General features: G+C 67.7%; 405 protein-coding genes, 1 tRNA gene and 4 pseudogenes (2 of these 410 running past the window's edge). 251 read left to right on the top strand and 159 right to left on the bottom strand.

Features of this window, described 5'->3' with window-relative positions:
• A protein-coding gene (locus ACFPFG_RS16405) for a nucleotidyltransferase family protein (RefSeq protein WP_183020642.1) crosses the window boundary here: on the bottom strand, nucleotides 1-200 show its beginning. It extends 586 nt beyond the left edge of the window; the window shows 200 of its 786 coding nt (coding positions 1-200); the start codon lies at nucleotides 198-200; its stop codon lies beyond the left edge, outside the window.
• 117 nt (nucleotides 201-317) lie between these two features.
• On the opposite strand from ACFPFG_RS16405, the gene tkt reads away from it, so the two are divergent.
• From tkt to ACFPFG_RS16370, 7 genes are all read left to right on the top strand, one after another.
• Complete coding sequence (gene tkt / locus ACFPFG_RS16400; protein WP_380107425.1) at nucleotides 318-2,354, top strand: transketolase; 2,037 nt, start codon at nucleotides 318-320, stop codon at nucleotides 2,352-2,354.
• Nucleotides 2,355-2,409: 55 nt separating this feature from the next.
• Nucleotides 2,410-2,871, top strand: a complete 462-nt coding sequence (locus tag ACFPFG_RS16395; RefSeq protein ID WP_183020644.1) for a hypothetical protein — start codon at nucleotides 2,410-2,412, stop codon at nucleotides 2,869-2,871.
• A 92-nt stretch (nucleotides 2,872-2,963) separates the two neighbouring features.
• Complete coding sequence (locus ACFPFG_RS16390; protein ID WP_183020645.1) at nucleotides 2,964-3,416, top strand: hypothetical protein; 453 nt, start codon at nucleotides 2,964-2,966, stop codon at nucleotides 3,414-3,416.
• Nucleotides 3,417-3,429: 13 nt separating this feature from the next.
• Nucleotides 3,430-4,224, top strand: coding sequence for a hypothetical protein (locus ACFPFG_RS16385; protein ID WP_183020646.1), 795 nt, complete (start codon nucleotides 3,430-3,432; stop codon nucleotides 4,222-4,224).
• 40 nt (nucleotides 4,225-4,264) lie between these two features.
• Entirely contained in the window at nucleotides 4,265-5,266 is a 1,002-nt protein-coding gene (gene gap / locus ACFPFG_RS16380; RefSeq protein WP_047326356.1) for a type I glyceraldehyde-3-phosphate dehydrogenase, read from the top strand.
• A 126-nt stretch (nucleotides 5,267-5,392) separates the two neighbouring features.
• Nucleotides 5,393-5,629 (top strand): hypothetical protein, encoded by a 237-nt coding sequence (locus tag ACFPFG_RS16375; RefSeq protein WP_380107422.1) that lies wholly within the window; start codon nucleotides 5,393-5,395, stop codon nucleotides 5,627-5,629.
• 71 nt (nucleotides 5,630-5,700) lie between these two features.
• A complete protein-coding gene (locus tag ACFPFG_RS16370; protein WP_183020648.1) occupies nucleotides 5,701-6,060 on the top strand; it encodes a tRNA-binding protein in 360 nt (119 codons plus the stop codon).
• Between the two features lie 12 nt (nucleotides 6,061-6,072).
• Here the strand turns inward: ACFPFG_RS16370 and ACFPFG_RS16365 are convergent, their stop codons facing one another.
• From ACFPFG_RS16365 to ACFPFG_RS16355, 3 genes are all read right to left on the bottom strand, one after another.
• Nucleotides 6,073-7,047: a tripartite tricarboxylate transporter substrate binding protein gene (locus ACFPFG_RS16365; RefSeq protein WP_183020649.1), complete on the bottom strand. Its 975-nt coding sequence runs from the start codon at nucleotides 7,045-7,047 to the stop codon at nucleotides 6,073-6,075.
• Nucleotides 7,044-8,240 (bottom strand): amidohydrolase, encoded by a 1,197-nt coding sequence (locus ACFPFG_RS16360; RefSeq protein ID WP_380110289.1) that lies wholly within the window; start codon nucleotides 8,238-8,240, stop codon nucleotides 7,044-7,046. The genes ACFPFG_RS16365 and ACFPFG_RS16360 overlap by 4 nt, the downstream gene beginning before the upstream one ends.
• Nucleotides 8,241-8,429: 189 nt before the next feature.
• Complete coding sequence (locus ACFPFG_RS16355; RefSeq protein ID WP_197953885.1) at nucleotides 8,430-9,323, bottom strand: LysR family transcriptional regulator; 894 nt, start codon at nucleotides 9,321-9,323, stop codon at nucleotides 8,430-8,432.
• Between the two features lie 141 nt (nucleotides 9,324-9,464).
• On the opposite strand from ACFPFG_RS16355, the gene dkgB reads away from it, so the two are divergent.
• Both dkgB and ACFPFG_RS16345 read left to right on the top strand, forming a co-directional pair.
• Nucleotides 9,465-10,286: a 2,5-didehydrogluconate reductase DkgB gene (gene dkgB, locus ACFPFG_RS16350; RefSeq protein ID WP_183020652.1), complete on the top strand. Its 822-nt coding sequence runs from the start codon at nucleotides 9,465-9,467 to the stop codon at nucleotides 10,284-10,286.
• Between the two features lie 156 nt (nucleotides 10,287-10,442).
• Nucleotides 10,443-12,122, top strand: coding sequence for a long-chain-fatty-acid--CoA ligase (locus tag ACFPFG_RS16345; protein ID WP_183020653.1), 1,680 nt, complete (start codon nucleotides 10,443-10,445; stop codon nucleotides 12,120-12,122).
• A 68-nt stretch (nucleotides 12,123-12,190) separates the two neighbouring features.
• Here ACFPFG_RS16345 and ACFPFG_RS16340 read toward each other — a convergent pair whose 3' ends face one another.
• Nucleotides 12,191-13,636 carry a transporter gene (locus tag ACFPFG_RS16340; RefSeq protein WP_380107419.1) on the bottom strand — a complete coding sequence of 482 codons (1,446 nt, stop codon included), beginning with the start codon at nucleotides 13,634-13,636 and terminating at the stop codon, nucleotides 12,191-12,193.
• A gap of 142 nt (nucleotides 13,637-13,778) precedes the next feature.
• On the opposite strand from ACFPFG_RS16340, the gene ACFPFG_RS16335 reads away from it, so the two are divergent.
• The 9 genes from ACFPFG_RS16335 (at nucleotide 13,779) to ACFPFG_RS16295 (ending at nucleotide 21,437) form a co-directional block, all read left to right on the top strand.
• Nucleotides 13,779-14,270 (top strand): Lrp/AsnC family transcriptional regulator, encoded by a 492-nt coding sequence (locus ACFPFG_RS16335; RefSeq protein WP_016449824.1) that lies wholly within the window; start codon nucleotides 13,779-13,781, stop codon nucleotides 14,268-14,270.
• An 81-nt stretch (nucleotides 14,271-14,351) separates the two neighbouring features.
• A complete protein-coding gene (locus ACFPFG_RS16330) occupies nucleotides 14,352-14,942 on the top strand; it encodes a TetR/AcrR family transcriptional regulator (RefSeq protein WP_013804518.1) in 591 nt (196 codons plus the stop codon).
• Between the two features lie 140 nt (nucleotides 14,943-15,082).
• Complete coding sequence (locus tag ACFPFG_RS16325) at nucleotides 15,083-15,967, top strand: NAD(P)-dependent oxidoreductase (protein WP_380107416.1); 885 nt, start codon at nucleotides 15,083-15,085, stop codon at nucleotides 15,965-15,967.
• A gap of 22 nt (nucleotides 15,968-15,989) precedes the next feature.
• On the top strand, nucleotides 15,990-17,186 hold the full coding sequence (locus tag ACFPFG_RS16320; protein WP_197945202.1) for an MFS transporter: 1,197 nt from the start codon (nucleotides 15,990-15,992) through the stop codon (nucleotides 17,184-17,186).
• A gap of 183 nt (nucleotides 17,187-17,369) precedes the next feature.
• A complete protein-coding gene (locus tag ACFPFG_RS16315) occupies nucleotides 17,370-17,900 on the top strand; it encodes a cupin domain-containing protein (protein ID WP_012202881.1) in 531 nt (176 codons plus the stop codon).
• A 173-nt stretch (nucleotides 17,901-18,073) separates the two neighbouring features.
• Nucleotides 18,074-18,904 (top strand): alpha/beta fold hydrolase, encoded by an 831-nt coding sequence (locus tag ACFPFG_RS16310; RefSeq protein ID WP_232245670.1) that lies wholly within the window; start codon nucleotides 18,074-18,076, stop codon nucleotides 18,902-18,904.
• A gap of 22 nt (nucleotides 18,905-18,926) precedes the next feature.
• Nucleotides 18,927-19,733 carry an IclR family transcriptional regulator gene (locus tag ACFPFG_RS16305; protein ID WP_183020658.1) on the top strand — a complete coding sequence of 269 codons (807 nt, stop codon included), beginning with the start codon at nucleotides 18,927-18,929 and terminating at the stop codon, nucleotides 19,731-19,733.
• A gap of 54 nt (nucleotides 19,734-19,787) precedes the next feature.
• Complete coding sequence (locus ACFPFG_RS16300) at nucleotides 19,788-20,585, top strand: aspartate dehydrogenase (RefSeq protein ID WP_183020659.1); 798 nt, start codon at nucleotides 19,788-19,790, stop codon at nucleotides 20,583-20,585.
• A 102-nt stretch (nucleotides 20,586-20,687) separates the two neighbouring features.
• Nucleotides 20,688-21,437, top strand: a complete 750-nt coding sequence (locus tag ACFPFG_RS16295; RefSeq protein WP_197953879.1) for a 5'-methylthioadenosine/adenosylhomocysteine nucleosidase — start codon at nucleotides 20,688-20,690, stop codon at nucleotides 21,435-21,437.
• Nucleotides 21,438-21,461: 24 nt separating this feature from the next.
• On the opposite strand, the gene ACFPFG_RS16290 is transcribed toward ACFPFG_RS16295, so the two are convergent.
• Together ACFPFG_RS16290 and ACFPFG_RS16285 are read right to left on the bottom strand one after the other, a co-directional pair.
• A complete protein-coding gene (locus ACFPFG_RS16290) occupies nucleotides 21,462-21,770 on the bottom strand; it encodes an XRE family transcriptional regulator (protein ID WP_013804512.1) in 309 nt (102 codons plus the stop codon).
• Nucleotides 21,767-22,057: a type II toxin-antitoxin system RelE/ParE family toxin gene (locus tag ACFPFG_RS16285; RefSeq protein WP_232245669.1), complete on the bottom strand. Its 291-nt coding sequence runs from the start codon at nucleotides 22,055-22,057 to the stop codon at nucleotides 21,767-21,769. Before ACFPFG_RS16285 ends, ACFPFG_RS16290 begins: the two co-directional genes overlap by 4 nt.
• 936 nt (nucleotides 22,058-22,993) lie before the next feature.
• On the opposite strand from ACFPFG_RS16285, the gene ACFPFG_RS16280 reads away from it, so the two are divergent.
• The 12 genes from ACFPFG_RS16280 to ACFPFG_RS16225 all read left to right on the top strand — a co-directional run bounded on the left by ACFPFG_RS16280 (nucleotide 22,994) and on the right by ACFPFG_RS16225 (nucleotide 35,442).
• Nucleotides 22,994-23,764 (top strand): SDR family oxidoreductase, encoded by a 771-nt coding sequence (locus ACFPFG_RS16280; protein ID WP_012202888.1) that lies wholly within the window; start codon nucleotides 22,994-22,996, stop codon nucleotides 23,762-23,764.
• Between the two features lie 12 nt (nucleotides 23,765-23,776).
• Nucleotides 23,777-24,649, top strand: a complete 873-nt coding sequence (locus ACFPFG_RS16275; protein WP_183020662.1) for an IclR family transcriptional regulator — start codon at nucleotides 23,777-23,779, stop codon at nucleotides 24,647-24,649.
• A complete protein-coding gene (locus ACFPFG_RS16270) occupies nucleotides 24,642-25,439 on the top strand; it encodes an SDR family oxidoreductase (protein ID WP_183020663.1) in 798 nt (265 codons plus the stop codon). The genes ACFPFG_RS16275 and ACFPFG_RS16270 overlap by 8 nt, the downstream gene beginning before the upstream one ends.
• A gap of 34 nt (nucleotides 25,440-25,473) precedes the next feature.
• On the top strand, nucleotides 25,474-27,180 hold the full coding sequence (locus ACFPFG_RS16265) for a thiamine pyrophosphate-binding protein (RefSeq protein WP_183020664.1): 1,707 nt from the start codon (nucleotides 25,474-25,476) through the stop codon (nucleotides 27,178-27,180).
• Between the two features lie 35 nt (nucleotides 27,181-27,215).
• Entirely contained in the window at nucleotides 27,216-28,691 is a 1,476-nt protein-coding gene (locus tag ACFPFG_RS16260) for an aldehyde dehydrogenase (protein WP_012202892.1), read from the top strand.
• A 12-nt stretch (nucleotides 28,692-28,703) separates the two neighbouring features.
• Nucleotides 28,704-29,666, top strand: coding sequence for a VOC family protein (locus ACFPFG_RS16255; protein ID WP_183020665.1), 963 nt, complete (start codon nucleotides 28,704-28,706; stop codon nucleotides 29,664-29,666).
• A 52-nt stretch (nucleotides 29,667-29,718) separates the two neighbouring features.
• Nucleotides 29,719-30,696, top strand: coding sequence for a Bug family tripartite tricarboxylate transporter substrate binding protein (locus ACFPFG_RS16250; protein WP_013804505.1), 978 nt, complete (start codon nucleotides 29,719-29,721; stop codon nucleotides 30,694-30,696).
• Nucleotides 30,697-30,739: 43 nt separating this feature from the next.
• The gene (locus ACFPFG_RS16245; RefSeq protein WP_012202895.1) at nucleotides 30,740-30,961 is read left to right on the top strand and encodes a recombinase-like helix-turn-helix domain-containing protein; all 222 of its coding nucleotides are present in this window, start codon (nucleotides 30,740-30,742) and stop codon (nucleotides 30,959-30,961) included.
• Between the two features lie 24 nt (nucleotides 30,962-30,985).
• Nucleotides 30,986-32,011 (top strand): aromatic ring-hydroxylating oxygenase subunit alpha, encoded by a 1,026-nt coding sequence (locus ACFPFG_RS16240; RefSeq protein ID WP_012202896.1) that lies wholly within the window; start codon nucleotides 30,986-30,988, stop codon nucleotides 32,009-32,011.
• Entirely contained in the window at nucleotides 32,008-32,967 is a 960-nt protein-coding gene (locus ACFPFG_RS16235) for a PDR/VanB family oxidoreductase (RefSeq protein ID WP_012202897.1), read from the top strand. Before ACFPFG_RS16240 ends, ACFPFG_RS16235 begins: the two co-directional genes overlap by 4 nt.
• A gap of 82 nt (nucleotides 32,968-33,049) precedes the next feature.
• On the top strand, nucleotides 33,050-34,117 hold the full coding sequence (locus ACFPFG_RS16230; RefSeq protein WP_183020666.1) for a porin: 1,068 nt from the start codon (nucleotides 33,050-33,052) through the stop codon (nucleotides 34,115-34,117).
• Between the two features lie 29 nt (nucleotides 34,118-34,146).
• Entirely contained in the window at nucleotides 34,147-35,442 is a 1,296-nt protein-coding gene (locus ACFPFG_RS16225) for an MFS transporter (protein ID WP_374619201.1), read from the top strand.
• 6 nt (nucleotides 35,443-35,448) lie between these two features.
• Here the strand turns inward: ACFPFG_RS16225 and ACFPFG_RS16220 are convergent, their stop codons facing one another.
• Complete coding sequence (locus tag ACFPFG_RS16220; protein WP_183020668.1) at nucleotides 35,449-36,357, bottom strand: LysR family transcriptional regulator; 909 nt, start codon at nucleotides 36,355-36,357, stop codon at nucleotides 35,449-35,451.
• A 72-nt stretch (nucleotides 36,358-36,429) separates the two neighbouring features.
• Here ACFPFG_RS16220 and ACFPFG_RS16215 point away from each other — a divergent pair, with 72 nt between their 5' ends.
• The 4 genes from ACFPFG_RS16215 to ACFPFG_RS16200 all read left to right on the top strand — a co-directional run bounded on the left by ACFPFG_RS16215 (nucleotide 36,430) and on the right by ACFPFG_RS16200 (nucleotide 39,722).
• Nucleotides 36,430-37,095: an HAD family hydrolase gene (locus ACFPFG_RS16215; protein ID WP_183020669.1), complete on the top strand. Its 666-nt coding sequence runs from the start codon at nucleotides 36,430-36,432 to the stop codon at nucleotides 37,093-37,095.
• A gap of 66 nt (nucleotides 37,096-37,161) precedes the next feature.
• Nucleotides 37,162-38,175 (top strand): tripartite tricarboxylate transporter substrate binding protein BugD, encoded by a 1,014-nt coding sequence (locus tag ACFPFG_RS16210; RefSeq protein ID WP_183020670.1) that lies wholly within the window; start codon nucleotides 37,162-37,164, stop codon nucleotides 38,173-38,175.
• Nucleotides 38,176-38,194: 19 nt separating this feature from the next.
• Nucleotides 38,195-39,337 (top strand): DSD1 family PLP-dependent enzyme, encoded by a 1,143-nt coding sequence (locus ACFPFG_RS16205; protein WP_380107407.1) that lies wholly within the window; start codon nucleotides 38,195-38,197, stop codon nucleotides 39,335-39,337.
• On the top strand, nucleotides 39,327-39,722 hold the full coding sequence (locus tag ACFPFG_RS16200) for a RidA family protein (protein ID WP_183020672.1): 396 nt from the start codon (nucleotides 39,327-39,329) through the stop codon (nucleotides 39,720-39,722). Before ACFPFG_RS16205 ends, ACFPFG_RS16200 begins: the two co-directional genes overlap by 11 nt.
• Before the next feature lie 31 nt (nucleotides 39,723-39,753).
• Here the strand turns inward: ACFPFG_RS16200 and corA are convergent, their stop codons facing one another.
• The 4 genes from corA to tsaB form a co-directional block, all read right to left on the bottom strand.
• Nucleotides 39,754-40,740, bottom strand: coding sequence for a magnesium/cobalt transporter CorA (gene corA / locus ACFPFG_RS16195; RefSeq protein WP_141830746.1), 987 nt, complete (start codon nucleotides 40,738-40,740; stop codon nucleotides 39,754-39,756).
• A gap of 173 nt (nucleotides 40,741-40,913) precedes the next feature.
• Entirely contained in the window at nucleotides 40,914-41,873 is a 960-nt protein-coding gene (locus ACFPFG_RS16190; RefSeq protein WP_380107404.1) for a uracil-DNA glycosylase family protein, read from the bottom strand.
• Nucleotides 41,864-42,388, bottom strand: coding sequence for a ribosomal protein S18-alanine N-acetyltransferase (rimI, locus tag ACFPFG_RS16185; RefSeq protein ID WP_013804496.1), 525 nt, complete (start codon nucleotides 42,386-42,388; stop codon nucleotides 41,864-41,866). Before rimI ends, ACFPFG_RS16190 begins: the two co-directional genes overlap by 10 nt.
• Nucleotides 42,385-43,125, bottom strand: coding sequence for a tRNA (adenosine(37)-N6)-threonylcarbamoyltransferase complex dimerization subunit type 1 TsaB (tsaB, locus tag ACFPFG_RS16180; protein ID WP_183017296.1), 741 nt, complete (start codon nucleotides 43,123-43,125; stop codon nucleotides 42,385-42,387). The genes rimI and tsaB overlap by 4 nt, the downstream gene beginning before the upstream one ends.
• A 102-nt stretch (nucleotides 43,126-43,227) precedes the next feature.
• Between tsaB and dacB the strand changes: the two genes are divergently transcribed.
• The 3 genes from dacB (at nucleotide 43,228) to ACFPFG_RS16165 (ending at nucleotide 46,852) form a co-directional block, all read left to right on the top strand.
• The gene (gene dacB, locus ACFPFG_RS16175) at nucleotides 43,228-44,763 is read left to right on the top strand and encodes a D-alanyl-D-alanine carboxypeptidase/D-alanyl-D-alanine endopeptidase (protein WP_312370524.1); all 1,536 of its coding nucleotides are present in this window, start codon (nucleotides 43,228-43,230) and stop codon (nucleotides 44,761-44,763) included.
• A gap of 252 nt (nucleotides 44,764-45,015) precedes the next feature.
• Complete coding sequence (locus tag ACFPFG_RS16170; RefSeq protein ID WP_380107401.1) at nucleotides 45,016-46,149, top strand: SGNH/GDSL hydrolase family protein; 1,134 nt, start codon at nucleotides 45,016-45,018, stop codon at nucleotides 46,147-46,149.
• A gap of 31 nt (nucleotides 46,150-46,180) precedes the next feature.
• Nucleotides 46,181-46,852 carry an OmpW/AlkL family protein gene (locus tag ACFPFG_RS16165; protein ID WP_183017299.1) on the top strand — a complete coding sequence of 224 codons (672 nt, stop codon included), beginning with the start codon at nucleotides 46,181-46,183 and terminating at the stop codon, nucleotides 46,850-46,852.
• A gap of 64 nt (nucleotides 46,853-46,916) precedes the next feature.
• On the opposite strand, the gene ACFPFG_RS16160 is transcribed toward ACFPFG_RS16165, so the two are convergent.
• Complete coding sequence (locus tag ACFPFG_RS16160) at nucleotides 46,917-48,455, bottom strand: CoA-acylating methylmalonate-semialdehyde dehydrogenase (protein ID WP_183017300.1); 1,539 nt, start codon at nucleotides 48,453-48,455, stop codon at nucleotides 46,917-46,919.
• Nucleotides 48,456-48,537: 82 nt separating this feature from the next.
• Between ACFPFG_RS16160 and ACFPFG_RS16155 the strand changes: the two genes are divergently transcribed.
• A complete protein-coding gene (locus ACFPFG_RS16155; protein WP_197953846.1) occupies nucleotides 48,538-49,500 on the top strand; it encodes a LysR family transcriptional regulator in 963 nt (320 codons plus the stop codon).
• Nucleotides 49,501-49,516: 16 nt separating this feature from the next.
• Here the strand turns inward: ACFPFG_RS16155 and ACFPFG_RS16150 are convergent, their stop codons facing one another.
• From ACFPFG_RS16150 to ACFPFG_RS16125, 6 genes are all read right to left on the bottom strand, one after another.
• Nucleotides 49,517-50,860 carry a type II toxin-antitoxin system HipA family toxin gene (locus tag ACFPFG_RS16150; RefSeq protein ID WP_380107399.1) on the bottom strand — a complete coding sequence of 448 codons (1,344 nt, stop codon included), beginning with the start codon at nucleotides 50,858-50,860 and terminating at the stop codon, nucleotides 49,517-49,519.
• Nucleotides 50,857-51,117 (bottom strand): helix-turn-helix domain-containing protein, encoded by a 261-nt coding sequence (locus tag ACFPFG_RS16145; protein WP_183017303.1) that lies wholly within the window; start codon nucleotides 51,115-51,117, stop codon nucleotides 50,857-50,859. Before ACFPFG_RS16145 ends, ACFPFG_RS16150 begins: the two co-directional genes overlap by 4 nt.
• 136 nt (nucleotides 51,118-51,253) lie before the next feature.
• A complete protein-coding gene (locus tag ACFPFG_RS16140) occupies nucleotides 51,254-52,234 on the bottom strand; it encodes a Bug family tripartite tricarboxylate transporter substrate binding protein (RefSeq protein WP_183017304.1) in 981 nt (326 codons plus the stop codon).
• Between the two features lie 42 nt (nucleotides 52,235-52,276).
• Nucleotides 52,277-53,296: a Bug family tripartite tricarboxylate transporter substrate binding protein gene (locus ACFPFG_RS16135; RefSeq protein ID WP_183017305.1), complete on the bottom strand. Its 1,020-nt coding sequence runs from the start codon at nucleotides 53,294-53,296 to the stop codon at nucleotides 52,277-52,279.
• 44 nt (nucleotides 53,297-53,340) lie between these two features.
• Nucleotides 53,341-54,144 (bottom strand): 5-deoxy-glucuronate isomerase, encoded by an 804-nt coding sequence (gene iolB / locus ACFPFG_RS16130; RefSeq protein WP_310636422.1) that lies wholly within the window; start codon nucleotides 54,142-54,144, stop codon nucleotides 53,341-53,343.
• A gap of 62 nt (nucleotides 54,145-54,206) precedes the next feature.
• Complete coding sequence (locus ACFPFG_RS16125; RefSeq protein ID WP_312370550.1) at nucleotides 54,207-56,180, bottom strand: bifunctional 5-dehydro-2-deoxygluconokinase/5-dehydro-2-deoxyphosphogluconate aldolase; 1,974 nt, start codon at nucleotides 56,178-56,180, stop codon at nucleotides 54,207-54,209.
• Between the two features lie 100 nt (nucleotides 56,181-56,280).
• Between ACFPFG_RS16125 and ACFPFG_RS16120 the strand changes: the two genes are divergently transcribed.
• The gene (locus ACFPFG_RS16120; RefSeq protein WP_312370553.1) at nucleotides 56,281-57,177 is read left to right on the top strand and encodes a MurR/RpiR family transcriptional regulator; all 897 of its coding nucleotides are present in this window, start codon (nucleotides 56,281-56,283) and stop codon (nucleotides 57,175-57,177) included.
• Between the two features lie 15 nt (nucleotides 57,178-57,192).
• Here ACFPFG_RS16120 and ACFPFG_RS16115 read toward each other — a convergent pair whose 3' ends face one another.
• The 5 genes from ACFPFG_RS16115 to ACFPFG_RS16095 form a co-directional block, all read right to left on the bottom strand.
• Nucleotides 57,193-58,191 carry an L-threonylcarbamoyladenylate synthase gene (locus ACFPFG_RS16115; protein WP_380107395.1) on the bottom strand — a complete coding sequence of 333 codons (999 nt, stop codon included), beginning with the start codon at nucleotides 58,189-58,191 and terminating at the stop codon, nucleotides 57,193-57,195.
• A gap of 11 nt (nucleotides 58,192-58,202) precedes the next feature.
• Nucleotides 58,203-59,366: a 5-(carboxyamino)imidazole ribonucleotide synthase gene (locus tag ACFPFG_RS16110; protein ID WP_012202921.1), complete on the bottom strand. Its 1,164-nt coding sequence runs from the start codon at nucleotides 59,364-59,366 to the stop codon at nucleotides 58,203-58,205.
• Nucleotides 59,363-59,860: a 5-(carboxyamino)imidazole ribonucleotide mutase gene (gene purE, locus ACFPFG_RS16105; protein ID WP_012202922.1), complete on the bottom strand. Its 498-nt coding sequence runs from the start codon at nucleotides 59,858-59,860 to the stop codon at nucleotides 59,363-59,365. The genes ACFPFG_RS16110 and purE overlap by 4 nt, the downstream gene beginning before the upstream one ends.
• A gap of 83 nt (nucleotides 59,861-59,943) precedes the next feature.
• On the bottom strand, nucleotides 59,944-61,332 hold the full coding sequence (locus ACFPFG_RS16100) for a hypothetical protein (RefSeq protein ID WP_380107392.1): 1,389 nt from the start codon (nucleotides 61,330-61,332) through the stop codon (nucleotides 59,944-59,946).
• On the bottom strand, nucleotides 61,329-62,315 hold the full coding sequence (locus ACFPFG_RS16095; RefSeq protein ID WP_417323506.1) for an ABC transporter ATP-binding protein: 987 nt from the start codon (nucleotides 62,313-62,315) through the stop codon (nucleotides 61,329-61,331). The genes ACFPFG_RS16100 and ACFPFG_RS16095 overlap by 4 nt, the downstream gene beginning before the upstream one ends.
• A 275-nt stretch (nucleotides 62,316-62,590) precedes the next feature.
• On the opposite strand from ACFPFG_RS16095, the gene trxA reads away from it, so the two are divergent.
• The gene (gene trxA / locus ACFPFG_RS16090) at nucleotides 62,591-63,547 is read left to right on the top strand and encodes a thioredoxin (protein ID WP_183017312.1); all 957 of its coding nucleotides are present in this window, start codon (nucleotides 62,591-62,593) and stop codon (nucleotides 63,545-63,547) included.
• Nucleotides 63,548-63,611: 64 nt separating this feature from the next.
• Here the strand turns inward: trxA and ACFPFG_RS16085 are convergent, their stop codons facing one another.
• Nucleotides 63,612-64,418: an aminotransferase class IV family protein gene (locus ACFPFG_RS16085; protein WP_380107390.1), complete on the bottom strand. Its 807-nt coding sequence runs from the start codon at nucleotides 64,416-64,418 to the stop codon at nucleotides 63,612-63,614.
• 96 nt (nucleotides 64,419-64,514) lie between these two features.
• Between ACFPFG_RS16085 and ACFPFG_RS16080 the strand changes: the two genes are divergently transcribed.
• Nucleotides 64,515-65,426: a LysR substrate-binding domain-containing protein gene (locus ACFPFG_RS16080; RefSeq protein WP_380107389.1), complete on the top strand. Its 912-nt coding sequence runs from the start codon at nucleotides 64,515-64,517 to the stop codon at nucleotides 65,424-65,426.
• A gap of 3 nt (nucleotides 65,427-65,429) precedes the next feature.
• Here the strand turns inward: ACFPFG_RS16080 and ACFPFG_RS16075 are convergent, their stop codons facing one another.
• Nucleotides 65,430-66,326 carry a LysR family transcriptional regulator gene (locus ACFPFG_RS16075; RefSeq protein ID WP_380107387.1) on the bottom strand — a complete coding sequence of 299 codons (897 nt, stop codon included), beginning with the start codon at nucleotides 66,324-66,326 and terminating at the stop codon, nucleotides 65,430-65,432.
• A 94-nt stretch (nucleotides 66,327-66,420) separates the two neighbouring features.
• Between ACFPFG_RS16075 and ACFPFG_RS16070 the strand changes: the two genes are divergently transcribed.
• Nucleotides 66,421-67,281 carry a transporter gene (locus ACFPFG_RS16070; protein WP_380107385.1) on the top strand — a complete coding sequence of 287 codons (861 nt, stop codon included), beginning with the start codon at nucleotides 66,421-66,423 and terminating at the stop codon, nucleotides 67,279-67,281.
• 28 nt (nucleotides 67,282-67,309) lie between these two features.
• Here the strand turns inward: ACFPFG_RS16070 and ACFPFG_RS16065 are convergent, their stop codons facing one another.
• Nucleotides 67,310-67,894 (bottom strand): DJ-1/PfpI family protein, encoded by a 585-nt coding sequence (locus tag ACFPFG_RS16065; RefSeq protein ID WP_374619239.1) that lies wholly within the window; start codon nucleotides 67,892-67,894, stop codon nucleotides 67,310-67,312.
• A 156-nt stretch (nucleotides 67,895-68,050) separates the two neighbouring features.
• Nucleotides 68,051-68,974, bottom strand: coding sequence for a phosphoribosylaminoimidazolesuccinocarboxamide synthase (locus ACFPFG_RS16060; RefSeq protein WP_012202931.1), 924 nt, complete (start codon nucleotides 68,972-68,974; stop codon nucleotides 68,051-68,053).
• A 364-nt stretch (nucleotides 68,975-69,338) separates the two neighbouring features.
• On the opposite strand from ACFPFG_RS16060, the gene hpf reads away from it, so the two are divergent.
• The 9 genes from hpf (at nucleotide 69,339) to ACFPFG_RS16015 (ending at nucleotide 79,300) form a co-directional block, all read left to right on the top strand.
• Nucleotides 69,339-69,698: a ribosome hibernation-promoting factor, HPF/YfiA family gene (gene hpf, locus ACFPFG_RS16055; protein ID WP_012202932.1), complete on the top strand. Its 360-nt coding sequence runs from the start codon at nucleotides 69,339-69,341 to the stop codon at nucleotides 69,696-69,698.
• A gap of 155 nt (nucleotides 69,699-69,853) precedes the next feature.
• Complete coding sequence (locus tag ACFPFG_RS16050) at nucleotides 69,854-70,327, top strand: PTS sugar transporter subunit IIA (RefSeq protein WP_013804474.1); 474 nt, start codon at nucleotides 69,854-69,856, stop codon at nucleotides 70,325-70,327.
• A 32-nt stretch (nucleotides 70,328-70,359) separates the two neighbouring features.
• A complete protein-coding gene (gene hprK / locus ACFPFG_RS16045; RefSeq protein WP_012202934.1) occupies nucleotides 70,360-71,316 on the top strand; it encodes an HPr(Ser) kinase/phosphatase in 957 nt (318 codons plus the stop codon).
• 230 nt (nucleotides 71,317-71,546) lie between these two features.
• Nucleotides 71,547-73,724 carry a TonB-dependent receptor gene (locus tag ACFPFG_RS16040; RefSeq protein WP_380107384.1) on the top strand — a complete coding sequence of 726 codons (2,178 nt, stop codon included), beginning with the start codon at nucleotides 71,547-71,549 and terminating at the stop codon, nucleotides 73,722-73,724.
• 4 nt (nucleotides 73,725-73,728) lie between these two features.
• Nucleotides 73,729-75,495 carry an enterochelin esterase domain-containing protein gene (locus ACFPFG_RS16035; RefSeq protein ID WP_197953810.1) on the top strand — a complete coding sequence of 589 codons (1,767 nt, stop codon included), beginning with the start codon at nucleotides 73,729-73,731 and terminating at the stop codon, nucleotides 75,493-75,495.
• Between the two features lie 14 nt (nucleotides 75,496-75,509).
• A complete protein-coding gene (locus tag ACFPFG_RS16030; protein ID WP_374619250.1) occupies nucleotides 75,510-76,520 on the top strand; it encodes a siderophore ABC transporter substrate-binding protein in 1,011 nt (336 codons plus the stop codon).
• Nucleotides 76,521-76,566: 46 nt separating this feature from the next.
• Nucleotides 76,567-77,550, top strand: a complete 984-nt coding sequence (locus ACFPFG_RS16025; protein ID WP_197957476.1) for an ABC transporter permease — start codon at nucleotides 76,567-76,569, stop codon at nucleotides 77,548-77,550.
• A complete protein-coding gene (locus ACFPFG_RS16020) occupies nucleotides 77,547-78,545 on the top strand; it encodes an iron chelate uptake ABC transporter family permease subunit (RefSeq protein WP_380107383.1) in 999 nt (332 codons plus the stop codon). The genes ACFPFG_RS16025 and ACFPFG_RS16020 overlap by 4 nt, the downstream gene beginning before the upstream one ends.
• Nucleotides 78,542-79,300: an iron ABC transporter ATP-binding protein gene (locus ACFPFG_RS16015; protein ID WP_183017322.1), complete on the top strand. Its 759-nt coding sequence runs from the start codon at nucleotides 78,542-78,544 to the stop codon at nucleotides 79,298-79,300. Before ACFPFG_RS16020 ends, ACFPFG_RS16015 begins: the two co-directional genes overlap by 4 nt.
• Nucleotides 79,301-79,481: 181 nt before the next feature.
• Here the strand turns inward: ACFPFG_RS16015 and queA are convergent, their stop codons facing one another.
• Together queA and ACFPFG_RS16005 are read right to left on the bottom strand one after the other, a co-directional pair.
• The gene (gene queA / locus ACFPFG_RS16010) at nucleotides 79,482-80,579 is read right to left on the bottom strand and encodes a tRNA preQ1(34) S-adenosylmethionine ribosyltransferase-isomerase QueA (protein WP_380107382.1); all 1,098 of its coding nucleotides are present in this window, start codon (nucleotides 80,577-80,579) and stop codon (nucleotides 79,482-79,484) included.
• Nucleotides 80,580-80,677: 98 nt separating this feature from the next.
• Entirely contained in the window at nucleotides 80,678-81,931 is a 1,254-nt protein-coding gene (locus ACFPFG_RS16005) for an HD-GYP domain-containing protein (RefSeq protein ID WP_183017324.1), read from the bottom strand.
• Between the two features lie 185 nt (nucleotides 81,932-82,116).
• Between ACFPFG_RS16005 and recG the strand changes: the two genes are divergently transcribed.
• The 6 genes from recG to ubiA all read left to right on the top strand — a co-directional run bounded on the left by recG (nucleotide 82,117) and on the right by ubiA (nucleotide 89,232).
• Nucleotides 82,117-84,351 (top strand): ATP-dependent DNA helicase RecG, encoded by a 2,235-nt coding sequence (gene recG, locus ACFPFG_RS16000; protein WP_380107381.1) that lies wholly within the window; start codon nucleotides 82,117-82,119, stop codon nucleotides 84,349-84,351.
• A 336-nt stretch (nucleotides 84,352-84,687) separates the two neighbouring features.
• Nucleotides 84,688-85,461: an MHYT domain-containing protein gene (locus tag ACFPFG_RS15995; protein ID WP_380107379.1), complete on the top strand. Its 774-nt coding sequence runs from the start codon at nucleotides 84,688-84,690 to the stop codon at nucleotides 85,459-85,461.
• 226 nt (nucleotides 85,462-85,687) lie between these two features.
• A complete protein-coding gene (locus tag ACFPFG_RS15990) occupies nucleotides 85,688-86,653 on the top strand; it encodes a LysR substrate-binding domain-containing protein (RefSeq protein ID WP_013804463.1) in 966 nt (321 codons plus the stop codon).
• Between the two features lie 120 nt (nucleotides 86,654-86,773).
• Nucleotides 86,774-87,379: a Dps family protein gene (locus ACFPFG_RS15985; protein WP_043822499.1), complete on the top strand. Its 606-nt coding sequence runs from the start codon at nucleotides 86,774-86,776 to the stop codon at nucleotides 87,377-87,379.
• A gap of 59 nt (nucleotides 87,380-87,438) precedes the next feature.
• Complete coding sequence (locus ACFPFG_RS15980) at nucleotides 87,439-88,236, top strand: phosphatase PAP2 family protein (RefSeq protein ID WP_183017327.1); 798 nt, start codon at nucleotides 87,439-87,441, stop codon at nucleotides 88,234-88,236.
• A 126-nt stretch (nucleotides 88,237-88,362) separates the two neighbouring features.
• Nucleotides 88,363-89,232, top strand: a complete 870-nt coding sequence (ubiA, locus tag ACFPFG_RS15975; protein ID WP_197957475.1) for a 4-hydroxybenzoate octaprenyltransferase — start codon at nucleotides 88,363-88,365, stop codon at nucleotides 89,230-89,232.
• A 74-nt stretch (nucleotides 89,233-89,306) separates the two neighbouring features.
• On the opposite strand, the gene proC is transcribed toward ubiA, so the two are convergent.
• From proC to ACFPFG_RS15955, 4 genes are all read right to left on the bottom strand, one after another.
• Nucleotides 89,307-90,146 (bottom strand): pyrroline-5-carboxylate reductase, encoded by an 840-nt coding sequence (gene proC, locus ACFPFG_RS15970; protein ID WP_380107376.1) that lies wholly within the window; start codon nucleotides 90,144-90,146, stop codon nucleotides 89,307-89,309.
• A gap of 100 nt (nucleotides 90,147-90,246) precedes the next feature.
• Nucleotides 90,247-91,452, bottom strand: a complete 1,206-nt coding sequence (locus ACFPFG_RS15965) for an esterase-like activity of phytase family protein (RefSeq protein WP_183017329.1) — start codon at nucleotides 91,450-91,452, stop codon at nucleotides 90,247-90,249.
• Entirely contained in the window at nucleotides 91,421-92,917 is a 1,497-nt protein-coding gene (gene glpK / locus ACFPFG_RS15960; RefSeq protein ID WP_183017330.1) for a glycerol kinase GlpK, read from the bottom strand. The genes ACFPFG_RS15965 and glpK overlap by 32 nt, the downstream gene beginning before the upstream one ends.
• 73 nt (nucleotides 92,918-92,990) lie before the next feature.
• Nucleotides 92,991-93,755 carry a DeoR/GlpR family DNA-binding transcription regulator gene (locus tag ACFPFG_RS15955; protein WP_012202956.1) on the bottom strand — a complete coding sequence of 255 codons (765 nt, stop codon included), beginning with the start codon at nucleotides 93,753-93,755 and terminating at the stop codon, nucleotides 92,991-92,993.
• Nucleotides 93,756-94,026: 271 nt separating this feature from the next.
• Between ACFPFG_RS15955 and ACFPFG_RS15950 the strand changes: the two genes are divergently transcribed.
• The 25 genes from ACFPFG_RS15950 (at nucleotide 94,027) to ACFPFG_RS15830 (ending at nucleotide 112,107) form a co-directional block, all read left to right on the top strand.
• A complete protein-coding gene (locus ACFPFG_RS15950; protein ID WP_380107373.1) occupies nucleotides 94,027-95,106 on the top strand; it encodes an ABC transporter ATP-binding protein in 1,080 nt (359 codons plus the stop codon).
• Between the two features lies 1 nt (nucleotide 95,107).
• Nucleotides 95,108-96,187 carry an ABC transporter ATP-binding protein gene (locus ACFPFG_RS15945; RefSeq protein WP_197953789.1) on the top strand — a complete coding sequence of 360 codons (1,080 nt, stop codon included), beginning with the start codon at nucleotides 95,108-95,110 and terminating at the stop codon, nucleotides 96,185-96,187.
• A gap of 156 nt (nucleotides 96,188-96,343) precedes the next feature.
• On the top strand, nucleotides 96,344-97,237 hold the full coding sequence (locus ACFPFG_RS15940; RefSeq protein ID WP_183017333.1) for a carbohydrate ABC transporter permease: 894 nt from the start codon (nucleotides 96,344-96,346) through the stop codon (nucleotides 97,235-97,237).
• On the top strand, nucleotides 97,230-98,042 hold the full coding sequence (locus ACFPFG_RS15935) for a carbohydrate ABC transporter permease (protein ID WP_183017334.1): 813 nt from the start codon (nucleotides 97,230-97,232) through the stop codon (nucleotides 98,040-98,042). Before ACFPFG_RS15940 ends, ACFPFG_RS15935 begins: the two co-directional genes overlap by 8 nt.
• A 160-nt stretch (nucleotides 98,043-98,202) precedes the next feature.
• A complete protein-coding gene (locus tag ACFPFG_RS15930; protein ID WP_043820414.1) occupies nucleotides 98,203-98,511 on the top strand; it encodes a DUF2160 domain-containing protein in 309 nt (102 codons plus the stop codon).
• Nucleotides 98,512-98,762: 251 nt separating this feature from the next.
• Nucleotides 98,763-100,496, top strand: a complete 1,734-nt coding sequence (locus ACFPFG_RS15925; RefSeq protein ID WP_012202962.1) for an ABC transporter substrate-binding protein — start codon at nucleotides 98,763-98,765, stop codon at nucleotides 100,494-100,496.
• Between the two features lie 343 nt (nucleotides 100,497-100,839).
• Entirely contained in the window at nucleotides 100,840-102,429 is a 1,590-nt protein-coding gene (locus ACFPFG_RS15920; protein WP_183017335.1) for a glycerol-3-phosphate dehydrogenase/oxidase, read from the top strand.
• Nucleotides 102,430-103,112: 683 nt separating this feature from the next.
• The gene (gene rplN, locus ACFPFG_RS15915) at nucleotides 103,113-103,481 is read left to right on the top strand and encodes a 50S ribosomal protein L14 (RefSeq protein ID WP_012202964.1); all 369 of its coding nucleotides are present in this window, start codon (nucleotides 103,113-103,115) and stop codon (nucleotides 103,479-103,481) included.
• A 10-nt stretch (nucleotides 103,482-103,491) separates the two neighbouring features.
• Complete coding sequence (rplX, locus tag ACFPFG_RS15910; protein ID WP_012202965.1) at nucleotides 103,492-103,812, top strand: 50S ribosomal protein L24; 321 nt, start codon at nucleotides 103,492-103,494, stop codon at nucleotides 103,810-103,812.
• A 10-nt stretch (nucleotides 103,813-103,822) separates the two neighbouring features.
• On the top strand, nucleotides 103,823-104,362 hold the full coding sequence (gene rplE / locus ACFPFG_RS15905) for a 50S ribosomal protein L5 (RefSeq protein ID WP_012202966.1): 540 nt from the start codon (nucleotides 103,823-103,825) through the stop codon (nucleotides 104,360-104,362).
• A gap of 8 nt (nucleotides 104,363-104,370) precedes the next feature.
• The gene (rpsN, locus tag ACFPFG_RS15900; protein WP_012202967.1) at nucleotides 104,371-104,676 is read left to right on the top strand and encodes a 30S ribosomal protein S14; all 306 of its coding nucleotides are present in this window, start codon (nucleotides 104,371-104,373) and stop codon (nucleotides 104,674-104,676) included.
• Between the two features lie 20 nt (nucleotides 104,677-104,696).
• On the top strand, nucleotides 104,697-105,092 hold the full coding sequence (gene rpsH / locus ACFPFG_RS15895) for a 30S ribosomal protein S8 (protein WP_012202968.1): 396 nt from the start codon (nucleotides 104,697-104,699) through the stop codon (nucleotides 105,090-105,092).
• A gap of 24 nt (nucleotides 105,093-105,116) precedes the next feature.
• On the top strand, nucleotides 105,117-105,650 hold the full coding sequence (gene rplF / locus ACFPFG_RS15890; RefSeq protein ID WP_013804444.1) for a 50S ribosomal protein L6: 534 nt from the start codon (nucleotides 105,117-105,119) through the stop codon (nucleotides 105,648-105,650).
• Nucleotides 105,651-105,661: 11 nt separating this feature from the next.
• Entirely contained in the window at nucleotides 105,662-106,027 is a 366-nt protein-coding gene (gene rplR, locus ACFPFG_RS15885) for a 50S ribosomal protein L18 (protein ID WP_012202970.1), read from the top strand.
• A gap of 15 nt (nucleotides 106,028-106,042) precedes the next feature.
• Nucleotides 106,043-106,564, top strand: coding sequence for a 30S ribosomal protein S5 (gene rpsE / locus ACFPFG_RS15880; RefSeq protein ID WP_183017336.1), 522 nt, complete (start codon nucleotides 106,043-106,045; stop codon nucleotides 106,562-106,564).
• Between the two features lie 14 nt (nucleotides 106,565-106,578).
• The gene (gene rpmD, locus ACFPFG_RS15875) at nucleotides 106,579-106,761 is read left to right on the top strand and encodes a 50S ribosomal protein L30 (protein WP_012202972.1); all 183 of its coding nucleotides are present in this window, start codon (nucleotides 106,579-106,581) and stop codon (nucleotides 106,759-106,761) included.
• A gap of 11 nt (nucleotides 106,762-106,772) precedes the next feature.
• The gene (gene rplO, locus ACFPFG_RS15870; RefSeq protein WP_012202973.1) at nucleotides 106,773-107,204 is read left to right on the top strand and encodes a 50S ribosomal protein L15; all 432 of its coding nucleotides are present in this window, start codon (nucleotides 106,773-106,775) and stop codon (nucleotides 107,202-107,204) included.
• A 24-nt stretch (nucleotides 107,205-107,228) separates the two neighbouring features.
• Nucleotides 107,229-108,548 (top strand): preprotein translocase subunit SecY, encoded by a 1,320-nt coding sequence (secY, locus tag ACFPFG_RS15865; protein ID WP_012202974.1) that lies wholly within the window; start codon nucleotides 107,229-107,231, stop codon nucleotides 108,546-108,548.
• A gap of 132 nt (nucleotides 108,549-108,680) precedes the next feature.
• Nucleotides 108,681-108,794, top strand: coding sequence for a 50S ribosomal protein L36 (gene rpmJ, locus ACFPFG_RS15860; RefSeq protein ID WP_003050535.1), 114 nt, complete (start codon nucleotides 108,681-108,683; stop codon nucleotides 108,792-108,794).
• Between the two features lie 22 nt (nucleotides 108,795-108,816).
• On the top strand, nucleotides 108,817-109,182 hold the full coding sequence (gene rpsM / locus ACFPFG_RS15855; RefSeq protein ID WP_012202975.1) for a 30S ribosomal protein S13: 366 nt from the start codon (nucleotides 108,817-108,819) through the stop codon (nucleotides 109,180-109,182).
• A gap of 18 nt (nucleotides 109,183-109,200) precedes the next feature.
• Entirely contained in the window at nucleotides 109,201-109,605 is a 405-nt protein-coding gene (gene rpsK / locus ACFPFG_RS15850; RefSeq protein WP_012202976.1) for a 30S ribosomal protein S11, read from the top strand.
• A gap of 90 nt (nucleotides 109,606-109,695) precedes the next feature.
• Nucleotides 109,696-110,319, top strand: a complete 624-nt coding sequence (rpsD, locus tag ACFPFG_RS15845) for a 30S ribosomal protein S4 (RefSeq protein WP_012202977.1) — start codon at nucleotides 109,696-109,698, stop codon at nucleotides 110,317-110,319.
• Between the two features lie 112 nt (nucleotides 110,320-110,431).
• The gene (locus ACFPFG_RS15840) at nucleotides 110,432-111,430 is read left to right on the top strand and encodes a DNA-directed RNA polymerase subunit alpha (RefSeq protein ID WP_012202978.1); all 999 of its coding nucleotides are present in this window, start codon (nucleotides 110,432-110,434) and stop codon (nucleotides 111,428-111,430) included.
• Between the two features lie 186 nt (nucleotides 111,431-111,616).
• Nucleotides 111,617-112,009, top strand: a complete 393-nt coding sequence (gene rplQ, locus ACFPFG_RS15835; RefSeq protein WP_012202979.1) for a 50S ribosomal protein L17 — start codon at nucleotides 111,617-111,619, stop codon at nucleotides 112,007-112,009.
• A gap of 21 nt (nucleotides 112,010-112,030) precedes the next feature.
• Nucleotides 112,031-112,107 (top strand) — tRNA-Met (locus ACFPFG_RS15830).
• A gap of 81 nt (nucleotides 112,108-112,188) precedes the next feature.
• Here ACFPFG_RS15830 and ACFPFG_RS15825 read toward each other — a convergent pair.
• Complete coding sequence (locus tag ACFPFG_RS15825; RefSeq protein WP_183017351.1) at nucleotides 112,189-112,506, bottom strand: hypothetical protein; 318 nt, start codon at nucleotides 112,504-112,506, stop codon at nucleotides 112,189-112,191.
• 294 nt (nucleotides 112,507-112,800) lie between these two features.
• Here ACFPFG_RS15825 and ACFPFG_RS15820 point away from each other — a divergent pair, with 294 nt between their 5' ends.
• On the top strand, nucleotides 112,801-114,306 hold the full coding sequence (locus ACFPFG_RS15820; protein ID WP_380107362.1) for a DASS family sodium-coupled anion symporter: 1,506 nt from the start codon (nucleotides 112,801-112,803) through the stop codon (nucleotides 114,304-114,306).
• A gap of 12 nt (nucleotides 114,307-114,318) precedes the next feature.
• Here ACFPFG_RS15820 and ACFPFG_RS15815 read toward each other — a convergent pair whose 3' ends face one another.
• From ACFPFG_RS15815 to ACFPFG_RS15785, 7 genes are read right to left on the bottom strand one after another with little or no spacing between them, the layout of a single operon-like run.
• On the bottom strand, nucleotides 114,319-114,906 hold the full coding sequence (locus ACFPFG_RS15815; RefSeq protein WP_183017353.1) for an alkylhydroperoxidase domain protein: 588 nt from the start codon (nucleotides 114,904-114,906) through the stop codon (nucleotides 114,319-114,321).
• Nucleotides 114,903-115,598 carry a CMD domain protein gene (locus ACFPFG_RS15810; RefSeq protein ID WP_380107359.1) on the bottom strand — a complete coding sequence of 232 codons (696 nt, stop codon included), beginning with the start codon at nucleotides 115,596-115,598 and terminating at the stop codon, nucleotides 114,903-114,905. Before ACFPFG_RS15810 ends, ACFPFG_RS15815 begins: the two co-directional genes overlap by 4 nt.
• The gene (locus ACFPFG_RS15805; RefSeq protein ID WP_380107357.1) at nucleotides 115,595-116,713 is read right to left on the bottom strand and encodes a putative FMN-dependent luciferase-like monooxygenase; all 1,119 of its coding nucleotides are present in this window, start codon (nucleotides 116,711-116,713) and stop codon (nucleotides 115,595-115,597) included. The genes ACFPFG_RS15810 and ACFPFG_RS15805 overlap by 4 nt, the downstream gene beginning before the upstream one ends.
• Complete coding sequence (locus ACFPFG_RS15800) at nucleotides 116,694-118,385, bottom strand: dipeptide ABC transporter ATP-binding protein (RefSeq protein ID WP_380107355.1); 1,692 nt, start codon at nucleotides 118,383-118,385, stop codon at nucleotides 116,694-116,696. Before ACFPFG_RS15800 ends, ACFPFG_RS15805 begins: the two co-directional genes overlap by 20 nt.
• Nucleotides 118,382-119,332, bottom strand: a complete 951-nt coding sequence (locus ACFPFG_RS15795) for an ABC transporter permease (protein ID WP_380107353.1) — start codon at nucleotides 119,330-119,332, stop codon at nucleotides 118,382-118,384. The genes ACFPFG_RS15800 and ACFPFG_RS15795 overlap by 4 nt, the downstream gene beginning before the upstream one ends.
• Entirely contained in the window at nucleotides 119,329-120,276 is a 948-nt protein-coding gene (locus ACFPFG_RS15790) for an ABC transporter permease (protein ID WP_380107351.1), read from the bottom strand. Before ACFPFG_RS15790 ends, ACFPFG_RS15795 begins: the two co-directional genes overlap by 4 nt.
• A gap of 27 nt (nucleotides 120,277-120,303) precedes the next feature.
• Nucleotides 120,304-121,977, bottom strand: a complete 1,674-nt coding sequence (locus ACFPFG_RS15785; RefSeq protein ID WP_374619301.1) for a TIGR04028 family ABC transporter substrate-binding protein — start codon at nucleotides 121,975-121,977, stop codon at nucleotides 120,304-120,306.
• A 252-nt stretch (nucleotides 121,978-122,229) separates the two neighbouring features.
• Between ACFPFG_RS15785 and ACFPFG_RS15780 the strand changes: the two genes are divergently transcribed.
• The 3 genes from ACFPFG_RS15780 (at nucleotide 122,230) to ACFPFG_RS15770 (ending at nucleotide 125,014) form a co-directional block, all read left to right on the top strand.
• Entirely contained in the window at nucleotides 122,230-122,781 is a 552-nt protein-coding gene (locus tag ACFPFG_RS15780; protein ID WP_013804436.1) for an OsmC family protein, read from the top strand.
• A 35-nt stretch (nucleotides 122,782-122,816) separates the two neighbouring features.
• Nucleotides 122,817-123,641 (top strand): VOC family protein, encoded by an 825-nt coding sequence (locus ACFPFG_RS15775; RefSeq protein WP_183017361.1) that lies wholly within the window; start codon nucleotides 122,817-122,819, stop codon nucleotides 123,639-123,641.
• 116 nt (nucleotides 123,642-123,757) lie between these two features.
• Nucleotides 123,758-125,014, top strand: a complete 1,257-nt coding sequence (locus tag ACFPFG_RS15770; protein WP_380107348.1) for an Hsp70 family protein — start codon at nucleotides 123,758-123,760, stop codon at nucleotides 125,012-125,014.
• On the opposite strand, the gene rsmI is transcribed toward ACFPFG_RS15770, so the two are convergent.
• On the bottom strand, nucleotides 125,015-125,956 hold the full coding sequence (gene rsmI, locus ACFPFG_RS15765; RefSeq protein WP_183017363.1) for a 16S rRNA (cytidine(1402)-2'-O)-methyltransferase: 942 nt from the start codon (nucleotides 125,954-125,956) through the stop codon (nucleotides 125,015-125,017).
• Here rsmI and ACFPFG_RS15760 point away from each other — a divergent pair.
• The 3 genes from ACFPFG_RS15760 (at nucleotide 125,956) to ACFPFG_RS15750 (ending at nucleotide 127,800) form a co-directional block, all read left to right on the top strand.
• Nucleotides 125,956-126,390, top strand: a complete 435-nt coding sequence (locus ACFPFG_RS15760) for a YraN family protein (protein ID WP_183017364.1) — start codon at nucleotides 125,956-125,958, stop codon at nucleotides 126,388-126,390. The two genes, rsmI and ACFPFG_RS15760, sit on opposite strands and share 1 nt — an antisense overlap.
• Nucleotides 126,391-126,463: 73 nt before the next feature.
• On the top strand, nucleotides 126,464-127,072 hold the full coding sequence (locus ACFPFG_RS15755; RefSeq protein WP_012202994.1) for an SIS domain-containing protein: 609 nt from the start codon (nucleotides 126,464-126,466) through the stop codon (nucleotides 127,070-127,072).
• Nucleotides 127,069-127,800, top strand: a complete 732-nt coding sequence (locus tag ACFPFG_RS15750) for a BON domain-containing protein (protein WP_312370706.1) — start codon at nucleotides 127,069-127,071, stop codon at nucleotides 127,798-127,800. The genes ACFPFG_RS15755 and ACFPFG_RS15750 overlap by 4 nt, the downstream gene beginning before the upstream one ends.
• A 199-nt stretch (nucleotides 127,801-127,999) precedes the next feature.
• Here ACFPFG_RS15750 and ACFPFG_RS15745 read toward each other — a convergent pair whose 3' ends face one another.
• From ACFPFG_RS15745 to ACFPFG_RS15730, 4 genes are all read right to left on the bottom strand, one after another.
• Nucleotides 128,000-128,911 carry an NAD(P)-dependent oxidoreductase gene (locus ACFPFG_RS15745; protein WP_013804430.1) on the bottom strand — a complete coding sequence of 304 codons (912 nt, stop codon included), beginning with the start codon at nucleotides 128,909-128,911 and terminating at the stop codon, nucleotides 128,000-128,002.
• 125 nt (nucleotides 128,912-129,036) lie between these two features.
• Nucleotides 129,037-130,173, bottom strand: a complete 1,137-nt coding sequence (locus ACFPFG_RS15740; protein WP_012202997.1) for a PilT/PilU family type 4a pilus ATPase — start codon at nucleotides 130,171-130,173, stop codon at nucleotides 129,037-129,039.
• Nucleotides 130,174-130,290: 117 nt separating this feature from the next.
• Nucleotides 130,291-130,923, bottom strand: a complete 633-nt coding sequence (locus ACFPFG_RS15735) for a cyclic nucleotide-binding domain-containing protein (protein WP_183020257.1) — start codon at nucleotides 130,921-130,923, stop codon at nucleotides 130,291-130,293.
• 31 nt (nucleotides 130,924-130,954) lie between these two features.
• Entirely contained in the window at nucleotides 130,955-131,998 is a 1,044-nt protein-coding gene (locus ACFPFG_RS15730; RefSeq protein WP_183020258.1) for a type IV pilus twitching motility protein PilT, read from the bottom strand.
• Nucleotides 131,999-132,035: 37 nt separating this feature from the next.
• On the opposite strand from ACFPFG_RS15730, the gene ACFPFG_RS15725 reads away from it, so the two are divergent.
• Complete coding sequence (locus ACFPFG_RS15725) at nucleotides 132,036-132,761, top strand: YggS family pyridoxal phosphate-dependent enzyme (RefSeq protein WP_380107343.1); 726 nt, start codon at nucleotides 132,036-132,038, stop codon at nucleotides 132,759-132,761.
• A gap of 29 nt (nucleotides 132,762-132,790) precedes the next feature.
• On the opposite strand, the gene ACFPFG_RS15720 is transcribed toward ACFPFG_RS15725, so the two are convergent.
• Nucleotides 132,791-134,059: a branched-chain amino acid ABC transporter substrate-binding protein gene (locus tag ACFPFG_RS15720; protein ID WP_197953762.1), complete on the bottom strand. Its 1,269-nt coding sequence runs from the start codon at nucleotides 134,057-134,059 to the stop codon at nucleotides 132,791-132,793.
• A 26-nt stretch (nucleotides 134,060-134,085) separates the two neighbouring features.
• Nucleotides 134,086-134,808, bottom strand: coding sequence for a TetR/AcrR family transcriptional regulator (locus tag ACFPFG_RS15715; RefSeq protein WP_183020261.1), 723 nt, complete (start codon nucleotides 134,806-134,808; stop codon nucleotides 134,086-134,088).
• A gap of 301 nt (nucleotides 134,809-135,109) precedes the next feature.
• On the opposite strand from ACFPFG_RS15715, the gene ACFPFG_RS15710 reads away from it, so the two are divergent.
• From ACFPFG_RS15710 to ACFPFG_RS15690, 5 genes are all read left to right on the top strand, one after another.
• A complete protein-coding gene (locus ACFPFG_RS15710; protein WP_380107341.1) occupies nucleotides 135,110-136,705 on the top strand; it encodes an AMP-binding protein in 1,596 nt (531 codons plus the stop codon).
• A 16-nt stretch (nucleotides 136,706-136,721) separates the two neighbouring features.
• The gene (locus tag ACFPFG_RS15705) at nucleotides 136,722-140,015 is read left to right on the top strand and encodes a carboxyl transferase domain-containing protein (RefSeq protein ID WP_380107339.1); all 3,294 of its coding nucleotides are present in this window, start codon (nucleotides 136,722-136,724) and stop codon (nucleotides 140,013-140,015) included.
• A 100-nt stretch (nucleotides 140,016-140,115) separates the two neighbouring features.
• Nucleotides 140,116-141,258, top strand: coding sequence for a pyridoxal-phosphate-dependent aminotransferase family protein (locus ACFPFG_RS15700; protein WP_197953758.1), 1,143 nt, complete (start codon nucleotides 140,116-140,118; stop codon nucleotides 141,256-141,258).
• A 159-nt stretch (nucleotides 141,259-141,417) separates the two neighbouring features.
• Nucleotides 141,418-141,837 (top strand): FKBP-type peptidyl-prolyl cis-trans isomerase, encoded by a 420-nt coding sequence (locus tag ACFPFG_RS15695; protein WP_380107337.1) that lies wholly within the window; start codon nucleotides 141,418-141,420, stop codon nucleotides 141,835-141,837.
• A gap of 88 nt (nucleotides 141,838-141,925) precedes the next feature.
• Entirely contained in the window at nucleotides 141,926-142,846 is a 921-nt protein-coding gene (locus ACFPFG_RS15690) for a DMT family transporter (RefSeq protein ID WP_312370733.1), read from the top strand.
• On the opposite strand, the gene norR is transcribed toward ACFPFG_RS15690, so the two are convergent.
• Nucleotides 142,830-144,413, bottom strand: coding sequence for a nitric oxide reductase transcriptional regulator NorR (gene norR, locus ACFPFG_RS15685; protein ID WP_197953756.1), 1,584 nt, complete (start codon nucleotides 144,411-144,413; stop codon nucleotides 142,830-142,832). The two genes, ACFPFG_RS15690 and norR, sit on opposite strands and share 17 nt — an antisense overlap.
• Nucleotides 144,414-144,533: 120 nt before the next feature.
• Between norR and hmpA the strand changes: the two genes are divergently transcribed.
• The gene (hmpA, locus tag ACFPFG_RS15680; protein WP_380107334.1) at nucleotides 144,534-145,760 is read left to right on the top strand and encodes an NO-inducible flavohemoprotein; all 1,227 of its coding nucleotides are present in this window, start codon (nucleotides 144,534-144,536) and stop codon (nucleotides 145,758-145,760) included.
• A gap of 91 nt (nucleotides 145,761-145,851) precedes the next feature.
• On the opposite strand, the gene ACFPFG_RS15675 is transcribed toward hmpA, so the two are convergent.
• Complete coding sequence (locus ACFPFG_RS15675; RefSeq protein WP_183020269.1) at nucleotides 145,852-147,807, bottom strand: putative bifunctional diguanylate cyclase/phosphodiesterase; 1,956 nt, start codon at nucleotides 147,805-147,807, stop codon at nucleotides 145,852-145,854.
• Between the two features lie 73 nt (nucleotides 147,808-147,880).
• Here ACFPFG_RS15675 and purU point away from each other — a divergent pair, with 73 nt between their 5' ends.
• From purU to ACFPFG_RS15660, 3 genes are all read left to right on the top strand, one after another.
• Nucleotides 147,881-148,729: a formyltetrahydrofolate deformylase gene (gene purU, locus ACFPFG_RS15670; protein ID WP_183020270.1), complete on the top strand. Its 849-nt coding sequence runs from the start codon at nucleotides 147,881-147,883 to the stop codon at nucleotides 148,727-148,729.
• Nucleotides 148,730-148,748: 19 nt separating this feature from the next.
• Complete coding sequence (locus tag ACFPFG_RS15665) at nucleotides 148,749-149,672, top strand: LysR substrate-binding domain-containing protein (protein ID WP_183020271.1); 924 nt, start codon at nucleotides 148,749-148,751, stop codon at nucleotides 149,670-149,672.
• A 142-nt stretch (nucleotides 149,673-149,814) separates the two neighbouring features.
• The gene (locus tag ACFPFG_RS15660; RefSeq protein WP_380110286.1) at nucleotides 149,815-151,326 is read left to right on the top strand and encodes an FAD-linked oxidase C-terminal domain-containing protein; all 1,512 of its coding nucleotides are present in this window, start codon (nucleotides 149,815-149,817) and stop codon (nucleotides 151,324-151,326) included.
• 90 nt (nucleotides 151,327-151,416) lie between these two features.
• On the opposite strand, the gene ACFPFG_RS15655 is transcribed toward ACFPFG_RS15660, so the two are convergent.
• Nucleotides 151,417-152,439 (bottom strand): hypothetical protein, encoded by a 1,023-nt coding sequence (locus ACFPFG_RS15655; protein WP_197953754.1) that lies wholly within the window; start codon nucleotides 152,437-152,439, stop codon nucleotides 151,417-151,419.
• Nucleotides 152,440-152,557: 118 nt separating this feature from the next.
• Here ACFPFG_RS15655 and ACFPFG_RS15650 point away from each other — a divergent pair, with 118 nt between their 5' ends.
• Nucleotides 152,558-152,980, top strand: coding sequence for an XRE family transcriptional regulator (locus tag ACFPFG_RS15650; protein WP_183020273.1), 423 nt, complete (start codon nucleotides 152,558-152,560; stop codon nucleotides 152,978-152,980).
• 62 nt (nucleotides 152,981-153,042) lie between these two features.
• Here the strand turns inward: ACFPFG_RS15650 and ACFPFG_RS15645 are convergent, their stop codons facing one another.
• The 5 genes from ACFPFG_RS15645 to ACFPFG_RS15625 form a co-directional block, all read right to left on the bottom strand.
• Entirely contained in the window at nucleotides 153,043-153,405 is a 363-nt protein-coding gene (locus ACFPFG_RS15645) for a DUF4148 domain-containing protein (RefSeq protein WP_183020274.1), read from the bottom strand.
• Between the two features lie 211 nt (nucleotides 153,406-153,616).
• Complete coding sequence (locus ACFPFG_RS15640; protein ID WP_380107330.1) at nucleotides 153,617-156,796, bottom strand: CusA/CzcA family heavy metal efflux RND transporter; 3,180 nt, start codon at nucleotides 156,794-156,796, stop codon at nucleotides 153,617-153,619.
• 23 nt (nucleotides 156,797-156,819) lie between these two features.
• Nucleotides 156,820-158,187: an efflux RND transporter periplasmic adaptor subunit gene (locus ACFPFG_RS15635; protein ID WP_380107328.1), complete on the bottom strand. Its 1,368-nt coding sequence runs from the start codon at nucleotides 158,185-158,187 to the stop codon at nucleotides 156,820-156,822.
• Nucleotides 158,188-158,217: 30 nt separating this feature from the next.
• Nucleotides 158,218-159,552 carry a TolC family protein gene (locus tag ACFPFG_RS15630; protein ID WP_312370758.1) on the bottom strand — a complete coding sequence of 445 codons (1,335 nt, stop codon included), beginning with the start codon at nucleotides 159,550-159,552 and terminating at the stop codon, nucleotides 158,218-158,220.
• Between the two features lie 167 nt (nucleotides 159,553-159,719).
• Complete coding sequence (locus tag ACFPFG_RS15625) at nucleotides 159,720-160,112, bottom strand: hypothetical protein (protein WP_183020307.1); 393 nt, start codon at nucleotides 160,110-160,112, stop codon at nucleotides 159,720-159,722.
• 165 nt (nucleotides 160,113-160,277) lie between these two features.
• On the opposite strand from ACFPFG_RS15625, the gene ACFPFG_RS15620 reads away from it, so the two are divergent.
• The 3 genes from ACFPFG_RS15620 to ACFPFG_RS15610 are packed head-to-tail and all read left to right on the top strand — an operon-like array spanning nucleotide 160,278 to nucleotide 162,810.
• On the top strand, nucleotides 160,278-160,967 hold the full coding sequence (locus ACFPFG_RS15620) for a heavy metal response regulator transcription factor (protein WP_183020278.1): 690 nt from the start codon (nucleotides 160,278-160,280) through the stop codon (nucleotides 160,965-160,967).
• Nucleotides 160,964-162,346, top strand: coding sequence for a heavy metal sensor histidine kinase (locus ACFPFG_RS15615; protein WP_380107326.1), 1,383 nt, complete (start codon nucleotides 160,964-160,966; stop codon nucleotides 162,344-162,346). Before ACFPFG_RS15620 ends, ACFPFG_RS15615 begins: the two co-directional genes overlap by 4 nt.
• 35 nt (nucleotides 162,347-162,381) lie before the next feature.
• Nucleotides 162,382-162,810, top strand: a complete 429-nt coding sequence (locus tag ACFPFG_RS15610) for a hypothetical protein (protein ID WP_013804407.1) — start codon at nucleotides 162,382-162,384, stop codon at nucleotides 162,808-162,810.
• Nucleotides 162,811-162,817: 7 nt separating this feature from the next.
• On the opposite strand, the gene ACFPFG_RS15605 is transcribed toward ACFPFG_RS15610, so the two are convergent.
• From ACFPFG_RS15605 to ACFPFG_RS15580, 6 genes are read right to left on the bottom strand one after another with little or no spacing between them, the layout of a single operon-like run.
• Nucleotides 162,818-163,255 carry a PaaI family thioesterase gene (locus tag ACFPFG_RS15605; protein WP_183020280.1) on the bottom strand — a complete coding sequence of 146 codons (438 nt, stop codon included), beginning with the start codon at nucleotides 163,253-163,255 and terminating at the stop codon, nucleotides 162,818-162,820.
• Nucleotides 163,252-163,476 carry an acyl-CoA carboxylase biotin carboxyl carrier protein subunit gene (locus tag ACFPFG_RS15600; protein ID WP_234639098.1) on the bottom strand — a complete coding sequence of 75 codons (225 nt, stop codon included), beginning with the start codon at nucleotides 163,474-163,476 and terminating at the stop codon, nucleotides 163,252-163,254. The genes ACFPFG_RS15605 and ACFPFG_RS15600 overlap by 4 nt, the downstream gene beginning before the upstream one ends.
• Nucleotides 163,477-163,487: 11 nt before the next feature.
• Nucleotides 163,488-164,849, bottom strand: a complete 1,362-nt coding sequence (locus tag ACFPFG_RS15595) for an acetyl-CoA carboxylase biotin carboxylase subunit (RefSeq protein WP_380107322.1) — start codon at nucleotides 164,847-164,849, stop codon at nucleotides 163,488-163,490.
• The gene (locus tag ACFPFG_RS15590) at nucleotides 164,846-166,945 is read right to left on the bottom strand and encodes an acetate--CoA ligase family protein (RefSeq protein WP_380107320.1); all 2,100 of its coding nucleotides are present in this window, start codon (nucleotides 166,943-166,945) and stop codon (nucleotides 164,846-164,848) included. The genes ACFPFG_RS15595 and ACFPFG_RS15590 overlap by 4 nt, the downstream gene beginning before the upstream one ends.
• 10 nt (nucleotides 166,946-166,955) lie before the next feature.
• Nucleotides 166,956-167,975 carry a tripartite tricarboxylate transporter substrate binding protein gene (locus ACFPFG_RS15585; RefSeq protein ID WP_197953738.1) on the bottom strand — a complete coding sequence of 340 codons (1,020 nt, stop codon included), beginning with the start codon at nucleotides 167,973-167,975 and terminating at the stop codon, nucleotides 166,956-166,958.
• A 28-nt stretch (nucleotides 167,976-168,003) separates the two neighbouring features.
• Nucleotides 168,004-169,551: an acyl-CoA carboxylase subunit beta gene (locus ACFPFG_RS15580; RefSeq protein ID WP_380107318.1), complete on the bottom strand. Its 1,548-nt coding sequence runs from the start codon at nucleotides 169,549-169,551 to the stop codon at nucleotides 168,004-168,006.
• A 222-nt stretch (nucleotides 169,552-169,773) separates the two neighbouring features.
• On the opposite strand from ACFPFG_RS15580, the gene ACFPFG_RS15575 reads away from it, so the two are divergent.
• Entirely contained in the window at nucleotides 169,774-171,474 is a 1,701-nt protein-coding gene (locus ACFPFG_RS15575; RefSeq protein ID WP_380107316.1) for a sigma-54 interaction domain-containing protein, read from the top strand.
• A gap of 109 nt (nucleotides 171,475-171,583) precedes the next feature.
• Nucleotides 171,584-172,555 carry an arsenic resistance protein gene (locus ACFPFG_RS15570; RefSeq protein ID WP_183020286.1) on the top strand — a complete coding sequence of 324 codons (972 nt, stop codon included), beginning with the start codon at nucleotides 171,584-171,586 and terminating at the stop codon, nucleotides 172,553-172,555.
• Here ACFPFG_RS15570 and ACFPFG_RS15565 read toward each other — a convergent pair whose 3' ends face one another.
• On the bottom strand, nucleotides 172,556-173,860 hold the full coding sequence (locus ACFPFG_RS15565) for a DUF445 domain-containing protein (protein WP_380107314.1): 1,305 nt from the start codon (nucleotides 173,858-173,860) through the stop codon (nucleotides 172,556-172,558).
• 121 nt (nucleotides 173,861-173,981) lie between these two features.
• On the opposite strand from ACFPFG_RS15565, the gene ACFPFG_RS15560 reads away from it, so the two are divergent.
• On the top strand, nucleotides 173,982-174,239 hold the full coding sequence (locus tag ACFPFG_RS15560; RefSeq protein ID WP_012203034.1) for a DUF3297 family protein: 258 nt from the start codon (nucleotides 173,982-173,984) through the stop codon (nucleotides 174,237-174,239).
• 78 nt (nucleotides 174,240-174,317) lie between these two features.
• On the opposite strand, the gene ACFPFG_RS15555 is transcribed toward ACFPFG_RS15560, so the two are convergent.
• Nucleotides 174,318-175,193 carry a ChaN family lipoprotein gene (locus tag ACFPFG_RS15555; protein WP_380107312.1) on the bottom strand — a complete coding sequence of 292 codons (876 nt, stop codon included), beginning with the start codon at nucleotides 175,191-175,193 and terminating at the stop codon, nucleotides 174,318-174,320.
• Nucleotides 175,194-175,338: 145 nt separating this feature from the next.
• On the opposite strand from ACFPFG_RS15555, the gene ACFPFG_RS15550 reads away from it, so the two are divergent.
• Nucleotides 175,339-177,252 carry a type IV pili methyl-accepting chemotaxis transducer N-terminal domain-containing protein gene (locus ACFPFG_RS15550; protein ID WP_380107310.1) on the top strand — a complete coding sequence of 638 codons (1,914 nt, stop codon included), beginning with the start codon at nucleotides 175,339-175,341 and terminating at the stop codon, nucleotides 177,250-177,252.
• Between the two features lie 11 nt (nucleotides 177,253-177,263).
• Nucleotides 177,264-177,935 carry a response regulator gene (locus ACFPFG_RS15545; RefSeq protein ID WP_183020290.1) on the top strand — a complete coding sequence of 224 codons (672 nt, stop codon included), beginning with the start codon at nucleotides 177,264-177,266 and terminating at the stop codon, nucleotides 177,933-177,935.
• A gap of 4 nt (nucleotides 177,936-177,939) precedes the next feature.
• Here the strand turns inward: ACFPFG_RS15545 and ACFPFG_RS15540 are convergent, their stop codons facing one another.
• The 3 genes from ACFPFG_RS15540 to ACFPFG_RS15530 are packed head-to-tail and all read right to left on the bottom strand — an operon-like array spanning nucleotide 177,940 to nucleotide 182,273.
• Nucleotides 177,940-179,187: an MFS transporter gene (locus tag ACFPFG_RS15540; RefSeq protein ID WP_380107308.1), complete on the bottom strand. Its 1,248-nt coding sequence runs from the start codon at nucleotides 179,185-179,187 to the stop codon at nucleotides 177,940-177,942.
• Nucleotides 179,184-180,248, bottom strand: coding sequence for a class I SAM-dependent methyltransferase (locus ACFPFG_RS15535; protein ID WP_380110284.1), 1,065 nt, complete (start codon nucleotides 180,246-180,248; stop codon nucleotides 179,184-179,186). The genes ACFPFG_RS15540 and ACFPFG_RS15535 overlap by 4 nt, the downstream gene beginning before the upstream one ends.
• 30 nt (nucleotides 180,249-180,278) lie before the next feature.
• Nucleotides 180,279-182,273 carry a TonB-dependent receptor gene (locus ACFPFG_RS15530; protein ID WP_380107306.1) on the bottom strand — a complete coding sequence of 665 codons (1,995 nt, stop codon included), beginning with the start codon at nucleotides 182,271-182,273 and terminating at the stop codon, nucleotides 180,279-180,281.
• Between the two features lie 129 nt (nucleotides 182,274-182,402).
• Here ACFPFG_RS15530 and ACFPFG_RS15525 point away from each other — a divergent pair, with 129 nt between their 5' ends.
• From ACFPFG_RS15525 to ACFPFG_RS15445, 17 genes and pseudogenes are all read left to right on the top strand, one after another.
• Entirely contained in the window at nucleotides 182,403-183,365 is a 963-nt protein-coding gene (locus tag ACFPFG_RS15525) for a helix-turn-helix transcriptional regulator (RefSeq protein ID WP_183020294.1), read from the top strand.
• A 156-nt stretch (nucleotides 183,366-183,521) separates the two neighbouring features.
• Nucleotides 183,522-184,844, top strand: coding sequence for an MFS transporter (locus ACFPFG_RS15520; protein ID WP_197953708.1), 1,323 nt, complete (start codon nucleotides 183,522-183,524; stop codon nucleotides 184,842-184,844).
• A 16-nt stretch (nucleotides 184,845-184,860) separates the two neighbouring features.
• A complete protein-coding gene (locus ACFPFG_RS15515; RefSeq protein WP_063328024.1) occupies nucleotides 184,861-186,321 on the top strand; it encodes an MFS transporter in 1,461 nt (486 codons plus the stop codon).
• Between the two features lie 67 nt (nucleotides 186,322-186,388).
• A pseudogene (locus ACFPFG_RS15510) lies at nucleotides 186,389-188,672 on the top strand (nitrate reductase subunit alpha); the annotation flags it as partial.
• Complete coding sequence (locus ACFPFG_RS15505) at nucleotides 188,664-190,244, top strand: molybdopterin dinucleotide binding domain-containing protein (RefSeq protein WP_380107303.1); 1,581 nt, start codon at nucleotides 188,664-188,666, stop codon at nucleotides 190,242-190,244. The pseudogene ACFPFG_RS15510 and the gene ACFPFG_RS15505, both read left to right, overlap by 9 nt.
• Before the next feature lie 18 nt (nucleotides 190,245-190,262).
• Entirely contained in the window at nucleotides 190,263-191,795 is a 1,533-nt protein-coding gene (gene narH, locus ACFPFG_RS15500) for a nitrate reductase subunit beta (RefSeq protein WP_380107301.1), read from the top strand.
• Between the two features lie 11 nt (nucleotides 191,796-191,806).
• Nucleotides 191,807-192,520, top strand: a complete 714-nt coding sequence (narJ, locus tag ACFPFG_RS15495) for a nitrate reductase molybdenum cofactor assembly chaperone (protein WP_047326399.1) — start codon at nucleotides 191,807-191,809, stop codon at nucleotides 192,518-192,520.
• Nucleotides 192,517-193,254 carry a respiratory nitrate reductase subunit gamma gene (narI, locus tag ACFPFG_RS15490; protein WP_197953701.1) on the top strand — a complete coding sequence of 246 codons (738 nt, stop codon included), beginning with the start codon at nucleotides 192,517-192,519 and terminating at the stop codon, nucleotides 193,252-193,254. The genes narJ and narI overlap by 4 nt, the downstream gene beginning before the upstream one ends.
• 94 nt (nucleotides 193,255-193,348) lie before the next feature.
• Nucleotides 193,349-194,170 (top strand): peptidylprolyl isomerase, encoded by an 822-nt coding sequence (locus ACFPFG_RS15485; RefSeq protein WP_197953699.1) that lies wholly within the window; start codon nucleotides 193,349-193,351, stop codon nucleotides 194,168-194,170.
• Nucleotides 194,171-194,184: 14 nt separating this feature from the next.
• Nucleotides 194,185-194,862 carry a carbonic anhydrase gene (locus ACFPFG_RS15480; protein ID WP_183020301.1) on the top strand — a complete coding sequence of 226 codons (678 nt, stop codon included), beginning with the start codon at nucleotides 194,185-194,187 and terminating at the stop codon, nucleotides 194,860-194,862.
• Nucleotides 194,863-194,917: 55 nt separating this feature from the next.
• Complete coding sequence (locus ACFPFG_RS15475; protein ID WP_380107296.1) at nucleotides 194,918-197,362, top strand: adenosylcobalamin-dependent ribonucleoside-diphosphate reductase; 2,445 nt, start codon at nucleotides 194,918-194,920, stop codon at nucleotides 197,360-197,362.
• The gene (locus ACFPFG_RS15470; protein WP_183020303.1) at nucleotides 197,359-197,937 is read left to right on the top strand and encodes a hemerythrin domain-containing protein; all 579 of its coding nucleotides are present in this window, start codon (nucleotides 197,359-197,361) and stop codon (nucleotides 197,935-197,937) included. The genes ACFPFG_RS15475 and ACFPFG_RS15470 overlap by 4 nt, the downstream gene beginning before the upstream one ends.
• Before the next feature lie 98 nt (nucleotides 197,938-198,035).
• A complete protein-coding gene (locus ACFPFG_RS15465) occupies nucleotides 198,036-199,130 on the top strand; it encodes an AbrB family transcriptional regulator (protein WP_380107294.1) in 1,095 nt (364 codons plus the stop codon).
• Between the two features lie 262 nt (nucleotides 199,131-199,392).
• Entirely contained in the window at nucleotides 199,393-203,697 is a 4,305-nt protein-coding gene (locus ACFPFG_RS15460; protein WP_380107292.1) for an RHS repeat-associated core domain-containing protein, read from the top strand.
• A complete protein-coding gene (locus ACFPFG_RS15455) occupies nucleotides 203,684-203,899 on the top strand; it encodes a hypothetical protein (protein ID WP_183017547.1) in 216 nt (71 codons plus the stop codon). The genes ACFPFG_RS15460 and ACFPFG_RS15455 overlap by 14 nt, the downstream gene beginning before the upstream one ends.
• A gap of 73 nt (nucleotides 203,900-203,972) precedes the next feature.
• Nucleotides 203,973-204,341, top strand: a complete 369-nt coding sequence (locus ACFPFG_RS15450) for a hypothetical protein (RefSeq protein WP_380107290.1) — start codon at nucleotides 203,973-203,975, stop codon at nucleotides 204,339-204,341.
• 45 nt (nucleotides 204,342-204,386) lie between these two features.
• On the top strand, nucleotides 204,387-204,707 hold the full coding sequence (locus ACFPFG_RS15445; protein WP_312370850.1) for an RHS repeat domain-containing protein: 321 nt from the start codon (nucleotides 204,387-204,389) through the stop codon (nucleotides 204,705-204,707).
• 986 nt (nucleotides 204,708-205,693) lie between these two features.
• On the opposite strand, the gene ACFPFG_RS15435 is transcribed toward ACFPFG_RS15445, so the two are convergent.
• The 8 genes from ACFPFG_RS15435 to ACFPFG_RS15400 form a co-directional block, all read right to left on the bottom strand.
• On the bottom strand, nucleotides 205,694-206,260 hold the full coding sequence (locus ACFPFG_RS15435; RefSeq protein ID WP_012203049.1) for a glycerol-3-phosphate responsive antiterminator: 567 nt from the start codon (nucleotides 206,258-206,260) through the stop codon (nucleotides 205,694-205,696).
• Between the two features lies 1 nt (nucleotide 206,261).
• On the bottom strand, nucleotides 206,262-207,812 hold the full coding sequence (locus tag ACFPFG_RS15430; RefSeq protein WP_380107287.1) for an FAD-binding oxidoreductase: 1,551 nt from the start codon (nucleotides 207,810-207,812) through the stop codon (nucleotides 206,262-206,264).
• On the bottom strand, nucleotides 207,806-209,488 hold the full coding sequence (locus ACFPFG_RS15425) for a glycerol-3-phosphate dehydrogenase/oxidase (protein ID WP_374622196.1): 1,683 nt from the start codon (nucleotides 209,486-209,488) through the stop codon (nucleotides 207,806-207,808). The genes ACFPFG_RS15430 and ACFPFG_RS15425 overlap by 7 nt, the downstream gene beginning before the upstream one ends.
• On the bottom strand, nucleotides 209,485-211,026 hold the full coding sequence (locus ACFPFG_RS15420; RefSeq protein ID WP_380107284.1) for an FGGY family carbohydrate kinase: 1,542 nt from the start codon (nucleotides 211,024-211,026) through the stop codon (nucleotides 209,485-209,487). The genes ACFPFG_RS15425 and ACFPFG_RS15420 overlap by 4 nt, the downstream gene beginning before the upstream one ends.
• Nucleotides 211,027-211,039: 13 nt before the next feature.
• Nucleotides 211,040-212,488 carry an MFS transporter gene (locus tag ACFPFG_RS15415; RefSeq protein WP_183017552.1) on the bottom strand — a complete coding sequence of 483 codons (1,449 nt, stop codon included), beginning with the start codon at nucleotides 212,486-212,488 and terminating at the stop codon, nucleotides 211,040-211,042.
• Between the two features lie 241 nt (nucleotides 212,489-212,729).
• Complete coding sequence (locus ACFPFG_RS15410) at nucleotides 212,730-213,023, bottom strand: BTH_I0359 family protein (protein ID WP_183017553.1); 294 nt, start codon at nucleotides 213,021-213,023, stop codon at nucleotides 212,730-212,732.
• A 205-nt stretch (nucleotides 213,024-213,228) separates the two neighbouring features.
• Nucleotides 213,229-214,395 (bottom strand): DUF3108 domain-containing protein, encoded by a 1,167-nt coding sequence (locus ACFPFG_RS15405; protein ID WP_197953667.1) that lies wholly within the window; start codon nucleotides 214,393-214,395, stop codon nucleotides 213,229-213,231.
• Nucleotides 214,396-214,562: 167 nt separating this feature from the next.
• Nucleotides 214,563-215,342: an IclR family transcriptional regulator gene (locus ACFPFG_RS15400; protein ID WP_183017555.1), complete on the bottom strand. Its 780-nt coding sequence runs from the start codon at nucleotides 215,340-215,342 to the stop codon at nucleotides 214,563-214,565.
• 126 nt (nucleotides 215,343-215,468) lie between these two features.
• Here ACFPFG_RS15400 and ACFPFG_RS15395 point away from each other — a divergent pair, with 126 nt between their 5' ends.
• From ACFPFG_RS15395 to ACFPFG_RS15385, 3 genes are all read left to right on the top strand, one after another.
• A complete protein-coding gene (locus ACFPFG_RS15395) occupies nucleotides 215,469-216,491 on the top strand; it encodes a fumarylacetoacetate hydrolase family protein (RefSeq protein ID WP_034390060.1) in 1,023 nt (340 codons plus the stop codon).
• Nucleotides 216,488-217,501, top strand: coding sequence for a TraB/GumN family protein (locus ACFPFG_RS15390; RefSeq protein WP_380107279.1), 1,014 nt, complete (start codon nucleotides 216,488-216,490; stop codon nucleotides 217,499-217,501). The genes ACFPFG_RS15395 and ACFPFG_RS15390 overlap by 4 nt, the downstream gene beginning before the upstream one ends.
• Before the next feature lie 81 nt (nucleotides 217,502-217,582).
• Nucleotides 217,583-218,557, top strand: coding sequence for a Bug family tripartite tricarboxylate transporter substrate binding protein (locus ACFPFG_RS15385; RefSeq protein WP_183017557.1), 975 nt, complete (start codon nucleotides 217,583-217,585; stop codon nucleotides 218,555-218,557).
• A gap of 177 nt (nucleotides 218,558-218,734) precedes the next feature.
• On the opposite strand, the gene ACFPFG_RS15380 is transcribed toward ACFPFG_RS15385, so the two are convergent.
• Nucleotides 218,735-220,468, bottom strand: coding sequence for an ABC1 kinase family protein (locus ACFPFG_RS15380; protein WP_380107277.1), 1,734 nt, complete (start codon nucleotides 220,466-220,468; stop codon nucleotides 218,735-218,737).
• A 90-nt stretch (nucleotides 220,469-220,558) separates the two neighbouring features.
• Nucleotides 220,559-222,637, bottom strand: coding sequence for a molybdopterin-containing oxidoreductase family protein (locus ACFPFG_RS15375; protein ID WP_380107275.1), 2,079 nt, complete (start codon nucleotides 222,635-222,637; stop codon nucleotides 220,559-220,561).
• A gap of 213 nt (nucleotides 222,638-222,850) precedes the next feature.
• On the opposite strand from ACFPFG_RS15375, the gene ACFPFG_RS15370 reads away from it, so the two are divergent.
• From ACFPFG_RS15370 to ACFPFG_RS15355, 4 genes are all read left to right on the top strand, one after another.
• A complete protein-coding gene (locus tag ACFPFG_RS15370) occupies nucleotides 222,851-224,008 on the top strand; it encodes an ABC transporter substrate-binding protein (RefSeq protein WP_197953653.1) in 1,158 nt (385 codons plus the stop codon).
• Between the two features lie 293 nt (nucleotides 224,009-224,301).
• A complete protein-coding gene (locus ACFPFG_RS15365) occupies nucleotides 224,302-225,510 on the top strand; it encodes a M20 aminoacylase family protein (protein ID WP_380107273.1) in 1,209 nt (402 codons plus the stop codon).
• Nucleotides 225,511-225,571: 61 nt separating this feature from the next.
• Nucleotides 225,572-226,351 (top strand): ABC transporter ATP-binding protein, encoded by a 780-nt coding sequence (locus ACFPFG_RS15360; RefSeq protein ID WP_380107271.1) that lies wholly within the window; start codon nucleotides 225,572-225,574, stop codon nucleotides 226,349-226,351.
• Between the two features lie 137 nt (nucleotides 226,352-226,488).
• On the top strand, nucleotides 226,489-226,743 hold the full coding sequence (locus ACFPFG_RS15355) for an acyl-CoA-binding protein (protein ID WP_012203065.1): 255 nt from the start codon (nucleotides 226,489-226,491) through the stop codon (nucleotides 226,741-226,743).
• 82 nt (nucleotides 226,744-226,825) lie between these two features.
• On the opposite strand, the gene ACFPFG_RS15350 is transcribed toward ACFPFG_RS15355, so the two are convergent.
• Nucleotides 226,826-227,848, bottom strand: a complete 1,023-nt coding sequence (locus tag ACFPFG_RS15350) for an isopenicillin N synthase family dioxygenase (RefSeq protein ID WP_380107269.1) — start codon at nucleotides 227,846-227,848, stop codon at nucleotides 226,826-226,828.
• 597 nt (nucleotides 227,849-228,445) lie between these two features.
• Here ACFPFG_RS15350 and ACFPFG_RS15345 point away from each other — a divergent pair.
• The 6 genes from ACFPFG_RS15345 to ACFPFG_RS15320 all read left to right on the top strand — a co-directional run bounded on the left by ACFPFG_RS15345 (nucleotide 228,446) and on the right by ACFPFG_RS15320 (nucleotide 233,289).
• Nucleotides 228,446-229,474 (top strand): ABC transporter substrate-binding protein, encoded by a 1,029-nt coding sequence (locus ACFPFG_RS15345; protein ID WP_183017564.1) that lies wholly within the window; start codon nucleotides 228,446-228,448, stop codon nucleotides 229,472-229,474.
• A 10-nt stretch (nucleotides 229,475-229,484) separates the two neighbouring features.
• Nucleotides 229,485-230,000, top strand: a complete 516-nt coding sequence (locus ACFPFG_RS15340; protein ID WP_374622220.1) for a nucleoside deaminase — start codon at nucleotides 229,485-229,487, stop codon at nucleotides 229,998-230,000.
• A 56-nt stretch (nucleotides 230,001-230,056) separates the two neighbouring features.
• Nucleotides 230,057-231,094, top strand: coding sequence for an ABC transporter substrate-binding protein (locus tag ACFPFG_RS15335; RefSeq protein WP_312370899.1), 1,038 nt, complete (start codon nucleotides 230,057-230,059; stop codon nucleotides 231,092-231,094).
• 68 nt (nucleotides 231,095-231,162) lie between these two features.
• Nucleotides 231,163-232,005 carry an ABC transporter ATP-binding protein gene (locus tag ACFPFG_RS15330; RefSeq protein WP_012203070.1) on the top strand — a complete coding sequence of 281 codons (843 nt, stop codon included), beginning with the start codon at nucleotides 231,163-231,165 and terminating at the stop codon, nucleotides 232,003-232,005.
• 16 nt (nucleotides 232,006-232,021) lie between these two features.
• A complete protein-coding gene (locus tag ACFPFG_RS15325; protein WP_012203071.1) occupies nucleotides 232,022-232,789 on the top strand; it encodes an ABC transporter permease in 768 nt (255 codons plus the stop codon).
• 14 nt (nucleotides 232,790-232,803) lie between these two features.
• The gene (locus tag ACFPFG_RS15320; protein ID WP_183017567.1) at nucleotides 232,804-233,289 is read left to right on the top strand and encodes a nucleoside deaminase; all 486 of its coding nucleotides are present in this window, start codon (nucleotides 232,804-232,806) and stop codon (nucleotides 233,287-233,289) included.
• 24 nt (nucleotides 233,290-233,313) lie between these two features.
• Here the strand turns inward: ACFPFG_RS15320 and ACFPFG_RS15315 are convergent, their stop codons facing one another.
• On the bottom strand, nucleotides 233,314-235,083 hold the full coding sequence (locus tag ACFPFG_RS15315; RefSeq protein WP_197953627.1) for a phosphoethanolamine transferase: 1,770 nt from the start codon (nucleotides 235,081-235,083) through the stop codon (nucleotides 233,314-233,316).
• Between the two features lie 135 nt (nucleotides 235,084-235,218).
• On the opposite strand from ACFPFG_RS15315, the gene ACFPFG_RS15310 reads away from it, so the two are divergent.
• Together ACFPFG_RS15310 and ACFPFG_RS15305 are read left to right on the top strand one after the other, a co-directional pair.
• Nucleotides 235,219-235,893, top strand: a complete 675-nt coding sequence (locus ACFPFG_RS15310) for a winged helix-turn-helix domain-containing protein (protein WP_183017569.1) — start codon at nucleotides 235,219-235,221, stop codon at nucleotides 235,891-235,893.
• Nucleotides 235,886-237,313, top strand: a complete 1,428-nt coding sequence (locus tag ACFPFG_RS15305) for a sensor histidine kinase (protein WP_183017570.1) — start codon at nucleotides 235,886-235,888, stop codon at nucleotides 237,311-237,313. Before ACFPFG_RS15310 ends, ACFPFG_RS15305 begins: the two co-directional genes overlap by 8 nt.
• Here the strand turns inward: ACFPFG_RS15305 and ACFPFG_RS15300 are convergent.
• On the bottom strand, nucleotides 237,265-238,536 hold the full coding sequence (locus ACFPFG_RS15300) for an aminopeptidase (protein WP_380110282.1): 1,272 nt from the start codon (nucleotides 238,534-238,536) through the stop codon (nucleotides 237,265-237,267). The genes ACFPFG_RS15305 and ACFPFG_RS15300 overlap by 49 nt on opposite strands.
• Before the next feature lie 22 nt (nucleotides 238,537-238,558).
• Between ACFPFG_RS15300 and ACFPFG_RS15295 the strand changes: the two genes are divergently transcribed.
• Genes ACFPFG_RS15295 through ACFPFG_RS15285 form a run of 3 tightly spaced genes read left to right on the top strand, consistent with a single transcriptional unit; the run spans nucleotide 238,559 to nucleotide 240,862 of the window.
• Nucleotides 238,559-239,167: a hypothetical protein gene (locus ACFPFG_RS15295; protein ID WP_183017571.1), complete on the top strand. Its 609-nt coding sequence runs from the start codon at nucleotides 238,559-238,561 to the stop codon at nucleotides 239,165-239,167.
• Between the two features lie 24 nt (nucleotides 239,168-239,191).
• The gene (locus ACFPFG_RS15290; protein WP_197953612.1) at nucleotides 239,192-240,520 is read left to right on the top strand and encodes a class I SAM-dependent methyltransferase; all 1,329 of its coding nucleotides are present in this window, start codon (nucleotides 239,192-239,194) and stop codon (nucleotides 240,518-240,520) included.
• A gap of 12 nt (nucleotides 240,521-240,532) precedes the next feature.
• Nucleotides 240,533-240,862, top strand: coding sequence for a DUF1840 domain-containing protein (locus ACFPFG_RS15285; RefSeq protein WP_183017573.1), 330 nt, complete (start codon nucleotides 240,533-240,535; stop codon nucleotides 240,860-240,862).
• A gap of 20 nt (nucleotides 240,863-240,882) precedes the next feature.
• On the opposite strand, the gene ACFPFG_RS15280 is transcribed toward ACFPFG_RS15285, so the two are convergent.
• Nucleotides 240,883-241,866: an aldo/keto reductase gene (locus ACFPFG_RS15280; RefSeq protein WP_197953595.1), complete on the bottom strand. Its 984-nt coding sequence runs from the start codon at nucleotides 241,864-241,866 to the stop codon at nucleotides 240,883-240,885.
• 138 nt (nucleotides 241,867-242,004) lie between these two features.
• On the opposite strand from ACFPFG_RS15280, the gene ACFPFG_RS15275 reads away from it, so the two are divergent.
• Nucleotides 242,005-242,940 (top strand): LysR family transcriptional regulator, encoded by a 936-nt coding sequence (locus ACFPFG_RS15275; RefSeq protein WP_380107263.1) that lies wholly within the window; start codon nucleotides 242,005-242,007, stop codon nucleotides 242,938-242,940.
• A 38-nt stretch (nucleotides 242,941-242,978) separates the two neighbouring features.
• Complete coding sequence (locus tag ACFPFG_RS15270; RefSeq protein WP_374622235.1) at nucleotides 242,979-243,497, top strand: hypothetical protein; 519 nt, start codon at nucleotides 242,979-242,981, stop codon at nucleotides 243,495-243,497.
• A gap of 108 nt (nucleotides 243,498-243,605) precedes the next feature.
• On the opposite strand, the gene ACFPFG_RS15265 is transcribed toward ACFPFG_RS15270, so the two are convergent.
• The 8 genes from ACFPFG_RS15265 to ACFPFG_RS15230 all read right to left on the bottom strand — a co-directional run bounded on the left by ACFPFG_RS15265 (nucleotide 243,606) and on the right by ACFPFG_RS15230 (nucleotide 253,450).
• A complete protein-coding gene (locus tag ACFPFG_RS15265) occupies nucleotides 243,606-244,595 on the bottom strand; it encodes a tripartite tricarboxylate transporter substrate-binding protein (RefSeq protein WP_183017577.1) in 990 nt (329 codons plus the stop codon).
• Nucleotides 244,596-244,838: 243 nt separating this feature from the next.
• Nucleotides 244,839-246,086: a phenylacetate--CoA ligase family protein gene (locus ACFPFG_RS15260; protein WP_183017578.1), complete on the bottom strand. Its 1,248-nt coding sequence runs from the start codon at nucleotides 246,084-246,086 to the stop codon at nucleotides 244,839-244,841.
• Between the two features lie 193 nt (nucleotides 246,087-246,279).
• Nucleotides 246,280-247,113 carry an ABC transporter ATP-binding protein gene (locus ACFPFG_RS15255; RefSeq protein ID WP_183017579.1) on the bottom strand — a complete coding sequence of 278 codons (834 nt, stop codon included), beginning with the start codon at nucleotides 247,111-247,113 and terminating at the stop codon, nucleotides 246,280-246,282.
• Nucleotides 247,114-247,287: 174 nt separating this feature from the next.
• On the bottom strand, nucleotides 247,288-248,604 hold the full coding sequence (locus ACFPFG_RS15250; protein WP_197953591.1) for an ABC transporter substrate-binding protein: 1,317 nt from the start codon (nucleotides 248,602-248,604) through the stop codon (nucleotides 247,288-247,290).
• Nucleotides 248,605-248,683: 79 nt separating this feature from the next.
• A complete protein-coding gene (locus ACFPFG_RS15245) occupies nucleotides 248,684-249,748 on the bottom strand; it encodes a branched-chain amino acid ABC transporter permease (protein WP_183017581.1) in 1,065 nt (354 codons plus the stop codon).
• Nucleotides 249,749-249,772: 24 nt separating this feature from the next.
• Nucleotides 249,773-250,702: a branched-chain amino acid ABC transporter permease gene (locus ACFPFG_RS15240; protein WP_016446594.1), complete on the bottom strand. Its 930-nt coding sequence runs from the start codon at nucleotides 250,700-250,702 to the stop codon at nucleotides 249,773-249,775.
• A gap of 10 nt (nucleotides 250,703-250,712) precedes the next feature.
• On the bottom strand, nucleotides 250,713-251,498 hold the full coding sequence (locus ACFPFG_RS15235; protein ID WP_183017583.1) for an ABC transporter ATP-binding protein: 786 nt from the start codon (nucleotides 251,496-251,498) through the stop codon (nucleotides 250,713-250,715).
• Nucleotides 251,499-251,512: 14 nt separating this feature from the next.
• Entirely contained in the window at nucleotides 251,513-253,450 is a 1,938-nt protein-coding gene (locus ACFPFG_RS15230) for an AMP-dependent synthetase/ligase (RefSeq protein ID WP_183017584.1), read from the bottom strand.
• A gap of 319 nt (nucleotides 253,451-253,769) precedes the next feature.
• Here ACFPFG_RS15230 and ACFPFG_RS15225 point away from each other — a divergent pair, with 319 nt between their 5' ends.
• The 3 genes from ACFPFG_RS15225 to ACFPFG_RS15215 all read left to right on the top strand — a co-directional run bounded on the left by ACFPFG_RS15225 (nucleotide 253,770) and on the right by ACFPFG_RS15215 (nucleotide 256,308).
• Nucleotides 253,770-254,498, top strand: a complete 729-nt coding sequence (locus ACFPFG_RS15225; protein ID WP_183017585.1) for a Crp/Fnr family transcriptional regulator — start codon at nucleotides 253,770-253,772, stop codon at nucleotides 254,496-254,498.
• Between the two features lie 161 nt (nucleotides 254,499-254,659).
• A complete protein-coding gene (locus tag ACFPFG_RS15220) occupies nucleotides 254,660-255,397 on the top strand; it encodes a type IV toxin-antitoxin system AbiEi family antitoxin (RefSeq protein WP_183017586.1) in 738 nt (245 codons plus the stop codon).
• Nucleotides 255,394-256,308: a nucleotidyl transferase AbiEii/AbiGii toxin family protein gene (locus ACFPFG_RS15215; RefSeq protein WP_197953587.1), complete on the top strand. Its 915-nt coding sequence runs from the start codon at nucleotides 255,394-255,396 to the stop codon at nucleotides 256,306-256,308. Before ACFPFG_RS15220 ends, ACFPFG_RS15215 begins: the two co-directional genes overlap by 4 nt.
• Nucleotides 256,309-256,326: 18 nt before the next feature.
• On the opposite strand, the gene ACFPFG_RS15210 is transcribed toward ACFPFG_RS15215, so the two are convergent.
• From ACFPFG_RS15210 to ACFPFG_RS15200, 3 genes are read right to left on the bottom strand one after another with little or no spacing between them, the layout of a single operon-like run.
• Nucleotides 256,327-257,535, bottom strand: a complete 1,209-nt coding sequence (locus ACFPFG_RS15210; RefSeq protein ID WP_380107257.1) for a CaiB/BaiF CoA transferase family protein — start codon at nucleotides 257,533-257,535, stop codon at nucleotides 256,327-256,329.
• Nucleotides 257,535-258,524, bottom strand: coding sequence for a Bug family tripartite tricarboxylate transporter substrate binding protein (locus ACFPFG_RS15205; RefSeq protein ID WP_380107255.1), 990 nt, complete (start codon nucleotides 258,522-258,524; stop codon nucleotides 257,535-257,537). The genes ACFPFG_RS15210 and ACFPFG_RS15205 overlap by 1 nt, the downstream gene beginning before the upstream one ends.
• A gap of 13 nt (nucleotides 258,525-258,537) precedes the next feature.
• Nucleotides 258,538-259,707 (bottom strand): acyl-CoA dehydrogenase family protein, encoded by a 1,170-nt coding sequence (locus tag ACFPFG_RS15200; protein WP_197953581.1) that lies wholly within the window; start codon nucleotides 259,705-259,707, stop codon nucleotides 258,538-258,540.
• 57 nt (nucleotides 259,708-259,764) lie between these two features.
• Between ACFPFG_RS15200 and ACFPFG_RS15195 the strand changes: the two genes are divergently transcribed.
• Nucleotides 259,765-260,631, top strand: a complete 867-nt coding sequence (locus tag ACFPFG_RS15195) for an IclR family transcriptional regulator (protein WP_380107253.1) — start codon at nucleotides 259,765-259,767, stop codon at nucleotides 260,629-260,631.
• A 17-nt stretch (nucleotides 260,632-260,648) separates the two neighbouring features.
• Here ACFPFG_RS15195 and ACFPFG_RS15190 read toward each other — a convergent pair whose 3' ends face one another.
• A complete protein-coding gene (locus tag ACFPFG_RS15190; protein ID WP_259649070.1) occupies nucleotides 260,649-260,969 on the bottom strand; it encodes a hypothetical protein in 321 nt (106 codons plus the stop codon).
• On the opposite strand from ACFPFG_RS15190, the gene ACFPFG_RS15185 reads away from it, so the two are divergent.
• The 5 genes from ACFPFG_RS15185 to ACFPFG_RS15165 all read left to right on the top strand — a co-directional run bounded on the left by ACFPFG_RS15185 (nucleotide 260,968) and on the right by ACFPFG_RS15165 (nucleotide 267,677).
• Nucleotides 260,968-261,207, top strand: a complete 240-nt coding sequence (locus ACFPFG_RS15185) for a hypothetical protein (RefSeq protein ID WP_380107251.1) — start codon at nucleotides 260,968-260,970, stop codon at nucleotides 261,205-261,207. The two genes, ACFPFG_RS15190 and ACFPFG_RS15185, sit on opposite strands and share 2 nt — an antisense overlap.
• Before the next feature lie 526 nt (nucleotides 261,208-261,733).
• A complete protein-coding gene (locus ACFPFG_RS15180; protein ID WP_380107249.1) occupies nucleotides 261,734-263,347 on the top strand; it encodes a pseudouridine synthase in 1,614 nt (537 codons plus the stop codon).
• A 195-nt stretch (nucleotides 263,348-263,542) separates the two neighbouring features.
• Entirely contained in the window at nucleotides 263,543-264,040 is a 498-nt protein-coding gene (locus ACFPFG_RS15175; RefSeq protein ID WP_183020054.1) for a sigma-70 family RNA polymerase sigma factor, read from the top strand.
• The gene (locus ACFPFG_RS15170) at nucleotides 264,040-265,110 is read left to right on the top strand and encodes a FecR domain-containing protein (protein ID WP_374622263.1); all 1,071 of its coding nucleotides are present in this window, start codon (nucleotides 264,040-264,042) and stop codon (nucleotides 265,108-265,110) included. Before ACFPFG_RS15175 ends, ACFPFG_RS15170 begins: the two co-directional genes overlap by 1 nt.
• A gap of 119 nt (nucleotides 265,111-265,229) precedes the next feature.
• Nucleotides 265,230-267,677, top strand: a complete 2,448-nt coding sequence (locus ACFPFG_RS15165; RefSeq protein WP_380107247.1) for a TonB-dependent siderophore receptor — start codon at nucleotides 265,230-265,232, stop codon at nucleotides 267,675-267,677.
• A gap of 13 nt (nucleotides 267,678-267,690) precedes the next feature.
• On the opposite strand, the gene ACFPFG_RS15160 is transcribed toward ACFPFG_RS15165, so the two are convergent.
• The 3 genes from ACFPFG_RS15160 to aqpZ all read right to left on the bottom strand — a co-directional run bounded on the left by ACFPFG_RS15160 (nucleotide 267,691) and on the right by aqpZ (nucleotide 271,673).
• Nucleotides 267,691-268,371 (bottom strand): Fe2+-dependent dioxygenase, encoded by a 681-nt coding sequence (locus tag ACFPFG_RS15160; protein ID WP_380107245.1) that lies wholly within the window; start codon nucleotides 268,369-268,371, stop codon nucleotides 267,691-267,693.
• A gap of 134 nt (nucleotides 268,372-268,505) precedes the next feature.
• Nucleotides 268,506-270,731: a TonB-dependent receptor gene (locus ACFPFG_RS15155; RefSeq protein ID WP_380107243.1), complete on the bottom strand. Its 2,226-nt coding sequence runs from the start codon at nucleotides 270,729-270,731 to the stop codon at nucleotides 268,506-268,508.
• A 237-nt stretch (nucleotides 270,732-270,968) separates the two neighbouring features.
• Complete coding sequence (gene aqpZ / locus ACFPFG_RS15150) at nucleotides 270,969-271,673, bottom strand: aquaporin Z (protein WP_183020059.1); 705 nt, start codon at nucleotides 271,671-271,673, stop codon at nucleotides 270,969-270,971.
• A gap of 236 nt (nucleotides 271,674-271,909) precedes the next feature.
• On the opposite strand from aqpZ, the gene htpG reads away from it, so the two are divergent.
• The 4 genes from htpG (at nucleotide 271,910) to ACFPFG_RS15130 (ending at nucleotide 279,456) form a co-directional block, all read left to right on the top strand.
• Nucleotides 271,910-273,862 (top strand): molecular chaperone HtpG, encoded by a 1,953-nt coding sequence (htpG, locus tag ACFPFG_RS15145; RefSeq protein WP_380107241.1) that lies wholly within the window; start codon nucleotides 271,910-271,912, stop codon nucleotides 273,860-273,862.
• A 367-nt stretch (nucleotides 273,863-274,229) separates the two neighbouring features.
• The gene (locus ACFPFG_RS15140; RefSeq protein ID WP_380107239.1) at nucleotides 274,230-277,988 is read left to right on the top strand and encodes an IPTL-CTERM sorting domain-containing protein; all 3,759 of its coding nucleotides are present in this window, start codon (nucleotides 274,230-274,232) and stop codon (nucleotides 277,986-277,988) included.
• Nucleotides 277,989-278,138: 150 nt separating this feature from the next.
• A complete protein-coding gene (gene xrtH, locus ACFPFG_RS15135) occupies nucleotides 278,139-278,690 on the top strand; it encodes an exosortase H (protein WP_183020062.1) in 552 nt (183 codons plus the stop codon).
• A gap of 10 nt (nucleotides 278,691-278,700) precedes the next feature.
• Nucleotides 278,701-279,456 carry an exosortase H-associated membrane protein gene (locus ACFPFG_RS15130; RefSeq protein WP_183020063.1) on the top strand — a complete coding sequence of 252 codons (756 nt, stop codon included), beginning with the start codon at nucleotides 278,701-278,703 and terminating at the stop codon, nucleotides 279,454-279,456.
• Between the two features lie 19 nt (nucleotides 279,457-279,475).
• Here ACFPFG_RS15130 and ureG read toward each other — a convergent pair whose 3' ends face one another.
• The 10 genes from ureG to ACFPFG_RS15080 form a co-directional block, all read right to left on the bottom strand.
• Nucleotides 279,476-280,117, bottom strand: a complete 642-nt coding sequence (gene ureG, locus ACFPFG_RS15125; protein ID WP_183020064.1) for an urease accessory protein UreG — start codon at nucleotides 280,115-280,117, stop codon at nucleotides 279,476-279,478.
• A 20-nt stretch (nucleotides 280,118-280,137) separates the two neighbouring features.
• On the bottom strand, nucleotides 280,138-280,854 hold the full coding sequence (locus ACFPFG_RS15120; RefSeq protein WP_312371511.1) for an urease accessory protein UreF: 717 nt from the start codon (nucleotides 280,852-280,854) through the stop codon (nucleotides 280,138-280,140).
• Nucleotides 280,847-281,515: an urease accessory protein UreE gene (ureE, locus tag ACFPFG_RS15115; protein WP_380107236.1), complete on the bottom strand. Its 669-nt coding sequence runs from the start codon at nucleotides 281,513-281,515 to the stop codon at nucleotides 280,847-280,849. The genes ACFPFG_RS15120 and ureE overlap by 8 nt, the downstream gene beginning before the upstream one ends.
• Nucleotides 281,516-281,522: 7 nt before the next feature.
• The gene (ureC, locus tag ACFPFG_RS15110) at nucleotides 281,523-283,226 is read right to left on the bottom strand and encodes an urease subunit alpha (protein ID WP_380107235.1); all 1,704 of its coding nucleotides are present in this window, start codon (nucleotides 283,224-283,226) and stop codon (nucleotides 281,523-281,525) included.
• Nucleotides 283,227-283,238: 12 nt separating this feature from the next.
• The gene (locus tag ACFPFG_RS15105; protein ID WP_183020215.1) at nucleotides 283,239-283,544 is read right to left on the bottom strand and encodes an urease subunit beta; all 306 of its coding nucleotides are present in this window, start codon (nucleotides 283,542-283,544) and stop codon (nucleotides 283,239-283,241) included.
• A gap of 27 nt (nucleotides 283,545-283,571) precedes the next feature.
• Nucleotides 283,572-284,195, bottom strand: a complete 624-nt coding sequence (locus tag ACFPFG_RS15100; RefSeq protein WP_312370995.1) for a HupE/UreJ family protein — start codon at nucleotides 284,193-284,195, stop codon at nucleotides 283,572-283,574.
• 158 nt (nucleotides 284,196-284,353) lie between these two features.
• Nucleotides 284,354-284,656, bottom strand: a complete 303-nt coding sequence (locus ACFPFG_RS15095) for an urease subunit gamma (protein ID WP_012203116.1) — start codon at nucleotides 284,654-284,656, stop codon at nucleotides 284,354-284,356.
• Between the two features lie 17 nt (nucleotides 284,657-284,673).
• Complete coding sequence (locus ACFPFG_RS15090; protein ID WP_380107232.1) at nucleotides 284,674-285,591, bottom strand: urease accessory protein UreD; 918 nt, start codon at nucleotides 285,589-285,591, stop codon at nucleotides 284,674-284,676.
• 200 nt (nucleotides 285,592-285,791) lie between these two features.
• The gene (locus tag ACFPFG_RS15085; RefSeq protein WP_183020069.1) at nucleotides 285,792-287,030 is read right to left on the bottom strand and encodes an MFS transporter; all 1,239 of its coding nucleotides are present in this window, start codon (nucleotides 287,028-287,030) and stop codon (nucleotides 285,792-285,794) included.
• Between the two features lie 46 nt (nucleotides 287,031-287,076).
• Nucleotides 287,077-287,589, bottom strand: coding sequence for a RidA family protein (locus ACFPFG_RS15080; protein WP_380107230.1), 513 nt, complete (start codon nucleotides 287,587-287,589; stop codon nucleotides 287,077-287,079).
• Between the two features lie 129 nt (nucleotides 287,590-287,718).
• Between ACFPFG_RS15080 and soxR the strand changes: the two genes are divergently transcribed.
• Nucleotides 287,719-288,189, top strand: coding sequence for a redox-sensitive transcriptional activator SoxR (gene soxR / locus ACFPFG_RS15075; protein ID WP_380107228.1), 471 nt, complete (start codon nucleotides 287,719-287,721; stop codon nucleotides 288,187-288,189).
• Nucleotides 288,190-288,218: 29 nt separating this feature from the next.
• On the opposite strand, the gene ACFPFG_RS15070 is transcribed toward soxR, so the two are convergent.
• Nucleotides 288,219-289,388 carry an MFS transporter gene (locus ACFPFG_RS15070; RefSeq protein ID WP_183020216.1) on the bottom strand — a complete coding sequence of 390 codons (1,170 nt, stop codon included), beginning with the start codon at nucleotides 289,386-289,388 and terminating at the stop codon, nucleotides 288,219-288,221.
• Between the two features lie 325 nt (nucleotides 289,389-289,713).
• On the opposite strand from ACFPFG_RS15070, the gene ACFPFG_RS15065 reads away from it, so the two are divergent.
• Complete coding sequence (locus tag ACFPFG_RS15065; protein WP_183020071.1) at nucleotides 289,714-290,181, top strand: hypothetical protein; 468 nt, start codon at nucleotides 289,714-289,716, stop codon at nucleotides 290,179-290,181.
• A gap of 175 nt (nucleotides 290,182-290,356) precedes the next feature.
• On the opposite strand, the gene ACFPFG_RS15060 is transcribed toward ACFPFG_RS15065, so the two are convergent.
• Entirely contained in the window at nucleotides 290,357-291,307 is a 951-nt protein-coding gene (locus ACFPFG_RS15060) for a diguanylate cyclase (RefSeq protein ID WP_183020072.1), read from the bottom strand.
• 116 nt (nucleotides 291,308-291,423) lie between these two features.
• The gene (locus ACFPFG_RS15055; protein ID WP_183020073.1) at nucleotides 291,424-292,488 is read right to left on the bottom strand and encodes a serine/threonine protein kinase; all 1,065 of its coding nucleotides are present in this window, start codon (nucleotides 292,486-292,488) and stop codon (nucleotides 291,424-291,426) included.
• 65 nt (nucleotides 292,489-292,553) lie between these two features.
• Between ACFPFG_RS15055 and ACFPFG_RS15050 the strand changes: the two genes are divergently transcribed.
• On the top strand, nucleotides 292,554-293,273 hold the full coding sequence (locus ACFPFG_RS15050; RefSeq protein ID WP_380107225.1) for a 2'-5' RNA ligase family protein: 720 nt from the start codon (nucleotides 292,554-292,556) through the stop codon (nucleotides 293,271-293,273).
• On the opposite strand, the gene ACFPFG_RS15045 is transcribed toward ACFPFG_RS15050, so the two are convergent.
• The 4 genes from ACFPFG_RS15045 to ACFPFG_RS15030 form a co-directional block, all read right to left on the bottom strand.
• The gene (locus ACFPFG_RS15045; RefSeq protein WP_183020075.1) at nucleotides 293,274-293,690 is read right to left on the bottom strand and encodes an organic hydroperoxide resistance protein; all 417 of its coding nucleotides are present in this window, start codon (nucleotides 293,688-293,690) and stop codon (nucleotides 293,274-293,276) included.
• Nucleotides 293,691-293,754: 64 nt separating this feature from the next.
• Nucleotides 293,755-294,222 (bottom strand): MarR family winged helix-turn-helix transcriptional regulator, encoded by a 468-nt coding sequence (locus ACFPFG_RS15040; protein ID WP_183020076.1) that lies wholly within the window; start codon nucleotides 294,220-294,222, stop codon nucleotides 293,755-293,757.
• Between the two features lie 93 nt (nucleotides 294,223-294,315).
• Entirely contained in the window at nucleotides 294,316-295,131 is an 816-nt protein-coding gene (locus ACFPFG_RS15035; RefSeq protein ID WP_012203128.1) for a crotonase/enoyl-CoA hydratase family protein, read from the bottom strand.
• 102 nt (nucleotides 295,132-295,233) lie between these two features.
• Nucleotides 295,234-296,082 (bottom strand): 3-hydroxybutyryl-CoA dehydrogenase, encoded by an 849-nt coding sequence (locus ACFPFG_RS15030; RefSeq protein ID WP_183020077.1) that lies wholly within the window; start codon nucleotides 296,080-296,082, stop codon nucleotides 295,234-295,236.
• A gap of 156 nt (nucleotides 296,083-296,238) precedes the next feature.
• Here ACFPFG_RS15030 and ACFPFG_RS15025 point away from each other — a divergent pair, with 156 nt between their 5' ends.
• Nucleotides 296,239-297,831, top strand: coding sequence for a GMC family oxidoreductase (locus ACFPFG_RS15025; RefSeq protein WP_380107222.1), 1,593 nt, complete (start codon nucleotides 296,239-296,241; stop codon nucleotides 297,829-297,831).
• A gap of 82 nt (nucleotides 297,832-297,913) precedes the next feature.
• On the opposite strand, the gene ACFPFG_RS15020 is transcribed toward ACFPFG_RS15025, so the two are convergent.
• The 6 genes from ACFPFG_RS15020 to ACFPFG_RS14995 form a co-directional block, all read right to left on the bottom strand.
• Complete coding sequence (locus ACFPFG_RS15020) at nucleotides 297,914-299,089, bottom strand: GGDEF domain-containing protein (protein ID WP_380107220.1); 1,176 nt, start codon at nucleotides 299,087-299,089, stop codon at nucleotides 297,914-297,916.
• A gap of 60 nt (nucleotides 299,090-299,149) precedes the next feature.
• Nucleotides 299,150-300,646, bottom strand: a complete 1,497-nt coding sequence (locus ACFPFG_RS15015; RefSeq protein ID WP_183020080.1) for an AMP nucleosidase — start codon at nucleotides 300,644-300,646, stop codon at nucleotides 299,150-299,152.
• A 3-nt stretch (nucleotides 300,647-300,649) separates the two neighbouring features.
• Nucleotides 300,650-302,728, bottom strand: coding sequence for a putative bifunctional diguanylate cyclase/phosphodiesterase (locus tag ACFPFG_RS15010; RefSeq protein ID WP_374622298.1), 2,079 nt, complete (start codon nucleotides 302,726-302,728; stop codon nucleotides 300,650-300,652).
• Nucleotides 302,729-302,900: 172 nt separating this feature from the next.
• Nucleotides 302,901-303,404 (bottom strand): GlcG/HbpS family heme-binding protein, encoded by a 504-nt coding sequence (locus tag ACFPFG_RS15005; RefSeq protein ID WP_013804315.1) that lies wholly within the window; start codon nucleotides 303,402-303,404, stop codon nucleotides 302,901-302,903.
• Nucleotides 303,405-303,561: 157 nt separating this feature from the next.
• Nucleotides 303,562-304,203, bottom strand: coding sequence for a response regulator transcription factor (locus ACFPFG_RS15000; protein ID WP_197953537.1), 642 nt, complete (start codon nucleotides 304,201-304,203; stop codon nucleotides 303,562-303,564).
• Nucleotides 304,200-305,774, bottom strand: a complete 1,575-nt coding sequence (locus ACFPFG_RS14995; protein ID WP_380107217.1) for a sensor histidine kinase — start codon at nucleotides 305,772-305,774, stop codon at nucleotides 304,200-304,202. The genes ACFPFG_RS15000 and ACFPFG_RS14995 overlap by 4 nt, the downstream gene beginning before the upstream one ends.
• 73 nt (nucleotides 305,775-305,847) lie before the next feature.
• Here ACFPFG_RS14995 and ACFPFG_RS14990 point away from each other — a divergent pair, with 73 nt between their 5' ends.
• The 5 genes from ACFPFG_RS14990 to cas3f all read left to right on the top strand — a co-directional run bounded on the left by ACFPFG_RS14990 (nucleotide 305,848) and on the right by cas3f (nucleotide 313,835).
• Nucleotides 305,848-306,834, top strand: a complete 987-nt coding sequence (locus ACFPFG_RS14990) for a cation diffusion facilitator family transporter (protein ID WP_380107215.1) — start codon at nucleotides 305,848-305,850, stop codon at nucleotides 306,832-306,834.
• Nucleotides 306,831-307,301, top strand: coding sequence for a D-aminoacyl-tRNA deacylase (gene dtd / locus ACFPFG_RS14985; RefSeq protein WP_380107213.1), 471 nt, complete (start codon nucleotides 306,831-306,833; stop codon nucleotides 307,299-307,301). The genes ACFPFG_RS14990 and dtd overlap by 4 nt, the downstream gene beginning before the upstream one ends.
• Before the next feature lie 129 nt (nucleotides 307,302-307,430).
• Nucleotides 307,431-309,209, top strand: coding sequence for a dipeptidase (locus tag ACFPFG_RS14980; RefSeq protein ID WP_380107211.1), 1,779 nt, complete (start codon nucleotides 307,431-307,433; stop codon nucleotides 309,207-309,209).
• Between the two features lie 118 nt (nucleotides 309,210-309,327).
• Complete coding sequence (gene cas1f / locus ACFPFG_RS14975; RefSeq protein ID WP_197953529.1) at nucleotides 309,328-310,350, top strand: type I-F CRISPR-associated endonuclease Cas1f; 1,023 nt, start codon at nucleotides 309,328-309,330, stop codon at nucleotides 310,348-310,350.
• Nucleotides 310,347-313,835: a type I-F CRISPR-associated helicase Cas3f gene (cas3f, locus tag ACFPFG_RS14970; protein ID WP_380107209.1), complete on the top strand. Its 3,489-nt coding sequence runs from the start codon at nucleotides 310,347-310,349 to the stop codon at nucleotides 313,833-313,835. The genes cas1f and cas3f overlap by 4 nt, the downstream gene beginning before the upstream one ends.
• A gap of 3 nt (nucleotides 313,836-313,838) precedes the next feature.
• Here cas3f and ACFPFG_RS14965 read toward each other — a convergent pair whose 3' ends face one another.
• The gene (locus ACFPFG_RS14965; RefSeq protein ID WP_183020088.1) at nucleotides 313,839-314,150 is read right to left on the bottom strand and encodes a HigA family addiction module antitoxin; all 312 of its coding nucleotides are present in this window, start codon (nucleotides 314,148-314,150) and stop codon (nucleotides 313,839-313,841) included.
• Between the two features lie 78 nt (nucleotides 314,151-314,228).
• Nucleotides 314,229-314,510, bottom strand: coding sequence for a type II toxin-antitoxin system RelE/ParE family toxin (locus tag ACFPFG_RS14960; RefSeq protein WP_183020089.1), 282 nt, complete (start codon nucleotides 314,508-314,510; stop codon nucleotides 314,229-314,231).
• Between the two features lie 166 nt (nucleotides 314,511-314,676).
• Between ACFPFG_RS14960 and csy1 the strand changes: the two genes are divergently transcribed.
• The 4 genes from csy1 to cas6f are packed head-to-tail and all read left to right on the top strand — an operon-like array spanning nucleotide 314,677 to nucleotide 318,754.
• Nucleotides 314,677-316,026 carry a type I-F CRISPR-associated protein Csy1 gene (csy1, locus tag ACFPFG_RS14955; RefSeq protein WP_380107206.1) on the top strand — a complete coding sequence of 450 codons (1,350 nt, stop codon included), beginning with the start codon at nucleotides 314,677-314,679 and terminating at the stop codon, nucleotides 316,024-316,026.
• Nucleotides 316,023-317,099: a type I-F CRISPR-associated protein Csy2 gene (gene csy2, locus ACFPFG_RS14950; RefSeq protein ID WP_312371062.1), complete on the top strand. Its 1,077-nt coding sequence runs from the start codon at nucleotides 316,023-316,025 to the stop codon at nucleotides 317,097-317,099. The genes csy1 and csy2 overlap by 4 nt, the downstream gene beginning before the upstream one ends.
• A 54-nt stretch (nucleotides 317,100-317,153) precedes the next feature.
• Nucleotides 317,154-318,182: a type I-F CRISPR-associated protein Csy3 gene (csy3, locus tag ACFPFG_RS14945; protein ID WP_312371065.1), complete on the top strand. Its 1,029-nt coding sequence runs from the start codon at nucleotides 317,154-317,156 to the stop codon at nucleotides 318,180-318,182.
• A complete protein-coding gene (gene cas6f / locus ACFPFG_RS14940) occupies nucleotides 318,182-318,754 on the top strand; it encodes a type I-F CRISPR-associated endoribonuclease Cas6/Csy4 (RefSeq protein ID WP_380107204.1) in 573 nt (190 codons plus the stop codon). Before csy3 ends, cas6f begins: the two co-directional genes overlap by 1 nt.
• Nucleotides 318,755-319,127: 373 nt before the next feature.
• On the opposite strand, the pseudogene ACFPFG_RS14935 reads toward cas6f, so the two are convergent.
• Nucleotides 319,128-319,648 (bottom strand): annotated as a pseudogene (locus ACFPFG_RS14935) (integrase core domain-containing protein); the annotation flags it as partial.
• Nucleotides 319,649-319,738: 90 nt separating this feature from the next.
• Between ACFPFG_RS14935 and ACFPFG_RS14930 the strand changes: the two are divergent.
• The 3 genes and pseudogenes from ACFPFG_RS14930 (at nucleotide 319,739) to ACFPFG_RS14920 (ending at nucleotide 322,044) form a co-directional block, all read left to right on the top strand.
• On the top strand, nucleotides 319,739-320,941 hold the full coding sequence (locus tag ACFPFG_RS14930; protein WP_380107202.1) for a pyridoxal phosphate-dependent aminotransferase: 1,203 nt from the start codon (nucleotides 319,739-319,741) through the stop codon (nucleotides 320,939-320,941).
• Between the two features lie 96 nt (nucleotides 320,942-321,037).
• Nucleotides 321,038-321,297, top strand: a pseudogene (locus ACFPFG_RS14925) (SDR family oxidoreductase); the annotation flags it as partial.
• A gap of 36 nt (nucleotides 321,298-321,333) precedes the next feature.
• Complete coding sequence (locus tag ACFPFG_RS14920) at nucleotides 321,334-322,044, top strand: ribonuclease activity regulator RraA (RefSeq protein ID WP_312371074.1); 711 nt, start codon at nucleotides 321,334-321,336, stop codon at nucleotides 322,042-322,044.
• Between the two features lie 279 nt (nucleotides 322,045-322,323).
• On the opposite strand, the gene ACFPFG_RS14915 is transcribed toward ACFPFG_RS14920, so the two are convergent.
• The gene (locus ACFPFG_RS14915) at nucleotides 322,324-323,211 is read right to left on the bottom strand and encodes a LysR family transcriptional regulator (RefSeq protein WP_183020096.1); all 888 of its coding nucleotides are present in this window, start codon (nucleotides 323,209-323,211) and stop codon (nucleotides 322,324-322,326) included.
• Nucleotides 323,212-323,364: 153 nt separating this feature from the next.
• Between ACFPFG_RS14915 and ACFPFG_RS14910 the strand changes: the two genes are divergently transcribed.
• From ACFPFG_RS14910 to ACFPFG_RS14880, 7 genes are all read left to right on the top strand, one after another.
• Complete coding sequence (locus ACFPFG_RS14910) at nucleotides 323,365-323,808, top strand: VOC family protein (protein WP_183020097.1); 444 nt, start codon at nucleotides 323,365-323,367, stop codon at nucleotides 323,806-323,808.
• Nucleotides 323,809-323,979: 171 nt separating this feature from the next.
• Nucleotides 323,980-325,299, top strand: a complete 1,320-nt coding sequence (locus ACFPFG_RS14905) for an MFS transporter (RefSeq protein WP_183020098.1) — start codon at nucleotides 323,980-323,982, stop codon at nucleotides 325,297-325,299.
• A 75-nt stretch (nucleotides 325,300-325,374) separates the two neighbouring features.
• Nucleotides 325,375-326,769 (top strand): acetyl-CoA carboxylase biotin carboxylase subunit, encoded by a 1,395-nt coding sequence (locus ACFPFG_RS14900; protein WP_183020099.1) that lies wholly within the window; start codon nucleotides 325,375-325,377, stop codon nucleotides 326,767-326,769.
• Nucleotides 326,769-327,497, top strand: a complete 729-nt coding sequence (gene pxpB / locus ACFPFG_RS14895; RefSeq protein ID WP_183020100.1) for a 5-oxoprolinase subunit PxpB — start codon at nucleotides 326,769-326,771, stop codon at nucleotides 327,495-327,497. The genes ACFPFG_RS14900 and pxpB overlap by 1 nt, the downstream gene beginning before the upstream one ends.
• On the top strand, nucleotides 327,490-328,458 hold the full coding sequence (locus ACFPFG_RS14890; protein ID WP_183020101.1) for a 5-oxoprolinase subunit C family protein: 969 nt from the start codon (nucleotides 327,490-327,492) through the stop codon (nucleotides 328,456-328,458). Before pxpB ends, ACFPFG_RS14890 begins: the two co-directional genes overlap by 8 nt.
• A 9-nt stretch (nucleotides 328,459-328,467) precedes the next feature.
• Complete coding sequence (locus tag ACFPFG_RS14885) at nucleotides 328,468-329,238, top strand: LamB/YcsF family protein (protein ID WP_183020102.1); 771 nt, start codon at nucleotides 328,468-328,470, stop codon at nucleotides 329,236-329,238.
• A gap of 16 nt (nucleotides 329,239-329,254) precedes the next feature.
• Nucleotides 329,255-329,482 carry an acyl-CoA carboxylase biotin carboxyl carrier protein subunit gene (locus tag ACFPFG_RS14880; protein WP_183020103.1) on the top strand — a complete coding sequence of 76 codons (228 nt, stop codon included), beginning with the start codon at nucleotides 329,255-329,257 and terminating at the stop codon, nucleotides 329,480-329,482.
• Nucleotides 329,483-329,806: 324 nt separating this feature from the next.
• Here ACFPFG_RS14880 and ACFPFG_RS14875 read toward each other — a convergent pair whose 3' ends face one another.
• From ACFPFG_RS14875 to ACFPFG_RS14865, 3 genes are all read right to left on the bottom strand, one after another.
• Nucleotides 329,807-330,565, bottom strand: coding sequence for a sulfite exporter TauE/SafE family protein (locus ACFPFG_RS14875; protein WP_012203149.1), 759 nt, complete (start codon nucleotides 330,563-330,565; stop codon nucleotides 329,807-329,809).
• Nucleotides 330,566-330,761: 196 nt separating this feature from the next.
• Entirely contained in the window at nucleotides 330,762-331,220 is a 459-nt protein-coding gene (gene ybeY / locus ACFPFG_RS14870) for an rRNA maturation RNase YbeY (RefSeq protein WP_183020104.1), read from the bottom strand.
• 58 nt (nucleotides 331,221-331,278) lie between these two features.
• Nucleotides 331,279-332,250: a PhoH family protein gene (locus ACFPFG_RS14865; protein ID WP_183020105.1), complete on the bottom strand. Its 972-nt coding sequence runs from the start codon at nucleotides 332,248-332,250 to the stop codon at nucleotides 331,279-331,281.
• A gap of 125 nt (nucleotides 332,251-332,375) precedes the next feature.
• Between ACFPFG_RS14865 and ruvA the strand changes: the two genes are divergently transcribed.
• Nucleotides 332,376-332,948 (top strand): Holliday junction branch migration protein RuvA, encoded by a 573-nt coding sequence (ruvA, locus tag ACFPFG_RS14860; RefSeq protein WP_012203156.1) that lies wholly within the window; start codon nucleotides 332,376-332,378, stop codon nucleotides 332,946-332,948.
• A gap of 7 nt (nucleotides 332,949-332,955) precedes the next feature.
• The gene (gene ruvB, locus ACFPFG_RS14855) at nucleotides 332,956-334,026 is read left to right on the top strand and encodes a Holliday junction branch migration DNA helicase RuvB (RefSeq protein ID WP_197953510.1); all 1,071 of its coding nucleotides are present in this window, start codon (nucleotides 332,956-332,958) and stop codon (nucleotides 334,024-334,026) included.
• Between the two features lie 21 nt (nucleotides 334,027-334,047).
• Here the strand turns inward: ruvB and ACFPFG_RS14850 are convergent, their stop codons facing one another.
• The 5 genes from ACFPFG_RS14850 to ACFPFG_RS14830 form a co-directional block, all read right to left on the bottom strand.
• Nucleotides 334,048-334,764 carry an MgtC/SapB family protein gene (locus ACFPFG_RS14850; RefSeq protein ID WP_012203158.1) on the bottom strand — a complete coding sequence of 239 codons (717 nt, stop codon included), beginning with the start codon at nucleotides 334,762-334,764 and terminating at the stop codon, nucleotides 334,048-334,050.
• 40 nt (nucleotides 334,765-334,804) lie between these two features.
• Nucleotides 334,805-337,564: a magnesium-translocating P-type ATPase gene (gene mgtA, locus ACFPFG_RS14845; RefSeq protein ID WP_380107194.1), complete on the bottom strand. Its 2,760-nt coding sequence runs from the start codon at nucleotides 337,562-337,564 to the stop codon at nucleotides 334,805-334,807.
• Nucleotides 337,565-337,582: 18 nt separating this feature from the next.
• Nucleotides 337,583-337,981 (bottom strand): hypothetical protein, encoded by a 399-nt coding sequence (locus ACFPFG_RS14840; protein ID WP_183020109.1) that lies wholly within the window; start codon nucleotides 337,979-337,981, stop codon nucleotides 337,583-337,585.
• 212 nt (nucleotides 337,982-338,193) lie between these two features.
• A complete protein-coding gene (locus ACFPFG_RS14835) occupies nucleotides 338,194-338,430 on the bottom strand; it encodes a hypothetical protein (RefSeq protein ID WP_012203161.1) in 237 nt (78 codons plus the stop codon).
• Nucleotides 338,431-338,721: 291 nt separating this feature from the next.
• Complete coding sequence (locus ACFPFG_RS14830) at nucleotides 338,722-340,557, bottom strand: lysoplasmalogenase family protein (protein WP_380110279.1); 1,836 nt, start codon at nucleotides 340,555-340,557, stop codon at nucleotides 338,722-338,724.
• Between the two features lie 239 nt (nucleotides 340,558-340,796).
• On the opposite strand from ACFPFG_RS14830, the gene ACFPFG_RS14825 reads away from it, so the two are divergent.
• Nucleotides 340,797-341,801 carry a Bug family tripartite tricarboxylate transporter substrate binding protein gene (locus ACFPFG_RS14825; RefSeq protein WP_380107190.1) on the top strand — a complete coding sequence of 335 codons (1,005 nt, stop codon included), beginning with the start codon at nucleotides 340,797-340,799 and terminating at the stop codon, nucleotides 341,799-341,801.
• 24 nt (nucleotides 341,802-341,825) lie between these two features.
• Here ACFPFG_RS14825 and ACFPFG_RS14820 read toward each other — a convergent pair whose 3' ends face one another.
• Nucleotides 341,826-342,467 (bottom strand): histidine phosphatase family protein, encoded by a 642-nt coding sequence (locus ACFPFG_RS14820; RefSeq protein ID WP_183020111.1) that lies wholly within the window; start codon nucleotides 342,465-342,467, stop codon nucleotides 341,826-341,828.
• 204 nt (nucleotides 342,468-342,671) lie between these two features.
• Nucleotides 342,672-343,160 carry a YjjA family protein gene (locus tag ACFPFG_RS14815; RefSeq protein WP_183020112.1) on the bottom strand — a complete coding sequence of 163 codons (489 nt, stop codon included), beginning with the start codon at nucleotides 343,158-343,160 and terminating at the stop codon, nucleotides 342,672-342,674.
• A gap of 380 nt (nucleotides 343,161-343,540) precedes the next feature.
• On the opposite strand from ACFPFG_RS14815, the gene ACFPFG_RS14810 reads away from it, so the two are divergent.
• From ACFPFG_RS14810 to ACFPFG_RS14795, 4 genes are read left to right on the top strand one after another with little or no spacing between them, the layout of a single operon-like run.
• The gene (locus ACFPFG_RS14810; RefSeq protein WP_380107188.1) at nucleotides 343,541-345,133 is read left to right on the top strand and encodes an ABC transporter substrate-binding protein; all 1,593 of its coding nucleotides are present in this window, start codon (nucleotides 343,541-343,543) and stop codon (nucleotides 345,131-345,133) included.
• 6 nt (nucleotides 345,134-345,139) lie between these two features.
• Nucleotides 345,140-346,105, top strand: a complete 966-nt coding sequence (locus ACFPFG_RS14805; protein ID WP_012203171.1) for an ABC transporter permease — start codon at nucleotides 345,140-345,142, stop codon at nucleotides 346,103-346,105.
• Nucleotides 346,102-347,040 (top strand): ABC transporter permease, encoded by a 939-nt coding sequence (locus tag ACFPFG_RS14800; RefSeq protein ID WP_012203172.1) that lies wholly within the window; start codon nucleotides 346,102-346,104, stop codon nucleotides 347,038-347,040. Before ACFPFG_RS14805 ends, ACFPFG_RS14800 begins: the two co-directional genes overlap by 4 nt.
• Nucleotides 347,037-348,764: a dipeptide ABC transporter ATP-binding protein gene (locus ACFPFG_RS14795; protein WP_183020114.1), complete on the top strand. Its 1,728-nt coding sequence runs from the start codon at nucleotides 347,037-347,039 to the stop codon at nucleotides 348,762-348,764. Before ACFPFG_RS14800 ends, ACFPFG_RS14795 begins: the two co-directional genes overlap by 4 nt.
• A 74-nt stretch (nucleotides 348,765-348,838) precedes the next feature.
• Here the strand turns inward: ACFPFG_RS14795 and ACFPFG_RS14790 are convergent, their stop codons facing one another.
• The 4 genes from ACFPFG_RS14790 to ACFPFG_RS14775 form a co-directional block, all read right to left on the bottom strand.
• Nucleotides 348,839-349,534, bottom strand: coding sequence for a DUF4136 domain-containing protein (locus tag ACFPFG_RS14790; protein WP_197953487.1), 696 nt, complete (start codon nucleotides 349,532-349,534; stop codon nucleotides 348,839-348,841).
• A gap of 77 nt (nucleotides 349,535-349,611) precedes the next feature.
• Nucleotides 349,612-350,571 (bottom strand): tRNA 2-thiocytidine(32) synthetase TtcA, encoded by a 960-nt coding sequence (ttcA, locus tag ACFPFG_RS14785; RefSeq protein WP_380107185.1) that lies wholly within the window; start codon nucleotides 350,569-350,571, stop codon nucleotides 349,612-349,614.
• A 5-nt stretch (nucleotides 350,572-350,576) separates the two neighbouring features.
• On the bottom strand, nucleotides 350,577-350,948 hold the full coding sequence (locus ACFPFG_RS14780; RefSeq protein WP_183020117.1) for a dihydroneopterin aldolase: 372 nt from the start codon (nucleotides 350,946-350,948) through the stop codon (nucleotides 350,577-350,579).
• Nucleotides 350,949-350,990: 42 nt separating this feature from the next.
• On the bottom strand, nucleotides 350,991-351,776 hold the full coding sequence (locus ACFPFG_RS14775) for an SDR family oxidoreductase (RefSeq protein ID WP_183020118.1): 786 nt from the start codon (nucleotides 351,774-351,776) through the stop codon (nucleotides 350,991-350,993).
• 116 nt (nucleotides 351,777-351,892) lie between these two features.
• Between ACFPFG_RS14775 and ACFPFG_RS14770 the strand changes: the two genes are divergently transcribed.
• A complete protein-coding gene (locus ACFPFG_RS14770) occupies nucleotides 351,893-352,906 on the top strand; it encodes a class I SAM-dependent methyltransferase (protein ID WP_183020119.1) in 1,014 nt (337 codons plus the stop codon).
• Nucleotides 352,907-352,932: 26 nt separating this feature from the next.
• Here the strand turns inward: ACFPFG_RS14770 and ACFPFG_RS14765 are convergent, their stop codons facing one another.
• The gene (locus ACFPFG_RS14765) at nucleotides 352,933-353,829 is read right to left on the bottom strand and encodes a hypothetical protein (RefSeq protein ID WP_197953471.1); all 897 of its coding nucleotides are present in this window, start codon (nucleotides 353,827-353,829) and stop codon (nucleotides 352,933-352,935) included.
• 145 nt (nucleotides 353,830-353,974) lie between these two features.
• On the opposite strand from ACFPFG_RS14765, the gene ACFPFG_RS14760 reads away from it, so the two are divergent.
• Nucleotides 353,975-354,169, top strand: a complete 195-nt coding sequence (locus ACFPFG_RS14760) for a DUF2905 domain-containing protein (RefSeq protein WP_012203183.1) — start codon at nucleotides 353,975-353,977, stop codon at nucleotides 354,167-354,169.
• Nucleotides 354,170-354,243: 74 nt separating this feature from the next.
• The gene (gene trxC / locus ACFPFG_RS14755) at nucleotides 354,244-354,678 is read left to right on the top strand and encodes a thioredoxin TrxC (RefSeq protein WP_183020121.1); all 435 of its coding nucleotides are present in this window, start codon (nucleotides 354,244-354,246) and stop codon (nucleotides 354,676-354,678) included.
• A gap of 43 nt (nucleotides 354,679-354,721) precedes the next feature.
• Here the strand turns inward: trxC and ACFPFG_RS14750 are convergent, their stop codons facing one another.
• A complete protein-coding gene (locus ACFPFG_RS14750) occupies nucleotides 354,722-355,405 on the bottom strand; it encodes a response regulator transcription factor (RefSeq protein WP_183020122.1) in 684 nt (227 codons plus the stop codon).
• Between the two features lie 68 nt (nucleotides 355,406-355,473).
• On the opposite strand from ACFPFG_RS14750, the gene ACFPFG_RS14745 reads away from it, so the two are divergent.
• Nucleotides 355,474-357,426, top strand: a complete 1,953-nt coding sequence (locus tag ACFPFG_RS14745) for a sensor histidine kinase (RefSeq protein ID WP_197953467.1) — start codon at nucleotides 355,474-355,476, stop codon at nucleotides 357,424-357,426.
• Between the two features lie 24 nt (nucleotides 357,427-357,450).
• Here ACFPFG_RS14745 and ACFPFG_RS14740 read toward each other — a convergent pair whose 3' ends face one another.
• On the bottom strand, nucleotides 357,451-358,704 hold the full coding sequence (locus tag ACFPFG_RS14740; protein ID WP_197953462.1) for a multifunctional CCA addition/repair protein: 1,254 nt from the start codon (nucleotides 358,702-358,704) through the stop codon (nucleotides 357,451-357,453).
• Between the two features lie 97 nt (nucleotides 358,705-358,801).
• A complete protein-coding gene (locus tag ACFPFG_RS14735; protein WP_183020125.1) occupies nucleotides 358,802-359,491 on the bottom strand; it encodes a glutathione S-transferase family protein in 690 nt (229 codons plus the stop codon).
• 97 nt (nucleotides 359,492-359,588) lie between these two features.
• On the opposite strand from ACFPFG_RS14735, the gene queC reads away from it, so the two are divergent.
• Nucleotides 359,589-360,338 carry a 7-cyano-7-deazaguanine synthase QueC gene (gene queC, locus ACFPFG_RS14730; protein WP_183020126.1) on the top strand — a complete coding sequence of 250 codons (750 nt, stop codon included), beginning with the start codon at nucleotides 359,589-359,591 and terminating at the stop codon, nucleotides 360,336-360,338.
• Between the two features lie 141 nt (nucleotides 360,339-360,479).
• On the opposite strand, the gene ACFPFG_RS14725 is transcribed toward queC, so the two are convergent.
• Nucleotides 360,480-361,052 carry a 5-formyltetrahydrofolate cyclo-ligase gene (locus ACFPFG_RS14725; RefSeq protein ID WP_012203191.1) on the bottom strand — a complete coding sequence of 191 codons (573 nt, stop codon included), beginning with the start codon at nucleotides 361,050-361,052 and terminating at the stop codon, nucleotides 360,480-360,482.
• 15 nt (nucleotides 361,053-361,067) lie between these two features.
• Between ACFPFG_RS14725 and ACFPFG_RS14720 the strand changes: the two genes are divergently transcribed.
• Nucleotides 361,068-363,047, top strand: a complete 1,980-nt coding sequence (locus tag ACFPFG_RS14720) for a lytic transglycosylase domain-containing protein (RefSeq protein WP_197953453.1) — start codon at nucleotides 361,068-361,070, stop codon at nucleotides 363,045-363,047.
• A 109-nt stretch (nucleotides 363,048-363,156) separates the two neighbouring features.
• Complete coding sequence (locus ACFPFG_RS14715) at nucleotides 363,157-363,720, top strand: DUF4124 domain-containing protein (RefSeq protein ID WP_183020128.1); 564 nt, start codon at nucleotides 363,157-363,159, stop codon at nucleotides 363,718-363,720.
• 9 nt (nucleotides 363,721-363,729) lie between these two features.
• Here the strand turns inward: ACFPFG_RS14715 and ACFPFG_RS14710 are convergent, their stop codons facing one another.
• From ACFPFG_RS14710 to ACFPFG_RS14695, 4 genes are all read right to left on the bottom strand, one after another.
• Nucleotides 363,730-364,410 carry a Fe2+-dependent dioxygenase gene (locus tag ACFPFG_RS14710; RefSeq protein ID WP_197953451.1) on the bottom strand — a complete coding sequence of 227 codons (681 nt, stop codon included), beginning with the start codon at nucleotides 364,408-364,410 and terminating at the stop codon, nucleotides 363,730-363,732.
• 8 nt (nucleotides 364,411-364,418) lie between these two features.
• On the bottom strand, nucleotides 364,419-366,710 hold the full coding sequence (locus ACFPFG_RS14705) for a catecholate siderophore receptor Fiu (RefSeq protein ID WP_197953449.1): 2,292 nt from the start codon (nucleotides 366,708-366,710) through the stop codon (nucleotides 364,419-364,421).
• Between the two features lie 229 nt (nucleotides 366,711-366,939).
• Entirely contained in the window at nucleotides 366,940-367,911 is a 972-nt protein-coding gene (locus ACFPFG_RS14700) for an MBL fold metallo-hydrolase (protein WP_197953439.1), read from the bottom strand.
• Between the two features lie 81 nt (nucleotides 367,912-367,992).
• Nucleotides 367,993-369,693, bottom strand: coding sequence for an AMP-binding protein (locus tag ACFPFG_RS14695; protein WP_183020135.1), 1,701 nt, complete (start codon nucleotides 369,691-369,693; stop codon nucleotides 367,993-367,995).
• Between the two features lie 170 nt (nucleotides 369,694-369,863).
• Here ACFPFG_RS14695 and ACFPFG_RS14690 point away from each other — a divergent pair, with 170 nt between their 5' ends.
• The gene (locus ACFPFG_RS14690; protein ID WP_197953423.1) at nucleotides 369,864-370,814 is read left to right on the top strand and encodes an esterase/lipase family protein; all 951 of its coding nucleotides are present in this window, start codon (nucleotides 369,864-369,866) and stop codon (nucleotides 370,812-370,814) included.
• Here ACFPFG_RS14690 and phhA read toward each other — a convergent pair.
• Nucleotides 370,811-371,701 (bottom strand): phenylalanine 4-monooxygenase, encoded by an 891-nt coding sequence (phhA, locus tag ACFPFG_RS14685; RefSeq protein WP_012203197.1) that lies wholly within the window; start codon nucleotides 371,699-371,701, stop codon nucleotides 370,811-370,813. The genes ACFPFG_RS14690 and phhA overlap by 4 nt on opposite strands.
• Nucleotides 371,702-371,765: 64 nt before the next feature.
• Complete coding sequence (locus tag ACFPFG_RS14680) at nucleotides 371,766-372,848, bottom strand: Bug family tripartite tricarboxylate transporter substrate binding protein (RefSeq protein ID WP_232245657.1); 1,083 nt, start codon at nucleotides 372,846-372,848, stop codon at nucleotides 371,766-371,768.
• A 375-nt stretch (nucleotides 372,849-373,223) separates the two neighbouring features.
• On the opposite strand from ACFPFG_RS14680, the gene ACFPFG_RS14675 reads away from it, so the two are divergent.
• The 10 genes and pseudogenes from ACFPFG_RS14675 (at nucleotide 373,224) to rfbC (ending at nucleotide 382,816) form a co-directional block, all read left to right on the top strand.
• Nucleotides 373,224-373,706 (top strand): Lrp/AsnC family transcriptional regulator, encoded by a 483-nt coding sequence (locus tag ACFPFG_RS14675; RefSeq protein WP_183020138.1) that lies wholly within the window; start codon nucleotides 373,224-373,226, stop codon nucleotides 373,704-373,706.
• Between the two features lie 136 nt (nucleotides 373,707-373,842).
• Nucleotides 373,843-374,568 carry a GNAT family N-acetyltransferase gene (locus ACFPFG_RS14670; RefSeq protein WP_183020139.1) on the top strand — a complete coding sequence of 242 codons (726 nt, stop codon included), beginning with the start codon at nucleotides 373,843-373,845 and terminating at the stop codon, nucleotides 374,566-374,568.
• 106 nt (nucleotides 374,569-374,674) lie between these two features.
• Nucleotides 374,675-375,555, top strand: a pseudogene (locus tag ACFPFG_RS14665) (HlyC/CorC family transporter).
• A gap of 73 nt (nucleotides 375,556-375,628) precedes the next feature.
• Nucleotides 375,629-377,281 carry an apolipoprotein N-acyltransferase gene (gene lnt / locus ACFPFG_RS14660; protein WP_380107177.1) on the top strand — a complete coding sequence of 551 codons (1,653 nt, stop codon included), beginning with the start codon at nucleotides 375,629-375,631 and terminating at the stop codon, nucleotides 377,279-377,281.
• Nucleotides 377,282-377,459: 178 nt separating this feature from the next.
• Nucleotides 377,460-377,984 (top strand): bifunctional 3-hydroxydecanoyl-ACP dehydratase/trans-2-decenoyl-ACP isomerase, encoded by a 525-nt coding sequence (gene fabA, locus ACFPFG_RS14655; RefSeq protein WP_012203203.1) that lies wholly within the window; start codon nucleotides 377,460-377,462, stop codon nucleotides 377,982-377,984.
• A complete protein-coding gene (fabB, locus tag ACFPFG_RS14650; protein WP_197953419.1) occupies nucleotides 377,981-379,204 on the top strand; it encodes a beta-ketoacyl-ACP synthase I in 1,224 nt (407 codons plus the stop codon). Before fabA ends, fabB begins: the two co-directional genes overlap by 4 nt.
• A gap of 165 nt (nucleotides 379,205-379,369) precedes the next feature.
• A complete protein-coding gene (gene rfbB, locus ACFPFG_RS14645; protein ID WP_183020143.1) occupies nucleotides 379,370-380,440 on the top strand; it encodes a dTDP-glucose 4,6-dehydratase in 1,071 nt (356 codons plus the stop codon).
• The gene (gene rfbD, locus ACFPFG_RS14640) at nucleotides 380,437-381,339 is read left to right on the top strand and encodes a dTDP-4-dehydrorhamnose reductase (RefSeq protein ID WP_380107174.1); all 903 of its coding nucleotides are present in this window, start codon (nucleotides 380,437-380,439) and stop codon (nucleotides 381,337-381,339) included. The genes rfbB and rfbD overlap by 4 nt, the downstream gene beginning before the upstream one ends.
• A 41-nt stretch (nucleotides 381,340-381,380) precedes the next feature.
• Nucleotides 381,381-382,271, top strand: a complete 891-nt coding sequence (gene rfbA / locus ACFPFG_RS14635; protein WP_183020145.1) for a glucose-1-phosphate thymidylyltransferase RfbA — start codon at nucleotides 381,381-381,383, stop codon at nucleotides 382,269-382,271.
• Nucleotides 382,268-382,816: a dTDP-4-dehydrorhamnose 3,5-epimerase gene (gene rfbC / locus ACFPFG_RS14630; RefSeq protein ID WP_380107172.1), complete on the top strand. Its 549-nt coding sequence runs from the start codon at nucleotides 382,268-382,270 to the stop codon at nucleotides 382,814-382,816. The genes rfbA and rfbC overlap by 4 nt, the downstream gene beginning before the upstream one ends.
• A 6-nt stretch (nucleotides 382,817-382,822) precedes the next feature.
• Here rfbC and ACFPFG_RS14625 read toward each other — a convergent pair whose 3' ends face one another.
• Nucleotides 382,823-383,704 carry a LysR substrate-binding domain-containing protein gene (locus ACFPFG_RS14625; protein ID WP_269199165.1) on the bottom strand — a complete coding sequence of 294 codons (882 nt, stop codon included), beginning with the start codon at nucleotides 383,702-383,704 and terminating at the stop codon, nucleotides 382,823-382,825.
• Between the two features lie 212 nt (nucleotides 383,705-383,916).
• On the opposite strand from ACFPFG_RS14625, the gene ACFPFG_RS14620 reads away from it, so the two are divergent.
• The 6 genes from ACFPFG_RS14620 to ACFPFG_RS14595 all read left to right on the top strand — a co-directional run bounded on the left by ACFPFG_RS14620 (nucleotide 383,917) and on the right by ACFPFG_RS14595 (nucleotide 391,357).
• Nucleotides 383,917-385,368: an NCS1 family nucleobase:cation symporter-1 gene (locus tag ACFPFG_RS14620; RefSeq protein WP_099752599.1), complete on the top strand. Its 1,452-nt coding sequence runs from the start codon at nucleotides 383,917-383,919 to the stop codon at nucleotides 385,366-385,368.
• A 10-nt stretch (nucleotides 385,369-385,378) separates the two neighbouring features.
• Nucleotides 385,379-386,128 carry a GntR family transcriptional regulator gene (locus ACFPFG_RS14615; RefSeq protein WP_183020149.1) on the top strand — a complete coding sequence of 250 codons (750 nt, stop codon included), beginning with the start codon at nucleotides 385,379-385,381 and terminating at the stop codon, nucleotides 386,126-386,128.
• A gap of 174 nt (nucleotides 386,129-386,302) precedes the next feature.
• Nucleotides 386,303-387,346 (top strand): putative 2-aminoethylphosphonate ABC transporter substrate-binding protein, encoded by a 1,044-nt coding sequence (locus ACFPFG_RS14610; RefSeq protein ID WP_183020150.1) that lies wholly within the window; start codon nucleotides 386,303-386,305, stop codon nucleotides 387,344-387,346.
• A 15-nt stretch (nucleotides 387,347-387,361) separates the two neighbouring features.
• A complete protein-coding gene (locus ACFPFG_RS14605) occupies nucleotides 387,362-388,435 on the top strand; it encodes an ABC transporter ATP-binding protein (protein WP_183020151.1) in 1,074 nt (357 codons plus the stop codon).
• Nucleotides 388,432-390,210 carry a putative 2-aminoethylphosphonate ABC transporter permease subunit gene (locus tag ACFPFG_RS14600; RefSeq protein WP_183020152.1) on the top strand — a complete coding sequence of 593 codons (1,779 nt, stop codon included), beginning with the start codon at nucleotides 388,432-388,434 and terminating at the stop codon, nucleotides 390,208-390,210. The genes ACFPFG_RS14605 and ACFPFG_RS14600 overlap by 4 nt, the downstream gene beginning before the upstream one ends.
• 31 nt (nucleotides 390,211-390,241) lie before the next feature.
• Complete coding sequence (locus tag ACFPFG_RS14595) at nucleotides 390,242-391,357, top strand: TIGR03364 family FAD-dependent oxidoreductase (protein ID WP_183020153.1); 1,116 nt, start codon at nucleotides 390,242-390,244, stop codon at nucleotides 391,355-391,357.
• Nucleotides 391,358-391,373: 16 nt separating this feature from the next.
• Here the strand turns inward: ACFPFG_RS14595 and ACFPFG_RS14590 are convergent, their stop codons facing one another.
• The gene (locus tag ACFPFG_RS14590) at nucleotides 391,374-392,549 is read right to left on the bottom strand and encodes a TFIIB-type zinc ribbon-containing protein (protein WP_380107168.1); all 1,176 of its coding nucleotides are present in this window, start codon (nucleotides 392,547-392,549) and stop codon (nucleotides 391,374-391,376) included.
• Between the two features lie 73 nt (nucleotides 392,550-392,622).
• Nucleotides 392,623-393,744 (bottom strand): SPFH domain-containing protein, encoded by a 1,122-nt coding sequence (locus tag ACFPFG_RS14585; protein WP_380107166.1) that lies wholly within the window; start codon nucleotides 393,742-393,744, stop codon nucleotides 392,623-392,625.
• Between the two features lie 358 nt (nucleotides 393,745-394,102).
• On the opposite strand from ACFPFG_RS14585, the gene glyQ reads away from it, so the two are divergent.
• The 6 genes from glyQ (at nucleotide 394,103) to ACFPFG_RS14555 (ending at nucleotide 400,318) form a co-directional block, all read left to right on the top strand.
• Nucleotides 394,103-395,041 (top strand): glycine--tRNA ligase subunit alpha, encoded by a 939-nt coding sequence (glyQ, locus tag ACFPFG_RS14580; RefSeq protein WP_012203218.1) that lies wholly within the window; start codon nucleotides 394,103-394,105, stop codon nucleotides 395,039-395,041.
• Nucleotides 395,042-395,075: 34 nt separating this feature from the next.
• Nucleotides 395,076-397,187 carry a glycine--tRNA ligase subunit beta gene (glyS, locus tag ACFPFG_RS14575; RefSeq protein WP_183020155.1) on the top strand — a complete coding sequence of 704 codons (2,112 nt, stop codon included), beginning with the start codon at nucleotides 395,076-395,078 and terminating at the stop codon, nucleotides 397,185-397,187.
• A 152-nt stretch (nucleotides 397,188-397,339) separates the two neighbouring features.
• Nucleotides 397,340-397,909: a D-glycero-alpha-D-manno-heptose-1,7-bisphosphate 7-phosphatase gene (locus ACFPFG_RS14570; RefSeq protein ID WP_183020156.1), complete on the top strand. Its 570-nt coding sequence runs from the start codon at nucleotides 397,340-397,342 to the stop codon at nucleotides 397,907-397,909.
• A 150-nt stretch (nucleotides 397,910-398,059) separates the two neighbouring features.
• Nucleotides 398,060-398,800 carry a lysophospholipid acyltransferase family protein gene (locus ACFPFG_RS14565; protein WP_013804242.1) on the top strand — a complete coding sequence of 247 codons (741 nt, stop codon included), beginning with the start codon at nucleotides 398,060-398,062 and terminating at the stop codon, nucleotides 398,798-398,800.
• A 16-nt stretch (nucleotides 398,801-398,816) separates the two neighbouring features.
• Nucleotides 398,817-399,743 carry a M48 family metallopeptidase gene (locus ACFPFG_RS14560; RefSeq protein ID WP_380107162.1) on the top strand — a complete coding sequence of 309 codons (927 nt, stop codon included), beginning with the start codon at nucleotides 398,817-398,819 and terminating at the stop codon, nucleotides 399,741-399,743.
• 134 nt (nucleotides 399,744-399,877) lie between these two features.
• Nucleotides 399,878-400,318, top strand: coding sequence for a rhodanese-like domain-containing protein (locus ACFPFG_RS14555; protein WP_380107160.1), 441 nt, complete (start codon nucleotides 399,878-399,880; stop codon nucleotides 400,316-400,318).
• Here ACFPFG_RS14555 and ACFPFG_RS14550 read toward each other — a convergent pair whose 3' ends face one another.
• From ACFPFG_RS14550 to ACFPFG_RS14540, 3 genes are read right to left on the bottom strand one after another with little or no spacing between them, the layout of a single operon-like run.
• Nucleotides 400,319-401,470 carry a CaiB/BaiF CoA transferase family protein gene (locus ACFPFG_RS14550; RefSeq protein ID WP_380107158.1) on the bottom strand — a complete coding sequence of 384 codons (1,152 nt, stop codon included), beginning with the start codon at nucleotides 401,468-401,470 and terminating at the stop codon, nucleotides 400,319-400,321.
• Nucleotides 401,470-402,495 carry an NADPH:quinone oxidoreductase family protein gene (locus ACFPFG_RS14545; protein ID WP_380107156.1) on the bottom strand — a complete coding sequence of 342 codons (1,026 nt, stop codon included), beginning with the start codon at nucleotides 402,493-402,495 and terminating at the stop codon, nucleotides 401,470-401,472. The genes ACFPFG_RS14550 and ACFPFG_RS14545 overlap by 1 nt, the downstream gene beginning before the upstream one ends.
• 2 nt (nucleotides 402,496-402,497) lie before the next feature.
• Nucleotides 402,498-403,487 (bottom strand): tripartite tricarboxylate transporter substrate binding protein, encoded by a 990-nt coding sequence (locus ACFPFG_RS14540; RefSeq protein WP_380107154.1) that lies wholly within the window; start codon nucleotides 403,485-403,487, stop codon nucleotides 402,498-402,500.
• 201 nt (nucleotides 403,488-403,688) lie between these two features.
• On the opposite strand from ACFPFG_RS14540, the gene ACFPFG_RS14535 reads away from it, so the two are divergent.
• A complete protein-coding gene (locus ACFPFG_RS14535; protein WP_380107152.1) occupies nucleotides 403,689-404,588 on the top strand; it encodes a LysR family transcriptional regulator in 900 nt (299 codons plus the stop codon).
• A 9-nt stretch (nucleotides 404,589-404,597) separates the two neighbouring features.
• Here ACFPFG_RS14535 and ACFPFG_RS14530 read toward each other — a convergent pair whose 3' ends face one another.
• Nucleotides 404,598-405,533, bottom strand: coding sequence for a LysR family transcriptional regulator (locus ACFPFG_RS14530; protein WP_183020163.1), 936 nt, complete (start codon nucleotides 405,531-405,533; stop codon nucleotides 404,598-404,600).
• Nucleotides 405,534-405,638: 105 nt separating this feature from the next.
• Between ACFPFG_RS14530 and ACFPFG_RS14525 the strand changes: the two genes are divergently transcribed.
• Both ACFPFG_RS14525 and ACFPFG_RS14520 read left to right on the top strand, forming a co-directional pair.
• Nucleotides 405,639-406,613, top strand: coding sequence for a Bug family tripartite tricarboxylate transporter substrate binding protein (locus tag ACFPFG_RS14525; protein ID WP_183020164.1), 975 nt, complete (start codon nucleotides 405,639-405,641; stop codon nucleotides 406,611-406,613).
• A 1-nt stretch (nucleotide 406,614) separates the two neighbouring features.
• Complete coding sequence (locus ACFPFG_RS14520) at nucleotides 406,615-407,373, top strand: maleate cis-trans isomerase family protein (protein ID WP_269670910.1); 759 nt, start codon at nucleotides 406,615-406,617, stop codon at nucleotides 407,371-407,373.
• Nucleotides 407,374-407,433: 60 nt separating this feature from the next.
• Here ACFPFG_RS14520 and lysM read toward each other — a convergent pair whose 3' ends face one another.
• Nucleotides 407,434-407,904: a peptidoglycan-binding protein LysM gene (lysM, locus tag ACFPFG_RS14515; protein WP_183020165.1), complete on the bottom strand. Its 471-nt coding sequence runs from the start codon at nucleotides 407,902-407,904 to the stop codon at nucleotides 407,434-407,436.
• A 185-nt stretch (nucleotides 407,905-408,089) separates the two neighbouring features.
• On the opposite strand from lysM, the gene ACFPFG_RS14510 reads away from it, so the two are divergent.
• The 21 genes from ACFPFG_RS14510 to ACFPFG_RS14410 all read left to right on the top strand — a co-directional run bounded on the left by ACFPFG_RS14510 (nucleotide 408,090) and on the right by ACFPFG_RS14410 (nucleotide 428,555).
• Entirely contained in the window at nucleotides 408,090-408,902 is an 813-nt protein-coding gene (locus ACFPFG_RS14510; RefSeq protein ID WP_183020166.1) for a type III pantothenate kinase, read from the top strand.
• Nucleotides 408,903-409,061: 159 nt separating this feature from the next.
• On the top strand, nucleotides 409,062-410,768 hold the full coding sequence (gspE, locus tag ACFPFG_RS14505; protein ID WP_183020222.1) for a type II secretion system ATPase GspE: 1,707 nt from the start codon (nucleotides 409,062-409,064) through the stop codon (nucleotides 410,766-410,768).
• The gene (locus ACFPFG_RS14500) at nucleotides 410,761-411,978 is read left to right on the top strand and encodes a type II secretion system F family protein (protein WP_183020167.1); all 1,218 of its coding nucleotides are present in this window, start codon (nucleotides 410,761-410,763) and stop codon (nucleotides 411,976-411,978) included. Before gspE ends, ACFPFG_RS14500 begins: the two co-directional genes overlap by 8 nt.
• Nucleotides 411,979-412,010: 32 nt before the next feature.
• A complete protein-coding gene (gspG, locus tag ACFPFG_RS14495; protein WP_183020168.1) occupies nucleotides 412,011-412,451 on the top strand; it encodes a type II secretion system major pseudopilin GspG in 441 nt (146 codons plus the stop codon).
• A 58-nt stretch (nucleotides 412,452-412,509) separates the two neighbouring features.
• Nucleotides 412,510-412,956, top strand: a complete 447-nt coding sequence (locus ACFPFG_RS14490; protein WP_183020169.1) for a GspH/FimT family pseudopilin — start codon at nucleotides 412,510-412,512, stop codon at nucleotides 412,954-412,956.
• The gene (locus ACFPFG_RS14485; protein WP_197953383.1) at nucleotides 412,956-413,360 is read left to right on the top strand and encodes a type II secretion system protein; all 405 of its coding nucleotides are present in this window, start codon (nucleotides 412,956-412,958) and stop codon (nucleotides 413,358-413,360) included. The genes ACFPFG_RS14490 and ACFPFG_RS14485 overlap by 1 nt, the downstream gene beginning before the upstream one ends.
• Nucleotides 413,357-414,052, top strand: coding sequence for a prepilin-type N-terminal cleavage/methylation domain-containing protein (locus ACFPFG_RS14480; RefSeq protein ID WP_183020171.1), 696 nt, complete (start codon nucleotides 413,357-413,359; stop codon nucleotides 414,050-414,052). The genes ACFPFG_RS14485 and ACFPFG_RS14480 overlap by 4 nt, the downstream gene beginning before the upstream one ends.
• Nucleotides 414,053-414,099: 47 nt before the next feature.
• Entirely contained in the window at nucleotides 414,100-414,846 is a 747-nt protein-coding gene (locus ACFPFG_RS14475; RefSeq protein ID WP_380107147.1) for a type II secretion system minor pseudopilin GspK, read from the top strand.
• A 70-nt stretch (nucleotides 414,847-414,916) separates the two neighbouring features.
• A complete protein-coding gene (locus ACFPFG_RS14470; protein WP_312371262.1) occupies nucleotides 414,917-416,092 on the top strand; it encodes a PilN domain-containing protein in 1,176 nt (391 codons plus the stop codon).
• Nucleotides 416,089-416,661 carry a type II secretion system protein GspM gene (gene gspM, locus ACFPFG_RS14465; RefSeq protein WP_183020174.1) on the top strand — a complete coding sequence of 191 codons (573 nt, stop codon included), beginning with the start codon at nucleotides 416,089-416,091 and terminating at the stop codon, nucleotides 416,659-416,661. The genes ACFPFG_RS14470 and gspM overlap by 4 nt, the downstream gene beginning before the upstream one ends.
• 50 nt (nucleotides 416,662-416,711) lie before the next feature.
• Nucleotides 416,712-417,353, top strand: a complete 642-nt coding sequence (locus ACFPFG_RS14460) for a hypothetical protein (protein WP_380107144.1) — start codon at nucleotides 416,712-416,714, stop codon at nucleotides 417,351-417,353.
• Nucleotides 417,354-417,375: 22 nt separating this feature from the next.
• On the top strand, nucleotides 417,376-419,847 hold the full coding sequence (gene gspD / locus ACFPFG_RS14455; RefSeq protein ID WP_380107142.1) for a type II secretion system secretin GspD: 2,472 nt from the start codon (nucleotides 417,376-417,378) through the stop codon (nucleotides 419,845-419,847).
• Between the two features lie 77 nt (nucleotides 419,848-419,924).
• A complete protein-coding gene (locus ACFPFG_RS14450; RefSeq protein ID WP_183020177.1) occupies nucleotides 419,925-420,362 on the top strand; it encodes a hypothetical protein in 438 nt (145 codons plus the stop codon).
• Between the two features lie 204 nt (nucleotides 420,363-420,566).
• Nucleotides 420,567-422,333 carry a cell surface protein gene (locus tag ACFPFG_RS14445; RefSeq protein WP_380107140.1) on the top strand — a complete coding sequence of 589 codons (1,767 nt, stop codon included), beginning with the start codon at nucleotides 420,567-420,569 and terminating at the stop codon, nucleotides 422,331-422,333.
• A 100-nt stretch (nucleotides 422,334-422,433) separates the two neighbouring features.
• Nucleotides 422,434-423,345, top strand: coding sequence for a peptidylprolyl isomerase (locus tag ACFPFG_RS14440; RefSeq protein WP_380107138.1), 912 nt, complete (start codon nucleotides 422,434-422,436; stop codon nucleotides 423,343-423,345).
• A gap of 213 nt (nucleotides 423,346-423,558) precedes the next feature.
• Entirely contained in the window at nucleotides 423,559-424,359 is an 801-nt protein-coding gene (locus tag ACFPFG_RS14435; protein ID WP_183020180.1) for an ABC transporter permease, read from the top strand.
• Nucleotides 424,356-425,642: an ABC transporter ATP-binding protein gene (locus ACFPFG_RS14430; RefSeq protein ID WP_312371279.1), complete on the top strand. Its 1,287-nt coding sequence runs from the start codon at nucleotides 424,356-424,358 to the stop codon at nucleotides 425,640-425,642. The genes ACFPFG_RS14435 and ACFPFG_RS14430 overlap by 4 nt, the downstream gene beginning before the upstream one ends.
• A 3-nt stretch (nucleotides 425,643-425,645) precedes the next feature.
• Nucleotides 425,646-426,707, top strand: a complete 1,062-nt coding sequence (locus tag ACFPFG_RS14425; RefSeq protein ID WP_183020182.1) for an acyltransferase — start codon at nucleotides 425,646-425,648, stop codon at nucleotides 426,705-426,707.
• 45 nt (nucleotides 426,708-426,752) lie between these two features.
• Nucleotides 426,753-427,508, top strand: a complete 756-nt coding sequence (locus tag ACFPFG_RS14420) for a class I SAM-dependent methyltransferase (RefSeq protein ID WP_380107134.1) — start codon at nucleotides 426,753-426,755, stop codon at nucleotides 427,506-427,508.
• A complete protein-coding gene (locus ACFPFG_RS14415; protein WP_380107132.1) occupies nucleotides 427,462-427,653 on the top strand; it encodes a hypothetical protein in 192 nt (63 codons plus the stop codon). Before ACFPFG_RS14420 ends, ACFPFG_RS14415 begins: the two co-directional genes overlap by 47 nt.
• A 41-nt stretch (nucleotides 427,654-427,694) precedes the next feature.
• Nucleotides 427,695-428,555: an SAM-dependent methyltransferase gene (locus tag ACFPFG_RS14410; protein ID WP_380107130.1), complete on the top strand. Its 861-nt coding sequence runs from the start codon at nucleotides 427,695-427,697 to the stop codon at nucleotides 428,553-428,555.
• A 52-nt stretch (nucleotides 428,556-428,607) separates the two neighbouring features.
• On the opposite strand, the gene ACFPFG_RS14405 is transcribed toward ACFPFG_RS14410, so the two are convergent.
• Nucleotides 428,608-432,429 (bottom strand): methyltransferase domain-containing protein, encoded by a 3,822-nt coding sequence (locus ACFPFG_RS14405; RefSeq protein ID WP_380107128.1) that lies wholly within the window; start codon nucleotides 432,427-432,429, stop codon nucleotides 428,608-428,610.
• A gap of 347 nt (nucleotides 432,430-432,776) precedes the next feature.
• Here ACFPFG_RS14405 and ACFPFG_RS14400 point away from each other — a divergent pair, with 347 nt between their 5' ends.
• The 6 genes from ACFPFG_RS14400 to slmA all read left to right on the top strand — a co-directional run bounded on the left by ACFPFG_RS14400 (nucleotide 432,777) and on the right by slmA (nucleotide 438,804).
• Nucleotides 432,777-433,550: a glycosyltransferase family 2 protein gene (locus tag ACFPFG_RS14400; RefSeq protein WP_183020186.1), complete on the top strand. Its 774-nt coding sequence runs from the start codon at nucleotides 432,777-432,779 to the stop codon at nucleotides 433,548-433,550.
• 5 nt (nucleotides 433,551-433,555) lie between these two features.
• Nucleotides 433,556-434,659, top strand: a complete 1,104-nt coding sequence (locus ACFPFG_RS14395) for a glycosyltransferase family 4 protein (protein ID WP_183020223.1) — start codon at nucleotides 433,556-433,558, stop codon at nucleotides 434,657-434,659.
• Nucleotides 434,660-434,769: 110 nt separating this feature from the next.
• Nucleotides 434,770-435,660, top strand: coding sequence for an acetylglutamate kinase (gene argB, locus ACFPFG_RS14390; RefSeq protein ID WP_183020187.1), 891 nt, complete (start codon nucleotides 434,770-434,772; stop codon nucleotides 435,658-435,660).
• A gap of 121 nt (nucleotides 435,661-435,781) precedes the next feature.
• The gene (locus tag ACFPFG_RS14385) at nucleotides 435,782-436,501 is read left to right on the top strand and encodes a response regulator transcription factor (RefSeq protein ID WP_012203252.1); all 720 of its coding nucleotides are present in this window, start codon (nucleotides 435,782-435,784) and stop codon (nucleotides 436,499-436,501) included.
• A gap of 37 nt (nucleotides 436,502-436,538) precedes the next feature.
• Entirely contained in the window at nucleotides 436,539-438,026 is a 1,488-nt protein-coding gene (locus tag ACFPFG_RS14380) for a sensor histidine kinase (protein WP_183020188.1), read from the top strand.
• Nucleotides 438,027-438,108: 82 nt separating this feature from the next.
• A complete protein-coding gene (gene slmA / locus ACFPFG_RS14375) occupies nucleotides 438,109-438,804 on the top strand; it encodes a nucleoid occlusion factor SlmA (RefSeq protein WP_012203254.1) in 696 nt (231 codons plus the stop codon).
• Between the two features lie 103 nt (nucleotides 438,805-438,907).
• On the opposite strand, the gene ACFPFG_RS14370 is transcribed toward slmA, so the two are convergent.
• Complete coding sequence (locus ACFPFG_RS14370) at nucleotides 438,908-439,420, bottom strand: Mor transcription activator family protein (protein WP_183020189.1); 513 nt, start codon at nucleotides 439,418-439,420, stop codon at nucleotides 438,908-438,910.
• A gap of 146 nt (nucleotides 439,421-439,566) precedes the next feature.
• Between ACFPFG_RS14370 and ACFPFG_RS14365 the strand changes: the two genes are divergently transcribed.
• The 3 genes from ACFPFG_RS14365 to ACFPFG_RS14355 form a co-directional block, all read left to right on the top strand.
• Nucleotides 439,567-440,181: a S24 family peptidase gene (locus ACFPFG_RS14365; RefSeq protein ID WP_026062523.1), complete on the top strand. Its 615-nt coding sequence runs from the start codon at nucleotides 439,567-439,569 to the stop codon at nucleotides 440,179-440,181.
• Between the two features lie 453 nt (nucleotides 440,182-440,634).
• Nucleotides 440,635-441,120, top strand: a complete 486-nt coding sequence (locus ACFPFG_RS14360) for a hypothetical protein (protein WP_197953353.1) — start codon at nucleotides 440,635-440,637, stop codon at nucleotides 441,118-441,120.
• A 130-nt stretch (nucleotides 441,121-441,250) separates the two neighbouring features.
• Nucleotides 441,251-441,342, top strand: the start of a protein-coding gene (locus tag ACFPFG_RS14355; protein ID WP_380107124.1) for a phage tail tube protein. The gene runs 835 nt beyond the window's last position; the window shows 92 of its 927 coding nt (coding positions 1-92); it begins with the start codon at nucleotides 441,251-441,253; its stop codon lies off the right edge, out of view.

Below are 441,342 nucleotides of genomic sequence, written 5' to 3'. Positions count from 1 at the left end.
CGCACGCCCGCCCGTGCCAGCGCCTGCATGTGGTGCTGCAGCAGCGGCTGGCCCTGCACCTGCAGCAGGGGCTTGGGGGTGGTGTCGGTCAGCGGCCGCATGCGCTCGCCACGGCCTGCGGCCAGCAGCATGGCAGGCGGCTGCTCGGTGAGGAAAATCGCCTTGGCGGCGGGGAACGGCGGGATGGGCTGGGCGGTCATGGAGGGCAACTGTAGACCATTGCCAGCGGCCATTGCCCCGCGCGCGGGAGCCGAAAACCCGCGTCCTTTAAAATAGTCGGCTTACTCTGATTACCCCCTCCTTCACGGAGCGCCCTGATGGCCAACACTCAACAAATGGCGAATGCGATCCGCGCACTCGCAATGGATGCCGTTCAACAAGCCAACTCCGGCCACCCCGGCGCCCCCATGGGCATGGCCGATATGGCCGTGGCACTGTGGAGCCGTCACCTCAAGCACAACCCCGTCAACCCGCAATGGGCTGACCGTGACCGATTCATCTTGTCCAACGGCCACGGCTCCATGCTGATCTACGCGCTGTTGCACCTCACGGGCTACGCGCTGCCGATCGACGAACTCAAGAACTTCCGCCAGCTGCACAGCAAGACGGCCGGCCACCCCGAAGTGGGCATCACCCCGGGCGTGGAAACCACCACCGGCCCGCTGGGCCAGGGCATCACCAATGCCGTGGGCTTCGCGCTGGCCGAAAAGCTGCTGGCTGCCGAATTCAACCGTCCCGGCCACGCCATCGTCGACCACCACACCTACGTGTTCCTGGGTGACGGCTGCCTGATGGAAGGCATCAGCCACGAGGCCGCGGCCCTGGCCGGCGCCTGGAAGCTGGGCAAGCTGGTGGCGCTGTACGACGACAACGGCATCTCCATCGACGGCAAGGTCGCCCCCTGGTTCATCGACAACACGCCCGCACGCTTCGAGGCCTATGGCTGGAACGTGGTGCGCGACGTGGACGGCCACAACGTCCAGGCCCTCGATGCCGCCATCGCCGCTGCCAAGAAGAACAGCTCCAAGCCCACGCTGATCTGCTGCAAGACCAGCATCGGCAAGGGCTCGCCCAACCGCCAGGACACGGCCAAGGCCCACGGCGAGCCCCTGGGCGCCGAGGAAATCGCGCTGACCCGCGCGGCCCTGGGCTGGGAGCACGGCCCCTTCGACATCCCCGCCAGCGTCTACGGCGACTGGGATGCCAAGGCCGCCGGCGCCAAGGCCGAAGCGGCCTGGAACAAGAAGTTCGCCGCCTACGCCAAGGCCTTCCCCGAACTGGCTTCCGAGTTCAAGCGCCGCATGGCCGGCGACCTGCCTGCCAACTTCGGCGAGATCGCCGCGCAGATCGCCTCCGACGCGCATGACGCAGGCGCCACCGTGGCCAGCCGCAAGGCCAGCCAGCTGGCCCTGGAGGGCCTGACCGCCGCCCTGCCCGAACTGCTGGGCGGCTCGGCCGACCTGACCGGCTCCAACCTGACCAACACCAAGAGCACGCCCTCGCTGCGCGTGGACGACAAGGGTGCCGTGGTCCTGACCGAAGACGGCAAGATCGGCCGCCACATCAACTACGGTGTGCGCGAGTTCGGCATGGCCGCCATCATGAACGGCATCGCCCTGCATGGCGGCTACATCCCCTACGCAGGCACCTTCCTGACCTTCAGCGACTACAGCCGCAACGCCATCCGCATGGCCGCGCTGATGAAGCAGCGCGTGGTCCACGTCTTCACGCACGACTCCATCGGCCTGGGCGAAGACGGCCCCACCCACCAGTCCATCGAGCACGCCGCCTCGCTGCGCCTGATCCCGGGCCTGGATGTCTGGCGTCCCGCAGATACCACGGAAACCGCCGTCGCCTGGACCGTGGCCCTGAGCCAGAAGAACAAGCCCACGGCCCTGCTGCTGTCGCGCCAGAACCTGGCCTACGCGGCCAAGACCGAAGACGCGCTGGACGACATCGCCTGCGGTGCCTACGTGCTGTCCGAGCCCAAGGCCGTCGGCCTGAACAAGAAGGCCCAGGCCGTGATCATCGCCACCGGCTCCGAAGTGCAGCTGGCACTGGCCGCCCAGAAGCTGCTGGCCGAGCGCAAGATTGCCGTGCGCGTGGTCTCCATGCCCAGCACGACCACCTTCGACAAGCAGGACGCCAAGTACAAGAGCCAGGTGCTGCCGGCCAACCTGCCGCGCATCGCCGTGGAAATGGGCGTGACCGACTTCTGGTGGAAGTACGGCTGCGCCGCCGTCGTCGGCATCGACACCTACGGCGAATCGGCCCCCGCGCCCGTGCTGTTCAAGCACTTCGGCTTCACGGCCGAGAACGTGGCCGATACCGTGCAGGTTGCGCTCAAGCGTTAAGTCGACAGCCCGCCTCTTCGTAACCAGTGCAATGCAGCCACCACGGACGAGCGAAATGGAAGACAGAAAAACCATCAAGGTGATACGTCTCGTTTTGCTCGGCCTGGTGGCTGCATTTTTACTGTTCTGGGGTTTCGTCTGGTCTACTTTTGATGTGAGCGGTGTTGGTCGATATTCGATTGCTTTACGCGTTGGAGCGCCCGCACATCTTCGAGCTGTTGAACTCGTGGCGGAATGCAGAGATCCCAAGTACCGGTGGAAAGGCCGTGATGGTGCGGGTGCCCCATTCAGCTCGGTGTCTTATGGAAGTGGAGTGCCGGCAAGCGGGATTTTTGATAAATACGGAGCAATTTTTAAAGATAAATCCTGTGAGGCGGCTTCTGCAGAAATTTTGCATCAAGCAGGGGCGGGGTTAAGCATGAATTGCGATAACAAGGAATTTTTATCGGTTAGAGTTTCCGTGGCTGAGGGTGATGGATGCCGGGATGTCACGGTTGATTTTCTGGGCAATGGTTGATATCGGCGTGTTGGTTCTTTGAGTATTATGAGAAGAACTGATGTCTTTTTTATAATTGACTCTGATTAACTGAATATTCGCTGGCTCGCGGCATGACAAAAAATACCAAGACCCTCAGGATCATTGCATGGTTTCTAGGAAGCTTGGTGCTGCTGGTCGCTGCAGTTATATTGTTGGGTGGCGTGCTGTTTGAGGCACGTAACGTAAAAAAAGGCTCATTGTTGTATCGTCTGGGTGCGCCTGAGTATCTTCAGTCTGTACCGATCATAGAAGAGTGTAGGGCTCCTATATATAAATGGAGGGGGCGTGATGGAGGGAGTAATCCCTACACTTCGCTGACATACGGAAGTCGGGATAAATTCGATGGGTTGCTGAAGTCATATCAAAATTTCTTCAAAAAAATGGCTTGTACAGCAAAACCATCCATCTATGCCAGTCATTTGGAATTAGAGTGTTCCAATGCTGATTTCATCTCGGTCAGTATTTCTGCCTCGGGTGTTGATGGGTGCCAGGGAATTACAATCGATTTTGTAGAGAATTACTGATGCAAAGGCTTCTATGAGCGAACGCGAAGACATCATTGATGGAAGCCAGGCAATCACCGCTAAAAGCGGATTGGTCTACACCTGTAACCTGGGATGGCTGGATTTGGGGCACATGGATCCCAAGTCAACACGCGCGCATACTGGAGCATCTGCTCTTTGGGAAGAAATCAATGCAGGTGGTCCCGATGCACGCCAGATGTTGATGGGTTCCCGCGGCCCCGTGACAAGGGACCGGACAATTTCCAATGCCGTTGCCGCGATCAAGTTCCCGGATGGTGCCACGGGCTTCAAGCTGACCTATAACCAAGATATGGGCAGACGTGTGCTTGGTAAGATAATCTTTACGGGTGTTACTCGGAATTATATCGTGCGGCACAACTTGACGCTTGAAGAGAAGAAGTCAGTTGCGCTGGCGATTTTTATGGAGGTTACTCTGCAGTTTGAGAATTACCAGGATTATTTCCCTAAATTCATTACCAATAGTGGATTTAGTCAGGAAGATCTGGTTTCTAACTTGATTGGTTTCCATATTGCTACAGGCAACGTCTCCAAAGCCCAAGTCCTTTCCATGGCAAAGCCTGTTGCCAAGAGCACGGCTCTGGCCATATGGGATCGAAATGGATCAGTGGGGTCCAATAAGAATCGTGGTTTCAAGCCCATGCTGAGCCCTGATACTACGGCGATCACCGATGCAGCATGTATCAATGAATGCGGCGGCGTCATACCGCGTATACCCGATTTTCTAGAAAGCGTTATTCCTGCCAAGAAGGGTCATCTTTTCATGAATGGCCCCATGGTCAGCGCCTGAATTTTTCAACTTCGCAATCTCCAAACCTGAGGATATTTCCATGGCAATCAAAATTGGTATCAACGGCTTCGGCCGCATCGGCCGCATGGTGTTCCGCGCTGCCGTGCAGAACTTCAGCGACATCGAAGTCGTGGGCATCAACGACCTGCTCGAGCCCGACTACCTGGCCTACATGCTCAAGTACGACAGCGTGCACGGCCGCTTCAAGGGCGAGGTCTCGGTGGAGGGCTCCAACCTGATCGTCAACGGCAAGACCATCCGCCTGACGCAGGAGCGCGACCCCGCCAACCTGAAGTGGAACGAAGTCGGCGCCGACATCGTGATCGAAGCCACCGGCCTGTTCCTGACCGACGAGACCGCACGCAAGCACCTGGCTGCCGGCGCCAAGAAGGTCATCATGTCCGCGCCTTCCAAGGACAGCACCCCGATGTTCGTCTTCGGCGTGAACTGCAAGACCTACGCCGGCCAGGACGTGATCTCCAACGCCTCCTGCACCACCAACTGCCTGGCTCCCGTGGCCAAGGTGCTCAACGACAAGTGGGGCATCAAGCGCGGCCTGATGACCACCGTGCACGCTGCCACCGCCACGCAAAAGACCGTGGACGGCCCCAGCAACAAGGACTGGCGCGGCGGCCGCGGCATCCTGGAAAACATCATTCCCTCCAGCACGGGCGCAGCCAAGGCCGTGGGCGTGGTGATTCCCGAACTCAACAAGAAGCTGACCGGCATGTCCTTCCGCGTGCCCACCTCCGACGTGTCGGTGGTGGACCTGACGGTGGAGCTGAACAGCGAAGCCAGCTACGAAGAGATCTGCGCCGAAATGAAGGCCCAGTCGCAAGGCGCGCTCAAGGGCGTGCTGGGCTACACCGAAGACAAGGTCGTGGCCACGGACTTCCGCGGCGAGTCCTGCACCTCGGTGTTCGATGCCGAAGCCGGCATCGCCCTGGACAAGACCTTCGTGAAGGTCGTGTCCTGGTACGACAACGAGTGGGGCTACTCGAACAAGTGCCTGGAAATGGTGCGCGTGGTCGCCGCCAAGTAATCCTGGCGCGAACCGCTGCGGGGCCTGTCGAGGGCCCCGCACCAGGCCGGCATCGGACGCGATGCCGGCCTTTTTCATGGAAGCTGCGACACTGGCGGCTTGTTCGTCACTTGTGATTCGACCGCCATGCAACCCGCCCTTTGCAGCGTCTGCAACAAGGACCCGACGCAGGAACCCGGCCCGCTGCGCGGAGACTGGCTGTGCTTTGCCGACCATTGCGCCGAGCAGGCCGGCATGCTGTCCCATCCGCAGGGACTGGCCTATTTCTGCTCTGTGCATCTGCCGGCGGCGAAGGCCCTCGCGCATCTGTCGCAACAGGAGGCTATTGCACGGCTGGCGCGCGTCGCCACCGTGCGTTCATGAGCACGTCATCGCCCCAGCACTGCAAGCGTTGCTCGACAAAGCCGGCACCGGCGGCGCGGCATCATGGCCGCATGACTACTTCATCCGCATTGCACGAGACCATTGGCTTTGACGATTTCCTCAAGGTGGAGCTGCGCGTGGGCCGCATCGTGGACGCCCGGGTGTTCAAGGAGGCGCGGCGACCCGCCTATGTGCTGCAGGTCGATTTCGGCCCCGAACTGGGCCTGCGCAAGTCCAGCGCCCAGATCACGGCGCTGTACCGGCCCGAGGAACTGATAGGCCGCCAGGTGGTGGCCGTGCTGAACTTTCCCAGCAAGCAGATCGGTCCCATGCGCTCGGAATGCCTGGTCACGGGATTCCACAACGAGAACGGCGAGGTGGCGCTGTGCGTGCCCGACCGCGAGGTTCCGCTGGGCACCAAGCTGCTGTGACGGCCTGGGGGACTATTCGATGCGCACGTCGGCCGCCTTGACGATGCGCCCGGACGCTTCCCAGTCGTCCTTGAGCAGGCGCTGGAATTCGGCGGCCGGCAGGGTGGCGGCTTCCACGCCCACGCGGGCCAGGCGCTCCTGCACCACGGGCTCGGCCAGCACCTTGCGCACGGCGGCGTTGATGCGCTCCACTTCCGCGGGCGGCGTGCCGGCCGGTGCCAGCAGGCCCAGCCAGGAGTCGAAGGCATAGCCGGGCACGCCGGACTCGGCCACCGTGGGCAGGTCGGGCAGGAAGCGCGAGCGTTGCTGGCCCGAATAGGCCAGCAGTTTGACGCGCGGGTCCTTCTGGAAGGCCAGCATGCCGATGGTGGCGCCCGTGACCAGTTGTACGCGGCCGGCCAGCAGCTCGGTGGTGGCATCGCCCGTGGATTTCATGGGGATGTGCTGCAGCTTGATGCCCGCCTGCGCGGCCAGCGAGGCCGAGGCCAGGTGCGAGGCGCTGCCATTGCCGGCCGACGCATAGTTGAGCTGGCCGGGCTGGGCCCTGGCGCGCTGCAGCAGCTCGCCCAGGGTCTGCACGCCCGAGGCGGCCGGCACGCCCACCACATAGCCCGTGCGGCCCAGGAAGGACACGCCCACGAAGTCCTTGAGCGGGTCATAGGGCAGCTTCGCGTACAGATGGCCGGCCAGGTTGTGGCTGGCCGCAGCCAGCACCAGGGTGTTGCCGTCCGGCGCGGACTTGGCCACCTGGGCCGTGCCCACGCTGCCACCCGCGCCCGCCCGGTTTTCCACCACCACGGTGGCGCCCAGGGCCTGGCCCAGTTCATTGCTGAAGGTGCGTGCCACCGTGTCCTGCGTGGCGCCCGCGCCGAAGGGCACGACGATGCGGATCACGCGCTCGGCGTGCACGGCCGGTGCCAGTCCCAGGGCCAGGGCTGCTGCCAGCAGAGCGCGGCGGGTGACGGGAGAAGGGTGAGGGGTTTTCATGGGGAAGTTTCCTGGGGGACGGCAAGCCACCGCTCCACCAGCCGCACGAAGTAGCTGGCGCCGATGGCGAGGATGTCGTCGTTGAAGTCGTAGGAGCGGTTGTGGATCAGGCAGGGGCCGTCGCCATGGCCGGGCAGTCGGTGATCGCCCTGGCCGTTGCCGATGAAGGCGTAGCAGCCGGGCCGCGCCTGCAGCATGTGGGCGAAGTCCTCGGCCGCCAGCACGCCGGTGAACTGCGTGTCCACGGCGTCGTCGCCCGCGATCTCGCGCATCACGGCGGCGGCGAAGGCGGACTCGGCCGCGTGGTTGACCAGGGGCGGCGAGGCGCGCCGGAAATGGATCTCGGCCCGGCAGCCGTGGGCCAGGGCCGTGTGTTCGGCCTGGCGGCGCAAGGCGGCTTCGAGGATGTCCAGCGCCGCCACGGAGAAGGTGCGCACCGTGCCGCCCACCCAGGCGCTGTCGGGAATCACGTTGGGCGCGTCCGAGCCCTGGATCTGCGTGACGGCCAGCAGCGCGCGTTCGCGTGAATCCACATGGCGCGCGACCAGGGTCTGCAACTGCTGGGCCAGGGCGATGGTGGCAGCCACGGGATCGGTGCCCGTGTGCGGCAGCGAGGCATGCGTGCCCTGGCCATGCAGCACGATGCGGAAGGTGTTGCTGGAGGCCATGAGCGCGCCCGGGTTGAGCGCAAAGCTGCCCACGCGGTCCAGCGCGAAGTTGTGCAGTGCGAACACCGCGTCGCAGGGAAAGCGCTGGAACAGGCCTTCGTCGATCATCCTGCGGGCTCCGGCCTTGCCCATCTCCTCGGCCGGCTGAAAGATCAGGTGCGCCGTGCCCGCGAAGTCACGTGTGCGTGCCAGGTGCCAGGCCGCCGCCAGCAGCATGGTGGTGTGGCCGTCATGGCCGCAGGCATGCATGCGGCCTGCGTGCTGAGAGCGGTGGGCGAACCGGTTTTCTTCTTCCAGCGGCAGCGCATCCAGGTCGGCGCGCAGGCCGATGGTGCGCATGCCGTGGCGTGCGTCTGCGTGCCTGCCGCGCACCACGCCGACCACGCCCGTGCCGGCCAGGCCGGTGTGCACTTCCACGCCCCAGGCGGCCAGGCGTTCGGCCACGATGGCCGAGGTGCGGTGTTCCTCGAAGCCCAGTTCGGGATGGGCATGCAGGTCGCGCCGCAGGGCCACGAAGGGCGCCATGTCGGCAAAGCTCTCGATCAGGTGGGGCAAGGCGGTCTTCTCCGTCCCCGGCCGGCGGCGTGCGCGCCCGGCGTCAGGGATGAGCCGGCCATTCTGGGCAGCGGCCTGCGCCGCGGCAACGACGCAAAGCGCATAAGCATGCTCCGTGGGTGCGCAAGCGTGCGTGGTAGCGGCTGCCAGTGCCTGCGGTCAGGCCATCGCCAGGCGCTGCGCGAGAAAGTCCAGGAAGGCCGTGATGCGCGCGGCCAGCGCCGTGTTGCGGTAGTAGACGGCGTGGATGGGCTGGCGCTGCTGCGCGGTCTCGCGCGCCAGCACCTGCACCAGGTCGCCCTGGGCACGGTCGCGCACGGTCATGAAGTCGGCCAGGCAGACCACGCCCTGGCCCGCCAGGGCCAGCTGGCGCATGGTCTCGCCGCTGGAGGCCGTGAGCTGGGGCGCGGCATCCCAGCGGTCGCCGCCCTCGGGTGTGCGCAGCGGCCAGTGGTTCAGGCCGGGCACCTGGCTGTTGCCGATGCGCTGGTGGCGCGCCAGCTCGGCCACGCTGGACACGGGACCATGGGCCTGCAGGTAGGCAGGGCTGGCCAGCACGCGCAGCAGGCTGTGGCACAGCAGCCGCGCATGCAGCGTGGAGTCGCGCAGCTCGCCGATGCGGATGGCGATGTCGGTGCGCTGGGCCAGCAGGTCGATGTGCAGGTCATCGGTGTTCAGCTCCAGCGTGATCAGCGGATAGAGCGCGCGGAACTCGCCGACCAGGGGCACGATGGCATGCAGCATGAAGGGCGAGGCCGCGTTGACGCGCAGCAGCCCGGCAGGCGCCTGGCGCCGCGCGGCCAGCTCCTCCTCGGCCGCGTCCAGGGCCTGCAGCACCTCGCGCGTGCGGGCCAGGAAGCGCGCGCCTTCCTCGGTCAGCTCCAGGCTGCGCGTGGTGCGCCGCACCAGGGTGGTGGCCAGCTTCCTTTCCAGGCGCGACAGGCTGCGGCTGATGCCCGAGGTGGTCTGTCCCAACTGCTCGGCCGCCGCCGTGATGCTGCCGCAGTCGATCACGGCGCGAAAGGCCTGCAACTCGTCCAGGGTGGTTTTCATGGGGCGCCAGCTTGGCGCAATTGTTGCTCCAGCGTCAAATATTTTCTGCTGATACCAGGCTTTATCTGCAAGCGTTAACCCGCCAGACTGCAGTCTTCGGGGCGTGGTTCCGCGCCTTGTTTGCTTTTTTGAAAGACCTGCATGACATCGACTGCCTCTCTCGCTTCCGTGGTGCCCGCGTTCGGCCTGGGCACCTTCCGCCTCAAGGATGAGGTGGTGCGCCACTCCGTGGGCCAGGCCCTGGAGGTGGGCTACCGCGCCATCGACACCGCCCAGATCTACGGCAACGAGGCCGATGTGGGTGCCGCCATCGCCGCCAGCGCCGTGCCGCGCGATCAGCTCTTCCTCACCACCAAGATCTGGACCGAGAACCTGTCCGCCGACGCGCTGATCCCCAGCCTGGAGCGCAGCCTTGAAGCCCTGCGCACCGACCATGTGGAGCTGACGCTGATCCACTGGCCCTCGCGCAGCGTGCCGCTGGAGGACAGCCTGGGCGCCCTCATGCGCGCCAGGGAGCAGGGGCTGACGCGCCACATCGGCGTGTCCAACTTCAACATCGCGCTGCTGCAGCAGTCCGTCGCCGCCGTGGGCGCCGCGAACATCGCCACCAACCAGATCGAACTGAGCCCCTATCTGCAAAACCGCGCCGTCACCGACTTCGCACGCCAGCAGGGCATTCACACCACCTCGTACATGACGCTGGGCTACGGCAAGCTGCTGGCCGATCCCGTGCTGGCCGACATCGCCGCCGCCCACGGCGCCACGCCCGCCCAGGTGGCGCTGGCCTGGGCCATGGCCATGGGCTATGCCGTCATTCCCTCGTCCACCCAGCGCGCCCACCTGCAGGCCAACCTGGACAGCTGCCAGCTGGTGCTGGGCGCCGAAGACATGCAGCGCATCGCCGCGCTGGAACGCGGCGACCGCCAGGTCAGCCCTGACGGACTGGCTCCCGCCTGGGATTGAACGGGGCTGTGATCGGGGACCTGCGCGGCCCGGCGAGCTTTGACCTGGAGCAACGCAATGGTGACCCTAGGGGTAGTACTAGGGTTATCACAGTATCGAACGACCGTGCTTTTTATGAGAATGCACGTTCAATCGAGAAACCAGGAGACGAGCAGCATGAGTGACCGCCCATGGCTGGGTGCCTATCCGGCAGGTGTGCCCGCCGACATCGATCCCTCCCAATACCCCTCGCTGGTGGCCCTGATGGAGGAGGCCTTCAGCCGCTACGCGGACCGCGTGGCCTATTCCTTCATGGGCAAGGAGCTGACCTACTCGCAGGTCGATGCGCAAAGCCGCGCCTTCGCCGCCTATCTGCAGAGCCTGGGCCTGGCCCGCGGTGACCGCGTGGCGCTGATGATGCCCAACATTCCCCAGTACCCCGTGGCCGTGGCCGCCGTGCTGCGTGCGGGCTTCGTGGTGGTCAACGTCAACCCGCTGTACACGGCACGCGAGCTGGAGCACCAGCTCAAGGACTCGGGCGCCAAGGCCATCGTCATCATCGAGAACTTCGCCCACACGCTGCAGGCCTGCAAGGCCGCCACGCCCGTGCAGCACATGGTGTTGTGCACCATGGGCGACCAGCTGGGCATGCTCAAGGGCGCCATCGTCAACTACGTGGTGCGCAAGGTCAAGAAGCTGGTGCCGCCGTTCTCGCTGCCGGGGGCCGTGCGCTTCAACGATGCGCTGGCCAAGGGCATGCGCTCGCCCTTCCAGGCGCCGCAGCTGCAGGCCTCCGACATGGCCCTGCTGCAGTACACGGGCGGCACCACGGGCGTGAGCAAGGGCGCCGTGCTGCTGCACAGCAACATCATTGCCAACGTGCTGCAGTCCGAGGCCTGGAACCTGCCTGCCATGGGCAAGGTGCCTCAGGGCGAGCAGCCCACCAGCATCTGCGCGCTGCCGCTGTACCACATCTTCGCCTTCACGGTGAACATGATGCTGTCCATGCGCACGGGCGGAAAGACCATCCTGATCCCCAACCCGCGCGACCTCAAGGCCACGCTCAAGCAGCTGTCCACGCAGCGCTTTCACAGCTTCCCCGCCGTGAGCACGCTGTTCAACGGTCTGGCCAACCACCCGGACTTCAACACCGTGGACTGGTCGCACCTGAAGGTCTCGGTCGGCGGCGGCATGGCCGTGCAAAGCGCCGTGGCCCAGCTGTGGCTGCAAAAGACCGGCTGCCCCATCTGCGAGGGCTATGGCCTGTCGGAGACCAGCCCCACGGTCAGCTGCAACCCGGTTACCTCCACCGAGTTCTCGGGCACCATCGGCGTGCCCTTGCCCAGCACCTATCTCAAGCTGGTCGATGACGACGGCAACGACGTGACCGAACTGGGCGCGCGCGGCGAACTGGCCATCAAGGGCCCGCAGGTCATGGCCGCCTACTGGCAGCGCCCCGACGAAACCGCCAAGGTCTTCACCGCCGACGGATATTTCCGCACCGGCGACATCGGCACCATGGACGAGCGCGGCTACTTCAAGATCGTGGACCGCAAGAAGGACATGGTCCTGGTCAGCGGCTTCAACGTCTATCCCAACGAAGTGGAGGACGTGGTCTCCAACTGCCCCGGCGTGCTCGAATGCGCCGTGGTCGGCGTGCCCGACGAGAAGACCGGCGAGGCCGTCAAGCTGGTCATCGTGCGCAAGGACGACAGCCTCACCGAACAGGCCGTGCGCGACTTCTGCCACGACAACCTCACGGGCTACAAGCGGCCCCGCGTGATCGAGTTCCGTACCGAACTGCCCAAGACCCCGGTGGGCAAGATCCTGCGCCGGGAGCTGCGCGACGGCAAGTAGCGCGGGCGGCTTGCCGTGTTTGCAAAGAGGCGCTGCGGCGCCTCTTTTCATTGGAAAGGAGCACGTCTTCAGAACACGCCCAGACCCGCCAGGACCAGCGCCGCCAGTGCCACGGCCGCCGCATTGAGGCAGGCCAGCGCAAAGCCGAAGCGCACCAGCTCGCCTTCTTCCTGGGCATTGGTCCGTGCCAGGCCCAGCACCAGCATCACGATGGACAGGGAGCCCAGCGCCGCATGTCCGGCGGCGCTGTTGTGCACGGCGGCCAGCAGCAGGCGCGCGGACTCGGGCAGCAGGGCGATGGCGGGCATGAAGATCGCATTGCCGCCCACGTTGGAGCCCGTCATGTAGCCGGCCAGCGCACCGAAGGCGGCCACGATGGGCGCCAGGGCAGCGGGCGCCAGTTCGGCCAGCAGCTGCACCAGGCCGGACAGGAAGCCGGCCTTGACCATCATCTGGGACATGGCCAGGAAGAAGAAGATGGTCAGCAGCGGGCGTTTGGCGCGGGCGGTCAGCGCGCTGGCCAGGGGGATGCCGTTGCCGGCGCCGCGCACCAGCAGCAGGCCCAGCACCAGCGTCAGCGCCACACCGGGCGAGGCCAGCGGCTTCCAGGCCACCTGGGCACCCTGCACGATCCAGCGCTGGTCCCACTGCGTGCCCAGGGCCAGCAGCTTGAGCAGCACGATGGCAAGGGCCAGCGCCAGATACGGCCAGGCCTGTCGCGGCCAGCCGGGTGCCGCCTGGGCACGGCCGCGCATGCGCTGGGCACGCACCAGCATGCCCAGCGCCACCGCAAAGCCTGCGCCCACGCCCGCCACCTCGGGCCCCAGCCAGCGGCTGATGCCATGCAGCACGCCCACGAACAGCAGGCCGAAGCCGCCCAGCAGCAGCCAGGCCCGCGCACCGCGCTCGCCGGCCAGATGCAGGGACAGGGCGCCCAGCACCAGGAACACCGGCGCGCTGGTCAGCGAGGACACAGCGGCCAGCGCGGCCGCGTCCACATGGGCCAGCGAGGCACCGATCACCGTGGCCAGGCCCAGCGTGCCCCAGGGCATGATGGCCATGCCCGCCAGCGCCATGCGCAGTGCGGCGCGCCGCTCGAACAGGCTCAGCAGCAGCGGCACGGTGGCGATCAGCGACACGCCAAAGCCCGTCATCGCCTCCAGCAGCGGCGCCAGGCCCAGCACGATGAACACCACCTGATCGGCCGGCCCCAGGCCCAGGGAGCGCACCCACCGGCTCAGCGCCTGGTTCACGCCCATGCGTTCGATGAGGATCACGAAACCCAGGCCCGGCACGATCACGAAGGCCGTGCTCAGGAACAGCACGCCCGTGTCGCGCGCTGCGGCCAGGGCGGCGCCGGAAGCGGCGGCGCCCGTCGCCATCCAGGCATCGACCAGCCACAGCAGGGCGACCAGCGCCGCCCCGGCCATGGCCGCCTGCACAGGCGGGCGGCGCAAAACCATGAGCATGGACATCACAAGAAACACGGGAGACAGGTGGAGCAGGGTGGCCATGGGATGGGCTTTCTCAGCAGGCAGGTCCGCATGCGTTGGATGCGGAAAACGACGAAATACTATTTCGCGGCACCTGTTTTTTGGTCTCTGAATTGGGGGTGTTTGCGAGAAAATTTCTCACCCTCCAAAAGTCTCGCTTCCCATGACCAAGCACACCGCCCACCCTGCTCACCTGGCCGACCTGGACGGCTTCGACCGCGCCATCCTGGCCATCGTCCAGCGCGACAGCACGGTGCCGCTGCGCCTGCTGGCCGAGCAGGTCAACCTGTCCACAGCCGCCGTGCAGCGTCGCCTCAAGCGCATGCAGGCCGAAGGCGTGATCACCGGCCAGGCCGCCACCGTGGACCCCACGCGCGTGGGCAGGCCCATCACCATCATCGTGGAGGTCATGACCGAGCGCACCAGCATCGACGCGCTCAACGCCATGAAGTCGCACTTCGCCGTGCCCGAGGTCCAGCAGTGCTACTACGTCACGGGCGAGGTGGACTTCGTGCTCGTCCTCACCGTGGCCACCATGCAGGAGTACGAGGCCCTGGCGCGGCGCCTGTTCGCCGAGAACCCCAACGTCAAATGGTTCAAGACCATCGTGGCGCTGGACCGCGTGAAGGTCGGGCTGGAAATTCCCTGCGAGTGAAGGCCCTTTGGCGCCATCTTGACAGCCGTGAAACGGCCGCCTACATTGATTGGAATGATCGTTCCAATTCAATGAGCCACCATGCGCACCAAGGACTTCGACCCCGATGACATCGCTGACGCCGCCATGCAGGTCTTCTGGCAGCGCGGCTACGCGGCCACCTCGGTGCAGGACCTGGTGGACGGCACGGGCCTGTCGCGCAGCAGCCTGTACGGCACCTTCGAGAACAAGCAGGGGCTGTTCCAGCATGCGCTGCGCCGCTATGAGGCCGTGACCACCTCCAACGTGGAACTGCTGTCCGGCCCGGGACGCGCCCGGGACCTGGTGCGGCAGCTGCTGCTGCGCATCGTGCAGGACGAATTGAGCGATGCCGGGCGCCGTGGCTGCCTGGTCGCCAATGCCGCGCTGGAGCTGGCCGGCCATGACGAGGCCGTGGCCGAGAGGGTGGCCGGCAACTTCCAGCGCCTGCAAAAGGCGCTGGAAAAGCTCATTCTGCGCGGCCAGCAGGAAGGCGACATCACCGACAGCAAAAAGCCGCGCGCCCTGGCGCGCTTCGTCCTGAACACCGTGCAGGGCCTGCGCGTGCTGGGCAAGGGCAGCAGCGCGCCGCAGCGCCGCCAGTGCCTGATGGACGTGGTCGACGTGGTCGACATGGCGCTGCAGGCGCAATAGCCGGTCACCCGCCACCTGTCACCCGCGCGCATGTCGTGCCGTTGCGGGTTTTTATTTTCCTTGAATTGGAATGATCGTTCCAGTAATCCGGCTTTCAGTTTTCCTTGTCTGTTTCACTCTCTCATCACCCTGGAGTTCCCATGCATTCAAACCTTCAAACCACCATTGCCGTGCTCGGCACGGGCCTGATCGGTGCGCCCGTCGCGCGCAACCTGCAACGCAAGGGCTTCACCGTCCGCGCCTGGAACCGGACGGCCGCCAAGGCCCAGGCCCTTGCGGCCGACGGCGTTCAGGCCTGCGGCAATGCGGCCGACGCCGTGCGTGGCTCCCGCGTCGTCGTCACCGTGCTCAAGGACGGGCCGGCCGTGCTGCAGGCCATGCAGGCTGCAGCGCCAGCATTGCAGCCGGGCACGCTGTGGCTGCAACTGAGCACGGTGGGTGTGGACGCCATCGCGCCGCTGGCGCAATTCGCCGATCGGCATGGCCTGGTGTTCTACGACTGCCCCGTGCAGGGCACGCGCCAGCCTGCCGAGCAGGGCCAGCTGGTCATCCTGGCCGCAGGCCCGCTGGCGCAGCGCGGCCAGGTGCAGCCGGTGTTCGATGCCATTGGCAAACGCAGCCTGTGGATTGCGCAGCAGGCAGGCGCCGCCAGCCGGCTCAAGCTGGCGCTCAACCACTGGGCCTTCGCACTCACGCATGGCCTGGCCGAAAGCCTGGCGCTGGCCAAGGGGCTGGGCATAGAGCCGGCCCTGGTGGTCGATGCCGTCACGGGCGGGCCCATGGACAGCGGCTTCTTCCAGGCCAAGGCCGCTGCCATGCTGTCAGGCCGCTACGACGCCAGCTTCACCGTGGCCAATGCCGTCAAGGACGCGCAACTGGTGGCCGATGCCGCAGCCGGCGCAGGCCTGCTGCTGGATGGCGCCCAGGCCGGGCTGCGCCGCTTCGAGCGCGCGCTGGCCGCCGGGCATGGCGACAAGGACATGGCGGCATCCCACCTGGCATCCCATCCAGCCTCCCATGCCTGAGATGCGCAGCGAGGAAAAGGCAATGAACCAGCCCATGGACACCTCCGGCGACACGGGCCTGCCTCTGGGCAGGCTGCTGGCCCTGGCGATGGCAGGCTTTCTGGCCATCATGACCGAGACCCTGCCGGCCGGCCTGCTGCCCCAGATCGGCACGGGACTGGCAGTGTCCGAAGCCATGGCCGGCCAGATGGTCACGCTGTACGCGCTGGGTTCGGTATTGGCCGCCATTCCCGTCGTGGCCGCCACGCGCGGCCTCAGGCGCCGGCCGCTGTTCATGGCGGCGGTGGGCGGGCTGCTGCTTTTCAACAGCCTCACCGCGCTGTCCGGCCACTACGGCCTGACCCTGGTCGCCCGCTTTGCCGCAGGCATGGCTGCCGGCGTGATCTGGGGGCTGGTGGCCGGCTATGCGCGGCGCATGGTGCCGCCGCATCTGCAGGGGCGCGCACTGGCCGTGGCGGGCGTGGGCCAGCCGTTGGCCCTGGCGGCCGGCGTGCCGCTGGGCGCCTGGCTGGGCAGCCTGTTCGATTGGCGCGGCGTGTTCTGGGCGCTGTCGGCGCTGTGCCTGCTGCTGCTGGCCTGGGTGCGGCTGGGTGTGCCGGATTACGCCGGGCAGACGGCGCACCAACGCCAGCCCGTGGCGCGCATCCTGCTCGTGCCCGGCGTGCGCCCCGTGCTGCTGGCGCTGTTCGGCTGGATGCTGGCCCACAACATGCTCTACACCTTCATCGCGCCCTTCCTGGCTTCGGCGGGTCTGGGGCAAAGGGTGGATGGGGTGCTGCTGCTGTTCGGCCTTGCGGCCATTGCCGGTATCTGGCTCACGGGCCTGCTGGTGGACCGCTGGCTGCGCGCGCTCACCGTGCTGAGCCTGGCCTTGTTCGCCGTGTCTGCGCTGGTGCTGGGCCTGGCCGGGCAGTCGGCCGTGGCCGTTCTGATCGGGGTTGCGGCCTGGGGACTGAGCTTTGGCGGCGCACCCACGCTGCTGCAGACCGCGCTGGCCGACGCGGCAGGCGAGGGCGCTGACGTGGCCCAGTCCATGCTGGTGACGGTCTTCAACCTGGCCGTGGCGAGCGGCGGCGTGGCCGGCGGACTGCTGCTGGGCTGGCGGGGTGCCTCCGCCTTGCCCTGGGCGCTGGCGGTGTTGGCGCTGGCCTGCCTGTCCGTGGTCTGGCCGGCCAGCCAGGCGGGCTTTCGGCCTGGGCGGCGCAGCATGGCTGCCTGAGGCACTCGCATCGCTGTTCCCTGAACAGACTGGGCAGCAAAGGGGCCACATGCCGCTGCGCATGTGGCCCTTGTTGCGTGCGATCAATCTTTCTATAATTGTTTTACCCCATGAACTGTGATTCATGGATAAAACAAATGGCGCCTTCCCCGCCATGATCCACCGACGTTGATGGAGAGACACATGTCCGAATCCGCTCAGAACACGCCCCGCACCTGGGACCAGCCCGAAGGCTCCAGCTTCGAACAATGGATGGAGTCGCGCGTGGCGCGGTTTTCCACGCGCAAGTACGACTTCGACGCGCTGAAGTTCCAGGCCGACTTCGACCCCAAGTACCGCCGTGGCCAGATGCGCTACATCGGCACGGGCGGCACGGGCGTGGCTGCGGACAGCAACACCATCCCTTCCGAGAACTTCACCTTCTCCACCATGGTCATCCCGGCCGGCAATGAAGGCCCCTCGCACCTGCACACGGATGTGGAGGAAGTCTTCTTCCTGATTCGCGGCAAGCTCAAGCTCGTGCTGGAGAAGGACGGCCAGCGCTTCGAGACCATCCTCACCGACCGCGACGTGGTCTCCGTGCCGCCCGGCGTGTACCGCGAGGAAATCAACATCGGCGACGAAGACGCGCTGATGTGCGTGATGCTGGGCGCCAAGAAGCCCATCACGCCCACCTATCCCCCAGAACACCCCCTGGCAAAAATCAAACGTTAGAAATGAAGCACCCCCTGAGGCGCTTCGCGCCTTCCCCCTTGCAAGGGGGACGACAGCCTCGCGGCGGGGCGGCCCTTGCTGGCTGTCCCTGGCCTGGATCGTGCCAGTCTCATGGCTGAAGGGCCATGCCACCGCCATGGATAACTGAAATGACCCCCTCGGTAACAGCATGCATGGAGCAGCGCCTTCAGGCGCAGTTCCCCGAACACCTCATCGCCCTGCCCGGTGGCGCTCAGGCCGCCTGGCGCGAGGCCGGCGACACGGCCTCGGACTTTGCCGTGGTGATGCTGCACGGCATCAGCTCGGGCGCCGCCTCCTGGCTGGACGTGGCCCTGGAGCTGGCGCCGCGCACGCGCGTGCTGGCCTGGGACGCGCCCGGCTACGGCCGCTCCACGCCGCTGGCACCCGCCGCGCCCACGGGCGCCGACTACGCCCGCGTGCTGGCGCAGTCGCTGCAGGCGCTGGGCGTACGCCGCTGCCTGCTGGTGGGTCACTCGCTGGGTGCGCTCATGGGCACGCCCTGGGCGGTGCAGGCGGGCGCCGGGTGTGTGCAGCAACTGGTGCTGATCAGCCCCGCTGGCGGCTATGGCGCACCCGGCATGGGCGAGCAGCAGGCCAAGGTACGCCAGGGCCGTCTTGCGGCCCTGCAGGAAAAAGGCATCGAAGGCCTGGCCGCCGCCATCGACCAGCGCCTGGTCTCGCCCGCCGCGCCCGAGCCCGTGCGCCGATGGGTGCGCTGGAACACGGCGCGCCTGCATGCTGCCGGCTACGCCCAGGCCGTGGAGCTGCTGTGCGGCAGCGACCTGGGGCAGGCGGCGGGGCAACTGGCCATGCCGGTCGAGGTCTGGGTGGGCGAGCACGACGTGGTCACGCCGCCCGCTGCCTGCGCGGCCTGGGCCCAAAGGCTGGGCGCGCGGTACGTTACGCTTGCGGCAGCCGGCCATGCCTCTGTCGTCGAACAACCTGCGGATGTCGCACAGAGGCTGGCCACCCTGCTGACCTGATGGCCTACCGGCCCGAATTGCGATGAGCGACACCTCCGAAACCCTCTCGAACGACAACGACCGCTACACCGTCCCCGCGCTGGAGCGCGGCCTGCGCCTGCTGGCCTGCTTCACGCCTTCGCAGCCCGTGTGGAGCGCGCCCGACCTGGCGCGCACCCTGGCGCTGCCGCGTTCCACGGTGTTCCGGATGCTGACGACGCTGGAGAACATGGGGTATCTGCAACGCTCGGGCACCGAGTACCGGCTGGGCCTGTCCGTGCTGCGCCTGGGCTACGACTACCTGTCCACCCAGCCGCTGGCCCAGCTGGCCGAGCCCGTGCTGCAGGCGCTATGCGAGCGCCTGGGCTTCACCACCAACCTGGCGCTGCTGGACGGCACCTCCGTGGTCTACGTGGCGCGCATTGCGCCGGCCGGCGCCTTCCAGGGCGCCGTGCGCGTGGGCTCGCGCCTGCCGGCCCATGCCACCGTGCTGGGCCGCGCCCTGCTGCAGGACATGGACGCAGACCAGCTGCGCCAGCTCTTCGGCGGCAGCGAACTGCCGCAATTCTCGGAAAGCACGCCGCGCGACGTGCAGCAACTGCAGCAACTGCTGCTGCAGGACCGCGAGCGCGGCTACGCCATGGGCGAGGGCTTCTACGAGCCCGGCGTCTCCAGCATTGCCGCGCCCGTGCGCGATGCGCAGGGCCGCATCATCGCGGGCCTGGGCATGGCCGTGGCCTTCACCGAAATCGCACCCGGGCGCATGGCGCACTGGGTGGAACAGGTGCGCGAGGCCGCCGTCGAACTGACGGGCCACCTGCGCACCCAGCATCCTGGTTTTCTGCGCTGAGGAACTGGTGCTCCCACCGGCCTTCAGCGCGTTCTTGCTCAGAAAGAAATGACGATGAATATTGCTGTGATTGGTTGCGGTGCGATTGGCGCCAGCGTGCTCGAACTGCTCAAGGGCCATGCCGCGGTGCAAGTGGGCTGGGTGCTTGTTCCCGAAGTGACGGACGCCGTGCGCTCCACCCTGGCCCGGCATGCGCCCCAGGCCCGCGCACTGCCTGCGCTGGCGGCCGAAGACCGGCCCGACCTCATCGTCGAATGCGCAGGCCATGCCGCCATCGAAGAGCATGTGCTGCCCGCCCTGCGGCGCGGCATTCCTGCCGTCGTGGCCTCCATCGGCGCACTCAGCGCCCCCGGCATGGCCGAGGCCGTGCAGGCCGCGGCCGAGGCCGGAGGCACCCAGGTGCAATTGCTGTCGGGCGCCATCGGCGGCGTGGATGCGCTGGCCGCCGCGCGCATCGGCGGTCTGGACGAAGTGGTCTACACCGGCCGCAAGCCGCCCCTGGCCTGGACCGGCACGCCCGCAGAACAGCGCTGCGACCTCGCCAGCCTCAAGAAAGCCTTCTGCATCTTCGAAGGCAGCGCACGCGAGGCCGCCCAGCTCTACCCCAAGAACGCCAACGTGGCCGCCACCCTGTCGCTGGCCGGCATGGGCCTGGACCGCACCACGGTGCGCCTGTACGCCGACCCGGCCGTGGACGAGAACGTGCACCATGTGGCCGCGCGCGGCGCCTTCGGTTCCATGGAATTGACCATGCGCGGCAAGCCGCTGGAGGCCAACCCCAAGACCTCGGCCCTCACCGTCTACAGCGTGGTGCGCGCCGTGCTCAACCAGGCCACGGCCATCGCCATCTGAGCCGGAGCGGGCGCGGGCTCGCGGCACAATGGCACTTTCGCCCCGCAGGCGGCCCCCGGGCCGCCTTTGCTTTTTGCCTGTGCCGTTGAAAGAGAAGCCACCATGACCATCGCCATCCTCAGTGCCCTGCCGCAGGAACAGGAAGGCCTGGTCCATGCCATGTCCGACGCCCAGGGCACGGCCCACGCCGGCCGCATGTTCTGGCGCGGGCGCCTGCATGGGCACGACGTGGTCTGCGCGCTGTCAGGCATAGGCAAGGTGGCGGCGGCCACCACGGCCACGGCGCTGATCGAACGCTTCGGCGTGCGCCGCATCGCCTTCACCGGCGTGGCCGGTGGCCTGGGCGAAGGCGTGCGCGTGGGCGACGTGGTCGTTGCCGGCGAATACCTGCAGCACGACCTGGATGCCTCGCCCATCTTCCCGCGCTGGGAAATGCCCGGCTACGGCCGCACGCGCCTGCCCTGCGACCCCGAAATGACGGCCGCGCTGCTGGCCGCCGCCCAGGCCTGCGTGGCCGAGGCGGGCGAAGACCTGCGCGCCGCCCACGCCACCACGGCGCCGCGCGCGCACCAGGGGCTGATTGCCAGTGGTGACCAGTTCGTGGGCACGGCAGGGGCTTCGCAGGCCCTGGCGCAGGGCCTGCGGGCTGCGGGGCATGAGGTGCTGGCGGTGGAGATGGAAGGGGCCGCCGTGGCGCAGGCCTGCCTGGACTATGGCGTGCCGTTTGCGGCGATGCGGACGGTTTCCGATCGGGCGGATGACAGTGCGCATGTGGACTTTGCGGAGTTTGTGCGGGTGGTGGCGAGCCGGTACGCGTTGCGGGTTGTTGATGGGTTTTTGCGGCGGCTGTAAGCGCAGCGCTGAGCGGTCGTGCTTTTATGCCGCTGATGCCTGGAGAACCGTCGCATCGTCCAGTTCAAAGTGCAAAGCCGTGCCAAGCGCCACGCTGGCGCGGGCCAACGTGGCCAGGGTGACGCCGGTGTCGTTTTCGTCCAGCAGGCGGTTCACCACCATGCGGCTGGTGCGCATGCGTGTCGCCATCTCGGTCTTGCTGACTTTCTGGGCTTTCATCGCCTGTGCGAATTGCCAGGAAATCACCCGCTTCACTGCGATAGCTGTGGCCTCCTCAAGCAGGCCTTCTTCTTCGAGGAAGTCATCGAAATTGCTGCCTAGATGTTTGTTCATGGGGTATTCCTCAGCTTCTTGAGCCGGTTTCTGGCAGTTGTCAGATCCGGCCCGGGGGTGTTGGCCGACTTCTTGATGAAGCCATGCAGCAGCACCATTTTTCCATTCTGGGCCGTGAATAGGACACGTGCGATGCCATCGGCAATGCTGCACCGCACCTCCCACAGTCCTGGCTCCATCTTGCGTACTACCGGCATGCCCAGAGGCCAGTTGTATTGGACGGTCTTGATATCGGCGCCGATGGCTTTGCGGTCTTCCACCGTAAGTTCACGAAGCCAGTCACGCACGGGCTCCTTGCCGGCATCGGATCGTTAGAAGACAACGGAAAGAATGGGCTCTTCCATCGGAAAAGTGTATCTAAAAAAGTACTATTTTGCTGCGTATCGTTACTGATGGCCGTGCAGCCCGTGTGTCATCGGAGGCCAAAGCTTTGACGCTGGACTTGAGGGGAATTCCTGCCACTGTGGTTGCTTGGTTTGATGCATGGTTCCTGGCCCGGCAGCCGATGGCCCTTCTTGATTCGCCAAGAAAGGTCAGGTCACAGACGGCAACCCGAATGCCCACGACCCCTTCGCTGCGCTGCCGGGCAACCCCGCAGGCGGCCCGACGCAGGCGCTGACATACGGGGAGTTTGCTCGGGCCTTCGCTGCGCTCGGCCGGATAGACGTGCGGGCAGCCTTGCGGGTAGCCCCATCCCATCCAAAACCGTGTGGACGTGCGGGTGCGATGCCCACTGTCCAAGTGCTCAGACGTGACGAGGCCTCACTTTCGGGGAGGCTCTGCCGCTGTGTGTTGATGGTGTTTTCAAGCACCAGCCCCGGAACAGGGGCCACCGAAATCATAGAGGCATTCCACAACCCCGCCTCAAACCCCAGGCCGAGCGAAGCGAAGGCCCGCACCCACTCCCCGTATGTCAGCGCCTGCGCCGTGGTCATTCGGGTCGTCTTTCTTTTGCCTCCTTTTCTTTGACGAATCAAAGAAAAGGAGGTCGGCCGCCGGGCCGAAACCCGGCTCCCGCCCGCAGGGCGGGCATGTCCTCACAAGCCATAAAAGCCCCCATCCAAAACACACCCAGACACACCTCTGTCATCCATTTCCCACACGCCTCCGTGTTTTCCCCAATCCCACCCCGAACCATCAGTCCTAAACTCACGCTTGTTTCAAGAAAAAAGTGTCATTTCAAATTTGAAACAGACACAAACCCCCTTCGATTGAGGTACGCCATGAACACCACGCCCTCCACAGGCCAGCTTGCCGGCCGCCGCATCCTCGTCACAGGCTCGGCGCGCGGCCTGGGCTTTGCGTTCGCCAAGGCCTTTTGCGAGCAGGGCGCGCGTGTCGCCATGGCCGATCTGCGCGAGGAGCTGCTGGCCGAGTCCGTGGCCCGGCTGCGTGCGCAGGGCTTCGAGGCCCATGGCTTCGGGCTGGATGCCGGCAATCCGGAGTCGATAGAGCGCTGCGCGCAGCAGGCGGTGCAGGCGCTGGGCGGGCTGGACGGCCTGGTGAACAACGCGGCCGTGACCGATTCGGGCGGCAAGGGCATGGACGACATCGATCTGGACAAGTGGGACCAGGTGATGAACGTGAACGTGCGCGGCGTGTGGCTGATGACGCGTGCCTGCCGCGCCGCGCTGCGCGACAGCGGCCGGGGCGCCATCGTCAACCTGGCGTCCGACACCGCGATGTGGGGCGCCCCCAACCTGATGGCCTATGTGGCCAGCAAGGGCGCGGTAATGGCCATGACGCGCTCCATGGCGCGCGAGCTGGGGGCCGACGGCATCACCATCAACGCCGTGGCGCCGGGCCTGGTGCTGGTGGAGGCCACGGAGTACGTGCCTGAGCATCGCCACCGCCTGTACATCGACCAGCGCGCGCTGCAGCGCGAGCAGCGGCCCGAGGATGTGTCGGGCGCCGTGGCCTATGCGCTGTCCGATGGCGCGCGCTTCGTGACGGGGCAGGTGCTGCCCGTCAACGGCGGCTTCGTGATGAATTGAAGGGGTTTCGCCATGACCGACACCCCCTCTTCCGAGAACACCGAGAGCGCGGACAACGGCGCCGACAAGTACATGGTGCCCGCGCTGGAGCGCGGCCTGCGCCTGCTGCAGGAGTTCGGGCGCGGCAATGCCACGCTGGGCGCGCCCGAGCTGGCGCGCCGCCTGCAGCTGCCGCGCGCCACGATTTTCCGCATGCTCAACACGCTGGAGGCCATGGGCTTTCTGCAGCGCGCCGAGGGCAGCAATGACTACCGGCTGGGCCTGTCCGTGCTGCGCCTGGGCTTCGAGTTCCTGTCGTCCATGGACCTGACCGAGCTGGGCCAGCCCGTGATCGCGCGGCTGTGCGGCGAGATCCGCTACCCCTGCAACATTGTGGTGCGCGATGGCCGCTCCATCGTCTACGTGGCCAAGGTGACGCCACCCACGCCGCTGACCAGTTCGGTGCGCGTGGGCACGCGCCTGCCTGCCCATGCCACGGCCCTGGGCCGCGTGCTGCTGGCCGACCTGTCCCTGCCCGAGCTGCGCACGCTCTACCCCGAGGAGCACCTGGAAGCGCACACGCCCAAGACACCGCGCACGGTGCTGGATCTGTTCAACCTGGTCGAGGCCGACCGCGAGCGCGGCCATGTGTTCAGCGAAGGCTTCTACGAAAGCTCCATCTGCACCATCGCCGCGCCCGTGCGCGACCACAGCGGCCGCGTGGTGGCGGCGCTGGGCACGACGGTCCCCGCGCCCCATGTGGAGGAGGGCCGTGCCCAGGCCCTGATCGCCGGCGTCTGCGACGCGGCGGCCGAGCTGTCCGAGCTGCTGAACTACCGGCCGCAAACGCAGACGGCACAGCTGCTTTCCCTCAATTCCCGGCGCGCAGGAGGCGGCCATGTTTGATTCCCAACTCAAGGACACCACGGCCGTCGTCACCGGCGGCTCTTCGGGCATCGGCCTGGCCACGGTCGATCTGCTGCTGTCGCAGGGCGCGCGTGTCGCCCTGTGCGGGCGCAGCGCCGAACGCCTGGAGCAGGCCGTGCAGCAGCTGCGCGGGCGCCATCCCGAGGCCCGCCTGTTCGCCCAGGCCTGCGACGTGCTCGACGCCGCCCAGGTGCAGCAGTTCGCGCGCGACAGCGAGGCTGCGCTGGGTCCGGCCTCCATCCTCGTGAACAACGCGGGCCAGGGCCGGGTCTCGACGTTTGCCAGCACCGACGATGCGGCCTGGACCGAGGAGCTGCACCTGAAGTTCTTCTCGGTACTGCATCCCACGCGCGCCTTTTTGCCGCAGCTCGAGCGCACGGCGCAGCCGGCCATCGTCTGCGTCAATTCGCTGCTGGCCTCGCAGCCCGAGCCGCACATGGTGGCCACCTCGGCGGCGCGCGCCGGCCTCAAGAACCTGGTGCGCTCCATGGCCACCGAGTTCGCGCCCAAGGGCGTGCGCGTCAACGGCATCCTGGTCGGCCTGATCGAGTCCGGCCAGTGGCGCCGCCGCTTCGAGGCGCGCGAGGACCGCAGCCAGGACTGGAACGCCTGGAGCGCCGAGCTCGCCCGCAAGAAGTCCATTCCGCTGGGCCGCCTGGGCTCGCCCGACGAGGCCGCACGCGCCATCTTCTATCTCGCCACGCCCCTGTCCTCCTACACGACCGGCAGCCACATCGACGTCTCCGGTGGTCTTGCACGGCAAGCGTAGTGCTTCAGCCCCTTCACCCGATTCAAAGCAGAACATGACTTCTTCCGCATCCAAAATCACCGTCGGCGCCGTTGTGGCCCAGTTCCTCGAGCACTGCGGCGTGCAGGCCGCGTTCGGGGTGATCTCCATCCACAACATGCCCATCCTGGACGCGATGAATGCGCGGGGCAAGGTGCGCTTCGTGATGGCGCGCGGCGAGGCCGGCGCCGGCAACATGGCCGATGCCTGCGCGCGTTCCACCTCCAGCCTGGGCGTGTGCATCACCAGCACCGGCCCGGCCGCAGGCAACATCGCCGGCAGCCTGGTGGAGGCCTATACGGCCGGCACGCCGCTGCTGCACATCACGGGCCAGATCGAGACGCAGTACCTGGACCAGAAGCTGTCGTACATCCACGAGGCGCCCGACCAGCTGACCATGCTGGGCGCCGTGTCCAAGGCGGCGTTCCGCGTGCGCAGCGCCGAGACCTGCCTGTCCACCCTGAAGGCCGCCGTGCAGGCCGCCATGACCGCGCCCACGGGCCCGGTGAGCGTGGAGATTCCGATCGACATCCAGCAGACCGTGATCGACATGCCGGCCGACCTGTCGCCGCTGCCGGTGGCCGTGCTGGCGCCCAGCGAGGCATCGCTGGATGCGCTGGCCGACACGCTGGCCAAGGCACGCCGCCCGCTGCTGTGGCTGGGTGGCGGCGCACGCCACGCAGTCGCTGCCGTGCAGCGTCTGAAGGCGCTGGGCTTCGGCATCGTCAGCACGGGCCAGGGCCGCGGCATCGTGGCCGAGGACGATCCGGCCTCGCTGGGCGCCTACAACATCCAAAAGCCCGTGGAGGCCTTCTACCAGCGCTGCGACGCCATGCTGGCCGTGGGCACGCGCCTGCGCAGCAACGAGACGCTGAAGTACGAACTGAAGCTGCCGCGCCCGCTGCTGCGCATCGATGTGGACGCCGCCCAGCAGGGCCGCTGCTACGCCGATGACGGCTTTGTCTGCGGCGACTCGGCCCTGGCGCTGACAGGCCTGGCCGACCGGCTGGAGGCGCGCGGCTACAAGGCCGACCCCGAGCTGCTGGCCGACCTGCGCCAGGTGCACGACGAGGCCGTGGCCACCATGCGCGACGGCCTGGGTCCGTACAGCGTGCTGGTGCAGCAGCTGCAAAAGGCCGTGGGCCGCAACTTCAACTGGGTGCGCGACGTGACCGTCTCCAACAGCACCTGGGGCAATCGCGAGCTGCGCTTTTTCGAGCCCAACGCGGGCGTGCACGCCACGGGCGGCGGCATCGGCATGGGCATGCCCATGGCCATCGGCGCGGCCGTGGGCGCGGCGGTCAGCGGCTCGGGCCGCAAGACGCTGGGCCTGGCGGGTGACGGCGGCTTCATCCTGAACCTGGGCGAGCTGGCCACGCTGGTGCAGGAAGAGTGCGACACCCTGATCGTGCTGATGAACGACCAGCGCTACGGCGTGATCCAGAACATCCAGGACGCCTCCTACGGCGGCCGCCGCTGCTATGTGGAACTGCACACGCCCGACTACGCGCAGCTGTGCGCCTCCATCCAGCTGCCCCATGCCCGCGTGCAGAACCTTGACGAGCTGCCCGCCGTTCTGGCCTCGGCCTGGCCGAAGAAGGGCCCCTTCCTGCTGGAGATCGACATGCGCGCCATCGGCAATTTCAAGGCCACGTTCTCGGGCCCGCCCGTGAACAAGCTGGACCAGATCCCGGCCACCAGCACGGCCACCAAGGCCGCCTGAGGCGGCTGGATTCGAACGAACGAGAGAGGCTCACCATGTCGAACCTGGAACTGCTCCCCATCAACATCGCCGGCGAATGGCGCCTGGGCGGCGGAGGCGAATCCACCACGCTCTATCCCGCCACCGGCGAAGTGGTGGGCCGCCTGCGCGCGCCCAGCCTGGAGGATGTGGAGGAGGCCATCCAGAAGGCCGACCACGCCTTCCGCACCAGCGGCTGGGCCCAGAAAAAGCCCCATGAGCGCGCGGCCGTGCTGCACCGCGTGGCCCAGCTGATCCGCGAGCGCGCCGAGCCCCTGGCCCAGCTGCAGCGCCTGGACAACGGCAAGCCCATCAAGGAAACACGCATGCTGGTGGCCAGCGCCGCCGCCACCTTCCAGTTCTTTGCAGCCGCCTGCGAGACCATGGAGGAAACCATCACGCCCTCGCGCGGCGACTTCATGACCATGAGCGTGTACGAGCCCATGGGCGTGGTGGCGGCCATCACGCCGTGGAACTCGCCGATCGCCAGCGAGGCGCAAAAGCTGGCGCCCGCGCTGGCCGCCGGCAACGCCGTGGTCGTCAAGCCCGCCGAGGCCACGCCGCTGCTGGCGCTGGAGCTGGCCAGGATCTGCGAAGAGGCCGGCGTGCCCAAGGGCCTGGTCAGCGTGCTGCCGGGCCGGGGCTCGGTGATCGGCGATGCCATCACCAAGCATCCGCTGGTCAAGCGCGTGTCGTTCACGGGCGGCACGTCCACGGGCAAGCACATCGCCCACATCGCGGCCGACAAGATGATGCCGGTCTCGCTGGAGCTGGGCGGCAAGTCGGCCACCATGGTGCTGGCCGATGCCGACATCGACCATGCCGTCAACGGCGTGCTCTACGGCATCTTCAGCTCCTCGGGCGAGTCGTGCATCGCGGGCTCGCGCCTGTTCGTGGCGCGCAGCCTGCATGCCGAATTCATGCAGCGCCTCACGGCCAAGGCCGCCGCGCTGCAGGTGGGCGACCCGGCTGACGAGCGCACGCAGATGGGGCCGCTGATCACCGCCAAGCACCGCGAATCCATAGAGAGCTATGTGGCCCTGGGCCTGTCCGAGGGCGGCCGGCTGCTCACGGGCGGCCAGCGGCCCGAGGGCGCGCAGTTCGAGCGCGGCTACTACTACCGCCCGACCATCATCGACGGCGTGAAGAACGACTGGCAGATCTGCCAGCAGGAAATCTTCGGCCCCGTGCTCGTGGCCATGCCCTTCGACAACGAGGACGACCTGCTCGCCCAGGCCAACGACAGCGTCTACGCGCTGGCCGCCGGCATCTGGACGCGCGACTACAAGAGCGCCTGGCGCATAGGCCGCGCCGTGCAGGCCGGCACGGTCTGGATCAACACCTACAAGCAGTTCTCCATCTCCACGCCCTTCGGCGGCTGGCGCGACAGCGGCCTGGGCCGCGAGAAGGGACGGCTGGGCATACAGCAGTACATGGAGCAAAAGAGCATGTACTGGGGCTTGAACGACCAGCCTTTGGCCTGGGCGAACTGAAAGGGAATCGACATGAGCGTACTGGGCATAGACGAAATCACCTACGGCGCGGACGACCTGGCCACCTGCCGCCGCTTCTTCCTGGACTGGGGCCTGGCGCTGGTGCAGGAAGCGGACGACCGGCTGGTGTTCGAGACCCTCAACGGCTGCCGCGTGATCGTGGCCGCCGTGGACCATCCCGATCTGCCGCCCGCCATCGAGGCGGGCCCCACGCTGCGCGAAGTGGTCTGGGGCGTGGAAAGCGAGGCGGACCTTGCGCTGTACGCCAGCCGCATTGCCGCGCTGCCAGGGTTCACGCAGGGCCAGGGCCGCATAGGCTGCACCGATCCCAACGGCCTGTCCGTGCGCCTGCAGGTCACGCAAAAGCGTGATGTGGATGTGCAGGGCGCCGCCTACAACACCTGGAACCGCAAGGACCGCGTCAACCAGGCCAGCCCGGCCTACGAACGCGCCCAGCCCATCGAGGTCGGCCATGTGGTGTTCTTCGTCAAGGACGTGCAGGCCTGCGAGCGCTTCTACGTGGACCACTTCGGCTTCGCGGCCTCGGACCGCTACCCCGAGCGCGGAGCCTTCCTGCGCTGCGCGCCTGACGGCGGCCACCACGACATCTTCCTGCTGCAGCGCCCCGCCAAGGACGCGGGCCTGAACCACGTGGCCTTCACGGTGCGCGACATCCACGAGGTCTTCGGCGGCGGCATGCACATCTCGCGCTGCGGCTGGGACACCCAGCTGGGCCCGGGCCGCCATCCCGTGTCCTCGGCCTATTTCTGGTACTTCCGCAATCCGGCCGGCGCCCTGGTCGAGTACTACGCCGACGAGGACCAGCTCACCGCCGACTGGCAGCCGCGCGAGTTCGAGCCCGGCCCCACGGTGTTTGCCGAATGGGCCATCGATGGCGGCATCGACGGCAACACCCGGCGCCAAAAAGGCGTGGGTACCAGCGACGGGAAATTCATCACCGACAAGCGGCATTGAGACCGCGCCTGACGGCCTACCCCCACAACCCAACCACCCCACGGCCCCCACCATGAACAAGACACGTCGCCAGGTTTCTCTTGCCGCTGCATTCCTGGCTGCAGCCACGCTGTCCGGCACCGCGATGGCCCAGGCCTATCCGGCCAAGCCCATCACCATCATCGTGGCCTATCCGGCCGGTGGCGACACCGATGCCATGGCGCGGCTGTATGCCGAGAAGCTGTCCACGCGCCTGGGCCAGCCCGTGCTGGTGGACAACCGCCCCGGCGCCAGCGGCACCATCGGCAGCGTGCATGTGGCCAAGGCCGCGCCGGACGGCTACACCCTGCTGCTGGCGCCCAATACCTTCGCCATCGCGCAGTTCGTGCTCAAGACGGCCTCGGGCTCCAGCTACGACGTGCTGCACGGCTTCACGCCCATCGTGCAGACCAGCGTGCAGCCCATGTTCGTGGCCACCAACCAGGCCTCGGGCATCAAGGACATGAAGACCCTGATCGCCCAGGGCAAGCGCGACGGCCTGACCTACGCCAGCCCCGGCAGCGGCTCGCCCATGCACATCCTGGGCGAGATGTTCAACCGCGCCGCCGGCACGCGCATCGCCCACATTCCCTACAAGGGCGTGGCGCCCGCCGTCAACGACCTGATCGGCGGCCATGTGCCCACGACCTTCATGACCTGGGGCCCGATTGCGCCCTACATCGGCGGCAAGGTCACCGCCCTGGCCGTGGCCGACAGCCAGCGCAGCGCGCTGGCCCCCAATGTGCCCACCCTGGCCGAGCTGGGCGTCAAGGACGTGGAAGTGTCCGCATGGCAGGGCCTGTTCGGCCCCAAGGGCATGTCGCCCGAGACCGTGAAGCTGCTGAACACGCACCTCAACGAGATCCTGAAGATGCCCGACGTGGTCTCCAAGATGGCCACCTTCGGCGCGCTGCCCGCAGGCGGCGAGCCCGCGAGGCTTGAGAAGACCAATGCAGCGGACTTCAACCGCTTCGGCAAGCTCATCAAAGACCTGGACATCCGCGCCGACTGAGCGCAGCCAACCCCACACAAGACAGTTTTCGAAGGAGAGAACCATGGCCGCTGATCGCTATCTCGAGCCGCACCAGGCGCGCGAACGTGCCCCCACCCTGATGGAAGACCTGCTGGGCGATTCCATCGAGCGCGCCTTCGGCGAAGGCGTGCAGACCCTGCCCGAACTGGTGGCCTATCTCAACCGCAGCGGCCCCGCCGGCGAAAACGGCCAGGCCTGGACCGAAGACAGCTTCCAGGCGCTGATGGCGCGGCTGGGCTATTGATACCGAGCAGGACTGGAGAGCCCCATGAACGTACAAACCATCACCATCGATCCGGTGGACGGCCTGCTCAACAAAGGCCTGAAGAACCTCTGGTACGCGGTCTGCCCCTCGGACTTCGTGAAGACCCAGCCCGTGTCGGTGCGCCGCTTCGGCCGCAAGATCGCGCTGTGGCGCGATGCCGCCGGCCAGGTCCATGCGCTGGAGGACCATTGCCCGCACCGCGGCGCGCCGCTGTCGCAGGGCGTGATCCTGGGCGACCGCCTGGCCTGCCCCTACCACGGCGTGGAAGTGCGCGGCGACGGCACGGTGACCAAGGTGCCCGGCAGCCCCGGCTGCAAGCTCGAAGGCTCGCGCGCGGCACTGGCCTTCCATGCACGCGAGGCGCATGGCGCCATCTTCCTCTACAACAGCGACAAGGCCGTTGACGAGGCGCCCGAGTTCACGCTGCCCGAGGAGCTGACCTCGCCCGAGTACTCCAACTTCCTGTGCTATGCCGAGTGGCGCAGCGACTACCGCTATGCGCTGGACAACGTCATGGACCCCATGCACGGCACCTTCCTGCACAAGCAGTCGCACTCCATGGCCGAGGGCGACAGCAAGGCCACGTTCCAGGTGCGCGAGACCGATGACGGCTTCGTCTTCGAGAAGGTGGGCCAGCGCGGCGTGAACTTCGACTGGACCGAGTGGGGCAGCACGGGCGTGCACTGGATGCGCCTGGAGATCCCCTATCCCAAGACCGGCGGCCCCGGCGGCAACTTCGCCATCGTGGCCTGCGTCACGCCCATCAGCGCCGACCTGTGCGCCGTGTTCTTCTGGCGCTGCCGCAAGGTGCAGGGCTGGATGCGCGACACCTGGCGCTTCCTGTACCGCAACCGCCTGGAGGCGCGCCACTGGGCCGTGCTGGAGCAGGACCGGATCATGATGGAGCAGATGGAGCTGGATGCCAACGAGCGCGAGAACCTCTACCAGCACGACATCGGCCTGGTGCGCCTGCGCCGCCACCTGCGCCGCCTGGCCCAGGAGCAGATCGACGAAGGCGCCGCATCATGAGCACCAACCTCCAGGCCTTCGTGCACACGCTGCGCTTCGAGGCCCAGGACACCATCAGCGTGGACCTGCGGCCCGTGGCGGGCGGGGAGCTTCCCGCCTTCACGCCGGGCTCGCACATCGATCTGCACCTGCCCAACGGCCTGGTGCGCAGCTACTCGCTGAGCAACCCCAGCGAAGAGCGCCACCGCTATGTGGTCGGCGTGCTGCGCGACCGCGCCAGCCGCGGCGGCTCGCGCTGCGTGCACGAGTCGCTGCGCGTGGGCATGCCCATCACCATCTCCGAGCCGCGCAACCATTTCGCGCTGGACGAAAGTGCCGCGCACACCGTGCTGGTGGCCGGCGGCATCGGCATCACGCCGCTGCTGTGCATGGCACGCCGGCTCAAGGGCCAGGGCCGCTCGTTCGAGATGCTGTACTTCGCCCGCGAGCGCAAGGGCGCGGCCTTCCTGGAAGAGCTGCAGGCGCTGGGCATGCCGCTGCACCTGCACTTCGACAGCGAGGCCGGCGGCCCGCCCGACCTGCGCGCGCTGCTGGCCCAACGCCAGCCCGACGCGGGCACGCACCACTACGCCTGCGGCCCCACGCCCATGCTGGACGCCTTCGAGAAGTTCTGCGCCGAGCTGGGCCACGCCAACGCCCACGTCGAGCGCTTCACGCCCGTGGAGGTCAAGGCTGCCGACGACGCGCGCAGCAACTACACGGTGGAGCTCAAGCGCAGCGGCCGCTTCATCGAGATCACGCCCGAGAAGTCGCTGCTCGACACCCTGCTGGATGCCGGCATCCAGATGGACCACAGCTGCTGCGAAGGCGTCTGCGGCTCCTGCGAGACGCGCGTGCTCGAAGGCATTCCGGACCACCGCGACTCGGTGCTCAGCCCCAAGGAAAAGGCCAGCAACAAGGTGATGATGGTCTGCGTTTCCGGCTGCAAGAGCGAACGTTTAGTGCTCGATATCTGAGCAGGCAATCAGACCTGCAAGGCAACAACCCACCACCCCCCAAGCCACCCCCCCAAGCCACCACCCCAGAGGAGACAACCCCATGAAAACCATCCATACGCCCATGCTGGGCGTGGCGCTAGCCTGCCTGGCGTCCTTGCCCGGTGCCGCTTCGGCGCAGTCCAAGGTCGAGATCTTCGGCGTCGTCGATGTCGGCGTCACGCACCTGAACGGCTCCGGCCCCTCCAAGACCGGCCTGTCCACGGGCGGCGCCAACATCAGCCGCCTCGGCTTTCGCGGCACGGAAGAGCTGGGCGGCGGCCTGCGTGCGGGCTTCTGGCTGGAGGCGGGCATGGACGTGGACAGCGGCTCGGGCAAGGCCAGCGGTGGCGGCCTGAGCTTCAACCGCCGCTCCACCGTGAGCCTGTCGGGCGACTTCGGCGAAGTGCGCCTGGGCCGCGATGACTCGGCCACCTTCCTGAGCACGCTGATCTTCGACCCCTTCCTCACCAACGGCGTGGGCGGCACCATGGGCTTCACCATGCTGGGCATTCCCGGCACGGGCACGGCCACGGGCGGCGCGCCCATCCAGATCAGCAACGCGGTCAGCTACTTGCTGCCGCAGAACCTGGGCGGCTTCTACGGCCAGGTGCAGGTGGCCATGGGCGAGCAGGCGCGCAGCGCACCCAACAAGAACCAGGGCGACTACCGCGGCCTGCGCTTCGGCTACCGCCAGGGCCCCTTCAACGGCGCGCTGGCCACGGGCAAGTTCTATGGCGACAGCGATGCGACCAACCTCACGGCCAGCAACGTGGGCCTGAGCTGGGACTTCGGCGTGGCCAAGCCCATGCTGCTGTGGGCCAGCGAAAAGCGCGGCGCCCTCAAGGTCACCGCCCTGCAGCTGGGCGTGACCGCGCCCGTGGGCATGGGCGAGTTCAAGGCCTCCTACGGCCACTACAACACCGACGGCAGCAATGCCGACTGGAACAAGATCAGCGTGGGCTACGGGCACAACCTGTCCAAGCGCACCCAGGTCTACGGCACGGTGGCCTTCCTCAAGAACAAGGACGGCGCGGCCAAGTCCATCGGCGTGCAGGGCCTGTCGGCCCCGGGCACCACGCTGGGCGGCCGCTCCTCCGGCTTCGAGGTGGGCGTGCGCCACTTCTTCTGATACAGCCCATCGGGCGATAGAGACTTGCCATGAAAGATATGCGTGCGGCCCGCTGGTGGGGGGTGATCAGCCTCTTCATCATCGTCGCCATCTCCTATGTGGACCGGATCAACCTTTCGATCCTCATCCTCGACCAGGGATTTCTGGACCACATCGGGCTGACGCACGACGACCGCACGCGCCAGGGCCTGCTGGCCACGGCCTTCATGGTGGGCTACGGCGTTTCTTCCTTCGTGTTGACGCCGTTTTGCGCGGCGCTCTTCGGCGTGCGCCGAAGCCTGGTGGTCGGCCTGCTGCTGTGGGGCGCCGTGTCCTTTCTGTCCCCGGCCATGAACAGCTATGGCCTGCTGCTGGCCTCGCGCATCCTGCTGGGCATCTCCGAAGGGCCGCTGTACTCGCTGGCGGGCAGCTACATCAAGGCGCATTTCCAGAGCCACGAGAACGGCCTGCCCAACTCCTTCGTGAACATGGGCACGGGCCTGGGGCTGGCGGTGGGCTACCCGCTGATCGGCTACCTGGTGGCCGGCCATGACTGGCAGACCTCGTTCCACGTGCTGGGCCTGATCAATGTGGCCATCGGCATCCCGCTGGTGCTGGCCTTCATCCGCATGCCCCGCGTGGACACCGGCATGCCGCGCCCGCGCTCGCTGGGCGAGGCGGTGGGACAGGTCGGGCAGATCGTGCGCGGCGCCATGCACACGCGCTATCTGGTGCTGGTGGCTGTGCTGTCGGCGGCCTTCTTCTCCTACCTCTGGGGCAGCAGCAACTGGCTGCCGGCCTATCTGGAGTCGCGCGGCTTTTCGCTGCGCGAGATGGGCTGGCTGGCCTCGCTGCCCCAATACGCCACGGTGCTGGCCGTGCTGGTCGGCGGCATCGTCATCGACCGCCTGCCGCGCCGCCAGGTGCCGCTGATCTTCGTCGGCGGAAGCCTGGGCCTGGCGCTGGCCATCTGGCTGGCCATCCACATGGAAGACCGCTACGCGGCGGCCTACTGCCTGATCGCCGCCAACTTCTGCTGGGGCCTGATGAGCCCCGCCATTCCCAGCACCGTGCAGTACTGCGCGCGGCCCGAGCATGTGGCCAGCGCCTACGGCGTCGTCAACGGCACGGCGACCCTGGTGGCGGGCTTCATGCCTGCGCTCATGGGGGCCGTCATCGGCTGGACCTCGCATTCGGCCGGTGGCGGTTTCGTCGCCGGCTTCAGCCTGCTGGTGGGCACGCAGCTGGTGGTCATGGTCTGCGGCCTGGTGCTGTGGCTGCGCGAGCGCGGCCAGGGCACCCACGGTGCCAGCGATGCCCGGGACAGGTCCGCGCGCACGGCCTGACCTGCACTACAGCACGCCCGCTGCCGCGCACTGCTCCAGAAACGTCACCAGGGCCTGCACGCGCGCCGTGCGGCCCTTGCGCGTGGGCACCAGCAGGGTGACGGGCGCGCTGCCGAAATGCCAGTCGGGCAGCACGCGCACCAGCCGGCCCTCGTCAACGGCCTGCTCCATGTCCCATTGCGAACGCAGCACCAAGCCCAGGCCCTGCTCGGCCCAGTGGCGGGCCACGCCGCCATCGTTGGTGACGTAGGACGGCGTCACGCGCAGGGTCTGGCCGTCCGCGGCACGCCGGCTGGCGGCCGGGCGCAGGTGCCACAGCGTCACGTCCTCCTCGTTCTCGCGGATGCAGATGCAGGCGTGCTCCAGCAATTCGCGCGGCGTGGCGGGCGTGCCGTGGCGGCGCAGGTAGTCGGGGCTGGCGCACAGCCAGCGGTCATTGGCGGCCAGCTCGCGCGCCACCCAGGAGGAGTCGCGCACCGCGCCGATGTGGACCACGGCGTCGGCATCGTGGCGGTCGGGGAAGGGCGTTTCGCGCAGGTCCAGCTGCAGTTTCAGTTGCGGGTGCTGGCGCGTGAAGGGCACCAGGGCCGGCGCCAGCCGGCTGCGCCCGTAGCCAAAGGGCGCGGCAATGCGCAGCGTGCCGCCCAGCTGGCGGGCATCGCCATGCAGCGAGTCGCGCAACTCCTCGATCTGGCCCAGCAGCCGCACGGCCTCGCGGGCGAAGCGCTCGCCCTCGGGCGTCAGCGCCAGGCGCCGCGCGCTGCGGTTGGCCAGGGACAGGCCCAGTTCGGCCTCCAGCCGACGCAGCCGCATGGACAGGGCGGGCGGCGTCACATCGAGCGCACGGGCTGCGGCGCTCAGCGAGCTTTCGCGCAGCAGGGCGGCGGCAAGCTGCAGGTCCTCGATGGCAATCATTCAATTTGCCTTAACGATTGATGACGGCGGATTTAACCACGACCATGGTCTTGGTCCGTACAGTGCCAAGGCATGAACACCCCATACCCCACCTCTGCCGCATGGCCCCGGGCCGTGCTCTTCGACCTGCTGACCGCCTTGCTGGACTCCTGGACCGTCTGGAATGCGGCCGCCGGCAGCGAGGCTGCCGGGCGCGACTGGCGCGCCGAATACCTGCGCCTGACCTATGGCTGCGGCGCCTACCAGCCCTATGAGGACCTGGTGCGCACGGCGGCCCGCAACCGGGGCCTGCCCGAGGCGGTGGCCGACAGGCTGGAGGCGCAATGGGAGCAGCTGCAGCCCTGGGATGGCGCACGCGAGCTGCTGGCCGCCCTGCGCCCGCACTGCCGCCTGGCCGTGGTGACCAATTGCTCCGAGCGCCTGGGTCAACGTGCCGCCGCGCTGCTGGGCGTGGATTGGGATGTGGTGGTGACTTCGGAAGCAGCAGGCTTCTACAAGCCCGACCCCCGGCCCTACCAGCTGGCGCTGGACCGGCTGGGGCTGCCTGCTGGCCAGGCTGCCTTCGTGGCCGGATCAGGCTATGACCTGTTCGGCACCTCGGCCGTGGGCCTGCGTACTTTCTGGCACAACTGCGTGGGCCTGTCGCGGCCCACGGGTGCGCCGCAGGCCGAGGCCGAAGCACCCACGCTGGCGCCGGCACTGCCCTGGCTCAGGGATTTTTCCCTGCAGCAGGGCTGAACCCCGAGGGTGCAGCCGGTGCTGTGCCCGCCGTCCTTTCCTGTCCACCCTTGTGAGGAGCCTGCCATGCAGCTGCGTCCAGCCCTGCCGTTGTCCCTTGTGTCCGCATTCCCGGTCCTGTCCATCGTCTGTGCCATGGCGTGGAGCCAGGGAGCCCTGGCGCAGGCCGGCGCTGCCTTTCCGGCCAGGCCGGTCACGCTGGTCGTGCCGTTTCCCCCGGGAGGCCCCAGCGATGCGCTGGCCCGTGCCGTGGCTCAGAAGATGGGGGAGCATCTGGGCCAACCCCTGGTGATCGAGAACCTGGGTGGCGCCAATGGAACCATCGGCCTGAACCAGGCGCGCAAGGCCGCAGCCGACGGCTACACCCTGTCCTTTGGCGGCATAGGCACGCATGTGGTCAATGTGGCCTTGTACCGCAAGCTGCCCTATGACCCCGTGGCCGACTTCGCCCCAGTGGGACCTGCGGGCGCGGCGCCCATGCTGCTGCTGGCGCGTGCCAATCTGCCGGCCTCCGACCTGCGCCAGTTCGCCGAGTGGCTCAAGCGCAACCAGGCCGCAGCCTCCTATGGCAGCGCCGGCGTGGGCTCGATATCGCACTATGGGTGCGTGCTGCTGCTGTCGGCGCTGGGCCAAAGCCCCACCCATGTTCCCTATCGCGGGATCGCGCCTGCCATGAACGATCTCATGGGCGGACAGACCGATTTCATGTGCGACCAGACGACGACGGCGCTGCCGCAGATCGCGGGCGGCCGCATCAAGGCGATTGCGGTGCTGGGAACACAGCGACTGGCGCAGCTGCCGGGCACGGCGGCCAGCGCCGAGGCCGGCCACGCCCTGCAGGCGCGCTCATGGAATGCGATCTTCGCACCACGCGGCACGCCGCCGGCGGTGCTCGCGCGGCTGACGCGGTCGCTGCAGCACGCCATGGGCGATGCGGGCCTGCGCGCACAGATGGCCGCGCTGGGGGTGGAGCTGCCGTCGCCCGAGCAGGCCGTGCCGGCCACGGTCTCCGCCTTGATCGAACAGGGACTGCGCAACGATGTGCCTGCCCTCAAGGCCAAAGGCCAATACCTGGATTGACGATGGAGAGAGAAACACCATGCAAGACACACTTCTGACCCTGGACACGCCCGCTGCCGTGATCGACCTCGCACGCATGCAGCGCAACATCCACCGCATGCAGCAGCGCATGGACGCGCAGGGCGTGCGCCTGCGCCCCCATGTGAAGACCAGCAAGAGCGTGCCCGTGGCCGCCGCGCAGCGTGCGGCCGGGGCCTCGGGCATCACGGTCTCCACCTTGAAGGAGGCCGAGCAGTTCTTTGCCGCTGGCACCACCGACATCCTGTATGCCGTGAGCATGGCGCCGCACCGCCTGCCGCAGGCCCTGCACCTGCGCCGGCGCGGCTGCGACCTCAAGCTCATCGTGGACAGCGTGGCGGCGGCCCAGGCCATTGCCGCGTTCGGCCGCGAGCAGGGCGAGGCCTTCGAGGTGTGGATAGAGGTCGACACCGACGGCCACCGCTCCGGCGTGGGCGCAGACGATACGCCGCTGCTGCTGGCCATTGGCCGCACGCTGCACGACGGCGGCATGCGCCTGGGCGGCGTGCTCACGCACGCGGGCTCCAGCTACGAGCTGGATACGCCCGAGGCGCTGCAGGCCCTGGCCGAGCGCGAGCGCGCCGGCTGCGTGCAGGCCGCCGAGGCCCTGCGCGCGGCCGGCCTGCCGTGCCCCGTGGTCAGCGTGGGCTCCACGCCCACGGCGCTGGCGGCCAGCCGGCTGGACGGCGTGACCGAGGTGCGCGCAGGCGTCTATGTGTTCTTCGATCTGGTGATGCACAACATCGGCGTGTGCGCGGCCGAGGACGTGGCGCTGTCGGTGCTGGCCACCGTGATCGGCCACCAGGCCGACAAGGGCTGGGCCATCGTGGATGCGGGCTGGATGGCCATGAGCCGCGACCGCGGAACGGCCCGGCAGAAACAGGATTTCGGCTACGGCCAGGTCTGCGACCTGCAGGGGCGGGTGATGCCGGGCTTCGTGCTCACGGGCGCCAACCAGGAGCACGGCATTCTGGCCCGGGCCGATGGCGCGGCGGAGGCCGACATCGCCACGCGCTTTCCCCTGGGCACGCGGCTGCGCATCCTGCCCAACCATGCCTGCGCCACGGGCGCGCAGTTCCCGGCCTACCAGGCGCTGGCGGCAGATGGCTCGGTGCAAACCTGGGAGCGGCTCCATGGCTGGTGAAAACGGGATCGATCTGCGCCAGGCATCGCCGAACCTGCCTGCGCCGGGCGGCCACTACAGCCACACGGCCACGGGCCAGGGGCTGGTCTTCGTGTCAGGGCAGCTGCCCATACGGCCCGACGGCACGCGCCTGGTGGATGCCGGTTTCGAGGACCAGGCCCGGCAGGCGCTGGCCAACCTGGCTGCGGCGCTGGAGCTGGCCGGCAGCGGCGTGCCGCGGCTGCTGCAGGTGCGCGTGTACCTGGACGACATGGCGCACTGGCCGGCCTTTGACCGCATCTACGCGGACTGGGCCGGCACGCACCGGCCCGCGCGTGCCGTGGTGCCCACGGGGGCGCTGCATTTCGGGTTGAAGGTGGAGATCGAGGCCGTGGCGCTGGCCTGAAAAGCGCCGGCCCGAGGGGGGCCGGCTGCCGCTACTTCAGCCAGCCGCGCTTGCGGAAGTAGAGCATGGGCCCCACGGCGCTGAGCACCATGAGCCCGATGACGTAGACGTAGCCGAACTCCCATTCCAGCTCGGGCATGAAGCGGAAGTTCATGCCGTAGACGCTGGCGATCAGCGTGGGCGGCAGCAGGGCCACGCTGGCCACCGAGAAGATCTTGATGATCTTGTTCTGGTTGATGTTGATGAAGCCGACCGTGGCATCCATCAGGAAGTTGATCTTGTCGAAGAGGAAGGCCGTGTGGCTGTCCAGCGATTCGATGTCGCGCAGGATCTGGCGCGCTTCCTCGAACTGCTCGGCATTGAGCATCTTGGAGCGCATCATGAAGCTGACGGCGCGGCGCGTGTCCATGACGTTGCGGCGGATGCGGCCGTTCAAGTCTTCCTGGCGCGCGATGGCGCCCAGCACCTCGCGGGCCACGTCGTCGGTCACGTCGCCGGACAGCACCATCTGGCTGGCTTTTTCGAGGTCGTCGTAGATGCGCTCCAGCGTGTCGGCCGAGTATTCGGCGTCGGCGTCGAAGAGCTTGAGCAGCACGTCCTTGGCCTCGTCGATCAGGCCCGGCGCGCGGCGCGCGCGCATGCGCAGCAGGCGAAAGACGGGCACGTCCTCGTCGTGGATGGAGAACAATACGCCGCAGCTGCGCAGGTTCTTGTTGTGCTCGTTGACGATGAAGGCCACGCGCACCGAACGCGGGTCCTCGTCATCGTCGATCAGGAAGTCGCTGCGGATGTGCAGCTCGCCATTGTCTTCTTCGTAGAAGCGGGCCGATTCCTCGATGTCGTCGTCCATCGCATCCTCGGGGATGGACAGCTCGTAGTGCTGCTTGATCCAGCGCTTTTCCTCGACCGTGGGCGATTCCAGGTCCACCCAGATCGGCTTGAAGCGGGACAGCTCCTCCAGCGACTCGATCTCTTCTTGGACCAGGCGGCCATTGGCCAGCGTAAAGATGTTGAGCATAGGCTCACTCCAGGTGTTCTTCTCAGGCGTGCGGGGTATCGGAGGTGCTTTCAACCCCACAGGCCAACCGGGAGTTGAAAGCTACCAACTGGGGTAGGTTTCCACGGAGCTTTCTCCAAGATGCAAAGCGTTGGATTATGCAGCGTTGCGCTGCAACATGCGGGCCGGCTGCGCTATTCGGAAGCGGCTCCAGGGGGCATCTGGCGGCCTGTCACAAAAGCCTGCGCATGGCACAGGTCGGCCCAGGCGCCTGCCTTGGCCTGGGGGGCGCGCAGCAGGTAGTTGGGGTCGTAGCTGACCACGGCGGGCACGCCTGCAATGCGGTGCGGCTCGGCGCGCAGGCGGCCCAGCGCCTCCTGGCGCTGCAGCACGGCGCGCGCCGTGGCCAGGCCCAGCACCAGCACGCAGGCCGGGCGCAGATCGCGCAGCAGTGCCTCCAGCGACGGTTGCAGCGCCGGGACCTGGGGCGCCTCCTGGCCTTCGGCCGCAGGCTGCACGCGGTGCAGGGCGGCGCTGTACAGGCGCGGATGGTCCTGCAGGTTCAGCGCGCGCAGCATGTTGTCCAGCAGCCGGGCCGCGTCGCCTTCCAGCGCGGTGCGCGCGCAGTCGGGGCCGGGGCGCTGGGCGGGCGGCAGGGGCAGGGAGTTGGCGGGCGGCTCCAGCAGGATCAGCCAGCCGCCTTCGCCACCATCACCGGCAGGCGGCGTTGCCGCATACACGGGCCGCACGGGGCCCAGCCGCCAGCCCAGGCCCGGGGCGCCGGCCACGGGCTGCTGCACGTAGCGGCGCGGCGGGCGTTCGCGTTCGGGGATGACGGGTGCGGGAGAGGCGTGCACGGGTGCGGGAGGCAGTGGCGCCTGGACAGGCGCCTGAACAGGCACCTGAACGCGTGCGGGCGCTGGCGCGGTGACAGGCGCCGGTGCAGCAGGCGCCGGGGGGGGCGCCTCCTGCACGGGCGGCGGCACGGGGCGGGCCACGGGCGGAACTGCCAGGGGCGCCGCTGCGGGCGCATCGGCGGGCGCAGCCAGGGCCTCGGACAGCATGGCGGGTGCGGTCTCGGGCTCGGGCAGCCAGACGGTGATGCCCATGGCGTGCAGCATGGCCCGCTGGCGGGTGTCTAGATTCAGGGCCATAGCTTGAGGCTCATGAGCACGGCATGCTCGCGCGGGCCGTCGTGCATGGGGTAGTAGTTCTTGCGCAGGCCCACCTCCTGGTAGCCATGCGCGGCGTAGATGCTGCGTGCGCGGACATTGCTCTCGCGCACCTCCAGCCAGATCCATTGGGCCTTGCGCTGGCGCGCCCACAGGGCCAGCGCGTCCAGCAGGATGCGGGCCCAGCCCTGGCGCTGGCGCGACGGGGCCACGGTGATGTTGAGCAGGTGGACCTCGTCGAGCACGATCATGGCGACGAAGTAGCCCACCAGTTCGCCCCGGGCATCGACCAGCAGCTGCGCTTCATTGCCGGCCGCCATGGCATCGATGAAGTTGCCACGGGACCAGGGATGCGAGTAGGCCTGCTGCTCCACAGGCAGCAGCATGTCGAGCGACAGCACGTTCAGCGGCTCGAAGCGCACGCTGTCCCGCTCCGGCGCCGGAGCGTCGGTCAGGGGCGGCTGCGGCCGCGAGGGCTGTGGCGTGTGCGTGCTCATGGTGCGGGTGGGTTGGCCTCTGGAGTGGGCGTGGCCAGGGCCAGCGCGGCGGCCGCCTTGGCAGCCTCCCGCTCGGCCGTGGTCTGAGCGACTTTATCGCGGATGTAGCGCGGCAGGGCCTGGTCGGCCGGCAAGGCGCGGTCGGCCGCCAGCAGGGCCGGGGCCAGGCGCAGCATGGCGGCGGCGGTGGGCAGGGCGGCCAGGTGGCTGGCCTGGGGCGCCAGGCGCTCGCCGTAGGCGGCCAGGGCGTTGCCGGCCACCACGGTGCCGGGCGGCAGTTGCAGGGCCTCGGGCGCGCACAGGCCGAAGTCGCCACTTTGCTCGCCAATGTCGTTCCAGCGGCCATCAGCCCAGTGGTAGGCGGCGTGGTAGACCTCGTTCATGCGCGCATCGATCACGGCGATGAGGTCGGTGCAGCCGTATTGCACGCGCGCCTGCTCGGCCACGGCCAGCAGGCTGTCCATGGGCAGCACGGGCACGCGGGCGGCAAAGGCCAGTCCCTGGGCCACGGAGCAGGCCGTGCGCAGGCCCGTGAACGAGCCCGGGCCCCGGCCGAAGACGATGGCCTGCAGCTCGGCGAATTCCAGCCCGGCCTGGGCCATCAGCGCCAGGATGGCGGGGATCAGCTCGGTCGAGGTCTGCGGGCCACCGGGGCCGCTGTGCTCCCAGACGGCATCGCCGCGCTGCACGGCGATGGAGAGGGTGTCGGTACTGGTGTCTAGGGCAAGAAGATTCATGGCTTGGGGCAGGCGGCGGTGCCGCAGCAAGTGCAGGATTATCGGTGCCCCGCCCGTCCCGCGCCCGGCGGGGCTGCAATGACCGGCGTAGACTTGCCGGCCATGTTGCATCTTTCGCCGTCTTCTTCCCTTATTTCCTCGATTTCCTCTGCCTTCTCACTCGGAACACCGTGTTCACGCCGGGGCCTGGCGGCCGCGCTGCTGGCGGCGGCTGCCCTGCCCGGCGTGGCAGGCGCCCAGGCTGACGCGCCCAGCTCGCCGGCCTCCCTGGCCACCAAGGCGGTGCGCGAAAGCCGGCTGCCGCCCGCCGTGGAGGCGGCCCTGGCGCGCGCCAAGCTGCCGCGCGATGCTGTCTCCGCCCTGGTGGTCGAGGTCGATGGCCGTGCCGCCCCGCGCCTGGACTGGCAAAGCCATGTGGCCATGAACCCGGCCTCGGTCATGAAGCTGGTCACCACTTATGCGGCGCTGGACCAGCTGGGTCCCGCCCATGTCTGGCGCACGCCCGTCTTCCTGGGCGGGCCGGTGCAGGACGGCGTGCTGCGCGGGCCGCTGTACATCCAGGGCCAGGGCGATCCCAAGCTCGTGATGGAGCGGCTGTGGCTGATGCTGCGCCGCCTGCAGGGCATGGGCATCAAGGTCATCGTGGGCGACATCGTGCTGGACCGCAGCGCGTTTTCCGTGAGCGGCCATGACGCGGCCACCTTCGACAACGAACCCTGGCGCCCCTACAACGTGGCGCCCGACGCGCTGCTGGTCAACTACAAGGCTGTGACCGTGGGCTTCACGCCCGACGCGGCGGCGGGCGTGGCGCGGCTGCAATACGATCCGCCGCTGGCCGGCATCCAGCAGCAGGAGACCGTGCCGCTGGCGCCGGCCGGCAGCGAGTGCGGCGACTGGCGCGCCCGGCTGCAGCTGGACATGGCCGACCCGCTGCGCATCGCCTTTGCCGGCCCGTTCCCGGCCAGTTGCGGCGACAAGAGCTGGTCGCTGGCGCCGGCCCAGCCCGAGGCCTTCGCGGCCCGCGCCATCGAGGGCATGTGGCGCGAGCTGGGCGGCAAGCTCACCGGCACCGTGCACGACGGCCGCGTGCCGGCCGGGCTGCAGCCTGCGTTCCAGAGCGAATCGCCTTCACTGGCCGAGGTGGTGCGCGACATCAACAAGTACAGCAACAACGTCATGGCCCAGCAGGTGTTCCTGACCATGGGCATGCAGCGCACGGGCGTGGCCAGCTTCGAGTCCTCGCGCCAGGCCCTGGGCCAGTGGTGGCAGGCGCGCTGGGGCGCGGCCGAGCAGCCCGTGGCCGACAACGGCGCGGGCCTGAGCCGCGAGGCGCGCATCACCGCCTCCGGCCTGGGCCGCATGCTGCAGCAGGCCTGGGCCTCGCCGGTGATGCCGGAGTTCGTGGCCTCCATGCCCATCGTCGGCGTGGATGGCACGCTGCGCCGCAGCCTCAGCCGGGCCCAGGGCATGGCGCATCTGAAGACCGGCACGCTGCGCGATGCCTCGGCCCTGGCCGGCTATGTGGACGGGGCCAGCGGCCGCCGCTACGTGCTGGTGGCCATGGCCAACCACGCCAACGCCCCGGCTGCGCGCGCGGCCTGGGATGCGCTGGTGGACTGGACGGCGCGCGACCGCTGATCGGGCGCCTTCGCTCCCTCTGCAGGGCCTGCTTTCGCAGGCCCTTTTTCATTGTTTTCACGGCAAGGACGTTGTCCTACCCACGGGCCATGCGGCGGTCCTTATCGTCTGTTCGCCCGCGTGCGAAATGCCTGGGCGGCAGGCAATTCCTATCCGTAGTTGCCCGGTGTCGCCAATGCGCAAGTGTCGCTACGATGGCCTTAGCAAAAAAGCACGGTCGTGCTATTCATAACACTTCACGGAGATTCCATCTTGGCAAATCGTTATCGAATCCTCGCGGCCGCTCTGGCCGCGGCCGGCCTGCTGGCCGCTTGCGGCGGCGGCAGCGGCGCCGACACCACTCCCCGGGCCAAGATCACCTCCGTCAAGGTGATGGGCGACAGCCTCTCCGACAGCGGCACCTTCGGCTACAAGTTCACCGTGCAGAACGCCACGCTGACGGGCGCCGGCTCCAACCAGGTCTGGGCCGAACGCGTGGCGGGCCTGTACAACATCTCCCTGTGCCCGCGTTTCAACGGCACGGCCTTCACGCCCAACACGGCCTGCAACAACTACGCCGTGGGCGGTGGCCGCATCAACTACACCAGCGCGCCCACGGCACCGATCTCCATCACGCAGCAGATCCTGCTGGCGGGTGCGGCGGGCTTCACGGCCGATGACCTGGCGGTGATCGACGGCGGCGCCAATGACGCGGCCGACGTGGTCGGCGCCTTCCTGGCCGCCTCCAGGGACCAGGGTGCGAGCTTCAAGGCCCTGCTGTCCACCAAGATCGACGCGGCCACGCTGGGCGCGCTGCTGCAGCAGGGCCAGGCCGGCATGGCCCAGGCCGGTGGCCTGTACATGCAGAACCTGGCCAAGGGCTTTGTCTCCAGCATCCAGGCCAATGTGCTGGGCAAGGGCGCCACGCGCGTGGCCATCCTCAACGTGCCCGCCATCACGCTGACACCGCGCTTCCAGCTGGTGCTGCAGTCCGTGGCCCAGCAGCAGGGCTCGGCCGCCGCCGCGCAGCTGGAGACCGTGTTCGACGGCTGGGTCAAGGCCTTCAACCAGCAGGTCGCGGCCGGTTTCACGGGTGAGAACCGCGTGGCCATCATCGACTTCTACAGCGAGTTCCGCCAGCAGATGGCCGACCCCGCCCAGTACGCCTACACCAACGTGAAAAAGCCGGCCTGCCCGGCCACCGGCGTGGGCGCCGACGGCCTGCCCACCTACAGCTTCCCGACCTGCACCGAGGCCGCGCTGTCCGCCTCCATTCCCGTGGGCGAGACCAGCGCCAACTGGTGGAAGAGCTATGCCTTTGCCGACAGCTTCCATCCCACGCCCTACGGCCATCAGCAGATGAGCCAGCTGGCCTCCCGCACCCTGGCCCGCGCCGGCTGGCTGTGATCGCAGACACGCAGCACGAGGAGACACATCCATGAAGAAATTCCTGCGCATCACCGCCGCCGTGGCCATGGCCACGGCCTGCATGGCCGCCAGCGCCCAGTCCGCCGGCACCTGGAGCGTGCGCCTGGGCGCCACGCGCATCGATCCCCAGACCAGCAGCGGCTGGCTGAGCACGCCCAGCTTCCCCGACACCCGCGTGGACGTGAAGGCCAACAGCCAGCTCACGGGCGGCGTGACCTACATGGTCACCAACAACTGGGCCATCGACGTGCCCATGGGCCTGCCGTTCAAGCACGACTTCGTGGGCGATGGCGCCATCTCCGGCACGGGCAAGCTCGGCCGCACCAAGGTGCTGCCCGCCACCGTGTTCGCGCAGTACCGCTTCGGCGAGGCCAACTCCGCCTTCCGCCCTTACCTGGGCCTGGGCGTGACCTATGCCAAGTTCTTCGGCGAGCGCACCACGGCCTCCCTCAACGGCCTGACCGGCGGCACGCTGGCCAATCCCACCACGGCCTCGGTGGACAGCAAGTGGGGCCTGACGCCGCAGATCGGCTTCGTCTACAACTTCAACGAACGCTGGTTCCTGGACGTGGCCTACTACAAGAGCTTCCTGAAGACCACGGCACACCTGTCCTCGGGCCAGAGCGTGTCGCTCAAGCTCAATCCCAACGTCTACGCCATCGGCATCGGATACCGCTTCTGACAGGTCGCAGTCCCCAAAGAAAAACCAGCCCGCGGGCTGGTTTTTTCATGGAGCGAACCTGCGCCTACTTGGCCGTGGGCATCACGAATTCCGCGCCCTTGGGCGTGCTCTCGGGCCAGCGCTGCATGATGCTCTTTTGGCGGGTATAGAAGCGCACGCCTTCCTCGCCGTAGGCATGCATGTCGCCGAACAGGCTGCGCTTCCAGCCGCCGAAGCCGTGCCAGGCCATGGGCACGGGAATCGGCACGTTGATGCCGACCATGCCGACCTCGATGCGGCGGCCGAACTCGCGCGCCACATTGCCGTCGCGCGTGAAGCAGGCCACGCCGTTGCCGAACTCATGGTCGTTGACCAGCTGCACGGCCTCGGCGAAGTCCTTGGCGCGCACCACGGCCAGCACGGGGCCGAAGATCTCTTCCTTGTAGATGCGCATGTCGGGCGTGACATGGTCGAACAGCGTGCCGCCCAGCCAGAAGCCGCCCGAGGTGTCGGTGCCCGTGGCAGCGCCGGCCGCCTTGCCGTCGAAGCCCCGGCCATCGACCAGCAGCTGCGCGCCTTCCTTGACGCCCAGATCGATGTAGCCGCTGATGCGCTCGTGCGCGGCGCGCGTCACGATGGGGCCCATTTCCGCGGCCAGGTCCTCGCCGTCCAGCACCTTCAGCGCCCTGGTGCGCTCGATCAGGCGCGGCAGCAGCTGGTCGGCCACATCGCCCACCAGCACGGCCACGCTGATGGCCATGCAGCGCTCGCCGGCCGAGCCGTAACCGGCGCCGATCAGCGCGTCCACGGCCTGTTCGATATCGGCGTCGGGCATGACCACCATGTGGTTCTTGGCGCCGCCCAGGGCCTGCACGCGTTTGCCGTGGCGGGCGCCCGTCTCATAGATGTAGTTGGCAATGGGCGTGGAGCCGACAAAGCTCACGGCCTTCACCTGGGGATGCTCGATCAGCGCATCCACGGCTTCCTTGTCGCCCTGGACCACGTTGAACACGCCGTCGGGCAGGCCGGCCTGCTTGAGCAGGTCGGCGATCAGCAGCGAGGGCGTGGGATCGATGGGGCTGGGCTTGAGCACAAAGGTGTTGCCCGCCGCAATGGCCACCGGGAACATCCACATCGGCACCATCACGGGGAAGTTGAACGGCGTCACGCCCGCCACCACGCCCAGCGGCTGGCGCAGCGTCCAGTTGTCGATGCCGGTGGAGACCTGGTCGGTGAAATCGCCCTTGAGCAGCTGCGGGATGCCGCAGGCGAACTCCACGATGTCGATGCCGCGGCTGACCTCGCCCTGCGCATCGGTGAAGACCTTGCCGTGCTCGGCCGTGATGGCGTGGGCCAGTTCGTCCTTGTGCTGGTTGAGCAGTTCGAGGAAGCGGAACATCACGCGCGCCCGGCGCAGCGGCGGCGTGTCGGCCCACTTGGGGAAGGCCGCCTGGGCGGCCGCCACGGCGGCATCGACATCGGCGCGCGAGGCCAGGGCCACGCGGCCCGTGACCTGGCCGGTGGCCGGGTTGGTCACGTCCTGCTCGCGGCCGCTGGCACCTGCCGTGCGCTGGCCGTTGACGTAATGGACGATGGAAGCGAAGGAGGTGTTTGCGGTGTTCATGCCAGCCAGTCTAGGAGTGCGCCTTCGGCCTGCCTAGGCGCTGCGCTTGAATTGATTGTTCATTTTGCTGAACAATCCCCGCATGGCAAATGAAAAAACCGATGCCAAGGCCGAGGCCTTGTGGAGCCACCTGCACTGGCTGGTCGTGCTGGAGCAGCAGGGCAGCTTCACCTCGGCCGCCGCGCGCCTGGGCGTGAGCAAGGCGGCCATGAGCCAGCGCGTGGCCGAGCTGGAGCGCGCGGCCGGCGTGGCCCTGGTCACGCGCACCACGCGCAGCGTGCGCCTGACCGAAGCGGGCCAGCGCCTGGTGGACGAGACGCGCGGCGCCTTCGAGCACATCGCCGACAGCTTTGCGGGCGTGCGCGACCTGGCGGCCGAGCCGCGCGGCCTGCTGCGCGTGACCGCGCCCGTGGCCTTCTCGCGTCAGCAGCTCATGCCCCGGCTGCCGGCCTTCCTGCGTGCCCATCCGCAGATCCGGCTGGAGCTGGACCTGTCTGACCACCTGCGCTCGCTGGCGATGGAGGGCTTCGACATCGCCGTGCGCCATGCCTCCACCCCGCCCGAAACCCATGTGGCCTGGGCGCTGGCGCCCACGCGCTCGCTGCTGGTGGCCAGCACGGACTACCTGGCCGCGCACGGCACCCCGGCCACCCCGCAGGACCTGGCCGCGCACCAGTGCCTGCACTACCCGCGCACCCAGGGCGCCATGGCCTGGAGCTTCGTGCCCGCCGATGCCGGTGCGGACGCCGGTGCAGACGCAGTACGCACCGTCGTGCCCGTGGCCGGCGGCTTTGCCGCCAACAACAGCGAAATGCTGCGCGACGCCGCCATGGCCGGCCTGGGCATCGCCCTGGTGCCCGACTTCAGCGCGCAATCGGGCCTGGCCTCCGGCGACCTGAGCGAAGTCCTGCCCGGCTGGCGGCCCGTCGACGCCTTCGGCGAACAGCTGTTTGCGATCCGCCCCTACGCCAGCCACGTGCCGCGCTCGGTGGCGGTATTCGTGGAGTTTCTGCGGGCGTCGTTTGCGGCGGGGTTCATTCGCTGAGCGAGGTTGATGCGTGCTACCGCTCACCCGGCAGGCGGGAACGCACAAGCTTGCTGGCGGACGATTTCTGCTTCGGTGGTGCGGAAAACCCTTCGAAGGCGTCTCCCGGTTTCCAATCACCGACGGCATAAACGCGCTGATCGCGCAAGCCCTGAACACCTTCGGACCAACCCATCAGCATGCGCTTGCCGATGTCCCTGAAGCCGCCGTGCTGCGCCATGGCATCCCTGACCTGCTGTCCGGCGTCGGCCACTGCATCGCTGATAGCTTCCACCATGACTGCCTGCTCCCGGGGCGCAATCCCCAGGGTCGTGGCGATGAACTTCTGCAGGCTCTTGCCTGGCGTCCAGGTCTTCTTTCCCATGAATTCGATGCTGGGCGGGTTGTGCTGGAAGCCGGGATAGACGACGGTGGTCAGCATGTCGTAGGAGGGGGACAGGTGCACATCGGCACGCCGGGTGTAGAGCAAGGCCAGGTTCTTGGCATGGCAGTCTGCATTGCGCAGCGCATAGGTCAGCAGCAGCGTGGTGGCCAGCTGGCGATAGGTCTGCAGCCGGCGTTCGCCGGGCACATGGTCGCGCACGGCCTTGGCGATGCGCTCCCAGGTGGTGTCGTACTTGGCCGCGGGGCGCAGGCCCAGCAGCGCGCAAAAGTCCTCCATCCCCCAAAGGGCCTGTCCGTTGTCATCGACATCGAAACGGTGCACGACCAGGGCCTGTCCGTCGTCCGAGATTTCTGTCCGTGCCGCAGGCATTACCTTGGCGGCGACCTGCATGCACAGGTGCTCGTTCAATGCCACAAAGGGCAAGTGCCTGCTGGAGCCCTTGATGATGTGGCGGCGTGTGATGAGGCTGGCCTTCCTGTGCCCCGCCAGCGATGGGCTGCCGCCCTGGACTGCCTCATCGTTCGCGTCCAGGAACTTGGGCACCACGCCGGAGACGCCACTGGTGGCGTGCTGCCGAACCAGTTGGGCAAAGGCTGCTTCCGAGTTGTCACCGCGCAGCAGCGCGGCCACTTCCACGGAACTGGCAGGCTGCTGCAGAGCGGCGCCGGGCGCGGCGACCTGGATGCGGCCGACCATGTTGCGGCCAATCACCGAAAGCAGGGCGACGGGGCTGGCCCCGATGTGCGGGCCGAACTGTTCCTGCAGAACCTGCAGCAGATAGCCTTCCGGCAGGTTCATCTGCAGCACGGGGGGCAGCTGGTCATCCCAGGCGTAGGACTCCGTGCGCACTGGCATGGTGAGTGAGACGAAGTCATCAGGCGCCGTGTGGGCGTGGTAGGTCAGCACGCTTTTGAAGTCGCCCACCGGCTCCAGCACCGCGACCTCCCGCCCCAGGACGTGGACGGCGAGCTTCATGGCCGCGCCTGGTTGCGCTCGCGGCGCAGTTCATCCAGAGTGCCCGACTGGCCCATGGCAAAGAAATCGATCTCCATGCCCAGCACGGCCAGCACGGCCAGGAGCTTGCGCGTCCCGAATTCGGCCGAGCGGCCACGCTCGAAGCGCGACAGCGTCTCGGGTGTGATGCCTGCCTGGGCGGCCACGGCGCCTTGTTGAAGACCCAGTGCGCGCCGCCGGCGGGCCACGGATTCACCGAGTTCTTGAAGGGTTTGCATTTGACTTTTATATCAATAAAATCCAATTTCTCCTAGTTTATTGATTTATCTATCAAGCAAAAGTGCTGACTGGTCGCCGCGTTCCACTGCCCGTAAAACACGGCCGAGCCATTGGCCATCGCGCTTCGCAGGCCCCTCAGGCCTTGATCCCCAGCTTGTCCACCAATTGCTTGAACACCGCGTTGTCGCGGTCGATCACGGCCTTGAACTCGGGCTGGTCCAGGTAGCCCTCTCCCATGTTCTGTTTGGCCATGGTCTCGCGCAGGGCGGGGTCCTTGAGGGTCAGGGCCATGGCCTTGCGCAGGGTCTGGACCACGGCGTCAGGCGTGTTGCGGGGCACGGCCAGGCCGCGCCAGCCGCCGATGAGCAGGTCGATGCCGCGCTCCTTGAGCGTGGGCACGGCTTCCCAGCCGGCCTGTATGCGCTGCTCGGCCATGATGGCCAGCGGGCGGATCTTGCCGGCCGCCACATAGGTGGCCACCTCCACGGGCGTGACGGCCACGGCCTCGATGTGGCCGCCCAGCAGGTCGAGCACGGCAGGGTTGGCGCCGCGGTAGGGCGCGTGGTTGAATTTCACGCCCGCCTTGTCCTGCAGCGCGGCGGCGGCCAGGTGGCCCAGCGAGCCCGGTCCGGCGTTGCCGATGCGCACCGCGGCCTCGTCCTTGCGCGCGGCGGCGATCAGTTCCTCGATGCTGCGATAGGGCGAGTCGGCACGCACGGCGATGGTGGCGGGGTCGGCATTCAGGCGGGCCACGGGCAGCAGGGCGTCGGAGCTGATCTTGGTCAGCCCCATGTGCGGGATCATGGTCAGCTCGACGGTGATGATGCCGATCTTGTAGCCGTCCGGCCTGGCGTTGGCCAGTTCGGTCCAGCCCACGGCACCGCTGGCGCCCGCGCGGTTGAGCACGATCAGATCCTGCGGCAGGTGCTTGCGCGCCACCTCGGCCAGCGCGCGTGCCAGCACGTCGGTGCCGCCGCCAGCGGCAAAGGGCACGATGAGTTCAATGGGGCGCTGGGGCCAGGCGCCGGCCGGTGCCTGCGCCATGGCGGGCAGGACCGGCGTTGCGGCCAGGGCGGCCAGCGAGTGGATGAATTGGCGGCGGGATGCGAGGGTCATGGCTTGTCTCCGGGATCTTGTCTATGTGGCGATGTCTGCGCTTCAATCCATTTTGATGTTGGCGGCCTTGATCACGCCGCTCCACAGCGCCTGTTCCGAGCGCACGAAGCCTGCGAACTGCTGCGGCGTCATCTCCATGGGCTGTATGCCGATCTCTTCGAGCTTGGCACGCGTCTCGTGGTGGCGCAGGGCGGTGGCCAGGCTTTTGTTCAGGCGCTCGGTGAGCGCAGGGCTCAGGTGGGCGGGGCCGACGAAGCCCTGCCAGGCATAGGCCTCGAAGCCGGGCACGCCGGCCTCGGCCATGGTGGGTACGTCGGGCAGGATGGGCAGGCGCTGGGGCGTGGCCACGGCCAGCACGCGCAGCTTGCCCGCGCGGATGGCCGAGAGGCTGGGCGGCAGGTCCACGAACATGGACTGGATCTGTCCTGCCATGAGGTCCTGCAGCGCCGGGGCCGAGCCCTTGTAGGCCACGTGCAGGATCTGGGTGCCCGTGCGCTGCTTGAACAGCTCCAGCGCCACGTGCAGCGGCGATCCCGGGCCCGACGAGGCCGAGGAGATGCCGCCCGGCTCCTTGCGCGCCATCGCCAGGAATTCCTGCACATTCTTCGCCGGGAAGGACGGATGCACGGCCAGCACCAGCGGCATGCGGCCCAGGCCGCCGATGTAGCTGAAGTCCTTGCCCGCGTCATAGCTCAGGCGCGCATACATGGCGGGGTTGAAGGCCAGCGTGCCCGAGTCGGCCGTGCCCAGCGTGTAGCCGTCGGCCGGGGCGCGTGCGATCAGCGTGGCGCCGATGATGCTGGCCGCGCCGGGACGGTTGTCCACCACCACGGGCTGGCCCAGGTCCTTGCCCATCTGCACGGCCAGCTGGCGCGCGATCACGTCGGTGGTGCCGCCCGGTGCGTAGGGCACCACCCATTTGACGGGCTGGGTGGGCCAGGCTGGCGCACTCTGGGAGGACGGGGCTGGGGCGGATTGCGCCTGGGCGGTGCCCATGCCCAGCGTCAGCAGGGCGCAGGATAGCCAGGCCTTGCGGTGCAGGGCCATTGGGTTGAACAGCATTTTTTGTCTCCGGTGGTTTTTATGGGTGTCTGTTGCGCCGTGCTTCAGCGAGGCCGCAGCATCCATTCGTGCGCGGGGTCGTTGCGGAAGGCCCAGCGCCGCTCGGGCCCGGCCATGGTGTTGAGGTAGTAGAGGTCGTAGCCGTGCGGGGCCACGCAGGGGTGGTAGCCGCGCGGCACCATCACGGTGTCGCGGTGCTCCACCGCCATGGCTTCGTCGATGCTGCGGTCATCGGTGTAGACGCGCTGGAAGGCAAAGCCCTGGCTGGGGTTGAGCAGGTGGAAGTAGGTCTCCTCCAGCACGGTCTCGGCGTCCGGCGCGGCGGGGTCGGCGCTGTCGTGCTTGTGCGGCGGATAGCTGGACGAGTTGCCGGCGGGCGTGATGACCTCGACCACCAGCAGGGACTCGGCCGCCTCGGTCTCGGGCAGGATGTCGCAGACATGGCGCGTGTTGCTGCCCTGGCCGCGCACGCTGCGGCGCATGCTTTCGGGCGCGATCACGCGCGTGGCGTGGCGGCCCGTGGCGGGTGCGGCGCTCAAGGCAACGTCGGCCGGGCCGCGCGCCGTGATGCGCAGGCTTTGGCCGGGCGGCACGTAGACGGCCGTGGGCGCACTCTCCTCGAACACGCTGGCGCGGCTGCCCAGGGCGCTGAACGCCTGGCTGCCGACCTGCACGTCCACCTGGCCGGTGAGCACGGTGATGCAGTATTCGAGCGGTCCCGTGGACAGCTCCTCCTGCTCGCCCGCCTGCAGCCGCAGGGCCTTGAAGTGGATGTGCTTCCAGCCCGCGCTGGCGGGCGTGATGTCGGTGACGACGCGGCCGGGCGCGGCCTTGACGAGAAGGCTCATTGGGAGACCTTCGCCCTCACGGGCTGCGGTGCGAGCCCCCTTCGGAGCGGCCGGGCGGGGGCTCATGCTGCAGCTCCTTCGGCGATGTCCTGGCGCGCGTCCACGCGGCTGGCATCCCAGCCCGCGATCAGCGCGCGGAAGTTGGCGGCGACGGCATCGCGCAGCGCGGCGTCGTCCAGCTCGTTGCGCAGCCACTGCAGCGCGGGTCCGGCCCAGACGCTGCGGCCGATCATGAAGCCCTTGACCACGGGCGCCCGCGCCTGGGCAAAGCCCTGCACCAGTTGCTCCACGGGCTGGGACAGGCCCAGGATCACGGCGCCCCGGCACCAGGGGTCGCGCTCGTTCACCAGGGCGTCCAGCGCTTCCCAGTTCTCGCGCGCCATGGTGCCGACCTTCCACCATTCGGGCTTGAGGCCCAGGTCGTAGAAGTGGCGTATGGCGCGCAGCACGGCCTCGCCCCGGTCGTCCGGCGCCAGCGTGTCCTTTGGCGGGATCACTTCCAGCAGCAGCTCATGGCCGCTGGCGCGCGTGGCGGTCCAGACCTGCTGCAGCCAGGCATCCTGCTCGGCGCGCAGCGCGGGCGTGTCGTCGGGGTGGTAGAAGACCAGGCATTTGACGGTATGGCTTTGCGGCCAGTGCAGCAGCTCGGAAGCCAGCGAGTCCGTGCCGTCAAAGCGCAGCGGGCGCGAGCCCGGCAGCTCGATGGGCCGGCCTATCCACCAGCCGCGTCCCGTGGCGTCGTGCAGCGCGGCCTCGCCCAGGTGATGGCGGCCGTCGATCAGCACGCCCATGCGGCCCGCGTTGCCCGGATCGCGCTCGACCTGGGCGACCACCTCGTTGATCAGCCGCTTGAGCGGGCGCAGCCGCGCGGGCGCGGCGCCGGCCTCGCGCGCCAGATCGTCGAACTGGCTGCGGTGGTCATAGGCCAGCACGCACAGCGCGGGCCACTGCGGCCGCGCGCGGCTGACGCGGTGCAGGTGGGACAGCTCGGGGTCCTGGTCGGGACGCGGATGGCGGTGGCCCGAGAACCAGTGCGCCAGCTCGGCCTGCGTGGGCATGGCCGGCGCGCAGCCATGGCGCGAGACCACGATGGCGCCGCAGGCGTTGGCAATCGCCGCAGATTCCTCCAGGCTCTTGCCGCGCAGCAGCCCGGACAGCAGGCCCGAGGCAAAGGCATCGCCCGCGCCCAGCACATTGAGCACCTCCACGCGCTCGCCCAGCACCGTGGGCGCATCGGCAATCGCATCGGGCACCTCGCCCTCGATCAGCGAGCAGCCCAGCGGCCCGCGCTTGACCACGAAGACGGCGCGGCTGCATTCGCGCACGCGGCGCAGGCTGGCGATCAGGTCGCCCTCCACGCCGCCGGCGATCAGCCATTCCTCCTCGGTGCCGATGATGAGTTCGAACTGGCCCAGCTCGGCCTGCAGCCTGCGGCTGACCTCGGCGCTGGCCACATAGCGTGTCTCGCCGTCGCCGCGCGAGGCCAGGCCCCACAGCACGGGCCGGTAGTCGATGTCCAGCACGCGCACCAGGCCGTGGCGACCTGCCATCTCCAGTGCCTTGCGGCTGGCGGCCAGCACGCCGGGTGCGCTCAGGTGGGTGCCCGTGATGGCCAGGCAGCGGCAGCGGGCCAGGAACGCCTCGCTGATGGCCTCGGCGTCCAGGGCCATGTCGGCGCAGTTCTCGCGGGCGAAGAGCAGGGGGAAGGTCTCCTGGTCCTTGATGCCCAGCAGCACCATGCCGGTCAGGCGCTGGGCATCGACCTGCACCTGGCTGGTGTCGCAGCCCTCGCGGCGCAGCGTCTCGACCAGGAAGCGGCCATTTTGTTCATCGCCCACGCGCGAAATCATGGCCGAGCGCAGCCCCAGGCGCGCCGTGCCGAAAGCCATGTTGCCCGAGGAGCCGCCCAGGTACTTGGCAAAGCTGCCGGCCTCCTCCAGGCTGCAGCCGATCTGCTGCGCGTAAAGGTCCACGGCCAGTCGGCCCAGGCAGGCCACGTCCAGCGGCCGGTCGGAGGGAAAGTTCAGCATGCTCATCGTCATAGGCCTGTGCGTTGCGGACACCCGCGTGCGGGCCTGTCCATAATCGTTGCGTGCATGCGATCATAGATCGAAATAGAAAAAGTTTTCCATATTCATGAAAAATAGAAAAAACCTTGGCGATGCAGGCGCCCCCTCGCTGGCCGGACCCTACGCCGACCGTGGCGCCTTCCTCTCCGTGCTGCGCGAGGGCTTCGAGGCCCTGAGCCGCCAGCTCAAGGCCATCGGCCGCCATGTGGAAATGCAGGGCGATCGCCTGGCCTTCGACGGCATCCAGGCCACGGCCGAGCAATGTGGCGTGCAGCCTTCGGCCGTGGTGCGCTTTGCCAAGCATTTCGGGTTTTCGGGGTACTCGGAACTGCAGGCGCTGTTCCGCGCCGATGCGGCGCGCCAGCTCTCGGCCCAGCATGACTACCAGGACCGCATCCGGGGCCTGATCGCCTCGGGCAACGAGCCTCGCAGCAGCGCGCGCCTGGCGCACGAGGTCATCGAAGGCAGCATCGAAAGCCTGCAGGCCCTGCAGCGCGGCCTGCCGCCCGAGCAGTTCGAGGCGGCGGTGGACCTCATGCTGGATGCCCCCTCGCTGTGGCTGGCCGCCTCGCGCCGCGCCTTCCCCGTGGGCGCCTACCTGGCCTATGCGCTGCAGCACACCGAAAAGCCCGTGCACTGGCTGCACGGCCTGGGCGCCATGCAAAAGGGCGAGCTGCGCGCGCTGGCGCCCGGCGACGTGATGCTGGCCGTCTCCTTCGAGCCCTATGCGCCCGAAACGCTGGAAATGGTGGATGCGGCCCTGGCCCGCGGCGCGCGCCTGCTGGCGCTGACCGACAGCCAGCTCAGCCCCCTGGCATCACGCGCCACGGTCACCCTGCTCGCCCAGGACGCAGCCACCTTCGGCTTTCGCTCCCTGACCAGCACGCTGACCCTGGCGCAGTCGCTGTTCCTGGCGCTGGCCTACCGGATGGAGCTGGCGTACGAGCCTTCCCGCAAGCCTTAGAAGAGGGTGTTGGTGTTATCCGGCCGCCGCCGCGCGCAGCAGCCGGTCGCGCACGCCTTCCCAGTCCGGCGTGTCGGGCGGGGTCTCGATCCAGATCAGCCTGGCGCCGACTTCATCGAAGTCGCGCAGGGCGCCGAACAGCTCGCGCGCGGTGGCGGCGGCGTCGGCAGGCATGGCGCGCAGCGTGACGGCGCGCGAGGCGGTGCGCAGCGGTGTACGGTGGTAGACGGCCAGGTTCCTGGCGTCGGCGCCCAGCACGTCCAGCCCGGCCTGCAGCTGCCTGGCGTCCATGAGGCGCACCTGGGCGTTGGGCGCGTAGTGGGCCAGCAGGGTGCCGGAGGCGCGCGGCGTGTTCTCCTGCAGCTCTTCCTTGGACAGGGGGCGCTGGCCGCAGGCGCGTTCTATGTCGTCGCGCGTGATGGCGCCGGGGCGCAGCAGCACGGGCACGCCGCGCGTGCAGTCCACGATGGTCGATTCGATCCCCACTTCGCAGGCGCCGCCGTCCAGCACCAGCAGCGTGACGCCGAACTCACCGGCCACATGGGCCGCCGTGGTGGGGCTGACGCGGCCGAACTTGTTGGCGCTGGGCGCCGATACGCCCCAGACGGGCGGCTGCAGCTGCTGGCAGGCGGCCAGCACGGCATGGGCGACGGGGTGTGACGGGCAGCGCAGGCCCACGCTGTCCTGGCCGCCGGTCGAGGCCCGGGCGGCCTGGGGCAGGCGCGGCAGGATCAGGGTCAGCGGGCCGGGCCAGAAGGCGTCGATCAACTGCTGCGCGAACAGCGGCACTTCACGCGCATAGCGTGTGATGGCGCCGCTGTCGGCCACATGCACGATGAGCGGATGGTTGGGCGGCCGGCCCTTGGCGGTGAAGATCTGCGCGACGGCCGCGTCGTTGTCGGCATCGGCCGCCAGGCCGTAGACGGTTTCCGTGGGCAGGCCCAGCAGTTCGCCGCGCTGCAGCGCCTGTGCGGCGGCCTGGACAGAGGCCGCCAGCGTTCCATCAAGAATCATTGCACGGGCCTTCAGAACGGCTCTAACCCTAAGATGGCAGCGGCCTGCAGGGCGGTGGAGCGCACGGCCTCGGGCGAGGGGCCGGTGACGTTCAGGTGGCCCATCTTGCGGCCGCGCTTGGCGTCGTGCTTGCCGTACAGGTGCAGGTGGCAGCCGGGCAAGGCCAGGACCTGGTCCCAGGCCGGCGCCTTGGCCTGTTCGCCGTCCTTGAACCACAGGTCGCCCAGCAGGTTCAGCATGATGGACGGGCTGTGCTGGCGCGGCTGCGTCAGCGGCAGGCCGGTCATGCAGCGCACCTGCAGCTCGAACTGCGAGACATCGCAGGCGTTCTGGCTGTAGTGGCCGCTGTTGTGCGGGCGCGGCGCGATCTCGTTGACCACGAGCATGCCGTCCTGCAGCACGAAGAATTCGACGCAGAGCACGCCCACGTAGTCCAGGCCGTCGGCCACGGAGCGTGCGGCGGCCAGTGCCTGCTCGACCTGGGCCTGCGGCAGGTTGCCTTCGTAGACCTCGGTGACGGACAGGATGCCCTCGCGGTGCAGATTGCGCTGCACGGGCAGGTTGACCATGGAGCCGTCACGGCCGCGCGCCACGATGACCGAGCATTCATGGGCCAGTGGCAGCATTTTTTCCAGCACGCAGGCCACGCGGCCCAGTTGCTCCCAGGCGGTGGCCAGCTCGGCGGCGTTCTTCACGCGCACCTGGCCCTTGCCGTCGTAGCCCATGCGGGCGGTCTTGAGGATGCCGGGCAGCAGGCTGGCGTGCACGGCCGCCAGTTGGGCCGGCGTCTCGATCACCGCATAGGGCGCGCAGGGCACGCCGCAGCGCACGAAGTGGGCCTTCTCCTGGGCGCGGTCCTGGGCAATGGCCACGGAGGAGCCAGCCGGCGAGACCGGCCGCTGGGCGGCCAGCAGGTTCAGCGCCGCGGCGGGCACGTTCTCGAATTCGGTGGTGACGGCGGCCGACAGGCGCGCCAGTTCGGCCAGGCCCTGCGGGTCTTCGTAGCCGGTACGGATGTGGTGGTGGCTGACCAGGCCGGCAGGGCTGGTCGGGTCGGCGTCGAGCACGGCCGTGAAATAGCCCATGGCCTGGGCCGATTGCACGAACATGCGGCCCAGTTGGCCGCCACCCAGCACGCCCAGCGTGGCGCCCGGCAGGATCACATCTGCGCTCATACGGCCACCGGGGGAAGCGTCATCGCGCGCGCTGCGGCGGTCTGCTCGGCGCGGAAGGCTTCGAGTCTGGTGCGCAGGGCCGGGTCCTCATTGGCCAGCAGGGCCACGGCGAAGAGGGCCGCATTGGCCGCACCGGCCGCGCCGATGGCGAAGGTGGCCACGGGCACGCCCTTGGGCATCTGCACGATGGAGTGCAGCGAGTCCACGCCCTGCAGGTGGCGGCTGGCCACGGGCACGCCGAGCACGGGCACCACGGTCTTGGCGGCGATCATGCCGGGCAGGTGGGCAGCGCCCCCCGCACCCGCGATGATGGCCTTCAGGCCACGGCCGGCAGCGGCCTCGGCGTAGGCGAACATGTCGTCGGGCATGCGGTGGGCCGAGACGACCTGGGCTTCATGGGCGATGCCAAATTGCTGAAGAATGGCAACTGCGTGCTGCATGGTCTCCCAGTCGCTGCTGGAGCCCATGACCACACCGATCTGGATAGAGTTCATGTCGTGAGGGCGCCTGCGGCCCGGCCTAGTGGAACCCGCGATTTTACTTTTTTAGTCCGGATCGGCCCGCATCCCCCTGCAAATCACCGCACAGCCGTGTGCTGCTCGCGCGCAAAACCCAGCACGCGCTGGCGAAACACATGGGCCAGCCAGGCCAGGGCCAGCCCCACCTGCACGGCCAGCGACAGCCACATTCCGCTGGTGACGGGCTTGGTCAGGCCGGCTGCCAGCGGCTGGGCCAGCACGGCGGCATCGGCCCCGGCCAGGCCAAAGGCCAGCAGCGGCAGCACGATGTTGACCAGCAGCCAGGTGACGGCAAACGCGGCCAGCGGCGACTTGATGCGCCCGGCCAGCAGGGAAAAGCCCGTGGCCAGCGCGGCATCGCGCAGCAACTGCGCCGTGGCCAGCGCCGCCAGTTGGGCCGCGCCCGGCACGATGGGCTGGCCGCCCGCGGGCCACAGCAGCCACAGCGCGCAGGCCAGCACGGCCAGCAGCCAGCTCACGGGCCACAGCGGCAGGGCCTCGAGCGCGCCACGCCAGCGCCCCTGCAGCACGCACCACTGCAACTGGCGCCAGCTGCGCAGGCCCTCGTCCATGCCGTGCAGGCAGACATAGGCCGTGCCCGCCAGCGCCAGCCCGGTGGTCCATGCGAAGAAGGAGGCCGGGCCGGGGCCCTGCAACTGCATTGCATCGAGGTGCATGCCTCCAAAGGCAAGGCCCGCCACGCACAGGCCCAGCGGCCAGGCCCAGGGCAGGGTGCGCACATCCAGCCGCGTGCACAGCAGCCGCCACAGGGCCAGCAGGCCCAGCCCCAGCGCGATGGCACCGAACAGGTAGATGGCGCCGCGCCCGTGCAGCGGCACGTACCACCACAGCACAGGGCGACCTTCTTCGCGGCCCAGCTGCTCGGTCAACCGGCCCAGGATGGGTCCGGGCAGCACCATCACGAACAGCAGCGGCACCAGTACGAAGCGGATGCGGCGCGCGGGCTGCTCCTTCGGCCCCCAGCCCATGAGCACGGAGTGCATGCTCCAGGCCTGCAGGGCCAGGCCCCACAGCACGGCCTGCAGCACGGCGTGCACGCCCCCGGCCAGCCCGCCCGGCTGGCCCGCCGAGGTGGCCAGCACGGCCAGCGCGCACCACAGCATGTACAGCCAGGCCGCCAGCGGAGCGCCCAGCAGCTTGCCCCAGGCCATCTGCCATGGCGTCAGGGCCGACAGGCGCTGCCAGTCCCAGGTGTGCTGGTGCGCCTCTTCGTTGAGGCCGCGCCCGGCCAGCACGCTGCCCAGGCCGGCCGCGGCGATCCACATGCCGATCAGGGCGGCGACCAGCAGGGCATGCAGGCGGTCTTCGGGCTGGACCAGGACCATTGGCGTGGCCAGCAGCAAGGCGGTGAGCAGCAGGCTCCAGCCCAGTTGGGCGGGCCGCCAGTTGAGCCAGAGCTGGCGCTGGAATTCGGGGTTGTGCGTCATGGCTGCTCCGCAGGGCTGAGGGGGGCTGCGGCCTGCAGGCCGCGTGCGTAGCGGTCCTGCAGGCGCTCGCGCACAGGCGCCAGGCTGGCCACGGGCAGGCCGGCGCCAACCAGGCGTGCCAGCAGGTCGGCGCGTTCGCGTGGCGGCGTGGGCAGCCACAGCTGCAGATGCACCAGGCCCTGGTCATCGGGCGGCGGCACAGGGGTGTCGGGAAGGACCTGGTGCAGCTGCCGTGCCAGCGACCCGGCCGGGGCACCCGGGGGCGCTGCCAGCTCCAGCGCGTACAGCGCCAGCGGCACATCGCCGCCGGCGGCCGGCGCCTGAATGCCGCCGTGCAGGGCCTCGTGGCTTTCCACGCGGCCGCCGCGCAGGCTCAGGATGTGGGTGCAGTACTCGTCGAGTTCGCTGAGGATGTGGCTGGAGACGATCAGGGTCATGCCCTGGGCCTGCAGCGCGCGCATCAGCTGGGACAGGCTGGCGCGGGCCTCGGGGTCCAGGCCGCTGGCCGGCTCGTCCAGCAGCAGCACGCGCGGCTGGTGGACGATGGCCTGGCCGATGGCCACGCGCTGGCGCTGGCCGCGAGACAGCTCGGTGGGCAGGCGCTCCAGCAGATCGGCCAGGCCCAGCTGCCCTGCCACGTGCGCCACGCGCTGCGGCGCCTCGGACGGGGGCACGCCCATGGACAGGGCCGCGTACTGCAGGCAGCGCCGCACGCTCAGGCGGTCATAGAGGCCGAAGAAATCCGACAGATAGCCCAGGTGCCGGTGCACTTCGCGGGGCTGCTCCTGCACCGCAATGCCGTGCACCTCGACCTGGCCCGACAGCGGCTGGTCCAGTCCGGCGATGCAGCGCATCAGCGTGGATTTGCCGGCGCCGTTGGGCCCCACCAGGGCCGTGACGGTGCCTGCGGCGATATGGAGGCTGACGCCATCGAGCGCGCGGTGGCCGGGGTACTCGAACACCAGCTGCGAAACCTTGATCAAGGCGAGCCCTCCCTCATTGCGTTGATGGCAGGCCGCAATGGCGGCACAGCGCGCCAATATAGCCCAGCGCTGCCGCGCCGCGCCCTCGGCCGGGCGGCTTGAAATGCGCGCAGCCTGCTCCCATCTGGGGTGGCTGTCGCCCATGGCGTTCACGCCCTGGGCCTTGGAATTGCTGGAGAATCACACGGTCCGCATCGGAGGCATTCGGCCGCCGAACTCCGAACCGCCACAGTCCGCGCGCCCTGGCCGCGCGCCTTGCCACAGGGTCTGATCACATGATTGATGTCACCATTGAGAATTTCGAAGCCGAAGTCGTCGCCGCCTCCATGCAGGTGCCGGTGCTCGTCGACTTCTGGGCGCCCTGGTGCGGCCCGTGCAAGACGCTGGGCCCCATCCTGGAAAAGCTCGAAGTGGCCTACGACGGCCGCTTCAAGCTGGTCAAGATCGACTCCGACCAGGAGCAGCAGCTGGCCGGCATGTTCGGCATCCGCTCCATCCCGACCTGCATTCTGATGATGGGCGGCCGCCCCGTGGACGGCTTCATGGGCGCCCAGCCCGAAGGCAAGCTGCGCGAGTTCCTCGACAAGCACCTGCCCTCCGAAGGCGAGCTGGCCGCCGAGGCCGAAGCCGACGAGGCCCACCAGTTGCTGGAAGCCGGCGACACCCAGGCGGCCCTGCAAAAGCTGGCCGACGCCCTGGCCGCCGATCCGGCCAACGACGATGCACGCTTCGACTACGTGCGCCTGCTGATCGCCACGGGTGGCTACGAAGAGGCCGGCGCCCTGCTGGTCGAGCCGCTCAAGCGCATTCCCCAGGCCACGCGCTTCGAGGCGCTCAACCAGTGGCTGCAGTGCATGCTGTTCGTGCACAACGACGAGCGTGGCAACTGGGAGTTTGCGCAGTTCGACGCCGTCATCGCGCAGAACAAGCGCGACTTCGACACCCGCTTCGGCAAGGCCCGGGCCCTGGCCGCCGAAGGCCAATGGGCAGCCAGCATGGACGAATTGCTGGAAATCATCATGCGCGACAAGGATTGGAACGGCCAGGCCGCGCGCAAGCTCTACGTGGGCATCCTGGAGCTGCTCACGCCCCCGAAGCCCAAGAAGCAGGACGCCATCCCCGGCAAGAGCAGCGGCGGCATCGAGCTGCTGGGCAAGGCTGGCGCCGAGCAGGACGAAGCCACGCAACTGGTCAACGGCTACCGCCGCAAGCTCAGCATGGCGCTGAACTGAGACCGGCGCTGCACGGGTGAAGAGACGGGGGAGCCTTGCGGCTCCCTTTTTTCATGGCGAGGGCTCAGGGTGCAACCGGTTCCTCGGCCGCATGCGCGCGGTGCAGCAACTGCACGAAGCCAGGCGCATCGGGCAGATGCACATCGGCCAGTCGCCTGACCGGAATGCCCGGGGACCACGAATTCATCACCACGGCGCCGGCCAGGGATGGCAGGTCGGCCAGGGTCAGCACGGCCTGGCGCTGCGCCACGCCCAGGCGCTGCAACTGGCGCCGCAGCATGGACTCGGTCGTGCCCGGAAGTACCTCGGCGCGCGGCCAGACCACGGCATCTCCATCCCAGAAAGCCAGGTTCCAGATGGTGGCCTCGCCAATGCGGCCATGGCGGTCGGCAAAGGCGGCGTCGTCAAAGCCCTGGGCCACGGCGCGGCGCAGCAGATGCGTCTTGGCCACCTCGCCCACATGCTTGAGGTGGGGCAGCATGCGCTCATGCTCGAACAGCGCCAGGCTCAAGGGCCCGGCAGGGCCCGAGGCGGGGGCCGAGGTGCGCACCAGCATGCGCGGCCGCGCATCGGCGGCCGTGAATTCCCCGGCAGGCGAGTACACCGTGGCGGTCCGCGACACATCCTGCGGGCCGTTGGCAAGCGCCGCCCGCAGCTGCGCCTGGACATGGTCATCGGGCAAGGCCTGGCCGTACAGCTCCAGCGAGGCCTGTCGCAGGCGCTGCAGATGCAGGTCCAGCCCGCGCAGCCTGCCGCCGCGCACCTGCATGGCCGTGAAATGGGCATGGCCGGCAAAGGCCAGGGCGGTGAGTTCGGCCGCCGTAGCGGGCTGCCCATCGATGAGGCTGGTGAAGAAGGAGGCGGTTTCCATGGGTTCATCCATCAAGTTTTCTTGATTGTTCGATGGCGGTCCCAAAAGAGGAAGCAAGTAGTATTTGGAGCTTCATCAAGAAAAATTTGAAGATCCATGCGCCAGCTCCCACCCGGCACGCGCGCCCTGCGCAGCTTCGAGGCTGCAGGGCGCCACCTGAACTTCACGCGCGCGGCCGACGAACTGGGGCTGACCCCGGCGGCGGTCAGCCACCAGATCAAGGAGATGGAGGAACAGCTGGGCCTCGTCCTCTTCACGCGCAACAGCCGCAGCATGCAGCTCACGCCCGCAGGCAGCGTGCTGCTGGAGGCCACGGCCGAGGCGCTGGGCCTGCTGCGGCGCGCCACCGGCCGGGCGCGCCAGCTGGCCCGGGGCGAGACGCGGCTGCGCCTGTCGCTGGGCGCGCGCCTTGCCACGCAGTGGCTGCTGCCCCGGCTGCCGCGCTTTCGCGCCGCGCATCCGCAGGTTGAACTGAGCCTGGACATCTGCGACGAGGTGCGCGACTTCGACACCGATGACATCGACGCCGCCATCCGCTTCGGCACGGGCCGTGATCCGCACACCCTGGCGGTGCGCCTGTTCGATGCCAGGGTGATCCCCGTCTGCAGCCCGGCCCTGCTGCAGTCCGGCCCGCCGCTGGCCCGGCCCGTTGACCTGCTGGCGCACACGCTGTGCCATGTCGATTGCAGGGTGGACGGCCAGGCCTGGCCGAACTGGCCGATGTGGATGGCGGCGGCCGGCGTGGAGGGCCTGGACGCAGGCCGCTGCATCGCCTTCACCGACTCCAGCCACGTCGTGCAGGCCGTGATGGACGGTGGCGCCGTGGGCCTGGTCGAGCAGGACCTGGTGGCCGAAGACCTGGCCCGTGGCCGCCTGGTGCGCCTGTTCGACATCACCGTGGGCCTGGGCCCGGCCTATGCCTACCACCTGCTCCACCCCCGGCGCAGCCAGGGCCAGCCGGCCATCGAGGCGTTGCGTGCGTGGGTGCTGCAGGAGGCCGGGCTGTAGCGCCTACTTCCGTACGGGATCGGCAAATCGCATCAACCCGCGCACCACGGCCTGCACGGCCGGGTCTTGTTGCGCGGCGCTGCGGCAGGCCAGTCCCAGCGGGCGTGTCAGTGCGGGGCTGAGCCCGCGCTGCTGCAGCGTGCGGCTGACGGCGTCCATGGGCTCCTCGCGCGGCAGGACGGTGGGGCCGTGGCCGGCGGCGACCAGGGCGCGTATGCCTTCGGGAAAGCTCATTTCCATGCGCGGCTGGGGCAGCAGGCCCGCCTGGGCGAACCATTGGGACAGCAGGCGGTGCATCTGGGTGCCGGCGGCAAAGCCTATCCAGGGCTGGGCGTTGAGCCATTCAGGCGTGATCTGGTCGGGCAGCGGCATCTGCGGCGGGGCGAACAGCTCCATGGGGTCGTTGCGCCAGGCGCGCATTTCCAGGCCTGAAGGCACGGGCTGGGGCAGCCCGACCAGGGCCAGGTCCAGGTGGCCAGTCGCCAGGCGCTGCATGGCCTGGGCGGAACTCACGACTTCCAGGCGCAGTTCCACGCCGGGCGCGTGCTCGGCCAGCCATTGCAGCAGTTCGGGCAAAAGCAGGGGGCTGACGCCGGCCGAGGCGCCTATGCGCACGCTGGCGCCAAAGCCCTCGGCCCGCTTGCGCACCCGGCGCAGCAGGGCCTCGCTGTCGGCCAGCAGGCGGCGTCCGCCTTCGGCCAGCAACGCGCCTGCGGGCGTCAGCTGCGCCTTTCGCTTGCCGCGCACCAGCAGGGGTGTGTCCAGGCGCGCTTCCAGCTCCTGGATGTGCAGGCTGACGGCTGGCGGCGACAGGTGAAGGGCCTGGGCGGCGGCAGCCAGCGTGCCCAGGTCGGCCACGGCCACCAGGGTCTGGAGCTGGTCAAGGTTCAGGCGTCGCATCAGGTTTCCTGAAGATGAGGTTCCGAAGATTCGACTTTATCTAATCTGGATGCGAATCCATCATCCCGTCCCGTATCAAGAACGAGGCCATGGAATGGAATTGAGCAATGCGGTGCTGGCCGCGGCCCTGGGGGCCGCGCTGATGAATGCGGGATGGAACAGCGCCATCAAGCTGGGCGGCGACAAGATGGTCGCCATGGCGCTGACCACGGGGCTGGCCAGCCTGTGGTCGCTGCTGGTGCTGCCCTGGCTGGACTGGCGCGCGGCGGGGTTGTGGGACGCATCGGTGTGGTGGTGGCTGGCGGCCTCGGTGGCCGTGCACACCGTCTATCACTTCGTGCTGCCGCGCGCCTACCAGCATGGCGAGTTCGGCGTGGTCTACCCGGTGGCGCGGGGCAGTGCGCCACTGTTCGTGACGCTGGGCGCGGCGCTGCTGGCCGGTGAGTGGCCGGGCGTACCCGGGCTGGCCGGCGTGCTGTGCCTGTCGCTGGGCGTGCTGGCGCTGTCGGTGCGCAGCGGCGCGGCCAGCGGTTATGGCGGCAGCGGCTATGCGCTGGCCACGGGAGCCATGATTGCCTGCTATACGGTCATCGACGGGCTGGGAGCGCGCGCATCCGGCTCCGCGCTGCTCTATGCGGCCCTGCTCACGCTGGGCGATGGCCTGGCCACGGTGCTGATGGTCGCCTGGCGGCGCGGCCCCGCCGTGCTGCGTGCCGATGCACGCACCTGGCGCCTGTGCGCCCTGGCCGCCGCCATGCAGCTGAGTGCCAGCTGGATGGCGACCTGGGCGCTGTCCCAGGCGCCCATGGGCCTGGTGTCTGCGCTGCGCGAAAGCAGCGTGCTGTTTGCGGGCTGGATCGCCGCCTGGCTGATGCGCGAGCGCCTGGGCCGCGTGCGCATGCTGGCCTCGGCCCTGGTGTTCGGCGGCATCGTGCTGGTGCGCTGGGGCCGTTGAACTGCCCCGCGCCGGGCACGCTGCGTACTCAGCCGTGGCTGATGCGCGTGCCCAGGAGCGTCAGGAACTGGGCGATCCAGGCCGGGTGAGCGGGCCACGCGGGGGCGCTGACCAGGTTGCCTTCGGTATGCGCCTGGTCCACGCCGATGTCGGCATAGGTGCCGCCGGCCAGTTCGACCTCGGCACGGCAGGCCGGGTAGGCCGAGCAGGTGCGGCCCTTGAGCACGCCGGCTCCGGCCAGCAGCTGGGCGCCATGGCAGACGGCGGCCACGGGCTTGTCGTTGTCGAAGAAGTGGCGCACGGCGGCGCGCACGGCATCGTAGTTGCGCAGGTACTCGGGGCCGCGTCCGCCGGGGATCACCAGGGCGTCGTACTGCTCGGGCTTGATGTCGGCGAAGCTGGCGTTGAGCGTGAAGTTGTGGCCGGGTTTTTCGCTGTAGGTCTGCGCGCCCTCGAAATCATGGATGGCCGTCTTGATGTGTTCCCCGGCCTTCTTGTCGGGGCAGACCGCATGCACCGTGTGTCCCACGGCCTGCAGGGCCTGGAAGGGGACCATGGTTTCGTAGTCCTCGCAGTAGTCGCCACAGATCATCAGAATCTTCTTGCCAGCCATGTGCTTGCTCCTTCAGAAAAAGTCAGAGGAAGCGAACATTGTGGCAGCGTCGGTGACGCAGGCATGACCGGCTGCAAAAACGCAGGCCCGCAACGAAAAAGAGAGCCGAAGCTCTCTTTTGCGGGGGAAGGCGCGGGGCCAGGCTATGGCGGGCCGTCAGGCCGTCAGGCGCTGCAGGGCTTCGCGGTACTTGGCGGCCGTCTTCTCGGTCACTTCCTGGGGCAGGCGCGGGGCCGGGGCCTTCTTGTCCCAGGGCTTGCCGTTGACCTGGGCCTGCTCCAGCCAGTCGCGCACGAACTGCTTGTCGTAGCTGGGCGGGTTCTCGCCATTGGCCAGGGCCTGGGCATAGCCCTCCACGGGCCAGTAGCGCGAGCTGTCGGGCGTGAGCACCTCGTCCATCAGCACCAGTTCGCCGTTTTCGTCCAGGCCGAATTCGAACTTGGTGTCGGCAATGATCATGCCCTTTTCGAGGGCGATGGCCGCAGCTTCCTTGTAGATGCGGATGGCCGTGTCGCGGATCTGGGAGGCCAGCTTCTCGCCGACCATCTCCACCGTGCGCTCGTAGGTGATGTTCTCGTCATGGTCGCCCATCTCGGCCTTGGCGGCCGGCGTGTAGATGGGCTCGGGCAGCTTGGCGGCGTTGGTCAGGCCTTCGGGCAGGGGCACGCCGCAGACCGAGCGCGATTCCTGGTATTCCTTCCAGCCGCTGCCAGCCAGGTAGCCGCGCACCACGGCCTCGATCAGCACGGGCTTGAGGCGCTTGACCAGCATGGAGCGGCCCGTGACCTGGGGCACTTCGGCGGGCGTGACCACGGATTCGGGCGCTTCGCCGGTCAGGTGGTTGGGGCAGATGTGGCCGAGCTTGTCGAACCAGAACAGCGCCATCTGCGTCAGCAGCTCGCCCTTGCCTGGGATGGGCTCGCCCATGATCACGTCGAAGGCCGACAGGCGGTCCGAGGCCACCATCAGGATGCGGTCATCGCCCACGGCATAGTTGTCGCGCACCTTGCCGCGCGCGAGCAGCGGCAGCGAGGCAATGTTGGAAGTGTGCAGGGCGGAGGGGCGGGACTGGGTGGTCATGTGAGGCAAGGGGCAATCTGGCAAAGAGGCTGCAGCGGCCGGATGGCTGCAAGCGGCACGCGCAGGAGCGCGATTCTAACCAACGGCGCCTCACGGTGACGGGCGGCCCGTGGCAAGCCCCACCCCAGGGGCGCAGCCTGGCAAACCCGCCGATTGTGCGCCCAATTGCATGCCGCGCAAAACCCGTTCCCAAGGCCCTGCGCCGTCCTGCGCTATCGGCTTGCGGCGTTGCTTTTGGGCAGGCCCCGGCGCATAGTGGGTTCGCAAGCAAACGAATGCGCATTCCGGCCTGCAAGCACCTGTCCCGGCGGATCGTCTCCCGGTGGACCGGGCTGTTTTCATCCAGAGCAAGGAGTGTTTAGATATGAATCTGACGATTAGTGGGCATCACCTGGAGGTCACTCCCTCGCTGCGCAGTTACGTCATGGCCAAGCTCGAACGCATTCTTCGACACTTTGACCAGGTGGTGGATGTAAAGGTCTTGCTGACCGTTCATAACCAAAAGGAGAAGGAAAAGCGCCAACGTGCCGGTTGCACGCTGCGCGTCAAGGGCCAGGATCTTTTTGTCGAGACCTCTCACTTCGATCTCTACGCCGCCGTCGATGCGCTGGCTGACAAGCTGGACCGCGTGGTGGTGCGCTACAAGACCCGCCAGCAGGGCAGCCGCTATGGTTCGGCCAAGCGACTCGATGATGCTGGGCTGACCTTGGCGTCAGTCGGGTGACAGGTAAGGCGCCTGCCCTGTGCGGGCGCTTACAATACCTGCGCTTATGTGGCTGATGTGCCACGCACGACCACCGCCCTTCGGGGCGGTTTTTGATGGGGGTCAGGGTTTCCCCACGGTTTCCGGCACTGCGGTGCATAATTGTTTCCCGAACCATGAACCGTCTTGCCTCCATCCTGCCCGCCGCTCAAGTGCTCGTGAGCGTCGACGTCACCAGCAAAAAGCGCGCTTTCGAAGAAGCAGGTCTGCTCTTCGAGAGCCTGCATGGCCTGTCCCGCGCACTTATCACCGACAGCCTGTTTGCACGCGAACGCCTGGGCTCGACGGGGCTCGGCCACGGCGTGGCCATTCCCCATGGGCGCATCAAGGGCCTGACCGCTCCCATGGCGGCCGTGTTCCAACTGGACAATCCCATTGGTTTCGATGCTCCCGATGAGCAGCCCGTGGGCCTGCTGATCTTTCTGCTGGTTCCCGAAGCGGCCACCCAGAAGCATCTGGAAATCCTGTCCGAAATCGCCGAGCTTCTCAGCGACAGCCAGCTGCGCGAGCGCCTGAAGTCCTGCGCCGATGCGGCCCGGCTGCATGGAATGATTGCCGGCTGGCAGTCCTCCGCTGCGCCCCTGGTCTAGACTTTTTCCTTCCCCTTTTCACGGGCCTTGCCATGAGACCCAGTGCCATCAGCGCCGATGTCCTGTTCGAGGAGTTCCGCTCCAGCCTGCGCTGGGAGTGGGTGGCGGGCCTGGGAGCCTCGGAGCGCCGTTTCGACGAGATGGCCGTGCGCTCGGCGCGCTCCGGCGCGGACCTCGTCGGCTACCTGAACTACATCCATCCGTACCGGCTGCAGGTGCTGGGCGAGCGCGAGATCGCCTATCTGAGCAATGCCACGCCGCAGGACTGCCAGCGCCGCGTGGCACGCATCGTCACGCTGGAGCCGCCCGTGCTGGTGCTGGCCGACGGGCAGACGGCGCCCGAGGCGCTGCTGTCCATGTGCGAGCGCGCCCACATTCCCATGTTCTCCACGCGCGAGCAGTCGGCCTTCGTGATCGATGTGCTGCGCGCCTACCTGGCCAAGCACTTCGCCGACCGCACCACCATGCACGGCGTGTTCATGGACATCCTGGGCATGGGCGTGCTGATCACGGGCGAGTCGGGCCTGGGCAAGAGCGAGCTGGGGCTGGAGCTGGTGACGCGCGGCAACGGCCTGGTGGCCGATGACGCGGTGGACCTGTACCGCATCAACCAGACCACGATCGAGGGCAAGTGCCCCGAGCTGCTGCAGAACCTGCTGGAGGTGCGCGGCATCGGGCTGTTGGACATCCGCGCCATCTTTGGCGAGACGGCCGTGCGCCGCAAGATGCGCCTCAAGCTCATCGTGCACCTGGTGCGCAAGGAAACCATGGAGCGCGAGTACGAGCGCCTGCCGGCCGAGCCGCTGACGCAGGATGTGCTCGGCGTGCCCGTGCGCAAGGTGGTGATCCAGGTGGTGGCGGGCCGCAACATCGCCGTGCTGGTCGAGGCCGCCGTGCGCAATGCCATCTTGCAGCTGCGCGGCATCGACACCTACCAGGAATTCGTGCAGCGCCACCGCCGCGCCATGGAGCGCGGCGACACCTTCTAGCGGCCGCTGGCGTCGCCGAGGCCGGGCCGCCTGTTGCCTGGCCCCCACTGTTTTCAACGCGATTGTTTGCTGGCCGTGCGCCCATGTTTGCGCGCGGTGCGTTGTTGCTGCTTTCTTAATAAGAATAATTCTCATTTTCTATAATTCGGGCAGATGCCGTATCCGGCCTGTGCCCGAGGGGCTCCGGGCTGGATGCGGCGCATTTCCTTCCGTCTCGAAAGCCCTCCCGGATGTCTTCCCGTACCCGCATCGGCCTGCCGCGCGCAGGCGCTGCCAGCCCCTTCCCCCCTGTTTGCACGTTCCATCGCCTTGGCCCCATCGCCGGTGTCTGCGCCTTGGTGGCTGCCGCGGCGCTGCCTGCCGGCGCCTGGGCCGCTGACGCCGAGCTGGGCGAGGTCACGGTGCGCGGCACCACCGATCCCCAGACCCTTCCCACGGTAGCCCCGGGCGGCCAGGTGGCCAAGGGCGCGGGCCTGGGCGTGCTGGGCCAGCGCGATGTGATGGACACGCCGTTCAACATCACCTCCTACACGGCCGAAGGCATTGCCGACCAGAACGCGACAACGCTGATGTCGGTGCTGGAAAACGATCCTTCGGTGCGGTTCACCACCAACACCGGCCATGCCTACGAGAACTTCACCATCCGCGGCCTGGGGGTGAATGCCTCGGAGCTGGGCTTCAACGGCCTGTACGGCCTGGCGCCCGACGGCCACGTGCCCGTCGAGATGATCGAGCGCGTGGAGGTGCTCAAGGGCCCCGGTGCGCTGATGAGCGGCATGACGCCCGGCGGCGCCGTGGGCGGCACCATCAACCTGGTGACCAAGCGCCCGCTGGCCCAGGATCTCACGCGCGTGACCACCATGTTCAGCAGCGGCTCGCAGCTGGGCCTGCAGGCCGATGTCTCGCGCCGCTTCGGCCCCGAGCGCCGCCTGGGCATACGCGTCAACGGCAGCACCTCGGGCGGCGACACCGAGATCGACGGCCAGAACCGCCGCCATGGCCTGGGCGCACTGGCGCTGGACTACCAGGGCGACGGATTCACGCTGGGGCTGGATGCCTACAGCTACCGATCCAACATCCGCGACGGCAGCCCGATGATGGTCAGCATGCAGAACCTCAAGCAGGTCATCGCGGCGCCCGACGCCAAGACCAATCTCTTCCCCGGCATACATGCCCAGCAGCAAAGCGATGCACTGATGCTGCGCGGCTCGGTGGACCTGGGCGCGGACTGGACGCTGTTCGGCTCCGCAGGCACGGCACAGCATGCCTACGACGGCATGCTCAACGGCACGCGCGTGGTGCTGCGCGCCCAGGGCGACGGCTCGGCCGTGGGCCAGACCTACAACCAGTACGGCTATACCGACAGCACGGCGGCCGAATTCGGCGTGCGCGGGCGCCTGCGCACGGGCGGCGTGAACCACCTGCTGGTGGCATCCCTGAACTGGATGAACCAGAAGGGCGGGCGCGCGGCCGTGGCCACCAGCGCCAGCTACATCACCAACATCTACAACCCTGCGCCCATCACGCTGGCCGGCCCCTATGGCGCCATCAAGCAGGAGCGCGACGACGTGCTCAGCAGCCTGGCCCTGGCCGACACGCTGAGCTGGGGCGGCGATGCCGTGCAGCTCACCGTGGGCGCACGCCTGCAGCGCGTGAACCAGAAGATGGCGGGCTACAACGAGCAGGCCGTCTCGCCCGCGCTGGGCCTGGTGGTCAAGCCCTGGGGCGATGCGGTCTCGCTGTATGCCAACCATGTGCAGGGCCTGAGCGCGGGCTCCATCGTCGGCGCCACCTATGCCAATGCCGGTGAAGTGTTCGCGCCCTACAAGACCAAGCAGTTCGAGATCGGCGCCAAGTGGCGCACGGGCGATTTCACGCAGACGGTCTCGCTGTTCCAGATCGAGCGGCCCTCGTCCGTGGTGGAGACCGCGACCAACCGCCTGCTGATGGATGGCGAGCAGCGCAACCGGGGCCTGGAGTGGAATGTGTTCGGCGAGCCGCTGCGCGGCACGCGCGTGCTGGGTGGCCTGGCCTACACCCAGGCCATCCAGAGCAAGACCCAGGGCGGCGCGCGCGATGGCTTCGGCGTCTACGGCGTGCCGCGCTGGACGGCCAACCTGGGCGGCGAGTGGGACGTGCCCGCGCTGCCGGGCGCCACGCTCACCGGCCGCCTGATCTACACGGGCGCCCAGTGGGTGAATTCGGCCAACACGCTGAAGATGCCCAGCTGGACCCGCGTGGACGTGGGCGCGCGCTATGCCACCCGCATCGCGGCCAAACCCGTCACCTTCCGCGCCACGGTGGAGAACCTGCTCGACAAGTCCTACTGGGCCGGCAGCTTCAACGACAACTTCGCCACCACGGGCGGCCCGCGCACGGTACGTGTCTCGGCCACGGTGGACTTCTGACGCCATGGCGCAAGCTGCACGACAAGGCCTGTGCCTGGCCACCTCGCTGCTGTGCCTGATGGGCGCAGCCGTCCATGCCGCTGAAGACATGAGGGCAGCCGCACCGCGGCAGGCCCTGGCCGCACGGCCGGGCACGCTGGCGCCGGGCCAGGCGGCCACGGGGGTCCTCGCTGCCGATGGGCGCGAGTCCTGGCGCGTCGATCTGCCTGCCGGCCACGTGGTTCAGGGTGAATTCGAAGGGCTGGGCGTGGCCCTGGACCTGGAGGATGCCCAGGGCCGGCACCTGCGCCGCCTGGCGCGGCCCGATGGCGGCGCGCAGTCGCTGATGTGGGTCACGGAGGGGGCCGGCAGGCAAAGGCTGGTGGCGCGCCACATCGCAACGAATGCGCTGATGGCCGGCGAGGTGAAATCCGCAGCCGGCCGCTTTGCGCTGCGGTTGACCTCCAGTCTTGCGCCGCTGGGCGCCAAGGCTGTGCAGGCCCCGGAACGGCCTGCGCTGGAAAGCCCACGCCTGCAGGCCCTGGCGCAGGCCATCCAGCGCGGCGCGGGTTCGGGCGTGGCGGCAGACGCCTTCTGGCGGCGCGTGCAGGAGGAGGGCGCGCCGATGGTGGAGCCGCTGCCCGGCGGCCAGTCCCTGGTCACCTTCCTGTGGCGTGGCCAGCCGCGCGCCGGCATGCAGGGGGTGCGACTGTTCGGCAGCCCGGCCGGCAATCACGATCCCTTGCAGCACCTCGACGGCAGCGATGTCTGGTGGGCCAGCTTCCGCATGGCCGACAACGCGCGGCTCAGTTACCGCCTGGCGCCCGATGTACCGCTGATCGCAGGCTCGGCCATGGAGCAGCGCCGCGCCCTGCTGGCCACGGCACAGCGCGATCCGCTCAATCCCAAGGTGTTTCCGCAGCCCCCCGAGGGCGGCTTCATCGATGCCTTCCAGGGCGCCTCCGTGCTGGAACTGCCCGAGGCGCCGCCCCAGCCCTGGGTGGCGCCGCGCGCGGGCGTGGCCCAGGGGGCGCTGGTGCAGCACCGCCTGTCCAGCCGCGTGCTGGGCAACAGCCGCGATGTCTGGACCTACCGCCCGGCGGGTGGTCAGGCGCCCGAGGCGCTGCTGGTGCTGTTCGACGGCAACGCCTATGCGAAGCAGGTGTCCACGTCCACCCTCATCGACAACCTCATGGCCGACGGCCTGATCCCGCCCACGGCCGTGGTGCTGGTGGACAACGCCAGCCCGCAGGCGCGCGGCAGGGAGTTGCCGCCCAACACCGCCTTCGCGCGCTTTCTGGATGAGGAGCTGATGCCCTGGGTGGGTGAACAGGGCCTGGGCCAGCCTGCGGCGCGCACGGTGATCGGTGGCTCCAGCTTTGGCGGCCTGGCCTCGGCCTACGCGGGTCTGGTCAATGCGCGCTGGTTCGGCAACGTGCTGAGCATGTCGGGATCGTTCTGGTGGTCGCCGGTCGGCGAGGTGCCGGGCTGGGTGCAGCGCCGCTATGCCCAGGAGCCGCGCCAGCCCGTGCGCTTTTATCTGGATGCGGGCCGCTACGAGCGCGCACGCGGCGGGCAGGACGGCATCCTGGAAACCAACCGCCACCTGGCCGATGTGCTGCGCGCCAAGGGCTACGAGGTCACCCAGGCCGAGCACGAGACCAGCCATGACTACCTGCAGTGGCAGGGCTCGCTGGCCTGCGGCCTGGTGGCCCTGCTCAACCCCGGGCGCTTCGCCCAGGGCCTGCCGGCCTGCGAGCGCATGCCGGACGGCACGCCGGCACTTCCCTGATGCCGCAAAGGCCAATGTTTGAACTTCCTGGCAATACAGCAATCACTGTAATGATGAACACCATGAATGCAAATCATTCCCGTCGCCGAATCCTGGCGAAGATGGGGCAGGGCCTGGGCGTGCTGGTCACGCTGCCGCTGGCGGCGCAGATGTCCCATGCCCAGACGGCGGCGGCCGGCAGGACCGTGACCGTGCCGCATGCCAAGGGCGAGGTCCAGGTGCCCTTCAAGCCCGTGCGCGTGCTGGTGTTCGAGCTGGCGGCGCTGGACACGCTGCAGGCGCTGGGCGGCGAGGTGCGGGGTGTGCCCGAGTTCAAGATGCCGCCGCTGCTGGCCCGCTATGCCGATGCGAAATACGCACGCATCGGCAGCCTGTTCGAGCCTGACTACGAATCCATCCAGGCGCTGTCGCCCGACCTCATCATCGTGGGTGGCCGCTCCGAGGCCAAGTACAAGGAGCTGTCGCGCTTCGCGCCCGTGCTGGACCTCAGTGTCAGCGACCAGCACCAGATGGCCGACATCTACCGCAACATCCGCACGCTGGGCGCCGTCTACGGCCTGCAGGACAAGGCCGAGGCCGAGGTCAGGTCCGTGGAGCAGGCCATCACCGGATTGCATGGGAAGGCGCAGGACGCCGGCAAGGGGCTGGTGCTGCTGACCTCGGGCGGCAAGCTCAGCGCCTACGGTCCGGGCTCGCGCTTCGGCATGCTGCACGATGTGTTCGGAGTGAAGCCGGCCATCGACAACCTCACGGTGGCCCGCCATGGGCAGGTCGTTTCCTTCGAGTTCCTGCTCAAGACCAATCCCGACTGGCTGTTCGTCATCGACCGCGACGTGGCCATCGGCCAGGATGGCAAGACCGCCCAGCAACTGCTGGACAACCCGCTGGTGCGTGCCACCAAGGCCTGGCGCGGCAAGCAGGTGGTCTATCTGAACGCAGCCAACTGGTACACCCTGTCCAACGCCGGGCCGGGCGCGCTGAAGGCCAATATCCAGCAACTGTCGGATGCCTTCACCCGCACATGACCTCAAAGCGTTGAGCCCGCCTGTCGCCACCGCGCCCGCCGCGCCCATTTCACGCCCCTCTCGCCAGGCCCTTGCCTGGCTTTTCGCGCTGGGCCTGCTGCTGGCGCTGTCGCTGGCCAGCCTGATGGTGGGCGCGGGCGACATGCACTGGAGCGTGCTGTGGTCGCGCAGCGAGGACGACCTGGCCAGCCAGGTGCTGGTCTACAGCCGCGTGCCGCGCACGCTGGCCCTGGTGCTGGCCGGCGCATCGATGGCGGTCTGCGGCCTGCTCATGCAGATGCTGGCGCGCAACCATTTCGTGGAGCCCTCCACCGTGGGCACGGTGGAGTCGGCCAGCCTGGGCATGCTGGCGGCGTTTGTCTGGGTACCGCACTGGCCGGTGATGGCCAAGATGGGCATCTCGGCCGTGGCGGCGCTGCTGGGCACGGCGCTGTTCCTGGCCGTGCTCTCGCGCATCCGGCTGCGCTCGTCGTGGATGGTGCCCCTGGTCGGCCTGGTGCTGGCCGGCGTGCTGGAGGCAGCCGCCAGCTTTCTGGCGCTGCAGTTCGACATGATGCAGGTGCTCAAGTCCTGGTCCAACGGCGATTTCTCGCTGGTGGTCCAGGGCCGCTACGAGTTGCTGTGGCTGTCGCTGGGCGTCACGGCCCTGGCCTGCCTGGCGGCCGACCGTTTCACCGTGGCGGGCCTGGGCGAGAGCTTTGCCACCAACCTGGGCCTGAACTACCGGCGCCTGGTGTGGCAAGGGCTGGTGGTGGTGGCCGTGGCCACCTCGGCCGTGGTGGTCACGGCCGGCAGCCTGCCCTTCGTGGGACTGATCGTGCCCAACGTGGTGCGCCTGGTCCTGGGCGACAACGTGCGCCGCAGCGTGCTGTGGGTGGCGCTGATCGGCGCGGGCCTGACCGTGCTGTGCGACCTGGTCGGGCGGCTGCTGATCGCTCCCTATGAAATCCCCGTGGGCACCGTGCTGGGCGTGCTGGGCAGTGCCCTGTTCCTGGCGCTGATCCTGCGCCGCCGCAAGGACCGTGCATGAGCAGCCTGCCGCAATCCGTTGCTTCCGATGAGCCTGCAGCGCGCAGCTGGGGCCATGGCGCGCGCCTGGCGCTGCTGGGCGCGCTGGCCCTGCTGTGCCTGCTGGCCTTCATGACCGTGGGCGTCAAGACCGACTGGGCCTTCGTGCTGGAGCACCGGGGCGCCAAGGTGCTGACCATGGCGCTGGTGGCCTGTGCCATCGGCCTGTCCACCGTGGTGTTCCAGACCGTGTCGCACAACACCATCCTCACGCCTTCCGTCATGGGGCTGGATGCGCTGTACCTGTTCGTGCAGGCGGCCATGGTGCTGATGCTGGGCGCGGCGGGCGTGTCCGCCATGGGCGAGGTCGGGCGCTATGCGCTCAACATCGTGCTGATGATGGGCTTCAGCGTGCTGCTGATGCGCTGGCTGTTCGTGGGCCATGCCAGCAGCCTGCACCTGATGCTGCTGGTGGGCATGGTGGGCGGCATCTTCTTTCGCAGCCTGGCCGGGCTGGCCATGCGCGTGCTCGATCCCAATGAATTCACGGCGCTGCAGGACCGCATGTTCGCCAACTTCAACGCGGTGAACCTGCAGCTGCTGCTGCCGTCGCTGCTGCTGATTGCCCTGGGCAGCGCCTGGATCTGGCGCCAGCGCCGCGTGCTGGACGTGATCTCGCTGGGGCGCGATGCCGCCGTCGGCCTGGGCCTGGACTACGAGGGCCGCGTGCTGCGGCTGCTCGCCGTGGTGGCCTGCATGGTGGCCGTGTCCACGGCCCTGGTCGGCCCGGTGGTCTTCTTCGGCCTGCTGGTCAGCAACATGGCCTATCACGCCATGGGCACGCGCCGCCATGCCTGGGTGCTGCCTGCGGCCGTGCTCTGGGGCTGCGTGCTGCTCATGGGCGGGCAGGTGCTGCTGGAGCAGCTTTTCAAATTCAATACCGTGCTGAGCATCGTGGTGGAGTTCCTGGGGGGAATCGTCTTCATCGTGCTGCTCATGCGCAAGGGGACCCAATGATCGAGGTGCGTGATCTGCTCAAGCGCCATGGCGGAACGGCCGTGCTGCAGGAACTCAATTTCGATGTGCCCGAGCGGGCGCTGACGGCCATCATCGGGCCCAACGGGGCGGGCAAGTCCACGCTGCTGTCCCTGGTCAGCCGCCTCATGCCGATCACGGCGGGCAAGGTGCGGGTGGCCGGCCTTGACGTGGCCACCACGCCCACCGAGGCGCTGGCGCGCATCATGGCCATCCTGCGCCAGGACAACCAGAGCGCGCTGCGCCTGACGGTGCGCGACCTGGTGGGCTTTGGCCGCTTCCCGCACAGCAAGGGCCGGCTGGGCCCCGAAGACCTGCGCCATGTGGACGAGGCGCTGGAGTACCTGCAGCTCACGCCGCTGGCCGAGCGCTTCCTGGACGAACTCTCAGGCGGCCAGCGCCAGCGCGCCTACATCGCCATGGTGCTGTGCCAGGACACGCCCTTCATCCTGCTGGACGAGCCGCTGAACAACCTGGACATGGCCCACGCCGTCAGCATGATGGGCCTGCTGCGCCGCGCCGTCACCGAGCGCGGCAAGACCGTGGTCATGGTGCTGCACGACATCAACTTCGCCTCGTGCTACGCCGACCACATCATCGCGCTCAAGGACGGCCGCCTGGCCGTGGCGGGCACGCCGGCCGAGGTCGTGCAGGACGAGGTCCTCAGCAGCCTCTACGGCATCCCTGTCAGCGTGCATGAGGTCAAGGGCCGCAGGCTTTGCCATTACTTTGGTTGAACATGCGGCGTTTCGGGCTTGGCGCTTGAACCTGGCGCGGCCTGAGGCGAGGGACACCAAGCAAGGGCCTAAGCCGGCCGCGCCGCCCCGCCGCGAGGGTGTCGCCGGCTGCCCGTATGCCCCCCTCCCCCGCGAAGCGGGTAGAGAGGCGCCGTGCAACGGGGGAAGCGGCGTAAGCCGCTCAGGGGGTGCTTCTTTTCAACAGCATGGAATCGCCATAGCTGAAGAAACGGTACTCCTGCGCAATCGCATGGCGGTACAGCGCCATCACCTGCTCATAGCCCGCGAAGGCGCTGACCAGCATCATCAGCGTGCTCTTGGGCAGGTGGAAGTTGGTGATCAGCAGATCGACCACCTGGTACTCGAAGCCGGGCGTGATGAAGATGCGCGTGTCGCCGGAGAACTGGCCTGTCTGGGCCCAGGACTCCAGCGTGCGCACCGTGGTCGTGCCCACGGCGACGACGCGGCCGCCGCGCTGGCGGCAGCGTTCCAGCGAGGCCAGCGTGGCCAGCGGGATCTCGTACCACTCGCTGTGCATCTGGTGGTCGGCCAGGTTCTCGGTCTTCACGGGCTGGAAGGTGCCGGCGCCCACGTGCAGCGTGACGCTGGCGCGCTCGATGCCGCGCTCGGCCAGGCGGGCCAGCACGGCGTCGTCAAAGTGCAGGGCGGCCGTGGGCGCGGCCACGGCGCCGGGGCGGGCCGCGAAGACGGTCTGGTAGCGCTCGCTGTCTTCGGCGGCGTCGGGGTCGTTGCCGGTGTCCTGGTGGCGCTCGATATAGGGCGGCAGCGGCAGGTGACCGAAGCGCTCCATCAGCTCGTGCGGCGTCTCGCCGCGCGGGCCTTCGAAGCTCAGGTGGAACAGCGGGCCGTTCTCGTCGGGCCAGCGGCCGCGCAGCACGGCGTCGAAGCCGCCGCGGTTCTTGCCGCCGCACAGGTGGATGCGCGAGCCGGGCAGGGGCTTCTTGCTGACGCGCATGTGGGCCACGACATCGTTGCCTTCGAGCACGCGCTCGACCAGCAACTCCAGCCGGCCGCCGCTGGCCTTCTCGCCGAAGATGCGCGCCTTGAGAACGCGCGTGTCGTTGAACACCAGCAGGTCGCCGGGCTGCAGCAGGTCGGGCAGCTCGTGGAAGATGCGGTCGGTGGGCGGGGTGGCATCGTCGCGGCCGTCGAGCAGGCGCGAGGCGCTGCGCTGGACGGCAGGATGCTGGGCGATCAGGTTCTCAGGAAGCTCGAAGTCGAAATCGCTGAGCGAAAACACACGGGACAGGGAGGACATGCAGTGCTTGAGGGCCGGACATGGCCCGTTCCAAGTTCGTTGAACGGAAGTCCGCCATTGTCGCAAACCCTGGGGTCATCCCCGGCATTTCGCGGTGGTCACTTGGCCATCTGGGCCTGGGGCTGGCGCTCGAACTCCAGCCACAGCGTCTCCAGATCCGGAAAGTCCCAGTTCGCCGGGTCTTCGCGCGCGATGATGCGGTCGTTGCCCTGGCTCTCGGACAGGTCCTCGATCTCGGGCGTGATGCGGCAGGCCTGGCGCAGCGAATAGAACACCTTGACGCGCGGAGCCAGCAGGCTGCCCGGCGAGGCATCGACCACGACGGCCAGGCGCTGCGAATGCAGGCGCACCAGCGAGCCCAGCGGATAGATGCCCACGGTCTGCACGAACTGCTCGAACAGCCGCTTGTCGAAATGGCGGGGGCTCCACTCGGCCATGCGCCGCAGTGCCTCCGAGGGCGGCCAGCCCTTCTTGTAGGGACGATCCGAGGTGATGGCGTCGTAGACATCGCAGATCGCCGTCATGCGTGCCAGCAGGCCGATGTCGCCCTGCTGCAGGCCGTCGGGGTAGCCGCTGCCGTCCACCTTCTCGTGGTGGTGCAGGCAGGCATCGATGACCTCGTCGTCCAGGCCCAGCGGGCGCAGCAGCTGTTCGCCATGGCGTGGGTGGGCGCGCATCAGCGCCCATTCCGCATCGTCCAGCGGCCCGGGCTTGTTGAGCACGGCGACCGGGATCGCGGTCTTGCCCAGGTCGTGCATGAGACCGGCCATGCCGGCCTTGCGCAGGCTGTGGTCGTCCAGGCCCATGCGCTTGGCCAGGGCCACCATCAGCGCACACACGGCCAGGCTGTGCATGTAGGTGTAGTCGTCGGCCGTCTTCAGCCGTGCCAGGCCGATCAGGGCGTGGGGATTGCGCGCCACGGAGGCCGTCACATCGTCCACCAGTTGCCCGGCGGCCGTGGCGTCCACGGGCCGGCCCAGCCGCGCGTCGCTGAACAGGCGGCTGAGCAATTGCCTGGCCTGCACGCAGGTCTGCGCGGCGCGGCGCAGCTCGGTGGCGGTGGAAATGGGGGCCGTGCTCTGCTCGGAGACAGGGCGCGCGCTGTCCGGGATCTGGTGGCGAAGCTCGTCCTGCGGATCAAAGCGCAGGCAAGGCACCTGGACGCCCACGTCCAGGCCCTTGCGCACGTCGATCCAGACCTCCTGGATGGAGGTGGAGCGCAGGCGCTGGAGATCTGCCTCGGAGCGGAGCAGGAAACGGGTTCGCCAAAAAGGATGCTCCATCCAGGAGCCGCAGAACTCGTGCAGGAACATGCCCAGAGTGACATGCTGGACATTGATACGCTTCAACATGGCATTCGGTGGCGGGGTAACACTACGTAACGTCAGCGTGCATGGTAGCGGCTTCCCCAGAGACCCGGGGCCTCAAGGGTGCTTTGGGCAAGGGCATCCGGCATGAACGTGGCGTGTTGCCTACACCTGTATATTCATACACTATGCATGCATGCCCATGCGCATGCTCTGAAACAGGATAGCCCATGCCCTTGAACGTCTCCTCTGCCTTCCCAGATCTGGGGCGCGACGCCCCCGGCGGCAAGGCCGCGCGTGCCGGCAAGGCAAAGGCCGCAGGCAAGGGCGGCAAGGCAGCGGAGAAGGCGGCAGACAAGCCCGCAGCGCCCGCCAAGCCCGCGGCCAGCGCCGCGCAGAAGGCGCTGCAGAAGATGGGCCTGGTGCGCGACATCGATCTGGCACTGCACCTGCCGCTGCGCTATGAGGACGAGACGCGCATCACCCCGCTGCGCAATGCCCGCGAGGGCGACACGGTGCAGATCGAGGCCACGGTGACCCACAGCGAGGTGCAGCTGCGCCCGCGCCGCATGCTCAAGGTCACGGTGGACGATGGCACGGCCGAATGCGTGCTGACCTTCTTCAGCTTCTACCCCTCGCACCAGAAGACCCTGTCCGTGGGCGCGCGGCTGCGCATCCGCGGCGAGGTCAAGGGCGGCTTCTGGGGCCGGCAGATGCTGCACCCGGCGTTTCGCGCGGCCGGCGGCGACCTGCCCACCGCACTCACGCCCGTCTATCCCACGGTGGCGGGCCTGCCCCAGGCCTACATCCGCCGTGCGGCGGTCACGGCCATGCTGCGCGCCGATCTCTCCGATACGCTGCCCCAGGGCGAGCATCCGCCCGTGGCGCAGTTCCATGGCAACGGCGGGCTGCCGCCGCTGTTCAGCCTGCGCGATGCGCTGCAGTTCCTGCACCACCCCACGCCCGATGTGGCCCTGGCCACGCTGGAAGACCATTCGCACCCGGCCTGGCAGCGCCTGAAGGCCGAGGAGCTGCTGGTCCAGCAACTGTCCCAATACGAGGCCAAGCGCGAGCGCGCGCGGCTCAGGGCGCCCGTGCTGCGCGCCCTGCCCATGGACAGCGCCCAGGGCCTGGCGCGCCAGTTCCTGGACCAATTGCCCTTTGGCCTGACCGGCGCCCAGCAGCGCGTGGTGGCCGAGATCCTTGCCGACATGGAGCGCCGCATGCCCATGCACCGGCTGCTGCAGGGCGATGTGGGATCGGGCAAGACCGTGGTGGCGGCGCTGTCGGCCGTGGCCTGCATCGAGGCCGGCTGGCAGTGCGCGCTGATGGCGCCCACCGAAATCCTGGCCGAGCAGCATTTCGGCAAGCTGGTCGGCTGGCTGGAGCCGCTGCTGGCCCCGCTGGGCAAGCGCGTGGCCTGGCTGGCCGGCGCGCAGAAGAAGAAGGAACGCACCGCCATGCTGGAGCTGGTCCGCAGCGGCGAGGCGGCCCTGGTCGTGGGCACGCACGCCGTCATCCAGGACCAGGTGCAGTTCAAGAACCTGGCGCTGGCCGTCATCGACGAGCAGCACCGCTTCGGCGTGGCCCAGCGGCTTGCGCTGCGCCAGAAACTCGCGGCCTCGGGCATGGAGCCCCATCTGCTGATGATGAGCGCCACGCCCATTCCGCGCACCCTGGCCATGAGCTACTACGCCGACCTGGATGTGTCCACCATCGACGAGCTGCCGCCGGGCCGCACGCCCATCGTCACCAAGCTCATTGCCGACAGCCGCAAGGACGAGGTCATCGAGCGCATAGGCGCCCAGGTCGCGGAAGGGCGCCAGGTCTACTGGGTCTGCCCGCTGATCGAGGAAAGCGAGGCGCTGGACCTGTCCAACGCCACGGCCACCCATGCCTATCTGAGCGAGATGCTGCCCAGCGTCATGGTCGGCCTGCTGCACTCGCGCATGCCCACGGCCGAAAAGAAGGCCGTGATGGAGCTGTTCTCCGCCGGTGTCATGGGCGTGCTGGTCTCCACCACGGTGATCGAAGTGGGCGTGGACGTGCCCAACGCCTCGCTCATGGTCATCGAGCATGCGGAGCGCTTCGGCCTGTCCCAGCTGCACCAGCTGCGCGGTCGCGTGGGGCGGGGTGCGGCGGCCTCGGCCTGCGTGCTGCTGTATTCGGTGGGAGACAGCGGGCGCCTGGGCGAGACGGCCAAGGACCGGCTGCGCGCCATGGCCGAGACCAATGACGGCTTCGAGATCGCGCGGCGCGACCTGGAGATCCGCGGCCCCGGCGAATTCCTCGGTGCGCGCCAATCGGGGGCGCCCATGCTGCGCTTCGCCGATCTGGAGCAGGACCTCATGCTGCTCGACTGGGCACGCGAACTGGCGCCACGCATGCTGGAGCAGCACCCGCAACTGGCCCAGCGCCATGTGGGCCGCTGGCTGGGCGGCAAGGCCGAATTCCTCAAGGCCTGATCGGCCCGTTCCATTCCTGTCGGGTGGTTGTGTTACGTATTTTTACGTGTTTGGCCGCTGCCTGGCGTTGGCATCTTCCGCAGGCCTGCAGCCCGCGCCAGGCATGGTTTCCACACGCGTTGTAGCCTGCGAAATGCAGCGCTTCATGCCGTCATGGCGGTGACAGCGCAGTCCCGTTGCCTCATTGAATATTTGTGACCTTTTGGTACATTGAGTCACAAAAAAACAGGGTAGCTCCATCCGGGAGGGGATGGCCTGCCAAGCCTCCCCCACGGGGAGGACGGCCGCGATCACTCTTGTGTTGTCCCATTTTTCTGCAAATGAGGAGCTGCCAACATGAATGAAGCCGTTCAAGCGAATGAGATCGTCGAGACCTCCTGGCGCATGGGCCTGGTGGCCTTGTCCTATGGGATTGCCGTATTGGGTTCCTTCGTGGCCCTGACCGCGGCGCAGCGCATCCGGGGACGCGCGGGCATCAGCTGGCTGAACCTGCTGGCTGCGGGCACGGCGCTGGGCGGCATCGGCGTGTGGTCCATGCATTTCACGGGCATGCTGGCGCTGAACCTGGGCATGGGGTCGGGCTACTCCATGATCGAAACCCTGGCGTCCCTGTGCGCCGCCGTTGCCGCCACCTCGGTGGCGCTGGTCTTTGTGGCGCGGCGTCCCGAAAGCGGGGCGCGCGTGCTGGGCGCGGGCACCCTGCTGGGCCTGGGCGTGGCCTTCATGCATTACCTGGGCATGTACGGCATGCGCTTTCCGGGCTTCATCGTCTGGTCCGTTCCCACCGTGCTGCTGTCCGTGGGCATCGCTGTTGCCGCGGCCAGCGCCGCGCTGTGGCTGTCGTTTCGCACCAGCTCGCCGGGCATGCGTGCGCTGGCCGCTGCCGTCATGGGCGCGGCGGTCTGTTCCATGCACTACACCGGCATGGCCGCAGCGGACTTCGTATGCATTTCAGAGACACAGCGTTATGCTAAGCCGCAAGGCTTTGCCGTGATCAGCGCCCTGGACCTTCCGGTCTTTACCGTGATCGTGGCCATAGGCCTGGCTGCATTGATAGGCATGGACCAGCTCATGCAGCAGCGCGACCGGATGCGCCGGCCGCTGCAGTAGGTGGATAAATACAAAAAGCCGGCGGGTCGGGGAGCGCGCAGTGGTCATGCGCGGACGAGGACTGGCACAATCGAAATAGGACAAATCCTAGAACCTGTGCAGGAACTTTTGAGGGGAGCACCCCGGCAAGCGGGCCGCAAGGCCTGATTGCACAAAGGTTCCGGCACAGGTTCTTGGTGTAAGACCATCGTATTTTCCGAGGCTCCCTCCCAGACACAGCTCGCCAATGACACTTACCGAACTCAAATACATCGTGGCCGTGGCACGTGAAAAGCATTTTGGCCGCGCCGCCGAAGCCTGTTATGTGTCCCAGCCCACGTTGTCCGTGGCGATCAAGAAGCTGGAGGAGGAGCTCGATGTCAAGCTCTTCGAGCGCAGTGCCGGCGAGGTGTCGGTCACGTCGCTGGGCGAGGAGATCATCCGTCAGGCGCAAAGCGTGCTGGAGCAGGCCGCCGAGATCAAGGAAATCGCCAAGCGCGGCAAGGACCCGCTGTCCGGCGTGCTCACCCTGGGTGTGATCTACACCATCGGCCCCTACCTGCTGCCTGACCTGGTGCGCAACTCCATCATGCGCACGCCGCAGATGCCGCTGATGCTGCAGGAGAACTACACCATCAAGCTGCTGGAGATGCTGCGCACCGGCGAGATCGACTGCGCCATCGTCGCCGAGCCCTTCCCCGACACCGGCCTGGCGCTGGCGCCGCTGTACGACGAGCCCTTCATGGCCGCCGTTCCCAGCACCCATGCGCTGGCCCAGAAGGACCATGTCTCCACCAGCGATCTCAAGAACGAGACCATGCTGCTGCTGGGCTCGGGCCACTGCTTCCGCGACCATGTGCTCCAGGTCTGCCCCGAGTTCGCACGCTATGCCAGCAATGCCGAAGGCATTCGCCGTACCTTCGAGGGCTCGTCGCTGGAGACCATCAAGCACATGGTGGCCGCCGGCATGGGCGTGACCCTGGTGCCGCGCCTGTCCGTGCCCGCCGATGCGCTGGAGACCACGGCGCGCCGCCGCAAGACCGACGAGCCGCACATCCGCTACCTGCCTATCCTCGAGGACGACGGCTCGGCCCCGCCGACACGGCGCGTGGTCCTGGCCTGGCGCCGCAGCTTCACGCGCTACGAGGCCATCGCCGCCCTGCGCAACGCGGTCTACGCCTGCGCCTTGCCCGGCGTCAAACGCCTGTCCTGATGACCGCATCGGCGCGTGCGCTGGGCCTGTGGGGCCGCTGCACTTGCGTTATCGTTGCAACTGGCTCCCGGGCGACCTGCCGGGAGCATCTTCCGTTTGTACGAAGCTGAAAGGGATCCCATGGCCAAAAATGCCAGCAAAGACAAGTCCGGTGCGAAGAAGCCAGAGGCCGTGCAGGCCGACAAGGCCGACAAGGCAGTGCAGCCTGCAAAGGCCGCGCTGGCTGACGTGGCACCGGCGTCCGTGCGCTCCTCCGCCATCCATATCGGCATCAGCGACAAGGATCGCGCGGCCATCGCCAAGGGCCTGTCGGCCCTGCTGGCCGACACCTACACGCTGTATCTGACCACGCACAACTTCCACTGGAACGTCACCGGTCCGATGTTCAACACGCTGCATACCATGTTCATGGGGCAGTACACGGAGCTGTGGAACGCCGTCGATCCCATCGCCGAGCGCATCCGTGCGCTGGGCCATTTCGCGCCGGGCTCCTATGCCGACTTCGGCAAGCTCACCAGCCTGGCCGACGTGCCCCACGACCCACCCAAGGCCCTGGAGATGGTGCGCATCCTGGTCGCCGGCCACGAGGCCGTGGCCCGCACGGCGCGCAGCCTGTTCCCCCTGGCCGACAAGGCCAGCGACGAACCCACGGCCGACCTGCTGACCCAGCGCCTGACCGTGCACGAGCAGACCGCCTGGATGCTGCGCGCGCTGCTCGAAGACTGATGCTGCGCAGACGCCAGTCCCTGCGCGTACCCGCCCTGGCCCGGGAGTGATGCCACCGCATGCTCTGGACCTGGATTGACGCACACGCCGCCACGGGCGGCCTGTGCCTGGTACTGGCCGCCCTGGGCGGCCTTTTTTTCTATCTGCGCCTGCCTGCCATGGCCCGGCTGCGCCACGCAGGCCTGCCCATGCCGCGGGCCGCATGGCTGGGCCTGGCTGCCGCCGGCGGGCTGGCCTTGCTGGCACTGGCCGTGATGGTGCGCGACATGCTGGGCCTGGCCCAGCCCGCAGGCTGCACCGCCTGCACCGACTGGCCGGTGCTCGACGAAGCCCTGCACCTGTGGCTGGCCGGCCATGCCACCGATGCCTGGGTGCGCCCCGTGGTCGCCTTCACCCAACTGGGCAATGTGGCCTGGATGGTGTCGCTGTCGGCCGCCGTGCTGGCGCTGCTGCTGTGGCGGCGCGACTGGCTGCATGCGGCCGCCTGGGTGGTTGCCACGGCTGGCGTGGGCCTGTGGATACGCGCCATCAAGACCAGCGTGGGCCGTCCGCGCCCCGTGGGTGGCTGGGTGCCTGAGGGCGGCTTCAGCTTTCCCAGCGGTCACAGCGCGGGCACCTTCGTGCTCTATCTGATGCTGGCCTGGCTGCTGCTGCCGTACCTGCGCCCGGCCTGGCGCTGGCCCGTGGGCCTGGCGGCCCTGGCTGTCGCCCTGGGCGTGGGCGCCAGCCGCGTGGTGCTGCGCGTGCACTATGCCAGCGATGTGCTGGCCGGCTGGCTGCTGGGCCTGGCCTGGATGGCGCTGGTGATCTGTGCCGTGGAGTGGGCGCAAACCCGCGTTGCCGGCAGGCGCTGCTGAGGCGCGCCGCCGAGCCCGCCCGCCCAGCGGCGACAATGCGGGCATTTTCGAATGTGATGCGTGCGATGGCCGGCCCACGGCCGCCATCGGCGCCCAGACGCCATGCCCACCACCTCCTCTACGCCCATGCCTGCGCCCCGGCGCAGCAAACTGTCGCTCTATCTGGACCTGGTCCGCTTCAACCGGCCGGCCGGCTGGCTGGTCCTGGTCTGGCCCACGCTGGCCGCACTGTGGGTGGCAGCGGGCGGGTTTCCGGGCTGGCATCTGCTGGTGGTCTTCGTGCTGGGAACGGTGCTGATGCGCAGCGCCGGCTGCTGCATCAACGACATCGCCGACCGCGATTTCGACCGCCACGTCAAGCGCACCACGCAGCGCCCCATCACCTCGGGGCAGGTCTCGGTCAAGGAGGCCGCGCTGCTGGGCGCGGCCCTGGCCCTGGTCTCGCTGGGCCTGGTGCTGACCACGCGCTGGGAGGCCGTGGCCTGGTCCGTGCCCGCCGTGCTGTTCACCATCCTCTACCCGTTCACCAAGCGATTCTTCGCCATGCCCCAGGCCTTCCTGGGCATTGCCTTCAACTTCGGCATCGTCATCGCCTTCGCCGCCGTGCAGGGCCAGGTGCCGGCCACGGCCTGGATTCTGTGGCTCGCCAACATGTTCCTGGTGCTGGCCTATGACACCGAATACGCCATGGTGGATCGCGACGACGACCTCAGGATCGGCATGAAGACCTCGGCCATCACCCTGGGGCGCTTCGACGTGGCGGCCGTCATGGGATTTTTCGTGCTCTGCGGCCTGCTCACCGCCTGGGCGCTGGCGCCCTACGGCCTGGCCTGGCCTTTCTGGCTGGGCCTGGCCGTGGCCGCGGCCCAGGTGATTTGGCACTTCACCCTGATCCGCCACCGCACGCGCGAGGGTTGCTTCGTGGCCTTCAGCAAGAGCCACTGGATCGGTGCCAGCCTGTTCGCGGGCGTGGCACTGGGGTTTGCGCTGCGCTGAGGGTTCAGCGCTGAAAAAAGAAGGGAGGCCGGTGCCTCCCTTTTGCATGGAGTCTGTGGCGCGCTGCGCCGGGCTCAGCGGCCGAACTCGGCGGCCAGCTCCTTGGCACGGGCCTGGGCTGCCCGCATGGCGGCCACGAAATGCTCGGGCACCTGTTGCGCCTGCAGGTGGGTGATGGCGGCGTGGGTGGTGCCGCCCTTGCTGGTGACGCGCTGGCGCAGCACGTCGGCGCTTTCGGTGGAGCGGGCGGCCAGTTCCGATGCGCCCTGGAAGGTGGCCACGCCCAGGCGGTAGGACTGCTCGGCCGTGAGGCCCATGTCCACGCCGGCCTGTGTCATGGCTTCCAGGAACAGGAAGACATAGGCCGGGCCCGAGCCCGACAGTGCGGTCACGGCATCCAGGTGCGCTTCCTGGTCGACCCAGACGAACTGGCCCGTGGTGGCAACGACCTGCTCGATGGCGCTCTTGCCAGCGGCATCGATCTCGGCGCGGGCGAACAGGCCCGTCATGCCCTTGCCCACCAGGGCCGGCGTGTTGGGCATGGCACGCACGATGCGGCCCGTGCCCAGCCACTGGGCGATGGAGTCCGTGGGAATGCCGGCGGCCACGCTCAGGTGCAGGGCCTGGGCGGTGTGCGGTGCCACGGCCTGGGCGGCTTCCTTGAAGGTCTGGGGCTTGACGGCCCAGACCACGATGGCGGCTCCGTCCAGCGCGCTGGCGGCGGCCGCAGCATCGGCATGGGCCGTGATGCCGAAGTTCGTGCGCAGCGCGTCGCGTGCAGCCTCGAAGGGTTCGACGACGACGATGCGGTCTGCGGATTGGCCCTGGCCGATCAGTCCGCCGATGATGGCGCTGGCCATGTTGCCGCCACCGATGAAGGCGATGACAGGGGAGGCTGTGGAAACGGTGTTCATGCTGGTGCCGTTGGAGAAGGAAAACGAAGAGTTTAGAGCGTGTTCCCCTGGCGTTCGGGCCGCGTGAATTTGCGCACCCACGGAGAATCCCGAAGCTGTTTCAGAACACGCAGGGCTCCGGATGACGGTAGGCCGTGATCAGGATCTGGTTGGCCTGCGCCGGGTTGAAGTTGTCGTCGCCGGCGAACACCAGCACGCGCGTGCCATCGGGCAGCGGCGGGCCCCAGGACATGGCTTCCATGTTGTCCAGCCGGCCGGGCTGCACGGTTGACAGATCGGCCACCAGTTGCTTGACCGCCACTTGTGGCGGCGTTTGCGCGAAGCTGGCCAGGGCCAGCGTGTCAGGCGCATCCAGGCCGATGCGGTACAGCCGCGCGCCAAAGCCGTGGCCCGGGCTGTAGGAGCGCTCAAGCACCAGCAGGTGGCCGGGGCCGTCCAGCAGGATCTCGCTGATGCCGTTGACCTCGCGCCGGGGCAGGGCCCAACTGGCGGCCGGCACGGCATCGGGCTGGTAGGCGATCTGGCGCAGCAGCCGGCCATCGTCCAGGCTGACCAGGCTGATGCGCACGGGCGCGCCCGCCGAGCCGGCGCTGGCGCGCGGCCCATCCTGGCGCAACGGCGCCTCCAGGGCCAGCCAGGCCTGTTGGCCGTCCGGCGTCACGGCCAGCCCTTCGAAGCCGAAGTTCGGGCGCAGGCCCGGCACGCCGGCCTCGTCCTTGAAGGGATGGAGCCAGCGCGCAAGCTGGCGGCCTTGCGCATCGGCTTTCACCAGCGAGGTGCCAAAGCCCCGGCCCGGGTCGCCTTCGTCGGTCCACAGCAGGCCGCCGTCCGGCAGCAGGCGGATGGCTTCGGGGTCGGGCACGGGCTGGGTGGCGGGCGCGGCATGGCGCGGGCGCAGCCAGCGGCCCCCGGCATCCAGCAGCGGATGCACTTCGGTGACCTGCGCCTGCCAGGGGTTGGGGCCGGCGCGCTGGCCGGCGTCCAGCTGCTCTATGCGCAGGCGCATCCAGCGCGCGGGGCCGCGCGCCGAGCGGTCATCGCTGATGGCCACGAAGTCGCCGCGCTGGGCGTCGTAGTCCAGGCCCGAGATGCCGCCGGTGGTGGCGCCATGGATGGGTTCGTCGCGCGCAATCGTGGTGCTGCCCAGCCATTGCAGGCGCGCGCATGCCGTGGGCTGCGGGGCCGGCAGGGCCTGGGGCGGCGCGGCGCAGCCGGCCAGCAGCAGGCCGGAAAGCACCAGGCTGGCCGCCTTGAACAAGGCCGTGAGCCCGTTGTCAGGCCGCCAGCGCGGTCTGGGCCACCGCATGCTCCCAGCGCGCCATCAGCTCGTCGGCGCGGTGCTTGTCCAGCGTGGGCACGAAGCGGCGCTCGGCCTTCCACAGCGCCGACAGTTCCTCGGTGCTCTGGTATACGCCCGAGGACAGGCCCGCCAGGTAGGCAGCGCCCAGGGCCGTGGTCTCCACGCAGGCCGGACGCACGACGGGAATGCCCAGCAGGTCGGCCTGGAACTGCATGAGCAGGTTGTTGACGCAGGCGCCGCCGTCCACGCGCAGTTCGCTGACCGGCGCGCCGCCGCTGGCCACCGCGTCGCGGCTCATGGCCAGCAGCAGGGCGGCACTCTGGAAGGCGATGGATTCAAGCGCGGCCCGCGCGATGTGGGCAATGGTGGTGCCGCGCGTCAGGCCCGTGATGGTGCCGCGCGCATCGGGCTTCCAGTAGGGGGCGCCCAGTCCCGTGAAGGCCGGCACCATCATCACGCCGCCCGAATCGGGCACGCTCTCGGCCAGCTGCTGTACCTGGCCGCTGTGCTCGATGGCGCGCAGCCCGTCGCGCAGCCACTGGACCACGGCGCCGCCCACGAAGACGCTGCCTTCCAGCGCATAGGCTGGCGCAGCGGTGGGCTGTGCCGCAGCGGTGGTCAGCAGGCCGTTGGCAGAGGTCTGGAACACGCCGCCCGTGTGCATGAGCATGAAGCAGCCCGTGCCATAGGTGTTCTTGGCCATGCCGGCCGAAAAGCAGGCCTGGCCGAAGAGGGCGCTTTGCTGGTCGCCGGCCACGCCGCCGATGGCGATCTCGCCGCCCAGCACTTCGGCGGCCGTGTGGCCGAAGTCCGCTGCCGAGGGCAGCACCTCGGGCATCAGCGCGCGCGGAATCTCCAGCAGCGCCAGCAGATCGTCGTCCCACTGGTTGGTGTGGACGTTGAACAGCATGGTGCGGCTGGCGTTGGAGACATCGGTCACATGGCGGCGCCCGCCCGTGAGTTGCCAGATCAGCCAGCTGTCCACGGTGCCGAAGGCCAGTTCGCCACGCTCGGCGGCGGCGCGTGCGCCGTTGACGTTGTCCAGGATCCAGCGCAGCTTGGTGCCCGAGAAATAGGCGTCGATCAGCAGGCCGGTCTTGCGCTGGATGGTGTCGGCATGGCCTGCCTCGCGCAGCTGGGCGCACAGCGGCTCGGCGCGGCGGTCCTGCCAGACGATGGCGTGGTGTATGGGCTGGCCCGTGGCGCGGTTCCAGACCACGGTGGTCTCGCGCTGGTTGGTGATGCCCAGGGCGCGGATGTCGGCTGCCGCCAGCCCGGCCTTGGCCAGGGCCTCGCGCGCCGTGGCCAGCTGGGTGCGCCAGATCTCGCGCGGATCGTGCTCGACCCAGCCGGGCCGGGGATAGATCTGCGGCAGCTCCAGCTGGGCCGAGGCCACGATGCGGCCCTGGGTGTCGAAGACGATGCTGCGCGAGCTGGAGGTGCCCTGGTCCAGGGCAAGCAGATAGGTCATGGTGCGGTATCCAGGAAAAGCAGGGCCGGTGCGCGTGTCCTGTGCGGGCGGTGGCGCAGCGGCTGCGGAAAACTTATTGCGCCACCACGCATTGCACCTCGGCTTCGCGCAGAAGGGCATCGAACGGGGCAGGGGGCGCGGTATCGGTGAACAGGCGGTCGATCTGGTCCAGGCGTGCCAGCTCCACCATGGCCTGGCGGTGGAACTTGCTGTGGTCGGCGGCCAGCCACACCTCGCGCGACTGGGCAATGATGGTCTGGGCCACCTTGACTTCGCGCATGTCGAAGTCGCGCAGGCTGCCGTCGGGCTCGATGGCCGAGATGCCGATCAGGGCGATATCCACCTTGAACTGGCGTATGAAGTCCACGGCCGCCTCGCCCACGATGCCCCGGTCGCGCGTGCGCACCACGCCGCCGGCCACGATGACTTCGCAGTCGGCGTTGGAGCTGAGGATGGCCGCCACGTTGAGGTTGTTGGTGATCACGCGCAGGCCCCGGTGCTTGAGCAGGGCCTGGGCCACGGCCTCGGTGGTGGTGCCGATGTTCAGGATCAGCGAGCAGCCGTTGGGAATGGCCTCGGCCACGGCGCGCGCAATGCGCGACTTGCCTTCGGCATGCAGCACCTGGCGCTGGGTGTGGCCCAGGTTCTCCACCGTGGCGCTGGGCACGCGCACGCCGCCGTGAAAGCGCACCATCAGGCCCGCATCGGCCAGCTTCTGTATGTCGCGGCGCACGGTCTGCAGGGTCACGCCCAGGATCTCGGCCAGCTGCTCCACCGAAGTGGACTGGCGGCTGCGCACTTCGTCGAGCAGCTGTAGTTGTCGGGGATTGGTGTTCACGGCGGCGATTCCAGATCTGGTGCGTTCTCAGGCAAACAAGGCGGGGCGACCGGGTTATAGCGCATTTGCCCCTGGCCGGCCGTGGGTTGGGGAACTTTAAAACGAAGAAAAAAGAACAGCACCTAGGGTATGTGTTGATGGGCTGCGATCTGGAAAGAACAAAAATGATCACGTTCTTGCTTTCGGATGGCGCGCAATTGCCGCCTGAAGCAAGGTGTTTCTCCTTGTTCAATCGCTGCCCCCGCAGGCGGCCTCGTCAGTGAGGGCGGTCGTGGAACTGGTGTTGGAGAGAATCAGCAAACGCGTGGGCGGCCAGACCTGGCTGCACCCCATGCACCTTGAACTGGAAAGCGGCGCGGTGACCGTGCTGCTGGGTGCCACGCAGGCCGGCAAGACCAGCCTGATGCGCATCATGGCCGGCCTGGACGTGCCCACCGAAGGCCGTGTGCGCGCCGATGGCGTCGATGTGACCGGCATGCCCGTGCGCGAGCGCAACGTGGCCATGGTCTACCAGCAGTTCATCAACTATCCCTCGCTCACGGTGGCGGACAACATCGCCTCGCCGCTCAAGCTGCGCGGCGACCGCGATGTGGCGCAGCGCGTGCGCGCCCTGGCCCAGCGGCTGCACATCGAGATGTTCCTGGACCGCTACCCGGCCGAGCTGTCGGGCGGCCAGCAGCAGCGCGTGGCGCTGGCGCGCGCCCTGGCCAAGGGCGCTCCGCTGATGCTGCTGGACGAGCCCCTGGTCAACCTCGACTACAAGCTGCGCGAGGAACTGCGCGAGGAGCTGACCCAGCTGTTCTCCACGGGCGACTCCACCGTGGTCTATGCCACCACCGAGCCCGGCGAGGCCCTGCTGCTGGGTGGTTACACGGCTGTGCTGCATGAGGGCGAACTGCTGCAGTACGGCCCCACGGCCGAGGTCTTCCATCAGCCGAATTCGCTGCGCGTGGCGCGCGCCTTCAGTGATCCGCCCATGAACCTGATCGTGGCCAGTGCCGTGGAGGGCGGGCTGGAACTGCCGGGCGGCGCGCGGCTGCCCGTGGCGCTGCCTGCGAACCTGGCCGCGTCCGGCCCACTGACCCTGGGCCTGCGCGCCAGCGCCCTGCGCCTGCAGCCTCGGCCCGGCGATCTGGCGCTGCAGGGCGTGGTGGAACTGGCCGAGATTTCGGGCTCCGACACCTTCGTGCATGCCACCACGCCCTGGGGCGAGCTGGTGGCCCAGGTCACGGGCGTGCACCACCTGGACCTGGGCAGCGCGGTCACGCTGCACCTGGACCCGGCCCATGCCTACGTTTTCGGCACGAACGGCGCGCTGCTGCTGGCGCCGGCGCGGCCCGGAGGACGATGAGATGGCCCGCATAGAACTCGATCTGGCCCACTCCTACAAGCCGAACCCGCAGCAGGACAGCGACTACGCGCTGCTGCCGCTGAGCATGGTCTTCGAGGACGGCGGCGCCTATGCGCTGCTCGGCCCCTCGGGCTGCGGCAAGACCACCATGCTCAACATCATGTCGGGCCTGCTGGTGCCCTCGCAGGGCAAGGTGCTGTTCGACGGCCGCGACATGACGCGCGCCACGCCCCAGGAACGCAACATCGCCCAGGTGTTCCAGTTCCCGGTGATCTACGACACCATGACCGTGGCCGAGAACCTGGCCTTTCCGCTGAAGAACCGCCGCATGCCCGAGGAGCGCATCCGCGCGCGGGTCGGCCAGATCGCCGAGATGCTGGAGATGAGCGGCCAGCTCGACCAGCGCGCAGCCGGCCTGTCGGCCGATGCCAAGCAGAAGATCTCGCTGGGCCGGGGCCTGGTGCGGCCCGATGTCTCGGCCGTGCTGTTCGACGAGCCGCTCACGGTGATCGACCCCCAGCTCAAGTGGCAGCTGCGCCGCAAGCTCAAGCAGATCCACCATGAACTGCGCCTCACGCTGATCTATGTGACGCACGACCAGGTGGAGGCCCTGACCTTTGCCGAGCACGTTGTGGTCATGACGCGCGGGCGCGCCGTGCAGGTGGGCACGCCCGCCCAGCTTTTCGAGCGGCCCAGCCACGCCTTCGTCGGCCACTTCATCGGCTCGCCGGGCATGAACTTCGTGCCGTTGCAGCAGGACGGCGGCCGCCTGCTGGCCGAGGGCCAGTACCTGCCCCTGCCCGCCGCACTGGCCAGCGTGGCGCCCGGCCTGCCCCTGAGCCTGGGCATACGTCCCGAGTACCTGGCACTGGCCTCGGCCGACGCGCCCGGCGCCGTGGCCTGCACGGTGGAGCGCGTGCAGGACGTGGGCACGCACCAGTTGCTGGTGGCGCGCCTGGGCGAGCGGCTGCTCAAGCTGCGCTGCGGCGCCGATGCCGCGCTGCCGGCCGTGGGCGAGACCGTCTGGGTGCAATTGCAGGGCCCCCACACCTGCTACTACGTCAACGAGGAGCTGGTATGAGGCTCCCCCTGAGCGGCTGCGCCGCTTCCCCCTCTCTCGCGACGCGGGAGGGGGACGACACCCTTGCGGCGGGGCGACCCTTGCTCGGTGTCCCTGAGCTGGGTAGCTCCGGTCTCGTAGGCCGCGGTTTGTGCATTAGCGTGAGGGGTGCCTGAGATGAGTTCAATCAAGCCCGTCAACCAGAAGGCCTGGCTGCTGATCCTGCCGGTCATCATCTGCGTGGCCTTCTCGGCCATCATCCCGCTGATGACGGTGGTGAACTACTCGGTGCAGGACATCATCAGTCCCGACCGGCGCGTGTTCGTGGGCACGGAATGGTTTGCCCAGGTCATGCGCGACGAGGAACTGCACTCGGCCCTGCTGCGCCAGATCGGCTTTTCGCTGGCCGTGCTGCTGGTGGAGATCCCGCTGGGCATCGCGCTGGCGCTTTCCATGCCGGCCCAGGGCTGGAAGGCTTCGGCCGTGCTGGTCGTGGTCTCGCTGTCGCTGCTGATTCCTTGGAACGTGGTCGGCACCATCTGGCAGATCTACGGCCGCGCCGACATCGGACTGCTGGGCGCGGCGCTCAACGCGCTGGGCGTGGACTACAACTACACGGGCAATGCCACCCATGCCTGGCTCACCGTGCTGGTCATGGATGTCTGGCACTGGACGCCGCTGGTGGCCCTGCTGTGCTACGCGGGCCTGCGCTCCATTCCCGACGCCTACTACCAGGCCGCGCGCATCGACGGCGCCAGCAAGTTCGCGGTGTTCCGCTACATCCAGCTGCCCAAGATGCGCGGCGTGCTGATGATTGCCGTGCTGCTGCGCTTCATGGACAGCTTCATGATCTACACCGAACCCTTCGTGCTCACGGGCGGCGGGCCCGGCAATGCGACCACCTTCCTGTCGCAGTACCTCACGCAAAAGGCCGTGGGCCAGTTCGACCTCGGGCCGGCGGCTGCCTTCTCGCTGATCTATTTCCTCATCATCCTGCTGCTGTGCTTCATCCTCTACAACTGGATGCAGCGCGTGGGTACGGCAGACAAAGAAGGAGCCGGCCATGACTGAACGCCGTTTCCACAAGCGCACGCTCTTCCTCGTCGCCTACCTGCTGTTCGCCGTGCTGCCCATCTACTGGATGGTCAACATGAGCTTCAAGACCAACGAGGAGATCCTGTCCAGCTTCTCGCTGTGGCCCCAGCATTTCACCTGGGCCAACTACCAAACCATCTTCACCGACGCCTCCTGGTACTCGGGCTACATCAACAGCCTGATCTACGTGGCCATCAACACCGTGATCTCGCTCACGGTGGCGCTGCCGGCGGCCTATGCGTTCTCGCGCTACCAGTTCCTGGGCGACAAGCATGTGTTCTTCTGGCTGCTGACCAACCGCATGACGCCGCCGGCCGTCTTCCTGCTGCCCTTCTTCCAGCTCTACACCACGGTGGGCCTGATGGACACGCACATCGCCGTGGCCCTGGCGCACCTGCTGTTCAACGTGCCGCTGGCCGTCTGGATCCTGGAAGGCTTCATGAGCGGCATCCCGCGCGAGATCGACGAGACGGCCTATATCGACGGCTACTCCTTCCCGCGCTTTTTCCTCACCATCTTCCTGCCGCTGATCAAGGCCGGCGTGGGCGTGGCGGCCTTCTTCTGCTTCATGTTCAGCTGGGTGGAGCTGCTGCTGGCGCGCACGCTGACCAGCGTGAACGCCAAGCCCATCGTGGCGACCATGACGCGCACCGTCTCGGCCTCGGGCATGGACTGGGCGACGCTGGCTGCGGCCGGCGTGCTGACCATCGTGCCGGGCGCCATCGTGATCTGGTTCGTGCGGCATTACATCGCCAAGGGATTCGCCATGGGGAGAGTGTGAGGCACCCCCTGAGTCGCTTGCGCGCCTTCCCCCTCTCTACCCGCTTCGCGGGGGAGGGGGACGACAGCCTCGCGGCGGGGCGGCCCTTGCTCGCTGTCCCTCGCTTGGGGCCGCGCCAGTTTCGACGGGCAGTGGTTTTTGTTTCTGAAAGGACTCGTCAATGTTTTCCTGGATGGCCTGGACGCTGCCGGTGGCGGTGTTCTTCAGTTGCATCGTGCTGATGCTGGTGGGCATGACGCTGTGGGAGTTGCGCAGCCCGACCGTGATGCGCAAGGGCTGGCTGCCGATGGCGACGACGCGCGGGGACCGGCTGTTCATCGGGCTGCTGCTGGCGGCCTATGTCAATCTGGCCTGGGTGGGCCTGGGCGAGAGGATGGTGCAGTGGTTCTCGCTGGAGGCCGAGCCTTCGGTATGGATCAGCCTGGTGCTGTCCATGCTCGTGCTGGCCGTGGTCATGCGCAAAGGCTGAAATGAAGCACCCCCTGAGTCGCTGCGCGCCTTCCCCCGTGTGCACGGCGCCCTCTCTCGCTTCGCGGGAGGGGCACGACAGCCTCGCTGCGGGGCGGCCCTTGCTCGCTGTCCCTCGCTTGGGACATGCCTGCTCTATTCGCAGCGCCATGAATATTTGAAGCTTTTCTCAACAGCCGGGTCCGAAGCTCCCCCGGGGCCCGCTGGTGCATGTGCATGTCGGGGAGACAGCAAGAATCTAGGAGACGGCAGATGAAACAACGACTTCATACCATCGCCCTCGCGGCGGCCCTGCTGGCGGCGGGGCAGGCGTCCTGGGCCGGAGAGGCGGAAGCCAAGAAGTGGATCGACGCGGAGTTCCAGCCCAGCACGCTGTCCAAGGACCAGCAGATGGCCGAGATGAAGTGGTTCATCGAGGCGGCCAAGAAGCTGCAGGCCAAGGGCGTCAAGGAGATCGCCGTGGTCTCCGAGACCATCACCACGCACGAGTACGAGAGCAAGACGCTGGCCAAGGCCTTCACCGAGATCACGGGCATCACCGTCAAGCACGACCTGATCCAGGAAGGCGACGTGGTCGAGAAGCTGCAGACCTCGATGCAGTCGGGCAAGTCCATCTATGACGGCTGGATCTCCGACTCCGACCTGATCGGCACGCACTACCGCTACGGCCGCATCATGAGCCTGACCGACTACATGGCCGGCGCCGGCAAGGACTTCACCAATCCGGGCCTGGACATCAAGGACTTCATCGGCACCAGCTTCACCACCGCGCCCGACGGCAAGCTCTACCAACTGCCCGACCAGCAGTTCGCCAACCTCTACTGGTTCCGCGCCGACCTGTTCGAGCGCAAGGACCTCAAGGACAAGTTCAAGGCCAAGTACGGCTACGAGCTGGGCGTGCCGCTGAACTGGAGCGCCTACGAGGACATCGCCGAGTTCTTCACCAACGACGTCAAGCAGATCGACGGCAAGCCCATCTACGGCCACATGGACTACGGCAAGAAGGACCCGTCGCTGGGCTGGCGCTTCACCGATGCCTGGCTGTCCATGGCCGGCGCGGCCGACAAGGGCATTCCCAACGGCATGCCCGTCGATGAATGGGGCATCCGCGTGGCCGACGACAAGTGCACGCCCGTGGGCGCCTCGGTCTCGCGCGGCGGCGCCACCAACTCGCCGGCCGCCGTGTTCGCGCTCACCAAGTACGTGGACTGGATGAAGAAATACGCGCCCAAGGAAGCCATGGGCATGACCTTCGGCGAGTCCGGCCCCGTGCCGGCCCAGGGCCATATCGCGCAGCAGATCTTCTGGTACACCGCCTTCACGGCCGACATGACCAAGCCCGGCCTGCCCGTGGTCAATGCCGACGGCACGCCCAAATGGCGCATGGCGCCCGGCCCCAACGGCCCGTACTGGAAGGACGGCATGCAAAACGGCTACCAGGACGTGGGCAGCTGGACCTTCTTCAAGGACCATGACGCCAACCGCACGGCCGCCGCCTGGCTCTACGCGCAGTTCGTCACCGCCAAGACCACCAGCCTCAAGAAGACCATCGTCGGCCTGACGCCCATCCGCGAAAGCGACATCCGCTCCAAGGCCATGACCGACATGGCGCCCAAGCTCGGCGGCCTGGTCGAGTTCTACCGCAGCCCTGCCCGCGTGGCCTGGACGCCCACCGGCAACAACGTGCCCGACTACCCCAAGCTGGCCCAGCTGTGGTGGAAGAACGTGGCCCAGGCCGTCACCGGCGAGAAGACGCCCCAGGGCGCCATGGACAACCTGGCCGAGGAAATGGACCAGGTCATGTCCCGCCTGCAGCGTGCCGGCATGGCGCACTGCGCGCCCAAGCTCAACCCCAAGGGCGATCCGGCCAAGTGGCTCAGCGACAAGCAGGCGCCTTGGAAGAAGCTGGCCAATGAAAAGCCCAAGGGCGAGACGATTGCGTATGACACGCTGCTCAATGCCTGGAAAAACGGAAAAGTTCGGTAAAAGCACCCCCTGAGGCGCTGACGCGCCTTCCCCCTCTCTCGCTTCGCGGGAGGGGGACGACGCCCTCGCCGCGAGGCGGCTCTTGCTCGGCGTCCCTGAGTTGGGCCGCGTCGGCTTTGGGCGCAATACCCTGAGCTGGCACCACAGTCCATCGTTGGGCGTCCTGGGTCGCAAAAAACACGAAACGAAAGATAGCGAAGAAAAAAATACAAAAACGAGCGAAAATAGCGGAAAACCCGATTCCGTCCCCTTCGCATTGGGCGCAGGCGTGGCGTCCCGGGTGCTGACATGGCGGCTACATGGCGCCCTGTTAACTTGCCCCACATTCCTTCGTCGAAGATCCATGTCCCTCGCTGCTTCCCCTCTGCCCACCGGCCGCGCCGCCCTGCTGGAACGCCTGGCCCAGCCTGAAACCTACGATCTGGCCATCATCGGCGGCGGTGCCACCGGCCTGGGCGTGGCCCTGGACGCGGCGGCGCGCGGGTTCAAGGTCGTGCTGGTGGAGTCGCATGACTTCGCCAAGGGCACGTCCTCGCGTGCAACCAAGCTGGTCCATGGTGGCGTGCGTTACCTGGCCCAGGGCAACATCGCCCTGGTGCGCGAAGCCCTGCACGAGCGCACCACGCTGCTGCACAACGCGCCCCACCTGGCGCAGCCGCTGGCCTTCGTCATGCCGTCGTACAAGCTGCTGGACACGCCGTTCTACGGCATCGGCCTCAAGATGTATGACGCGCTGGCCGGCAAGGCAGGCCTGGGCGCCACCGAATTCCTCTCGCGCTCCAGCACCGTCAAGTGCCTGCCCACCGTGCGCCAGCAAGGCCTCAAGGGCGGCGTCAAATACTGGGACGGCCAGTTCGACGATGCCCGCCTGGCGCTGGCGCTGGCACGCACGGCCGCCGCCAAGGGCGCGCTGCTGGTCAACTACTGCCCCGCGCTTGAACTGCTGCATGAAGGCGGCAAGGTCGCCGGCCTGGTCTGCGAAGACACGGAATCGGGCCGGCGCTTCACGCTGCGCGCCAAGTGCGTGGTCAACGCCACCGGCCCCTGGGTGGACCTGTTCCGCCAGCAGGATGCCGAGGCCCAGGGCCGTCCCGTCAAGCCCATGGTCGCGCCCAGCCAGGGCGTGCACGTGGTCGTGGACCGCGACTTCCTGCCCAGCGATCACGCCCTGCTCGTGCCCAAGACGGCCGATGGCCGCGTGCTCTTTGCCGTGCCCTGGCTGGGCAAGGTCATCCTGGGCACCACCGACACCCCGCGCAACGACCTGGCACGCGAGCCCCTGCCGTTCCCCGAGGAGCTGGACTTCATCCTCACCGAGGCCGGACGCTACCTCACGCGCCAGCCCACGCTGGCCGACGTGCGCAGCATGTGGGTCGGCCTGCGCCCGCTGGTCAAGCCCCAGGACGACGACGGCGAGAACACCAAGAAGATCAGCCGCGAGCACACGGTCATGTCCAGCCGCACCGGCCTGGTCACCGTCACGGGCGGCAAATGGACCACCTACCGCGCCATGGCCGAAGACGTGCTCTCCGAGTGCTTTGCCATCGGCCGCCTGCCGCACCGACCCGGTGGCGTCACGGCCCGCCTGCCGCTGGCCGGCGCCCCGGCCGAGGCCGCCGTGCACCACCGCATGAACCAGATCCAGGGCCTGCACTCCTATGGCACGGAAGCCTCGGCGGTGGAGGCGTTGCCGGGCAACGACGAATGGCTGGCAGACGGCCTGAACGAAGCCATGGTGCGCTTTGCCGCGCGCTTCGAATACGCGCGCACCGTGGAAGACGTGCTGGCGCGCCGCAGCCGCCTGCTGTTCCTGGATGCGCGCAAGGCTGCCGAAGTGGCGCCGCGCGTGGCTGCCATCCTCCAGGAGGAGCTGGGACAGGACGCCGGCCTGGCGGACTTCATGGCGCTGGCGGCGCAGTACCTGCCTGCCTGATCCCGTCCATTTCCAGGCAAAACGCCCTGCAACCGCAGGGCGTTTTGCTTTCTGCGGCAGGCACTTGCGCAAAGCATGATTATTAAAAATTATGAATATGTGCGATCGATTGTTTTTATGGATGAGAATGCTGCTCATGGCACCGTGCTCCAGTGCCGGCGAACAGCAGCCAGCACAAGGCTGACGAGGGAGGGGGAACGATGAAGAAAGCGCCTGAAAGTCCGTTTTCCGCATGGCAGGGGCTGTGCCCAAGCCAGTCGCGGTGGCTCCAAGCCGCTGCGCGATCCGTGCCGTCGCAGTCAGCGCGGCCAGTCCGCAGCCAACAATTGCGTTGAGTCTGCCACCCTTTGCCGAGCCCGCGTGGCTCGGCTTTTTTATGGGCGTCTCCGGCGGCATGTGGCGTTCAGGAGGTTGAGGCTGCTCCTGGGTTGGTAGCGCCCTTGTGGGCGCTGCGCAACGCTGCTGGCCAGGGGTGGAAAAAGGCGCTAAGGGTTTGACGCGCAAAGGAATTTCTGGGACAATCCCATGCTTCACGTGAAAATCGTGAAGTTATCTGCCCAGTGGAAGCGCCGAGAAATGGTTTTCGGCGTGGACGACGGGCCCAAGACTGACTGGCTGCTCGCGGCCCTTGAGAAGACTCTGGGGCTGTCGAGTGTTTGCTGGAGCAAGTTGGGAATATTGAAATGATCCAAACAGAATCTCGGTTAGAGGTTGCCGACAACACCGGCGCGAAGTCTGTTCAGTGCATCAAAGTGCTGGGCGGTTCTCATCGTCGCTATGCGAGTGTTGGTGACATCATCAAGGTGACCATCAAGGAAGCTGCACCGCGTGGACGCGTCAAAAAAGGCGAGGTCTACAGCGCGGTCGTGGTGCGTACGGCGAAGGGTATTCGCCGTGCCGATGGCTCGCTCGTCAAGTTCGACGGCAATGCCGCCGTGCTGCTGAACGCCAAGCTGGAGCCTATCGGCACCCGCATCTTTGGCCCCGTGACTCGTGAACTGCGCAACGAAAAGTTCATGAAGATCGTGTCCCTGGCACCTGAAGTTCTCTAAAGGAAGCACCATGAACAAGATTCGCAAGGGCGACCAAATCATCGTGCTGACCGGCCGTGACAAGGGCAAGCAAGGCGTGGTCTCGGCTCGCAAGGACGACTCCCACCTGTTGATCGATGGCATCAACATGGTGAAGAAGCACGTCAAGCCGAACCCCATGAAGGGCACCACTGGCGGTATCGTGGAAAAGGCCATGCCTATCCACCAATCCAACGTGGCCATCTTCAATGCAGCGACCGGCAAGGCTGATCGCGTGGGCATCAAGGTGCAGGCCGACGGCACACGCGTTCGCGTGTTCAAGTCCAGCGGCGCCGAAATCAAGGCGGCCTAAGGGGTAACACATGGCACGACTGCAAAAACTGTATCGCGAAAAGATCGCGGCTGAACTCAAGGAAAAGTTCGGCTACACCTCCTCCATGGAAGTGCCCCGTCTGACCAAGATCACCCTGAACATGGGTGTGAGCGAAGCCGTGGCCGACAAGAAGGTGATGGACAACGCCGTGGCTGACCTGACCAAGATTGCCGGTCAGAAGCCCGTGGTGACCAAGGCCAAGAAGGCTATCGCCGGCTTCAAGATCCGTGAAGGCCAGGCCATTGGCTGCATGGTGACCCTGCGTGGCGTTCAGATGTATGAATTCCTGGACCGTTTCGTCACCGTGGCTCTGCCCCGCGTGCGTGACTTCCGTGGTATCTCCGGCCGTTCTTTCGACGGTCGCGGCAACTACAACGTCGGCGTCAAGGAACAGATCATCTTCCCCGAAATCGAGTACGACAAGGTGGACGCTCTGCGTGGTCTGAACATCAGCATCACGACGACAGCTCGGACCGACGATGAGTGCAAGGCACTGCTCGCCGCTTTCCGTTTCCCCTTCAAGAACTGAGGTGGCGCATGGCTAAAGTTGCATTGATCCAGCGCGAACTCAAGCGCGAAAAGCTGGCAGCCAAGTACGCTGCCAAATACGCAGAACTGAAGGCAATCGCCGCTGACGCAAAGCGCAGCGACGAAGAGCGCGACGCCGCTCGCCTGGGCCTGCAGAAGCTGCCCCGTAACGCGAACCCCACTCGTCAGCGCAACCGCTGCGAGATCACGGGTCGTCCCCGTGGCACCTTCCGTCAATTCGGTCTGGGCCGCGCCAAGATCCGTGAACTGGCCTTCGCTGGCGACATCCCCGGTGTCACCAAGGCCAGCTGGTAAGCAAGCAGGAGAGATTAAACATGAGCATGAGTGATCCCATCGCTGACTTGCTGACCCGCATCCGCAATGCACAAATGGTCTCCAAGACCACCGTGACGGCTCCTTCCTCCAAGGTCAAGGTTGCCATCGCCCAGGTGCTGAAGGATGAAGGCTATATCGACGGCTTCCAAGTGAAGACCGACGCTGGCAAGTCCGAACTCGAAATTACCCTGAAGTACTACGCCGGCCGTCCGGTGATCGAGCGCATCGAGCGCGTGAGCCGTCCCGGCCTGCGCGTGTACAAGGGCCGTGACGCAATCCCCCAGGTCATGAACGGCATGGGCGTTGCCATCGTCACCACTCCCAAGGGCGTGATGACGGATCGCAAGGCGCGCGCCACTGGCGTGGGCGGCGAAGTGCTGTGCTACGTGGCCTAACGGACATTAAGGAGAAATACTGAAATGTCTCGCGTAGCAAAGACTCCCGTGGCCATCCCCGCAGGCGTGGATGTGTCCATCAAAGACGACCAGATCAATGTGAAGGGCACCGGCGGCACGCTGTCGCAAGCCCAGAACGTTCTGGTGAAGATCTCCAACAACGAAGGCAAGCTGTCTTTCGAGCCCGTCAATGACTCGCGCGAAGCCAACGCCATGAGCGGCACCATGCGTCAGCTGGTGAACAACATGGTGGTGGGCGTGAGCAAGGGCTTCGAGAAGAAGCTGTCGCTGGTTGGCGTGGGTTTCAAGGCTTCGGCCTCGGGCTCCAAGCTGAACCTCGCGATCGGCTTTTCGCACCCGGTGAACTTCGAAATGCCGGCCGGCATCACTGTCACCACCCCCACACCGACCGAAATCTTGGTCAAGGGTGCTGACCGCCAGGCCGTTGGCCAAATGGCTGCTGAGATCCGTGCCGTTCGTCCTCCCGAGCCCTACAAGGGCAAGGGCATCCGTTACTCGGATGAGAAGGTCGTGATCAAAGAGACCAAGAAGAAGTAAGGAGCTGCATTATGTTGACCAAGAAAGAGCAGCGTCTCCGTCGTGCCCGCCAGACCCGCATCCGCATTGCACAGCAAGGCGTGGCACGTCTGAGCGTGAACCGTACGAACCTCCACATCTACGCAAGCGTGGTGTCGGAAGACGGCACCAAGGTGCTGGCTTCGGCCTCCACCGCCGAAGCCGAAGTGCGCACCCAACTGGGCGCCATCGGCAAGGGTGGCAACGTGGCTGCCGCTACGCTGATTGGCAAGCGCATTGCCGAGAAGGCCAAGGCTGCCGGCGTGGAGAAAGTGGCTTTCGATCGCGCTGGTTTCGCATACCACGGCCGCGTGAAGGCTTTGGCAGAAGCCGCTCGTGAAGCCGGCCTGCAGTTCTAAGCGGAGCGGATAGAAATGGCAAAGTTTTCTCCCAAGGTGCAAGACGAAGGTCGTGACGACGGTCTGCGCGAAAAAATGATCGCGGTGAACCGCGTCACCAAGGTTGTGAAGGGCGGTCGTATCCTCGGCTTCGCTGCACTGACCGTGGTTGGCGATGGTGATGGCCGCGTTGGCATGGGCAAGGGCAAGTCCAAGGAAGTGCCTGCAGCCGTGCAAAAGGCGATGGAAGAATCCCGTCGCAACATGATCAAGGTGTCCCTGAAGCACGGCACGATCCATCACACCGTGATGGGTCAGCATGGCGCAGCATCCGTGATGCTGAACCCCGCTCCCAAGGGTACCGGCATCATCGCCGGCGGCCCGATGCGCGCCGTCTTCGAAGTGCTGGGCATCACCGACATCGTGGCCAAGAGCCATGGTTCGTCGAATCCCTACAACATGGTCCGCGCGACTTTTGACGCTCTGAAGAACTCCACGACCCCTTCGGAAGTGGCAGCCAAGCGCGGCAAGTCGGTTGAAGACATCTTCACCGCCTGATCGGAGTCAATCACATGACAACGCAACAAACCGTGAAGGTGCAACTGGTGCGCAGCCCCATTGGCACCAAGGAATCGCACCGCGCCACTGTCCGTGGCCTGGGCCTGCGCAAGCTGAACAGCATCAGCGAACTGCAGGACACGCCTGCCGTGCGCGGCATGATCAACAAGATCAGCTACCTGGTCAAAGTTCTCTGAAAGGATTGATGATGGAACTCAATAGCATCAAGCCTGCAGAGGGCTCCAAGCACGCCAAGCGCCGTGTCGGTCGCGGCATCGGCTCCGGCCTGGGCAAGACTGCCGGCCGTGGTCACAAGGGTCAGAAGTCGCGTTCGGGTGGCTACCACAAGGTGGGCTTCGAAGGCGGTCAAATGCCTCTGCAGCGCCGTCTGCCCAAGCGTGGCTTCAAGTCGCATCTGCTGAAGTTCAATGCAGAAGTGACCCTGTCCGCTCTGGAACAGCTGGGCCTGGCCGAAGTCGATCTGGCAGCTCTGAAGCAAGCCGGTCTGGTTGGTGAAATCGCAAAGGTGGTCAAGATCATCAAGAGCGGTGAAATCAGCAAGGCTGTCAAGCTCAACGGCATCGGCGCTACCGCCGGCGCCAAGGCTGCCATCGAAGCTGCCGGCGGCAGCATCGCCTGATTAATGATCTGAAAGAAGACATCCGTGGCTACTAGCGCAGCTCAAATTGCAAAAACCGGAAAATTCGGCGATCTTCGCCGCCGTCTGGTTTTTCTGTTGCTCGCGCTGGTCGTTTACCGCATCGGGGCGCATATCCCCGTGCCGGGCATCGATCCAGCGCAGCTGCAGCAGCTGTTCAATGGCCAGCAGGGCGGCATTCTCAATCTGTTCAACATGTTCTCGGGTGGGGCGCTCTCGCGCTTCACGGTGTTCGCACTGGGGATCATGCCGTACATCTCGGCATCGATCATCATGCAGCTCATGACCTACGTGGTCCCTACATTCGAGCAGCTGAAAAAAGAAGGTGAATCGGGTCGTCGCAAGATCACCCAGTACACCCGCTACGGCACGTTGGGCCTGGCGATTTTTCAGTCCCTGGGAATTGCCGTGGCTCTGGAAAGCTCCGCAGGTCTGGTTCTGAGCCCTGGCTTCGGCTTCCGCCTCACGGCGGTGGTCAGCCTGACGGCCGGCACCATGTTCCTGATGTGGCTCGGTGAACAGATCACTGAACGTGGTCTGGGCAACGGCATCTCGATCCTCATCTTTGGAGGTATCGCCGCAGGTCTGCCGAGCTCCATCGGTGGTCTGCTGGAGCTGGTGCGCACCGGTGCCATGAGCATCCTGGCCGCGATCTTCATCGTTCTCGTGGTGGCAGCCGTGACGTACTTCGTCGTGTTTGTCGAGCGGGGACAGCGCAAGATCCTGGTGAACTATGCGCGTCGTCAGGTGGGTAACAAGGTGTATGGTGGTCAGTCTTCGCACTTGCCGCTGAAGCTGAACATGGCGGGGGTCATTCCTCCCATCTTCGCTTCCTCGATCATCTTGCTGCCGGCGACCGTTGTGAACTGGTTCAGTGCAGGGGAATCCATGCGCTGGCTGAAGGACATTGCTAGCACGCTGACCCCCGGTCAGCCGATCTATGTGATGCTCTACGCCACCGCCATCATCTTCTTCTGCTTCTTCTACACGGCCCTGGTGTTCAACAGCCGGGAAACCGCCGACAACCTGAAGAAGAGTGGTGCCTTCATCCCCGGGATCCGTCCCGGTGACCAGACGGCCCGCTACATTGACAAGATCCTGGTTCGCCTGACCCTGGCTGGCGCGGTGTACATCACATTCGTGTGCTTGTTGCCCGAGTTCCTGATCCTGAAGTACAACGTTCCGTTCTACTTCGGTGGTACATCACTGCTGATTATTGTGGTGGTGACCATGGACTTCATGGCCCAGGTGCAGAACTACATGATGTCGCAACAGTACGAATCGCTCCTCAAAAAGGCGAACTTCAAAGCGACACTTGGCAATTGAACTAAGTGATGGGCCTGGCCGGCGGTGCCGGCGGGTCCAGTAAGAGTTAGTAGACGCCCATTCGATCTATCCATCGCGGGCATGTTTCCCGGTCGATAGGCCGTAACGGATGTAGAGTTTTAGGAGAATGAAATGAGAGTTTCGGCTTCGGTCAAAAAAATCTGCCGTAACTGCAAGATCATCCGCCGCAAAGGTGTGGTGCGAGTGATCTGCACGGACCAGCGCCACAAGCAGCGCCAGGGTTGATAGGAAAGTTTGAGGACGAATAATGGCACGTATCGCTGGCATTAACATCCCGCCGCATCAGCACGCTGAAATCGGCCTGACCGCTATCTATGGGATCGGTCGCACCACTGCACGCAAGATCTGCGAAGCCGCTGGCATCGCATATTCCAAGAAAATCAAGGAACTGACTGACGGTGATCTGGAAAAGATCCGTGATCAGCTGACTTCCCTGACCCTGGAAGGTGATCTGCGTCGCGAAACAACGATGAACATCAAGCGTTTGATGGACATCGGTTGCTATCGCGGTTTCCGTCATCGTCGTGGCCTGCCCATGCGTGGTCAGCGTACCCGCACGAATGCACGTACCCGCAAGGGTCCGCGCAAGGGTGCCGCGGCTTTGAAGAAATAAAGAGATTGAAAGATCACTATGGCTAAGTCTCCCGCAAACAACGCTGCACAGCGCGTTCGCAAGAAAGTCCGTAAGAACATTTCGGACGGCATTGCCCACGTGCACGCTTCGTTCAACAACACGATCATCACCATCACCGACCGCCAGGGCAACGCTCTGTCGTGGGCCTCGTCGGGTGGCCAGGGCTTCAAGGGTTCGCGCAAGTCGACTCCCTTCGCTGCCCAGGTGGCTTCGGAAGTGGCTGGTCGTGCTGCCATCGAACAGGGCATCAAGAACCTGGACGTCGAAATCAAGGGTCCCGGTCCCGGCCGTGAATCCTCGGTTCGCGCCCTGGGCGCCCTGGGCATCCGCATCACTTCCATCGCGGACGTGACGCCGGTTCCCCACAACGGCTGCCGCCCTCAAAAGCGCCGTCGTATCTAAGCTTTTTCACCAAGCCCACCGCCGCCCAGATGTGTAACATCGCGGGCGGCTCCCGTGCTTGTGCACGGCAGATGACACAAAGGAAATCAAGTGGCACGCTATATCGGCCCCAAGGCCAAACTCTCCCGCCGTGAAGGCACTGACCTGTTCCTGAAGAGCGCACGTCGCTCGATCGCCGACAAGTCCAAGTTCGACACCAAGCCCGGCCAGCACGGCCGCACTTCCGGTCAGCGTACTTCCGACTTCGGCCTGCAGCTGCGTGAAAAGCAGAAGGTCAAGCGCATGTACGGCGTGCTGGAAAAGCAATTCCGCCGCTACTTCGAAGCCGCCGACAAGAAGAAGGGCAACACCGGTGCCAATCTGCTGTCGCTGCTGGAGTCGCGTCTGGACAACGTGGTGTACCGCATGGGCTTCGGCTCGACCCGCTCGGAAGCGCGTCAGCTGGTGTCGCACAAGGCCATCACGGTCAACGGCCAATCCGTCAACATCCCTTCCTACATGGTGAAGGTGGGTGACGTGGTCGCCGTGCGTGAAAAGTCCAAGAAGCAGGCTCGTATCGTCGAAGCCCTGCAACTGGCTGGTCAAGTCGGTTTCCCCGCATGGGTGGAAGTGTCTGCCGACAAGGCTGAAGGCACGTTCAAGAAGTCGCCTGACCGCGACGAGTTCGGTGCAGACATCAACGAATCCCTGATCGTTGAGTTGTACTCGCGTTAATTCCGCGCAGCGACATTTCTGTAAAACCGTCCCCCAGCCGCGAGGCATCGCGCTGGGGTGCTTCACCAGCCTTACCGGTGTAACGAGCCGGGGGTATTGAGAGGAAGTCTGCATGCAAACCAATTTGCTGAAGCCCAAGACGATCAATGTCGAGCAGCTTGGCCACAATCGCGCCAAAGTTGTTCTGGAGCCGTTTGAGCGTGGCTACGGCCATACGCTGGGCAATGCCCTGCGCCGTGTCCTGCTCTCGTCCATGGTGGGTTACGCAGCGACGGAAGTGACGATTGCTGGTGTGCTGCACGAGTACTCGTCCATCGACGGTGTCCAGGAAGATGTGGTCAACATCCTGCTGAACCTCAAGGGTGTGGTGTTCAAGCTGCACAACCGCGATGAGGTCACGCTCTCCCTGCGCAAGGATGGCGAAGGCGTCGTGACGGCGCGCGACATCCAGACGCCCCACGACGTGGAAATCATCAACCCTGATCATGTCATCGCCAACCTGTCGCAAGGCGGCAAGCTGGACATGCAGATCAAGGTGGAGAAGGGCCGCGGCTATGTGCCCGGCAACGTGCGCCGCTATGGCGACGAGTCCACGAAGTCGATCGGCCGCATTGTGCTGGACGCTTCGTTCTCGCCCGTCAAGCGCGTGAGCTACGCCGTCGAATCGGCCCGCGTTGAACAACGCACCGACCTCGACAAGCTGGTGGTGGAGATCGAAACCAATGGTGCGATCACTGCCGAGGACGCCGTGCGCGCCTCCGCCAAGATCCTGGTAGAACAGCTTGCCGTGTTCGCTCAGCTGGACGGCGGCGATATCGCCAGCGTCTTCGATGCTCCGGCCGGTGGCCGTGGTGCCGCAACCGCCTTTGATCCCATCTTGCTGCGTCCCGTGGACGAGCTGGAACTCACCGTGCGTTCGGCCAACTGCCTCAAGGCAGAGAACATCTACTACATCGGCGACCTGATCCAGCGTACCGAAAACGAGCTGCTCAAGACCCCCAACCTGGGTCGCAAGTCGCTCAACGAGATCAAGGAAGTCCTGGCTTCCCGCGGTCTGACGCTGGGCATGAAGCTCGAGAACTGGCCGCCTGCCGGCCTGGAAAAGCGCTAAGCGCTATAATTGCGGGCTCTCCTTTTTGGAGAGCCTCAGTGCCTCGGGCAGTACCTGATACGGCTGCCCGAATTAATCAACAACTTGCGCAAATTCGGTTGAGGCAAGCTGCAGATCCGGTAACGGGTCCGGGCTTGCATCCTTGTTTGCGCAAGCCCTAATTACATATTTTAGGAATAAAGCACCATGCGTCACGGTCACGGCCTCCGCAAACTCAATCGCACCTCTTCGCACCGCCTGGCGATGCTGAAGAACATGATGAATTCGCTCATCGAGCACGAAGCCATCAAGACCACCGTTCCCAAGGCCAAGGAACTGCGCCGCGTGATCGAGCCCATGATCACCCTGGCCAAGGTCGACACCGTTGCCAACCGCCGTCTGGCATTCGACCGCCTGCGCGACCGCGACAGCGTGACCAAGCTCTTCAACGAGCTGGGCCCCCGCTTCGCCAAGCGTCCTGGTGGCTACACCCGTATCCTGAAGATGGGCTTCCGCGTGGGCGACAACGCCCCCATGGCCTTCGTGGAACTGGTCGAGCGCGCTGAAGAAGGCGCCGCCGAAGCCAAGGCAGCTGAATAATCTGCTATAATTTTGGAATACCGCGCGATGGAGCAGTCTGGTAGCTCGTTGGGCTCATAACCCAAAGGTCGGAGGTTCAAATCCTTCTCGCGCAACCAAATTGAAAAGGGCTACGACAGTGTCGTAGCCCTTTTTTCATGCCCTCGCGCCAGGGCAAAGGCCAGGCTGACAGCCCGGCATCAGCCGCCCAGCTGGTTGCCGATGCGCTGGCCCAGCCGCAGGCGCACGCGGTGGGCGATTTCCTGGGCGACCTCGGGGCTGAGCACTTCGCTGATGTGCAGCAGCTCGGTGTAGTGCATGCACAGAAGGCCTCGCAGGGTCTTGAATGCGGCATCGTGCTCGGCGCCGCAGACGCTGGCGTCATTGGCCAGCACGCGCTCCACCACGCCGGCCTGCAGCAGCGGGATCTTGCAGATGACGGCGTGGCGGGCGATCTCCAGGTCGATTTCCTGGAGCCGGCATTCCCATTCCTCGGGCAAGAATCGGTTGGCTGGCATGTCGGCTTTTCTCCTTTTTTCACTGCATGGGTACACCGGGGCGAAAGACACCCGGTCCGGGGATGCTGTCATGTGGGTGGGGCTCGGTGGCCTGGGTTGCCAGGTTTACTGGCGCGGCCTTGATGCCTGTCAAACTTCGGTGGCGCAGGCGCCCGCCGGAAGCCGGGCTCATGCTGCACTGCATCATGATGTCAGTCATGCGGCGCGGCCGCCAGTGCCCGTGCAGGCTGGTGGGCTTTTGCTCCCGGCAGGCCATGCTCTCTCGGCGCCGCTCCGGCAACGCAAAGGATCCACATGCTCGAGAAGATCGCCTCGCTGTTCCGCTATTTCAAGGCGGCCGTGCCGTTCCGGCTGGTGCCGGCACTGATCGCCACCGCCGTGCTGTTCGGCCTGCTGCTGGTGCCCGTGCCCGAGGGGCTGACGCCCAAGGGCTGGCAGCTGGTCGCCATTTTCCTGACCACCATCGTGGCCATCATCCTCAAGGTCATGCCCATTGGCGTGATGGCCTTGATGGCCATCGTCATCGTCTCGCTGTCCCAGGTCACCTCCGGCTCGTCCAAGGGTGCCATCACCGATGCGCTGAGCAGCTTTTCCAGCCCGCTGATCTGGCTGATCGTGGTGGCCATCCTGATCTCGCGCGGCCTCAAGAAGACGGGGCTGGGCAGCCGCATCGGCCTGATGTTCATCGCCCTGCTGGGCAAGCGCACCATCGGCATCGGCTACGGCCTGGCGATCTGCGAGCTGGTGCTGGCACCGTTCACCCCCAGCAACACGGCGCGCGGCGGCGGCATCGTGCACCCGATCATGAAATCCATCGCCAATGCCTTCGAGTCGGACCCGGCCAGGGGCACGCAGGGCAAGGTGGGCACCTACCTGGCCCTGGTCAACTACCACGCCAACCCCATCACCTCGGCCATGTTCCTGACCGCCACCGCGCCCAACCCGCTGGTGGTGGATTTCGTGGCCAAGGCCACGGGCCAGGCCCTGCACCTGAGCTGGACCACCTGGGCGCTGTACATGCTGCTGCCGGGCCTGCTGTGCCTGCTGCTGATGCCGCTGGTGATCTATCTGCTGTCGCCGCCCGAGCTCAAGGCCACCCCCAACGCCGTGGAATATGCACGCAGCGAGATGGCGCGCATGGGGCCGCTGTCGGGCAAGGAGCGCGTGATGCTGGGCACCTTCGGCCTGATGCTGCTGCTGTGGGCCAACGTGCCGCAGATGCTGTTCGGCCCGGCCTTCGTGCTGGACCCGACCGTGGTGGCCTTCCTGGGCCTGTTCGTGCTGATCATCACCGGCACCATCGACTGGGATGATGTGCTGTCCGAGAAGAGCGCCTGGGACACCCTGGTCTGGTTCGGCGCCCTGGTCATGCTGGCCGAGCAGCTCAACAAGCTCGGCGTGGTGTCCTGGTTTGCCGTGGGAATGAAGAACGCCATCGTCGCCAGCGGCCTGGACTGGCTGTCGGTGGCGGCCATCCTGGTGGGCGTGTTCGTGTTCTCGCACTACCTGTTCGCCAGCACCACGGCCCACATCAGCGCGATGATGCTGGCCTTCCTGACCGTGGGCGCGCAGCTGATTCCGGCCGACTATGTCGTGCCCTTCATGCTGATGATGACGGCCGGCTCGGCCATCATGATGACGCTGACCCACTACGCCACCGGCACCTCGCCCATCATCTTCGGCAGCGGCTATGTCACGCTGGGCAACTGGTGGCGCGTGGGTGCGGCCATGTGCGTGATCGAGCTGCTGATCTTTGCCGTGGTCGGCAGTGCCTGGTGGAAGCTGCTGGGCCTGTGGTGAGGGCGTGCGCCCTCAAGCCGTGGTCCGTGGCTCGCCCAGCGACAGCATGAGCCGGTTGGCCCAGTTGAAGAAGGCCGTGCCGTGCAGCACATCGGAGATGGCGGCATCGTCCAGGCCTGCGGTGCGCAGCGCATCGATGTGGGCGGGCTCCAGCGCAGGCGGGGTCTGGGTCAGCGCCACGGCGGCCGTGACGATGGCATTCCAGCGCGGCCCCAGGTCCGTGCCCGGGCCTTCGTCGAGCAGGCGCTGCACGTCGCCGCCCCGGCGCGAGAAGTGCGTGGCAAAGCGCGCATGGACCGAGGCGCAGTAGATGCAGCCATTGGCGCGCGAGGTGGCTGCAGCGGCCAGCTCGCGCTCGGCGCGCGGCAGGCCGGCGTCGGGGTTGTAGAAGATGTCCTTGTCGGTGCGCGTGCGCGCGCCCAGCGTGTCGGGGTCGCGCGCCAGCAGGCGGAAGTAGGGCGACTGCGCGCGTGATGCATCGACCAGGCCCGCATGGTGGCGCTCGGTCAGCTCGCTTTCGTCCAGTGGCTCAATCCATGGCAGCCAGTCGAGCTGATCCTGGGTGAAGACCTGGGGAGCGGCGGAGTTCGTTGAGGTCATGGCTGGGCTTGCAGGGTGTTGGGTTGACGGACTGCCGGGGGCGCGGGGCGTGCAGCCAGCACGCGCAACCCCGCCACCACGCGGATCTGGAAGGACAGGAAGGACGCCAGCTGGGACAGGATGACGATGTCCGTCTCGCTCCAGCCCGCCTGTTGCAGCGCCTGCAGGGCCCCGGCGCTGGCGTCGCGCGGGTGGTAGGCCAGCAAGTGGGCATGGGCCAGCGCCGCGGCCAGGCGCGCGCCCAGCAGTGCGGCGTGGGCGGGGTCCACGGCATAGGCGGGGCCGCTCTGGTCCTCGCGGCTCAGCGGGCCTGCCGGGTAGCTGCCGTAGGGACCATGCGGGCCGCTGCCGGCCTGCAGGCTCTGCGCGCGGCCACGCACCACTTCGGATGCCACGGCGGCAGCCAGTTCCGCATCTTCGGCCGCCAGCGCCTTCGCATAGAAGGCGGCGCTGCGTGGCTCGCCATGCAGCCCGGCCGTGAAGGCGGCCAGGGCCAGCCGCTCGCGCAGCGAGACCGTGCCGGGCACGGGCTCGGCGGGCGTGAACAGGGCTGCAAAGCTTTGCTGGGCCTGCGTGCGTGCCTCGGTGCGGTGGCGGCGCACGCGGTCCAGGGCGCTGCCGGGGGTGATGTCGGCGAGGTGGTCGATCACGTCGCCGGGAAAGCGGGGCGCTACGGTGGTGTTCATGGTCATGCGGCTTGCAGCAGTCCGGCCCGGACTGCGGGGAGGGAAGAGGGCGCTGGGGCGGACACATCGGCGCGGCGCCAGCCCAGGGCCGGGGCCACATGGGCGGCCGTCAGTTCGATGGAGCGCAGGATGGCGGCATGCGGCGGGTCGATGGAATGCACCTGGAAGGCGATGTCGCTCACGCGCGCCAGCGCCGTGTCGGCGTGCAGCGAGGCGATGACCTCGTCGGGCGTGCCCACATGCACGTCGTAGGCGGCGATGAGATCGGCCAGCGGCGCCTGCGGATCGACGCGGGCCGCCCATTGCGAGGGCTGGGCCGCATGGCGCAGGGCCACGCGGCGCAGGCCGGCCTCGGCCCAGCGCAACGCCTCGTCTCGGCGGTCGGCCACGAACAGCGTGCGCGAGCCCAGGATGCGCGGCGCCCGCCCTGCGGGCAGGCGGGCGAGGTAGGCGTCGATGATGGGGTTCTGGATCTCGGACAGCGTGGCCTGCGGCGCGCCTTCGGGCCGTGGCTGGGTGCGCGACAGCATCAGGCCGTCGCCGTTGGCACCGGCCCGCGCGCCGCCCTCGGCCGAGAACGTGGCCTGCCAGACGCGCTCCAGCAGCTGCGGCGCGGCCGGGTACAGGTGCACGCCGCCGGCCAGCGCACGCCCGGCCCAGGCGTCCTGCAGCACGCCGAAGTTGCGTGCGAAGACGGCGCCGCGCTCGGCGCCCTGCACGCCAAAGGCCTCGAAGGATTCGGCCGTGCCGCCCGTGCCCAGGCCCACTTCCAGGCGGCCGCCGGTCAGCAGGTCCAGCACGGCCGCATCCTCGGCCACGCGCAGCGCGTTTTCCAGCGGCAGCGTGATCACGCCCGTGCCGATGCGGATGCGCCGCGTGCGCGCCGCCACATGGGCCAGGAAGACGAAGGGCGAGGGCAGGCCGCCCTCGCTTTCATGGAAATGGTGCTGGGCCACCCAGGCCGAGTCGAAGCCCTGGGCCTCGGCATGGGCGATCTGCTCGGCCACCAGGCGGTAGCGCTCGCCGGCCGGCGCGTCGTCGAGCAGGCGGCTGAAGAAGCCCAGGCGCGGGCCGCTGCGGGAGCCGTGGCCAGGGTTGGTATCAGGCGGGGTGAGGGACAAAATCAATGCTCCTTTTGCCGGGAATGGCGTCCATGAGTTCGCGCGTGTAGTCGCTGGTGGGGCGCTGGAACACCTCCTCCACGCTGCCCGCGTCCACCACCCGGCCCGCGCGCAGCACCGACACCGTGTCGGCAATCTGGCGCACCACGGCAAGGTCGTGCGAGATGAAGAGATAGGTCAGCCCCAGGTCCTGCTGCAGCTGGGCGAGCAGGGCCAGGATCTGCGCCTGCACGGTCACGTCCAGGGCCGATACGGCCTCGTCCAGCACCAGCACTTGCGGCTGCAGCACCAAGGCGCGCGCAATCGCCACACGCTGGCGCTGGCCGCCCGACAGCGCATGCGGGCGCCGCTGCAGCACGGCGGGCGGCAGGCCCACGCGCTCCAGCATGTCGTGCACGCGCCGGCGGCGCTCACTGGCGGGTAGCGGGTCGAAGTTCAGCAGGGGCTCCTCGATGATGTCGAACACGCTCTGGCGCGGGTCCAGAGAACTGAATGGGTTCTGGTAGACCAGCTGCACGCGGCGGCGCAGCTGGCGCAGGGCCTCGCCGCGCAGGCCCGTGACCTCGGTGCCTTCGATGCGGATGCGGCCCGCCGTGGGGCGGCCCAGGCCCACAATGCTGCGGATGGTGGTGGTCTTGCCCGAGCCCGACTCGCCCACGATGGCATGCGTGCTGCCCCGGAGCACGCGCAGCGAGACTCCATCCACGGCACGGAAGATGCCGCGCCCGTGGGCGGAGGCACGGCCGGGCGCCGCGAACTCGTGCACCAGGTCCTCGACCTCGATGGCCCAGTCATCGGCCGTGGCGGGCCTGGGCGTGCGGCGTGGTGCCGGCGCCAGCGAAGGCGCATCGGCCAGCAGCCGCCGCGTGTAGGCGCTTTGCGGATTGCGCAGCAGCTCCAGCGTGGGGCCCTGCTCCTGGATGCGGCCGCCCTGCATGACGACCAGGCGGTGCGAGCGGTCGGCCGCCACGCCCAGGTCATGCGTGACCAGCAGCACGGCCGTGCCGGTTTCGCGGCGCAGCGCGTCGATCAGGTCCAGGATGCGCCGCTGCACGGTCACGTCCAGCGCGCTGGTGGGCTCGTCGGCAATGATGAGGGCGGGCTGCAGCGCGATGGCGATGGCGATCAGCACGCGCTGGCGCATGCCGCCCGACAGTTCGTGCGGATACTGGCGTGCGCGCAGCGCGGGCTGGGACAGGCCCACGCGGGCCAGCAGCTCCAGCATGCGCGCCTCCACGGCCGTGCGGTCGCGCAGTCCGTGGATGCGCAGGATCTCGCCCACCTGGTCGCCCACCGTGCGCACGGGGTTCAGCGACATGGTGGGGTCCTGCGGCACCAGGCTGACCACGCGGCCACGGATGGTGTTCCAGCGCGCGGCCGGCCAGCCCGAGACCTCGGTGCCCTGCAGGCGGATGCTGCCGTGCTCGCGCTGGCCGTTGTCGGCCAAAAGGCCGATCACGGCCTGGGCCGTGGTGGTCTTGCCCGAACCCGATTCGCCGACCAGGGCCACCACTTCGCCCGGCGCCACGGAAAACGACACGCCGTGCACCACGCGCTGCGCCCGGCCTGCGGCATCGCGGTAGGCCACGGCCAGGTCCTGCACTTCGAGCACGGGGGCGGTGGTTGCCACCGCTGGTGCGGCGTGGATGCCTTCCTCGATGGCGGCGCTCATGCAGGCCTCCGCGCAAAGGCCGTGGCGATGCGGTTGGCCGCCAGCACCACGGCCACCACGATCAGGCCCGGCGCCGTGGTCAGCCACCAGGCGGTGGCGATGTAGTTGCGGCCCTCGGCGATCAGCAGCCCCCATTCGGGCGTGGGCGGCGGCGCGCCGTAGCCCAGAAAACCCAGCGTGGAAATCGCCAGGATCGCCGAGCCGAATTGCAGCGCCGCCATGGCGATGACCGACGTCAGCGAGTTGGGCAGCACATGGCGCCACAGCACGGCGGCAAAGCGCCCGCCGCTGCCGAAGGCGGCCTCCACGTAGTCGGAGCGGCGCACGCGCACCACCTCCGAGCGCACCAGGCGCGCGAAGCTGGCCACCGAGACCACGCCCACGGCAATGGCCGCGTTGATGGTGCCAAAGCCCAGCACGATGATGATGGTCAGAGACAGCAGCAGCGAAGGCACGGCCAGCAGCACATCGACCAGGCGCATCAGCGCATCTTCCGTGCGCCCGCCCGTGGCCCCGGCCAGCAGGCCGATCAGCGTGCCCACGGCCAGGCCCACGCCCACGGCCACGAAGGCGCCCGACAGCGAATGCACGGCGCCGTGCACCACGCGTGCCCACAGGTCGCGCCCCAGCGCGTCCGTGCCCAGCCAGTGCGCGGCGCTGGGCGCCAGCAGCTGCTGGCCGGCCTGGCCCGCGATCGGGTTCTGGTGAGCGAACCAGCCGGGCGCCAGCGCCCACAGCGCGGCCACGGCAATCACCAGCCAGGCCAGGGCCAGCGTGGGCGGCAGGCGTTTCAGGGATTGCAGGCGGGCCGGCAAGGCGAAGCTGCGGCGCGGGGCGGTTGGCGCAGAGGCCGGGGACGACGCTGGCAGCGCCGTGGGAATGGGAGTGGCGGGCGCGGCCTGGGCATCCAGGGCCGGGGAAAGAGCGCTTGAGACGGCGGTGTTCATGGCCGGTTCTCCACGGAATGGCGCAGGCGCGGATCAAGCAGCGGGTACAGCAGATCCACGGCGAGGTTGATGAGTACGAAGGCCGCTGCCGAGACGACCACCACGGCCTGGAGCACGGCCGTGTCCTGGTTGCCCACGGCCTGCTGGGTCAGCGTGCCCAGGCCGTTGAGGCCGAACACGGCCTCCGTCACCACGGCGCCGGCCAGCAGCTCGCCGAACAGCACGCCGGCAATGGTCAGCGTGGGCAGCAGGGCATTGCGTGCCACATGGCGCAGCAGCACCCAGCGGCGCGAGGCGCCCTTGGCCCGCGCCACGGCCACGAAGGGCTGGGCCAGCACGGCGTCGATATTGCGCAGCAGCACCTGGGCCAGCGGCGCCGAGATCGGCACGGCCAGGGTCAGCGTGGGCAGCACCAGTCCTTCCCAGGGGCCGGGATTGATCACGGCGATCCAGCCCAGGCGGAACGACACCACCTGGATCAGCATGATCCCCAGCCAGAACACGGGCACCGAGACAAAGACCGAAGGCAGCGAATACAGCGCGTTGCGCAGCCAGGCAAAGGGCGCCAGGCTGGCAGCCACCGCCAGCGCCACGGCCAGCAGCGCGGCTGCGGCAAAGCCCAGGGCCGCGAGCCTGAGCGTGGGCGGCAGGCTGGTGGCCAGGCCCTGGCTCACCGGCACGCCGGCCTGCAGCGAATAGCCGAAATGGCCCGTGAGGAACTGGCCCAGCGTGTGCAGGTACTGCTGCCAAACGGGCTGGTCCGAGCCGTAGGCGGCGCGGATGTCGGCGATCTCCTGCGGGCCCAGGCCCAGCTCGGGGTTCAGGAATTTGATCAGCACGGCGTCGCCCGGCAGCAGCTGCAGCAGGATGAACGAGACCGTGAAGGCCGCCCACAGCACCAGGGCGGCCTGGGCGATGCGGCTGAGCAGATAGCGGCGCGGCATGGAGCGGTTCCTCAGGGGACGTTCCGTTCAGCGCCTGGCCAGCCAGGTGCTGTAGAAGCTGGGCCGGCCCACGGCCTCGAAGCCCACGTCGCGCACCCAGCCCGCGCCTGCAAAGGCCTGGGGCTCCTCGAAGATGGGAATCACATAGGCCTGGTCGATCAGGTAGTTCTGCACCTCGCCGGCCAGCGCCAGGCGCCTGGCAGCATCGGTCTCGGCCGCGATGGCGTCGAACAGGCCGTTGAGCTTGGTGTCCTCGAAGGACTTGACTTTCTGGCTCACGCCGCCCTTTTGCAGCAGCACGTTGCGGTTGGTCGGGTAGTAGTTGCTCTTGATCACGTCGGGATCGGCGCGGCCCACCATGCCGGGCAGCACGCCGGTCTTGTCGGGGTCCAGCGTGTCCACGGCGCGGCTGCCCGCGTCGCCCGACAGCACGTTGAGCTTGACGCCGATGCGCGCCCATTGCTGGGCCACGAGCTGCAGCGTCTCCTTGTTCTGCGGCTGGGGCAGGGACTCGTAGGTGGACAGCACGAAATCGCGGCCGTCCTTCTGGCGCAGGCCGTTGGCGCCCAGCGTCCAGCCGGCCTCGTCCAGCAGCTGTTTCGCCTTGGCCTCGTCATAGGCCAGCTTGGCCGACAGGTCCACGAAGCCGGCCGCCGTGGAGGCAATCACCGAGCGCGCCTGCGGATAGCGCGGCGAGAACAGCGTCTCCACGATCTCCTTGGTGTTGGTGCCATGCAGCAGGGCCTGGCGCACCTTGAGGTCGGCCACCAGGGCGTTGTCCGGGCGGATGGCCACGCTGTTGTTCACACCGCGCGTGGGCGGGGCGTAGATGCTGAACTTCTGGTCCTCGACGCGCTTTTCGTCATAGGCCTGGATCTGGCGGATCAGCCCGGCCTGCCCGGCCAGCAGCGCGCCGATGCGCACGCTGTCCTCGGGCGTGACGATGAACTTCACCTCGTCCAGCCGCGCGCGGCCCTGGTGGGCCAGCTTTGCAGGACCCCAGGCATAGTCCTTGCGCACCTTGAGCACCAGTTCCTTGCCCAGCGTCTCGCTGGCCACCACGAAGGGACCGGAGCCGATGATGCGGGTGGCATCGCCCAGCTCCTCGAAGGGGCGGTCCAGCGTGGCCGGCGAGACCAGGCCCGAGCCGATCACCGAGGTGCCCTGCAGGAAGCCCGGTGAAGGCTTCCTGAAGAAGAACTTCACCGTCAGCGGGTCGACCACCTCGCTGCGCTCGTAGTTGTTGATCACCTCGGACACGGGCTGCTTGAGCGCCTTGTTGCCCAGGCCGTAGGTGTCGAAGTTGCGCGCCACGGCCGCCGCGTCCAGCGGTGTGCCATCGGAGAAGGTGACGCCGGGCCGCAGCTTGAAACGGTACTCGGTAGCGTCGGCATTCACCGTCCAGGACTCGGCGATCCAGGGCTGGATCTCCAGCGTCTTCGGGTCCTGGTAGGTCAGCTTGTCGGTGATCTGGTTGAGCACGCCGCCATTGGGGTAGAAGCCCCCGGCCGGCGGATAGAGGTTGGTATGGGCCTGCTGCTCCAGATAGACCAGGGTGCCGCCTTCCACAGGGCCAGACGATGCGCCGGCCTGGGCCGTGTCCGCCTGCCGGGAGCACGCCGCCAGCAGCAGGCTGCTGCCCGCCAATACCGCTATCGCGGCCTTCCATGCCACCTGACCCGCCTTCGATTGGGAAAACACGTTCGTACCTCGCCGCCGCTGGGGCGCTGAAAAACAAGACTGCCGGCCACAGGACCGGCTCCATGTTTTTCATGCTATCGATGCCAAATATTTGTGCTCATATATCGAGTTGCATCGTTATTTGGAAAACGACTAAGGGATGGGAGCTCCCGCATATCTGCCCAGTGCATAAGCGCAGACGGATTCGTTTGTTTGCCGCGCATGCGGCGGTCCCAACAATGGGCTGGTACTTCCTTCACCGAAAGCCCGTCCATGAGCCATCTCAACGAATACCTCGCCGAAAAGCGCGCCGCCGTGCTCGCCCGCAGCGCCGCCGTCGCGGCCGGCACGGCACAGCCCGCCCACCTCAAGGCCCATGTGCGCGCCGAGGGCCGCAGCGGCGTACGCCGCCTGCGCATCCGCGAGCACCAGGTCATCAGCGACAGCCCGCCCGACTTCGCGGGCTACAACCTCGGCCCCAGCTCGCCCGAGCTGCAGCTGGGCGTGCTGGGCACCTGCGTGACCCACATCTTTCTGATCCAGGCGGCCGAGCGCCAGGTGCCCGTGGAGAGCCTGGAGGTCGAGGTCACGGGCATCATCGACCCGCGCGGCGGCAAGCCCGGCCACGAGGCCACGCCCATCTGGCCGCATGAGATCGGCTACACCGTGCACATCGACTCGCCCGCCAGCCGCGCCGAGATCGATGCGCTGTTCGAGGCCGTGGAGCGCACTTGCCCCATCCTCAACCTGCTGCGCAATCCGCAGAACATCCGCGCCGAAGTGCGCCACACCGACTCCAGCGCCGCCGCGCGCCTGGCGGCCTGAACCTCTCGCAGCCTCTTGCAGAAAGCACCCCTGCCATGACCCTGCCACTCGACCACATCGTCATCGCGGTCCAGGACCTGGAACGCACCATTGCCGACTACACCGCGCTGGGCTTCAACGTGCTGCGCGGCGGCGAGCACCCGGGCCGCTCCACGCACAACGCCCTGGTGGTGTTTGCCGACGGCGCCTATTTCGAACTCATCGCCTGGCGCGCACCCGCGCCCGAGGAGCGCTGGTGGCAGCAGCTGCAGCGCCATGGCGAGGGCATTGTCGATTTCGCGCTGCTGCCCACCGAGACTGGCGCCGTGGTTGCCGCCGCCCAGGCGCGCGGCCTGGACTACGAGGCGCCCTACGAAGGCGGCCGCCTGCGCCCCGACGGTGCCCAGCTGCGCTGGCGCAATGCACGCGCCCGCAGCCAGGACCTGCCCTTTCTCTGCGGCGACCTCACGCCGCGCGCCCTGCGCGTGCCCGAGGGCGGGGCGCGCGTGCATGCCAATGGCGCGGCCGGCGTGGCGCGCCTGCATGTGGCCGTGCATGACCTGCGCGCCAGCCTGGAACGCTGGCGCGCGCTGCTGGGCGAGGGCGCCGGCATTGGCGAGGCCCGGCTGTCGGACGACGGCAGCGCCTACCGCGCATCGCTGAGGCTGGGCGCCACCGCGCTGGTGCTGGCTGCTCCCGCCCAGGGCGTTGCCACGGGCACCCTGGGCCACCGTCTGGCCACGCGCGGTGAAGGCCCTTATGCCATCGAGCTGGAGGTACGCCAGCCCGCGTCTGCGCTGGCGCTGGACGAGACCGCCACGCATGGCGCGCGCATCGTGCTGGCCCAGGCTTCCCCGGCCAGGGAAACCGCCGCCGCCTAGGCGAAATGCGTGGGCGCTAGAATGGCGCCCCGCTGACACCCATGCCCACCCCGGTGGGCGTTTTCGTTGCAGCCGCGGCCTTCCTTGAGGGGCGCCGTGGCGCGGCGCTGCTTGCCATGACGACTGCTTCCACTCCTGCCACGCTGGGCATAGATTTCGGTACCTCCAACTCCGCCATGGCCTGGCGCGCCTCCGGCCAGGCCGCACGCCTGCTGCCGCTGGAGGGCGAAGCCTGCGGCATGCCCACGGCACTGTTCTTCCATACGGACGAGCACAGCACCCATTTCGGGCGCGACGCCATGGCCCAGTACCTGGACGGCGAGCCGGGCCGGCTCATGCGCTCCCTCAAAAGCCTGCTGGGCAGTGCGCTGCTGCAGGAAAAGACGGCTGTGCACGACCAGTTCGTGAGCTACCAGGACATCATCGGCCTGTTCCTGCGACGCGTGGCCGACCGGGCACGTGCCTCGCTGGACGGCCGCCTGCCCGAGCGCGTGGTGCTGGGCCGGCCCGTGCATTTCGTGGACGACCATCCCGAGCGCGACCGCCTGGCCCAGCAGGCCCTGGCCGATGCCGCGCGCGCCGCAGGCCTGGGCGAAGTGGATTTCCAGATGGAGCCCATTGCCGCCGCGCTGGACTACGAGCAGCGCCTCACGCAGGAATCCGTGGTGCTGGTGGTGGACATCGGCGGCGGTACCTCCGACTTCACCGTCGTGCGCCTGGGCCCCGAGCAGGCCGGCCGCAGCGACCGCCGCGACGACATCCTGGCCACCAGCGGCGTGCACATCGGCGGCACGGACTTCGACCACCGGCTCAATCTGGCCCAGCTCATGCCGCTGCTGGGCTACCGCCACACCGGCCCCAGCGGCCGCGAAGTGCCCAGCCGCGTGTTCTTCGACCTCTCGACCTGGCACCTGATCCAGTGGCTGTACTCGCCCAAGGCCCTGGCCGAGGCGCGCAACCTGCGCACCGACTACAGCGACCAGCGCCTGCACAAGCGCCTGATGGAAGTGCTGGAACTGCGCGAAGGCCACCGCCTGGCCGCCGTGGTGGAGCAGGCCAAGATCGAGGCCTCCACGCGCCATGCCGAAGCGGCCATCGAGCTGGGCTGGCTGGAATCGGGCCTGTCCGCCGCCATCTCGCCCGAGGTGCTGCACGAGCAGCTGCAAGGCCCGCTGCAACAGGTCGTGGCCTGCGCCCAGGACTGCCTGCGCCTGGCCGGCGTGGCGCCCCAGGCGCTGGACGCCATCTACCTCACGGGCGGCTCATCGGCCCTGCGCACGCTGCGCGATGCGCTGCGCGATGCTTTCCCCGGCGTGCCGCAGGTCGAGGGCGACCTGTTCGGCGGCGTGGCCACCGGCCTCGCGTATGCCTGATCAATCCGCGTCGCCGTCCTCCTCGGCGGCCTGCTTGATCGCCAGCGCGGCGTCGTAGAGGCGGTTGCGCGGTGCGCCCGTGATCTCGGCGGCCAGGCGCACGGCGGTCTTGGTGGGCAGCTCGGCCAGCAGCAGGCGCAGCACGCGCAGGGCGTCGGCGTCGGCCTCATCGCCACCCAGGGCCACAGGGTGCAGCACCACGGCGAACTCGCCCTTGCTGCGCTGGGGCACGGCCTGCAGCCAGGCCGGCAGCGCGCTGGCGGGCATGGTGGCAATGTCCTCGAACTGCTTGGTGATCTCGCGCGCCAGCGTCACCGGGCGCTCGCCCAGCGTGGCCAGGGCGGCGGCCAGGTCGGCAATGCGGTGGGGGGCTTCCAGCAGCACGGTGCAGCGCGGCTGCAGTGCCAGTTGCTGCACGGCGGCCAGGCGCTCGGCCGACTTGGTGGGCAGAAAGCCCGCGAATACGAACCCTGCCTCGCCCTGCGAAGGCGTGACCGCTCCGGCCACGCTGATGGCGGCCGTGATGCTGCTGGCGCCGGGCAGCGGAATGCAGCGCAGGCCTGCGGCCTGCACGGCTGCGCACAGTCGTGCGCCGGGGTCGCTGACGCCGGGCGTGCCCGCGTCGCTGACATAGGCGATGCGCTGGCCCTGCTGCAGCCGCGCCACGATCTGCTGGGCCGCCTCGGCCTCATTGTGCTGGTGCACGGCCAGCAGCTGGCTGCCGGGCCGGTCCAGTCCATAGGAGCGCAGCAGGCCCTGCGTGTGGCGCGTGTCCTCGCAGGCCACGCAGTCCACCAGCTGCAGCACATGCAGGGCGCGCAGGCTGATGTCGGCCAGGTTGCCGATGGGAGTGGCCACCACGTAGAGGGCGCCCTGCGGATAATGCTGGGATGCCGCAGCATCCTTGGCTGCGCCCAGCGCGGTGGCGAAAGAGGTAGTCAATGGGTTTCCTTGCGAAAAAGCCGGCAGGCGCGGGGCCGTCTGCCCTCACGACCCGGCACCGGGGCCAGCAGGCCGAGGATGCGGCGCTGGCCCATCTGCAGGCGGCCGGCCTGCGTCTGGTCGAGCGCAATTATCGGACGCCGGGCCGCGGCGGCGGCGAGATCGACCTCATCGTGCAGGCGCGCGACGGCACCGTGGTCTTCGTCGAGGTGCGCAGCCGGGGAACGCGTGCCTTCGGCGGTGCCGGCGCCAGCATCGGCGCCACCAAGCAGCGGCGCATCGTATTTGCGGCGCGCCACTACCTGATGCGATGGTCCGCGCCGCCGCCTTGCCGCTTCGACGTGGTGCTGGTCGAGCCCGGCAGCACCGGCCATCCGGGCGCAGGGCCGGGCGTGCAGTGGCTCCAGGCCGCCTTTGACGCCGAAGGCGCCTGATCCGTTACCGCTGCAGCACAAATAACGCCTGGCTACGAAAGACTTCAAGGGCGGCAGTTATCATCGGGCCTCCATGCTTGAGCAACGTATCCAACAGCATTTCATCGACAGCGCCGACCTGAAATACCAGGCCGCCCAGGCGCTGAGCCAGCCCATTGCGGCGGCAGTGCAGGCCATGCTGGCCTGCGTGACAAGTGGCGGCAAGGTCCTGGCCTGCGGCGCGGGCGCCTCTGCCAGCGATGCCCAACTCTTCGCCGCCCTGTGCGTGGCCGGCTTCGAGCGCGACCGGCCCGAGCTGGCTGCCGTGGCCCTGGTCTCCGATGGCGGCCTGCTGGGCACCGTGGGCGCCACGGGCTCGGGCGGCAACGCCACCCAGTACCTGGCGCGCCAGATACGCGCCCTGGGCCAGCCCGGCGACCTGCTGCTGGTGCTGTCCGCCACGGGCAACGACGTGGCCGTGCTCGAAGCACTGGATGCCGCCCATGAGCGCGACATGATGGCCGTGGTGCTGACCGGCCGCACGGGCGGCTCCCTGGCCGGCCGCGTGCGCGAGACCGATGTTCTGATCTGCGTGCCGCACGACCGTGCGGCGCGCGTGCGCGAAACCCATACGCTGGTGCTGCACTGCCTGTGCGACGGCGTGGATGCCCAACTTCTGGGTGAACAGGAGATGCCTTTATGAAGTTCCGTTGGTCCCGCGCCGCCTGCGCCGTGCTCGCCGTCGCGTCCCTGGGCGCCGCCCTGTCGGGCTGCGTCGCCCTGGTGGGCGGCAGCGCCGTGATGGCCGGCATGTCGGTGGCGGACCGCCGCACCACCGGCACCCAGGTGGAAGACCAGGGCATCGAGCTGCGCGCCAACAACCGCATCGCCGAGGTGCTGGGCGACAAGGCCCATGTCAACGTCACCAGCTACAACCGCCAGGTGCTGCTGACCGGCGAGGCCGGCAACGAGGCGGACCGCCAGACCATCGAGAAGATCGTGCGCGAGCAGACCACGGTGCGCAATGTCTTCAACGAAGTGGTGGTGGCCCCCTTCACCTCCACGCTGAGCCAGCGTTCCAAGGACACGCTGATCACCACCCAGGTCAAGGCCAGCCTGCTGGACGCCAAGGACATCCAGGCCTCGGCCTTCAAGGTCGTGACCGAGAACAAGGTCGTCTTCCTGATGGGCATCGTCACCCCGCGCGAAGCCAGGCGCGGCGCCGAGATTGCACGCGGCATCAACGACGTGACCAAGGTCGTGCGCGTGGTCGAAGTCATCTCCGAGGACGAACTGGCCCGCATGCAGCCCCAGTCCGCCCCCGTGGTCACCGACGACTCCGGCAAGGCCGCCGCAGCCAGCGCTCCCACCAGCCCCTCGGAAAGCAGCCTGTCCACCCCCGCAGGCGCCACCGCCACCCCGGTGAAGTGATCACCGCCGCCTGAAAGCAAAAGCCGGAACATGTTCCGGCTTTTTGTTTTGGACATAGGAAGATCTCGTTCCTCAGGGCATAGCACTTGAATCTGGCAGGGCCTAAAGCCAGGGACACCAAGCAAGGGCCGCCCCGCAGCGATGGTGTCGTCCCCCTCCCTTGCGAAGCAAGTAGAGAGGGGGAAGCGGCGTAAGCCGCTCAGGGGGTGAGCCTCTTGATGAGGCTGGAGGTATCCCAGCGCCTGCCGCCCATCTGCTGCACATCGGCATAGAACTGGTCCACCAGGGCCGTGACGGGCAAACGGGCTCCATTGCGCTGTGCCTCGGCCAGCACCAGGCCCAGGTCCTTGCGCATCCAGTCCACGGCAAAGCCGAAGTCGAACTTGCCTTCGGCCATGGTGCGACCGCGGTTGTCCATCTGCCAGCTCTGGGCTGCGCCCTTGCCGATGACATCGAGCACGCTGGGAATGTCCAGGCCCGCGCGCTGGCCGAAGGCGATGGCCTCGGACAGGCCCTGGACCAGGCCCGCAATGCAGATCTGGTTGACCATCTTGGTGAGCTGGCCGGCGCCGCTGTCGCCCATCAGCGTGCAGGCGCGCGAGAAGGCCATGGCCACGGGCTGCATGGTGGCGAAGGCGGCCTGGTCGCCGCCGCACATCACGGTGAGCTGGCCGTTCTGGGCGCCGGCCTGGCCGCCCGAGACGGGTGCGTCGATGAACTGCAGGCCCAGCTCCAGCCCGGCCGCATGCAGCTCGCGCGCCACTTCGGCCGATGCCGTCGTGTGGTCGGCGAAGATGGCGCCGCGGCGCATGCCGGCGAAGGCGCCGTCCGGCCCCAGCACGACCGAGCGCAGGTCATCGTCATTGCCCACGCAGCTGAACACGATGTCGGCGCCGGCCACGGCCTCGCGCGGCGTGGCCGCATGGCCGCCGTTGAACTCCTCGCACCAGGCGCGGGCCTTGGCCGGCGTGCGGTTGTAGACCGTGACGCGGTGGCCCGCCGTGGCCAGGTGGCCGGCCATGGGGTAGCCCATGACGCCCAGCCCGAGGAAGGCCACGGAAAGAGGGGCGGTGTCCGCATAGCTGCGGGCGGCGATGGAGGAGTCGGACATGAAAGCAATCCTGAGAGGTGGTGGGAGGCGGGTGGCGCAGGGCCGCGTCCGGCGCGGCCCTGGAAGGAGCCGGCATGCCGGCTCAGCGCACTGAAGGCGCGGTCAGGGCGTGCATGGCACGCCCCTCAGACGATGGCGAAATGCTCGGTGCCCGCCGCCAGGTCCAGCGACTTGGCGCGCTGGCTGCCCAGCTTGATCTGCAGCCGCAGGTCGTTGACCGAGTCGGCATTGCGCAGTGCATCCTCGTAGGTGACCAGGTTGGACTCGAACAGGTCGAACAGCGCCTGGTCGAAGGTCTGCATGCCCAGGTTGCGGCTCTTTTTCATGATCTCCTTGATCTCGGTGACCTCGCCCTTGAAGATCAGGTCGGAGATCAGCGGCGAGTTGAGCATCACCTCGATGGCGGCCACGCGGCCCTTGCTGTCCTGCTTGGGCAGCAGGCGCTGGGAGACCATGGCGCGCAGGTTCAGCGACAGGTCCATCAGCAGCTGCGGGCGGCGGTCCTCGGGGAAGAAGTTGACGATGCGGTCCAGCGCCTGGTTGGCGCTGTTGGCGTGCAGCGTGGCCAGGCACAGGTGGCCGGTTTCCGAGAAGGCGATGGCATGCTCCATGGTCTCGCGGTCGCGGATTTCGCCCATCAGGATCACGTCCGGCGCCTGGCGCAGGGAGTTCTTGAGCGCCGCGTCCCAGCTGTCCGTGTCCAGGCCCACTTCGCGCTGCGTGACCACGCAGTTCTTGTGCGGGTGCACGAATTCGATGGGATCCTCGATGGTCACGATGTGGCCGTAGGAGCTCTCGTTGCGCCAGTCCACCATGGCGGCCAGCGTGGTGGACTTGCCCGAACCCGTGGCGCCGACCAGGATGCACAGGCCGCGCTTGGTCATGGCCACCTCCTTGAGCACCTGGGGCACGCCCAGGCTGTCGATGGTGGGCAGGGCCAGCGGAATCGTCCGCATCACCATGCCCACGCGGCCCTGCTGGATGAAGGCGTTGACGCGAAAGCGCCCTATGCCCGGCGGCGAGATGGCGAAATTGCACTCCTTGGTGCGCTCGAAATCGGCGATCTGCTTGTCGCTCATGACCGAGCGCGCCAGCGTCAGCGTGTGCACGGGCGACAGCGGCTGCGGCGACACCTTGGTGATGCGCCCGTCGATCTTGATCGCCGGCGGGAATTCCGCCGTGATGAACAAGTCGCTGCCGTTGCGGCTGACCATGAGCTTGAGCAGGTCGTTGATGAACTTGGTGGCCTGATCTCTTTCCATTGCCGTATTCCCCCGGGCATTGCGCGCCGTTGTGGCGCGCAGGTTGTTTTGTTATTTGCAGGTAGGCCGGTCCGGCCCGCAGGGGCCAGGCGTCCTCATATTCAACTCACTCACTGTCTATGTGTGCTGCTCTTCGCCCAGGCGCACGCTGATGGCGCGCAGCCGGAACGAGAGCTTGCGCGCCAGCAGCGCCATCAGCTTGGCGGCCAGCGCGGCGTCCTTGACCATCATCTCGTCCAGCGCCTCGGCGCCGAGCACGCCGATCTCGCAGTCGGTCAGCGTGGTGCAGCTGGAAAAGCGCGGCCCGCCGTCCAGCAGGGACATCTCGCCCAGGATGTCGCCGGGCCGCGTCTGCGCCAGGCGCATGCGCTCGCCCCAGGGCTGCTGGCGCTCCACGGCGATCTGGCCGGACAGCACCACGGCCATGAAGCTGCCGTTCTCCTCCTGGCGGATCACGTCGCGCTGCGGTGCCACGGCCGCGTAGATGAAGTATTCACTGAGCCGCTGCAGGCTGGCCGCATCCAGCTGGCCCAGGTAGCGGTCGCGCGACCACAGCTGCTCCAGCTGGCCGCCGCCGCCGCGCGGCAGCCGCGTGGCGCCGACCTCGATGGCGCGGGCCTCCCAGGGAACGGGCGGCGTATGCGGGTCCAGAAAGCCATGCGCCGCCAGCGTGGTCGTGAAGAACGCCGACTCGGTAGCCGGGGCCGAAGCCTCCTGGCCGTTTTTCAGCATGCGGAAAATGCTTTTCATGGCGCGTGGCGCAAGGCGGTAGGGGGAGGGCTCAGCCCGGGAAGTTCTCCGGTATCTTGGCCTTGGCGCGGGCTTCCGCGGGGCTGATCAGGTTGCGCCGCACCAGGTCGGTCAGGTTCTGGTCCAGCGTCTGCATGCCCACATTCTGACTCGTCTGGATGGTGGAGTACATCTGGGCCACCTTGGCCTCGCGGATCAGGTTGCGGATGGCGCTGGTGCCCAGCATGATTTCGTGGGCGGCAATGCGGCCCTGGCCGTCCTTGGTCTTGCACAGCGTCTGCGAGATCACGGCCTGCAGCGATTCGGAGAGCATGGCGCGCACCATCTCCTTTTCCTCGGCGGGGAACACGTCGATGATGCGGTCGATGGTCTTGGCGGCGCTGGAGGTGTGCAGGGTGCCGAAGACCAGGTGGCCCGTCTCGGCCGCAGTCATGGCCAGGCGGATGGTTTCCAGGTCACGCATTTCGCCCACCAGGATGGCGTCCGGGTCCTCGCGCAGCGCCGAGCGCAGGGCGGCCGAGAACGACTGCGTCATCGGGCCGACCTCGCGCTGGTTGATCAGGCACTTCTTGGAGTCGTGCACGAATTCAATGGGGTCCTCCACCGTCAGGATGTGCCCGTACTCGGTCTCGTTGAGGTGGTTGACCATGCCGGCCAGCGTGGTGGACTTGCCCGAGCCCGTGGGCCCCGTCACCAGCACCAGGCCGCGAGGCTTCAGCGCCAGGTCGGCGAAGATGCGCGGCGCGTTGAGCTGCTCCAGCGTCAGGATCTTGCTGGGAATGGTACGGAAGACGGCGGCCGCACCCCGGTACTGGTTGAAGGCGTTGACCCGGAAGCGCGCCAGGCCCTCGATCTCGAACGAGAAGTCCACCTCAAGGAACTCCTCGTAGGCCTTGCGCTGGGAGTCGGTCATGATGTCGTAGACCATGGCGTGGACGGTCTTGTGGTCCAGCGGATCGACATTGATGCGGCGCACGTCGCCGTGCACGCGGATCATCGGCGGCAGCCCCGCGGACAGGTGCAGGTCGGAGGCCTTGTTCTTGACGCTGAAAGCCAGCAATTGGGTGATGTCCACGGAGTTCGCTCCCTCGTTTGGTACGCTGGCGGCAATTATGACGACGATTGAAAACAAGCTTCAACAGATTCACGAACGGATTGCCTCGGCCTGCGCGCAGGCGGGCCGGACGGCCGGCTCGGTGCAATTGCTGTCCGTCTCCAAGACCTTCGGCGCCGACGCCGTGCGCGAGGCCGTGCTGGCCGGCGAGCGCAGCTTTGGCGAGAACTACATCCAGGAGGGCGTGGACAAGATCGCTGCCGTGCGCGCCATGGCCCTGCCGGGCGGCGAGGCCCTGCAATGGCATTGCATAGGTCCCATCCAGAGCAACAAGACGCGCCTGGTGGCCGAGCATTTCGACTGGGCCCAGACCGTGGACCGCCTGAAGATCGCCGAGCGCCTGTCGGCCCAGCGCCCCGAGGGCCTGGCGCCGCTGCAGGTCTGCATCCAGCTGAATGTGGATGGCGGCGAGACCAAGGCCGGCGTGGCGCCGCAGCAGGCGCTGGAGCTGGCCGCCGCCATCGTGCAGCTGCCGCGCCTGGTGCTGCGCGGCGTGATGAGCATTCCCGACGATGCGCCGGGCTTCGAGGCCCAGCGCGAGGTGCATGCCCGCGCCACCGCCGTCTTCGCGCAGATCCGCGCCAGCGGCCTGCCGGGGCTGGAGCGCCTCGACACGATATCCATGGGGATGACGGGCGATCTGGAAGCGGCCGTGGCCGCAGGCAGCACGATGGTGCGCGTGGGCAGCGGTATCTTCGGCCAGCGAAACTACGCCCCGCGCTGAGCGGGGCGTAGCTGGCGGGATATTCAGCCTCAGCGGCTGCCGGGCCGCTTCATCTGACAATCGGTGGGCAGTTCTACCTGCTCGGGCGTGTAGACGGCATCGGTGCGAAAACCGTAGCTCGTGCCTTCCCAGCCGGCCTTGACCAGCTTGCCGTCCACGGGCGCGATGGTATTGACCACCTGGGGCAGCAGCAACTGGTGGTCCTTGCCGCGCATGCGCACGGGGCCGACCACGGTGTCCATCTGCAAATCCTCCATGGCCAGCGCGATCTTCACGGGTTCGGTGGACCGTGCCTTGGCCATGGCGGCGGCCAGCATGCGCGGCACCAGGTCCATGCGCGGGGCCAGGAAGTCCTTGCCCATGCGGGCCTTGTATTCCTGGGCGCGGGCGTCGGCCAGCGGGCGGCCGGCCTGGCCAGGGTGCCATTCGGCCACCCAGGTCAGCTGTCCGATGCGGGTCTGGGCGAAGGATGTCACCGTGCCCGGCATGCCGCCCGCGCTGTGGTTGAAGTAGCGCAGGTCATAGCCCGAGTCGGCGGCCGACTTGAGCAGCAGGGTCAGGTCCTGCCCCCAGTTGCCCGTGATCACCGAGTCCGCACCCGTTTCCTTGATCTTGGCCACATAGGGCGCGAAGTCCTTGACCCGGCCTATGGGGTGGAGCATCTCGCCCGTGAACTGGATGTCGGGCCGGGCCGCGCTCACCATCTGGCGCCCGTAGGCCGCCCACTGCTTGCCGTGGGCGTAGTCCTGGTTGAGCAGGTAGACCTTGCGGATGCCCGGCTGGGTCTTGATGTAGCTGGCAATCGCCTGCATGCGCATGGCGGTGTTGGCATCGAACATGAAGTGCCAGAAGCTGCAGGCCTTGCCCGTCAGCTCGGGGTCGATGGAGGAGTGGTTGAGCACCAGCACCTCCTTGCCCGGATTGCGCTGGTTGTGGCGCGAGGCTGCCTGCACCAGGGCCGCCACCACCGAAGAGCCCGAACCTCCCGTCACCACCACGCGCGCGCCCTGGTCGATGGCCGCCTGCAGCGCGGCCTGGCTTTCCTGGGCCGAGAGCTTGCTGTCGAACTGCAGCAGCTGCAGCTTCGCGCCGTTGAACAGGCCGCCCTTGGCGTTCACGTCCTCGACCGCGTACTGCACGTGGTCGCGCATCAGCTCGCCCGTGCTGACGAAGGGGCCGGACAGCGGGTCGATGAAGGCGATCTTGAAGGTCTCGCCGCCCTGGGCGTGGGCGGCCGTGCTGCACAGCAGGGCGGCGGCGAGAACGATGGAGGGCCGGGAAAAGCGGCGTACGGGCATGTCTTGTCTCCTCGAAGGAATGGTCGTCAGTCCTTGCCGGGCGGCTCGGCACGGGGCCGGCTGCGCCGTGCAGGCGTTTTTTTTGCGGGGGATGCGGCAATGGCTACGGGCGCGGTGGCTGGCGCCGTGCGCAGGCCCAGCACGCGGCTGGCCAGCTCGGTCAGCTCGGCCACCATCTCGGCCGTGCCCAGGCGACCGCCGGGGCGGTACCAGTTGTAGAGAAAGCCCGGCAGGCTGCAGGCGGCCTGGGCGGTGATGCGTGTCTCGCGAAAGTCCAGGTGGCCGCTGGCGCGGCCTTCTTCGAGCAGCGCGCAGAACTGGCGGTAGAACTGGCGCGCCAGCGTGCGCGAGGCCTTCATGTACGCAGGGCTGAAGGCCTGGGGCTCGCGGTAGGGAAAGAAGGCCGCCGGATAGTGGGCAATGGTGGCCGCGATCAGGCGCTGCAGGCCGTCCACGGCCTTCTCGTGCGCGGCGCGCGGATCGTCGGCCGCGAAGTCCAGCACCGTGAAGCAGGCCTCGGTGGGCGCCCAGCACAGGGTCTCGAAGATCTCCTGCTTGTTGCGGAAGTAGTAGTAGACGAAGGGCTTGGTCACGCCCAGGGCCTGGACGATCTGCTCCATCGTGGTGTTGGCGTAGCCGTTGCGGTCGAACAGGGCCTCGGCTGCCTTGAGGATGCGTTCGCGCTTTTCATCGGAGCCGGCCGTGGGAAGGCGCTGGCGGCCGCGCGGGGTGACAGGGGGCTTGGGCATGCGGGAAATCTCGTGTCGCGTCGGTGGCTGCGATGGTTATACCGATGGGTAGCAATGTTCTACCAGCGGGTATATATTGGCAAGCCGCTGGACCCCAAAACAAATCAAGGCTATCCCTAAGAGCGACTACGCCCCCTGAGTCGCTTCGCGCCTTCCCCCCTCTCTCGCTTTGCGGGAGGGGGACGACACCCTCGCTGCGGGGCGGCCCTTGCTCGGTGTCCCTGTGCTGGGCCGCGCCTGATTTATGGGTTGGAGGCGATACGCCGAGCAACGTGCAATAAATAGAGCCAAGGAGACAAGCATGGCGGATTCCGAAACCCTCATTCCCCTGCATGAGGCCCTGCGCCGCAATGCGCGCAACCACCCCGGCCGCGACGCCTACATCTGGTATGGCCGCCACATCAGCTGGGCCGAGATGGATGCGGCCAGCGACGCCTTTGCCGCGCGGCTGCAGGCGCTGGGCGTGGGCCGGGGCGAGCCCGTGGCGCTGTTCATGAACAACTGCCCGCAGTACATCGTGGCGCACTACGGCATCCAGAAGATCGGCGCCATCGTCTGCCCCTGCGGGCCGCTGAACAAGGAGCATGAGCTGCAATACCAGCTCGATGACCTCAAGGCCCGCGTCATCGTCGCGGCCGATGTGCTGCTGCCCGTGGTGGACAAGGTGCGCGCCAGCACGGCGCTCAGGCATGTGCTGGCCGTGCGCTATGGCGACTGGCTTCCTGAATCGGCCACGCTGGCGCTGCCGCCCGAACTGCAGGCCCCCGTGCAGCCGCTGCCCGAGGGCGTGGAATCGTTCTGGGATGTCATGCACAGCGGCGCCAAGCCCGTGCCCGTCGATGTCGCCATGGACGATGTCTCGCTGATGACCTATACCTCGGGCACGACGGGACTGCCCAAGGGCGCCATGCTCAGCTACGGCAACGCGGCCAGCAAGACGGCCGGGGGCTCCAGCGCCACGGGCGTGAATGCCGGGGACATGCTGCTGGCCGTGGCGCCGCTCTATCACATTGCCGGCATGTCCATGGGCGTGAACATGCCTGTGCACAGCGGCGCCACCTGTGTTGTGCTGCACCGCTTCGACCCGCTGGCCGTGGCCCAGGCCCTGGAGCGCTACCGAGTGACCTGGTGGTACACCATCGCGCCCATGAACGTGGCCGTGATGCAGCTGCCGGGCGTGGAGGCCATGGACTTTTCCGCGCTGCGCCGCAACACCGTGACCAGCTTCGGCATTGCCTACACCGAGGAGCTGGCGCGGCAGTGGAAGCGCTTCACCCCGAACTGCATCTCCAGCGAGGCGGCCTATGGCCTGAGCGAGACCCACACCATGGACACCTCCATGCCCGGCGAAGCCATCCGCTGGGGCACGCACGGCAAGCCGCTGCCCGGCAACGAGGTGCGCATCATCGACCCCGAGACGGGCGCTCCGCTGCCGGCAGGCGAGGTGGGAGAGATCACCATCCGCGGCCCCGGCAACTTCAAGGGCTACTGGAACAAGCCCGAGGCCACGGCCAGGACCCTGAAGAACGGCTGGGTGCACACGGGCGACATGGGCCGCATCGACGCCGATGGCTACCTGACCTTCATCGGCCGCTTCAAGGAAATGATCAAGGTCTCGGGCTACAGCGTCTTCCCCGAGGAGGTGGAAGCCATCCTCATCAAGCACCCGGCCGTGGCCCAGGCCGCCGTGATCGGCGTGCCCGACCCGCAAAAGGGCGAGGTCGTGCGCGCCTTCATCGTCACGCGGCCGGGCCAGCAGATCGCGGCCGAGGACCTGGTGCAGTGGTCGCGCGAGAACATGGCCAGCTACAAGGCGCCGCGCGAGGTGCGTTTCATCGAGGCGCTGCCCGCCACCGGCGCGGGCAAGGTGCTGCGTCGCTTGCTGCGCGATCAATGAGAAAGACCGAAGTCCCATGTTCCAGAAGATCCTGATTGCCAACCGCGGCGAGATCGCGCTGCGCATCGTGCGCGCGCTGCGCGAGCTGGGCGTGCCCAGCCTGGCGGTCCATGCCGCGGACGATGCGCAGGCGCCCCATGTATCCGCTGCCGATGCGGCCGTGCCCCTGGGTTCCAGCGGCCCCTCGGCCTACCTTGACGGCGCCCACCTGCTGCGCATTGCGCGCGAGCACGGCTGCGACGGCATCCATCCCGGCTACGGCTTTCTCAGCGAGAACGCGGGCTTTGCCCAGGCCTGTGCCGATGCGGGCCTGCGCTTCATCGGCCCCACGCCGGAGCACCTGGCACTGCTGGGCGACAAGGCACGCGCACGCGATCTGGCGCGCCGCTGCGGCGTGCCGCTGATGCCGGGCAGCAGCGAGGCCGTTACGCTGGAACAGGCCCAGGCCTTCTTCGAGGCGCAGCAGGCCGGGGGCGCAAGCGGCATCATGGTCAAGGCCATCGGCGGTGGCGGCGGGCGCGGCATGCGCGCCGTGGCGCGCGCCGAGGACCTGCCTGCCGCCTACGAGCGCTGCCGCAGCGAGGCACGTGCCGCCTTCGGCGTGGACGGCGTCTATGTGGAGCGGCTGATGACGGGCGCACGCCATATCGAGGTACAGATCCTGGGCGACGGCGGCGCAGGCCCCATCGCGCTGGGCGAGCGCGAATGCACGCTGCAGCGGCGCTTCCAGAAGCTGGTGGAGATCGCGCCCAGCCCCAGCCTGGCGCAGCCGCTGCGCGAGCGCATCACGCGCGACGCGCTGCGCATGGCGGCCGAGATCGGCTACGAGAGCCTGGGCACCTTCGAGTTCCTGGTCGATGCCGCCTCCGACTCCCTGCCCTATGTGTTCATCGAGGCCAACCCGCGCCTGCAGGTGGAGCACACCATCACCGAGGAAGTCTTCGGCATCGACCTGGTGCAGGCCCAGATCCGCATTGCGGCGGGCGATCACCTGGGCGAGCTGGGCCTGGATGCCAGGACGCCGCCCGCGCCGCGCGGCTATGCCATGCAGTGGCGCATCAATGCCGAGACGCTCGATGCCGCAGGCCAGTCGCGCCCCGGCAGCGGCCTCATAGGCACACTGCTGTGGCCGGCCGGGCCCGGTATCCGCATCGACACGCATGCGGTCGCGGGCACCAGCCCCTCGCCGCACTACGACACGCTGCTGGCCAAGCTCATCGTGCACAGCAGCGCGCCGCGCTTTGAAGACGTGCTGCGCCGCGCGCGCCGCGCGCTGGCCGAATGCCGCATCGACGGCCTGGCCACCAACCTGCCGCTGCTGCAGGCGCTGGCCCGGCGGCCCGAGATGGCGTCGCAGGCCGTGCATACACGCTGGCTTGAAGAGGCCCTTCCCGAGTTGGTGGCGGACGCCCAGGCGCTGGCCGAAGGCGCGCGCCGCACGGATGTGGCCGCCGAGGTTCCGGCGGCGGCCGAGGCTGCTGGCGCGCCCGTCCCCGAAGGCGCCATCACGGCCCCCATGCCCGCGCGCATCGTGCAGTGGAGCGTGGCCTTGGGCGATGCCGTGGCCGCAGGCGCCGAGCTGGGCGTGCTCGAAGCCATGAAGATGGAGCATGTGCTGCTGGCGCCGCAGGCCGGCACCATCGCGCAACTGCTGGCCGAGGCCGGTGCCTATGTGGCCCAGGACCAGCCCCTGCTGGTGCTGGCCGCCGCCGAAGGCGTGCAGGCCGACGCACGCGCGCAGCAGTCCGCACAGGACCCCGACCACATCCGTGCCGACCTGCGCCGCGTCATCGACCGCCATGCCTTCACGCTGGACACCGCCCGGCCCGAGGCCATGGCCAAGCGCCATGCCCAGGGCAGCCGCAGTGCGCGCGAGAACATTGCCGACCTTTGCGATGAGGGCAGCTTCATCGAATACGGCGCGCTGGCCATCGCCGCGCAGACACGCAGGCGCAGCATGGAAGACCTGATCGCCAACACGCCGGCCGACGGCATGGTCACGGGCATGGGCTCCATCAACGGCGCGCAGTTTGGCGAGGAGCGTTCGCGCGCCGTCGTCATGTCCTATGACGCCACGGTGCTGGCGGGCACCCAGGGCGCGCGCAACCATGCCAAGACCGACCGCATGCTGGGCATTGCGCTGGCACAGAAGCTGCCCGTGGTGCTGTTCGCCGAAGGCGGCGGCGGCCGCCCCGGCGACACCGACACCCCCGTGGTCGCCGGCCTGCATGTGCACACCTTCGCCGCCTATGCGGCGCTGTCGGGCCAGGTGCCCGTGGTCGGCATCACGCACGGCCGCTGCTTCGCGGGCAACGCGGCCCTGCTGGGCTGCAGCGACGTGATCATCGCCACGCGCGCCAGCTGCATCGGTATGGGCGGGCCTGCCATGATCGAGGGTGGCGGGCTGGGCGTGTTCCGGCCCGAGCAGGTCGGCCCCAGCAGCGTGCAGCATGCCAATGGCGTGATCGACGTGCTGGTCGAGGACGAGGCCGAAGCCGTGGCCGCGGCGCGCCACTACCTGTCGTTCTTCCAGGGTCGCACGGCGGACTGGACCGCGCCCGACACGCGCGTCCTGCGCCATGTGGTGCCCGAGAACCGGCTGCGCGCCTACGACACGCGTGCGGCCATGGCGCATCTGGTGGACGAAGGCAGTCTGCTGATGCTGCGCACGGGCTTTGGCGCAGGCATCCACACGGCGCTGGCGCGCATCGAAGGCCGGCCCGTGGGGCTCATGGCCAACAACCCCTCCCATCTGGGCGGCGCCATCGATGCCGATGCGGCCGACAAGGCCGCGCGCTTCATGCAGCTTTGCAATGCCCATGGCCTGCCCATCGTGAGCCTGGTGGACACTCCCGGCTTCATGGTCGGCCCCGAGATCGAGAAGACCGCCCAGGTGCGCCATGTCAGCCGCCTGTTCGTCACCGCTGCCAAGCTGCGCGTGCCGTATTTCAGCGTGGTGCTGCGCAAGGGCTACGGCCTGGGGGCCATGGGCATGACGGCCGGCAGCTTCCATGCGCCTGTGTTCAACGTGGCCTGGCCCACGGGCGAGTTCGGTGCCATGGGTCTGGAAGGCGCCGTGCGCCTGGGCTTTCGCAAGGAACTGGAGGCCTTGCCCGAGGGCGCCGAGCGCAACGCCCTGTTCGACCGGCTGCTGGCCCAGCAGTACGCCCACGGCGAGGCCATGCACATGGCCGGCACGCTGGAGATCGACGCCGTCATCGACCCCGCCGACACGCGCGCCTGGCTGTCGCGCGGCCTGGCGGGGGGGCGCGTTGCGCCTGCCCAGGCCGGCTTCGTGGACACCTGGTAGGCCCTGAAACGCCACGGGCGGCATGCTAAGCTGGCCGCCTTTTCGACGAACATGATGGCGGGCCTGCCGTGCAGGCCCCGCTGCCTCTGGAGACCTCCCCATGCCCGGACTTCTGCCCGATATCGATCCCGACGGCCTGCTCGAATTCTCGGTGGTCTACACCGACCGCGCGCTCAACCACATGTCCAAGCGCTTCGCGGGCGTGATGCAGGACATCCTCACCACGCTGCAGGAGGTCTACCACGCCCATACGGCCGTGCTGGTGCCGGGCAGCGGCACCTTCGGCATGGAGGCCGTGGCGCGCCAGTTCGCCAATCGCGAAAAGGTGCTCATCGTGCGCAACGGCTGGTTCAGCTACCGCTGGACCCAGATCTTCGAGGAAGGCGGCCTGGGCGGTGGTGCCGTGGTCTGCAAGGCGCGCCGCCAGGGCCCGGGCAGCCAGGATCCCTGGGCGCCCTGCGCAGCCGAGGACGTGGCCGCCGCCATCCGCGCTGAAAAACCCAAGGTCGTGTTCGCCCCCCATGTGGAGACGGCCAGCGGCATCCTGCTGAGCGACAGCTACCTGCGCACCGTGGCCGATGCTGCGCACGAGGTGGGCGCGCTCTTCGTGCTGGACTGCGTGGCCTCGGGCGCCATGTGGGTGGACATGGAAAAGACCGGCGTGGACGTGCTGATCAGCGCGCCGCAAAAGGGCTGGAGCAGCTCGCCGTGCTGCGCCATGGTCATGCTCTCGCAGCGTGCGCGCGAAGCCATCGAGCACACGAAAAGCTCCAGTTTCTCCTGCGACCTCAAGAAGTGGATGCAGATCGCCGAGGGCTACGAAAAAGGCCAGCACGCCTACCACACCACCATGCCCACCGACGCCCTGGTGCGCCTGCGCGACGTGATGCTGGAGACGCGTGCCTACGGCTTCGCCAAGGTGCGCGACGAGCAGATCGCCCTGGGCGCCAAGGTGCGCGCCCTGCTGGAGTCGCGCGGCTTTCCCAGCGTGGCTGCCGAAGGCTGGAAGGCCCCCGGCGTCGTGGTCAGCTACACCACCGACCCCGGCATCCAGAGCGGCAAGAAGTTCATGGAAGCCGGCCTGCAGACCGCCTCGGGCGTTCCGCTGCAGTGCGACGAGGGCCCGGACTTCAAGACCTTCCGCATCGGCCTGTTCGGCCTGGAAAAATGGCACAACGTGGACCGCACCGTCGGCCACATCGCCAAAGCGCTGGACGACATTGGTGTAAATGGCACCCCCTGAGCGGCTGCGCCGCTTCCCCCAGGGGACGACGCCCTCGGCTAGGCGCCCCCGCCGCGAGGCGGCTCTTGCTCGGCGTCCCGCCTTCAGGCAGTGTCAGCGCTTGAGGCCGCACGGCATGGCATTGCTGTTGAATGCATTTTTTGATTTGAAAGAACCCTGATGAACAAGACCCTCACCACCCTGGCCGCCTCCTGTGGCCTGATGCTCGCCGCACTGACCGGCGTGGCTGTCCATGCGGCCGAACCCATCACCACGGCCAGCGGCCTGGTCTACGAAAGCCTCAAGGAAGGCACGGGCGCCAGCCCCAAGGCCAGCGACACGGTGCGCGTGCACTACCGCGGCTACTTCCCCGACTCGGGCAAGGACTTCGACAGCTCCATCACGCGTGGCCAGCCCATCGAATTCCCCTTGACCGGCGTCATCCCCTGCTGGACCGAAGGCGTGCAGAAGATGAAGGTCGGCGGCAAGGCCAAGCTGACCTGCCCGCCCTCCATCGCCTACGGCAGCCGTGGCGCGGGCAGCGTGATCCCGCCCAACGCCACGCTGAACTTCGAGGTGGAACTGCTGGGCATCAAGTGATGGCGGGCCCGCTGGCCAGGCCAGCCTCCGCTTGATGCAAAGCCGGCCTGCGGGCCGGCTTTTTTACGGTCGCCGAAAGGGATATGCCGTGGACTCACGCCAACCGCTGGACGCGCGCGCCGCCGCGCTGATGCTCATGCTGTGCCTGATCTGGAGCCTGCAGCAAATCCTGCTCAAGGCCACGGCTGGCGACATTGCGCCCACGCTGCAGATCGCGCTGCGCTCGGGTGCGGGCGCCGTGCTGGTGTGGCTGTTCATGCGCTGGCGCGGCATGCGCGTGCAGTGGGGCGATGGCAGCTGGCGCCCTGGCCTGGCCGTGGGCACGTTGTTTTCGCTGGAATTCCTGCTGGTGGGCGAGAGCATCAACCACACCTCGGCCGCCCATGTGGTGGTCTTCCTGTATTCCGCCCCCGTGTTCGCGGCGCTGGGCCTGCACTGGAAGCTGCCATCGGAGCGCCTGGCACCGCTGCAATGGCTGGGCATCGCACTGGCCTTTGCCGGCATAGCGCTGGCCTTCCTGGGCGGCGGCAAGCCTTCGTTGGCGGGCGCCGCCGCCACGCTGCAGGGCGACCTGCTGGCGCTGGCCGCCGGCGTGGCCTGGGGCGCCACCACGGTGGCCATCCGCACCACGCGGCTGGCATCGCTGCCCGCCGCACAGACCCTGCTCTACCAGCTGGCCATAGGCTTTGCACTGCTCCTGCCAGCCGCCTTCGTGCTGGGACAGACCCGCTTCGAGCCCACGCCGCTGGCCTGGGCCGGCCTGGCCTTCCAGTCCGTGCTGGTCTGCTTCGTGAGCTTCCTGGTCTGGTTCTGGCTGCTCACGCAATACCTGGCCTCTCGCCTGGGCGTGTTCTCTTTCATGACGCCCATCTTCGGCGTGGTCTTCGGTGCCTGGCTGCTCAGCGAGCCCATCGAGCCCAGCTTCCTGGCCGGGGCACTGATGGTGCTGGCCGGGGTGTTGCTGGTGAGCGGGCATGGGTGGCTGAAGTCGCTCAGGCGTCCTGCCTGACCAGTCCCAGCCGTCGCGCCAGCCGCTGCAGGTTGGCGCGGTCCATCTGCAGTTCGCGTGCGGCGGCGGCCCAGCTGCCTTGGTGGCGCTGCAGGCTGGCTTCGATCAGATGGCGCTCGTAGCTCTCCACGGCTTCGCGCAGGCCTTGGGGGGTGGCGCCGGGCGATGCGGCCTGTGGGACGGGCAGGGACGGGGTGGCCGTCGCCGGGGGCTGCGCGGCATCCCAGAGATCGGCCTGCCCCAGCGTGACCATGCGTGCCCGGCCACCGGCCGGAGCGGCGGAGGGCGCACGGCTCAGCGCCCGCAGCACGCCGCGGCTGATGAGGTGTTCCAGTTCCCGCACATTGCCGGGCCAGTCCTGGGCCAGCAGGGCCGATTGCGCGGCGGGATGCAGGCGCAGGCCGCCCAGGCCCAGGCGCGAGCGGTTTTCCTCTAGGAAGAAGCCAGCCAGCATCAGCACGTCGCTGTCGCGCTCGCGCAGCGCGGGCACGCGCAGCGGGTAGACGCTCAGGCGATGGAAGAAGTCGGCGCGCATGCGGCCTGCCGCCACCTCGGCGGCCAGGTCGCGGTTGGTGGCGGCGATCACGCGCACGTCCACATGGTGTTCGCGGTCCGAGCCCAGGCGCTGCAGCTGGCCGCTTTGCAGCACGCGCAGCAGCTTGGCCTGCACGGCCAGGGACAGCTCGCCCACTTCGTCCAGGAACAGCGTGCCCTGGTCGGCCTGCTCGAACTTGCCGCTGCGCTCGGACAGTGCGCCCGTGAAGGCGCCGCGCACATGGCCGAACAGCTCGCTTTCGACCAGGTTGTCGGGCAGGGCCGCGCAGTTGATGCTGACCAGCGCCCGGCCCGCACGCGCCGACTGCGCATGCACGGCCTGGGCCACCAGTTCCTTGCCCGTGCCGGTCTCGCCCGTGACCAGCACGTTGAGGTCGCTGGCCGCGACCAGGGCGATGTCCTTTTGCAGCGCGCGCATGGCCGGGCTCTGGCCGATCAGCGGACGCGATGACTCGCCCCCCGGGGCGGCGCCGGGCGCGGGCAGGGCGCGCGCACTGCGCGCCAACCGGCGCAGCCGCTCGGACGTGGTCACGGTGGCCGCTGCCAGGTTGCTGAAGGCCTGCAGCGCCGCCAGCGCAGCCGGGTCGGCAAAGCGCCCCGGGTCCAGCGCGTCCAGCGTGAGAAGGCCCCAGGGCAGGCCGCCCGACTGCAGCACGCAGCCCATGCAGTCGTGCACCTCCAGCGGTCCATGGCCCTGGGCCACCAGGCCGTCATAGGGATCGGGCAGCGGGCTGTCGGGTGCAAAGCGCATGGCCTGGCCAGCGGCCAGCAACTGGGCAAAGCGCGGGTGCTCGGCAATGCGAAAGCGCCGGCCCAGCGCATCGGGCACCAGGCCATCGATGGCCACGGGGCGCAGCCACTCGCCCTCCAGCCGCAGCAGGGCGGCGGCATCGGCCGGCAGCACGGCGCGCAGGGCCGCCAGCAGGCGGCGAAAGCGCTCGCGCTCGGGCAGGTCCTGGGCCAGGTCGGCCACCAGGGGGGTCAGGGCGTGCAGGGCGGTGGATGTGGTCATAAAGACTGCGATCGCTGTCAAAAAGACTCGATTTGATGAAGGTCATATTGACTCATGAAACGCCAAACCCTTGTTCTGCAAGGGATGCAGTCCTGGCACGGCACTTGCCTTTGTCAAGGCATGTCCGGCATCGCACCGGGCATGCCCGTCCCCGTACCCAAGGAGTTTCCCGTGCTGACCGACCGCCAACGTGCCATCGTCCAATCCACCGTCCCGCTGCTTGAAACCGGCGGCGAGGCGCTGATCACCCACTTCTACCAGACCATGCTGGGCGAGTACCCCGAGGTGCGCGCCCTGTTCAACATGGCCCACCAGCAAAGCGGTGCCCAGCCGCGTGCCCTGGCCTACAGCGTGCTCATGTACGCCAAGCACATCGACCGGCTCGAAGCCCTGGGCGACCTGCCCGCCCAGATCATCAACAAGCATGTGGCGCTGCAGGTGCAGCCCGAGCACTACCCCATCGTCGGCACCTGCCTGCTGCGCGCCATCCGCGAAGTGCTGGGCGCCGAGATCGCCACCGACGAGGTCATCGATGCCTGGGGCGCCGCCTACCAGCAGCTGGCCGACATCCTGATCGGTGCCGAACGCCAGGCCTATGACCGCACGGCGGCGACCGAGGGCGGCTGGCGCGGCGAGCGTGCCTTCGTGGTCGAGGACAAGGTGGCGGAAAGCGCCGAGATCACCTCGTTCTACCTGGTGCCGGCCGATGGCGGCCCCGTCATCGCCCACCAGCCCGGCCAGTACATCGGCCTGCGCCTGATGGTGGACGGGCAGGAGCAGCGGCGCAACTACTCGCTGTCCGCGCCCGCCGATGGCCGCAGCCTGCGCATCAGCGTCAAGCGCGAGGCAGGCGGCAAGGTCTCCAACTTCCTGCACGACCAGGTCCAGGTCGGCGACACGCTGCAGCTGTTCCCGCCCGCAGGCCACTTCACGCTGCAGCCCGGCGAGCGTCCGCTGGTGCTGATCAGCGGCGGCGTGGGCATCACGCCGACCCTGCCCATGCTGGATGCGGCCTTGCCCAGCAAGCGTCCCGTGGTCTTCATCCACTGCGCGCGTGAGCGCGGTGTCCATGCCTTCCGTGAGCGTGTGGATGCGCTGGCCGCAGTGCATCCGCAGCTCAGCCGGTACTACTGCTATGACCGGGTGCAGGAGGGCGATGGGGTCGATGCGCAGGGACTGCTGACCGCCCGGCAATTGGGTGAGTGGCTGCCTTCGGTGGATGCCGATGTGTATTTCCTGGGGCCCCGGCCGTTCATGCGGTCGGTGAAGGAGTCGTTGCGGGTGTTGGGGGTGCCGGAAGGGCAGGTCCGCTATGAATTCTTCGGGCCGGCGGAGGCGTTGGCCTGATTTGCCGTCGATTCGCTCGGCTCCCCTGGCCTCAGTGATGGAGCAGGGGCCGGGCCTCGGCCCGGTGGTCGGCCTGCCGTGCATCGGGCGATCAGCCCTGCACGGCCCACATGCCCTGGTTGTCCGACACCCACTTCCCAAACGCCTGTGCGGGCATGGGCTTGCTGCACAGATATCCCTGGAAGAAGTCGCATCCCTTGCCTCGCAGGAATGCCAGTTGCTCGGCCGTCTCCACACCCTCGGCCAGCACTTTGAGCCCCATGGCATGCCCCAGCGCGATCACCGAGCCGCTGATGGCCATGTCGTCCGCGCTGTGCGGGATGTCGCGGATGAAGCCCTGGTCGATCTTGAGCAGGTCCAGCGGAAAGCGCTTGAGGTGGGCCAGCGAGGAGTAGCCGGTGCCGAAGTCGTCGATGGCCAGCCGCAGGCCCTGGGCGCGCAGGCGGCGCATGACGGCCAGAGCCTCCTCGGGACGCTCGGCCAGTGCGCTTTCGGTGATTTCCAGTTCCAGGCAGTGCGGCGCAAAGCCGGTGGCGGTCAGCGCGTCTGCGGTGGCGCCGGCGATGTCGGTGAGCAGGAACTGGTGCAGCGAGACGTTGACCGCAATGGTCATCTCGGGCAGGCCCTGATCGCGCCAGCGCTGGCCCTGGGCGCAGGCTTCGCGCAGCACCCACAGGCCCAGCGGGCCGATGACGCCCGAGCTTTCGGCCACGGGGATGAAGCGGGCCGGAGATATGAGGCCTTCGTCCGGGTCCAGCCAGCGCACCAGGGCCTCGGCGCCCAGCAGGCGGCCGGTGGCCAGGTCGATCTGTGGCTGGAAGTACAGGCGCAGGTGGCCCAGTCCGATGGCCTGGCGCAACCGCGCCTCCATGGCCAGGCGCTCGCGCGCGGCCAATGTCATGTCTTCCTCGAAGAAGCACCAGGCGCGGCCGCTGCGTGATTTGGCGCCGTAGACGGCGGCGTGCGCGCCCTGCAGCAGGTCCTGGGCATTGCCGGCGTGGGACGGATACAGGCAGATGCCCACGCTGACGCCGGCCATGACGGACAGGCCGTCGGGCGAGCTCCAGGGCTGTCCGGCCGCCGCGATGAGCTGGCGCGCGCGGGCGATGGCGTCGCCACGCTCGCTCATGCCCTTGATCAGCACGGCCAGTTCGTCGCCGGCCATGCGGCCTATCAGGTCCTGCGGGCCCAGCGAGTCGTGCACGCGGGCGGCGATGTGGCGCAGCACCTGGTCACCAATGGCGTGGCCGTAGCTGTCGTTGACGTCCTTGAAGCGGTCGATGTTGAGCAGCATCACGGCCAGCGCGCCCTGCCTGGCGGCGGCCTCGGCCACGGCGTCCTCCAGCAGGGCGCTGAAGCGCACGCGGTTGGGCAGGCCGGTGAGCATGTCGCGGTGGGCCAGGAATTCGAGCTGGGCCTCACGCGCCTTCTCGGCCGAGATATCGGTAAACATGCACACGTAGTGGGTGACCCGGCCCTGGGCATCCTTGACGGCGCTGAGCGACATGCGCTCGGGGAAGACTTCGCCGTTCTTGCGGCGGTTCCAGATCTCGCCCTGCCAGTGGCCGGTGGCCTGCATGCCGGCCCACATGGCCTCGTAGAAGGCCTTGTCATGGCGGCCGGACTTGAACATGCGCGGGGTCTGGCCCAGCATCTCCTGCTCGGTATAGCCCAGCAGCCGCGTGAAGGCGCTGTTGACCGAGAGGATGCGGCTGCGCGCATCGGTGACCACCACGCCCTCCATGGTGTTGTCCACCACGGCAGCGGCCAGGCGCTGGCGTTCGTCGGCCTCGTGGCTGGCGGCCTGGGCGGAGCGGGCCGCGCGCTCCCCACGGCGCATGCGCCACAGCAGCCAGCCGCCCCCCACGGCCGTGACCAGCACCAGGGCCACCGAGGACAGCATGCGCCGCCGCGCCGCCGGCCCGGGTGGAATCTGCAGGTGCGTCAGCAGCCATTCCACGCCCCAGAGCCACAGCAGGCCTGCGCACACGTACAGGGTCATTGCGCCCCAGAGCGGTATTCGGGGCTGCTCTCCCTGATCTTGCATGTGGTTCCTCAGAACGTTCCCAGAACGTGTGACTTGCGCAGGGTCGTGTCCATGCTGCGACAATTGCGCCGCTATGACCCAAGCCTATATTCTTACCCTTTCGTGCCCCGACCGGCTCGGTCTGGTACATGCCGTCTCGGGCTTTCTGCTCGAACAGGGCGGCAACATCGAAGAGGCCGCGCAGTATAACGACCCGGCCACCGGACTGTTCTTCATGCGCGTGCAGTTTGCCTGCAACGGCTGCGATCCCGCGGCCCTCAAGGCGGCCCTGACCGACCTGGCCACCCAGTACCAGATGAAATGGCGCCTGCACACCGAGGCCGAAGCCATGAAGACCGTACTGATGGTCAGCAAGGAAGGCCACTGCCTCAACGACCTGCTGTTCCGCTGGAAAAGCGGCCTGCTGCCGGTGGACATCCGCGCCATCATCAGCAACCACCGCGAGTTCTACCAGCTGGCGGCCAGCTACAACATCCCCTTCCACCACATCCCCGTCACGGCCGCCACCAAGGCCCAGGCCGAGGCAAGGCAGTTCGAGATCATCGAGGCCGAAGGCGCCGAACTCGTGGTGCTGGCGCGCTACATGCAGGTGCTGTCCAACGACCTGTGCACCAAGCTGGCGGGCCGCGCGATCAATATCCACCACAGCTTCCTGCCCAGCTTCAAGGGCGCCAAGCCGTACTACCAGGCCCATGACCGCGGCGTGAAGCTGATCGGCGCAACGGCCCACTATGTGACGGCCGACCTGGACGAAGGCCCGATCATCGAGCAGGACGTGGCCCGCGCCGACCACACCGACACCGTGGAGGACCTCACGGCCCGCGGCCGCGACACCGAGAGCCAGGTGCTGGCCCGCGCCGTCAAGTGGCACAGCGAGCACCGCGTCATCCTCAACGGCCACAAGACCGTGGTCTTTCGCTGAGCCCGGCTCCCGGCCGCCCATGGCGAACGTGACCCTTGCCGCCGGCAGCGGCTTTGCCCCGCCCGGCAGCGGCGCCCGCCGCATCCCGCCGATACAGTGCCTGCTTACTTTCGAGGCGCTGGCGCGGCTGCGCAGCGTGACGCAGACGGCCGAGGAGCTGTGCGTCACGCCCAGCGCCGTCAGCCACCGCGTGCGCCAGCTCGAGCAGATCCTGGGCACGCGGCTGTTCGGTCGCTCGGACTTTTCGCTCACCACCGAAGGCAGCGCCTACCTGTCCCACGTGCGCGAGGGCCTGGGTGCGCTGCAGCGCTTTCCGGGCGAGGTGACGGCACCGGGCCGCCGCAGGCTCAAGCTCGCGGTCACGCCCACCTTTGCGCGCGTGATCCTGATCCCGCGCCTGCGCCAGTTCACGGAAACCTATCCCGAGATCGATATCGCCCTGCAGGTCTCCATCCCGCTGCTGGACGTGGTGGCCGAGGATGCCGACCTGATGGTGCGCTTCGGCCCCGGCCACTATGCCGATGTGGAGCACATCGAGCTGGCGCGCGACATGGTCACGCCGCTGGCCTCCCCGGCCTTCATCCGCGAGCACGGCCCCTTCGAGCAGCCCCAGGACCTGGAAGGCATGCCCCTGCTGCGCAGTCCGCTGGAGCCCTGGCGCACCTGGTTCGGCGCCACCGGCCTGGACTGGCCCGAGCCGCACGAGGGCTCGCAGTTCAACGACATCGGCCTGATGTGCGACGCGGCCTCGGCCGGCATGGGCATCGCCCTGGTGCGCCACAAGCTGGGCGCGCCCTGGCTGGACAACGGCACCCTGGTGCGCCTGTTCGACGTGGACACGGCCAGCCCCCATGCCCACTACCTGTGCTGGCGTACCGGCACCATGGACCGCTGGGAATGCGCGGCCTTCGCGGAATGGTTGAAGAGGGCGATGGCCTGCTGAGGCGCCCATATCGGATTTCACGGATTTCACGCACCGTTGCAATAAACATCAGCGCAGCCCCGCTGCACAAAGACGGCGGCATCGCCTAAAGTCAGGCCCCATGACTTCCGCCAGCTCCCCAGCCAGCCTCGCTCCCGGCGCCATGGCGTCGGCCGCCGCCGATGCGGCCCACCAGCAGCCCACGGTCTCCGAGCGCGCACGGCGCCAGGCCGAGGTCGTGGCCGCGCTGGCCCGCCATGTGCCCGCGCATGCCCTGCTGTGGAATGCCGAGGACACCACGCCCTATGAATGCGACGGCCTCACGGCCTACCGCCAGCGCCCGCTGGTGGTCTGCCTGCCCGAGACCGAGGCCCAGGTGCAGGCCGTGCTGCGTGCCTGCCACGCCATCCAGGTGCCCGTGATCGCGCGCGGCGCGGGCACCGGGCTTTCGGGCGGTGCCTTGCCCCATCCCATGGGCGTGACGCTGTCGCTGGCCAAGTTCAACAAGATCCTGCAGGTCGATGCGGCCAGCCGCACGGCCGTTGTGCAGTGCGGCGTGCGCAACCTGGCCATCAGCGAGGCCGCCGCGCCCTTCGGCCTGTACTACGCGCCCGATCCCAGCAGCCAGATCGCCTGCACCATCGGCGGCAACGTGGCCGAGAACTCGGGCGGCGTGCACTGCCTCAAGTACGGGCTGACCGTGCACAACGTGCTCAAGGTGCGCGGCTTCACCGTGGAGGGCGAGCCGGTGGAGTTCGGCTCCACGGCGCTGGACACGCCGGGCTTCGACCTGCTGGCCATCCTGGTCGGCAGCGAAGGCATGCTGGCCGTGACCACCGAAGTCACCGTGCGCCTGATCCCCAAGCCCCAGTTGGCGCGCTGCATCATGGCCAGCTTCGACGACGTGCGCAAGGCCGGCGACGCCGTGGCCGCCGTGATCGCGGCCGGCATCATCCCGGCCGGCCTGGAGATGATGGACAAGCCCATGACGGCCGCCGTCGAGGACTTCGTCAAGGCCGGCTACGACCTCGCGGCCGAGGCCATCCTGCTTTGCGAGAGCGATGGCACGCCCGAGGAAGTCGAGGAAGAGATCGCCCGCATGAGCGAGGTGCTGCGCAGCGCGGGCGCCACGGCCATCACGGTGAGCGAAAGCGAGGCCGAGCGCCTGCGCTTCTGGAGCGGGCGCAAGAACGCCTTCCCCGCCAGCGGGCGCATCAGCCCCGACTACATGTGCATGGACTCCACCATCCCGCGCAAGCGCCTGGCCGACATCCTGCTGGCCATCCAGGAGATGGAAAAGAAATACGGCCTGCGCTGCGCCAACGTCTTCCACGCGGGCGACGGCAACCTGCACCCGCTGATCCTGTTCGATGCCAACGACCCCGACGAGCTGCACCGCTGCGAGCTGTTCGGCGCCGACATCCTGGAGACCAGCGTGGCCATGGGCGGCACGGTCACGGGCGAGCATGGCGTGGGCGTGGAAAAGCTCAACTCCATGTGCACCCAGTTCACCACGGCAGAGAACGACCAGATGTTCGCGCTCAAGGCCGCCTTCGACCCGCAGGCCCTGCTCAACCCCGGCAAGGTGATTCCCACGCTCAACCGCTGCGCCGAGTACGGAAAGATGCTGGTGCGCGGCGGCCAGATCTCACACCCGGACCTGCCGAGATTCTGAGGCGACGTGCAACGGGCGACGTGCAACGGGCGCGGTGCAACCGGCGACGTGCAACCGGCGCCGTGCAACGACCACCATGCAACCCGCTGGTCACGGCTGCTGCAGGCAGCGCAGCCACAGCCCGTCGAGTGCGCGTGCCAGCGCAGCTTCCTTCCGCGGTACGGCCAGATCCTCCGCCAGGTCTTCGATCATGGCCTCCAGGGGTAAGGCATGGGACAGAGTGCGCATGCCGCATTCCATCGCCAAGGAGGTGTCCAGGTAGACCACGCGCGCACCTGCCGCGCTCCAGCGCGTGAGTTCGCGCACACGGCCGACCTGGTTCAACCGCAGGCGCATCGCCTCCAGCCGTTCGGCCAGGGATCTGCGGATGCGCTCCCCTGTCTCGGGCCGGTCCTCCTCCAGTCTGCGCAGCGCCGCCTCCTGCTGCTCTAGCGTGCGCTCCAGAGCCCGCAGAGCCGCCTCGCGTCCCAGCCGGGCCTCGTCGTAGCGCGGCAGGGCTGCACGCATGCGCTCCAGCGTCTGCTTGCGTTCGCGTGCATAGACCGGCTCGGCGGGGCGCCCGGAACGCACGCAGGCGTCGGCGGCCAGCACCAGCCGCTGCGGAGATGCTTCGGCGCCCAGCCTTTGCGGGCGGAAGCTGCGGCAGTCTGACATCTCCTCCAGCATGTGCAGGTCTTCCAGGTGCAGGCGCATGCGTTCCGCGTCCTTCTGCGCCTCAAGCCGATGGCTGTCCAGCATCTCCTGGCGCTGGCGCTCCAGCATCAGCAATTCGCGCCAGCCGCCACGCAGCCGGGCCTCGAACCGCGCCTGCTTGCCATCGGCAGCCCGCTGCAGCTGCTCGGCATCCTGGCGCAGCCGCAACTGCAGGTATCCATGCGTGCCTGATCTCTCGCAGGTGTACTCGACGATGCGCCCGCCGCTTCCATCGCCCACGCTGCGCCATGCACTGCGCGCGCATGCTTTCCTCTCCTGGAGTACCTGGCCTATCGAGGCCCCCGATGCACCGCCCCAGGACGCGGCCCGGACCGCCAGGACATCACCGTCGTCACCGCCGCAACCGCCCAGCACCAGTACAAGGCTCGAGGGCAGCTGCCACACTCGTTGCCAACGCATTTGCTCCCCCGTGCATGTGATTCTCAGATTGATTGTTGATATTAACTATCAATCAAAAATAGGTGTGATTTTTCTAAATACTCACATCTCGATCAAGCCAAGCCCATAGCGTTCGCGCATGCAGGATGCAAAGCAGCGGTTTGCTCAAAAATTACGTGATTCAATGCAGGCCCGGGGCTACGAAGCCAGGCCTGCCGTGCTGGAGCACGAGTTCAATTCCCGTTTCTGGGGCAAGCCCATGTCCCAGCATGGCGTGCGCCTCTGGCTGATCGGCAAGACCATGCCCAACGCCAGGAAACTCGCTGCGCTGGCCGACTGGCTGCAGGTGCCGCTGGAGGAGTTCCTGCGCTCGCCGCAGCAGGTGCGCGAGGTGCGCGAGCCCAGGAGCAGCTGGTCCGCAGGCCTGGGCTACGAGGACAGCGAGCTGTTCAAGATCTACCTGCGCCTTCCCGTGCCCAAGCGCCGGCTGGCGCGCGACGTGATCCTGGCCATTGCGCGCGCCCATGATGCCGAGGAAGCGGAACGCGCCGCAGGCTCGTAGCCAGGCGGCGCGTGGGGTTTGCATTGATCCGGGCACCTGCGGGGGGCGGTCCCGCCCGTGCATCAGCCCCCCATGGCGCGCTGGCGTGCCTCGCGCTGGGAGGGCGTTTCGTTGATCAGTTCATTGATCACCTCCTGGCGTGTCTTGCCCGCGCCGGTCTGCGGTGCGGGAGCCGGGTAGACGCCGGCATTGAAGCGCGAGGTGCCGCCCTGGCGCACGGCTGCCTCGGCCTCGGCCACCACCTGGGCGCGCGTCTTGCTGCTTTGGAAATGTTCGGGATGCACGACGACGCCTGCCTCGTTGTTGGCAGGATGCATGTACCCGGCCGCCGATGCCATGCCGGGCAGCAGCAGCGCTGCCGATGCGGCCAGGCCGGCGATGAGGGGGGCGATGAGGGTGGCGGGGGTGAAGCGGCGTTGCGACATGGTGTGGTCCCTTTCAAAGAGCGTTGGTGATTCGTTCTCCCCACGCCCCGCGATGCGGAACGCCGGGGAGAGGACTCCAATGTAGAAATCACGCGCCCACACCAGCCCCACAGGATGGTGACATTGCTGTCATGCAACCGACATACGCCAATAGCTCCCCTCAAAAAAAAGGCCACGGGCATTCCGTGGCCTTCGTGGAGCGGCCGAGCCGTCAGGCGGCCACGGCGCCCCTGCCGTCGTTGCCGGCCTGTCCATCCTGCATCCCCTCCGACGGGTCGTTGCGGTGCACCAGACGGTACAGCAGCGGCAGCACCAGCAAGGTCAGCAGCGTGGACGACAGGATGCCGCCGATCACCACCGTGGCCAGCGGCCGCTGCACCTCGGCGCCCGTGCCCGTGGCAATGGCCATGGGCACGAAGCCCAGGGAGGCCACCAGGGCCGTCATCAGCACGGGGCGCAGGCGGGTGAGCGCGCCCTCGGTCACGGCGTCGGGCACGCTGGCGCCCTGCTCGCGCAAGGTTCTGATCCAGGAGATCATGACCAGGCCGTTGAGCACGGCCACGCCCGACAGCGCGATGAAGCCCACCGCCGCCGAGATGGACAGCGGTATGTCGCGCAGCCACAGCGCCAGGATGCCGCCGGTGAGCGCGAACGGAATGCCCGTGAAGACCACCAGCCCGTCGCGCACATTGCCGAACATGGCGAACAGCAGCACGAAGACCATCAGCAGCGCCACGGGCACGACGATCTGCAGGCGGCGCGTGGCCGACTCCAGGTTCTCGAAGGTGCCGCCCCAGCGCGTCCAGTAGCCGGGCGGCAGCGACAGGCCTTGCAGCTTCTGCTGTGCCTCGCCCACGAAGGAGCCCATGTCGCGCCCGCGCACATTGGCGCTGACCACGATGCGGCGCTTGCCGTCTTCGCGGCTGACCTGGTTGGGGCCGGGCGCGGTCTCGAACGTGGCCACGGCCGACAGCGGCACGAAGCCGATGCGCCCGTCCGCCCCGCGCGGCAGGGCGATGGGCAGGCGGCTCAGGGCCTGCAGGTCGTTGCGCACGGCGTCCGGCAGGCGCACCTGGATGTCGAAGCGCCGGTCGCCCTGGAATACCGTGCCGGCCTCGGTGCCGCCCATGGCGGTGCTGATGGCGTCCTGCACATCGCCCATGTTCAGGCCGTAGCGCGAGGCCTTTTCGCGGTCGATCTGCACGGTGAGCATGGGCAGGCCCGTGGTCTGCTCGACCTTGACCTCGGAGGCGCCCGCAATCTGCTGCAGCATGCCGGCCACGGTCTGGGCGCTTTTCTCCAGCACGGCCATGTCGTCGCCGAAGATCTTCACGGCCACGTCGCTGCGCACGCCCGAGATCAGCTCGTTGAAGCGCAGCTGGATGGGCTGGGAGAACTCGTAGTTGTTGCCCGGGATGCGGTCCACCGACGCCTGCACGGCGGCCAGCAGCTCATCGCGCGGGCGCGCCGGGTCGGGCCACTCGCTGCGGGCTTTCAGCATGATGTAGCCGTCCGAGATGTTGGGCGGCATGGGGTCGGAGGCGATCTCGGCCGTGCCGGTGCGCGCGAACACGCGGTCGATCTCGGGGAACTCCTTCTTGAGCGCCTTCTCGATCTGCATCTGCATTTCCAGCGACTGCGTGAGGCTGGTGCCCGGGATGCGCAGCGCCTGGATGGCGAAGTCCCCCTCGTTGAGGTTGGGCGCGAACTCGCTGCCCAGGCGCGTGGCCAGCAGCAGGCTCAGCGCCACGGCCACGGCGGCGGCCGTGAGCACCACGGCGGGCGCGGCCATGACGCGCGCCAGCACGGGCGCATAGCCGCGGCGTGCCCAGCCCATGAGGCGGTTTTCCTTCTCGGCCACCTTGTCGCCCATGAACAGCGCAATCGCCGCCGGGATGAAGGTGATGGACAGCAGCATGGCGCCGGCCAGCGCGATGACCACCGTGAGCGCCATGGGATGGAACATCTTGCCCTCCACGCCCGTGAGCGCGAAGATGGGCAGGTAGACCACCATGATGATGAGCTGGCCGAACAGCAGCGGGCGGCGCGCTTCCTTCGCGGCGGCGAAGACTTCATGGAAGCGTTCGCTGCGCGTCAGCGACCGTCCTCGCGCCTCCTGCGTATGGGCCAGGCGGCGCACGCAGTTCTCCACGATGACCACGGCGCCGTCGATGATGATGCCGAAGTCCAGCGCCCCCAGGCTCATGAGGTTGGCGCTGACCTTGTAGTGCACCATGCCCGTGAAGGTGAACAGCATGGACAGCGGGATGATCAGCGCCGTGATCAGCGCCGCGCGCAGGTTGCCCAGGAACAGGAAGAGGATGACCACCACCAGGGCCGCGCCCTCCACCAGGTTCTTCTTGACCGTGGCGATGGCCTTGTCCACCAGGTTGGTGCGGTCGTAGACGGTGATGGCCTTGACGCCCGGGGGCAGGCCCCGGTTGATCTCGGCCATGCGCTGGTCCACGGCGCGCGAGACGGTGCGGCTGTTCTCGCCGATCAGCATGAACACCGTGCCCAGCACCACCTCGCGGCCGTTGTCGGTGGCCGCGCCCGTGCGCAGCTCCTGCCCCAGGCCGACCTCGGCCAGGTCGCGGATGCGGATGGGCTGGCCCTGGGCCGAGCCCACGATGACCTCGCGGATGTCGGCGATGCCGCCGACCTGGCCCGGCGCGCGGATCAGGTACTGCTCGCCCTGGCGCTCGATATAGCCCGCGCCCACGTTGCTGTTGTTGCGCTGCAGGGCGGTGACGATGTCGGCCAGCGTGAAGCCGTAGGCGGCCAGCTTCTCGGGCGCGGGCGCCACCAGGTACTCCTTGGCGTAGCCGCCGATGGAGTTGATCTCGGTGACGCCGGGCACGTTGCGCAGCTGCGGCTTGATGACCCAGTCCTGGATCTCGCGCAGGTCCATGGGCGTGTAGGGCGTGCCGTCTGGCTTTTTCGCATCGTCCTCGGCCTCCACGGTCCACAGGTAGATCTCGCCCAGGCCCGTGGAGATGGGGCCCAGCGTGGGCGTGATGCCCGCAGGCAGGCTGTCGCGCGCCTGCTGTATGCGCTCGCCCACCAGCTGCCGCGCAAAGTAGATGTCCGTGCCGTCCTTGAACACCACGGTGACCTGGGACAGGCCGTAGCGCGACAGCGATCGCGTCTGCTCCAGGTGGGGCAGGCCGGCCATCACCGTCTCTATGGGATAGGTGATGCGCTGCTCGGTCTCCAGCGGCGAGTAGCCGCTGGCCTGGGTGTTGATCTGCACCTGGACATTGGTGATGTCGGGCACGGCGTCGATCGGCAGTCGCTGGTAGTTGTAGATGCCCAGGCCCGCCATGGCCAGCACGGCCAGCAGGACCAGCCAGCGCTGCTCGATGGCGAATCGGATGATGCGTTCAAACATGGAGTTCTCCGTTCATGCCCGCATCAATGGGAGTGCTCGGCCGTGGCCTTGCCCAGCTCGGCCTTGAGCATGAAGCTGCCCTCGGCCACGTAGGATTGGCCGGGCTTGAGGCCTTCGAGCACCTCGGTGGCCTTGCCGTCGCTGCGGCCCACGCGCACGGGCTGGGCGCGGAAACCGCCCTGCGCGGGCACGAAGACCACGGTCTGCTGCTCCATCTTCTGCAGTGCCTGCGTGGCCACGGCCAGCGGCGCCTGCCGGGACGATGCCGTCAGCTCCACATTCACGAACAGGCCCGGGCGCCACACGCCGTCGGGGTTGGGCAGGGTGATGCGCGCGGGGGCCGTGCGCGTGTCCTGGCCGATCAGTGCGCCCACATAGGCCACCTCGCCCGTGGCCGAGGAGTCGAAGGCCGTGGCGCGCACCGTGGCCTTCTCGCCCACGCGCACGGCGGGCAGGTCGGGCGCGGCCACGCGCATCTCGGCCCAGACGCTGCGCAGGTCGGAGATGGTGAAGACCTGGGTGGTGTCCTGCACGGCCTCGCCCACGGACAGGTGCTTTTCCACGATCACGCCGTCAAACGGTGCGCGCAGCTCGAAGCGGTTGAGCCCGCCCGCGCCGCCGGCACCGGCGCCCGTGGCGGCCAGCTTCTGCTGGGCGTTGGAGACGGCGATCTCAGCCTCGCGCAGCGCCTGGCGCGCCTGCAGGTAGTCCTGCTCGGCCGAGACCTTTTCCTCCCACAGCTGCTTTTCACGCGCGTAGGTGGTGCGGGCCAGCTCCAGGCGCTTGCTGGCGGCCAGCAGTTCGCTGCGCTGCTCGGACACGGCGGCGCTGCTGAGCACGGCCAGCAGCTGGCCCTTCTTCACGTTCTGGCCCAGGTTGGCGGGAACGCTCTCGGCAATGCCGGCCACGCGCGGCACGACGTGGGCCGTGCGGTCTTCGTTGAAGCGGATCTCGCCGGGCAGCTGCAGCACGGAGCGCACGGTGGCCGGGCCGGCCTCGGCCAGGCGCACGCCGGCCGCCTGCATGCGCTGGGCGTCCATGGCGATCAGGCCTTCGTCGTCGCCATGGCCGGCTTCTGCAGCCGGTTTGGCGGCAGGTTGGGCGGCAGGCTTGGCCTCGGCTTTTTCCGCCTTGGAGTCTTCATGGTGTTCATCGTCGGCATGGCCTTCGTCGTGCTTGTGGCCATCTCCGGCTGCAGCGCCGTGGTGCTCGCCATCGGCATGGCCTGCGGCCTCGCTGTGGCCGTGGCCATGGCTGTCAGCCTTGGCAGCGCCCGGCGTGCCGCTGCGCAGGATCAGCGTGGCGGCCAGCGCGCCCAGGGCCAGGATGACGGCAATGGCCACAAGGGTGCGGCGCGGTCCGAGGGGGGAGGAGGAGGGCTTGGTGTTCATGGTCTGGATGCAATCAGGTTGCTATCGGAATCAGAGGCCGGATTCGGTGCCCAGCAGGCGGTCGATGTCGGCGGCGGCGCGGTGGGTGGCCAGCAGCTGGTCCAGGTACTGGCTGCGCGCCTCCGACCAGGTGCGTTGCGCGTCCAGCACGTCGAGGTAGCCGAACTTGCCCAGCGCAAAGCCGCGCGAGGCCAGCTCGTAGGCCGTGCGCGCCGTGGGCAGCACCTCCTCGGCCAGCTGGCGCGCCTGCTCGCGGCTGGCCTGCAGCAGCTCGCGGGCCTCGAACAGCTGGGCCTGCAGCTGCACGCGCGTGGCCAGCAACTGCTCCTCGGCCTGGTCGGCCAGGCGCAGGGCCTGCAACTGGTTGCCACGGTTGCTGTCGAGCACGGGCAGGGGCACGGAGATGCCGACCACGAGCTGGTTGCGCCCGACCTCGGTGGCGCGCTTGACGCCCAGGCTGACCGTGGGATCGGGCAGGCGCCGCGCACGCTCCAGGTCGGCCGTGGCGCGGCTTTGCTCCAGCGCCTGGCGCGCACGCAGCACGGCGGGCGCCTGTTCGATGCGCTGCTGCAGGGCTGCCAGATCAGGCAGCTGGGGCAGGGCGTCCACCGCGCCCTCGGCCTGGCCGAAGGGGCGAACTCGCTCGCCCCACAGCGCCTGCAGCTGGCCGCGCGCCACGCGCAGGCCCGAGCGGGCCTGGGCCTGCTCCAGGCGGGCGCCGGACTCGGCCACGCGGGCCCGGGTTTCCTCCAGCGGCGCCACCTTGCCGGCCGCCACGCGGCGGGCCGCGGCCTCGCGCGCACTGCTGGCGATCTCCAGCGTCTGCCCGGCCAGGACCACGCGCTGCTGCGCAGCCAGCACGCCGAAGAAGGCCGTGCCCACGTCGGCGCGCAGCGCAGCCTCGGCCCCTGCCAGCTCGGCCTGCGCCAGGTCGCGGCCGCGCTCGGCCACGCGCATGCGGGCCTCGCGCTTGCCGCCCACTTCCAGGGTCTGGTTCAGCTGCACGGTCAGCGTGCGGGTGCTGCGGCGCGTGTCCTCCTGCGCATAGGCCAGCTCGGGGTTGGGCCGGGCACGGCTTTGGAGCACGGCGCCATCGCTGGCCTCCAGCGCACGGCGGGCCGCACGCAGGCCGGGGTTGCCGTCCAGCGCCAGGGCCAGGGCCTGCTGCAGATCCAGCGGCGGGCCTGCCGGTGTGACCTCGGAAACAGGGGCTGCAGATGGCGCAGCCGCATCGGCAGGCTCGCCCGCCTGCACGGCGCCGCAAGCGGTCAGCACGGCCATTGCCAGCAGGGCGCGCGGCCCGGGCCAGGCGCTCCATGGTGCGTGGGAAGCCGTCCTCGACGGAAAGGACGAAGGGAAAGACATACACGGACTCCTTGCCCGCGCACAGGCCAGGCCTGACCGTTCATCAGCCGGTCAGGCCACTGCGGCGGGCGCGCACGGCCCATGGCCGCTGAGCGCGAGGGGATTTCAGGGGAATGCCGGTCCGGGGCAGGAAAAGGGCCATGCCCGGCCGGCGGCTGCAGGGGGCGTCAGCCCTGCCAGCGGGGCCGATCGGGGCGCAGCAGCACGGCCGAGGCATGCCGGCGCAGCGGCTCGGCGAATGGCATGGGGGGAGGCGCCACCGGCGCGGCCTTGGTGTAGTGGGTGGCAACGGCCACCCAGGCATGGCACATGGAGCAATCGACGCTGAGCGACGACGGCTGGCCCTGGTCAGCCTTCTGCGCCGGATGCCCCGGTTCGGCGCCTGCACCGGCATGGCGCTCGGCGCCCATGCCATGCAGGCTCACGCCGTGGACATGGTGGCCGAAGTGCCGGGTCTCATGTCCGTCGTGCCGGCACAGCGCAGCGGCCGCCATCCAGCTCCACTGGAACAGCAGCGCGATCACGAGGACGGCGAGGGCGGCGAGACGGGGCCGGGTCATGGAGGAGGGCATGGGGCAGGTGCGGGATTGTCGTACATGGCGTTTGCCCACAACCACGACTCACCCAAGCCGGCGAGTCTAGGGCCGTGCGGCGACCTGTGGCTGTCGGGCACATGACAAATTTGTCATCTTGGCAAACCTTGCCCTTCCCCGACAATGCTCGGCATGAAAGTCCTGGTCATCGAAGACGAAATCAAGCTGGCGGACTACCTCCGCAAGGGCCTGACCGAGGAGGGGTTCGTGGTCGATGTGGCGCACGACGGCATCGACGGCCTGCACCTGGCCACCGAGCTGGCCTACGACCTCATCGTGCTTGACGGCATGCTGCCCGGCATCGACGGCCTGGCCGTGCTGGCGGCGCTGCGCCAGTCCCGGCAGACGCCGGTGCTGATGCTGACGGCGCGCGGCCAGGTGGAGGATCGCGTGCGCGGCCTGCAGGGCGGCGCCGACGACTACCTGGTCAAGCCCTTTGCCTTCTCCGAACTGGTCGCGCGCATGCATGTGCTGCTGCGCCGCAGTGTCGGCACGGCGCATCCGGCGGTCGAGGCCACCATGCTGCGCATGGCCGACCTGGAGCTGGACCTGATCCGCCGACGCGCCACGCGCGCCGGCCAGCGCCTGGACCTCACGGCCAAGGAATTCAACCTGCTGAGCCTGCTGCTGCGCCGCCAGGGCGAGGTGCTGTCGCGCACCGAGCTGGCCTCCCAGGTCTGGGACATGAACTTCGACAGCGAGACCAATGTGGTCGAGGTGGCCGTGCGCCGCCTGCGCCTGAAGCTGGACCAGCCCTTCGCGCAGCCGCTGCTGCACACGGTGCGCGGCATGGGCTACGTGCTGGAGTCGCGCGCACCGTGAACGGCAAGGCCCCCGCCGACATTCCCCACCTGGGCCGGCGCCTGTCGCGCTGGCTGGCCCTGCAGACCATGCTGGGCCTGGGCCTGGTGTGCGCGGCCGTCTATGTGGTGGCCTCGATGATGCTGGAGCAGCACCAGAGCGAGACGCTGGACCTCAAGCAGCAGGCCGTGCTGCACCTGATGACGGAAAGCCGCAGCGCCCACAACGAGGCCGGGATGGCCCACATGCTGGACGACTTTCTCACGGGCCTGGACGAGATGTCTCTGCGCATCACCGACATGCAGGGCCGCGTGATCTACGAGCGCCTGCGCATTCCCAAGGCGCCGGGCCGCACGCTGCAGCGCGGCTTCGAGGTGGTGCTGTCCGACTCCGGCCAGCATGCGCGCGCCCAGCTCACTCTGGACCGTGCCGACGATGACCGGCAGCTGTCCCTGCTGGCCTGGACGCTGGCCCTGGCCGCCGTGGGCGGCGCGCTGCTGGTGTCGTTGACCGGCATCTGGCTGGTGCGACTGGGCCTGGCGCCGCTGCGCGAGCTGACCGAGCAGACGCGCCAGCTGTCGGCCCAGGACCTGCAGCGGCGGCTGGACGACAGCGGCCAGCCGCAGGAGCTGCGACCGCTGATCGCGCAATTCAACGCCTTGCTGGAACGGCTGGCCGTGGCCTACCGGCAGATGGAGGCCTTCAATGCCGACGTGGCCCATGAGCTGAACACGCCGCTGACCACCCTGATCAGCAGCTGCGAGCTGGCATTGCGCAAGCCGCGCAGCGAGGCCGAGCTGCGCGAGGTGCTGGCCTCCAACCTGGAGGACCTGCGGCGCATGGCCGGCATCGTGGCCGACATGCTGTTTCTCTCGCAGGCCGACCGGGGCCAGGGCGCGCGCCTGGCGCCTTTGGCCAGCCTGGCCGCGCTGGCCCACGAGGTCATCGACTTCCACGAGGCCGCGCTGCAGGAGGCAGACCTGCAGGTCACTGTCCAGGGCGATGCCGCTGCCGAGGTCGATGCGCGGCTGCTGCGCCGCGCGCTGTCCAACCTGCTGGGCAATGCCACGCGCTATGCGCAGCGCGGCTCCACCATCACCGTGCAGATCGGCTCGCGCCCCTGTGCCCACTATGGCGGGGCGGGCGATGTGGCCCTGGCCTTGCTCAACCAGGGACCGGCCATCGACCCCGCCCACCTGCCGCGCCTGTTCGACCGCTTCTACCGGGCCGACGCCGCGCGCAGCCAGGCCGACCGGAACCATGGCCTGGGCCTGGCCATCGTGGCCGCCATCGCGCGCATGCATGGCGGGCGCTGCTTTGCCGAGTCCGAAGGCGGCTTCACGCGCATCGGCCTGGAGCTGCCGGACAGCCCGAGCCCGCCGCGCGATTCCCCGGCCTGAACACAGGCACCGGAGCGGCGGCACAATGGCGCCCCATGACGCAAGACGCCCCCTCCTCCTACGCAACGCTGCTGGCCGAAGGCAATGCCCTGGTGGCCCAGGCGCAGCGGGCCGCCACCCAGGATTTCGCCCAGGCCCGGGCGCTGTGGCAGCAGGCCGGCAAGCAGTTCTACCTGGCCCACAAGGCCGACCCCGACCAGGCCGAGGGCGCGTTTCGCCTGGCCCAGGCCTGGATGGCCGAAGCCCATGCGCTGCAAAAGGAAGAATCGCCAGACGCCGTGGTGATGTGGCGCAACGCCGCCGCGCAATGCGAGCTGGCGTTCGACCTGGAACCCGAAAACGGCCGCCTGGCCATGACGGCCGCCAGCTGCCACATGTTCGGCGGCCAGCATGACGCGGCCAAGGCCTGGCAGCAGATCGGCCAGCACCTGCTGCCGCCGGCGCCCGAAGGCGACGGCGCCTGAAGCCGGGCTACAGCGCGATCAGCTTGAACACGGCCCGCGCCGTGCACACGGCCTGGCCCGCGCTGTCCAGCACATTGCCCTCGCAGAACACGGTGCGCGCGCCTGCGCGCAGCACGCGGGCCTCGATCAGCAGGTCGGTGGTGGCCGAGGCGAGGAAATGCGTGCTCATCTCGATGGTCACCACGCCCAGCCCCAGCGGGTTGGACGAGCGCGCTGCCGCGCTCAGCGTGAAGTCCAGCGCGCCCATCAGCGCGCCGCCGTGGCCATGCCCCCGGCTGTTGGCCAGGTGCGGGCGCATGGGCAGGCGCGTGCGCGCCAGACCGGGCGCCAGGCTCACGGGCTCCAGGCCGATATGGGACATGAAGGGCACGTCGATGCCGAAGTAGCCGCGCGCCAGCGCGGCGGCCTCCAGGTCCGGGGTGGTGGCGATTCCAACGGCGTTCATCCGATCTCCGCAATCGCCTGGCCTTCGGCCACCGGCTCGCCCACGGCCACGAGCATGCGGCGCACGGTGCCGGCCACCTCGCTTTCCACGGGAATCTCCATCTTCATGGACTCCACGATGATGAGGGTGTCGCCCAGGGCGACGGTGCCGCCTTCGGCGGCTTCCACAGCGGCCACGAGGCCGGCGATGGGGCTTGTGATCATGTTCGGGGTGGTGGTCATGGGTAGGGCTTTCAAAGGTTGGCCAGCACGCGCTGGGCGATGCCGGTGTCGATGCGCAGGTCCAGGAAATCGGCGTGGCCGAGGATGCGTTCGATGAAGGGGATGTTGGTCTTCACGCCCTCGATGCGGGTCTGCGCCAGCGCCTGGCGCAGCCGTGCGATGGCCTGGGCGCGGTCGCTGCCATGGGCCACGAGCTTGGCGACCATGGGGTCGTAGAAGGGCGTGACGCTGCAGCCCTGGGCATAGCCGGTCTCCACGCGCAGGCCTTCGCCCTGGGGCATCTCGAAGCGGTCCAGGCGCCCCGGCGAGGGCAGGAAGCGCACGGGGTCCTCGGCATAGATGCGCGCCTCGATGGCATGGCCGCTGGCCACGGGGTCGGCGGGCAGCACATCGCCCATGCGCTCGCCAGCGGCCAGGCGGATCTGGGCCTCGACGATGTCGGTGCCCGTGATCTCCTCGGTCACCGCATGCTCGACCTGCAGCCGCGTGTTCATCTCCAGGAAGACAAAGCCGTGCTGCGGCGTGTAGAGCATCTCCACGGTGCCGATCACGTCATAGCCCGTGCGCGCCAGCAGGCCGGCCAGCAGTTGCCGCATGTCGGCCAGGGCCTGCGCGGGAATGCCTGCGGGGCGGGCCTCTTCCACCACCTTCTGGTGGCGGCGCTGCACCGAGCAGTCGCGCTCGAACAGCACGCGCGCCGCGCCATGGCGGTCGGCCAGCACCTGGAACTCGATGTGGCGCGGCGCCTCGATCAGCTTTTCCAGGTACAGCTCGGCCGTGCCGAAGTACTTGGCGGCAATGCCGCTGGCCTTGGACCAGGCGGCCTCCAGCTGCGGTGCATCGTGCGCGGGCAGCATGCCGATGCCGCCGCCCCCGCCTGCGGGCTTGACCAGCACGGGAAAACCTATGCGCGCCGCCTCCGCCTGCGCCTCCTGCAGGCTGTGCAGCACGGCCGAGCTGGCCGCCTGCGGCATGCCCCGGGCAGCCATGAAGGCACGCGCCTGGGTCTTGTGGCCCAGCGTGCGTATCCAGTGCGGCGAGGGGCCGATGAAGCACAGGCCCTGGCGCTGCACGGCCTCGGCGAACTCCGCGTTCTCGGAGAGAAAGCCGTAGCCCGGGTGCACGGCATCGGCGCCGGTCTCGCGCGCCACCTGCAGCAGCCGCGCCTGGTCCAGATAGCTTTGCGCGGCGGGCGCAGGGCCGATGCACACGGCCTGGTCAGCCGCCCGGACATAGGGCAGATCGGCATCGGCTTCGGAGTACACGGCCACGGAGGCAATACCCATGCGCCGCAGCGTGCGGATCACGCGTGCGGCCACGGCGCCCCGGTTGGCCACCAGCACGCGGCGGATGGGGTGCAGGGCGCCGCTCATGATGCTTCCCCTGGTGCAGCGGCCACGGCCACCACCGCGTCGACGACGACCGGCGCCTGTGCACCACGCGCCACGAGCACGGGGTTGGCATCGACCGACTGCACGCGCCCGCCCTGGGCCAGCATCCAGTTGCCCAGCCGCACCATCATGGCGGCCACGGCCTCCAGCTCCACGGCCGGCATGCCGCGCACGGCCGCAAAGGCCGGGGCGATGGCCAGGCGCGCAAGGGCATCCAGCGCCTGCCGCGCACTGAAGGGGGCCACGAGGAATTGCACGTCCCTGAGCGCCTCCACCAGCACACCGCCCTGGCCGACCATGACCACCACGCCGAATTCGGCATCCACATGGGCGCCCAGCGCCAGCTCGAAGTCGGCCTTGTGCTGGGCACCCAGCAGCAGGCCGCCATCGGCTGCGCCCAGGCGGCCCAGCGTGGCGGCGAAGTCGGCCAAAGCCGCCAGCGCCTGGCCTGCCTCGCGGATGTTGAGTCGCACCAGGCCATGCTCGGACTTGTGCGAGAGATCGGCGGACACGCCCTTGGCCACCAGGGGCAGCGGCAGGGATTGGAGGGCGGCGCGCACCTCGTCATCGTTCCTGCAGACCAGATGCCGCATCACCGGCAGGCCGGCGCGGGCCAGCTCGGACAGGCTGGAGGGCTCGTCCAGCGTGAGGGAACGGGACGCTGGCGCCGGCAGCGATGCCTCGGCAGACGGCGCCTGTGCCTGCCGGCCACCGGCCTGCTCGGCCAGCAGCGCCAGGCCGCGCATGGCGGCGCGCTCGCTCCAGAAGGTGGGCACGCCCTGGGCCTGGAAGGCCTGGGCCACCCAGTCCTGGTTGACGCTGACCGCAATCGGCACGCCGGTGTCGTGCGCAAAGCGGCTGGCCTGGCCCGCGAAATCGGCAAAGTCATAGCCTTCGCCGCCTATCGGAAAACCTACATGGACGAGGTCCGCCGCGCCGCTGCCCGACAAGGCCCGCAGCGTGTCGCCAAAGGTCTGCGGCCTGCCCAGCAGGGCCGTGGTCATGTCGATGGGATTGCGCGGCGTGACATACGGCGGCAAGGCCTGGGACAGGCCGTCCAGCGTGGCGGCATCGAACGGCTCCAGGGCCAGGCCGTATTCCTCGGCCGCATCGGCCGACAGCACGCAGGTGGCGCCCGAATTGCTGATGCTGACCACGCGGCGACCGCGCGGCGCAGGCTGGGACAGGAATAGCGGCGCGTAGTCGATCAGCTCGCGGAAGTCGGCCAGGCGCGGTATGCCGTGCTGGCGCAGGAAGGCATCGGCCAGCGCGTCCTCTGCCGCCAGCGCGCCCGTGTGCGAGCTGGCCGTGGCCTGGCCTGCGCGCGTGCGGCCGGCCTTCACGGCCAGGATGGTGACGCCGCGCGCATGGGCCAGGCGCGCGGCCTCGGCCAGCCAGGCGCTTTGCCTGAGCGTCTCGATGTAGAGCACGACCAGGCGGATGCCTTCGTCCTCGACCACGGCGCGCACGGCCTCGGCCGCGCAGACATCGGCCTCGTTGCCTGTGGACAGCATGTAGCGCACGCCGATGCCCGCGCGGCGCAGGCCGCCGTAGAGAATGGCCGCGCCCGCACCGCTCTGGCTGACGATGGCCACGGGGCCGTCGGCCGGCGCGTTCTCGTTGATCATGGTCGAGAAGTTGAGGATGGCGCCCGTGGCGAAGTTGGCCACGCCCTGGCAATTGGGGCCGAACAGGCGCAGCCCGCCGCCTGGCGCCCGGCGCGCCCGCGCCACCAGGTCGGCCTGCTGCCGGCGGCCCTCCTCGCCCAGTTCGGCAAAGCCCGAGGAATAGATCACGGCCAGGCGCGCGCCCACGGCCACGCAGTCGTCGATGGCGGCGGCCACGTCCTCGCCGGGCAGGCTGATGACCACGGCGTCGGGCGCCTCGGGCAGCTCGCGCAAGGCAGGGTAGGCGGCCAGGCCCTGGACCTCGGCGCGCTTGGGATTGACGGGCAGGATGCGGCCCGCGAAACCGTGGCGGCGCAGGTAGTCGATGGGCCGGCCACCGGCCTTGATGGGATTGTCGGAGGCGCCAAGGATGGCGACGGAGCGGGGGTTCAGTGCTTGCAACAGAGACATGCGTACCTCATCAATCCAAAGACAAGGCTTCGCGCTGGATGACTTGGCCCCAGTCGGCCACTTCCTTGGCGATGCGCTGGCCGAACGGCGCGGGCGGCATCATCACGGGCTCGCCCTGGCTGCTGAGCACGGCGCGGATGCGTGCGTCCTGCAGCACGCCCCTGGAGGCCTCGTAGAGCCGGTTGACGATGGCCGGCGGCGTGCCCGCAGGCGCCAGCAGGCCGGCCCAGAAGGTGACGTCGAAATCGGCATAGCCGGCCTCGGCCATGGTGGGCACCTCGGGCAGCTGCTGCATGCGCCGGGGCGCGGTGACGGCCAGGGCCACGAGCTTGCCGCTGGCGATGTGGGGCAGCGCGCTCCAGGTGTCGAACTGCGTGTCCAGCTCGCCGCTGAGCACGGCCATCTGCGCCTGCGATGCGCTCTTGTACGGCACATGCGTGGTCTTCACGCCCGTGCGGTTGCTCCAGGCCGCATAGGCCAGGTGGGCGATGTTGCCGGGGCCGGCAGAGCCGTAGCTGAGCTTGTCGGGATGGGCCTTGGCGAAGGCGATCACATCCTTGGCCGAGCGGATCTGGTTCTTCTGCGCCCACTCGGGGTTGACGGTGAGGATGAAGGGCGCATCCAGCACCATGGTGATGGGTGCGAAGTCCTTGGCGCGGTAGGCGATCTTCTTGTAGATCTGGGGGTTGATGGTGATGCTGCTGGAGTTGGTGACCAGCAGGGTGTAGCCGTCGGGCGCGGCGCGCGCCACCTCGCCCACGCCGATGGCGCCGTTGGCGCCGGGCTTGTTCTCCACCACCACGGGCTGGCCCAGCGACTTGCTCAGCGGCTCGGACAGCGCGCGTGCAATGGTGTCGGTGAACGAGCCTGCAGGAAAGCCGACCACGATGCGCACGGGGCGCGTGGGCCACTTGTCCTCCTGGGGGGTCTGGGCCTGGGCCGCCGTCGCGGCGCACAGGGTCAGGCACGGCGCCAGGCACAGGGCCAGGGCGGTGCGGCGCGAGGGCGCGCGCGGTTGTCTGGTTGCCATTGCTTTGTCTCCTTGGGTTTTTATGCGTTCAGGGCCGCAGGCCGAACTGCGGCGCACCGGCCTCGCGCAGCGGCGCGGCCAGTTCCACGAATTCGCTGAGCAGGGCACGCGTGTCGCGCGGATCGATCACCTCGTCGATGCCGAAGGCCTCGGCCGTGCGGAAGGGCGAGGTCAGGCTGCGCACGCGCTGCTCGATCTCGGCGCGCTTTTGCACGGGGTCGTCGGCGCCTTCGATCTCGGCCTTGTAGGCCACCTCCAGCCCGCCCTCGATGGGCAGCGAGCCCCAGTTGGCCGAGGGCCAGGCATAGCGGAAGTTGAAGCGGCCCATGTGCTGGTGGCCGGCCGCCGCCACGCCGTAGGCGCGGCGGATGAGGATGCTGCACCAGGGCACGGTGGCCTGGTAGACGGCGGCCAGGGCGCGCACGCCGTAGCGCATGACGCCGGCCTTCTCGGCCTCCACGCCGATCTGGAAGCCCGCGATGTCCACCAGGTTGACCACGGGCAGATGAAAGGTCTGGGCCATGTCCACGAAGCGCGTGAACTTCTCGGCCGAGGGACCATCCCAGCCGCCGCCGTAGAAGTACGGGTCGCTGGCCACCACGGCCACGGGCCAGCCATCGATGCGCGCCAGCCCGGTGACGATGGCCCGGCCCCAGTGGCGGCCCGTCTCCAGGAAGGAGCCCTCATCGACCAGGCATTCGACGATGGGCCGGATCTTGTAGACCTTGCGGCCATCACGCGGAATGGCCGACAGCAGCCATTCGTCGCGCCGCCGCGGATCGTCCTGCGGCGCGGTGCGTGCGGGCAGTTCGTAGACCGACGATGGCAGGTAGGACAGGAAGCGGCGCACGCGCTCGAAGGCTTCCTGCTCGGTGGCCACCTCGTCATCGACCACGCCGTTGCGCGTGTGCACCTGGCTGCCGCCCAGCTCGTTCTTGGTCACGTTCTGGCCGATGCGCGCCACCACGGGCGGGCCGGCATTGAACAGCTGGGCGGTCTCCCTGACCATCACCGAGTAATGGCTGGAGGCCACGCGCGCCGCGCCCATGCCGGCCACCGAGCCCAGGGCCAGCGAAACCACGGGCACGGTGGACAGGTTCTGCACCACCTGGCTCCAGACCTTCATGGTGGGTACGCTGGTGTAGCCCTTGGTCTCGATATTGCGCACCGAGCCGCCGCCGCCCGTGCCGTCCACCAGGCGCACCATGGGCAGGCGCAGGTCGTGCGCCATCTTCTCGGCAAAGATCAGCTTGTCGCCCACGGCGCCGTCGTTGGCACCGCCGCGCACCGTGAAATCGTCACCCACCACGACCACGGGCCGCCCGCCCACGCGTGCCCGGCCCATGATGAGGTTGGAGGGCGTGAAGTCCGTCAGCCGGCCCAGGCCGTCGTACTGGCCCGAGCCGGTGAGCGAGCCCACCTCCACGAAGGACTGCGCGTCCGTGCAGGCCGCGATGCGCTCGCGCACCGTGAGCTTGCCCGCGGCCTTGTGCCGCGCCACCTTTTCCTCTCCGCCCAGTTTGGCCGCCAGCGCGCGGCGGTATGCGATCTCGTCCACTTCGGGTTGCCAGCTCATGTCGTCGTGTCTCCTTGTGCCTGTAGAGATGCACAAGGCGTGCCAGAACGCAGGGCGTTGAATTCAAAGGATTTTTTCCACGATCAATCCTCGCGTGTCCACATCGAGGACAGCCTCGAAGACACGGCTTGGGTGCTGTCTTCCATGGAGACACAACGGGGACAGACCCGTGGCCTGCGCGCCGCTAGAGTGCGTTCACCCCCGCCACTGCCCGCCATGCCCATGCCCAGCTCTCCCGACCACCGATTCGGCGTCCTCGTCTGGCGACGCGGTTTGCCCGAGCCCGTGGCGCGGCTGGGCCTGGCGCAGGAGCCGCTGCTGCATGCAGCCGTCACCGAGGCCATGGCCCGCGCGCACGGCGACGGGAACAACCCCATCGGCCATGGCCAGCTGCTGCACGTGGAAACACCGGGCCCGCGCGGCACGGTGGCCCGCCATGTGGCCGTGGTGCTGGCCGATGCCGAGGGCGAGGTCGCCCTGCTGCGCCCGGCCGACGAGGCGGCGGCACTGTTCGACATGGTGGCCAGCGTGCCCTTCGCCTTCGCCATCCTCAACATGTTCCTGACCAACCCGTACCAGGCGATCACGGTGGCCGACCATGAAGGGCTGATGCGCTACATCAGCCCCGTGCACGAGAAGTTCTTCGGCCTGGCGCCCGGCACGGCCACAGGCCGGCGCGCCGAGGACGTGATCCCCAACTCGCGCCTGCCCCACGTGGTGCGCAGCGGCCGGGCCGAGATCGGCGACCTGCAGCAGCTGGGGCCGGGCGTGAGCCGCATCGTCAACCGCATGCCGGTCTACGAGGGCGGCGCCGTGGTGGGCGCCGTGGGCCAGGTCAGCTTCAGCGGCGTGGAGGCACTCAACCGCATGCAGCAGCGCCTGAACCAGCTGCATGACGAGGTGCAGCACTACAAGCGCGAACTGAGCCAGCTGCGCGGCGGCACGCCCACGGCGCAGATGGTGGGCGCCAGCGCCCCCATGCAAAGGCTGGCACGCGAGATCGACGCCGTGGCGCGGCTCGATGTGCCCGTGCTCATCCTGGGCGAGAGCGGCAGCGGCAAGGAACTGGTGGCCCAGGCCCTGCATGCACGCGGGCGCGATGCCCAAGCGCCCCTGGTCAGCCTCAACCTCGCGGCCTTGCCGGCCACGCTGATCGAGTCCGAGCTGTTCGGCTACGAGGCCGGCGCCTTCACGGGCGGGCGCAGGCAGGGCCAGCCCGGCAAGCTGGAGCAGGCCGAGGGCGGCACGCTCTTCCTCGACGAAGTGGCCGACATTCCCATGGAGATCCAGGTCAAGCTGCTGCGCGTGCTGGAGGACCGCCAGGTGCAGCGCCTGGGCGCGCACAGCGGCCGGCAGGTGAACTTCCGCATCGTGGCCGCCACGCACCGCGACCTGCGCGGCCTCATCGACAGCGGCCGCTTCCGGCTGGACCTGTTCTACCGCCTCAGCGGCGTGGTGCTGCATGTGCCCGCCCTGCGCCAGCGCCTGGAGGACATCCCGGCCCTGGTGCAGCGCTTTGCCCAGTCGTTCTGCGAGCGCAACGGCATTGCGCTGCCCCGCATCGCGCCCGGTGTCATGCCCTACCTGGCCCGGCAGGCCTGGCCCGGCAATGTGCGCCAGCTGCGACAGCGCGTGGAAGAGGCCCTGGTGTTCTGCGATGGCCACCTGCTGGACGTGGACAACTTCGCGCGCCACGAGGACCCGCTGGCCGGCGCGCGGCCTTTGGCCGTTGCCGTTGCCGTTGCCGTTGCCGAGGCCGACATGCCCTCCACCGGCGCCGTGGCACCGCTCAAGGACCAGGAGCGCAACGCCATCCTCGATGCCATCGCACGCTGCGGCGGCAACAAGAAGCTGGCCGCGCAGGAGCTGGGCATCTCGCGCTCCTATCTGTACAAGGTGCTGGGCGCGGCATCGCCCGGCTGAGCCGGTCAGGCCCAGGGCTGGCAGGGAATTCGAGACAGCGGCTGGACGCACCGTTGCCATACTAGGCACTCCTTACCCACTGCCGCCCCTGCCGCACCCGGCGCCCCGAATGCAAGACACCCGAGACGCGCTCGAACAGCGCCAGATTCCCATCTACTTCGCCGCCGTGGCCCTGGCCGCGGCCGCCGCCTGGGCGCTGCCCGGCACGGGCGTGCCGGAGCGTGCCATCAACCCCGCGCTGGCGTTGATGCTCTATGTGACCTTCTTGCAGGTGCCCGTGGCCGAGCTGCGGCGCGCCTTCGGCCAGGTGCGCTTCCTGGCTGCGCTGATGGCGGCCAACTTCATCGTGGTGCCGTTGCTGGTCTGGGCCCTGCTGCAGTTCCTGCCCGCCGCCCCCCTGCTGCGCCTGGGCGCGCTGCTGGTGATGCTGGCGCCCTGCATCGACTACGTGGTCACCTTCTCCCACCTGGGGCGCGCCGACGCGCGCCTGCTGCTGGCGGCCACGCCGGCCCTGCTGATCGCGCAGATGCTGGCCCTGCCCGGCTATCTGGGCCTGTTCCTGGGTGACGATGCGGCGCGGCTGGTCCAGGCCGGGCCTTTCCTGCACGCCTTTGTCTGGCTGATCGCCGTGCCGCTGGCCCTGGCCGCCGCCACCCAGCTGTGGGCCGCCCGCAGCCGTCGCGCGGCCAGCGCCTCGGCATGGCTGGGCCTGCTGCCCGTGCCGGCCACGGCGCTGGTGCTGTTCGTGGTGATCGCCTCCGTGCTGCCCCAGCTGGGCCCGGCCACACACGCGGCCTGGAGCGTGGTGCCCGTCTACGCGGCCTTCGCGGTGGCAGCGCCCGTACTGGGCTGGCTGGTGGCGCGCGCCTTCCGGCTCCCGGCAGCCTCGGGCCGCGCCGTCGCGTTCAGCGCGGGCACGCGCAATTCGCTGGTCGTGCTGCCGCTGGCCCTGGCCGTGCCTGGCGCCATTCCCGTGCTGCCGGCCGTCATCGTCACGCAGACGCTGGTGGAGCTGCTGGCCGAACTGGCCTATGTGCGCGTGATTGCGCTGTGGGGCCGGGACCCGCCAGCCGGCCAGTGATCAGGCCCACAGCCGCCCCGCATTGGACAGCAGGAACAGCAGCAGCCCCACGGCACCGCCGACCACGGTGCCGTTGATGCGGATGTACTGCAGGTCCTTGCCGATGTGCAGCTCGATCAGCTCGGACAGCTCGCGCGCATCCCAGCGCCGCACGGTATCGGCAATGTGCTGGGCCAGGAACTGCGAGACATCGGGCGCCAGCGCCTGGGCCCAGCGCTTGAGGCGCTCGTTCATGGAACTGCGCAGCGCCTCGTCGTGCGCCAGCGACTGGCCCAGCCAGCGGCCCATGGCGGCGGTCTTGCGCGCCACCTGCGAATGCTCGTTGGCCAGGTCCGCCTGCAGCTTGGCGCGCAGTCCCAGCCACAGCGCCCGCAGGTAGCCGGCCAGCTTCTCGTCGTGCAGCAGGTAGTGGCGCAGCCGCTCGGCGCGCTCGGACATGGCAGGGTCGGACTGCAGCCGTGTGACCAGCCGGTCCACGGAGGCGTCGAAGGCCTTGCGCATGTGGTGTTCTGGATTGCTGGCAATGTCCTGCAGCAGGCTGTCGAGCGCGCCCGCAATGGCGCTGGCGCCCTTGTCGCTGAGCCAGTCCGTGGGCAGCATCTTTTCCTTGAGCGGATGCTCGCGCTTGAGCCACAGCACGATGGTCTGGGCGATCAGCACATGGGTCTCGGCCTCGCGCAGCACGCCGCTGACGCGGGCCAGCACATCGTCCAGCACGGCCTGGTGGCGGCCGTCCTTGGTCAGGCCCGACAACAGATCCGCCGCCGCGCGGGGCAGGTCCACCTGGGCCAGCAAGGCCTTGAATGCCTGGGTCAGGAACCGCTCCACCTGCCGGTCCTGCACCATCTCCAGCGCCGCCAGCGCCAGCCGCGCCACCTGCCGCCCCAGCAGGGCGCTGTTGGCAGGCGTGGTCAGCCAACCGGCCAGCGCGCGCGCAGGATCATGGCGCTCGATCAGCGCCACCAGCGAAGGCCCGTCCAGGAACTTGTCGCGCACGAAATTCGCCAGGTTCTCGCCGATGCGGTCCTTGTTGCGCGGAATGATGGCCGTGTGGCGCCCGACCAGGGGCAGCGGAATGCGCCGGAACAGCGCCGACACCGCAAACCAGTCGGCCAGCGCGCCGACCAGCGAGGCCTCGGTCACGGCCTTGATGCAGGCCAGCCACAGCGGCACCTGCTGCCAGTGCCCCGCCGCCACGGACGAGGCCACGAAGCCCAGCGCCACGAACAGCAGCAGCGCCAGCGGCAGGCGTTTGGCCGACTTCAGTGTTTGACGTTGCTCTGGCGACAGCATGGAGCGCAGCATACGACGCCCGTCCGCCATCCGCATGACGATGCCTGCCGCCAAAGCCTGTCAGCCAGCGCCTGCCTGCGAATTGCGCTGACAATACCGGCTTTCTTCAGAACCCTCTTGCGAGAACAAGACCATGACCGACGCCAACGCACCCGCCGATCGCCCCGCACTGCCCGACCACCTGTCCATCGACCCGCGCAGCCCGCACCATGTGGCCGCCGTGTTCGAGCACGACATCGGCATCCGCTTCAACGGCAACGAGCGCTTCGATGTGGAGGAATACTGCGTGAGCGAGGGATGGATCAAGGTGCCGGCCGGCAAGACGGTGGACCGCAAGGGAAGGCCCCTGCTGATCAAGCTCAAGGGCGCCGTGGAAGCCTTCTACCGCTGATTTCCTGCGCCTGTGCCGCCACAGGCTTGACCTGCCGGTCGCAAGGCCGGCCGCAACCTCTTCAGGAATCAGCGGGCTTCAGCTCGCATCGGCCCGCGGCGCCGGCGGATTCCTGAACTTCTCCCGCAGATCGGCGCAGTGGTCCTTGGCGGGCAGGGCATCCGTCTTCTGCAGCCAATCCACATCCGAGGCCTGCGCCACCGATGTCTCCCCCGCCTGCGCCACGGCCACCTTGGCGCCTGCGGCCTCGGGCAGCCAGGTGGGAATGCCCACGCCGCGCAGCACGTGGCCGCGCCCGGCCACCAGCAGCACGGTCTTGCCGGGCTTGACAGCGGCCCTGGCCACCTCGGCCATGCTGGCGTCGCGGGCCAGCTGGATGCGGGCCATGGGCGGCAGCTGGGCGTCGGGCAGCAGGCCGCAGTGGCCTTCGCGGATGGCGTCGAGCTGGCGCTGCCAGCCCTCGGGCGGCAGGTGGGTGTCCAGGTTCTCGTTGCGCATGGCCTGCTTCATGTCGGCGCGCGGCAGGTTGCCGCCCAGCACGGGCACGCCCGCGCGCACGGCGGCCATGACCACGCCGCGGTAGCGCGGCCAGGGCCAGGCCGCGTCCTGCCATTGCAGGGCCTGCTGCACCGCGTCCTCGGAGGCATCGCGCGGCAGGGACGCGGTGGAGCCGGTGCGCGGTGCCATCTCGATCACCAGCGCGGCCAGGCGCTCCTGTTTTGCCAACTGCTCCACCGTGGCCTGCTGCCAGGCCTGGTGGGCGACCGCATCGTGCTGCTCGCCCAGCAGCACGATGGGCGCGTCGGACCAGCGCTGCAACTGCTGCGTCCAGTCCCGCGCCGGGGCGGAGGAGCTGGCGCAGCCGGCAAGGGCTGCCGCCAGCAATGCGGCCGCAGCCAGGCCGGCGAGGCCGGGGTTGCGGATGAAGGGGCGGGGGATGGAGCGGACTTGCATGGCCCCATGCTAAACACTGGCCTCGCCCGGGGGCTCCATAGGCCCTGTGGGCATTGGGGGCAGCCGCAGGTGCCAGCCTTTGCGGCAATGGATGGCGCTTGATTCAGGTCAAGACGCGCCGGTGTGCAATGGCTACATTGCAGTCATGCATGGCAAGCCCTCGCTTTCGACCAAGCTGCTGCTCATGGGCGCGGCCTGCCTGCTCGCGGCCGTGGCATCGATCGGTTTCACGCTGTGGGTGGCCTGGCAGCTGGAGGGCGGCGCGGCGGCGGTGAACGAGGCCGGACGGCTGCGCATGAGCATGGTGCGCATGGCCATGGCGCGCCAGAACGAGGCGCCTGCGCAGTGGCAGGAGCGCGCACGGCAGTTCGACGCCAGCCTGGACCTGCTGCGCAGCGGCGACATGTCGCGGCCGCTGTTCGTGCCCTGGAGCGATGTGGTCAGCGCGCGCTACGAGCGCATACGCGGCGACTGGAGTGCGCTGCGCACGCAGTGGCAGGCCGAGGACCATGTGGATGCGCAAGCCATCATGGGCAGCGCCGACGCCTTCGTGCGCGAGGTGGACGGTTTCGTCGAGGCCATCGAGGACCGGCTCTCGCGCTGGACGGCCATCCTGCACCTGTTCCAGATGTGCCTGATGGCGCTGGCCATCATCGCGGCCGTGAGTTTCATGGCCACCAGCTACTGGCTGGTGCTGCATCCCGTGGGCCAGCTGCGCTCGGCGCTGGAGCGCATGCGCCGCGGACACCTGGACACGCGCATGCGCGTGGAGGTGGATGACGAGTTCGGCCAGCTGGCCGCAGGCTTCAACCTCATGGCCCAGTCGCTGCAAAGCTCGCACGCCGAGCTGGAGGACAAGGTGCGCGAGAAGACCGCCAGCCTCAACGTGCAGCACCAGCAGCTGCAGGCGCTGTACGCGGTCAGCGTGCAGGCGTCGGAGGCCGCCAGCCTCCAGGCCCTGGCCGAAGGCTTTGTGCGCCAGGTCCGCCTGGCGGCCCAGGCCGATGCGGCCACGGTGCGCTGGTCCGACGAGGCCAACGAGCGCTACGTGCTGCTGGCCGGCGACGGCCTGCCCCAGTCCATGTCGGTGCAGGAGCACTGCCTGCACACGGGAGCCTGCCTGTGCGGCCAGCCGCGCGAGCAGGCGCGGTTGCGCGTGATCCCCATCACGCCGGCCAGCGACCTGCAGCTGCCGCACTGCCGCGAGGCAGGCTTCCGGACCGTGGTCAGCATTCCCGTGCAACTGCAGCAGCGCCTGCTGGGCGAGGTCAACCTGTTCTTTCGCTCCACCGTGGTGCTCACGGATGGCATGCGCGACCTGCTGTCCGCCATGGCGCGCCACCTGGCCAGCGCCATGGAAAGCCTGCGCGCCACGGCGCTGGAGCGCGAGGCCGCCGTGGCCGAGGAGCGCGGCCTGATCGCACGCGAGCTGCATGACTCCATTGCCCAGTCGCTGGCCTTTCTCAAGATACAGACCCAGCTGCTGCGCGACGCCGTGGCCAAGGGCCGCGACGAGGCGCGCGACCGCAGCCTGGACGAACTGGAAGTCGGCGTGCGCGAATGCTATGCCGACGTGCGCGAGCTGCTCGTGCATTTCCGCACGCGCACCAGCGCCGAGGACATCGAGGCCGCGCTGCGCGCCACGCTGTCCAAGTTCGAGCACCAGACGGGCATCGCCACCTCGCTGACCATGTCGGGCCAGGGCCTGCCGCTGGCGCCCGATGTGCAGATCCAGGTGCTGCACATGGTGCAGGAGGCGTTGTCCAACGTGCGCAAGCACGCGGGTGCCAGGCATGTGCAGCTGCGCGTGGGTCGCCACCCCTGGCGCTTCGAAGTCTGCGACGACGGCTGCGGCTTCGTCCCCGCCGACGTTGCGCCGGACTCGCTGCATGTGGGCCTGGGCATCATGCGCGAGCGCGCCTTGCTGGCGCAGGCGCTGGTCCATGTGCACTCCCGCCCCGGCGAGGGCACGCGCGTGCTGATCGAGCTGCCTCCTTCGGCCTCGGCCGGTGCCTCCGTGCCGCCGCCCGCGCAGGCCCTTCCCTTGAACACCCAGTAGGCCGCCGCCCCATGTCCTTCGCCAGCCCCATCTCCGTCTTCGTCATCGACGACCACACGCTGTTCCGCCGCGGCCTGATCGCCCTCATCGCCCAGGACGCAGGCCTGCGCGTGGTCGGCGAGGCCGGCGACGCGGGCGAGGCCCTGCGCCTGGTGCCCGCGCTGGCGCCCCAGGTCATCCTGCTGGACAACCACCTGCCGGGCGTGCTGGGCGTCGATGCCATCGCGGGCCTGCGCGCGGCCTCGCCGGGCAGCCGTGTCGTCATGCTCACCGTGAGCGAGGACGGCCAGGACCTGGCGGCCGCGCTGCGCAACGGCGCCCAGGGCTATCTGCTCAAGACCATCGACGGCGACCTGCTGTCCGAGGCCCTGCGCCGCGCCGCACGCGGCGAGCCCGTGGTCAGCCCCGAGATGATGGGCAAGCTGGTGGCAGCCTTCCAGTCCCAGGGCGCGCCCGAGCCCCAGGCGCCCGAGCCGGACGAGGTCCCGGCCTCGCCGCTGTCCCCGCGCGAGGAAGAGGTGCTGGTCCAGATCGCCCGCGGCGCCAGCAACAAGGAAATCGCCCGCACGCTGGACATTGCCGAGACCACGGTCAAGATCCACGTCCAGCACATCCTGCGCAAGCTCGGCCTGAGTTCGCGCGTGCAGGCGGCGGTGTATGCGTCGGAGCGGCAGCGGGATTAGCGGCCTACGCTGTGGCTGAAGCCCAACCATCCCCCGCACACCGCAGCGCCCACCCCCACGCCAGCGCGGCTGCCACGACCAGGCCGGTGAGCATGGCTGCCGCGCCCATGGCGTCCAGCGCCACGCCGGCCGCAAGCGGCACCAGCATGCGGCTGGCGGCGAACAGGCTGGCCTGCAGGCCGTAGTCGAAGGCCTGCCAGCGCGGGCGGGCGAATTGCATCATCAGGCCGAAGACGCAGGCCGAGGAGGCTCCCATGGCTGCTGCCACGCAGGCCACGGCCGCGACCAGGCCCGGGGCCGGGGCGCCGGCTGCGATGACGGCCGCCAGCAGCGCCAGCGCCGCCACGTTGCAGCCCGCATACAGGGGCAGGGCGCGCCGGGTGCCCAGGCGGCGCGTGAGCTGGGGCGAGGCCGCGCCCGCCAGCGCGGCCACCACGCCGCCGCCCATGCCGGCCAGCAGGGCGGCCTGGGCGGGCGCGAAGCCGTGGTCCAGCATCAGCGGCTTCAGGTAGAACCAGGCCGCGCCGATGAAGGGGAAGTAGCTGACCAGCACCAGGGTCCAGCGCCAGGCGCCGGGCTGGGCGCCGTAGCCCCGCACCATGGCGGCCAAGCCCGCTTCAGCAGTTGGCAGCGGCCGCGGCCGCGGCGATGGTGCGTCCTCGGGCTCATGGCGGACCACCCAGGCCAGCAGCAGGGCGCCCAGGACCAGCGCGCCGGCCAGGCAGAGGAAGGGCGCGCGCCAGCCCCATTTCGCCTGCATGAGCAGCATCATCCCGCCGCCCACGATGGCGCCCAGCGACAGCGCCGCCGCGCGCACGCCCCCGGCGCGCATGCGCTCGGATGCGGGCAGCAGGCGGATGGCCAGGGCGCTGACGGGAATGTCGGCCCAGGTGGCGGCCAGCGCGGCCGCGAAGGCCAGGCCGAACAGCCACAGGCGCTCGGCCAGCAACTGCTGCCAGCCCAGGGCCAGCAGCACGGCTGCATAGGCCAGGCACAGGGCCAGCGCCCAGGCGCGGTAGCGCGGCTGGCCGTTCGCGCTGCGCGCTTCCACGGGCGCGGCCAGCGCGAACTTGATCAGCGCGGGCAGCCCCGCCAGCTGGAACAGGCCGATGGCCGTGCCCGACCAGCCATGCTGGCGCATGACCAGGGGCAGGCCCAGCCAGAGGTAGACGCTGGGCGCCGTGAGCGCCAGGTGCAGCCAGCCGAAAAGTGCCTGGAGCAGCCAGACCGGGCGAGGGCGGGCGGTGCTCATTGTGCTGCCTTGCGCGCCACGAGCACGGCCAGCGGCGCCATCGGAAACTCGCGCGACTCGATGCGTTCGATGCGCTCGAAACCCGCCTGCGCCAGCAGCGCCTGCAGCTCGCCGCGCCGGGTCACGCTGCGGCCCAGCAGGCGCATGGGCAGGTAGTAGGGCAGGGTGCGCAGGGCGGCTTCGGGCGTCTCATCCACCTCGGCATGGGCGCAGACGAAGACGCCGCCGGGCGCCAGCGCGTCGAACACCTTGGCCACCACGGCCACCGCATCGGGCACGAAGTGCAGCACGGACGAGCACCAGACCAGGTCGTAGCCGCTGCCTATGCCGTCCGTGGCCAGGTTGCCGCCCAGCGCGGTGAAGCGGTCGGACAGGCGGGACTGCCGGGCGTTGTCCGCCGCCACGGCCACGGCCTCGGGCCAGTCGAAAACGCTGGCCTGTAGTGCGGGCTGCTGGCGCAGCAGGGCCAGCGCGATCCAGCCGGGGCCGCCGCCCAGGTCCAGCATGCGGCGCGCGGCGCCTGCCTCGGGAACCTGCTGCAGCAGGTTCAGCGCGGCAGGCACGCTGACGGCACGCTGCTCCTGGCCGATCTGGGCGCGCGCGGCGGCGGCCCAGCCTTCGGCATTGCCCGTGGCCAAGGGGGCGCTGCAGGCCGAGCCGTCCCCGGCAGGGCCGTGCTCGACCAGGCCGCGCAGCAGCGTGGCGGAGTGGCGCAGAGAGCGCAGGCGGAACAGCCAGGCCGCGCCGCAGGACTCGGGCGATGCGCTGTGCAGGTAGCGCAGCGCATCGGTGGCCAGCAGGTAGCTCACGGGCTCGTGCTGGCCGCGCCGCAGGAGGCCCATGCTCCACAGCAATTCCAGCCAGTGGGAGGTATTGGCCTCGTTCCAGCCCTGGGCCTGGGCCAGCTCGGCCGGCGTCTGGGGCGTGGCCAGCCGGTCCAGTGCCCCCGATTCGAGGGCCAGCACCAGGGCCTCGGCCTGGACCTGGGCGGCGGCCAGGTCCCACAGCGGTTGCAGGGCGTGAGAGGGGGTGTGGGTAGGGGATTCACGGCGGGGGGGTATTCATCGGAAGGTCCTTTTCACGAAAGGGAGTCACATGCGCCAGGTCAGCCGCACGCCCAATTCGCGCGGCGGGCTGTAGACCACGACCTGGCCATTCAGGTAGCCCACGGCGTCGTAGCGGCGGTTGGCGGCATTGCGCAGGTAGGCGGCGATTTCCCAGGACCCCTGGGCATAGCCGGCCGACAGGTTGAGCAGCCCGTAGCCGGGGCGGCGGTAGGCGTTGGCGGCGTCCAGGTAGACCTTGCCCGTGCCCTGCACGGCGGCCTGCGCCCACCAGCGGCCGGGCGCGTCGTAGCGCAGCGCCACATGGGCCGTCATGTCGGGCGCAAAGGGGTTGCGGCGGCCGTCGTAGACGGCGGCGCCGTCGCGGAAGCTGCCGAAGCGCGTGCGGTTCAGGCCCAGGGCTGTCTGCAATTGCCAGCCGCCGCCGAACACATAGTCGAGCTCGAAGTCCGCACCCGTGGAGCGCGCCCGCGCCGCATTGGTGATGTAGACCACGCCCGGCAGGCCCATCTGCTGTACCTGCATGTCGCGCACCTGCTGGGTGTAGACCGAGGCTGCGTAGCGCAGGCGCTGCCCCAGCAGCCGGCCCTTGGCGCCGATCTCCCAGGCGCGCACGGTCTCTGGCTCGTAGGCCGCATAGCCCATGGCCGGAGAGAACACGTTGAAGCCGCCCGCGCGGTAGCCCTCGCTGAGGCTGGTGTAGACCTGGCCCTGGGGCGACCACTGGTATTGCAGCGAGAGCTTGGGGCTCAAGCGCGACCAGTCGTCGCTGCGCGCCGCCGCGCCCACGGGGGCCAGTTCCACGCGGTTGCGCTCCACGCGCGCGCCGGCCGCCAGCGTCCAGCGCTCGGACAGCGGGACGGTCCAGTGCGTGAACAGCGCCGCCGTGCTGCCCTTGAGTCCGGCCGTGGGCCGCATCAGCGCGGTGGGCAGCTTTTGCTCGTAACGCAGGTCATGGTCGTCGCGGTCCAGGTACAGGCCGGCCAGCCAGCGCGCGTTCCACAGGCCTGCGGCCTCGCCCTCCAGGCGCAGTTCCTGCGAGGTCGTGGCCAGGCGGTAGTCGCGCCGCACGTGGAGCAGGTCGGCGTGCTGGAAGTCCGTGTCCTGCAGCACGCGGTCGTCGAAGACATTGCGTGCGGTGATGGAGCGCAGCCGCAGCCCCGAGGCAAAGCGGTGCGATACATCAAGCGACAGCGTCTGCCCGCGCGAGCGGTTCCAGCTGTCCGTGCCCGAGTTCACCGTGGCGCGCGGCGCGGCAATGCTGCCCCATTGCGCGGCGCCGTCGTCCCAGCGCTGCTGGGCGTAGCGCAGCGTGGCTTCGGTCTCGGCCGTGGGCGTCCAGCGCAGGGCCAGGCGGCCGCTGGCGCGCTCGCGGTCGTCCACGCGGGCGCCACTGCCCTGCTGGCGAATGAACCCGTCCTGCGCGCGCCACTCGCCCGACAGACCGATGTAGAGCTGGCCCGGCACCAGGGCGCGGCCCAGCTCGAAGCTGCCCGCGCGCTGGCCGTGGTTGCCGGCTTCGGCGCTGATCGACGCATGGGGCATGTCGCCGGGCTGGCGCGTGACGATGCTGACCACGCCCGCTTCGGCATTGCGGCCGTACAGCGTCGATTGGGGGCCGCGCAGCACTTCCACGCGGTCCACGCCCTGCAGGTTGTGCTCGAAGCCCTGGGCCATCAGCGTGGGTACGCCATCGACCAGCAGCAGCGTGGACGAGGAGAACGACACGAAGTTGGCCGTCAGCCAGCGCATCACGGGCGGCTGCACGCCCGACTGGCCGAAGGCCTGGAAGCTGAAGCCCGGCACCTGGGCGGACAGCGCGTCCAGCCCGCGCACGCCGGCCGCCTCCAGCGCCGCGCCATCGAAGACGGAGACGCTGGCGGGCACGGCGTCCAGGCTCTCGGCCTGCTTGTTCACCGTGACCGTGATCTCGGGCAGGGTGGCTTCGGGCGCCTGGCCCTGGGCCGCCACCGTGAATGGGGCCAGGGCCAGCGCGGCTGGCCAGCGAAGGGGGAATGTCATGGCTTTCTCGTCCTCTCCAAAGGGCATCTCTGTGGTTTTCGATGCTATGGAGAATGAGAATGGATATCATTTGAAAACGTATGCGCGACGGAGCATTTCCTATGCGAAGCGCGCATCCGTTCCTCTCACATGACCTCCCGCATCCCTTCCTCGCTTGCCTTGCCCCAGCCCTGTGCGCCGGGCTGGACGCGGCATGCCCTGCCCGCCGAGCTGGGCGACTGCCATGCGGAGCGCTTCACGCTGGGCGACGGCATCGTGCTGGCGCGCTCGCACTACTGCCCGCTGCGCGACCTGGTGGAGGAAAGCGTGCAGGCCGATGCCTCGGACCAGGGCCGCACCCTGGTCATCACGCTGGGGCTGGCCGGGCAATCGGGCTTTGTGGCGCGCACGGGCGCGGCGCTGCGCTTCGGCGCGGGGCAGACCACGCTGGCAGTCTTTCGCGGCAGCCAGGGCGAGCGCCGCTATGCGGCCGGCCAGACCGTGCGCCAGCTGCGCCTGCTGCTGTCGGGCGCGGCGCTGGACCGCTATCTGGGGCCCGAACTCTCACAGCGCCTGACCCGGGTGGACGGCGCGGCCCGTGTACGGGCCTTGGACCACCGCGCCAGCCTGCCGGCCAGCCTGGCGCTGGCGCGGCGCCTGGCCCAGCCGCCCGGGCACCAGCCCACCGATGCGCTGGACCGCCACATCGCCATGCTGAGCCTGGCCGCGCTGGAGCTGCGGCATCTCGCGCCTGCGCCGCAGCCGGCCAAGGCGGCACTGCGCTGGTCGGCCGACGAACTGGCCCGGCTGGAGCAGGCGCGCGAACTGCTGTCCACCCAGATGGACCGCGCGCTGACCCTGGCCTACCTGAGCGCCGCCGTGGGCCTGGGCGAGCACCGGCTCAAGCAGGGCTTTCGCGCCGTCTTCGGCACCACGCCCCAGGCCCTTCTGCTGGAGCTGCGCATGCGCCGCGCCTGGGCGCTGCTGGAGACCGGCTGCCAGGTCGCCCAGGCCGGCTGGCAGGTGGGCTATGCCCATCCGTCGAACTTCAGTGCGGCATTTGCGCGGTTCTACGGGCGCAGCCCGAAGTCCGTTTTTGGCCGCCGCTCCTGATCTGCGTCAAGCCTTTTTGCCCTCGATAGTTCTTTGGAACTAGGCCTGCCTGCGCGCTCCTAGTTCTTCCGCCTTGTCCGAGCGTACGGCTGGCGGATGTGCGGCGCACCCCTTGCGCGAGACCATGGAAGCCATAGCCCCCACGAGGAAAACAAAATGGCAAACCAAGCGCCCGCCGCACAGGGCGATCCCCGAAAAAAACCAGGCCCAGGCACACGCCACGACCGCCAGGCCTGGTCGGTCCTGGCCGTCAGCACCCTGGCCTTCACCGTCTGCTTCATGGTCTGGATGATGTTCGGCATCATCGGCATCCCCATCAAGAAGATGCTGGATCTGAACGCCACGCAGTTCGGCCTGCTCACGGCCATGCCCGTGCTCACGGGCTCGCTGGTGCGCGTGCCGCTGGGCATCTGGACTGACCGCTTCGGCGGGCGCATCGTGATGGCGGTGCTGATGGCCGTCACCGTGCCTGCGATCTGGGTGATGGGCTATGCCACCGAGTACTGGCACTTCCTGACCATCGGCCTGTTCGTGGGCCTGGCGGGCGGCTCGTTCTCGGTGGGCACGCCCTATGTGGCGCGCTGGTTTCCCAAGGAGCGCCAGGGCATGGCCATGGGCATCTATGGCGCGGGCAACTCGGGCGCGGCGGTCAACAAGTTCGTGGCGCCGGTGATCCTGGTGGCCTTCGGCTGGGCCGCCGTGCCGCATGCCTATGCGGCCATCATGCTGGGCGCGCTGGTGTTGTTCTGGCTGTTCAGCCACAGCGACCCGGCCCACCTGGTGCCCAGCAACGTGCGCTTCAGCGACCAGTTGAAGGCGCTCAAGGACCCGCGCGTGCTCAAGTACTGCCAGTACTACAGCATCGTCTTCGGCGGCTATGTGGCGCTGAGCCTGTGGATGGTGCAGTACTACGTGGGCGAGTACGGCCTGGACATCCGCGTGGCGGCCCTGCTGGCGGCCTGCTTTTCGCTGCCGGGCGGCGTGCTGCGCGCCATCGGCGGCTGGCTGTCGGACAAGTACGGCGCGCACAGCGTGACCTGGTGGGTGCTGTGGGTGTGCTGGATCTGCCTGTTCCTGCTGTCCTATCCGCAGACGGATTTCACGGTGCTCACCACCGAGGGCAGCACCCGCTTTCACCTGGGCCTGAACGTCTATGCCTTCACCGCGCTGATGTTCGTGCTGGGCATTGCCATGGCCTTCGGCAAGGCCAGCGTCTTCAAGTACATCAGCGACGACTACCCCGGAAACATCGGCGCCATCAGCGGCATCGTGGGCCTGGCCGGCGGCATGGGCGGCTTCATCCTGCCCATCCTGTTCGGCGTGCTGCTGGACTGGACGGGCATCCGCTCCAGCGCCTTCATGCTGCTGTACGGCGTGGTCTGGGTGTCGCTGATCTGGATGTATTTCACCGAGGTGCGCCGCACCGACGTGCTCAACAGCCACGGCGGCCACAGCGATGTGCAGCCGGCCGCGCGCTGAACCGCAGGAGTTGCACATGCATGCGAACACCAAGACCGCCGCAAAGGCATCCGCGCGCAGCCGCCCCGGCAGCGTGCTGACCCTCTGGCGCCCCGAGGACAGGCAGTTCTGGGAGCGCGAGGGCGAGGCCATCGCCAGGATCAACCTCTGGATCTCGGTGCCCGCCCTGTTCCTGGCCTTTGCCATCTGGCAGGTCTGGAGCGTGGTGGCCGTGAACCTGCCCGCGCTGGGCTTCACCTACTCCACCAACCAGCTGTTCTGGCTGGCGGCCGCGCCCGCGCTGTCGGGCGCCACGCTGCGCATCTTCTATTCCTTCATGGTGCCGCTGATGGGCGGGCGCCGCTGGACGGCGCTGTCCACGGCCTCGCTGCTGATCCCGGCCATCGGCATCGGCTACGCCGTGCAGGACGCCAGCACCGGCTATCCGACCATGCTGATCCTGGCCCTGCTGTGCGGCCTGGGCGGGGGCAACTTCAGCTCCAGCATGGCCAACATCAGCTTCTTCTTTCCCAAGGAGCGCAAGGGCTCGGCCCTGGGCGTGAACGCGGGCCTGGGCAACCTGGGCGTGTCGGTGGTGCAGTTCCTGAGTCCGCTGGTGATCACGGCCGGCATCTTCGGCGTCTTCGGCGGCGATGCGCAGACCATCACCAAGGCCGGCGAGACCACCCGGGTCTGGGCGCAGAACGCGGCCTTCATCTGGGTGCCGTGGATCGCCATCGCCTCGCTGGCCGCCTGGTTCGGCATGAACGACATCGCCGACGCCAAGGCCAGCTTCGCGGCCCAGGCCGCCATCTTCCGGCGCAAGCACAACTGGGTGATGTGCCTGCTGTACCTGGGCACCTTCGGCTCGTTCATCGGCTTTGCCGCCGGCTTTCCGCTGCTGATCAAGAGCCAGTTCCCGGCGGTCAATCCGCTGGCCTATGCCTGGCTGGGCCCGCTGCTGGGCGCGCTGTCGCGGCCCTTCGGCGGCTGGCTGGCCGACAAGGCGGGCGGCGCGCGCGTGACGTTCTGGAACTTCCTCGTTATGGCCGTGGCCGTGGTGGGCGTGCTGTATTTCCTGCCCAAGGGCAGCGGCGGCTACGCGCTGGGCTTCGGCCCTGCCGAGGGCAGCTTCATGGGCTTCTTCCTGATGTTCCTGGTGCTGTTCCTGACCACGGGCATCGGCAACGGATCGACCTTCAGCATGATCCCGGCGATTTTCCTGGCCCTCAAGCAGCGCGAACTGGGCGCCCATCCCAGCGAGGAAGCGCAGGCCCATGCCCTCAAGGAGGGCAATACCGAAGGCGCGGCCGCCCTGGGCTTTGCGGGCGCGTTGGGAGCCTACGGCGGCTTCTTCATCCCCAAGAGCTACGGCAGCTCCATCGCCGCCACGGGCGGGCCCGAGCTGGCGCTGTGGGTGTTTGCCGCCTTCTATGTGCTGTGCGTGGGCGTGACCTGGTGGTACTACGCGCGCAGGAATGCCGAGATGCCCTGCTGAGCTGCGCGCCGCAGGCACTACAGCACCGAACAGCAACGCACCGCAACGAACAACAAGGAGTCCCGCGATGAGCCATTTTCTGGACAAGCTTTCCTACTTCTCCCTGCCCCGGCAGGAATTCTCCAACGGCCATGGCCAGGTGACGGGCGAGGACCGCACCTGGGAAGACGCCTACCGCGACCGCTGGGCGCATGACAAGGTGGTGCGCTCCACGCACGGCGTGAACTGCACGGGCTCGTGCTCGTGGAAGATCTACGTCAAGGGCGGCATCGTGACCTGGGAGACCCAGCAGACCGACTACCCGCGCACGCGTGCCGACCTGCCCAACCACGAGCCGCGCGGCTGCGCGCGCGGCGCCAGCTACAGCTGGTACCTGTACAGCGCCAACCGCGTCAAATACCCCATGGTGCGCGGCCGGCTGCTCAAGCACTGGCGCGCCGCCCTGGCCGTGGCCAGGAGCCCGGTCGATGCCTGGGCCGCCATCGTCGAGAACGCGGATGCGCGCAGCGAGTGGCAAAAGCAGCGCGGCCTGGGCGGCTTCGTGCGCAGCAGCTGGGACGAGGTCAACCGCATGATCGCGGCGGCCAACGTCTACACCATCAAGAAGCACGGGCCGGACCGCATCATCGGCTTCTCGCCGATTCCGGCCATGTCCATGATCTCGTATGCCGCAGGCAGCCGCTACCTGAGCCTGATCGGCGGCGTGTGCATGAGCTTCTACGACTGGTACTGCGACCTGCCGCCGGCCAGCCCCCAGACCTGGGGCGAGCAGACCGACGTGCCCGAGAGCGCCGACTGGTACAACTCCAACTTCATCATCGCCTGGGGCTCCAACGTGCCCCAGACGCGCACCCCCGACGCCCACTTCTTCACCGAGGTCCGCTACAAGGGCGCCAAGGTGGTGGCCGTCACGCCCGACTACTCCGAGGTCGCCAAGCTGGCCGACCTGTGGATGCACCCCAAGCAGGGCACGGATGCCGCCGTGGCCATGGCCATGGGCCACGTCATCCTCAAGGAGTTCTACTTCGGCGAGCGCGGCCGCACGGCCTATTTCGAGGACTATGCGCGCCGCTACACCGACCTGCCGCTGCTGATCCGCCTCAAGCGCCAGCAACTGCCCGACGGCCGCACGGCCCTGGTGCCCGAGCGCTATGTGCGCGCCAGCGACTTCGACGGCCACCTGGGCCAGGACAGCAACCCCGAATGGAAGACCGTGGCCTACGGCGAGGACGGCGGCGTGGCCCTGCCCAACGGCTCCATCGGCTTTCGCTGGGGCGAGGCCGGCCGCGCCGACGAGGGCCTGTGGAACCTCGAATCCAAGGAGGCGCGCACGGGCAACGACGTGCAGCTCAAGCTCTCGGTGCTGGACGGCCAGGGCGTGGACAGTGAAGTGGCCGACGTGGCCTTCCCCTACTTCGGCGGCCTGCAGTCGCCGGGCTTCGACGCCAACGAGCAGGGCACGGATGTGCTGCTGCGCCGCGTGCCCGTCTCGCGCATGGTGCTGGACGGCGAGGAGGCCATCGTGGCCACCGTGTTCGACCTGCTGGCGGGCAACTACGGCATCCACCGCGGCCTGGACGGCGAGGGCGCTGATGGCGGCTATGACGCCGATGCGCCCTACACCCCGGCCTGGCAGGAAAAGATCACCGGCGTGCCGCGTGACCAGGTGATCGCCATTGCGCGCCAGTTCGCCGACAACGCCGAGAAGACGCGCGGCAAGTCCATGGTCATCATCGGCGCGGCCATGAACCACTGGTACCACTGCGACATGAACTACCGCGGCATCATCAACATGCTGATGCTGTGCGGCTGCATAGGCCAGAGCGGCGGCGGCTGGGCGCACTACGTGGGCCAGGAAAAGCTGCGCCCGCAGACCGGCTGGACCGCGCTGGCCTTTGCGCTGGACTGGCTGCGCCCGCCGCGCCAGATGAACTCCACCAGCTTCTTCTACGCCCACACCGACCAGTGGCGCTACGAGAAGCTGGGCGTGGAAGAGGTGCTGTCCCCGCTGGCCGACCGCAGCCAGTACGGCGGCGCCATGATCGACTACAACGTGCGCGCCGAGCGCATGGGCTGGCTGCCCAGCGCGCCGCAGCTGCAGGCCAACCCGCTGCAGCTGGTGCGCGACGCCCAGGCCCAGGGCCTGGACGTGAAGGACCACGTGGTGCAGTCCCTGCAGGACGGCTCGCTGTCCATGAGCTGCGAGGACCCCGACCACCCGGCCAACTGGCCGCGCAACATGTTCGTGTGGCGCTCCAACATCCTGGGCAGCTCGGGCAAGGGTCATGAGTACTTCCTCAAGCACCTGCTGGGCACCACCCATGGCGTGCAAGGAAAAGATCTTGGAGAACAAGACCCCCCCCGATGCGCTGCGCGCCTCCCCCCAGGGGGCGGCCGGCTTGGGGCGGCCCGGCGCCGGCCATTCAGCCAAGCCGCAGGAAGTGCGCTGGCACGACAAGGCGCCTGAAGGCAAGCTGGACCTGCTGGTCACGCTGGACTTCCGCATGAGCACCACCTGCCTGTACTCGGACATCGTCCTGCCCACGGCCACCTGGTACGAGAAGAACGACCTCAACACCAGCGACATGCACCCCTTCATCCACCCGCTGTCGGCGGCCGTGGACCCGGCCTGGCAGGCCAGGAGCGACTGGGAGATCTACAAGGGCTTCGCCAAGTCCTTCAGCGAGGTCTGCGTGGGCCACCTGGGCGTGGAAAAGGACGTGGTGCTCACGCCGCTGATGCACGACACCCCTGCCGAGCTGGCCCAGCCCGATGGCGTGCGCGACTGGAAGAAGGGCGAGTGCGCCCTGATCCCCGGCAAGACCGCGCCGCAGATTGCCGTGGTCGAGCGCGACTATCCCAACCTCTACAAGCGCTTCACGGCCCTGGGCCCGCTGATGGACAGGCTGGGCAACGGCGGCAAGGGCATCGGCTGGAACACCCAGACCGAGGTGGAGCAGCTGGGCGAGCTCAACGGCCTGGTGCGCGAGGAAGGCGTGAGCCAGGGCCGCCCGCGCATCGTCACCGACATCGACGCCACCGAGGTGGTGATGATGCTGGCGCCCGAGACCAACGGCCACGTGGCCGTCAAGGCCTGGGAGGCGCTGTCGAAGCAGACGGGGCGCGAGCACGCCCACCTGGCCCTGCACCGCGAGGACGAGAAGATCCGCTTTCGCGACATCCAGGCCCAGCCGCGCAAGATCATCAGCTCGCCCACCTGGTCCGGCCTGGAAAGCGAGAAGGTCAGCTACAACGCCTGCTACACCAACGTGCATGAGCTGATCCCATGGCGCACCCTCACCGGCCGCCAGCAGTTCTACCAGGACCATCCGTGGATGCGCGACTTCGGCGAAGGCTTCGTCAGCTACCGCCCGCCCGTGCACATGAAGGCGCTGCAGGAAGTGCAGGGCCAAAAGCCCAACGGCCATCCCGAGATCGCGCTGAACTTCATCACGCCGCACCAGAAGTGGGGCATCCACTCCACCTATGGCGACAACCTGATGATGCTCACGCTGGCGCGTGGCGGCCCCATCGTCTGGCTCAGCGAGGACGACGCCAAGAGCGCCGGCATCGCCGACAACGACTGGGTGGAGCTGTACAACGCCAACGGCGCCATCGCGGCGCGGGCCGTGGTCAGCCAGCGCGTCAAGCCGGGCATGGTGATGATGTACCACGCGCAGGAGAAGACCATCAACACGCCGGGCTCGGAGATCACCGGCACGCGCGGCGGCATCCACAACTCGGTCACGCGCATCGTGCTCAAGCCCACCCACATGATCGGCGGCTACGCGCAGTACAGCTACGGCTTCAACTACTACGGAACCATCGGCACCAACCGTGACGAGTTCGTCCTGGTCCGAAAGATGCGCCGCATAGATTGGCTTGACGACGAAGCCGAGGCCGGCGCAGCCGCCCATGCCTGAACAACAAGGAGAAACACGATGAAAATCCGCGCACAGATCGGCATGGTGCTGAACCTGGACAAGTGCATCGGCTGCCACACCTGCTCCGTCACCTGCAAGAACGTCTGGACCAGCCGCCCCGGCGTCGAATACGCCTGGTTCAACAACGTCGAGACCAAGCCCGGCATCGGCTACCCGCGCGAGTGGGAAAACCAGGCCAAGTGGAACGGCGGCTGGATGCGCCGCACGGACGGCTCCATCGCGCCCCGCCAGGGCGGCAAGTGGAGCCTGTTGATGCGCATCTTCGCCAACCCCAACCTGCCCCAGATCGACGACTACTACGAACCCTTCACCTACGACTACGAGCACCTGCAGTCGGCCAGGGAAAGCAAGGCCGCGCCCACGGCGCGCGCGCGCAGCCTGATCTCGGGCCAGCGCATGGAGAAGATCGAATGGGGTCCGAACTGGGAGGAAATCCTGGGCGGCGAATTCAGCAAGCGCAGCCATGACGTGAACTTCGAGCAGATCCAGAAGGACATCTACGGCCAGTTCGAGAACACCTTCATGATGTACCTGCCGCGCCTGTGCGAGCACTGCCTGAACCCGGCCTGCGTGGCGTCCTGCCCCTCGGGATCGATCTACAAGCGCGAGGAGGACGGCATCGTCCTCATCGACCAGGACAAGTGCCGCGGCTGGCGCATGTGCGTCTCGGGCTGCCCCTACAAGAAGATCTACTACAACTGGCAAAGCGGCAAGGCCGAAAAATGCATCTTCTGCTACCCGCGCATCGAGGCCGGCCAGCCCACCGTCTGCTCCGAAACCTGCGTGGGCCGCATCCGCTACCTGGGCGTGCTGCTGTACGACGCCGACCGCATCGAGGAAGCGGCCAGCGTGGAGCGCGACCGCGACCTCTACCAGGCGCAGCTGGACATCTTCCTGGACCCCAATGATCCCGAGGTCATCCGCCAGGCCCGCATCGACGGCATCCCCGACGCCTGGATCGAGGCCGCCCAGTCCAGCCCCGTCTACAAGATGGCCGTGGACTGGAAGGTGGCCCTGCCGCTGCACCCCGAGTACCGCACCCTGCCCATGGTCTGGTATGTGCCGCCGCTGTCGCCCATCACCTCGGCGGCGAACGCCGGGCACATAGGTCGCAGCACCATCAATGGCGACCTGCCCGATGTCTCGCAACTGCGCATCCCCGTGCAGTACCTGGCCAACCTGCTCACCGCCGGCGACACCACGCCCGTGGTGCGCGCGCTGGAGCGCATGCTGGCCATGCGCGCCTACCAGCGCAGCAAGCACGTGGACCAGGAACAGAACCTGGCCGTGCTCCAGTACGCGGGACTGACGGTGCACGAGGTCGAGGACATGTACCAGACCATGGCGATCGCCAACTACGAGGACCGCTTCGTCATCCCCTCGGCCCACCGCGAATACGCCGAAAGCGCGTTCGATTTGCGCGGCGGCTGCGGCTTCTCGTTCGGCAACGGCTGCTCCGATGGCAGCACCGACGCCAGCCTGTTCGGCGGCAAGAAGCCGCGCACCATCCCCATCCGCGCGCAAATGTGAGGACTGCCGCCATGTTCAATCACAACACCTCCACCCCCGTGCGCCTGACGCTGCGCGCGCTGGCATGCCTCATCGGCTACCCCGGCGCCGAGCTGCGCGCCCTGCTGCCGGGCCTGATCGACGCCCTGCGCCTGGAGCAATCCGTGGCGCCCGCGCGGCTGCGCGAGTTGCAGCAGCTGGCCGAGCAGCTGCAGGCCATGGACCCCTTCGAGGCCGAGGCCCGCTACGTGGACACCTTCGACCGGGGCCACCAGACCTCGCTGCACCTGTTCGAGCATGTGCACGGCGACTCGGCCGACCGGGGCCCGGCGCTGATCGACCTGCAGCAGACCTACGAGCGCGCGGGCCTGGCCTTCGAGGCCGACGAGTTGCCCGACCACCTGGCCGTGGTGCTGGAGTTCGCCTCCACCCAGCCGCCGGCCATCGCCCGTGAATTTCTGGGCGAGATGGCCCACATCCTCAACGCCCTGTTCACGGCGCTGGCGCGGCGCGACAGCCCCTACGCCAGCGTGATCGCGGCCGTGCTGGAGATCACCGGCCACAGGGCCGAGCGCGTGGAAATCCGCCCCGAGCCCGCCATGGACGAGGCCTGGGCCGAACCCGCCGCCTTCGACGGCTGCAGCAGCCAGGGCAAATCCCGTCCCGGCGCCGAGCAGCCCGTGCATTTCGTGCGCCGCACTGCGGCGCCCCAAGCCCAAGGACCCCGCCAAAGGAGCCTGACATGACCCCCTCCTGGATAGACCACCTGCTCTTCGGCCTCTACCCCTACATCTGCCTGGCCGTGTTCTTCATAGCCAGCTGGCTGCGCTTCGACCGCGACCAGTACACCTGGAAGAGCGACTCCTCGCAGCTGCTGCGCAGCGGCAGCCTGCGCTGGGGCAGCAACCTGTTCCACATCGGCGTGCTGTTCCTGTTCTTCGGCCACACCGTGGGCATGCTCACGCCGCACTTCGTCTACGAGCCCTTCATGGCCGCAGGCGCCAAGCAGCTGCTGGCCATGGTCAGCGGCGGCATCGCGGGCACGCTGGGCTTCATCGGCCTCACCATCTTGCTGCACCGCCGGCTGTCGGACGTGCGCATCCGCGCCAACTCCAGGTTCAGCGACATCGCCATCCTCTGGCTGCTGTGGCTGCAGCTGCTGCTGGGCCTGGCCACCATCCCGCTGTCTGCAAAGCACATGGACGGCTCCATGATGATGGCCCTGGCCGAATGGGCGCAGCGCATCGTCACCTTCCGTGGCGGCGCGGCCGAACTGCTGGCCGAGGCCGGCTGGGTGTTCAAGGCCCACATGTTCCTGGGCATGAGCATCTTCCTGGTCTTCCCCTTCACGCGCCTGGTCCACGTCTGGAGCGGCTTCGGCACCCTGGTCTACCTGCTGCGCCCCTACCAGCTGGTGCGCTCGCGCCGCCTGGGCCTGCCCGCATCGTCGGCACGCCGTGACGCCAAGCCCGGCCATTGAGGAGATCGACATGGAACATGGATGCAACGGATCGGGCGGCGGCCACTGCGGCTGCGCGTCTTCAACCCCTTCTTCTTCTACTTCTTCTGCCCCGATGGGGGATCTCCCGGCGATTCCCGAAGTGCCGGCCTTCCAGCCCGTGGGCGAGGCCGGTGCCGAGGTGGCCCGCATCAACAACACGCCGCTGCACGCACCCGGACAGCGCCCGCCCGAGCGCGAACTGCGCCAGCGCGCCTGCACCGAGCTACTGCGCCAGGCGGCCCAGCGCGAAGGCCTGCTGGGCGCCGATGATGCGGCCGGCGACGACGGCGTCATCAGCGAGCGCGCCTCCCAGGCCATAGAGCAGCTGCTGGAGCAATCGCTGCACCTGCCCGAGCCCGGCGAGGATGCCTGCCGCCGCCACTTCGATGCCAACCCCGCGCGCTTCGCCCAGGGCGAGCGCGTGCGCCTGCGCCACGTGCTGTTTGCCGTCACGCCCGGCGTGGACGTGCGTGCCCTCACCCAGCGGGCCGAGGCCCTGCTGATCGAGCTGCGCTGCGCCGACGACGGCGGCCTGCGCTTCGCCGAGGCTGCGCGCCGATGGTCCAACTGCCCCAGCGGCCAGCATGGCGGCGAACTGGGCTGGCTGGGCCGCAGCGACTGCGCGCCCGAATTCGCGCGCGATGTCTTTGCCTCGCAGGAAATCGGCGTGCTGCCGCGCCTGGTGCACAGCCGCTTCGGCCTGCATGTGGTCGAGGTCTGCGCGCGCGAGGCGGGCGTTCTGCCCGACTGGCAGCAGGCGCGCCCGGCCGTCGCCCAGGCCCTGCACCAGCAGACCTGGGTGAGCGCGCTCCACCAGTACCTGCAACTGCTGGCCGGCCAGTGCGAGGTGGTGGGCGTGCGCATTGCTGCGGCCGACTCGCCGCTGGTGCAATAGCCGGGGAAGTGCCCATGCCCGACGATGAACTGCTGCTGCGCCTGCGGCGCTTCCACGAGCACGCCTTCCCGCAGTACCGCGCGCAGTTCCGCACCCTGGTCGAAGAGGGCCAGCATCCCACCACGCTGTTCATCGGCTGCTCGGACTCGCGCCTCGTGCCCTACCTGCTCACGGGGGCGCCGCCGGGCGAGCTGTTCCTGGTGCGCAACGTGGGCGCCTTCGTGCCGCCGTACGACGGATCGCACGGCCACCACGGCACGGCGGCGGCCATCGAATTCGCCGTGCTCAACCTGCAGGTCAGCCGCATCGTGGTCTGCGGCCACAGCCACTGCGGAGCCATCAAGGCCCTGTATGGAGAAGTCTCGCCCGAGGCGCGCAACCTGCAGCGCTGGCTGGACCTGGGCCGCGAGGCCGTGCTGCCCGTGCAGGCCGGCCCCGAGGCGCTGCGCCGCACCGAGCAGCGCGCCGTCGTACTGCAGCTCGAACGCTTGATGGACTATCCCATGGTGAGATCGCGGGTAGAGACGCACCAGCTCAGCCTGCACGGCTGGCACTATGTCATCGAGGACGGCGAAGTCCACGTCTTCGATGTCCAGACCGGCCGCTTTGTTGCGGCATCTCAAGCTCCGCACAGCGGCACCGGGCCGTACCCGCCCTACGTGGAGCATGATGGACAAGTGCTTGTCGACTGAGGCCCGAGCAAGTGCCAGGGACGGCGGCAGGCAAGTCAACACGGGAGCCATGCCAATGCATCGCGAAAACCTGGGCCGCGCACAGGACGCGGCGGATCTGCAGCCCATCAGCCTCGATGTGCTGCGCGAGAAATACCTCAAGGACGGCGAGACCGGCGTGGGCGAGCTTTACGCCCGCGTGGCCCGCGCCCTGGCCTCGGTCGAGCCCGAAGCGCGCCGCGCCGAATGCGAGGCCCTGTTCCTGGCCAACCTGCAGGCCGGCGCCATAGGCGCAGGGCGCATCATGAGCGCGGCCGGCACCGACCTGCAGGCCACGCTGATCAACTGCTTCGTGCAGCCCGTGGGCGACTGCATCCAGGGCGTGGACGACGGCGGCTACCCCGGCATCTACGAAGCCCTGCGCGAAGCCGCCGAAACCATGCGCCGCGGCGGCGGCGTGGGCTACGACTTCTCGCGCATCCGCCCGCGCGGCGCCGAGGTGCGCGCCACCGCCTCGCTGGCCTCGGGCCCGTGCAGCTACATCAACGTCTTCGACCAGTCCTGCGCCACCGTGGAAAGCGCGGGTGCGCGGCGCGGCGCCCAGATGGGCGTGCTGCGCATCGACCACCCCGACGTGCTCGAATTCATCACCGCCAAGCGCACGCCGGGCCGCTGGAACAACTTCAACGTCTCGGTCGGCGTCAGCGACGCCTTCATGCAGGCCGTGGCCGAAGACCAGCCCTGGCACCTGGTGCACCGCGCCCGCCCCGGCACCGCCCTGCTGGAGCAGGGTGCCCACCAGCGCGCCGACGGCCAGTGGGTCTACCAGACCCTGCCCGCCCGCACGCTGTGGGACACCATCATGCACTCGGCCTACGACTTCGCCGAGCCCGGCATCCTCTTCCTGGACCACATCAACGACGACAACAACCTGCGCTACTGCGAGGAGATCGCGGCGACGAATCCTTGCGGTGAAGAACCCTTGCCGCCCTACGGCTGCTGCGACCTCGGCCCCGTCATCCTCACGCGCTTCGTGCGCCATCCGTTCGGCTTCGCGGGCGAGCCTGTGTTCGACTTCGAGGCCTTCGAGCGCGCCGTGGCCGTGCAGGTGCGTGCGCTGGACAACGTGCTGGAGCTGACCTGGTGGCCGCTGCCGCAGCAGCGCGAGGAAAGCGAGGCCAAGCGGCGCATCGGCGTGGGCTTCACCGGCATGGGCAATGCGCTGGCCATGCTGCGCCTGCGCTACGACGCGCCCGAGGGCCGGGCCATGGCCGCGCGCATTGCCGAGCGCATGCGCGATGCGGCCTATGGCGCCTCGGTGGAGCTGGCGCGCGAGAAGGGGGCCTTCCCCAAGTTCGACGCCGATGGCTACCTGGCCGAAGGCACCTTCGCCAGCCGCCTGCCCGAGGCGCTGCGCCAGCGCATACGCACGCACGGCATACGCAACAGCCACCTGCTGTCCATCGCGCCCACGGGCACGGTCAGCCTGGCCTTTGCTGACAACGCCTCCAACGGCATAGAGCCGCCGTTCTCCTGGACCTACAAGCGCAAGAAACGCACGGCCGATGGCGGCAGCGCCGAGTACGCTGTCGAGGACCATGCCTGGCGCCTGTACCGCTCGCTGGGCGGCGACGTGCAGCAGCTGCCCGACTACTTCGTCAGCGCGCTGCAGATGCCTGCGGCCGGCCACATCGCCATGATGCAGGCCGTGCAGCCCTTCGTGGACACGGCGATCTCCAAGACCGTCAACGTGGCCGCCGACTATCCCTACGAGGACTTCAAGGACCTGTACCGCCAGGCCTGGAAGGCCGGCCTCAAGGGCCTGGCCACCTACCGGCCCAACACCATCCTGGGCGCCGTGCTCGAGACCCATGCGCCCGAATCTGCTGAAAAGCCGGTCTCCCCCGCGCCGGCAGGGGTAGCGGCTTCCGCACCCGACCCGCTGCGCACCGTGATAGAAAGCCGCCCGCAGGGCGCGCTGGATGCCGTGGCCGAGAAGATCGAGTACTGGACCCAGCAAGGCCCCAAGCGCCTGTACCTGGTCGTCTCCTTCCTGCCCGTGGTCCTGCCCGATGGCCGCACGGTGGACCGCGCCATCGAATTCTTCATGCCCGTGGGCCAGAGCGGCGAATCCCAGCAGTGGGTGACATCCAGCATGCGCCTGCTGTCGCTGGCTGCACGCGGCGGCTTCCTGGAGCGCGCCCTCAGCGACATGCGCAAGGTGGCCTGGGACCGGGGCCCCGTGCGCCTGGGCACCCACCAGCGCGACGACGGCACGCGTGTGCCCATGTGGCATGACTCCGAGGTGGCCGCCATCGCCTATGCGGTGCAGAACATCCTGTCCCGGCGCGGCAGCGGCGCGCCGCCCGCACCGTCGCCGCTGCCCGAGCCCGAAGCTCTGGCCACCGACCCCATGGTCATGGCCGGCCGCAAATGCGAGGAATGCGGCGCCCATGCCGTGATCCGCAAGGACGGCTGCGAGTACTGCACGGCCTGCGGCCATCTGGGGAGCTGTGGGTGAAAGTTACCGTGGCCCCGCGCCCGCAGGGCGATGCCGTGCCCGGCTGGCGCGCGCCCGGCACGGGCTTCGACCAGCCCTTCGAGATGCTCGAAGCCTGCCACGAGCGCGTGCTGCGCATGCTGGCGCTGCTGGACCGGCTGCGCGTGCATCTCCAGACCAAAGGTTGCGACGACAGCGCACGCCAGGCGGCGCGCGACATCCTGCGCTACTTCGACCAGGCGGCGCCGCTGCACCATGAGGATGAGGAGCTGCATGTCTTCCCGCCGCTGCTGGAGCAGGGCGATGCGCAGACCGTGGCCCTGGTGCAGCGCCTGCAGCGCGAGCACGGCCTGATGAGCGCCGACTGGGCACTGGCGCGCCAGCCGCTGCTGGACATGGCCGAGGGGCGGTCCCAGGGTTTTGGCGCGGCTGACGAGGCGGTGTTCGAACGCTTCGCGGCCTGCTATGCCAGCCATGTCGAGAATGAAGAGCGGCTGGCCTACCCGCAGGCGCGCGGCCTGCTGCCAGAGGCAACGCAGGCGGCCATGGGCCGTGAGATGGCCGTGCGGCGCGGCGCAGACCTGTCGCGCCGGTAGCGCTTCGGCAGTGCCGCCTGCAGCGCGCGGGCGCAGGCGCGGCGATACTCGCAGGCTTCCGGCCTTGCCCTGCCTTTCGCCCACGAGCCCACGCCCTCATGTCCGCGCGCCGCCCCATTCCCCTGCTTCGCATTTCGCTGACCCTGCTGGGCGCCTTTGCCGCCGCCCAGCTGTGCCTGTGGCTGCGCACGCCGCTGCCCTGGATGCTGGGGCCGCTGATCGCCACCTCGCTGGCCTCCATCCTGGGCGCGCCCACAGCCAGCTCGGGCCGGCTGCGCAACGGCGGGCAGTGGATCATCGGTGCCTCGCTGGGCCTGTATTTCACGCCGACCGTGGTGCAGTTGATCGCGGGGCTGTGGTGGGCGATTGCCGTGGCCATCGTCTGGGCGCTGCTGCTGGGCTGGGGCTTCGGCGCCTGGCTGTACCGCGTGCATGCGCCGCGCATGCCGCAGATCCCGGCCGGCGAGATGCGCGCCACCACCTACTTCGCGGGCGCCATCGGCGCGGCATCGGAGATGACGCTGCTGGCCGAGCGCGAGAACGCGCGCACCGACCTGGTGGCGGCCAGCCATAGCCTGCGCCTGGTCATCGTCACCGTGAGCATTCCGTTTGCCCTGCAGTGGAGCGGCCTGCACGGGCTGGAGGGGCTGACGCCGCCCAGCATCCGCATCGTCGAATGGCCGGGGCTGGCGCTGCTGGCCGTGCTCACGGGCCTGGGCGCCTGGGCCATGGACCGGCTCAGGCGGGCCAACCCCTGGTTCCTGGGCGCGCTGCTGGTGTCCATGCTGCTGACCATGTGCGGCCAGGAACTGTCGGCCGTGCCCCAGGCCCTGGTCAATGCGGCGCAGCTGGTGATCGGCATCAGCCTGGGCGTGCGCTTCAAGCGCGAATTCCTGCACACCGCGCCGCGCTGGCTGGGCTCCGTGGCCGTGGGCACCGTGGGGCTCATGGCGATCTGCGCGGGCTTTGCCTGGCTGCTGCACCTGGCCGTGGACCTGCCCTGGGTCACGCTGCTGCTGGGCACCTCGCCGGGCGGCATCACCGAGATGGCCATCACCGCCAAGGTGCTGCAACTGGGCGTGCCCGTGGTCACGGCCTTCCAGGTCTGCCGCCTGATCGCGGTGCTGCTGCTGGTGGCGCCGCTGTTCCGCTGGGTGGAGGCGCGCGGGCAGACTGCGTCGAACTGGACATAGGCCCGGGCCCACCTCCGCGAAAACGACAGCACCGTGGACGAGTAACGCCTGCTGGAAAGCTGCCGTGCCCAGTCTGCCTTGCTGCAGCAGATTGCGCGCACCAGTTGCTCAGGGCCTTGCGGTCAGCACGGGCGAACTGACCTCCATCCTCAAAAATCAGACCAGTCCTCTTAATTTTCAGACTGCACCCCTTTCCTCCCATTGCCACAAAGCCGTGCAATGCAGTTTCCATACAAGGCAAACATGAGGGAGAGGGAACACCATGCTCGACAGGCATCGCTGGCGCTGCGCCGGCCCGCGCATATCCACGGCATTCGTCGCCGCCCTGGTCATCACGGTCATGGCCCAAACAGCCCAGGCCCAGGACTACGCCAACCCCTCGGCCTTCACCCGCCCGGGCGACCCCGGCTACTCCCTCACCACCCAGGCCAGCGAACCCCAGGTGCGCTGGATCAACGGCGAGTACACCGAAACCCACCTCGACCTGCGCGTACAGGTCCTGGGCGGCCCGCTGGACATCGTGCGCAGCTGGAGCCAGGGCCGCTGGTGGCTCAACCCGGCCTGGGCGCCTTTGAACTTTGAACTCGACCCCCTGGGCCGTGACGCCCGGCTCATCGAGCGCGCGGGTGTCCTGTACGAGCGCAGCGGCCAGGCCGACCTCTACATCGCCAAGGGCAAGAACAACGCGCCCGTCTTCATCAAACGCCTTCCTGAAGGCGGCAGTGCCCAGAACCCGCAGGCAAATCCACCGGCGCAATGGCGCTGGTACGACCGCCTGGGCAACAGCATCGACTACGACGCACAGGGCCGCATCCTGGGCTACGCCAACACCAACGGCATCAGCGTGCGCTTTGCCTACGACAGCGCCACGCGGGCCCGCATCCTGGACCACCACGGCGGCACCGTCTACACGGCCACGCTGACCAATGGCCTCATCACCCGCATCGAAGACCGTGCCGGGCGCAGCGTCAGCTACCAATGGAACGGCCAGCTGCTCACCCAGGCCACCGACGTCATGGGCCAGCGCTGGAGCTACACCTACGACGGCAACGGCCAGCTCATCACCCGCACCGACCCCCTGGGCGCCCAGGTCACGGTCCAGTACAGCCAAAGCATTCCCGCCCCCGCACCGCTGCTCACCCTGGGCGCCGCCGGCAAGGTCCTGGACCCCACGGGCACCAGCGGCACCACCAGCAAACTCGCCAACCTCTGGGGCGGTGGCCGCGTCGGCAAACTCGATGCCCAGGGCTGCGCCTCCACCGGCAAGAACCAGTACCTGCGAGAAAAACGCCAATTCCTCGTCACCTACCTGGACTGCCGGGGCAACACCACCGTCTACCTCTACGACCGTGAAGGCAACGAACTGGAGCGAACCTTCAACGGCAAGCCCGCAGCCAAAACCCTGTGGGACGGCAACTACCAGACCCGCGCCATCGACGCACGGGGCCTGACCACCACCACCAGCTACGACTACAACTACCAGCCGCTACGCATCGCCCACCCCGATGGCAGCCTCGACCAATACGAATACGAGCCTGTGCGCGGCCTGAAGACCAAACACATCAACCAGGGCGGCATCACCAACACCTGGAGCCATGACGACAAAGGCCGCGTCACCATCTGGACCCAAGCCCTGGGTCGGCCCGAACAGCGCACCACGCGCTACCAGTACGACAGCTACGGTCAACTGACCAGCCGCAGCACCGGCGCGGGCGACGGTACAGGCGAAGACAGCAGAACCATCAGCTACCGCTACGACAACAACGGCAGCCTGATCGAAGCCACGGACCCGCTGGGCCACAGCAGCCAGGCCAGCTACGACGCCAGGGGTCTACCTGCAACGCAGACCGACGCCCTGGGCAACACCACCACGCTGGGCTTTGATGCAGCAGGCCGGCTGACCCAGGCCAGCAATGCCCTGAACCAGACCACAAGCCACGAATACGACGCCAGAGGGCGAAGGACGAAGAGCACCAGTGCAGCAGGCCGAACAAAGCAAACCCGCTACGACCAGAATGGCCGGGTCATAGAAACCATTGCCCCTGGCGAAACGCAAGGCGCAGGCACGCTCATCACCTACGACAACACGGGCCTGCCCCTGAGCACCACCAGCCCCAGCGGTCTTGTCACGCAGACCACCTACGACCACCGGGGCCGCATCGCCAGCAGCATCGATGCGGCAGGCAACGCCATCACCTACGAATACGGGGAAGACGAAACAGCACAGGCCGGCCTGCTCACCGCCACGCAGTACCCCACCTACAAGGAAACCTACCAATACGACCAAATCGGCCGGCAAACCTCAGTCACCCAGCATCTAGCGAACCCCTCGACCCCGGACCAGACCCGCACCCAGCACCAGCAATACGACAGCCTGGGCCAGAGGGTCGCCACCATAGACCCCGCAGGCCGCACCACCATCTATGAATACGACGGCCTGGGCCGCCTCGTCAAAACCATCGACCCCATGGCCCAGGCCACCAAGCAGACCTGGAATGCCCACGACCAGCTCACCAGCCTCACCGATGCCAAGGGAAACACCCACAAATTTGAATACGACAAAGCCGGGCGCCTGATCAAGGAAACCCGCCCCATGGGCGGCGCCATTCTGTATGCCTACGATGCCGCAGGCCAACTGACACAACGCACGGACGCTGGAGGCAATACCCGCAGCTACGCCTATGACAAGGCCGGCCGCATGGTGCAGGAAGAGCACAAGCTCCAAGGCACGGAAACCGACCAACGCATCAGCTACCAGTACGACGCAGACGGCCTGCTCACCGCCTACGAACAAAAGGACGGCCAGCACAACCTGATCAGCAGCGCCACCTACGACAAGGACGCGCAAGGAAGAACCACCCAGAACAAGGTGACCTACGGCAAGGTCGATAACACGGGCAGCTTCAGCTTCACAGTAGGCCAAAGCTACAACGCCGACGGCCAACTGGCTGGCCACAGCTACCCAGATGGCAGCGCAGGCCAATACCGCTACGACAAGGGCCGCCTGAGCCTGGTCACGCTGCCCGACCAGAGCCAGATTCGCTACGGCAACTACCAATGGCTCACGGCCACACGCATAGAAACGCCGGGCGCGACCAAGACAATCAGCGTGGATGCGCTGCAACGGCCCCTGTCCATCGAAGTGAAGAACGCTGCCGCTGAACTGCTGGCGAGCCGCCACTACCAATACGATAAGGCCGGCAACATCACTCAGATCGACAGTGACCTTGGCACCACCGAATATGGCTACGACAACCTGGACCGCCTCACTCAAGCCTCGCCAAACCAGAATCTGCAAGGCCTGGGCTTGCCGCAAGAGATGTACAGCTACGACGCGGTAGGCAACCGAATCACCAGCGCACACCAGCCGGGCACCTGGACCTACAACGATGACAACCAACTGGTACGGTATCCAAGCCAGAAGCCATTCAGCCAAATGGCGCCCCAAGATACCCAGGTGAGCTACACCCCACAGGGTCATACGCAAAAGGAAACCAGCAGCAAAGGGGAGAAGACCTACAGTTACAACGCGGCAGAGCGCTTGACCCGATACGAAAACCCCCAGGGTCTGCAAGCTCACTACCGCTATGACCCGTTTGGGCGGCGTATCTCAAAGAAGGTCATGCAGGGGGTAGCCTCCGAAATCATCTATTTCATCTACAGCGAGCAGGCCTTGCTGGGTGAAGTGAGCGAAGATGGGAGGCTCGCCAAGGCCTATGGGTTCAATTCAGTGGCGGGCCAGCAGGGACTATGGAGTACAGATCCCATCTGGCAGGCAGAGGCCGCAAATGGCAGCTTGACGGACAGCCGGACGAACTACTACTACCTACATGCAGATCACTTGGGCACACCGATGATTGCGACAGACAAGGCGGGAGTGGCAACGTGGAAAGCAGTAGCTGAGGCGTTTGGCTCGACTGAGGCCATTGAGAGTACGGTACAAGTCAATTTGAGGTTTCCCGGGCAATACTTTGATGAAGAGAAAAATACTAACTACAACTTATATAGGGACTACAAACCAAGTGTGGGTAGGTTCATGCAGGAAGATCCAATAGCATTATTTGATGGTGTAAACGTGTATGATTATGTTAAAAGCCGCCCTAATATGAATATCGACCCAATGGGGTTGGCGGTTACTTGGAAAGGGTCTATAAGTGGGGGAGGGGCTGTTTATGGAGCAGGGGGGTATTTGGGGATATTCGATCTTGAGTCAGAATGTAAGTGTAATAAAAAATACAAGATAACTGGAGGCGTATCGTTGCTTTCCATTGGAGTTGGAGCCCAAGGAATGCCAGTTCTTGGAGGGGCAGGCAGTAGCGTAACAATGATTGATAAATTTGCTGACTGTCCTGATCCTAGTGCTGCGACAGGAAGTGCATGGAGCAGTGGGGTGAACGCGGTTTTTGGGGGCGGAATATCAATCGCTGGAGTATGGAGATTAGGTAGATTAAAGAGTGAAGGTGCTTTAATTGATAAAGCAGTTGGGCTTGATTTGAGTATGTCAATAGGGATGGGGAGAAGTGCTGTTAAATCTGTTGTTGAGGAGAAATGCGGTGAATGCGGGTGAGGAATTAACATTTTTTAAACGACTTCAGGTTGTCGGTGTTTTACACGCATTTTTAGCGTTGATTTTCTTTATATTGGAAGGTGTTGAAGGATTTTCAATAATAGACTGGTGGATTAAATCTGATGTGGCAAAAATCATGGTAACTATTTTTTTCTGGGGCATTGCTCCGAAGTTCGTCGCAATTTTGCGACTGAAGGTGTAGTTCTTACGCTGAGAAAACGATAGAAAACTGTTCAAGGAAAAGACTCGATTAGGACTTGCTTCAGTAAATTTAAATGGATCCATCAATGGGACAAATGAGTGTATATGCGAAAATAATTTATTCGATTATTTTCGTGTTATCGATCAGTGTGCCCTGTTTCTTGGTGTATGACTATAATTACAGAGACATTGGCGATAAGGATTTAATTGCGGTTAATTGTTTGAAATACATGTTTAAAGAACCTGTAGAAAAGAAGGATGTGGTTCAAGTTACTCAAGAATACGGTTCTGTAATTGATGGGGACGAGATCTATAGATACAAATCTCGGAAGAGTTGTCTTGTGGAAATCGCGGTCACAGCAGAAGGGGGGTGTGATGTGGTAGGTTTAACTACTCTTGGCGAAGGCACCTTTTTTGCCGAGTGTGTATTGAAAAATAACTAGCCGGGCGCCACCAAGGCAATCAGCCTGGAGGTCCTGCAACGGCCGTTGTCCATTGAAGTGAAGAACGTGGCCGCTGAACTGCTGGTGAGCCGCCACTACCAATACGACAAGGCCGGCAACATCACCAAGATTGACAGCGACCTGGGTAGAACGGAATACGGGTACGACAACCTGGACCGGCTGACCAAAGCCGCGCCAGATCAAAAGCTGCAGGACCTGGGCCTGCCCAAGGACCAATACCAGTACGACGCCGTGCACAACCGGGTCTTCAGCGTCCGCCAGCTGGGGCAGTGGAGCTACAAAGCGGACAACCGACTCAGGAGCTATTCAAGGCTCAAACCCCTCGGCATAACGGCACAGCCATGACGGGCACAGCCCCCAACACAGCAGCGCAATCCACTGCATCCGGAGTTCCTCCGGCATAGGCCTGGTTGGCGTTGCAAATCCTCTCCTGGCAGACCGCGCACACCCGCATCTGGAGTGGCCACCGCCCAGGAGGCCGCCCCGGCCCAGCCTGGTGCCGCTACATTGGCGGCAAGCCGAAAGGCCCGGAGCGTAGAAACACCTGAACCGGCGTTGCAGCCCCCACCGTCAATCGGGGTCTTGTTCACGCAGGAATCAAGACCATGTCTTCTGTCTTTCTGGCCGGCCATCGCGCCGAGCCTGTCTCCATCAGCCCTCTCCACCAACGGGAGGGCTGACCCATGACCTCCTCCAAAAACGCTGCCCGCGTGGCAGTGCAGGCACAGTCTCGTCCGGAAACAGAGAAAACCACCCCATCCCCCACATCCCCCACTTGGCCCACTTGGCCCACCTGGCCCACTTGGCAGCAGGCCATGTATGTCTCGCTGTCCATGGCGGAGAGCACGCTGGCGGCGCTGACCCAGACCTGCCACGACAAGCGGGGACGCAATGCGCGCCAGTTCGAAGTGGAATGCGCGGTGGAACTGGCGATGGCACACATACGGCGCATGCAGGCCGATCCGCCGCAGGGCCATGCGGCATTCGAGCAGCAATGGCACATGGCGGCCAGCGCCATTCAGCTTGCCGACAAAGCCTTCAAGCTGCCCCGCTCACGCTACGGCCGCTCACTCAAGCACATGCGTCTGCACTTCGACCTGCTCAAGGGTCTGGTGGAGCGCGTGAAGATGCGGAGCCGGCGCGCGGCCTGGGGCGCGGGGGGCCGGGTTGGCTATGGCAGGTCGTTGATGGAGAGCCTGTCCGTTGATCTGGCGGCTCGATTCGGGCGAGGGCTCAGTCCGGACAATCTGGAGAATGTGCGGCGCTTCTTCCTGGCCTATCCCTGGGCTGCAATTTCCGAGACCGTGTCTCGGAAATCCGATCGCCGCTCCTCACCACAGCCCACTGTCGCTGGTAGACACCGCAATCGCCCCACCGGCCAGCGCCTGCTGGACCTGCTCCTGGCTGCAGACGAAGCCCGAGGCCACCAGGGGCGGCAGGATGCGGCGCTCGGCCTCGGTGATGTGGGCCAGCATGGGGGCGGGCATGATCTGCACGAGGTTGGGGTCGCTCTGCTCCACGGCCTTGATGCTGCGCGGCCAGGTGGAGCGGTCGGTGACGAAGACCTTTTGCATGGTCAGCAGCCCGGCCTTGTTGGCGCGCTGGATGGTGGCCACGCGCGTGGACAGCAGGCTGCTGGCGCCCAGGTCCACAAGGTAGTCCACGCCGCCCTTGTCGGGCGAGATGCCGTCGCAGCTGTCGATGTTGACGATGGCGATCTTGCCCGCCCCGGTGATGGTGGAGATCACCGAGCGCAGGCGGCGCAGTTCGATGTTGGCGACGATGGCGACTTCGGCCTGGCTGGCCAGCAGCGCGTCCATCTGCTCGGCCCCGTACAGGGTGGCGATGACGGGGCGGCGCGCCAGCCGCGCGCCCAGGGAGTTGTCCGGGCGGCCCATGTCAGAGGTCCAGCCCCAGCTTGCCGGGGTTGAGCAGGTTCTTGGGGTCCAGCATGCGCTTGGTGGCCTCCAGCAGCGCAAAGGCCGGGCCCAGCGATTGCCGCATGTAGGGCGCGCGCAGCAGGCCCACGCCGTGGTGGTGGCTGAGCGTGGCGCCGTGGCGCAGCAGCACGGCGTTGGCCGCGTCCCAGGCCGCGCGGTACCACTGGGCGCGCTGGTCCACGGCCACCTCGCCGCGCAGAGAAAAGTACAGGCAGGCGCCATCCACATAGGCATGCGACTGGTGGGCCGAGCCGGCCAGCGTGCCGGGGATGGCCTGCAGGGCGGCGACCACTTCCTCGTAGATGGCCGGCAGGTCTTTCCAGGGGCCGCACATCTCCAGCGTGTCGGCGACGAAGCCCGGGCCTTTCTTGAAGCCCTCGGCGCTCTTGCCAGTCAGGTAGCGCGTGTCCAGCCAGCGCTCCAGGGTGGCGGCGCCGTCCAGCCGTTCACCCAAGGGTGCACACACACGTTCGCAGATGGCCATGACGGCATCGACGATCTCGGGCGCGCCTTCGTCGGCGATCAGCAGCACGTTGAGGTCGCTGCGGCCGAATTGCACGCCGCTTTCCAGCGCGTCGTACAGCCGCAGCGCGGCGGGGTTGGCGCCTTGCTGCAGGATCTGGCGGCAGGCCTCCAGGCCCTGGGCAAAGCTGGCGAAGCCATAGGCGATGGCGCGGCCGTGGTCGGGCAGGCGGTGCAGCTTGAAGCGGATGCGCACGATCACGCCCAGCGTGCCTTCCGAGCCGATGAACAGCTGCTGCAGGTCCGGGCCGATGGCCGCGCGCGCGTAGCCGCCCACGGTGACGAGGCGGCCATCGGCCAGCACCACGTCCATGCCGTGGACCATGTCCTCGATCTTTCCGTAGCGCGTGGACAGCTGGCCCGCGCCCCGGCAGGCCACCCAGCCGCCCACGGTGCTGATGCCGAAGGACGAGGGCCAGTGGCCCATGGTCATGCCGTGGCGGCGCTGGATGGTTTCCTCGAACACGTCGCCGAACATGCCGGCCTCGACCTCGACGATCTGGCTTTGCTCGTCCAGGGCGATGAAACGGTTGAGTTCGCACAGGTCCAGCACGATGCCGCCGCGCAGGGGCAGGGCCGCGCCCGTGACGTTGCTGCGCCCGGCCGAGACGGTGACGGGAATGGCGTGCGCGTCGGCAATGCGCATCACGGCCTGCACCTGCTCCACGGTGGATGCATGGGCGATGACGGCCTGCGGCGTGGCCGGGTGGCCCGAGGTCTCGGCCACCATGGTGCGCGCCCACCAGTCGCGCGTGCCGGCGACGATGTCGGCGCGCTCGGTCTGCACGCGGTCGCAGGCGGCGCGCAGCGCGGCGAGCGCGGCCTCGGGCACGGCCACGGGCTCGTGCTGCAGGCCGCAGGCAGGACCTTCGGAGGCAGGGCGGTCGGCTGCAGGTGCGGCCTGCGCCGCCCAGCCTGGGGTCGTGGGGGCGCCCACCACGTAGTTGCGGCGGTTGTAGCCGCGGGCGATTGCGTCTTTGCTCAGCATTGGATGTCTCCCATCAAAATCTGTTTCTCGCGCTCCACGGCGCGGCGGTAGTCGCGGACCTGTTGCGCGACCTGCGCGGGTGCCAGTCCCAGTTCATCGGCCAGGATGTCGCCCACGCGCTGCGCGGCGTGGGCCGAGGCATCGCGCGCCATGAGGCGGGCGCGCAGGCGGCGCGAGAGCACGTCGTCCACGCTGGCCGCCATTTCGTGGCGCACGGCGTAGAGGACTTCGGCCTCGGTATGGGGCAGTCCCTGCACGATGGGCCGTGCCAGTTCGGGGCGCGCGGCCAGCAGGTCGCTGACGAAGCGCGCCTCCGTGCCGTAGCGCTCGCCCAGGTGGGCCGACAGGCCGCCCGTGGCCGTGATGGCCTGGGCGTCGTAGCCGGCCGCGCCCAGCACAAAGGCCGAGGTGGTGGTGCAGCGCGTGCGCCGGCCCAGCAGTTTCTCGACGGCGTCCACGGTCTGCTCGGCCATGTGGCGCGAGGTGGTGAGCTTGCCGCCCACGATGGTGACCAGGCCGTCGGCCGCCACATGGATTTCGTGGTTGCGCTTCATCTCCACGGTCTTGCCGCCGGGCGGGCCGACCAGGGGGCGGCAGCCGGCGATGGAGCCGACCACGTCCTCGGGCGACAGGTCCACCCTGAGCGCGGAGCGCGCGCCTTCCAGCAGGAAGTCCAGCTCGGTGCGCGTGCAGTGCACATCGTCCAGGCCGCCCGCGTAGTCCTCGTCGGTGGTGCCCAGGTAGGAGACATCGCCCCAGCGCGTGATGGTGGCGCGCCGGCTGCGGCCCGGCACGGGAATGGTGACGGTGCAGTCGTTGCGTATGCGCAGCCAGGGAATGGCCACGTGCACGCCCTTGGCGGGGCGCACGTGCAGCCGGGGCTCCTGGCCGGGCTTGCGGCCATCCCAGTCGCGCAGCCACACGCCCGTGGCCATGACCACGCTGCGCGCGCGCACCTTGATCTCGCGGCCGTCGGCCTGGACGATGGCGCCATCCACGCGGCCGTGGGCGTTGCGCATGACGGCGGTGGCCTGGCAGTGGTTGAGCACGGCCGCGCCATGGAAGGCCGCCGTGCGCGCCACGGCCAGCGTGAGCCGCGCATCGTCCACGCGCGCATCGAAGTACATGTAGCCGCCCAGGAGCTGCTCTTCGCGAAAGCTCGGGCAGTGCGACAGCACCTCGGCCTTGCCGAGCTTGCGATGCAGGATGCCTTCGCGCCAGCCGCCGGCCAGGTCGTAGGTCCACAGCAGGCTGCCGAAGGCCTTGGCCAGGCGGGCGTCGAAGACGCCGTCGCGCTCCATCACGGGAAACAGGAAGGGCAGGCGCTGCACCAGGTGCCGCGCATTGCGGCGCAGGCGCTGGCGCTCCAGCAGCGAGTGCCGCACCAGGGCCAGGTTGCCCTGCTCGATGTAGCGCAGGCCGCCGTGCACCATCTTGGAGGACTTGGACGAGGTGCCCGAGGCGAAGTCGTCCTTCTCCACCAGCGCCACGCGCAGGCCGCGCAGGCTGGCGTCCAGCGCCGCATAGGCGCCGGTGATGCCGCCGCCGATGACCAGCAGGTCGAAGGCCTCGTCACCCAGCCGCGCGAGCTGGTCCGCGCGCTGCAGCTGCAGCGGCGCGGTCTGGGTCAGTGCGGCGCTGTCCCTGCGTTCCTTGCCAAAGGGCCATTGCATCATGCGCAGCCCTCCAGGGCGGCGCTGCGCCCGGGGGCCCGGGCGCGGACCAGTTCGTCGCCCACGCGGGCGCGCCAGATGCGGCGGCGCTCGCCGCGCTCGTCGGCCGCCATGCGCGGGGTGAAGACCGCTTCGGTGCGCAGCGTGGCGCAGGCCTGCTCCAGCCCGTCCCACAGCAGGCCCGTGCTGCCGGCCATGAAGGCGATGCCGCGCAGGCTGGCCTTGTCGGTATCGGCCAGGCGGCGCACGGGCAGGCCGCCCAGGTCGGCCTGGATCTGCAGCAGCGCATCGCTGCCCGACAGGCCGCCGCCCACCAGCAGCTCGCCCACCTCGGTACCTGATGCCGCCTCGTCCGCCTGCACGCAGGAGGCCACGGAATGCGCAATGCCTTCGAGGATGGAGCGCGCCAGCTGCGGCCGCGAGGTGGCCATGGACACGCCCGAGATCGAGGCCCGCGCGCCCGGCTCCATGGCCGGCAGGCGCAGGCCCGTGAGCGCGGGGATGAAGACCAGGTCGGCCGGCGTCTCGGCCTCGCGGGCCAGGGCGCTGATCTGCTGCGGGTTGTCGAACCACTGCAGCTTCTCGCAGATCCAGTTGAGCGCCGAGCCGGTGGTGGGCACATAGGTCTCGATGGCATAGCGCGAGACACCGCCCATGCGCCGCGCGGTCATGGTCAGCGAGCTTTCATGGGCCGCGTCATGCGCGGGCAGCTTTGTTCCCGTGAGCACATCGACGAAGCTGCCGGTGCCATGCACGCACAGCGCCTGGCCCCGCTCCAGGCAGCCCAGGCCCACGGCGGCCGCATGCTGGTCGCCCGCGCAGGCCAGGATGGGCACGGCCAGGCCCAGCAGCTCGGTGCGCGTGCGGCCGAAGTCCTGCACGTCTTCGCACAGGCGGGGCAGCAGCTCGGCGGGAAACTCCAGCGCGTCCAGCCAGTCCTGCAGATAACGGTGATCGCCCAATGCATAGGCGTTGCCCGAGGTCACATTGGTGGGCGTGGTGACCACGGCGCGCGCATCCGACAGATGCCACAGCAGCCAGGAGTCGATGGTGCCGAAGGCCAGGCGGCGCTGCTGCCAGGCACGGGCCACGGCCGCATCCTCCCGCAGCTTGCGCGCGGCCCACAGGTAGGGCGAACGCACGCCCACGGGCCGGCCCGCGTGGCGGATCAGCCGGGCATCCCAGTCGCCGGCCAGCAGGGCCAGTTCGTCGCGGTGGCGCGAGTCCTGCCAGACCATGATGGGCGCCAGCGACCGGCCCGTGACCGTATCCCAGAGCACGGCTGAGCAGCGCTGGTTGGCAATGGCCAGGGCCACGATCTGCTGGCCGCCGCCCTGGGCGCGGGCGATGGCGCGGCGGCATACGTCCAGCGTGCGCTCCAGCAGCAGGTCGGCGTCCTGCTCGACCACGCCGGGGCGCGGGCAGTGGACCTGCAGCGGCAGGTAGTCCTGGGCGGACACCTGCCCGTCGCGCCCCACGACGGCGGCGCGCGTGCCCGAGGTGCCTTCGTCTATGCAAAGGATCACGGCTTCATGGTGCATGGGGTGGCCTCTCTCAGGCAATGGGTTGGGCGGTCTTGGCGGGCGGGGCGGCGTCGTCCGCGAACTGGGGTGCGCCGGGTTCGTCGTCGGGATTCACCGTGGTGCGCGTGGGGTCCCAGCGGATGGAAAAGCAGACGATGCTGGCCAGCAGCGGCACCACGGACAGGATGAGGAAGGTGTTCTCCAGCCCGTACTGCTGGCGGAACAGCGGGAACACCAGCAGCCCCAGCGCCGCGCCCATGGCGCCCAGCGCTCCGATCACGCCGTTGGCGCCCGCGCGCAGCTCGCTGCGGAAGGACAGCGTGGACAGGCTCTTGCCGTTGGCGCCGGGCCCGCCCGAGTGAAAGAGGATGAACAGCGAGGGCACGGCCACGGCCAGCCAGATGGGCATGCGGCCGTTGAACAGGCCCAGCACCAGCAGCATCAGGAACACCAGCGCAAAGCCGAAGGCCGAGGCCCGCCGCAGGCCCAGCCGGCGCCCGATGACGGGCGACAGGAAGCCGCCGACGATGCCGAACACGTTGAACACCAGCGCGCCCAGCGTGGCCTCGCGGAAGTCCTTGCCGAACAGCGAGGCGCTGATCAGCGGCAGGTACCAGCCCACGGCGAAGTACTGGATGGACTGGCCTATCTGCACCGTGGCCGCCAGCAGCGTGCGCGGCAGGTAGATGCCGCGAAAGATCAGCAGCACATTGGCCAGGCCGCGCCGGGCCGGGTTGAGCACGGGCAGGCGCTCGGCAAGGGGTGCTGCCCTGAAGGTCTGGCCATAGATGCGCGTCATGGCGCGGGCCGCGTCGTCCAGCCGCTCCTTGCGTGCCAGCCAGGTCGGGCTTTCCACCAGCAGCGCGGCCTGCATGCCCAGGATGAACAGGCCGAACACGGCGGTGGCCGCGACCGAGTAGCGCCACAGCGAATCGCCCACGTCCCAGGAGTGGAACCACAGCGCCAGCACCAGGTTGCTGCACACGGCCATGTACCACATGCCCTGCCAGACATTGAGCCGGCTCTTGAGGCGCGCGGGCGTGAACTCGGCCAGCACCGCCATGGCGATGGCGAAGTCGATGCCATAGGCCGCGCCCACGAAGAAGCGGCCGAAGAGGATGGTGGCGTAGTCGGGCGCCATGCTGACCAGCAGCGCACCGGCCACGGCCAGCACCTTGGCGATGACCAGCGGGCGCATGCGGCCCCAGCGGTCGGCCATCCAGCCGCCGATGGGGTTGAAGGCGATGGACACCCAGGAGGCCAGCGACGTCATCCAGGCCACCTCGGCCGGCGTGAGCTGCTGGTCGCGCGTCATGGGTCCCAGGCCCACGCTGAGCGCGGAGTTGGAAAAGGCGTCGAGGAAAAGGCCGCCGAGTGCCAGCCACCAGATGGTGCCGGCGCGGCCTGAAATGCCCTGGCGTGCGTCGATGTACGAGATGACATCCTGAACGCCACGAATGCTGTGGCCTGTGGTTTGCATCGCTGCCTCCTGGTTGTCTGCAAGAGGCCGGCGCACACCACACAGGCGTGACAAGACCATCTCACAGATGGTCTTCAAATCTTGAACCTGCGCTCAGGATTCTAGGCAGGAGGCGCGGGCTGCGGATCGGTGAAAGCACCAGGGTCCGCGCAATGGCCGCGCCCAAAGAAAAAGCCCGCCGCAGAGAATCTGCGGCGGGCTTGGCACGCGGCCTCCTCAGGGGGCCGTGCGCTGTGTGCTGTCAGTGCACCACGACGGGCTGCTGGGCCAGGCCGGCGTATCGATCCAGTGCGTCTTCCACCTCTTCCTCGGTGGGGGCGTCGAGCTGCCAGGCAATGATCTGCTTTTGGAACATCTCGGCCCAGGAACCGTCCAGGTAGACCTCCTTGCCCGAGCGCTTGTCCACGATCTCGAAGCCGTGGCGTGGCAGTTGGCGGGCGGTATCGACTGCCTCACTGCCAGCCGTTGCATCCGGATCCATGTCGGGACGCAGATGGAGCACCACAAAAGATTCGGAGTCGTAAAGCATTTGCATGGTGTTCCCTTTCTGGCCCGTTGCCGGGCGTCGCACAGCCTACATGGCTGCGAAGCGCCGGATTTCAAGGACCGTGGGGGTCCCGATCTATCACAGGCACTTGCACGCAGTATTCCACGGATTGGCATGCGTGGCGGCGTGCGCCGCAGGCCGCCCTGTGGTAGGCGGGCGGCAGCGACGCCTGCAAGTGCCGGCCTACCCGCGATCAGGGCGCCTGGCGGCCCTTGAGCTGCAGGTCGGCGAAGTCGCCGTTGTCCTGCGCCAGCCGGATGCGCACGGGCAGGTATTGCAGTGAAGGCGCCAGCCACAGCGAGGCCTGCTGGTCATCGCCGGCCGCCGCGATCTTGTCCAGCCGCAGCGCCTGCGTGCTGCCGGAGGGCAGGTCCAGCGTCTCGGTCTCGCCCACGCGGAAGGTCCAGCGGTCGGCGCGCCGCGCGCTGACGGTGATGAAGCTGATCTGCGTGCCCGCCGGGTAGCGCTGCGGTGCCGCCGCCAGCAGGGCCGACAGTTGCAGGAACACGCTGAGCCGGTCCTGGGCGCCGGGCGCGATGGGCGCATCGGGCGCGCCCGTGCTGAAGTGCGCCAGGTTCTGGTCGAACGCCAGCTGCGCCGATTGTTCCTTGCGTGCCTTGTCGTTGAAGCGGCTGGGCTCCAGGCCCCTGTCCGTGATGCGGCCCGCGCTGGTCTGCGAGCGCGAGCCCAGCAGGAACAGGCTGACTTCCTGGCTGGCCTGGTACTGGCCGTTGGCATGGCGCCAGACCAGCTCGGCACTGGCCGAGTAGTTGAAGCGCTTGGCCTGGCCGGTGACGGCGAACGACAGCCGCGCGGGATCGGGCATTTGCACGGGAACGGGGGCGTCGGAGGCCAGCGGCGTGCCATCGGGCGAGGTGATGGCCATGCCCTGGGCCGGGCCGGCCGAGGGTGTGGACGGTGTTTCGGGTTCGGGCTTGGGAGCAGGCGGCGCCGGCGGCGTGGCCGGGGTTGGCCCGCTGCCAGCACCTGCATCGGCAGCGGCAGCGGCGGCTTCCGATGCGGCAGGCTCCTGCGCTGCGGCCATCGGCAAGGGTTCGACGGTTTCGCGGATGGGCGTGTCCAGCGGCTCGGGCGTGGGCGCGGGTGCGGCGGGTGCCGGGCGCTGGACCTTGGGGCGAGGCTGCTGCGGCTTGGGCGCAGGCGCCTTCGGTGCGGGGACGGGCGCTGCAGGCGGGGGGGCAGGTGGCTCGGGCAGGGACAGCGCCCGCGTCTGCATGGCTGCCACCTCGGTGTGCGGCGCCGATACCTGGCTCCACAGCGGCAGGCCCAGCAGGGCCAGCGCGTGCACGCCCAGCACCACGGCGGTGACGGCGGGCAGGGCGCGCTGGCGTAGGCTCATGTCAGTTATCCATAGTGCTGCGCGCCACCCGCAGCCCATGAAACCGGCGCGGCCCAAGGCCAGGGACAGCGAGCAAGGGCCTACGCCGGCCGCGCCGCCCCGCAGCGAGGCTGTCGTCCCCCTTCCAGGGGGAAGGCGCGAAGCGACTCAGGGGGTGTAGCTTCATCTCAGGCGTTCCAGCCCAGGTCCTGGGACAGCTGGACGCAGGCCTCGCGCAGCGGCGCATCGATGGCGCCGCCGTATTCGGGGTCGAAGGTGGCGATCGAGCCCAGCGTGGTCAGGCCCAGCACGATATGGCCCGAGGAGTCGAAGACCGGCGTGCAAAAGGCCACGATGCCGGGCAGCACGGTATCGACCACGCGGGCGGTGCCGCGCTCGCGCACCTCGGCCAGCATGGCGTCTATGGCCTCGGGGGTGAGCGGCAGGTCCTTGCGCTGGATGCGGCGGGCCTTGTCCACTTCGGGCTCCAGCAGCGGGGCCGTGACCTCGCGCGGCAGCCAGGCCGCGAAGCAGCGCCCGGTGGCCGAGGCCAGCATGGGCATGACGTCGCCCAGGCGCAGGTTGGCGGTGACCGACTGCGCGCTTTCCTCCCAGTGCACGATGGTCGGCCCGTGGTTGCCCCAGACGGCGATGGCCGCCGTGTGGTGGATGCGCTCCATGAGCGCGGGCATGCGTTCGCGCGCCAGCCGAACGGGGTCCAGCCGCGCCAGCGAGGCCAGGCCCAGCTTGAGCGAGGCCGGGCCCAGGTCGTAGCGGGAGGTGCGCGCGTCCTGGGTGACCAGGCCGATGCGCTGGAAGCTCACGAGGTAGCGGTGCGCCTTGGCGGCGCTCATGCCGGCGTCGGACGCCAGGTCCTTGAGCATCTGCGGGCCCCGGGCGCGCGTCAGCGCCTCCAGCAATGCAAAACCTACCTCGACCGATTGAATCCCTGCGCGTTCCTTGTCCATTGCAATAGAATTTGGTTTTGTTTAGTTAAATCAATTTAACTTATCGTAATTCGTGGCTGCGTCGCCATGGGTATCCAGGCCGCTGCCCGGATGCCGTGGCGCGCGGCGGCGGCACGGGGGAGCAGCATGAAACTTGCCACATACAAGGACGGATCGCGGGACGGGCAACTGGTCGTGGTGTCACGCGACCTGAGCCAGGCCCATTATGCGACCGGCATAGCGAGCCGCCTGCAGCAGGTGCTCGATGACTGGAGCTACATGGCGCCCCAGCTGCAGGACCTGTACCACCTGCTCAACAGCGGCAAGGCAGTCCATGCCTTTGCCTTCGATCCGCGCCAGTGCATGGCGCCGCTGCCGCGCGCCTACCAGTGGGCCGACGGCTCGGCCTACATCAACCATGTGGAGCTGGTGCGCCAGGCGCGCGGCGCCGAGGTGCCTGCCAATTTCTACACCGACCCGCTGATGTACCAGGGCGGCAGCGATGATTTCCTGGGCCCCTGCGACGATGTGGTGGTGCCCAGCGAGTCCATGGGCATCGACTTCGAGGCCGAGATCGCCGTCATCACCGCCGACGTGCCCATGGGCGCCACGCCCGAGCGTGCGCTGGGCGGCGTGCGCCTGGTCATGCTGGCCAACGACGTGAGTCTGCGCAACCTGATCCCCAATGAGCTGTCCAAGGGCTTCGGCTTCTTCCAGTCCAAGCCTGCCACATCCTTCAGCCCGGTGGCCGTGACGCTGGACGAGCTGGGCGACGCCTGGAAGGGCGGCCGCCTGCACCTGACGCTGCAGTCCACCTGGAACGGCCGCAAGGTCGGCATGTGCGATGCGGGCGAGGACATGAGCTTTCACTTCGGCCAGCTCATCGCCCATATCTGCAAGACGCGCAATGTGCGCGCCGGCTCCATCGTGGGCAGCGGCACCGTGAGCAACAAGGGCGTGGAAAGCGGCAAGGGCAAGAACCGGCGCATGGAGTGGCCCAAGGGCTACAGCTGCATTGCGGAAAAGCGCTGCATAGAGACCATCCAGGACGGCGCGCCCAAGACCGAGTTCATGCGCTTCGGCGACACCATCCGCATCGAGATGAAGGGCAAGGACGGCCAGAGCATCTTCGGCGCCATCGACCAGAACATCGTCGAGCCTGCCGAATGAGCCGCGTCTGCGCACCCTGGTGGCGCCTGGCGGGCAGGTCGCTGCGTGCCGGCCTGGCCGCGCTGGCGCTGTCGCCGCTGGCCGCGGCATTCGCGGCGCCCCCGGCCGCGGACCCCGTCACCTGCCCGCCCGAGGCGCGCATGCCCAGCCCGGACGAGATCCGCGCCATGCAGCGCAAGGCGCAGGACCGTGGGCTGCTGTGGCGCATCGAGCACCGGGGCCGCACCAGCTGGCTCTACGGGACCATGCACGCGGCCAAGCTTGACTGGAGTGTGCCCGGCCCCACGGTGGCGGACGCGCTGCGGGCCTCCGACAGCCTGGCGCTGGAGCTGAACATCCTCGATCCCGAGGTCATGAATGTCCTGTTCGCAGGCATGCAGGCGCGGCCCGATGCGCCGCCGCTGCGCGGCGATCTCCAGCGCCGGCTTGATGAGCAAAGGCGCCTGGCCTGCGCCGGCCCCGAACTCGCCCTGCTGCGTCCCGATGCCCAGGTGATCTCCCTGTTGTCGCTGGCCGGCCGCAGCGAGGGGCTGGACGCGGCCTACGGCATCGACTTCTCTCTGGCCGGGATGGCACGCGCGCTGGACAAGCCCGTGCTGTCGCTGGAGACGCCCGAGCTGCAACTGCGCGAGCTGGTCTCGGACGACCCCGCGCGCGTGGCCGAGACGGTGGAGTCCGGCCTGCGCCAGCTGGAAAGCGGTATCGCCTCCCAGAAGCTGGGGCTGATCGCACGCGTCTGGGCCGATGGCCGCATCCACCTGCTGGAGAGCCTGCCCGACTGGTGCGACTGCATGGCCAATGCCGCCGAGCGCGCCGACTACGACCGCATGGTCTATGGCCGCAACCCCGGCCTGGCACGCGAAGTGGCGCGGCAGATCCGCTCCGGCCGCAGCGTGTTCGCCGCCGTGGGCGCCCTGCACATGGTGGGCACGCGCGGCCTGCCGGCGCTGCTGGCGGCCCAGGGCTTCAAGGTGCAGCGCGTGGAGTTCCCCGCAGCCAGCCCGCCCTGAAACACACGGCCGCCGCCTCCATGAACAAGAGCAACAGGGCACGGCCAGGACCCATCCACACCCATCCCACAGGAGACAACAATGGACCGTAGACAATTCCTGGCCGCCGTGGCGGCCTCATCCGCCGGCATGGCCGCGCCTTTTGCACAGGCGCAGGACTGGCCCGCCAGCAACATCCGCTGGGTCGTGCCCTATCCGCCCGGCGGCGGCACCGACGTGCTGGCGCGCACCGTGGCCGAGGCCATGCGCCAGACGCTGAACCAGACCATCGTGGTGGACAACCGCCCCGGCGCCTCCACCAACATCGGCGCCCAGATCGTGGCCACGGCCAAGCCCGACGGCTACACCATCATGTCGGCCGACAACGCCGTGCTGGCCTACAACGAGCACCTGTTCAGCAAGCTGTCCTTCAACCCCGAAAAGGACTTCACCTACATCGGCGGCATCAGCCGCTTCCCGATGGCGCTGGTGGTGAACCCGAACTTCGAGGCCAAGACCTTCAAGGACTTCCTGGCCTACGTGAAGGCGCATCCGGGCCAGGTCAACTACGCCTCGCCCGGCAACGGCTCGCCCCATCACCTGGCCATGGAGATGTTCAAGAACCGCACGGGCACCTTCCTGACGCACATTCCCTACCGTGGCGCGGCGCCTGCGCTGGCCGACGTGATGGGCGGCCAGGTGCCCTGCATGTTCCTGGACCTGGCCTCGGGCCTGCCGGTGATCCAGTCGGGCAAGGTGCGCGCCCTGGCCATCGGCACGGGCAAGCGCGTGCCCAGCCTGCCCGAGCTGCCCACGCTGGCCGAGGTCGGCGTGCCCGACACCGAGGTCTATGCCTTCCAGGGCATCCTGGGCCCGGCCAAGATGCCCCCGGCCGTGGTGCAGCGCCTGAACGCCGAGCTCAACAAGGCGCTGGCCAACCCCGCCGTGGTCAAGCGCATGCAGGACTTCGGCATGGAGGCGCTGCCGGGCACGCCCGAGCAGTTCCTGGCCATGTCGCGCGCGGAGTCCAAGCGCTGGGGGGCCATCATCAAGAGTGCGGGCGTGAAGCTGGACTGACCCCCTGAGGCGCTGCGCGCCTTCCCGTTGCACGTCGCCCCTTCTCGCTTCGCGGAGGGGGACGACACCCTCGGTGCGGGGCTGCCCTTCCTCGGTGTCTCTGGGTTGGGCCTTGGCGGGTTTGGGCGCTGGTGTGCTGGCGGTGCCTTTGGGCGTTGCTCATCGCCAATCCAGCGATCAATCCAGCGCCTTCTGCCTGCGCATGGTGGTGAAAAGAACGGCCAGGCTGGCGGCGGCGCCGGCCACGCCCAGGGCGGCGAAGAGGGGGATGCCCCACAGGCGCGGGCCCATGGTCAGCAGGCCGGGGGCCAGGCCCAGGATGAAGGCGCCGGAGACCACGGCCAGGGCCAGGCGGGTGGCGGCGCGTTCCAGTGCCAGGGAAAGCCGGTCGATGTGGCGTATGTCCAGGTCGGCCTGCAGCCGGCCCGAGCGCAGTCTTTGCATCACCAGCCGCAGGGTGTGCGGCGCGTCGTCGGCCAGTTCCATCCACTGCGCCATGGCGGCGCGGCGCTGGCGCGCCAGGCTGCGCAGGGAGTAGCGCTGCAGCAGCTGGGCCTTGACCAGGGGCGTGGCCGTCTGCACCACGTCGAATTGCGGGTCCAGCTGCAGCAGCACCTGGTCGGCCGTGATCAGGGCCTTGAGCAGCAGGGCCATGTCGGCGGGCAGGGCCACGCCGGTTTCGCGGGCCAGGGCCATGAAGTCCTGCAGCGCACGGGACATCACCAGGCGGCCATTGCTGGCGCCGGGGCCATGGCGGGTCACGAAGCGGTCCACGGCAGCCTCGATGCGCGCGGCCGAGGGCGGGGCGCGGCCGGGCATTTCGCTTTCGGCGGCCCAGTCGAGCAGCACGCCCGAGAGGCTGCGGCCCTGGCCCTCTACCAGGGCGCGCATCAGGCCCAGCACCTGGCGGCGGCGCTGGGGCGACAGCCGCCCGACCATGCCGAAGTCGATGAAGCCCACGCGGTTGCCGGGCAGGGCCAGCAGGTTGCCAGGGTGCGGGTCGGCGTGGAACAGGCCGTCGCGCAGCACCATCTGCAAAAACGCGCAGGCGCCACGGCGCGCCAGCAGCGGGCCGTCCAGCGCGGGGTCCGCACCCACGGCCGAGGCCGGCACGCCCGGCACGAAGTCCTGCACCAGCAGGCGCGGCCCGCTCAATGCCCAGTGGATGGCCGGCACGACGATCTCGGGCTGGGCCGCGAAGTGCCGTGCCACGGCGTCGCCGTTGTGGGCTTCGACGGTGAAATCCAGTTCCTCGCGCAGCGCCTGGCCCAGCTGGCGCGTGACCTCGCGCGGGCGGTAGCGTGCCAGCTGCGGCCATTGTTCCTGGGCCAGCAGCGCCAGGTGCTCGAGCAGGCGCAGGTCGGCTTCGATCTGGGGGCGCAGGCCGGGGCGCTGGACCTTGACCACGACTTCGATGTCGGCAGCGCTGGCCGCAGGGGTGCTGTCGCTGCCGTCCTCCCGGTCTTCAGCCGCAGGCAGCCGCGCGCGGTACACCTGGGCCATGGAGGCCGAGGCCAGCGGCACGGGGTCGAAATGCGTGAACACCTGCTCCACGGGCAGGCCCAGCGACTGCTCGATCAGCGGCTGGGCCGTCTCCCAGGGCAGGGGGGCGGCGTGGCTGTGCAGTTGCTGCAGGGCGGCCGTCCATTCGGGCGCGAGCAGGTCCGAGCGCGTGGCCATGATCTGGCCCAGCTTGACGAAGCTCGGCCCCAGGTGTTCGAGGGCCATGCGCAGGCGCTCGGGGCGGCTGGCATCCAGCGGATGCTCGGGATGGGGCTGGCTGCCGCGCGGCGCGAAGCGGGCCAGGCCCAGCGTGTCGACCAGGTCGGCCAGCCCGAAGCGCAGCAGCACGCCGACGATTTCCTGCAGCCGGGCACGGTCGCGCACGGCGACCACGGCGGTTTGCAGCATGGGCATCTCCTGTCGGTGGTGGCAATGCGGTCCATTGTGCCGATGCGCCGGTGGCCATCGTGCAGGAATCGCCCGCCTCCGGGGCGGGGCTCAGGCCAGCCGCTGCACCTGCACCGCGCAGTCGTAGAAGCTGGGCGCGCGGCCCAGGTCGGTCAGGCGCTGGTGGGTGAGCTCGTTGACGTTGGTGCCGTTGTCGCCATGCTTGCGCCACCAGATGCCCAGGCCGTTGACCACGCCCCGGCGCGCGCGGCCGTTGAGCGTGGCATGGCATTCGTAGCTGCCCCGGTCGTTGAAGACGCGCACGCGGTCGCCCTCGGCCACGCCGCGCATGGCGGCGTCGTCGGGGTGCAGCTCCACCAGCGGTCGGCCTTCCATGTTGCGCAGGCTCTTGACATTGACGAAGCTGCTGTTGAGGAAGTTGCGCGCGGGCGGCGAGATCATGGCCAGCGGGTAGCGCTCATCCGTGTCGCCGGTTTCGTAGTTGGGCAGGTAGTCGGGCAGCGGGTCCATGCCGCGCCGCGCCAGCTCGGCGCTGGTGAACTCGCAGCGGCCCGAGGGCGTGGCGAAGCCGCCCTCGGCAAAGGGGGCCTCGGGCAGGGCCAGGGTGGCAAAGCCCTTGTCCAGCAGCTCGTTGAAGTCCACGCCGCGCCCCTCAAAGGCTTCGCGGCACAGTTGCTCGTCCCCCGTCTGGAAATGGGCGGCGGCAAAGGCGTCGTCATGCCGCGCCATGTGCGCGGCCAGGTCGCGGAAGATCTGGCCGTTGCTGCGCGCCTGGCCCAGCGGCGCGATGGCGGGGCGGTTGAGCAGCACGTCGGTATGCCCGTAGCTGCCGTGGATGTCCCAGTGCTCGATCTGCGTGGTGGCCGGCAGCACGTAGTCGGCCAGGTCGGCCGTGTCGGTCATGAACTGCTCCAGCACCACGGTGAACAGGTCCTCGCGCGCAAAGCCGGCCACGACCTTGGCCGACTCGGGCGCCACGGCCACGGGATTGCTGTTGTAGACCACGATGGCGTCCACGCGCGGGCCGAAGCCATTGCCGCCTTCATGCAGCAAGGCGTCGCCGATGGTGCTCATGTTGATGGTGCGCGGGCGGCGCGCGCCCAGCAGGTGCGGCATCTGCAGTCGGGCGCGCTGCGCGGGCAGGGCGCCCGAGGCGGACAGCAGCAGGCCGCCCGCACGGTGGCGCCAGGCGCCCACCAGGGCCGGCAGGCAGGCGATGGCGCGCACGGCATTGCCGCCGCCGCGCGCGCGTTGCACGCCGTAGTTCAGGCGGATGGCGGCGGGTGTGGTGGTGCCGTAGTCGCGCGCCAGCTGGCGGATCTGCTCCACGGGCAGGCCGCAGACCTGGGCCGCGCGCTCGGGCGGCCACTGCAGGGCGCGGGCCTTGAGTTCCTCCCAGCCCAGCGTGTGGCGCGCAATGTAGTCATGGTCCAGCCAGCCGTGCGTGATCAGCTCGTGCATCAGGGCCAGTGCCAGGGCGGCGTCGGTGCCGGGCAGCAGCTGCAGGTGCTCGTGGCATTTGTCGGCGGTCTCGGTCTTGCGCGGGTCGATGCACACCAGGCGTGCGCCGTTGCGCTTGGCCTCCAGCGCATAGCGCCAGAAATGCAGGCTGCTGCCGATGCTGTTGCTGCCCCAGATGAGGATGAGCCGGCTTTCGGTGAAATGCTCCACGCGCATGCCCAGCTTGCCGCCATAGGTCAGGTTCAGTGCCTCGCCCCCGGCGCTGGAGCAGATGGTGCGGTCCAGCAGCGAGGCGCCGAGCTGGTGGAAGAAGCGCCGGTCCATGCTCTCGCCCTGCACCAGGCCCATGGTGCCTGCGTAGCTGTAGGGCAGGATGGCTTCGGGGTCGCGCGCCGCCATGGACTGCAGGCGCGCGGCGATGTCGGCCAGCGCCTCGTCCCAGCCCACGGGCTCGAACTGCCCGGAACCCTTGGGCCCCACGCGGCGCAGCGGGGTGAGCACGCGCTCGGGGTGGTAGCTGCGCTCGGTGTATTTGCTGACCTTGGCGCAGAGCACGCCGCCCGTGTGCGGATGGGCGGGGTTGCCCTGGACTCTTTTGGCGATGCCGTCTTCGACCGTGGTTACCAGCGAGCAGGTATCGGGGCAGTCGTGGGGGCAGGCGCCCAGGACCTGTGAGGTGGCCTGGAGTGGGGGCGAGGCGGAGGACATGGTGGCAGCGGTCTCGGACAGGGTGGGTACTTTGCGAAAGAACCGTGAAAGCCGGGAAAACGGGAAAACGGGAAAACGGGAAAAGGCCGTCACGGGCAAGGGGCGGTGCCGGTCTTGCATGCCGCAATCGCCGCTTGTCTTTATTATGCGGACCCTTGCAGCCGGCTGCACGCAGCAACGGCGCCGATTCCAGCGACAAAAACAGGCAAGTTCATGCTCCGACCCAAGACGGCGTTCAGCCGCAGACAGTTCATCGCAGCCGGCACGGCTGCTGCCGCCACCTGGACCGGCGCAGTGCGCGCCCAGGATGCGGGCGGCACCATCGTGCTGGGCCAGTCCTGCCCGATGACGGGCCCCGCGGCACAGATCGGCCAACCCTTCCATGAGGGCGCCAAGCTGTATTTCGAGCAGCTCAATGCGCAGGGGGGCATTGCCCGGCGCAACATCGAACTGCGCGTGATGGACGACGGCTACGAGCCCGAGCGCTGCGCGGCCAATACCCAGCGCTTCCTGTCCGACGACGTGTTCGCCCTGTTCGGCTACGTGGGCACCTCCACCAGCATGGCCGCGCTGCCGCTGCTGCAAAAGGCGCGCCTGCCCCTGTTCGCGCCGCTGACGGGCGCCGATGCGCTGCGCCAGCCCCAGCTGGCCCACCTGGTCTTCAATGTGCGCGCCTCCTATGCCGACGAGACGGCGCTGATGGTGCGCCACCTCACGGGCCTGGGCCTGAAGAAGGTGGCCGTGCTGCATCAGAACGATGCCTATGGCGAGTCGGGCCTGGCCGGTGTCAAGGCGGCGCTGGCCGCCAAGGGGCTGGAGCCCGTGGGCGCGGCCACGGTGGAGCGCAACTCGAACAATGTGGCGGCGGCCGTCAAGACGCTGGTGCCGCTGGGCGCCGATGTCATCGTGCAGATCGTCACCTACTCGGCCAGCGCGGCCTTTGTGCGCGCGGCGCGCCAGGCGGGCTTTGGCGGGCAGTTCTACAACGTGTCCTTCGTGGGTGCCCAGGCGCTGTCGGAGACGCTGGGCAAGGATGCCGAAGGCGTGGTGGTCACCCAGGTCGTGCCCTCGCCCTTCCAGACCTCGCGCCAGATCACGCGCGATTTCCTGGCGGCCATCCAGAAGGGCGGCGGCAAGCTGGCGCCCAACTATTCCAGCATGGAAGGCTATCTGGCGGCGCGCGTGTTCGCCGATGCGCTGCGCCAGGCCTCGGCCTCGGGCAAGCCCACGCGCGACGGCCTGGTGGCCGCGCTCGACGCCATGCACGGCCAGCAGGTGGCCGGCTTCCCGCTGGTCTTCAAGCCGCAGTCCGGCAAGCCGCGCTTCGTGGAGTTGTCCATGCTGACCGGCGACGGCAAGGTCCGGGTGTAGGCTTGCAGCATTGGAGCGTGTTATGCACTTCTAAGTGCCCGCGAAAGCCGGGAAAGGGGCCCGGAACGAGGCGTAGCACGCGCCGCGGTTGCCACACCGCAAGCGGGCTGCAACGAAGGGCCGGGCCCCTTTCCCGGCTTTCCCGGAGGGTTGGCTCTGCGCGCAGGCGCTCGCGGCGTTGCAGCGCTTGCCAAGGCTTCAGCCTTGGCGGCGCACTGCGCCTTGCGATCACCAGCGCGCAGAGCCAACGCGGGTACTTAAAAGTGCATAACACGCTCTAGAAGGAGAACCCCATGGCCTTGTTGCAGGAACTGCTGGACCGCGCACCCGAGATCACCGCGCTGCGCCGCGACATACATGCCCATCCCGAACTGTGCTTCGAGGAAATCCGCACCGCCGACCTCGTGGCCCGGCAACTGGAGGGATGGGGCATTGCCGTGCACCGCGGCCTGGGCCGCACGGGCGTGGTGGGCACCATCCACGGCCGTGACGGCGGCGCCAGCGGCCGCGCCGTCGGCCTGCGCGCCGACATGGACGCCCTGCCCATGCAGGAGTTCAACACCTTCGAGCACGCCAGCCGCCATACCGGAAAAATGCATGCCTGCGGGCATGACGGCCATGTCGCCATGCTGCTGGCCGCCGCGCAGTACCTGGCCGCGCACCGCGACAGCTTCGAGGGCACGGTTCACCTGATCTTCCAGCCGGCCGAAGAGGGCGGCGGCGGCGCGCGCGAGATGGTCGAGGACGGCCTGTTCACCCAGTTCCCCATGCAGGCCGTCTTCGGCATGCACAACTGGCCGGGCATGAAGGCCGGCACCATGGCCGTGGGCCCGGGCCCGGCCATGGCGTCGAGCAACGAGTTCCGCATCGTCGTGCGCGGCAAGGGCGGCCACGCGGCCATGCCGCACATGGTGATCGACCCGCTGCCCGTGGCGGCCCAGCTCATCCTGGGCCTGCAGACCATCGTCAGCCGCAACGTCAAGCCCATCGAGGCGGGCGTGGTCTCGGTCACCATGGTCCATGCGGGCGAGGCCACGAACGTGGTGCCCGACAGCGTGGAGCTGCAGGGCACGGTGCGCACCTTCACGCTGGAGGTGCTGGACCTGATCGAGCGGCGCATGAAGACCCTGGCCGAGAGCATCTGCGCCGCGCATGACACGCGCTGCGAGTTCGAGTTCGTGCGCAACTACCCGCCCACCATCAACTCCGCCCCCGAGGCCGAGTTCGCACGCCGCGTCATGGCCGAGGTGGTGGGCGAGGCCAACGTGCTGCCCCAGGAGCCGTCCATGGGCGCCGAGGACTTTGCCTTCATGCTGCTGGAAAAGCCCGGCGCCTACTGCTTCATCGCCAATGGCGACGGCGACCACCGCGCCATCGGCCACGGCGGCGGTCCCTGCACGCTGCACAACCCCAGCTACGACTTCAACGACCAGCTGATCCCGCAGGGTGCCACGTTCTGGGTGAAGCTGGCCCAGCGCTGGCTGAGCGAGCCCACGCGCTGAGGCCCTTGCAGGGTCCGGCCGACACCGGCATGTCACACACCACACCTAGCATGCGGTCCCTGTGACCTCCATCGAATCCTCCACGGCCGCCGCGCAGGGCGTGGCCGTCCAAGCCCGGCAGCTCAAGCGCATCCACGGCGAGCGCGCCGTGCTCCAGGACATCAGCCTGCAGATCGCCCCCGGCGAGGTGCTGGCCCTGCTGGGTCCTTCGGGCTGCGGCAAGACCACCCTGCTCAAGATCCTGGCCGGGCTGGAGCAGCCCAGCCGCGGCGAAGTCTGGATGCGCGGGCAGTGCGTGGCCAGCGCCTCGCAGTCCCTGCCGCCCGAGCGGCGCGAGCTGGGCCTGGTGCTCCAGGGCCATGCGCTCTGGCCCCATATGAGCCTGCAGGCCAACGTGGCCTTCCCATTGGAGATGCGCGGCCTGCCTCGCGCGCAGATCCACGAGCGGGTGCAGCAGACCCTGGGCCTGGTCGGGCTGCAGGGCATGGGCGAGCGCCTTCCCGGCAGCCTGTCGGGCGGCCAGCAGCAGCGCGCGGCGCTGGCCTGCGCCGTGGTGGAGCGCCCGCGCCTGGTGCTGCTTGACGAACCCCTGTCCGGCCTCGACTGCAACCTGCGCGAGCGCCTGTGCGAGGAAATTCCCCGGCTGCTGCGCAGCCTGGGTTGTACGGCCGTCTATGCGACCCAGGACCGCCAGCAGGCCTTCGCCGTCGCCGACCGCGTGGTCGTGATGGAGCACGGCCGCATCCTGCAACCGGGCAGCGCCCAGGGCCAGCCGCCGGCCCCCGCGCCTTGCGAGGCAGACCGATGGCCCATGGCCGGGCACCTGTGCAGCGCAGCGTAGGAACGGCATGGGAGCGGCATAGGGGCGGCGTCGCCGGTCTCGGTGCGGATGACAGCGAAAAAAGCACGGTCGTTCTAAATTCCTGCTTTTTTGGCTACACTGTGCCGCTACACGAACCGCCCACCAGGAGACCCGCCATGTCCGATCTGAATGCCGCCTTCGAGGCCGCCGTCAAGAACTCCACCTCGATCAGCGAGCGCCCCGACAACGCCACGCTGCTCAAGCTCTACGCGCTGTACAAGCAGGCCACCGAGGGCGACAACGAGGCCAAGAAGCCCAGCTTCACCGACATGGTGGGCCGCGCCAAGTGGGACGCCTGGGAAAAGCTCAAGGACACCTCGGCCGATGACGCCAAGCAGCAGTACATCGACCTGATCGAATCGCTGCGCTGATCCGCACCACCACCGATCGCAGACACAGACAAGGCCCCGGAATCCGGGGCCTTGTCGTTTCCGGCCACGGCCCCGGCCGGGCTCAGTACTTGTTGGAAAAGTTCGCGCTGATGCGCTGGCGCAGGTATTCCGCGCCCGTGATGGGCGGGTACTTCTTTTGCGGGCCTTCGATCACCGCATCCTCGTTGGCCTGGCAGAAGAAGGCCAGGCTGTAGCGCGCGCCCTGGTATTCATGGGGCAGGGGGTTGCGCACGCGGTGGAAGTTGCTGGGCAACTGGTCGTCGCTCCAGCGCGTGAGCATGTCGCCGATGTTGCAGGTGATCACGCCTTCCACCGGGTCCACGGGCGTCCATTGCTGGCCTTCCATTTCCTTGCCCGGCAGCACCTGCAGGCCGCCCTGGCCTGCGCGCTGGAACAGCAGGGTCAGGCAGTCGAAGTCGGTGTGGGCGCCTGCGCGCCACAGGCCCAGCTCGTCCTTGAGCGCGGGGTCGACCGCGAAGTAGTGCAGCATGCGCAGCGTGCTCTGGTAGGCGGGCACCGAAGGGTCGTGGGCGCGCGTGAAGAAGTCCGCATCAAAGCCCAGCTTGTGCGCAAAGCACGACAGCAGCTGCATGCCCACCTGCCAGCACTGGCGCTCGAAGCCCAGCGTGGCCTGCTGAAAGCCCGGCAGCTCCTGCTGCGTGGGCCACAGGCCGTCCATGCGCGGGCGTGTCATCTGGTAGGACTCCTTCTGGTCCGGCGTGCGCGTGGAGGGCCGGATCTGCGCCTTGTGCTCCCAGCCCGCATTGCGCGACAGCGGCCACTGCGCCTTCACCTCGCGCGGCAGGGCGAACAACTGCTCGGCACGCCCGAAGGCCGCATCGATATCGGGCTGGGGAATGCCGTGGCCCGACACCTGGAAGAAGCCGATCTCCACCGAGGCCTGCCAGATCGCATCGGCGATCTCGGCCTTGCGGCGGTCAAAGTCGGAGATGTCGATCACCCGCACCTCCCGTGCGCGCGTCTCCTGCCCCTGGCCGCCCATGCGGGCCTCTTTGGCGAGTTCACCCAAGGCGTAGTCTGAAGCCGGTGCCGAAGTCAGGGTGGAGTTGGCAAGCATGTTCATGGTCTGTTTCCTTTGCCGCAAAGGCAGTGGCAAGGCACGCAGCGGCCGGCGCAAAAAGACACCGGTCCCGCCCGTCGCTCTTGAAGTGGCTGACAGGGCACAGGTCGCAGCCACGCCGCTCCCGCACCCGCTTCAAGAGCAATGACCCGCGCCGGCACAGGCCGGCAAGCTGAACGCTTCTACTCTTGCCAACCACCCAAGCAAACAGCGCGCCAGCCCGCGCAGGCCGGTTCATGGCCGCCTGCGTTCCATCGTGGTGCAAGAGGGCCGGGCAGCTTGGTGCACGCGCCGCATCGGAACCGTCTGGCACCAATCTGATGCATGCCCGCCGCGTCGAAAACCGGCGCGGCCCAGCCCAGTGACACCGAGGAAGGGCCGCCCCGCTCCGAGGGTGTCGTCCCCCTCCCGCGCAGCGAGAGAGGGGGAAGGCGCGAAGCGACTCAGGGGGTGGTACGCACTTTGCATACAAGCATCACTGAGTAGAAGCGTTCAGCACGCGCCCAGTGCGCGTTGCCCGGAAATTGCTCATGTCACGCCAGCCGCCCGGCCCCATGCCAGCGGCCGGTCCCCCTGTTGATAGCGACTGAGAGTTCCACCATGCAACGCCGCCATTTCCTTGCCGCCGCCGCCCTTCCCGCTGCCAGTGCCGTGATGCCCGGTGCCTTCGCCCAGGGCAAGGCGCTGGCACCGCTGAAGTTCACGCTGGACTTTCGCGTGACCTCGCAGACCGCGCCCTTTTTCGTAGCGCTGCAAAAGGGCTACTACCGCGATGAGGGGCTGGACGTGAGCATCGACGTGGGCTCGGGCTCGGTGGCCTCCATCACCCGGGTGGCCAGCGGCGCCTACCAGCTGGGACTGGGCGACATCAGCTCGCTGATCGAGTTCCAGGCGCAGAACGCAGGCGCGGCGCGCGTGCAGGCCGTCTACCAGTACTACAACCGCGCTCCGTTCGCCATCATCGGCCGCAAGGACCGGGGCATCACGGGCGAGTTCGCCAGCCTCAAGGGCAAGAAGGTGGCCGCCGCCGCCGTGGAGTCCACGCGCCGCGTCTGGCCCCTGGTCGCGCAGCGCCAGAACCTGCCGGCCGACCTGTTCGCCTGGACCACGACGGAGTTCTCGGCGCGCGACAACGTGGTGGTGCGCGGCGATGTGGATGCTGCCACCTATTTCCATGACTCGGCCGTGTCGCTGTTCGCACGCATCAAGCCCGAGGAGCTGTCCGTGCTGCGCTATACCGATGCGGGCGTGCAGCTGTATGGCAACGCCATCCTGGCCTCCAGCGCGCTGGTGGCCGAGCAGCCGGCGCTGGTGGCGGGATTCCTGCGCGCCAGCAACCGTGCCCTGGTCGAATGCCTGGCCCAGCCCGCGCTGGCCGTGGCCGCCGTGCGCCAGCGCGAGCCCATCCTGGATGAAAAGCTGGAACTGGCGCGCTGGGCCATCACCTCGCAATACCTGGCCGCGCCCGATACGCAGCGCCACGGCCTGGGCGATATCGACCCGCAGCTGCTGGCCCGCCAGGCCGAGCAGGTCAGCCAGGCCTTCGGCCTCAAGGCACCCGTGTCGGCTGATGCGCTGTTCAACCGCAGCCTGCTGCCGCCGCTGGCCGCGCGCATGGCCAAGGCCTGAGGGATCGCACATGGACCACGCCACCGTTTCACTGCCCCTTGAGGCCTCGCTCGACGAGCGTGACGGCCTGTACCTGCGCCGCGCCATCGCCATGGCCGACCTGGCGCGCGTGCGCGGCAACCGCCCGTTCGGCGCGCTCATCGTGGCCGCCGATGGCCGCGTGCTCGCCGAGGCCTCCAACGCCAATGGCGAGAGTGGCGACTGCACGGCCCATGCCGAGCTGTCGGCCATCCGCCTGGCCAGCCCCCTGCATGACCGCCAGGCGCTGTCCGCAGCCACCTTGTATTCATCGGCCGAGCCCTGCGTGATGTGCGCGGGCGCCATCTTCTGGTCGGCCATAGGCCGCGTGGTCTACGGCATCGACGCAGTGCGCCTGCGCGAATTCCGCGGCGAGCGCCTGGACCAGAAGGATGCCGAGCTGTCCTGCCGCGATGTGTTCGCCGCCTCGTCCCACGCCATCGAATGCATAGGCCCGGCGCTGATCGGCGAGGCCGCCGCATCGCACCAGGGCGCCTGGAAAAGCTGACCCAGCCCCCCGTTCCGGACCCCCGTTTCTTTTGACCATCAGAGAGGAAGCCCACCATGCAAAAACGACTGTTCCTGCACACCGTCCTGGCCCTGTCCGCCAGCGCTGGCCTGGCAACGGCCCAGACACAGGCCCACGCGGCCACGCCGCTGAAGTTCCAGCTGGACTGGCGCTTCGAGGGGCCGGCCGCCTTCTTCCTGCAGCCGGTGGCCAAGGGCTACTTCAAGGACGCGGGCCTGGATGTCACGGTCGATGCCGGCAGCGGCTCGGGCGGCGTGGTGCAGCGCGTGGCCTCGGGCGCCTATGACCTGGGCTTTGCCGACATCGCGGCGCTGATGGAATTCCAGGCCAACAACCCGGACATGCCCAACAAGCCCGTGGCCGTGATGATGGTCTACAACAACACGCCGGCCTCGGTGATGGCGCTCAGGAAAAGCGGCATCGCCAAGACGGCCGACCTCACCGGCAAGAAGCTGGGCGCGCCCGTGTTCGATGCGGGCCGCCGCGCCTTCCCGCTGTTCGCCAAGGCCAACCAGGTCGGCGCCGTGCAGTGGACGGCCATGGACCCGCCGCTGCGCGAGACCATGCTGGTGCGCGGCGATGTGGATGCCATCACGGGCTTCACCTTCACCTCGCTGCTGAACCTGGAGGCGCGCGGCATCAAGGCCGCCGATGTGGTGGTCATGCCCTATGCGGACTTCGGCGTGAAGCTGTACGGCAACGCCATCATCGCCAGCCCGAAGCTGATCAAGGAGAACCCGGCCGCCATCAAGGCCTTCCTGCAGGCCTTCGCCAAGGGGGCCAAGGAAGTCATCGCCAACCCGGGCGCGGCCATTGCCTACGTGAAGGAGCGCGACGGCATCGTCAACACCCAGCTGGAGACGCGCCGCCTGCAACTGGCCATCGACACCGTGGTCAACAGCGCCGATGCGCGTGCCGAGGGCTTTGGCCAGGTCGTGCCCACACGCCTGTCGCTGATGGCGTCGCAGGTCTCCGATGTCTACGCCACCAAGACGCGCGTGAACCCGGCCGAGGTCTGGAACGGCAGCTTCCTGCCGTCTGCGGCCGAGCTGAACATCCTGCCCAAGAAGTGACGACAAAGTGATTGACACCGTGCGCGTGCGCCAGCGGGCGACGCGCCGGCCCTTGCCTGCTGCCTGCCATGAATTCCTCCACATCCCACGGCGATGACGACGCCTTCTTCGTCGAGTTCCGCGACGTCTGGCTTGCCTACAACGAGGAGCTGCTGCGCGCCAACCACTTCGCGGTCGAGGCCATAGACCTGCAGGTGCGGCGCGGCGAGTTCATCGCCATCGTCGGCCCCTCGGGCTGCGGCAAGTCCACCTTCATGAAGCTGACCACGGGGCTGAAGATGCCGTCCATGGGCCGCGTCATGGTCAACGGCGAGCGCGTGACCGGCCCGCTGAAGATCTCGGGCATGGCCTTCCAGGCGCCGTCGCTGCTGCCCTGGCGCACCACGGTGGACAACGTGCTGCTGCCGCTGGAGATCGTGGAGCCGCACCGCTCGCTGTTCCGCCAAAAGCGCAAGGAGTACGAGGCGCGGGCGCGCGCCCTGCTGCAGAAGGTGGGCCTGGGCGGCTACGAGGACAAGTACCCCTGGCAGCTGTCGGGCGGCATGCAGCAGCGCGCCAGCATCTGCCGCGCGCTGATCCACGAGCCCCAGATGCTGCTGCTGGACGAACCCTTCGGCGCGCTGGACGCCTTCACGCGCGAGGAGCTGTGGTGCGTGCTGCGCGACCTGCAGGCCGAGCAGCGCTTCAACGTCATCCTGGTCACGCACGACCTGCGCGAAAGCGTCTTCCTGGCCGACACCGTGTACGTGATGAGCAAGAGCCCGGGCCGCTTCGTGGTGCGCCGCGACATCGAGCTGCCGCGCCCGCGCGAGCTGGAGCTGACCTACACGCGCGAATTCACCGACATCGTGCACGAGCTGCGCGGCCACATCGGCGCCATGCGCAAGACCGGCGCGGCCATCCAGCAATAGAACGGGGGAGATTCACATGCACAAGAAATACGCGGAACGCTGGGCACCCTGGGTGCTGCTGCTGGCGGTCATCCTGCTGTGGCAGGTCATCTGCTCGGCCTTCGAGGTCTCGGAGTTCATCTTCCCCAGCCCCTGGGCCATCGGCCGGCAGCTGGCCGAGTTCAGCGGCATCATCGCCGCCCACGCCTGGCGCACCTACTGGGTGACCATGGCAGGCTTTGGCATCGCCATCGTGGTGGGCGTGCTGCTGGGCTTTCTGATCGGCTCCTCGCGCCTGGCCTATGCGGCGTTCTATCCGCTGATGACGGCCTTCAACGCGCTGCCCAAGGCGGCCTTCGTGCCCATCCTGGTGGTCTGGTTCGGCATCGGCGCGGGACCGGCCATCCTCACGGCCTTCCTGATCAGCTTCTTTCCCATCATGGTCAACATCGCCACCGGCCTGGCCACGCTTGAGCCCGAACTGGAGGATGTGCTGCGCGTGCTGGGCGCCCGGCGCTGGGACGTGCTGATCAAGGTCGGCCTGCCGCGCTCCATGCCCTACTTCTACGGCTCGCTGAAGGTGGCGATCACCCTGGCCTTCGTGGGCACCACGGTCAGCGAGATGACGGCGGCCAACGAAGGCATCGGCTACCTGCTGGTGTCGGCCGGCTCGTCCATGCAGATGGGCCTGGCCTTTGCCGGCCTGATCGTGGTGGGCGCCATGGCCATGGTGATGTACGAGCTGTTCAGCGCCATCGAAAAGCGCACCACGGGCTGGGCCCGGCGCGGCTCGCAGGGCGAGTGAAGGAGAATCCGGCCATGACGCCCCTGACCGACGAACAGGCGGCCCGCCAGCTGCGCCGCGCAGGCGCCGTGGCCGGGCGGGCCATGGCCATGGGCCGCCACCCCTTTGGCGCGCTGCTGCTGGCGCCCGACGGCGAGACCGTGCTGGCCGAGCAGGGCAACATCGACACGGTGAACCATGCCGAGTCCACGCTGGCGCGCACGGCGGCCGCCAACTATCCGGGCGCCTACCTGGCGCAGTGCACCCTGGTCACCACCTTCGAGCCCTGCGCCATGTGCGCCGGAACCATCTACTGGGCCGGCATAGGCCGCGTGCTCTACGGCGCCGAGGAAACGGCGCTGCTGGCGCTGACGGGCGACCATCCCGAAAACCCCACGCTGTCCCTGCCTTGCCGCGAGGTCTTCGCGCGCGGGCAGCGCGCCGTGCAGGTCATCGGTCCCGTGCCTGGGCTGCACGAGGAGATGCTGGAGCCGCACCGGAGCTTCTGGCAGCAGCGCTGAACGGCGGCCGCGCCCCCCGCCCGCTCAACTGCGGCAGCTGGCCAGCGCGTCCAGGGGCTTTTGGTAGGTGGGACTGGCCACGTCCAGCAGGCCCAGGGTGGTGTGGTAGAGGTTGTCGTGCGACAGCGGCGCGTCCAGCTGGCCGCGCACGCAGCGCTCGGACACGCCGGTGCGCTCGCCCAGGTTGCCCAGCCAGGCAATCATGGGAATGTGCTTTTGCTCGTCGGGCGCCATGGCGTAGGGCATGCCGTGCAGGTAGATGCCCATCTCGCCAAGCGACTCGCCATGGTCCGACATGTAGACCATGCCGGTCTGGTAGCGCGATTGCTGGCTTGCCAGCCAGTCGATGGTCTGCGACAGGAAATGGTCGTTGTAGCGGATGGAGTTGTCGTAGACGTTGACTACCTGCTCGCGCGTGCAGCTGGACAGCGCATTGGTCAGGCATTCGGGCTGGAAGACCTTGGTCTCGGGCGTGGAGCGCTTGTAGTAGGCCGGGCCGTGGCTGCCCATCTCGTGCATGACCAGCACCACGCCGCGCTCGCGGCGCTCGCGTGGCAGGGCGGCGATGCGTTCGTCGATGCCGCTGAGCAGGATGCCGTCCAGGCATTCGCCGTCGCTGGAGCACAGGGCCTTGCCGTCGGGCGTGTTCAGGCGGTCGGCCGTGCTGGCGTTGGGAATGCGTTCGCACACGCCCTTGCAGCCGGCCTGGTTGTCCACCCACAGCACGGCCAGGCCGGCGTTGTACAGCACGTCCACCAGGTTGTCGTAGTCCACCTTGCTCTTGTAGAAGCCCGTGCGGCCCAGGTGCGAGAACATGCAGGGCACGGATTCGCGCGTGCTGGTGCCGCAGGAGGTCACGTTGCTCCAGTTGAGCACCTTGCGCCTGGCCAGCTCGGGCGTGGTGTCGCGGGCATAGCCGTTCAGGCCCCAGTTGGCGGCGCGCGCCGTCTCGCCCACCACGATGACGAACAGCGGCGGCTTGCGCTCGGCCGCGTAGGTGGCGCCCAGCGTGGCGCCGGCCGCAATGCTGGCAAACGGGCGCTTGGGCCGCAGGATGGGCTTGAGCACCGCGTCCAGCGAGGCCAGCACGGGGCTGACAGGGTTGAGCATGTGGCGCATCCACAGGTTGTTGCGCACCACGGGCGCCAGCTCGCGATAAGAGACAAAGACCGATGCCACCAGCACTACCACCGAGGCGGCCAGCAGCCCCAGCGTGCGCAGCACCGTCTGCATGCTGCGGCGCGGGCGGATGATGCGCAGCCGCAGCAGCCAGGCCGTGGGCAGGCCGGCGACGAGCAGCATCTGCAGCAGCAGCTGGGGGTTGAACAGGTCGCTGCTCTCGCGCAGGTCGGTCTGCAGAATGTTGTTGATCATGCCGCCGTCCATCACCGTGCCGTAGGCGGTCATGAAGTACTGGGCCGAGCCGGCAATCCAGGGCAGGGCGATCCACAGCGGCTTCATGCCGCGCGGCCAGGCCGTCAGCGACAGCAGCAGCAGGATGCCGCCCAGGCCCAGCGGCAGCAGGCGCAGCACCAGGGTGGCCAGGCTGCCGTCATAGCCTTCGAGGTGGGGCAGGCGCAGCCACAGCGCCCAGTTCGCGGTGGCGAGCAGCCACAGCGCCAGCACCAGGGCCACGGCCTGGGGCGAGCGCGGGGCGCTCCAGGCCGTGCGCAGCCGCACCGCAAGGCTTGCGGGCGCGCTCTGGGCAGACGAGGAAGCGGATGCGTTGGCGGAGGCTTGGCCGGTGCCGGAGGAGCCGGCAAAGGGGGGGCGGGCGAGCAGGCGTTCTGACATGGCCGCGAGCGTAGAATTCGCAGCTTAAGAACATCTGAACCCCGCGTTCAGACTCCGTTCAGCTTGAACACCTCCCGTCCCCTCTGTTGCGCCCGTATCCGGTGCACACCCTGATGTGCGAAGGTCCAGCCTCCCATGCGAATCCTGCTGGTCGAAGACGATGAGGCACTGGCCCAGGCGGTCGGCAGCTATCTGCGCTCCAAGGCCTTCCTGATCGACAGCGTGCCCTCGCTGGCCCAGGCGCGCGCCTGCCTGGCCGGCGCCAGCTACGCGGCCGTGCTGCTGGACCTGCACCTGGCCGACGGCGACGGCCTGGCGCTCATGCCCACGCTGCGCCGGCTGGAGCAGCCTCCCGTCACCATCGTGCTGACGGCCCGCGACCAGGTCAGCGACCGCATCCGCGGGCTGGACGCGGGGGCCGACGATTATCTGGTCAAGCCCTACGACCCCGAGGAATTGCTGGCCCGCCTGCGCGCCGTGAGCCGGCGCGGCGGGGGCATGCAGGCCGGGCAGGACGCCGTGCTGCGCATGGGCACGCTGGAGATCGACCTGGCCCGCGAAATGGTGCGCGATGCCGGCCGCACCCTGCTGCTCACGCCCAAGGAATGGGCGCTGCTGCGCGTGCTCACGCTCCATCCGGGGCGCCTGTACACGCGCGAGCATCTGCTCGATGCACTCTACGGCTTCGACGCCGAGGCCGACAGCAACACGCTGGAAGTGTTCATCAGCCGGCTGCGCCGCAAGCTAGGGCGCGAACGCATCCTGACCGTGCGCGGCACCGGCTACCGCCTGGTGACCGAGCATGGCTGAGGGGCGCCGGGAGAAGCCCGGCCTGCCGCCCCGGCTGGCCGACCAGCTGGCCCGCGAGCTGACGCTGGCGCTGGCCGCCGTCTGGCTGGCCTGCGTGCTGGCGCTGGCCTGGTATGTCAGCCACATCGTGCACCGCAACTTCGACCAGGAGATGATCGACAGCGCCCACCGCATGCTGGAGGTGGCCGTGCACCAGCTGGAGCAGCAGGACCACTCGGTCGAAGGCGTGCCCCTGCCCCATGTGGCGCTGGCGCCTGGCGACGGTGCGGAGAGTCTGGTCTATCAGTTGCAGGACCGGCATGGCAATGTGCTGCTGCGCACCCAGGCGGCGCCCGTGGTGGCCTTTCCTGTTCCCATGCGCGACGGGTTTTACGAGCGCGAAGGCTGGCGCATGTACGTGGTGGCACATCCCCAGCTGCCGCTGTTTCTGGTGCTGGCCGATCCCCTGGCCGAACGCAGCGAGGCGCTGCAGCGTGCCCTGCTGGCGCTGGTGCTGGCGATGCTGGCGATGCTGACCCTGATGGGCTGGGTGCTGCGCGCGACGGCACGCCGGCGCCTGCGCGTGCTGCTCGACATGCAGCTGCAGCTGAGCGAGCGCGGCGGCTCCAACCTGGAACCGCTGGACCTGGACGCCATGCCGCGCGAGCTGTGGCGCCTGGGCCGGGGCATCAACCACCTGATGCAGCGCCTGTCGCATGCCGTGCAGGTGGAGCGTTCCATGGCTGCCAATGCGGCCCATGAGCTGCGCACGCCGCTGGCCGTGGCCACGCTGCGCCTGCAGACGGCCCTGGACAGGGGCGTGGACAGCACCGATGTGCGCGCGGCCCATGAGGCGCTGGAGCGGCTGCGCCAGCGCACGGAAAAGCTGATGCAGCTGTCGCGCGCGGCCTCGGGCTCGGCGTTGGCGCAGGACGAGGTGCGGCTGGACGCGCTGGCCAGCATGGTGGCCTCCGAGTTCTGGCAGCAGGACGAATCCACCCAGCTCCGGCTGGACGTGGTGCTGCCCGAGCAGCCCTGCGGGCCGGTGGCGGGCGACGTGGACACGCTGGCCATCGCCTTGCGCAATCTGGTGGAGAACGCGCTGCGCTACAGCGATGGCCCGGAGGTGCTGCTCGAAGTCTGCGACAGCCACACTGTCCAGGTGCGGGACGAGGGGCCGGGCATGGATGCGGCAGCGCTGGGCACCGCGCGCGAGCGCCATGTGCGCCATGTGGACGACCTGCGCCTGCCCCAGGGCACCGTGCGCGAGCTGGCGTCGCCGGGCTACGGCCTGGGCCTGTCCATCGTGTCCATGATCGTGGCCCAGCACGGCGGCAGCCTGGAGCTGCAGTCGCCACCGCCCGGCAGTTCCAGCGGCCTGCTGGCCCGCATTCAGCTGCCGGGACGCGATCCGTCCGTGGATACCGATGCATTGTCCTGATCCTGGGCGCAGGCAGGCGGCAGGGGCGCATCGGGCGGCATGAGCCCGCACAGCCTTGAGTTGCGCTGCAGGGCGGGCAGGGTGGCCAGTTTCTCAACCTCGGCATGGAAACGCTGCCAGCCCAGGGCGGCCTCGCCGCCGGCCTGGGCCGCAGCCAGGGTCTGCGCCTGCTTCCACAGCGCGGTGAAGGCCGGCACCCAGTCGTCGTAGGCGGCCAGCGCGCCAAAGCTGGCGTTGTTGGCATCGGCCACCCACTGGTCCAGCCGCGCCTGGTTGCGGTCGTAGAGCTGGCGCTGCGCATCGGTGGTCAGCAGGGCCGCATCGGCGCTGCGCCATTGCGCGCGCAGTACGGCGTAGTCGCTGCGGAACTGCTGGTAGATCTGTGCCTTGGCCTGTTGCATGGCGGGGCCGCGCTGCTGCGGGTCCCGGTAGAGCTGATGCAGCGCCTGGCGCGTATGGCCGGTCAGCGCCCGCCACTGCGCGCGCCGCAGCTGGCCGGCATCCCAGCGTGCGCGGGCGGCGGGGCCGGCCTCGGTGGCCAGCCACAGCGGCGTGCCCAGGCGCTCCACGGTGGTGGCAAAGGATTCGTTGAAGGCGGTATCGCCCGCCACGTAAACCACCTGGTGGGCCAGTTCGTGGAACAGCAGGCCGGCGAACTCGCCCTCGCCCCAGCCGATGAAGGTGTTGAGCAGCGGATCGCCGCCCAGCCAGTTCAGGTAGCCCAGCGTGGAGTAGGCGGGCACGCCGTAGCTGCCGGACTCCAGGCCCTGGTCTGCCAGTTGCCGGGCCTGGGCAATGGCGTCGGCCTCGGCAAAGTAGCCCCGGTAGCCCACGCAGCCGGCAACGGGAAAGCACCAGCGGTGCAGCTCCAGGCTGTCGGGCGGCGCGGCCACCACGTTCCATACGGCGAACGGCCGCTGCAGATCGGCATAGCGGCGGTAGCTGGCGTTGTCGGGCAGGCCCAGGCGCTCCACGGCAAAGGCGCGCATGCGCCGGGCCGACAGCAGGCGCTCGCGCAGTGCGGGCGCAAGGTTCTCGTCCTGCAGCCAATCGTCAATCGGGCGGCTGGCCTGCAGCAGGTGCATTTGCCCGCGCAGGCTTTGCCAGTAGTAGCCCAGCCCGTCGCCACCGGCCCCCCGGCTGGCACAGCCGCCCAGCAGCAGGCCTATGCCCACCAAAATCGCGGGCAGGCCGCGCCTGACTACACTCAAGCCTTCTCGCACCCTTGGCCCCCTTGCTGCTTTCATGGACTTCTTCACGCTGGCGATCATTGTCTTCATCGCAATCTACCTGCTCAAGACGCAGCAACAGCGCCGGCATACCCTGCTGCTGGCCCAGTATCTGGGACGATTCCAGATCGAGAAGCTGATGGGCGGCCTGATCGAAGGCTATCTGCGCGCCCTGGGTGAGCACGACGAGCAGCGCCGTGCCCAGATCTGGACCGTGCTGGACAACACCGAGGCCAGCCTGGCCGAGCAGTTCCAGCGCTTTGCCAAGGAGATGGCCACGGCCGACCCGCAGCTCACGCGCGTGAGCACGCTGCCTGTGGCGCTGCCCTATCTGGACCGGCTCTTTCCCTCGTCGTCCTTCGATCTGCGCGACGCCATGCAGCTGCATGCACGCGGCATTGCCTCCGTGCGCGTGGCCGACAGCCGCAACGAGGACGAACGCCGTGCGCGCGCCTTCACGATGACGGCCGAGCTGTTGCTCATGCAGTACACCTGCCATTGGTTTTGCAAATCGCGCGCCGTGGCTTCCCTGCGCCTGGTGGCACGGCACAAGACGCCATTCGAGCAAGTGCTCGCTTCGGTGACGGATCAGACCCGGCGAGACTACAGGCAGCTGATCGCCTGAGCACTGCGCCACCGGCGGGGCGCGATGCCCCGCCATGCACAGCCCGGGCTGCGGTTGACGCAGTGCGCCTTGCTGTCAAAAATGAACGCCATGACACAAGTGCTGAGCTCCATCGAGGCGCGGCTGGCGTCTCTCCCTGTTCCCGTGGCCGTGGTCCTGCCCTCGGGCCAGCGTGCTGGTCCTGCGGACGCGCAGGTGGTGCTGCATTTCCAGAGCATGGCGGCCATGGCCAGCCTGGCGGCCGGGCAGATAGGCACGCTGGGCAGTGCCATTGTGGAGGGGCTGGTTCGCATCGACGGCCGCATGCGCGACGTGATGACGGTGGCCGCCAGCCTGCTGCAGTCCGATCCGGTGCGCGGCACTTCGCACTGGTGGGTGCATGCCATGGCCCGCATGCGTTCCATGGCCGCGCACACGCTGGCGCGCGATGCCCAGCAGATCCAGTTCCACTACGACATCTCCGACGACTTCTACGGCCTGTGGCTGGACCCGCGCCGTGTCTATTCCTGCGCCTATTTCCGCGATCCGCAGATGACGCTGGCACAGGCCCAGGAGGCCAAGCTGGACCACATCTGCCGCAAGCTGGACCTGCGGCCCGGCGAGCGCTTCCTGGACATCGGCGCGGGCTGGGGCGCGCTGCTGCTGTGGGCGGCCGAGCACTATGGCGTCACGGCCACGGGCATCACGCTCTCGCGCAACCAGCACCGCCATGTGCAGCAGCTGATCGCCGAGCGCGGCCTGCAGGGCAAGGTGGACATGCAATTGCTGGACTACCGCGCGCTGGCGCCCGGCCAGCCCTTCGACAAGATCGGCTCGGTGGGCATGTTCGAGCATGTGGGCCAGGCCCAGTTGCCTGAGTACTTCCAGACCGTGCACGGTCTGCTGCGCCCGGGCGGCATGGCGCTGATCCACGGCATCACGGCCGGTGGCGTGGACAACACCGAACTGGGCGCGGGCATGGGCGAGTTCATCGACCGCTACATCTTCCCGGGCGGCGAGCTGCTGCATGTCAGCCGCGTGCTGCACGACATGGCGCGCAGCGGGCTGGAGATGGTGGACACGGAGAACCTGCGTCCCCACTATGCGCGCACGCTGTGGAACTGGTCCGACGCGCTGGAGGCGCGCCTGCCCGAGGCCCAGCGCATCCTGGCGCAGCATGCCGAAGCCGACAATGCCGCCAAGGTGCTGCGCGCCTACCGGCTCTACCTGGCCGGTTGCGCCATGGGCTTCGAGCGCGGCTGGATCGCCCTGCACCAGATGCTGTGCACGCATCCTGACGGGCTGCGGCAGAGCGGGCCCCTGGTGGGCGCGCAATCGGGCTATGCTTTCAACCGCGAGTACATGTACCGCTAACAAGGATTGCCCATGCTCTACAAGTTCAAGTCCCGTGCCACGGCCGACGTCATCATGCTCGAATCCAACGGCCGCCAGGTCCTGGAGATCGTCGGCAAGACGCCCGGCGCCAGCGGCATCATCACGGTGCAGCAGATTCCCGCCGCCATCGAGGCGCTGGAGGCCGCCGTCGCCGACGACGACGCCCGCCGCAAGGCCAGCCATGAAGAACAGGCCCAGGACGGCGAGCAGGACAGCGCCGCAGCGGGCGCGCGCGACGCCGTCAGCCTGCGCCAGCGCGCTGCACCCATGATCGACATGCTGCGCCGCAGCGCCGCCGAGAACAGCGACGTCACCTGGTAGCGGCGCCTCCCGCTGTCCCGTCAGGCGTTGATGCCCTTCATGCCTTCCTCCGTATAGCGCTGCCCGGCCACGGGCAGTTCGTCGCTGGCGCGCCGCAGCTCGTCCAGCTCGGCGGGAGTCAGTGCCACGGACAGCGCGCCCAGGTTGTCCTGCAGATGGGCGATGCGCCGGGTGCCCGGGATGGGCACCACGTCCGGCCCCTGGGCCAGCAGCCAGGCCAGGGCGATCTGCGCGGGCGTGCTGCCCTTGCGCTGCGCCAGGGCCGATACGGCGCCCACCAGGGCCTGGTTGGTGTCGATGTTGCCCGGCTGAAAGCGCGGCAGGCTGGCGCGGAAATCGCCCTGCTCGAAGGCCGTGCCGCCATGAAAGCGTCCCGTGAGAAAGCCGCGCCCCAGCGGCGAATAGGCCACCAGCCCCACGCCCAGCTCGCGGCAGGCGGGCAGCACCTCCTCCTCCACCTCGCGCGTCCACAGCGAATACTCGGTCTGCACCGCCGCCACCGGGTGCACGGCATGGGCGCGCCGCAGCGTGGCTGCGCTGACCTCGCACAGGCCGATGCGGGCGATCTTGCCTTCCTGCACCAGCTGTGCCAGGCCTTGCATGGTCTCTTCGATGGGACGCGTGGCATCGACGCGGTGCACGTAGTACAGGTCGATGCGCTCCACGCCCAGGCGCCGCAGCGAGTCCTCGCAGCTTTGCCGCGCGTACTGCGCGCTGTTGTCGATGCTGCGCCGGTACTCCCCGGCCTTGCGCACGATGCCGAACTTGGTGGCAATCTTCACGCGCGGGCGGCGCGCGGCCAGGAAGCGGCCGATCAGCTCCTCGTTGTGGTGCGGCCCGTAGACATCGGCCGTGTCCAGGAAATCGATGCCGGACTCCAGGGCATGGTCCAGCGCCTGCAGCGCCAGGGCATCGTCGCGCGGGCCATAGAACTCGCTCATGCCCATGCAGCCCAGCCCCAGGGCGGATACCTGCAGATCGTGGCCAAGTGTGCGTTGTTGCATTGCATATCCTCTTGCTGAAACAAGGGGCCAGTATGGTTTTCCGAAGCGGCCTTGCCTACTGAGAAAATCGCGCTTTGATCTTCCGTTTTCGGAAAGCATTTCCGAAAAAGCATTCCCAAGGAACAAAGGAGCACTTCATTGCAGTGGGACGACGCCCGCATCTTCCTGGCCATTGCCCGCGCCGGCAGCCTGAGCGGCGCCTCGGCCGCGCTGGGGCTGGGCGTGGCCACGGTCTCGCGCCGGCTGGACCGGCTGGAATCCGCGCTGGCCATGCCCCTGTTCAGCCGCCACCACAGCGGCTACCGCCTCACGGCCGATGGGCAGGCGCTGCTGGCCCCGGCCGAGGCGCTGGAGCAGGCGGCCCAGGCCCTGGGCGATGCCGCGCAAACCCAGGCACAGGTCGCGGGCGTGGTGCGGCTGGCCACGGCAGAGAACCTGGCCAACCCGCTGATCGCACCCTCGCTGGTCCATCTGTTTGCCCGCCACCCGGGTCTGCGCGTGCAGCTGGTCAGCGGCGTGCAGACGCTGAACCTGCACCGGCGCGACGCCGACCTGGCCGTGCGCATGACCCAGCCCGAGGCCGGCCACCTCACGATACGGCGCCTGGGGACGCTGGGCTTCGGCCTGTACGGATCGGCCGGCCATGTGCAAGGCCGCGCAGGCGGAAACGGAAGCGGAAGCGCGGGCACCCACGGCTCGGACCCGTTCGAGGGCGATGCCTTCATCGGCTGGGACGACAGCCATGCCCACCTGCCAGCCGCACGCTGGATGGCACGCGCCCTGCACGGGCGGCCCTGCCGGCTGGAGACCAATACCCTGTCCGCGCAGCTGGCCGCGGCCCAGGCGGGCCTGGGCCTGGCCGTGCTGCCGCATTTCCTGGCGCGGCAGGCGGGGCTGGTCTGCGTGGCGCAGCAACTGGGCGCGGACCAGCCCATCTGGCTCGCCATGCATGCCGACCTGGCCCATTCGCGGCGCGTGCGTGCCGTGGCCGACCACCTCATAGAACTGTTTGAAGCGCATCGCACCGAACTGGACGGCACGGCCGCCGCCTGGCCACAGGCCGCGCCGTGCTAAACACGCCTGCACAGATTGCGACACAAGAAAGGACTTCCATGCACCGCCTCCGCCTCCGCCATTCCCGACTCCTGCCCTGGCTGGGCGCGCTGGCAGCCATGCTGGCGCTGGCCGCCTGCGCCGACCGGCCCAAGGCGCCCGCCGGCCCGCAGGCGCCCCAGGGAGCGGCGGCTGCCGTGTATTCGCTGCTGTTTATCGACAACGCCTCCAGCCTCGGCCCCAAGGCGGCCGCCTACTGCATAGGCAATGGCCGGGGCTGGGCGCTGCTGGACCCCGATGCGGGCACGCTGGCCCTGTTCACCGGCCAGTCCCTGGTGCGGCCGGCGTCGGGCTGCGACGTGGGCAAGGGCGGAGAGCAGGTGCTGGACCGGGCCAGCGGCCAGCCGGCGCTGATGTTCGGCGTCGAGCTTGTGCACTGCACGGCCTCGGGATCGCAATGCCTGATGCGCGGCAGCTACTACGAAGGTCCCGGCAAAACGCAGAGCAACCTCTACAACGCAAGCCAGCGCGGCGGCAGCTGGCAGGCCGTGATGGCGCTGCGCGGGCCGGCGCCCTGAGCCTGCATCGCTGCCGTCGCGCGGCTCCCGCCAACGAAAAAGCCCGGCCGAAGCCGGGCTTGATCGTGGTTGCAACCGGGCGATCCGTCGCGGTGGTGGTCCTCGGGATCAGTCGGCGTAGGTGCCGGCTGCCTTGATGACCTTGCCCCACTTCTCGATCTCGGCCTGGACGAACTTCTTGTGGCCTTCGGGCTCGATGCGGCCGTCGCTGGCGATCACGGCGCCCAGGGCTTCCTGGCGCTTGATGAACTCGGGGTCCTTGAGCGAGGCCTTCATGGCTTCGTTGACCTTCTTGACGATCTCCGCCGGCGTGCCCTTGGGTGCGTACAGGCCGTGCCAGATGGTGACCTGGAAGTCGGGCACGCCCACTTCGGCCAGCGTCGGCAGGTCCTTCAGCGCAGGCATGACCAGGCGCTTGGGCGTGGTCACGGCATAGGCCTGCACCTTCTTGGCCGTGATCTGGCCCGTGGTGTTGGTGGTCTGGTCGCACAGCAGGTCGACCTGGTTGCCGATCAGGTCGGCGATGGCCGGCGCGGCGCCCTTGTAGGGCACGGGCGTCATCTCGGTCTTCATGGCTGCCTGCAGCATCAGGCCGCACAGGTGGGAGGCGGAGCCGATGCCGGCATTGGCCAGGTTGACCTTGCCCTGGTTCTTGCCGATCCAGTCCTTGACTTCGGCGAAGTTCTTGGCCGGCAGGCTGGGGCGGCCGATCAGGGTCATGGGCACGTCGTTGATGATGCCGGCGTACTCGAAGTCGTTGAGCACGTTGAACGACAGCTTGCGGTACAGCGACGGGATCGTGGACATGCCGATGTGGTTGATCAGCAGCGTGTAGCCGTCAGGACGGGCACGCGCGGCCTTGGCCGTGCCGATGGTGCTGCCGGCGCCGTCGGCGTTGTCCACCACGATGGTGGCATTGTTCAGATGCTTGCGCATGGACTCGGCCAGATCGCGGGCCACCTTGTCGGTCGGGCCGCCTGCGGTGAACGGCACGATGAGGGTGATCGTCTTGCCTGCGGCAGGATAGTCCTGCGCGTGGGCGCCAATGGCTGCACCGGCTGCCAGCGCAATGGCTGCGATCTTGAACAATGCTTTCATAGTGTCTCCAAGTAAATAGCGTGCAAATGATAGGGGGCGTTGCGCATTTGCCTTCGAGGGCAAACGCGCAAAAGAAACCGAATGCACGAGGAGACGGATTTTAAGAATTGTTTCTATTGCGCCGCAGCAGATTCCCTTGCCATTGATCTAGTGCAAACCCTTGGGGCCTTGACAGGCGTCATGTTTTAAGGGCTTGCAGCAGGCTGCGCGGCGGCGAGGCCGCCGTCCCCCGCGACTCGGTGGCTACTTGTACGACCTCGCATCCTCGATCACCTTGCCATCATTGGGCAGGGTGCCCGGCAGCACCATCTGCACATCGCCGCGCAGCTTGGTGACTTCGCGCACGGCATCGGACAGTTGCTGGGCCAGGCCCGGCGAGGTTTCGCGGGTTTCGACCAGCAGTTGCATCTGGTCATTGGCCATCTCGCCCGTGACCACCAGCCGCGCGCGCTCCACCTGGGGGAAGCGGCGCACGACGTCGGCAATCTGGCCCGGGTGCACGAACATGCCGCGCACCTTGGTGGTCTGGTCGGCGCGTCCCATCCAGCCCTTGATGCGCGCATTGGTGCGGCCCGTGGGGCACTGGCCGGGCAGTACGGCAGAGAGGTCGCCCGTGCCGAACCGGATCAGCGGGTAGTCGGGGTTGAACGTGGTGATCACCAGCTCGCCCACCTCGCCGGGGGCCACCGGGTCGCCCGTGCCGGGGCGCACGATCTCGACGATGACCTGCTCGTCCAGCACCAGGCCTTCGCGGGCCTCGGTCTCGTAGGCGATCAGGCCCAGGTCGGCCGTGGCGTAGCACTGGTAGCCGGCAATGCCGCGCTCGGCCAGCCAGTCGCGCAGCGAGGGCGGGAAGGCCTCGCCCGAGACCATGGCCTTGGTCACGGAGGGGATGGGCAGGCCCATCTCCAGGGACTTTTCCACAATGATCTTGAGGAAGCTGGGCGTGCCCACGTAGCCGGCGGGCCGCAGGTCGGCCATGGCCTGCACCTGCTGCTCGGTCTGCCCCGTGCCGCCTGCGAACACCGTGCAGCCCAGCGCATGGGCGCCGCTTTCCATCATCGAGCCCGCGGGCACGAAGTGGTAGCTGAAGCAGTTGTGCACCAGCTCGCCGGGCCTAAAGCCCGAGGCATGCAGCGCGCGCGCCATGCGCCAGTAGTCGGGACGGCGGCTTTCGGGTTCGTAGATGGGGCCGGGGCTGCAGAACAGGCGCGGCATGGGCTGGCCCAGGCCGATGGCGTTGAAGCCGCCGAAGATCTGCGCGGGCCGCTGCTCGGCCTGGCGCTGCAGCAGTTCGTACTTGCGCGTCACCGGCAGCCGGGCCAGGGCCTCGCGGCTGTTGATCTGCGCGGCATCGACGCCGGCCAGGATCCGGGCGAAGGCGGCAGAGTGTCGCTGCGCATGGGCGATCTGCCCGGGCAGGGCGGCCAGCAGCGCCGCTTCGCGTTCGTCGGGGGTGCGCGTCTCCAGCGCGTCGTAGAAGGCACTCATGGCTAGTCCTGTAGATGGAAAAGGGCAGATGGAGTTCGGCCAGCGGTGAAAGAAAGATTCCAACAATCCTTGTGCCGCCCCTTGCCCGCGAAACCGGCGCGGCCCAACCCCAGGGACACCGAGGAAGGGCCGCCCCGCACCGAGGGTGTCGTCCCCCTTTCAGGGGGAAGGCGCGAAGCGACTCAGGGGGTATTCATGCAAGCCAGCGTTTTCTGCGCTTGTAGCTTTTCACGTCCTTGAAACTCTTGCGCTCGCCGCCGCCCACGCCCAGGTAGAACTCCTTGACGTCCTCGTTGCTGGCCAGGTCCGAGGCCGCGCCGTCCATGACGATGCGGCCGCTTTCCATGATGTAGCCGTAGTCCGAGTATTTGAGCGCCATGTTGGTGTTCTGCTCGGCCAGCAGGAAGGTGACCTTTTCCTTGCTGTTGAGGTCGCGGACGATGTTGAACACCTCCTCGACGATCTGCGGCGCCAGGCCCATCGAGGGTTCGTCCAGGAGCACCATGCGCGGATTGGCCATCAGCGCGCGGCCGATGGCGCACATCTGCTGCTCGCCGCCCGAGGTGTAGGCGGCCTGCGAGGTGCGGCGCGTCTTCAGGCGCGGAAAGTAGTTGTAGACCTTCTCGAGGTTGGCCGCGATCTCGCCCTTGTCGGTGCGCGTGTAGCTGCCGGTCATGAGGTTTTCCTCGATGGTCAGGTGGGCGAAGCAGTGCCGCCCCTCCATGACCTGGACCACGCCGCGCTGCACCAGCTCGGAGGGCGTGAGGCTTTCGATGCGCTCGCCCTCCAGCTCGATCGTGCCCTTGGTCACCTCGCCACGCTCGCCCTTGAGCAGGTTGGAGATGGCGCGCAGCGTCGTGGTCTTGCCCGCGCCGTTGCCGCCCAGGATGGCCACGATGCTCTCGCGCGGCACCTGGAGCGAAACGCCCTTGAGCACCAGGATCACATGGTTGTAGATGACTTCGATGCCATTGACCACGAGCAGCGGATCGCTGGCGGCCGGGGCGGAGGTGGATGCGGTGGTCATGGCGTCGTCCATGGGCGTTGATACGAAAGCGGAGTGCGGTGGCCGCAACTCTCGAAGCATCTCTGCGCGGGGAATGCCCCAACTCAGGGACACCGAGGAAGGGCCGCCCCGCACCGAGGGTGTCGTCCCCCTCCCCCGCGAAGCGGGTAGAGAGGGGGAAGGCGCGCAAGCGCCTCAGGGGGTGCAAGTTCTAGCTTTTACGTTCTTTTCCTTGGCGTACTTGTCCGCGTACTCCTTGACCAGCGGCTCGACCATGGATTTGTCGGCCTGGTACCAGTCGGAGACCACCTTCCACTTGGCGCCGTCCCACTGCGCGATGCGCGACCAGTCGGTGCCCAGGTGGTTGTCGCAGCTGGTCTTGACGGGGCGGATGATCTTGCCGAAGCCCAGCTCGTTGAGGCGCTCCTGCGTGAGGTTCAGGTTCTCCAGGCCCCAGCGCACCTGCTCGGAGGTCATGACCTTGCCCTTGCCGTATTTTTCCTGCGCCGTGCGGATGGCCTCCACCTGCAGCATGGAGATCACCATGCCGCGCGTGTGGGCCATGGCGCCCAGTTCCTTGGCGTCGGTGGCCGTGCCCTGGCCCTTGTCGTAGACCATGGACTTGACCTCGTCGTGCACCTTGTCGTGCTCGGCCGTGTTGTGGATGGTCACGGTGTTGTAGCCCTTGGCGCCGGCGCCGATGTCCTTGACGTCATGGTCCGAGCCGGCCCACCAGATGGCGTACATCTTCTCGCGCGGGTAGCCGGTGGCCTGCGCCTCGCGCACGGCCGTGGGCGTCATCACGCCGGCCGACCACAGCAGCACGTAGTCGGGGCGCTGCTGGCGGATCTGCAGCCAGGTGGACTTCTGCTCCACGCCGGGCGCCGTCACGGGCAGCAGCGTCAGATCGAAGCCTTCCTTGGCGGCGCGTTTCTGCAGCAGCGGAATGGGTTCCTTGCCATAGGGAGAGTCGTGGTAGACCAGGGCGATCTTCTTGCCCTTGAGGCTGCCCTTTTCCTTCTTCAGGATGTCCTGCACGATGGAATCGGCCGCGGTCCAGTAGTTGCCCAGCAGCGGGAAGTTCCACTCGAACACCTTGCCGTCGGCCGACTGCGACAGGCCATAGCCCGTGGTGATGATGGGCATCTTGTCGCCGGGCGCCTTGTCCGTCACGGCGAAGGTGATGCCGGTGGACTGCGGATCGAACCCGGCCGCGCCGCCGCCCTTGCCCTTCAGGCGCTCATAGCATTCCACGCCCTTGGCCGTGTCGTAGGCCGTCTCGCATTCCTCGTAGGCGATCTTCACGCCATTGATGCCGCCCTTGGCGTTGACCAGCTTGATGTAGTCCTGCTTGCCATCGGCCCATGGAATGCCCAGCGGCGCGAACTGGCCCGTGCGGTAGACCAGCAGCGGCACGAACTGGTCCTGGGCCTGTGCGGCGGGGGCGGCCACGAGAGCGCCGATTCCAGCAGCGACCGTGGCGGCGGCGATGGCGACTTTCTTGAACATCATGACGTTGTCTCCTAGTTGGCTGGGGAAGATTCCCCGGTTATCCGGCACTCTGTGGCGCCCTGTCTCGATACAGATCAACTCAATGCGGGAAGGGCCAGACACGCAGTTTTTGTCTTGCGGTCGCCCACAGTTTTGCCAGTCCATGCGGCTCCACGATCAGGAAGAACACGATCAGCGCACCGAAGATCATGTGCTCCAGGTAGGTCGCCGTGGCCGTGGACAGCGGCAGGCCCATCCAGTGCGGCACCTGGGTGAGCAGCAGCGGCAGCAGCACGAAGAAGGCCGCGCCGAAGATGCTGCCCACCACCGAGCCCAGGCCGCCGATGATGATCATGAACAGCAGCTGCAGCGAGCGGTCCAGGCTGAAGGCCGCCGGCTCCCAGGCGCCCAGGTGCACGAAGCCCCACAGCGCGCCGGCCACGCCGACGATGAAGCTGCTCACGGCAAAGGCGCTGAGCTTGGCGTAGGTCGGGCGGATGCCGATCACGCTGGCGGCCACGTCCATGTCGCGCATGGCCATCCACTCGCGGCCGATGGCGCTGCGCACCAGGTTCTTGGCGGCCAGTCCCAGCACGCACAGGATGCCCAGGCACAGCAGGTACTTTTCCATGGGCGTGTCGATCTGCCAGCCCATGATGGACAGCGGGCCAGCGCTCACCGAGCCCGAGGAAGAGTTGTTCGTCACCCAGGCCGCGCGGCTTGCCAGCCAGTCCACGAAGAATTGCGCCGCCAGCGTGGCCACGGCCAGGTACAGGCCGCGGATGCGCAGGCTGGGCAGGCCGAAGATCACGCCGAAGACCATGGCCAGCACGCCGCCGCCGATCAGGGCCACCAGCAGCGGCATGCCCTCGAAGCGCACCTGCAGGTTGTAGGCCGCATAGGCGCCCACGGCCATGAAGGCGCCGGTGCCCAGCGAGATCTGGCCGCAGTAGCCGACCAGGATGTTCAGCCCCAGCGCCGCCAGCGACATGATCAGGAAGGGGATCAGCACGGCCTGGAAGGTGTAGTCGCTGACGCTGAAGGGAATCACCAGGAAGGCGACGGCCAGCAGCGCCACGATGGCCCAGCGGTCCTGGGCGACGCCGAAGATCTGCTGGTCGGATGCGTAGGTCGTCTTGAATTGACCGTTTTCACGATAAAACATGGTGCAAGTTCTCCGTATACGGTCTCAGACGCGGTCGATGATCTTGTCGCCGAACAGCCCCTGGGGCCGCACGAGCAGGAAGCACAGGGCCAGGCCGTAGGCGAACCAGGTCTCGATGCCGCCGCCGACCATGGGGCCCAGGTAGACCTCGGAGAGCTTCTCGCCCACGCCGATGATCAGGCCGCCGATGATGGCGCCGGGCAGCGAGGTCAGGCCGCCCAGGATCACCACGGGCAGGGCCTTCAGGGCCACCAGGGACAGCGAGTACTGCACGCCCAGCTTGGAGCCCCAGATGATGCCCACCACCAGGGCTACGCCGCCGGCCACCGACCAGACGATGACCCAGATGCGCGACAGCGGAATGCCGATGGACTGGGCCGCCTGGTGATCATCGGCCACGGCGCGCAGCGCGCGGCCGGTCTTGGTCTTCTGGAAGAACACGCTGAGCGCGGCCACCAGCAGCGCGGCGATGCAGGCTGCGTACAGGTCTTCCTGGCTCAGCAGCACGCCGCCCTCGAACAGGCCGTCGAGGATGAACATGGGATCCTTGGGCATGCCCACGTTGATGCTGTAGACGGCGCTGCCGAAGATCATCGGGCCCAGTCCGTCCAGCAGGTAGGCGATGCCCAGCGTGGCCATCAAGAGCGTGATGGGCTCCTGGTTGACCAGGTGGCGCAGCGCCAGCCGCTCGATCACCCAGGCCACGACCACCATGATGGCCAGCGACACGCAGATGGCCAGCAGGTTGGTGAACCAGCCAGGCTCCATGCCGATCCACTTCGGGATCCACTCGGAAAAGCGCGCCATGGCCAGGGCCGAGAACAGCACCATCGCGCCCTGGGCGAAGTTGAACACGCCCGAGGCCTTGAAGATCAGCACGAAGCCGATGGCGATCAGTGCGTACAGCGTGCCCACCATGAGGCCGCCGAACAAGGTTTCCAGAAAAAATCCCATGTCTGTCCCCTCAGTGGCTCGTGCCAAGGTAAGCGCGGATCACATCTTCGTTCTGGCGCACCTCGTCGGGCGCGCCGTCGCCGATCTTCTTGCCGTAGTCCAGCACCACGACGCGGTCGCTGATGTCCATGACCACGCCCATGTCGTGCTCGATCAGCACGATGGTGGAGCCGAACTCGTCGTTGACATCGAGGATGAAGCGGCACATGTCCTGCTTTTCCTCCACGTTCATGCCGGCCATGGGCTCGTCCAGCAGCAGCACCTGCGGCTCCATGGCCAGGGCGCGGCCCAGGTCCACGCGCTTTTGCAGGCCGTAGGGCAGCTGGCCCACGGGCGTCTTGCGGTAGGCCTGGATCTCCAGGAAGTCGATGATGTGCTCGACGAACTCGCGGTGGCGGATCTCCTCGCGCTGGGCCGGGCCCAGGCGCAGGGCCTGCATCAGGATGCCGCTTTTGATCTGCAGGTTGCGGCCGGTCATGATGTTGTCGATCACGCTCATGCCCTTGAACAGTGCCAGGTTCTGGAAGGTGCGCGCCACGCCCATCTCGGCCACCTGGCGGCTGTTCATGTGGCTGAAGGTCTTGCCCCGGAAGGTGATCGAGCCCTCGGACGGCGTGTACACGCCGTTGATGCAGTTGAGCATGGAGCTCTTGCCCGCGCCGTTGGGGCCGATGATGGAGCGGATCTCGTGCTCGCGCACATCGAACGAAATGTCCGTCAGCGCCTTCACCCCGCCAAAGCGCAGGCTGATGTTCTTGATGTCGAGGATGACATCGCCGATCTTCTTGTGGGTCATGTCAGCGGCTCCGGTCAGGCCCTGGCGGTGGCAGCCACCGAATGGGTTTTGGCATCGATGATGGACAGCGTGGCGCTGACGCTGCCGGTGCGGCCGTCCTCGAACTTGACCTGGGTCTCGATGAACTGCTCGCGCTTGCCCGTGTACAGCGCATCGACCAGCACGCCGTACTTGTCGGCAATGAAGCCGCGGCGCACCTTGCGCGTGCGGGTCAGCTCGTCGTCGTCGGGGTCCAGCTCCTTGTGCAGCACCAGGAAGCGCGCCACCTGCGTGTCGGCCATGCCGGCCTCGGCGGCCAGGTCGGCGTTCACCTGGGCCACGCAGTCGGCCACCATCTCCAGCACCTTGGCCTTGGAGGCCAGGTCCACGTAGCCGCCATAGGGCAGGCCCTGGCGCTCGGCCCAGTTGCCCACGGCCTCGTAGTCGATGTTGATGAAGGCGCAGACCTGGTCGCGGCCGTGGCCGAAGCACACCGCCTCCTTGATCTGGGGGAAGAACTTGAGCTTGTTCTCGATGTAGTTGGGCGCGAACATGGCGCCCCGGCTGGTCTTGCCCACGTCCTTGGCGCGGTCGATGATGCGCAGCTGCCCGCTGGCATCGATCACGCCGGCATCGCCCGTGTGGAACCAGCCCTCGGCATCCACCACCTCGGCCGTGGCGTCGGGGCGCTTGTAGTACTCCTTGAGCACGGACACGCCCTTGAGCAGCACCTCGCCGTTGTCGGCGATCTTCAGCTCGATGCCCGGCGCGGCCTGGCCCACGCTGCTCAATTCCACCTGGCCGTCGCGCTGTATGCACACATAGGCGCAGGTCTCGGTCTGGCCGTAGAGCTGCTTGAGGTTGATGCCGATGGAGCGGAAGAAGCGGAACAGCTCGGGCCCGATGGCCGCACCCGCCGTGTAGGCCACGCGGATGCGCGACAGGCCCATGGCGTTGCGCAGCGGCCCGTAGATGCACAGGTCGCCCAGCGCGTACTTCAGGCGGTCCAGCGTGCCCACCGTCTTGCCGTCCAGGATGTCCGAGCCCACGCGGCGCGCCACGGCCATGGCGCGGCCGTACATCCATTGCTTGAAGGGCGCGGCGTCCTCCATGCGGATGGACACCGAGGTCAGCATGCCCTCGAAGATGCGCGGTGGCGCGAAGTAGTAGCTGGGGCCGATCTCGCGCAGGTCGATGGACACGGTCGAGGCCGACTCCGGGCAGTTGATGGTGAACCCCGCCACCAGCCACTGCGCGAAGGAAAACAGATGGTCGCCCACCCAGGCCGGGGGCAGGTAGGAGATCACGTTGTCGCCGGGTCCCAGGCGGTCCACCTGCACGCCGCCGCGTGCCGACTCGCCAAAGCTGCGGTGCGTCTGGCACACGCCCTTGGGCTTGCCCGTCGTGCCCGAGGTATAGAGGATGACCGAGACATCGTCGGGCGACAGCGCGGCCAGCATCGCATCCCAGGCGCCCGGGTGTGCGGCATCCCATTCCCGGCCCTTTTGCAGCAGCGCCTCGGTGCTGATCAGCCCCGGCTGGTCGTAGTGGCGCAGGCCGCGCGGGTCGTCATAGATGATGTGGCCGAGGCCGGAGACGCTCTCGCGCACCTCCAGCAGCTTGTCCACCTGCTCCTGGTTCTCGGCAAAGGCGAAGTCGATCTCGGCGTCCTCGATGACAAAGCGCATCTCGGCGGCCACGGCATCCTGGTACAGCGGGATCGGAACGCCGCCGCGCGCCTGCACGGCAATGAAGCCCATGTAGACATGGGGCCGGTTGTCGCTGATGAAGGCCAGATTCTGGCCGCGTGCCAGGCCCAGGGCCGCCAGGCCGCAGGCCATATGGCGCACGGTCTCGGCGGCCTCGCTCCAGCTCCAGGTCTGCCAGATGCCGTATTCCTTCTCGCGCAGCGCCGGCGCCTGGGGGCGCTGGGCGGCATGCTGGAGCAGCAGGTGCGGGAACGTGGTCGTCATTCCATGTCCTTGGATGTTCGTGAATGGTGGCCGCATGGTGCAGATGCCCAGGCTTTGACCTACCGGCTTGGACTGCATCCTAGGACTGGCTTTGACGCCGTGGTGTCTGTTTGACGACAATCTGCGGGAAACTCATCATCGGGAAAACGCGCCGTAACAAAAGGTGCCAAAACGGTCTCATGGCCCGTTTGGGGGCTTGCGCATCCGCGAATGTGCGCGTGCGGCGGTCCTTCTGGAAATCCCGCTCACGCCAGCCCCCGGCCTCGGGCAATGCTTGGGTGGTTTTGATGATTGATCCGCGCACCCTCGCCGCGACTCCATGAGCCAAGAACTGTCACTGCACCAGCGCCGCCGCGCGCCCCGGCCCGAGGAACTCGAAGGCATTCCCTGGCTCGCCGTACTCCAGCCCGCCGAGCGCGAACGGGCCCAGAAGGCGCTGGTCGTCGGCGACGCCCAGCCCGGCGACTATGTCTGCCGCACCGGCCGCGCACCCACCTACTGGTTCGGCGTGGTCGAAGGCCTGCTCAAGATGAATACCGACGGCGCCGATGGCGCCAGCATGACCCTGGCCGGCCTGCCCCCGGGCGGCTGGTTCGGCGAGGGCACGGCCGTCAAGCGCGAGCCCTATCGCTACAACGTGCAGGCCATACGCCGCAGCGTGGTCGGTGGCCTGCCCATAGAAACCTTCCACTGGCTGCTGGACCACTCCATCGGTTTCAACCGCTTCGTCATGAGCCAGCTCAACGAGCGCCTGGGCCAGTTCATCTCGGCCCGCGAAATCGACCGCCTCACCAACCCCGACCTGCGCGTGGCCCGCAGCCTGGCCGCGCTCTTTCACCCGCTGCTGTACCCGGGCGTGGGCGATGTGCTGCGCATCACCCAGCAGGAACTGGCCTACCTGGTCGGCCTGTCGCGCCAGCGCGTCAACGAGGCGCTGTCCGTGCTGCAGCGCGAAAACGCCATCGTCGTGGAGTACGGCGGCCTGCGCGTGCTCGACCTGGAAGCGCTGCGCAGCGGTCTGTTTGCGGCGGCGCGGCGGGCGGCTTGAGCATGCGCGGCGTCCGCTTTGGCGCCGTACCCATCGGCATGGAACAGCACCGATGCATGCCACCACGGAATTTTGAAAAGTATTGAAAATCGTAGCCAAACTACGATTATCAGAAAAATACCAAACTTGTCCGTGTTTGGAATAAGTGCTTGAATCGCAGCATGACTACGACCGGGGCAAGCAAATTAAACGCGCTCTACACGCAGCTGCCTGCGGGCACGCCCATCACCTCGCAGGATCTGGCAGGGCTGGGCATCTCCGCAGACCTGGCTGTCCATTACGTGCGCGCGGGCTGGCTGAAGCGCCTGATGCGGGGGGTCTTCTGCCGGCCCAACGACAGCCTGGCCCTGCATCCGAGCCTGGGCGTGCTGCAGCGCCGCCTGGAGGGCCTGCATGTGGGGGGCAAGTCGGCGCTGGACTGGTACGGCATGCGCCAGTATGTGGCGCAGCAGCCGGTGCTGCAGCTGTATGGCTGGGCCGCCGGGCAGTTGCCGCCATGGTTCACGGAGCGGTTCCCTGCCGAATACCATCGCAAACGGCTGTTCGATGAACAACCCGGCGATTTGCTGCACGTGGGGCCGTTCGAGAAACGCAGCGGTGCCGCCCAGGTCTCGGCGCCGGAGCGTGCGCTGCTGGAGCTTCTGAGCGATGTGGGCGTGCGCCAGCCGCTGCAGGAAGCCAGGGAGCTGGTGGAAAGCGCGTACAGCCTGCGCGCTGATGTGCTGCGTGAACTTCTGCAGCGCTGCACCAGCGTCAAGACCGTGCGCCTGTGCCTTCAACTCGGGCGCGAGGGGGCGCTGCCCTGGGCCGCCAGGCTGGAGACGGCCTCGCTGCCGACGGGAAGCGACAGGCCCTGGGTGTCCCGGTCGGCCGAGGGCCTGTTGGTGCTCAAGCCATGAACCAGACCTATCTCGACACTGCGCGCCTGTTGACACAGGTCGCGCCGCTGGTGTTTGTGGATGACACGTTCGCGCTGAAGGGCGGAACCGCGATCAACCTGTTCGTGCGCGATATGCCGCGTCTGTCCGTTGATCTGGATCTGGTGTTTCCCGACCACAGGCCGTCACGTGATGAGGCGCTGCTGCGGATCAATCAGGCCATCCGGCAAGCGGCAGAACGTCTGACGAAGCGGGGCTTTCAGACCCATGCGCCGGTGGCTGCAGCGGGCCAGACCAAGCTGCTGGTGCGCCGTGGTCCCGTGCAGGTCAAGATCGAAGTGAACTATGTCATGCGGGGCACGGTGCTGCCGGTGCGGCAGGCCTCGCTCACGCCAACTGCGCGCGATGTGCTGATGGCTGACCTGGAGATTCCCGTGGTCTCCGCAGAGGACTTGTACGGCGGCAAGCTCGTGGCCGCCCTGGATCGGCAGCACCCGCGTGATCTGTTCGATGTGATGCAGCTGTTCGCGCACGGCGGCATCACCTCAGGCATCCGGCGCGCCTTCGTGGTCTATCTGGCCTGCAGCAACCGACCTTTGCACGAAGTGCTGTTTCCTCCCTTGCGTGATGTCCGGCACGATTTCGAGAACAACTTCCGGGGCATGACGGCCGAGCCTGTGCCGCTGCAATCTCTGCTCGCAGCACGCGAGCGGTTGCTGCGGGAGCTTCAGCAAGGGCTGGATGCCAGTGAACGGCGCTTTTTGCTGTCGCTGGCCGCAGGAGTCCCCGATTGGCCGGAGCTGGACATCGCCCATCTCGAACACCTGCCCGGCGTGCGATGGAAGGTGCAGAACCTGGCGCAGCTACGCACGTCCCATCCCCGCAAGTTCGCTGAGCAGGCTGACCTGCTGGCCGCACGGCTGGTCATCTGACGCCAGCACTGCACGCCTTCATATCACGCCTTCGCGCCGCAGCCTCTCCTGCTGCTGCGCATCCAGCCCCAGCGCCGCATAGATGCGTGCATTGTCCTGGCCGGTGGCCGGGCCGCTGCGTGGCGAAGGGGCCTGGCGGCCCGTGAAGCGGGGCACGGGCGCGGGGGCGGCGAGGGGGCCCAGGTCGGGGTCGGGCAGGGTGATGAAGCTGCCGCGTTCCGCGAAATGCGGGTCCTGCAGCGCGTCCCCGGCCGAGCAGACCTTGCTGAACGGAATGTCGTGCGCGGCCAGGGCGGCCATGGCCTGGCCGCAGTCCAGGGCTGCGCACCATTGCACGATCTGCGCATCCAGTGCCTGCAGGTGGCGGATGCGCGCGGCGTTGTCCGCAAAGCGCGGGTCGGCGGCCAGGTCGGCGCGGTCCATGGCCTGGCACAGGCGCTTGAAGATGGCATCGCCCGTGGCGACCACGGTGAGCCAGGCACCGTCGCGCGTGCGGTAGACGTTGGAGGGCGCCGTATAGCCCGCGCACGATCCCGTGCGACTGCGTGCCTGTCCGCCCAGCTGGAATTCGGCCGCCAGCGGATCCAGCAGGCGCAGCATGGCTTCGGTGGCCGACAGGTCGATCTCCACGCCGCGCCGTTCGCCGGGCGGCTGCGCGTTGCGCTCGGCCAGTGCGGCCGCGATGGAGAAGGCGCCGAACAGCCCGGCCACGGCATCGCCCAGCGGGTAGTTCATGTGCTGGGGCGGGCCGCCCGCCTCGCCCGTGAGGTGGGCGAAGCCGCTCATGGCCTCGAAGATGCGCGCAAAGCCCGGCCGGCGCGCATAGGGGCCGGTCTGGCCGAAGCCCGTCAGGCGCAGCACGATGAGGCGCGGGTTGCGGGCATGCAAGGTGGCCAGGTCCAGCCCCCAGCGGTCCAGCGTGCCGGTGCGGAAGTTCTCCACCAGCACGTCGAAGTCCTCGATCAGCCGCAGGAACAGCGTGCGGCCCTCGGCCTTGCGCACGTCCAGCGAGATGCCCTGCTTGCCCCGGTTGGCGGTTTTCCAGAACACGGCGTGGCCGTCGTGCACGGGGGCCAGGCTGCGCAGCGTGTCGCCGCCGCCAGGCAGCTCCAGCTTGACGACATCGGCGCCCAGGTCGCCGCACAGCGTGGCCGAGAAGGGGGCGGCCAGCACCGTGGCCATGTCGAGGATGCGCACACCCTCCAGCGGATAGCCTTGGCGCTGCATCAGTTGCCTTTCAGGTCCACGTTCTTCAGCACGGGCTCCCAGGCGCGGCGGTCTTCGGCCACGCGCTGGTGGAAGGCCGCCGCCTGCGTGGGCAGCGGCGTGGCACCCAGGCGCGCCAGCTTGTCGCGTGTCTCGGGCAAGGCCATGGCCTTGGCCAGCGCCTGGTTGAGCGTGGCCACGGTCTGCTGCGGCGTGCCCCTGGGTGCGGCCAGGCCCACCCACAGGCCGGTGTCCAGCCCGGCCACGCCCAGCTCGGCAAAGGTGGGAATGTCGGGCGCGGCGGGCGAGCGGCTCTTGCCGGTTTGCGCCAGGATGCGTATCTGCCCGCCCTGCATGTAGGGCAGGGTGCCGCCCAGGTTGTTGCACATCACCGGGATGTGGCCGGCCATGAGGTCGTTGACGGCCGGGGCATTGCCCTTGTAGGGCAGGTGCTGCATCTTCGTGCCGAGCCGGTGGTTTACCATCTCGCAGACCAGGTGCGAGGGCGTGGCCGTGCCGGCCGAGCCGAAGGACAGCGTGCCGGGCCTGGCCTTGTCGGCCGCCACCAGTTCGGCCAGCGTGCGGTAGGGCGTCTTTGCGTTGACGGCGATGACGTTGGGCAGGTCCGCCACCAGCCCGATGTACTCGTAGTCGGTCAGCGGATTCCACTTGAGGTTGGCGTGCACATGGGGCAGGAAGACATTGCTCAGGCCCGCCATGAGCAGGGTGTAGCCGTCGGGCGCGGCGCGCGCAACGAGTTCCGAGCCGACGAGGCTGCCTGCGCCGGGCCTGTTCTCCACCACCACGGGCTGTCCCAGGGCCTTGCCCAGTTCCACAGAAAGGGCACGGGCGACGAGGTCGGTGCTGCCGCCTGCGGGAAAGGGCACGATCACGCGCACGGGCCGATCGGGAAAAGTCGCCTGGGCCGTCTGTGCCGCCTGCGCGCAGGCGCACAGCGCGGCCAGCAGGCCCAGGGTGGCCAGGTGCTTCCTGGTGAGGGGGGATGTCATGGGGCCTCCGGTGTCAGGCGCTCTCGCGCAGCATGAGCTTGGCGATGTTGAGCTGGTGGATCTGGCTGGTGCCTTCGTAGAGGCGGAACAGGCGCACGTCGCGGAAGTAGCGCTCGATGGGGCTGAAGTCGGCCACATAGCCCGCGCCGCCGAACATCTGCACGGCGCGGTCGGCCACGCGGCCGCACATCTCGGAGGCGAAGTACTTGCACATGGAGGCGGACAGCGCCACGTCCTCGCCCCGGTCGCGGGCGCGGGCGGCCTCCAGGATCATGGATTGCGCCGCGAAGATCTCGGTGCGGCTGTCGGCCAGCATGGCCTGCACCAGCTGGAAGTTCGCCACCGGCTGGCCGAACTGCTCGCGCTGGCGCACATGGGCCAGCGCCAGGTCCAGCATGCGTATCGCCGGCCCCGTGCACAGCGCGGCCAGGTGCAGGCGCTGCTTGTTGAGCACCTTCATCACGGTCCTGAAGCCCTGGCCCTCGCGCCCGCCGATGATCTGGTCGGCCGGCACGCGGCAGTCCTGGAAATGCACGTCCGACACGGGCGAGCCGGCCTGGCCCATCTTGCGATAGGGCTGGCCCGTCACCAGGCCCGGCGAGCGTTCCACGAAGAAGGCCGTCAGCCCCTCGCTGCCCGTGCTGCCTTCGCCGGTGCGGGCGATGACGGTGAACACATCGGCCAGCGGCGCATTGGTGATGAAGCGCTTGCTGCCGTTGAGCACATAGTGGTCGCCCTCGCGGTGCGCCGTGGTCTGGATGTTGCTCGCCTCCGAGCCCGCGTCCGGCTCGGTCAGCGCCAGGCAGCCCGTGAGCTCGCCGCGCGCCATGCGCGGCAGCCAGCGCTGCTTTTGCGCCTCGGTGCCGTCGGCCACCAGGGCTTCCGAGCCAATGCCGGTGTTGGTGCCCACGCGGGCCCGCAGCGCCACCGAGGCCTGGGACAGCTCGAAGGCGCAGCGCACCAGCTCTTCCGTGCTCAGGCCCAGGCCGCCATGGGCCTGGGGAATGCTCCAGCCGAAATAGCCCTTGTCGCGCAGCTCCTGGACCACGGCGGGCGGTATCTCGTCATCGCGCTCGATCTGCTCTTCGAGCGGATGCCAGCGGTGGCGCACGAAATGGCGGATGTCTGCAATCAACGCCTGCAGGCGGGCGTCGGCGGGATGGGGGGCTTGGGCTTGGCTCATGGGCCGCACTGTAGGAAGCGCGGGCCCCAGGGTTGCAATGCAGTTTCAAATATTGAAATGCAGTTGCGGCTTCGCGGCCGTGGTCCGCACAATCGCCACGTGCCCCACACCCCCATTGCCCACCAGCCCAGGGACTCGCAGGATGTCTGCCGCATCCGCGAGCAGGACCCGTATTTCGCGGGCACGCTGGCCAAGGGACTGATGATCCTGCAGTGCTTCGTCAGCGACCCGCGCCCGCATGCCAACAGCGAGCTGGCCCGCCGCCTGGGCCTGCCGCGCCCCACCGTGTCCAGGCTGTGCCGCAGCCTGCAGACCATGGGCTACCTGGACCATGACGAGCGGCTGGACCGCTACTTCGTCGGCCCCGCCGCCGTTGCCCTGGGCTACCCCTATGTGATCAACACGCCCTTGCTCGGCCCGCTGCGCCTGCCCATGCAGGCGCTGGCCGACCGTGTGAAGGGGGCGGTGTCGGTGGGCGTGATCATGGACCTGGATGTGGTCTACCTGGATACCTGTGCCTGGGAGGGCGGCACGCTCAAGCGACCCGGCGTGGGCGCCGTGCGCGGCGTGCTGGAAACGGCCATGGGCCGGGCAGGGCTGGCCCAGCTCGATGCCGGGGAACTGCAGCGCTTCCTGGACCGCGTGCGCAGCCAGCGGCCCGAGGAATATGCGCGCTGCAGAGACAACGCCAGCGAAAGCCTGGCGCACTATGCCGCCCGGGGCTTCGCGGTCAACATGGGCGATTCCGGCCTGGGCGTGTGCGCCGTGGGTGCGGCCTCGCGCATCCGCTACGGGTCGCGCCGCCTGCTGTTCAACTGCGCCGTGCCGGGCCTGCGTATGCCGGCCCGCACGCTGATCCGGGATGTGGGCCCCCAGTTGGCGCAGTTGGTGGCCCTGTGCGACCGGCTGCCCGTGGACCGCTGATCTGCGAGCCTGGCGCTTCAGAAGGCGGCCAGCACGATGCCGATGGCCAGCAGCACGCCGAAGGAGATCCAGCCGTTCTTCTGGTCCAGGCCGCCGATCTGGCGCAGCGCCTCTTCGCGCGCAGCGCCCACCAGGCCCCTCTGGTTGATCTGCTGTATGCGCGTGACCAGCCATTGCAGGTAGGTGCGCTTGACCGTGAACGAGATGGCCACCGCGATGCCGAGCACGCGCCCGGCGCCCCCCGTGCCGGGCATCAGCAGATTGATGATCAACAGGGTGATGAACGCCACCACGGCATAGGCGTAGACGCGGCGCGCAATGGCCCAGGAAACTCCCATGAAGGGAATGGCGGTCCAGCAGGGACTCATGGATGCGAAAAAGCCCTTTTTCCCGCTGACCATGCGATCCCACAGTGGCCGGTATTTTTCAGCATTCGGGCCGATGGCGCTCTCCATATCGGACCACTCGATTCCAGTCAAGTCCGGCTTGGTGATAAGCAGTGCCTTGAATTGTTCTTTAAATGGAGTGGAATTCGATAGGTTGGGTGTATCGCTCATGGTTTTCCTTGTTGAATGAGGCGGGAGTCCGGGCGGGATGGTCTGGATACCGCAGCAGGCGCTGCGCGAAGGGCTGTTGTCTCGAAAGAGCCCCCGTTTCTGGACGGGCGCCATTCTATGGGGAGATGTATGGGCAATGGCAAGCCCAATGGGTTGATTTGCAATCGCCAATGAATGAAATCGCCTGAATAAAATACAGTTTTTTACATATTGCATGCCGTGCATTGGAAGATTCCAATCGGCCGGATTGAAGATGTTTTGCCGATGTGATTCGCTTTTTGTCGATTTTTCATTGAGGATTCATCCGGTTGTGCATATCGCGCCGGATACAGCGATTGGGATGGGTCGGCCGCCAGGCGCATTGCATGGGGCATGAATGTGCGGTGCGGAACATGGCGAGCCCGCCTGGGCGCAGGGCCGGGCGGCGGGGCTGGCAAGGGGGCTCTGGCGGCCTGCCCGCAGGCCGCCCGATAGCCGAGCGCAATGCCCGTATTGGCCGCAGGGCGCAGCCGCTGCGGGCCTTGCCGCGCGACAATGGCGGTCTAATGTCATCCCCTACTTCTTCCAAACCGTCCCGGCCCGGCGCCGACGAGGCGGCAGCGCCCTCCGCGCGCCCTGTGCTGCGCCGCCCCGAAAAGCCACAGGCCGAGCCGGCTGGCGATGCCCGCCGCCCTTCGGGTGGCGCGGGCAAATCCGCAGGCGCACGCGGCGGCCCGCGCGGTGACCGCAACGACCGCAACGACCGCAATGAACGTGGCGGCGACCGTGGCGGCCGCAATGATCGCTACGAGCGCTCCGACCGCCGTGATGCCCCTCCTCGCGGCGATGCCCGCGGTGGGGCACCGCGAGGCGATGCCCGCGGTGCAGCACCCCGCGACGACGCCCGTGACCAGCGCCCGCGCAGCAGCGGTTTCGGCCGTGCCGAGGACCTGGACCGTTCCCAGCCGCGTGGCGACTGGCGCGAACAGGGCGGCGGCGAAAACCGTGCCCCGCGCGAGCAGCGCGACATGCGCGATGCCCGCCCCCCGCGCCCGCCCCGCCCGGACGATCGCCGCGACCGGCCCTATGGCCAGCGCGATGAGCGTCCGCGTGATGGTCAACGCGATGCCCAACGTGACGGCCAGCGCGACGGTCCCCGTGACGGCCCGCGTGAAGGTGGTTTCCGCGACCGTCCCCGTGACGACGCCCGCGGCCCCCGCCGTGACGATGCGCGCGGACCGCGCCGCGACGACGCCCGTGGTCCCCGCCGTGATGACGCCCGTGGCCCGCGGCGCGACGAGGCGCCCCAGGCCGAGCCCGCCTACCGTCCGCTCAGCGGCATCCGCACCTACCGTCCCGCCGACGGTGGCGCCAGCCGCGAAATCCCCGTCAAGCGTGCTCCCGAGCCGCTGCAGGAGCAGGTTCCCGGTGGCGTGCGCATCAACAAGCGCCTGGCCGACATGGGCCTGTGCTCGCGCCGCGAGGCCGACGAGTGGGTGGACAAGGGTTGGGTCCGCGTCAATGGCGAACTCGCCGTGATGGGTCAGAACGTGGTGGCGGCCGACCGCATCACCGTCGAGCGCGAGGCGCGCGAGCGCCAGGACCAGCAGGTCACCATCCTGATCCACAAGCCCATGGGCTATGTCAGCGGACAGGCCGAGGACGGCCACGAGCCCGCCGTGGTCCTGGTCACGCCCCAGAACCACTGGAACCAGGACACCAGCCGCACGCGCTTCAACTTCGCGCAGCTCAAGGGCCTGGCGCCCTGCGGCCGGCTGGACATCGACTCCGTGGGCCTGCTGGTCATGACCCAGGACGGCCGTGTGGCGCGCCAGATCATTGGCGAAGACTCGGAGATGGACAAGGAGTACCTGGTGCGCGTGACCTACGGCGACCGCGACATCGACGTGCAATCCGTGTTCCCGGCCGAGCAGCTGGCACGCCTGTGCCATGGCCTGTCGCTGGACGGCGAGGCACTCAAGCCCGCCAAGGTGGACTGGCAGAACCCCGAGCAGCTGCGCTTTGTGCTGACCGAAGGCAAGAAGCGCCAGATCCGCCGCATGTGCGAACTGGTGGGCCTGCGCGTGGTGGGTCTCAAGCGCATCCGCATCGGCCGAGTGACGCTGGGCAACCTGCCTGTGGGCCAGTGGCGCTACCTGGGTGCACATGAAAATTTTTAGCCCCCCCTGAGCGGCTGCGCCGCTTCCCCCTCTCTCGCTTCGCGGGAGGGGGACGGCACCCTCGGTGCGGGACGGCCCTTCCTCGGTGCCCCTGATTTGGGCAGCGACGGTTTTGAGCTCGTGTTTAGAATGCGAACCATTCTCAAACGAGCTTCAGCGCTGCGGCACGCCAGTCCGGGGCGCGTCCGTCTTTTCATGCGCGCACCGGCCGATCCCGTACACACCCTCTATGTCGAACACCATGGCTGGCTGCAAGGCTGGCTGCGCCGCAAGCTGGGCAATGTGTTCGAGGCTTCCGATATCGCGCACGACACTTTCGTCAACGTGATCACCTCGGGCATGGCCGGCCGCATCGAGCAGCCGCGCCCCTTTCTGGCCACCGTGGCCCGCCATCTTGTGATCCGCCAGCACCGGCGCCGGCTGCTGGAGCGCGCCTATCTCGACACCCTGGCCCTGTTGCCCGTTGAACTTGCCCCTTCGCCCGAAGAGCGGCTGATCGCCCTCGAATCGCTGCAGGCCGTGGACCAGGCGCTGGACGCGCTGGCGCCCAAGGTGCGCGAGGCTTTCCTGCTGGCCCACCTCGAAGGCCTGAGCTATGCGGACATCGCCACGCGCCTGGGCGTGTCCATGACCAGCGTCAAGCGCTACCTGGCCCAGGGCTATGAGCGCTGCTTCGTGCTGGCGCTGTCCTGATGGCGCCGGTGCCTCCTTCCGATCCTCGGCGCCTGTCCAGCGCCGCGCCGCTACCCGGCAGCAGTATCCAGGCGCCCCAGGCGCTGGGCCGGCCCTTGCCGGCCGGCGTGGCGCGGGCGGCTGCCGGCTGGTTTGCGCTGCTGCAATCGGGCCAGGCCTCGGCCGCCGACCGCGCGCGCTGGCAGCGCTGGCTCGATGAAGACGCCGACCATGGCCGCGCCTGGGCCCATCTGCAGGCCGTGACGGGCGCGCTGACGGGGCTCAACGCCGGTGGCGCGGGCTATCGCGGCCTGTCCGCCGCTCCCCGGGCTGCGCGGCGGCGCCTGCTGGGCCTGTTTGCGGGCCTGGGCACGGCGGCGGGCGCGGGCTGGCTGGCCAGCCGCACGCCGCAGTGGCAGCAGATGGCGGCCGACTACGCCACGGGCACCCAGCGCCGCCGCTGGACCCTGCCCGACGGCACGGACATGCTGCTGGGCCCCGGCAGCGCCGTGGCCTTGCAGTTCGACGGCAGCGAGCGCCGGCTGCGCCTGCTGGCCGGCGAGGCGCTGTTCACCACCGGCCATCCCGCAGGTGCGCTGGGCGATCTGCCCTTTGTGGTGGAGACCGCCCACGGCCGCGTGCGCGCCCTGGGCACGCGCTTCGTGGTGCGCAGCGCCGATGCAGGTGCGCGCGTGGCGGTGTTCGAGGGCGCCGTGGAGCTGCGCCCGGCCGGCACAGGCGCATCCGCACGGCGTCTGCAGGCGGGCGAGGCCATGGACTTCACGCGCACGGGCTGGAGCACGGTGCAGCCGGCCGGCCCTGCGGACGACGCCTGGAGCCGGGGCCAATTGTGGGTGGACAACCAGCGCCTCGACGACTTCCTGGCCGAGCTCAACCGCTACCGCCCCGGCTGGCTGCACGCCGATCCGGCCGTGGCCGGGCTGCGGTTCTCAGGCGTGTTCCCGCTGGACGAAGGCGGCATCGATGGCACGGACGCCGTGCTGGCCATGCTGCCCGGTGCGCTGCCCGTGCAGCTGCGCTGGCGCACGCGCTGGTGGGTGGTGGTGGAGCCTGCGCAGGTGAGTGGCTGAGATTTTTTTCTTCCTTTTCGTTTTTTTTGCGCCAGGGGTGACCCGATTTCCTGCGCCGCGCTTCCTTGCTTCCGAGAGCTTTGATTTTCGACATCGGAACATAGGGAGAACCCAGGACCATGCAACCCCTTTTCATGCCCCGCCCCGCGCTGGCGCTGGCCATCGCGCTCATGCCCGCCGCCGTGCTGGCCCAGGCCCAGCGCAGCTATGACGTCGCTGCCGGCCCGCTGGATGCCGCCTTGCGCAGCACGGCCGCCCAGGCCGGCGTGGCCCTGATCTTCACGGCCGAGCAGACGGCCGGACAGCGCAGCGCGGGCCTGCGCGGAAGCTACACGGTGGAGGGCGCCTTCGAGGCCCTGCTGGCCGGCACCGCCTGGCAGGCCGTGCGCCAGCCCGGCGGCGGCTATGCGCTGCGGCGCGTGGAGCAGGTGGCGCCCGCGGCGGCAGCCGGCGCCACGCTGGCCACGGTGAATGTCACGGCCGCGGCGCCGGGCGCGGCCTCCGACGGCTCGGGCAGCTACGCGGCAAACGGCCCCAGCGCCACGGCCACCCGGCTGGCCCTGTCGCTGCGTGAGACCCCGCAGTCGGTCAGCATGATCACGCGCCAGCGCATGGATGACCAGGGCATGGACAGCATGTCCGAGGTGCTGGAGCAGACGCCCGGCCTGTCGGTGCAGAACATAGGCGCCAGCCGCTACACCGTCTACTCGCGCGGCTATGCGATAGACAACTACCAGTTCGACGGCATCGCCACCTCCATCGACGTGGTGACGCAGAACATTCCCCAGGCAGAAACCGATCTGGTGATCTATGACCGCGTGGAGGTGCTGCGCGGCGCGGCGGGGCTGTTGGTGGGCGCGGGCGATCCTTCCGGCACCATCAACCTGGTGCGCAAGAAGCCCACGCGCGAGTTCCGGGGTCAGGCGGGCCTGGGTCTGGGGTCCTGGGGCCGGCGCCGTGCCGAGATCGATGTCTCCGGCCCGCTGGCGCAGGAAGGCCGCGTGCGCGGCCGCTTCGTGGCCGCTGCGGAGCAGGGCGGCACGCATGTGGACTTCTACGAGGAAAAAAAGCGCACGCTCTACGGCGTGGCCGAGGTCGATCTGCCCGATGGCTCCCTGCTGACGGCGGGCCTGCACTACCAGAGCAGCAATCCGCGCGGCGGCTCGGGCAGCGGCCTGCCGCTGTTCCACAGCGACGGATCGCCCACGGATTTCGGGCCGCACACCAATGCCGGCGCGCGCTGGAACACCAACCGCATCGAGGCCTACAACCTGTTCGCCACGCTGGAAAAGCCCTTGCCTGAAGGCTGGATGCTCAAGCTGTCCGCCAACCATTTGCGCGGCAAGCGCAGCGGCTCGTCGGCCGATGCGAGCTGGGGCTTCCCCGACCGGGACACCGGCGAAGGCGTGATGCTCTACGGCGGCTACAGCCGCGCCTGGCAGCGCCAGACCGGCGTGGATGCCTCCGTGCAGGGACCGCTGCAGCTATGGGGCCGGCGCCATGAGATGGTGCTGGGCTTCAATTGGGCCGAGTACGACAACCAGCACGAACCGGCCGATGACGACATAGAAGGCCGTGCAATCAACATCTACCACTGGGACAACCAGACCGGGCTGCCCGTGATTGCCGCAGACAAGCTCATGGACTATGACACCTGGCAAAAGCAGTACGGCGCCTATGGCGTGCTGCGCCTGAAGCCGCGCGACGACCTGTCGGTGATCGTAGGTGCCCGCCTGAGCAATTACCGCTACGCGCTGTCCACGCTCTACACCTCGGCCGCGCTGGCGCCGCGCAGCAGCGTGGTCGGCATGCGGGAGAACGCGGCCTTCACACCCTACGGCGGCATCGTCTATGACCTGAACGACAACCACTCCCTCTACGCCAGCTACACCAGCATCTTCAAGCCGCAAAGCCAGCGCGACCGCAACGGCGCCGTGCTCGATCCCCGCGAAGGCGACAACTACGAGCTGGGCATCAAGAGCGAATTCCTGGGTGGGCGGCTGGCCAGCTCGGCCGCGCTGTACTGGGTGCGCCAGGACAACCTGGCCGAGGTCGATGCGGGCCAGACCGTGCCGGGCACCTTGCCGGCCGTGGCCGCCTACCGTGCCGTCAAGGGCGCCAGGACCCAGGGCGTGGACTTCGAGATCAATGGCGAGATCGCGCGGGGCTGGCAGGTCGGTGCCAGCTACAACTACAACACCACCGAGGATGCCGCAGGCCAGCGCATACGCACGGTGTTCCCGCGCCAGATGGCGAAGCTGTGGACCAGCTACCGCTTCGGCGGCGCATTGCGCGGCCTGACGCTGGGCGGCGGCGTGAACTGGCAGGACCGCATCCATTTCACGGCCACGCCCTGGCAACTGGGCAAGGCCGTCACGGCCGAGCAAAAGGCATTTGCCGTGGTGAATCTGATGGCGCGCTACGAGTTCGACAGGCAGTGGTCGGCCACGCTGAACCTCAGCAACCTCTTCGACAAGCACTACCTGCAAGGCCTGGACACCACGTTCTACACGGGCTACTACGCGGCCACGCGCAATGTGACGCTCAACCTCAAGTACCGGTTCTGAGGCGGCTCTGGCGTCAGGCCTGCGACCACATCCGCAACAGGTTGTGGTACGTGCCGGACAGCGCGGAAAGAGCGGGCTCGCCCGGGTGGCGCGCCGTCAGTTGCTGGATCTGCTGGTCCAGGTCGAACAGGATGCGTCGCTTCTCGTCCGAGGCCACGAGGCTGTGGGTCCAGAAGAAGCTGGCGTAGCGCGTGCCGCGCGTGACGGGGTTGACGCGGTGCAGGCTGGTGCCGGGGTAGACGATGGCGTCGCCCGCGGCCAGCTTCACGCTCTGGTGGCCGAAGGTGTCTTCCACGATCAGCTCGCCGCCTTCGTATTCATCGGGCTCGCTGAAGAACACGGTGGTGGAGACATCGCTGCGCACCTTGATGGCCGTGCCGGGGATGGTGAAGATGGCGTTGTCTATATGGTTGCCATAGGTGCCGCCGCCCTCGTAGCGGTTGAAGCGCGGCGGCAGCACCTTCAGCGGCAGGGTGGCCGACATGAACAGCGCGCTGGCTCCCAGCTTGTCGAGGATGAGGTTGCCGATCGCCTGGCCTGCCTGGCTGTCCAGCGGCAGCTGCAGGTTGGCCTTGACCTGGGCAGCCAGGTGGCCGGCCGTGGCGCGGCCGTCCTGCCACGGGGCCTGCTCCAGCGCCTGGCGGCACTGGCGCACTTCTTCGGGGCTGAGCAGGGCGGGTATGCGGAGCATCATGGCAGGCGGTCCTCGGGAGCGGAATCAGGGAGTGTCCCGCAAAAAAGCCCCGCAGCCGGCGATGGCCTGCGGGGCTTTGCGGTGAATCTGCGCAGCGTCAAGCCGCTGCGCGGTCGCCCGGGGCGATCAGCAGATCAGTACGTCCACTTGAGCGAGGCCACGGCCGAGCGGCCTGCGGCCATGGTCGCGTAGTGGGGCGAGCGGATGCCGCTGTAGTAGACCTTGTCGCCCAGGTTGTACAGGTTCAGCTGCACGGTCAGGTTGCGGTCGATCTGGTAGGCCACCATGGCGTCGTAGCGCGCATAGCCGCTGGCACCCTTGGTGACGATGCCGCCATCCACCGTGGACAGGATGTAGCTCTGGTTCACGCTGCTCTGGGCGTAGATGCCCAGGCCCACGGTCAGCTTTGCCATGGGCTTGTAGCTGGTCCACAGGCTGAAGCTGTGCTTGGGCGTGTTGGGGAAGGGTTGGCCGTTGGCCACGCTGCCCGCGCCTGCGTTCTTCTGCTCGCTGTCCATGTAGGTGTAGCCGCCGAAGACGCTCAGGCCCGGCAGCACGCTGCCCGTGAAGCCCAGCTCCACGCCGTTGACCACCTTGTTGCCGCCCATGTAGGTGACGCCGTTTTCGGTGATGCGCGCATTGGTCACGTCGTTGCGGAACAGCGCGGCCGTCAGCGCCAGGCGCTTTTCCATCAGGTCCCACTTGGTGCCCAGCTCGAGCGAGCGGGTCTTCTCGGGGGCGAGGTTGGCCAGCTGGTCGGTGGAGATGCCCAGGTCCTCGTTGCCGTTGCCCAGCATGGAGCCGCCGGGGCGCGAGGAGGTGCCGATGCTGGCGTAGATGCTGCCGTTGGTGGCCGGCTTGTAGACCAGGCCCAGCTGGTAGTTGAACAGTGTGTCCGAACGGCTCAGGTCATAGGCCGGCGTGTTGCGGCCGGCAGGGCCGGAGGAGCTGATCTTGTAGTGGTCCATGCGCAGGCCGGCATTGAGCAACCACTGGTCGTTGAACTTCAGCGTGTCGAAGCCGTACAGCGCCACGGTGTCGATCTGGTTGTGGCTGGGGTCGCCCAGCGTCACGGGCAGGTTCCACAGCGGGCTGCTGTCGGGGTTGTTCAGCGAGGCGCACCACAGGCTGGCGGCCGTGCAGGTGGTGTTGGTGGTCTGTACGGCAGCCGTGCGGGATTCGGCCTTTTCCTTGGACAGTTCCAGGCCGAAGGCGTAGCTGTGGCCCACGCTGCCGGTCTGGGCCTTGCCCGTGAACTCCGAGAGGTTCTGCAGCGTCTTGATGTCGGCCACGCGTGCATTGCCACGGCGGAACACATAGCCATTGACGACATTGCCCTTGCTGTCGTCGGGCTGGGTCCACAGGTAGTCCTGTTCGGTCTTGCTGTAGCGCAGGCTGTTGCGGAACTTCTGGGTGTCGGTGAACTTGTGCTCGACCGTGGCCGTGAACAGGTCGCTCTTTTCCTTCTCGTAGTCGCGGCTGGTCAGGCCGTACCAGTTGTCGCGGTTGTTGCCGTAGGTGGGACGCACCACGCTGCCGCCGCGCAGGCCGGCCGCAGCCGTGCTGCTGTACAGGTAGGGCACGCCGCCATCGGGAATGTTGTCGGTCTGCAGGTGCTGCCAGGACAGCGAGACCTCGGTGGGCGTGCCCATGCCGAAGGTCACCGTGGGGGCAATGCCCCAGCGCTTGTTCTCGGGGCCGTTGCGGCCGGGAACGTCGGCGTCGTGCACCATGGCGTTCAGGCGCAGGCCCACGCCTTCGCCCAGCACGCGGTTGGCATCGATGGTGGCGCGCCGGTAGCTGTCCGTGCCCAGGCCCACGTCGCCGCTGATGAAGTTCTCGTTCCTGGCCTTCTTGGTCACCAGGTTGATGGAGCCGCCCGCGCCGCCACGGCCTGCGTAGGCCGAATCGGCGCCCTTGATGACTTCCACGGCTTCCAGGTTGAACACTTCGCGCGTGCCGGCCGCAATGTCGCGCATGCCGTCCACGAAGGTGCTGGCCTGGGCGTCCATGCCACGGATGAACGGCTGGTCACCCGAGGGGTTGCCGCCTTCGCCGTTGCCGAAGGTGATGCCGGGCGTGGACCGCAGGGCTTCCTGCAGGCTGGTCGCGCCAGTCTGCTTGATGATTTCCTCGTTGATGACCTGCACCGTCTTGGGCGTGTCCACCAGCGGGGCCGTGAATTTGGCCGAGGAGGCGTTGTCGGTCTTGACGGGCGCTTCGGTGGAAGACGTCACGTTCACGGTGCCCAGCGTGGTGCTGGCCTGCGCGAAAGCCGAGGTGCCCGCCAGGCTCAGGGCAGCGGCAAGCGCCAGCTGGGTGAGGTTCGCGGGGGGGAGGATTTGTTGGAATGTTTGCATGTTCGCTCCGATGAAAGCCCGCGAATTGTTATTGCGAATCACTAGCGTTCGGTTTCTGTTTCGTAAAGTTGGCCTGTTTGAGCCGGGTGAAAGTGCTTCTCGTTGCCGTCAAGCAACAAACGAAAGCCGTGTTTCACCAAAGATCCGATGAAAACGCGGTTGCTGCCGGACGAAAAAAAGCGGCTGTCACCAGCCGCCGGGTTTTGCTGCGGGCGCCTGCCGCGCCCATCCCTGGCCTTACTCGTCGGACGGGCCGGCCAGCAGGGCCTTGTAGATCACCGCGCCGATCAGAGCGCCCACGATGGGCGCCACCCAGAACAGCCACAGCTGGGAGATCGCGATCTCGGGACCGAACAGGGCCGGGCCCGTGCTGCGCGCAGGGTTGACCGAGGTATTGGTCACGGGGATCGAGATCAGGTGGATCAGCGTCAGGCACAGGCCGATGGCCAGCCCGCCAAAGCCGGCTGCCGCGCGCTTGGCCGTGGCGCCCAGGATGACCAGGATGAAGAAGGCCGTCATCACCACCTCGGTGACCAGGGCGGCCGTCATGCCGTAGCCGCCCGGCGAATGCGTGCCGTAGCCGTTGGTGGCGAAGCCGCCGATGTCGGCACCGGCCTTGCCCGTGGCGATCACATAGAGGATGGCCGCGCCCGTGATGGCGCCCAGCACCTGCGAGACGATGTAGCCCGGCAGTTCGCTCCAGGCAAAGCGCCCGCCCATGGCCAGGCCCACGGAGACGGCCGGGTTGAAGTGCCCGCCCGAGATGGGCCCGAAGGCATAGGCGCCCGTGAGCACCGTCAGGCCGAAGGCCAGCGAGACGCCGACCAGGCCGATGCCTACCTGCGGGAAGGCGGCGGCCAGCACGGCCGCACCGCAGCCGCCCAGGGTCAGCCACAGGGTTCCGAGGAATTCGGCGGACCATTTTTGAACAGAGCTGTGCATGGAAAATCTCCTGAAGCAGGCCCGCCATTGCGCCCGGGCCCTGCGCGCACCGTCCGCCGCACAGCGGAAAGTGGCGCAGTTATAGCCCTGCACCAGCCCTGCCGTGAGGGCAAAAAAGTGAACAATCGTCCAGAGCCTGCGTCGCCATAAGGGCGGCGGGATCTTGATAATGCGCTCGCCGGCCCGAGATAAGGGCTGATTTTTTCCCTGTTGTGAACCCATAGGACACTGTCTGCATGAGCAAGCAAACCCATTCTTTTCAGGCCGAAGTCGCACAACTGCTGCACCTGGTCACGCATTCGCTGTATTCCAATCCCGAGATCTTCCTGCGCGAGCTGGTCTCCAACGCCTCCGACGCCTGCGACAAGCTGCGCTTCGAGGCGCTGAACGATGCCGCCCTCTATGAGGACCAGCCCAACCTGGAAGTGCGCGTGTCCTTCGACGCCGCCGCCAAGACGCTGACCATTACCGACACCGGCATCGGCATGAGCGAGCAGGAGGCCATCGACAACCTGGGCACCATCGCCAAGAGCGGCACCAAGGCCTTCATGGACAAGCTTTCGGGCGACCAGAAGTCCGACTCGCAGCTGATCGGCCAGTTCGGCGTGGGCTTTTACTCGGGCTACATCGTGGCCGACAAGATCACCGTGGAAACACGCCGTGCGGGCCTGCCGGCCTCCGAAGGCGTGCGCTGGACCAGCGGTGGCACGGGCGAGTTCGAGGTCGAGCAGATCGAGCGTGCCCAGCGCGGCACCAGCATCACGCTGCACCTGCGCCCCGAGGCCGAGGAGTTCCTCAACGCCTGGAAGATCAAGCAGGTCATCGGCAAGTACTCCGACCACATCAGCCTGCCCATCCTCATGGAAAAAGAGGAATGGAAGGACGGCGAGAACGACCAGCCCGGCGCCATGGAGAAGACGGGAGAGTGGGAGACCATCAACAAGGCCAGCGCGCTGTGGACGCGTCCCAAGAAGGACATCACGGCCGAGCAGTACCAGGACTTCTACAAGGCCATCAGCCACGATTTCGAGAACCCGCTGACCTGGAGCCACAACCGTGTCGAGGGCAACACCGAGTACACGCAGCTGCTGTTCATCCCGGCCAAGGCGCCGTTCGACCTCTACAACCGCGACAAGAAGGCCGGCGTCAAGCTCTACGTCAAGCGCGTCTTCATCATGGATGACGCCGAGGCACTGATGCCCGGCTATCTGCGCTTCGTCAAGGGCGTGATCGACTCGGCCGACCTGCCGCTGAACGTCAGCCGCGAGCTGCTGCAGGAAAGCCGCGATGTGCGCCTGATCCGCGACGGCTCGACCAAGCGCGTGCTGTCCATGCTGGAAGACCTGGCCAAGCACGATCGCCACGACGCTGCCACTGACTCGGCCGCCGACGGCGTCACCGACGTGGTCAGCGAAGAGGACAAGGCCAAGGAAGGCAAGTACAGCCAGTTCTACGCCGAGTTCGGTGCCGTGCTCAAGGAAGGCCTGGGCGAGGACTTTGCCAACAAGGAGCGCATCGCCCGGCTGCTGCGCTTCTCCTCGACCAGCCAGGACGAGGCCACCGTCTCGCTGGCAGACTACAAGGCCCGCATGAAGGAAGGCCAGGACGCGATCTACTACATCACGGCCGACTCCCTGACCGCCGCACGCAACAGCCCGCAGCTGGAGGTCTTCCGCAAGAAGGGCATCGAAGTGCTGCTGATGGCCGACCGCGTGGACGAATGGGCCATGGGCTACCTGACCGACTTCGACGGCACGCCGCTGCAGTCCGTGGCCAAGGGTGCCGTGGACCTGGGCAAGCTGCAGGACGAAGAGGAAAAGAAGGCCGCCGAGGAAGCGGCCGAAACCTTCAAGCCCCTGCTGGCCAAGCTCAAGGAAGCGCTCAAGGACAAGGCCGAGGACGTGCGCGTGACCACGCGCCTGGTGGACTCTCCCGCTTGCCTGGTGGTACAGGACGGCGGCATGAGCCTGCAGCTGGCGCGCCTGCTCAAGCAGGCCGGCCAGCAGGCGCCCGACGCGCGCCCCGTGCTCGAGGTCAATCCAGAGCATCCGCTGGTCAAGAAGCTGGACGGCTCGGTGCATTTCCATGACCTGGCCAACATCCTGTTCGACCAGGCCGTGCTGGCCGAGGGCGGCATGCCCGAGGACCCCGCCGCCTACGTCAAGCGCGTCAACGCGCTGCTGGCCTGAGTTCTCACGCCACGCTCAGGTCCCCATCGCATAGTCCCTGAGTTTCTGCCCACTGTCGCGCCACGGCGCGGCAGTGCGTTTTTCAAGCCGGTGCCAGCCTTGCTGCCGCCGGCTTTTTTCATGCCCGGGAACGCCTGGAAACGGCAGAAATCAGCAACTTCTCACGAAAACTCACATTTACTTCTAAATACTCACTTTTGTTAAATATTCCATTGCATATTTACTTTTAGATATATAGAGAGCCATCATGCCCTCCTTTGGTGCGTCCGGTTGTCGGATTTCCGACAGATTCGGGTCAGCCGGGCACCTTCCGCGTCCATGCCTGCGGCATTCGGCGCTGTCAATGAAGCAAAAAAGGAGAGGTTTCATGGCTTTCACAGGAAAGGGCTGGGTGGCGCGTGCGCTACCGCCCACGCGCAAACAGGCGCAGCGCCGGCCTGCAGGCTGGTGGGTGCTGATGGCCGGTGGTCTGCTGGCGACGGGGATGGCCGTGGCGGCACCCGCCGACACGGACATCCTGGTCAACCACGATGGTTTGTATGGGGGGGCGCCGGAAATCGGCGGCCTGGCGCGAGGCATCTTCACCTACCGGGCCAAGGTCAAACTCAATGCCGGGAGCGACGCCGTGGGTGTGCAGCTTCAGGAGGTGCTCCCTGTGGGGGCCGTGCTGCAGAACATCGTCTCCGCTCCCGCAGGCATCGCTTGCCTGCCTGCGTTGCCGGCAGGCACGGTGCTGACGGCTGCCAACAACACGTTCGTTTGCGATGTGGGCACGCTCGGTGCGGCAGACGGGTTCAAGTCCGTGGACTTCGACGTCATGCTGCCCACGGTGAACACGAACTGGAAGGCCGTTGCCAGCGCCAGCCTGGACACGGGTCCGATCGATGCGGATGGCGGCGTCAACAACATCGATCTGGCGCGCAACTTCACCACCTATGACGCGGCCGACCTGGGCATCTCGCTGACCCCCTCGGCCACCGCGGTGAACAATGGCGAGGCCTACAGCTATACCCTGCGGGTGACCAACCACGGGCCCACCGATATTCCGGCAGCCGGCCATACGCGCGTGACCTTCGAAGTGCCCTCTGGCGCGACGATCACGGGCGCCCCCGCCTTCCCGGGCGGCGCGGGCGCCTGGAGCTGCACGCCAGCGGCCGGTGCCTATCCGATCACCAGCGGCATCATCACCTGCGACCATCCGGGACAGCTCGCGGGAACGCCAGCAGCCGTCCTGCCGGATATCGTCATCCCGGCCGAAGCCTCGATGAGCGGCCCCATCGGCGCCGCAGCCAGCGTGCAGGGTTTTCAGAATGCCATGACGCCCATGCCGGACGGCCAGAAGGACAACAACACGGACAGTGCGGTCGTCACCTCCTCGGGCAGCGGCTATGTCGACATGTCGCTGAGCAAGATCGCCAGCAAAGCCTTTGTCGATGCCAAGGACGGCCAGGCCACCGTGGTCGAGTACACGCTCACGCCGCGGCGTGTGGCCGGCGCCATCGTGCCCCACGATATCCTGGTGACCGACAACCTGCCTGCGGGCATGACGTTCGCAGCCTTCAGTGCCGGGCTCAATCCCGGTTGGAGTTGCAGCAGTACCGTGAGCACGGTGACGTGCCGATGGGCCGGCCCCTTCAGCGGCAACATCGCCACCAACATGCCGGCGATCAAGTTCACCGCGAATGTCGCAGGGCCGGGTGTCGCGAAGGCGGGCACCACCCTCGTCAATGACGCCACGCTGGTGCTGGAGAGCCAGGCCGAGCCCAACATCACCAACAACAAGTCACAGGCCATCGTGACGCTGAGCAACACCGCCCAGCTGACGCTGAACAAGAGCAAGGTGGGCATGGACCTGCCCGTACTCAGGGGCGATCCGTTCTCATACACGCTCGCCATCGGCAACACCGGCCCCATGGACGTGCTGCCCGGCCAGGCCATCACGGTCACGGAAACGCCGGGGCCCCGTCTTTTGCTGACCGGTGTCACTGCCGGATGGAGCTGTGCCCCCGGGTTCGCCGGCGGCGCGACCAATGCCCCCCAGACCTGTACCAATTCCGACGGACTGGCCAACGGGGCCGAGACCACGCTGGTATTCAATGCCCAGGTCGACGATCTGGGTGGCGCGGAATTTGCCCAGTTCACCAACAACGCCACGGCGGGCGCGGGGCCGGACCGGGGCGGCATGACCGTCAACTCCTCCGCCAAGGTCACGGTGTCCGAGAATGTCGCCGACGTGGGCGTGGTCAAGAGCCTGGTTCCCCAGCCCGCCTTGCCGGTCAGGAGTGGTGACGAGGTCACATACCGGATCACCGTGACCAACCATGGGACGGTGGTCTCCAAGGACATCGAGATCATCGATGAGCTGCGCGATCTGGTCACCAGAAATGATGGCATCCAGAGCGGCGGGACCTCGCTCTATCCGGCGGGCGGATTCATGTCTGCCACGGCCAGTGGCGCTGGCGCTGCGGTCGTTGACTGCCCGCAGCCCTCCGGCAATGCCGATTCCAGGGAGCGCACCCTGACTTGCACCGTTGACCAACTGGTGCCGGGCGAGTCCGTCACCGTGGAACTCAAGATCCGTCCCAAGGTCGATCTGGGCAATCTCGGCGCAGGCGGTGCTTCTTACAAGAATGCCGTGACTGCGTACTCCCAAGCCATCCACGACGCCAATGAGAACAATAACCAGTCGGAGGTCGATCTCAAAATGACGTCGCTGGTGGACCTGACCGTGGACAAGCAGGTCGCGCCACTGACCGAGGCCGCTGCCGGTGAACCGGTGAAGTACAGCATCACCACCACCAACCTGGGCCCCTCGCATGCCGAGGGCGTTGCCATGGTGGACCAACTGCCGGCCGATGCCTTCCTGATCGGCGTGCCTGACGCCCATGGCGGCAGCTGCACATACAAGGATGGCAAGGGCGCCGCGGTGACCAATCCGGATGGCATGCGTGGCGGCACCATTTCCTGCACCTGGCCCGGTGCGCTGGCCGCCAAGGGACTGTATCTGGTGGAGTACATGGCCCGCTCCGCAGGCGACAACCCGGCGCCTGGCACCCGCCTGCGCAACGTGGTGGACGTGACCACCACCACCGAGGAAATCCGCCTGGACAACAACCACGCGCAGGCCGAGATCGGTCTCAAGCGTGCCGAGCTGGACGTGGCCATCGACATGAACCACACCAAGGATGGTCTGGTGCTGGGCGAGACGACCGAATACACGCTGATCATCAAGAACACGGGCGCCTCGTACGCGACCCAGGTCAAGGTGACGGATGCCTTCCCGGCGTCGATCGTGGACAAGGGCACGACGCTCAACTCCTCTGCCACGTTCAGCTATCAGGGTGGCCTGGCGCTGGCAGGCATCGGTGGGGCCACGCCCTCCTGGTGCACGCAGCCGGCCGTGGGCGCGACTTCGGGCCAGCTCGACTGCACCATCCCGCTGATGGCTCCTGGCGAGACGTTGACGATCAAGTTCACGATGAAGGCCGAGTCGCTGCCGGGCAAGGCCAAGACCGGCACCATCTTCCACAAGGCCAGCGTCAAGCCGCATGAGGAGGAGTACCTGAGCAGCGGTGCCGACGTGCTGGCCAACAATGCCACCACGGACCGCACTTCCACCAGCCAGGCTGCCCACAACGTCGACCTCGGGGTGGACAAGAAGGGTCCGTCCACCGTACTGGACGATGGCGATACCGCCACCTACACCCTCGCCGTCACCAACTACGGCCGCGATCCCCAGTCGCCCGCAGGCGCCACGGTGACCGATGTGCTGCCCGCCGGGCTGGAGTTCATCTCGGCATCGGCCGGCTGCAGCTATGCCAGCGGCACGCGCACCGTGACCTGCAGCGTGCCGCAACTGGCCAAGGGCGGCACGGCGGTCTTCACGCTGGAGACAAAGCTGGACAAGCCCTACAAGGGCGCCCGTCCGCTGGTCAACTCGGCCACGGTCACGGTGCCTGGCGACGGCAACCCGGACAACGACAAGAGCACGACCACCACGCCGCTCAAGCCGGGCCCGGGCAGCACGGCCAGCATTCCCACACTGTCGCAGTGGGGCCTGATGCTGATGTCGTGCCTGCTGGCACTCATGGCGCTGGGCGCGATGCGCAGACGCGAACGTCTGTGATGCCTCGGTCCTGAAGACAAAGGTCGGTGGTGCGATGTGCCACCGGCCTTTGTCGTCTGCAGGGCATACGAAGATAATGCGAGCCTGTAGAAGGACACTGTTTCGCAACCGCCAGGTCGCAAGCCCGGCAACCAACACCTACGACCTGCCATGCTGCGCTTCTTTCTGATCTTTCTGGCCATCCAGCTGACGATGTTCGGGCTGAACCTGCTCAGTTGGGTGCAGCAGCACATCGTGCTGCCCTGGACGTCTTTTCTGGCGCATATCTGCGCCTCGCTGGTGACCTGGTTCGACAGCACCGCCTCGGCCACGGGCAAGGTGCTGTGGAACACGGCCACGGGCTTTGGTGTTTCCATCGAGGCCGGCTGCAATGGCCTGGAGGCCTACATCGTGCTGTTTGCCGCCGTGATGGCCTTCCCCTCGTCATGGCGCCAGAAGCTGGCGGGCCTGCTGGCCGGCTTCGTGGCCGTGCAGGCCATCAATGTGCTGCGCGTCATCAGCCTGTTCTACCTGGGCCAGTGGAGCACCACGGCCTTCAACTTCGCGCATGAATACCTCTGGCAGGCGCTGATCATGCTGGACGTGCTGGTCTTCTGGCTGCTGTGGGTGCGCTGGAGCGGCCGCAAGGCGCCGTCGCAGGATGATGGCGGCCAGCCGCCGCTGCCGCCCGCCGCTGCAGCTTCCTCCGCCGTGGCCGCCTGAGGAGCACGCCATGATCGGACGCAATCCCATCTCGCGCTTCGCGGCCCTGGCCATGGGCGGCATCGTGGTGCTGACCCTGGCCTGGACGCTGGCGGCCGGCTGGCTGGCCGTGCCGGTGTCCGGCATGAGCAAGTGGGTGCTGGAGAACGCCGCCAGTGGCTGGGTGCAGCGCGTGGACCTGGAGACGCCCCGCAGCCTGGTCGTCAATTCCTCGGTCCAGGTCTCCAACGAGCAGACCGGCTGGCGCCGCGCCGAGGCCATCGTCGAGGTCGATCCCACCCGCTACGGCTACGGCCTGCCCGTGCTGGTGGCCATGCTGCTGGCGGCCTGGGGTCCGGGCCGGTGGTGGCGCATCCTGGCGGGCTATGTGGCGCTGCTGCCGCTGCAGACTTTCAGCGTGGTCTCGCAGGTGCTGATGCAACTGTGCCTGGCGGCGCGGCTGGACCTCAATGTGCTGGGCATACAGACATGGCAGCTGGAGGCCATCGTCTACGCCTACCAGATGGGCGGGCTGATGGTGCCCACGCTGTGCCCGGTGCTGCTGTGGCTGGCGCTGGACATGGGTTTTGTGCGCCGCGTGCTGCTGCCGGCCTGGAACCGCAGCCGGGCGCCCGCCGCCGCGCCCCAGCCCATGGTGGCGCCCAAGCCCTCGGCATGGCGCCAGACCGATGGTGCCGTCACCTCCACCGGCCATCCGCTGGTGTCCTCCAGCAGCGCGGCCACCCTGCCCAAGGCCAAGGCCACCAGCGGCACGCCGCAGCGCTGAAGGCCGTGCACGGCCGTCTTCAGGCCTGCGCGGGCATGGGCGGCAGCAGGCCGCGCTCGGTGATGAAGTCGATCACCTCGCGCAGGCCCTTGCCGCTTTTCACGCTGCCCATCACATAGGGCTTGCGGGCGCGCATGCGCTGCGTGTCGGCTTCCATGATGGACAGGTTGGCGCCCACGTAGGGCGCCAGGTCGGTCTTGTTGACCACCAGCAGATCGCTCTTGGTGATGCCGGGGCCGCCCTTGCGCGGAATCTTCTCGCCGCCTGCCACGTCGATCACGTAGATGGTCAGGTCCGACAGCTCGGGGCTGAAGGTGGCGGCCAGGTTGTCGCCTCCGCTTTCGATGAAGACGATGTCCGCCTCGGGGAACTGGCGCAGCATGCGGTCCACGGCTTCGAGGTTGATGGAGGCGTCCTCGCGGATGGCCGTGTGCGGGCAGCCCCCGGTCTCCACGCCCATGATGCGCTCGGGCGGCAGGGCCTCGGCCACCGTCAGCAGGCGCTGGTCCTCCTTGGTGTAGATGTCGTTGGTGATGACCACCAGGTCGTAGTGGGCGCGCATGGCCTTGCACAGCATCTCCAGCAGCGTGGTCTTGCCGGAGCCGACCGGGCCGCCGATGCCGACGCGCAGCGGGGGGAGTTTCTTGGTGCGGGTGTTCATGGTGGATGACAGGTGAGTGATCAGGACCGGAAAAGCCGGGAGTACTGGTGTTCGTGCCGCGCCTGCAGCACGCTCCATTGGGGCAGCATGGTGTCCAGCCGCGGCGGCTGCGCGTCGGCGCGGCGGCGGGCCTCGCCCACGGCCTGCTCCAGCAGCGGATGCAGGGCCAGCAGCAGGCTCTGGCCCGCCACCTGGCCCAGCGGCACGGCCTTGATGGCGGCGGCCACCTGGTTCTCCAGCCAGGCAAAGCCATAGGCCAGCAGGGCATGGGCCTCGTCGGCTTGCACGGCGGCGCAGGCGCAGGCAAAGGCCGTGGGATAGGCCAGGCCAGGGTTGTCCACCAGCGCGCCCAGCCGGGCCAGGCGGGGCGCAAAGGCCTCGCCGCCCCAGGGCACGGAGCGCAGCAGGCTGTGCAGCGACCAGCCCATCTGCAGCGTCTCGGCACGCGCCTCGCGGCTGTCGCGGCTGGCAATGAACCACTGGTTCCATTCTTGCACCGCCACCTCGTCGCTTGCGCTCCAGGCCCGGCGCAGCAGCAGCCACAGCGGCGCCTCGCAGCGCGCAAAGCCGTGGGCCAGCGCATCGGCAATCCAGGTGCGCGCCGTGCCGGCATCCGTGACCAGGCCGTGCTCGATGGCGGCCTCCAGCCCCTGCGAATAGCTGAAGCCGCCCACGGGCAGCTGGGGCGACGCCAGGTGCAGCAGGGCGCACAGGCCCTGTATCGACAGGTCAGCCATGCGGATGGTCGTGGCCGTGCCCGTGTCCGCAGCAGCCTTTGTGATCATGGTCATGGCTGTGGTCGTGGCCATGTTCATGCCCGTGGGAATGATCGTGGGAATGGTCGTGGGAATGGCCGTGTGAATGGCCGTGTGCGTGCCCATGGTCATGCAGCGCATACACGCTCTGCGCCAGCGCCTGGTCCTCGGCAAAGCTGGCGTCATGGCCGTGGCGGTGGCCGCCGCCATAGGCACCGGCCTCGGGCTCGAAGGGCGCGTCCACCAGGGCCACCTGCGCGCCCAGGCGCAGCAGCATGTCGTGCAGCACGGGGTCGTTTTCCAGGTGCAGGTGCGTGGGCGTGACCTCCACCGGGATATGCCGGTTGCCCAGGTGATAGGCCGCACGCAGCAGGCCCAGCGGCGTGGCTGCCGTCACGCGCAACACCGCCTGGGGCGCCGCGCGCACGGCGACCAGGCTGCCATCCTCGGCCACCAGCACATCGCCGCCGCGCAGCACGCTGCCGCGCGCCAGCACCACGGCCAGCTCGCGCCCCGTGGAGTCGATGGCCGCAAAGCGGCTCTTCTGGCGCATGTCCCAGTCCAGTTCCAGCGTGGCGGCGCGCCTGACCAGCACGGCGGCAAGGCCCCCGCCCTGGGGCATGTGTTTGTTGACGGTGAGCATGGGGTGATCAGAACAGAAAATACCGCTGCGCCATCGGCAGCTCGGTGGCGGGCTCGCAGGTCAGCAGCTGGCCGTCGGCGACGACCTGGTAGGTCTCGGGATCGACGCTGATGTCGGGCTGCCAGTCGTTGTGCACCATGTCGCGCTTGCTGACGCTGCGGCAGTTTTCCACGGCCACGGTGCGCTTGCGCAGGCTGTAGCGGTCTGCCACGCCGGCCTGCTGGGCGGCCTGTGAGACGAAGGTCAGGCTGGCTGCCGCCACGCCGCTGCCCTGGCCCGCGAACATGGGCCGGTAGTGCACGGGCTGGGGCGTGGGGATGCTGGCGTTGGGGTCGCCCATGGCGGCGCTGGCGATGCTGCCGCCCTTGAGGATGAGGCTGGGCTTGACGCCGAAGAACGCCGGCCGCCACAGCACCAGGTCGGCCAGCTTGCCCACCTCCACCGAGCCCACGACATGGGCGATGCCATGCGTGCGCGCCGGGTTGATGGTGTACTTGGCCACGTAGCGCTTGACGCGGAAGTTGTCGTGGCGTGCGTTGTCGCCCGGCAGGCTGCCGCGCTGGACCTTCATCTTGTGCGCGGTCTGCCAGGTGCGCAGCACGACCTCGCCCACGCGGCCCATGGCCTGGCTGTCGCTGGAGATCATGGAGAAGGCGCCCAGGTCGTGCAGCACGTCCTCGGCCGCGATGGTCTCGCGGCGGATGCGGCTTTCGGCGAAGGCGATGTCCTCGGCAATGGAGGCATCCAGGTGGTGGCAGACCATGAGCATGTCCAGGTGCTCGTCCAGCGTGTTCACCGTGTAGGGCCGCGTGGGGTTGGTGGACGAGGGCAGCACGTTGGCCTCGCCGCAGACCTTGATGATGTCGGGCGCGTGGCCGCCGCCGGCACCTTCGGTGTGGTAGGTGTGGATGGTGCGGCCCTTGAAGGCGGCCACCGTGGCTTCCACGAAGCCGCCCTCGTTGAGCGTGTCGGTGTGGATGGCGACCTGGGTGTCGGTCTCGTCGGCCACGCCCAGGCAGCAGTCGATGGCGGCGGGAGTCGATCCCCAGTCCTCGTGCAGCTTCAGGCCGATGGCGCCTGCCGCGATCTGCTCGCGCAGCGGCGCGGCCTGGCTGGCGTTGCCCTTGCCCAGCAGGCCGATGTTCATGGGGTAGCCATCCACGGCCTGCAGCATGCGCTCCATGTGCCAGGGGCCGGGCGTGACCGTGGTGGCGAAGGTGCCCGTGGCCGGGCCCGTGCCGCCGCCGATCATGGTGGTCACGCCGCTGGTCAGCGCCTCGTCGATCTGCTGCGGGCAGATGAAGTGGATGTGCGTGTCGATGCCGCCGGCCGTGACGATCATGCCCTCGCCCGCAATGATCTCGGTGCCGGGGCCGATGACGATGGTCACGCCCGGCTGCATGTCCGGATTGCCGGCCTTGCCTATGCCTGCGATCAGCCCGTTCTTGATGGCGATGTCGGCCTTGACGATGCCCCAGTGGTCGATGATCACGGCATTGGTGATGACGGTGTCGGCGCAGTCGGCGGCCATGCGCTGGCTTTGGCCCATGCCGTCGCGGATGACCTTGCCGCCGCCGAACTTGACCTCTTCGCCGTAGATCGTGTGGTCCTTCTCGATCTCGATGACCAGGGCCGTGTCGGCCAGCCGCAGGCGGTCGCCCACGGTGGGGCCGAACATCTCGGCATAGGCCTGGCGCGTGATGCTTGCCATGAATGTTCCCTTTCAGAGAGGCCCCATCACCTTGGCGTTGAAGCCGAAGATGATGCGGTCGCCGGAGATTTCCACCAGTTCCACCGTGCGCTCCTGCCCGGGCTCGAAGCGCACGGCCGTGCCGGCCGCGATGTTCAGCCGCCAGCCGCGTGCGGCGGTGCGCTCGAAATGCAGGGCCTCGTTGACCTCGAAGAAATGAAAGTGCGAGCCCACCTGCACGGGCCGGTCGCCGGTGTTGGTGACCGTGAGGGTCTGCACCGGCCGGCCTGCGTTCAGCAGGATCTCGCCGGGCTCGGCCAGCAGCTCGCCAGGGATGATGCGCTCGGTCATGTGCGGCTCCCGCGTTCAGCCTGCCAGCGCCACGGCGCCGTAGCCCATGGCGGCCACGCCGGCCAGGCGTGCGGCCCAGGCCGATGCCGTGCCGCCGCGCATGGCCCGGCCAAAGGCCACGCCCAGCGCATGCAGCACCAGCGTGGTGGCGACCATGCCCGCCATGTAGGCCCAGAACACGGCTGCTGGCAGCGCGTGGGGGAAGACCTCGCCATGCGCGTATCCGTGGAACAGCGCGAAGGTGCCAGCCAGCACCATGGCCAGGGCCACGGGCAGGCGGCGCTGGGCCACCAGCAGCAGGCCGAAGGCCAGCAGCGAGGCTGCCACCATTGGCTCGACGGCCGGCAGCTCCAGCGGGGTCTGGGTCAGCGCCAGGCCCAGCGCCATGCAGGTGGCAAAGGCCACGGGCGGCAGCCACTGGCGCTTGAGCATCAGCCCGCACCACAGGCCCAGCGCCACCATGGCCAGCAGATGGTCCAGGCCCGCGATGGGGTGGGACAGCCCGGCCATCAGGGCCTGCATGGCGCCATCGCCGGCGTGCAGGTGCGCGCCTGCCCCCGTATGGGCGCTGGCGGCCGTGGCGGCGGCCAGCAGGGCCGGGGCGAGCAGGTAGTTGAAAGTGTTGCGGAATCTGAACATGGAGATCTCCTTGATCGCTATCGAGACTGGATCTGCCCACGGCACAAGCTGATGCAGCGGGCTGGTTGGGGGTGCCCAGCAAGGGCCTAAGCTGGCCGCGCCGCCCCGCAGCGATGGCGCCGTCCCCCTTGGGGGAAGCGGCGTAGCCGCTCAGGGGGTCAAACTATCGGATGGTGAACGGTGACCAGCTTGGTGCCGTCCGGGAAAGTGGCTTCGACCTGGATGTCCGGAATCATTTCGGGGATGCCCTCCATCACATCGGCGCGCGTCAGCACCGTGGTGCCCAGGTGCATGAGCTCGGCCACGGTCCTGCCGTCGCGCGCCCACTCCAGCACGGCGGCGCTGATCAGCGCCACGGCCTCGGGGTAGTTGAGCTTCAGGCCGCGCGCCTTGCGCCGCTCGGCCACCAGGGCTGCGGTGAACAGCAGCAGCTTGTCTTTTTCACGCGGGGTGAGTTCCATGGATGAGTCTCCGTTGATCAGGTGGCCCAGAGGCGGGGAGGGCGGGCAGGCATGTCCAGCAGTGCCGGGCGCAGCAGGCGCCAGCCTTGATGCAGCACGGCCCGTGCCGCCTCCATGCGCCGTGCCAGCACGCGCAGCAGCAGCACCGAGGGCGCGCCGCCCTGGCCGGCCAGCAGGCTGGTGCCGGCGCGCACCTCATCGCTCCAGGGCAGGCTGGCGGCAAGTTGCTCGCTCAATGTCTCCATGGCCGCCAGGGGTTCCGGGGCCACGGCCCAGAGGCTGGCCTGTATGGGGAAGCCGGCCCAGGCAACCGGGCTGGACAGCAGGGCATGGCCGCAGTGCAGTTCGCCTTGCTCCAGCCACAGCGGCCGTCCGCCGCATGCGAGCCGGTTGTGAAGCTGCAGGCGCGCGGCAGCGGTGTGGGCGCCGCCGGTGTGGTTCCAGTGCTCGCCCGCGCCATAGCGGCCCAGCACCACGGCATCCCAGCCGATGGCGCGCGCGCCCGGGGCAAGCTCCAGGTCCAGCGCCATGGTGGCGTCGGCACCGGCGAACAGCATGTTTTCCTGCGGCAGCCATTCCAGGATGGCGCCTTCTTCCACGCGCAGCCGCACGCGCTGCGCGGCCGGGCGGCCCTGGGACTTGTACCAGCGCGTGGCGCCGGGCGTGGTCAGCAGGGCGTGGGCGCCGGCCTCCACGGCCACATCGATCTGCAGCTGGTCGCCGCCGGCCACGCCACCGGGCGGATGCAGCAGCACGGCATGGCAGATGCCGGGACCTTCGGGGTGCAGCGGTTTTTGCACGCGCAGCGGGCCGCTGTGGCGTGCGTGGGAAAGCACGCTGCCCTGGCTGGCGCGGTGCCCGAAGCGCAGCTCCAGCATGGCCTGCCAGCCCGAGGCGCAAGCGGGTGCGGCGGTGATCGGTAGCGCTGCGGACATGGGCGTGACGGGCGGTACGGGGCGTGGCGGTTGTAACGGCCTTCGTCATGCATTTAGCGTGCCAATCCGGTGCAGTGGCGGACGCGCACTATTGGTGCGCAATTGCATCGGATTGGTGCGTGCGCTGCCTTGCGCGGGGCGGAGAGCGGCACGTTTGCAGTGCATTCCTGCGCCGCCGTGCCGCTGGCTGGTGCGATTTCCTACGCCCGCGCCCTGGCCTGGCGTGCCAGGCTTCTGTCCCAGGCCACCACGGCCAGCGTCGCCAGGCTCAGGGCCAGGCCCGCAACGCTGGCACCCGTCCACCCCCAGTGCAGCCAGACCGTCGAGCCCACGGCCGAGCCCAGCGAGGCACCGATGAAGTACCCGGTCATGTAGACCGCATTGATGCGCGAGCGCGCCGAGGGCGCCAGCGCGTAGATCACGTTCTGGTTGCTGATGTGCAGGGCCTGCAGTGCGGCGTCGACGATGAGCAGCCCCGCCAGAAACCACCACAGGCTGGTGCCGCCCAGCCATAGCGCTGCCCAGCCCGCCAGCATCAGCAGGCCGCCAGCCAGCGTGGTGCGCTGCTCCAGCCCCCGGTCGGCCAGGCGCCCTGCCATGTTGGCCATGAGGGCGCCGGCCACGCCGACCAGGCCGATGAGGCCTATCTGGGCATCGCCGAACCCGTAGCCCGGCCCTGCCAGCAGCAGCGCCATGGTCGAGAACAGCACGCTCACCGTGGCAAAGCCCATGCCGCCGATCAACGCCCGGCTGCGCAGGCGCGGCTGCTCGCGCGCCAGCGTGAGCAGGGAGCGCATCACGGCGCCATAGCCGATGCGCTGGGCCGGCCGTGCCAGGGGCAGCGCGCGCCGCAGCAGCAGGGCCACGCCCGCCGTGGCCACCGCGCCCACCCAGTAGACGGCATTCCAGCCGCCCAGCTGCGACAGCACGCCCGCCACGCTGCGCGCCGCCAGGATGCCGATCAGCAGCCCGCTCATGACCAGGCCCACGGCGCGCCCGCTGGCGCCGGGCGCCGCAAAGCTGGCCGCCATGGGCACCAGCACCTGGGCCGCGACCGAGAACAGCCCCGTCATCAGCGTGCCCGCCGCCAGCAGCGCAAAGCTGTGCGCCATGCCGCTGGCCAGCATGCCCAGCGCGGCCAGCAGCATCAGGCCCAGCACCAGGCGGCGGCGTTCCAGCATGTCGCCCAGCGGCACGAGCAGCAGCAGCCCCAGCGCATAGGACACCTGGGCCATGGTCACCGTCAGCGAGGCACGCGCCTCGCTGATGCCCAGGTCGATGGCGATGGAGTGCAGCAGCGGCTGGTTGAAGTAATTGGCGCCCGCGCACAGGCCGCAGGCCGTGGCCATGAGCAGCAAGGTGCTGTGCGGCAGCACGGGCGTGGCGGTGGCTTGCATGGACGGTGAGGACAGGGAGGAGGCCGGGGAGGATCTGTTCATCGGACGAATGCCTGTGGTATCTGCTGATCGCTGGCAAACGGACGGGTCAGACCCACAGCGGCGGCCGCGCCGGCTGGGCGGTGGCGGGCAGCGCGGCCACGGCATCGACCTCGATCAGCATGCCGGGCAGGGCCAGCCGGGGCACGGGGATCAGGGTGCAGGCCGGAAAGCGCGGCCGGGCATCGCCGGGGGCGCCATCCCCCCAATGCAGGCGTACGGCGGCCTGCCAGTCGTTGAAGCGGGCCTCCGAGTGGTCGACGATGAGCAGGGTCAGCTTGACCACCTGGCCCATGTCCGCGCCCGCCGCCTGCAGCGCCAGCTTGAGGTTGGACAGGGCCTGCTGCGCCTGCACCGCGAAGCTCTCGGGCAGGTCTCCCGCCTGGTTCTCGCCGCCCTGGCCCGAGACGAAGGCCCATTGCGCCGGCCCGTGCACGGTGACCACATGGGTGTAGCCGTTGGGCGTGGCGTCGTAGAGGCCGGCGGGCTGCAGATGGTGCAGTTGCGGGGCCGTGGAAGCTGCGGGCTGTGCCGAGGCGGTCACAAGTGCGTCGTGTGGCATGTATGGCTTGGAGTCTGAGGTTGCGCCGGACCTGCCGGCGAGGCTTGCCAGTGTGGAACCTCAACCAAAGTTGAGGTCAAATGCAGGCCTGCTTGGACCTATTTTTCCTGCGCCTATTTTCCTGCTGCCATGAATCTGTCTTCTGCCGGTGTCACCGCGTCCGACCATGACGGGCCGGCCATCCTCTCCGTGGGCGAAGTCGCCCGGCGCAGCGGCATCACCGTCTCGGCCCTGCATTTCTACGAGCGCCAGGGACTGATCGAGAGCCTGCGCACGCCCGGCAACCAGCGCCGCTATGCGCGTGCCGTGCTGCGGCGCGTGGCGGTCATCAAGGTGGCCCAGCGCATGGGCGTGCCGCTGGCCGAGATTGCCGAGGCGCTGCAGGACCTGCCCAGCGGCTGCACGCCCACGCAGGCCGACTGGGCCGCGCTGTCCGCACGCTGGCGCCATGCGCTGGATGCGCGCATCCAGGGCCTGACCCAGCTGCGCGACCAGATCGACGGCTGCATAGGCTGCGGCTGCCTGTCCCTCAAGGTCTGCCCGCTGCGCAATGACGGCGACTGCCTGGCCGAAGACGGGCCGGGGCCGCACTTTCGCTGAACAGGCCTGCGCGTGGGCGCGAACAGGCCCTAGTGCTTGGGCATGGGCAGCGTGGGCGTGCGCGTGCACATCCAGCACAGCCAGCCGGCCAGCGCGCCCATGACGATGCAGTAGGCGACCAGGGCCTCGGTGATGCCGATATGGTCCGAGAGCCAGCCCAGGCCCAGGATGGGCACGATGGTGCCCAGGTAGCCGACCACCAGGTACGTGGACAGCAGGCCCGTGCGCGTGGCAGGCGTGGAGACCTTGTTGACGATGGACATGCCCGCCAGGTTGCACAGGCCGTGGCCTGCCGCCGTGGTGATCACGCTGAGCGCGAACAGCAGGGCCGAGCCCGCGAAGCTGTTGACCAGCAGCAGAAGGTTGCAGGCCACCAGGCAGGCAAAGCCCAGAATGGCCGAGCCCTTGGTCGGGCGTGGGCGCGCCAGGTACTGGAAACCCGCCGACAGGAACAGGATCACGCCGATGGACAGGCCCGAGACAGCCGGCCCGTGCCAGGGCACCATGCGCTGCATGAAGCTGGGCGCCAGCGAGGCGAACAGGCTGAACATGCCGAAGGCGCAGAACGCGCACATGCCGCCCAGCGCGTAGTGGCGCGCAAAGCGGCGCTCCGGCAGCGTGATGGTGGGCATGAAATCGCGCCAGTGCAGCGCGCGTGCCTGGGTGGATGCCAGCTCGGCCGGCTCGGCGATGCGCACCTGGTACAGCGCATAGACGGCCAGCAGCCCCAGCCCCAGCGAGGGGATGTAGGCCGTGACCAGCGGCCAGGGCAGCCACTGCGCGATCAGCCCGCCCACCACGGGGCCCAGCCCGAAGCCGAAGGCAATGGTCAGGCTGGTGGTGGCAGCAGCGCGCTGCAGGTCGCCCCGGTTGTTGAGCCGGGTCATGCCCACCGAGGCCGAGGTGGTGATCAGCCCCGAAGCCACGCCGATCACCACGCGCCCCAGCGCAAAGCTGGGCACGTTCCAGGCCACGGTGGAGGCCAGCACGCCCAGCGTCATCAGGATCAGCCCGGCGCGCAGCACGGTGACAAAGCCGAAACGGTCGGTCAGCCGGCCCAGGAACAGCAGGCTGGCCAGCGCGCCGAACATATAGGCCACGAAGATCTGCGTGATGTGGCTGGGCTGCAGCCCCCAGGCCTGCTGGTACAGCGGGTACAGCGGGCTGGCCAGGGCGGTGCCCATGACGCCCACGCACATGGAAAAACACACCCACGCATAGGGTGGCCAACGGGTTTGCATAGAAGAAGGAGCGCGAAGAAAGCGAAAGCGAGGGGACAGCGGGGTGGAGGCGGCGCCGCGCGGGCCTGGCGCCGCCGTGGCGCCACGGCACTGCCCGGGAGCGCATGGAATCTGGAATGACCCGCAGGCCAATGGGTGAATTCTAAGAAACCCGCGTGTCCCGGGTGTTTCGCTGCCTCCGAGCCCCTGGCATGGACCCGGGCATACCGCCGGCATCGTGCGCCGGGCGGGCAGGTGTACCCTGTGGCCGTCCCTGTGTTTTCCCTTGTCCAGAGAGTCCGGCATGCCAGTTCCACCCTCCGCTTTCATGACCTCCCTGCCATCCCGCAAGGCAGCGTGGACCGCGCTTGGTGCCTGCGCGCTGCTGCTGGCCGGCTGCGGCTCGGTGGGCGGCGGCGTGGGCATCGGCATTCCGGTCGGCCCCGTGTCGGTGGGCGTGGGGCTGGGCAGCGGCGGGCTGAGTGCCGGGGTCGGCACGGGCGTGGGCCCGGTCGGCGTTGGCGTCGGCGTCAACCAGAGCGGCCAGGTGCTGGGCAGCGCAGGCGTGGGCGCCTCCACGGGCGTGGGCGGCGCGCGGGTCGGCGTGGGCGTGGGTTCATCCACCGTGCTGCACGATCCGCAGCGTTCCAACGTTCAACCGGCCCAGGAGCCAGCGCCTGCAGCCCCGCATCAGACCCCGGCCGGCCAGTTGCAATGGCGCGACGCCAGCGGTCAGGTCGTGCCGACCTGCCGCGTCGATGGACGTTGCTGAGCCGGCTCTATCGCGCTGTGTGAAACTGCCACGGCCCAACTCAGGGACGCCAAGCAAGAGCCGCCTCGCGGCGGGGGCGCCCAGCCGAGGGCGTCGTCCCCCTCCCTCGCGAAGCGAGTAGAGAGGCGCCGTGCAACGGGGGGAAGGCGCGTAGCGCCTCAGGGGGTGTTTCCGGTCACCCAGCCCAGACGATGCGGTCGCGACCAGCGTTTTTTGCAAGGTACAGGCGCCGATCGGCATCGGCCAGCAGTTGCTGGGCACTGTTGGTGGGCGAAGGCGCGATGCAGGCCACGCCCAGGCTCACGGTCAGCGCCTGGCCCAGGGGCGAGGCGGCATGGGGCAGGTCCAGCACCCTGAGCGCATCGACGATGCCCTGCGCCACCAGCACCGCGCCATCCAGCGCCGTATGGGGCAGCAGGCAGACGAATTCCTCGCCCCCATAGCGCGCCAGCAGATCGCCCGGCCGGTGCAGCGCGCCCTGGATGGCCTGGGACAGCTGGCTCAGGCATTCATCCCCGACCAGATGGCCGTAGTGGTCGTTGTAGGCCTTGAAATGGTCCACGTCGATCATCACCAGCGACAGCGGCTCGCCCAGGCGCTGCAGGCGCATGAACTCGCGCGCCAGCTGGGCTCCGAAGAAGCGCCGGTTGGCCGCGCCCGTCAGCCCGTCGCTGTGCGACAGCAGCTGCAGCATCTGGCGCTGCTGTGCAATCTCCAGATGCGTGCGCACGCGTGCCTTGAGCACGGCCGGGCGAAAGGGTTTGGTCACGAAATCCACGGCGCCCAGGTTCAGGCCCAGTTCCTCGCAATGGGGCTCGGTCAGCGCGGTGAGGAAGATGATGGGGATATGCGCGGTCTCCAGGTCGGCCTTGAGGCGGCGGCAGACCTCGAAGCCGTCCATCTCCGGCATGCGGATGTCCAGCAGGATGAGGTCGGGCTGGTGCTGGTGGGCCAGGGCCAGCGCCTCCTCGCCGGTGTAGGCCACAAGCGGGCCGCACAGATCCTTGATCACCTGGCAGATGACGGTGGCGTTGTCCGGAACGTCGTCCACCACCAGCACCTTTTGCGCGGCAGGCAAGGGCTGTAGCGGGTTGGGCAGCGATGGTGGGAAGGCGGAGTAGGGCATGGCCGATGGGATTTCGGGCCGAGAATACCCCGGAACCCGCAGCCCTGGATAGGGCGCCGCGGGCTTGGACAATTTGTAAAGATATCTGTCTTCGGGAGGCAGGCGGCCCGGTGGCCTCAGGCGTATAGAGGCTCTTCCTGCATGGCTTCGATCTGCTCGTTGAGCATGTCCACCTGTCCGCGCCAGTAGTCGGGCGTGCCGAACCAGGGGAAGTTGATGGCAAAGATCGGATCGTCCTGGCGCCGCGCCAGCCAGGCGCTGTAGTGAATGAGGCGCAGCGTGCGCAGCGGCTCGATCAGGGCCAGCTCGCGGCGGTCGAAGGGACGGAACTGCTCGTAGCCATCCAGCAGGGCGCCCAGCTGGCGTGTGCGCTGGCCCCGGTCGCCCGACAGCAGCATCCACAGGTCCTGCACGGCCGGGCCGGTGCGCGCATCGTCCAGGTCCACGAAATGCGGGCCGCCGCGGCCTTCGTCATCCAGCGGCGTCCACAGCACGTTGCCGGGATGGCAGTCGCCATGCAGGCGCAGCGTGCGCGCGCTGTGCAGGCCGAAGTGGCCGGCCGCGCTCATGCCGTCGGCGGCGGGTGCCATCAGGTCCAGCGCGCGCTGGCAGGCGGCCTTCCAGGTGGATTCCACTTCCAGCGGAATCAGCTGCTGGCCCAGCAGCCACTGCATGGAATCCTGGCCAAAGCTGGCCAGGTCCAGCGCCGGCCGGTGCGCAAAGGGCCGGGCCGCGCCCACGGTGTGGATGCGCGCCAGGAAGCGGCCGGTCCATTCCAGCACCTCGAAGTCGTCCAGCTCGGGCGGACGGCCTCCGCGCCAGGGGCTGACCGAGAAATCAAAGCCCGCGTGGCTGTGCAGCGTGGCGCCTTCCAGCACCAGCGGGGGCACGGCGGGCACTTCGGCGGCCGTCAGCTCGGCGCTGAAGGCATGCTCCTCCAGGATTTGCTCGCGGCTCCAGCGGCCCGGGCGGTAGAACTTCAGCACAACGCGTTCGCCGTCCTCCAGCACGGCCTGGTAGACGCGGTTCTCGTAGGAGGCCAGGGCCGTGAGCCGGCCGTCGCCCCACAGGCCGACCGAGGCCAGGGCATCGAGCACCACGTCGGGCGTGAGGCGGGCATAGGCGTGCGAGCCGTCGTCGGGGACGGCATTCAGATCAGGATCGTGCGGTGTGACGTACATGGGGCGATTGTCGCCGGGGCTGGCTTAAGCTGTGCGGCTGCCTAGCCTTTGCCGATTCGCCCGCCGTGCCGCTGCTGCCCCATTTCCTGCAATCCCATGCCATTGCCAGCGCGGCCGGGCCATCCGACGACTGGAGTGATTGGCACCTCGGCCGTGGCCGCTATGCGGTCTGGGTGGTGGCGATGCAGGCGCTGGCCCCGCCCGTGCGCGACGCCGTGCAAGCCGCCTGTGCGCAGGCACGTCGTTTGCTGGGCACGGCGCTGGTTCCGCACTGCCAGCGGCAACTGCATGTGACCCTGGCCACGGCGGGCTTTCTGGATGGCGATGCGGCCCTGCCGGACGCCTACGGCGCGGCGGAACTATCGCGCGACTTGCACGCGCTGCAGGACCTGCCGGCCGCGCCGCTGCAACTGGAATTCGGCGGCTGGGGCAGTTTCGAGATGGCGCCCTATCTGCAGGTGCGCGACAGCAGCCAGGGCGGGCCCACGCTGGGCATGCTGCATGGTGCACTCAGGCCGGCAAGGCCCGGGCTGGCGCTGACCGAGGCGCTGCGCCCCTACGTGCCCCATGTGACGCTGGGCGCCTGGAACGCCGCCTGGCCACGCGCCCAGGTGCTGCAATGGATAAGCGGCCTGCCGGTGCTGCAGCACCGGCAGGCCGACGTGGGCGAGATCGCGCTGGTCAGCTATGCGGCCGACGCGTTGCACGGTCCGTTGACCTGCCATGCGCGCTACGACCTCGTTGGCCGCAGGCTGCAATGGCTGCAGAGGCCGGACTGGGCCTGATCAGGCCAGGGTGATCTGCACGTCGATGTTGCCGCGCGTGGCGTTGGAGTAGGGGCAGACCTGGTGGGCTGCGTCCACCAGGGCCTGGGCGGCGGCCTTGTCCATGCCGGGCAGGCTGACCTTCAGGCGGGCAGCGATGCCGTAGGCGTTGGGGATGGTGCCCAGGTCCACTTCGGCGTCGATGGACAGGTCCTGCGGCAGGCTGATCTTCTGCTTGCCGGCCACGGCCTTGATGGCGCCGATGAAGCAGGCCGAGTAGCCTGCGGCGAACAGCTGCTCGGGATTGGTGCCCGTGCCGCTGGTGCCTGGCGAGGAAAGGGTCACGTCCAGGCGTCCGTCATCGGTGCGCGAGGCGCCGTCGCGGCCGCCGGTGGTGTGGGCACGTGCGGTGTACAGGACTTTTTCGAGCTGGGCCATGGTGTCTTCCTTTTGCAAAGTTGTCCGGCTGTGCGGACGGGTGGAGGAAATCGGCAATCCGTTGTCAGTCGCTGCGGCGCGGCGCCAGCCGCTGGCGCAGTGCGCCGAGTTGCTGCGTCAGCGCCTGCAACTCGGGCAGCGTGCACTGCGTGCTTTGCAGCACGCAGGCGGGAATCTTTTCAGCCGCATCGCGCAGTGCCCGGCCTTGCGGGGTGAGCGTGATGCGCACGCGGCGCTCGTCCTGCGCATCGCGCACCCGCTCCAGCAGATTCGCGCCTTCGAGCCGCTTGAGCAGCGGCGTCAGCGTGCCCGAATCCAGGGTCAGCTGCTCGCCGATCTCCGACACGGTCAGGCCGTCGCGCTCCCACAGCACCAGCATCACCAAGTACTGCGGATAGGTCAGGCCGATGCCCTCGAGCAGGGGCTTGTAGAGCTTGGTCATGGCCAGCGACGCCGAGTACAGCGCAAAGCAGACCTGGTTGTCCAGGCGCAGAAGCTCGGGGGTGTCGGTGGGCAGGGCGTTGCGTGGCATGGGTTGAATTATTGCTGTCAATTAAATTGTGCACAATTTAAATGGGGAAATCCCTCCAGATCGGAGGGGGAAGATCGGGAGGGCGAGAAAGGCCTACCGGCCCGTGAAGCGCGCGGGGCGTTTCTCGATGAAGGAGCGCACGCCTTCGGCGGCATCCTCGCTGCTGGCCAGGCGCTGCTGCACGGGAATGAAGTCGGCCACGGCGGCGGCCTGGCCCAGCTCGATGGCCTTGAGCACATTGAGTCGCGTGGCCACCACGGCCTGCGGCGCCTGGGCGGCAATCCGCTCGGCAATGCGCAGGGCCTCGGCCAGTTCCTGGCCCGCCGGCACCACCTTCTGCACGAAGTTCAGGCGATAGGCCTCGGCGCTGTCGAACTCATCGGCCGTGAGCAGGTGCAGCATGGCATTGCCCACGCCCGCACGCTCGGCCATGCGCAGCGTGGCGCCGCCCGTGGGCATGATGCAGCGCTGCACCTCCAGCTGGGAAAAGCGGCAGTCATCGGCCGCCACCACGATGTCGGCTCCCAGCATCAGTTCGATGCCCACCGTGAAGCAGATGCCCTTGACGGCCACCACCATGGGCTTGGCGCGGCGCCGGTAGCCGACCAGGCCGTAGTCGTGCGGCTCCACCAGGCCTTGCGGGATGGCCTTCCTGCCCGAGCGCAGGTACTCCGCCATCACCGGCAGGTCCAGCCCCGCGGTGAAATGGCTGCCAAACGCATGCAGCACGCCCACGCGCAACTCTGGATCGTCGTCCAGGCGCGTATAGGCCTCGGCCAGCTGCTGGAACATGGGCGGCGTCCAGCCGTTGCGCTTGGCGGGGCGGTTGATGCCGATCAGCAGCACATGGCCGCGCACTTCGCAGCTGATGCAGCCTTCGGGCGGCGGGGTGGGGGTGTTGATGTCCATGGTTGTCTCCTGCGCATGGACCTTAGAGCAGGCCGCTGGAGGGCGCAGTCGCGCAGAAGACGGCCGGCCCGTGCGGGCCGGCAGGCAGGCAAAGGCCGTGTATCAGTAGCTGTACACGCCGCGGCCCGTCTTGCGGCCCAGGCGGCCGGCGGCCACCATTTCCTTGAGCAGGGGGCAGGCGCGGTACTTGCTGTCGCCGAATTCCTTGAGGTAGACCTCCATCACGGCCAGGCACACGTCCAGGCCGATCATGTCGGCCAGGGCCAGCGGGCCGATGGGCTGGTTGCAGCCCAGCTTCATGCCGGCGTCGATGTCCTCGGCCGATGCCAGGCCTTCGGCCAGCACGAAGAAGGCCTCGTTGATCATGGGCACCAGGATGCGGTTGACCACGAAGCCGGGCGCGTTCTTCACGGTGATGGGGCTCTTGCCCAGGCGCTCGGACAGTTCCTTGACCGTGGCGTGCGTTGCGTCGCTGGTCTGCAGGCCGACGATGATCTCCACCAGCGCCATCATGGGCACGGGGTTGAAGAAGTGCATGCCGATGAACTTGTCGGCACGGCCCGTCACGGCAGCCAACTGGGTGATGGAGATGGACGAGGTGTTGGTGGCGACGATGACGTCGGCATCCAGCAGCGCGTCCAGCTGCTTGAGGATCTTGACCTTGAGCTCGTAGTTCTCGGTGGCGGCCTCGATGACCAGCTGCGCGCCCTGGAGCGCCGCGTAGTCGGTCGATGTCTTGATGCGGGCCAGGGCTGCAGCCTTGTCGGCTTCGGTCAGCTTTTCCTTCTTGATCAGGCGGTCCAGGCTGCCCGAGACGGTGGCCACGCCCTTCTGGACGGCGGCCTCCGAGATGTCCACCATGACCACGTCGATGCCCGATACCGCGCAGGCCTGCGCGATGCCGTTGCCCATGGTGCCTGCGCCGATGATGCCTACGGTTTGAATTGCCATGACTGTCAGTCTCCTCAAACGAACAAAGTGAATGCGAACGTGAATGCGATCCAGCGATCGTAGCGGGATTCGGAGCATCCACCGGGTTTGCCCCGGCTTGCGGCGCCGCGCAGGCGACTGCAACAGTGGATGGCTACACCGCAGGGGAGGAGAGACATGCTGGACTACATCGTGATCGGAGGGGGATCGGCGGGCTCGGTGCTGGCGGGCCGGCTCAGCGAGGAGGCCGAGACGCAGGTGGCGCTGCTGGAGGCCGGGCCCCCCGACTCCAGCGTGCTCATCCACTGTCCGGCGGGCATGGCCGCCATGGCCAAGGGCGGTCGCTACAGCTGGGGCCTGTCCACCGTGCCCCAGCCGGGCCTGGGCGGGCGGCGCGGCCACCAGCCGCGCGGCAAGGTGCTGGGCGGCTCCAGCGCGGTCAATGCCATGGTCTATGTGCGCGGCCAGCCGGCCGACTACGACCACTGGGCGGCCCAGGGCAACCCGGGCTGGAGCTGGAACGAGGTGCTGCCCTATTTCCTGCGTGCCGAACACAACGAGCGCGGCGCCGATGCCTGGCATGGCGCGGGCGGGCCGCTGAACGTGGCCGACCTGCGCGATCCCAACCCGCTGTCCCGGGCCTTCGTGCAGGCGGGCGTGCAGGCCGGCCATGCGCACAACGCGGATTTCAACGGCCAGGCGCAGGAGGGCGTGGGCCTGTACCAGGTCACCCAGCGCCACGGCGAGCGCCACCACGTCGCCAAGGCCTATCTGGCACCGCACCGTGCCAGGCCCAATCTGCGCGTGGAAACGGGTGCCCAGGTGCTGCGCATTCTGTTCGAGGGCCGGCGCGCCGTGGGCGTGGAGTACCTGCAGGGCGGTACGGTGCAGCAACTGCACTGCCGTCGCGAGGTGCTGCTCAGCGGTGGAGCGCTGCTGTCGCCCCAGTTGCTGATGCTGTCTGGCGTGGGGCCGGGCGAGCACCTGCGTTCGCTGGGCATCGATGTGGTCCACCATCTGCCCGGCGTGGGCGCGCATCTGCATGACCACCCGGATGTGGTGCTGGTGGTCGATGGCGCGCAGCTGACCGACAGCTTCGGCCTGTCACTGGGCGGTGCGCGCAGATTGCTGGCCGCCGTGGGCCAATGGCGCAGCCAGCGGCGCGGCATGCTGACCACCAACTTTGCCGAGGCGGGAGGCTTCATCCGCAGCAGCCCTGGCGAGGCTGCGCCCGATCTGCAGCTGCACTTCGTCGTCGCCAAGCTGGTGGACCACGGGCGCAAGACGGTCTGGGGCCATGGCTATTCGCTGCATGTCTGCGTGCTGCAGCCCGCCAGCCGCGGCAGCCTGCGCCTGGCCAGTGCCGACCCGCTGGCCCTGCCGCTGGTGGACCCGGCCTTTTTCTCCGACGCGCAGGACATGCGGCGCATGGTGAACGGCGTGCGCCGTGCCCACGAGATCCTGGCCCAGCCGGCACTGGCGGCCCTGGGCGGGCGCGAGATGCCGGTCTCTGCCGGCGCGCAGGACGAGGCCGGCATCGAGGCCTTCATCCGCAGTCATGCCGACACCATTTATCACCCTGTGGGCAGCTGCCGCATGGGGCCGGGGCCCATGGACGTGGTCGATGCGCAGCTGCGTGTCTACGGCATCAAGGGCCTGCGCGTGGTCGATGCCTCGGTCATGCCGCGCATCGTCAGCGGCAACACCAATGCGCCCACGGTGATGATTGCGGAGAAGGCGGTGGACATAATCCGCAACTGCGCCCACTAGAGCGTGTGCCCGTGCGCCATGGCCTGCTCAGGGGCGGAGGCCGACTGCTGCGTCCCCTGGGCCTCGGACGCGGCCGCCGGACTCAGCCGCACCTGCGTCCAGCAATCGCGCCCGCGGCGCTTGGCGGCGTAGAGGGCGGCGTCTGCGGGGCCAGCATCAGTTCCAGGCACAGGCCGTTCCAGACCTGGGGTGCGTGGGCGCAGCCGGCGCTGAAGCGGACTTCGAAGCCCAGCACCTTGCGCGAGGCCTGCAGTAGCGCAGACTGCAGGCGGGTGCACAGGGTGTCCACGCCGTCCTCCGTGGTGTAGAGCAGCAGGCAGAACTCCTCGCCGCCCCAGCGCGCGGCGATCTCGTCGCTGCGCAGCTGCTGCTGCAGCAGGCGGGCGAACAGGCACAGCGTCTGGTCGCCCACGGCATGGCCGTATTCGTCGTTGACATGCTTGAAGTGGTCCAGGTCCAGCATCACCAGGGCCAGGGGCTGCCGGTGGCGCTGGGCATGGGCCAGCATGGCGGGTGCACGCTCCAGCAGGGCGCGGCGGTTGGGCAGCCCGGTGAGCATGTCCTGCAAGGCCAGGTCGCGCAGTTGCTGGCTGGTCTCGTCGCGCCAGGCCACGAGCACGGCCACCATCAGAAGCGTGCTGCTCAGCGTGGTCAGCAGGGCGAAGATCTGGTTGGCGCCGCTGTCCGCGGTGAAGCTGGGCAGGAAGGGCGTGGCCAGGGCCAGGTAGCTGCGCAGCAAGAGCATCAATCCCATGAAGGCGGCCACGCCGCACATCAGGTAGCGCCAGCTGCGCGCCACGGGCCGGCGCGGGCCCAGGCACAGGCCGGCCAGGGCCACCAGGCTCAGTCCGTGGGTGGCGCTGAACCAGCCGGTGCGCAGGGCCGTTTGCGGCAGCAGCAGGGCAAAGCCCAGCGGTCCCAGCACGCACAGTGCGATCAGCCCCCACTCCAGCCAGCGCGGGCGCGGCCCCAGCCATTCGCGCAGGGCGCGCACCATTTGCCATTGGGCGCAGGCCGCGCAGACGGCGGCGCCCAGCGACAGAAGATCGCGCCAGAGCAGGCCATGCGGCAGGCGGCTGGCGATCAGGATGCAGATCCAGGCCCCGGCCTGGATCAGGAAGAAATGCTGGGCATGGCGCGCGGCGCCGCTGACGCGCCGGCCCATGGCCAGGGGCAGGGCGGCCGACATGGCCATCATGTTCATGGCCACGACCGCGGTCATGGAGAAAAAGTCCAGGGGCGGCAGCGTGGAGGGCATGGACGTCCCTGGATGGCGGTGCGAGGCGAGAGGCGAAACGCAGGAGCGGGCAACGCTCGCTTACTGGAACGCCACCTCCGCAAAGCTGCGCAGCTTGCGGCTGTGCAGGCGCTGGGTGCCGCCCTCGCGCAGGATGTCGATGGCGCGCATGCCGATGCGCAGATGCTGGTCCACGCGCTCGCGGTAGAAGTGGTTGGCCATGCCGGGTAGCTTGATCTCTCCGTGCAGCGGCTTGTCGGACACGCACAGCAGCGTTCCATAGGGCACGCGGAAGCGGAAGCCGTTGGCCGCGATGGTGGCGCTTTCCATGTCCAGCGCCACGGCGCGGCTCTGGCTGAAACGCAGCTGGGGCAGGTTGTTGGGCAGCAGTTCCCAGTTGCGGTTGTCGGTGCTGGCCACGGTGCCGGTGCGCATGATGCGCTTGAGGTCGGGTCCGTCCATCTGCGTGACGTCGGCCACGGCCTGCTGCAGGGCCAGCTGGATCTCGGCCAGCGCGGGAATGGGCACCCACAGCGGCAGCTCTTCGTCCAGCACATGGTCCTCGCGCACATAGGCATGGGCCAGCACGTAGTCGCCCAGCTGCTGGCTGTTGCGCAGGCCCGCGCAGTGGCCCAGCATCATCCAGGCATGCGGGCGCAGCACGGCGATGTGGTCGGTGATGGTCTTGGCGTTGGCCGGGCCCACGCCGATGTTGACCATGGTGATGCCGCTGTGGTCGGCGCGCACCAGGTGGTAGGCCGGCATCTGCGGCAGGCGCGGCGGCGGCGTGCCCAGCTCGTCATTGGGCTGGGCCGGCAGGCCGGTGCGGCGCGTGACCACGTTGCCGGGCTCGATGAAGGCCACGTACTCGCTGTCTTCCCTGGCCATTTCGGCGTGGCCCAGGCGGATGAATTCGTCGATGTAGAACTGGTAGTTGGTGAACAGCACGAAGTTCTGGAACCACTCGGGCTGGGTGCCCGTGTAGTGGCGCAGGCGGTGCAGCGAATAGTCCACGCGCGGGGCCGTGAACAGCGACAGCGGCAGGGCCTCGCCCGGCTGGGGGCGCCAGGTGCCGTTGGCGATGCCGTCGTCCATGGCCTCGAGGTCGGGCAGGTCGAACACATCGCGCATCAGCTGGCGCCGCTCGCGCGTCAGCGTTCCCTCGATGTGGTCGTTCTCGGCGAACGAGAAGTGGATGGGGATGGGCTTGTCGCTCAGGCCCACCTCCAGCGGCACGCCGTGGCTCTTGATCAGCAGGCGGAACTGCTCGGCGTAGTAGCGCGAGAACAGGTCGGGCCGCGTGAGCGTGGCCTCGTGCGTGCCCGGGCCCTCGACGAAGCCGTAGGCCAGTTGCGTGTCGGCGCGCGACACGGTGCTTGTGTGCATGCGAACGAAGGGGTAGTAGGCGTGGACGGGCGCGGCCGGGGTTTCGCCGGAGACGAAGCGCTGCATGTTCGAGCGAAGGTGCTCTATCTGCTCCCGGTAGATCTGCTGTACGTGCTCCAGGGCCCGCTGTGGGTCGGTGTGCAAGGTGGCTGCGGCCCTGGAGGCCTGCGAGGGGTTGTGAAGCAAAACCATGGGCTATTGTCGTTGGACTGGATGACTGTTGTGCAATTGCCAGGCGCGCGCCCTCTCGGCCGGCAGGGGCGGCGCCACAAGGTATCCCTGCATCATGCCGCAGCCCAGCTCGCGCAAAAGCGCCAATTGGGCCGGTGTTTCCACGCCTTCCGCCACGATGTCCAGGTGCAGGCTGTGGCCCATCTGCACGATGGCGGTGACGATGGCCGTGTCGTCCTCGCTATCGGGGACGTCGGCGATGAAGGAGCGGTCTATCTTGAGCTGGTTGATCGGGTGGCGGCGCAGGTAGGCCAGCGAGGAGTAGCCGGTGCCGAAGTCGTCGATGGCCAGGCCCACGCCCAGGGCCTGCAGCGCCTGCAAGGTGTCCTGCACCTGCCCGCTGGTGTGCATCAGCGTGGATTCGGTCAGTTCGATGTGCAGCCAGCGCGCCTCCAGCCCCGTTTCTTCCAGCACCTGTGCGACCTCGCGCGCCATGTCGCGCTGGCGGAATTCCAACGCCGAGAGGTTCACGGACAGCGGCACCGGCGCCAGGCCCTCGTCCTGCCACTGGCGCGCCTGGCGGCAGGCCTCGCGCAGCACCCAGTGGTCTATGGCCGAGATCAGGCCGCGCGCCTCGGCAAAGCCGATGAACTCGCCGGGCAGGACCAGGCCGCGCTGCGGGTGGCGCCAGCGCACCAGGGCCTCGAAGCCCGCCAGCCGGCCATCGGCCGTGAAGGTCTGGGGCTGGTAGTACAGCTCGAACTCGCCGCGCTCCAGCGCGCCGCGCAGCTGCTGCTCCTGCATCAGCATCTGGGCCTGGGTGGCCTGGCCGTCCTGGGCGGGTGCATAGAACTGCAGGTTGCGGCGGCCGCTGTCCTTGGCCATGTGCATGGCGCTTTCGGCGCGGTTGAGCAGTTCTTCGGCGGTTTTCCCGTCGCCGGGGTACATGGCGATGCCCATGCACGGCGAGATCACCAGCGGCGTGCCATCGATGGTGCAGGGCACCTCGATGATGCGCTGCAGGTGGCTGGCCTGGGTTTCGGCCTCCTGCGGATCGGGGTCGTCGGTGAGCACGACCACGAACTCGTCGCCGCCCACGCGCGCCACCAGGTCATGGGCGCGCACGCTGCCGCGCAGGCGCTGGGCGACCTCGCACAGCAGCAGGTCGCCGGCCTGGTGGCCCAGCGAGTCGTTGATGGTCTTGAAGTGGTCCAGGTCGATGATGAGCACGGCCAGGGCGCGCCGCTTGACCGAGGCCAGCGACAGCGCCTGGCGCAGCATCTGGATCAGGCGCACGCGGTTGGGCAGTTGGGTGAGCTGGTCGTGCTGGGCCAGGAAGTCCATGCGCTCCTGCGCCAGCTGGCGCAGCGTGATGTCGCGCACCAGCACGATGCGGTAGGGCCCGCCCTCGGCCGGCATGGTCTTGGCCTCGATCTCCACGGGGATGCGGTGGCCCTCCTTGTGCTGGATGGCGCCGTCGAAGCGGTCCTCGCGGCCGCTGCGCATGTATTGCAGCGCATAGAGGCGGAACTCGGGGCAGATGTAGTCGAGGATGGGGCGGCCGGTCAGCTCGTCCAGCGTGTAGCCGGCCAGGCGTGACAGGGCCTCGTTGCCGTCGATGATCAGGCCGTCGCGGTGCATGACGATGGCCTCGGTCGTGACCTCGGTGAACTTGCGCATGCGCTCTTCGCTGTCGCGCACCTTCTGCGCCACATGGTGGTGGTGGCTCACGTCGGTGATCTGCACCACGGCGCCCTGCAGCTGCCCGTGCTCGAAGTGCGGCATCAGCAGCGATTCGATATGGCGAGGCGGTCCATCCGGCCGGGGCACCTCGCGCTCGTAGCGCACATGTTCGCCGCGCAGGCCGCGCTCCACATGCTCTGCGATGAGCTGCCACGCGGCTTCGCCCACGATCTCGCGCACGGTCTTGCCGACGGCCTCGGCGGGCGTCAATCCGAAATTGCGTGCGTAGTTGATGTTGGCGAAGCGGCAGCGCAGCGTGTGCGCATCGAAATAGGCCAGCATGGCCGGAGCCGTATCTGCTATCAGCCGCAGCAGCGTATCGTTGGGCCCCGTGGTTTGCGCATCGACGTTCTCTGGCATTCGTCCCCCTCGCTGGGGATTTATAGCGGAATCGCCGAGATTTTGATAGCACTCTTGTACGAGGGTGAGCGGCCGCTGACGCGAGGGAGCGCGTGCGGCTGTCGAGCATCAGGGCCGGCCGTGGCGGCCTGTCTTTTTTTTGCAGCGCCGCATCACGGATGGCGCGGCTTCTTTACTTGAGCAGGTCCTGCACCTGGCCCAGTGCCGTCTGGGCGCACTTGTCATCCAGGTGGCCGCCGGGCGCGCCGCCGATGCCCACGGCGCCGATCACCTCGTTGCCCACCTTCACCGGCAGGCCGCCGCCAAGCAGCAGGTAGCCGGGAATGTTCACCAGGTTGGCGGCGCCGGGGTTCTTCTGCGCGCCTTCCATGATGGCCAGCGTGCTGTTCTTGGCCGATGCGGCCGTATAGGCTTTCAGCCGGCTGGCCTCCAGCGTGTGGGGGCCGGCATTGTCGGCGCGCTGCACGGCGCGCACGGTACCGGCGCGGTCCACCACGGTGGCGGTGACGGCATAGCCATCGGCGGCGCAGGCGGCCACGCTGCGTGCGGCGATCTGGTTGGCCAGCTCCAGCGACATGTTCTTTTCCGTGCGCACGGCCTCGGCCTGGGCGGCGGTGGTGATCAGGCCCAGGGTCAGGGCAGCGAGGGTGGCGAGCTTGGTGGCGTGGCGTTGCATGGTCTTCTCCTTGGGGGGCAGTACGGCCCGGGCCACAAGCCCGGACGGCATGCATGCACTGTAGAAAATGCCGCCGCCGCGCACCATTCGGACGGCTACGCGCGGCGCTGCGTAGAAATACGGATAAGCCAGGCGCGCTGGGCGAGGCGGTGGCGCTTCAGGCGCCTGCCGCCGTGTCCGCCAGGCTGGCGTAGCGGCGTATGAGCTGGGCCAGGCTGGGCGCCTCCAGCTTGGTGAAGAGGTTGGCCCGGTGCGTTTCCACCGTGCGCGGCGACAGCTCCAGGCTGCGGCCTATCTCCTTGTTGGTCAGGCCCTGCACGATCAGCGCCAGCACCTCGCGCTCGCGTGCCGAGAGCTGGGCGAAGCGCTGCTGCGCATCGCGGTCGGCCTGCTGGCGTTCGCGCGACTGCACATGCTGGCGCACGGCGCCTTGCAGCGCGTCGATCAGCACTTCGTCGTCCACGGGCTTTTCCAGGAACTCGGCCGCGCCGGCCTTGAAGGCGCGCCGGCACATGTCCACCGTGCCATGGCCGGTGAGCATGATCACGGGCTGGTCCACGCCCTGCTCCACCAGACGGCCCAGCAGGGCCAGTCCGCCAATGCCGGGCATGCGCACGTCCATCACGATGGCGCCTATGCCCTGGCGGTCCAGCCCTTCGAGAAAGGCCAGCGGATCGGCCCAGCACTGCACGCGCAGGCCCACGGTGCCGATCAGCAGGGCCAGGCTGTCGCGCACGGCCTCGTCGTCATCGACCAGATGGATCAGCGGGGACAGGTCTTGGGCAGGCGCGGCAGTCATGGGTTCGGTGGTGGTGGTGGTGGTGGTGTGAATGCGGTGGGGGCGGCGCGTGCCGTGGATGCATTGGCGCATGCACTGGCGCACGCCGCAGGCAGCAGCAGCTCGAAGCGGGCTCCGCTGCCCGGTCCCGAGGCGGCCAGCTCCAGGCTGCCGCCCATGGATTCGGCCAGGCTCTGGCTCAGCGTCAGGCCCAGGCCCAGCCCCTGGGCGCGGCCCGTGGCAAACGGGGTGAACAGGCGCTGGCGCATCTCGGGCGCCACGCCGGGTCCGCTGTCCTGCACCGCCACCAGCAGGCGGGTGTCGCGTCGTTCCAGTTCCACCCGCAGATGGCGTGTTGCGGGCGGCTGCTCGTGCATGGCCTGCAGCGCGTTGACCAGCAGGTTGTGCAGTATCTGCTGCACGGCCACGGGGTCGGCCTGGGCGGCGGGAAGATCGGCGGCCTGCACTTTCATCTGCACCTTGACCTGGACCTGGCGGCGCCGCAGCTCGGGCTCCAGAAGATAAAGCGCTTCGGCAACGGCCTGGTTCAGATCCAACGGCTCGGCCTGGGGCGCAAGCCCCGGTTGCTCCACCAGGCGGCGCAGCCGGCCTACCACGGCCGATGCGCGCTTGGCCTGCTCTGCCGCCTGCGTCATGGCCTGGCGGGCGGCGTCCATCTCGGGCGGGTCCTCGGCCAGCAGGCGGCGCGCGGCCTGGCTGTTGGAGAGCACCGCCGTCAGCGGCTGGTTCAGCTCATGCGCCATGCCGGCGGCCAGTTCGCCCAGCGTATTGAGCCGCGCCACCTGGCCCAGCTGCAGCAATTGCTCGGCGCGGCGGCGGGCCACGCGCTGGCGCAGCAGGGCGCGCAGCGCGGCCACGGCCAGCGCGCAGCCCAGGGCCCAGCCCAGCATGGCCGTCCAGGGCAGCACCGAGGCGTCCAGCGGCTGGCGCAGGTACAGCACCAGCGGCTGGCTGGGCGAGGCCAGGGTCTTGCTGACCTCCCAGGACCATGTGCTCCAGCCTTGCGCGCCGGTGCGGCCTGGCTGGATCAGGAACTCCTGGCCGCCCAGGGCCAGCCAGGCGCGCACCGGGCTGGTGGCCGGTGGCATGGGCCATTCGTCGGCGGGAATGGTGGCGCGCAGGTCCAGCAGCAATGCATAGCTGGCCGGCAGCCCGGCCTGCACCAGGTACAGGCGGCCCCGGGCCAGATCGGCCAGGGCCAGTTCGGCATGGCCGCTGGCCTGGGAGCGGCGCTCGGCCTCGGCCATGCCGTGCGGCCAGGGCGCGGGCCAGGACTCGCCTGCGGCGGCCGAGCGGCGCGCCACATCCAGCACCTGCGGATACAGGCGCGGCAACTGCTTCCATGAGGCCTGGTCGGGCGCGGGCTGGCGCGGCTGCAGCAGCGCCAGCGTGCCCAGGATGGCATCGTGCTGCACCATGCGCTGGCTCAGCAGCCGGTGGGCGATGCGGGCATCGGTGTCGAAGACCTCGCGCAGCGACTGCAGGCGCCCATGCGCCAGCCAGGCCGCGCCGCAGCCTGCGGCCACGGCCCAGGCCAGCATCCACCATGCCGCATGTCGCCACCAGTTCATGGCGCGGATTCTGGCATGCGGCCCGCGCAGGCAGTGGTCTAATCCGCAGCACCCCCACCTATCGCAGCGCAGCATGGCCGAATCCACTCCATCTACCGCCAACGCACCCGACTGGATGGCGCCGCACAGCCTGCTGCGCATCTCGGTGGTCGTGGCGCTGCTGACCATCGTGCTCAAGACCCTGGCCTGGTGGCTCACGGGCTCGGTGGGCCTGCTGTCGGATGCGCTCGAATCCTTCGTCAACCTGGCCGGTGCCGTGTTCGCGCTGACCATGGTCACCATCGCCAAGCGGCCGGCCGACACCGACCATCCCTATGGGCACCACAAGGCCGAGTACTTCTCTGCGGGCTTCGAGGGCATTCTGGTCATCGGCGCCAGCCTGGCCATCGCCTGGGCGGCGCTGGCGCGGCTGTGGAACCCGCAGCCGCTGGAGCAACTGGGCTGGGGCCTGGCGCTGTCCGTGATCAGCTCCGCGCTCAACGGGCTGCTGGCCGTGGCCATGCTGCGTTCGGCGCGCCAGCACCGCTCCATGGCGCTGGAGGGAGATGCCCGCCACCTGCTCACCGATGTCTGGACCTCGGCCGGTGTCGTCATCGGCCTGATCGGTGCATCGCTGACGGGATGGCTGTGGCTGGACGCGGCCGTGGCCATCGGGGTTGCGATCAACATCTGCGTGCAGGGCGCGCAACTGGTCTGGCAGTCTTCCCAGGGCCTGATGGACCAGGCGCTGGACGCGCCCGAGCGCCTGCGCATCGACACCGTGCTGGACCGCCACGCGCACCGCGAGCAGGGCGTGGTCTTCGACAACATCTCCAGCCGGCGTGCCGGCGAGCGCAGCTTTGCCGACCTGCACATGCATGTGCCCGGCGACTGGAGCGTGGCCCGCGCTGCCCGGCTGCGCACCGAGATCGAGGCCGAACTGCTGCAGGCCGTGCCCGGCCTGTATGCGCGCATCGAGCTGCTGCCCCTGGGCATGCAGACCGCCATGGAAATCGCCATCGAGGCGGCAGGCCAGGCGGACACTCCTTCCCCCTCCACCGACAAGAACCCCAAACAATGATCAGCATCCTGCAGCGCGTGAAACATGCGCGCGTGGAAATCGACGGCCAGGTCGCCGGCAGCATAGGCCCCGGCCTGCTGGCCCTGGTCTGCGCCGAGCGCGGCGACACCGAGGCCGAGGCCGACAAGCTGCTGGCCAAGATGCTCAAGCTGCGCATCTTTGCCGACGATGCGGGCAAGATGAACCGCAGCGTGCAGGACCTGGACGGGCAGGGCGCCTGCGGGGGCCTGCTCATCGTCAGCCAGTTCACGCTGGCGGCCGATACCGGCGGCGGCAATCGCCCCAGCTTCACGCGCGCCGCACCACCGGCCGAGGGCGAGCGCCTGTACGACTACATCGTCCAGCGGGCGCGTGCCCTGCACCCCGAAGTCGCCACGGGGCGTTTCGGGGCCGACATGCAGGTGCACCTGCTCAACGACGGGCCTGTGACCATTCCGTTGTCGATCGCCCCGGCCGCGGCCGCATAGCTGCCACAGACCTGCTGCAGACCTGCGGTTCTGGTGCGGATTCTGGCGCGATCTGCGAGCACGTCCTGGCCGGGAAAGGCTTGCAAAGCCCGTATTCTTGCGGCCTCAGCATTCATCGACAGACCGACCATGAAGAACCATCCGTTCAAAGCCTCCACCCTGGCCCTTGCCATGAGCATGGCCCTGGCGTGGAGCGGCGCGGCCGGCGCCGACACCCTCAGCAAGCCCGCGCTGGACGCGCTGGCCCAGGCCCAGCCCGCACCTGCCGACTTCGCCAGCTTTCTGAAACAGGCTGCAGCCGCCCAGCCCGTCATCGCCAAGGCCGTGCAGCGCCATGCGGCAGGCCAGGCGCTTGCGGGGGAGGACCTCGACCACATCGCCCGCCTGCTGGGCCTGTACACGCGGCTCACGCAGGAGCGGGCCGTGCTGGCCAGCATCGAGCGCATGGTCGCCCTGCCCACGGTGCGCGACCCCAAGGTGCCGCCGCACGAAAGCCCGGCCATCCTGGCCTTTGGCGAACTGGTGCAGCAGATGGCCAGGGACTTCGGCCTGCAGTACCGCAACGTGGACAACCGCATCTTCGAGGTCACCCTGCCTGCGAACGCCGGGGGAGCGGCAGGCGCTTCGGGCACCGATGAATTCGGCATCCTCACCCATGCGGACGTCGTGCCTGTCGTCCCCGCCGAATGGGTGCTGGATGGCCAGGCCATCGACCCCTTCAAGGTCACGCGCGTGGGCGACAAGCTCTACGGGCGCGGCACCATCGACGACAAGGGCTCCATCGCCACCGTGCTGTTCGCCATGAAGGCCGTCAAGGACAGCGGCCTGCCCCTGTCGCGCGGCATACGCCTCATGATCGAGACCACCGAGGAAACCGGCGGCGACGCCATGAAGTACTACCAGGGAAAGACCACGCTGCCCGCCTACAACATCGTGCTGGACAGCAAGTACCCCGCCGTCGTTGCAGAAAAAGGCTCGGGCGCACTCAAGGCCGTGTTCGACGACGTGAAGGCCGACCCCGCCCAGCCCGCCATCACCGCCATGGCCGGCGCCGCCTCGGCCAACGCCATTGCCCAGACCGCCACGGCCACCATCACGGCCGGCGACGAAGCCGCCATCGAAGCCATCGCCGCGCGCCTGCAGGCGGCCAAGGGGGACTTCACCACCAGCTATGCAGGGCAGGGCGGGCCGTTCACCATCGACATCCAGCGCAGCGGCACCGCAGCCACCGTCAAGGTCACGGGCACCTCGGCCCACGGCTCGCGCCCTGAGGAAGGCGTCAACCCCGTGCCGCGCCTGACGCTGTTCCTGCAGCAGGTGCTCATGCCCACCGATGGCGTGGCCCTGGTCCAGCCCAATGCCTACAGCAACGCCCTGCGCTACATCAACGGCGCCTTCGGCCTCGACTACTTCGGCAAGCAGCTGGGCGTTGCCTATGCCGACGACTTCATGGGCCCGCTGACCCTGTCGCCCAACCTGATCAAGGCGGCAGACGGCAAGCTGGAAGTCACCACCAACGTGCGCATGCCGCGCGGCAAGACGCCCGAGCAACTGCGCACCGAAGTCGAGCAACGCATCACCCGCTGGAGCGCGGCCGCCAAGGTCCCCCTGACCCTGCAATACACCCAGGGCAACTGGATGGCGCGCGACCCCAAGGGCGCCTGGCTGTCCACCCTGCTCAACATCTTCGGCGACACCACGGGCCTGGACGCCAGGCCCGTGGCCACGGCCGGCAGCACCACGGCCAAGCTCATGCCCAACGCCATCAACTTCGGCCCTGCCATGCCCGGCAAGAAGTACACGGCGCACAACGCGCTCGAATACAAGGAGCTGCCCGACCTGCGCGCCGACATGCAGATGTTCACGGAAATGCTGGTGCGCATCGGGAATCTGAAACAGATGCAGTGATCCGCGCTGGCCATTGGAATGCAAAAGCGCCTTGTGAAAGCAAGGCGCTTTTTTCATTCCTGGGAAAATGCAGCGAAGGGGATTGGGAAGTTGATGAAAATCCCTGCGGGAGGCATTCATGCAGGACATCAAGGGCCAGGATCTCAAGACCATTCTCCATTCCAGGCGCGCCAACATCTATTACCTCGAGCACTGCCGTGTCCTGGTCAATGGAGGGCGGGTGGAATACGTGACCGATGCCGGCAAGCGAAGCCTGTATTGGAATATCCCGATTGCCAATACCACCAGCATTTTGCTCGGTACGGGCACGTCCATCACCCAGGCGGCCATGCGGGAACTGGCCAAGGCTGGGGTGCTTGTGGGCTTTTGCGGCGGTGGCGGCACGCCTTTGTTCAGCGCCAATGAAGTCGATGTGGAAGTGGCATGGCTCACTCCGCAAAGCGAGTATCGCTCCACTGAATACCTTCAGGCCTGGGTCCAATTCTGGTTTGACGATGAACTGCGCCTGCATGCCGCCAGACAATTGCAGGCTTTGCGATTGCAGAGGCTGCAGCAGGAATGGGGTGCACGAGCCTTGCGCGAAGCAGGTTTTTCCGTGGACATGGAGCGCCTGAAGGCACTGGTGCAGCAATTTGCGGCGCTGATGGCCAATGCGCCCGATGTCATGACACTGCTGACCGATGAGGCACGGCTGACCAAGGCCTTGTTCAAGCTCGCCGTGGACGCCGTGGGATATGGCGAATTCACGCGCGCCAAGCGCGGCACGGGCACCGATGCGGCCAACCGCTATCTGGACCATGGCAACTACCTGGCCTACGGATTGGGCGCCACGGCCAGCTGGGTGCTGGGCCTGCCCCACGGCCTGGCCGTGCTGCATGGCAAGACGCGGCGCGGCGGCCTGGTGTTCGATGCGGCCGACCTGGTCAAGGATGCCGCCATCCTGCCGCAGGCCTTTCTGTCGGCCATGCGCGGCGACGACGAGCCGCAGTTTCGCCGCCAGTGCATAGAGGCACTCACGCGCAGCGAATCGCTGGACTTCATCATCGACACGCTCAAGCGCATTGCCGTCGACACGGCGCGCATGGCCAGTGCACCCGCCACACCTGCCACACCTGCCGCTATGCAGGAGGCCGACACATGAACGTGCTCTTCGTCTCCCAGTGCAGCAAGCGCGCCCTCACCGAAACGCGCCGCATCCTCGACCAGTTTGCCGAGAGGCGCGGCGAGCGCACCTGGCAGACGCCCATCACCGCGGCCGGGCTCGACACCGTGCGCAAGCTGCTGCGCCACAGCGCGCGCAAGAACACCGCCGTGGCCTGCCACTGGATACGCGGGCGCGACCACAGCGAACTGCTGTGGATCGTGGGTGATGGGCGCCAGTTCAACGCCGAAGGCGCCGTGCCCACCAACACCACGGCCAGCAACGTGCTGCGCGCCGAAGATGAAAGCCACTGGCATCACCTGCCGCTGATCACGGCGCTGGCCGCTTTGGCTGCCCTGGTGCATGACCTGGGCAAGGCCACCCAGGCATTCCAGGACCGGCTGAACAATCCTGGCCTGCGCGAGCGCAACCACTACCGCCATGAATGGGTGTCGGTGCGGCTGTTCCAGGCTTTCGTGGGCGGCGACAGCGACGTGGCATGGCTGCAAAGGCTGGCAGCCTGTATGGATGAGGCCGCCGATGCCCAGGCCTTTGAGGCGCAATGGCTTGATCACCGCAGCGGCCGCCTTCTGCGCGATGGCCTGGACGAACCGCAGGCCAGCCAGCATCTGCCGTTCAAGGCGCTGCCGCCGCTGGCCACCGCCGTGGCCTGGCTGGTTCTGACACACCATCGGCTGCCCTGCATGCCGGTCGCTGCAGGCCGGCAGGAGTCCGACGACGAGCTGGAGCCCGACCGCCGCCAATGGTGCCGCTTCGGCGCGCGCCCGCGCTTCGTCAACAGCAATGAGATCGAGCAGCTGCTGCAGTGCATCAGCGCCGACTGGAACGAGCCGCGCGAGAAAGCCGATCCGGCGAAAGTGCGCTCCCATTGGGACTTCCCGCAGGGCCTTCCGGTGGCCACGGCCGCCTGGCGCAAGCAGGCGGCGCGCTATGCGCTCAAGCTGCAGGAACTGGCGGGCCGGTCGCTTGACGCTGCAAGCCTGGGCGATCCGTTCACGCTGCACCTCTCGCGCCTGTGCCTGATGCTGGCCGACCACCACTACTCCGGCATCGAGGACGAAGCGCGCCGCCGGCCTTTTCGCAATGCGACCTACCCGCTGTATGCCAACACCTTGCGAAAAAGTGCTGCGCCAGGCCTCTCGGCCGCGTTCAACCAGACACTGGACGAACATCTGCTCGGCGTGCAGGCCCATGCCACGCTGGTGGCGCGTTCGCTGCCCACGCTGGCGCGCAGCCTGCCGGCCCTGCGCAGCCATCGCGGCCTCAAGAAGCGCAGCAGCAACGCACGCTTCCAGTGGCAGGACAAGGCTGCCGACCTGGCCGCCAGCGTGCGCCACCGGGCCGCCGGCCAGGGCGGCTTCATCGTCAACATGGCCTCCACCGGCTGTGGCAAGACCCTGGGCAATGCGCGCATCATGAACGCCCTGGCCGAGCCGGGCTTGGGCATGCGCTGCGCCTTCGCCATCGGCCTGCGCACGCTCACGCTGCAGACGGGGCGGGTGTTCCAGAACGACCTGGGCCTGGGCGACGACCAGCTCGCCATCAAGGTCGGCGGCGCGGCCAGCCGCTCATTGTTCGAGTATTGGGAGGCCCGGGCCGAAGCCACGGGATCGGCCTCGCGCCAGGCGCTGCTCGACGAAGGCGGACAGGTGCTGTTCGACGGCAATGACCAGCACCCGCTGCTGCAGCGCCTGACCGACGATGCGCAGGTGCGCTCGCTGATCGCCGCGCCCGTGCTGGCCTGCACCGTGGACCACCTCACGCCCGCCACCGAAAGCCTGCGTGGCGGCCGCCAGATCGCGCCCATGCTGCGCCTCATGACGGGCGACCTGGTACTGGACGAGCCCGATGATTTCGACATGGCCGACCTGCCCGCGCTCACGCGGCTCGTGCACTGGGCGGGCCTGCTGGGCTCGCGCGTGCTGCTGTCCTCGGCCACCTTGCCGCCAGCGCTGGTGGAAGGGCTGTACCTGGCCTACCGCGCCGGGCGCGAGGTCTTCCAGCGCCATCGCGGCGAGCGGCCCGGCGAGCCCCTTGCCATCTGCTGCCTGTGGGTGGACGAATTCCACCAGCAGGCGCTGGACTGCGCCGATGGCGCAGGGTTTCGTGCAGGCCATGAAGGCTTTGTGCAAAGGCGCGTGGCCCAGCTCGCCAAGGCCGAGGTGCGGCGCCTGGCCGCCATTGCCGCATTGCCCCAGGGATGGCATGGGCTGGACCCGGCCGCGCGGCGGCGGGCTTTCGCCCGCATCGCGCTGGAGCACGCATGGCAGCTGCACCAGCAGCCGCGCAACCATGGCATCGATCCCGCCAGCGGCAAGCGCGTGAGCTTCGGCCTCATCCGCATGGCCAACATCGAGCCGCTGTTCGACGTGGCCGTGGCCATGTACGGCCAGGGCGCTCCCGCGCCGGGTGTGCGGGTGCACCTGTGCGTCTACCACTCGCAGTTTCCGCTGCTGGCGCGCTCCAGCATCGAGCGGCACTTGGACACCGTGCTGGACCGCCGCTCCCCCGACGGCGCAGACCCCATCTTCCAGAGGCCGGCCATCCGCGCATTGCTTGATGCCAACAATGAGGCCGATCACCTCTTCATCGTGCTCGGCTCCCCCGTCACCGAAGTGGGCCGCGACCATGACTATGACTGGGCCGTGGTCGAGCCCTCGTCCATGCGCTCGCTGATCCAGCTGGCCGGACGCGTGCGGCGCCACCGGCCGGGTGCGGTGCAGGAGGCCAACATGCGGGTGCTGGACAGCAACCTGCGCGCTTTCGAGCATCCAGGCAGGGCGGCATTCTGCAAGCCGGGTTTCGAGATGGAGCCGGTGGATGACAAGGCGGATACGGCGCGGTACTTCCACCTGCGCTCGCATGACCTGCAATCGCTGCTGGCCAAGCACACCAAGGGCGAGCCCCTCTGGCCCGTGGATGCCCGCGCACGCATCGAAGTGGCCAGGGAGCAGTTCCACCCGGCCAGGAACCTCGTGGACCTGGAACACGCCCGCATGCACGACACCATGCTGCCGCGCCCCGCAGACAGCCCGGATGCCACGCCGGTGCTGCGCGCCGCCAGCCTGCACTGGGCCAGCCCTGCCTGTTTCTGGTTCACGGGGCTGCTGCCGCAGTTCCAACGATTCCGCTACGACCCGCTGCCGCGCGTGGATGTGGTGTTTCTGCCGGACGAGGAGGAAGAGGGCCTGCAACTGCACCGCGTGGTCGATGGCCAGCGGCGGGGCGACAAGCTCCATGTGCTGGTGCAGGACAGCCTGCTGCACGGGGAACCATTGGACCCACGGAAGGGCTCTGTCACTGCATGGGGGCAGGCCGACCTGATGCAGGAACTGTTAGCCCTGGCGGAGGGCAAGGGGCTGGCGCTGGATGCCTGTGCAAACAAGTACGCCACGGCCAGCCTGCCCGACAAGGCACAGGGCTGGCGATGGCATGACGTGCTGGGCTTTGTGGGCCGGGCCTGAGGATCAGGCGGTATGCAGCTGCATCGGATGAACCTGCCTCACGGACGCCTGCAACTCCTCGTTCAGCTCTGCCGTGCGCAGGTCGTAGGCGGTCTGAAGGTTCAGCCAGGACTGAGCGTCGCCCCCAAAAAAGCGGCTCAGCCGCAGCGCCGTGTCGGCCGTGATGCCGCGCCGCTCCAGCACGATGTCGTTCACGCGCGAGGCGGGAACGTGCAGGTGCCTGGCCAGCGCGTTGGCGCTCATGTCCATGGGCTTCAGGTAGTCCTCGCGCAGGACTTCACCTGGGTGTATGGGGCGCATGCCGTTTTTAAGCATGTCTTTCTCCTGTGCTCCTCATTGGGAGGCGCCGGTTCCCAATCTGCCTATGCGGCAGAGTTGGTGTGTCATTGCTCGTCAGTGGTAATCCACTATCTCTACGTCAACCACTCCCTTTTCCGTCCAGACAAAGCAGACGCGCCACTGGTCGTTGATGCGGATGCTGTGCTGGCCCTGCCGATCTCCCACGAGCATTTCCAGGCGATTGCCAGGAGGGCTGCGCAGAAATTCAAGTGTCACAGCCGCATCCAACTGAGCCAGCTTGCGCTCCGCCACGCTCTGGATGTTGGCGAACCGGCGGGTCTTGCCGCTGGTGAACAGGCGCTGGGTTTCCGGGCACTTGAAGGAAGTGATCGCCATAGGTCAGGAATTTTATACCGTTTACCGTTATTCGGTATATCTCTTTGCAGCAGAAAGGAAACGAAGCGCAGAGGAGCAAGACCACCCGTACCGTTCGTTGAAGGACATCGTTGCAGACCACGCAGATCGTGGGTTTGTTCTGAATTTCTTGCAAGGAGGAGAAGCAATGCCACCCACCCCAAGCGCCATGCGATGGCATGACGCCATCGCAACCTTCATCCAGGAGCGCCTCCAGGCCAAGCTGGACAAGTTGGCCGAAGACGACCCCAAGCGCCAGGAGTTGCTGGCTCAGCACCAGCGCGATACCTGGATGGAAGATGCCGCCCGCCGGGTGACGCAAATCCAGGCCGTCACCCATTCCCTCAAGCCCATACACCCTGATGCGCGCGGCACCAATCTCTATGTGGAGCCGGCCAGCCTGCCAGCGTTGCAGGAACTGGGCAGCCATGCGCTGGGGCAGTCCTTCTCTGGCGATGTGGTGGGCAATGCGGCGGCGCTCGACGTCTACAAGTTCCTCAAGGTCGAGGTGGACGGCACCAGCCTGCTGGCCGCGCTGCTGGCGCAAGACCCGGGCGCGCTCCAGGCCCTGCATGAGGACCCGCAGCAGGCCATGGGCTTGCGCGATGCCTTCGTCGGCCTGACCCAGCCGCGCGCGGGTGCACCCAGTTCGCACACGCTGGCCAAGCAGCTGTACTGGCTGACGGGCAGCGATGCCTGTGCCGATGCAGGCTATGAATTGCTGGCGCCGTTGTTTGCCACCTCGCTGGCGCATGCCGTGCATGCGCAGGTGCAGGAAGACCGCTTTGGGGAAAGCAACAAGGCGGCCCGGCAGGCGCGGCGCGAGCGCAAGGCGCATGACGGCGTCTTCCATGACTACCCTGGGCTGGCCGCCCAGAAGATGGGAGGGACAAAGCCGCAGAATATTTCCCAGCTCAACAGCGAGCGTGGCGGGGTCAACTACCTGCTGGCTTCGCTGCCACCGGTCTGGCGCAGCAGCGATGTACGGCTGCCGGTGCATGCCAGCTCCGTGTTCGACAAGCTGTTCATCGGCCGTCCCGAGGTGCGCAGCACGGTGCGCAAGCTGCGTGCCTTCCTTGCGACCGACCCGGAGCCCAACCTGCAAACGCGCGAGCGCCGCGAAGCCTTCATCGATGCGCTGATCGATGAAATGGTCTCGCTCGCCGGCGAAGTGCAGCAGGCCCTGCCCGCAGGCTGGAGCCGCGATGCGGAACGCTTCGGCAAGCTGGTGCGTGAAGAGCAGCTGTGGCTGGACCCATTGCGCACCGAACTGCGCGATGAGGCGGATTTCGCCCGCGAATGGCTTTGGATGGACTGGCCTGCCGAGGTAGGCAAGCGCTTTGCCAACTGGCTCAACAGCCAGCTGTTCGGCCAGTTGCCCGTGGGCGACGCCGAGGCGCGCGTGTGGAAGAAAGAGCTGCTGACCGATGAGGATGGTTTTGTGCAGCAGTTGCGTGAACTGCGTAAACGGATTGAAGGCAGGGAGGACGCGCCATGAGCCAGTCTCCACAAGCGCTTCTCGTCTTCCCCCATCTGCGCGTCCAGAACGCCAACGCCATCTCCAGCCCGCTCACGCACGGCTTCCCCTCCATCACCGCCTTCACCGGCCTGATGTGGGCGCTGGAGCGCAAGCTGGCGCAGGCCGGCATCCCCTTGCGCCTGCACGCGGTGGGCGTAGTCTGCCACCACCATCAGGAGCAGGTCACGCAGGGCTATGTGCGTAGCTTCAACCTTACGCGCAACCCCGTGGACAAGGACGGCAGCACCGCCGCCATCGTGGAGGAAGGGCGCATCCACCTCGACATCTCCCTGGTCTTCGCCGTTTCGGAAAAACGCGCCGCAGGCGCTGCGGCCACGTTGGTGCAGAGTGCCGAGCCGCAGATGCAGCAATGGGCCGATGAAGCCGGGCAAATCCTGTCGCAAATGCGGGTGGCCGGCGGCAGCCTGCTGCCATCGCGCGCCGCGCCCGGCAGGCGCGTGCGACCCAGGCTGTCCGTGCTGGCAGAGGACGCCACCGAGCGCAGCCGCCAGTTCCGAGAATGGCGGCGCCAGTGGCTGCCGGGCTTCGCCCTGGTGGGGCGCGACGACCTGCTGGCCGACCGGCTGCACAGGCTGCGCGACAAAGCGGCGCACACCACGCTGCTCGACGCCTGGCTGCATGCATCGCGCTTCAACCATGAGCCTGTGGCCGCCGCCGAAGGCCAGCCCCCGCCTGCCGATGGCAAGCAGCCATGGGCAGACCCCTGGCGCGGCCCCGGCAGCGGCTGGATCGTGCCCGTGCCCGTGGGCTATGCGGCACTCTCGCCATCACATGCCGCAGGCGAAGTGCTCAACGCCCGCGATGCCACCACGCCGCTGCGCTTCGTGGAGTCGGTCTACTCGCTGGGCGAATGGATCAGCCCGCACCGCCTCACCCATCTGGAGCAACTGCTGTGGCATGCGCACACCGATGAAAAGCGGGGCCTTTACCGCTGCCGCAGCGGCTACGTGCCAGACCCCGCAGCCGGGGCCGACCCTGACGACGCCGCAGCCCAGGAGCAGGAAGACGACGACAGCTATGCATACACCTGACCAGCGTCCTTGCACCGCCGCCTTTCACACCGTATTGCCAAAGGATTGAACACCATGTCCAGCACCCTCAAGACCGCATCCGTCCTCGCCTTCGAACGCAAGCTCGACCCCTCCGACGCCGTCTTCCATGCAGGCAACTGGGAGGACCGGGCGGCCTCCGCCTCCTGGCCCTCCGTCAAGCTGCGCGAGAAATCCGTGCGCGGCACCATCTCCAACCGCCTCAAGACCAAGGATCAGGACCCGGCCAAGCTCGACGCTGCCATCGAGAACCCCAACCTGCAGACCGTGGACGTGGCAGCCCTCCCTGCCGATGCCGACGCGCTCAAGGTGCAGTTCACGCTGCGCGTGCTGTCTGGCGCGGGCACGCCGTCTGCCTGCAACAGCGCCGAATACCAGGCCAGGCTCGCGCAGGCCGTCCAGGCCTATGCCTCGGCCCAGGGCTTTGCCGAACTGGCCAACCGCTATGCGGCCAACCTGGCGAACGGCCGCTTTCTGTGGCGCAACCGCGTGGGCGCGGAAAGCGTGCAGGTACAGGTGGTGCAGCTCAAGGATGGCAAGGCCGGGCAGGCATGGTCGTTCGATGCCCTGGAGCAAAGCCTGCGCACCTTGGACAAGCCTGATGAGAAAGTGGCGGCGCTGGGCAGCGTGATCGCGCAGGGGCTTGAGGGCAAGGCCCATGTGCTGCTGCAGATCACGGCCTTTGTGCGCCTGGGCGCGGGCCAGGAAGTCTTTCCCTCGCAGGAACTGATCCTTGACAAGGGCAGCACCAAAAAGAGCAAGACGCTCTACCAGATCGGTGAAAAAGGCCAGGAGGTCGCCGCCATCCACTCCCAGAAAATCGGCAACGCCCTGCGCACCATCGACACCTGGTACGACGGCGCGCAGGACCTGGGCCCCATCGCGGTCGAGCCCTACGGCTCCGTCACCACCCAGGGCAAGGCCTGGCGCCAGCCCAAGCAAAAGCAGGACTTCTACACCCTGCTGGACGACTGGCTGCTCAAGGACAAGGTGCCGCCCGTCGAGCAGCAGCACTTCGTGATGGCCGTGCTGATCCGCGGCGGTGTCTTCGGCGATGCGAGCTGATGGCCATGACCTCGCACTACATCGACATCACGCTGCTGCCTGACCCGGAATTCAGCCACGCCCACCTGCTGGGCGCGCTGGTCGCCAAGCTGCACCGCGCGCTCGTGCAACTGGGCAGCTCCGACATAGGCATCAGCTTCCCCCGCTACAGCCTGCGCCCGCGCACCCTGGGCACCATCCTGCGCCTGCACGGCAGCGAGGCCGCGCTGCATTACCTGATGGGCCAGCCCTGGCTGCAAGGCATGCGCGACCATGTGCAATGCACGCAGCCAGCCCCGGTGCCGGACGACGCCGTGCCCTGCCTTGTGCAACGACGCCAATTCAAGACCAGCCCCGACCGCCTGCGCCGCCGCCGCATGCGCCGCAAGGGCGAAAGCGCCGAGCAGGCCGCTGCCGCCATCCCCGACAGCGTGGAGCGCACCCCGGACCTGCCTTATGTGCAACTGCGCAGCGCCAGCACCGGGCAGCCGTTTTGTCTGTTCATCGAACACAAAGAAGGGCAGGCCTCCGCAGGGCAGGGGGGCTTCAACACCTATGGGCTGAGCCTGGGGGCCTCTGTCCCCTGGTTCTGACCCTTTTTCAGGCGGCCGGTGGGGTCGCCTTTCAAATCAACGACTTGGCGATGCCTCGGGATTTTGGGGTATTTGCGGGTTGGGGGTGAAAGTTCTTTGAAAATCAATGGATTGGGAGGATTTTTGTCTTGTTCGCTGCCGCATAGGCAGCTCAGAAAGATGTCAGCCGTGATTGCTGTCACGTCCACTGGTTCGCTGCCGCATAGGCAGCTCAGAAAGCAGCAGTTCCTGGCACGCTGCAGGAGTCCGAGTTCGCTGCCGCATAGGCAGCTCAGAAATACGGTTCCGCGCGCAAGGCGCACAAGGGACAGTTCGCTGCCGCATAGGCAGCTCAGAAACGAATGATGTTGCCCCCCGTATTCCCGACCCCACCCTATTCGCAATAAAGCACTTGGTCAGCCCCTGCAGCCTGTTGCCGCCTGAACTCCCGAGGCGACCGCATTTTCAGCGAAGAATGCGGATGCGCCTCGTTGAAGTGCTCGAAGGCCGCTGGCCGTTGCGGCAGTACCGTCCGCGCGTCACGCAGGTCCATGCGCGCCACATGGTCGCGCTTGAAGGTGTTGACGATGCTCTCGGCCATGCCGTTGCTCTGGGGGCTGCAGACGGGCGTGTTGTTGGCCTTCAGGCCTGGCGCGCGTGCCAGTGCCCTCGTTTCGGCGGCGGTGTAGGCACCGGCGTTATCGCTCAAGAATTGCAGCGCATGGGCAGCCGGGACTGCTTCGACCGAACCGAAGCGGTGTTCGACGGCCTCGATGAGCATCTCGCCGCGATAGACGCGTTTGGCATTGGCCCTCTGGGCGCCCGTGCCGTGCGCTGGCGGTTCACCAAGGCACAGGCACGTCGGCAGCCATAGCTGGGCAAGTCCGCAATCTCCTGGCATAGAGGGCGAATCACAATAATAAATTGAGCTTTTTAGAAATTTATATTGCTTTTTTTGCTGAGTTGTCGGGCCTAGGATGAATCTCTCCAAAGACGGGAAGAGACATGACACTCCTAGGAAATCTGCTGCAAGCAGTAAAGCCTTCCCCCACGCTGGCCATCACCAGACTGGCTGGTGAGATGCGTCGCGGTGGCATCGACGTGATTGGGCTTTCGCAAGGAGAGCCGGATTTTCCCACCCCGGACCACATCAGCGCTGCCGCCAAGGATGCCATCGATGCGGGTGCCACGAAGTACACCGACGTCGACGGCACGCTTGAGCTGAAACAGGCCGTCGCGCGCAAGTTCGAGCGGGACAATCAGCTGAGCTACAAGCCCGCTCAAATCAGCGTGGGCACGGGCGGCAAGCAGGTGCTGTTCAATGCCTTGATCGCGACACTAAATCCTGGCGATGAAGTCATCGTGCCGGCGCCGTACTGGGTTTCCTACCCTGACATGGTTCGCCTGGCCGGCGGCACCCCGGTGGAGGTGGTCTGTGGAACCGAGCAGAACTTCAAGTTGACCGCCGCCCAACTGCGCAAGGCAGTCACTCCTCGGACCAAGTGGCTCATTCTCAACTCGCCAAGCAACCCCACGGGGGCCGGCTACTGTGCGGATGAACTGCGGGAACTGGGTGAAGAGCTGCTTCGCCATCCTCACGTCTACGTGCTTACCGACGACATGTATGAGCACCTGCGCTATGACGGCTGGGAGTTCTCCACCATTGCCAGCGTGGTCCCTGAACTCTATGACCGGGTTCTGACGGTCAACGGCGTATCCAAGGCATACGCCATGACTGGCTGGCGCATCGGCTATGCAGGCGGCCCGCAACACCTCATTGCGGCCATGGCGACCATCCAATCCCAAAGCACAAGCAATCCATGCTCGATTGCCCAGGCCGCAGCCGTCGCCGCCTTAGACGGTCCGATGGAGTTCCTGGCCGAGCGGAACCAAGTGTTCGCGCAGCGCCGTGACCTTTGCCTCGATGCATTCCATGCCACCCCGGGGCTCCACTGTCGCCGGCCTGAAGGCGCCTTCTACCTGTTCCCGAACTGCAGCGGCCTTGTGGGCAAGACCACCGAGAAGGGCGAGCACCTGAACAACGACGCAGACATCAGCCGCTTCTTGCTCGAGCAGGGCCGTGTCGCAGTCGTTCCCGGCAGCGCGTTCGGTGCAGGGGGCTACTTCCGCATTTCATTCGCAACCGCTACGGAGCGACTGGAAGAAGCGTGCCGCCGCATCCGCACCGCCTGTGAATCACTGAAGTAAGGAGACTGGCCATGGATTTGGGAGTCAACGGAAAGCGCGCGCTTGTGATGAGCGCAGGCGGGGGATTCGGCAGTGCCATTGCTCTGTCACCCGCTCGCGACGGGCGTGATTGCACCCATTCCGAATTTGGCCCTCTCAAACGCGGCACGCATCTCTTTGGTGGGCTGGTCCAAGAGCCTCGCGAAGGACGCGAAGCGGCTGTGATTGAAGCCGAAAGCAAGGCAGCGATCCCTGCCGGCCGCCATGGAGCGCCGCAGGAGTACGCAGACGTCGTCACGTTCCTCGCCAGCGCACGCGCCTCCTATGTCACCGGCTCCACCACCCGGGTGGACGGCGGCTTGATTGCCAACATCTGACCTGTCCGACTTCCAACCAACGTAGACGGAGACCTTATGACCACTCTCTGCGACGCAGAAGCCTTCAAAGCCCTGGAAGGTGTTACGACCGCGACCCTGACCACTGTTCTTCTGAAGAAGGGGCTGCGCAATGTCTTCATCCGTGGCGCCGCTCCTCTGGCACCTGGCTTGCCGCGTATCGTGGGTCGTGCCTTCACGGTGCGCTTCGTGCCTGCTCGTGAAGACCTCGCCACGCCGGAATCTTGGAGCAACCCAAAATCGACCCGTGCAGCCATCGAGCAGATGCCCGCAGGCTGCATCGCAGTGGTCGATGCAAATGGCGTGAAGGATGCAGGCTTCTGGGGCGACATCCTGTGCGCGCGAATGGCGCAACGTGGCGTGGCCGCGTTGGTGAGCGACGGCGCCGTGCGTGACCTCGCAGGCGTGTTGTCGACGAAGCTGCCTGTCTGGGCCAGCGGCGCGGCTGCTCCTCCGTCTGTTGCAGCCCTCACGTTCGTTGATTGGCAGCAGCCCGTTGGCTGCGGTGGCGTCGCGGTGTTCCCGGACGACATCATCGTCCTCGACCAAGATGGCGGCGTTCTGGTTCCCGCTAGTCTCTTGCAGGAAGTGGTCGCCCAAGCTGTTGAGCAGGAGCGCCTGGAGGGCTGGATTATGGAAGAGGTCCAAGGAGGGGCCGTTCTTCCAGGCCTGTATCCGCCGAACGCCGAAAACAAGGCCCGCTACGAGGCGTTCAAGAACAAGGCCTAAGGCGCGAATCCACGCAGCTCTACGGGGCTGTTGGGCGCCTGCTTTTTTACTGGACTGTCCGCCGAAGGGTAGTATCGTCTGGGCCATTCGGGCCTCCCAGCACGATGCCCGAGTCACGGTCCGGTTCGCGTCGAGATAGTTCCCCTGTGGCCAGGGCATCGAAATGTCGTGCGTCATGGCCGAGGAAGTCGAGGGCGCGCGCAAAGATCCCCTCGTCCTGCCAAGAGATGCTGCGCACGATGCATGCGGTACGTCGCGCTTGGAAGCGAAGGTTGCCATTCACTTTTCGTCAGGCTGCGCTGCACCGTAAGCGTCCGTGATGAGGTGGGCGAGCGAGCGCGACGCGTCGCTCATGTTCCGCTTGCTGCGATGGACCAGTCCAATGTCACGGTGGAACGTGTCCTCTCCCAAGTCGATAACCCGCACTGCCGCTGGCCAGCGGCGATTGCGCATCGCCTGGGGAACCAAGGAAACTCCAAGCCCCAGGGCCACCAGTCGAATCAGGGCGTCCAGCTCATCGGCCTCGCACACATCTCTGACCGGAATGTGCTCCTTGCGGAGGAACCGCTCGACCTGGCGGCCGGCGAGCGACTTCCTGTCGTACCGGACAAACGGCATGGTCATGAGCAGCTCACGCCAGCTCAGGTCTGGGGCGTTCCGTGGAACGATGAGTCGAAATGGTTCCTTGGCCAGCGTCGTCCACCGGAGGTCACTGTGAAGAGAGAACGGAGGTCGGATGACGACGGCCATCTCCAACTCGCCAGCATCCACCAAGTTGGTCAGATCCATCGATAGTCCCGGCACGAGCCGGGTCCGACTGTCAGGGAACTGGCGATGAAACTTGGCCAGGGCTTCAGGCAACAGGTAGGACTGAGCCGAGGCGATGGCGCCGATGTTGAACTTGATGGAGGTCTGGGGGCCGACTGTCCCAGTGCAGAGTTCTGTGTAGAGCTGAATCAGCTGTTCAGCCTGAACGACCATCTGATGTCCGCGGTCATTGAGCCGTGCGGTGCGTCCGGAGCGGTCGAAGAGGTCGTACCCGACCTCAGCCTCCAGGCGCTGCATCTGGGCACTGATGGCTGATTGCGTCAGGCCAATCTTGTCTCCAGCCGCTGAGAAGGTGCCCTCCCGAGCGACAGCCAGAAGTGTTTTTAGTTCTCGAATCATGGGGTGTCCTCGCTAGCGGGGCCAGGTTGGCAAAGCCTTTGGCTTCCGGTATTGCACAAATAAAATTTGTGAAAAGCCAGAATATAAATTGCTTTTTTTCTTGTGTCGGGGTGGATATCGTATGACCCGTATCAACACAATTCCGCGAATAGTATGCTGACCCCCACGACCAATCCTGCGATGTTGTCACCCTTCCATGTCGCATTTCCTGTGCACGACCTGGAGCTCGCCCGCAAGTTCTACGGCGAGACCCTCGGCTGTCCGGAGGGCCGCAGCTCTCCCGACTGGATTGACTTCAACTTCTACGGACACCAAATCGTTGCCCACCTGGCGCCAGGCGAAGCAGGTACTGCCCAGCTCAACGCCGTCGACGGTCACGGCGTGCCCGTTCGCCACATGGGCATCGTTCTGCCCCGCGAAGAGTGGGACGCAATGGCCGAGCGCCTGAAGGCCAAGGGCATCAAATTCATCATTGAGCCCTACATCCGCTTCAAGGGCGAAGTGGGCGAGCAAGCCACGATGTTCTTCCTGGACCCGTCTGGCAACGCCATGGAGGTCAAGGCCTTCTCAAACATCGAAATGCTCTTCGCCAAGTAAGCGGCGAATCTTTCTGGTTGAGGCCTTCCGTCGCAGCGAGGGCCTGGACAGCCGGTACAGCCCGGCTACAAGCGTCACCGGCTTTCGGCTTCCGAGCAAGGAGCTGAAGCACTGCTGCGCTCATCTCTCGCCATTAAAGAGCTATCAAGCCACCTGAGAGGAGACAAAAAAATGTCCACCCATGTTCAAGCCGGGGCAGCTTCTGCTGCATCCGCAAATCCTGAGGCGCGCTCTGCTGCGCGCAAAGCAGCCCTCGCTGCCCTTGTCGGTACTGCAATCGAGTACTACGAGTTCGGCATCTATGGCTACATGGCCGCAACTATCGGACCCCTGTTCTTCCCATCCACTGACCCGACAGCCTCGCTGCTTGCAATCCTTGCAGTGTTTGGCAGCGCCTTCGTGATGCGGCCCGTCGGCGGCATTGTTCTGGGGCGACTGGGTGACCGAATCGGCCGAAAGGGCATCCTGCTGGTCACCGTCATCGGCATGGGTGTCGCGACGGCTGCCATCGGCATGCTTCCCGTGACTGCCTCGATTGGCCTGGCAGCACCTGTCCTGTTGGTGCTCATCCGGCTCATACAAGGTTTTTTTGCAGGTGGTGAAGTCACTGGCGCAGCTGCATATGCCGTTGAATCTGCGCCCGCTGGAAAGCGCGGCTACTACGGTGCGTTCACGCCTGTCGGTGTCGCCATCGGCGGCGCCGTCGCGGCCATCACCTGCGGCTCGGTCTCGGCACTGCTGAGCCCGCAGGAGATGCAGGATTACGGCTGGCGCATTCCATTCCTCCTGGCCATTCCGATGGTCATCATCTCGGCGCTGGTTCGCCGGAGCATTGAGGAGTCCGCCGCCTTCAAAAACTTCCAGGCACATAACGAGCCGCCCAAGGCGCCGCTGCGCGAGGTCCTCACGAAGTACCGTGGCGAAGTGGCAAAGGTCACCATCCTGGCTTTCGGTCAGAACGTTGGTTACTGGGTTGGATTGGTGTTCATGAACATCTACCTGACCACCTACCAGAAGTTCGACAAAACGTCGGTGTATTGGCTGATGGCTGCAGTAAGCCTCACCATGGCCGCGCTGATGCCGATGTTTGGTGCGTTGTCCGACCGACTGGGCCGCCGCAAGGTCCTGGGCATTGGCTTCGTCGGCTACATGCTTTTAGTGCTGCCGATGATGATGATGATGTCCAAAGGTAGCTTCCTGCTCGCGGCCATCGGCATGTTCCTCATCGCGCTGCCGCTGCCTGTCGTTCAGTCCGTGGGATACCCCACCTACGCTGAGCAATTCCCGACCCGCGTGCGCTACACCGGCATGGCCTTCAGCTTCAATATCGGCGCCATTCTGGGCGGGGGGCTTACCCCGTATCTCGCCACGTCACTCATCGCCCATACGGGCGACCTGCAATCGCCCGCCTATCTGCTCATCGGGGCGGCGGTCATCAGTCTGCTTGCAGTTCTCGCACTTCGTGAAACCTCGCGTTCGAAGCTCGATTGAGCTGCAGTGAAATGCCGACGCCAGGGCCCGCGCAGTCCTGGCCTTGCCGTCGGCTTTGGAAATGGAGCAATCACCATGATTAAGAACGTTCTCATCGCCAACCGCGGTGAAATCGCCTGCCGCATCATCCGCGCGTGCAAGGCATTGGGCATAGGCACGGTCGCCGTTTTCTCGGATGCCGACGCCAACGCCCTGCACACCAAACTCGCCGACAAGGCTATCCACATCGGAGCAGCTCCCGCGACGCAGAGCTACCTGGACATGGACAAGGTGCTGCAGGCGGGCATCCAGGCAAAGGCCGATGCAGTTCATCCGGGCTACGGCTTTCTGTCTGAGAACACAGATTTCGCCCGCGCGGCCGAGCAGGCCGGACTGACCTGGATCGGCCCTGAGCCTGACACTATTGTTGCCATGGGCGACAAGCAGCGTGCTCGCGAGATTGCCAGGCAATATGGCGTGCCGGTGCTGCCGGGGAGCGAGCGGCTGGCGCCTGGCCAGACCGAACTATGGCATGAGCAGGCCCGTTCCCTGGGCTTTCCCCTTCTTGTGAAGGCGGTAGGCGGCGGCGGTGGCATCGGCATGAAGCGTGTTGACACGCCCGAGGCTCTCGAGGCGACCGTCGCCAACGCACAAGGCGTTGCCGCAAAGGCATTCGGCCAGGCCGAGGTTTACTTGGAGCGATACGTCGCCCGTGCTCGACACATCGAAATCCAGGTGTTCGGCTATGGCGACGGCCATGCTGTCCACCTCTTCGAGCGAGAGTGCTCCGTCCAACGCCGTTTCCAGAAAATCATCGAGGAAAGCCCGGCCCCTGGCGTACCTGCCGAAGTGCTGCAACGGATGGCCGATGCCGCCGTGGCACTTGCGGCGGGCCAGCGCTACCGTGGGGCGGGTACCGTCGAGTTCATCATGGACGCAGCCACACAGGAGTTCTTCTTCCTGGAGATGAACACGCGCATCCAGGTGGAACACGCGGTCACCGAAATGATTACCGGCTGGGACCTGGTCCAGCAGCAGATTCTGCTGGCCGGCGGCGCTACGCAGCGCCGCGAGCAGTCCGACATCAGACGCGGCGGCGCAGCCATCGAGGTCCGCATCTACGCTGAGAACCCGGCGAAACAGTTCCTGCCGTCGCCTGGCGAGCTCAAGCGTTTCGAGCTTCCCGCTGCTGCCGCCCATCTTCGGGTGGACTGCGGCGTTCAAGAGGGTGACCGCATCACGCCCTACTACGACCCCATGATTGCGAAGCTCATCAGCTTTGCGGATGACCGGTCGGCCGCCATTGTGGGGCTCGACGAAGCACTCCAAGGTGTGCACATTGAAGGCATCCAGAACAACGTGGCATTCCTTCGGGCCGTACTTGCGCACGAGGAATTCACGGCGGGCCGTGTCGATACCGGCTTTGTCGAGCGTGACCGAGCGGCACTTTTGGCCGCCATGCAGGCCGTGGCTGCTGAAGAGGTGGCGTGATGAGCGCACCGGCAAGCGTCGACTCTCGACTGCGTCCCATCGGGGAGACCTGCCTTTTCGTGAAGTTCGGCGATGTACTCAGTGTGGACGCCAACCGCAAAGCTTGCAGCTTCGTGACGGACGTCCAGGCGGCTGGCTGGAACTTCATCACCGACGTGGTTCCCTGCTTCCTGGGTGTGGGACTGCACTACAACCCGGTGCAGGTACCCGTTCAATCGGGCGAAAGCCCTCTTGGGGCACTCCGCCGTATGGTGGCGGCCCTGGTCGCTGCTGCAACTGAAACCGGAACCCAGAACACCCGCGTGGTCGAGATTCCAGTTTGCTACGGCGGAGAGTTTGGCCCCGACCTGGACGAAGTAGCCCTGGCTGCAGGGCTTCGTGCCATCGATCTGGTTTCCAGGCACTGCGAGACCACCGGCCATGTGTTCCTCGTGGGATTTGCTCCTGGCCACCCCTACATGGGCCTCTGGGGCAGCGAGTTCATGCTGCCCCGCCGCAGCACGCCCCGCACCCGCGTCGCGTCGGGCTCGGTAGCCGTAGCCAACCGCCAGTGCGTCATCTATCCGTTCGACCTGCCTGGAGGCTGGAATGTCATCGGCCGGACCCCGCTCACGCTGTTTGATGCCAGCGCAAAGGAGCCTTGCCTGCTCGCCCCCGGCGACCAGGTCCGCTTCATCCCCATTTCTCCAGAAGAGTTCGCTGCCCGGCAGCCGTCCAATCATGTCTGAGTCCAGCTCCAGTATCGAGGTCTTGAAGCCAGGCGCCTACACGACGGTGCAAGACCTCGGTCGCACCGGCTACCAGCACCTCGGTGTCCCCGTGTCGGGAGCCATGGACGAAGTGGCGCTTCGCTTGGCCAACTCATTGGCAGGCAATTCGGCTCATGCAGCGGCGCTGGAGGCCACCCTCATGGGCCCGGCTCTCCGATTCAGTGCGGATACCGTCATCGCGTGCTGTGGTGCCGACCTGTCCGCTTCTGTTGATGGCATGGCCGTGCCGCTGGCAACAGCTTTCCCCATCAAGGCAGGAGCCATTCTTCAGTTCGGGCGCAAGGTGTCGGGCGTGCGCAGCTACCTGGCGGTCCAGGGAGGTTTTTCGGTGCCCGACGTGATGGGCAGCTCAAGCACCTATGCACGCGCTGGCTTTGGCGGGTTCGGCGGTAGAGCACTGCGCAAAGGCGATGTCCTGCACTTCAAGTCCGCTGTACCAAGCATTCCTGAACGGAGCCAAGCTGCTTTGTCTGCCGAGACTGCTTTGCTGGCGGCAATGGTCAGCCAGGGGCCAATTCGGGTGGTCGCAGGTCCGGAGTGGGATGAGTTCACTCCCGCAGCGCGCGAGCAATGGCTGGGCCAGGCGTGGCGAATAAGCGCTCAGTCCGACCGCATGGGCTATCGCTTCGAGGGTGCCGTGCTCGCACGGAACACGCAGTCCAGCATCCTGTCCGAGCCCGTGACCTTCGGTACCGTTCAAGTGCCTCCCGATGGTCAACCCATCGTCCTGATGGCTGAACGGCAGACGACGGGCGGCTATCCCCGCATTGCGAATGTCATCGCGGCCGACCTGTTCCGCCTCGCCCAGTGCGCTCCTGGTGACCACGTGAGGTTCGTCCTGGTCGACATGGACACTGCTCAGCAGTTGCTCATCGAGCGTGCAAATCTCTTCAAGGCCCTGGAGGCCAGCTTCCCCTGAAAGAGCACGATGAAAAGTCTGGATTTGAATTGCGACCTGGGCGAAGGCTTCGGTGTCTACCAGGTCGGCGATGACGAGCAATTGCTCCAATACGTCACCTCGGCGAACGTCGCCTGTGGCTTCCACGCTGGCGACCCCAGCACCATGGCGAAGACCGTGCGTCTGGCGGTCGCTTCGGGGGTCTCCGTGGGGGCCCACCCAAGCCTTGCCGACCTGCAAGGCTTTGGCCGGCGCGAGATGGTCGTGTCTCCCGCGGAGGTCTACGACGCCGTGGCCTATCAGCTGGGTGCCTTGAAAGCCATCGCGAAAGCTGCTGGCACAAGCGTCCGGCACGTCAAGGCACACGGCGCGCTCTACAACATGGCTGCCAAGAACGAGCAGTTGGCTGAGGCCATCTCTCGGGCCGTGAAGGACGTGGACAGTTCGCTGGTCTTCTATGCACCCGCTGGGACACTGTCGGTCACCGTGGCCCGCGACGTGGGCCTGCGCGTGTTGTGCGAGGTGTTTGGCGACCGCACGTACCAGGACGACGGAACCATCACGCCGCGAAAGCTCCCGCGGGCAATGATTGCCAGCCTTGATGAATCGGTGGCGCAGGTGAAGAACATGCTGCAGGACGGCTTCGTGCGTTCACTCTCGGGGCGCGAAATTCCCATCGAGGCAGACACGCTCTGCATACACGGCGACCAGCCTGGGGCAGTTTCTTTCGTCAAGGGCTTGCGGGAGGCTCTGATTGCCGCTGGCGTGACGCTCTCTGCACCCTCCAGTACGTCCCACTGATTTGCCAGGAGACACCATGTTTCAAAACACCCTCTTCGCCGAAGTCGGCGGCACCGTTGCAAAAATCGTTGCGCCGGTCGGCTCTCACGTCAACGCGTTCGATGAAGTTCTTGTTTTGGAGTCCATGAAAATGGAGTTCTCCGTCGGAGCCCCCAGCAGCGGCACTGTGCTGGAGGTTTTGGTCACCGAAGGAGATGTCATTGCAGAGGGCCAAGCACTTGCCGTGATGGAATGCCCGGAGTAACCGATGCTCGCGGCGCACCGCTGGACAGTCGTGGTGGGCTGGCGCGCTCGGCTGACGTAGCGGCCTTGCGGCAACGAGCGCCAGACCACCGGGCCTGCAGTGGATGCCCTGGTTCGCTACCGCACAGGCAGCTCAGGGCCAATCCGGTTCGGCGCAGCGTGTTTCGATCAGGGCAACCAGCCCCGTTTCTGCGCTGGCAAGCCCTGGCCCCGCCACACAGCGGCTCTCAGCCAGGCACGGACGCGGCGACGCCGGAGAAATCCACTGGCAAGCGCGTATCAAAGACAGCGCGGAGTGCCGTGCCGAAGATGTAGCTTTCTGGCCTCACTGCCTCCAGAAAAACACCCCCGCCATCACCAGCCCCGTCAGCACGATGCCCGCGCGCAGCCATTCGGGCGGGATGCGGCGCGCCAGGCGGGCGCCGCCGTAGCCGCCTGCGGTGGCGGCGATCATCATGACCAGTGCCTGCTCCCATTGCACGACGCCGCCGGCCGCATAGATGGCGACGGCAATGGCCGTGAGCAGGGCGGAGACCAGGTTCTTCATGCCGTTCATGGCATGCAGCCTGGTCTGGCCCAGCAGGCCGAACAGGGCCAGCAGCAGGATGCCCAGGCCGCCGTTGAAGTAGCCGCCGTAGATGGCCACGGCCAGCATGCCGGCGCCGGCCTTCAGGGGAGATGCATGGGCGGCATGCTCGGCGCTTCCGCGCGACGCCATGCGCCTGAGCTGGGGCGCGAAGGCGAACATGGCGGTGGCGGCCAGCAGCAGCCAGGGGACGACCTTGCGGAACAGGTGGTCGGGCGTGACCAGCAGCAGGGCCGCGCCCAGAGAGCCGCCGATGAGCGACAGCACGATCACGCCGCGCATGCCCAGGCCGGGCGGCGGCTCCATGTCCTGCCGGAAGCCCCAGGCACCGGCCATGTAGCCGGGCAGCAGGGCGACGGTGCCGGTGGCGTTGGCGGCCACGGGCGGCACGCCGGTGAAGACCAGGGCGGGCAGGGTGAGGAAGCTGCCGCCTCCGGCGACGGCATTGAGCGCGCCCGCCACGAAGGCGGCGCTCATGAGCAGGGCGATGTCCCACATGGGTGTTGTCTCCTCCTGGGGCGCCGCATGGATGGGCTGCGGGCCCTTGTTCTGATGGCTTGGGGCAGGGCCGATCTTAGGGGCAGGAGAGGGCACCGGATGTCGCCCCGGTGCGTCAGAAAGTCAGGGCTGTTTTGCGCAAAAGTGCCTTCCGGGAAATGCGGCCGGCGACCGGCACGATTGTGGCACGGGCCGCCTACCTGGCGTAGGGGTCGGCAAAGCCCAGCTCGACCATGATGTCGGTCTCGTAGGCTTCCATTTCCTCGGCGTCCTGTTCGCTGGTTTCGTGGTCCCAGCCCTGGGCGTGCAGCGTGCCATGCACCAGCAGGTGGGCGTAGTGCTCCTCCAGCGTCTTGTTCTGCTCGCGCGCCTCGCGCTCGACCACGGGGGCGCACAGCACCAGGTCGGCCATGGCCGTGGGCTCCTGCTGGTAGTCGAAGGTCAGGACGTTGGTGGCGTAGTCCTTTTGCCGGTACTCGCGGTTGAGTTGCTGGCCTTCCTCGGCATCGACGATGCGCACGGTGATCTCGGCATCGACGGCCAGCGCGTGGCGTATCCAGCGCGTGACCTTGCTGCGGGACAGCACGGCGCGGTGGGCCGGCGCCTCGGCAAAGCGCGCGAATTGCAGGGACAGTTGCAGTTGGTTCAGGGACATGGGAGGTGGGCAGTGGGGCGCCCGTGGACGGGCGTCTGGGTCTTGTGCGGCGGACGGATCAGATGGCGGCAAGGCGGGTGGAGCTGCGCCGCGCAGGGGCCTGGCCGCGTGCGTCGTAGGCGTCCACGATGCGGGCCACCAGCGGGTGGCGCACCACGTCGGCGCTGGTGAAGTGGTTGATGGCGATGCCCTTGACGCGCTTCAAGACGCGCTCGGCATCGATCAGGCCGCTCAGGGCGCCCTTGGGCAGGTCGATCTGGCTGACGTCGCCCGTGACCACGGCGCGCGCGCCGAAGCCGATGCGCGTGAGGAACATCTTCATCTGCTCGGGCGTGGTGTTCTGCGCCTCGTCCAGGATGACGAAGGCGTTGTTCAGCGTGCGCCCGCGCATGAAGGCCAGCGGCGCGATCTCCAGCACATTGCGCTCGAAGGCCTTTTGCACCTTCTCGTAGCCCATGAGGTCGTAGAGCGCGTCGTACAGCGGGCGCAGGTAGGGATCGACCTTCTGCGTGAGGTCGCCGGGCAGGAAGCCCAGGCGCTCGCCCGCCTCCACGGCCGGGCGCGTGAGCACGATGCGCTGCACGGCGCTGCGCTCCAGCGCGTCCACGGCGCAGGCCACGGCCAGGTAGGTCTTGCCGGTGCCGGCCGGGCCGATGCCGAAGGTGATGTCGTGGCGGGCGATGTTCTCCAGGTAGGCCGACTGGTTGGCCGTGCGCGCGCGCAGGTCGGGGCGGCGCGTGGACAGCTGGATGGCGTCCTGGGGCTGCTCGATGAGTTCGGTGTCGCCGGCCAGCATGAGCTGCAGCGAATCGTCCAGGATGGGGTCGTCGGCCATCTCGTAGAGGGCCTGGAGCAGTTCCAGGGCGTCGTTGGCCTTGGCCTTGGGGCCGTCGATCTTGAATTGTTCGTGGCGGTGGGCGATCTTGACGCCCATTGCGATCTCGATGGTGCGCAGGTGCGCGTCGGCCGGGCCGCAGACGTGGCTCAACCGGTTGTTGTCGTGGGGTGTGAAGGTGTGGCGCAGGATCACGCGGATAATTCCAGAGATTCCGGGCGGCGGCCAGCGCGAGGGCGTGGTGCCATACCCTGTGAATGGGCCGGCGTTCGGTTGCGGACGGGCATGAAAAGCCGCCCCCAGGGCGGCAAAGGACACCAATGATAGGCAAATTGACAGGAACGCTGCTGGAAAAAAACCCGCCCGAGGTGCTGGTGGACTGCGGCGGGGTGGGCTACGAGGTGCAGGTGCCCATGAGCACCTTCTACAACCTGCCCGCCAGTGGGGCCAAGGTCAGCCTGCTGACGCACTTCGTGGTGCGCGAGGATGCGCAGCTTCTGTACGGCTTTGGCACGCACAGCGAGCGCCAGGCGTTCCGCGAGCTGATCAAGATCACCGGCATCGGCCCGCGCATGGCGCTGTCGGTGCTCAGCGGCATGAGCGTGGAGGACCTGGCCCAGGCCGTGACGCTGCAGGAGGTGGGCCGCCTGGTCAAGGTGCCGGGCATCGGCAAGAAGACGGCCGAGCGCCTGCTGCTGGAGCTCAAGGGCAAGATCGGCGCCGATACGGGCGCGCAGTCGCTGTTCGTGAACAACGACCAGAACGACATCGTGCAGGCGCTGATGGCGCTGGGCTATTCCGACAAGGATGCGGCCGCCGCGCTCAAGAAGCTGCCGCCCGACGTGGGCGTGACCGAGGGCATCAAGCTGGCGCTGAAGGCGCTGGCCAAGTGAGCGGCGCATGAGCATCCATACCGACGATTTCGGGCAGGGGGGCTTCCCGCCCGACAAGGCACCTGACAAGCCGCGCATGATCTCGGCCGCGCCGGTCTCGCGCGGGGAAGAGGCCATGGAGCGGGCGCTGCGCCCCAAGCTGCTGCAGGAGTACGTGGGCCAGGCCAAGGCGCGCGAGCAACTGGAGATCTTCATCGGCGCGGCCCGAAAGCGCAATGAGGCGCTGGACCATGTGCTGCTGTTCGGCCCGCCGGGCCTGGGCAAGACAACGCTGTCGCACATCATCGCGGCCGAGCTGGGCGTGAACCTGCGCCAGACCAGCGGCCCCGTGCTGGAAAAGCCCAAGGACCTGGCGGCGCTGCTGACCAACCTCGAAGCCAACGATGTGCTGTTCATCGACGAGATCCACCGCCTGTCGCCCGTGGTCGAGGAAATCCTCTACCCGGCGCTGGAGGACTACCAGATCGACATCATGATCGGCGAGGGCCCGGCGGCGCGCTCCATCAAGCTGGACCTGCAGCCGTTCACGCTGGTGGGCGCGACCACGCGCGCGGGCATGCTGACCAATCCGCTGCGCGACCGCTTCGGCATCGTGGCGCGGCTGGAGTTCTATACGGCCGAGGAGCTGGCGCGCATCGTGCGACGCAGTGCCGGCCTGCTGAGCGCGCCCATCGATGACGAGGGCGCCTTCGAGATCGCGCGCCGCTCGCGCGGCACGCCGCGCATTGCCAACCGCCTGCTGCGCCGTGTGCGCGATTACGCCGATGTGCGCGGCGACGGCAGCATCACGCGCGAGCTGGCCGACCGTGCGCTGGCCATGCTCGACGTCGATCCCCAGGGCTTCGACATCATGGACCGCAAGCTGCTGGAGGCCGTGGTGCACCGCTTCGACGGCGGCCCCGTGGGCCTGGACAACATCGCCGCCAGCATCGGCGAGGAAGCGGGCACCATCGAGGACGTGATCGAGCCCTACCTGATCCAGCAGGGCTTTTTGCAGCGCACGCCGCGCGGGCGCATGGCGACCCAGGCGGCGTACCGCCATCTCGGGTTGCCGGTGCCGGGCGACGACGCTTCCTGAGCGTCGCCGGGCTGTGCCGGCTCATTCCTCCGTGCCGGCGTTCCAGAAGGCCTGCAGCACGCCGGGCAGGGCCTCGATGGCGGCGATCACGCGGTCCAGCTCGTCGGAGTCCACCGAGGTGGCGTAGAGCATGGCCTCGATCTCCGTGTCCTGCGGGCCGAAGGCATGGGTTTCCACGCCGCGCACGGGGTAGCTGGCGTTCTCCAGCAGCTCCAGCATCTGCTCGCGCACATCGCCCTGGGCGCCGCGGTGGCAGATGGCGTAGACGTAGTAGGTCGACTCCGTGGATTCGTCATCCACCGGGCGGCGGTTGATGCGGTTGACCACGGGGCGCAGCAAGGTATTGCTGGCCAGCACGAACAGCGTGGCCAGGCCGGCCTCGGCCACCAGGCTGGCGCCCGCGCAGGCGCCCACGGCGGCCGAGCCCCACAGCGTGGCCGCCGTGTTCAGCCCGGTGATGTTGGCCCCTTCCTTCATGATGGCGCCCGCGCCCAGGAAGCCCACGCCCGAGACCACGTAGGCCACCACGCGCGTGGCGCCCTCGGCCCCGCCCAGGCGCACGGCCAGGTCCACGAAGACGGCCGCGCCCACGGCGACCAGGGTGTTGGTGCGCAGCCCCGCCGTGCGCTGGCGCACCTGGCGCTCCAGGCCGATGAGGGCGCCGAACACGAAGGCCGTGGTCAGGCTGACGAAGGTGTCCAGCATGGCGCCGGGGTTGAGGTTCTGCAGGGCCTGCATGGGGTTCCGGGCTTTCCTGGTGAATGGGTTGAAGGGTGCGTCACTGCCAGCCGTAGCGGCGGATGTAGACGCGCTTGAGCAGCGTGGCCAGGCAAGCGTAGCCCAGCAATATGGCAATCATCCACGGGAAGTAGGCCGCCGGCAGCGCCTGCAGCTTGAAGTAGCCGGCCAGCGGCCCCATCGGCAGGAAGATGCCGGCCGCCATCACGGCCGCCGTGGCCAGCAGCAGCGGCCAGGACGGGCGGCTTTGCAGGAAGGGGATCTTGGGCGTGCGGATCATGTGCACGATCAGCGTCTGCGTGAGCAGCCCGATGACGAACCAGCCCGACTGGAACAGCGTCTGCTGCTCGGGCGTGTTGGCGGCGAAGACGAACCACATCAGCGCGAAGGTCAGGATGTCGAACAGCGAGCTGATGGGCCCGAAGAACACCATGAAGCGGCCCAGGTCGGCCGGGTTCCAGCGCAGCGGCTGGCGCACCAGTTCGTCGTCCACGTTGTCGAAGGGGATGGCGATCTGCGAGAGGTCGTACAGCAGGTTCTGCACCAGCAGGTGAAGCGGCAGCATGGGCAGGAAGGGGATGAAGGCCGAGGCCACCATCACCGAGAACACGTTGCCGAAGTTGGAGCTGGCCGTCATGCGGATGTACTTCAGCATGTTGCTGAAGGTGCGCCGGCCCTCGATCACGCCCTGCTCCAGCACCATCAGGCTTTTTTCCAGCAGGATGATGTCGGCCGCTTCCTTGGCGATGTCCACGGCGCTGTCCACGCTGATGCCGATGTCGGCCGCGCGCAGGGCCGGGGCGTCGTTGATCCCGTCGCCCATGAAGCCGGTGATGTGGCCGTTGGCGCGCAGCGCATGCACGATGCGCTCCTTGTGCAGCGGCGTGAGCCGGGCGAACAGCTGGTGCCGTTCCACCGTCTGGCGCAGCATCTCGTCGTTCATGTGCTCGATCTGCGTGCCCAGGATGATGTGGTCTGCGGGCAGCCCCACATCGCGGCAGACCTTGGCGGCCACCAGTTCGTTGTCGCCGGTCAGCAGCTTGACGGCCACGCCGTGCGCGGCCAGGGCGGCCAGCGCCTCGGCCGTGGTTTCCTTCGGTGGGTCCAGGAAGGCGATGTAGCCGATCAGGGTCAGCTCCGACTCGTCGGCCACGCCGTAGTCGCTCTTGTGCGGCGGCACTTCCTTCATGGCCACGGCGACCACGCGCAGGCCCTCGCGGTTGAGTTCGCGCGTCACGCGGCGCACGCGGGCCAGCTGCTCCTCGTCCAGCGGGCGCGTGCCGTCGCCTTCGCGCAGCCGGGTGCAGGCGCCCAGTATCTCTTCGACCGCGCCCTTGCAGATCAGCTCGTGGTGGTGGTTGCGCTCGGCCACCACCACGGACATGCGGCGGCGCTCGAAGTCGAAGGGGATCTCATCGACCTTGCGGTAGTCCTCTGCCAGGCGCATCTGGGTGTGCAGCTCCACGTGTTCCAGCACGGCATGGTCCAGCAGGTTCTTCAGGCCGGTCTGGTAGTGGCTGTTGAGGTAGGCGAAGCGCAGCGTCTCGTCGCAGGGCTGGCCGAAGGCGTCGGTGTGGCGCTCCAGCACGATGCGGTCCTGGGTCAGCGTGCCGGTCTTGTCGGTGCACAGCACGTCCATGGCGCCGAAGTTCTGGATGGCGTCCAGCCGCTTGACCACGACCTTGCGGCGCGACAGCACCACGGCGCCCTTGGCCAGGGTGGAGGTCACGATCATGGGCAGCATCTCGGGCGTCAGGCCCACGGCCACGGACAGCGCGAACAGGAAGGCCTCGGCCCAGTCGCCCTTGGTGTAGCCGTTGATGAACAGCACCACGGGCACCATCACCGCCGCAAAGCGGATCAGCAGCCAGCTGACGCTGTTGACCCCGGTCTCGAAGGCCGTGGGCGCACGGTCGTTGGAGGTCACCCGCGTGGCAATGGTGCCGAAGTAGCTGCGGTTGCCCGTGGCCAGCACCACGGCCAGCGCCGTGCCCGAGACCACGTTGGTGCCCATGAACAGCAGGTTGCTGGCATCCAGCACGCCGGTGCCATTCGATGCACTGGCGTCGGCGCGCTTTTCCACGGGCAGGGATTCGCCGGTCATGGCGGACTGGCTCACGAACAGGTCCTTGGCGCTGAGCACGCGGCAGTCGGCAGGGATCATGTCCCCGGCCGACAGCACCACGAAATCGCCGGGCACGACCTCGCGCAGCGCCACCTCGTAGCGGCGCGCCTGCTGGCCGAAGCCGCTGTGCGGGGCGTCTGCGGAGTCGGCATCTGCGGGAGCCGTGGGGCCGCCATTGCGGCGCAGCACCGTGGCCGTGCTGCTGACCATGGCCTTGAGCCGTGCGGCGGCGCGGTTGGAGCGGCCTTCCTGCACAAAGCGCAGCAGCGTGGACAGCAGCACCATGGAGGCGATGACGACCGTGGCCTTCATGTCCTCGGTGGCGTAGGAGACCACGGCCAGCAGCGTCAGCAGCAGGTTGAAGGGGTTGCGGTAGCAGTACCACAGGTGCAGCCAGCCGGGCAGCGGCTTTTCGTGCTCGACCTCGTTGGGGCCGAGACGCGTGAGCGCGGCGCGGGCCTGCTCGCGGGTCAGGCCGTCTTCGCTGGAGCCGGTGCGCGCCAGCACGGCGGCGATGTCATCGCGCGAGGCGCGCAGCAGCTCGCGCGTGAGGGTCGGCGATACCGAGCGCGAGTGGTGCACGGCCGTGCCCGAGGGCAGGGCATTGCGCCGGAACAGCCCCAGGGCGTGGCGGCTGCGCAGAAACGCCTGGAACAGGTGCTTGAGGCTTTTCATGGTGACCTCCCTGGCGGCTCAGGCCTGGCTCGAACGAAGGGTGGCGCGCAGCCAGTGCCAGTTGCGCTGGCAGGCGCACAGCAGGCGGCGGCGCAGCGGCGGGCGGGTCACGGTGGCCGACTGCAGCCATTGACGCCGCGCATGGGCAGGCAGGTGGCGGTAGACCTCGGCGCGCTCCTGCGCCGCCAGCAGGGACAGAACGTCGGCCTGCTGGCGCTGCGTGAGCGCCACGAGGGCGTGGGCGAAGAGATCGGGGCCGTGTTGCTGCAGCAGGGCGTGCAGTTGTCCGGTATGGCGTGCCGCAATGGCGGCTTGCAGGGCCAGCTGCAGGGTGCCGGCGCGGGAGGTGTGGCTGGCGCGTGTGGCGGCCGGCGTGGCTGCGGACGTGGTGCGCAGCGCGGTGATGGCGTGTTGCATGGCGGGCTTCTTTCGTTGCGGCGGAAGAAGCCCGGCATCTGTCCATCAATGGACGTGCGTGGGTCTCCCGGCCGGGGCCTTGGGATGGGGCGGAAGGGCCGCAGTCATGTGCGGCCGGACCGTATCGGAGGGGTCAGGGCAAGATCGACTCGGATCGGGGTCCATGGAGGCGCTCCTTTCTGACGAGGGGACGGACAAGGCGGGCGGCGCGTTCAGCGCGGCTGCAGGCTCAGAAAGCTGCGGATGCGGTGCGTGGGCCAGTGGGTCTGCAGGTCCAGGTGCATGGCGTGCTCCATGGCCGAAGGGGCCTGGGCTTGCATCTGTGCCTGTGCCTTGGCCTGCATTGCTGCCTGGGAGGCTGCCACGCGCGTGCCGGTGGCGCCGGGGCAGGGCGCGGCAGTGGCAGGCTGCAGGCGTTGCATTGCGGGGCGGACGAACGGTGTGGACATGGCTTTCTCCTTGGCGAACCAGGAAGACCGCCGCGGGCAGGGCCGTCAAGCAGCGTGGGCCGGGCGCTGCTCGATGGCAGCCACACGGGCACGCGGTCAGTGACCAACAGCCATTGGAATCTTCGGTGCAGGAGCGGCACGCCTGATGCAGGCCAAGCGCCACTGCAGCGCCGGGCGGCGCGAAGATCCAAGGGGAAACGCAGCAATGGATGGAAGCTGACCGACATGGCCGCTCCCATCACAGGAGTCGGTCAGTCAGCCAGCAGCGAAGCCATTGCGGCGCGCTGTTTGTCACTGGTTGAACTGGCACTGTCCACGGACGGACTCCTGAAAATGCGATCCCTCGATTGTGCCTTGCGAGCTGCCTCGGGTCAACCCTGATGTCGATGCGCCACGGGCCAGCCAGCCCTGCACGATCAGCAGTTGCGCCGCGTAGTAGGTGGACAGCACGCCGGCTTGCGCACCATCGAAGGGCTGCACGAATCGGTTGATGGCCAGCAGCGAGTCGCTGGCCATGAAGAAGCAGGCACCCATGGCCACCTGCCAGGCCGCCTTGCCGCCCAGATGCCGCGCGCGGCCCAGGGCCTGCGCCGCCATCAGCGCAATGACCAGCACATAGGCGGCCACGGGCAGGCGCAGCGCGGCGGGCAGCCCGCCCTGCCAGAGCACGGCATACATGCCCGCGCCCAGGGCCAGCGTGGCGGCCAGCGAGGGCCGGTGTGCAAACCAGGGTGCATCCTGGCGCAGCAGCACGATATAGGCCAGGTGGGCCAGCAGGAAGCTGGCAAGGCCAGGGATGAACAGATCGGGCAGCATCAGGAACACGTCGCCCGCCAGGGATGCCGCCAATGCCGCAGCCAGCCAGCAGGCGCCGCGCGCGGGTTTCGCCAGTGCCGAGAAGGCCGCGCTGCCGCGCCACAGCTGCATGACGGCGATCAGCGCAAAGACCATGGCCAGCGGCTTGAACAGCCAGTGCCAGGACAGCATGTCCAGTGCACAGGTGGCGGTGGCCAGGGCGCCGGCCTCGATGGCCAGGGCCAGCCACAGGCTGATGCGCCCCTGCATGGCCGCGCCCAGCGCCCACTGGCAGGCCAGCAGCACGGCAAACCACAGTGCATTGCGGGCCGTCGAGGACTGGTCGGCATGCCAGAGAAACAGCGACACCCCGGCGATCAGCGCCACGAACTGCAGTCCCGCAAACCAGCGCAGGCCGCGCTCCATCCCGGGGGCGTAGAGCACGCGGTGCGCATCCAGGTCGAAGGCCGGCCTGGGAAAGCGCTGTGCCACGTCGGCAGGGCGCCATCCGGGCGGCTTGAGCCAGACGCGCAGCTTGTCGCCCCAGCGCCGCGCATGCCAGCTGTCGTGCATGAGTTGCCGGTACACCACGGCGTTGGCCCACAGCGGGTCCCAGCTTTGCAGCAGGCCGCGCGTGCCGTAGACGCAGGGCTCCTTGTCGTCCTCGGGCTTGAAGGTGCCGAACATGCGGTCCCAGACGATGAGGATGCCGCCGTAGTTCCTGTCCAGGTAGGCGTCGTTGACGGCGTGGTGCACGCGGTGGTTGCTGGGCGCGCAGAACCAGCGGTCGAACCAGCCCAGGCGCCGCACCTGCTCGGTGTGCACCCAGAACTGGTAGAGCAGATCGATCAGGCCCACGATGGCAAACACCAGCGGCGGCACGCCGACCAGCGCCATGGGCAGGTAGAACAGCCAGCCCAGCAGCGCGCCCGAGCTGGTCTGGCGCAGCGCCGTCGACAGGTTGTAGTCCTGGCTCTGGTGGTGCACTGCGTGGGCTGCCCAGAGCACGGCCACCTCGTGGCCCATGCGATGCAGCCAGTAGTAGCAAAAGTCGTAGAACAGCAGGGCCAGCAGCCAGCCGGGAATGCTGGTCCAGAAACCATCGTTGCGCCATAGCGCCAGGTGCTCGAAGGCCAGCGTGTACAGCCCCACGCGCAGCAGCGTGGTGAAGACGGCGCTGGTCTGGCTGAGCATGCCCAGGCTGATGGAGCTGACGGCATCGGCCAGCCGGTAGGCATTGCGCCCGCGCCACAGGCTCACGCCCCATTCCAGCGCGATCAGCAGCAAAAAGGCCGGCGTGGCGAAGACGATGATTTGGCTGGGTGAGGGCATCATGGCCCGCCAATTCTGGACAGGGCCGTTGCGCGGCGCCTTAGGCGTGAACCCTAGGACACGGAATCACAAGGGTTGAAACGGATTGCAATAAATAGGGCCTCATGGCATATGCATGGCAGGAAAATTGCGCCCTATGGCAGAATCGCCCGCTTTCCACGCGCTGGCCGTGCCTGCCTTGCAGGCTATTGCCAGCCCGCACCGCCTTCGCCGGCATGCGCCTCGCATGCCCAAGCCCCATGCCCTTGTCCCGCCGCTCCCTGCTATCGGCTGCCGCCTCACTGGCTGTGGCCCTTGCTGCTGCACACGCCGCCCATGCCGCGCCGGGCGCGGGCAAGCCTTGGCCGGCAGCCGGGCCCATCACCCTGATCGTGCCCTTTGGCGCGGGCAGCGACCTGGACGCCACGGCGCGGCTGATCGCCGAGAAGCTGGGTGCGCGGTTGCACCAGTCGGTGGTGGTGGACAACGTGCCGGCCTCGGGCGGCGTGCTGGGCGTGAGCAAGGTGGCTCGCTCGCACGCCGATGGCTACACGCTGCTGCTGGGCTTTGACGGGCCGGTGAGCATTGCGCAACTGGTGAACTCCTCCGTGCGCTATGACGCCGAGCGTGATCTGGCTCCCGTGGGCCTGATCACGGTGTCGCCCATGGTGATCGTGGCCCGCCCTGGCCTGCCGGTGCACAACCTCAACGAACTGATCAGCATGGCCCGCGCGAGGCCCGGCGCGTTGACCTACGCCACGCCGGGCGTGGGCACGGTGCTGCACCTGGCCATGGAGCGGCTGCAGGAGCGCGCCCGCATCCGCCTGGTGCATGTGCCCTACCGCGGCGTGGCCCAGGTCACCAGCGAGGTGATGGGCGGTCAGGTCGATCTGGGCATTCTGATGACCACCGGCGCCACGCCGCTGGTGCAGCAGAAAAAACTGGAAGGCGTGGGCGTGACCTCGGCGCAGCGCATCGATGTGATTCCCGAGGTCATGAGCTTTGCGGAGGCGCCCGATCTGAAGGGCTTCGACCTGGAGGCCTGGACCGGCCTGTTCGCACCCGCCCGCACGCCCGAACCCGTGATCGGCCGCCTGGCCGCCGAACTGGCCGAGGTGCTGAAAATGCCCGAGGTGCGCAAGCGCCTGCAGGACAGTGGCGCCACGCCCGGCTCGGGCACGCCGGCCACGTTCGCCCAGTTCCTGAAAAAGGAAAAGGCGAGCTACACGCAGATCGTCAAGTCCGCCAATATCCAGGTGGAATGAGGGGCTGCGCTGCAGCGCGGGCGTTCAGCTGAAGACCTCGTCGCGCGCACCGCCTTCCAGGTGCTGCACATCGCCCCAGCCGACCAGGCCCAGGCCCTGGGGCGTCCACAGCAGGCGGTTGATGGCCGCATTGCCCAGCGCCCAGGTGCGCGGCGCCTGGACTTCCTGGTGCGTGGCCAGGCGGTAGAGCACATCCATCACGCCGCCATGCGCCACGATCACGATCTGCTCGCCGGGATGGCCACTGGCCAGCCGGTCCACCGTGGCCGAGATGCGGTCGCGCAGCATCAGCAGCGACTCGCCGCCGCCTGCAGGCACGAACCCGGGATCGCGCTTGCGCCAGCGCAGCGCGTCTTCCGGGTGGGACGCCTCGATATCGTTGAAGGTCTGGCCCTCGAAGCTGCCGAAGCAGCGCTCGCGCAGGCCCTTGTCGGCCGTCAGCGCCGCCCCCGTGCTTGCGGCCACGGCCTCGGCCGTGACATAGGCACGCAGCAGGTCGCTGCTGTAGATGGCGGCCACCGGCTCGCCCGCCAGGGCCTTGCCGGCCTGGGCGGCCTGCCAAAGTCCCATGTCGTTCAGAGGAATGTCCAGATGGCCCTGGATGCGGGCGTCCACATTCCAGGCGGTTTCTCCGTGGCGGATGGCAATGATGCGCGTGGCTTGCATGAGGGGCTGGCGTGGGGTGCTGCAAAAAGGAGCAGGCATTGTCCCGCAAGCCAGGCAAGCCTGCATCGCGCGCCACCGTTGAAACTGGCGCGGCCCGACTCAGGGACGCCGATCAAGAGCCGCCTCGCGGCGGGGGCGCCCAGCCGAAGGCGTCGTCCCCCTCCGCGAAGCGAGAAGGGGGAAGCGGCGCAGCCGCTCAGGGGGTCAGATCAGCGATTTAGCGTTGTCCAGCACGAAGTCGCAGGCCTTTTCCTTGAGGTCGCCCTTGAGCTTGTCGATGCTGAAGCTCTTGCCGTTGGAGCCGGTGACCAGGCCGCCCAGGCCGTTCTGGAATCCCGTGTCCTTGGGCTCTTCCTGCTTTTGCATGCCCAGCTTGCCCAGCAACTGGTCCTTGACCTGGGCCGCCTTGTCGGCATTGAGGTAGTTGTTCTTCATGCAGTAGGAGATGACGCCTGCCGCATTGCCGGCCGTGGCCGAGGGGCTCAGGCCCAGGGCGGACAGCGCACCCGCACCGCCTGCCCCCGCGCCCAGCATGCCGCCGAGGCCGGAGCCGGCGCCTTCGCTGCTGGCCGCCTTGTCACCGCCCAGCCCGGAGGCCTGGCGCAGCGAATCGCCCAGGCCCGACGCCTGGGCAGGCAGGGCGCCCAGGCCCAGCAGTGCGCACAGCAGTGCGCTGGCAATGGATGTCTTCATGATGCTTCCTTTACGCGGGGAAACCCGCAGGCTCGATACAGGGCCTGAAATTAGCACGCCGTGCGGCGCAGGCCTGTGCCCGATTGCAAACCTTTGCCAGCCGGCCTGGGCGCGGTCTGCCGTGGATGGGCCGGGGCGGCCTTTCGCGTTTTCACTAGCTGCCAAAGCCGGCAGCCTCTCCATGATGGCCGCACGCCAGGGGCGGCGGCGCCCATGGCGCACTTTGTTATTTGGAAATGGCTTTTAAGTATAAAAATCAATCAAACAAGCTGTAAAAGTTATTTACAGTGGGGCGCACCCATATGGCCCGCTTCTTGCGGCGTCCGGCTGCTGCGTCGCATGACCGCCGCCTTTCCAATCATCCACAGGGGAGCAGACAAATGATCATGAAGATTCTGGGCAGTTCTTTGCTGGCCGCAGGCCTGTTGACCTCGGCCACGCTGGCCCAGGCCGAGACCGTGCGCTGGGCGCGCGGCTCCGATCCGACTTCGCTGGACCCGCATGCCTTCAACGTGGGTACCAATTTCGTGCTGCTGCACCAGATCTACGAAACCCTGGTCATCCGCTCGGCCGACGGCAAGCTGGTGCCCACGCTGGCCACTTCGTGGAAGATGACCTCCGACCCGTCGGTCTGGGAGTTCAAGCTGCGCCCCAACGTCAAGTTCCATGACGGCACGCCGTTCACGGCGCGCGACGTGGTCTTCTCGCTGAACCGCGCCAAGGGCGAGAACGCCCAGGTCAAGTCCCTGCTGTCCTCGATGGAGGAGGCCAGGGCCGTGGACGATCTCACGGTGCAGGTGAAGACCAAGGGTCCGAACCTGATCTTCCCCGACAACCTGACCAATCTCTTCATCATGAGCGAGAAGTGGTCCAAGGCCAACGGCGCCGAGACCACGCAGGACACGGCCAGCAAGACCGAGAACGGCGCCACGCGCGCGGCCAACGGCACGGGCGCCTATGTGCTGGCCAGCCGCGAGGTCGATTCGAAGACGGTGATGAAGCTCAATCCCGACTACTGGGGCAAGGGCCAGTTCCCGCTGCAGGTGACCGAGCTGGTCTACCTGCCCATCAAGTCGCCGGCCACGCGCGTGGCGGCCCTGCTGTCGGGCGAGGTGGACTTCGCCCAGGACATTCCCGCGCAGGACGTGGCGCGCCTCAAGCAGGACAAGCGCCTGCGCATCAATGAAGGCCCCGAGAACCGCTCCATCTTCCTGGGCCTGAACGTGGGCGCGGCCGAGCTCAAGAGCAGCAACGTCAAGGGCAAGAATCCGCTGGCCGATCCCAAGGTGCGCCAGGCCATCGAGCTGGCCATCGACCGCGATGCGATCAAGCGCTCGGTGATGCGCGGCCTGTCGATTCCCACGGGCGTGATCGCGCCGTCGTTCGTCAATGGCTACGACAAGGCCTTTGCGGCCTATCCCAAGGCGGATGCCGCCAAGGCCAAGCAGCTGCTGGCCGAGGCGGGCTACCCCAACGGCTTCACCATCACGTTGAACACGCCCAATGACCGCTATGTGAACGACGAGGCCATTGCCACGGCGGTGGCCGGCTTCCTGGGCCGCATCGGCATCAAGACCGAAGTCTCGGCCCGGCCGATCGCCATGCACAGCGTCTCGCTCACCAAGGCGGACAGCGACTTCTACCTGTACGGCTGGGGCGTGCCCACCTATGACTCGGCCTACATCTTCGACTTCCTGGTGCACACGCGCGGCAAGGACAGCCGTGGCGCGCAGAACGCGACGCACTACAGCAATGCCGATGTGGATGCCAAGATCCTGTCCCTGTCCTCGGAGAGCGACAAGGCCAGGCGTGATGCCACCATCAAGAGCATCTGGGAGACGGTGCAAAAGGAGCGCTTCTACATCGCGCTGCATGACCAGGTGATCCACTTCGCGTCCGTGCCCCGGATCAATGTGCCCGTGCACCCGGACAACGCGCTGCACTTCAAGTTCGTCAAGTTCGAGAAGAAGTAAGCACCGATGCTGGTCCATCTGCTGCGCCGGCTGGGCCAGTCCGCCCTGGTCCTGCTGGCCGTTTCCTTTGTCTCGTTCATGGTGTTCCGCCATATCGGCGATCCCACGATCAGCCTGCTGGGCGAGGACGCGACGGTTGCCGAGCGCGAGGCGCTGACGGAAAGCCTGGGCTTCAACAAGCCCGTGCCCCTGCAGTACCTGGGCTACGTGGGCAAGGTGCTGCAGGGCGACCTGGGCATCTCCTACCGGCTCAAGCGCCCCGTGACCGAGATCATTGCCGAGCGCCTGCCCGCCACGCTGGAGCTGGCGATGACGGCGGCGCTGTTCGCCCTGGTCATCGGCGTGGCGCTGGGCGTGTACACGGCCATACGGCGAGAGGGCTGGCTGAGCCGCTCGATCATGACGGTGTCGCTGGTGGGCGTGTCCCTGCCCACCTTCCTGATCGGCATCGCCCTGATCTACCTGTTTGCCGTGGAGCTGCGCTGGCTGCCGTCCTTCGGGCGCGGCGAGACGGTGAAGCTGGGCGGCTGGGAGACCGGGCTGCTGACGGCTTCGGGCTGGTCGGCGCTGATCCTGCCGGCCATCACGCTGGGCTTCTACAACATGACGCTGATCATGCGCCTGGTGCGCGCCGAGATGCTGGAGGTGCTGCGCGCCGACTACATGCGCTTCGGCCGCGCGCGCGGGCTGCGCGAGCGCGACCTGTACTTCGGCCATGCGCTGCGCAATACCCTGATTCCCGTGATCACCATCGCGGGCCTGCAGATCGGCTCGCTGATCGCCTTTGCCATCGTCACCGAGACCGTGTTCCAGTGGCCCGGCGTGGGCCTGCTGTTCATCTCCTCCATCCAGGGCGTGGACGTGCCGCTGATCGCCGCCTACCTGATGTTCATCGCGCTGCTGTACGTGGGCATCAACCTGCTCGTCGATTTCCTGTACGTGATCGTGGACCCCCGCTTGAGAAACCGATGACCGATTCCGCCAAACAAGCAATCCCTCCCACGGGCTGGCGCGCCAGCGACTCGCCGGTCAAGCGCGCCTTTGCGCGCTCGCGCCTGGTGCAGGCGGCGGCGCTGGTGCTGGCGCTGATCGTGGCGGCCACGCTGCTGTCGCCCTGGCTGGCCTGGCAGAACCCCTTCGATCCGGCCAATCTGGACCTGATGGATGCCTTCACGCCGCCGGGCCAGGCGGGCACCAGCGGCACGCTGTACGCGCTGGGCTCGGACGACCAGGGCCGCGATGTGTGGAGCGCCATCCTCTACGGGCTGCGCATGTCGGTGCTGGTGGGCGTGTCGGCCGTGGGGCTGTCCCTGCTGATCGGCGTGCCCCTGGGCCTGGTCTGCGGCTATGCGGGCGGCTGGTTCGACACGCTGATGATGCGCATCGCCGATGTGCAGCTGACCTTTCCCGTGATCCTGGTGGCGCTGCTGGTCTTCGGCATCGCCCGCGGCCTGCTGCCCGAGGGCTACCGCGACGACATGGCGGTCTTCGTGATCATCGTGGCCATCGGCCTGTCCGACTGGGTGCAGTACGCGCGCACCGTGCGTGGCGCGGTGATGGTGGAAAAGCACAAGGACTACGTGCTGGCCGCCCAGCTCATAGGCCGCAGCCGCGTGGCCATCCTGGTGCGCCACATCCTGCCCAACCTGCTGGCGCCCATCCTGGTCATCGCCACCATCAGCTTCGCGCATGCCATCGTGGCCGAGTCCACGCTGTCCTACCTGGGCGTGGGCCTGCCGCCCACCCAGCCTTCGCTGGGCACGCTGATCCGCATCGGCCAGGGCTTCCTGTTCTCGGGCGAGTGGTGGATATTGCTGTTCCCCTCGCTGGTGCTGCTGGCGCTGGCGCTGTCCGTCAACCTCGTCGGCGACTGGCTGCGCGACGCACTGAACCCCAAGCTGCAATGAGCACGACACAAGAATCCGGGCAGCCCCCTGCACAGCCCCCGGTGCTGAGCGTTCGCGGCCTGTCCGTCACCTTCGACACCTACAAGGGCCCCGTGCAGGTGCTGGACGATGTGAGCTTCGACATCGCGCCCGGCGAGATCCTGGGCGTGGTGGGAGAGTCGGGCGCGGGCAAGTCCATGACTGGCGCCGCCGTGATCGGCCTGATCGAGCCGCCGGGCCGCATCTCGGCCGGCACGGTGCAGCTGCGCGGCGAGCGCATCGACACGCTGCGCGGCGAGGACCTGCGGCGCATACGCGGCCGGCGCATAGGCTCCATCTTCCAGGACCCGCTGACCAGCCTGAACCCGGTCTACACCGTGGGCCGGCACCTGGTGGAGACCATCCGCACCCATCTGCCTGTCTCCGAGAAGGAGGCAGAGGCGCGCGCGCTGGCCCTGCTCGAAGAGGTGGAGATCCCGCAGGCGCGCGAGCGCATGGCCCAGTATCCGCACCAGTTCTCGGGCGGCATGCGCCAGCGCGTGGCCATCGCCCTGGCGCTGTGCGCCGAGCCCGAGCTCATCATTGCCGACGAGCCCACCACGGCGCTGGACGTGTCCGTGCAGGCGCAGATCATTGCCCTGCTGCGCCGCGTGTGCAAGGAGCGCGGCGCGGCCGCCATGCTGATCACCCACGACATGGGCGTCATCGCCGAGACGGCCGACCGCGTCATGGTCATGTACCAGGGCCGCGTGCTGGAAACCGGCCCCGTGCGCCAGGTGCTGGACGCGCCGCAGCAGCCCTACACCCAGGTGCTGATGGGCGCCATTCCCAGCGTGCACCACCGCGTGCAGCGCCTGCCCGTGCCCGAGGTGGGCGGCGGCCCGGCCGCGCCCGCCGTGCCCTGGCAGCCCAGGGCCGGTGCGCAGGAGCCCGCGGCTGCCCTGCTGGAAGTCAGGGATCTGTGCAAGGAGTTCAACCTGTCCAGCGGCTGGCTGGCCCGGCTGCTGGCGCGCGAGGAAAAAAAGATCCTCAAGGCCGTGGACGGCGTCGGCTTCTCCATTCGCAGGGGCTCCACCTTCGGCCTGGTCGGTGAGTCCGGTTCGGGAAAATCCACGGTGGCGCGCATGGTGGCGGGGCTGACGCCGCCCACCAGCGGCACCGTGCTGTTCGATGGCGTGGACAAGTGGAGCCCGGCCGCGCAGACCGTGGCCATGCGCCGGCGCTTCCAGATGATCTTCCAGGACCCGTATGCCAGCCTGAACCCGCGCTGGACCGTGCAGGAGCTGATTGCCGAGCCCCTGCAGGTGCTGGCCCTGACGGCCGGCAAGGACGAGACGGCCGAGCGCGTGCAGGAGGCGCTGCGCCGCGTGCGCATGAAGCCCGACGATGCGCGCAAGTACCCGCACCAGTTCTCGGGCGGGCAGCGCCAGCGCATCGCCATCGCGCGCGCCCTGGCCAGCCGGCCCGAATTCATCATCTGCGACGAGCCCACCTCGGCGCTGGACGTCTCGGTCCAGGCCCAGGTGCTCAACCTCATGCGCGACCTGCAGGAGGAGTTCGGCCTGACCTATCTGCTGATCAGCCACAACCTGGCCGTGATCCGCCACATGTGCGACGACATCGGCGTCATGCAGCGCGGCCGCCTGGTCGAGGCCGGCGAGGCCGGCGCCGTGCTCGATGCGCCGCAGCATGCGTACACGCGCGCGCTGATGGCGGCCGTGCCTGATATGGAGCATGTGCACTGAGGCACTGCTTCAAGCGCCATCACCATGCAAAAAAGGCCTGCGTATGCAGGCCTTTGCTTTGGGTGCGCGATGGCTTACCGGGCGGGTGCTGGCGTGGCCGGTGCTGCCTGCGCGGCAGGCGCCGCCTGGGCCGGCTGCTGCGCCGGCGCGCCACCCTGCTGCACCGGACCGATGGTGGTGCGCACCACGCGCGAGCCCTTGGGCGGGTTGGGGAAGCCGGTGAGCGCGGCGTCGAACAGGATGCCGAAGATGGCCGGGTCGTCGGTCCACACATCCTGGCGCTGGGCCGAGGTCTCGTAGACGATCTGCTGCGTGGTGGCGTTGCGCATCACGATGCTGACGGCGCGGTAGTACTCCAGCGGCGGGCCGTCGAACATGAAGCTGCCGCCAAAGCCCATGCCCCAGCCGCGCCCGTAGCCCAGGCCCCAGCCCCAGCGCGGGCCGCCCCAGCGGTCGTAGTAGGGCCAGGCGGCGTAGTCGCGCGCGTAGCGGGCGTCGGCGCCGATCTGCACGATCAGGCTGGCCCGGGAGTCGTCGCGCTGCAGGCCCACGCGGCCCAAGGCCTGCTGGGCCTGGGATTCGATGGCCGCGAAGTGCGTCTGCGCCTCGCGTTGCGAGGGCAGCACTTCCAGCCGATAGGTGGGCGGCGCGGGCAGGGCGCCCAGCGTGGAATAGCTCTGGACGGTGCTCTGGACTTCGCGCACGCTGGCGCAGCCCGTGAGCAAGGCCGTGGCCACGATGGCCAGGACATGGATGCAGCGCAGCTTCATGGTGTACTCCTTCGTCGAAAAAAGGCCCGTTTGCACGGGCCTTGGTTGGAGTGGGGCGATTGTTATAGGTTCAGCCGTCAGGACGACAGTTGTACCACCTGCAGGCCGGGCAGCGATGCGGAGACAGGCATCTCTTCATGGTCGAAGGCCATGTCGCCGTTGGGGTCGGCAATGCCGGTGGCCTTGGCGTTCTTGAAGTCGTGCAGCTCGGGGTCCATCATGTGCGTGGTCACGATGTGGCCCATGGCGCGGAACATGCTTTCCACGCGGCCCGGGAATTTCTTGTCCCACTCTCGCAGCAGCTCGCCCACGGCCACGCGCTGCAGGCCGTCCTGGCTGCCGCAGAGATTGCAGGGGATGATGGGGAAGTTCTGGTACTGGGCCCAGCGGACGGTGTCCTTCTCGGGCACGTAGCACAGCGGGCGGATCACCACATGCTTGCCGTCGTCCGAGACCAGCTTCGGGGGCATGCCCTTCATGCGGCCGCCGTAGAACATGTTGAGCATCAGCGTCTGCACGATGTCGTCGCGGTGGTGGCCCAGGGCCACCTTGGTGCAGCCCAGCTCGTCGGCCACCTTGTACAGGATGGCGCGGCGCAGGCGCGAGCACAGGCCGCAGGTGGTCTTGCCCTCGGGCACCACGCGCTTGACCACGCTGTAGGTGTCCTGCGTTTCGATGTGGTAGTCCACGCCGATGCTCTTGAAGTACTCGGGCAGCACATGGTCGGGGAAGCCGGGCTGCTTCTGGTCGAGGTTCACGGCCACCAGCTCGAATTTGACGGGCGCGCGCTTTTGCAGCTTGCGCAGCACGTCCAGCATCGTGTAGCTGTCCTTGCCGCCCGACATGCAGACCATGATCTTGTCGCCTTCCTCGATCATGTTGAAGTCGGTGATGGCGCGGCCCACCTCGCGGCACAGGCGCTTTTCCAGCTTGACCTGCTCGCGCTCGATCTTGATGCGGTTGCTGCCTGTGGTGTCGGCGGGGGCTTCGGCGGCGGCCTCTTCGGCCAGCCAGGGGTTGTCGGTCACTGCATTCATGGGGTTCACCATTGTCCGGTTTCTATGCGAATGGCCACTTCGCAGTCTTCAAAGATTTCCAGCTTGGCGATCTTCACGCGCACGCCCAGCACGCCGGGCAGCTGCATCAGGCGCTGGGCCAGCTTGCCGATCAGGCTCTCCAGCAGGTTCACATGCTCGGCCGTGCACTCGTCGATGATGATCTGGCGCACCTTGCGGTAGTCCAGCACATGCAGGATGTCGTCGTCGCGCGGCGCCAGCGGTTGGGAGCCCAGGCTCAGCTCGGCATCGACCTGGATGGGCTGGGGCATCTGTTTTTCGTGGGCGAGGATGCCCAGGTTGGCGTCGAAGCGCAAACCCGTGAGCGTCAGGATCTGTTGTCCGGTGGCGGAGTGCATGGGGAAAAGCCGTGGAGTGTTTGGGGTGGCGCGCGCAGGCGCCTACATCATGGAAAAGTCGCGCTCGAAGCGCTGCAGGTGCTGGCCGCCATCGACCAGCAAGGTGGTGCCGGTGATGGACTGGTTGTCCAGCGCAAAGCACACGGTGGCGGCCACGTCGGCCGCGCTGGACGAGCGGCCCAGCGGGCTGAGGCGGTGCAGCGACTCGAAGCGTTCCTGGCTCAGCATGTGGCTGGTCAGCGTCAGGCCGGGGGCCACGCCGACGACGCGCACGCGCGGGGCCAGCGCCAGCGCCAGCATGGTGCCGGCGGCCTCGAGAGCCGCCTTGGACAGCGTGTAGCTGAGGAAATCGGGGTTCTGGTTCCAGAGCTTCTGGTCCAGCATGTTGATCACGGCGCCGCTGGCATGCTCCTCGCCGGCCGCCACGCGGTCCTCGATATGGGCATGCAGCGCCTGGGCCAGCAGGATGGGCGCGCCGGTGTTGCTGCGCAGGTGGGCTTCCAGTGCCACGTAGCTGAAGCTGCCGGCATCGTCATGCTCGAACAGCGAGGCGTTGTTGACCACGGCATCCAGGTGGCCGAAGTGCGCCACGGCGCGCGGCACCAGGGAGCGCACCGAGTCCTCGTTGAAGAAATCGGCATCCAGGGCGGCGCTGTCGCCGGCCAGTTCAGCGCAGGCGGAGGCCGTCTCCAGCGCCTCGTCGTGCGAGTCGCGGTAGTGCACGGCCACTTGCCAGCCGGCGCTGGCAAGCGCGAGCGCGATGTCGCGCCCCAGGCGGCGGGCCGCGCCGGTCACCAAAACGGTGCGTGTTCGGGCAGGTGTGGACATTCGAGGACAATGTACGGATCGTGACGACAGAACCCTCAATTTTAACGGCCGCCCTGCAATCCCGTGTTGCGCAAGAGATTGCGTCCTCTGGAGGCTGGCTGGCTTTCGACCGTTTCATGGCCCTGGCGCTGTACGAGCCGGGCCTGGGCTACTACGCCAACGACACCGCCAAGTTCGGGCTGATGCCATCGTCGGGCAGCGATTTCGTGACCGCGCCCGAGATGTCCCCGGTCTTCGGCCAACTGCTGGCCGCCCAGGTGGCCGAGGCGCTGCAGCGCACGCATACCCGCGAAGTCTGGGAATTCGGTGCCGGCACGGGCGCGCTGGCGCTGCAGGTGCTGGACGAGCTGGCCGCGCTGGGCGTGCGGCCGGACCGCTACACCATCGTCGATCTGTCGGGCACGCTGCGCGCGCGCCAGCAGCTCAGGCTGGTGAAGTACGAAGGACTGGTGCACTGGGCCGATGCCCTGCCCGATCGGCTCGAAGGCGTGGTCATCGGCAACGAGGTGCTGGACGCCATGCCCGTGCAGCTGCTGGTGCGCAAGGCAGGTGTCTGGCACGAGCGCGGCGTGGTGCTGCAGCCGGACGGCAGCCTGGGCTGGGAAGACCGGCCCACGCCGCTGCGCCCGCCCATGGAGATCGAGGGCGAGCACGACTACCTGACCGAGATCCATCTGCAGGGCGAGGCCTTCATCCGCACGCTGGGCGAGCGCATGGCGCGCGGCGCTGCCTTCTTCATCGACTACGGCTTCGGCGAGTCCGAGTACTTCCACCCGCAGCGCCACATGGGCACCCTGGTCTGCCACCGCCTGCACAAGGTGGACGACGACCCGCTGGCCGAGGTCGGCCTCAAGGACATCACGGCCCACGTGAACTTCACGGGCACGGCCGTGGCCGCGCAGGAGGCGGGTTTCGAGGTACTGGGCTATACCTCGCAGGCCCACTTCCTCATCAACTGCGGCCTGGGGCCCAAGCTTGACGCGCTGGCCCAGGGGCCGCGCGCCATGGCCACCAAGCTGATGATGGAGCACGAGATGGGCGAGCTGTTCAAGGTCATCGGCCTGGCCAAGGGCGTGGAGCCCTGGGACGCCATGGGCTTTGTGCGCGGCGACCGCACGCACCGGCTGTAGCCGTCGGCCAGAGCCCCTCCCCGGCCTCAGCGCTGGACGCTGCGGCCGTTGCTCACCTCGTAGGCCGTCTGGTCCTTGAGGTTGATGCGGTAGATCTCGCGCGTGACGTTGCCCGAGAAACCCAGCTCCACGATGGACAGGTTCTCGAACGTGGTCGTGAAGCCGCCGGGCAGGATGCGGTTCAGGCGCGCGGCCGTCTCGCCCATGGCGCGCTCGATCTCGGGCGTGAAGGCGGCTTCGCTGTAGACCAGGGTGTTGTGCGGATTGTGGCTGCGCACCTCCTTGCCGGCCTGCACCTGGTTGATGCCGCTGACGCCCACGCTTTGCACCATGGCCTTGGCCGAATCGTTCATGCGGGCATAGACGGGCCCCGTCACGCGCGGCAGCGGGCCGTCGCGCAGCGGCGCCATGGCGGCGGTGGCGCGGGTGTTGAAGTCCATCATGGCCTCGTAGGCCGGGCCGGACTTGACGATGCCCAGGTCCAGCCACCACGGCTTGCCGGCGCCCTTGGCGGCCTCGGTGGTGTAGAAATTCTTCAGGTGCACGTCCTGCAGCACGGGCGGCAATGCCGGCAAGGCGGCCAGCATCTTGCGCGGTGTGGACGGGTCGGCGCTGTGGATATGCACCACGGTGACATGGGGCAGGTTGAAGGTGTTGGCCTCGGCCACCAGCTTCAGGCGCAGCAACTGCTCGTGCACCACGGGCGTGACCTGGCTGTCCATGATGGCCGTGGCATCGGCCGGCAGGCGGTAGACCAGGCCATAGGTGGCCTGGTGGGCGCGGAAATCGCCGCGCTGCAGGGCGCTGTTGTCGATGGCGCCCGACGCTGCGGCTGCCGTGGTGGGGGCCGGAGCGCTGGCGCAGCCAGCCAGCAGGGCGGCAGGCAGGATGGCGAGAAGAAGGCGCCTGGATGTGTATTGCATGGTGGGGTCGTCTTGTTGCGGCATGGAGCCATGGAAGAAGGGGGCTTGTCGCGAATGGTCCCGAAGCCTCCCGCCACGGGACTTTCCCAATGTAGGACGTTCATATGTCCTGCCCATGACGCGCCGCCGCCGTACACTCGGCGCCATGATCCGCTGGCTCCTCGTCATCTTCCTGGCCCTGCTGCTGTTCAATGGGCTGCACGCCTGGCTGGAGCGCATAGGTCTGGGCCGCCTGCCGGGCGATTTCCGCTTTCGCCTGTTCGGCCGCGTGATCTTCCTGCCCATTGCCAGCACCGTGTTGCTCAGCGTGATTGCCGCCCTGATCGCCAAGCTGGTCTGAGCATGGCTTGAAGCACGGGCGCGTCGCCCGTATATGCAGGCATTGCCCCATGACTTCCGAACAAGAGGCCGCCCATGTCCGACAAGCTGCATTTCGTCTGCCCCCATTGCCACACCACCAACCGCATTGCGGCCGACCAGCTCGGCAGCGCGCCTGACTGCGGCAGCTGCCACCAGCCGCTGGTCACCGGCCAGCCCGTGGCGCTGGATGCACAAGGCTTTGCCAGGCATGTGGGGCGCAGCCAGGTGCCGGTGGTGGTCGATTTCTGGGCGCCCTGGTGCGGCCCCTGCCGCATGATGGCGCCGGCCTTCGAGCAGGCGGCGCAGGCGCTGGCGCCCGGCGTGCAACTGGCCAAGCTCGATACCGAAGCGCATCCCCAGGCTGCCGCGCCCTACAACATCCGCAGCATCCCGACCATGGTGGTGTTCAAGGAAGGACGCGAGATCGCCCGTGTCTCCGGCGCCCTGCCAGCCGGCGAGATCGTGCGGTGGGTGCGTTCGGTCGTCTGATTTGTCTGCGAGCCCGCAAGGCCGCGCGCCTTCAGGCCTGCCCTCAGGCCTGCACTTCGCCCGGCTGGTAGAAGCAATAGCCGCTGTTGCGCAGCGTCTTGACGGGTAGCTGCTGGCCGCAGGCCTCCTCCACCTTGCGGCGCAGCCGGCGCATCTGGGTGTCCAGGCGGCGCTGGTCGTAGACCAGGTAGTCGCCGCCCAGGGCCTGCACGATCCTTCGGCGGCTCACCTCGGTGCCTGCCTGGCCCATGAGGCAGTGCAGCACCAGCAGATCCTGCTGGGAGAGCGCGATCGGCGGGGCCGATGGGGGCAGCAGGCGGCTCGGACCCAGCTGCAACAGCCAGCGCGCCTGGCGCTGCTGCAGGCCCAGGCGGCGCACCAGCGCGGCCAGCGTGGCCTCCAGTTCGTCAAGATCACAGCCTTTGCCCAGGTAGTGGTCGGCTCCGTTTTCCAGGCCGTCGATACGGTTGGAGCTGGTGTTGTGCGCGCTGAACACGATGATGCCCAGTTGCTGGCCCTGCTGGCGCAGGCGCTGGATCAGGGCCAGGCCGCTGCCATCGGGCAGGCCGATGTCGATGATGGCCAGGCGGTGGCGACGGGCGTCGAAGTGGCGGTCGAACTCCTGCAGGCTGGCGACGCATTGCGGCGCGTAGCCCAGGCCCTCCAGGAATTCACCCAGTTCATGGCGCAGCACGGGCTCGTCTTCGAGCAGGATCACATCAAGCATGGGGGAAGGGGGCTGGGCGGCGGGGCCGGGAGGCTGGTGTACGCTGGCGGCCCTGTGGTGGACCTCCGATGCGATATTACCGTGCAACCCTCCTGCTGCTGGCCTGGCTGCTGTGTCCGCTGCTGACCCAGGCCCAGGCGCTCCTGCTGAACCCCGATGTGCCCATGCTGGAGACAGCCGGTCGGTGGCAGCGGCTCGATGACGCCGCTGGCCTGCTCGACGCCGGGCAGGCCGACGCCGCCCCCGGATGGCAGCCGCTGCCCGGGCACCTGAACGCCAGTTTCACGCAGGCGGCGGTCTGGCTGCGCATGCCGCTGCAGGTGGAGCAGCCCGGCAGCTGGATGCTGCTGCTGGGCAATGCCCTGCTGGACGAGGTGGAGGTCCACGTGCGCAGATCCGGTGGCCCCTGGCAGCTGCTGGGGCGCAGCGGCGAGGAAGTGCCGCGCCACGCCTGGCCGGTGGACTACCGCAGTCCGGCATTCCAGTTCGAGCCCCCTGCCGCAGGGGCGTACGAGTTGCTGGTGCGCCTGCGCGCGCGCAACGCGCTCGTCACCCGCATCGATCTGTGGCAGCGACTGGCGTTCGACAACCACACGCGGCGCGAGGCCCTGTCGTTCGGCCTGTATTTCGGGCTGTACCTGCTGTTGATCGGCGTGCAGCTGGTGTTCTGGCTGGGCACGCGGGCTCCCTTGAGCGGCCTGTTCCTGGCCTATCTCAGCGTCTGCGTGCTCAATGAGGTGGTATCGCTGGGGCTGGTGCAGCAGTTGACGGGCCTGCCGGGGTTCTGGAGCGACCGCCTGCTGGGATGCGGCATTGCCGCCGCTTTGGCGATCTCCATGCAACTGGCCTGCAGGCAGCTGGATCTGGCGTCGCTGTATCCGCGGCTGGTGCGCCAGATGGCGCCGCTGCTGTGGCTGTTCAGCCTGTGCTGCATGCTGTTGGTGGTGTCGGGGCACTACTCGGCGGGCATGGTCCCGGTGCAGGCCATGACCCTGCCGCTGGCCCTGGGCTTTCTCGCGCTCGCCCTTTGGCTGTGGCGGCGCGGCCATGCTCCGGCACGGTTTTTCATGCTGGCGTTCGGCATCTTCTATGCCGGTGTGCTGATCTCTTTCCTGCGCAACCTGGGCTGGCTGCCCATGAACGCGCTGACCGCGCTGGTGTCCACGCATGCGTCCGCGCTGGGCACCATGGCGCACATGCTGCTGCTCAGCGGCTGGATCATCGGCGGATACGAGCACCGGCGCCGCGTCCGAGAGCGGGAGCAGGTGCTGCTGGAGGCCGAGCTTGTGCAGCGCCAGTTGCGCGAGAGTGAACTCAGCGAGGCGCTGGTGCTGGAACGCAGGGTCCGCCAGGAGCAGCGCGACTTTGTCGCCATGGTCTCGCACGAACTGCGCACACCGCTGGCCATCATCCTGACCAGTGCGCAGCAACTGGCGCGCAATCTGGCGGCACCGCCCGACAAGACGCTGGCACGCAGCCGCAACATCCGCGAAGCCGCCCAGCGCCTGCTGGCGCTGGTGGACGACTGCCTGGCCGACGACCGCATGGCCGAACCCCAGCCCCATGCCGAGCCACGCCTGCAGCCCTGCGACCTGCATGCGCTGGTGGATGGCTTGTGCCTGGACTTTGCGCCCGGCCGCATCGTCTGCCACCTGGGCGGGGGCACGCAGCAATTGATCACCGATGCCGGCCTGCTGCGCATCGCGCTGCGCAATCTGCTGGCCAATGCAGACCGCCACACGCCCGAGGGCGAATCGGTGCGCCTGGACGTGACCAGGCAGGGCGAGGGTCTGGAGATCCAGGTCTCGAATCCCTCCGAGCCCATTGCCCAGGCAGACCAGGACCAGTTGTTCGAAAGGTATTACCGTGGCCGCAACGCCCAACACCGGCCCGGCGCCGGGCTGGGGCTTTACCTGGTGCGGCGCATCGCCGAGCGGCTGGGCGGCAACGTGGCCTTGTTGACGGCAGGAGGCGAGCAGCCCGTGTGCCTGCGACTGGTCCTGCCCGTGGCGCGAGCCTGATCCCCGTGTGTGGCGGTCTTTGCGTCAGGCCGCCTGCGCCAGCCAATCGGCCACGGCCTGGGCGCGCGCTGCCTGCACTGCCTCGCCTATGGCCTTGCCCTGTTTTCCGCGCGCGGCGGCCTGGGCCGCGATGTCCGAGGTGGAGATGGACAGCGCGGCAGCCAGCGCATCGCGCAGGCGGGCGCGCTGGGGGTAGGGCCGGTCCTCGAAACCCAGGCGCCCCCGCGCGTCGCATTCACAGGCCGCCAGGGCTTGTTCGAAACGCGCGGGCTTGCGGATGGCGTCGCAGCGCTCCAGCAGGCGCACGATGGCGGCGCCGTTGAGCTCGCCGCTGCGATGGATGTTGCCGTGCTCGCGCGCCACCACGTCGCCCAGTTCGCGGCAGTCGGTGGGCACGCGCAGCCGCTCGCCCACCTTTTCGGCCAGGCGGGCGCTGCGGTGCTCGTGTCCTATGTGGCGCGGCAGCACATCGGCCGGTGTCGTGCCCTTGCCCAGGTCGTGCACCAGGCAGGCGTAGCGCACGGGCAGCGGGGTGTCCAGCTGCGCGGCCATGTCCAGCACCATCATGGCGTGCACGCCGGTATCGACCTCGGGGTGGTATTCGGCACGCTGGGGCACGCCCCACAGGCGCTCCAGCTCGGGCAGCAGCACGGCCAGCGCACCGCATTCGCGCAGCAGCTCGAACATGCGCGAGGGCTGGCGCTCCATCAGGCCCCGGCTGATCTCCTGCCAGACGCGTTCGGGCACCAAGGCATCCACCTCGCCGGCGGCCACCATCTCTTGCATCAGGGCCATGGTTTCCGGTGCCACAGTGAATTCGTGGAACCGTGCCGCAAAGCGCGCCACGCGCAGGATGCGCACCGGGTCTTCGCGAAAGGCGTCGGTCACATGGCGCAGCACCCGGGCCTGCAGGTCGGCCTGGCCGCCGTAGGGGTCGTCGATGGCGCCGTTGCCATCCCAGTCCGGCGGGGCGGCCATGGCGTTGATGGTCAGGTCGCGCCGGGCCAGGTCCTGCTCCAGCGTGACGTCGGGCGCCGCCTGGACGACGAAGCCGCGATAGCCCGGCCCGCTCTTGCGCTCGGTGCGCGCCAGGGCGTACTCCTCATGGGTTTCGGGATGCAGGAAGACGGGGAAGTCCCGTCCCACGGGCATGAAGCCGCGCTCGGCCATCTGCTCGGGCGTGGCGCCGACCACGACCCAGTCGCGGTCATGCACGGCCCGCCCAAGAAGGCGGTCGCGCACCGCGCCGCCCACCATGTACACCTGAAATTCGCTCATCCCGCAATGGTACGGCCTGGGCAACTGCTTCGACGGCGTGCACAGCCTGGTGCATCTGCTGGCCGAGCCGTTCTGACAGGCGGCAGACAGGCGGCACTCAGCTCGCCGCAGCCGTGCGGTACGGCTCCTCGAACGGCCGGAAATCATGCTCCGCCAGTGCGCCCTGCACCCAGTCCTGCACGCCCGGCAGGGCGCGCACGCGGCGCACATAGGCGTCGATGGCCGGTGCCACGGGCAGCTCATAGGTCGCCAGGCGCATGCACACGGGGGCGAAGAAGGCATCGACGATGCTGAACTGGTCGTACAGCATGGGGCCGCTGGCCGTGGACAGCAGCGGTTGCCACAGCTCGGACAGGTGCTGCACATCGTCGCGCAGTGCGGTGTTCTCTGCCCATAGCCGCGCGCCGACCTCGGGCAGCTGGGCCTCGATGTTCATCGGGCACAGCGAGCGCAGGGCGCCGAAGCCGCTGTGCATCTCGGCGCAGAGGCTGCGCGCGCGGGCGCGGTTCAGCGCCAGCGTGGGCCACAGGTGCTTTTCAGGAAATTTCTCGGCCAGGTACTCGCAGATGGCCAGGCTGTCCCAGATGGCCATGCCTTCATCCATGAGCACGGGCACGCGGCCCGAGGGCGAGAGCGCGCGGGCGCGCTGCTTGAAGGCGGACTGCTCTTCGAAGCTGTCAAAGCGCAGCATGACCTCTTCGAAAGCAATGCCGGCCTGGCGCATCAGCACCCAGGGGCGCATGGACCAGGATGAATAATTCTTGTTGCCGATATAGAGCGTGAGCATGGCCGCAACCTCCGCGATAGGCCCTCCAGCTTAGCAAGCATGGCAGGAAAACCCATGTAGGAGCCGGGCGCTGCCTGGGCGCGCTCTAATGCGTGCCATGCAAAACGATAGCTCTTCTCCCCAGGCGCCAGCGGCGCGCCACAAGGCTGCGCTGGTCCTTTTTTCCGGCGGCCAGGATTCGACCACCTGCCTGGCGCAGGCGCTGTCGCTGTACGAGCGGGTCGAGACCCTGGGTTTTGACTACGGCCAGCGCCACAGCGTGGAAATGCAGGTGCGCCAGCAGGTGCGCGAGCGGCTGGCCAGGGACTTTCCCCAATGGGCTCCGCGCCTGGGCGATGACCATGTCCTCTCGCTGGACGTGCTGCAACAGATCGGCGGCTCTTCCCTGACCGAGGACGTGGCCTTCGCCATGCAGGCCGACGGCCTGCCCAACACCTTCGTGCCCGGCCGCAACCTGCTGTTCCTGACCCTGGCCGGCGCGCTGGCCTACCGGCGCGGCCTGTCGGTGATCGTCACCGGCGTCTGCGAGACCGACTACTCCGGCTACCCCGACTGCCGCGACGACACCATGAAGGCCATGCAGCTCGCCCTGAACCTGGGCCTGGAGCGGCGCCTGCGCATCGAAACGCCGCTGATGTGGATAGACAAGGCCCAAACCTGGCAAATGGCCCACGACCTGGGTGGCGACACCCTGGTGGACCTCATCCGGCGCGACACCCACACCTGCTACCAGGGCACGCGCGAGACGCTGCACGACTGGGGCTACGGCTGCGGCACCTGCCCCGCCTGCGACCTGCGAGCCCGCGGCTGGCATCAATGGCAGGCGCAGCGCGAGACAGCAAACTAAAGAAGCACAGCGCTAAAAACCGGCGAGGCCAAAAGCGAGGGACACCGAGCAAGGGCCGCCCCGCAGTGAGGGTGTCGTCCCCCTCCCCCGCGAAGCGGGCAGAGAGGGGGAAGGCGCGCAGCGCCTCAGGGGGTGCTTGTTCTACACCGGCCAGACGACTCCGTGGTCATTCAGGATGGCGTCCAGGGGCAGGTCATGCGGCTCGGGCTCGAACTCGTCCACATAGCCGCAGCCGTAGCCCAGGCCCACGGTGAAGGGCTTGGGCTGCAGTTCGGCCAGGGTGCGGTCGTAGAACCCCCCGCCATAGCCCAGGCGGTAGCCGCCGGCCGCGTAGCCCACGCAGGGCACGAACAGCAGGGTGGGGGTCAGGGTTTCGGTGTCCTTGGGCTTGGGGATGCCGTAGGCATCCTCTTCCATGGGACAACCTGGGTACCAGGCGTGAAAGCTGAGTGTCTTGCGCTGCTTGTCAATCACCGGCAGTCCGATTCGACGCCTTTGTGGGGTACCCTGTAGCTCGCCATCTTCCTTCCAGCGGTGAAGCGCGGGCAGCGGATCGAACTCTCCCTTGATCGGCCAATAGGCACCGATCACGGTGTCGGGCCGCTGGATCAGCCAAAAGCGCATGACCTGTTGCAGCGCGTCGGCGCGCTGCAGTCGGTCGGGAAGATTGAGGCGCTGGTCTATCAAGCTGCGGCGCAGGGCTGCTTTGTCCATCAGATAATTTCCTCCATGCACTGGCTGAAGATTTTGACACCGCTTTTGGCGGCTTCCCTCTGGACCACCGCAGCCACGCCTGCGCTGGCGCAAAACCGTGGCGACGATGTCTTGCTGGAAATGCAGCAGGCCTTCCGCAAAGGCGACAAGGCTAAGCTCACGCAGCTGCTGCCTTCTGCGCGTGGCCATGTGCTCGAACCTTGGGCCGCGTACTGGGAACTCAAGGCCCGGCTGGATGAAGCCAGTGCCGATGAGGTCCTGGGGTTTTTCAAGCGCTGGCCCGGCACCTACCAGGAAGACCGGCTGCGTAATGACTGGCTGCTGCTGCTGGGGCAGCGCCGCGACTGGGGCATGTTCGACCAGGTGCATGGTGCGTTTCGCATGCGCGATGACCGCTCCGTCAGCTGCTACGCCCTGCTGATCGACAGCATCAAGGGCCAGCCTGCTGCCAACCTGGGCCAGCAGGTGCGCGACCTGTGGTGGGCCCAGCGCGACGCCGACGACGGCTGCACCTACGCCGCCGGCGAGCTGTACGCGGCCAAGCAGATCAGCGAACCCGAAGTCTGGCGCAAGGCGCGCCAGGCGGCCGAGGCCAATCGCCAGAAGGCCACGCGCGATGCCGTGGCCATCGTCGCTCCCGAGGCCTTGCCCCAGGTGGCGCAGGTCTTTGCCTCGCCCGCCAAGTACCTGGCCGGGCAGACGCGTGTGCGCGGCGCCGTGCCCAAGGAGCTGGCGCTGCTGGCGCTGATCCGCATGGCCTCCAGCGACCCGGCGGCGGCGGCCACCCAGCTCGAAGGCGGCTGGGGTGCCCGGCTGACGGCCGAGGAGAACAACTGGGCCTGGGGCGTGATCGGCAAGCAGGCCGCGCTCAAGCTGCAGCCCGAAGCGGCCACTTATTTCGGCAAGGTGCGCAAGGACGGCGACCTCAGCGACGAACTGCTGGGCTGGAAGGTGCGCGCCGCGCTGCGCGCCGGCGACTGGCGCACGGTGCGCCGTGCCATCGACGCCATGGGGCCCGAGCGCACCGAGCACACATGGACCTACTGGAAGGCGCGCGCCCTGCTGTCCGGCCGTCCGAGCGAGCAGGAACGCTCCGAGGCGCGCCAGCTGCTGGAGGACATGGCCGGCCCCGGCAGCTTCTACGAGCAATTGGCGCTGGAGGACATCGGCCAGCGCGTGACGGCACCCCCCCAGCCGGCGCCGCCCACGGCACCCGAGAAGGCCGCCGCCCGCGCCAACCCCAGCCTGGTGCGCGGTCTGTACGCCATCCAGAACGGCCTGCGCAGCGAAGGCGTGCGCGAATGGAACTACGCCACCAACCTGCATCAAGCCGGCGGCATGAACGACCGCGAACTGCTGGCCGCCGCGGACCTGGCCTGCCAGCAGCAGGTCTGGGACCGCTGCATCAACACCAGCGAGCGCACCCGCAGCTTTGCCGACTGGAGCCAGCGCTTTCCCATGCCCTTCCACGACACGGTGCTGGCGCGCTCGCGCTCCATCGGCCTGGACCCGGCCTACGTCTATGGCCTGATCCGCCAGGAAAGCCGCTTCATCATGGATGCCCGCTCGGGCGTGGGCGCCTCGGGCCTGATGCAGGTCATGCCGGCCACGGCCCGCTGGACGGCGCGCAAGATCGGCATGACGGACTTTTCCCCGTCCATGATCAATGACCGCGATGTGAACATCACCATCGGCACCGCCTATCTGAAGCTGGCGCTGGACGATTTCGACGGTTCCATGGCGCTGGCTGCGGCCGGCTACAACGCAGGTCCCGGCCGCCCGCGCAATTGGCGCAACGGCCCGGTGCTCGACGCCGCCATCTGGGCCGAGAACGTGCCCTTCACCGAGACGCGCGACTACGTGAAGAAGGTGCTGTCCAACACCACCAACTACGCGGCGCTGATCACGGGCCAGCCCCAGTCGCTCAAGAGCCGCCTGGGCACCATCGGCCCGCGCGACGCCGCCACGCCCGACCCCAGCAAGGACCTGCCCTGAGCCGCGCTTGACATTCCTGCGGGGTGCGGCGGCGCCTGGCGCCGCTACACTTGGTTACTGACAAGCGGGGCCACATGCTGCGGCTCCGCATACCGCAGGGGTTTCGAGAATGACAACAACATGGAGCCGCGCGGCCTGGACCGCGCTGGGCCTGGCATGGGCGTGCACGGTGGCAGCGCAGCCGGTCTACAAATGGGTGGACGCGCAAGGGCGAACGCATTACGGATCGCAGTTGCCCACCGACCAGGCCGATGCGGACCAGATCAAGGTGTCGCCCAATGGCAGCTCGGGCGCGGGTTCGGGCCGTTTCGGCGAAGAACGCAATCCCGACGGTACGAAGAAACTGCCCAGGCAGGTGCGCGAGATGGTGGACGGCGTGGCCAAGGGCCTGAGCAAGGTCGATTCCAAGGAGGTGCCGCTGAACTGCGCCGCCGCCGTGGACAACATCCGCAGCCAGGTGGACACCATGGTCGAGAACGGGCAGAAGAACGTCAAGGGCGGCTACATCACCCAGGCGCAGTTCGATGCAACCGCCGGCAAGTTCCGAGAGGCGCGCACCCATGCCACGGTGGCCGACTGCCAGGCCTCCACGGGCCGCTCCAAGGCCATGTACCAGTGCATGTCCAGCAGCTACAACCACCTGATCGGCTGCGCAGAAAAGCACAAGCCCTGAGCCTGTCCCTCAGGTTTCCGCCCACATGCGCAGAAGGTTGTGGTATTGGCCGGCAAGCGTCAGCGTCTCGTCGGTCTCACCCAGTTTCTCGCGCAGGCGCTGGATGGTCTGGTCCATCTCGAACAGCATGGCGCGCTGCGCGTCGTCTCGCACCATGCTCTGCGCCCAGAAAAAGGAACTCACCCGCTCGCCCCGGGTGACGGGCTCCACGCGGTGCAGGCTGGTGGAGGGGTAGAGGATGAGGTCGCCGGCCGGCAGCTTGACCTCGTGCGTGCCGTAGGTGTCCACCACGACCAGCTCGCCGCCGTCGTAGTCCCCGGGGTCGGTGAGAAACAGGGTGCTGGAGACATCGGTGCGCATCCACTGCTGTGCTCCGGCCAGGCGCCGCGCCGCGCCGTCCACGTGCAGGCCATAGGTTTCGCTGTCCGCATAGCGGTTGAACAGCGGCGCCATGGTGCGCGCGGGCAGGGCGGCACTGAAGTACAGCGCATTGGCCGCCAATGCCTGCTCGATGATGCGTCCCTGCTCCAGCGCCACGGGTGAGTTCTCGGGCAGCTGGCGGTTGCGCTTGACCTGCGCGCCCTGGCTGCCCGCCGTGGCACGGCCATCCACCCAGCCGGCCGCATCGATGGCCGCGCGGATGGCGATGACCTGCTCGCGCGTGAGCACGTTGGGAATGTGCAGCATCATGGTGCGGGTCAGAACTTCAGCGTGGCCACGAGCCGGGCCGAGCGAGCCACCCCCGGCATGTACCGTCCGCCGTTGTTGTTGAGACTGGCCACGTATTTCTTGTCGGCCAGGTTGTAGACGTTCAGCTGAAGGCGCAGGTTCTTGCTGACCTCGTAGGCCATGAATGCGTCATACACCCAGTAGTCACGTGCATTGGGCATATTGGTGGTGGCGGGCACGGCCGAGTTGCTGACCAGGCGCGCCACCGTGTCCATGTAGCGGGCACCGCCGCCCAAGGTCAGTCCATTGCCGAAACGATAGGTGGTCCAACTCGTGAAGCTGAGTCTGGGCGACCAGTTCAGGTGGGCCCCTGTCTGGGAGGCGGTGCCCTGCTGGACTTCGGTATTCATGCGTGCCAGGCCGGCCGTGATGTTCCAGGCCGGCGTGATCTGGCCGACGGCACCCAGCTCTATCCCCTTGACCTGCTTCTTGCCGTACTGGGTGACGACGCCGGTGACGTTGTCCACGGTGCCCAGGTCGTTGCGCACCGTGGTCTGGAACAGCGCGCCCGTCAGCAGCAGGCGTCGGTCCAGGATGTCCCACTTGGTGCCCACCTCCAGGTTGGTGGCCTTGGAGGGGTCCATGCTGGAGTGGTTGATGTTGCCCTCTGTGGCACTGAGTGCGAAATTGCTGCCGCCCGGCGGCTGCTGCGATGTCGAAATGCCGGCATAGATGCTGCCGTACTCCACGGGTTTGAAGACCAGGCCCAGCTTGGCACTGAGCAGGCTGCCGCTGCTGCGCAATTGGGTGCGGGTCTGCGCTCCCGTAGTGGCGTTGGGCGCCGTGGTGTTGTCGTTGGCGCTGCGGTAGCGGTCCCAGCGCAGGCCGCCGTTGAGCTGCCACTGCGGGCTGAACTCGATGCTGTCGAAGGCATACAGGGCCATGGTTTTGGTGTTGCCTTCGTTGATCTGACCTGTGTAGCGGATGTTCTGGCCCGTGATCGGATCGTTGACCTTGGGATCGTAGAGATCGGCCGGTGCCATGGCGCCTGCGCCCGTGCGCCCCCTGGAGGTCTGCTTCTCGTAGATCAGCTCCAGGCCCGCGCTCAGCGCATGCTGCAGTCCGCCGGTCTTGAAGTTCGATGAAAGGCTGGTCTGGTTGGTGAGCAACTGGTTGGTCTGCCAGCGCAACTGGCGTGAGCGCGAGGCGGTCCAGGTGGCAGGGTCGGGGCGGCCCACGGCGTTCGCGCCGCTTCCGTCGCTGACGATGCCCGAGGTGCCCGTGAGCAACTGGTCGATCTTGCTGCGCCCCACGCGCGTGATGTTGCGCACCGTGGTGCCGGCCGCCAGGTCATGTTCGAAGCGCAGTGTTGCCTGGTTCAGCTCGGTCTTGCTGAAGTCGCTGAGGCTGCCGTAGAAGTTCGATGGGTCCACACGACGGATGTCCCGCATGCCCAGCGCGGACAGTGCGCCGTTGTAGAAACCCGGCAATCCCACGGTGGGCACGCCGCCGTCGGGGCGGTTGTCGAATTGCAGCAATTGCATGTCGGCCATGAAGCGCGTAGGCGTGCCCAGCCCCAGGGCCAGAGAGGGCGCCATGCCCACGCCCTGGTTGCGCACGAAGTCGCGGCCCGCCACTCCGCTGCCCTGGACCATGGCGTTCAGGCGCAGCGCGGCAGTGTCGCCGAGCTGGCGGTTCAGGTCTGCCGTGGCACGGTGGTCGTCGGCCGTGCCGGTGGACAGGCGTATCTGTGACAGGTCGCCCGCGAAGGGCAGCTTGGTGCGCATGTTGATGCTGCCCGAAGGCGCGCCGCGCCCGTACTCGGAACCCGAGGCGCCCTTGACGATCTCGATGTCCTCGACATTGAAGGTGTCGCGCACCGCGCTGCCCAGGTTGCGCACGCCGTCGATGAAGATGCTGCCCGTGGTGTCGAAGCCGCGCATGAAGATGTTGTCCTTGGTGTTGGAGTTGCCGCCTTCTCCCAGCAGCAGGGTCACGCCGGGCGTGTTGCGCAGGGCCTCCTGCAAGGTGGTGGCCTGCTGCTCCTCCATCACCTCGCTGCGGATCACCGACAGGGTCTGGGGCGTGTCCAGCAAAGGGCGCGTGAACTTGGGGGAGGAGGAGGCCTCGGCCTTGTAGCCGCCCTCCTTGCGGTCCCGGACCTGGACTTCCTTGAGCGCCACGTCCGGGGGCCTGGCGGGGCCTTGTGCCAGCACGGGCAGGCCCAGGGCCATGAGCGTGGCCGCAATGCCCACGGCATGCGGCCGTGTCGCTGCCGCGCGATGCTTGCGGCCGGTGATGTGATTGGTGTGGCGAGCCATGCTCTTCTCCCTCGCTGTGCAGTCGGATGCTGGCTGGCGGGGGCGCAAGACGCCTATCGATGGCGTCCGTCGGCAGGCCTGGTGCTCGCTCTGGACAGGCGGCTCCCCGTCCCGGGCGGACGGAGCGCTTTGGCCTGATCAACGAATGATAATCATTTGCATTGAAAAAATCATCCAGGAATGATCTTAATATTGATTTTGTCTATCGCCAGGCATTTGCCACCCCGCCTCAGGTGTTGTGCAGCCAGTCGCCCTCGCGCCGCGCCGCGCCGGACTGCACCAGGGCGTCCACCAGGGCGAGGGCCCAGTCCTCGGCGGGTTCGGCGCTGAAATGGCCCGCATGCAGCATGCCGAAGTAGGGCGTGGCGGCCAGCCAGGCCAGCAGGTCGGTGGTACGTATGCGCTGCCAGTCCAGCAGCCGGTACTTGAGCAGCACCTTGGCCGCATAGAGCGCGTGGCGCTCAGGCGCGCGCACGAAGCCGTCCAGGCGCCTGCGCGCCGTGTCCAGCGCGGCGGCCACGCCCGTGAAAACGCCGCCATGCCCAGGGACGATGGTGAGCGGTGCCAGGCCTTCGATCACGTCGAGCGTGGCGGCCACCTCGTCGAAGGCGCTCATGCCCTCGATCTCGGGAAACACCACGCCGAAGCCGTTTTCCCAGAGCGCGTCGGCCGAGATCAAGGTGCGGCTGGCGGGCTCGAACAGGATGATGGAGTGCGGATCGTGCCCGGGCGCGGCATGGATCTGCCAGTCGCGGCCCGACAGCCGCACGCTGGTGCCGGGCTGCAGCACGCCGGTCAGCGCAAAGCGGGGGCATTCCTGGCCGGTGGGCGTGTAGCTCAGCGCATCGGGGTTCCAGTCGCGCACGAACTCCGCCTGGCCTGGCGCGGCATAGGTCCGGGCCTGCGGCCAATGCGCCTGCAGGGCCGCATTGCCGCCGCAGTGGTCGCTGTGCAGATGGGTGTTGAGGATGCGCGCCAGCGGCTGGCCGGCCAGCGTCTGCTCCACCAGCAGCACGGTCTGCCCGGCATGGCTGACGTAGCCGGTATCGACCACGGCGGCGCCGCCGTCCTGCGGGTCGTCGGCAGGGGCACCGGCATCGGCGGCAAAGACGATGTTGTTGGCCGACAGCCAGCCGCGCTCCAGCACGGTCATGCCGGGGGGCAGCGCGGCGGCGGCGCTTGTGGGGGCGGAGGGTGTCATGAGGAGGCGGCTTTTGCCCAAGGCTAACAGCCGCAGGCAGCCACGGCTGACGCGTGGGCTACAGCTGCGGCCGTGCTGGCTTCAGGCGGGATCGCGCAGGGCGCGCCTGAGGATCTTGCCCACGTTGGTCTTGGGCAGTTCGTCGCGGAACTCCACCTGCCGCGGGCGCTTGTAGCCAGTGAGCTGGTCATGGCAAAAGCGCATCACCTGGTCCTCGGTCAGCGCCGGGTCGCTGCGCACCACGTAGACCTTGATGGCCTCGCCCTGGCGCTCGTCGGCCACGCCCACGGCCGCGCATTCGAGCACGCCGGGGCACATGGAGATCACGTTCTCCAGCTCGTTCGGGTAGACGTTGAAGCCGCTGACCACCATCATGTCCTTCTTGCGGTCGATGATGCGCGTGTAGCCCTCCTGGTCCATCACGCCGATGTCGCCGGTACGCATGTAGCCGTCGGCCGTGAAGGCCTTGGCGGTTTCGTCGGGCTGGTTGTAGTAGCCGCGCATGACGTTGGGGCCCTTGATGCACAGCTCGCCGGCCTCGCCGGCCGGGAGGTCGCGGCCTTCGTCGTCCTTGATGGCGATGGAGATGCCCGGCAGCGGCAGGCCTATGGTGCCGCTGAAGGAGGTGGTGATGACGGGGTTGTTGGTGCCGATGGCGCAGGTCTCGCTCATGCCCCAGCCTTCGATCATCACGCTGCCCGTGACCTGCTGCCACTGGCGCGCCGTGCCCTCGCTGGCGGCCATGCCCCCGGCCTGCGAGACGCGCAGCTGCGAGAAGTCCAGTTCGCGGAACTGGGCGTTGTTGAGCAGGGCATTGAACAGGGTGTTGACGGCCGGCAGGATGTGGAAGGGCCGTTTTTGCAGCACCTTGACGAACTTGGGGATGTCGCGCGGATTGGGAATCAGGCTCAGGCTGGCCCCCATGCGCATGGCAAACAGGCTCACCGTGAGCGCGAAGATGTGGTACAGCGGCAGCGCCGCGATGATGTGCGTGTCCTGGGCCTTCACGCGGCCATGCAGCGCGGGCGTGAACCAGGCATGGGCCTGCAGTGTGGCGGCCACGATGCAGCGGTGGGTGAGCACGGCGCCCTTGGACAGGCCCGTGGTGCCGCCCGTGTACTGGAGAAAGGCCACCGAATCCAGCCCCGCCTGGCTGGGCCGCAGCTCTTTCTGGGCGCCGCGCGCCAGCGCCTGGGAAAAGGTCGTGACCTCGCGCACCGTGCCGCCCGCGCCGTCCAGCGGCAGGCTGTAGGCCGGCACCATCTTGGCCAGGTGGCGTACGGCGAAGGTGATCCAGCTGCCGTACATGCCGCCCAGCAGATCGCCCATGGCCGTGACGCAGACATGGCGTATGGCGCTGCGCTCGATCACGTCGGCCAGGGTGTGGGCGAAGTTCTCCAGGATGATGATGGCCGTGGCGCCCGAGTCCTTGAGCTGGTGCTCCAGCTCGCGCGGGGTGTACAGCGGATTGACGTTGACGCAGGTGTAGCCGGCGCGCAGCACGGCCGCCATGCTCACGGCGAACTGCGGCACATTGGGCAGCATGATGGCCACGCGCGCGTCGGGCTCCAGGCCCAGCCCCTGCAGCCAGGCGCCCAGGCGGGTGGACAGCTGGTCCAGCTCGCGGTAGCTCATCCAGCGGTCCATGCAGACCGAGAAGGGCAGGTCCGCATGCTGGGTGAAGGCCTCCTCCAGCAGGTGTGTGAGCGAGCGGTATTGCTCGGGATGCACCTCGTGAGGCACATCGGCGGGATAGTTCTTGAGCCAGGGCGCAGCGTCCATGCAGGGTACCTTGGGTTGCTGGGAAGACAGGGGGACAGCGAAGTCGCAGGCGCCGGTCGGCCGGCCACCGCTGCGGCCGATTCTTGTCAGGCGTGTGCTTTGCGGTCTACACGGGGTTGTCCTAGGGCCTGTGCTAGGTTGGCTTCTTTTTTCATTGGGGACGGGCTGCCGTGAACGCACGCATTCTGCAAATGGTGGCACTGGGCACGCTGGCGGGCGCCGCGGCCTGGCTGGCATGGTGGTGGCCGCGTTCACCGGGGCTGGCGCTGGCGGGCGCGCTGCTGGGCCTGTGCTGGCCGGGCCTGCACCTGGGGCTGCAGATGCTGCTGATGCGCCGCGTGGTGCGCAAGGCGGGCGCGCCCGTGCCGACATGGCGCACGGTGGCGGCAGCCTGGCTGGCCGAGTGGCGGTTGGCCGTGCAGGTGTTTGGCTGGCGCCTGCCGTTTCGCGCCCGGGCCGAGGCCGATGGCTGGCCTGAGGGCGGCTCCACCGGCCAAGTGGGCGTGATGGGCCAGGTGGGCGTGGTGCTGGTCCACGGGTTTTTCTGCAACCGCGCGGTCTGGGCGTCCTGGCTGCGGCGGCTCAAGAAAGGCGGCATTGCCTGCGCGGCCATGACGCTGGAGCCGGCGCATGGCGCATCCATCGACGCCATGGTGGCCGATCTCGATGCCTGCGCGCGCCGCATGGCCCAGGCCACGGGGCGCGCTCCGCTGATCGTGGCGCACAGCATGGGCGGGCTGGTGGTGCGTGCCTGGCTGGGCCGGCTGTCAGCGCAGGAGCGCCGGCAACTGGCCGCCCATGTGGTGACCCTGGCCACGCCGCACCGTGGCACCTGGATGGCGCGCTTCGCCCATGGCCTGCCGGCGCTGCAGATGCGCATGGACAGTCCCTGGCTGCAGCGCCTGGGGCCGCCGCCCCCGGACGTGGTCTTCAGCTGCTGGTGGAGCTGCTGCGACAACATCGTCTTTCCATCGCCCGTGGCCACGCTGCCGGGGCAGGATGCGCACCGCCTTGACGATGTGGCCCACGTGCAGCTGGTGTTCGACGAGCGCGTCTGGTGCTTTTGCCTGGCGCTGCGCGAGCGGCTTCAGGCTGCAGATTCCTGCAGCGCGGTTTCCTAGAGAGCGACCTCGCCCGGCAGCAGCGCATCTGCCGCGACGGTGGGCTGATCGCGCAGCTGGCGGTACAGCGGCTCGAAATCGGCGGCCGTGAGGTCGAACAGCTGCTGCAGGTCGTCGATCACGAAGTAGGTGTGCTGGTAGCTGTCGATCTTGTAGAGCGTGCGCATGGCGCGCTCCAGCGACAGCGGCAGGCGCTGCGGCTCGGGGCTGCGCACCGAGTAGTTGAGTTCGCCCGATGAGCTGAGAATGCCCGCGCCATAGGCGCGCAGGCCGCCCTGTTCGCGGATCAGGCCGAACTCGATGGTGTACCAGTACAGGCGCGACAGCATCTCGCAGGCGCCCAGCTCGGCCGCCTTGAGCCCGCCCTGGCCGTAGGCCTGGATGTAGTCGGCGATGACGGGGTTGAACAGCAGCGGCACATGGCCGAAGAGGTCGTGGAAGACATCGGGCTCGACGATGTACTCGAACTCCTCGGGCTTGCGGATCCAGTCCGTGACCGGGAATTTTCGGTTGGCCAGCAGCGAGAAGAAGGGCACCTCGGGAATCAGCCCGGGCACGCCGACGATCTCCCAGCCCGTGGCGCGGCGCAGGCGCTCGTTGACTTCCTCGAAGCGCGGAATGCGGTCCTTGGCGCCCAGCGAGGGCAGGGCGTCGATGAAGTGCTGGCTTGCCAGGCCCGGCAGCAGGGCGGACTGGCGCTCGTACAGGCGCCGGTAGGTGTCGTGGTCGGCCTCGGTGTAGGCGTCGTAGTCCTGCGCGCAGGTGTAGTCGTCGCTGGCGCGGCTGTAGTCGCCGCGCGGGGGGCGGTCGGCCTGGCCGTAGACCACGGGTGCCACACCGGGGGCGTGGGCGTGGGAGGAAGTGGGGGTCGCTGCGGTGCTCATCATGGTGCTCTCCAAGGATCTTGTCATTGCCGCCCCGGGCCGGGGGCAGGCAAGGCACCTGCGCGGCTCAGAGCTGGCGGATTCGGGCGGCCTGTACCAGCAGGCCGTATTTGCTGTGCTCGGAGCGCACAAAGCGCGCGAACTCCTGCAGTTGCAGTTCTTCGGGCAGCACGCCCATGGCGGACAGGGTGTCCTGCACCGGGCGGCTGCGCATGGCCTGCGCGAACGCGGCGGCATGGCGCTGCGCCTGCTCCGCCGGCCAGCTGGCCGGTGCAAACAGGCCGAACCAGTTGGCCATGTTGAAGCCCTGCACCGTGTCGTTGAGGCTGGGCACCTCGGGCAGCAGGGGCGCGCGCTCCAGCGTGGTCACGGCCAGGGCCTGCAGCCGCCCTGCGCGGATGTGCGGCAGCGAAGATGCCAGGCTGTCGAACAGCAGGTCGGCCGAGCCGTCGAGCAGGGCCGACAGTGCCGGCTGCGTGCCGCCGAAGGGCAGGTGCAGCAGCGGCAGCCGCGTGAGCATCTGGTACATCTCGCCCGACAGGTGGCCGCTGCTGCCCGGCCCGCCCGAGGCATAGCGCAACGGCTGGCGGTGCTTGGCAAGAAAGCGCTGCAGGTCCAGCGGCGTGCGTATGCGCCACTGGCGCGCCAGATCGCTGCGCATGACCAGCACATTGGGCATGCGCGCCACCAGCACCAGCGGCTGGAAGTCGCGCAGCGGGTCGTAGCCCAGCTGGGGCTGCAGCCAGGGCAGCACGGCATGGGTGGCGGCCGCGCCCATCAGCAGCAAGCGGTCCTGGGCCGTGGCCTGGGCGACCATGTTGGAGCCCTTGGCGCCGCCGTCGCCCGGCACATAGAGGATTTGGATGGCTCCCAGCTTCGCGGTGCTGGCCTCGACCAGCGGCCGTGCCGTGCGGTCCAGCGGGCCGCCGGCCGCATAGGGAACGATCAGGGTCAGGGAGTCGGACTTCGCATCGCGCGGCTGGACTGCGGAGGGCTGCTGGGCCTGCGCCGCCGCAGGCAGCCAGGGCAGGGCGGCCAGTGCTGCCAGCAGGCTGCGCCGCGCCAAACGGGCCGACGGCTGCGGGCCGGCTGGCGCAGGCGCACGGGCATGGCGTGACATGGCGCGGTTGGCGTCGTGGCGGGGCGTCATGGCGTGAAGCGAAATGGAGGCGATCCCCGCAGTATAGGCAGCGTGGGCAGGCAGGCGGGCGTGGACGACGCATGTCCCGTTGGCGCTTGACTGTTTGCGCGCAGGCCTGGACGGCAGCCTGGTTCAGCAGGGCATTCATGGGGATCTCCGGCCAGTGCGGTGCAGGATGGTCGGACGGGCGCCATGGCCGGCGCCTGCGTCTTCTCTATCGGTGCTGTCACTGTAGGCGGGAGGGGCTTCAGCTTTTTGCCGTTTGCCCGTGGTGGGAAAATGCGGAATGCATGAAAATTGCGGAATTCTTTCGTTTATCGCAATTTAACTGGTTAATTCGGGTTAACCCTGAAGAAATCCGTACTTATTTACGAGTCCACCGCCATGAGCGCCACGCACAACATCGACAAACTGGATCGGGCCATTTTGCGCCGCCTGCAGGCCAACGGCCGGGAAACCTATGACGTCATCGGGGAGCAGGTGGGCCTGTCTCCCAGCGCCGTGCTGCGACGGGTCAAGCGCCTGGAAGACAGCGGTGTGATCGACCGCTACGTGGCCCTGGTCCAGCCCGAAACGGTGGGCCTGGGGCTGACCGCCTATCTCAACGTGCGCCTGGAAAAATACACCGAGACCAGCAAGCGCAACCCCATGGACGTGTTCCGCGCCAGCGTGCAGACTTGGCCCGAGGTGGTGGAATGCGTGTCGCTGACCGGCGAAATGGACTACCTGATGCGCGTGGTCGTGGCCGATATGCAGCACTACACGCGCTTCGTCATGGACACCTTGCTCAAGCATCCCAGCGTGCAGGACTGCAAGACCAGCTTCGTGATGGACCGGGTGAAGGTGACCACGGCGGTGCCTCTGTAGCCACGAAGGCTAGGGCAGGGGCCTTGCCGTCGAGAGGTGCAGGGAGGGAAATTGGTTTGCATGCCAAAACCTTACAGTTTTGTTGCATTGCAATATCTCCGTTGCTCGACATCGGGTTTTTACCTATATTTGAGCCATGAATGCATCCAAAGACTGGTTGAAGGCGTCCTGGCAGGCCGGCCGGGACATGTTGCGTGCGAGCGCAGGCCAGCCGCACCGTCCCGATGGGCGCTCCGCGTCCATGGTGCCCATTCGCTCCCTGGGCCCGTCCCACCGCGAGCGCGTGGTGGCGCATTTGCTCAAGCTCGATGAAGGCGACCGCTACCTGCGCTTCGGCTATGCCGCCAGCGACGAGCAGGTCCGCCGCTATGCCATGCAGCTCGACTTCGAGCGCGATGACATCTTCGGCATCTACAACCGCCGGCTCGAGCTGATCGCCATGGCGCACCTGGCGTTTGCCTCGCATCCCGAGCACAAGAGCTGCGCCGAATTCGGCGTCTCCGTGCTCAAGCAGGCACGTGGCCGTGGCTATGGCGGGCGCCTGTTCAACCGCGCCGTGATCCATGCACGCACCAAGGGCGTGTCCATGATGTTCATCCACGCGCTGTCGGAGAACACGGCCATGCTCAGGATTGCGCGCAAGGCCGGCGCCACCATCAAGCGCGATGGCTCCGAATCCGAGGCCTATCTGCAGCTGCCGCCCGCCGGCATCGACACGCACATGGCGTCTCTGATGACCGAGCACATCGGCGAGGTGGACTACCAGCTCAAGAAGCAGGCCAAGCAGTTCTGGGATTTCCTGGCCGATGTGCAGGAAATCCGCCGTGGCGTGCAGGATGGCCGCCACCAGGCCGGTGAATAAGCGCAAAACGCCGCAAGGGGAATTGGCGCAGCGCATGCAGGGGTGACGGAGCAATCCGCTATCCTTGCAGCTTGTTTCACTACCGCACGTCCTGCACTCCAAGACAGTGTCCGACCCCCATCCTGCGCGCTCTTCCGAGAAGGAAAGCAAGCGAAGCTTCCTGCAAAAGGTGGCCGAGTTCATCCACCCGGCCCCCGACTCTCCCGACGAGCTGATCGAGACCCTGGCCGACGCCGAGGACAATCAGGTCATCGGCCCCGAGTCGCGCGTCATGCTCGAACGCGTGATCCGCATGGCCGACATGACGGCCGGCGACGTCATGGTCGCAGCCCCTCGCATGGACCTGGTCAACATCGACGCGCCGTTCGATGAATTGCTGCACCAGGTCATCACCACGGCCCATTCACGCTTCCCGGTCTACCAGGGCGAGCGCGAGAACATCATCGGCATCCTGCTGGCCAAGGACCTGCTCAAGCTGCAGCGCTCGCCGGACCTGAACATCCGCGCCCTGCTGCGCCCCGCCGCCTTCGTGCCGGAGAGCAAGGGCCTGAACGATCTGCTGCGTGAATTCCGGGGCAACCGCAACCACCTTGCCGTGGTCATCGACGAGTTCGGCCGCGTGGCGGGCCTGGTGACCATCGAAGACGTGCTGGAGGAAATCGTCGGCGAGATCGAGGACGAGTTCGACATCCCCGAGGACGAGGGCGACATCTTCGCCCTGGCCGACAACAGCTACCGCGTGGCGGGCGACACCACCATCGAGCATGTGAACGAGACCTTCGAGGTGTCCCTGCATGCCCGCGATCCCGACGATGAGTTCGACACCATCGGCGGCCTGATCGCCCACGAAATGGGCCATGTGCCCAAGCGCGGCGAGCAGATCCACCTGGCGGGCTGGAATTCACCGTGCTGCACACCAAGGGCGGCGCCGTGCGCTGGTTCAAGGTGGTGCGCGATCCCGCCGCCGACAGCCTGCTGCGCAGCTGAGACTGCGCCTGAACCTGCCCTTGGCTGGACCTCTCTCACCCGAGACCTACCTCTTTTTGCGCACAACCGGCCGATGCCCCTGTCCAGTTCTTCCGCTTTCTCGCAAGACGGCCGGCGCATGGGCCGGTTCGCCCATGGCGTGCTGCTGCTGGTAGCGGGTGCGGCACAGGCCCTGTCGCTGGCCTGGCCCTGGGCGCGCGGGCAAGGTGACGGGCTGCTGAGCCTCATCGGCGGCTATGGCCGCCCGCTGTGGTGGCTGCAGATACTGTCGCTGGCCGTGCTGGCGCGCGCCCTGCAGACGGCGCAGCGCCCGGCCCAGGCGGCAGGGCGTGCCATGCTTTTCGCCACGGCCTGGCTGGTGGCCACCTTCTGGTGGCTGTTCATCTCCATGCATGTCTATGGCGGCCTGCCTGCGCCGCTGGCCGTTGCCGCCGTGCTGGCGCTTGCGGCATTTCTGGGCAGCTACTACGCGGTGGCTGCCTGGGGCTGGCAACGGCTGCGCCCTACCGGTGCAGCGGGCGGCGCGCTGCTGTTTTCCGCCGTCTGGCTGCTGGCCGAACTGGCGCGTGGCTGGCTGTGGACCGGCTTTCCCTGGGGCGCCGGCGGTTATGCCCATGTGGAAGGGCCCTTGTCCGTGCTGCCGCGCTGGATTGGCGTCTATGGCACGGGCGCCGTGGCGTCCTGGCTGGCGTATTGGCTGGCCGCCTTGCCGGGAATCTTGCGCAATGGGGCCCGTGTTCGGGCCGCCCGGTCCCTGGCGGCGGCTGTGGCCCTTGTTCTGGCCTGGGGCGGCCTGTGGTGGTTGCGCGATGCCGCCATCAATGCACCGTCGGCCGAGCGGCCTGCACTGAGCGTGGCCATGCTGCAGGGCAATATCCCGCAGGATGAGAAGTTCGAGGCCGGCAGCGGCATTCCGCTGGCGCTGGGCTGGTATGGGCGCGAGCTGCGTGCGGCCACCGCGCAACTGGTCGTGGCCCCTGAGACAGCCGTGCCCCTGCTGCCCCAGCAACTGCCCGAGGAATACCTGGACCTGCTGCGCGAACCGTATCTGAAGAAGGATGGCCGGCAGGCCGCGCTGCTCGGCATTCCCCTGGGATCGGAAGAGGCCGGCTATACGAACTCGGTCGTGGGCTGGCAGCCCGGCCAGATCCAGGACTACCAGTACGACAAGCACCATCTGGTGCCCTTCGGGGAGTTCATCCCGCCGCTGTTCCGCTGGTTCACGCAGATGATGAACATACCGCTGGGCGACTTCAACCGCGGCGCGCTGGGACAGCCCTCCATGGCCTGGGCCGGCGAGCGGCTGTCGCCCAACATCTGCTACGAGGATTTGTTTGGCGAGGAGCTGGGTGCACATTTCGGCAACGCGGCGACGGCGCCGACGGTGCTGGTGAATTTCAGCAACATCGGATGGTTTGGCGACAGCGTGGCGATTGACCAGCATCTGGCCATCAGCCGCATGCGCGCGCTGGAATTCGAGCGCCCCATGCTGCGCGCCACCAACACAGGCGCCACGGTCGCGATCGACCACCGGGGCGTGGTCACGCATGCGCTGGTGCCTTACGAGCGCACCGTGCTGCAGGCCAGCGTGCAGGGCCGCGAGGCCTTGACGCCATTCGCGCGCTGGGTACACGCGGCAGGTCTGGTGCCGCTGTGCCTGGCTGCCTTGGCGGTGCTGGTGGTGGCTTGGATCAGGCGGCGCAAGCCGTCGGTCCGGGGGCTGTAGCCGAGGCCCGCGAGCCGGGTCGGCGTGGCTTTTGTGGCAGAGTTTTGATGCGGCCTCGGGGTTTTGTTGCAGTCTGGCAACGTTCAACCCCGATAATGCGCGGCTGCATGGTCCGCTGCGGGCCGCACCCATTCAGAGATAGAGGTGGCGTCAGTGCCGCCGTGGAGCAAGTTAGACAATGGCCGATTCTTTTTCGTATGAGCAACTGATCGCTTCGGGCGAAGGCAAGCTGTTTTCCGCAGACAGCGGACGTCTTCCCCTGCCTCCCATGCTGATGTTCGACCGCATCACGCACATCGACACCGATGGTGGTGCCCACGGCCTGGGCAAGATCGTGGCCGAACTCGACATCAAGCCTGATCTCTGGTTCTTCGACTGCCATTTCCGGGGCGATCCCGTCATGCCCGGCTGCCTGGGCCTGGATGCCATGTGGCAGTTGATCGGCTTTTACCTGACCTGGCTGCGCCTTCCCGGCCGTGGCCGCGCCCTGGGCGCCGGCGAGGTCAAGTTCACGGGCGAAGTGGGTCCTGACGTCAAGCTGGTGACCTACGAAATCAACATCAAGCGCGTGATCAAGCGCAAGCTGAACATGGCCATCGGCGATGCACGCCTGCTGGCCGATGGCAAGGAAATCTACGTGGCCAATGACCTGCGCGTGGGTCTGTTCCTGCGCGAGGGTGAAGGCCAGGGAACGGCAGCATGACCAAACGTCGCGTAGTCATCACCGGCGCGGGCATTGTCTCGTGCATCGGCAACGACCTCGATACCGTGGAGACCTCGCTGCGCGAGGGCCGCACGGGCATCAAGGCCATGCCGAAATTCACCGAACTGGGCATGCGCAGCCAGGTGGCCGGTGTGCCGGAGATCGACGTCGAGGCACGGATCGATCGCAAGCAGCTGCGCTTCATGGGCGATGCGGCAGCCTATGCGCAGATCGCGCTGGAAGATGCCATCGCCCAGGCGGGCCTGGCCCCCGAGCAGGTCAGCCATCCGCGCACGGGCCTGATCATGGGCTCGGGCGGCGGCTCGCCGGCCAACCAGATCGAGGCGGCCGACACATTGCGCGAGAAGGGCATTCGCCGCGTCGGTCCCTACCAGGTCACGCGCTGCATGAGCTCCACGGTGTCGGCCTGCCTGGCGACCAATTTCAAGGTCAAGGGCATCAACTACTCCATCACCTCGGCCTGTTCCACCTCGGCGCACTGCATCGGCGCGGCGGCACAGCAGATTGCCTGGGGCATGCAGGACGTGATGTTTGCCGGCGGCGGCGAAGAGCTGTCCTGGGGCATGGCCCTGCTGTTCGACGGCATGGGTGCCATGTCCAGCAAGCACAACGACCAGCCCGAAAAGGCTTCGCGCGCCTATGACGCCAACCGCGACGGTTTCGTGATCGCAGGCGGCGGCGGTGCCGTGGTACTGGAGAGCCTGGAGCACGCCCAGGCCCGGGGTGCGAACATCCTGGCCGAAGTCGTGGGCTTCGGCGCCACCAGCGATGGCGAGGACATGGTCGCGCCCTCGGGCGACGGCGCCATCGCCTGCATGCAGCAGGCCCTTGAAGGTATCGAAGGCGGCGTGGACTACATCAACACCCATGGCACCTCCACGCCCGTGGGCGACATGCAGGAAGTGCGCGCCATGCGCGCGCTGTTCGGCGACCAGGTGCCGCCGTTCTCCTCCACCAAGTCGCTGACCGGCCACTCGCTGGGCGCGACCGGCGTGCAGGAAGCCATCTACTGCATGATCATGATGAACAAGGGCTTCATCGCAGGTTCGGTCAACGTGGACACGCCCGATCCGGCACTGGGCGACATGCCCCTGGTCACCCGCACACGCGATGCCCGACTGGACACCGTGCTGTCCAACAGCTTCGGCTTTGGCGGCACGAACGCCTCGCTGGTGCTGCGCCGCTGGCAGGGCCGGTGAACACGCCCCGGGTGTGTAAAAGGCGTGTCCTGAAGGAAAAAGCCCGCCTCTTGCGGGCTTTTTTACTGGCGAGCGCCGACAATGCCCAGGTCGCGCGGGAGGCCGCACCCCATGCTGCTGCCGGATCCCCGCCCCAAGAACAATGAAATTTTGCAAGGTTGAACCATGATTCTTGTCACAGGCGGCGCCGGCTTCATCGGTGCCAATTTCGTGCTGGACTGGCTGGCTGCTGGCGACGAGCCGGTGCTCAACGTGGACAAGCTCACCTATGCCGGCAACCTCAAAAGCCTGGAGAGCCTGCAAGGCGATGCGCGCCATGTCTTCGTGCAGGCCGACATCGGCGACGGCCAGACCCTGGCCCGCCTGCTGGCCGAGCACAGGCCGCGCGCCGTGGTCAACTTCGCGGCCGAGAGCCATGTGGACCGCTCCATCCATGGCCCCGAGGACTTCATCCAGACCAATGTGGTCGGCACCTTCCGCCTGCTCGAAGCCGTGCGCGGCTACTGGAGCGCGCTGGATGCCGAGGCCAAGGCAGCCTTCCGTTTCCTGCATGTGTCCACCGACGAGGTCTACGGCAGCCTGGCGCCTGCGGCACCGGCCTTCACCGAAGACCACCTCTACGAGCCCAACAGCCCGTACTCGGCCAGCAAGGCTGCCAGCGACCATCTGGTGCGCGCCTGGCACCACACCTACGGCCTGCCCGTGCTGACGACCAACTGCAGCAACAACTACGGCCCGCTGCATTTCCCCGAGAAGCTGATCCCGCTGATGATCGTCAACGCCCTGGCCGGCAAGCCGCTGCCCATCTATGGCGACGGCATGCAGGTGCGCGACTGGCTCTATGTGCGCGACCACTGCAGCGCCATCCGCCGCGTGCTGGAGGCCGGCAGGCTGGGCGACACCTACAACGTGGGCGGCTGGAACGAGAAGCCCAACGTCGAGATCGTGAACACCGTCTGCGCCCTGCTCGACGAGCTGCGCCCCAAGGCCGATGGCACCAGCTACAGCGCACAGATCACCTATGTGAAGGACCGCCCCGGCCATGACCGGCGCTATGCCATCGATGCGCGCAAGCTCGAGCGCGAACTGGGCTGGAAGCCTGCCGAGACCTTCGAGACCGGCATCCGCAAGACCGTGCAGTGGTACCTGGACAATCCCGAATGGGTGGCCGATGTGCAGTCCGGCGCCTACCGCGAATGGGTCAGCCGCCAGTACGCGGAGGGAGCCGGCTCATGAAGCTGCTGCTGCTGGGCCGCAATGGCCAGGTGGGCTGGGAGCTGCAGCGCAGCCTGGCGCCGCTGGGCGAACTGATTGCGCTGGACCGCCAGGGCGATGCCGGTGGCCAGGGCCTGTGCGGCGATCTCTCGCGCCTCGATGAGCTTGCACGCACCGTGCGCGCTCTGCGCCCCGATGTCATCGTCAATGCCGCCGCCCACACGGCCGTGGACAAGGCCGAAAGCGAGCCTGACCAGGCGCGGCTGCTCAACGCGCTGGCACCCCAGGTGCTGGCCCGCGAGGCGGCGCAGATCGGTGCGCAGCTGGTGCACTACAGCACGGACTATGTCTTCGACGGCAGCGGCAGCGCCGCGCGCACGGAGACCGAGGCCACGGCGCCGCTGTCCGTCTACGGCAGCAGCAAGCTCGAAGGCGAGCAGCTGATCCAGGCTTCGGGCTGCCGCCACCTGATCTTTCGCACCAGCTGGGTCTATGCGGCGCGCGGCGGCAATTTCGCCAAGACCATGCTGCGCCTGGCCCAGGAGCGCGAGGCGCTGAGCGTGATCGACGACCAATGGGGCGCGCCGACGGGCGCGGACCTCATCGCCGACGTCACGGCCCATGCCATTCGCCAGCTGCAGCGCCAACCCGGCGACCAGGGCCTGTACCACCTGGTGGCCGGTGGCGAGACCACCTGGCATGCCTATGCCAGCCATGTGATCGCCCGCGCTCGCGAACTCGCGCCCGACCGGCCCTGGAAGGTGCAGCGAATAGCTGCCGTACCCACCAGCGCCTTTCCCACCCCGGCACAGCGTCCGCACAATTCCCGCCTGAACACCGACCGGCTGCAGCAGACCTTCGGCCTGCGCCTGCCGCACTGGCAGGCCGGCGTGGACCGCATGCTGCAGGAAATCATCTGAGCGCGGCTGCGCGCTCCAGGAAGAACCCCAGGATCCAGGACATGAACCAGACACGCAAAGGCATCATCCTCGCGGGCGGCTCCGGCACCCGCCTGCACCCGGCCACGCTGGCCATCAGCAAGCAACTGCTGCCGGTCTACGACAAGCCGATGATCTACTACCCGCTGAGCGCCCTCATGCTTGCGGGCATCCGCGAGATCCTGGTGATCAGCACGCCGCAGGACACGCCGCGTTTCGAGCAGTTGCTGGGCGATGGTTCGCAGTGGGGCCTGAAAATCGAATACGCCATCCAGCCCAGCCCGGACGGCCTGGCCCAGGCCTTTCTGATCGCCGAGGATTTCCTGGCCGGTGCGCCCAGCGCCCTGGTGCTGGGCGACAACATCTACTACGGCCACGACTTCCCCCGCCTGCTGGCGCGCGCCGACGAGCGCAGCGAGGGCGCCACGGTGTTTGCCTACCACGTGCAGGACCCCGAGCGCTATGGCGTGGCCGAGTTCGATGCCCAGGGCCGCGTGCTTTCCCTGGAGGAAAAGCCCAGGCAGCCAAGGAGCAACTACGCGGTCACTGGCCTGTATTTCTACGACAGCCAGGTCGTGGAACTGGCCAAGTCCATCAAGCCCTCGGCGCGCGGCGAGCTGGAAATCACCGACCTCAACCGCCTGTACCTGGAAAAGGGCCAGCTCAATGTGGAGCTCATGGGCCGTGGCTATGCCTGGCTGGACACGGGCACGCACGACAGCCTGCTGGAAGCGGGGCAGTTCATCGCCACCCTGCAGCAGCGCCAGGGCCTGAAGGTTTCCTGCCCAGAAGAGATCGCCTTCCGCCAGGGATGGATAGACCAGGCACAGCTGGAGACGCTGGGCCAGGCCCTGGCCAAGAACGGCTACGGCCAGTACCTGCTGCAGATCCTCAAGGAAAAGGTGCACGCATGAAGGCAACACCCCTGGCCATTCCCGAGGTAATGCTGATCGAGCCCAAGGTCTTTGGCGACGATCGCGGCTTCTTCCTGGAAAGCTTCAACCAGCAGGCCTTCAACCAGGCCACGGGCACGGACCACCAGTTCGTGCAGGACAACCACAGCCGCAGCAAGAAAGGCGTGCTGCGCGGCCTGCACTACCAGTTGCCGCCGCATGCCCAGGGCAAGCTCGTGCGCGTGGTGCGCGGCGCCGTGTTCGACGTGGCCGTGGACATCCGCAAGGGCTCGCCGACCTTTGGCCAATGGGTGGGCGCCGAACTGACGGAAGACAACCACCGCCAGCTGTGGGTGCCGCCAGGCTTTGCCCACGGCTTCGTGGTGCTCAGCGACAGCGCCGACTTCCTCTACAAGGCCACTGCCTTCTACGCGCCCCAGGCCGATCGCGGCATTGCCTGGAACGACCCGGCCATCGGCGTGCAATGGCCGCAGCTCGATGTGGAGTTGTCGCTGTCGGACAAGGATCTCAGGCAGCCGCTGCTGGTGGATGCCGAGCTGGCCTGAGCCGGTTCACATCTGGTCCGGCAGCACCCCGCCCGGCACGGCTTCCTCCAGAAAGCCGGCGATCAGCCGGGCCTGGCGGCGTTCGCGCAGGCAGTACAGGTACTCGGGCAGGCGCGGCACGGGGCCTGCGAAGGGCAGGACGACGATGTCGGGGTGGGCCGAGGCTTCATGCCGGGCGAAGACGCTGATGCCCATGTCGCGGATCACGGCCTCGCGGATGGCTTCGCGGCTGGCGATTTCCATGACGTGGCGCGGTGCCAGGCCGGCGGCGGCCAGCATCTGTTCGGTGAGCTGGCGCGTCATGGAGCCGCGCTCGCGCAGGATCAGCGTGTCGTGCACGAGATCGGACGCCTGCACCATGGTGCGCTGCGCCAGCCGGTGGCTGCGGTGCACCAGCAGCGCCAGCGGGTCCTGGCCCAGCTCCACGCGCAGCAGGCGCGGATCACCTTCCAGGTGCGATGAGGTCGCCAGGTCCACCTGGTAGTCCACCAGCGCCTGCACCATCTGGCGCGAGTTGCCGCCCACGATGGCCACTTCCACCCGCTCGAAGCGCCGCTGGTAGCGCTTGACGATGTCCAGCACGTAGTAGGGCGCCGTCGCGCCTATGCGCAGCTGGCCCTGGCTGGCATCGCCCGAATGGCGCAGCGCCGACTCGAGCTGGATGGTCTGCAGCAGCAGTTGCTCGACCTGGGGCAGCAGGCGCAAGCCGGCATCGGTGATGGACAGCCGCCCGCCCTGGCGATGGAACAGCTCCACGCCGTAGTGCTCTTCCAGCGCGCGGATCTGGGTGGTCACGGTGGGCTGGCTCAGTGCGAGCTGGCGCGCGGCTTGCGTGATGCTGCCAAGGCGGGCGACCCAGAAAAAGGACTTGAGCTGCGTGACGAACATGTCGGGGTTGAGGGGGGTGAGGTGTCCGGCTCCATTTCACCATGTCGCTGCAGCCTGAAGGCCTGCGGTGGCCGGGTATGTCCCGGGAAAAAACTCCTGCGCCCGAAGGCACACTTCTTGCATACCAGTTTGCGTGCCAGTTTGTGTGCCAGCTGATCATGGGTTTCGGCTGGTCTTGTGTCAGTGATTACTCGTGGTCAAGGAGCGCATCAATGGACATCCGCAACCCCTCGCCAGGTCTCTACAACGAAGACCTGGCGCCCACCAGGGACCGCCGCTGGGGCGCCTTCAGCATCTTCAATGTCTGGACTTCGGACGTGCACAGCCTCTGGGGCTACTACCTGGCGGCCAGCCTGTTTCTGCTGTGCGGCAGCTTCGTCAATTTCCTGATCGCCATCGGCATCAGCTCCCTGGTCATCTTCTTTCTGATGAACCTGGTGGGCTATGCGGGCGAGAAGACCGGCGTGCCCTATCCGGTGCTGGCGCGTGCCTCGTTCGGGGTCTGGGGGGCGAATCTGGCCGCGCTTGTGCGCGCCGTCGTGGCCTGCTTCTGGTATGGCGCGCAGACGGCAGCGGCCTCGGGTGCCATGGTGGCGCTGATGGTGCGCAATGATGCCCTGCTGTCCTTCCACCAGACCACGCACTGGCTGGGCCATTCAGGGCTGGAGGTGATCTGCTACGTGGTCATCTGGGCCTTGCAGCTGCTGATCATCCAAAGGGGCATGGAGACCGTGCGGCGATTCCAGGACTGGGCCGGGCCTGCCGTGTGGATCGCCATGCTGGTGCTGGCCATCGGCCTGTGCGTGAAGGCCGGCGGCTTCAGCTTCGACCACGGCATTCCCATGGATGTGCTGCTGGACAAGACCAAGGATGCGGGCGTGAGCGGCGCGCCGGGCAGCTTCTGGGCGCTGATGGCCGTGGGCGCGACCTGGATCACCTACTTTGCGGCGCTGTACCTGAATTTCTGCGACTTCTCGCGCTATGCGAAGAACAAGGAAGCGGTCGCCAAGGGCAACCTCTGGGGCCTTCCTGTGAACCTGATCGCGTTCTCGCTGGTGGCGGGCATCACCACGATTGCGGCCTTCAAGGTCTATGGCGAGGTGCTGCTGCACCCGGAGCAGATCTCGGCCAAGTTCGACAGCTGGGTGCTGGCCCTGCTGGCCGCCGTCACCTTTGCCGTGGCCACGCTGGGCATCAACGTGGTGGCCAACTTCGTCTCGGCGGCCTTCGATATCTCCAACGTGTTTCCCAAGCGCATCGACTTCAAGCGCGGCGGCTACATCGCCGCGCTGATCGCCCTGGCGCTCTACCCCTTTGCACCATGGGAGGGCGGCGCTGCCCACTTCGTGAACGCCATCGGCGCCACCATGGGGCCGCTGCTGGGCATCATCCTGGTGGACTACTACCTGGTGGCCAAGGGCAACATCAACGTGGCAGCGCTGTATGACGAACATGGCGAGTACCGCTACGAGGGCGGCTGGAACGTCAACGCGCTGATCGCCACGGGCATCGGCAGCGTGTTCTCCACCATCCTGCCCAACTTCACCAGCCTGCTGCCGGTCTGGTGGGGCACCTACGGCTGGTTCTTCGGCGTGCTGATCGGCGGCGGCGTGTACTGGGTGATGGCCACGCTGCGCCCGCGCCGCATTCCGGCCGCGGCCTGAGGAGGCCGCCATGTCCGAGCCGCAGGATGCGCCGGCCACCGGGCCGGCCTTGATTGCCGAGCGTGTCATGCGCTCCATCGTCGAGCGCAAGCTGCGCCCAGGCGAACGCCTGGGCGAAAAGGAACTGGCCGAGGTCTTCGGCGTGAGCCGCACCATGGTGCGCGAGGCGCTGATGCAGCTGCAGGCGCGCGGTTTCGTCGAGGTGCGCTCGCGCCAGGGCTGGTACGTGGTCGAGCCCTCGTTCGAGGAAGCCCAGGAAACCTATGCCGCGCGCCGCGTGCTGGAGTCCGGCATGCTGCGCGACGCGGGCCGGCCGCTGCAGGCGGCCATACGCACGCTGCGCCAGCACGTGGCCCAGGAGCGCGGCGCCATTGCCGAGGCCGACAACGCCGGCCAGCGCAGCGTGCTGCTGGCTGACTTCCACGTCTGCCTGGCGCAGCAACTGGGCAACCGCTTCCTCACGGCCATGATGGCCGACCTGTCGGCGCGCACCACCCTGGTGTCTGCGCTGTACCAGTCGCAGACCGAGGCCCAGCACTCCAATGCCGACCACGAGGCCATCGTCGATGCGCTGGCCGCTGGCGACATGGCGCGCGCCGAGCAATTGATGCGCGAGCACATCGACGCGCTGGCCGCGCGGCTGGATCAGGACCTGGCGCACCGCGCGCGCCTGCAGGACCGGCTGCTGGATGCGCTGCAGCCCCAGGCGGCCCAGGCCGCCCAGGCAACGCGCACAGGCAGGGGCAAGCCGCGCGGCTGAAGAAGCGGGGAGCGTGGCGGATGGCAGGGTGAGGGGGACACCCAAATCCGCCAATACCCGCTTCGCCAAATTTCCGTTGTGTGACACGGGCGTTTCACCTGCGCTTCCTAAAGTGGGTGTCAGAGGTGGTGAACCTGCCACCTGTCCACGAACCCACAACGGAACTGCCACGCCATGCGCCACACCCTTGCCTCCCTGGGCCGCCGCCTCGCCATTGCCTCCGCGGCGCTGACCGTCGCCTCCTTCGCCACCCTTGCCCACGCGGCCAGGACCGAGCTGCTGGTCTACAGCGCGCTGGAGGCCGACCAGATCAAGGCCTACAAGAGCGGCTTCGAGAAGGCCCATCCCGATATCGAACTCAAGTTCGTGCGCGACAGCACGGGCATCATCACGGCCCGCCTGCTGGCCGAGAAGGCCAACCCCCAGGCCGACGTGATCTGGGGCGTGGCCGCCACCTCGCTGATGCTGCTGGACAAGCAGGGCATGCTGCAGCCCTACGCGCCCAAGGGCCTGGACAAGGTGCGCGCCAACATGCGCGATCCGCGCGCCCAGCCGACCTGGGTGGGCATGGACCTGTGGTCCTCGGCCATCTGCTTCAACACCGTGGAGGCCGGCAAGCGCAAGCTGCCCGTGCCCGCCAGCTGGTCCGACCTGGTCAGGCCCGAATTCAAGGGCACGATCACCATGCCCCACCCGGCCTCCAGCGGCACGGGCTACCTGATGGTCGCGGCCTGGCTGCAGATCATGGGCGAGGAAAAAGGCTGGGCCTACATGGACGGCCTGCACCAGAACATGGGCGTGTACACGCACAGCGGCTCCAAGCCCTGCCGACAGGCGGGGGCCGGCGAGTTCCCCGTGGGCCTGAGCTTCGAGTACCGCGCCAGCAAGACCAAGAAGGACGGTGCGCCCATCGACATCGTCTTCCCGCAGGAAGGCCTGGGCTGGGACGTGGAGGCCACGGCCATCCTCAAGACCAGCAAGAAGCAGGAAGCCGCCAAGGCGCTGGCCGACTGGGCCGTCACGCCAGAGGCCAACAAGCTGTACGCCGCCAACTTCGCCGTGCTGGCCCTGCCCGAGGCGCAGGAGAAGCTGGAGTTCATTCCTGCCGATCTCGAAAAGCGGTTGGCGAAGAACGACTTCGATTGGGCTGCGGCCAACCGCGACCGCATCCTGGCCGAGTGGAGCCGCCGCTACGAAGCCAAATCGGAAAAGAAGTAAGTCGAGGGCCACGCCATGCTGCGCATAGACCATATCGCCAAGCGCTACCGCGAGCAGCAGGTGCTGCGCGGCATTGACCTGAACGTGGAGGCGGGCGAGTTCGTCAGCCTGCTCGGCCCTTCGGGCTGCGGCAAGACCACGCTGCTGCGCATCGTCTGCGGCATCGACATGCCCGACGAGGGCAGGGTGCTGTTCCAGGGCGATGACATCACGCGCTGGCCTGCCGCACGCCGTGGCTTCGGCGTTGTTTTCCAGAGCTATGCGCTGTTTCCCAATCTCACGGCCGCGCAGAACGTGGCCTTCGGCCTGAACGCACAGCCTGCGGCGCAGGCGCGCGAGCGTGTGGCCGAGATGCTGTCCCTGGTGGGCCTGGGCGCGCAGGCCCAGCGCTACCCGGCCCAGCTGTCGGGCGGCCAGCAGCAGCGCGTGGCCCTGGCCCGCGCGCTGGCGCCCCGGCCGCGCCTGCTGCTGCTGGACGAACCGCTGTCCGCCCTGGACGCCCAGGTGCGCACCGAGCTGCGCAGCGAGATCCGCCAGCTGCAGCGCCAGCTGGGCATTGCCTCCATCATGGTCACGCACGACCAGGAAGAGGCCTTGTCCATGGCCGACCGCGTGGTGCTCATGCACCAGGGCCGCATCGAGCAGCAGGGCTCGCCCGAGCAGCTCTATGCCCGGCCCGTGAGCCAGTTCGCGGCCGGCTTCGTGGGCCGCATGAACCTGCTGCCGGCCACGGCCGAATCGGCGGACCAGGTGCGCATCGGCGAGGCCAGCCTGCGCTGCGCGCTGGCCGGTTTCGAGCCGGGCGCTGCCCTGCTGGTCGGCGTGCGGCCCGAGAGCGTGGTGCTGCACCCGGCCCAGCCCACGGCATTGCCCAACCTGTTCCGCGCCCGCGTTGTGGAGACCTCCTTCCTCGGATCGATGGCCCTGGTGCGCCTGTTCAGTTCCACCCTGCAATGCCAGATCGACGCCCAGTGGCCGCTGCGCCACGATGTGGGCCTGCCCGACTGGCTGCAGGGCGAGGTGCTGATGGAGCTGCCCGCCGCCGCACTGCAGCCGCTGGCGGCGCCCGACGCGAGGAAGGCTGCATGAGCGCGCATCCCATGGACACGGCCATTTCCGTGCCCGTGCCCGTGCCCGTGCCGGTGGACCGCTCCGTTCCCGCCCGCCGCAGCGCGCCTGCAGGGCCCGTGCGTCCTCGGGGGCGCAGCGCAGGCTGGGAGCGCTGGTGGCTGGGCGCCCTGGTGCTGGGGGCACTGGCCTGGCTGCTGGCCACCATCGCCCTGCCGGTGGCCAGCCTGCTGGGCAGGAGTTTCTGGGACGACACGGGCCGCTTCACGGGCCTGGCCCAGTTCATCACCTATGCGCGCATGCCGGGCGTGGCGCAATCGCTGTTCAACAGCCTGTGGCTGTCGGCCGTGAGCAGCACGGTCTGCGTGCTGCTGGCCTATGTCTACGCCTATGGCGTGGTGCGCAGCTGCATGCCGCTGGCGCGCTGGTTCCGGGGGCTGGCCCTGGTGCCGCTGCTGGCCCCCTCGCTGCTCATGGCCATCAGCCTGATCTACCTGTTCGGCAGCCAGGGCCTGCTCAAGGGCTGGCTGCAGGGAGGCTCGGCCTACGGGCCCTTCGGCATCATCGTGGGCTCGGTGCTCTGGACCTTTCCGCATGCGCTGATGATCCTGTGCACCACGCTGGCCTCGGGCGATGCGCGCCTGTACGAGGCTGCCGCCACGCTGGGCGCCAGCCGCTGGCGCAGCTTCCGCCAGGTCACGCTGCCGGCCAGCCGCTACGGGCTGATGATTTCCTGGATCGTGGTCTTCGTGCTCGTGGTGACCGACTTCGGCGTGCCCAAGGTCATCGGCGGCAACACGGCCATGCTGGCCACCGATATCTACAAGCAGGTCATAGGCCAGCAAAAGCTGTCCATGGGCGCCGTGGTGGCCATGCTGCTGCTGGTGCCGGCCGGCCTGGCCTTTGCGGCAGAGCGCCATTTGCGTGCGCGGCAGGCGGCGACCATGGGCGTGCGCTCCGTGCCGCTGATGCCCCAGCCCCATGCGCCGCTGGACCGCGCGCTGCTTGCCTACTGCGCGCTGGTGGCGCTGGCGCTGCTGGCCGTCATGGGCACGGCCGTGCTGGCCTCCCTGGTCAGCTACTGGCCCTACAACCTCGCGCTGACGTTCAAGAACTACCGCTTCGACATGATGGACGGCGGCGGCTGGGCCAGCTATGGCAACTCGCTGTCCATGGCGCTGGCCACGGCGGTGGTGGGGGCGGTGCTGAGTTTCGTGACCGCCTACCTGGTGGCCAAGCCCCAGCGCTGGGCACGCACGCGCCAGTGGCTGCATGCCGTGGCCACGCTGCCCATGGCCGTGCCGGGGCTGGCGCTGGGCCTGGGCTACATCCTGTTCTTCAATGCCCAGGGCAATCCGCTGCACTTCCTGTACGGCAGCATGGCCATCCTGGTGCTGTGTTCGGTGGCGCATTTCTTCTCGGTGGCGCACATCACGCAACTGGCCGCGCTGCAGCAGCTCGATGCCGAATACGAGCGCGTGGCCGATTCCATGGGCGTGGCCTTCTGGACGCTGCTGTGGCGCGTGCACCTGCCGGTGTGCATGCCCGTGGTGATGCAGGTGGCCGGTTACTTCTTCGTCAATGCCATGACCACGGTGTCGGCCGTGGTGTTCCTCTACTCGCCCGAGACCACGCTGGCCTCGGTGGCCGTGCTGGCCATGGACGACGCGGGCGACACCGCGCCCGCCGCGGCCATGGCCACGCTGATCTTTGCCACGGCCGCCACGGGCCGGCTGCTGATCGCGGCGCTGGATGCCTGGGTGCAGCGGCGCACGCAGCGCTGGCGCCAGCGCTGATTTTTCCTTTCCTTTTCCTCTGTTTCCTCCCATGAAGAACTACGACCTGATCGTGGTGGGGGCCGGCATTGTCGGCCTGGCCCACGCCTATGCGGCTGCGCGCCGTGGCCGCAGCGTGCTCGTCATCGAGCGCGACGCGGCCTGCATCTCCGCCTCCATCCGCAACTTCGGCTTTGTGACCGTCACGGGCCAGCAGGCAGGCGCCCACTGGCGGCGTGCCATGCGCTCGCGCGACACCTGGGCCGAGATCGCGCCGCAGGCCGGCATCGAGGTCGTGCACCGCGGCCTGTGGCTGACGGCGCGTCGCCCCAGTGCCGAGGCCGTGCTCCATGCCTTTCTGAGCACCGCCATGGGCGAGCGCTGCGAGCTGCTCACGCCGGCCCAGGCCGCCGAACGCCACCCGGCACTGCGCACCGGAGACCTCAGTGCCGTGCTCTACAGCCCGCATGAGCTGCGCGTGGAGTCGCGCACGGCCATTGCCCGGCTGGCGCAGTGGCTGGAGCAGGCCATGGGCGTGGATTTCCGCTTCGGCGAGGCCGTGCTCGAGGTGGCGGCACCCCGGGTGCGCAGCACGCGCGCCAGCTACCACGGCGAACGCGTGGTGGTCTGCAACAACGCCGACCCGGGCGGCCTGTTCGCCGGCCTGTGGGCGCCGCACCGCATCCAGCTGTGCCAGCTGCAGATGCTGCGCGTGCGGCCGCAGCCGGGCTTTCGGCTCGAGGGCTCGGTCATGGGTGACCTGAGCATGGTCAGATACGAGGGCTACAGCGCCCTGCCCGAAGCCGCCGCGCTGCGCGCCGAACTGGAGCGGGAGGAGGGCGAGAGCCTGGCCCACGGCATCCACCTGATCGCCGTGCAAAGCGCCGACGGCAGCCTGGTGGTGGGCGATTCCCACCACTACGGCGCAGCGCCCCAGCCCTTTGCCAGCGAGGCCGTGGACGGGCTGATGCTGCGCCACATGAACGAGGCCCTGAACCTGCGCGACGCCCAGGTGGTGGAGCGCTGGGTGGGCGTCTATCCGAGTGCGCAGGACGCGCCCTGCGTGGTGCATGCGCCCGACGAGGCCACGCGTGTGGTGGCGGTCACCGGAGGTTCCGGCGCGAGCACCGCCTTCGGGCTTGCCGAAGAGGTCTGGAGCGCGTGGTGAGCGGCAGCCGGCCTACTTACTGGCCGAACATCACCCACAGCAGCGCCAGCACCATGATCGTGGCCAGCACGGCCAGCGTGATCTTGAGGGCGCTGTAGGGGCGCTCGCCCGCGATCTGGCCGGTGTAGCCGTTGGCGATGATCTGGAAGGTCTTGCTGCCGTAGGTGTATCCCACCAGCCAGACCGGCACGAGGATGTGCTTGAAGGTGCGGCCCTGGTACTCGCGCTGCACCTGCAGGTTGCGGTAGGTGTCGCCGGGCACCTGGCGTGCGCACAGGGCGCGCAGCTGCTCGTCCATGTCCTGCACGTTGACCTGGGCGGCCTTGCCCAGGTCGATCTGGTAGCGCTCCACGGTCCAGCCGCGCACGAACTCGGGCGTGTAGGGCTTGAGGTCGGTGGTGGTGGGAAAGGGCTCCACCTGGCGCAGCAGGTTGGCGTGCACGCCCACGGTGCCGGGCACCAGTTCGTCGTCGAAGAAATGCGCGAGGCTGCCCGAGGCCGGCTCCCAGCGCACATGGCGCACCTGGCGCGTCTGAACGTTGCCGTTGCTGTCGCGGTAGGACTCGTTGGTGTAGTAGTAGAAGCCCGCCTCGGCCTGCCAGTCGGCGCTGGCGTGGGCGTCGAAGGTCCAGTAGGGCAGGTAGACGCCATGCAGCGTGTCGGTCAGTGCTGCGGACTTCAGGCGGTTGGGTGCGAACCAGCGGCTGCCGTACCACTGGCGGATGCGGTCGCGGATCTGGCCGTCGCTGATCTTGAAGGGCAGGATGCTCTGGGGCGTGATGGCATCGCCCTGCTCCTCATGGGCGACGATGGAGGGCGAGCCGCAGAAGTCGCAGCGCTGGGCCACGGTGCGGTTCACGAAGACCGAGATGGCGCGGCAGTTCTGGCACTGGACCTCGTAGCGGTCCTCCGTGCCCCAGCCCCTGCCGGATTGGGGGTTGCGCAGCGCCTCGGCCAGGTCCTGCTCGACCACATCGCGGCCCAGCTCCTCGCGCGTTTCCTCGCTCCAGGGCACCGTGGTGCCGCAGTACGGGCACTTGAGCGCCTGGGCCTGGGCATTCCATTCGAGATTGGCGCCGCATTCGGGGCAGGGGTGCTTGCGCACCATGGCGGGCGCGGCGGCTGCGGCCTCCCAGGAACCGGAGGCGGGGGAAGTCGAGGTGCTGGAGGAACTGGAGGAGGGCGCGCTCACGGCATCGGTCCTGGAAAACGGGACGCGGCGCCAGGCAGGGCCTGGCGCCGCAAAGGGTCAAACCACGGAAATGTCAGCCGCGCAGGAAGTCATCGAGTGCGGCTTGCGCAATGCGCCACTGGCTGCCGATCTGGCGTGCCTTGAGGTTGCCGGCCTGGATCTCGGCCAGCACATCGGCCTCGCTCACACCCAGCACCTGGGCCGCCTGGGCCGGGGTCAGCACCTGCAGTCCACCGGCGGCGGGCGCTGCGGGGGCCTGGGCCGCCTGTGCGGCAGCGGGCGAGAACGGATCGGACGTCTGGCCCTGGCCGGCCGGTGCGCCACCGCCACCGCCACCGCCGTTTTGCATGCTCTTCATCATCTCCTGCGCCATGCCGAAGCCCATGGCCATGGTGGCGGGCAGGGTGGCTGCGGCAGCGCCTTCGCCGCCCGTGGTCATGGCCTGGCCCATCTGGTACTTGACGTAGTCGTTGAGATTGCCGATGGCCGTCATGCTGGAGCGCTTGTCGATGGCCTGCTCCACCTCGGGCGGCACGGACACGTTCTCCAGCACGAAGCTGGTGATCTCCAGGCCGTACTTGTCCGTCATGGCCGGGTTGATCAGCGGCAGCAGCGCATCGCCCAGCTCGCCATAGCGCTGGGCCACGTCCAGCACGGGCACCTGGGCCTTGGCCAGCGACTCGGTGAACACGCTGATGATGCGCGAGCGCATGGTGTCGGCGAACTCGTCGATGCGGAAGTTCTGGTCCGTGCCCGCCACTTCCTTGAGGAACTTGGCCGGCTCGACGATGCGGAAGTCGTAGGTGCCGAAGGCGCGCAGGCGCACGGCGCCGAAGTCCTTGTCGCGCACCATCACGGGGTTGGAGGTGCCCCACTTGTTGCCCGTGAACAGGCGCGTGTTGATGAAGTAGACATCGCACTTGAACGGCGAGTTGAAGCCGTACTTCCAGCCCTGGATGGTGGACAGGATGGGAATGTTCTGCGTGGTCAGCGTGTGCTTGCCGGGGCTGAACAGGTCGGCGTACTGGCCGGCCGAGACGAACTGCACCTGCTGCGACTCGCGCACGATGAGCTGGGCGCCGTTCTTGATTTCCTTGTCGTCATCGGGCCAGCGGTAGGAGAGCGTGTCGCGCGAGTCATCGGTCCACTCGATGATCTCTATCAGTTGCTTGGTGATGATGTTCATCAGGTTCATGGCAGGCTCCGGGGCGGTGGTGGTCCACGACAAAAAAGGTCAATGGGCCATTCTAGGGGGCGTGCATGGCGGCGTGGCGAACGGCCACCGGCCGCGGCCCCGGTGAATTGTCAAAAAATGAAGCTGCCGGGCCTTGCAAGGCCTGTTTCCAGTTGGTCCCGCGCCATGGCCTTTGCCTGTATGCAATGCGTGCTCTGTTTTTTGATGCAGATCGCGTGGCGTCGCCGCCGCAGTGGGGCCGCAGGCCGGCGCCACGGCGCACGGCCGGGCGGCGCCTTAAAATCGTCGTTTGCGCGGCGCGAGCCGCCTCTCATTCACCGGCGCGGCCCCGGCCTGCGTGCGACGCCTGAAACAAGTCATGCTCACTTTCCAACAAATCATCCTCAAGCTGCAGTCCTACTGGGCCGACCAGGGCTGCGCGCTGCTCCAGCCCTATGACATGGAAGTGGGCGCGGGCACCTCGCACACCGCCACCTTCCTGCGCGCCCTGGGCCCCGAGCCCTGGAAGGCCGCCTACGTGCAGCCCAGCCGCCGCCCCAAGGACGGCCGCTATGGCGACAACCCCAACCGCCTGCAGCACTACTACCAGTTCCAGGTGGTGCTCAAGCCCGCGCCCGACAACATCCTGGAGCTGTACCTGGGCTCGCTCGAAGCCCTCGGGTTCGACCTGAAGAAGAACGACATCCGCTTCGTCGAGGACGACTGGGAGAACCCCACGCTGGGCGCCTGGGGCCTGGGCTGGGAAGTCTGGCTCAACGGCATGGAGGTGACGCAGTTCACCTACTTCCAGCAGGTCGGCGGCATCGACTGCAAGCCCGCCACGGGCGAGATCACCTACGGCCTGGAGCGCCTGGCCATGTACCTGCAGGGCGTGGACAACGTCTACAACCTGACCTGGACCGACGGCCTGAGCTACGGCGACGTCTACCACCAAAACGAGGTGGAGCAGTCCACCTACAACTTCGAGCATTCGGACGCCGACTTCCTGTTCACCGCCTTCGGCGCCTACGAAAAGCAGGCCAACCACCTGATCGGCGAACAGCTGGCGCTGCCGGCCTACGAGCAGGTGCTCAAGGCCGCCCACACCTTCAACCTGCTTGATGCGCGCGGCGCCATCAGCGTGACGGAGCGTGCCGCCTACATCGGCCGCATCCGCAACCTGGCCCGCGCCGTGGCCAAGGCCTATATGGACAGCCGTGCGCGCCTGGGCTTCCCCATGGCGCCCAAGGCCCATGCCGACGAAGTGCTGGCCGAGCTGGCCAAGGCCGCCGAACAACAGGGCAAGAAGGCCGCCTGAGGCGGACACCGCTGCACCGAGAGAACACCAGACCATGAACGCATCGAATCTTCTTGTTGAACTGTTTGTCGAAGAGCTGCCCCCGAAGGCGCTGCAAAAGCTGGGCGACGCCTTTGCCGGCGTGCTGTTCGAGCAGCTCAAGGCCCAGGGCCTGCTGGCCTCCAGCGAAGCGCGCCTGACGGCCTATGCCTCGCCGCGCCGCCTGGCCGCCCACATCACCGAAGTCCTGCCCCAGGCCGAGGACAAGGCCGTGTCGCAAAAGCTCATGCCCGTCTCCGTGGGCCTGGACGCCGACGGCAAGCCCACGCCCGCCCTGATCAAGAAGCTGGCCGCCCTGGGCGCCGGCGAAGAAGCCGTTGCCGGCCTGACGCGCCAGGGCGAGGGCAAGGCCGAGGCCCTGTTCCACGCCTCCACCGTGCGCGGCGTGATGCTGGCCGACGGCGTGCAAAAGGCGCTGGACGAAGCCATTGCCAGGCTGCCCATCCCCAAGGTCATGCGCTACCAGCTGGCCGACGGCTGGAGCAGCGTCCATTTCGTGCGCCCGGCCCACGGCCTGGTGGTGCTGCACGGCACCGAGGTGCTGATCGGCGTCAAAGCCCTGGGCCTGACGGCCGGCACGGCCACGCATGGCCACCGCTTCGAGGCGGCGGTCGATCCCGTGGTCATCCGCTCTGCCGATGACTACGCCGCGCAGCTGCGCGAGGAAGGCGCCGTCATCGCCAGCTTCGCCGAGCGCCGTGCCGAGATCGCGCGCCAGTTGCAGGCCGCTGCCGAGCGCGTGGGCGGCGGTGTCCGTCCCATCGAGGACGATGCCCTGCTGGACGAGGTCACGGCCCTGGTCGAGCGTCCCAATGTGCTGGTCTGCGAGTTCGAGAAGGAATTCCTCGACGTGCCGCAGGAATGCCTGATCCTCACCATGAAGGCCAACCAGAAGTACTTCCCGCTGCTGGACGCCGCCGGCAAGCTGACCCACCAGTTCCTGGTGGTCAGCAACATCAGCCCCCAGGATGCCAGCGCCGTCATCGGCGGCAACGAACGCGTGGTGCGCCCGCGCCTGGCCGACGCCAAGTTCTTCTTCGACCAGGACCGCAAGAAGACCCTGGCCTCGCGCGTGGACGGGCTGGGCAAGGTGGTCTACCACAACAAGCTCGGCACCCAGGGCGAGCGCGTGGAGCGCGTGCGCTCCATCGCCAAGAGCATTGCCCGCCAGCTGGGCGACACGGGCCTGGCCCAGCAGGCCGACCTGGCCGCGCAACTGGCCAAGACCGACCTCGTGACCGACATGGTGGGCGAGTTCCCCGAACTGCAGGGCACCATGGGTCGCTACTACGCGCTCAACGACGGCCTGGACGTGGCCGTGGCCGATGCCATCGAGGACCACTACAAGCCCCGCTTTGCGGGCGACGAACTGCCGCGCGGCAACGCCGGCGTGGTCGTGGCCCTGGCCGACAAACTGGAAACCCTGGTCGGCATGTTCGGCATCGGCAACCTGCCCACGGGCGACCGCGACCCGTTCGCGCTGCGCCGCCATGCGCTGGGCGTGATCCGCATGCTGGTCGAGAAGGACCTGGCGCTGGACCTGGAGACCCTGCTGGTCAGCGTGCTGCCTGCCTTCGGCGACAAGATCGAGGACGCCACGCCCCAGCTGGCCGACTTCATCTACGACCGCCTGGCCGGCAACCTGCGCGAGCAGGGTTTCTCGGCCCAGGAAGTGGACTCCGTGCTGGCCCTGCGCCCGCAGCGCCTGTCCGACGTGCAAAAGCGCCTGGAGGCCGTGCGCGCCTTCGGCGAACTGCCCGAGGCACCGGCCCTGGCCGCCGCCAACAAGCGCGTGGGCAACATCCTCAAGAAGGCCGACCAGGCTGTGCAGGCCCAGGTTGACGCGGCCGTGCTGGCCGAGGTGGCCGAGAAGGACCTCTACGCGGCCCTGCAATCGGTGGCGCCCAAGGCACAGCAGCAGTTTGCTGCCGGCGACTACACGGCCAGCCTGCAGACCCTGGCCGCGCTGCGCGCCCCGGTCGATGCCTTCTTCGAGCATGTGATGGTCAACGCCGAAGACCCGGCGCTCAAGGCCAACCGCCTGGGCCTGCTGGCGACCTTGCACGAAGCCATGAACCGCGTGGCGGACCTTTCGCGACTGGCGTAAATGGAGCACCCCCTGAGGCGCTTCTCGCCTTCCCCCTCTCTACTTGCTTCGCAAGGGAGGGGGACGACACCCTCGGTGCGGGGCGGCCCTTCCTCGGTGTCCCTCGTCTTGGGACGCGCGCAATTGAGTTCTGACATTCTTGGGACCCGACCATGAAAATTGCGATCCTGGACCGTGACGGAACCCTCAACCAGATCGGTGAGGAGGGCTTCATAGGCTCGGCCGAGGCCTGGACGGCCCAGCACGGGGCGCTGGAAGCCGTGGCGCGCCTGAACCGGGCGGGCTGGCATGTGGTGGTCGCCACCAACCAGCCGGGCCTGGGCCGGGGCCTGTTCGACGTGACCGAACTCAATGCCGTGCACGCGCGCATGCACCGTGAAATGGCGGCGGCAGGCGCGCGCGTCGATGCGGTTTTCTACTGCCCCCATGCGCCGGACGAGGAATGCCATTGCCGCAAGCCCGGCACGGCGCTGTTCGAGCAGATTGCCGAGCGCTTCGGCGTCGAGGGCCACCAGCTGTGGGTGGTCGGCTCCTGCGTGGCCCACCTGCAGGCCGGTGCCGCCATGGGCGCGCGCCTGCACCTGGTCTGCACGGGCGCCAGCGCCGGAGTGTCTCTGGACGGGGCGCTGCCGCCCGGGCTGCCGCCCGGCACCCAGCGCCATGCCAGCCTGGCCGCGCTGGCCGATGCGCTGGTTCCGGCGGATGCCGCACCGGCTCCCTGAACGCCTGAACGCCCGAACGGCGCTTTTCCCATGCGCCGCCGGCCTGCCGTCCTGCGCACAATGCTATCTTTGTGAATTCCGATTCCTGAGGGCGCAAGGCCCGGGCCTGCCGCCCGGCCCCTGCGCCGCTTTCTGCACCACACTGCCGCCATGTCCCTGATCCGCTCCACCCTCCACATGCTCTGGATGGGCATCACCGTGATCCCCTACACCCTGGCCGTGCTGCTCACGCGCTGGCTGGGCGGCGGGCCGCGCCGCGTCTATGCCGTGGCGCGCGCCTGGCTCAAGCTGTCGGTGGACAGCGCCCGCGTCATCATGGGCGTGCGCCACCGCGTGCAGGGCATGGAGAACCTGCCCACCGATCCCAAGCAGGGCGTGGTGCTGCTGGTCAAGCACCAGTCCACCTACGAGACCTTCCTCATGCCGGCCATCATGCCGCGCCCGCTGGCCTATGTGTTCAAGAAGGAGCTGCTCATGGTGCCCTTCTTCGGCTGGTCCATCGGCAGCATGGACATGATCCACATCGACCGCAAGCACGGCTCGCGTGCCTTCCACAAGGTGGTCGAGCAGGGCAAGCGCCTGCTGGGCCAGGGCACCTGGGTGATCATGTTTCCCGAAGGCACGCGCATCCCGCGCGGCCAAAGGGGCGAGTACAAGACCGGCGCCACGCGCCTGGCCATCATGACCGGCGTGCCGGTCGTGCCCGTGGCCGTCACCTCGGCCAAGTGCTGGCCGCGCAAGGCCTTCATCAAGACGCCGGGCGTGGTGGATGTCTCCATCGGCAAGCCCATTCCTTCCGTGGGCCGCAAGCACGAGGAGCTGATGGTGGAAGTCGAAAACTGGATCGAGGCCGAAATGCAGCGCCTCGACCCCGAGGCCTACCGCGCCTGAGGCGCCGGAGAGCGGCATGGCGGACCCGGCACAGCGCAGTTGGGATTGGCTGCTGCCACCTGCCGTGCAAACGCAGGGCGGCGGGCTGAAGCCGCGCCGTGACCGGGCCGCTCCCCCCGCCCAGCCTCCATCCGCGCCTCCTCCTTCATCTGCCCCGTCTCCATCCACCATCCCCGAGGACAGTCCCAGCGTCCATCCGGAGGCCAACCAGCAGGCGGTCCTCCAGGGACAGGTGCTGCATTACCGGCTGCAGCGCTCGCGCCGGCGCACCATCGGCTTCACCATCGGCGCGCAGGGGCTGGTGGTCAGCGCACCGGCCTGGGTGAACATGGCTGCCATCGCACAGGCGCTGGATGCGAAATCGGGCTGGATACTGCGCAAGCTGCACGAGGCCGGCCAGCGCCAGCAAACCCAGCAGGCGGCACGCATACGATGGGAGCACGGCGCGGAGATCGGCTACCTGGGCCGCCCCTTGCAGCTGTGCCTGACCGGCGGCGAAACCCAGCCGTTGCGCACGCGCCAGATACACCGTGAACAGGCGGCCGACGGCAGCCAGTCCCTGCACCTGCCGCTGGCGCCCGGGGCATCGGCCGCCGAGGTGCGCGCCTGCGTGCAGGCCTGGATGCTGCGCGAGGCGCGCTCCTGGTTCACGGCCAGCCTGCAGCGCCACGCACCGCTCCTGGGCGTGCAGTGGACCAGCCTGAGGCTGACCAGCGCAAGCACGCGCTGGGGCAGTGCCAACACGGCGGGCGCCATCCGGCTGAATTGGCGGCTCATGCAGCACGCGCCCGAGGTCATCGACTACGTGGTCGTGCACGAGCTGTCCCATCTTCGGTACATGGACCACAGCCCGCGCTTCTGGGCCACGGTGGCCAGCGTCATGCCGGGCTGGGAGGCGCAGCGCCAGGTGCTGCGCGACAAGCTGCTGCCTCCCTGGGAGTAGGCGAGGCGCCCGGGGGCGACTTGAGGCGACTTCAGGCAGCTCAATGCGGATCAATGCGGCCTCATGCGTGCTCACGCAGGCGGCCGGTTATTCTTGCCGTGCACACAACCGCGTCTTATTCAGAAAGCCAATCCATGACCGCAAGCGCTCCCGTCCCCGCAGCGATCCCGCTGACCGTCCAGCCCGCACCGGGCTATGCAGGCGACATTCCTGCCGAACTTGCCTGGCAATGGCTGCAATCCGGCGAAGCCGTGCTCGTCGATGTGCGCACCGATGCCGAGCGCGACTGGGTGGGCCGCGTACCGGGTGCCGTGGCCGTGGCCTGGAAGCAGTGGCCGTCCATGGCGATGAATCCCGATTTCGACAGCCAGCTGCGCGCCGCCGTGCCTGAAGGCGGCAAGGTGGTCCTGCTGTGCCGCAGCGGCGTGCGCTCGGTGGCTGCCGCCCAGCGTGCGACGCAACTGGGCATCGAGGCCTACAACATCCTCGAAGGTTTCGAGGGCGACGTGGATGCCAACGGCCAGCGCGGCCATGTCGGCGGCTGGCGCCTGCGCGGCCTGCCCTGGCGCCAGTAGTCAGCGCAGGCCGAACTCCCGCAGCACGGCCTGCGTGTGTTCGCCCAGCGCGGGCGGCACCAGGGCCTGGGCATCCGTCGCATGCGTCTGTCCCGGCAGGCGCGGCAGGGGCAGGCCCGGCCAGGCACAGTGGCCGGGCGTGCGCTGGAACAGGTGCGCCGACTGGGGATCGTCCAGCAGTTCGAAGGGGTGGCGCACGCGTCCGAACAGGATGTCGTTGTCCTTGAACAGCCGCTCCCAATGGGCCAGTGGCTGGTGCAGCAGGGCCTGCGCCAGCCGGGCCGACAGGTGCTGCGCCTGCGGCAGCCGGCCCGCGCTGCTGCGCAGGGCCGGGTCCTGCAGCCAATCGTCAAAACCCATGGTCTTGCACAGGCGGGCGAACATGGCGTCGTCCAGCATGCTGAGGTAGAGCATGCCATCGGCCACGGGGAACAGGCCCGTGGGCGCGTTGAAGGCCGAGGCCTCCGCGCCGGGGAACAGGGCGCCTTCAATGACCAGGTAGGACTGCAGGGCCGCGCAGACCTGCAGCATGGACAGTTCCAGGTGCCGGCCCCGGCCCGTGCGTGCGGCCCGCAACAGCGCTGCCGTGGCGCACTGGGCGGCATACAGGGCCGTTGCCAGGTCGGCCAGCAGCAGGCCGATGCGGCGGGGCTGGCCCGTGGCCGGGTCGCGGTTGGCGTGCATCAGGCCGCCGTAGGCCTGCATGGTCGTGTCCAGGGCCGGCAGTCCGGCCATCGGCCCCTCGCTGCCATAGCCGGAAATGGACACGTAGACCAGGCGCGGGTTGCCTGCGGCCAGTTGCACGGGGTCGGCGCCCATGCGGGCTGCCACGCCGGGGCGGAAATTCTGCAGCACCACGTCGGCGCGCAAGGCCAGCGCCTGAAGCGCCGCGCGCCCTTCGGGCGCACGCGTGTCCAGCACCACGCTGTGCTTGCCGGCGTTGCAGGCCACCGAGATGGCGGTCTGGCCATCCCGGCTTCTGCCCATCTGCCGGCTCCAGTCGCCAGCGGGCGGTTCGATCTTGATCACCCGCGCGCCCTGCTGGCGCAGCAGCAGTCCGCAGTAGGGGCCGGCCACGCCCTGGCTTATGTCGAGGACGGTGATGCCGGCCAGCAGTGGCTCATCGTCGAATGGATGGGGAGTCGAAGACATCAGAAATCCAGGATGACCTTGCCCACGGCGCGGCGCGACATGGTGGTGTCCAGTGCCTGCTGCCACTGCGGCAAGGGAAAGTGCATGGTGCGTGGCGCCGCGATGGCCCCGCTGGCGACGGCTTGAGTGATCTGCCCGACCAGGGCCTGCACGGCCGGTGCGTGGACGGCACGCTCGTCGGTCAGTCCCCAGCCGATATAGCGGCCGTAGTTGAAGCCCAGCACGCCCAGGTTCTTCACCAGCAGCAGATTGGCGGGAAACTGCGGAATGCGCCCGCTGGCAAAGCCCATGGCCAGCAGGCGGCCCCCGGGTGCCATGCAGCGCAGGGAGGCATCGGCCAGGTCGCCGCCGACGGGGTCGAAGACCACCTGGGCCCCGCCTGCGGGGCACAGCGCCTTCACGGCCGTGGGCAGCGCCACGGCGTCGGATGGCAGGGCGTGGGCGGCGCCATGGACCAGCGCTGCCGAGCGCTTTTCCTCGGTGCTGGCCGTGGCGATGACCTGCGCGCCCAGGTGGCTGGCGATCTGGACGGCCGCCATGCCCAGGCCGCCGCTGGCTCCGTGCACGAGCACGCTTTCCCCGGCCTGCAGCCGGGCCGCCCACTGCAGTGCCGACCAGGAGGTGGCATAGGTGATGGGCAGGGCGGCCGCTGCGCACAGGGGGACGGCATCGGGCAGGGCATAGACGGTATGGGCCAGGGCCACGGCTTCCTGCGCCAGCGCGCCCCAGTCCAAGGCCGCAATGACGCGCTGGCCCGTGCGCAGGTCCGGGCGCAGCTGGCGGACATCGGGGGCAACCTCCATGATTTCACCCGCCACCTCGGTGCCGGGCGTGAAGGGCAGGGGCGGCCTACGCTGGTAGGTGCCTGCGACGAACAGGCTCAAGGCAAAGCCTATGCCCGCATGGCGTACACGGATGCGGACCTGGCCGGGTGCCAGCACGGGCCGCTGCAGTGCCTGCAGTTCCAGTTCATTCCAGTGGCCCCAGTGGGTGCAGACCAGGGCCCGGTAGTGTTTGTCGGCCATGGCTACTCCAGCCGGATGTCGAGTTCGCGCACCAGTTGCGCCCATTTGGCCTGGTCGGCGCGCAGCGTGGCGGCAAAGGCCTGGGGCGTGCTGCCCACAGGCTCCAGGTTCAGGCCATGCAGGCGCTGCACGATGGCGGGCTGCTGCACCAGGCGCGCAACTTCGCGGGACAGCTGCGCCGTGATGGCCTGCGGGGTGCCTGCCGGAAACAGCAGGCCCATCCACGCGTCGGGCTCGAAGCCCTGGTAGCCCAACTCCAGGAAGGTGGGCACCTGGGGCAGCAGGGTAGAGCGTCGGGCCCCGGTGATGGCCACGGGCACGATGCGGCCCGCCTGCAGCAGCGGCATGGCCGTGCCCACGGCGATCAGTCCGATGGGAATGTGGCCTGCCGCCAGATCGTTGCCCAGGGGGACGCCGCCCTTGTAGGGCGTATGCGCCATCTTCAGCCTGGCCTGGCGCTTGAGCAGCTCGCCCAGGATGTGGCCCGTGGTTCCCACGCCGTAGGAGCCGTAGGCGTACCTGTCCGGCTCCGCGGCCACGGCCTGCACCAGGGGGGCCAGGCTGCGGTGCGGAAAGTCCGCCGAGACGGCCAGGATGACCGAGGATTTGGCGACCAGGCTCACGGCCTCGAAGTCGGCAATCGGGTCGTATCCGACCTGCGCGTAGAGGGCCGGGTTTTGCACATGGGCGGTAAAGGTCAGCAAGGCGGTATGCCCATCGGCAGGTGCCCGTGCCACCAGCTTGGTGCCTGTGGTGGTGCCTGCGCCCGGGCGGTTGTCTATGACCACCGGCTGGCCCCAGCGCTCGGTCAGTCCCTGGCCCAGCAGGCGAGCCACGGCATCGTTGACATTGCCTGCCACCGAAGGCACGACGAGGGTGATGGGTCTGCGCGGATAGCGGGAAGGCCCGTCCGGCCCGTCCGGCGCGGCCGCCATGGCTGCCGGGGCCAGCAGCCCCGCGCCGGCGCACAGGCCGAATCGGCGGCGTGTCATGGCTGCCGCATGGCATGGTGGCTGCGCTCCTTGCAATGGTTGCCGCATGTCTGTCTCCTGTGGATTGGGAAGGGCCTGGCACGGCTGGCGACAAAAACCAGTCTAGGTATCCCCCTGGTGCGCCGGTATTCCCGTGTGGAAACTTGGAATGCCTGCCGGGCATGCGGGAATGCGCGCGGGCCATTCATGGAGGGACACCGCATGCGCATCGATGACCTGGAGCTGTTTGTGGCCGTGGCCGAGCACGGCAGCCAGCAGCGGGCGGCCGAGTCCAGGGGGCTCACCCAGTCGGCACTGTCCAAGGCCATGGCGCGGCTGGAGGACGAGGCAGGCCTGGCCCTGTTCGAGCGCGCGGCCAAGGGCCTGACCCTGACCCGCACGGGCACCGGCATGCTCGCGCATGCGCGCGGCGTGCTGCAGTCCATGCAGGCCTTGCGCAGCGCGCTGGACGAGCAGCGCGCCAGCCATGCCGGCCAGGTGCGCCTGGGCTCCATTCCCTACCTGATGCCGTCGCTTGTCTCGCCGCTGCTGGCGCGTTTCTTCGTACAGCGCCCGCTGGCCACCTTTTCAATAGAAACCCATATGAGCGCGCACCTCATGACCCTTCTGCGCAAGGGCCACATCGACCTGGCCCTGGTGGCCGTGCCGGCGCAGATTCCTGCGGATGTGGAGTGCATGCCGCTGGGGACCATGCGCATGCAGATCGTGGCGCGTGCGGATCATCCAAGGCTTTGCCGACTGCGCGGCTGGCCGGATCTGGTGGGCGAGCGCTGGGCCATGCCCGCAGCCTCGCTATACCTGCGGCAATGGCTGGACGAGAAGTTCGCCCTGGCCGGGCTGGCACCGCCGCGCGTGGCGGTGGAAAGCACGGCCTCGCCCGTGGCCTTTGCCCAGCTGCTGCGTCAGTCGGACCTGCTCGGTCTGATGCTGTCGCAGGCCCTGCACCAGCCCGAGGGCCAATGCCTGGTGGCCCTGCGCGGCGAAGGCATGGCCTGGAGCCACGAGCTGGCCGTGTGCTGGCGTGCAGGCGCCAGATTGTCGCCGCTGTGCCTGGATTTCCGCGATGCGGTCACGCAGTGGTGCGCCGAGCACGGCGTTTGAAAAGGGGTTTCAGCGCTCCGGCTCCGCAAAGCCCAATGCCACCGCCCGGGCGGCCACCATGTCCACCAGGGCCTGGGCCGGTCCTGACAGCGTGGCCTGCGAGCGCATGGCCAGCAGCAGCCGGCGCCGGGTATTGAGTGCGCCCAGCGGGCGCAGCCGCAGTGCCCGCGCTGCCAGGTGCGGCGCGGTGGCGGCGCGCGGCAGGATGGCCAGCCCCAGCCCGACCGAGACCATGTGGCACATGGCGTCGAAGCTGCGCACCTGGATGCGGATCCGCACGGGCCGGTTGATGGATTCGGCCTCGGCTGCAATGCGCCGCATCAGCGAGGTGGAGCGGGCCAGGCTCACGAAGTCGTGGTCCAGCACGGTGGCCAGGGGCACGGGGGCGGCGTCGTCCGTATCCAGTGCATGGCCGCGCGGCATGACGAGCACCAGCTCGTCCACATCGCACACCTGGGTGCTCAGCCCTTCCAGGGGCGTGTTCTCCCCGATGATGGCCAGCTCGGCGACGCCGCTGAGCACGGCGCGCACGGACTCCTCGCTGAGCGCGTCCTCCAGGTCCACCGACACACCCGGGTGGGCCGCCATGAAGTCGGCCAGCAGCCGGGGCAGAAATCCCGCAAACGCCGAGTTGTTGGCCCACAGGCGCAACTGGCCCGTGGCGCCGCTGCGAAAGTCGTCCATGGCCAGGGCCAGGTGCTCCAGCCGGGCCACCACGTCCACCGCATGGTGGTACATGCTCTGGCCGGCAGGCGTGGGCGTCACGCCGCGCTTGCTGCGCACCAGCAGGGTCACGCCGCAGTGCTGTTCCAGCTCGGCCACCCGCTTGCTGGCCGCCGCCAACGACAGCCCCAGCGTGCGCGAGCCGGCCGTCAGGCTGCCGGCATCGACCACGGCCACATACAGGCGCAGCGTCAGCAGATCGAATCGGTGCAGGTTGATCATCCTCATCCTCCACCACAGACGAAGGATGGATCAACGAGATACGGCTGTTCGGCCGCGTGCAGGCCCGCAAGAATGCGCTGGTACAAAGAGAACATGGAGACAAGCATGAATCGACGCATTGTGCTGCAGGCCGCCGGTCTGGCAGCCGCCGCCCTGCTGGGCGCAGGGCCCGCACTGGCCCAGGGCTTTCCCGCCAAGTCCATCACCCTCGTGGTCCCCAACCCGCCCGGCGGCGTGGTGGACACGGCGGCACGCCTGGCGTCCGACCCGCTGTCGCGCCTGCTGGGACAGTCGGTGGTGGTGGACAACCGGGGCGGCGCCAGCGGCAACATCGCCTACCAGATGGTGGCCCGGGCGCCCAAGGACGGCTACACGCTGCTGGCCTCGTATTCGGCCTACCACGTGGGCAATCCGGCCCTGTTCCCCAAGCTGCCCTGGGCGCAGTCCGAGCTGGCGCCCGTGGGGCTGATCGTGGCCGCCACCAATGTGATCGCCGTTCATCCTTCCGTTCCGGCGAACAATCTGCAGGAATTCATTGCCTATCTGCGCAAGAACCCGGGCAAGGTCAATTACGCGTCGCAGGGCAATGGCTCGCTGTCCCATGTGGGCACGGCCGTGTTCGCCCAGGTGACCCAGACCCAGATCACGCATGTGCCCTACAAGGGCTCCGGCCCTGCCATCCAGGACGTGCTGGGCGGGCAGGTGCAGATGTTCATCACCACGCCGCCTTCGGTGCTGGGCCATGTGCAGACGGGCAAGCTCAGGGCCCTGGCCGTGACCAGCAAGACGCGCCATCCCATGCTGCCCGATGTGCCCACCACGGCCGAAGCGGGCCTGCCGGGCTTCGAGCTGGAAGCCTGGGTCGGCCTGTTCGCGCCTGCGGGCACGCCGCCCGAGGCCATCGCCAGGCTGTCGGACGCGCTCAAGACCTCCCTGGAGTCGCCCGACGTGCAAAAGCGCGCGGCCCTGCAGGGCGTGGAGCCGCGATTCCTCGGCCCGCAGGCGCTGGGCGCCCTGGTGCAGCGAGAGACCGATCACTGGGGCAAGGTGATCAAGGCCAACCACATCACGATGGATTGACATGACAGCCAAAACCCATTTCCGCATCGGGCAGATCGTGCCCAGCTCCAACACCACGATGGAGACCGAGATCCCCGCCATCCTGCGCGCCCGCGAGGCCCTGGCGCCCGAGCGTTTCACCTTTCATTCCAGCCGCATGCGCATGAAGCATGTGACCAAGGAAGAGCTGGCCGCCATGGACGGCGATAGCGACCGCTGCGCGCTGGAACTGTCGGACGCGCGTGTCGATGTGCTCGGCTATGCCTGCCTGGTGGCCATCATGAGCATGGGGCGCGGCTACCACCGTGTCTCCGAGGCGCGCCTGCACCAGCGCACCGTGGACAACGGCGGCCCCGCGCCCGTGGTCACCAGCGCCGGCGCACTGGTCGATGGCCTGCACGCCATCGGCGCGAAAAAGGTGGCTCTGCTGGCGCCCTACATGAAGCCGCTGACGCAGCTGGTCATCGACTACATAGAGAACGAGGGCATCGAAGTGGTGGACAGCATCTCGCTGGAGATCGCCGACAACCTGCAGGTGGGCGCCCAGGATGCGCGCGCACCCATCGAGATCACGCGGCGCCTGAACACGGCCAACGCCGACGCGGTCATCGCCTCGGCCTGCGTGCAGATGCCCTCGCTGGCCTCGGTGCAGCCCATCGAGGACCGCGTCGGCCTGCCGGTACTGTCTTCCTCGGTGGCCACGACGTTCATGATGCTCAGGCGCCTGGGCTTGCCTACAGCCGTTCCGGGATTCGGTGCGCTGTTGAGCGGTAAATACTGACTACTGACTGAGCCCACGAAAAAACCGCCCGAAGGCGGTTTTTTTACGGAGACAAAGAGATCACAGCGCCGGGATGCGCAGCTTCTGGCCGGGGTAGATCTTGTCGGGGTGGCTCAGCATGGGCTTGTTGGCCTCGAAGATCACCGGGTACTTGTTGGCATCGCCATAGAACTTCTTGGCAATGGCCGACAGCGTGTCGCCACGCACCACGTCGTGGTACTGGGCTTCGGGCTCGGGGTTGGTCACCGCCATCTGGTTGTCCACCGACTGCACGCTGGAGACGTTGCCGCAGCACAGCGTCACCTTTTCCTTGACCGCCTGGGTGGGGGCCGTGCCCAGCACCGTGACCTTGCCCTGCGAGCCGTCGAACTGCACCTTCACGTCGCTGACGCCCAGGTTCTGCGTGCCGATGTAGGTCTCGATGGCCTTGGCCGCCTTGGCATTCAGGTCTTGCGCAGGCTCGGCTGCCTGTGCGGCGCTGCCGCCGAACAGCTTTTCGCCGGCTTCCTTGATGAAACTGAAAAGTCCCATGGGTGACTCCTGTTGGTGGGTGGAAAAACGGAAAGGCCAATGTAACGCCTAACCGTGGCAACGCGCGCTGCCGGGCAGGAGTGCTCCCGGATTTTTGACATTTGCGCCATTCTTGCGTTCACGTCCTCACTCAGTTGTCGTCCATGGCTGACGCTATCCTCCGGAAAACTCCGATAATCCCGCCCATGACTTTTTTGGCCATAGACATCGGCAACACCCGCTTGAAATGGGCGATGTACGACGCGCATCGGCCTGGCGCCGCCTTGTTGGCGCACGGCGCGGAGTTCCTCGAGCACATAGAGCACCTGGCCGAAGGGCCGTGGAGCGACCTGCCCACGCCCACGCGCATGCTGGGCTGCGTGGTGGCGGGCGACACGGCGCGCCGGCGCGTGCACGACCAGATCGACATGATGCTGGGCTGGGATTTCGAGCCGCAGTGGGCCGTGCCCGGCGCAGCCGAGGCCGGAGTCACCAACGGCTACGACTTCCCTTCGCGCCTGGGGGCGGACCGCTGGGTGGCCATGATCGGCGCGCGCCAGCACATCCTGCAGCGCGGGCCCGAGCGGCCCCTGATCGTGGTCATGATCGGCACCGCCGTCACCGTGGATGCGCTGGACCAGCATGGCCACTTCATGGGAGGCCTGATCCTGCCGGGGCACGGCATCATGCTGCGCGCCCTGGAAAGCGGCACGGCCGGCCTGCATGTGCCCACGGGCGCGGTCACGCCATTTCCCACCAACACCAGCGATGCGCTGACCAGCGGCGGCACCTACGCCATCGCCGGGGCCGTGGAGCGCATGTACCAGCATCTGTACATGCACTGCAGCATGGAACCCGCCTGCGTCATGGCCGGCGGTGCAGGCTGGAAGATGGTGCCCAGCATGACGCGGCCCTTCGAGCTGGTGGACAACCTCATCTTCGAAGGCCTGCTGGTCATGGCGCAGCGCCGCTGGGGCGATGCCAGCGGCCTGCCAACCGAGGCCGTGAAGGCGGCCTGAAGCTGCCTTCCCTTGTGCAGCGCAGCATCTTGCCGGCCTGGCCGGTGCGTAACAGTTGATGACAGGAATGCGGCGACCGTGGACGCCGCATGGGACGCCTTTCGCGGGGGATGCGGCGACAGTGGATAATCCGCGGCAATGTCTTCCACCAATCACGTCATGGAACCGATTGCCGGTGTCGAAGCCCCGATCAAGGGGCGGCTGGGCGAACGCCTGCTTTCCGCCGGCAAGCTGAACGAGCGCGATCTGCAAAACGCCCTGCAGGCGCAGCAGGAGCTGGGCGGCTACCTGGGCCAGGTCCTGGTCCAGCTGGGCGTGGTGGCGGAAACCGACGTGGCCCAGGCCCTGTCCGAGCAGCTGCACATGCGCTGGCTGCGCGCCGAAGAATTCCCCGACCTGCTGCCCGATGTGCCGGGCCTGCTGCCCAGTTTTCTGGATGCGCAGTGCGTCTGCCCCATTTCGCTGCAGGAAGGCGTGCTCGAAGTGGCCATGTCCGTGCCGCAGGACCCCTTCATCACCAAGGCGCTGCGCCTTGCCACCGGGTTGCAGATCAGGCCCGTGCTGGCGCTGGAAGCCGACATCCGCAAGGCCCTGTCCGAGGCCGGCCAGGAGCCTGAAGGCGAAGAAGGCCAGGACTGGGAGTCGGACGCCACGGGCGGCGACTTCGTAGAGCATCTGAAGGACCTGGCCAGCGAGGCGCCGGTCATCCGCCTGGTCACGGGCATCATTTCCCGCGCCATCGAGCTGCACGCCTCCGACATCCACCTCGAACCCTTCGAGGCCGGCCTGCAGGTGCGCTACCGCATGGACGGCGTGATCCATGCGGCCGAACTCGTGCCGTCGCGCCTGAGCGCCGCCGTTGGCTCGCGCGTCAAGCTGCTGGCCCATCTGGACATTGCCGAGCGCCGCCTGCCGCAGGACGGCCGCATCAAGACCCGCGCCAAGGGCCGCGAACTGGACCTGCGTGTCTCCACCGCACCCACGGTGCACGGCGAGAGCATCGTCATGCGGGTGCTGGACCGCGCCAACGTGCGCCTGCGCCTGGAAAGCATGGGCTTCGAGGCCGATACGCTGGAGCGTTTCAACACCTTGCTGGCCAAGCCGCACGGCATCGTGCTGGTCACGGGACCGACAGGCTCGGGCAAGACCACCACGCTGTACGCGGCCCTGTCCAAGATCGACGCGGTTTCCAACAAGATCATCACCGTCGAGGATCCGGTCGAGTACCAGCTCGACGGCATCAACCAGATCCAGGTCCATCCGCAGATCGACCTGACCTTTGCCAACGCCCTGCGCTCCATCCTGCGCCAGGACCCGGACATCATCATGATCGGCGAAATGCGCGACGGAGAAACCGCTCAGATCGCCGTGCAGTCCGCGCTGACAGGCCACCTGGTGCTTTCCACGCTGCACACCAACACGGCCGCAGGCGCCGTCACCCGCATGCGCGACATGGGGGTGGAAAGCTACCTGATCACCTCCTCGGTCAATGGCGTGCTGGCCCAGCGCCTGGTGCGCACGCTGTGCTCGCATTGCAAGCAGCCTGACACGCTGCCGGCTGCCGCCGTCGAGGGCAGCGGCCTCAAGCGCTTTCTGCGCGAGGGCTCGCCCATCTACCGTGCCGTCGGCTGCGAGCATTGCCGGGGCACGGGCTACAAGGGCCGTACCGGCATCCATGAACTCATGGTCATCGACGAGCCGCTGCGCCGCGCCATCATCGAAGGCCAGGACGCCAACGCCCTGCATGCCATGGCGGCCAAGAGCGGCATGCTGAGCCTCTACGACGACGGCCTGCGCAAGGTGGCCTCGGGCGCCACCACGCTGGACGAAGTGCTGCGCGTGACCCAGGACCAGAGCGATGCCTGATTACAGCTGGGAGGCCGTGGACAGCCGCGGCCAGATGGTCAAGGGCACTTTTTCCGCTGCGGCCGTGGCCGAGGTGGTGGTGCACCTGCGCAAGAGCCGGCTGTCGCCCATCAAGGTCGAGGAAGCCGCAAGCCTGGGCAACGTGCCGCTGGCGGTGCGCGCGCTCAAGAAGGGCCGCATCAAGGCCGACGACATCCAGGGCATGACCACCGAGCTGGCCATCATGATGCGGGCCGGGCTGTCGCTGGACAATGCGCTCAAGGTCCTGGTCGAGATGAGCCACAAGGTGCAGATGCAGGCCATGCTCCAGTCCGTGCTCGACAGCGTCAAGGCCGGCATGCCGCTGAGCCAGGCCCTGGGCAAGCACCACGACCTGTTCGGCGACTTCTATATCAACATGGTGCGCTCGGGCGAGGCCAGCGGCCAGATGTCGGGCGTACTCAACCGGCTGGTGGAGCACATGGCGCGTCAGCGTGCCCTGCGCGACAGCGTGGTCTCGGCCACCATCTATCCCGCCATCCTGCTGGGCGTGGCCGTGCTGTCCCTGGTGGCCATGCTGGGCTTCGTAGTGCCGCAGTTCGAGCAGCTCTTCAACGACATGGGCGACGCGCTGCCCCTTCCCACGCAATTCGTGATGGGGCTGGGCCATGCATTCCGCAGCTACGGCTGGGCGGTGTTCATCGTGCTGGGCGCGCTGGGCTGGGTCTTTTCCCGCTGGGCCAAGAGCCCCAAGGGCCGCCAGACCTGGCAATCATGGCTGCTGGGCCTGCCGGGCCTGGGTGGCGTGGTGCGCAAGTACCAGCTCACCCTGTTCAGCCGTTCGCTGGGCACGCTGCTGGGCAACGGCGTCACGCTGCTGACGGCGCTGCGCATTGCCAGCGACACGGTCTCCAATGTCGCCATCCGCGAGCGCCTGGAAAAAATGGGTCCCATGGTCAAGGAAGGCCATCGCATGGCCCATGCCGCCCAGAAAACCGGAGAATTCGAGCCCCTGGCCCTGAATCTGGTGCGGGTGGGGGAGGAAACCGGCCGCCTGGGCGACATGATGCTGGAGCTGTCCAACATATTGAACCGCGAGGTCGAAAACGCGATCAAACGCCTCCTGACCATGCTGGAGCCGGCGCTGATCCTGGTCCTCGGTATCCTTATCGCCTCCATCATCGTGTCGATCCTGCTCGGAATCCTGTCCGTCAACGATCTGGCCGTCTGATGAATCTGAATTGTCTGAAAGGTATGTAGAAGATGATGCGCATGCAAAAGCAACTGTCCTCCCGCGCCCGCAAGCGTGGCTTCACGCTGATCGAACTGCTGGTCGTGCTGGCCATCCTGACCCTGCTGGCCGGCCTGGTCGGCCCCAAGGTGCTGAACCAGTTGGGTGGAGCAAAGACCAAGACGGCCGGCGTGCAGATCGCCGACATCGAAAAGGCGCTGGAGCTGTACAAGCTCGACGTGGGCCGCTATCCCACCTCGCAGCAGGGCCTGGACGCGCTGGTCAAGCAGCCTGCCGGCGTTGCCGGCTGGGCGGGCCCCTACCTCAGGGGCGGCGTGCCCAATGATCCCTGGAACAACGCCTACCGCTACACCTATCCCGCCGCCAACGGTGACCTCGAAATCCTCTCGCTGGGCTCCGATGGTGCGCCTGGCGGCGAGGGCGAGGCTTCCGATATTCGCAACACCAAGTAATCAGCTGTCCAGAACAGCTGCCGCAACCGTTGCCATTCCGTCTCGCCAAGGATGAGTCTTGAAGCGCGCCCAGGGTTTCACGCTGATCGAGCTGCTGGTGGTGTTCGCCATTCTTGGCGCCATCATCGGCATCGTGCCGCCTGCCATGGGCAAGCTGCGCGATGCCGTGGACTATCGGCAGACGGTGCAGGACGTGACGGCCCTGCTGCGCAAGGCGCGCCAGCAGGCCACGCTGCAGGGCATGCCCGTGGCATTCGCTGTCAATACGAATAGCAGGCAGTACGGCATCGCCGGACAGGCCGCGGCCAGGCTGCCCGACAGCCTGACGGTGCAACTGACCACGGCAGCCGGCATGGCGCTGGCCGATGGCAGCCAGACCATCGTCTTTCTGCCCGAAGGCGGCGCCACGGGGGGCAGCATTTCGCTCGCCCGTGCGCAAAGCGGTGGTGGCGTGCGTCTGCGTGTGGACTGGCTTTCCGGCCAAGTCACCAAAGAGGCCCTGTAATGCGTCGGCGCGCCGCTTCCCGCCCCAGGGTGCGGGGCATGACCTTGCTGGAGCTGTTGGTGGCGCTGTCCATCATGGCCATCTCCCTGGCGCTCATTTACCGGGCTGTCGGCGGCTCTGCACGCGGCGTGGCCAAGCTGGAGCAAAACCAGGGCGTGGCCCTGCTGGCCGATTCGCTGATGGATGCTTTCCCCATGGTCGATCCCGGCGGCACCCAGGCTTCGGGCCAGGATGGCATCTATGCCTGGCAAGTGGCTTCGGCGCCTTTCCCGGCAAGCGACTTGCCTGAGACCGCCGTCCCCCTGCATGCCTTGCGCATCACCATCTCTGCCGAAAATCGCAGCTGGGTCTTTGAAACCCTGCGTCCGCAGCGACCATTGCAGCCGGGTGAGGTGACGCGATGAGCGTGTCCGGCGTCAAGCATTCGGCTTCGGCCAGGCAGCGCGGCTTCACGCTGGTGGAGCTGCTGGTGGTCATGGCTTTGCTGTCCCTGCTCATGCTGGGGCTGGCCTCGGCCATGTCCACGGTGTCCCAGACCCAGGAGCGCGTCGACGCACGGCTGGATCGCATGGACCACCAGCGGGTGTCCATTGCCTTCCTGCGCTCGGTTCTGGGCCAGGTCTCTGCCGTGAGACGGCAGGCGGGCCTGCGCAAGCAAGGCGAGAGCGAACTGTTTTTCGAAGGTGGCCCGCAAGGCATGCGCTGGCTGGGCATCATGCCCGCCCGCTTCGGCATGGGCGGTCGTACCCACTTCCAGCTTTCCGTCGAAGGCGATGCCCTGGTGCTGCGGTTCGCACCCTGGCAAGGGCCCGATGTCATGCCCGACTGGGGGCAGAGCCAGTCCTACGTGATCGATCGCGGTGTCACGGGTTTTGCCTTGCGTTACCAGAACGCCAAGCTGGGCGTGGCACATTGGCAGCCGCAATGGGGACCCGAAAAGGACAACGAAAAGGAACTGCCGTCTGCCGTGCAAATCGAGTTGCAGTCGGCGTCGGGGGTATGGCCGATGATGGTGGTTGCCATGAGGACTCCGGCTGCATCGAATCCCCAACGCGTGGACGACGAGGCCAGCCTTGGAGGGGGGCGCAGCTTTTGAGCAGAAATAAAATCCTTACCGCCCAGAAGGCTCGCACACAGCAGGGCATGGCCCTGATTCTGGTGCTCTGGATCGTGGCTGCCTTGGCGATTTTTGCCAGCAGCCTGGGCGGCGTCGTTCGCCAGGAGGCGGCTGTGGGCGGGGTGACACGGCAATTGGCGCAAGGGCGCGCACTGGGAGAAACAGCCATCTATCAGGTGCTGCAACGGATGGCGGTCAAGCCCGCCGACTTCCGGGAGTTCAGCGTCGTTCCCGTCTCGCTCGGGGGCGCGGTTGTCGAGGTGGATATCATTCCGTGGAGCGGCCTGGTGAACATCAATGGTGCATCGTCTACGCTTTTGTCGGCCTTGCTCACCCAGGTGGCGGGCTTGGGGCAAGGGCCTGCAGAGGTGCTTGCCCAGGCCATCGTCCAGGCACGCACCGGCGATGGGCAAAGGCGGGTGTTGCGTCCTGCCTGGGAGTCGCCGGAGGACTTGCTCCAAGTCCCGGGCATGACCTATGACATCTACTCCCGCTTGCGGGATTTTGTCGTGGCCGATGTCAGTGCGCGCTCCAGCATCAATCCTGCTGCCGCTCCTGCGCAATTGCAACCGTGGCTTGAACGCGCGGACGGCGTTGCTGCCTTTCGGCAGACCACCATAAGCTCACGCTACAGCCTGGTGGCGAAGGTGCCTTTTGGCGGAGGGAGTGGCGTGAGGCTGGTGCGGCAGGTCGATGTGCAAGGCGGCACGGCAAACAGGCGGTTGCCTTGGGTTATTTTTTCGGCTTCCCAAGCCTGGGTCGGACGCATGTAGGCCTGATGCGGCGCGGCAATCAAAAGGAACTGACGACTATGGCTCAACTATTACAACAACGGCGGGATGCATGGCCTTGCTGACATCTGATGCCAAATTTTTCGGCCTCGATCTGAGTTCACTGGGTGGGCAATTTCGCGATGCTTGGCAGCAATTGACCCAATTGCCATGGCTGCGCCGCTGTCTGCCTGCTGCACGCATGCAGCTCATCGGCGCAGACGGTACAGGTCAGCGGCAGATGCATGCAGCCTGGGTGCGTGGCAATTCACTGACCTTGTCGGATGCGGCGCAAGGAGATGTTTCTCCATCTGCTGCCTATGCCGGCGTGCTGCTGTCGCCAGACCTGGTGCTGGCGCGTACGCTGCGGCTGCCTCGCCTGTCGCCGCAGGCGCTGCACAGTGCGGTGGCGCTGGACGTGCAGACCATGTCGCCCTTTTCTGCTGTGCAAACGCTTTGGGGCTATGCGCTGCGGCCTGATTCCGGGTCTGACTCTGCAGGCATGCAACAGGTTGATGTGGTGATCACATCGCAGGATCTGGTCGCCAAAGTGCTGCAGGAACAGGCTGAGCGCCTGCCCCAGGGCATGGCTCCGGAGGTCTGGGCCTCATCGCTGTCCAGCCCCGTACTGCTCCAGGGATTTGGCGAGTCACGCCGTTTCGGCCGTGAGGCGCGCCAGCGCATGTGGATGCTGCTGGGCCTGGCGGGCGCCATCGCCTTGGCCATTGCGCTGGCAGTCACTCCCACCCTGCAGTTGCGGTTGAGGGCCCTGGATGCCAGCGATCAGTTCAAGCGGCTTTCCCAGGCATCTTCCGAAGTCGTGGCCAAGCGCCAGGCGGCGGTGGACGAATCGCAGAGCGTCGCAGACCTGCTGACGCGCCAGCAGCAGCAGGTTGACCATCTGCGCGTATTGGCTCTGCTGACGGAGCTGCTGCCGGACGACACGGCTGTGCAGCGGATCAAGTTCGCTGGCAACAAACTCACCATCGTGGGGCTGAGCGACAACGCATCCGATGTCGTATCCGCGCTGTCCAAGCAAGCGGGCTTCAGTGAGGTACGGCTGCCCAGTGCGGTCACGAGGCCCACTCGCTCCAACAAGGAGAGCTTCACTCTGGAGGCCGTGATTGATCCTGCGGTTCTGGGGCTGTATGCGGCCCCGGCTGCGACTGCAGCCGACGCTGATGCAGAAAACAAGCCTTCGGATGCTGATGCTCCCAATGCTCCAGCCTCCGCAAAGGAGGGCGCATGAGCACTAGTGCAAAACTGTCGTTGCGCCAGCTGGCGCTGCTGGCTGTGCCTGTTGTATTGGTGCTGGTGCCCGTGGTTCTGCTGGCTTTTTGGGTGAATGAGCGTCACCAATGGGCCCAGGAGCAACTCGATACCCTGGAGCCGCGCTATGCGCGCCTGCTGGGTCTGCAGGCCCAGGAGGAGGAAATACAGCAGATGCTGGAGCGCATAGGCAGCGTCAAGGCCCGCCATGTCTATCCGGGCGAGAACGATGCCACGCAGACGGGCAACATCGTGCAGCAAAGCCTGCGCTCGGCCCTTGACCGCGCTGGTCTGACGGTGGTCAGCAGCCAGGTGCGGCCGAATCCCGAAGAAGGGCCTTTCGAGCGCATCGATGTCGTCACTACCGTCGAGGGCGACTGGCCAGCCATGCAGATGGGGCTGCTGTCCTTGAAGGACATCAGTCCCACCGTCTGGCTGGACAACGTTGAAATCAACCTCATGGGATCTCTTCAGACCAACGACACGAAAGCGGCGCCCAAGTTCAGTGCCCAGCTCACCTTCAGCATTCTCCGGAGCAAGACATCGTGAAGCACCCCATCAATTGGCTGGGCTGGAGTCTTGCTGGCGCCCAGGTGGCAATGTGCGGTGCGCTGGCATGGGCATGGCTCACTCCTCAGGGTGAGATCAGAGACAGCCGCTGGCAGCCGCCGCTGGCCATCAAGGCGGATATCGAGTCACTGCTGCAGCCGCAGCCATCCAGGAAAGCGCCTGACGCAGAGGATGATCGCCAACTGCTGCAAATGCAGGAGCGGCCGCTGTTTGCGATGAGCCGCCGCCCGCCGCCGCCTCCACCCCCGCCGAAAAAAGTGGATGCGGAACCACCCCCCGAGCAGGATCAATGGTCCCAGGCCAAGGTGACAGGCCTTTTCGATGGAAGCGTCTCCGGCGCCATCATCGTCTATGGCGGCAAGGAGCAGCGCCTGATGCTCAACCAAACCCTGGATGGCTGGAAGCTGCTGAGCATCCAGGGCCGCGGAATCGAGATCGGACGCGGGGAAACACGCCGCTCTCTCACTTTGACCAAGGCTGCGCTGGACAAGGCCCCTGCATTGCCTGCGGGTGCACGCTTGCCGCGGCCTTCTGCTGGCGCGTCCGGCGCCGCCCCTGACGGTGGCTCGAACAACAACGCTGCCGCTGAACGCCCCGAGCCGCCCCGGCCGGGTGCGGGAGGAGAGGCCTCCCTGGGTGGAGGCCCCAATCTGCCCCGCCGCCGCAACTGAAAGAACTCACCGAACACATCTTATGCAACTGACTAATCGACCTATCCGAACCGCATTGGCACTTGCCGTGTGCCAGTTGCTGCTGGCCTGCGCGCAGCCTGCCAAGAACAACTTCGTCAGCCACTTCCGCGAAGACACCCGGCAGTCGGACTATGTATTCCTGCCGGACGATGATGCGGATGCGGCAAAAGGCAAGAAGTCCGAAAGTGCGGACAGTGCCAAGCCCCGCATCCTGGACGGCACCGGCAAGCTGCTGGGTGAGGCCAAAAGCTTCCCGGCCGTGGAGGGCAAGCCCGTCAAGCTCAATTTCGAGGATGCCCCGCTGTCGCAGGTGGTGCGCACCGTGCTGGGGGACATCCTGTCGCTCGACTACGTGCTGCACCCCCCCATCACGGGCAACATCACGCTGAGCACGCGCAGCACCATTCCTGCAGACCAGGCGCTCAATCTGCTCGAAACCGCACTGCAGGCCAATGGCCTGGCCATGGTGCGCGATGCGCGTGGCACCTACCATGTGGGCCGGGTCGATGCGCTCAAGAGCATCGGCGCCACCGTGCGCCAGGCCGTGTCAGACAAGCCTCTGGCGCCGGGCTACGGCACCATCATCGTGCCGCTGCAGTACATCGGCGCCAACGAGATGGCCGCCATCCTGCGCCCCATGGTTCCCGGCGATGCCATCCTGCGCGTGGACAACATTCGCAACCTGCTGGTCATGGCCGGGTCGCGTGCCCAGGCCGAGGGCTGGCTTGACATGGTTCGGACCTTTGACGTCAACCTGCTGGAAGGCATGTCTGTGGGGGTCTTCCCCCTGAAGTACGTTTCCATCCAGGAAGTCAGCGCTGCACTGCAGATCATGAATGGCGGGGCAGGGGCTGGCGGCGCAGCTGCGCCGGGTGTGGCACCAGGGGCAGCAAGCGCAGTGCGCCCAGGCGCTGTCGGTGCCGGTGCGATTGCCGGTGGAGCGGGGGCGGCGGCAGGCGCCGCCGCGGGTCTGACCGAGGGCAATCCCTTGTTTGGTGCCCTGCGCATCATGCCCATCGAGCGCCTCAACAGCATCCTGGTGATCACGCCGCGCGCCGCCTATCTGGACGAAGCACGGCGATGGATTGCCAAGCTGGATCAGCCTGGTTCTGGTGGTTCCCAGCCCCAGTTGAACATCTATCGCGTGCAAAACGGCAATGCCCGCCATCTGGCGGGCGTGCTGGCGGGCATTTTTGGCGGAGCCATGGCAGGGACTACTGCCAACAGCGGTGTGGCTCCGGGGTTGGGCACTTCCACCGGTGGCAGTGGCTTCGGAAACAGCAGCTTTGGCAATAGCGGTTTCGGTAACAGCGGCTTTGGCAATAGCGGGTTCGGGAACAGCGGGTTCGGCAATAGCGGCTTCGGCAATAGCGGTTTTGGCAATAGCGGCTTCGGAGGAAGTGGCTTTGGCAATAGCGGCTTCGGTTCCGGCCAGCGCGTGGGCAGCAATACGGGCTTTGGGCAGTCGGGGGCGATGGGGCAGCCAGGCAGCCAGGGTGCTGTCGGTGCCAACCTGGGCAGTATCCGTGTCATGGCCGACGAGCTCAACAACACGGTGCTGGTCTGGGGTACTCCAGCGGAGTTCGAACGCATCGAAGCCACGCTCAAGAAGCTGGACCTGCCACCGACCCAGGTGCTGATCGAGGCCAGCATCGTCGAGGTCACACTCAATGACGGGCTGGAGTTCGGCCTGCAATGGGCATTCAATGGCGGGATACACAACAGCCACGCTGACGGGACGGGTACGCTGTTCGGGCAGAAGGGCAACGAGTCATCCACGCTGGGCGATGCACTGGGCATGGGTTTCAACTACACGGTGAGATCCTCTGCCGGCAGAGTCCGTGCCACGCTCAACGCGCTGTCAACCAAGACCAATGTCAAAGTGGTGGCAAGCCCCACGCTCATGGTGCTGGACAATCACACGGCCGCCATTGCCGTGGGCACGCAGCAGCCCTACCGATCCGGCGAGACCTCCACCAGCGCGACGGTGGGCAGCACGACCACCAATTCCTATCAGTACAAGGATACCGGCGTGAACCTGCAGGTCACGCCTTCGGTCAACGCCGGCAACCTTGTCACCATGACGGTCAATCAGCAGGTCACCGATGTGGGTAGCGAGGACACGATCACGAAGCAAACAGCCTTCCTGCAGCGGCAGCTTTCCAGTCGAGTGGCGGTGCGCTCTGGCGAATCCATCGTCATGGGGGGCTTGATTCAGGAGACAAATAGCAACAGCCGTAACGGCGTTCCGTTCCTGCATGATTTGCCCGTGGTCGGCAACCTGTTCGGGTCCAGCACCAATTCGGGGCGGCGCACCGAATTGCTGGTCATCATCACCCCGCGTGTGGTGCGCACGGATATTGACGTGCGTGAGGTCAGTGAAGACCTGCGTGAACGAATGCGAGCGCTCGCTCCCATACTCAAGGCGCCGAGTTCCGTGGAAGTGGGGCCGCTCACACCTGCCGTACCTTGAGTATTGATGAGCAATCAATCAGGAACATTTGAGCGCCCCAGGCCTCCAATTCCCCTTTTTCCGGAGAGAAAAACCGCATGAAGCACTCGACATTCCCTTTTCCTCTGGCCGCGCGTTCGCGCTGGCTGCAATGGGGCGCCGGCCTGGCCTGCGCCGCAGTCCTGGCAGGCTGTGCCACCACCGGCGCACAGGACCAGAGCCCCGAGGCCCAGGTGACCCAGCGCTCTGCCGCCTACCTGAAGGCACGCCAGGCCGGTGAAGTGGACAAGGCCTACGCCTTGCTGGCGCCTTCCTACCGCGCCGTCAAGAACCAGGAGCGCTTCCGCCTGGAGCAAGGCGCCGCCACCGTGCTCAGGGGCGGGGACCTGGTCTCCGCCAAGTGCGAGGAAACCCGCTGCCAGGTGCTGCGCAACTACAGGACCAAGGTCCCCATGATGGGCGATGCCGAGGTGCCTCTGAGCATCTATGAAACCTGGGTCAGCGAGGACGGCCAGTGGTGGCTGTTCATGGAGTAAGTTCAGCTACCCTTGTGAGCAAATGTCTGGGATAATTCGCCGTCCCTGTACGCAGCTGGCCAGTTGGGTGTTGTTTTTTTCGCAAAACAGCACTTGGATGCCCTGAAAAAGCCATATAGGGGCGTAACTGGCTGTGCTACGATTCCCCGGCGATCAATCGTGGTGGTTGCAACTACCTTATCTTTTTTACTGGAGATAGTTCTTATGAAGAAAAATGTTCTGGCCCTGAGCATTGCTGCCATGGTTGGTGGCCTGGGCTTCGCCGGCGTGGCTTCGGCTGACGTCGTTCAAGGCAAGGTTGCCGCTGACCGTTCGACCGGCATCGGCGTCACCAATGCCACGAAGTTCCAAGTGACCGAAGGCGGTACGGGCCACAACCTGGTCGTGCCTTACTTCAATGCTCAGAACGGCAACATGACCGTGCTGCACCTGGTGAACACCGACACCGAAAACGGCAAGGCCGTGAAGGTGCGTTTCCGTGGCGCCGCCAACTCTGACGACCTGCTGGACTTCCAAGTCCTGCTGTCGCCCCAGGACGTGTGGACCGCTGCCGTGGCCCAAGGTCCTGATGGCCGCCTGCAACTGACGACCTTCGACAACACCTGCACGCTGCCCGCTCTGCGTTCGCGTCCCGTGGCTCTGGATGAAAGCTTCAGCAGCGTGCCCGCACGTACTGGCGCTGGCACCGCTGGCTATTTCAACTCCACCACCGGCCGCCTGAACCCCAAGCTGTCGGCTGAAGCTGCTGCCAACGGTACGCGTGAAGGCTATGTTGAAATCTTCAACATGGCTGACATTCCGAAGAAGAACAGCTCGACCTACGCTGCACCGGGTTTTGACGACGATTCCGCTCTGTACAAGACCATCAAGCACAACGGTTCTGGCGTTGCTGCCTGCGACACAACCGTGCTGAAGGAAGTGCTGCTGAACGGCGAGTACAAAGATGAAGTTGAAATTGCCAAGCAAGGCATGACCACTCCTACCACCGGCCTGATGGCTGACTGGTACATCATGAACGTGCCGCAGACCACCACGTTCTCCGGTGCTGCTACCGCTGTGACGGCTACGACTGAAGATGGCGCTGCTGCCCGTGGCAACTTCGTTGTGTTCCAGCAAAAGTCCAGCGCTGCTACCGAAGGCGGAGTGACCGTGAACGACACCACGGCAGATCCTCTGCTGCTGAAGTTTGCTGCTGGCAACATTGGCCTGACCAAGGACGACGTTGGCGCGGTTGCTGGTCTGGGTACATCGGACGAGCCGTTCATCATTGCTAACCTGAACGATCTGCCGGACATGTCGACGCCTTACCTGGTGAACACTGCTACGCCAGCCGTTAAGGTGACCGCACCTGCGCAAGCTCAGGCTCTGACGCGCGCACTGGCCACAAAGAACGTGATCAACCAGTACGCCAACGATGTCAGCATCAATGGTAAGACTGATTGGGTGTTCTCCATGCCTACACGCCGTTACAGCGTGGCATTGGCATACACCAGCGAAGCATCTGCAGCTGCAAAGACTGTGTTCACGTCTGGCATCAAGGGTGCTGGTGCTGGAACGAAGGAGTTCTTCTACACTGGCAATGCTAAGCTGGATGCAGCTACCGCCCGTGGTGACGCACGTATCTGCGTGGACGCCAACAGCATCGTGACCTATGGCCGCGAAGAAGAAGAAAAGTCTGATGACTTCGATCTGTCGCCCGCTCCTGCCTCCAAGACTTCGTTCTGCGGCGAAACCAGCGTGCTGAAGTTCGGCGTGGCTCAATCCGACGTGTCGGTGCTGGGTGCTTCCGTTGCCTTCCAAGGCATCAAGAACCCCATTTCCAAGCGCGGCTGGGCCAACATCTCCACGACCAACAACAGCAACGGTCTGCCTATCCTGGGTTCCGCCTTCATCAAGCTGACCAACCCCAGCGCTGGCGCAGGCTTCTCGGGCACCTACGGCATCACCTGGCCCCACCGCTATGTGCGTTAATTTGTTTGCGTGAGCAAGCAACTTAAAGCCTAAGTAGCACTCAAAAAAGCGGGACGAAAGTCCCGCTTTTTTTATTTGTACCGACGAGAAGACGCCAACTATGCAAGTGACCAAGACTTCTGCTTTTCCCCTGTCGCGCGTGTACCTGGCACTGGCCCTGGCGGCCGGTGGCCTGGCCAGTGTGCCGGCCCGGGCCGACGAGGCCAGGCTGCTGATGGACGGCCCTGCCACCCGCATCACCACGGCCGATGTCAATGCCGATGCCCAGCGCATGCCTGAGGATGTGCGCACCGTGATCCTGTCCCAGCCGCAGCAGGTGCAGCAGATCGTCTCGAATCTCTATGTGCGCCGTGCCCTGGCAGATGATGCCGAAAAGCAGGGCCTGGGCAAGACGCCCGAAGTGCAGGCCGTGCTGCGCCTGGCGCGCGACAAGGTGCTGTCGGATGCCTGGATAGAGCAGTTGCGCGAGCGCAGCCGCCTGCCCGCCCAGGTGGCCGAGGCCCAGGCCCGCAGCCTCTACAACGCCAAGCCCGAGCGCTTCGAGCTGGCCGAGCAGGTGCAGGTGCGCCACATTCTGGTTGCCGGCGATGCCCCGGAGTCCAAGGCAAAGGCCGAGGAACTGCTGGCGCAGCTCAAGACAGGTGCCGACTTCGCTGAACTGGCCAAGGCGAATTCCGCCGACAAGGGCAGCGGCGCCAAGGGAGGTGATCTGGGTTATTTCAGCCGGGGCCGCATGGTGCCCGAGTTCGACAAGGTGGCCTTTGCGCTGGACAAGCCCGGCGCGCTCAGCGACTTGGTCAAGACCCAGTTCGGCTACCATATCCTGCGCCTGGAAGGCCGCAAGCCCGCCGGCACCAAGCCGTATCTGGAGGTGCGCGAACAGTTGCTGGCTGAAGTGCAGGACAAGGCAGCGCAGGACGCCATCACTGCCGAGGCCGACAAGCTGCGCGCAGCGGCCAAGCCGCATACCGAGGCCATTCGCAGCTTCAGCGAAAGCGTGAAAAAGCCCTGAAGCCATTGGGGCAGGACTGCTGCAGTCCCGTCTTGCGCGATCGAGTGAAGCTGCGTTGCTCGCACAGGCAGCAAAAACTGACACTCTTTGCCTGGACAGCCCCATAAAGGCAGGCACAGACCCGGCGTCTTGCGCGAAAATGCCGGGTTTGGCATGAACGAAGTGCCGCTGCGTCGCCATGCGACGTGGGCGGCACTTGTCGCATAACAACGCATGTACTCTTTATTCGGCGAATGCCGCGCGCTGTGGCAGGCACGCAGCCTGCTGTGGGTGATGACCCGGCGCGAGGTGGCGGCTCGCCATGCGGGCACGGCCGCAGGCGTGCTCTGGCCCTATCTGCAGCCCCTGCTCACGGTGGCTGCCTACTATCTCGTGTTCGACGTGGTGTTCTCCATGCGCCTGGGCGACAACGCGCCCACGCATGCTGTGGGCGCGTTCCTGGTCGTGGGCGCCTTGCCCTGGATGGCGTTCTGCGATGCCACGGCACGTGGCATGAACAGCCTGATCGAGGCGGGAGGCATTCTGCAGAAGAACGCGTTGCCACCCGTACTGTTTCCCATGCGGGCCGTACTGGCCAGCAGCGTGATCTTCGGGCCCTTGCTGGTGCTGGTGGCACTGGCCTATCTGCCCCAGCATGGATTGAACACCTCGATGCTGGCCCTGGCGCCGCTGCTGCTGGGCCAGTTGCTGCTGTGCGCGCTGCTGGCCTATGCGCTGGCCATCCTCACGGCGGCGCTGCGCGATGTGGGGCAGTTGGTGACCTTCCTGCTGTCGGTGGGCATTTACCTGTCGCCCATCCTGTTCCCGCTCACGCTGTTCCCAGAGCGTTGGCGCTGGGTGCTCTGGGCCAATCCCATGACGGCGCTGGTGCTGGGCTACCAGAATGTGCTGCTGCAGGGCCTGTGGCCCCAGCCCGCGGTGTGGGTGGCCCTGGGCGCCTGGCTGCTGGTGCTGGCCGTGCTCCTGAACGGCCTGGTGCGGCGCAGCCGCGATCAATTGGTGGACTGGCTATGAACGCCAAGCATGTCGAGCTGCCCGAAGACCTGGTTTTGCGCGTGCGCGACCTGGGCAAGGAATACAAGCTATACCCGTCGCCGCGCGCGCGGTTCAAGGCGCTGCTGACGGGAACCGCCACGCACCGCAGCCATTGGGCGCTGCGCGATGTGTCGTTCGAACTGCACCGCGGCCAGTGCATTGGCGTGATTGGCGACAACGGTGCAGGCAAGAGTTCGCTGCTCAAGCTGTTGGCAGGTACCTTGCAGCCGAGTTGCGGAACGATCGAACGCGTGGGCCGGGTGACGGCCATTCTGGAGCTGGGCGCCGGGTTCCATCCTGATTTCAGCGGCCGGGACAATCTGTATTTCGGCGGCAGCCTGATCGGCATCAGCCCCGAGCGCATGCGCGAGCTGGAGCCCGAGATCGCGGCCTTCGCCGAGCTGGGCGAGGCGATGGAGCGCCCGGTCAAGACCTATTCCTCGGGCATGACCGTGCGCCTGGCGTTTGCGCTGGTGACGGCGGTGCAACCCGATGTGCTGATCATCGATGAAGCATTGGCCGTGGGCGACCAGCATTTCCAGAAGAAATGCATAGAACGCATCATGGCCTTCCGCAACAGCGGCTGCACCATCCTGTTCTGCTCCCACAGTCCTTACCACATCCGCCATCTCTGTGACGCTGCACTGTGGCTGCGTGGGGGGCAGGTGGCACAGTTCGGCGACACCGAGCAGGTGCTTGCTGCCTACGATATGCACACACGCGAGCGCCAGGAGCGCGAGCAGCAAGCGCTGGAAGGTGCTGCTGCATCCGAGGGGGCAGGCGGGCGTGGGCAGGCCAGGGCGCATGAGGCAGAGGCTCCGCCATCGGGGCCCGTGGCTGCCGTTGACAGCGGCACGGCCTGCATCCTGTCGGTGGATGTGAAGGATCTGGCCGAGCCTGAGGGCGATCAGCCTGGCCTGCTGCAGAGCCAGGATCTGGTGGTGACCATCACGGCGCGCGGACGCGGGGAGGAGCGCCCGCACATAGGCTTCATGATCGAGCAGTCCAAGGGCGTGGGAATCACCTCCCTGGCCACCCACGAAGATGGCGCTTTTCCGCGGCAATTGCCTGATGGAACCTGGCAGACGGTATTGACCTTCCCCGAACTGCCTCTGCACAGCGGCGACTATGTGATCAGTGCCTTCCTGTTCGATGAGACAGGTCTTGCCGTCTATGACGAGTGGTTCCAGTTCCTGCATCTGCGCTTCATCTTCCCAAAGCCGCTGCCCGGATTGGTGCGCCTTCCTCATCACTGGAACTGAACGATGGCGCAGGAGTCGGCACGATTGCAGCAGCAGGCGCCGCCCGCTGGCGAGGCCAGGTCGGGTGTTGATCCACGCTTGAATCTGCTCAAGGTACTGGCATCGTTCGGCGTGATCATGGTGCATACGGCGGTGCTGCGGGTGTCGCAGGTCGACGTGCACAGCCTGGGTTGGTGGGTTGCCAATATCGGAGACGCGGCCGGGCGCCTGGGCAGTTCCATGTTTGTGATGGTGGGCGGGGCGGTGCTGTTGGCGCGGCCTGCCGAACGTGATCCCTGGGGCATGGTAGGCCAACGCCTGTCCCGGCTGCTGCCGGCGCTGCTGTTCTGGTCGGTGTTCTATTTCGCTTGGCGCCAGTGGATGTGGGGCGGAATGACCTGGGCGGGCATCGTGCAGGATGTGGTGCTGGGCAGTCCCTGGTACCACCTGTGGTTCATGTACATGATGCTGGGCCTGTACCTGATGATGCCTGCCATGCGCTATGCGGTGCTGGGCGTGGGGGATGGTCCGGGATGGCGCCATCTCTTGGCCGTGGCAGCGGGCATGACGTGGTTTGTCTCCATCGCACAGACGCTGCAGAAGACCTCGCATGCCAGCTTCATCGGGCTTGCTCCCCTGTTTATCGTCTATTTCCTCGGTGGCTACTATCTGCTCAGGCGCCCGGTGCGCCTGGCGTCATGGCAATTGTGGCTGGGCGTGATCCTGGCGATTGCGGGCATGGCAGGGGGTGTGGCGTTGCTTTACCCGGCGCTCAAGGAGTGGGCCTTCGTGCTCTTCTACAGCAATCGCAGCCCTTTTGCGATGGTGCTGACCTTCTGCGTTTTCTTGCTGGCACTTCGCTTTCCCGCGCACAGGGTGCCGGCCTGGGTCAACCACCTGGGCAAGGCCACTTTGGGTATCTATGCCATTCACCCCTTCTGGATCGATATGCTGGCGCGTTGGGGCTATGGCCTTGCACAAGCCGGCAGTTACTGGCCTTTGATGACGCTGCTGGTGTTTGCGCTGTCTGCGGTGACATCGCTGGCGCTTTTTTCGCTTCCCCCGCTGCGGCGCCTGGTGAGCTGAAGACGGTTTTTCGGCCTTTGCACACAACTCTCCCCGGATAGTTCAATGAATACAACGAGTTCTCTGCCCACGGATTTGAGCGAAGGGCAACGTCTGCTGAAAGAAGCCAGCCAACTGCTGGAGCAGGGAGACAGGGCTGGCGCTGCCCAGGTACTGCTTCGCGCACGAAGCGAAAACGATGCGCTGCTGCAGGCTCATGAGCTGATAGAGACCCATGGCCTTGTGGGCTCGTTCTCCAACATCATGGGGCTTGAGTGCAGGATCTCGCCACAGGACGATATCTTTGGCTTCTTCCGTGGACATCCCTCCAGCCGCAATCCGCTGCGCGACTACTTCGCTGATGGTTGGCGCACGCTGTCGGAGCTGATGCTGCTGCTGGAGGCAGTGGACAAGCCCTTGCTGCGCACGGCCAGCGTGCTGGAGTTCGCCAGCGGCCATGGCCGCTTCACACGGCACCTGGTCAAGGCGCTGGGTGCGGAACGGGTCACGGTCTCGGACATCGTGATCGATGCCGTGGACTTTTCCAAGCAGACCTTCGGTGTGCAGGGCTTTGCGTCGGCCAGCGTGCCGGAGCAGGTACGCTGGCCTCAGCAGTACGAGCTGGTGTTCGTGCTGTCGCTGTTCAGCCATCTGCCGCGCTCGACCTGGACACGATGGCTGCAGGTGCTGCGTGATGCGGTGGCGCCGGGTGGTCTGCTGGTGTTCAGCACCCATGGCGTGAAGGCTGCGGATTTCGATAGCGTGACACTGGACGATGACGGTTTTTTTCTTCGCACCGTCCAGCGAATCGAATGCCATTGATGCCAATGAGTACGGCACGGCCTTCACCTCGGAGCGTTTCGTGCTGGAGCGCATTGCCGAAACCTGGGGCAGTGATGCCTTGCGCCATCGTTCACTGGTGCATTTCTGGAATCACCAGGATGCCTATGTGCTTCAACGGCTGTGAACGGCAGCCAGGCCATTTGATAGAACAAAGAGGACGATTGCATGAGTTGGAAGCTGCGCTTGCAGGAGAGACTGTTCGGCCTGGCGCCATGGGATGCCGGCAAGATCACGGATGAATGGTTTCGTGCACATTTCAACTACGCGGCAGATCTGGCGCATGATTGGCTGGGTCGGTCGCTGGATCTGTCCAAGGCTCGGCTGCTGAATTTCGGCTGCGGCGATGGCATTACCGATCTGGCCCTGGTATTGCGCCATGGTGCGACGTCCATCCACGGCATCGACATCCGCCAGGAATACGCCAAGCTGCCGCGCATCGCGCGAGAGCAATTGGGCATGTCGCGCATTCCTGCAGCGCTGAGCTTTGAGACCATCGTGCCCAATTCGCCACTGGCGGGGCGCCATGCAAATTACGATGGATTGCTCAGTTGGTCCACCTTTGAGCATGTGCAGCGCGACAAGGTGCTGCCGATTCTGGCCGACCTGCACGCCTGCCTGCGCCCTGGCGGGGTGTTCTTCCTGCAGATCGAGCCGCTGTTCCATTCGCCCTGGGGCTCGCATCTGCGCCGCTATGACGATGTGCCTTGGCACCACCTGATGGCTTCGGAAGAGGAGCTATGGAGCATCATCGACAAGCATGAAGGTCCGTTGGATGCTGCCGAGGTGGATTTCGGCTTTGCCGATTTCGGTGTCGAGGGTTACAAGCGCTTTGTCTTCAAGGAGTACCAGGCGCTGAACCGACTCACTGCCGATGAGCTGATCGATATCGCCCGGCAGGCCGGCTTCGAGGTGCTGCGCGAGGAGCGGCGCCATGTGGATATGCCCGTTCCGCAGGCGCTGCAGGGACGATATCCCGAGGATTGGTTGCGCAATAACGAGATCTTGCTGTTGCTGGGCAAGTCCTGAACTGCGCAGGCATCGCCATTTTGGCGGCGCCTGCGAGTTCATGGTCCAGGGCTCAGGCCTGCAGCCAGTTCTTGACACGCCGCTGCCAGTGCGCAGGAATGCACCTGGCCACGCCACGCAGGACTGGCATGGAGCGCAACCGTGCCAGGGCGGCCAATGCCATTGAGCTGGCCACATGGGCTTCGCGCTGCAGGCGATGCGTTGCCAGAAAAACCTGGGGCAGGGGCTGGAGCACGGCCTGTTCGCAAGGCTGAAGGCCTTTCAGGTAGCTTTGCGCATAGAAGGCTTCGCCAGCCAGCGCCTGCGGCATGTCTGACGCAGGAGGAGTTTCCGGTGCCTGTGAGGCGATGAAATGCGCCTGACGTACCTTGGCGAAGAAATCCAGCCATTGCGCAGGGCTGGCATCCCAGGCGTGGACCCATGACCATTCACGCCCGGCAAGACGTTCCGGAAACGCACCGATATCGGGGCCGACGACAGGCAGGCCAGAAGCCAGGCACGCGCTGAGCGTGTAGCTATAGGTCTCCGGCCATTGCGCAGGGAACCAGGCCAGGTCGGGCTGCAGCCACTCCAGCAGCGCAGGCAGCTCCTCTTCCTTGTAGCCGCCATGCACGGTCAGGCGAGCGCGCGGCTGGGTCTGCAGGCTGCGGTAGCCGTAACCCAGCAAGTGGAACTCTACGGGTGCGCCACGCTTGGCGGCCTCCTGCGCCACGGCTTCCAGCACGTCGGCGCCCTTGATGGCGCTCATGGCACCCAAGACCACGACTTTGAGCGGGGCTGTCTCGGCCAATGGTCGCGCTGTTGGAGCCGGCAGCTGTGCCGGCAGGTCGGTGTGGGCAACCGCCTGGACACGCGCGCCGGGCGCGAAGCCGGCGATCCGGCCGGCCGTGTCCTGGCTGGGCGCGAGTACATGGCGCGCATTGTTCAGCAGCAGCGCATTGCGATGGCGCCACTGGGCCACGGTGCCTGCGTAGGGCGCGGTGTCTCCCGGCTCGCAGCAGCCGCACTCTCCTGCACGTGGCGGTTCGATGTAGCGGTTGTCCATGCCGGTCAGCGAGATGTTCTTGCAGTAGGTGTAGAAGTCGTGGGCCGTGAAGTCGTAGGCCGCACCCAGGCGGGCGGGAAGGTCCAGGATGGCTTCGCTGTGGCCCAGCAGGTGCTGGTAGTGCACATGCACCACGCCCAGCTGGCGCAGGGCCTGCACCAGTTCCTCCATCTGGTCGGCGACGCGGAAGGCCAGCTCGAAGGCTTCTTTCTCTTCGGCGCGGCGCAGCACCACGGCGCCGCCTGCAGCGGGAGACAGGGTCAGGAACAGGGCCTTGCCTTGCAGGTGCTGCGCCAGTTCGCGCACATGGCGAACGGTGCCGCCCGCTCGGTCATGCAGGACGGAAAGCACCACCGGCTGGTGTGCGGCGTCTGCCTGCAGGCGAGCCGCATCAAGCGCCAGGCGAGCCGTGCGTGCGGGATCCGCTTGGACAAAGGCCATGACATCGGCTTCATAGCGCGGATGCAGGCGGCGCAGCGTCTCCATGGCGGCACGCTCGCGCGGGCTCTTGCTTTCTCCGAAGCTCACGCCGCCCGTGTGCAGCACGAAGGTGTCCAGCAGGTGCAGGTTGCGCCAGCCGGCGGCTGCGGCGCGTTGGCAGAAGTCGTTTTCTTCGCCATAGCCCTTGCCGAAATGCTCGGTGTCGAACAGGCCGACGGCGTTCAGGCTGTCGCGGCGTATGTACATGCAAAAGCCCACGCCGGTGGGCACGTCCACCACCTGGCCGGGATTGGTGCGCGCGCACAGTGCATCGATGGCGGCGGTGTCCATGCCGGGCGGCAGGTCGTTGCCCTCGCAAAAGCGCGGGTAGCTGCAGATGGTGGCATTGTTGGAGAACGGCGTGACCGAGGCAATGCGTGCATCGCCATAGGCAGCCTTGCGGATGCGGTCCAGCCAGTCATTGGCGACCACGGTGTCGCTGTTGAGCAGCAGCACGTCATGGGCGGTGTTCAGCGCCATGCCACGGTTGACGGTGCCGACGAAGCCCAGGTTCTCCTCGTTCTCCAGCAGGGTGATGCGGGGCTCTTGCGCCGCCTTCTCACGCAGCCAGGCCGTGACTTGGGGCTCGGGGCTGGCATCGTTGATGACCACGAGTTGCCAGTGCGTGCGGCAGGGGCTGGCCAGTACGGACTCTATGCAGTTGCGCGTGTCGTCCAGGCCGCGGTACACGGGCACGATCACATCGACGGGCTGCGGCGGCATGGCCTGTGGCACGGGAGTTTGGACAGGGGCAGGCGCGGGCGTGCGGCCCAGCAGGCGGTCAATGCGCATCTTGGCGTGGACGAGGGGGCGCGTGGCCCGGAAGACGGTGGAGTTCTCTATGTCGCGCAGGTGCTGTTCCAGCCGTGCGAAGTCCCGCTGCACGCGGGTGGCCTCCTGCTGCCAGATGGCGCGCTCCTTGCTTTGCGTCGCGTGGCTCTCTTCTAGCAGAGCATTGCGATGCGAAAGGCCCTTGATGGAGTCACTCTTGTGCTGAATCTCAACATTCAGCCCCTGAAGCTCATCGGTCAGCCGGCTAATGGTTTCCGCATGTTGCTGTTCATGCACCAAGTTCTGGGTGTGCAGTTGATCCTGCAGATCATTGGCCCTGCTGCGTTCCTGCGCGATCTGCCGCTCAAGCGGCTGCACGGCCCCGGCCAGCGCCAGATAGTCGGCCGACATGGGCCATCCCATCTCGATCTCCAGCGAGGCGCCACGCAAGGGGGTCAGGGTTTCTGCGGGAATGGGAAGTTCGAACCAGGGGTCATCGCCGGTCAGCAGCAGCATCAGCGCGAATGCACCTGCCGGATGGGGCCCGTTCCACACCAGCTGATGGTGCGGGCGTTGCCCCAGCAAGGCGGCATCCGAATCCTCGGGACGCCATTGCCAGACGACGGCGCCTTGCCCATCCAGCAAGGCCAGCCGGTGCAGGTGCACGAAGCCCGGCCGGTCGGCAAGGTCCAGGCGCAGATGGCTCAGCGAAGTGTTGTGGTCGGGCAGTGCAAAGCGCAATGTCTGGCGTGCCTGGCCAATGATGCCGGTGGTGGAGAGCTTGCTTTCTTCGTCATAGCGGCCAGCGCGAGCCATGTAGAGCTGTGCCGTGAATAGGGCATGTGCCTGTGGATAGTTCACGGGCGGCTCGATGGCCTGTGCCTGGGCCACCGGGGCGGCACTGGCGATGAATTGATAGGCCAGTGCATCGGGCGTGGCCAGCAGGTGGCGTGCGACTGCCGGTGGCAGGCTGTCGTAGGCGACGCGGAACTCCGATTCGGGCAGGGCCCGCTCGATGGTGTCGATGCCATCGACCTGCCAGCCTTGTTCGGCCAGAAAGCGCGACAGCGAGCGCCGCGTGAAAAAGCGCAGGTGAGTGCGATCCAGCAGGCCTTCTTCGCGGTAGCGGAATTCGCCGTGCAGCAGTTCTGCCACCAGGCCGCTGTAGCCCGCATTGGGCACGGAGATCAGCAGCCGGCCTTCAGGCGTCAGCCGCTTGCGGCATGCCGCCAGAATGCGCTCGGGCTGGCGCAGGTGCTCCAGCACGTCGGCGCAGACGATGTAGTCATAGCGCGCATCGCCGAAGAGCTGGTCCAGGTCGCAGTCCTCCAGGTCGGCCACATGGACATGGCGGTAGAAGGGCGCGGCATGGCGCGCCTCTTCCTGGCTCAGGGTGACGCCATCGCAGACGCATTGCTTGTGCTCGGCGAGAAATGCGCCCAGCGCGCCGCTGCCGCAACCCAGATCCAGTATGTGCGCCTGGGCCCGGACATGGCCGGCCAGCACGGACAGCGACGTGCGCTCGTTCAGATCGACGGTGCGCAGGTAGACGTGGGGATCGGAAATGGGTGTGGTCATAGGAGATGGGGCGCCGGGCAATCTCTCCGTTGGGAGCAGGAGCCGCGGCCGTATTCATTCACGCCAGACGGCCTTGGCCAGTCCGCAGCGGGCAGCAAGATGCGCCCACGTCGGGCGCAAAAAATCCCGGAAGTCCGGGCGGCAGATTGTCGCGCATCATAATCCCGGCCACCGCAGTGACTGCATGGCATGGCCGGGTAATGACATATTGCGCGGCTGTTGCATTTTTTTGCATTACAGCAAGCCTGCTGACGCTTGACAAAAGCCATCAGCGGAATACTGGGTGCCGCCGTTTCTGCGGCGCGTGATTCCCGTGCGGGAGTTTGAAGATCTGAAGGGCGGCATTGATGGGTTCATCGTTGGTCGTGTCCGTGGTGAGCCACGGGCATGGCGCTCATATCCAGAGGCTGCTTGAATGCCTGGCTTCGGCACGCCTGGCGCCAGTGTCCCGCGTGGTGTTGACGCTCAACATCCCCGAGGTGGAGCCTCTGGCGCCAGCTTCCGGCTGGCCTTTTGCCCTGGAGATCCGGCGCAATGCGCAGCCCCTGGGTTTTGGCTGCAACCACAACCGGGCGCTGGCGAATGCGCGGGAGCCATTTGTCTGTGTGATCAATCCTGACGTGTACTGGGGAGCACAGGAAGAGCCGCTGCAGGAGCTTCTGGCGCTGGCGGCCCGGCCGGGATGGGCCCTGGCCTACCCACCGCAGATCGGCGAAGACGGCACGCTGCAGGATTTCGAGCGGGAGCTGCCGTCTTTCTGGAATTTGCTGCGACGCAAGCTGCACGGGCGTGTGGAGCAGCGTGTGGAATGGGTGAATGCGGCCTGCCTGGTGATGGGCCGGGACAGCTGGATGCGGCTGCGTGGGTTTGACGAAGGTTTCTATATGTATTGTGAGGATGTGGATCTGTGCCTTCGCCTGCGCGCGCTGGGCGGAGAGCTTCGGCGTGGTGAATTGCCTGTCGTCCATGCGGGTCAGCGGGCGAGCCGGCGCAGCCTGCGCCATGGCGCATGGCACGTGGCCAGCCTGCTGCGGCTGTGGAGCCGTCCGGCCTACCGCAAGGCCCGAGCCCTGCCACAGGCAGCGCCCTCGCTGCGCAGCCTGCATGGGGAGTCATCGTGATCTGGATGGCGGTATTGGCCTTCATGGTCTCCTTCATCGGCTGTGCGCTGCTGCTGCGCTGGGCTCGGCGGTCCTCGACGTCCTCTTACGGATACGACAAGCCGCAGCGCTTTCACATCGGCGAGATACCCCGGCTTGGGGGCGTGCCGATGTACCTCGGGCTGGCCGTGTCCTGGGGAGTGGGCACGTGGCTGAGCATGCGCGGAGACCCATCGTCGCTGCGCATGCAGCTATGGGTTGTCGTGTGCCTGGCCGCCATGCTGCCGGCCGTGGTCGGCGGCGTCATCGAGGATGTCTCGCAGCGCCTGAGCGTGCGTTACCGGCTGGTGCTGACCCTGCTGAGCGCCGTGCTGGCTGTTTTGCTGTGCGGCCTCACCGTGCCCCGGCTCGGCTGGCCCTGGCTGGAACAGGCACTGGGCCCGGCCATGCCCTGGCTGGGCATGGGCCTGGCAGTGCTGGCCCTGACGGGCCTGCCCCATGCCTTCAACATCATCGACGGCTACAACGGGCTGGCCGGCATGGTGGCCACCATCATCTGCCTGGCGCTGGCCCACGTGGCATTGCAGGTGGGGGACCGGACCCTGGCCGCCATGCTGGTGACGCTGGCCGCCGCCACCTGCGGCTTCCTGGTCTGGAACTATCCGCGCGGCATGATGTTTGCCGGCGACGGCGGGGCCTATGTCTGGGGGCTGGCGATTGCCCTGGCCAGCATTGCCCTGGTGCAGCGCAATTCCGCAGTCTCGCCATGGTTTCCCATGCTGCTGCTGATCTATCCGGTCTGGGAGACGGTGTTTTCCATTTACCGCAAGCTGATGCGCGGCATGTCGCCGGGCATGGCGGATGCCCTGCATTTCCACCAGTTGATCTACCGGCGCATCGTGCGCGGCGTGTTCGACGACGATCTGGCACGGCGCATGCTGCGCCGCAACAACCGGACTTCGCCCTATTTGTGGGCCTTCACGCTGCTGACCGTGGTGCCGGCGCTGCTGTTCTGGAGCAATACGCCCGTTCTGGTGGGTTTTTGCCTGCTGTTCGTGGTCAGCTATGTGATCGCCTATCTGGCCATCGTGCGCTTCAAGCTGCCGGGCTGGATGCAGAACAATGGATGATGGCCGGGCGCCAGTGGGCGTTCCGTCATCCGGGCATGCAACACTGCCGCGCAGTTGCGGCACAATGCCCGCCTTGTTGTTGACTACTTCCACGCCCCCGGGCTAGCACCATGAACGATATCCTCTCGATTGCCCCCCGCGACAAGGCCGAAATCCTCGCCCAGGCCCTGCCCTACATCCGCAAGTTCCATGGCAAGACCATGGTCATCAAGTATGGCGGCAACGCCATGACCGATCCGGCCCTGCAGGCCGACTTCGCGGAAGACGTGGTGCTGTTGAAGTTGGTGGGCATGAATCCGGTGGTGGTGCATGGCGGCGGGCCGCAAATCGAGACGGCCCTGAACCGCCTGGGCAAGAAGGGCGAGTTCATCCAGGGTATGCGCGTGACGGACGCGGAGACCATGGAGGTCGTGGAATGGGTGCTGGCCGGCGAGGTGCAGCAGGACATCGTGGGCCTGATCCACCAGGCCGGTGGCAAGGCCGTGGGCCTGACCGGGCGCGATGGTGGCCTGATCCGCGCACGCAAGCTCAAGATGGTCGACAACAAGGATCCGAGCATCGAGTACGACGTGGGCCAGGTGGGCGATATCGTCTCCATCGACCCCAGCGTGGTGCGCGCGCTGCAGGATGACGCCTTCATCCCCGTGATCAGCCCCATCGGCTTTGGCGAGGAAAACGAGAGCTACAACATCAACGCCGACGTGGTCGCCAGCAAGCTGGCCACGGTGCTGCAGGCCGAAAAGCTGGTGCTGCTGACCAACACCCCTGGTGTGCTGGACAAGGCCGGCAGCCTGCTGACCGACCTCACGGCGCGCGAGATCGACGCCCTGTTCGCCGACGGCACCATCTCGGGCGGCATGCTGCCCAAGATCAGCGGTGCCCTGGATGCCGCCAAGGCCGGCGTCAACGCCGTGCACATCATCGATGGACGCGTGCCGCATGCCATGCTGCTGGAAATCCTGACCGACCAGGCCTACGGCACCATGATCCGCAGCCATTGAGGCCCGATGACGCGGACTTTGCGGTTCGCGTTACCATCGTGCATGGCCCGGGCGTGGTCTGACGGCCTGGGCCGGTTTGCTGCAAGCCGCCTTTGGGCGGCTTTTGTTTTTTAGGTTTGATATGCGTTTGCTTCTTGTGGAAGACGATGTGATGGTGGCCAGCGGCATCAAGCTGGGACTGTCCGATGCGGGGTATGCCGTGGACTGGGTCGGCAGTGCCGAGCGCGCCCTGGAGGTGCTGGCCCAGGAAGCCTTCGACCTGGCCGTGATCGACATCGGCCTGCCGGGCATCGACGGGCTGGAGCTCACACGCCGCCTGCGCAGCAGCGCTGTCGAAAGCTCGGCCATGCCCGTGCTGATCCTGACGGCGCGCGATGCGCTGCAGGACCGCGTGCAGGGCCTGGACCAGGGCGCCGACGACTACATGGTCAAGCCCTTCGAGCTTCCCGAACTGCTGGCCCGGCTGCGCGCGCTGCTGCGCCGCTCGCAGGCGGCCACATCGGCCGTCCTGAGCTTTGGCCCCATCGAGCTGGACACGGCAGGCCGCCGCGCCGGCGCGCGCCAGCCTGCGCAAGACGATGAGAGCGAGGGAAAACTGCTGCCCATCGACCTGGGTCCACGCGAATGGACCGTGCTGGAATACCTGCTGATCCACGCGCCCAAGCCCGCCAGCAAGGACAAGCTGCTGCAGGCGCTCACAGGCTGGGACCGCGAGATCACGCCCAACGCGGTCGAGGTCTATGTCTCGCGCCTGCGCAGCAAGCTGGAGCCGCATGGCGTGGCGCTGCGTTCCATCCGGGGCTTCGGCTATCGGCTGGAACTCTCGCATACCGCCGCCTGATGCGGACATGGCGCATGGCCCCAGGCGCTGACCGCCCATGACGGCCAATCTGCGCCTTCGCCTGCTGGTGCTGCTGGTGGTGCCGCTGACGCTGCTGGCACTGATGGGGGGCTGGTTCGGCTATCGCTCGGCAGATGAAGCCTCCACCCAGCATGACCAGCGCCTCTTGCGCCTGTTGCCTGCGCTGGCCGATTCGGTGCTGGCGCCGTCGATTGCCGAGGGAACGCCGCCCCTGGTGGCGCTGACGCCCGCCATCGAGGACGTCCTGCGCCAGCGCGGCGACGATGTCGGATATGCCATCGGCGACCTGCAGGGCCATGTCGTTGCCGGCGACACCTGGATCCGCTTCGACGTGCCTTCCACGCCTCTGGCCGAGTTCCACAGCCAGGAGCATGACGGCCTGACCTACCGCGTGGCCGTCATGCGTGCCGAAACCTATGGCGCCGGTGAAATGGTGCTTGTGCTGGCCGATGGGGGCGATGTGCGTCAGCAATGGGTGCGGCAGCTGTTGCTGCATGTGCTGCTGCCCAGCGTGCTGCTGATCGCGGGTGCCGGCATCGCCATCTACTGGTCGGTCAGCCGGGCTTTCCGGCCGCTTCTGACCCTGACCCAGGCTGTGGAGCGGCGCTCGCCGCGCGACCTCAGTCCCATCTCGGAGCACAGCTCGCCGGCCGAGGTCCGTCCGCTGGTGCGCTCGCTCAACCGATTGTTTGCACTGGTCAACGCACAGGCCGAAGGCCAGCGGCGCTTTGTGGCCGATGCGGCCCATCAATTGCGCACGCCGCTGGCGGCCTTGCAGGCCCAGGTCGAGGCCTGGGCGCTGAGCGCGCAGTCCGCGCAGGCCGAGGCGCGGCGCAAGGGCACCGAGGCCCAGGTGGTGCTCAGCGTGACGCAGATCGAGCAGTTGCGCGATGCCACGCGGCGCACCTCGCAGCTGGCACGCCAGCTGCTGGCGCTGTCGCGTGCCGATGCGCGCAATGCCGAGGTGCAGCCGCTGCAGCAGGTGGATCTCAAGGACCTGTGCGAAAGCATGCTGGAAATGTTCTTCGACCAGGCCAGCGCCAAGGGGCTGGACTTCGGCCTTGACGTGGGGGCCGCCAGTGTCTGGGGCCACAGTTGGCTGCTGCGCGAACTGGTTTCCAATCTCGTGGACAACGCCATCAAGTACACGCCGCCCGGCGGCAGCGTCACGCTGCGCTGCGGCATGTACCATGGCGCGGGGCAGTCTGAGGATGAACCGCAAGGCTGGGCCTTCCTGGAGATCGAGGACGACGGCCCCGGCGTGCCCGAGGCCGAGCGCTCGCAGATCACGCAGCGCTTTTACCGCGCCCAGGGCGCGGCCGGCGACGGCACCGGGCTGGGATTGGCCATTGCCGAAGAAATCGCCCTGCTGCACCAGGGCACTCTGGCCTTTGGGGCCGCAGCGCAGGGCAAGGGCCTGCTGGTACGCTTGGAGCTTCCATTGCAAATGCCGGCCATGCTCTCGGAAACAATAGCAGCGCAAGCAACAGGCAAGCGATCCTGACGGTTGCGCTCATGGGGACAGCTTTGTGCGGAGTTGCCGCCGGGGGCTGTGAGAGAATTACTTACAAATAGTTGATCTGCTTATGTCCGAGTCTGAAGTCCTGTCGCCTTTATCCGCTCCTGGCGCTGATGTCGTTTCCGACGAAGCCGCCTCCGCTTCCGCCCCTACGCCTGCGCGCAAACGCCCCAAACCCGGGGAGCGGCGCGAGCAGATCCTGCAGGCGCTTGCGGCCATGTTGGAAAAGCCGGGTGCAGAACGTATCACCACGGCAGCGCTGGCAGCCCATCTGGGCGTCAGCGAGGCAGCCCTGTACCGCCACTTCGCCAGCAAGGCCCAGATGTTCGAAGGACTGATCGAGTTCATCGAGCAATCCGTCTTCACGCTGGTGCAGCAGATCGTCGGGCGGGATGTGCCGGAGGAAGAGCGGCCCGCAGTGGATGGCATGCGCCAGGCCAGCCGCGTGATCTCCCTGGTGCTGCAGTTCGGCGAGCGCAACCCCGGCATGGTGCGCGTCATGGTGGGCGATGCCATCGTCTTCGAGCACGAGCGCCTGCAGGCCCGCATGAACCAGTTCTTCGACCGCATCGAATCCACGCTGCGCCAGTGCCTGCGCCCCGCCGCCGGCGCGCTGGGCTCTTCCGCCCCGACGGTCGATGCACAGGTGGCTGCCAGCGTGCTGACATCGTTCGCGCTGGGCCGCCTGCAGCGCTACGCGCGCTCGGGTTTCCGCCGCCTGCCGACCGAGCATCTGGAAGCCAGCCTGGCCTTGATGGTCTGAACACAGCGCAGCGGACCCCAGGGTCCGCTTTGCAGCAAAGCCACCCGCTTGCGCCGGTGGCTTTTTTTGCGACCAGGGCCTTGCTTCGTCGCGGTGGCTGTGCTCAGCCCACGAGATTGCGCCGTCGCCTGGCCGGTGCTGTCACGCCCAGCGCCGCAACGATGCGCCCCACCTGGCCTTCCGTAATCCCATGCTCGGCAGCCAGTTGCCGGGCCGTTTTGTCCGTGGCGTAGTCTGCAGCGATGCGCTGGTTGCGCAGTGCCTGCAGTGCACGCGCCGCCCTGGGCAGCTGGAAGTGGGGCAGGCCGCCATACTCACGGGCGAGCTGGAGCAAGGCTTGCACGCCGATGGTGGCCGCATAGGGATGCTCGGCTGTGACCTTGTCCGGTGTGGGAATGTAGATGCGCAGTCCACCCCAGCGCTGCACCAGGGCCATCGTGGGCTGCAGCCCGATCAGGCGCTCGAAGTCCTGCAGCAGCGGTGGAAGCAGATCGCTGCAAGTGCCATGGCGCGGGTCCAAGGCAGCTGCCACGGGCGTGTGCATGCCGATGGTGGGGGGCAGGGCAGCAGGCCGAAAGCCCTGGAAGGCGGGTGCCGGATGGTGTTCGGAATGCATTTTGGCTGTACGCTCTTGGTTCAAAAGGAAACGGTTCAATTTGAACCATATTCTTGGTCCATAACGAACCACTGTCAAGATTCACCATGCCTGCAAAACCTGTGACTGATGCGCTTACATCCAACGTTGATGAGGTACTGGCGCGCATGGCTGAAGCCTTGGGACCCGACTGGATGGCCGGCATGGAGGTTCAGCCTGAAACGGTGCGGACCTGGCGCAAGCGCGGCGAAGTGCCGGCACGGCAACTGCTGCGGGCCTCGCAGCGAGCGGGCCGGCCGCTGGAGTATTTCAACGGCACGGGCGCGGCGAAGCCTGTGGCTCGGCATGGTGGTGCGGCCGAAGACGAGTTCACGCAGATCGAGATGCTCGATGCGCACGTCAGCGCAGGGCATGGGGCCGTCAACGGCCCCGACGAGGTGATAGGCCGCTTCGCCTTCCGTTCGTCCTGGCTGCAGTCCAAGGGACTGGGCAGGCACAACGCCAAGATCGTGCGTGCCCGTGGAAGATCCATGGCGGACCGCATCAACGACGGCGACATCCTGCTGGTCAACACCTCGGTCGATACGCTGACCCAGGATGGTGTCTATGTGATCGAGCTGGAGGGTGAGAACTACGTCAAGCTGCTGGAGCGCGACTTCAGCACGGGCGGTGTGCGCATCGTCAGCTACAACCCCGCCTATCCGCCCCAGGTTCTGGAAGGCGAAGCCGCCAACCGGCTGCGCATCTGCGGCCGGGTTCTTTGGCATGGCGGAGAACTCTAGCCCCCGGGCCGCGCCGCCCGGCATCGCTCCAGAGACTTTGCCGCAGGCCTGAGGCGACCTGGGCGTTTCCGTCTTCTCCCAGCCTTTCTCGTCCTCCTCTTTCGTCCACCTCTTTCGTGCGTCCGTGCCTGCCCGAGCGGCAGGACGTTTGCGCTTGCCTGGCCGTTGGGATGTGCCGGGCCAAGGCACATGTGTCTGGCATCCAGGTCCGCTGCGCCTGAGAAGGCGCGCGCCTGTGGACGCTGAAACCGGGCCTGCATATGCAGGCCTTATTCATTTTTGCCTGCCTCGGCACAGTCACTCCATCGCAACGACGCATCTTTTTCTGCGTCCCCCAACGGAGTGACCCATGTACGCCATCGCACAACTGTTCCTGCTCTTTTCCGCTCATCTGCGGCCCATCGTGGCCGAGGCTGCGGCGAGTGTGGCGGTGGCCTTTCCGGTGCTGCGCTCATGAATGCACTGGCCCAGCATCGCAACGCCATCGTGGCCATCCTGGCCTCGGTGCCACAGATCGGCGTTGTGCAGGACCGCGAACGCCATGCCGCCAGCGATGCCGAGCTGGCCGCCCTGTTCACGTACACGCCGCCTGCAGCAGGCACGGCCCATGTCCGTGGCTGGTGGCTGCGCAGAAGCAGCACGGCCGAGCACGGCAGCAGCACGACCCGCACGGTAAGCGTGCACCAGTGGACGCTGCATGGCTACCTGGCCATCGCCGACACCCAGGCCAGCGAACTGCTGCTTGACGACCTGGTCGAGCAGTTCCGCGCCCTGGTGCGAGCCGATCCGACCCTGGGCGGCGCGTGCCAGCCCGGTCCCCTGGCAGGCAGCGACGACAGCACCGATGGCGTGCAGGTCGTGCGTGCCGAGCCTGTGGATTTCGCGGGAGTGCGATGCCACTCCGTTGTCCTGCAACTCAGAACCTGGAGCTACCTGTGATCTGCACACCACCGAACCGGGCCTAGACCGGATACCCCGCACCTTTCCCGCAACCCCTGTGGCCCGCAGCGCTGGAGAACGGCGCCCAAGGCCGCGAAACCTCTGTTTGTCTCTTCAAAGGATTTTCCAAATGGCAGCAAAGATCATGCGCAAGATGGCCCTCCTGGCCCTGGTTGAAACCGTTGTCGGCACGGCCGTCGTACCGCTGGCGGCCAATGCCAT

Source organism: Delftia deserti (assembly GCF_042653485.1).
GTDB classification, from domain to species: domain Bacteria; phylum Pseudomonadota; class Gammaproteobacteria; order Burkholderiales; family Burkholderiaceae_C; genus Comamonas; species Comamonas acidovorans.
The sequence above is the reverse complement of the archived record's forward strand: the minus strand, read 5'-3'. Positions and strand labels throughout refer to the sequence as shown.

What these genes read in the sequence shown, in the direction of transcription:
- ACFPFG_RS14625 (WP_269199165.1), bottom strand. Translation starts at nt 383,704, where the DNA reads ATGTTCGTCACGCAGCTCAAGTCCTTTTTCTGGGTCGCCCGCCTTGGC.
- ACFPFG_RS16140 (WP_183017304.1), bottom strand. Translation starts at nt 52,234, where the DNA reads ATGACCCTCGCATCCCGCCGCCAATTCATCCACTCGCTGGCCGCCCTG.
- ACFPFG_RS14900 (WP_183020099.1), top strand. Translation starts at nt 325,375, where the DNA reads ATGATTAAGAACGTTCTCATCGCCAACCGCGGTGAAATCGCCTGCCGC.
- ACFPFG_RS15330 (WP_012203070.1), top strand. Translation starts at nt 231,163, where the DNA reads ATGAATTCCTCCACATCCCACGGCGATGACGACGCCTTCTTCGTCGAG.
- ACFPFG_RS15645 (WP_183020274.1), bottom strand. Translation starts at nt 153,405, where the DNA reads ATGTCGCAACGCCGCTTCACCCCCGCCACCCTCATCGCCCCCCTCATC.
- ACFPFG_RS16335 (WP_016449824.1), top strand. Translation starts at nt 13,779, where the DNA reads ATGACCAAGCACACCGCCCACCCTGCTCACCTGGCCGACCTGGACGGC.
- ACFPFG_RS15940 (WP_183017333.1), top strand. Translation starts at nt 96,344, where the DNA reads ATGAGTTCAATCAAGCCCGTCAACCAGAAGGCCTGGCTGCTGATCCTG.
- ACFPFG_RS15485 (WP_197953699.1), top strand. Translation starts at nt 193,349, where the DNA reads ATGGGGGATCTCCCGGCGATTCCCGAAGTGCCGGCCTTCCAGCCCGTG.
- hmpA (WP_380107334.1), top strand. Translation starts at nt 144,534, where the DNA reads ATGTCCGGCATCGCACCGGGCATGCCCGTCCCCGTACCCAAGGAGTTT.
- ACFPFG_RS14905 (WP_183020098.1), top strand. Translation starts at nt 323,980, where the DNA reads ATGTCCACCCATGTTCAAGCCGGGGCAGCTTCTGCTGCATCCGCAAAT.
- ACFPFG_RS16300 (WP_183020659.1), top strand. Translation starts at nt 19,788, where the DNA reads ATGAATATTGCTGTGATTGGTTGCGGTGCGATTGGCGCCAGCGTGCTC.
- ACFPFG_RS15120 (WP_312371511.1), bottom strand. Translation starts at nt 280,854, where the DNA reads ATGGCTGACCTGTCGATACAGGGCCTGTGCGCCCTGCTGCACCTGGCG.
- htpG (WP_380107241.1), top strand. Translation starts at nt 271,910, where the DNA reads ATGAGCAAGCAAACCCATTCTTTTCAGGCCGAAGTCGCACAACTGCTG.
- ACFPFG_RS15200 (WP_197953581.1), bottom strand. Translation starts at nt 259,707, where the DNA reads ATGAGCCAAGCCCAAGCCCCCCATCCCGCCGACGCCCGCCTGCAGGCG.
- pxpB (WP_183020100.1), top strand. Translation starts at nt 326,769, where the DNA reads ATGAGCGCACCGGCAAGCGTCGACTCTCGACTGCGTCCCATCGGGGAG.
- ACFPFG_RS14480 (WP_183020171.1), top strand. Translation starts at nt 413,357, where the DNA reads ATGAGCGTGTCCGGCGTCAAGCATTCGGCTTCGGCCAGGCAGCGCGGC.
- ACFPFG_RS15155 (WP_380107243.1), bottom strand. Translation starts at nt 270,731, where the DNA reads ATGCAAACATTCCAACAAATCCTCCCCCCCGCGAACCTCACCCAGCTG.
- gspM (WP_183020174.1), top strand. Translation starts at nt 416,089, where the DNA reads ATGAGCACTAGTGCAAAACTGTCGTTGCGCCAGCTGGCGCTGCTGGCT.
- ACFPFG_RS15175 (WP_183020054.1), top strand. Translation starts at nt 263,543, where the DNA reads ATGCGCGCACCGGCCGATCCCGTACACACCCTCTATGTCGAACACCAT.
- rfbC (WP_380107172.1), top strand. Translation starts at nt 382,268, where the DNA reads ATGAAGGCAACACCCCTGGCCATTCCCGAGGTAATGCTGATCGAGCCC.
- ACFPFG_RS14510 (WP_183020166.1), top strand. Translation starts at nt 408,090, where the DNA reads ATGACTTTTTTGGCCATAGACATCGGCAACACCCGCTTGAAATGGGCG.
- ttcA (WP_380107185.1), bottom strand. Translation starts at nt 350,571, where the DNA reads ATGAATGCAGTGACCGACAACCCCTGGCTGGCCGAAGAGGCCGCCGCC.
- dacB (WP_312370524.1), top strand. Translation starts at nt 43,228, where the DNA reads ATGTTGCATCTTTCGCCGTCTTCTTCCCTTATTTCCTCGATTTCCTCT.
- ACFPFG_RS16290 (WP_013804512.1), bottom strand. Translation starts at nt 21,770, where the DNA reads ATGAACAAACATCTAGGCAGCAATTTCGATGACTTCCTCGAAGAAGAA.
- ACFPFG_RS15390 (WP_380107279.1), top strand. Translation starts at nt 216,488, where the DNA reads ATGAGCCGCGTCTGCGCACCCTGGTGGCGCCTGGCGGGCAGGTCGCTG.
- ACFPFG_RS16060 (WP_012202931.1), bottom strand. Translation starts at nt 68,974, where the DNA reads ATGACCACCCAGTCCCGCCCCTCCGCCCTGCACACTTCCAACATTGCC.
- ACFPFG_RS14705 (WP_197953449.1), bottom strand. Translation starts at nt 366,710, where the DNA reads ATGGCTCGCCACACCAATCACATCACCGGCCGCAAGCATCGCGCGGCA.
- ACFPFG_RS16270 (WP_183020663.1), top strand. Translation starts at nt 24,642, where the DNA reads ATGTTTGATTCCCAACTCAAGGACACCACGGCCGTCGTCACCGGCGGC.
- glpK (WP_183017330.1), bottom strand. Translation starts at nt 92,917, where the DNA reads ATGACCTATCTGCTTGCCCTGGACCAGGGCACCTCCAGCTCGCGCAGC.
- recG (WP_380107381.1), top strand. Translation starts at nt 82,117, where the DNA reads ATGCCCTTGAACGTCTCCTCTGCCTTCCCAGATCTGGGGCGCGACGCC.
- ACFPFG_RS15435 (WP_012203049.1), bottom strand. Translation starts at nt 206,260, where the DNA reads ATGGGCCGCCCGGACAACTCCCTGGGCGCGCGGCTGGCGCGCCGCCCC.
- cas3f (WP_380107209.1), top strand. Translation starts at nt 310,347, where the DNA reads ATGAACGTGCTCTTCGTCTCCCAGTGCAGCAAGCGCGCCCTCACCGAA.
- ACFPFG_RS14810 (WP_380107188.1), top strand. Translation starts at nt 343,541, where the DNA reads ATGATCATGAAGATTCTGGGCAGTTCTTTGCTGGCCGCAGGCCTGTTG.
- ACFPFG_RS15165 (WP_380107247.1), top strand. Translation starts at nt 265,230, where the DNA reads ATGCAACCCCTTTTCATGCCCCGCCCCGCGCTGGCGCTGGCCATCGCG.
- ACFPFG_RS16210 (WP_183020670.1), top strand. Translation starts at nt 37,162, where the DNA reads ATGCAGCTGCGTCCAGCCCTGCCGTTGTCCCTTGTGTCCGCATTCCCG.
- ACFPFG_RS14610 (WP_183020150.1), top strand. Translation starts at nt 386,303, where the DNA reads ATGCGCCACACCCTTGCCTCCCTGGGCCGCCGCCTCGCCATTGCCTCC.
- ACFPFG_RS14795 (WP_183020114.1), top strand. Translation starts at nt 347,037, where the DNA reads ATGAGCACGACACAAGAATCCGGGCAGCCCCCTGCACAGCCCCCGGTG.
- ruvB (WP_197953510.1), top strand. Translation starts at nt 332,956, where the DNA reads ATGAGCATCCATACCGACGATTTCGGGCAGGGGGGCTTCCCGCCCGAC.
- ACFPFG_RS15325 (WP_012203071.1), top strand. Translation starts at nt 232,022, where the DNA reads ATGCACAAGAAATACGCGGAACGCTGGGCACCCTGGGTGCTGCTGCTG.
- glyS (WP_183020155.1), top strand. Translation starts at nt 395,076, where the DNA reads ATGAACGCATCGAATCTTCTTGTTGAACTGTTTGTCGAAGAGCTGCCC.
- fabB (WP_197953419.1), top strand. Translation starts at nt 377,981, where the DNA reads ATGACCAAACGTCGCGTAGTCATCACCGGCGCGGGCATTGTCTCGTGC.
- argB (WP_183020187.1), top strand. Translation starts at nt 434,770, where the DNA reads ATGAACGATATCCTCTCGATTGCCCCCCGCGACAAGGCCGAAATCCTC.
- ACFPFG_RS15090 (WP_380107232.1), bottom strand. Translation starts at nt 285,591, where the DNA reads ATGTCCGCAGCGCTACCGATCACCGCCGCACCCGCTTGCGCCTCGGGC.
- ACFPFG_RS15540 (WP_380107308.1), bottom strand. Translation starts at nt 179,187, where the DNA reads ATGAGCACCGCCCGCCCTCGCCCGGTCTGGCTGCTCCAGGCACTTTTC.
- ACFPFG_RS14850 (WP_012203158.1), bottom strand. Translation starts at nt 334,764, where the DNA reads ATGCAGGCCCTGCAGAACCTCAACCCCGGCGCCATGCTGGACACCTTC.
- rpsN (WP_012202967.1), top strand. Translation starts at nt 104,371, where the DNA reads ATGGCTAAAGTTGCATTGATCCAGCGCGAACTCAAGCGCGAAAAGCTG.
- ACFPFG_RS15795 (WP_380107353.1), bottom strand. Translation starts at nt 119,332, where the DNA reads ATGAACACCGCCGTCTCAAGCGCTCTTTCCCCGGCCCTGGATGCCCAG.
- ACFPFG_RS15465 (WP_380107294.1), top strand. Translation starts at nt 198,036, where the DNA reads ATGTCCGCGCGCCGCCCCATTCCCCTGCTTCGCATTTCGCTGACCCTG.
- ACFPFG_RS15395 (WP_034390060.1), top strand. Translation starts at nt 215,469, where the DNA reads ATGAAACTTGCCACATACAAGGACGGATCGCGGGACGGGCAACTGGTC.
- ACFPFG_RS15055 (WP_183020073.1), bottom strand. Translation starts at nt 292,488, where the DNA reads ATGTACGTCACACCGCACGATCCTGATCTGAATGCCGTCCCCGACGAC.
- ACFPFG_RS15410 (WP_183017553.1), bottom strand. Translation starts at nt 213,023, where the DNA reads ATGCAAATGCTTTACGACTCCGAATCTTTTGTGGTGCTCCATCTGCGT.
- ACFPFG_RS16150 (WP_380107399.1), bottom strand. Translation starts at nt 50,860, where the DNA reads ATGAAGCTCGCCGTCCACGTCCTGGGGCGGGAGGTCGCGGTGCTGGAG.
- cas6f (WP_380107204.1), top strand. Translation starts at nt 318,182, where the DNA reads ATGGCCATGACCTCGCACTACATCGACATCACGCTGCTGCCTGACCCG.
- ACFPFG_RS14800 (WP_012203172.1), top strand. Translation starts at nt 346,102, where the DNA reads ATGACCGATTCCGCCAAACAAGCAATCCCTCCCACGGGCTGGCGCGCC.
- ACFPFG_RS14825 (WP_380107190.1), top strand. Translation starts at nt 340,797, where the DNA reads ATGCCCTTGTCCCGCCGCTCCCTGCTATCGGCTGCCGCCTCACTGGCT.
- rfbB (WP_183020143.1), top strand. Translation starts at nt 379,370, where the DNA reads ATGATTCTTGTCACAGGCGGCGCCGGCTTCATCGGTGCCAATTTCGTG.
- ACFPFG_RS15720 (WP_197953762.1), bottom strand. Translation starts at nt 134,059, where the DNA reads ATGCCCGTACGCCGCTTTTCCCGGCCCTCCATCGTTCTCGCCGCCGCC.
- ACFPFG_RS14990 (WP_380107215.1), top strand. Translation starts at nt 305,848, where the DNA reads ATGGCCGAATCCACTCCATCTACCGCCAACGCACCCGACTGGATGGCG.
- ACFPFG_RS15815 (WP_183017353.1), bottom strand. Translation starts at nt 114,906, where the DNA reads ATGACCTCAACGAACTCCGCCGCTCCCCAGGTCTTCACCCAGGATCAG.
- ACFPFG_RS14600 (WP_183020152.1), top strand. Translation starts at nt 388,432, where the DNA reads ATGAGCGCGCATCCCATGGACACGGCCATTTCCGTGCCCGTGCCCGTG.
- ACFPFG_RS15630 (WP_312370758.1), bottom strand. Translation starts at nt 159,552, where the DNA reads ATGTCTTTCCCTTCGTCCTTTCCGTCGAGGACGGCTTCCCACGCACCA.
- ACFPFG_RS15995 (WP_380107379.1), top strand. Translation starts at nt 84,688, where the DNA reads ATGAATGAAGCCGTTCAAGCGAATGAGATCGTCGAGACCTCCTGGCGC.
- ACFPFG_RS14680 (WP_232245657.1), bottom strand. Translation starts at nt 372,848, where the DNA reads ATGACGCCCCGCCACGACGCCAACCGCGCCATGTCACGCCATGCCCGT.
- ACFPFG_RS15980 (WP_183017327.1), top strand. Translation starts at nt 87,439, where the DNA reads ATGCTCTGGACCTGGATTGACGCACACGCCGCCACGGGCGGCCTGTGC.
- ACFPFG_RS16065 (WP_374619239.1), bottom strand. Translation starts at nt 67,894, where the DNA reads ATGGCTGGCAAGAAGATTCTGATGATCTGTGGCGACTACTGCGAGGAC.
- ACFPFG_RS14470 (WP_312371262.1), top strand. Translation starts at nt 414,917, where the DNA reads ATGGCCTTGCTGACATCTGATGCCAAATTTTTCGGCCTCGATCTGAGT.
- hpf (WP_012202932.1), top strand. Translation starts at nt 69,339, where the DNA reads ATGAATCTGACGATTAGTGGGCATCACCTGGAGGTCACTCCCTCGCTG.
- ACFPFG_RS15220 (WP_183017586.1), top strand. Translation starts at nt 254,660, where the DNA reads ATGACTACGACCGGGGCAAGCAAATTAAACGCGCTCTACACGCAGCTG.
- ACFPFG_RS14745 (WP_197953467.1), top strand. Translation starts at nt 355,474, where the DNA reads ATGCGATATTACCGTGCAACCCTCCTGCTGCTGGCCTGGCTGCTGTGT.
- tkt (WP_380107425.1), top strand. Translation starts at nt 318, where the DNA reads ATGGCCAACACTCAACAAATGGCGAATGCGATCCGCGCACTCGCAATG.
- ACFPFG_RS14980 (WP_380107211.1), top strand. Translation starts at nt 307,431, where the DNA reads ATGAAGAACCATCCGTTCAAAGCCTCCACCCTGGCCCTTGCCATGAGC.
- ACFPFG_RS15595 (WP_380107322.1), bottom strand. Translation starts at nt 164,849, where the DNA reads ATGAGCGGCGCCCTGCACCCCATCCGCCGCGTGCTGGTGGCCAACCGG.
- ACFPFG_RS16275 (WP_183020662.1), top strand. Translation starts at nt 23,777, where the DNA reads ATGACCGACACCCCCTCTTCCGAGAACACCGAGAGCGCGGACAACGGC.
- ACFPFG_RS14570 (WP_183020156.1), top strand. Translation starts at nt 397,340, where the DNA reads ATGAAAATTGCGATCCTGGACCGTGACGGAACCCTCAACCAGATCGGT.
- ACFPFG_RS15035 (WP_012203128.1), bottom strand. Translation starts at nt 295,131, where the DNA reads ATGGACATCAACACCCCCACCCCGCCGCCCGAAGGCTGCATCAGCTGC.
- rpsK (WP_012202976.1), top strand. Translation starts at nt 109,201, where the DNA reads ATGGCTAAGTCTCCCGCAAACAACGCTGCACAGCGCGTTCGCAAGAAA.
- ACFPFG_RS14385 (WP_012203252.1), top strand. Translation starts at nt 435,782, where the DNA reads ATGCGTTTGCTTCTTGTGGAAGACGATGTGATGGTGGCCAGCGGCATC.
- rfbA (WP_183020145.1), top strand. Translation starts at nt 381,381, where the DNA reads ATGAACCAGACACGCAAAGGCATCATCCTCGCGGGCGGCTCCGGCACC.
- ACFPFG_RS14820 (WP_183020111.1), bottom strand. Translation starts at nt 342,467, where the DNA reads ATGCAAGCCACGCGCATCATTGCCATCCGCCACGGAGAAACCGCCTGG.
- ACFPFG_RS15085 (WP_183020069.1), bottom strand. Translation starts at nt 287,030, where the DNA reads ATGAACAGATCCTCCCCGGCCTCCTCCCTGTCCTCACCGTCCATGCAA.
- ACFPFG_RS15385 (WP_183017557.1), top strand. Translation starts at nt 217,583, where the DNA reads ATGGACCGTAGACAATTCCTGGCCGCCGTGGCGGCCTCATCCGCCGGC.
- ACFPFG_RS15625 (WP_183020307.1), bottom strand. Translation starts at nt 160,112, where the DNA reads ATGACCCGGCCCCGTCTCGCCGCCCTCGCCGTCCTCGTGATCGCGCTG.
- ACFPFG_RS16120 (WP_312370553.1), top strand. Translation starts at nt 56,281, where the DNA reads ATGAAAAATAGAAAAAACCTTGGCGATGCAGGCGCCCCCTCGCTGGCC.
- ACFPFG_RS15570 (WP_183020286.1), top strand. Translation starts at nt 171,584, where the DNA reads ATGCAAGACACCCGAGACGCGCTCGAACAGCGCCAGATTCCCATCTAC.
- ACFPFG_RS16165 (WP_183017299.1), top strand. Translation starts at nt 46,181, where the DNA reads ATGAAGAAATTCCTGCGCATCACCGCCGCCGTGGCCATGGCCACGGCC.
- queA (WP_380107382.1), bottom strand. Translation starts at nt 80,579, where the DNA reads ATGTCCTCCCTGTCCCGTGTGTTTTCGCTCAGCGATTTCGACTTCGAG.
- ACFPFG_RS15020 (WP_380107220.1), bottom strand. Translation starts at nt 299,089, where the DNA reads ATGCCCTCCACGCTGCCGCCCCTGGACTTTTTCTCCATGACCGCGGTC.
- ACFPFG_RS14535 (WP_380107152.1), top strand. Translation starts at nt 403,689, where the DNA reads ATGCGCATCGATGACCTGGAGCTGTTTGTGGCCGTGGCCGAGCACGGC.
- ACFPFG_RS14915 (WP_183020096.1), bottom strand. Translation starts at nt 323,211, where the DNA reads ATGATTCGAGAACTAAAAACACTTCTGGCTGTCGCTCGGGAGGGCACC.
- ACFPFG_RS14380 (WP_183020188.1), top strand. Translation starts at nt 436,539, where the DNA reads ATGACGGCCAATCTGCGCCTTCGCCTGCTGGTGCTGCTGGTGGTGCCG.
- ACFPFG_RS16385 (WP_183020646.1), top strand. Translation starts at nt 3,430, where the DNA reads ATGAGCGAACGCGAAGACATCATTGATGGAAGCCAGGCAATCACCGCT.
- ACFPFG_RS15655 (WP_197953754.1), bottom strand. Translation starts at nt 152,439, where the DNA reads ATGCGTTGGCAACGAGTGTGGCAGCTGCCCTCGAGCCTTGTACTGGTG.
- ACFPFG_RS14415 (WP_380107132.1), top strand. Translation starts at nt 427,462, where the DNA reads ATGACGGTTTTTTTCTTCGCACCGTCCAGCGAATCGAATGCCATTGAT.
- ACFPFG_RS15550 (WP_380107310.1), top strand. Translation starts at nt 175,339, where the DNA reads ATGCATGGCAAGCCCTCGCTTTCGACCAAGCTGCTGCTCATGGGCGCG.
- ACFPFG_RS14550 (WP_380107158.1), bottom strand. Translation starts at nt 401,470, where the DNA reads ATGTCTTCGACTCCCCATCCATTCGACGATGAGCCACTGCTGGCCGGC.
- ACFPFG_RS16395 (WP_183020644.1), top strand. Translation starts at nt 2,410, where the DNA reads ATGGAAGACAGAAAAACCATCAAGGTGATACGTCTCGTTTTGCTCGGC.
- ACFPFG_RS15370 (WP_197953653.1), top strand. Translation starts at nt 222,851, where the DNA reads ATGCTCCGACCCAAGACGGCGTTCAGCCGCAGACAGTTCATCGCAGCC.
- ACFPFG_RS14920 (WP_312371074.1), top strand. Translation starts at nt 321,334, where the DNA reads ATGACCACTCTCTGCGACGCAGAAGCCTTCAAAGCCCTGGAAGGTGTT.
- ACFPFG_RS15620 (WP_183020278.1), top strand. Translation starts at nt 160,278, where the DNA reads ATGAAAGTCCTGGTCATCGAAGACGAAATCAAGCTGGCGGACTACCTC.
- ACFPFG_RS15640 (WP_380107330.1), bottom strand. Translation starts at nt 156,796, where the DNA reads ATGTTTGAACGCATCATCCGATTCGCCATCGAGCAGCGCTGGCTGGTC.
- ACFPFG_RS15820 (WP_380107362.1), top strand. Translation starts at nt 112,801, where the DNA reads ATGCTCGAGAAGATCGCCTCGCTGTTCCGCTATTTCAAGGCGGCCGTG.
- rpsE (WP_183017336.1), top strand. Translation starts at nt 106,043, where the DNA reads ATGGCAAAGTTTTCTCCCAAGGTGCAAGACGAAGGTCGTGACGACGGT.
- ACFPFG_RS15010 (WP_374622298.1), bottom strand. Translation starts at nt 302,728, where the DNA reads ATGCCAGAGAACGTCGATGCGCAAACCACGGGGCCCAACGATACGCTG.
- ACFPFG_RS16390 (WP_183020645.1), top strand. Translation starts at nt 2,964, where the DNA reads ATGACAAAAAATACCAAGACCCTCAGGATCATTGCATGGTTTCTAGGA.
- ACFPFG_RS15405 (WP_197953667.1), bottom strand. Translation starts at nt 214,395, where the DNA reads ATGAGCCTACGCCAGCGCGCCCTGCCCGCCGTCACCGCCGTGGTGCTG.
- ACFPFG_RS14780 (WP_183020117.1), bottom strand. Translation starts at nt 350,948, where the DNA reads ATGCACTCCGCCACCGGACAACAGATCCTGACGCTCACGGGTTTGCGC.
- csy1 (WP_380107206.1), top strand. Translation starts at nt 314,677, where the DNA reads ATGCCACCCACCCCAAGCGCCATGCGATGGCATGACGCCATCGCAACC.
- soxR (WP_380107228.1), top strand. Translation starts at nt 287,719, where the DNA reads ATGAATCTGTCTTCTGCCGGTGTCACCGCGTCCGACCATGACGGGCCG.
- ACFPFG_RS15015 (WP_183020080.1), bottom strand. Translation starts at nt 300,646, where the DNA reads ATGGTTTTGCTTCACAACCCCTCGCAGGCCTCCAGGGCCGCAGCCACC.
- ACFPFG_RS16135 (WP_183017305.1), bottom strand. Translation starts at nt 53,296, where the DNA reads ATGCTGTTCAACCCAATGGCCCTGCACCGCAAGGCCTGGCTATCCTGC.
- ACFPFG_RS15925 (WP_012202962.1), top strand. Translation starts at nt 98,763, where the DNA reads ATGAAACAACGACTTCATACCATCGCCCTCGCGGCGGCCCTGCTGGCG.
- ACFPFG_RS16315 (WP_012202881.1), top strand. Translation starts at nt 17,370, where the DNA reads ATGTCCGAATCCGCTCAGAACACGCCCCGCACCTGGGACCAGCCCGAA.
- ACFPFG_RS16080 (WP_380107389.1), top strand. Translation starts at nt 64,515, where the DNA reads ATGCGCCAGCTCCCACCCGGCACGCGCGCCCTGCGCAGCTTCGAGGCT.
- gspD (WP_380107142.1), top strand. Translation starts at nt 417,376, where the DNA reads ATGCAACTGACTAATCGACCTATCCGAACCGCATTGGCACTTGCCGTG.
- ACFPFG_RS15320 (WP_183017567.1), top strand. Translation starts at nt 232,804, where the DNA reads ATGACGCCCCTGACCGACGAACAGGCGGCCCGCCAGCTGCGCCGCGCA.
- ACFPFG_RS14395 (WP_183020223.1), top strand. Translation starts at nt 433,556, where the DNA reads ATGGCGGTATTGGCCTTCATGGTCTCCTTCATCGGCTGTGCGCTGCTG.
- ACFPFG_RS14540 (WP_380107154.1), bottom strand. Translation starts at nt 403,487, where the DNA reads ATGACACGCCGCCGATTCGGCCTGTGCGCCGGCGCGGGGCTGCTGGCC.
- ACFPFG_RS15590 (WP_380107320.1), bottom strand. Translation starts at nt 166,945, where the DNA reads ATGTCTCTGTTGCAAGCACTGAACCCCCGCTCCGTCGCCATCCTTGGC.
- ACFPFG_RS14595 (WP_183020153.1), top strand. Translation starts at nt 390,242, where the DNA reads ATGAAGAACTACGACCTGATCGTGGTGGGGGCCGGCATTGTCGGCCTG.
- ACFPFG_RS14420 (WP_380107134.1), top strand. Translation starts at nt 426,753, where the DNA reads ATGAATACAACGAGTTCTCTGCCCACGGATTTGAGCGAAGGGCAACGT.
- ACFPFG_RS15735 (WP_183020257.1), bottom strand. Translation starts at nt 130,923, where the DNA reads ATGAAAAGCATTTTCCGCATGCTGAAAAACGGCCAGGAGGCTTCGGCC.
- ACFPFG_RS15415 (WP_183017552.1), bottom strand. Translation starts at nt 212,488, where the DNA reads ATGCAAACCACAGGCCACAGCATTCGTGGCGTTCAGGATGTCATCTCG.
- purU (WP_183020270.1), top strand. Translation starts at nt 147,881, where the DNA reads ATGACCCAAGCCTATATTCTTACCCTTTCGTGCCCCGACCGGCTCGGT.
- ACFPFG_RS15180 (WP_380107249.1), top strand. Translation starts at nt 261,734, where the DNA reads ATGTCATCCCCTACTTCTTCCAAACCGTCCCGGCCCGGCGCCGACGAG.
- ACFPFG_RS15750 (WP_312370706.1), top strand. Translation starts at nt 127,069, where the DNA reads ATGAAGTTCCGTTGGTCCCGCGCCGCCTGCGCCGTGCTCGCCGTCGCG.
- ACFPFG_RS15380 (WP_380107277.1), bottom strand. Translation starts at nt 220,468, where the DNA reads ATGCTGCAAACCGCCGTGGTCGCCGTGCGCGACCGTGCCCGGCTGCAG.
- ACFPFG_RS15585 (WP_197953738.1), bottom strand. Translation starts at nt 167,975, where the DNA reads ATGGCAACCAGACAACCGCGCGCGCCCTCGCGCCGCACCGCCCTGGCC.
- ACFPFG_RS16220 (WP_183020668.1), bottom strand. Translation starts at nt 36,357, where the DNA reads ATGATTGCCATCGAGGACCTGCAGCTTGCCGCCGCCCTGCTGCGCGAA.
- ACFPFG_RS15100 (WP_312370995.1), bottom strand. Translation starts at nt 284,195, where the DNA reads ATGTTCAGATTCCGCAACACTTTCAACTACCTGCTCGCCCCGGCCCTG.
- ACFPFG_RS15140 (WP_380107239.1), top strand. Translation starts at nt 274,230, where the DNA reads ATGGCTTTCACAGGAAAGGGCTGGGTGGCGCGTGCGCTACCGCCCACG.
- rfbD (WP_380107174.1), top strand. Translation starts at nt 380,437, where the DNA reads ATGAAGCTGCTGCTGCTGGGCCGCAATGGCCAGGTGGGCTGGGAGCTG.
- ACFPFG_RS15245 (WP_183017581.1), bottom strand. Translation starts at nt 249,748, where the DNA reads ATGTTTTATCGTGAAAACGGTCAATTCAAGACGACCTACGCATCCGAC.
- ACFPFG_RS14425 (WP_183020182.1), top strand. Translation starts at nt 425,646, where the DNA reads ATGGCGCAGGAGTCGGCACGATTGCAGCAGCAGGCGCCGCCCGCTGGC.
- cas1f (WP_197953529.1), top strand. Translation starts at nt 309,328, where the DNA reads ATGCAGGACATCAAGGGCCAGGATCTCAAGACCATTCTCCATTCCAGG.
- ACFPFG_RS14440 (WP_380107138.1), top strand. Translation starts at nt 422,434, where the DNA reads ATGCAAGTGACCAAGACTTCTGCTTTTCCCCTGTCGCGCGTGTACCTG.
- ACFPFG_RS15605 (WP_183020280.1), bottom strand. Translation starts at nt 163,255, where the DNA reads ATGAACGCCGTTGGAATCGCCACCACCCCGGACCTGGAGGCCGCCGCG.
- ACFPFG_RS14400 (WP_183020186.1), top strand. Translation starts at nt 432,777, where the DNA reads ATGGGTTCATCGTTGGTCGTGTCCGTGGTGAGCCACGGGCATGGCGCT.
- tsaB (WP_183017296.1), bottom strand. Translation starts at nt 43,125, where the DNA reads ATGAATCTTCTTGCCCTAGACACCAGTACCGACACCCTCTCCATCGCC.
- rimI (WP_013804496.1), bottom strand. Translation starts at nt 42,388, where the DNA reads ATGAGCACGCACACGCCACAGCCCTCGCGGCCGCAGCCGCCCCTGACC.
- ACFPFG_RS16345 (WP_183020653.1), top strand. Translation starts at nt 10,443, where the DNA reads ATGAGTGACCGCCCATGGCTGGGTGCCTATCCGGCAGGTGTGCCCGCC.
- ACFPFG_RS15215 (WP_197953587.1), top strand. Translation starts at nt 255,394, where the DNA reads ATGAACCAGACCTATCTCGACACTGCGCGCCTGTTGACACAGGTCGCG.
- ubiA (WP_197957475.1), top strand. Translation starts at nt 88,363, where the DNA reads ATGCCTGCGCCCCGGCGCAGCAAACTGTCGCTCTATCTGGACCTGGTC.
- ACFPFG_RS15555 (WP_380107312.1), bottom strand. Translation starts at nt 175,193, where the DNA reads ATGCAAGTCCGCTCCATCCCCCGCCCCTTCATCCGCAACCCCGGCCTC.
- ureG (WP_183020064.1), bottom strand. Translation starts at nt 280,117, where the DNA reads ATGAACACCCGCACCAAGAAACTCCCCCCGCTGCGCGTCGGCATCGGC.
- ACFPFG_RS14700 (WP_197953439.1), bottom strand. Translation starts at nt 367,911, where the DNA reads ATGACACCCTCCGCCCCCACAAGCGCCGCCGCCGCGCTGCCCCCCGGC.
- ACFPFG_RS15740 (WP_012202997.1), bottom strand. Translation starts at nt 130,173, where the DNA reads ATGGAAAGAGATCAGGCCACCAAGTTCATCAACGACCTGCTCAAGCTC.
- ACFPFG_RS16320 (WP_197945202.1), top strand. Translation starts at nt 15,990, where the DNA reads ATGAACCAGCCCATGGACACCTCCGGCGACACGGGCCTGCCTCTGGGC.
- ACFPFG_RS15375 (WP_380107275.1), bottom strand. Translation starts at nt 222,637, where the DNA reads ATGTCCTCCGCCTCGCCCCCACTCCAGGCCACCTCACAGGTCCTGGGC.
- ACFPFG_RS16255 (WP_183020665.1), top strand. Translation starts at nt 28,704, where the DNA reads ATGAGCGTACTGGGCATAGACGAAATCACCTACGGCGCGGACGACCTG.
- ACFPFG_RS14695 (WP_183020135.1), bottom strand. Translation starts at nt 369,693, where the DNA reads ATGGACGCTGCGCCCTGGCTCAAGAACTATCCCGCCGATGTGCCTCAC.
- ACFPFG_RS16085 (WP_380107390.1), bottom strand. Translation starts at nt 64,418, where the DNA reads ATGGAAACCGCCTCCTTCTTCACCAGCCTCATCGATGGGCAGCCCGCT.
- ACFPFG_RS15800 (WP_380107355.1), bottom strand. Translation starts at nt 118,385, where the DNA reads ATGAGCGCCGCCATCGAGGAAGGCATCCACGCCGCACCAGCGGTGGCA.
- norR (WP_197953756.1), bottom strand. Translation starts at nt 144,413, where the DNA reads ATGACCACATCCACCGCCCTGCACGCCCTGACCCCCCTGGTGGCCGAC.
- ACFPFG_RS15700 (WP_197953758.1), top strand. Translation starts at nt 140,116, where the DNA reads ATGCCCGGACTTCTGCCCGATATCGATCCCGACGGCCTGCTCGAATTC.
- ACFPFG_RS15195 (WP_380107253.1), top strand. Translation starts at nt 259,765, where the DNA reads ATGCAGTTGCGGCTTCGCGGCCGTGGTCCGCACAATCGCCACGTGCCC.
- ACFPFG_RS15340 (WP_374622220.1), top strand. Translation starts at nt 229,485, where the DNA reads ATGGACCACGCCACCGTTTCACTGCCCCTTGAGGCCTCGCTCGACGAG.
- ACFPFG_RS15715 (WP_183020261.1), bottom strand. Translation starts at nt 134,808, where the DNA reads ATGCCCAAGCCCCCTGTCACCCCGCGCGGCCGCCAGCGCCTTCCCACG.
- ACFPFG_RS14740 (WP_197953462.1), bottom strand. Translation starts at nt 358,704, where the DNA reads ATGAGCGAATTTCAGGTGTACATGGTGGGCGGCGCGGTGCGCGACCGC.
- ureC (WP_380107235.1), bottom strand. Translation starts at nt 283,226, where the DNA reads ATGGCAAGCATCACGCGCCAGGCCTATGCCGAGATGTTCGGCCCCACC.
- ACFPFG_RS16155 (WP_197953846.1), top strand. Translation starts at nt 48,538, where the DNA reads ATGGCAAATGAAAAAACCGATGCCAAGGCCGAGGCCTTGTGGAGCCAC.
- ACFPFG_RS16365 (WP_183020649.1), bottom strand. Translation starts at nt 7,047, where the DNA reads ATGAAAACCCCTCACCCTTCTCCCGTCACCCGCCGCGCTCTGCTGGCA.
- ACFPFG_RS14995 (WP_380107217.1), bottom strand. Translation starts at nt 305,774, where the DNA reads ATGAACTGGTGGCGACATGCGGCATGGTGGATGCTGGCCTGGGCCGTG.
- ACFPFG_RS14875 (WP_012203149.1), bottom strand. Translation starts at nt 330,565, where the DNA reads ATGTGGGACATCGCCCTGCTCATGAGCGCCGCCTTCGTGGCGGGCGCG.
- ACFPFG_RS15770 (WP_380107348.1), top strand. Translation starts at nt 123,758, where the DNA reads ATGACGACTGCTTCCACTCCTGCCACGCTGGGCATAGATTTCGGTACC.
- ACFPFG_RS14555 (WP_380107160.1), top strand. Translation starts at nt 399,878, where the DNA reads ATGACCGCAAGCGCTCCCGTCCCCGCAGCGATCCCGCTGACCGTCCAG.
- ACFPFG_RS14770 (WP_183020119.1), top strand. Translation starts at nt 351,893, where the DNA reads ATGGCCCTGGCGCTGTACGAGCCGGGCCTGGGCTACTACGCCAACGAC.
- ACFPFG_RS15235 (WP_183017583.1), bottom strand. Translation starts at nt 251,498, where the DNA reads ATGACCCACAAGAAGATCGGCGATGTCATCCTCGACATCAAGAACATC.
- trxA (WP_183017312.1), top strand. Translation starts at nt 62,591, where the DNA reads ATGATTGATGTCACCATTGAGAATTTCGAAGCCGAAGTCGTCGCCGCC.
- ACFPFG_RS14365 (WP_026062523.1), top strand. Translation starts at nt 439,567, where the DNA reads ATGGCTGAAGCCTTGGGACCCGACTGGATGGCCGGCATGGAGGTTCAG.
- ACFPFG_RS15525 (WP_183020294.1), top strand. Translation starts at nt 182,403, where the DNA reads ATGACCTCCCGCATCCCTTCCTCGCTTGCCTTGCCCCAGCCCTGTGCG.
- ACFPFG_RS14615 (WP_183020149.1), top strand. Translation starts at nt 385,379, where the DNA reads ATGTCCGAGCCGCAGGATGCGCCGGCCACCGGGCCGGCCTTGATTGCC.
- ACFPFG_RS16215 (WP_183020669.1), top strand. Translation starts at nt 36,430, where the DNA reads ATGAACACCCCATACCCCACCTCTGCCGCATGGCCCCGGGCCGTGCTC.
- ACFPFG_RS14760 (WP_012203183.1), top strand. Translation starts at nt 353,975, where the DNA reads ATGATCCGCTGGCTCCTCGTCATCTTCCTGGCCCTGCTGCTGTTCAAT.
- ACFPFG_RS15420 (WP_380107284.1), bottom strand. Translation starts at nt 211,026, where the DNA reads ATGCACCATGAAGCCGTGATCCTTTGCATAGACGAAGGCACCTCGGGC.
- narJ (WP_047326399.1), top strand. Translation starts at nt 191,807, where the DNA reads ATGTTCAATCACAACACCTCCACCCCCGTGCGCCTGACGCTGCGCGCG.
- ACFPFG_RS15930 (WP_043820414.1), top strand. Translation starts at nt 98,203, where the DNA reads ATGTTTTCCTGGATGGCCTGGACGCTGCCGGTGGCGGTGTTCTTCAGT.
- ACFPFG_RS15290 (WP_197953612.1), top strand. Translation starts at nt 239,192, where the DNA reads ATGCCCCGCCATGCACAGCCCGGGCTGCGGTTGACGCAGTGCGCCTTG.
- rpmD (WP_012202972.1), top strand. Translation starts at nt 106,579, where the DNA reads ATGACAACGCAACAAACCGTGAAGGTGCAACTGGTGCGCAGCCCCATT.
- aqpZ (WP_183020059.1), bottom strand. Translation starts at nt 271,673, where the DNA reads ATGCACAGCTCTGTTCAAAAATGGTCCGCCGAATTCCTCGGAACCCTG.
- ACFPFG_RS15225 (WP_183017585.1), top strand. Translation starts at nt 253,770, where the DNA reads ATGAGCCAAGAACTGTCACTGCACCAGCGCCGCCGCGCGCCCCGGCCC.
- csy2 (WP_312371062.1), top strand. Translation starts at nt 316,023, where the DNA reads ATGAGCCAGTCTCCACAAGCGCTTCTCGTCTTCCCCCATCTGCGCGTC.
- ACFPFG_RS14520 (WP_269670910.1), top strand. Translation starts at nt 406,615, where the DNA reads ATGACAGCCAAAACCCATTTCCGCATCGGGCAGATCGTGCCCAGCTCC.
- ACFPFG_RS14430 (WP_312371279.1), top strand. Translation starts at nt 424,356, where the DNA reads ATGAACGCCAAGCATGTCGAGCTGCCCGAAGACCTGGTTTTGCGCGTG.
- ACFPFG_RS16375 (WP_380107422.1), top strand. Translation starts at nt 5,393, where the DNA reads ATGCAACCCGCCCTTTGCAGCGTCTGCAACAAGGACCCGACGCAGGAA.
- ACFPFG_RS15545 (WP_183020290.1), top strand. Translation starts at nt 177,264, where the DNA reads ATGTCCTTCGCCAGCCCCATCTCCGTCTTCGTCATCGACGACCACACG.
- rplO (WP_012202973.1), top strand. Translation starts at nt 106,773, where the DNA reads ATGGAACTCAATAGCATCAAGCCTGCAGAGGGCTCCAAGCACGCCAAG.
- ACFPFG_RS15295 (WP_183017571.1), top strand. Translation starts at nt 238,559, where the DNA reads ATGGACTTCTTCACGCTGGCGATCATTGTCTTCATCGCAATCTACCTG.
- purE (WP_012202922.1), bottom strand. Translation starts at nt 59,860, where the DNA reads ATGAACTCTATCCAGATCGGTGTGGTCATGGGCTCCAGCAGCGACTGG.
- gspG (WP_183020168.1), top strand. Translation starts at nt 412,011, where the DNA reads ATGATGCGCATGCAAAAGCAACTGTCCTCCCGCGCCCGCAAGCGTGGC.
- ACFPFG_RS14775 (WP_183020118.1), bottom strand. Translation starts at nt 351,776, where the DNA reads ATGTCCACACCTGCCCGAACACGCACCGTTTTGGTGACCGGCGCGGCC.
- corA (WP_141830746.1), bottom strand. Translation starts at nt 40,740, where the DNA reads ATGCTCAACATCTTTACGCTGGCCAATGGCCGCCTGGTCCAAGAAGAG.
- ACFPFG_RS15580 (WP_380107318.1), bottom strand. Translation starts at nt 169,551, where the DNA reads ATGAGCTGGCAACCCGAAGTGGACGAGATCGCATACCGCCGCGCGCTG.
- ACFPFG_RS14435 (WP_183020180.1), top strand. Translation starts at nt 423,559, where the DNA reads ATGTACTCTTTATTCGGCGAATGCCGCGCGCTGTGGCAGGCACGCAGC.
- rplF (WP_013804444.1), top strand. Translation starts at nt 105,117, where the DNA reads ATGTCTCGCGTAGCAAAGACTCCCGTGGCCATCCCCGCAGGCGTGGAT.
- ACFPFG_RS15660 (WP_380110286.1), top strand. Translation starts at nt 149,815, where the DNA reads ATGGCGTCGGCCGCCGCCGATGCGGCCCACCAGCAGCCCACGGTCTCC.
- ACFPFG_RS15710 (WP_380107341.1), top strand. Translation starts at nt 135,110, where the DNA reads ATGGCGGATTCCGAAACCCTCATTCCCCTGCATGAGGCCCTGCGCCGC.
- ruvA (WP_012203156.1), top strand. Translation starts at nt 332,376, where the DNA reads ATGATAGGCAAATTGACAGGAACGCTGCTGGAAAAAAACCCGCCCGAG.
- ACFPFG_RS15025 (WP_380107222.1), top strand. Translation starts at nt 296,239, where the DNA reads ATGCTGGACTACATCGTGATCGGAGGGGGATCGGCGGGCTCGGTGCTG.
- ACFPFG_RS14670 (WP_183020139.1), top strand. Translation starts at nt 373,843, where the DNA reads ATGAATGCATCCAAAGACTGGTTGAAGGCGTCCTGGCAGGCCGGCCGG.
- glyQ (WP_012203218.1), top strand. Translation starts at nt 394,103, where the DNA reads ATGCTCACTTTCCAACAAATCATCCTCAAGCTGCAGTCCTACTGGGCC.
- ACFPFG_RS15265 (WP_183017577.1), bottom strand. Translation starts at nt 244,595, where the DNA reads ATGAAAGCATTGTTCAAGATCGCAGCCATTGCGCTGGCAGCCGGTGCA.
- ACFPFG_RS16070 (WP_380107385.1), top strand. Translation starts at nt 66,421, where the DNA reads ATGGAATTGAGCAATGCGGTGCTGGCCGCGGCCCTGGGGGCCGCGCTG.
- ACFPFG_RS15185 (WP_380107251.1), top strand. Translation starts at nt 260,968, where the DNA reads ATGAAGGGAATGGCGGTCCAGCAGGGACTCATGGATGCGAAAAAGCCC.
- ACFPFG_RS15695 (WP_380107337.1), top strand. Translation starts at nt 141,418, where the DNA reads ATGAACAAGACCCTCACCACCCTGGCCGCCTCCTGTGGCCTGATGCTC.
- ACFPFG_RS15665 (WP_183020271.1), top strand. Translation starts at nt 148,749, where the DNA reads ATGGCGAACGTGACCCTTGCCGCCGGCAGCGGCTTTGCCCCGCCCGGC.
- ACFPFG_RS14910 (WP_183020097.1), top strand. Translation starts at nt 323,365, where the DNA reads ATGCTGACCCCCACGACCAATCCTGCGATGTTGTCACCCTTCCATGTC.
- ACFPFG_RS14715 (WP_183020128.1), top strand. Translation starts at nt 363,157, where the DNA reads ATGACAACAACATGGAGCCGCGCGGCCTGGACCGCGCTGGGCCTGGCA.
- ACFPFG_RS16190 (WP_380107404.1), bottom strand. Translation starts at nt 41,873, where the DNA reads ATGGCCCTGAATCTAGACACCCGCCAGCGGGCCATGCTGCACGCCATG.
- ACFPFG_RS15725 (WP_380107343.1), top strand. Translation starts at nt 132,036, where the DNA reads ATGACGACGATTGAAAACAAGCTTCAACAGATTCACGAACGGATTGCC.
- ACFPFG_RS16075 (WP_380107387.1), bottom strand. Translation starts at nt 66,326, where the DNA reads ATGCGACGCCTGAACCTTGACCAGCTCCAGACCCTGGTGGCCGTGGCC.
- ACFPFG_RS15825 (WP_183017351.1), bottom strand. Translation starts at nt 112,506, where the DNA reads ATGCCAGCCAACCGATTCTTGCCCGAGGAATGGGAATGCCGGCTCCAG.
- ACFPFG_RS15425 (WP_374622196.1), bottom strand. Translation starts at nt 209,488, where the DNA reads ATGATGCAATGGCCCTTTGGCAAGGAACGCAGGGACAGCGCCGCACTG.
- fabA (WP_012203203.1), top strand. Translation starts at nt 377,460, where the DNA reads ATGGCCGATTCTTTTTCGTATGAGCAACTGATCGCTTCGGGCGAAGGC.
- ACFPFG_RS16245 (WP_012202895.1), top strand. Translation starts at nt 30,740, where the DNA reads ATGGCCGCTGATCGCTATCTCGAGCCGCACCAGGCGCGCGAACGTGCC.
- ACFPFG_RS15515 (WP_063328024.1), top strand. Translation starts at nt 184,861, where the DNA reads ATGCATGCGAACACCAAGACCGCCGCAAAGGCATCCGCGCGCAGCCGC.
- ACFPFG_RS14930 (WP_380107202.1), top strand. Translation starts at nt 319,739, where the DNA reads ATGACACTCCTAGGAAATCTGCTGCAAGCAGTAAAGCCTTCCCCCACG.
- ACFPFG_RS14880 (WP_183020103.1), top strand. Translation starts at nt 329,255, where the DNA reads ATGTTTCAAAACACCCTCTTCGCCGAAGTCGGCGGCACCGTTGCAAAA.
- ACFPFG_RS15780 (WP_013804436.1), top strand. Translation starts at nt 122,230, where the DNA reads ATGAGCCATCTCAACGAATACCTCGCCGAAAAGCGCGCCGCCGTGCTC.
- gspE (WP_183020222.1), top strand. Translation starts at nt 409,062, where the DNA reads ATGGAACCGATTGCCGGTGTCGAAGCCCCGATCAAGGGGCGGCTGGGC.
- ACFPFG_RS15005 (WP_013804315.1), bottom strand. Translation starts at nt 303,404, where the DNA reads ATGCAACGCCACGCCACCAAGCTCGCCACCCTCGCTGCCCTGACCCTG.
- ACFPFG_RS16005 (WP_183017324.1), bottom strand. Translation starts at nt 81,931, where the DNA reads ATGTTGAAGCGTATCAATGTCCAGCATGTCACTCTGGGCATGTTCCTG.
- ACFPFG_RS15280 (WP_197953595.1), bottom strand. Translation starts at nt 241,866, where the DNA reads ATGCAACAACGCACACTTGGCCACGATCTGCAGGTATCCGCCCTGGGG.
- ACFPFG_RS16370 (WP_183020648.1), top strand. Translation starts at nt 5,701, where the DNA reads ATGACTACTTCATCCGCATTGCACGAGACCATTGGCTTTGACGATTTC.
- trxC (WP_183020121.1), top strand. Translation starts at nt 354,244, where the DNA reads ATGTCCGACAAGCTGCATTTCGTCTGCCCCCATTGCCACACCACCAAC.
- ACFPFG_RS15365 (WP_380107273.1), top strand. Translation starts at nt 224,302, where the DNA reads ATGGCCTTGTTGCAGGAACTGCTGGACCGCGCACCCGAGATCACCGCG.
- ACFPFG_RS16230 (WP_183020666.1), top strand. Translation starts at nt 33,050, where the DNA reads ATGAAAACCATCCATACGCCCATGCTGGGCGTGGCGCTAGCCTGCCTG.
- lnt (WP_380107177.1), top strand. Translation starts at nt 375,629, where the DNA reads ATGCCCCTGTCCAGTTCTTCCGCTTTCTCGCAAGACGGCCGGCGCATG.
- ACFPFG_RS14500 (WP_183020167.1), top strand. Translation starts at nt 410,761, where the DNA reads ATGCCTGATTACAGCTGGGAGGCCGTGGACAGCCGCGGCCAGATGGTC.
- ACFPFG_RS16040 (WP_380107384.1), top strand. Translation starts at nt 71,547, where the DNA reads ATGTCTTCCCGTACCCGCATCGGCCTGCCGCGCGCAGGCGCTGCCAGC.
- ACFPFG_RS15705 (WP_380107339.1), top strand. Translation starts at nt 136,722, where the DNA reads ATGTTCCAGAAGATCCTGATTGCCAACCGCGGCGAGATCGCGCTGCGC.
- ACFPFG_RS14565 (WP_013804242.1), top strand. Translation starts at nt 398,060, where the DNA reads ATGTCCCTGATCCGCTCCACCCTCCACATGCTCTGGATGGGCATCACC.
- ACFPFG_RS14790 (WP_197953487.1), bottom strand. Translation starts at nt 349,534, where the DNA reads ATGAAGCTGCGCTGCATCCATGTCCTGGCCATCGTGGCCACGGCCTTG.
- ACFPFG_RS14890 (WP_183020101.1), top strand. Translation starts at nt 327,490, where the DNA reads ATGTCTGAGTCCAGCTCCAGTATCGAGGTCTTGAAGCCAGGCGCCTAC.
- ACFPFG_RS16100 (WP_380107392.1), bottom strand. Translation starts at nt 61,332, where the DNA reads ATGACGCACAACCCCGAATTCCAGCGCCAGCTCTGGCTCAACTGGCGG.
- ACFPFG_RS16265 (WP_183020664.1), top strand. Translation starts at nt 25,474, where the DNA reads ATGACTTCTTCCGCATCCAAAATCACCGTCGGCGCCGTTGTGGCCCAG.
- ACFPFG_RS16030 (WP_374619250.1), top strand. Translation starts at nt 75,510, where the DNA reads ATGTTTGAACTTCCTGGCAATACAGCAATCACTGTAATGATGAACACC.
- ACFPFG_RS15240 (WP_016446594.1), bottom strand. Translation starts at nt 250,702, where the DNA reads ATGGGATTTTTTCTGGAAACCTTGTTCGGCGGCCTCATGGTGGGCACG.
- ACFPFG_RS14815 (WP_183020112.1), bottom strand. Translation starts at nt 343,160, where the DNA reads ATGAAGACATCCATTGCCAGCGCACTGCTGTGCGCACTGCTGGGCCTG.
- rplE (WP_012202966.1), top strand. Translation starts at nt 103,823, where the DNA reads ATGGCACGACTGCAAAAACTGTATCGCGAAAAGATCGCGGCTGAACTC.
- ACFPFG_RS16235 (WP_012202897.1), top strand. Translation starts at nt 32,008, where the DNA reads ATGAGCACCAACCTCCAGGCCTTCGTGCACACGCTGCGCTTCGAGGCC.
- ACFPFG_RS16145 (WP_183017303.1), bottom strand. Translation starts at nt 51,117, where the DNA reads ATGCAAACCCTTCAAGAACTCGGTGAATCCGTGGCCCGCCGGCGGCGC.
- phhA (WP_012203197.1), bottom strand. Translation starts at nt 371,701, where the DNA reads ATGATGAGCACCGCAGCGACCCCCACTTCCTCCCACGCCCACGCCCCC.
- ACFPFG_RS15260 (WP_183017578.1), bottom strand. Translation starts at nt 246,086, where the DNA reads ATGAGTGCCTTCTACGACGCGCTGGAGACGCGCACCCCCGACGAACGC.
- ACFPFG_RS16205 (WP_380107407.1), top strand. Translation starts at nt 38,195, where the DNA reads ATGCAAGACACACTTCTGACCCTGGACACGCCCGCTGCCGTGATCGAC.
- ACFPFG_RS16260 (WP_012202892.1), top strand. Translation starts at nt 27,216, where the DNA reads ATGTCGAACCTGGAACTGCTCCCCATCAACATCGCCGGCGAATGGCGC.
- ACFPFG_RS14485 (WP_197953383.1), top strand. Translation starts at nt 412,956, where the DNA reads ATGCGTCGGCGCGCCGCTTCCCGCCCCAGGGTGCGGGGCATGACCTTG.
- ACFPFG_RS15475 (WP_380107296.1), top strand. Translation starts at nt 194,918, where the DNA reads ATGCATCGCGAAAACCTGGGCCGCGCACAGGACGCGGCGGATCTGCAG.
- ACFPFG_RS15095 (WP_012203116.1), bottom strand. Translation starts at nt 284,656, where the DNA reads ATGGAACTCACCCCGCGTGAAAAAGACAAGCTGCTGCTGTTCACCGCA.
- ACFPFG_RS16325 (WP_380107416.1), top strand. Translation starts at nt 15,083, where the DNA reads ATGCATTCAAACCTTCAAACCACCATTGCCGTGCTCGGCACGGGCCTG.
- ACFPFG_RS15205 (WP_380107255.1), bottom strand. Translation starts at nt 258,524, where the DNA reads ATGACATCCCCCCTCACCAGGAAGCACCTGGCCACCCTGGGCCTGCTG.
- ACFPFG_RS15335 (WP_312370899.1), top strand. Translation starts at nt 230,057, where the DNA reads ATGCAAAAACGACTGTTCCTGCACACCGTCCTGGCCCTGTCCGCCAGC.
- ACFPFG_RS14585 (WP_380107166.1), bottom strand. Translation starts at nt 393,744, where the DNA reads ATGAACCTGATGAACATCATCACCAAGCAACTGATAGAGATCATCGAG.
- gap (WP_047326356.1), top strand. Translation starts at nt 4,265, where the DNA reads ATGGCAATCAAAATTGGTATCAACGGCTTCGGCCGCATCGGCCGCATG.
- lysM (WP_183020165.1), bottom strand. Translation starts at nt 407,904, where the DNA reads ATGGGACTTTTCAGTTTCATCAAGGAAGCCGGCGAAAAGCTGTTCGGC.
- ACFPFG_RS14725 (WP_012203191.1), bottom strand. Translation starts at nt 361,052, where the DNA reads ATGGACAAAGCAGCCCTGCGCCGCAGCTTGATAGACCAGCGCCTCAAT.
- ACFPFG_RS14835 (WP_012203161.1), bottom strand. Translation starts at nt 338,430, where the DNA reads ATGTCCACACCGTTCGTCCGCCCCGCAATGCAACGCCTGCAGCCTGCC.
- ACFPFG_RS16305 (WP_183020658.1), top strand. Translation starts at nt 18,927, where the DNA reads ATGAGCGACACCTCCGAAACCCTCTCGAACGACAACGACCGCTACACC.
- ACFPFG_RS15990 (WP_013804463.1), top strand. Translation starts at nt 85,688, where the DNA reads ATGACACTTACCGAACTCAAATACATCGTGGCCGTGGCACGTGAAAAG.
- ACFPFG_RS14450 (WP_183020177.1), top strand. Translation starts at nt 419,925, where the DNA reads ATGAAGCACTCGACATTCCCTTTTCCTCTGGCCGCGCGTTCGCGCTGG.
- ACFPFG_RS15810 (WP_380107359.1), bottom strand. Translation starts at nt 115,598, where the DNA reads ATGACCATGAACACCACCGTAGCGCCCCGCTTTCCCGGCGACGTGATC.
- dtd (WP_380107213.1), top strand. Translation starts at nt 306,831, where the DNA reads ATGATCAGCATCCTGCAGCGCGTGAAACATGCGCGCGTGGAAATCGAC.
- ACFPFG_RS16310 (WP_232245670.1), top strand. Translation starts at nt 18,074, where the DNA reads ATGGAGCAGCGCCTTCAGGCGCAGTTCCCCGAACACCTCATCGCCCTG.
- ACFPFG_RS16355 (WP_197953885.1), bottom strand. Translation starts at nt 9,323, where the DNA reads ATGAAAACCACCCTGGACGAGTTGCAGGCCTTTCGCGCCGTGATCGAC.
- ACFPFG_RS15310 (WP_183017569.1), top strand. Translation starts at nt 235,219, where the DNA reads ATGCGAATCCTGCTGGTCGAAGACGATGAGGCACTGGCCCAGGCGGTC.
- rplN (WP_012202964.1), top strand. Translation starts at nt 103,113, where the DNA reads ATGATCCAAACAGAATCTCGGTTAGAGGTTGCCGACAACACCGGCGCG.
- ureE (WP_380107236.1), bottom strand. Translation starts at nt 281,515, where the DNA reads ATGCTCACCGTCAACAAACACATGCCCCAGGGCGGGGGCCTTGCCGCC.
- dkgB (WP_183020652.1), top strand. Translation starts at nt 9,465, where the DNA reads ATGACATCGACTGCCTCTCTCGCTTCCGTGGTGCCCGCGTTCGGCCTG.
- ACFPFG_RS15065 (WP_183020071.1), top strand. Translation starts at nt 289,714, where the DNA reads ATGCCAGTTCCACCCTCCGCTTTCATGACCTCCCTGCCATCCCGCAAG.
- ACFPFG_RS14735 (WP_183020125.1), bottom strand. Translation starts at nt 359,491, where the DNA reads ATGCTCACGCTCTATATCGGCAACAAGAATTATTCATCCTGGTCCATG.
- ACFPFG_RS15030 (WP_183020077.1), bottom strand. Translation starts at nt 296,082, where the DNA reads ATGGCAATTCAAACCGTAGGCATCATCGGCGCAGGCACCATGGGCAAC.
- ACFPFG_RS16200 (WP_183020672.1), top strand. Translation starts at nt 39,327, where the DNA reads ATGGCTGGTGAAAACGGGATCGATCTGCGCCAGGCATCGCCGAACCTG.
- ACFPFG_RS16160 (WP_183017300.1), bottom strand. Translation starts at nt 48,455, where the DNA reads ATGAACACCGCAAACACCTCCTTCGCTTCCATCGTCCATTACGTCAAC.
- ACFPFG_RS15840 (WP_012202978.1), top strand. Translation starts at nt 110,432, where the DNA reads ATGCAAACCAATTTGCTGAAGCCCAAGACGATCAATGTCGAGCAGCTT.
- ACFPFG_RS14370 (WP_183020189.1), bottom strand. Translation starts at nt 439,420, where the DNA reads ATGCATTCCGAACACCATCCGGCACCCGCCTTCCAGGGCTTTCGGCCT.
- ACFPFG_RS14560 (WP_380107162.1), top strand. Translation starts at nt 398,817, where the DNA reads ATGGCGGACCCGGCACAGCGCAGTTGGGATTGGCTGCTGCCACCTGCC.
- ACFPFG_RS15520 (WP_197953708.1), top strand. Translation starts at nt 183,522, where the DNA reads ATGGCAAACCAAGCGCCCGCCGCACAGGGCGATCCCCGAAAAAAACCA.
- ACFPFG_RS14360 (WP_197953353.1), top strand. Translation starts at nt 440,635, where the DNA reads ATGAATGCACTGGCCCAGCATCGCAACGCCATCGTGGCCATCCTGGCC.
- ACFPFG_RS15775 (WP_183017361.1), top strand. Translation starts at nt 122,817, where the DNA reads ATGACCCTGCCACTCGACCACATCGTCATCGCGGTCCAGGACCTGGAA.
- ACFPFG_RS16240 (WP_012202896.1), top strand. Translation starts at nt 30,986, where the DNA reads ATGAACGTACAAACCATCACCATCGATCCGGTGGACGGCCTGCTCAAC.
- ACFPFG_RS15045 (WP_183020075.1), bottom strand. Translation starts at nt 293,690, where the DNA reads ATGGCCCAGCTCGAAAAAGTCCTGTACACCGCACGTGCCCACACCACC.
- ACFPFG_RS15430 (WP_380107287.1), bottom strand. Translation starts at nt 207,812, where the DNA reads ATGCTGAGCAAAGACGCAATCGCCCGCGGCTACAACCGCCGCAACTAC.
- ACFPFG_RS16050 (WP_013804474.1), top strand. Translation starts at nt 69,854, where the DNA reads ATGAACCGTCTTGCCTCCATCCTGCCCGCCGCTCAAGTGCTCGTGAGC.
- csy3 (WP_312371065.1), top strand. Translation starts at nt 317,154, where the DNA reads ATGTCCAGCACCCTCAAGACCGCATCCGTCCTCGCCTTCGAACGCAAG.
- ACFPFG_RS16360 (WP_380110289.1), bottom strand. Translation starts at nt 8,240, where the DNA reads ATGGCGCCCTTCGTGGCCCTGCGGCGCGACCTGCATGCCCATCCCGAA.
- ACFPFG_RS15210 (WP_380107257.1), bottom strand. Translation starts at nt 257,535, where the DNA reads ATGCAGCGCCAAGGCTATCCGCTGGAGGGTGTGCGCATCCTCGACATG.
- ACFPFG_RS14605 (WP_183020151.1), top strand. Translation starts at nt 387,362, where the DNA reads ATGCTGCGCATAGACCATATCGCCAAGCGCTACCGCGAGCAGCAGGTG.
- ACFPFG_RS15315 (WP_197953627.1), bottom strand. Translation starts at nt 235,083, where the DNA reads ATGTCAGAACGCCTGCTCGCCCGCCCCCCCTTTGCCGGCTCCTCCGGC.
- ACFPFG_RS16340 (WP_380107419.1), bottom strand. Translation starts at nt 13,636, where the DNA reads ATGGCCACCCTGCTCCACCTGTCTCCCGTGTTTCTTGTGATGTCCATG.
- ACFPFG_RS14720 (WP_197953453.1), top strand. Translation starts at nt 361,068, where the DNA reads ATGCACTGGCTGAAGATTTTGACACCGCTTTTGGCGGCTTCCCTCTGG.
- ACFPFG_RS14765 (WP_197953471.1), bottom strand. Translation starts at nt 353,829, where the DNA reads ATGCAATACACATCCAGGCGCCTTCTTCTCGCCATCCTGCCTGCCGCC.
- ACFPFG_RS14805 (WP_012203171.1), top strand. Translation starts at nt 345,140, where the DNA reads ATGCTGGTCCATCTGCTGCGCCGGCTGGGCCAGTCCGCCCTGGTCCTG.
- ACFPFG_RS16330 (WP_013804518.1), top strand. Translation starts at nt 14,352, where the DNA reads ATGCGCACCAAGGACTTCGACCCCGATGACATCGCTGACGCCGCCATG.
- ACFPFG_RS15070 (WP_183020216.1), bottom strand. Translation starts at nt 289,388, where the DNA reads ATGTGCGTGGGCGTCATGGGCACCGCCCTGGCCAGCCCGCTGTACCCG.
- ACFPFG_RS15130 (WP_183020063.1), top strand. Translation starts at nt 278,701, where the DNA reads ATGATCGGACGCAATCCCATCTCGCGCTTCGCGGCCCTGGCCATGGGC.
- ACFPFG_RS14830 (WP_380110279.1), bottom strand. Translation starts at nt 340,557, where the DNA reads ATGCCCTCACCCAGCCAAATCATCGTCTTCGCCACGCCGGCCTTTTTG.
- ACFPFG_RS14545 (WP_380107156.1), bottom strand. Translation starts at nt 402,495, where the DNA reads ATGGCCGACAAACACTACCGGGCCCTGGTCTGCACCCACTGGGGCCAC.
- ACFPFG_RS15745 (WP_013804430.1), bottom strand. Translation starts at nt 128,911, where the DNA reads ATGTCCGACTCCTCCATCGCCGCCCGCAGCTATGCGGACACCGCCCCT.
- ACFPFG_RS15305 (WP_183017570.1), top strand. Translation starts at nt 235,886, where the DNA reads ATGGCTGAGGGGCGCCGGGAGAAGCCCGGCCTGCCGCCCCGGCTGGCC.
- ACFPFG_RS14750 (WP_183020122.1), bottom strand. Translation starts at nt 355,405, where the DNA reads ATGCTTGATGTGATCCTGCTCGAAGACGAGCCCGTGCTGCGCCATGAA.
- ACFPFG_RS14710 (WP_197953451.1), bottom strand. Translation starts at nt 364,410, where the DNA reads ATGATGCTGCACATTCCCAACGTGCTCACGCGCGAGCAGGTCATCGCC.
- ACFPFG_RS15080 (WP_380107230.1), bottom strand. Translation starts at nt 287,589, where the DNA reads ATGCCACACGACGCACTTGTGACCGCCTCGGCACAGCCCGCAGCTTCC.
- ACFPFG_RS16035 (WP_197953810.1), top strand. Translation starts at nt 73,729, where the DNA reads ATGGCGCAAGCTGCACGACAAGGCCTGTGCCTGGCCACCTCGCTGCTG.
- ACFPFG_RS15755 (WP_012202994.1), top strand. Translation starts at nt 126,464, where the DNA reads ATGCTTGAGCAACGTATCCAACAGCATTTCATCGACAGCGCCGACCTG.
- ACFPFG_RS15600 (WP_234639098.1), bottom strand. Translation starts at nt 163,476, where the DNA reads ATGACCACCACCCCGAACATGATCACAAGCCCCATCGCCGGCCTCGTG.
- ACFPFG_RS15935 (WP_183017334.1), top strand. Translation starts at nt 97,230, where the DNA reads ATGACTGAACGCCGTTTCCACAAGCGCACGCTCTTCCTCGTCGCCTAC.
- ACFPFG_RS15355 (WP_012203065.1), top strand. Translation starts at nt 226,489, where the DNA reads ATGTCCGATCTGAATGCCGCCTTCGAGGCCGCCGTCAAGAACTCCACC.
- ACFPFG_RS15790 (WP_380107351.1), bottom strand. Translation starts at nt 120,276, where the DNA reads ATGCCGCGCCGCTATCTGCTCAGCCGCATCGCCCAGGCCGCCCTGGTG.
- ACFPFG_RS15610 (WP_013804407.1), top strand. Translation starts at nt 162,382, where the DNA reads ATGACGCAAGACGCCCCCTCCTCCTACGCAACGCTGCTGGCCGAAGGC.
- rpmJ (WP_003050535.1), top strand. Translation starts at nt 108,681, where the DNA reads ATGAGAGTTTCGGCTTCGGTCAAAAAAATCTGCCGTAACTGCAAGATC.
- ACFPFG_RS16015 (WP_183017322.1), top strand. Translation starts at nt 78,542, where the DNA reads ATGATCGAGGTGCGTGATCTGCTCAAGCGCCATGGCGGAACGGCCGTG.
- ACFPFG_RS15400 (WP_183017555.1), bottom strand. Translation starts at nt 215,342, where the DNA reads ATGGACAAGGAACGCGCAGGGATTCAATCGGTCGAGGTAGGTTTTGCA.
- ACFPFG_RS15285 (WP_183017573.1), top strand. Translation starts at nt 240,533, where the DNA reads ATGCTCTACAAGTTCAAGTCCCGTGCCACGGCCGACGTCATCATGCTC.
- ACFPFG_RS15760 (WP_183017364.1), top strand. Translation starts at nt 125,956, where the DNA reads ATGGGTTTCCTTGCGAAAAAGCCGGCAGGCGCGGGGCCGTCTGCCCTC.
- ACFPFG_RS15170 (WP_374622263.1), top strand. Translation starts at nt 264,040, where the DNA reads ATGGCGCCGGTGCCTCCTTCCGATCCTCGGCGCCTGTCCAGCGCCGCG.
- queC (WP_183020126.1), top strand. Translation starts at nt 359,589, where the DNA reads ATGCAAAACGATAGCTCTTCTCCCCAGGCGCCAGCGGCGCGCCACAAG.
- ACFPFG_RS14620 (WP_099752599.1), top strand. Translation starts at nt 383,917, where the DNA reads ATGGACATCCGCAACCCCTCGCCAGGTCTCTACAACGAAGACCTGGCG.
- ACFPFG_RS15160 (WP_380107245.1), bottom strand. Translation starts at nt 268,371, where the DNA reads ATGATGCTCCGCATACCCGCCCTGCTCAGCCCCGAAGAAGTGCGCCAG.
- ACFPFG_RS15270 (WP_374622235.1), top strand. Translation starts at nt 242,979, where the DNA reads ATGCACCGCCTCCGCCTCCGCCATTCCCGACTCCTGCCCTGGCTGGGC.
- ACFPFG_RS16295 (WP_197953879.1), top strand. Translation starts at nt 20,688, where the DNA reads ATGACCATCGCCATCCTCAGTGCCCTGCCGCAGGAACAGGAAGGCCTG.
- ACFPFG_RS15190 (WP_259649070.1), bottom strand. Translation starts at nt 260,969, where the DNA reads ATGGGAGTTTCCTGGGCCATTGCGCGCCGCGTCTACGCCTATGCCGTG.
- ACFPFG_RS14960 (WP_183020089.1), bottom strand. Translation starts at nt 314,510, where the DNA reads ATGGCGATCACTTCCTTCAAGTGCCCGGAAACCCAGCGCCTGTTCACC.
- ACFPFG_RS15675 (WP_183020269.1), bottom strand. Translation starts at nt 147,807, where the DNA reads ATGCAAGATCAGGGAGAGCAGCCCCGAATACCGCTCTGGGGCGCAATG.
- ACFPFG_RS15945 (WP_197953789.1), top strand. Translation starts at nt 95,108, where the DNA reads ATGGCCCGCATAGAACTCGATCTGGCCCACTCCTACAAGCCGAACCCG.
- ACFPFG_RS14530 (WP_183020163.1), bottom strand. Translation starts at nt 405,533, where the DNA reads ATGATCAACCTGCACCGATTCGATCTGCTGACGCTGCGCCTGTATGTG.
- ybeY (WP_183020104.1), bottom strand. Translation starts at nt 331,220, where the DNA reads ATGTCCCTGAACCAACTGCAACTGTCCCTGCAATTCGCGCGCTTTGCC.
- ACFPFG_RS15450 (WP_380107290.1), top strand. Translation starts at nt 203,973, where the DNA reads ATGGATCCATCAATGGGACAAATGAGTGTATATGCGAAAATAATTTAT.
- ACFPFG_RS16110 (WP_012202921.1), bottom strand. Translation starts at nt 59,366, where the DNA reads ATGAGCGCAGATGTGATCCTGCCGGGCGCCACGCTGGGCGTGCTGGGT.
- ACFPFG_RS14445 (WP_380107140.1), top strand. Translation starts at nt 420,567, where the DNA reads ATGAAGAAAAATGTTCTGGCCCTGAGCATTGCTGCCATGGTTGGTGGC.
- ACFPFG_RS15965 (WP_183017329.1), bottom strand. Translation starts at nt 91,452, where the DNA reads ATGCGGTGGCCCAGACCGCGCTGGCGGCCTGACAACGGGCTCACGGCC.
- ACFPFG_RS15650 (WP_183020273.1), top strand. Translation starts at nt 152,558, where the DNA reads ATGCAGGATGCAAAGCAGCGGTTTGCTCAAAAATTACGTGATTCAATG.
- ACFPFG_RS15560 (WP_012203034.1), top strand. Translation starts at nt 173,982, where the DNA reads ATGACCGACGCCAACGCACCCGCCGATCGCCCCGCACTGCCCGACCAC.
- rpsM (WP_012202975.1), top strand. Translation starts at nt 108,817, where the DNA reads ATGGCACGTATCGCTGGCATTAACATCCCGCCGCATCAGCACGCTGAA.
- ACFPFG_RS14675 (WP_183020138.1), top strand. Translation starts at nt 373,224, where the DNA reads ATGAGCGCCACGCACAACATCGACAAACTGGATCGGGCCATTTTGCGC.
- xrtH (WP_183020062.1), top strand. Translation starts at nt 278,139, where the DNA reads ATGCTGCGCTTCTTTCTGATCTTTCTGGCCATCCAGCTGACGATGTTC.
- ACFPFG_RS14840 (WP_183020109.1), bottom strand. Translation starts at nt 337,981, where the DNA reads ATGCAACACGCCATCACCGCGCTGCGCACCACGTCCGCAGCCACGCCG.
- ACFPFG_RS16115 (WP_380107395.1), bottom strand. Translation starts at nt 58,191, where the DNA reads ATGATTCTTGATGGAACGCTGGCGGCCTCTGTCCAGGCCGCCGCACAG.
- ACFPFG_RS15040 (WP_183020076.1), bottom strand. Translation starts at nt 294,222, where the DNA reads ATGCCACGCAACGCCCTGCCCACCGACACCCCCGAGCTTCTGCGCCTG.
- ACFPFG_RS15530 (WP_380107306.1), bottom strand. Translation starts at nt 182,273, where the DNA reads ATGACATTCCCCCTTCGCTGGCCAGCCGCGCTGGCCCTGGCCCCATTC.
- rplQ (WP_012202979.1), top strand. Translation starts at nt 111,617, where the DNA reads ATGCGTCACGGTCACGGCCTCCGCAAACTCAATCGCACCTCTTCGCAC.
- ACFPFG_RS14410 (WP_380107130.1), top strand. Translation starts at nt 427,695, where the DNA reads ATGAGTTGGAAGCTGCGCTTGCAGGAGAGACTGTTCGGCCTGGCGCCA.
- ACFPFG_RS16125 (WP_312370550.1), bottom strand. Translation starts at nt 56,180, where the DNA reads ATGAGCATGCTGAACTTTCCCTCCGACCGGCCGCTGGACGTGGCCTGC.
- ACFPFG_RS16250 (WP_013804505.1), top strand. Translation starts at nt 29,719, where the DNA reads ATGAACAAGACACGTCGCCAGGTTTCTCTTGCCGCTGCATTCCTGGCT.
- ACFPFG_RS15460 (WP_380107292.1), top strand. Translation starts at nt 199,393, where the DNA reads ATGCTCGACAGGCATCGCTGGCGCTGCGCCGGCCCGCGCATATCCACG.
- ACFPFG_RS14965 (WP_183020088.1), bottom strand. Translation starts at nt 314,150, where the DNA reads ATGCTTAAAAACGGCATGCGCCCCATACACCCAGGTGAAGTCCTGCGC.
- ACFPFG_RS16020 (WP_380107383.1), top strand. Translation starts at nt 77,547, where the DNA reads ATGAGCAGCCTGCCGCAATCCGTTGCTTCCGATGAGCCTGCAGCGCGC.
- ACFPFG_RS15350 (WP_380107269.1), bottom strand. Translation starts at nt 227,848, where the DNA reads ATGAACATGCTTGCCAACTCCACCCTGACTTCGGCACCGGCTTCAGAC.
- rpsH (WP_012202968.1), top strand. Translation starts at nt 104,697, where the DNA reads ATGAGCATGAGTGATCCCATCGCTGACTTGCTGACCCGCATCCGCAAT.
- mgtA (WP_380107194.1), bottom strand. Translation starts at nt 337,564, where the DNA reads ATGAAAAGCCTCAAGCACCTGTTCCAGGCGTTTCTGCGCAGCCGCCAC.
- ACFPFG_RS16225 (WP_374619201.1), top strand. Translation starts at nt 34,147, where the DNA reads ATGAAAGATATGCGTGCGGCCCGCTGGTGGGGGGTGATCAGCCTCTTC.
- proC (WP_380107376.1), bottom strand. Translation starts at nt 90,146, where the DNA reads ATGAACACCGTTTCCACAGCCTCCCCTGTCATCGCCTTCATCGGTGGC.
- ACFPFG_RS16280 (WP_012202888.1), top strand. Translation starts at nt 22,994, where the DNA reads ATGAACACCACGCCCTCCACAGGCCAGCTTGCCGGCCGCCGCATCCTC.
- ACFPFG_RS15345 (WP_183017564.1), top strand. Translation starts at nt 228,446, where the DNA reads ATGCAACGCCGCCATTTCCTTGCCGCCGCCGCCCTTCCCGCTGCCAGT.
- narH (WP_380107301.1), top strand. Translation starts at nt 190,263, where the DNA reads ATGAAAATCCGCGCACAGATCGGCATGGTGCTGAACCTGGACAAGTGC.
- ACFPFG_RS15565 (WP_380107314.1), bottom strand. Translation starts at nt 173,860, where the DNA reads ATGCTGCGCTCCATGCTGTCGCCAGAGCAACGTCAAACACTGAAGTCG.
- ACFPFG_RS15480 (WP_183020301.1), top strand. Translation starts at nt 194,185, where the DNA reads ATGCCCGACGATGAACTGCTGCTGCGCCTGCGGCGCTTCCACGAGCAC.
- ACFPFG_RS15985 (WP_043822499.1), top strand. Translation starts at nt 86,774, where the DNA reads ATGGCCAAAAATGCCAGCAAAGACAAGTCCGGTGCGAAGAAGCCAGAG.
- rplX (WP_012202965.1), top strand. Translation starts at nt 103,492, where the DNA reads ATGAACAAGATTCGCAAGGGCGACCAAATCATCGTGCTGACCGGCCGT.
- ACFPFG_RS15920 (WP_183017335.1), top strand. Translation starts at nt 100,840, where the DNA reads ATGTCCCTCGCTGCTTCCCCTCTGCCCACCGGCCGCGCCGCCCTGCTG.
- ACFPFG_RS15000 (WP_197953537.1), bottom strand. Translation starts at nt 304,203, where the DNA reads ATGACTGCCGCGCCTGCCCAAGACCTGTCCCCGCTGATCCATCTGGTC.
- slmA (WP_012203254.1), top strand. Translation starts at nt 438,109, where the DNA reads ATGTCCGAGTCTGAAGTCCTGTCGCCTTTATCCGCTCCTGGCGCTGAT.
- ACFPFG_RS15635 (WP_380107328.1), bottom strand. Translation starts at nt 158,187, where the DNA reads ATGAACACCAAGCCCTCCTCCTCCCCCCTCGGACCGCGCCGCACCCTT.
- ACFPFG_RS15575 (WP_380107316.1), top strand. Translation starts at nt 169,774, where the DNA reads ATGCCCAGCTCTCCCGACCACCGATTCGGCGTCCTCGTCTGGCGACGC.
- hprK (WP_012202934.1), top strand. Translation starts at nt 70,360, where the DNA reads ATGAGACCCAGTGCCATCAGCGCCGATGTCCTGTTCGAGGAGTTCCGC.
- ACFPFG_RS15060 (WP_183020072.1), bottom strand. Translation starts at nt 291,307, where the DNA reads ATGCCCTACTCCGCCTTCCCACCATCGCTGCCCAACCCGCTACAGCCC.
- ACFPFG_RS14525 (WP_183020164.1), top strand. Translation starts at nt 405,639, where the DNA reads ATGAATCGACGCATTGTGCTGCAGGCCGCCGGTCTGGCAGCCGCCGCC.
- iolB (WP_310636422.1), bottom strand. Translation starts at nt 54,144, where the DNA reads ATGAGCCTTCTCGTCAAGGCCGCGCCCGGCCGCGTCGTCACCGACATC.
- ACFPFG_RS15255 (WP_183017579.1), bottom strand. Translation starts at nt 247,113, where the DNA reads ATGACCACCGCATCCACCTCCGCCCCGGCCGCCAGCGATCCGCTGCTC.
- ACFPFG_RS15230 (WP_183017584.1), bottom strand. Translation starts at nt 253,450, where the DNA reads ATGACGACCACGTTCCCGCACCTGCTGCTCCAGCATGCCGCCCAGCGC.
- ACFPFG_RS15250 (WP_197953591.1), bottom strand. Translation starts at nt 248,604, where the DNA reads ATGATGTTCAAGAAAGTCGCCATCGCCGCCGCCACGGTCGCTGCTGGA.
- ACFPFG_RS14885 (WP_183020102.1), top strand. Translation starts at nt 328,468, where the DNA reads ATGAAAAGTCTGGATTTGAATTGCGACCTGGGCGAAGGCTTCGGTGTC.
- rplR (WP_012202970.1), top strand. Translation starts at nt 105,662, where the DNA reads ATGTTGACCAAGAAAGAGCAGCGTCTCCGTCGTGCCCGCCAGACCCGC.
- ACFPFG_RS14460 (WP_380107144.1), top strand. Translation starts at nt 416,712, where the DNA reads ATGTGCGGTGCGCTGGCATGGGCATGGCTCACTCCTCAGGGTGAGATC.
- narI (WP_197953701.1), top strand. Translation starts at nt 192,517, where the DNA reads ATGACCCCCTCCTGGATAGACCACCTGCTCTTCGGCCTCTACCCCTAC.
- ACFPFG_RS14405 (WP_380107128.1), bottom strand. Translation starts at nt 432,429, where the DNA reads ATGACCACACCCATTTCCGATCCCCACGTCTACCTGCGCACCGTCGAT.
- ACFPFG_RS14475 (WP_380107147.1), top strand. Translation starts at nt 414,100, where the DNA reads ATGGCCCTGATTCTGGTGCTCTGGATCGTGGCTGCCTTGGCGATTTTT.